The organism is Amycolatopsis sp. cmx-11-51 (genome assembly GCF_047608665.1).
Taxonomy (GTDB): Bacteria; Actinomycetota; Actinomycetes; order Mycobacteriales; family Pseudonocardiaceae; genus Amycolatopsis.
Genome location: NZ_JADNQO010000003.1, coordinates 55,282 through 508,771, shown reverse-complemented (window position 1 = coordinate 508,771; position 453,490 = coordinate 55,282). Strand labels below are relative to the sequence as shown.

General features: G+C 68.3%; 425 protein-coding genes, 1 tRNA gene, 11 pseudogenes and 1 riboswitch (2 of these 438 running past the window's edge). Of the genes and pseudogenes, 176 read left to right on the top strand and 261 right to left on the bottom strand.

Annotation, left to right across the window (positions count from 1 at the left end; all coding sequences use genetic code 11):
- A pseudogene (locus ACM6LU_RS15795) lies at positions 1-453 on the bottom strand (MFS transporter) (its annotated part extends 351 nt beyond the left edge of the window); the annotation flags it as partial.
- Positions 454-541: 88 nt separating this feature from the next.
- On the opposite strand from ACM6LU_RS15795, the gene ACM6LU_RS15790 reads away from it, so the two are divergent.
- From ACM6LU_RS15790 to ACM6LU_RS15775, 4 genes are all read left to right on the top strand, one after another.
- Positions 542-940 carry a helix-turn-helix transcriptional regulator gene (locus tag ACM6LU_RS15790; RefSeq protein WP_414938420.1) on the top strand — a complete coding sequence of 133 codons (399 nt, stop codon included), beginning with the start codon at positions 542-544 and terminating at the stop codon, positions 938-940.
- An 83-nt stretch (positions 941-1,023) separates the two neighbouring features.
- Complete coding sequence (locus tag ACM6LU_RS15785; RefSeq protein WP_414938419.1) at positions 1,024-1,551, top strand: EF-hand domain-containing protein; 528 nt, start codon at positions 1,024-1,026, stop codon at positions 1,549-1,551.
- Positions 1,552-2,129: 578 nt separating this feature from the next.
- Positions 2,130-3,329, top strand: a complete 1,200-nt coding sequence (locus tag ACM6LU_RS15780; protein WP_414938418.1) for a hypothetical protein — start codon at positions 2,130-2,132, stop codon at positions 3,327-3,329.
- A complete protein-coding gene (locus ACM6LU_RS15775; protein ID WP_414938417.1) occupies positions 3,326-3,916 on the top strand; it encodes a helix-turn-helix transcriptional regulator in 591 nt (196 codons plus the stop codon). The genes ACM6LU_RS15780 and ACM6LU_RS15775 overlap by 4 nt, the downstream gene beginning before the upstream one ends.
- A 284-nt stretch (positions 3,917-4,200) precedes the next feature.
- Here the strand turns inward: ACM6LU_RS15775 and ACM6LU_RS15770 are convergent, their stop codons facing one another.
- Both ACM6LU_RS15770 and ACM6LU_RS15765 read right to left on the bottom strand, forming a co-directional pair.
- Positions 4,201-4,836 carry a helix-turn-helix transcriptional regulator gene (locus ACM6LU_RS15770; RefSeq protein ID WP_414938416.1) on the bottom strand — a complete coding sequence of 212 codons (636 nt, stop codon included), beginning with the start codon at positions 4,834-4,836 and terminating at the stop codon, positions 4,201-4,203.
- Positions 4,837-4,920: 84 nt separating this feature from the next.
- Positions 4,921-5,172, bottom strand: coding sequence for a hypothetical protein (locus tag ACM6LU_RS15765; protein ID WP_414938415.1), 252 nt, complete (start codon positions 5,170-5,172; stop codon positions 4,921-4,923).
- 306 nt (positions 5,173-5,478) lie between these two features.
- On the opposite strand from ACM6LU_RS15765, the gene ACM6LU_RS15760 reads away from it, so the two are divergent.
- From ACM6LU_RS15760 to ACM6LU_RS15745, 4 genes are all read left to right on the top strand, one after another.
- Positions 5,479-7,566 carry a BTAD domain-containing putative transcriptional regulator gene (locus ACM6LU_RS15760; protein ID WP_414938414.1) on the top strand — a complete coding sequence of 696 codons (2,088 nt, stop codon included), beginning with the start codon at positions 5,479-5,481 and terminating at the stop codon, positions 7,564-7,566.
- A gap of 583 nt (positions 7,567-8,149) precedes the next feature.
- Positions 8,150-11,803 carry a BTAD domain-containing putative transcriptional regulator gene (locus ACM6LU_RS15755; RefSeq protein WP_414938413.1) on the top strand — a complete coding sequence of 1,218 codons (3,654 nt, stop codon included), beginning with the start codon at positions 8,150-8,152 and terminating at the stop codon, positions 11,801-11,803.
- 29 nt (positions 11,804-11,832) lie between these two features.
- A complete protein-coding gene (locus ACM6LU_RS15750) occupies positions 11,833-13,095 on the top strand; it encodes an ABC transporter substrate-binding protein (protein ID WP_414938412.1) in 1,263 nt (420 codons plus the stop codon).
- Positions 13,096-13,106: 11 nt separating this feature from the next.
- A complete protein-coding gene (locus ACM6LU_RS15745) occupies positions 13,107-14,471 on the top strand; it encodes a GH1 family beta-glucosidase (RefSeq protein WP_414938411.1) in 1,365 nt (454 codons plus the stop codon).
- A gap of 159 nt (positions 14,472-14,630) precedes the next feature.
- On the opposite strand, the gene ACM6LU_RS15740 is transcribed toward ACM6LU_RS15745, so the two are convergent.
- From ACM6LU_RS15740 to ACM6LU_RS15730, 3 genes are read right to left on the bottom strand one after another with little or no spacing between them, the layout of a single operon-like run.
- Complete coding sequence (locus tag ACM6LU_RS15740) at positions 14,631-15,458, bottom strand: carbohydrate ABC transporter permease (protein WP_414938410.1); 828 nt, start codon at positions 15,456-15,458, stop codon at positions 14,631-14,633.
- A gap of 2 nt (positions 15,459-15,460) precedes the next feature.
- Positions 15,461-16,354 (bottom strand): carbohydrate ABC transporter permease, encoded by an 894-nt coding sequence (locus tag ACM6LU_RS15735; RefSeq protein WP_414938409.1) that lies wholly within the window; start codon positions 16,352-16,354, stop codon positions 15,461-15,463.
- On the bottom strand, positions 16,351-17,112 hold the full coding sequence (locus ACM6LU_RS15730; RefSeq protein ID WP_414938408.1) for a DeoR/GlpR family DNA-binding transcription regulator: 762 nt from the start codon (positions 17,110-17,112) through the stop codon (positions 16,351-16,353). Before ACM6LU_RS15730 ends, ACM6LU_RS15735 begins: the two co-directional genes overlap by 4 nt.
- Positions 17,113-17,808: 696 nt before the next feature.
- Between ACM6LU_RS15730 and ACM6LU_RS15725 the strand changes: the two genes are divergently transcribed.
- Positions 17,809-18,282, top strand: coding sequence for an RICIN domain-containing protein (locus tag ACM6LU_RS15725; protein ID WP_414938407.1), 474 nt, complete (start codon positions 17,809-17,811; stop codon positions 18,280-18,282).
- 305 nt (positions 18,283-18,587) lie between these two features.
- Here ACM6LU_RS15725 and ACM6LU_RS15720 read toward each other — a convergent pair whose 3' ends face one another.
- The 6 genes and pseudogenes from ACM6LU_RS15720 to ACM6LU_RS15695 all read right to left on the bottom strand — a co-directional run bounded on the left by ACM6LU_RS15720 (position 18,588) and on the right by ACM6LU_RS15695 (position 24,140).
- Positions 18,588-19,721 carry a serine hydrolase domain-containing protein gene (locus tag ACM6LU_RS15720; RefSeq protein WP_414938406.1) on the bottom strand — a complete coding sequence of 378 codons (1,134 nt, stop codon included), beginning with the start codon at positions 19,719-19,721 and terminating at the stop codon, positions 18,588-18,590.
- Between the two features lie 67 nt (positions 19,722-19,788).
- Positions 19,789-21,609, bottom strand: coding sequence for a glutamine--fructose-6-phosphate transaminase (isomerizing) (gene glmS / locus ACM6LU_RS15715; RefSeq protein WP_414938405.1), 1,821 nt, complete (start codon positions 21,607-21,609; stop codon positions 19,789-19,791).
- A gap of 53 nt (positions 21,610-21,662) precedes the next feature.
- On the bottom strand, positions 21,663-21,935 hold the full coding sequence (locus tag ACM6LU_RS15710; protein WP_414938582.1) for a hypothetical protein: 273 nt from the start codon (positions 21,933-21,935) through the stop codon (positions 21,663-21,665).
- A gap of 126 nt (positions 21,936-22,061) precedes the next feature.
- A pseudogene (locus ACM6LU_RS15705) lies at positions 22,062-22,622 on the bottom strand (M20/M25/M40 family metallo-hydrolase); the annotation flags it as partial.
- Between the two features lie 13 nt (positions 22,623-22,635).
- Positions 22,636-23,940 carry a glycosyltransferase family 2 protein gene (locus ACM6LU_RS15700; protein ID WP_414938404.1) on the bottom strand — a complete coding sequence of 435 codons (1,305 nt, stop codon included), beginning with the start codon at positions 23,938-23,940 and terminating at the stop codon, positions 22,636-22,638.
- 11 nt (positions 23,941-23,951) lie between these two features.
- Positions 23,952-24,140 (bottom strand): hypothetical protein, encoded by a 189-nt coding sequence (locus tag ACM6LU_RS15695; protein ID WP_414938403.1) that lies wholly within the window; start codon positions 24,138-24,140, stop codon positions 23,952-23,954.
- Positions 24,141-24,356: 216 nt separating this feature from the next.
- Here ACM6LU_RS15695 and wecB (ACM6LU_RS15690) point away from each other — a divergent pair, with 216 nt between their 5' ends.
- Together wecB (ACM6LU_RS15690) and ACM6LU_RS15685 are read left to right on the top strand one after the other, a co-directional pair.
- Positions 24,357-25,571: a non-hydrolyzing UDP-N-acetylglucosamine 2-epimerase gene (wecB, locus tag ACM6LU_RS15690; protein WP_414938402.1), complete on the top strand. Its 1,215-nt coding sequence runs from the start codon at positions 24,357-24,359 to the stop codon at positions 25,569-25,571.
- A 3-nt stretch (positions 25,572-25,574) separates the two neighbouring features.
- A complete protein-coding gene (locus tag ACM6LU_RS15685) occupies positions 25,575-27,302 on the top strand; it encodes a DUF2334 domain-containing protein (protein ID WP_414938401.1) in 1,728 nt (575 codons plus the stop codon).
- 443 nt (positions 27,303-27,745) lie between these two features.
- Here the strand turns inward: ACM6LU_RS15685 and ACM6LU_RS15680 are convergent, their stop codons facing one another.
- Both ACM6LU_RS15680 and ACM6LU_RS15675 read right to left on the bottom strand, forming a co-directional pair.
- The gene (locus ACM6LU_RS15680; protein WP_414938400.1) at positions 27,746-28,048 is read right to left on the bottom strand and encodes a hypothetical protein; all 303 of its coding nucleotides are present in this window, start codon (positions 28,046-28,048) and stop codon (positions 27,746-27,748) included.
- Between the two features lie 264 nt (positions 28,049-28,312).
- Positions 28,313-29,875, bottom strand: coding sequence for an adenylate/guanylate cyclase domain-containing protein (locus ACM6LU_RS15675; protein ID WP_414938581.1), 1,563 nt, complete (start codon positions 29,873-29,875; stop codon positions 28,313-28,315).
- Positions 29,876-30,264: 389 nt separating this feature from the next.
- On the opposite strand from ACM6LU_RS15675, the gene ACM6LU_RS15670 reads away from it, so the two are divergent.
- Positions 30,265-30,516: a hypothetical protein gene (locus tag ACM6LU_RS15670; RefSeq protein WP_414938399.1), complete on the top strand. Its 252-nt coding sequence runs from the start codon at positions 30,265-30,267 to the stop codon at positions 30,514-30,516.
- Between the two features lie 45 nt (positions 30,517-30,561).
- Complete coding sequence (locus ACM6LU_RS15665) at positions 30,562-31,026, top strand: peroxiredoxin (protein ID WP_414938398.1); 465 nt, start codon at positions 30,562-30,564, stop codon at positions 31,024-31,026.
- A 99-nt stretch (positions 31,027-31,125) separates the two neighbouring features.
- Here the strand turns inward: ACM6LU_RS15665 and ACM6LU_RS15660 are convergent, their stop codons facing one another.
- Positions 31,126-31,803 (bottom strand): MerR family transcriptional regulator, encoded by a 678-nt coding sequence (locus ACM6LU_RS15660; RefSeq protein WP_414938397.1) that lies wholly within the window; start codon positions 31,801-31,803, stop codon positions 31,126-31,128.
- 86 nt (positions 31,804-31,889) lie between these two features.
- Between ACM6LU_RS15660 and ACM6LU_RS15655 the strand changes: the two genes are divergently transcribed.
- Positions 31,890-32,429 (top strand): DUF6194 family protein, encoded by a 540-nt coding sequence (locus tag ACM6LU_RS15655; protein ID WP_414938396.1) that lies wholly within the window; start codon positions 31,890-31,892, stop codon positions 32,427-32,429.
- Here ACM6LU_RS15655 and ACM6LU_RS15650 read toward each other — a convergent pair.
- Complete coding sequence (locus ACM6LU_RS15650) at positions 32,354-32,893, bottom strand: putative immunity protein (protein ID WP_414938395.1); 540 nt, start codon at positions 32,891-32,893, stop codon at positions 32,354-32,356. The two genes, ACM6LU_RS15655 and ACM6LU_RS15650, sit on opposite strands and share 76 nt — an antisense overlap.
- A 16-nt stretch (positions 32,894-32,909) precedes the next feature.
- Between ACM6LU_RS15650 and ACM6LU_RS15645 the strand changes: the two genes are divergently transcribed.
- Both ACM6LU_RS15645 and ACM6LU_RS15640 read left to right on the top strand, forming a co-directional pair.
- Entirely contained in the window at positions 32,910-33,665 is a 756-nt protein-coding gene (locus ACM6LU_RS15645) for a TioE family transcriptional regulator (protein ID WP_414938394.1), read from the top strand.
- Positions 33,666-33,881: 216 nt separating this feature from the next.
- Positions 33,882-35,042, top strand: a complete 1,161-nt coding sequence (locus ACM6LU_RS15640; protein WP_414938393.1) for a S1 family peptidase — start codon at positions 33,882-33,884, stop codon at positions 35,040-35,042.
- Positions 35,043-35,233: 191 nt separating this feature from the next.
- On the opposite strand, the gene ACM6LU_RS15635 is transcribed toward ACM6LU_RS15640, so the two are convergent.
- Positions 35,234-36,082, bottom strand: coding sequence for an SAM-dependent methyltransferase (locus ACM6LU_RS15635; RefSeq protein ID WP_414938392.1), 849 nt, complete (start codon positions 36,080-36,082; stop codon positions 35,234-35,236).
- Positions 36,083-36,421: 339 nt separating this feature from the next.
- Positions 36,422-36,535 (bottom strand): annotated as a pseudogene (locus ACM6LU_RS15630) (alpha/beta fold hydrolase); the annotation flags it as partial.
- Here ACM6LU_RS15630 and ACM6LU_RS15625 point away from each other — a divergent pair.
- Positions 36,521-36,881, top strand: a pseudogene (locus ACM6LU_RS15625) (cupin domain-containing protein); the annotation flags it as partial. The pseudogenes ACM6LU_RS15630 and ACM6LU_RS15625 sit on opposite strands and share 15 nt — an antisense overlap.
- Here ACM6LU_RS15625 and ACM6LU_RS15620 read toward each other — a convergent pair.
- Both ACM6LU_RS15620 and ACM6LU_RS15615 read right to left on the bottom strand, forming a co-directional pair.
- Entirely contained in the window at positions 36,878-37,480 is a 603-nt protein-coding gene (locus ACM6LU_RS15620) for a response regulator (protein ID WP_414938391.1), read from the bottom strand. The pseudogene ACM6LU_RS15625 and the gene ACM6LU_RS15620 sit on opposite strands and share 4 nt — an antisense overlap.
- The gene (locus tag ACM6LU_RS15615) at positions 37,477-38,595 is read right to left on the bottom strand and encodes a histidine kinase (RefSeq protein WP_414938580.1); all 1,119 of its coding nucleotides are present in this window, start codon (positions 38,593-38,595) and stop codon (positions 37,477-37,479) included. The genes ACM6LU_RS15620 and ACM6LU_RS15615 overlap by 4 nt, the downstream gene beginning before the upstream one ends.
- A gap of 143 nt (positions 38,596-38,738) precedes the next feature.
- On the opposite strand from ACM6LU_RS15615, the gene ACM6LU_RS15610 reads away from it, so the two are divergent.
- From ACM6LU_RS15610 to ACM6LU_RS15600, 3 genes are read left to right on the top strand one after another with little or no spacing between them, the layout of a single operon-like run.
- The gene (locus tag ACM6LU_RS15610) at positions 38,739-39,623 is read left to right on the top strand and encodes an ABC transporter ATP-binding protein (protein WP_414938390.1); all 885 of its coding nucleotides are present in this window, start codon (positions 38,739-38,741) and stop codon (positions 39,621-39,623) included.
- Between the two features lie 32 nt (positions 39,624-39,655).
- Positions 39,656-40,375 (top strand): ABC transporter permease, encoded by a 720-nt coding sequence (locus tag ACM6LU_RS15605; protein ID WP_414938389.1) that lies wholly within the window; start codon positions 39,656-39,658, stop codon positions 40,373-40,375.
- A 46-nt stretch (positions 40,376-40,421) separates the two neighbouring features.
- Entirely contained in the window at positions 40,422-41,894 is a 1,473-nt protein-coding gene (locus tag ACM6LU_RS15600; protein WP_414938388.1) for an alpha/beta hydrolase, read from the top strand.
- Positions 41,895-41,897: 3 nt separating this feature from the next.
- On the opposite strand, the gene ACM6LU_RS15595 is transcribed toward ACM6LU_RS15600, so the two are convergent.
- Positions 41,898-43,361 carry an alpha/beta hydrolase gene (locus tag ACM6LU_RS15595; RefSeq protein WP_414938387.1) on the bottom strand — a complete coding sequence of 488 codons (1,464 nt, stop codon included), beginning with the start codon at positions 43,359-43,361 and terminating at the stop codon, positions 41,898-41,900.
- A 49-nt stretch (positions 43,362-43,410) separates the two neighbouring features.
- On the bottom strand, positions 43,411-44,133 hold the full coding sequence (locus ACM6LU_RS15590) for a DUF2306 domain-containing protein (RefSeq protein WP_414938386.1): 723 nt from the start codon (positions 44,131-44,133) through the stop codon (positions 43,411-43,413).
- 84 nt (positions 44,134-44,217) lie between these two features.
- Between ACM6LU_RS15590 and ACM6LU_RS15585 the strand changes: the two genes are divergently transcribed.
- Positions 44,218-44,988, top strand: coding sequence for a TetR/AcrR family transcriptional regulator (locus ACM6LU_RS15585; protein ID WP_414938385.1), 771 nt, complete (start codon positions 44,218-44,220; stop codon positions 44,986-44,988).
- Positions 44,989-45,446: 458 nt separating this feature from the next.
- Here ACM6LU_RS15585 and ACM6LU_RS15580 read toward each other — a convergent pair whose 3' ends face one another.
- From ACM6LU_RS15580 to ACM6LU_RS15560, 5 genes are all read right to left on the bottom strand, one after another.
- Positions 45,447-46,235 (bottom strand): ABC transporter permease, encoded by a 789-nt coding sequence (locus tag ACM6LU_RS15580; protein ID WP_414938384.1) that lies wholly within the window; start codon positions 46,233-46,235, stop codon positions 45,447-45,449.
- On the bottom strand, positions 46,232-47,182 hold the full coding sequence (locus ACM6LU_RS15575; RefSeq protein ID WP_414938383.1) for an ATP-binding cassette domain-containing protein: 951 nt from the start codon (positions 47,180-47,182) through the stop codon (positions 46,232-46,234). Before ACM6LU_RS15575 ends, ACM6LU_RS15580 begins: the two co-directional genes overlap by 4 nt.
- A gap of 32 nt (positions 47,183-47,214) precedes the next feature.
- On the bottom strand, positions 47,215-48,060 hold the full coding sequence (locus tag ACM6LU_RS15570; protein WP_414938382.1) for a DUF4097 family beta strand repeat-containing protein: 846 nt from the start codon (positions 48,058-48,060) through the stop codon (positions 47,215-47,217).
- Between the two features lie 52 nt (positions 48,061-48,112).
- Positions 48,113-48,640: a toxin-antitoxin system HicB family antitoxin gene (locus tag ACM6LU_RS15565; protein WP_414938381.1), complete on the bottom strand. Its 528-nt coding sequence runs from the start codon at positions 48,638-48,640 to the stop codon at positions 48,113-48,115.
- Between the two features lie 506 nt (positions 48,641-49,146).
- On the bottom strand, positions 49,147-49,593 hold the full coding sequence (locus ACM6LU_RS15560) for an alpha/beta fold hydrolase (RefSeq protein WP_414938380.1): 447 nt from the start codon (positions 49,591-49,593) through the stop codon (positions 49,147-49,149).
- Positions 49,594-49,969: 376 nt separating this feature from the next.
- On the opposite strand from ACM6LU_RS15560, the gene ACM6LU_RS15555 reads away from it, so the two are divergent.
- Positions 49,970-50,539 carry a response regulator transcription factor gene (locus tag ACM6LU_RS15555; RefSeq protein WP_414938579.1) on the top strand — a complete coding sequence of 190 codons (570 nt, stop codon included), beginning with the start codon at positions 49,970-49,972 and terminating at the stop codon, positions 50,537-50,539.
- Positions 50,540-50,548: 9 nt separating this feature from the next.
- Here ACM6LU_RS15555 and ACM6LU_RS15550 read toward each other — a convergent pair whose 3' ends face one another.
- Positions 50,549-51,181 carry a LuxR C-terminal-related transcriptional regulator gene (locus ACM6LU_RS15550; RefSeq protein ID WP_414938379.1) on the bottom strand — a complete coding sequence of 211 codons (633 nt, stop codon included), beginning with the start codon at positions 51,179-51,181 and terminating at the stop codon, positions 50,549-50,551.
- A gap of 114 nt (positions 51,182-51,295) precedes the next feature.
- Between ACM6LU_RS15550 and ACM6LU_RS15545 the strand changes: the two genes are divergently transcribed.
- Positions 51,296-53,530, top strand: coding sequence for an ATP-binding protein (locus ACM6LU_RS15545; RefSeq protein ID WP_414938378.1), 2,235 nt, complete (start codon positions 51,296-51,298; stop codon positions 53,528-53,530).
- A 15-nt stretch (positions 53,531-53,545) separates the two neighbouring features.
- On the opposite strand, the gene ACM6LU_RS15540 is transcribed toward ACM6LU_RS15545, so the two are convergent.
- Together ACM6LU_RS15540 and ACM6LU_RS15535 are read right to left on the bottom strand one after the other, a co-directional pair.
- Positions 53,546-54,061 carry an amidase family protein gene (locus ACM6LU_RS15540; RefSeq protein WP_414938377.1) on the bottom strand — a complete coding sequence of 172 codons (516 nt, stop codon included), beginning with the start codon at positions 54,059-54,061 and terminating at the stop codon, positions 53,546-53,548.
- Entirely contained in the window at positions 53,971-54,453 is a 483-nt protein-coding gene (locus tag ACM6LU_RS15535; protein ID WP_414938376.1) for a hypothetical protein, read from the bottom strand. Before ACM6LU_RS15535 ends, ACM6LU_RS15540 begins: the two co-directional genes overlap by 91 nt.
- Positions 54,454-54,625: 172 nt before the next feature.
- On the opposite strand from ACM6LU_RS15535, the gene ACM6LU_RS15530 reads away from it, so the two are divergent.
- From ACM6LU_RS15530 to ACM6LU_RS15520, 3 genes are all read left to right on the top strand, one after another.
- Positions 54,626-55,273 (top strand): TetR/AcrR family transcriptional regulator, encoded by a 648-nt coding sequence (locus ACM6LU_RS15530; protein ID WP_414938375.1) that lies wholly within the window; start codon positions 54,626-54,628, stop codon positions 55,271-55,273.
- 238 nt (positions 55,274-55,511) lie between these two features.
- Complete coding sequence (locus ACM6LU_RS15525; RefSeq protein WP_414938374.1) at positions 55,512-56,177, top strand: helix-turn-helix transcriptional regulator; 666 nt, start codon at positions 55,512-55,514, stop codon at positions 56,175-56,177.
- 64 nt (positions 56,178-56,241) lie between these two features.
- On the top strand, positions 56,242-56,715 hold the full coding sequence (locus tag ACM6LU_RS15520; protein WP_414938373.1) for a universal stress protein: 474 nt from the start codon (positions 56,242-56,244) through the stop codon (positions 56,713-56,715).
- Here the strand turns inward: ACM6LU_RS15520 and ACM6LU_RS15515 are convergent.
- A complete protein-coding gene (locus ACM6LU_RS15515; RefSeq protein ID WP_414938372.1) occupies positions 56,678-57,598 on the bottom strand; it encodes a DMT family transporter in 921 nt (306 codons plus the stop codon). The two genes, ACM6LU_RS15520 and ACM6LU_RS15515, sit on opposite strands and share 38 nt — an antisense overlap.
- Before the next feature lie 72 nt (positions 57,599-57,670).
- Between ACM6LU_RS15515 and ACM6LU_RS15510 the strand changes: the two genes are divergently transcribed.
- Positions 57,671-58,585: a LysR family transcriptional regulator gene (locus ACM6LU_RS15510; RefSeq protein ID WP_414938371.1), complete on the top strand. Its 915-nt coding sequence runs from the start codon at positions 57,671-57,673 to the stop codon at positions 58,583-58,585.
- Positions 58,586-58,754: 169 nt separating this feature from the next.
- Here ACM6LU_RS15510 and ACM6LU_RS15505 read toward each other — a convergent pair whose 3' ends face one another.
- Positions 58,755-59,921 carry a serine hydrolase domain-containing protein gene (locus ACM6LU_RS15505; protein WP_414938370.1) on the bottom strand — a complete coding sequence of 389 codons (1,167 nt, stop codon included), beginning with the start codon at positions 59,919-59,921 and terminating at the stop codon, positions 58,755-58,757.
- A gap of 495 nt (positions 59,922-60,416) precedes the next feature.
- Here ACM6LU_RS15505 and ACM6LU_RS15500 point away from each other — a divergent pair, with 495 nt between their 5' ends.
- Entirely contained in the window at positions 60,417-61,478 is a 1,062-nt protein-coding gene (locus ACM6LU_RS15500) for a hypothetical protein (RefSeq protein WP_414938369.1), read from the top strand.
- A 30-nt stretch (positions 61,479-61,508) separates the two neighbouring features.
- Here the strand turns inward: ACM6LU_RS15500 and ACM6LU_RS15495 are convergent, their stop codons facing one another.
- Both ACM6LU_RS15495 and ACM6LU_RS15490 read right to left on the bottom strand, forming a co-directional pair.
- Positions 61,509-62,582, bottom strand: coding sequence for a tartrate dehydrogenase (locus ACM6LU_RS15495; protein ID WP_414938368.1), 1,074 nt, complete (start codon positions 62,580-62,582; stop codon positions 61,509-61,511).
- A gap of 72 nt (positions 62,583-62,654) precedes the next feature.
- Positions 62,655-63,533 (bottom strand): LysR family transcriptional regulator, encoded by an 879-nt coding sequence (locus tag ACM6LU_RS15490; protein ID WP_414938367.1) that lies wholly within the window; start codon positions 63,531-63,533, stop codon positions 62,655-62,657.
- Positions 63,534-63,677: 144 nt separating this feature from the next.
- Between ACM6LU_RS15490 and ACM6LU_RS15485 the strand changes: the two genes are divergently transcribed.
- Positions 63,678-65,024: a GntP family permease gene (locus tag ACM6LU_RS15485; protein WP_414938366.1), complete on the top strand. Its 1,347-nt coding sequence runs from the start codon at positions 63,678-63,680 to the stop codon at positions 65,022-65,024.
- Positions 65,025-65,032: 8 nt separating this feature from the next.
- On the opposite strand, the gene ACM6LU_RS15480 is transcribed toward ACM6LU_RS15485, so the two are convergent.
- The 6 genes from ACM6LU_RS15480 to ACM6LU_RS15455 form a co-directional block, all read right to left on the bottom strand.
- The gene (locus ACM6LU_RS15480) at positions 65,033-65,437 is read right to left on the bottom strand and encodes a hypothetical protein (RefSeq protein WP_414938365.1); all 405 of its coding nucleotides are present in this window, start codon (positions 65,435-65,437) and stop codon (positions 65,033-65,035) included.
- A 20-nt stretch (positions 65,438-65,457) separates the two neighbouring features.
- Positions 65,458-68,508, bottom strand: a complete 3,051-nt coding sequence (locus ACM6LU_RS15475) for a WXG100 family type VII secretion target (protein WP_414938364.1) — start codon at positions 68,506-68,508, stop codon at positions 65,458-65,460.
- A complete protein-coding gene (locus ACM6LU_RS15470; protein WP_414938363.1) occupies positions 68,508-68,819 on the bottom strand; it encodes a hypothetical protein in 312 nt (103 codons plus the stop codon). The genes ACM6LU_RS15475 and ACM6LU_RS15470 overlap by 1 nt, the downstream gene beginning before the upstream one ends.
- Positions 68,820-68,824: 5 nt before the next feature.
- A complete protein-coding gene (locus ACM6LU_RS15465; protein WP_414938362.1) occupies positions 68,825-69,088 on the bottom strand; it encodes an acyl carrier protein in 264 nt (87 codons plus the stop codon).
- A complete protein-coding gene (locus ACM6LU_RS15460; protein ID WP_414938361.1) occupies positions 69,081-70,730 on the bottom strand; it encodes a fatty acyl-AMP ligase in 1,650 nt (549 codons plus the stop codon). Before ACM6LU_RS15460 ends, ACM6LU_RS15465 begins: the two co-directional genes overlap by 8 nt.
- A gap of 152 nt (positions 70,731-70,882) precedes the next feature.
- Complete coding sequence (locus ACM6LU_RS15455) at positions 70,883-71,512, bottom strand: DUF6801 domain-containing protein (RefSeq protein WP_414938360.1); 630 nt, start codon at positions 71,510-71,512, stop codon at positions 70,883-70,885.
- A gap of 459 nt (positions 71,513-71,971) precedes the next feature.
- Between ACM6LU_RS15455 and ACM6LU_RS15450 the strand changes: the two genes are divergently transcribed.
- The gene (locus ACM6LU_RS15450; protein ID WP_414938359.1) at positions 71,972-73,096 is read left to right on the top strand and encodes a S1 family peptidase; all 1,125 of its coding nucleotides are present in this window, start codon (positions 71,972-71,974) and stop codon (positions 73,094-73,096) included.
- Here the strand turns inward: ACM6LU_RS15450 and ACM6LU_RS15445 are convergent.
- Positions 73,086-73,337, bottom strand: a complete 252-nt coding sequence (locus ACM6LU_RS15445) for a hypothetical protein (RefSeq protein WP_414938358.1) — start codon at positions 73,335-73,337, stop codon at positions 73,086-73,088. The two genes, ACM6LU_RS15450 and ACM6LU_RS15445, sit on opposite strands and share 11 nt — an antisense overlap.
- A gap of 378 nt (positions 73,338-73,715) precedes the next feature.
- Between ACM6LU_RS15445 and ACM6LU_RS15440 the strand changes: the two genes are divergently transcribed.
- From ACM6LU_RS15440 to ACM6LU_RS15425, 4 genes are read left to right on the top strand one after another with little or no spacing between them, the layout of a single operon-like run.
- Positions 73,716-74,981: an MFS transporter gene (locus tag ACM6LU_RS15440; RefSeq protein WP_414938357.1), complete on the top strand. Its 1,266-nt coding sequence runs from the start codon at positions 73,716-73,718 to the stop codon at positions 74,979-74,981.
- Positions 74,978-76,294: an ATP-grasp domain-containing protein gene (locus tag ACM6LU_RS15435; protein ID WP_414938356.1), complete on the top strand. Its 1,317-nt coding sequence runs from the start codon at positions 74,978-74,980 to the stop codon at positions 76,292-76,294. Before ACM6LU_RS15440 ends, ACM6LU_RS15435 begins: the two co-directional genes overlap by 4 nt.
- Positions 76,291-77,550, top strand: coding sequence for an acyl-CoA dehydrogenase family protein (locus tag ACM6LU_RS15430; protein ID WP_414938355.1), 1,260 nt, complete (start codon positions 76,291-76,293; stop codon positions 77,548-77,550). Before ACM6LU_RS15435 ends, ACM6LU_RS15430 begins: the two co-directional genes overlap by 4 nt.
- Positions 77,543-78,793 carry an ATP-grasp domain-containing protein gene (locus ACM6LU_RS15425; RefSeq protein WP_414938354.1) on the top strand — a complete coding sequence of 417 codons (1,251 nt, stop codon included), beginning with the start codon at positions 77,543-77,545 and terminating at the stop codon, positions 78,791-78,793. The genes ACM6LU_RS15430 and ACM6LU_RS15425 overlap by 8 nt, the downstream gene beginning before the upstream one ends.
- Before the next feature lie 166 nt (positions 78,794-78,959).
- Here the strand turns inward: ACM6LU_RS15425 and ACM6LU_RS15420 are convergent, their stop codons facing one another.
- The 4 genes from ACM6LU_RS15420 to ACM6LU_RS15405 are packed head-to-tail and all read right to left on the bottom strand — an operon-like array spanning position 78,960 to position 84,124.
- Positions 78,960-80,264: an FAD-dependent oxidoreductase gene (locus ACM6LU_RS15420; protein WP_414938353.1), complete on the bottom strand. Its 1,305-nt coding sequence runs from the start codon at positions 80,262-80,264 to the stop codon at positions 78,960-78,962.
- 19 nt (positions 80,265-80,283) lie between these two features.
- Positions 80,284-81,318, bottom strand: coding sequence for an NAD(P)/FAD-dependent oxidoreductase (locus ACM6LU_RS15415; protein ID WP_414938352.1), 1,035 nt, complete (start codon positions 81,316-81,318; stop codon positions 80,284-80,286).
- Positions 81,318-82,844, bottom strand: coding sequence for a class I tRNA ligase family protein (locus ACM6LU_RS15410; RefSeq protein WP_414938351.1), 1,527 nt, complete (start codon positions 82,842-82,844; stop codon positions 81,318-81,320). The genes ACM6LU_RS15415 and ACM6LU_RS15410 overlap by 1 nt, the downstream gene beginning before the upstream one ends.
- Complete coding sequence (locus ACM6LU_RS15405; protein ID WP_414938350.1) at positions 82,844-84,124, bottom strand: SidA/IucD/PvdA family monooxygenase; 1,281 nt, start codon at positions 84,122-84,124, stop codon at positions 82,844-82,846. The genes ACM6LU_RS15410 and ACM6LU_RS15405 overlap by 1 nt, the downstream gene beginning before the upstream one ends.
- Before the next feature lie 379 nt (positions 84,125-84,503).
- On the opposite strand from ACM6LU_RS15405, the gene ACM6LU_RS15400 reads away from it, so the two are divergent.
- From ACM6LU_RS15400 to ddaH, 6 genes are all read left to right on the top strand, one after another.
- Complete coding sequence (locus ACM6LU_RS15400) at positions 84,504-85,268, top strand: response regulator (RefSeq protein ID WP_414938349.1); 765 nt, start codon at positions 84,504-84,506, stop codon at positions 85,266-85,268.
- Between the two features lie 106 nt (positions 85,269-85,374).
- Positions 85,375-85,776 carry a cupin domain-containing protein gene (locus tag ACM6LU_RS15395; protein ID WP_414938348.1) on the top strand — a complete coding sequence of 134 codons (402 nt, stop codon included), beginning with the start codon at positions 85,375-85,377 and terminating at the stop codon, positions 85,774-85,776.
- Positions 85,769-86,092, top strand: coding sequence for a hypothetical protein (locus tag ACM6LU_RS15390; protein ID WP_414938347.1), 324 nt, complete (start codon positions 85,769-85,771; stop codon positions 86,090-86,092). The genes ACM6LU_RS15395 and ACM6LU_RS15390 overlap by 8 nt, the downstream gene beginning before the upstream one ends.
- Positions 86,092-87,471 carry an FAD-binding oxidoreductase gene (locus tag ACM6LU_RS15385; protein WP_414938346.1) on the top strand — a complete coding sequence of 460 codons (1,380 nt, stop codon included), beginning with the start codon at positions 86,092-86,094 and terminating at the stop codon, positions 87,469-87,471. Before ACM6LU_RS15390 ends, ACM6LU_RS15385 begins: the two co-directional genes overlap by 1 nt.
- The gene (locus ACM6LU_RS15380; protein ID WP_414938345.1) at positions 87,468-88,130 is read left to right on the top strand and encodes a DUF6875 domain-containing protein; all 663 of its coding nucleotides are present in this window, start codon (positions 87,468-87,470) and stop codon (positions 88,128-88,130) included. Before ACM6LU_RS15385 ends, ACM6LU_RS15380 begins: the two co-directional genes overlap by 4 nt.
- 20 nt (positions 88,131-88,150) lie before the next feature.
- Positions 88,151-88,939 (top strand): dimethylargininase, encoded by a 789-nt coding sequence (gene ddaH / locus ACM6LU_RS15375; protein ID WP_414938344.1) that lies wholly within the window; start codon positions 88,151-88,153, stop codon positions 88,937-88,939.
- Positions 88,940-89,174: 235 nt separating this feature from the next.
- Here ddaH and ACM6LU_RS15370 read toward each other — a convergent pair whose 3' ends face one another.
- Positions 89,175-90,161: a hypothetical protein gene (locus tag ACM6LU_RS15370; RefSeq protein WP_414938343.1), complete on the bottom strand. Its 987-nt coding sequence runs from the start codon at positions 90,159-90,161 to the stop codon at positions 89,175-89,177.
- A 212-nt stretch (positions 90,162-90,373) separates the two neighbouring features.
- Between ACM6LU_RS15370 and ACM6LU_RS15365 the strand changes: the two genes are divergently transcribed.
- Positions 90,374-91,009, top strand: a complete 636-nt coding sequence (locus ACM6LU_RS15365) for a DUF1345 domain-containing protein (protein ID WP_414938342.1) — start codon at positions 90,374-90,376, stop codon at positions 91,007-91,009.
- Positions 91,010-91,011: 2 nt separating this feature from the next.
- On the opposite strand, the gene ACM6LU_RS15360 is transcribed toward ACM6LU_RS15365, so the two are convergent.
- Together ACM6LU_RS15360 and ACM6LU_RS15355 are read right to left on the bottom strand one after the other, a co-directional pair.
- On the bottom strand, positions 91,012-91,875 hold the full coding sequence (locus tag ACM6LU_RS15360) for a 3-hydroxyacyl-CoA dehydrogenase family protein (protein ID WP_414938341.1): 864 nt from the start codon (positions 91,873-91,875) through the stop codon (positions 91,012-91,014).
- Between the two features lie 26 nt (positions 91,876-91,901).
- Positions 91,902-92,807 (bottom strand): hypothetical protein, encoded by a 906-nt coding sequence (locus tag ACM6LU_RS15355; RefSeq protein ID WP_414938340.1) that lies wholly within the window; start codon positions 92,805-92,807, stop codon positions 91,902-91,904.
- A 194-nt stretch (positions 92,808-93,001) separates the two neighbouring features.
- Between ACM6LU_RS15355 and ACM6LU_RS15350 the strand changes: the two genes are divergently transcribed.
- Both ACM6LU_RS15350 and ACM6LU_RS15345 read left to right on the top strand, forming a co-directional pair.
- Positions 93,002-93,211 (top strand): hypothetical protein, encoded by a 210-nt coding sequence (locus ACM6LU_RS15350; RefSeq protein ID WP_414938339.1) that lies wholly within the window; start codon positions 93,002-93,004, stop codon positions 93,209-93,211.
- A gap of 378 nt (positions 93,212-93,589) precedes the next feature.
- Positions 93,590-94,000 carry a hypothetical protein gene (locus ACM6LU_RS15345; protein ID WP_414938338.1) on the top strand — a complete coding sequence of 137 codons (411 nt, stop codon included), beginning with the start codon at positions 93,590-93,592 and terminating at the stop codon, positions 93,998-94,000.
- Positions 94,001-94,015: 15 nt separating this feature from the next.
- On the opposite strand, the gene ACM6LU_RS15340 is transcribed toward ACM6LU_RS15345, so the two are convergent.
- The 6 genes from ACM6LU_RS15340 to ACM6LU_RS15315 form a co-directional block, all read right to left on the bottom strand.
- Positions 94,016-95,224 carry a peptidoglycan-binding protein gene (locus ACM6LU_RS15340; protein ID WP_414938337.1) on the bottom strand — a complete coding sequence of 403 codons (1,209 nt, stop codon included), beginning with the start codon at positions 95,222-95,224 and terminating at the stop codon, positions 94,016-94,018.
- A gap of 34 nt (positions 95,225-95,258) precedes the next feature.
- Positions 95,259-95,573, bottom strand: coding sequence for a hypothetical protein (locus tag ACM6LU_RS15335; protein ID WP_414938336.1), 315 nt, complete (start codon positions 95,571-95,573; stop codon positions 95,259-95,261).
- A 547-nt stretch (positions 95,574-96,120) separates the two neighbouring features.
- Complete coding sequence (locus tag ACM6LU_RS15330) at positions 96,121-96,696, bottom strand: hypothetical protein (RefSeq protein WP_414938335.1); 576 nt, start codon at positions 96,694-96,696, stop codon at positions 96,121-96,123.
- Between the two features lie 406 nt (positions 96,697-97,102).
- Complete coding sequence (locus ACM6LU_RS15325; RefSeq protein WP_414938334.1) at positions 97,103-97,291, bottom strand: hypothetical protein; 189 nt, start codon at positions 97,289-97,291, stop codon at positions 97,103-97,105.
- 101 nt (positions 97,292-97,392) lie between these two features.
- On the bottom strand, positions 97,393-97,776 hold the full coding sequence (locus tag ACM6LU_RS15320; RefSeq protein ID WP_414938333.1) for a hypothetical protein: 384 nt from the start codon (positions 97,774-97,776) through the stop codon (positions 97,393-97,395).
- A gap of 3 nt (positions 97,777-97,779) precedes the next feature.
- Positions 97,780-98,421 carry a TetR/AcrR family transcriptional regulator gene (locus tag ACM6LU_RS15315; protein WP_414938332.1) on the bottom strand — a complete coding sequence of 214 codons (642 nt, stop codon included), beginning with the start codon at positions 98,419-98,421 and terminating at the stop codon, positions 97,780-97,782.
- A gap of 148 nt (positions 98,422-98,569) precedes the next feature.
- Between ACM6LU_RS15315 and ACM6LU_RS15310 the strand changes: the two genes are divergently transcribed.
- Positions 98,570-98,875, top strand: coding sequence for a hypothetical protein (locus ACM6LU_RS15310; RefSeq protein ID WP_414938331.1), 306 nt, complete (start codon positions 98,570-98,572; stop codon positions 98,873-98,875).
- Positions 98,876-99,551: 676 nt separating this feature from the next.
- Here ACM6LU_RS15310 and ACM6LU_RS15305 read toward each other — a convergent pair.
- A complete protein-coding gene (locus tag ACM6LU_RS15305) occupies positions 99,552-100,238 on the bottom strand; it encodes a hypothetical protein (protein WP_414938330.1) in 687 nt (228 codons plus the stop codon).
- 133 nt (positions 100,239-100,371) lie between these two features.
- Between ACM6LU_RS15305 and ACM6LU_RS15300 the strand changes: the two genes are divergently transcribed.
- Positions 100,372-101,646, top strand: coding sequence for a right-handed parallel beta-helix repeat-containing protein (locus ACM6LU_RS15300; protein ID WP_414938329.1), 1,275 nt, complete (start codon positions 100,372-100,374; stop codon positions 101,644-101,646).
- A gap of 61 nt (positions 101,647-101,707) precedes the next feature.
- Here the strand turns inward: ACM6LU_RS15300 and ACM6LU_RS15295 are convergent, their stop codons facing one another.
- A complete protein-coding gene (locus ACM6LU_RS15295) occupies positions 101,708-102,058 on the bottom strand; it encodes an ArsR/SmtB family transcription factor (RefSeq protein WP_414938328.1) in 351 nt (116 codons plus the stop codon).
- 46 nt (positions 102,059-102,104) lie between these two features.
- Here ACM6LU_RS15295 and ACM6LU_RS15290 point away from each other — a divergent pair, with 46 nt between their 5' ends.
- Positions 102,105-103,445 (top strand): MFS transporter, encoded by a 1,341-nt coding sequence (locus ACM6LU_RS15290; protein ID WP_414938327.1) that lies wholly within the window; start codon positions 102,105-102,107, stop codon positions 103,443-103,445.
- A 140-nt stretch (positions 103,446-103,585) separates the two neighbouring features.
- Here ACM6LU_RS15290 and ACM6LU_RS15285 read toward each other — a convergent pair whose 3' ends face one another.
- The gene (locus ACM6LU_RS15285) at positions 103,586-105,217 is read right to left on the bottom strand and encodes an FAD-binding oxidoreductase (protein ID WP_414938326.1); all 1,632 of its coding nucleotides are present in this window, start codon (positions 105,215-105,217) and stop codon (positions 103,586-103,588) included.
- 144 nt (positions 105,218-105,361) lie between these two features.
- Between ACM6LU_RS15285 and ACM6LU_RS15280 the strand changes: the two genes are divergently transcribed.
- The gene (locus tag ACM6LU_RS15280; RefSeq protein WP_414938325.1) at positions 105,362-108,238 is read left to right on the top strand and encodes a BTAD domain-containing putative transcriptional regulator; all 2,877 of its coding nucleotides are present in this window, start codon (positions 105,362-105,364) and stop codon (positions 108,236-108,238) included.
- A gap of 83 nt (positions 108,239-108,321) precedes the next feature.
- On the opposite strand, the gene ACM6LU_RS15275 is transcribed toward ACM6LU_RS15280, so the two are convergent.
- Together ACM6LU_RS15275 and ACM6LU_RS15270 are read right to left on the bottom strand one after the other, a co-directional pair.
- A complete protein-coding gene (locus ACM6LU_RS15275) occupies positions 108,322-109,827 on the bottom strand; it encodes an FAD-dependent oxidoreductase (RefSeq protein ID WP_414938324.1) in 1,506 nt (501 codons plus the stop codon).
- Between the two features lies 1 nt (position 109,828).
- Positions 109,829-110,746, bottom strand: coding sequence for an AurF N-oxygenase family protein (locus ACM6LU_RS15270; protein ID WP_414938323.1), 918 nt, complete (start codon positions 110,744-110,746; stop codon positions 109,829-109,831).
- 110 nt (positions 110,747-110,856) lie between these two features.
- On the opposite strand from ACM6LU_RS15270, the gene ACM6LU_RS15265 reads away from it, so the two are divergent.
- From ACM6LU_RS15265 to ACM6LU_RS15245, 5 genes are all read left to right on the top strand, one after another.
- Positions 110,857-111,705, top strand: coding sequence for an alpha/beta fold hydrolase (locus ACM6LU_RS15265; RefSeq protein WP_414938322.1), 849 nt, complete (start codon positions 110,857-110,859; stop codon positions 111,703-111,705).
- A gap of 562 nt (positions 111,706-112,267) precedes the next feature.
- Positions 112,268-113,338, top strand: coding sequence for a cytochrome P450 family protein (locus ACM6LU_RS15260; protein ID WP_414938321.1), 1,071 nt, complete (start codon positions 112,268-112,270; stop codon positions 113,336-113,338).
- Positions 113,339-113,486: 148 nt separating this feature from the next.
- A complete protein-coding gene (locus tag ACM6LU_RS15255; protein ID WP_414938320.1) occupies positions 113,487-113,903 on the top strand; it encodes a histone-like nucleoid-structuring protein Lsr2 in 417 nt (138 codons plus the stop codon).
- A 257-nt stretch (positions 113,904-114,160) separates the two neighbouring features.
- Entirely contained in the window at positions 114,161-114,925 is a 765-nt protein-coding gene (locus tag ACM6LU_RS15250; RefSeq protein WP_414938319.1) for an NB-ARC domain-containing protein, read from the top strand.
- Positions 114,891-115,295, top strand: a complete 405-nt coding sequence (locus ACM6LU_RS15245; protein ID WP_414938318.1) for a tetratricopeptide repeat protein — start codon at positions 114,891-114,893, stop codon at positions 115,293-115,295. The genes ACM6LU_RS15250 and ACM6LU_RS15245 overlap by 35 nt, the downstream gene beginning before the upstream one ends.
- 481 nt (positions 115,296-115,776) lie before the next feature.
- Here the strand turns inward: ACM6LU_RS15245 and ACM6LU_RS15240 are convergent, their stop codons facing one another.
- The 10 genes from ACM6LU_RS15240 to ACM6LU_RS15195 all read right to left on the bottom strand — a co-directional run bounded on the left by ACM6LU_RS15240 (position 115,777) and on the right by ACM6LU_RS15195 (position 128,460).
- Positions 115,777-116,235 (bottom strand): histone-like nucleoid-structuring protein Lsr2, encoded by a 459-nt coding sequence (locus tag ACM6LU_RS15240; RefSeq protein WP_414938317.1) that lies wholly within the window; start codon positions 116,233-116,235, stop codon positions 115,777-115,779.
- A 162-nt stretch (positions 116,236-116,397) separates the two neighbouring features.
- Positions 116,398-116,784 carry a hypothetical protein gene (locus ACM6LU_RS15235; RefSeq protein WP_414938316.1) on the bottom strand — a complete coding sequence of 129 codons (387 nt, stop codon included), beginning with the start codon at positions 116,782-116,784 and terminating at the stop codon, positions 116,398-116,400.
- Between the two features lie 150 nt (positions 116,785-116,934).
- Entirely contained in the window at positions 116,935-117,348 is a 414-nt protein-coding gene (locus ACM6LU_RS15230; protein ID WP_414938315.1) for an acyl-CoA thioesterase, read from the bottom strand.
- A complete protein-coding gene (locus tag ACM6LU_RS15225; RefSeq protein ID WP_414938314.1) occupies positions 117,348-122,825 on the bottom strand; it encodes an SDR family NAD(P)-dependent oxidoreductase in 5,478 nt (1,825 codons plus the stop codon). The genes ACM6LU_RS15230 and ACM6LU_RS15225 overlap by 1 nt, the downstream gene beginning before the upstream one ends.
- Positions 122,822-123,808, bottom strand: coding sequence for an enediyne biosynthesis protein UnbU (locus tag ACM6LU_RS15220; RefSeq protein WP_414938313.1), 987 nt, complete (start codon positions 123,806-123,808; stop codon positions 122,822-122,824). Before ACM6LU_RS15220 ends, ACM6LU_RS15225 begins: the two co-directional genes overlap by 4 nt.
- A complete protein-coding gene (locus ACM6LU_RS15215; RefSeq protein ID WP_414938312.1) occupies positions 123,805-125,703 on the bottom strand; it encodes an FG-GAP-like repeat-containing protein in 1,899 nt (632 codons plus the stop codon). The genes ACM6LU_RS15220 and ACM6LU_RS15215 overlap by 4 nt, the downstream gene beginning before the upstream one ends.
- A gap of 31 nt (positions 125,704-125,734) precedes the next feature.
- Complete coding sequence (locus ACM6LU_RS15210; protein ID WP_414938311.1) at positions 125,735-126,661, bottom strand: DUF1702 family protein; 927 nt, start codon at positions 126,659-126,661, stop codon at positions 125,735-125,737.
- A 565-nt stretch (positions 126,662-127,226) separates the two neighbouring features.
- Positions 127,227-127,736 (bottom strand): VOC family protein, encoded by a 510-nt coding sequence (locus ACM6LU_RS15205; RefSeq protein ID WP_414938310.1) that lies wholly within the window; start codon positions 127,734-127,736, stop codon positions 127,227-127,229.
- The gene (locus tag ACM6LU_RS15200; RefSeq protein WP_414938309.1) at positions 127,737-128,087 is read right to left on the bottom strand and encodes a PadR family transcriptional regulator; all 351 of its coding nucleotides are present in this window, start codon (positions 128,085-128,087) and stop codon (positions 127,737-127,739) included. It lies immediately after the preceding gene.
- A 4-nt stretch (positions 128,088-128,091) separates the two neighbouring features.
- Positions 128,092-128,460, bottom strand: coding sequence for a VOC family protein (locus ACM6LU_RS15195; RefSeq protein WP_414938308.1), 369 nt, complete (start codon positions 128,458-128,460; stop codon positions 128,092-128,094).
- A 72-nt stretch (positions 128,461-128,532) separates the two neighbouring features.
- On the opposite strand from ACM6LU_RS15195, the gene ACM6LU_RS15190 reads away from it, so the two are divergent.
- Positions 128,533-129,735 (top strand): DNA glycosylase AlkZ-like family protein, encoded by a 1,203-nt coding sequence (locus ACM6LU_RS15190; protein WP_414938307.1) that lies wholly within the window; start codon positions 128,533-128,535, stop codon positions 129,733-129,735.
- Positions 129,736-129,811: 76 nt separating this feature from the next.
- On the opposite strand, the gene ACM6LU_RS15185 is transcribed toward ACM6LU_RS15190, so the two are convergent.
- From ACM6LU_RS15185 to ACM6LU_RS15115, 15 genes are all read right to left on the bottom strand, one after another.
- Complete coding sequence (locus tag ACM6LU_RS15185; RefSeq protein ID WP_414938306.1) at positions 129,812-130,189, bottom strand: helix-turn-helix domain-containing protein; 378 nt, start codon at positions 130,187-130,189, stop codon at positions 129,812-129,814.
- Between the two features lie 10 nt (positions 130,190-130,199).
- Positions 130,200-130,568, bottom strand: coding sequence for a VOC family protein (locus tag ACM6LU_RS15180; RefSeq protein ID WP_414938305.1), 369 nt, complete (start codon positions 130,566-130,568; stop codon positions 130,200-130,202).
- 89 nt (positions 130,569-130,657) lie between these two features.
- The gene (locus ACM6LU_RS15175; RefSeq protein WP_414938304.1) at positions 130,658-131,353 is read right to left on the bottom strand and encodes an ester cyclase; all 696 of its coding nucleotides are present in this window, start codon (positions 131,351-131,353) and stop codon (positions 130,658-130,660) included.
- 51 nt (positions 131,354-131,404) lie between these two features.
- Complete coding sequence (locus tag ACM6LU_RS15170) at positions 131,405-132,394, bottom strand: ester cyclase (protein WP_414938303.1); 990 nt, start codon at positions 132,392-132,394, stop codon at positions 131,405-131,407.
- A 208-nt stretch (positions 132,395-132,602) separates the two neighbouring features.
- The gene (locus ACM6LU_RS15165; RefSeq protein ID WP_414938302.1) at positions 132,603-133,991 is read right to left on the bottom strand and encodes a cytochrome P450; all 1,389 of its coding nucleotides are present in this window, start codon (positions 133,989-133,991) and stop codon (positions 132,603-132,605) included.
- Positions 133,992-134,431: 440 nt separating this feature from the next.
- Positions 134,432-135,193, bottom strand: coding sequence for a VOC family protein (locus tag ACM6LU_RS15160; RefSeq protein ID WP_414938301.1), 762 nt, complete (start codon positions 135,191-135,193; stop codon positions 134,432-134,434).
- 37 nt (positions 135,194-135,230) lie between these two features.
- Positions 135,231-138,170, bottom strand: a complete 2,940-nt coding sequence (locus ACM6LU_RS15155) for a type I polyketide synthase (protein ID WP_414938300.1) — start codon at positions 138,168-138,170, stop codon at positions 135,231-135,233.
- Positions 138,157-141,753, bottom strand: a complete 3,597-nt coding sequence (locus ACM6LU_RS15150; protein WP_414938299.1) for an FkbM family methyltransferase — start codon at positions 141,751-141,753, stop codon at positions 138,157-138,159. The genes ACM6LU_RS15155 and ACM6LU_RS15150 overlap by 14 nt, the downstream gene beginning before the upstream one ends.
- Positions 141,750-143,033 (bottom strand): serine hydrolase domain-containing protein, encoded by a 1,284-nt coding sequence (locus tag ACM6LU_RS15145; RefSeq protein ID WP_414938298.1) that lies wholly within the window; start codon positions 143,031-143,033, stop codon positions 141,750-141,752. The genes ACM6LU_RS15150 and ACM6LU_RS15145 overlap by 4 nt, the downstream gene beginning before the upstream one ends.
- Positions 143,034-143,035: 2 nt before the next feature.
- Positions 143,036-145,945 carry a type I polyketide synthase gene (locus ACM6LU_RS15140; protein ID WP_414938297.1) on the bottom strand — a complete coding sequence of 970 codons (2,910 nt, stop codon included), beginning with the start codon at positions 145,943-145,945 and terminating at the stop codon, positions 143,036-143,038.
- On the bottom strand, positions 145,942-148,779 hold the full coding sequence (locus tag ACM6LU_RS15135; protein ID WP_414938296.1) for an amino acid adenylation domain-containing protein: 2,838 nt from the start codon (positions 148,777-148,779) through the stop codon (positions 145,942-145,944). Before ACM6LU_RS15135 ends, ACM6LU_RS15140 begins: the two co-directional genes overlap by 4 nt.
- Positions 148,776-150,002, bottom strand: coding sequence for a serine hydrolase domain-containing protein (locus ACM6LU_RS15130; protein WP_414938295.1), 1,227 nt, complete (start codon positions 150,000-150,002; stop codon positions 148,776-148,778). Before ACM6LU_RS15130 ends, ACM6LU_RS15135 begins: the two co-directional genes overlap by 4 nt.
- A gap of 15 nt (positions 150,003-150,017) precedes the next feature.
- Positions 150,018-151,061, bottom strand: a complete 1,044-nt coding sequence (locus ACM6LU_RS15125; protein WP_414938294.1) for an aldo/keto reductase — start codon at positions 151,059-151,061, stop codon at positions 150,018-150,020.
- Between the two features lie 29 nt (positions 151,062-151,090).
- A complete protein-coding gene (locus tag ACM6LU_RS15120) occupies positions 151,091-151,717 on the bottom strand; it encodes a nuclear transport factor 2 family protein (RefSeq protein ID WP_414938293.1) in 627 nt (208 codons plus the stop codon).
- An 84-nt stretch (positions 151,718-151,801) separates the two neighbouring features.
- Positions 151,802-152,494: a nuclear transport factor 2 family protein gene (locus tag ACM6LU_RS15115; protein ID WP_414938292.1), complete on the bottom strand. Its 693-nt coding sequence runs from the start codon at positions 152,492-152,494 to the stop codon at positions 151,802-151,804.
- Positions 152,495-152,705: 211 nt separating this feature from the next.
- Here ACM6LU_RS15115 and ACM6LU_RS15110 point away from each other — a divergent pair, with 211 nt between their 5' ends.
- A complete protein-coding gene (locus ACM6LU_RS15110) occupies positions 152,706-153,134 on the top strand; it encodes an ester cyclase (RefSeq protein WP_414938291.1) in 429 nt (142 codons plus the stop codon).
- 452 nt (positions 153,135-153,586) lie between these two features.
- On the opposite strand, the gene ACM6LU_RS15105 is transcribed toward ACM6LU_RS15110, so the two are convergent.
- The 5 genes from ACM6LU_RS15105 to ACM6LU_RS15085 all read right to left on the bottom strand — a co-directional run bounded on the left by ACM6LU_RS15105 (position 153,587) and on the right by ACM6LU_RS15085 (position 160,542).
- A complete protein-coding gene (locus tag ACM6LU_RS15105) occupies positions 153,587-154,831 on the bottom strand; it encodes an ABC1 kinase family protein (RefSeq protein WP_414938290.1) in 1,245 nt (414 codons plus the stop codon).
- Positions 154,832-154,940: 109 nt separating this feature from the next.
- Positions 154,941-157,058 carry an SRPBCC domain-containing protein gene (locus tag ACM6LU_RS15100; RefSeq protein ID WP_414938289.1) on the bottom strand — a complete coding sequence of 706 codons (2,118 nt, stop codon included), beginning with the start codon at positions 157,056-157,058 and terminating at the stop codon, positions 154,941-154,943.
- An 81-nt stretch (positions 157,059-157,139) separates the two neighbouring features.
- A complete protein-coding gene (locus ACM6LU_RS15095; protein ID WP_414938288.1) occupies positions 157,140-158,441 on the bottom strand; it encodes a cytochrome P450 in 1,302 nt (433 codons plus the stop codon).
- Between the two features lie 93 nt (positions 158,442-158,534).
- Positions 158,535-159,185, bottom strand: coding sequence for a DUF6073 family protein (locus tag ACM6LU_RS15090; RefSeq protein WP_414938287.1), 651 nt, complete (start codon positions 159,183-159,185; stop codon positions 158,535-158,537).
- Positions 159,186-159,222: 37 nt separating this feature from the next.
- Positions 159,223-160,542 (bottom strand): HEAT repeat domain-containing protein, encoded by a 1,320-nt coding sequence (locus ACM6LU_RS15085; RefSeq protein ID WP_414938286.1) that lies wholly within the window; start codon positions 160,540-160,542, stop codon positions 159,223-159,225.
- Between the two features lie 235 nt (positions 160,543-160,777).
- Between ACM6LU_RS15085 and ACM6LU_RS15080 the strand changes: the two genes are divergently transcribed.
- Positions 160,778-162,067, top strand: coding sequence for an ABC1 kinase family protein (locus ACM6LU_RS15080; protein WP_414938285.1), 1,290 nt, complete (start codon positions 160,778-160,780; stop codon positions 162,065-162,067).
- Positions 162,067-163,242, top strand: a complete 1,176-nt coding sequence (locus ACM6LU_RS15075) for an SDR family NAD(P)-dependent oxidoreductase (protein WP_414938284.1) — start codon at positions 162,067-162,069, stop codon at positions 163,240-163,242. The genes ACM6LU_RS15080 and ACM6LU_RS15075 overlap by 1 nt, the downstream gene beginning before the upstream one ends.
- Positions 163,243-163,755: 513 nt before the next feature.
- Here ACM6LU_RS15075 and ACM6LU_RS15070 read toward each other — a convergent pair.
- The 4 genes from ACM6LU_RS15070 to ACM6LU_RS15055 form a co-directional block, all read right to left on the bottom strand.
- On the bottom strand, positions 163,756-164,442 hold the full coding sequence (locus tag ACM6LU_RS15070) for a winged helix-turn-helix transcriptional regulator (protein ID WP_414938283.1): 687 nt from the start codon (positions 164,440-164,442) through the stop codon (positions 163,756-163,758).
- 256 nt (positions 164,443-164,698) lie between these two features.
- Entirely contained in the window at positions 164,699-165,565 is an 867-nt protein-coding gene (locus tag ACM6LU_RS15065; protein ID WP_414938282.1) for a helix-turn-helix transcriptional regulator, read from the bottom strand.
- A gap of 56 nt (positions 165,566-165,621) precedes the next feature.
- Positions 165,622-166,491 (bottom strand): SRPBCC family protein, encoded by an 870-nt coding sequence (locus ACM6LU_RS15060; RefSeq protein WP_414938281.1) that lies wholly within the window; start codon positions 166,489-166,491, stop codon positions 165,622-165,624.
- An 86-nt stretch (positions 166,492-166,577) separates the two neighbouring features.
- Positions 166,578-167,738: an FAD-dependent monooxygenase gene (locus ACM6LU_RS15055; RefSeq protein ID WP_414938280.1), complete on the bottom strand. Its 1,161-nt coding sequence runs from the start codon at positions 167,736-167,738 to the stop codon at positions 166,578-166,580.
- A 255-nt stretch (positions 167,739-167,993) separates the two neighbouring features.
- On the opposite strand from ACM6LU_RS15055, the gene ACM6LU_RS15050 reads away from it, so the two are divergent.
- Together ACM6LU_RS15050 and ACM6LU_RS15045 are read left to right on the top strand one after the other, a co-directional pair.
- Entirely contained in the window at positions 167,994-168,986 is a 993-nt protein-coding gene (locus ACM6LU_RS15050; protein WP_414938279.1) for an ATP-binding cassette domain-containing protein, read from the top strand.
- Positions 168,983-169,816, top strand: a complete 834-nt coding sequence (locus ACM6LU_RS15045; RefSeq protein WP_414938278.1) for an ABC transporter permease — start codon at positions 168,983-168,985, stop codon at positions 169,814-169,816. The genes ACM6LU_RS15050 and ACM6LU_RS15045 overlap by 4 nt, the downstream gene beginning before the upstream one ends.
- A 37-nt stretch (positions 169,817-169,853) precedes the next feature.
- Here ACM6LU_RS15045 and ACM6LU_RS15040 read toward each other — a convergent pair whose 3' ends face one another.
- From ACM6LU_RS15040 to ACM6LU_RS15030, 3 genes are all read right to left on the bottom strand, one after another.
- Positions 169,854-170,756 (bottom strand): sucrase ferredoxin, encoded by a 903-nt coding sequence (locus tag ACM6LU_RS15040; protein ID WP_414938277.1) that lies wholly within the window; start codon positions 170,754-170,756, stop codon positions 169,854-169,856.
- Positions 170,753-171,949, bottom strand: a complete 1,197-nt coding sequence (locus ACM6LU_RS15035) for a cupin domain-containing protein (protein WP_414938276.1) — start codon at positions 171,947-171,949, stop codon at positions 170,753-170,755. The genes ACM6LU_RS15040 and ACM6LU_RS15035 overlap by 4 nt, the downstream gene beginning before the upstream one ends.
- Before the next feature lie 82 nt (positions 171,950-172,031).
- Entirely contained in the window at positions 172,032-172,241 is a 210-nt protein-coding gene (locus ACM6LU_RS15030) for a hypothetical protein (RefSeq protein ID WP_414938275.1), read from the bottom strand.
- A 166-nt stretch (positions 172,242-172,407) separates the two neighbouring features.
- Between ACM6LU_RS15030 and ACM6LU_RS15025 the strand changes: the two genes are divergently transcribed.
- The 6 genes from ACM6LU_RS15025 (at position 172,408) to ACM6LU_RS15000 (ending at position 178,966) form a co-directional block, all read left to right on the top strand.
- Positions 172,408-174,483 carry a catalase gene (locus ACM6LU_RS15025; protein ID WP_414938274.1) on the top strand — a complete coding sequence of 692 codons (2,076 nt, stop codon included), beginning with the start codon at positions 172,408-172,410 and terminating at the stop codon, positions 174,481-174,483.
- 14 nt (positions 174,484-174,497) lie between these two features.
- Positions 174,498-175,493 carry an acyl-CoA dehydrogenase family protein gene (locus ACM6LU_RS15020; protein ID WP_414938273.1) on the top strand — a complete coding sequence of 332 codons (996 nt, stop codon included), beginning with the start codon at positions 174,498-174,500 and terminating at the stop codon, positions 175,491-175,493.
- Positions 175,490-176,770, top strand: a complete 1,281-nt coding sequence (locus tag ACM6LU_RS15015; protein WP_414938272.1) for a PIG-L family deacetylase — start codon at positions 175,490-175,492, stop codon at positions 176,768-176,770. Before ACM6LU_RS15020 ends, ACM6LU_RS15015 begins: the two co-directional genes overlap by 4 nt.
- Positions 176,767-177,462, top strand: a complete 696-nt coding sequence (locus tag ACM6LU_RS15010; protein ID WP_414938271.1) for a glycosyltransferase — start codon at positions 176,767-176,769, stop codon at positions 177,460-177,462. Before ACM6LU_RS15015 ends, ACM6LU_RS15010 begins: the two co-directional genes overlap by 4 nt.
- A 173-nt stretch (positions 177,463-177,635) precedes the next feature.
- Entirely contained in the window at positions 177,636-177,995 is a 360-nt protein-coding gene (locus ACM6LU_RS15005) for an STAS domain-containing protein (protein ID WP_414938270.1), read from the top strand.
- The gene (locus ACM6LU_RS15000; RefSeq protein WP_414938269.1) at positions 177,992-178,966 is read left to right on the top strand and encodes an anti-sigma factor RsbA family regulatory protein; all 975 of its coding nucleotides are present in this window, start codon (positions 177,992-177,994) and stop codon (positions 178,964-178,966) included. Before ACM6LU_RS15005 ends, ACM6LU_RS15000 begins: the two co-directional genes overlap by 4 nt.
- Positions 178,967-178,980: 14 nt before the next feature.
- On the opposite strand, the gene ACM6LU_RS14995 is transcribed toward ACM6LU_RS15000, so the two are convergent.
- From ACM6LU_RS14995 to ACM6LU_RS14980, 4 genes are all read right to left on the bottom strand, one after another.
- Positions 178,981-179,988, bottom strand: coding sequence for an acyl-CoA desaturase (locus ACM6LU_RS14995; protein ID WP_414938268.1), 1,008 nt, complete (start codon positions 179,986-179,988; stop codon positions 178,981-178,983).
- Between the two features lie 244 nt (positions 179,989-180,232).
- Positions 180,233-181,018: a GAF and ANTAR domain-containing protein gene (locus tag ACM6LU_RS14990; protein WP_414938267.1), complete on the bottom strand. Its 786-nt coding sequence runs from the start codon at positions 181,016-181,018 to the stop codon at positions 180,233-180,235.
- Positions 181,019-181,047: 29 nt separating this feature from the next.
- Positions 181,048-181,758 carry a GAF and ANTAR domain-containing protein gene (locus ACM6LU_RS14985; protein WP_414938266.1) on the bottom strand — a complete coding sequence of 237 codons (711 nt, stop codon included), beginning with the start codon at positions 181,756-181,758 and terminating at the stop codon, positions 181,048-181,050.
- A gap of 28 nt (positions 181,759-181,786) precedes the next feature.
- Positions 181,787-182,557 carry a GAF and ANTAR domain-containing protein gene (locus ACM6LU_RS14980; protein WP_414938265.1) on the bottom strand — a complete coding sequence of 257 codons (771 nt, stop codon included), beginning with the start codon at positions 182,555-182,557 and terminating at the stop codon, positions 181,787-181,789.
- Between the two features lie 208 nt (positions 182,558-182,765).
- On the opposite strand from ACM6LU_RS14980, the gene ACM6LU_RS14975 reads away from it, so the two are divergent.
- Positions 182,766-183,227 carry an SRPBCC family protein gene (locus ACM6LU_RS14975; RefSeq protein ID WP_414938264.1) on the top strand — a complete coding sequence of 154 codons (462 nt, stop codon included), beginning with the start codon at positions 182,766-182,768 and terminating at the stop codon, positions 183,225-183,227.
- On the opposite strand, the gene ACM6LU_RS14970 is transcribed toward ACM6LU_RS14975, so the two are convergent.
- From ACM6LU_RS14970 to ACM6LU_RS14950, 5 genes are all read right to left on the bottom strand, one after another.
- Positions 183,218-184,810 (bottom strand): phytoene desaturase family protein, encoded by a 1,593-nt coding sequence (locus tag ACM6LU_RS14970; RefSeq protein ID WP_414938263.1) that lies wholly within the window; start codon positions 184,808-184,810, stop codon positions 183,218-183,220. The genes ACM6LU_RS14975 and ACM6LU_RS14970 overlap by 10 nt on opposite strands.
- A 40-nt stretch (positions 184,811-184,850) precedes the next feature.
- Entirely contained in the window at positions 184,851-185,927 is a 1,077-nt protein-coding gene (locus tag ACM6LU_RS14965) for an NAD-dependent epimerase/dehydratase family protein (protein WP_414938262.1), read from the bottom strand.
- Positions 185,928-186,107: 180 nt separating this feature from the next.
- Entirely contained in the window at positions 186,108-186,305 is a 198-nt protein-coding gene (locus ACM6LU_RS14960; protein ID WP_414938261.1) for a DUF4383 domain-containing protein, read from the bottom strand.
- Between the two features lie 184 nt (positions 186,306-186,489).
- Positions 186,490-186,963 (bottom strand): SRPBCC family protein, encoded by a 474-nt coding sequence (locus ACM6LU_RS14955; protein WP_414938260.1) that lies wholly within the window; start codon positions 186,961-186,963, stop codon positions 186,490-186,492.
- Positions 186,964-187,129: 166 nt separating this feature from the next.
- Positions 187,130-188,020, bottom strand: a complete 891-nt coding sequence (locus tag ACM6LU_RS14950) for a MerR family transcriptional regulator (protein WP_414938259.1) — start codon at positions 188,018-188,020, stop codon at positions 187,130-187,132.
- Between the two features lie 378 nt (positions 188,021-188,398).
- Here ACM6LU_RS14950 and ACM6LU_RS14945 point away from each other — a divergent pair, with 378 nt between their 5' ends.
- Together ACM6LU_RS14945 and ACM6LU_RS14940 are read left to right on the top strand one after the other, a co-directional pair.
- Positions 188,399-189,628, top strand: a complete 1,230-nt coding sequence (locus ACM6LU_RS14945) for an NAD(P)/FAD-dependent oxidoreductase (protein WP_414938258.1) — start codon at positions 188,399-188,401, stop codon at positions 189,626-189,628.
- Between the two features lie 85 nt (positions 189,629-189,713).
- Positions 189,714-191,210, top strand: a complete 1,497-nt coding sequence (locus ACM6LU_RS14940; protein WP_414938257.1) for an FAD-dependent oxidoreductase — start codon at positions 189,714-189,716, stop codon at positions 191,208-191,210.
- Between the two features lie 8 nt (positions 191,211-191,218).
- Here the strand turns inward: ACM6LU_RS14940 and ACM6LU_RS14935 are convergent, their stop codons facing one another.
- The 3 genes from ACM6LU_RS14935 to ACM6LU_RS14925 form a co-directional block, all read right to left on the bottom strand.
- The gene (locus ACM6LU_RS14935) at positions 191,219-192,106 is read right to left on the bottom strand and encodes an SDR family NAD(P)-dependent oxidoreductase (RefSeq protein WP_414938256.1); all 888 of its coding nucleotides are present in this window, start codon (positions 192,104-192,106) and stop codon (positions 191,219-191,221) included.
- A complete protein-coding gene (locus ACM6LU_RS14930) occupies positions 192,103-193,290 on the bottom strand; it encodes a zinc-dependent alcohol dehydrogenase (protein WP_414938578.1) in 1,188 nt (395 codons plus the stop codon). Before ACM6LU_RS14930 ends, ACM6LU_RS14935 begins: the two co-directional genes overlap by 4 nt.
- 100 nt (positions 193,291-193,390) lie before the next feature.
- On the bottom strand, positions 193,391-193,687 hold the full coding sequence (locus ACM6LU_RS14925; protein WP_414938577.1) for a WhiB family transcriptional regulator: 297 nt from the start codon (positions 193,685-193,687) through the stop codon (positions 193,391-193,393).
- Positions 193,688-193,961: 274 nt separating this feature from the next.
- On the opposite strand from ACM6LU_RS14925, the gene ACM6LU_RS14920 reads away from it, so the two are divergent.
- Genes ACM6LU_RS14920 through ACM6LU_RS14910 form a run of 3 tightly spaced genes read left to right on the top strand, consistent with a single transcriptional unit; the run spans position 193,962 to position 195,214 of the window.
- The gene (locus tag ACM6LU_RS14920) at positions 193,962-194,369 is read left to right on the top strand and encodes an SRPBCC family protein (protein ID WP_414938255.1); all 408 of its coding nucleotides are present in this window, start codon (positions 193,962-193,964) and stop codon (positions 194,367-194,369) included.
- 51 nt (positions 194,370-194,420) lie between these two features.
- Complete coding sequence (locus ACM6LU_RS14915) at positions 194,421-194,864, top strand: SRPBCC family protein (protein WP_414938254.1); 444 nt, start codon at positions 194,421-194,423, stop codon at positions 194,862-194,864.
- 59 nt (positions 194,865-194,923) lie between these two features.
- Positions 194,924-195,214, top strand: a complete 291-nt coding sequence (locus tag ACM6LU_RS14910) for an iron-sulfur cluster biosynthesis protein (RefSeq protein WP_414938253.1) — start codon at positions 194,924-194,926, stop codon at positions 195,212-195,214.
- A 256-nt stretch (positions 195,215-195,470) separates the two neighbouring features.
- On the opposite strand, the gene ACM6LU_RS14905 is transcribed toward ACM6LU_RS14910, so the two are convergent.
- Positions 195,471-195,956, bottom strand: coding sequence for an STAS domain-containing protein (locus ACM6LU_RS14905; RefSeq protein WP_414938252.1), 486 nt, complete (start codon positions 195,954-195,956; stop codon positions 195,471-195,473).
- 406 nt (positions 195,957-196,362) lie between these two features.
- Between ACM6LU_RS14905 and ACM6LU_RS14900 the strand changes: the two genes are divergently transcribed.
- Both ACM6LU_RS14900 and ACM6LU_RS14895 read left to right on the top strand, forming a co-directional pair.
- A complete protein-coding gene (locus ACM6LU_RS14900) occupies positions 196,363-196,965 on the top strand; it encodes a sigma-70 family RNA polymerase sigma factor (protein WP_414938251.1) in 603 nt (200 codons plus the stop codon).
- Positions 196,962-197,246 carry a hypothetical protein gene (locus ACM6LU_RS14895; RefSeq protein ID WP_414938250.1) on the top strand — a complete coding sequence of 95 codons (285 nt, stop codon included), beginning with the start codon at positions 196,962-196,964 and terminating at the stop codon, positions 197,244-197,246. The genes ACM6LU_RS14900 and ACM6LU_RS14895 overlap by 4 nt, the downstream gene beginning before the upstream one ends.
- A gap of 240 nt (positions 197,247-197,486) precedes the next feature.
- On the opposite strand, the gene ACM6LU_RS14890 is transcribed toward ACM6LU_RS14895, so the two are convergent.
- From ACM6LU_RS14890 to ACM6LU_RS14870, 5 genes are all read right to left on the bottom strand, one after another.
- Complete coding sequence (locus tag ACM6LU_RS14890) at positions 197,487-197,675, bottom strand: hypothetical protein (protein WP_414938249.1); 189 nt, start codon at positions 197,673-197,675, stop codon at positions 197,487-197,489.
- Positions 197,676-197,935: 260 nt separating this feature from the next.
- Positions 197,936-198,676, bottom strand: coding sequence for a 5'/3'-nucleotidase SurE (surE, locus tag ACM6LU_RS14885; RefSeq protein ID WP_414938248.1), 741 nt, complete (start codon positions 198,674-198,676; stop codon positions 197,936-197,938).
- Positions 198,676-199,599 carry a PfkB family carbohydrate kinase gene (locus ACM6LU_RS14880; protein ID WP_414938247.1) on the bottom strand — a complete coding sequence of 308 codons (924 nt, stop codon included), beginning with the start codon at positions 199,597-199,599 and terminating at the stop codon, positions 198,676-198,678. The genes surE and ACM6LU_RS14880 overlap by 1 nt, the downstream gene beginning before the upstream one ends.
- 45 nt (positions 199,600-199,644) lie before the next feature.
- Entirely contained in the window at positions 199,645-200,241 is a 597-nt protein-coding gene (locus ACM6LU_RS14875; protein WP_414938246.1) for a response regulator transcription factor, read from the bottom strand.
- 175 nt (positions 200,242-200,416) lie between these two features.
- Complete coding sequence (locus tag ACM6LU_RS14870) at positions 200,417-201,088, bottom strand: hypothetical protein (RefSeq protein ID WP_414938245.1); 672 nt, start codon at positions 201,086-201,088, stop codon at positions 200,417-200,419.
- A gap of 1,354 nt (positions 201,089-202,442) precedes the next feature.
- Between ACM6LU_RS14870 and ACM6LU_RS14865 the strand changes: the two genes are divergently transcribed.
- The 3 genes from ACM6LU_RS14865 to ACM6LU_RS14855 all read left to right on the top strand — a co-directional run bounded on the left by ACM6LU_RS14865 (position 202,443) and on the right by ACM6LU_RS14855 (position 210,088).
- Complete coding sequence (locus ACM6LU_RS14865) at positions 202,443-202,841, top strand: ATP-binding protein (RefSeq protein ID WP_414938244.1); 399 nt, start codon at positions 202,443-202,445, stop codon at positions 202,839-202,841.
- A gap of 373 nt (positions 202,842-203,214) precedes the next feature.
- Positions 203,215-207,702, top strand: coding sequence for a HAMP domain-containing protein (locus ACM6LU_RS14860; RefSeq protein WP_414938243.1), 4,488 nt, complete (start codon positions 203,215-203,217; stop codon positions 207,700-207,702).
- A gap of 13 nt (positions 207,703-207,715) precedes the next feature.
- Positions 207,716-210,088, top strand: a complete 2,373-nt coding sequence (locus ACM6LU_RS14855) for a SpoIIE family protein phosphatase (protein ID WP_414938242.1) — start codon at positions 207,716-207,718, stop codon at positions 210,086-210,088.
- A 31-nt stretch (positions 210,089-210,119) separates the two neighbouring features.
- Here the strand turns inward: ACM6LU_RS14855 and ACM6LU_RS14850 are convergent, their stop codons facing one another.
- Together ACM6LU_RS14850 and ACM6LU_RS14845 are read right to left on the bottom strand one after the other, a co-directional pair.
- A complete protein-coding gene (locus ACM6LU_RS14850; protein ID WP_414938576.1) occupies positions 210,120-210,893 on the bottom strand; it encodes a DUF3152 domain-containing protein in 774 nt (257 codons plus the stop codon).
- Between the two features lie 271 nt (positions 210,894-211,164).
- The gene (locus tag ACM6LU_RS14845; protein WP_414938241.1) at positions 211,165-212,163 is read right to left on the bottom strand and encodes a polysaccharide deacetylase family protein; all 999 of its coding nucleotides are present in this window, start codon (positions 212,161-212,163) and stop codon (positions 211,165-211,167) included.
- A gap of 247 nt (positions 212,164-212,410) precedes the next feature.
- Here ACM6LU_RS14845 and ACM6LU_RS14840 point away from each other — a divergent pair, with 247 nt between their 5' ends.
- Positions 212,411-213,331, top strand: a complete 921-nt coding sequence (locus tag ACM6LU_RS14840) for a hypothetical protein (protein ID WP_414938240.1) — start codon at positions 212,411-212,413, stop codon at positions 213,329-213,331.
- Between the two features lie 430 nt (positions 213,332-213,761).
- Here ACM6LU_RS14840 and ACM6LU_RS14835 read toward each other — a convergent pair whose 3' ends face one another.
- Entirely contained in the window at positions 213,762-214,115 is a 354-nt protein-coding gene (locus ACM6LU_RS14835) for a WGxxGxxG family protein (protein ID WP_414938239.1), read from the bottom strand.
- A 307-nt stretch (positions 214,116-214,422) separates the two neighbouring features.
- On the opposite strand from ACM6LU_RS14835, the gene ACM6LU_RS14830 reads away from it, so the two are divergent.
- From ACM6LU_RS14830 to ACM6LU_RS14820, 3 genes are all read left to right on the top strand, one after another.
- Positions 214,423-214,737 carry a hypothetical protein gene (locus ACM6LU_RS14830; RefSeq protein WP_414938238.1) on the top strand — a complete coding sequence of 105 codons (315 nt, stop codon included), beginning with the start codon at positions 214,423-214,425 and terminating at the stop codon, positions 214,735-214,737.
- Between the two features lie 289 nt (positions 214,738-215,026).
- Positions 215,027-215,380 (top strand): hypothetical protein, encoded by a 354-nt coding sequence (locus ACM6LU_RS14825; protein WP_414938237.1) that lies wholly within the window; start codon positions 215,027-215,029, stop codon positions 215,378-215,380.
- Between the two features lie 317 nt (positions 215,381-215,697).
- Positions 215,698-216,048, top strand: a complete 351-nt coding sequence (locus ACM6LU_RS14820) for a hypothetical protein (RefSeq protein ID WP_414938219.1) — start codon at positions 215,698-215,700, stop codon at positions 216,046-216,048.
- Between the two features lie 576 nt (positions 216,049-216,624).
- On the opposite strand, the gene ACM6LU_RS14815 is transcribed toward ACM6LU_RS14820, so the two are convergent.
- A complete protein-coding gene (locus ACM6LU_RS14815) occupies positions 216,625-217,095 on the bottom strand; it encodes a hypothetical protein (protein ID WP_414938236.1) in 471 nt (156 codons plus the stop codon).
- Positions 217,096-218,002: 907 nt separating this feature from the next.
- On the opposite strand from ACM6LU_RS14815, the gene ACM6LU_RS14810 reads away from it, so the two are divergent.
- Complete coding sequence (locus ACM6LU_RS14810; RefSeq protein ID WP_414938235.1) at positions 218,003-218,716, top strand: hypothetical protein; 714 nt, start codon at positions 218,003-218,005, stop codon at positions 218,714-218,716.
- 294 nt (positions 218,717-219,010) lie between these two features.
- Here the strand turns inward: ACM6LU_RS14810 and ACM6LU_RS14805 are convergent, their stop codons facing one another.
- On the bottom strand, positions 219,011-219,382 hold the full coding sequence (locus ACM6LU_RS14805; protein WP_414938234.1) for a hypothetical protein: 372 nt from the start codon (positions 219,380-219,382) through the stop codon (positions 219,011-219,013).
- Between the two features lie 191 nt (positions 219,383-219,573).
- Positions 219,574-219,933 carry a hypothetical protein gene (locus ACM6LU_RS14800; protein WP_414938233.1) on the bottom strand — a complete coding sequence of 120 codons (360 nt, stop codon included), beginning with the start codon at positions 219,931-219,933 and terminating at the stop codon, positions 219,574-219,576.
- Positions 219,934-220,377: 444 nt separating this feature from the next.
- Here ACM6LU_RS14800 and ACM6LU_RS14795 point away from each other — a divergent pair, with 444 nt between their 5' ends.
- Genes ACM6LU_RS14795 through ACM6LU_RS14755 form a run of 9 tightly spaced genes read left to right on the top strand, consistent with a single transcriptional unit; the run spans position 220,378 to position 230,190 of the window.
- On the top strand, positions 220,378-221,217 hold the full coding sequence (locus ACM6LU_RS14795) for a hypothetical protein (RefSeq protein ID WP_414938232.1): 840 nt from the start codon (positions 220,378-220,380) through the stop codon (positions 221,215-221,217).
- Positions 221,214-222,185 carry a polysaccharide deacetylase family protein gene (locus ACM6LU_RS14790; RefSeq protein ID WP_414938231.1) on the top strand — a complete coding sequence of 324 codons (972 nt, stop codon included), beginning with the start codon at positions 221,214-221,216 and terminating at the stop codon, positions 222,183-222,185. The genes ACM6LU_RS14795 and ACM6LU_RS14790 overlap by 4 nt, the downstream gene beginning before the upstream one ends.
- Positions 222,182-223,381, top strand: coding sequence for an O-antigen ligase family protein (locus ACM6LU_RS14785; protein ID WP_414938230.1), 1,200 nt, complete (start codon positions 222,182-222,184; stop codon positions 223,379-223,381). Before ACM6LU_RS14790 ends, ACM6LU_RS14785 begins: the two co-directional genes overlap by 4 nt.
- Positions 223,356-224,426 (top strand): glycosyltransferase, encoded by a 1,071-nt coding sequence (locus ACM6LU_RS14780; RefSeq protein WP_414938229.1) that lies wholly within the window; start codon positions 223,356-223,358, stop codon positions 224,424-224,426. Before ACM6LU_RS14785 ends, ACM6LU_RS14780 begins: the two co-directional genes overlap by 26 nt.
- Entirely contained in the window at positions 224,423-225,295 is an 873-nt protein-coding gene (locus tag ACM6LU_RS14775; protein ID WP_414938228.1) for a hypothetical protein, read from the top strand. Before ACM6LU_RS14780 ends, ACM6LU_RS14775 begins: the two co-directional genes overlap by 4 nt.
- Positions 225,292-226,560: a glycosyltransferase 87 family protein gene (locus tag ACM6LU_RS14770; RefSeq protein ID WP_414938227.1), complete on the top strand. Its 1,269-nt coding sequence runs from the start codon at positions 225,292-225,294 to the stop codon at positions 226,558-226,560. Before ACM6LU_RS14775 ends, ACM6LU_RS14770 begins: the two co-directional genes overlap by 4 nt.
- Positions 226,557-227,993: an oligosaccharide flippase family protein gene (locus ACM6LU_RS14765; RefSeq protein ID WP_414938226.1), complete on the top strand. Its 1,437-nt coding sequence runs from the start codon at positions 226,557-226,559 to the stop codon at positions 227,991-227,993. Before ACM6LU_RS14770 ends, ACM6LU_RS14765 begins: the two co-directional genes overlap by 4 nt.
- A complete protein-coding gene (locus ACM6LU_RS14760; protein WP_414938225.1) occupies positions 227,990-229,099 on the top strand; it encodes a glycosyltransferase in 1,110 nt (369 codons plus the stop codon). Before ACM6LU_RS14765 ends, ACM6LU_RS14760 begins: the two co-directional genes overlap by 4 nt.
- Positions 229,096-230,190, top strand: coding sequence for a glycosyltransferase family 4 protein (locus ACM6LU_RS14755; protein ID WP_414938224.1), 1,095 nt, complete (start codon positions 229,096-229,098; stop codon positions 230,188-230,190). The genes ACM6LU_RS14760 and ACM6LU_RS14755 overlap by 4 nt, the downstream gene beginning before the upstream one ends.
- A 31-nt stretch (positions 230,191-230,221) precedes the next feature.
- Here ACM6LU_RS14755 and ACM6LU_RS14750 read toward each other — a convergent pair whose 3' ends face one another.
- Together ACM6LU_RS14750 and ACM6LU_RS14745 are read right to left on the bottom strand one after the other, a co-directional pair.
- On the bottom strand, positions 230,222-231,553 hold the full coding sequence (locus ACM6LU_RS14750) for a putative glycoside hydrolase family 15 protein (protein WP_414938223.1): 1,332 nt from the start codon (positions 231,551-231,553) through the stop codon (positions 230,222-230,224).
- Positions 231,535-232,860 (bottom strand): exopolysaccharide biosynthesis polyprenyl glycosylphosphotransferase, encoded by a 1,326-nt coding sequence (locus ACM6LU_RS14745; RefSeq protein ID WP_414938575.1) that lies wholly within the window; start codon positions 232,858-232,860, stop codon positions 231,535-231,537. The genes ACM6LU_RS14750 and ACM6LU_RS14745 overlap by 19 nt, the downstream gene beginning before the upstream one ends.
- Before the next feature lie 448 nt (positions 232,861-233,308).
- On the opposite strand from ACM6LU_RS14745, the gene ACM6LU_RS14740 reads away from it, so the two are divergent.
- Together ACM6LU_RS14740 and ACM6LU_RS14735 are read left to right on the top strand one after the other, a co-directional pair.
- Positions 233,309-234,115 carry a glycosyltransferase gene (locus ACM6LU_RS14740; RefSeq protein WP_414938222.1) on the top strand — a complete coding sequence of 269 codons (807 nt, stop codon included), beginning with the start codon at positions 233,309-233,311 and terminating at the stop codon, positions 234,113-234,115.
- 5 nt (positions 234,116-234,120) lie between these two features.
- On the top strand, positions 234,121-235,443 hold the full coding sequence (locus ACM6LU_RS14735; RefSeq protein WP_414938221.1) for an NAD(P)/FAD-dependent oxidoreductase: 1,323 nt from the start codon (positions 234,121-234,123) through the stop codon (positions 235,441-235,443).
- Here the strand turns inward: ACM6LU_RS14735 and wecB (ACM6LU_RS14730) are convergent.
- On the bottom strand, positions 235,415-236,443 hold the full coding sequence (wecB, locus tag ACM6LU_RS14730) for a non-hydrolyzing UDP-N-acetylglucosamine 2-epimerase (protein ID WP_414938574.1): 1,029 nt from the start codon (positions 236,441-236,443) through the stop codon (positions 235,415-235,417). The two genes, ACM6LU_RS14735 and wecB (ACM6LU_RS14730), sit on opposite strands and share 29 nt — an antisense overlap.
- A gap of 452 nt (positions 236,444-236,895) precedes the next feature.
- On the opposite strand from wecB (ACM6LU_RS14730), the gene ACM6LU_RS14725 reads away from it, so the two are divergent.
- Complete coding sequence (locus ACM6LU_RS14725; protein ID WP_414938220.1) at positions 236,896-237,678, top strand: lysyl oxidase family protein; 783 nt, start codon at positions 236,896-236,898, stop codon at positions 237,676-237,678.
- Positions 237,679-237,924: 246 nt separating this feature from the next.
- Here ACM6LU_RS14725 and ACM6LU_RS14720 read toward each other — a convergent pair whose 3' ends face one another.
- From ACM6LU_RS14720 to ACM6LU_RS14690, 7 genes are all read right to left on the bottom strand, one after another.
- Positions 237,925-238,275 (bottom strand): hypothetical protein, encoded by a 351-nt coding sequence (locus ACM6LU_RS14720; RefSeq protein ID WP_414938219.1) that lies wholly within the window; start codon positions 238,273-238,275, stop codon positions 237,925-237,927.
- Positions 238,276-238,587: 312 nt separating this feature from the next.
- Complete coding sequence (locus ACM6LU_RS14715) at positions 238,588-238,944, bottom strand: hypothetical protein (RefSeq protein WP_414938218.1); 357 nt, start codon at positions 238,942-238,944, stop codon at positions 238,588-238,590.
- A 555-nt stretch (positions 238,945-239,499) separates the two neighbouring features.
- Positions 239,500-239,883 carry a VOC family protein gene (locus tag ACM6LU_RS14710; RefSeq protein WP_414938217.1) on the bottom strand — a complete coding sequence of 128 codons (384 nt, stop codon included), beginning with the start codon at positions 239,881-239,883 and terminating at the stop codon, positions 239,500-239,502.
- A 38-nt stretch (positions 239,884-239,921) separates the two neighbouring features.
- Positions 239,922-240,917, bottom strand: coding sequence for a YihY/virulence factor BrkB family protein (locus ACM6LU_RS14705; protein ID WP_414938216.1), 996 nt, complete (start codon positions 240,915-240,917; stop codon positions 239,922-239,924).
- Between the two features lie 63 nt (positions 240,918-240,980).
- Positions 240,981-243,257, bottom strand: coding sequence for a catalase/peroxidase HPI (gene katG / locus ACM6LU_RS14700; protein ID WP_414938215.1), 2,277 nt, complete (start codon positions 243,255-243,257; stop codon positions 240,981-240,983).
- A 23-nt stretch (positions 243,258-243,280) separates the two neighbouring features.
- Complete coding sequence (locus ACM6LU_RS14695) at positions 243,281-243,700, bottom strand: Fur family transcriptional regulator (RefSeq protein ID WP_414938214.1); 420 nt, start codon at positions 243,698-243,700, stop codon at positions 243,281-243,283.
- Positions 243,701-243,789: 89 nt separating this feature from the next.
- A complete protein-coding gene (locus ACM6LU_RS14690; protein ID WP_414938213.1) occupies positions 243,790-244,980 on the bottom strand; it encodes a zinc-dependent alcohol dehydrogenase in 1,191 nt (396 codons plus the stop codon).
- A 152-nt stretch (positions 244,981-245,132) separates the two neighbouring features.
- Here ACM6LU_RS14690 and ACM6LU_RS14685 point away from each other — a divergent pair, with 152 nt between their 5' ends.
- The gene (locus ACM6LU_RS14685) at positions 245,133-245,600 is read left to right on the top strand and encodes an SRPBCC family protein (protein WP_414938212.1); all 468 of its coding nucleotides are present in this window, start codon (positions 245,133-245,135) and stop codon (positions 245,598-245,600) included.
- Positions 245,601-245,962: 362 nt separating this feature from the next.
- Here the strand turns inward: ACM6LU_RS14685 and ACM6LU_RS14680 are convergent, their stop codons facing one another.
- From ACM6LU_RS14680 to ACM6LU_RS14665, 4 genes are all read right to left on the bottom strand, one after another.
- Entirely contained in the window at positions 245,963-246,853 is an 891-nt protein-coding gene (locus ACM6LU_RS14680) for a manganese catalase family protein (protein WP_414938211.1), read from the bottom strand.
- A 28-nt stretch (positions 246,854-246,881) separates the two neighbouring features.
- Positions 246,882-247,337, bottom strand: coding sequence for a DUF4383 domain-containing protein (locus tag ACM6LU_RS14675; protein WP_414938210.1), 456 nt, complete (start codon positions 247,335-247,337; stop codon positions 246,882-246,884).
- A gap of 356 nt (positions 247,338-247,693) precedes the next feature.
- A complete protein-coding gene (locus ACM6LU_RS14670; protein ID WP_414938209.1) occupies positions 247,694-247,915 on the bottom strand; it encodes a DUF6480 family protein in 222 nt (73 codons plus the stop codon).
- 62 nt (positions 247,916-247,977) lie between these two features.
- Positions 247,978-249,024 carry a fatty acid desaturase family protein gene (locus tag ACM6LU_RS14665; RefSeq protein WP_414938208.1) on the bottom strand — a complete coding sequence of 349 codons (1,047 nt, stop codon included), beginning with the start codon at positions 249,022-249,024 and terminating at the stop codon, positions 247,978-247,980.
- Between the two features lie 646 nt (positions 249,025-249,670).
- On the opposite strand from ACM6LU_RS14665, the gene ACM6LU_RS14660 reads away from it, so the two are divergent.
- The 3 genes from ACM6LU_RS14660 (at position 249,671) to ACM6LU_RS14650 (ending at position 251,230) form a co-directional block, all read left to right on the top strand.
- Positions 249,671-250,030, top strand: coding sequence for an STAS domain-containing protein (locus tag ACM6LU_RS14660; protein WP_414938207.1), 360 nt, complete (start codon positions 249,671-249,673; stop codon positions 250,028-250,030).
- 192 nt (positions 250,031-250,222) lie between these two features.
- Complete coding sequence (locus tag ACM6LU_RS14655) at positions 250,223-250,648, top strand: DUF4383 domain-containing protein (RefSeq protein ID WP_414938206.1); 426 nt, start codon at positions 250,223-250,225, stop codon at positions 250,646-250,648.
- Positions 250,649-250,924: 276 nt separating this feature from the next.
- Positions 250,925-251,230 (top strand): DUF3040 domain-containing protein, encoded by a 306-nt coding sequence (locus tag ACM6LU_RS14650; RefSeq protein ID WP_414938205.1) that lies wholly within the window; start codon positions 250,925-250,927, stop codon positions 251,228-251,230.
- Here ACM6LU_RS14650 and ACM6LU_RS14645 read toward each other — a convergent pair.
- From ACM6LU_RS14645 to ACM6LU_RS14625, 5 genes are read right to left on the bottom strand one after another with little or no spacing between them, the layout of a single operon-like run.
- Positions 251,222-252,628: a UDP-glucose dehydrogenase family protein gene (locus ACM6LU_RS14645; RefSeq protein WP_414938204.1), complete on the bottom strand. Its 1,407-nt coding sequence runs from the start codon at positions 252,626-252,628 to the stop codon at positions 251,222-251,224. The genes ACM6LU_RS14650 and ACM6LU_RS14645 overlap by 9 nt on opposite strands.
- Before the next feature lie 9 nt (positions 252,629-252,637).
- Positions 252,638-253,510 (bottom strand): glycosyltransferase family 2 protein, encoded by an 873-nt coding sequence (locus ACM6LU_RS14640; RefSeq protein ID WP_414938203.1) that lies wholly within the window; start codon positions 253,508-253,510, stop codon positions 252,638-252,640.
- Complete coding sequence (locus ACM6LU_RS14635; protein WP_414938202.1) at positions 253,507-254,532, bottom strand: glycosyltransferase; 1,026 nt, start codon at positions 254,530-254,532, stop codon at positions 253,507-253,509. The genes ACM6LU_RS14640 and ACM6LU_RS14635 overlap by 4 nt, the downstream gene beginning before the upstream one ends.
- A complete protein-coding gene (locus ACM6LU_RS14630) occupies positions 254,529-255,620 on the bottom strand; it encodes a glycosyltransferase (RefSeq protein ID WP_414938201.1) in 1,092 nt (363 codons plus the stop codon). The genes ACM6LU_RS14635 and ACM6LU_RS14630 overlap by 4 nt, the downstream gene beginning before the upstream one ends.
- Before the next feature lie 17 nt (positions 255,621-255,637).
- Positions 255,638-256,468 (bottom strand): WcbI family polysaccharide biosynthesis putative acetyltransferase, encoded by an 831-nt coding sequence (locus ACM6LU_RS14625; RefSeq protein ID WP_414938573.1) that lies wholly within the window; start codon positions 256,466-256,468, stop codon positions 255,638-255,640.
- A gap of 183 nt (positions 256,469-256,651) precedes the next feature.
- Here ACM6LU_RS14625 and ACM6LU_RS14620 point away from each other — a divergent pair, with 183 nt between their 5' ends.
- From ACM6LU_RS14620 to ACM6LU_RS14610, 3 genes are read left to right on the top strand one after another with little or no spacing between them, the layout of a single operon-like run.
- Entirely contained in the window at positions 256,652-257,713 is a 1,062-nt protein-coding gene (locus tag ACM6LU_RS14620) for a glycosyltransferase (protein WP_414938200.1), read from the top strand.
- Positions 257,710-258,711 (top strand): hypothetical protein, encoded by a 1,002-nt coding sequence (locus tag ACM6LU_RS14615; protein WP_414938199.1) that lies wholly within the window; start codon positions 257,710-257,712, stop codon positions 258,709-258,711. Before ACM6LU_RS14620 ends, ACM6LU_RS14615 begins: the two co-directional genes overlap by 4 nt.
- A complete protein-coding gene (locus tag ACM6LU_RS14610; RefSeq protein ID WP_414938198.1) occupies positions 258,705-260,000 on the top strand; it encodes a glycosyltransferase family 2 protein in 1,296 nt (431 codons plus the stop codon). Before ACM6LU_RS14615 ends, ACM6LU_RS14610 begins: the two co-directional genes overlap by 7 nt.
- A 932-nt stretch (positions 260,001-260,932) precedes the next feature.
- Here the strand turns inward: ACM6LU_RS14610 and ACM6LU_RS14605 are convergent.
- Positions 260,933-261,649 (bottom strand): GAF and ANTAR domain-containing protein, encoded by a 717-nt coding sequence (locus tag ACM6LU_RS14605; RefSeq protein ID WP_414938197.1) that lies wholly within the window; start codon positions 261,647-261,649, stop codon positions 260,933-260,935.
- 788 nt (positions 261,650-262,437) lie between these two features.
- Positions 262,438-263,319 carry a UbiA family prenyltransferase gene (locus ACM6LU_RS14600; protein ID WP_414938196.1) on the bottom strand — a complete coding sequence of 294 codons (882 nt, stop codon included), beginning with the start codon at positions 263,317-263,319 and terminating at the stop codon, positions 262,438-262,440.
- A gap of 36 nt (positions 263,320-263,355) precedes the next feature.
- Between ACM6LU_RS14600 and ACM6LU_RS14595 the strand changes: the two genes are divergently transcribed.
- Genes ACM6LU_RS14595 through ACM6LU_RS14585 form a run of 3 tightly spaced genes read left to right on the top strand, consistent with a single transcriptional unit; the run spans position 263,356 to position 265,965 of the window.
- A complete protein-coding gene (locus ACM6LU_RS14595) occupies positions 263,356-264,414 on the top strand; it encodes a type III polyketide synthase (RefSeq protein ID WP_414938195.1) in 1,059 nt (352 codons plus the stop codon).
- On the top strand, positions 264,408-264,929 hold the full coding sequence (locus ACM6LU_RS14590; protein WP_414938194.1) for an isoprenylcysteine carboxyl methyltransferase family protein: 522 nt from the start codon (positions 264,408-264,410) through the stop codon (positions 264,927-264,929). The genes ACM6LU_RS14595 and ACM6LU_RS14590 overlap by 7 nt, the downstream gene beginning before the upstream one ends.
- Positions 264,922-265,965 carry an NAD(P)/FAD-dependent oxidoreductase gene (locus ACM6LU_RS14585; protein ID WP_414938193.1) on the top strand — a complete coding sequence of 348 codons (1,044 nt, stop codon included), beginning with the start codon at positions 264,922-264,924 and terminating at the stop codon, positions 265,963-265,965. The genes ACM6LU_RS14590 and ACM6LU_RS14585 overlap by 8 nt, the downstream gene beginning before the upstream one ends.
- A gap of 268 nt (positions 265,966-266,233) precedes the next feature.
- On the opposite strand, the gene ACM6LU_RS14580 is transcribed toward ACM6LU_RS14585, so the two are convergent.
- The 3 genes from ACM6LU_RS14580 to ACM6LU_RS14570 all read right to left on the bottom strand — a co-directional run bounded on the left by ACM6LU_RS14580 (position 266,234) and on the right by ACM6LU_RS14570 (position 268,511).
- On the bottom strand, positions 266,234-266,458 hold the full coding sequence (locus tag ACM6LU_RS14580) for a hypothetical protein (RefSeq protein WP_414938192.1): 225 nt from the start codon (positions 266,456-266,458) through the stop codon (positions 266,234-266,236).
- 57 nt (positions 266,459-266,515) lie between these two features.
- The gene (locus ACM6LU_RS14575; RefSeq protein WP_414938191.1) at positions 266,516-266,896 is read right to left on the bottom strand and encodes a hypothetical protein; all 381 of its coding nucleotides are present in this window, start codon (positions 266,894-266,896) and stop codon (positions 266,516-266,518) included.
- Between the two features lie 808 nt (positions 266,897-267,704).
- Positions 267,705-268,511, bottom strand: coding sequence for a TetR/AcrR family transcriptional regulator (locus tag ACM6LU_RS14570; RefSeq protein WP_414938190.1), 807 nt, complete (start codon positions 268,509-268,511; stop codon positions 267,705-267,707).
- A 152-nt stretch (positions 268,512-268,663) separates the two neighbouring features.
- On the opposite strand from ACM6LU_RS14570, the gene ACM6LU_RS14565 reads away from it, so the two are divergent.
- The 3 genes from ACM6LU_RS14565 to ACM6LU_RS14555 are packed head-to-tail and all read left to right on the top strand — an operon-like array spanning position 268,664 to position 272,448.
- Positions 268,664-269,455, top strand: coding sequence for an ABC transporter ATP-binding protein (locus ACM6LU_RS14565; RefSeq protein WP_414938189.1), 792 nt, complete (start codon positions 268,664-268,666; stop codon positions 269,453-269,455).
- Positions 269,452-270,780 carry an FtsX-like permease family protein gene (locus tag ACM6LU_RS14560; RefSeq protein ID WP_414938188.1) on the top strand — a complete coding sequence of 443 codons (1,329 nt, stop codon included), beginning with the start codon at positions 269,452-269,454 and terminating at the stop codon, positions 270,778-270,780. The genes ACM6LU_RS14565 and ACM6LU_RS14560 overlap by 4 nt, the downstream gene beginning before the upstream one ends.
- Before the next feature lie 60 nt (positions 270,781-270,840).
- Positions 270,841-272,448: a carboxylesterase/lipase family protein gene (locus ACM6LU_RS14555; protein ID WP_414938187.1), complete on the top strand. Its 1,608-nt coding sequence runs from the start codon at positions 270,841-270,843 to the stop codon at positions 272,446-272,448.
- Between the two features lie 325 nt (positions 272,449-272,773).
- Here the strand turns inward: ACM6LU_RS14555 and ACM6LU_RS14550 are convergent, their stop codons facing one another.
- Positions 272,774-273,529, bottom strand: a complete 756-nt coding sequence (locus ACM6LU_RS14550) for a class I SAM-dependent methyltransferase (RefSeq protein WP_414938186.1) — start codon at positions 273,527-273,529, stop codon at positions 272,774-272,776.
- An 819-nt stretch (positions 273,530-274,348) separates the two neighbouring features.
- On the opposite strand from ACM6LU_RS14550, the gene ACM6LU_RS14545 reads away from it, so the two are divergent.
- The gene (locus ACM6LU_RS14545) at positions 274,349-274,888 is read left to right on the top strand and encodes a GNAT family N-acetyltransferase (protein WP_414938185.1); all 540 of its coding nucleotides are present in this window, start codon (positions 274,349-274,351) and stop codon (positions 274,886-274,888) included.
- Here ACM6LU_RS14545 and ACM6LU_RS14540 read toward each other — a convergent pair.
- The 5 genes from ACM6LU_RS14540 to ACM6LU_RS14520 form a co-directional block, all read right to left on the bottom strand.
- Positions 274,788-275,600, bottom strand: a complete 813-nt coding sequence (locus ACM6LU_RS14540) for a hypothetical protein (RefSeq protein WP_414938184.1) — start codon at positions 275,598-275,600, stop codon at positions 274,788-274,790. The two genes, ACM6LU_RS14545 and ACM6LU_RS14540, sit on opposite strands and share 101 nt — an antisense overlap.
- A gap of 394 nt (positions 275,601-275,994) precedes the next feature.
- A complete protein-coding gene (locus ACM6LU_RS14535; RefSeq protein WP_414938183.1) occupies positions 275,995-277,710 on the bottom strand; it encodes an ABC transporter ATP-binding protein in 1,716 nt (571 codons plus the stop codon).
- Positions 277,707-279,509: an ABC transporter ATP-binding protein gene (locus tag ACM6LU_RS14530; protein ID WP_414938182.1), complete on the bottom strand. Its 1,803-nt coding sequence runs from the start codon at positions 279,507-279,509 to the stop codon at positions 277,707-277,709. The genes ACM6LU_RS14535 and ACM6LU_RS14530 overlap by 4 nt, the downstream gene beginning before the upstream one ends.
- The gene (locus ACM6LU_RS14525) at positions 279,506-280,648 is read right to left on the bottom strand and encodes a serine hydrolase domain-containing protein (protein ID WP_414938181.1); all 1,143 of its coding nucleotides are present in this window, start codon (positions 280,646-280,648) and stop codon (positions 279,506-279,508) included. The genes ACM6LU_RS14530 and ACM6LU_RS14525 overlap by 4 nt, the downstream gene beginning before the upstream one ends.
- A 124-nt stretch (positions 280,649-280,772) precedes the next feature.
- On the bottom strand, positions 280,773-281,669 hold the full coding sequence (locus tag ACM6LU_RS14520) for an alpha/beta hydrolase (protein WP_414938180.1): 897 nt from the start codon (positions 281,667-281,669) through the stop codon (positions 280,773-280,775).
- 94 nt (positions 281,670-281,763) lie between these two features.
- Between ACM6LU_RS14520 and ACM6LU_RS14515 the strand changes: the two genes are divergently transcribed.
- From ACM6LU_RS14515 to ACM6LU_RS14505, 3 genes are all read left to right on the top strand, one after another.
- Positions 281,764-282,798, top strand: coding sequence for a PucR family transcriptional regulator (locus ACM6LU_RS14515; RefSeq protein ID WP_414938179.1), 1,035 nt, complete (start codon positions 281,764-281,766; stop codon positions 282,796-282,798).
- 246 nt (positions 282,799-283,044) lie between these two features.
- Positions 283,045-283,167, top strand: coding sequence for a hypothetical protein (locus tag ACM6LU_RS14510; RefSeq protein ID WP_414938178.1), 123 nt, complete (start codon positions 283,045-283,047; stop codon positions 283,165-283,167).
- A 1,203-nt stretch (positions 283,168-284,370) separates the two neighbouring features.
- Positions 284,371-285,768 carry a PIN-like domain-containing protein gene (locus tag ACM6LU_RS14505; RefSeq protein ID WP_414938177.1) on the top strand — a complete coding sequence of 466 codons (1,398 nt, stop codon included), beginning with the start codon at positions 284,371-284,373 and terminating at the stop codon, positions 285,766-285,768.
- A 153-nt stretch (positions 285,769-285,921) separates the two neighbouring features.
- On the opposite strand, the gene ACM6LU_RS14500 is transcribed toward ACM6LU_RS14505, so the two are convergent.
- Positions 285,922-286,215 carry a hypothetical protein gene (locus ACM6LU_RS14500; protein ID WP_414938176.1) on the bottom strand — a complete coding sequence of 98 codons (294 nt, stop codon included), beginning with the start codon at positions 286,213-286,215 and terminating at the stop codon, positions 285,922-285,924.
- 988 nt (positions 286,216-287,203) lie between these two features.
- Between ACM6LU_RS14500 and ACM6LU_RS14495 the strand changes: the two genes are divergently transcribed.
- The 3 genes from ACM6LU_RS14495 to ACM6LU_RS14485 all read left to right on the top strand — a co-directional run bounded on the left by ACM6LU_RS14495 (position 287,204) and on the right by ACM6LU_RS14485 (position 289,016).
- Positions 287,204-287,497, top strand: a complete 294-nt coding sequence (locus ACM6LU_RS14495; protein WP_414938175.1) for a hypothetical protein — start codon at positions 287,204-287,206, stop codon at positions 287,495-287,497.
- A gap of 87 nt (positions 287,498-287,584) precedes the next feature.
- On the top strand, positions 287,585-288,259 hold the full coding sequence (locus ACM6LU_RS14490) for a hypothetical protein (RefSeq protein WP_414938174.1): 675 nt from the start codon (positions 287,585-287,587) through the stop codon (positions 288,257-288,259).
- Positions 288,260-288,476: 217 nt separating this feature from the next.
- Complete coding sequence (locus tag ACM6LU_RS14485) at positions 288,477-289,016, top strand: HD domain-containing protein (protein ID WP_414938173.1); 540 nt, start codon at positions 288,477-288,479, stop codon at positions 289,014-289,016.
- Here the strand turns inward: ACM6LU_RS14485 and ACM6LU_RS14480 are convergent.
- A complete protein-coding gene (locus tag ACM6LU_RS14480) occupies positions 289,013-289,489 on the bottom strand; it encodes an NUDIX hydrolase (RefSeq protein ID WP_414938172.1) in 477 nt (158 codons plus the stop codon). The genes ACM6LU_RS14485 and ACM6LU_RS14480 overlap by 4 nt on opposite strands.
- A gap of 4 nt (positions 289,490-289,493) precedes the next feature.
- Positions 289,494-289,985, bottom strand: coding sequence for an XRE family transcriptional regulator (locus ACM6LU_RS14475; protein ID WP_414938171.1), 492 nt, complete (start codon positions 289,983-289,985; stop codon positions 289,494-289,496).
- A gap of 188 nt (positions 289,986-290,173) precedes the next feature.
- Between ACM6LU_RS14475 and ACM6LU_RS14470 the strand changes: the two are divergent.
- Positions 290,174-290,389, top strand: a pseudogene (locus ACM6LU_RS14470) (integrase); the annotation flags it as partial.
- A 154-nt stretch (positions 290,390-290,543) separates the two neighbouring features.
- Here the strand turns inward: ACM6LU_RS14470 and ACM6LU_RS14465 are convergent.
- Positions 290,544-290,617 (bottom strand) — tRNA-Leu (locus tag ACM6LU_RS14465).
- 174 nt (positions 290,618-290,791) lie between these two features.
- On the opposite strand from ACM6LU_RS14465, the gene ACM6LU_RS14460 reads away from it, so the two are divergent.
- Complete coding sequence (locus tag ACM6LU_RS14460) at positions 290,792-291,403, top strand: ANTAR domain-containing response regulator (RefSeq protein ID WP_414938170.1); 612 nt, start codon at positions 290,792-290,794, stop codon at positions 291,401-291,403.
- Between the two features lie 78 nt (positions 291,404-291,481).
- On the opposite strand, the gene ACM6LU_RS14455 is transcribed toward ACM6LU_RS14460, so the two are convergent.
- On the bottom strand, positions 291,482-292,699 hold the full coding sequence (locus ACM6LU_RS14455; RefSeq protein WP_414938169.1) for an alkaline phosphatase: 1,218 nt from the start codon (positions 292,697-292,699) through the stop codon (positions 291,482-291,484).
- Between the two features lie 226 nt (positions 292,700-292,925).
- On the opposite strand from ACM6LU_RS14455, the gene ACM6LU_RS14450 reads away from it, so the two are divergent.
- The gene (locus tag ACM6LU_RS14450; protein WP_414938168.1) at positions 292,926-293,390 is read left to right on the top strand and encodes an Asp23/Gls24 family envelope stress response protein; all 465 of its coding nucleotides are present in this window, start codon (positions 292,926-292,928) and stop codon (positions 293,388-293,390) included.
- Between the two features lie 41 nt (positions 293,391-293,431).
- Positions 293,432-293,608 (top strand): hypothetical protein, encoded by a 177-nt coding sequence (locus ACM6LU_RS14445; protein WP_414938167.1) that lies wholly within the window; start codon positions 293,432-293,434, stop codon positions 293,606-293,608.
- A 333-nt stretch (positions 293,609-293,941) separates the two neighbouring features.
- Here the strand turns inward: ACM6LU_RS14445 and ACM6LU_RS14440 are convergent, their stop codons facing one another.
- The 3 genes from ACM6LU_RS14440 to ACM6LU_RS14430 form a co-directional block, all read right to left on the bottom strand.
- Positions 293,942-294,664 (bottom strand): anti-sigma factor domain-containing protein, encoded by a 723-nt coding sequence (locus ACM6LU_RS14440; protein ID WP_414938166.1) that lies wholly within the window; start codon positions 294,662-294,664, stop codon positions 293,942-293,944.
- Entirely contained in the window at positions 294,661-295,257 is a 597-nt protein-coding gene (gene sigK, locus ACM6LU_RS14435; RefSeq protein ID WP_414938165.1) for an ECF RNA polymerase sigma factor SigK, read from the bottom strand. Before sigK (ACM6LU_RS14435) ends, ACM6LU_RS14440 begins: the two co-directional genes overlap by 4 nt.
- Before the next feature lie 124 nt (positions 295,258-295,381).
- On the bottom strand, positions 295,382-295,837 hold the full coding sequence (locus ACM6LU_RS14430; protein ID WP_414938164.1) for a MarR family winged helix-turn-helix transcriptional regulator: 456 nt from the start codon (positions 295,835-295,837) through the stop codon (positions 295,382-295,384).
- An 86-nt stretch (positions 295,838-295,923) separates the two neighbouring features.
- Here ACM6LU_RS14430 and ACM6LU_RS14425 point away from each other — a divergent pair, with 86 nt between their 5' ends.
- Positions 295,924-297,030 (top strand): cytochrome P450, encoded by a 1,107-nt coding sequence (locus ACM6LU_RS14425; RefSeq protein WP_414938163.1) that lies wholly within the window; start codon positions 295,924-295,926, stop codon positions 297,028-297,030.
- A 49-nt stretch (positions 297,031-297,079) separates the two neighbouring features.
- Here the strand turns inward: ACM6LU_RS14425 and ACM6LU_RS14420 are convergent, their stop codons facing one another.
- The 5 genes and pseudogenes from ACM6LU_RS14420 to ACM6LU_RS14400 all read right to left on the bottom strand — a co-directional run bounded on the left by ACM6LU_RS14420 (position 297,080) and on the right by ACM6LU_RS14400 (position 299,224).
- Positions 297,080-297,286: a CsbD family protein gene (locus tag ACM6LU_RS14420; RefSeq protein WP_414938162.1), complete on the bottom strand. Its 207-nt coding sequence runs from the start codon at positions 297,284-297,286 to the stop codon at positions 297,080-297,082.
- Positions 297,287-297,385: 99 nt separating this feature from the next.
- Positions 297,386-297,601 carry a hypothetical protein gene (locus ACM6LU_RS14415; protein WP_414938592.1) on the bottom strand — a complete coding sequence of 72 codons (216 nt, stop codon included), beginning with the start codon at positions 297,599-297,601 and terminating at the stop codon, positions 297,386-297,388.
- Positions 297,602-297,680: 79 nt separating this feature from the next.
- Positions 297,681-297,740: pseudogene (locus ACM6LU_RS14410) on the bottom strand (VOC family protein); the annotation flags it as partial.
- Positions 297,741-297,799: 59 nt separating this feature from the next.
- Positions 297,800-298,702 (bottom strand): alpha/beta fold hydrolase, encoded by a 903-nt coding sequence (locus tag ACM6LU_RS14405; protein WP_414938161.1) that lies wholly within the window; start codon positions 298,700-298,702, stop codon positions 297,800-297,802.
- Positions 298,703-298,723: 21 nt separating this feature from the next.
- Positions 298,724-299,224, bottom strand: a complete 501-nt coding sequence (locus ACM6LU_RS14400; RefSeq protein ID WP_414938160.1) for an ATP-binding protein — start codon at positions 299,222-299,224, stop codon at positions 298,724-298,726.
- Positions 299,225-299,373: 149 nt separating this feature from the next.
- Here ACM6LU_RS14400 and ACM6LU_RS14395 point away from each other — a divergent pair, with 149 nt between their 5' ends.
- The gene (locus tag ACM6LU_RS14395) at positions 299,374-299,985 is read left to right on the top strand and encodes a LysE family translocator (protein ID WP_414938159.1); all 612 of its coding nucleotides are present in this window, start codon (positions 299,374-299,376) and stop codon (positions 299,983-299,985) included.
- A gap of 11 nt (positions 299,986-299,996) precedes the next feature.
- A complete protein-coding gene (locus ACM6LU_RS14390) occupies positions 299,997-300,644 on the top strand; it encodes a B3/4 domain-containing protein (protein ID WP_414938158.1) in 648 nt (215 codons plus the stop codon).
- Here the strand turns inward: ACM6LU_RS14390 and ACM6LU_RS14385 are convergent.
- Together ACM6LU_RS14385 and ACM6LU_RS14380 are read right to left on the bottom strand one after the other, a co-directional pair.
- On the bottom strand, positions 300,631-301,587 hold the full coding sequence (locus ACM6LU_RS14385) for a Ku protein (protein WP_414938157.1): 957 nt from the start codon (positions 301,585-301,587) through the stop codon (positions 300,631-300,633). The two genes, ACM6LU_RS14390 and ACM6LU_RS14385, sit on opposite strands and share 14 nt — an antisense overlap.
- 58 nt (positions 301,588-301,645) lie before the next feature.
- Positions 301,646-301,903 (bottom strand): YggT family protein, encoded by a 258-nt coding sequence (locus ACM6LU_RS14380; protein ID WP_414938572.1) that lies wholly within the window; start codon positions 301,901-301,903, stop codon positions 301,646-301,648.
- Between the two features lie 392 nt (positions 301,904-302,295).
- Here ACM6LU_RS14380 and ACM6LU_RS14375 point away from each other — a divergent pair, with 392 nt between their 5' ends.
- From ACM6LU_RS14375 to ACM6LU_RS14365, 3 genes are all read left to right on the top strand, one after another.
- Entirely contained in the window at positions 302,296-305,226 is a 2,931-nt protein-coding gene (locus ACM6LU_RS14375) for an AfsR/SARP family transcriptional regulator (RefSeq protein ID WP_414938156.1), read from the top strand.
- Between the two features lie 81 nt (positions 305,227-305,307).
- A complete protein-coding gene (locus tag ACM6LU_RS14370; protein ID WP_414938155.1) occupies positions 305,308-305,430 on the top strand; it encodes a hypothetical protein in 123 nt (40 codons plus the stop codon).
- A 53-nt stretch (positions 305,431-305,483) separates the two neighbouring features.
- The gene (locus ACM6LU_RS14365) at positions 305,484-306,557 is read left to right on the top strand and encodes a SagB/ThcOx family dehydrogenase (RefSeq protein WP_414938154.1); all 1,074 of its coding nucleotides are present in this window, start codon (positions 305,484-305,486) and stop codon (positions 306,555-306,557) included.
- A 154-nt stretch (positions 306,558-306,711) separates the two neighbouring features.
- Here the strand turns inward: ACM6LU_RS14365 and ACM6LU_RS14360 are convergent, their stop codons facing one another.
- From ACM6LU_RS14360 to ACM6LU_RS14350, 3 genes are all read right to left on the bottom strand, one after another.
- The gene (locus tag ACM6LU_RS14360) at positions 306,712-306,984 is read right to left on the bottom strand and encodes a hypothetical protein (RefSeq protein ID WP_414938153.1); all 273 of its coding nucleotides are present in this window, start codon (positions 306,982-306,984) and stop codon (positions 306,712-306,714) included.
- Positions 306,985-307,411: 427 nt separating this feature from the next.
- Positions 307,412-308,596: a DUF222 domain-containing protein gene (locus tag ACM6LU_RS14355; protein ID WP_414938571.1), complete on the bottom strand. Its 1,185-nt coding sequence runs from the start codon at positions 308,594-308,596 to the stop codon at positions 307,412-307,414.
- Positions 308,597-308,930: 334 nt separating this feature from the next.
- Positions 308,931-309,551, bottom strand: coding sequence for a methyltransferase domain-containing protein (locus ACM6LU_RS14350; RefSeq protein WP_414938152.1), 621 nt, complete (start codon positions 309,549-309,551; stop codon positions 308,931-308,933).
- A 43-nt stretch (positions 309,552-309,594) separates the two neighbouring features.
- Between ACM6LU_RS14350 and ACM6LU_RS14345 the strand changes: the two genes are divergently transcribed.
- Positions 309,595-309,879, top strand: coding sequence for a MerR family transcriptional regulator (locus tag ACM6LU_RS14345; protein ID WP_414938151.1), 285 nt, complete (start codon positions 309,595-309,597; stop codon positions 309,877-309,879).
- 213 nt (positions 309,880-310,092) lie between these two features.
- The gene (locus ACM6LU_RS14340) at positions 310,093-311,139 is read left to right on the top strand and encodes a winged helix DNA-binding domain-containing protein (protein WP_414938150.1); all 1,047 of its coding nucleotides are present in this window, start codon (positions 310,093-310,095) and stop codon (positions 311,137-311,139) included.
- Here the strand turns inward: ACM6LU_RS14340 and ACM6LU_RS14335 are convergent.
- A complete protein-coding gene (locus ACM6LU_RS14335; protein ID WP_414938149.1) occupies positions 311,132-312,289 on the bottom strand; it encodes an epoxide hydrolase family protein in 1,158 nt (385 codons plus the stop codon). The two genes, ACM6LU_RS14340 and ACM6LU_RS14335, sit on opposite strands and share 8 nt — an antisense overlap.
- Before the next feature lie 78 nt (positions 312,290-312,367).
- Here ACM6LU_RS14335 and ACM6LU_RS14330 point away from each other — a divergent pair, with 78 nt between their 5' ends.
- On the top strand, positions 312,368-312,760 hold the full coding sequence (locus tag ACM6LU_RS14330) for an NUDIX hydrolase (RefSeq protein ID WP_414938148.1): 393 nt from the start codon (positions 312,368-312,370) through the stop codon (positions 312,758-312,760).
- A gap of 206 nt (positions 312,761-312,966) precedes the next feature.
- Here the strand turns inward: ACM6LU_RS14330 and ACM6LU_RS14325 are convergent, their stop codons facing one another.
- On the bottom strand, positions 312,967-314,235 hold the full coding sequence (locus tag ACM6LU_RS14325; protein ID WP_414938147.1) for an MFS transporter: 1,269 nt from the start codon (positions 314,233-314,235) through the stop codon (positions 312,967-312,969).
- Positions 314,236-314,315: 80 nt separating this feature from the next.
- On the opposite strand from ACM6LU_RS14325, the gene ACM6LU_RS14320 reads away from it, so the two are divergent.
- The 3 genes from ACM6LU_RS14320 (at position 314,316) to ACM6LU_RS14310 (ending at position 317,325) form a co-directional block, all read left to right on the top strand.
- Positions 314,316-315,773, top strand: coding sequence for a PLP-dependent aminotransferase family protein (locus tag ACM6LU_RS14320; protein WP_414938146.1), 1,458 nt, complete (start codon positions 314,316-314,318; stop codon positions 315,771-315,773).
- A gap of 125 nt (positions 315,774-315,898) precedes the next feature.
- Complete coding sequence (locus ACM6LU_RS14315; protein WP_414938145.1) at positions 315,899-316,342, top strand: single-stranded DNA-binding protein; 444 nt, start codon at positions 315,899-315,901, stop codon at positions 316,340-316,342.
- Between the two features lie 356 nt (positions 316,343-316,698).
- Complete coding sequence (locus tag ACM6LU_RS14310; RefSeq protein WP_414938144.1) at positions 316,699-317,325, top strand: TetR/AcrR family transcriptional regulator; 627 nt, start codon at positions 316,699-316,701, stop codon at positions 317,323-317,325.
- Here ACM6LU_RS14310 and ACM6LU_RS14305 read toward each other — a convergent pair.
- The gene (locus tag ACM6LU_RS14305) at positions 317,315-318,265 is read right to left on the bottom strand and encodes a hypothetical protein (protein ID WP_414938143.1); all 951 of its coding nucleotides are present in this window, start codon (positions 318,263-318,265) and stop codon (positions 317,315-317,317) included. The genes ACM6LU_RS14310 and ACM6LU_RS14305 overlap by 11 nt on opposite strands.
- Before the next feature lie 271 nt (positions 318,266-318,536).
- On the opposite strand from ACM6LU_RS14305, the gene ACM6LU_RS14300 reads away from it, so the two are divergent.
- The gene (locus ACM6LU_RS14300) at positions 318,537-319,394 is read left to right on the top strand and encodes a hypothetical protein (protein ID WP_414938142.1); all 858 of its coding nucleotides are present in this window, start codon (positions 318,537-318,539) and stop codon (positions 319,392-319,394) included.
- On the opposite strand, the gene ACM6LU_RS14295 is transcribed toward ACM6LU_RS14300, so the two are convergent.
- Together ACM6LU_RS14295 and ACM6LU_RS14290 are read right to left on the bottom strand one after the other, a co-directional pair.
- Positions 319,391-319,954 (bottom strand): hypothetical protein, encoded by a 564-nt coding sequence (locus tag ACM6LU_RS14295; RefSeq protein ID WP_414938141.1) that lies wholly within the window; start codon positions 319,952-319,954, stop codon positions 319,391-319,393. The genes ACM6LU_RS14300 and ACM6LU_RS14295 overlap by 4 nt on opposite strands.
- A 57-nt stretch (positions 319,955-320,011) precedes the next feature.
- Positions 320,012-320,524, bottom strand: a complete 513-nt coding sequence (locus ACM6LU_RS14290) for a mycothiol transferase (protein ID WP_414938140.1) — start codon at positions 320,522-320,524, stop codon at positions 320,012-320,014.
- Between the two features lie 104 nt (positions 320,525-320,628).
- On the opposite strand from ACM6LU_RS14290, the gene ACM6LU_RS14285 reads away from it, so the two are divergent.
- The 3 genes from ACM6LU_RS14285 to recQ are packed head-to-tail and all read left to right on the top strand — an operon-like array spanning position 320,629 to position 323,700.
- On the top strand, positions 320,629-320,976 hold the full coding sequence (locus tag ACM6LU_RS14285; RefSeq protein ID WP_414938139.1) for an ArsR/SmtB family transcription factor: 348 nt from the start codon (positions 320,629-320,631) through the stop codon (positions 320,974-320,976).
- 9 nt (positions 320,977-320,985) lie between these two features.
- The gene (locus ACM6LU_RS14280; protein WP_414938138.1) at positions 320,986-321,816 is read left to right on the top strand and encodes an SMI1/KNR4 family protein; all 831 of its coding nucleotides are present in this window, start codon (positions 320,986-320,988) and stop codon (positions 321,814-321,816) included.
- A 48-nt stretch (positions 321,817-321,864) separates the two neighbouring features.
- Positions 321,865-323,700 (top strand): DNA helicase RecQ, encoded by a 1,836-nt coding sequence (recQ, locus tag ACM6LU_RS14275; RefSeq protein ID WP_414938137.1) that lies wholly within the window; start codon positions 321,865-321,867, stop codon positions 323,698-323,700.
- A 4-nt stretch (positions 323,701-323,704) separates the two neighbouring features.
- On the opposite strand, the gene ACM6LU_RS14270 is transcribed toward recQ, so the two are convergent.
- Positions 323,705-323,923: an antitoxin gene (locus ACM6LU_RS14270; RefSeq protein WP_414938136.1), complete on the bottom strand. Its 219-nt coding sequence runs from the start codon at positions 323,921-323,923 to the stop codon at positions 323,705-323,707.
- 162 nt (positions 323,924-324,085) lie between these two features.
- Here ACM6LU_RS14270 and add point away from each other — a divergent pair, with 162 nt between their 5' ends.
- Together add and ACM6LU_RS14260 are read left to right on the top strand one after the other, a co-directional pair.
- The gene (gene add / locus ACM6LU_RS14265; protein ID WP_414938135.1) at positions 324,086-325,060 is read left to right on the top strand and encodes an adenosine deaminase; all 975 of its coding nucleotides are present in this window, start codon (positions 324,086-324,088) and stop codon (positions 325,058-325,060) included.
- A gap of 69 nt (positions 325,061-325,129) precedes the next feature.
- The gene (locus ACM6LU_RS14260) at positions 325,130-325,942 is read left to right on the top strand and encodes a lytic transglycosylase domain-containing protein (RefSeq protein ID WP_414938134.1); all 813 of its coding nucleotides are present in this window, start codon (positions 325,130-325,132) and stop codon (positions 325,940-325,942) included.
- A 50-nt stretch (positions 325,943-325,992) separates the two neighbouring features.
- Here the strand turns inward: ACM6LU_RS14260 and ACM6LU_RS14255 are convergent, their stop codons facing one another.
- From ACM6LU_RS14255 to ACM6LU_RS14245, 3 genes are read right to left on the bottom strand one after another with little or no spacing between them, the layout of a single operon-like run.
- Entirely contained in the window at positions 325,993-327,342 is a 1,350-nt protein-coding gene (locus ACM6LU_RS14255) for a vWA domain-containing protein (RefSeq protein ID WP_414938133.1), read from the bottom strand.
- Positions 327,339-328,220 carry an AAA family ATPase gene (locus ACM6LU_RS14250; RefSeq protein WP_414938132.1) on the bottom strand — a complete coding sequence of 294 codons (882 nt, stop codon included), beginning with the start codon at positions 328,218-328,220 and terminating at the stop codon, positions 327,339-327,341. The genes ACM6LU_RS14255 and ACM6LU_RS14250 overlap by 4 nt, the downstream gene beginning before the upstream one ends.
- 21 nt (positions 328,221-328,241) lie before the next feature.
- Positions 328,242-328,493: a hypothetical protein gene (locus ACM6LU_RS14245; RefSeq protein WP_414938591.1), complete on the bottom strand. Its 252-nt coding sequence runs from the start codon at positions 328,491-328,493 to the stop codon at positions 328,242-328,244.
- Here ACM6LU_RS14245 and ACM6LU_RS14240 point away from each other — a divergent pair.
- The gene (locus ACM6LU_RS14240; protein WP_414938131.1) at positions 328,401-328,736 is read left to right on the top strand and encodes a WYL domain-containing protein; all 336 of its coding nucleotides are present in this window, start codon (positions 328,401-328,403) and stop codon (positions 328,734-328,736) included. The genes ACM6LU_RS14245 and ACM6LU_RS14240 overlap by 93 nt on opposite strands.
- Positions 328,733-329,767 (top strand): L-glyceraldehyde 3-phosphate reductase, encoded by a 1,035-nt coding sequence (gene mgrA, locus ACM6LU_RS14235; protein WP_414938130.1) that lies wholly within the window; start codon positions 328,733-328,735, stop codon positions 329,765-329,767. Before ACM6LU_RS14240 ends, mgrA begins: the two co-directional genes overlap by 4 nt.
- Here the strand turns inward: mgrA and ACM6LU_RS14230 are convergent.
- On the bottom strand, positions 329,751-329,969 hold the full coding sequence (locus ACM6LU_RS14230; RefSeq protein ID WP_414938129.1) for a hypothetical protein: 219 nt from the start codon (positions 329,967-329,969) through the stop codon (positions 329,751-329,753). The genes mgrA and ACM6LU_RS14230 overlap by 17 nt on opposite strands.
- A gap of 81 nt (positions 329,970-330,050) precedes the next feature.
- Between ACM6LU_RS14230 and ACM6LU_RS14225 the strand changes: the two genes are divergently transcribed.
- The gene (locus ACM6LU_RS14225; RefSeq protein WP_414938128.1) at positions 330,051-330,809 is read left to right on the top strand and encodes a class I SAM-dependent methyltransferase; all 759 of its coding nucleotides are present in this window, start codon (positions 330,051-330,053) and stop codon (positions 330,807-330,809) included.
- Between the two features lie 52 nt (positions 330,810-330,861).
- On the opposite strand, the gene ACM6LU_RS14220 is transcribed toward ACM6LU_RS14225, so the two are convergent.
- The 5 genes from ACM6LU_RS14220 to sigC form a co-directional block, all read right to left on the bottom strand.
- Positions 330,862-331,674, bottom strand: coding sequence for an aldo/keto reductase (locus tag ACM6LU_RS14220; RefSeq protein WP_414938127.1), 813 nt, complete (start codon positions 331,672-331,674; stop codon positions 330,862-330,864).
- A gap of 9 nt (positions 331,675-331,683) precedes the next feature.
- Positions 331,684-332,925 (bottom strand): PucR family transcriptional regulator, encoded by a 1,242-nt coding sequence (locus tag ACM6LU_RS14215; protein WP_414938126.1) that lies wholly within the window; start codon positions 332,923-332,925, stop codon positions 331,684-331,686.
- 141 nt (positions 332,926-333,066) lie between these two features.
- Positions 333,067-333,522, bottom strand: coding sequence for a (2Fe-2S)-binding protein (locus ACM6LU_RS14210; protein ID WP_005155104.1), 456 nt, complete (start codon positions 333,520-333,522; stop codon positions 333,067-333,069).
- A gap of 26 nt (positions 333,523-333,548) precedes the next feature.
- Complete coding sequence (locus tag ACM6LU_RS14205; protein WP_414938125.1) at positions 333,549-335,786, bottom strand: molybdopterin cofactor-binding domain-containing protein; 2,238 nt, start codon at positions 335,784-335,786, stop codon at positions 333,549-333,551.
- 253 nt (positions 335,787-336,039) lie between these two features.
- Positions 336,040-336,609, bottom strand: a complete 570-nt coding sequence (sigC, locus tag ACM6LU_RS14200) for an RNA polymerase sigma factor SigC (RefSeq protein ID WP_414938124.1) — start codon at positions 336,607-336,609, stop codon at positions 336,040-336,042.
- Between the two features lie 58 nt (positions 336,610-336,667).
- On the opposite strand from sigC, the gene ACM6LU_RS14195 reads away from it, so the two are divergent.
- From ACM6LU_RS14195 to ACM6LU_RS14180, 4 genes are all read left to right on the top strand, one after another.
- Complete coding sequence (locus ACM6LU_RS14195) at positions 336,668-337,396, top strand: zf-HC2 domain-containing protein (RefSeq protein ID WP_414938123.1); 729 nt, start codon at positions 336,668-336,670, stop codon at positions 337,394-337,396.
- Positions 337,397-337,604: 208 nt separating this feature from the next.
- Positions 337,605-338,807 (top strand): ROK family protein, encoded by a 1,203-nt coding sequence (locus ACM6LU_RS14190; protein WP_414938122.1) that lies wholly within the window; start codon positions 337,605-337,607, stop codon positions 338,805-338,807.
- 96 nt (positions 338,808-338,903) lie between these two features.
- Complete coding sequence (locus ACM6LU_RS14185; RefSeq protein WP_414938121.1) at positions 338,904-339,638, top strand: HAD family hydrolase; 735 nt, start codon at positions 338,904-338,906, stop codon at positions 339,636-339,638.
- A gap of 56 nt (positions 339,639-339,694) precedes the next feature.
- On the top strand, positions 339,695-341,995 hold the full coding sequence (locus tag ACM6LU_RS14180; protein WP_414938570.1) for a glycoside hydrolase family 65 protein: 2,301 nt from the start codon (positions 339,695-339,697) through the stop codon (positions 341,993-341,995).
- Positions 341,996-342,234: 239 nt separating this feature from the next.
- Here the strand turns inward: ACM6LU_RS14180 and ACM6LU_RS14175 are convergent, their stop codons facing one another.
- The 4 genes from ACM6LU_RS14175 to ACM6LU_RS14160 all read right to left on the bottom strand — a co-directional run bounded on the left by ACM6LU_RS14175 (position 342,235) and on the right by ACM6LU_RS14160 (position 348,069).
- Positions 342,235-342,414, bottom strand: a complete 180-nt coding sequence (locus tag ACM6LU_RS14175) for a hypothetical protein (protein ID WP_414938120.1) — start codon at positions 342,412-342,414, stop codon at positions 342,235-342,237.
- A 39-nt stretch (positions 342,415-342,453) separates the two neighbouring features.
- Positions 342,454-343,410, bottom strand: a complete 957-nt coding sequence (locus ACM6LU_RS14170; protein ID WP_414938119.1) for a Ppx/GppA phosphatase family protein — start codon at positions 343,408-343,410, stop codon at positions 342,454-342,456.
- Positions 343,411-343,617: 207 nt separating this feature from the next.
- Positions 343,618-344,658: an LLM class F420-dependent oxidoreductase gene (locus ACM6LU_RS14165; RefSeq protein ID WP_414938118.1), complete on the bottom strand. Its 1,041-nt coding sequence runs from the start codon at positions 344,656-344,658 to the stop codon at positions 343,618-343,620.
- A 93-nt stretch (positions 344,659-344,751) separates the two neighbouring features.
- On the bottom strand, positions 344,752-348,069 hold the full coding sequence (locus ACM6LU_RS14160) for a DUF885 domain-containing protein (protein WP_414938117.1): 3,318 nt from the start codon (positions 348,067-348,069) through the stop codon (positions 344,752-344,754).
- Positions 348,070-348,202: 133 nt separating this feature from the next.
- On the opposite strand from ACM6LU_RS14160, the gene ACM6LU_RS14155 reads away from it, so the two are divergent.
- On the top strand, positions 348,203-349,171 hold the full coding sequence (locus ACM6LU_RS14155) for an AsnC family protein (protein ID WP_414938569.1): 969 nt from the start codon (positions 348,203-348,205) through the stop codon (positions 349,169-349,171).
- On the opposite strand, the gene ACM6LU_RS14150 is transcribed toward ACM6LU_RS14155, so the two are convergent.
- From ACM6LU_RS14150 to ACM6LU_RS14095, 12 genes and pseudogenes are all read right to left on the bottom strand, one after another.
- Entirely contained in the window at positions 349,168-350,094 is a 927-nt protein-coding gene (locus ACM6LU_RS14150) for an RluA family pseudouridine synthase (protein ID WP_414938116.1), read from the bottom strand. The two genes, ACM6LU_RS14155 and ACM6LU_RS14150, sit on opposite strands and share 4 nt — an antisense overlap.
- The gene (lspA, locus tag ACM6LU_RS14145; protein WP_414938115.1) at positions 350,091-350,654 is read right to left on the bottom strand and encodes a signal peptidase II; all 564 of its coding nucleotides are present in this window, start codon (positions 350,652-350,654) and stop codon (positions 350,091-350,093) included. The genes ACM6LU_RS14150 and lspA overlap by 4 nt, the downstream gene beginning before the upstream one ends.
- A 24-nt stretch (positions 350,655-350,678) precedes the next feature.
- Positions 350,679-351,275 (bottom strand): hypothetical protein, encoded by a 597-nt coding sequence (locus ACM6LU_RS14140; RefSeq protein ID WP_414938114.1) that lies wholly within the window; start codon positions 351,273-351,275, stop codon positions 350,679-350,681.
- Positions 351,276-351,294: 19 nt separating this feature from the next.
- On the bottom strand, positions 351,295-352,659 hold the full coding sequence (locus ACM6LU_RS14135; protein WP_414938113.1) for an aminotransferase class V-fold PLP-dependent enzyme: 1,365 nt from the start codon (positions 352,657-352,659) through the stop codon (positions 351,295-351,297).
- A 33-nt stretch (positions 352,660-352,692) separates the two neighbouring features.
- A riboswitch (SAM riboswitch) is annotated at positions 352,693-352,807 on the bottom strand.
- A gap of 163 nt (positions 352,808-352,970) precedes the next feature.
- Complete coding sequence (locus ACM6LU_RS14130; protein WP_414938112.1) at positions 352,971-353,654, bottom strand: M23 family metallopeptidase; 684 nt, start codon at positions 353,652-353,654, stop codon at positions 352,971-352,973.
- A 130-nt stretch (positions 353,655-353,784) separates the two neighbouring features.
- The gene (locus tag ACM6LU_RS14125; RefSeq protein ID WP_414938111.1) at positions 353,785-355,263 is read right to left on the bottom strand and encodes a potassium/proton antiporter; all 1,479 of its coding nucleotides are present in this window, start codon (positions 355,261-355,263) and stop codon (positions 353,785-353,787) included.
- 111 nt (positions 355,264-355,374) lie between these two features.
- The gene (locus ACM6LU_RS14120; protein WP_414938110.1) at positions 355,375-356,058 is read right to left on the bottom strand and encodes an ArsR/SmtB family transcription factor; all 684 of its coding nucleotides are present in this window, start codon (positions 356,056-356,058) and stop codon (positions 355,375-355,377) included.
- A 43-nt stretch (positions 356,059-356,101) separates the two neighbouring features.
- Entirely contained in the window at positions 356,102-357,706 is a 1,605-nt protein-coding gene (locus ACM6LU_RS14115) for a penicillin-binding transpeptidase domain-containing protein (protein ID WP_414938109.1), read from the bottom strand.
- 207 nt (positions 357,707-357,913) lie between these two features.
- On the bottom strand, positions 357,914-361,084 hold the full coding sequence (gene ileS, locus ACM6LU_RS14110) for an isoleucine--tRNA ligase (RefSeq protein ID WP_414938108.1): 3,171 nt from the start codon (positions 361,082-361,084) through the stop codon (positions 357,914-357,916).
- 601 nt (positions 361,085-361,685) lie between these two features.
- A pseudogene (locus ACM6LU_RS14105) lies at positions 361,686-361,760 on the bottom strand (hypothetical protein); the annotation flags it as partial.
- A gap of 428 nt (positions 361,761-362,188) precedes the next feature.
- Positions 362,189-362,572 carry an HNH endonuclease signature motif containing protein gene (locus tag ACM6LU_RS14100; RefSeq protein WP_414938568.1) on the bottom strand — a complete coding sequence of 128 codons (384 nt, stop codon included), beginning with the start codon at positions 362,570-362,572 and terminating at the stop codon, positions 362,189-362,191.
- Positions 362,535-362,891 (bottom strand): annotated as a pseudogene (locus tag ACM6LU_RS14095) (DUF222 domain-containing protein); the annotation flags it as partial. The gene ACM6LU_RS14100 and the pseudogene ACM6LU_RS14095, both read right to left, overlap by 38 nt.
- Before the next feature lie 502 nt (positions 362,892-363,393).
- On the opposite strand from ACM6LU_RS14095, the gene ACM6LU_RS14090 reads away from it, so the two are divergent.
- Complete coding sequence (locus ACM6LU_RS14090; RefSeq protein WP_414938107.1) at positions 363,394-365,211, top strand: FUSC family protein; 1,818 nt, start codon at positions 363,394-363,396, stop codon at positions 365,209-365,211.
- On the opposite strand, the gene ACM6LU_RS14085 is transcribed toward ACM6LU_RS14090, so the two are convergent.
- From ACM6LU_RS14085 to ACM6LU_RS14035, 11 genes are all read right to left on the bottom strand, one after another.
- Positions 365,208-365,795 carry a hypothetical protein gene (locus ACM6LU_RS14085; protein ID WP_414938106.1) on the bottom strand — a complete coding sequence of 196 codons (588 nt, stop codon included), beginning with the start codon at positions 365,793-365,795 and terminating at the stop codon, positions 365,208-365,210. The two genes, ACM6LU_RS14090 and ACM6LU_RS14085, sit on opposite strands and share 4 nt — an antisense overlap.
- A 125-nt stretch (positions 365,796-365,920) precedes the next feature.
- Complete coding sequence (locus ACM6LU_RS14080; protein WP_414938105.1) at positions 365,921-366,784, bottom strand: DivIVA domain-containing protein; 864 nt, start codon at positions 366,782-366,784, stop codon at positions 365,921-365,923.
- A gap of 54 nt (positions 366,785-366,838) precedes the next feature.
- Positions 366,839-367,114 (bottom strand): YggT family protein, encoded by a 276-nt coding sequence (locus ACM6LU_RS14075; protein ID WP_076164547.1) that lies wholly within the window; start codon positions 367,112-367,114, stop codon positions 366,839-366,841.
- Between the two features lie 114 nt (positions 367,115-367,228).
- The gene (locus ACM6LU_RS14070) at positions 367,229-367,843 is read right to left on the bottom strand and encodes a cell division protein SepF (protein ID WP_414938104.1); all 615 of its coding nucleotides are present in this window, start codon (positions 367,841-367,843) and stop codon (positions 367,229-367,231) included.
- A gap of 82 nt (positions 367,844-367,925) precedes the next feature.
- Positions 367,926-368,657, bottom strand: a complete 732-nt coding sequence (locus ACM6LU_RS14065) for a YggS family pyridoxal phosphate-dependent enzyme (protein WP_414938103.1) — start codon at positions 368,655-368,657, stop codon at positions 367,926-367,928.
- The gene (gene pgeF, locus ACM6LU_RS14060) at positions 368,654-369,361 is read right to left on the bottom strand and encodes a peptidoglycan editing factor PgeF (RefSeq protein WP_414938102.1); all 708 of its coding nucleotides are present in this window, start codon (positions 369,359-369,361) and stop codon (positions 368,654-368,656) included. The genes ACM6LU_RS14065 and pgeF overlap by 4 nt, the downstream gene beginning before the upstream one ends.
- A gap of 99 nt (positions 369,362-369,460) precedes the next feature.
- Positions 369,461-370,786 carry a cell division protein FtsZ gene (gene ftsZ, locus ACM6LU_RS14055; protein ID WP_414938101.1) on the bottom strand — a complete coding sequence of 442 codons (1,326 nt, stop codon included), beginning with the start codon at positions 370,784-370,786 and terminating at the stop codon, positions 369,461-369,463.
- A 251-nt stretch (positions 370,787-371,037) separates the two neighbouring features.
- Positions 371,038-371,808, bottom strand: a complete 771-nt coding sequence (locus tag ACM6LU_RS14050; RefSeq protein WP_414938100.1) for an anti-sigma factor domain-containing protein — start codon at positions 371,806-371,808, stop codon at positions 371,038-371,040.
- On the bottom strand, positions 371,805-372,416 hold the full coding sequence (gene sigK, locus ACM6LU_RS14045) for an ECF RNA polymerase sigma factor SigK (protein ID WP_414938099.1): 612 nt from the start codon (positions 372,414-372,416) through the stop codon (positions 371,805-371,807). Before sigK (ACM6LU_RS14045) ends, ACM6LU_RS14050 begins: the two co-directional genes overlap by 4 nt.
- Positions 372,409-373,149 carry a DUF1365 domain-containing protein gene (locus tag ACM6LU_RS14040; RefSeq protein ID WP_414938098.1) on the bottom strand — a complete coding sequence of 247 codons (741 nt, stop codon included), beginning with the start codon at positions 373,147-373,149 and terminating at the stop codon, positions 372,409-372,411. The genes sigK (ACM6LU_RS14045) and ACM6LU_RS14040 overlap by 8 nt, the downstream gene beginning before the upstream one ends.
- A complete protein-coding gene (locus ACM6LU_RS14035; protein ID WP_414938097.1) occupies positions 373,143-374,420 on the bottom strand; it encodes an NAD(P)/FAD-dependent oxidoreductase in 1,278 nt (425 codons plus the stop codon). The genes ACM6LU_RS14040 and ACM6LU_RS14035 overlap by 7 nt, the downstream gene beginning before the upstream one ends.
- An 86-nt stretch (positions 374,421-374,506) precedes the next feature.
- On the opposite strand from ACM6LU_RS14035, the gene ACM6LU_RS14030 reads away from it, so the two are divergent.
- Both ACM6LU_RS14030 and ACM6LU_RS14025 read left to right on the top strand, forming a co-directional pair.
- Positions 374,507-375,778 (top strand): class I SAM-dependent methyltransferase, encoded by a 1,272-nt coding sequence (locus tag ACM6LU_RS14030; RefSeq protein WP_414938567.1) that lies wholly within the window; start codon positions 374,507-374,509, stop codon positions 375,776-375,778.
- Positions 375,778-376,560 (top strand): DUF1295 domain-containing protein, encoded by a 783-nt coding sequence (locus ACM6LU_RS14025; protein WP_414938096.1) that lies wholly within the window; start codon positions 375,778-375,780, stop codon positions 376,558-376,560. Before ACM6LU_RS14030 ends, ACM6LU_RS14025 begins: the two co-directional genes overlap by 1 nt.
- A gap of 132 nt (positions 376,561-376,692) precedes the next feature.
- Here the strand turns inward: ACM6LU_RS14025 and ACM6LU_RS14020 are convergent, their stop codons facing one another.
- The gene (locus ACM6LU_RS14020) at positions 376,693-377,202 is read right to left on the bottom strand and encodes a DinB family protein (RefSeq protein ID WP_414938095.1); all 510 of its coding nucleotides are present in this window, start codon (positions 377,200-377,202) and stop codon (positions 376,693-376,695) included.
- 220 nt (positions 377,203-377,422) lie between these two features.
- Between ACM6LU_RS14020 and ACM6LU_RS14015 the strand changes: the two genes are divergently transcribed.
- Positions 377,423-378,742 carry a wax ester/triacylglycerol synthase family O-acyltransferase gene (locus ACM6LU_RS14015; protein ID WP_414938094.1) on the top strand — a complete coding sequence of 440 codons (1,320 nt, stop codon included), beginning with the start codon at positions 377,423-377,425 and terminating at the stop codon, positions 378,740-378,742.
- Positions 378,743-378,771: 29 nt separating this feature from the next.
- Here the strand turns inward: ACM6LU_RS14015 and ACM6LU_RS14010 are convergent, their stop codons facing one another.
- The 13 genes from ACM6LU_RS14010 to ACM6LU_RS13950 all read right to left on the bottom strand — a co-directional run bounded on the left by ACM6LU_RS14010 (position 378,772) and on the right by ACM6LU_RS13950 (position 397,462).
- Complete coding sequence (locus ACM6LU_RS14010) at positions 378,772-380,163, bottom strand: class II 3-deoxy-7-phosphoheptulonate synthase (protein ID WP_414938093.1); 1,392 nt, start codon at positions 380,161-380,163, stop codon at positions 378,772-378,774.
- Between the two features lie 80 nt (positions 380,164-380,243).
- Positions 380,244-381,176, bottom strand: a complete 933-nt coding sequence (locus ACM6LU_RS14005; RefSeq protein ID WP_414938092.1) for a trypsin-like serine peptidase — start codon at positions 381,174-381,176, stop codon at positions 380,244-380,246.
- Between the two features lie 336 nt (positions 381,177-381,512).
- Positions 381,513-383,021, bottom strand: a complete 1,509-nt coding sequence (locus tag ACM6LU_RS14000; RefSeq protein WP_414938091.1) for a glutamate synthase subunit beta — start codon at positions 383,019-383,021, stop codon at positions 381,513-381,515.
- Positions 383,014-387,582: a glutamate synthase large subunit gene (gltB, locus tag ACM6LU_RS13995; RefSeq protein WP_414938090.1), complete on the bottom strand. Its 4,569-nt coding sequence runs from the start codon at positions 387,580-387,582 to the stop codon at positions 383,014-383,016. Before gltB ends, ACM6LU_RS14000 begins: the two co-directional genes overlap by 8 nt.
- A gap of 642 nt (positions 387,583-388,224) precedes the next feature.
- Positions 388,225-389,268: a prolipoprotein diacylglyceryl transferase gene (lgt, locus tag ACM6LU_RS13990; RefSeq protein WP_414938089.1), complete on the bottom strand. Its 1,044-nt coding sequence runs from the start codon at positions 389,266-389,268 to the stop codon at positions 388,225-388,227.
- A gap of 29 nt (positions 389,269-389,297) precedes the next feature.
- On the bottom strand, positions 389,298-390,464 hold the full coding sequence (locus ACM6LU_RS13985; RefSeq protein WP_414938088.1) for a M20 metallopeptidase family protein: 1,167 nt from the start codon (positions 390,462-390,464) through the stop codon (positions 389,298-389,300).
- Positions 390,461-391,603: an amidohydrolase family protein gene (locus ACM6LU_RS13980; RefSeq protein WP_414938087.1), complete on the bottom strand. Its 1,143-nt coding sequence runs from the start codon at positions 391,601-391,603 to the stop codon at positions 390,461-390,463. Before ACM6LU_RS13980 ends, ACM6LU_RS13985 begins: the two co-directional genes overlap by 4 nt.
- A 221-nt stretch (positions 391,604-391,824) precedes the next feature.
- Positions 391,825-391,998, bottom strand: coding sequence for a hypothetical protein (locus tag ACM6LU_RS13975; protein WP_414938086.1), 174 nt, complete (start codon positions 391,996-391,998; stop codon positions 391,825-391,827).
- Positions 391,999-392,315: 317 nt separating this feature from the next.
- On the bottom strand, positions 392,316-393,107 hold the full coding sequence (trpA, locus tag ACM6LU_RS13970) for a tryptophan synthase subunit alpha (protein ID WP_414938085.1): 792 nt from the start codon (positions 393,105-393,107) through the stop codon (positions 392,316-392,318).
- Entirely contained in the window at positions 393,104-394,333 is a 1,230-nt protein-coding gene (gene trpB, locus ACM6LU_RS13965) for a tryptophan synthase subunit beta (protein WP_414938084.1), read from the bottom strand. Before trpB ends, trpA begins: the two co-directional genes overlap by 4 nt.
- On the bottom strand, positions 394,330-395,139 hold the full coding sequence (gene trpC / locus ACM6LU_RS13960) for an indole-3-glycerol phosphate synthase TrpC (protein ID WP_414938083.1): 810 nt from the start codon (positions 395,137-395,139) through the stop codon (positions 394,330-394,332). The genes trpB and trpC overlap by 4 nt, the downstream gene beginning before the upstream one ends.
- Before the next feature lie 189 nt (positions 395,140-395,328).
- Entirely contained in the window at positions 395,329-395,907 is a 579-nt protein-coding gene (locus ACM6LU_RS13955; protein WP_414938082.1) for a Trp biosynthesis-associated membrane protein, read from the bottom strand.
- Positions 395,900-397,462 (bottom strand): anthranilate synthase component I, encoded by a 1,563-nt coding sequence (locus tag ACM6LU_RS13950; RefSeq protein ID WP_414938081.1) that lies wholly within the window; start codon positions 397,460-397,462, stop codon positions 395,900-395,902. Before ACM6LU_RS13950 ends, ACM6LU_RS13955 begins: the two co-directional genes overlap by 8 nt.
- Positions 397,463-397,557: 95 nt before the next feature.
- Here ACM6LU_RS13950 and ACM6LU_RS13945 point away from each other — a divergent pair, with 95 nt between their 5' ends.
- Positions 397,558-398,163 (top strand): TetR family transcriptional regulator, encoded by a 606-nt coding sequence (locus ACM6LU_RS13945; protein WP_414938080.1) that lies wholly within the window; start codon positions 397,558-397,560, stop codon positions 398,161-398,163.
- A 127-nt stretch (positions 398,164-398,290) separates the two neighbouring features.
- On the opposite strand, the gene hisI is transcribed toward ACM6LU_RS13945, so the two are convergent.
- The 3 genes from hisI to hisF are packed head-to-tail and all read right to left on the bottom strand — an operon-like array spanning position 398,291 to position 399,796.
- A complete protein-coding gene (hisI, locus tag ACM6LU_RS13940; protein ID WP_414938079.1) occupies positions 398,291-398,647 on the bottom strand; it encodes a phosphoribosyl-AMP cyclohydrolase in 357 nt (118 codons plus the stop codon).
- Positions 398,637-399,026, bottom strand: coding sequence for a hypothetical protein (locus tag ACM6LU_RS13935; RefSeq protein ID WP_414938078.1), 390 nt, complete (start codon positions 399,024-399,026; stop codon positions 398,637-398,639). Before ACM6LU_RS13935 ends, hisI begins: the two co-directional genes overlap by 11 nt.
- Positions 399,023-399,796 carry an imidazole glycerol phosphate synthase subunit HisF gene (gene hisF, locus ACM6LU_RS13930; RefSeq protein WP_414938077.1) on the bottom strand — a complete coding sequence of 258 codons (774 nt, stop codon included), beginning with the start codon at positions 399,794-399,796 and terminating at the stop codon, positions 399,023-399,025. The genes ACM6LU_RS13935 and hisF overlap by 4 nt, the downstream gene beginning before the upstream one ends.
- Positions 399,797-400,310: 514 nt before the next feature.
- On the opposite strand from hisF, the gene ACM6LU_RS13925 reads away from it, so the two are divergent.
- From ACM6LU_RS13925 to ACM6LU_RS13890, 8 genes and pseudogenes are all read left to right on the top strand, one after another.
- Positions 400,311-400,823, top strand: coding sequence for an RNA polymerase sigma factor (locus ACM6LU_RS13925; protein ID WP_414938076.1), 513 nt, complete (start codon positions 400,311-400,313; stop codon positions 400,821-400,823).
- On the top strand, positions 400,820-401,818 hold the full coding sequence (locus ACM6LU_RS13920) for a hypothetical protein (protein ID WP_414938075.1): 999 nt from the start codon (positions 400,820-400,822) through the stop codon (positions 401,816-401,818). Before ACM6LU_RS13925 ends, ACM6LU_RS13920 begins: the two co-directional genes overlap by 4 nt.
- A 28-nt stretch (positions 401,819-401,846) precedes the next feature.
- The gene (locus ACM6LU_RS13915; RefSeq protein ID WP_414938074.1) at positions 401,847-401,999 is read left to right on the top strand and encodes a zinc-binding dehydrogenase; all 153 of its coding nucleotides are present in this window, start codon (positions 401,847-401,849) and stop codon (positions 401,997-401,999) included.
- A gap of 101 nt (positions 402,000-402,100) precedes the next feature.
- Entirely contained in the window at positions 402,101-402,487 is a 387-nt protein-coding gene (locus tag ACM6LU_RS13910) for a PPOX class F420-dependent oxidoreductase (protein WP_414938073.1), read from the top strand.
- A gap of 125 nt (positions 402,488-402,612) precedes the next feature.
- Positions 402,613-402,891: pseudogene (locus ACM6LU_RS13905) on the top strand (Panacea domain-containing protein); the annotation flags it as partial.
- A gap of 56 nt (positions 402,892-402,947) precedes the next feature.
- Complete coding sequence (locus ACM6LU_RS13900; protein ID WP_414938590.1) at positions 402,948-403,202, top strand: hypothetical protein; 255 nt, start codon at positions 402,948-402,950, stop codon at positions 403,200-403,202.
- Positions 403,199-403,348, top strand: coding sequence for a hypothetical protein (locus ACM6LU_RS13895; protein ID WP_414938072.1), 150 nt, complete (start codon positions 403,199-403,201; stop codon positions 403,346-403,348). Before ACM6LU_RS13900 ends, ACM6LU_RS13895 begins: the two co-directional genes overlap by 4 nt.
- A gap of 16 nt (positions 403,349-403,364) precedes the next feature.
- Positions 403,365-403,652 (top strand): Fic family protein, encoded by a 288-nt coding sequence (locus tag ACM6LU_RS13890; protein WP_414938071.1) that lies wholly within the window; start codon positions 403,365-403,367, stop codon positions 403,650-403,652.
- 244 nt (positions 403,653-403,896) lie between these two features.
- Here ACM6LU_RS13890 and ACM6LU_RS13885 read toward each other — a convergent pair whose 3' ends face one another.
- From ACM6LU_RS13885 to hisH, 3 genes are all read right to left on the bottom strand, one after another.
- Entirely contained in the window at positions 403,897-404,244 is a 348-nt protein-coding gene (locus ACM6LU_RS13885; RefSeq protein WP_414938070.1) for a DUF1330 domain-containing protein, read from the bottom strand.
- An 82-nt stretch (positions 404,245-404,326) separates the two neighbouring features.
- Positions 404,327-405,064 (bottom strand): bifunctional 1-(5-phosphoribosyl)-5-((5-phosphoribosylamino)methylideneamino)imidazole-4-carboxamide isomerase/phosphoribosylanthranilate isomerase PriA, encoded by a 738-nt coding sequence (priA, locus tag ACM6LU_RS13880; RefSeq protein WP_101609431.1) that lies wholly within the window; start codon positions 405,062-405,064, stop codon positions 404,327-404,329.
- A 9-nt stretch (positions 405,065-405,073) separates the two neighbouring features.
- On the bottom strand, positions 405,074-405,697 hold the full coding sequence (gene hisH / locus ACM6LU_RS13875; protein WP_414938566.1) for an imidazole glycerol phosphate synthase subunit HisH: 624 nt from the start codon (positions 405,695-405,697) through the stop codon (positions 405,074-405,076).
- A gap of 134 nt (positions 405,698-405,831) precedes the next feature.
- Between hisH and ACM6LU_RS13870 the strand changes: the two genes are divergently transcribed.
- The 3 genes from ACM6LU_RS13870 (at position 405,832) to ACM6LU_RS13860 (ending at position 407,973) form a co-directional block, all read left to right on the top strand.
- Positions 405,832-406,011, top strand: a complete 180-nt coding sequence (locus ACM6LU_RS13870; protein ID WP_414938069.1) for a hypothetical protein — start codon at positions 405,832-405,834, stop codon at positions 406,009-406,011.
- Positions 406,012-406,082: 71 nt separating this feature from the next.
- Positions 406,083-407,255, top strand: a complete 1,173-nt coding sequence (locus ACM6LU_RS13865; RefSeq protein WP_414938068.1) for an acyl-CoA dehydrogenase family protein — start codon at positions 406,083-406,085, stop codon at positions 407,253-407,255.
- 40 nt (positions 407,256-407,295) lie between these two features.
- Positions 407,296-407,973, top strand: a complete 678-nt coding sequence (locus ACM6LU_RS13860; protein ID WP_414938067.1) for an NIPSNAP family protein — start codon at positions 407,296-407,298, stop codon at positions 407,971-407,973.
- Here the strand turns inward: ACM6LU_RS13860 and ACM6LU_RS13855 are convergent.
- From ACM6LU_RS13855 to ACM6LU_RS13845, 3 genes are read right to left on the bottom strand one after another with little or no spacing between them, the layout of a single operon-like run.
- Positions 407,959-408,390 (bottom strand): NUDIX hydrolase, encoded by a 432-nt coding sequence (locus tag ACM6LU_RS13855; protein ID WP_414938066.1) that lies wholly within the window; start codon positions 408,388-408,390, stop codon positions 407,959-407,961. The genes ACM6LU_RS13860 and ACM6LU_RS13855 overlap by 15 nt on opposite strands.
- 10 nt (positions 408,391-408,400) lie before the next feature.
- On the bottom strand, positions 408,401-409,291 hold the full coding sequence (locus ACM6LU_RS13850; RefSeq protein WP_414938065.1) for a transketolase family protein: 891 nt from the start codon (positions 409,289-409,291) through the stop codon (positions 408,401-408,403).
- A 4-nt stretch (positions 409,292-409,295) separates the two neighbouring features.
- Complete coding sequence (locus tag ACM6LU_RS13845) at positions 409,296-409,988, bottom strand: transketolase (RefSeq protein ID WP_414938064.1); 693 nt, start codon at positions 409,986-409,988, stop codon at positions 409,296-409,298.
- 52 nt (positions 409,989-410,040) lie between these two features.
- On the opposite strand from ACM6LU_RS13845, the gene soxR reads away from it, so the two are divergent.
- Positions 410,041-410,502 (top strand): redox-sensitive transcriptional activator SoxR, encoded by a 462-nt coding sequence (soxR, locus tag ACM6LU_RS13840; protein WP_409494210.1) that lies wholly within the window; start codon positions 410,041-410,043, stop codon positions 410,500-410,502.
- A gap of 46 nt (positions 410,503-410,548) precedes the next feature.
- Positions 410,549-411,097 carry an RNA 2'-phosphotransferase gene (locus ACM6LU_RS13835; protein WP_414938063.1) on the top strand — a complete coding sequence of 183 codons (549 nt, stop codon included), beginning with the start codon at positions 410,549-410,551 and terminating at the stop codon, positions 411,095-411,097.
- On the opposite strand, the gene ACM6LU_RS13830 is transcribed toward ACM6LU_RS13835, so the two are convergent.
- Positions 411,094-411,966, bottom strand: coding sequence for a hypothetical protein (locus ACM6LU_RS13830; RefSeq protein WP_414938062.1), 873 nt, complete (start codon positions 411,964-411,966; stop codon positions 411,094-411,096). The two genes, ACM6LU_RS13835 and ACM6LU_RS13830, sit on opposite strands and share 4 nt — an antisense overlap.
- 46 nt (positions 411,967-412,012) lie before the next feature.
- Positions 412,013-412,582: a TetR/AcrR family transcriptional regulator gene (locus ACM6LU_RS13825; RefSeq protein WP_414938061.1), complete on the bottom strand. Its 570-nt coding sequence runs from the start codon at positions 412,580-412,582 to the stop codon at positions 412,013-412,015.
- 160 nt (positions 412,583-412,742) lie between these two features.
- Between ACM6LU_RS13825 and ACM6LU_RS13820 the strand changes: the two genes are divergently transcribed.
- Entirely contained in the window at positions 412,743-414,923 is a 2,181-nt protein-coding gene (locus ACM6LU_RS13820; RefSeq protein ID WP_414938060.1) for an MMPL family transporter, read from the top strand.
- A gap of 372 nt (positions 414,924-415,295) precedes the next feature.
- Here ACM6LU_RS13820 and ACM6LU_RS13815 read toward each other — a convergent pair whose 3' ends face one another.
- From ACM6LU_RS13815 to hisD, 5 genes are all read right to left on the bottom strand, one after another.
- Positions 415,296-415,697 (bottom strand): NADAR family protein, encoded by a 402-nt coding sequence (locus tag ACM6LU_RS13815; RefSeq protein ID WP_414938059.1) that lies wholly within the window; start codon positions 415,695-415,697, stop codon positions 415,296-415,298.
- Between the two features lie 140 nt (positions 415,698-415,837).
- On the bottom strand, positions 415,838-415,993 hold the full coding sequence (locus tag ACM6LU_RS13810) for a hypothetical protein (RefSeq protein ID WP_414938058.1): 156 nt from the start codon (positions 415,991-415,993) through the stop codon (positions 415,838-415,840).
- A 118-nt stretch (positions 415,994-416,111) separates the two neighbouring features.
- Positions 416,112-416,711, bottom strand: a complete 600-nt coding sequence (gene hisB, locus ACM6LU_RS13805; protein ID WP_005155296.1) for an imidazoleglycerol-phosphate dehydratase HisB — start codon at positions 416,709-416,711, stop codon at positions 416,112-416,114.
- On the bottom strand, positions 416,708-417,808 hold the full coding sequence (locus ACM6LU_RS13800) for a histidinol-phosphate transaminase (protein ID WP_414938057.1): 1,101 nt from the start codon (positions 417,806-417,808) through the stop codon (positions 416,708-416,710). Before ACM6LU_RS13800 ends, hisB begins: the two co-directional genes overlap by 4 nt.
- The gene (hisD, locus tag ACM6LU_RS13795) at positions 417,805-419,130 is read right to left on the bottom strand and encodes a histidinol dehydrogenase (protein WP_414938056.1); all 1,326 of its coding nucleotides are present in this window, start codon (positions 419,128-419,130) and stop codon (positions 417,805-417,807) included. The genes ACM6LU_RS13800 and hisD overlap by 4 nt, the downstream gene beginning before the upstream one ends.
- Before the next feature lie 84 nt (positions 419,131-419,214).
- Here hisD and ACM6LU_RS13790 point away from each other — a divergent pair, with 84 nt between their 5' ends.
- Positions 419,215-420,009, top strand: a complete 795-nt coding sequence (locus ACM6LU_RS13790) for a carbon-nitrogen hydrolase family protein (RefSeq protein ID WP_414938565.1) — start codon at positions 419,215-419,217, stop codon at positions 420,007-420,009.
- Between the two features lie 40 nt (positions 420,010-420,049).
- Here the strand turns inward: ACM6LU_RS13790 and ACM6LU_RS13785 are convergent, their stop codons facing one another.
- From ACM6LU_RS13785 to eccB, 3 genes are read right to left on the bottom strand one after another with little or no spacing between them, the layout of a single operon-like run.
- The gene (locus tag ACM6LU_RS13785; RefSeq protein WP_414938055.1) at positions 420,050-420,706 is read right to left on the bottom strand and encodes a response regulator; all 657 of its coding nucleotides are present in this window, start codon (positions 420,704-420,706) and stop codon (positions 420,050-420,052) included.
- Entirely contained in the window at positions 420,703-421,425 is a 723-nt protein-coding gene (locus tag ACM6LU_RS13780; RefSeq protein ID WP_414938054.1) for a response regulator transcription factor, read from the bottom strand. Before ACM6LU_RS13780 ends, ACM6LU_RS13785 begins: the two co-directional genes overlap by 4 nt.
- 14 nt (positions 421,426-421,439) lie before the next feature.
- Entirely contained in the window at positions 421,440-422,864 is a 1,425-nt protein-coding gene (gene eccB / locus ACM6LU_RS13775) for a type VII secretion protein EccB (RefSeq protein ID WP_414938053.1), read from the bottom strand.
- Positions 422,865-423,011: 147 nt separating this feature from the next.
- On the opposite strand from eccB, the gene ACM6LU_RS13770 reads away from it, so the two are divergent.
- Complete coding sequence (locus ACM6LU_RS13770; RefSeq protein WP_414938052.1) at positions 423,012-424,085, top strand: type VII secretion protein EccE; 1,074 nt, start codon at positions 423,012-423,014, stop codon at positions 424,083-424,085.
- A gap of 142 nt (positions 424,086-424,227) precedes the next feature.
- Here the strand turns inward: ACM6LU_RS13770 and eccD are convergent, their stop codons facing one another.
- Genes eccD through ACM6LU_RS13740 form a run of 6 tightly spaced genes read right to left on the bottom strand, consistent with a single transcriptional unit; the run spans position 424,228 to position 429,676 of the window.
- Positions 424,228-425,604 (bottom strand): type VII secretion integral membrane protein EccD, encoded by a 1,377-nt coding sequence (gene eccD, locus ACM6LU_RS13765; protein ID WP_414938051.1) that lies wholly within the window; start codon positions 425,602-425,604, stop codon positions 424,228-424,230.
- Positions 425,601-425,930 (bottom strand): YbaB/EbfC family nucleoid-associated protein, encoded by a 330-nt coding sequence (locus ACM6LU_RS13760; protein WP_233223736.1) that lies wholly within the window; start codon positions 425,928-425,930, stop codon positions 425,601-425,603. The genes eccD and ACM6LU_RS13760 overlap by 4 nt, the downstream gene beginning before the upstream one ends.
- Positions 425,927-426,445 carry a hypothetical protein gene (locus ACM6LU_RS13755; RefSeq protein ID WP_414938050.1) on the bottom strand — a complete coding sequence of 173 codons (519 nt, stop codon included), beginning with the start codon at positions 426,443-426,445 and terminating at the stop codon, positions 425,927-425,929. The genes ACM6LU_RS13760 and ACM6LU_RS13755 overlap by 4 nt, the downstream gene beginning before the upstream one ends.
- Positions 426,446-426,450: 5 nt before the next feature.
- Positions 426,451-427,800, bottom strand: a complete 1,350-nt coding sequence (locus tag ACM6LU_RS13750; RefSeq protein WP_414938049.1) for a WXG100 family type VII secretion target — start codon at positions 427,798-427,800, stop codon at positions 426,451-426,453.
- Between the two features lie 17 nt (positions 427,801-427,817).
- The gene (locus tag ACM6LU_RS13745; protein ID WP_414938048.1) at positions 427,818-428,876 is read right to left on the bottom strand and encodes a hypothetical protein; all 1,059 of its coding nucleotides are present in this window, start codon (positions 428,874-428,876) and stop codon (positions 427,818-427,820) included.
- 20 nt (positions 428,877-428,896) lie between these two features.
- Complete coding sequence (locus tag ACM6LU_RS13740; protein WP_414938047.1) at positions 428,897-429,676, bottom strand: WXG100 family type VII secretion target; 780 nt, start codon at positions 429,674-429,676, stop codon at positions 428,897-428,899.
- Between the two features lie 152 nt (positions 429,677-429,828).
- On the opposite strand from ACM6LU_RS13740, the gene eccCa reads away from it, so the two are divergent.
- The 4 genes and pseudogenes from eccCa to ACM6LU_RS13720 all read left to right on the top strand — a co-directional run bounded on the left by eccCa (position 429,829) and on the right by ACM6LU_RS13720 (position 436,149).
- Complete coding sequence (gene eccCa, locus ACM6LU_RS13735) at positions 429,829-433,770, top strand: type VII secretion protein EccCa (protein WP_414938046.1); 3,942 nt, start codon at positions 429,829-429,831, stop codon at positions 433,768-433,770.
- Positions 433,771-433,910: 140 nt separating this feature from the next.
- Entirely contained in the window at positions 433,911-434,243 is a 333-nt protein-coding gene (locus ACM6LU_RS13730; RefSeq protein WP_414938045.1) for a hypothetical protein, read from the top strand.
- Positions 434,244-434,487: 244 nt separating this feature from the next.
- Positions 434,488-434,862 (top strand): annotated as a pseudogene (locus ACM6LU_RS13725) (transposase); the annotation flags it as partial.
- A 249-nt stretch (positions 434,863-435,111) separates the two neighbouring features.
- Entirely contained in the window at positions 435,112-436,149 is a 1,038-nt protein-coding gene (locus ACM6LU_RS13720) for a DUF222 domain-containing protein (protein WP_414938564.1), read from the top strand.
- A gap of 351 nt (positions 436,150-436,500) precedes the next feature.
- Here the strand turns inward: ACM6LU_RS13720 and ACM6LU_RS13715 are convergent, their stop codons facing one another.
- Together ACM6LU_RS13715 and ACM6LU_RS13710 are read right to left on the bottom strand one after the other, a co-directional pair.
- Positions 436,501-436,821, bottom strand: a complete 321-nt coding sequence (locus ACM6LU_RS13715) for a phosphotransferase-like protein (RefSeq protein WP_414938044.1) — start codon at positions 436,819-436,821, stop codon at positions 436,501-436,503.
- A 137-nt stretch (positions 436,822-436,958) separates the two neighbouring features.
- Positions 436,959-437,012 (bottom strand): annotated as a pseudogene (locus ACM6LU_RS13710) (phosphotransferase-like protein); the annotation flags it as partial.
- Positions 437,013-437,283: 271 nt separating this feature from the next.
- Here ACM6LU_RS13710 and ACM6LU_RS13705 point away from each other — a divergent pair.
- Positions 437,284-437,988 carry a S1 family peptidase gene (locus ACM6LU_RS13705; protein WP_414938043.1) on the top strand — a complete coding sequence of 235 codons (705 nt, stop codon included), beginning with the start codon at positions 437,284-437,286 and terminating at the stop codon, positions 437,986-437,988.
- Between the two features lie 81 nt (positions 437,989-438,069).
- Here ACM6LU_RS13705 and ACM6LU_RS13700 read toward each other — a convergent pair whose 3' ends face one another.
- Positions 438,070-438,783 (bottom strand): hypothetical protein, encoded by a 714-nt coding sequence (locus tag ACM6LU_RS13700; RefSeq protein WP_414938042.1) that lies wholly within the window; start codon positions 438,781-438,783, stop codon positions 438,070-438,072.
- Positions 438,784-438,912: 129 nt separating this feature from the next.
- Positions 438,913-439,866 carry a hypothetical protein gene (locus ACM6LU_RS13695; RefSeq protein WP_414938563.1) on the bottom strand — a complete coding sequence of 318 codons (954 nt, stop codon included), beginning with the start codon at positions 439,864-439,866 and terminating at the stop codon, positions 438,913-438,915.
- A gap of 230 nt (positions 439,867-440,096) precedes the next feature.
- Here ACM6LU_RS13695 and ACM6LU_RS13690 point away from each other — a divergent pair, with 230 nt between their 5' ends.
- The 6 genes from ACM6LU_RS13690 (at position 440,097) to ACM6LU_RS13665 (ending at position 444,347) form a co-directional block, all read left to right on the top strand.
- The gene (locus ACM6LU_RS13690) at positions 440,097-440,438 is read left to right on the top strand and encodes a WXG100 family type VII secretion target (RefSeq protein ID WP_073848466.1); all 342 of its coding nucleotides are present in this window, start codon (positions 440,097-440,099) and stop codon (positions 440,436-440,438) included.
- 21 nt (positions 440,439-440,459) lie between these two features.
- Complete coding sequence (locus ACM6LU_RS13685) at positions 440,460-440,762, top strand: hypothetical protein (RefSeq protein WP_364023878.1); 303 nt, start codon at positions 440,460-440,462, stop codon at positions 440,760-440,762.
- Positions 440,763-440,871: 109 nt separating this feature from the next.
- Positions 440,872-441,276 carry a hypothetical protein gene (locus ACM6LU_RS13680; protein WP_414938041.1) on the top strand — a complete coding sequence of 135 codons (405 nt, stop codon included), beginning with the start codon at positions 440,872-440,874 and terminating at the stop codon, positions 441,274-441,276.
- A complete protein-coding gene (locus tag ACM6LU_RS13675) occupies positions 441,273-442,586 on the top strand; it encodes a WXG100 family type VII secretion target (RefSeq protein ID WP_414938040.1) in 1,314 nt (437 codons plus the stop codon). Before ACM6LU_RS13680 ends, ACM6LU_RS13675 begins: the two co-directional genes overlap by 4 nt.
- Before the next feature lie 26 nt (positions 442,587-442,612).
- Complete coding sequence (locus tag ACM6LU_RS13670; protein ID WP_414938039.1) at positions 442,613-443,959, top strand: alpha/beta hydrolase; 1,347 nt, start codon at positions 442,613-442,615, stop codon at positions 443,957-443,959.
- Between the two features lie 10 nt (positions 443,960-443,969).
- Positions 443,970-444,347 carry a hypothetical protein gene (locus ACM6LU_RS13665; RefSeq protein ID WP_414938038.1) on the top strand — a complete coding sequence of 126 codons (378 nt, stop codon included), beginning with the start codon at positions 443,970-443,972 and terminating at the stop codon, positions 444,345-444,347.
- A 63-nt stretch (positions 444,348-444,410) separates the two neighbouring features.
- Here ACM6LU_RS13665 and ACM6LU_RS13660 read toward each other — a convergent pair whose 3' ends face one another.
- The 4 genes from ACM6LU_RS13660 to nadA are packed head-to-tail and all read right to left on the bottom strand — an operon-like array spanning position 444,411 to position 449,176.
- A complete protein-coding gene (locus tag ACM6LU_RS13660; RefSeq protein ID WP_414938037.1) occupies positions 444,411-445,580 on the bottom strand; it encodes a S8 family serine peptidase in 1,170 nt (389 codons plus the stop codon).
- A gap of 46 nt (positions 445,581-445,626) precedes the next feature.
- Positions 445,627-446,517: a carboxylating nicotinate-nucleotide diphosphorylase gene (nadC, locus tag ACM6LU_RS13655; protein ID WP_414938036.1), complete on the bottom strand. Its 891-nt coding sequence runs from the start codon at positions 446,515-446,517 to the stop codon at positions 445,627-445,629.
- On the bottom strand, positions 446,514-448,169 hold the full coding sequence (locus tag ACM6LU_RS13650) for an L-aspartate oxidase (RefSeq protein ID WP_414938035.1): 1,656 nt from the start codon (positions 448,167-448,169) through the stop codon (positions 446,514-446,516). The genes nadC and ACM6LU_RS13650 overlap by 4 nt, the downstream gene beginning before the upstream one ends.
- Positions 448,166-449,176 (bottom strand): quinolinate synthase NadA, encoded by a 1,011-nt coding sequence (nadA, locus tag ACM6LU_RS13645; protein WP_414938034.1) that lies wholly within the window; start codon positions 449,174-449,176, stop codon positions 448,166-448,168. Before nadA ends, ACM6LU_RS13650 begins: the two co-directional genes overlap by 4 nt.
- Positions 449,177-449,298: 122 nt before the next feature.
- Here nadA and ACM6LU_RS13640 point away from each other — a divergent pair, with 122 nt between their 5' ends.
- On the top strand, positions 449,299-449,934 hold the full coding sequence (locus tag ACM6LU_RS13640) for an NUDIX hydrolase (RefSeq protein ID WP_414938562.1): 636 nt from the start codon (positions 449,299-449,301) through the stop codon (positions 449,932-449,934).
- A 40-nt stretch (positions 449,935-449,974) separates the two neighbouring features.
- Complete coding sequence (locus ACM6LU_RS13635) at positions 449,975-450,691, top strand: LON peptidase substrate-binding domain-containing protein (protein WP_414938033.1); 717 nt, start codon at positions 449,975-449,977, stop codon at positions 450,689-450,691.
- A 57-nt stretch (positions 450,692-450,748) separates the two neighbouring features.
- On the opposite strand, the gene ACM6LU_RS13630 is transcribed toward ACM6LU_RS13635, so the two are convergent.
- The 4 genes from ACM6LU_RS13630 to bioB form a co-directional block, all read right to left on the bottom strand.
- A complete protein-coding gene (locus ACM6LU_RS13630; protein ID WP_414938032.1) occupies positions 450,749-451,798 on the bottom strand; it encodes a M48 family metallopeptidase in 1,050 nt (349 codons plus the stop codon).
- A 45-nt stretch (positions 451,799-451,843) separates the two neighbouring features.
- Positions 451,844-452,449, bottom strand: coding sequence for a DUF2567 domain-containing protein (locus tag ACM6LU_RS13625; RefSeq protein WP_414938031.1), 606 nt, complete (start codon positions 452,447-452,449; stop codon positions 451,844-451,846).
- A gap of 160 nt (positions 452,450-452,609) precedes the next feature.
- Positions 452,610-452,813 carry a hypothetical protein gene (locus tag ACM6LU_RS13620; protein WP_414938030.1) on the bottom strand — a complete coding sequence of 68 codons (204 nt, stop codon included), beginning with the start codon at positions 452,811-452,813 and terminating at the stop codon, positions 452,610-452,612.
- Positions 452,800-453,490 carry the 3' portion of a biotin synthase BioB gene (gene bioB / locus ACM6LU_RS13615; protein ID WP_414938029.1) on the bottom strand. It continues 326 nt past the right edge of the window, so 691 of the gene's 1,017 nt are visible here — the last part of the coding sequence; the start codon falls outside the window, past its right edge; the stop codon is at positions 452,800-452,802. The genes ACM6LU_RS13620 and bioB overlap by 14 nt, the downstream gene beginning before the upstream one ends.

Genomic DNA, 453,490 nt, shown 5'->3' with positions numbered 1-453,490 from the left:
GGCGACCGCGCGGGAGGTCTGCAGCCGTTCGTTGCCCGCCACGATCCCGTCCGGTCCGGCGAGCACCGGCAGACAGGACTGGGCGGCGACTTCGAAGAAGACCGTCAGAACGCCGACCACCCCGGCGACCACGAACAACTGGCCGAGTGTGAGCACGCCGAACAGGGACACGACCGGGATCGACCCCATCGCCACCAGCCTGCCGACGTCGGCCCAGATCATCGTGCCGCGGTGTGAGAGCCGGTCGACCCACACCCCGGCCACCGAACCGATCAGCACGAACGGCACGAACCGCAGCGCGGCCAGCAGTCCGACATCCCAGGCTGTCCCGCCGAGACCGAGCAGGGCGACCGTCGGCAACGCTATCCGTGAAACCTTGTCGCCGAACGCGCTGATCGTCTGACCGATCCACAGGCGCCGGAAGTCGCCGGGGAAAGCGAAAGGTGAAGGCATCGAAATCCGATCATGAGAAGGGAAAATCAGCCTAAGATCCAATAGACGTCAGAGCCGGGTCGGTTATTCGAATTCGAGGAGAGCGGGAATGAGCCAGCGGTTGGTCGGTTCCGGGGGAATCGCGGGGATGACCCAGTTGCACCAGGCGGCACCGCTGGTCGAACGGCAGCACGCGATCATCGAACTGCTGCGGGTGCGGGCGCCGCGCCGGGTGGCGGGCGCGGACCTCGCGACGGCGACCGGGGTGAGCCTGCGGACCGTCGAACGCGACATCACCCGCCTGCGCGAAGCGGGCGTTCCCATCACCATCCGCCGTGGCCCTCGCGGCGGCTACGGCATCGACGCGCGGCCCGTGCTGCCGCCGCTCTCGCTGACCCCGGGCGAAGCCTCGGCGCTCATCGCCTCGCTGGTCGCCGTCGGCCCGTACACCTCGGCGGTGGCGCAGTCCGCGCTGGGCAAGATCCTCAGGGCGCTCGCCGGGAGATGATCCCGGCCGTCCCCCGATCGTGGTCCGCCGTGGCCCTGAATGGCCGATGTGCGCTAGGGCATCCGGTCCTATCGTTCGGACGCATGGCAAGCGACTTGCAGCGGCGCAAGATCTCGGGTGTCTTCGCTGCGATGGACCTCGACGGCGACGGTTTCCTGCAGGAGCAAGACTTTCAAGCCTTGGCCGAACGCTGGGCGGGAGTGCGCGGGCCCGGTGACGAGCAGCGCCTGACCGGCATCATGCTGAGCTGGTGGACGACCTTGCTCACGACGTCGGACCTGAACCGTGACAACAAGGTCACCCTCGACGAAGTCCTGCTGGTGGTGGACAAGCTGCCGGACACGCCCGAGGCCGTGACCGCGACCGCCGACGCGATGTTCGACGCGATCGACGAGAACCGGGACGGCCTGATCTCCGCGGTGGAGTACCGCCAGCTGATCGAGGTCTGGAACGGCCGCCCCACCGACACCGACGCCACGTTCCCGGTGCTGGACTCCGACGGCGACGGAATGCTGTCCCGGAACGAGTTCGCCGCGCTGTGGCTGGAATTCTGGGCGGGTGACGACGCCGAGGCGCCGGGCACCCTCGTCTTCGGACCACTCGCGGCCTGACGCCCCCCGGTACGGGTTTCCTTCAGTGCCCTGCTCCGGGTGACCGATGACGATCGGTGCGTCCTGTTCGACTCGCCCGCCCGGCGAATCCTCGAATCCTGGGGATTCCAGCCCGATCGGCAGGGGCGAAGGCGCCACTCGGCTGAAGGGCGATCGCGAGGTGTGGGCGGTACCTGGCACGTCACCGGAATGTCTTCTCTTCGGTACCGCGATGCGGGAGCTTCCCTGACGCCCGCGCTGCCCTTTCGGTCAGTGCCGAGGACCTTGCGGTCCGAAATCCGCCGCACCGGCGCCGAACCACGCTAGCGTCGGTGATGCGGCCGGTGACGGACCAGGGGCTCATGCCCTGCCCGGTCGCGGCGCCGGCGCGTCCGCCACCCCATGCGGCCGTGCGGCGCCGGTGCAGTCCTGGATTCGGTGCCGTCCCATCACCCTCCTGGGACGGCACCGCACCGGATCGCGCCCGTCCCGCGCGGCGCACATCCGGTCGCGGCTTTCGGGCGGACCCAGCGTCCCTACGGGCCAGAACCCGCCGGACGGCACATCGCGGACGCTCGGTCCGCCTCAAGATGTCAGACGTGGACGAGGTGACCGAGCAGATCCTGGCGTGCCTTTCCGCCGACGCCGTGCAGGAAGCCCAGTCGAGCGTCGTCCGCGCGCTGCACGACTCCGGCGACACGGCCGAACTGGCGAGGATCGCCACGAACCCGCCGGACTGGTCGGTGGCGTCGAGCGCGATCGCGCTGAGCCTGCTCGACAGGTGGGGCGAAGCGGCGGCACTGCTGGCGGGGAACGATTCGTGGCGCACCGAATCGACGGTTTCCGCGATGCTGGGCGAACTCTTCGGTGGTCTGGCCGAACTCTGGGCGGGCCGCTCCGCGCGGTTCGGTGCGAACCTGACCGAACGCGAGCGATGGCCGTTGAGGACGGCGAGGCGGCACCGGGACGACCAGACCACCTCGTACGTCACCGCGCTGCTGGTGCTCGGCGAACGGGCGCGCGCGGAAAGGCTGCTGTCCGACGAGGACTTCCCCGAAACCGGACTGCGGGACAGCGAACGTTCGATGCTCGCGGCCATGCGCGGCGATTCCTCCCGCGCGGTCTACTTCGCCCACCGCGGCGTGGCCGACCGTTCACGGCGCGGCTACGACATCGGATCGGCCGCGATGCACCTGTCGACCGTGACGGTCCTGCTGTCGCAGGGACGATTCACCGCGGCCAGGGACCTGCTGGCCGCCGGCCGCGCCACGGAACCGACGCTGGCGCACCTGCTCGACGTCGCGGCGGCCAGGATCGACATCGCCTCGGGTGAAACCGGCCGCGCCGCCGACCGCCTGCACGCGGCCACCCGCGGACTCGCCGTCGGCACGGACATCGCCTGGGCCGACCTCGCCGAACTGGCGTTGCGGGCGAACGACCGGGTCGGGGCGAAGAAGGCACTCGACGCGCTGGAGGACCTCGCTTCCGCGATGCCGACCGGACGGGTGCTGCTGCATCGCCACCTGATCCGGGCCTGCCTCGGCGAGGAGCCCGCCGTCGAATGCCTGTGGCTGGCCCGCGAACGCGCGCAGCCGCTCGAACTGGCCGTCGCCGCCGAACGCCTGGTGCGGCACGGCGCGACGGATCCCGCGGTGCTCACCGAGGTATACGAAGTGCTCGGCTCGACGGACGCGCCCCGGTACCGTGCACGGCTGCGGAACCTGATGCGGGAGAACGGGATCGAGCCCCCCGGCGGCCGTCAGGAGACGGTCGCCGAGAACGAGCGATACGTCTCGTGAACGCGCGGCACGTCCGGGTGGCCGTCTACTCGGCCGACCCGGTCACCCTGGCGGGGCTGGTCGGCATGCTGTCGCCCGCCGCGATGCTCGAGGTGGTGCCGTCCGGCGTCCGGGGCGCGGACGTACTGGTGGTCGCCGAGGACCCGGTCGAACACGAACTCCCGGTGCTCCGGCGAGCAGTGGCCGAACAAGGCGCCCTGCCCGGCGTGCTGATCGCCGGGCCGCTGCCACCGGCGGGCCACCACGCGGCCGCGACAGCCGGGGTGCGCTGTCTGCTACCGCACCGGGAGGCCGGAGCGGCGCGGCTCATCGCGGAGGTGCTGGCCGCGCGGACGGCGGTCGCGACCTCCCCGGAGGGGCTGGCCGCCGGGTACGACGTCTCGGCGGACGGGATTTCACTGTTCCACGAACGCGAGCTCCGCGTGTTGCGGCTGATCGCGGAGGGCAGGGAGACCGCGGAGATCGGCGCGGCGATGGGCTATTCCCAGCGCACCATCAAGAACATCCTGTACCGGGTCCAGCGGCGGCTGGAGCTGCGGAACCGGGCACAGGCGGTGGCCGCCGCCATCCGCGCCGGCCTGATCTGAGGCCGAACTCACGTGCTTGAAGGCGGAACTCGCGGCTGTCCGTCCAAGCACGCGAGTCCGCGTTTGAGCACGTGAGTTCGGTGTTCGGCACAGGGGCGTCGCCATTCCGACGGGCTAGTGTCGCGTGATCCTGCTTGCTTGACGTTGGGTTTCGTTCGTCGGACGGCGATCTCGCGTGATCAGACGGCGATCTCGCGTGATCAGACGGCGGTTACGCGTGATTGGACGGCGATCTCCGGAGATCGCCGTCTGATCACGGGTAAGACCTGCAGGATCACGCGACTCTAGATGACCCCGGCCCGCACCGCGTAGGCGACGGCGTGCGGCCGGTTCCGCAGGTTCAGGCGTCCGGTGATGCCCTGGATGATGTGCTTGACGCTGCGCTCCGAGTAGCTGAGTTCACCGGCGATTTCGACGGTGTCCTTCCCGTCGGCCATCAGGCGCAGCACGTCGATCTCCCGGGTGGTGAGCCCGGCGGTGTTGACGCCCATCGGGTCGAGCACCTCACGTTGCAGCCGTTCGACGTGTTTGAGCAGTTCGCCGAGCAGGCTCGGCGGGAGCACACCGCCGCCGGAGGCCGCCGCGCGGACCGCGTGTGCCAGCCGCTCGCCGGTCGTCGCGGAGCGCGGCAGTACCGCCACCACCCGGCATTCGATGGCGGGCACCAGTTCCGCCTCGCCGATCTGGCTCACCACGAGCACCACCGGCTTGCCGTCCTCGGCGGCCAGCCGCCGCAGCCACAGCACGATCTCCGGTGTCAGCCACTCGGCGGCGAACACCAGCACCTCGGTCTCGGCGCGCTGCTCCCAGTCCCGGATCTCGATCCCCAGCTGCGTGCCCAGCTGACTGGCCAGGCCGGCAGTGGTGATCGGATCGGGCGCGTGCACCGCCACGGTGATCTGTCGGGTTTCCGTGTCCACGTTCGTCCCCTCCGCTTGATCCGCCGCCCCAGTCGGATGGGACACAGTCTGCGAAGAAGCTCTTCACGAACTCTCCACGAGTTCTCAACGAGGCGTGAAGGACTTCGTGGCCTGCTGAAACGCCTCCACGTACTTGGGAAGCTCGTCCAGGATTTCACGGAGCCTGTCCTCGGGCCCGGTGTAATCCGGGTCGGCGAGCAGGGCGTACCCGTAGGCCAGCGTCCGCCGAAGCTCGGCGACGCGTGCTTCGGCCTCGTCGGCGTCGAGCACCAACCTGCCGTTATGGGCGAGGCCGAGCAGGACATCCCCGGCGAATCGCTCCTGATCCTGGCTCACCGACCCAGCATGCACAGCCACGCATGGCATCTACCATGGCCGGACGGCACGCTGCCCCCGAGAACGCCGGGGTCTGCCCTGTCGCCCCTCACCTGTCCGCATCCTGAAACCCATATGAACGGGCAACCAACTCGACCCCGTTCGCGGCCGGAACCGCGGTGTCCTGGCGAAACGCGGCGTGTCTCAGGACCGGCAGACGAAACCCACACGTCGGCTGCCCGATTGATTGCGAACCCCACAACGGCGCCACTAGGGTTTTCGCCGGGCGGTACGCTCTTTCGAAGTCGGACGCACAGGCGGCAGGTCATGGACGAGGTTCCCTCGCTGACGGTGCGACTGCTGGGCGGATCCCCCGCCTGGCACAGCGCCGGCGAGATCCCCCTGGGCCCCGCTCAGCGGCAAGCGGTGTTCGCCACGCTCGCCCTTCACGCCGGCCGGTTCGTCTCACGCGAGGAGATCATCGACGCCGTCTGGGGCGAGCGGCCCCCGGACAGCGCCACCGGCATCGTCTACACCTACATCTCCGCGCTGCGCCGCGCGCTGGAGCCCGTGGGCGAGCCGCTCGTCGCCACCCGTGCGGGCTACCGCCTCGACCTGCCGAGGCAGCAGGTGGACGTTTACGTCTTCGAAGCCGAATTGGAACGGGCCCGCACACACCGGCTCGCCGGTGCGCACCAGCGGGAACTGGAGTCGCTGCGCTCCGCGCTCGAGCAATGGCGGGGTTCCGCGCTGAACGGGATGCCCGGCCCGTTCGCCGAAACCCAGCGCGCCCGGCTGAACGAACTGCGGATGAGCGCGCTCGAACGCCGGGCCGAGGTCGCGCTGCACCTGGGCGGCAACCGCGAACTCGTCGGCGAGCTCGCCATGCTGGTCGAGCGCCATCCGTTGCGCGAAGGGCCGCACCGGATGCTGGTCACCGCGTTGTTCCGGTCCGGCAGGCAAGCCGAGGCTCTGGCCGCGGTCGACCGCGCCCGCGAGACGATCATCGAGCAGTCCGGCCTCGAACCCGGCCAGGAACTGCTGGCTTTACGACAGCGGGTCCTGGACGGCGACCCCTCGCTGCACCACCAGGACCAGCCGGGACGCCACCGGCCGACGCCGGCCCTGCCCGAACGGCCGTCCGCCTTCGTCGGCCGCGAGTTCGAACTGGGCCGCCTGCGACGGCACCTGTCCACCCTGATGGACGAAGGCCGCGGCGGGACGGTGTGGCTGGACGGCGAGGCCGGCAGTGGCAAGAGCGCGCTGCTGGCGGAGGCTCTCGCCACGGCGAGAAACCGGACGAGCTGGGTTGAAGCCGACGAACTGACCAGTGCGGTCCCGCTCAGCCTCATCGCCGACTGCCTCGGCGGCGAAGCGCTCGAAAGTCTCGACAAGACGGTCACCGAGCTGTGCGAAGACGGGCCACGGGTACTCGTCTTCGAAGATCTGCACTGGGCCGACGAGGAGAGCCTGCTCGCTTGGCAGCGGCTTCACCGGCTCACCGCGCACCTGCCTCTGCTGCTGATCGGCTCCGCGCGCCCGCTCCCCCGGCGCCGCACGCTCGACGTCCTCCGTTCGCGACTCGATGGCGAGATCGTCTCGCTGCCGCCGTTCGACGGTGCGGGCGTCGCCGCGCTCGCCGCGGAGTCCCTGGCCAGGGACCCCGGCGAGGTGTTCCTGGGGTTCGCGGCCGAATACACCGCCGGCAACGCCGGATACCTGTGCGAACTGTTCGCCGAGTTCGCCGGCGACCGTGACACGAGCACCGCGCCGCACAGCCGGATCGCCGCCGCGGTGGACGATCACCTCGCCACGCTTTCCTTGCCGTGCAAGCGAACGCTGAATTCGGCCGCACTGCTCGGCTCGTCGTTCACAGTCGCCGACCTGGCGGGCGTCACCGGCCGCGAACCGCGGGCGCTCATCCGGGTCGTCGAGGAGGCGCTCGCCGCCCGCGTGCTGGAAACCGAGGGAGACCACCTGCGGTTCCGAGTCCCCTTGGAACGGTCGGTGTTCGCCGCGAACACCCCGCCCGCCATCCGCGCCGTGCTGCACCAGGAGATCGCCGAGACCTTGGCGGGCTCCGGCGCACCCGCGGATCGCGTCGCCGAGCAGCTTCTCCAGGCGGGGGACGAACTGACCGCGGCATGGATCCCACAGTGGCTACTCGACAACGTCGGCACGCTGTCCGCCGAGCCCGCGGTCGAACTCCTTCATCTGCTTTCGCACCAACGGAATCTCACCGAGGACCAGCAGGAGAGCCTGACCGGGGAGCTCGCCACGCTCCTGTTGCCCGAGGCGGGCACGGAGGCTTCCTGGCAGGCCACCCGCACAGGGGGAGCCGCGCAGCCCTGGTGCGCGCCGCTGCACGCGCTCGCCCGTCCCGGGGTGCCTTTCCAGCGTGGCCCGCTGCGCTGAACCTTTCAGCCAAGGGGTTTGAGTGGCGTTGACCGCGCGAGCGGGTCGCCCTCTGGCCTGAAGTACATGAAGGTCCCCTTCCTTGCGCCGGGCGCGAGGACTCCGGCGAAGTCGCGCGACTGTCGTTCAACGCCGCTCTTGGCGATCCGGGCCTGGTCTCGTCAAGTGTCCGAAGAGGGGTGGGTCGGGGTGGTCTTGAGTGGCGATTCGAGCTGGAGTCAGGGGTTGCTTGGGTACCTACTGTCGGCCCCCTTGGTGTCGCGAAAGCCACTTTCGCGACATCAGTGGGCGGCCGCGCTCGACGGCTGAGCCAAGCTTCGGCCAGGGGTGGTCGTGAGTGGGTAAGTCGGGCCAGGGCGGACCGGTAGTTGCTCTCCCATGTGTGATCAGCCCGACGGCGCCGAGCCTCGGACCTTGGTCAACTCGGTCGAGGTGGGCAGGCGAATACAGGTCCGTCAGAATTCGAATCGCCACTCACGACCCGCTTGACCAGCTCTGCGTCTTCGCTGAGCCGACCGACCGGGTGCGCAACCGAGCCGACACTCGAACGTCCTAAACTGCGGGGACACAGAATGGAGCCGGCGTGACGAACGGCCTGCGCGTCGAGCTGCTCGGGCCGCCTCGTGCCTGGCTCGGAGACGTCGAGCTGAAGCTCGGGCCCGCCCGCCAGCGCGCGGTCTTCGCCACCCTGGCGGCACGCTGCGGCCAGGCGATCTCCCTCGGCGAACTGATCGCCGACGTCTGGGGTGGATCGGCGCCGGCCAGCGCCACCGGCAGTGTCCACACCTACGTCTCCGGTCTGCGCGGGGCGATCCGCAAGGCGGGTGGCGCCGCGCACGAGGTGCTGCGTTCGTCCGGATCGAGCTATGTGCTGCGGCTGGACCGTGAAGCGCTCGATGTCCGCCGGTTCGAACAGGACGCCGCCGACGCGAGGAAGCTGCTGGCCCACGCGGATCAGCGGGGTGCGGCCGCGCGGCTCACCACCGCGCTCGGGCGCTGGCGTGGCGAGGCTTTTTCCGGCGTTCCCGGCCCGTTCGCCGAGGCGGAGCGCGTCCGGCTCGCCGAACTCCAGCTGACCGCCACCGAACTGCGGGCCACCGCGCTACTCGGCCTCGGCGACCACCGTGAACTGGTGGCCGAGCTGACCGCGCTGATCCAGCGGCATCCGTTGCGCGAGTCGCTGCACGAGGCACTCATGCGTGCCCTGCACGCGAGCGGGCGGCAGACCGAAGCGCTGACCGCCTACCGCGAAGCCAGGCGAGTGCTCCGGGACGAGCTCGGCGTCGAGCCCGGCACCCCGCTGCGTGAACTGCACCAGCGCATCCTGGACGGCACCGAAAAACCTGTCACCGGATCGAAACCGGCACCGGTACGCGTCGTACCGCCGCCGGTGGCCAAGGCGATCGAACGCGGCCGCCCAGGGTTCCTGCCCGGCCGTTCCCGGCAGGTCGCACGGCTGGACGGCTTCGTCACCGACGTGCTCGCCGGCCGCGGCCGCCCGGTGTGGCTCGAAGGCGAACCGGGTATCGGCAAGTCGGAACTGCTGATCGCCGGGCTGTCGAGCGCAGCGGCGCGCGGCTGCCAGCTCGCCTGGACCGCGGCCGACGAACTCCAGCAACGGTTCCCGCTGCAGGTGATCATGGAATGCCTCGGGGTGCACCACGAAGCGGCGGATCCGGCCAAGGCCAAGCTGGCCGGTGAGCTGCACACCGAGCCCGCGCACGGGAACTGGGGCCCCGCCGACCCGATTCTGTCCACTGTGGACAAATTGCTGGCGCTGGTCGACGAGACCTGCGCGGCGGGCCCGCTGGTGCTGGTGATCGACGACCTCCACTGGGCCGACGAGGCCAGTGTGCTGCTGTGGCAGCGACTGGCCGCCGCCACCCGCCAGCTGCCGCTGTTGCTGGTCGCCGCCACCCGCGCCGGGCACGGCCGCCGGGACCTGGCCCAGCTGCGACGCGGCATCGAGGCGAGGGGCGGCGAGATCATGCCGGTCGAGGTGCTGACCGACGACGACATCGCCGCCGTGTTCGAAGTGATCCTCGCGGCCGAACTGGGCCCGAGCCTGCGCCCGCTGGTCCGGCGCGTGGCCGGAAACCCGCTCTACGCCAGGGAAATCGCGCACGACCTGGTCCGCACCGGTTCGCTGCGGATCAAGGCGGGCGTGGCCGAGGTGACGCTGGACGGCACCGAGAACGCGCCGCGGTCGCTGCTGGCGGCGGTGGGCCGCACGCTGGAATGCCTCGACCCGGCCACGACCGAGATCCTGCGCACCGCCTCGCTGCTGGGCGCGGAGTTCGCGGTCGAGGACCTCGCCGCGCTGGCGGGCAAGAGCCCGCTGGAGGTCCTGCGTGGCCTGGAACCGGCCACCGCCGCCGGCGTGATCGAGTACGCCGGCGACAAACTCGCCTTCCATCACCCGTTCCAGCGGCAGGCGCTCTACGGCGGCATCGCGAAACCGGTCCGCGCCGCACTGCACCGGCGCGCCGCCGAGTCGCTCGCACGCGGCGGCGCGCCGATCAAGCGGGTCGCCGAGCAGCTGGCGGCCGAGCCGGTGCCGGTCGACCCGTGGCTGGTCGGCTGGCTCACCGCCAACCACATCGCGGTGTCCAACCGGGCCCCGCATATCGCGGTCGACCTCCTCCGCGGCGCGCTCGGCAGCACGGTGCCCACCCGCGAGCAGCGGGAGACGCTGATCGCCGCGCTGGTGCGCGTGCTGTTCCGGCTCGAACAGACCCCGGAGGCCGAGGCGGAACAGGCGGTGAAGACGGTCCGTGACAAGGCGGATCTGGCGCAGATGCGGCATTTCCTCGCCGCCCTGCGGTATCGCCGGGGCGACACTCCCGGCGCGATCGAGGCACTCGGCGACACCGCGGACGACCCGTCGATACCGGAGCTGTGGCGCACCAGCACCCGGACACTGCTCGCCAACTTCCGGCGCGGCACCCTCGACGATCTCGACGACACCGAACGGATCGCGCGAGGCCTGCACGCCGAAGCCGTCGAGGCGGGCGAACGTTATCCCGCCGCGCACGCGCAGCAGACGCTGTGGCTCGTGCATTCGATCCGCCGCGAGCACGACCGGGCGCTGACCGCGATCGACGCCGCGATCGAGACCACCGGCGACGAAGCGGACCTGGCGACGCTGCGCTTCGACCTGCTCGACAACCGCCTCTTCACCCTGCAGAACCTCGACCGGCTCGACGAAGCGGACGCCACGCTGCACGCCGGGTACGAGACGGCGGCGCGCCACGGTCTGCCGACCGGGCCGCAGGTCTCGGCGGCCGTGCACTACTACTGGACCGGCCGCTGGGACGAAGCACTGGCCGAACTGGACTCGGTCACCGAGGACGGCCCGGCGATCACCTTCTACGGGGTGCGCGAGCCGGGCGCCGCCGCCTTGCTGCTGCACGGGGTCGCCGCCCTCATCGCGGGCCACCGGAACGAACGCCTCTCCGTCCGCGCGCATCTCGAAGCGGCCGAAGCGCACTCGCCGTCGAACTCGTCCGAGCGTGAGAGCTGCGATTTCCACCTCGCTGCCCAGGCGATGGCCGCCGAACAGCACGGCAGGCTCGACGACGCGCTGCGGCTGATCGCCCCGGTGCTGCGTCCCGACTACGCCCGGATGATGCTGCGCCACCAATGGCTGCCCGACGTCGTTCGCGTCGCGCTCGCGGCCGGGAACGACGACGTCGCACGGCAAGCGCTCGCCGTCTGCGCCGAAGAGGCGAGCCAGGAGACCGTGCCCGCCAGGGCCACCGCGGCCGCCGGCCGATGCCGGGGGCTGGTCGACGGCGACCCCGAAGGTGTGCTGGCCGCGGCCGATCACTATCGCGAGGTCGGCCGTCCGATCGAACTCGCGGCCGCGCTGGAGGACGCCGCCGAACTGCTCGGCCGCGCCGGTCACCTCGAAGCGGCCACTCGGTCACTCACCGAGGCGTGCGAGGTCCTCGGGCCGGTCGGCGCCGCCTGGAGCATCCGCCGGGCGGAAAACAGGCTGCGCCGCCACGGCGTGCTGAGCCGAGCCGAGCGGGGGGCCCGGCACGCCGGTGCGCTGTCCCCGCTGGAACTTCGGGTCGCCCGACTGGTGGCGGCCAAGATGTCCAATCCGGAGATCGCCGTGGAGCTGAGCCTGCCGCGGAGGACGGTGCAGTCGCTGGTGTCCCGGGTGCTGACCAAGCTGCACGCCGATTCCCGGCTGACCGTCGTCGACCAGTTGCCGAGGCGTCTCGCTTGACCGAGTCCACCGCACCACCGAGGAGAACCATGACCCGCCTGCTGGCCGGATTGGCGGCCTTCGCGCTGCTCCTCACCGGCTGTTCGGGAAAACCGGCCGAATCCGGCGGACCGATCAAGCTCACCGTCGCCACCTTCGGCGAATTCGGCTACGAGAAACTCTTCGACGAGTACGAGAAGACGCATCCGGGGATCACCGTCGAGGGCCGGGTCGCCGACTTCGAGACGCACCATCGGCAGCTCGCCACCGGCCTCGGCGCCGGTCGTGGCAGCGCGGACGTGGTGGCGATCGAGGAGCAGTACCTCCCCAAGTTCCGTCGATCTACGGACAAGTTCACCGATCTGTCCGACTTCGGCGCGCAGGGCCTCCGCGAGAACTGGCCGGACTGGAAATGGGACCAGGGCACCGCGAACGGCGGGAAGTTCGTGATGGGCCTCGGTACCGACATGGGCAGCCTCGCCCTCTGCTACCGCCGTGACCTGTTCGCGAAAGCCGGGCTGCCGACCGACCGCGATCAGGTGGCCGCGTTGTGGCCGACCTGGGAAAAGTTCGCCGAAACCGGTGAGAGGTTCAGCTCCAGGGCGCCGGACGACGTCAAATTCGCCGATTCGGCGGGCACCGTCTACACGGCGATGCTCAACCAGGCACAGGAGAACTACTTCGCCAAGGACGACACGTTCATCGCCGACACGAATCCCAACGTGCGCAAGGCCTTCGACCTGGCGGGCGGAATGGCGCTGAAGAAGGAGACGGCCGCCGTCACCACCTTCACCCAGCCGTGGACGGTGGCGATCAAGCAGAGCCGGTTCGCCGCCATCACCTGTCCCGCTTGGATGCTCACCCAGATCGAAGAGGCTGGCGGGCCGGAACTGGCGGGCAAATGGGACGTCACCTCGGTACCGGGCAAGGCGGGCAACTGGGGCGGGTCGTTCCTGACCGTCCCGAAACAGGGCGAGCACCGCAAGGAGGCCTACGACCTCGCCGTCTGGCTCACCGCGCCCGGACAGCAGAAACGGATCTTCCTGGACAGCGGCCTGCTGCCGAGCGCGCTGGGCGCTTACCAGGACGGCGCCGTACTTTCCCACACCAGCAAGTACTTCAGCGACGCGCCGGTCGGTGAGATCTTCGCCGCGTCCGCCGAAGCGCTGCGGCCGAACTATCGCGGGCTGCGCGACGGCGAGGTGCGGCCCGTGTACGGGCACGCGCTCGGCCGGGTCGAGGAAGGAAGGCAATCGATCGAGCAGGCCTGGACCCAGGCGGCGACCGAAGGCCGCGCCGCGGCCGCCAAGTGAGCGAGGACGGCGTGACGCGCGGCTTTCCGGCAGGGTTCCGGTGGGGCACGGCCACGGCGGCCTTCCAGATCGAGGGATCGACGACGGCGGACGGCCGAGGACCGTCCATTTGGGACATCTTCACCGCGCGCCCCGGCCGGGTACTCGACGGCGCCACCGGCGACCCGGCCTGCGACCACTATCGGCGCTACCGCGAGGACGTCGGCCTGCTGGGCGACCTGGGCGTGCCGTACTACCGCTTCTCCGTCGCGTGGTCGCGGGTCATGCCGGACGGCCGAACGATCGAACCACGCGGGCTCGCCTTCTACGATCGCCTTGTCGACACGGTGCTGGAGCACGGGATCACCCCGATGGTCACGCTCTACCACTGGGATCTGCCGCAGGCGCTGGAAGACGAAGGCGGTTGGCCCAACCGCGATCTCGCGAGCCTTTTCGCCGACTACACGCTGACCGTCCACCAAGCACTCGGCGATCGCGTCCGGCAGTGGACCACGATCAACGAGCCGTTCTGCGCCGCCTTCATCGGCTACGGCAACGGCGAGCACGCGCCGGGGGTCCAGGACGAGGGCGCGGCGCTGGTCGCCGGGCACAATCTCCTGCTCGCGCATGGGAAGGCCGCGCAGGCGTTGCGGGCGAGCGGTGGCGAGCAGGAAGTGTCCATCGTGCTCAACTTCGCCCCGGTGCTGACCGATGTGGACGATGCCGCGCACCGCGAGGCCGCGCGCAAATTCGACTTCCTGCACAACAGGTTCTTCCTCGACCCGCTGCTGGGCCGGGGCTATCCACCCGAGTTGCTGGCGGATCTCGCGCATCTCGGCACGCTCGAACCGGCGATCGCCGACGGTGACCTGGAACTCATCGCGCAGCCGTTGGACGTACTGGGCGTCAACTACTACGCGCCCGCCCGCGCTGTCCCGCTCGGCGACCCCGAGGCCGACAGCAACTGCCCGCTGCCGGGTCTGCGCGGTATGGACGTCATCCCGCCGCGCGGTGCGGTGACCTCGCTGGGCTGGGAGCAACGGCCGGAGTCGTTCACCGATCTGTTGCTGTGGTTGCGTGATCACTGCCCTGGACTGCCACTCGTGATCGCCGAGAACGGTGCCGCCTTCGAGGACGAGGTCGTGGACGGGCGCGTGCACGACGAGGAACGCGTGCGGTACTTCGCCGAGCACCTCGGCGCCGTGCACGACGCGATCGAACGCGGCGCCGACGTCCGCGGTTACATGGCCTGGTCGTTGCTGGACAATTTCGAGTGGGCCATGGGGTACACGCAGCGATTCGGCCTCGTGCACGTCGACTTCGGCACGCAGGAACGGGTGCTCAAGGACAGCGCCCGGTTCTACGCGGACGTGGTGGCGCGCAACGGGCTTGGCTGATCGGTCCGGTCACGAATCCCTGAAGTGCTTGAACGGACCGTTGGTTCAGGGGCACGCCTTCCCAAGGAACCCCGGCGCGAGCCAAGTGGGGAACAGCGGCGCTGACCCGCAAACCTCGACTTGCCGAGACCCTGGTCAGCGCTGAGCGCCACGGCCGTCTCAGCCCCGTAGCGCGCCACGCATGACGCCGTCGACCACCTTCCTGGCCAGCAGGATGAACGCCACGATGACGGGCAGCACCCCGATCGTGGCCGCGGTGAGCATCAGTGAGTAGTCGGTGAAGTAGCCGCTGGCCAGCCGCGACAGTGCCACCTGGACGGTCGGGTGCGCGTTGGGGTCGAGTACGACCAGCGGCCAGAAGAAGTCGTTCCACGCGGTCATGAACGTCAGCATGGCGAGCACCGCGGCCTGAGGGCGGATGGCGGGCATGGCGACGTTCCAGAACAACCGCGCCGTCGAACAGCCGTCGACGCGCCCGGCGTCGAGCAGTTCACCCGGGATCGCCTCCTCGCACGCCTGCCGCATCCAGAACACGCTGAAGGCGCCGACCAGTCCCGGCACGATCACCGCCTCCAGCCGCCCGTACCAGCCGAGTTCGCCGACCACCAGGTACAGCGGGATGACCCCGAGCTGGGCGGGCACCATGGCGGTGCCGATGACGACCAGGAAAAGCGAGTCGCGGCCGGGAAATCGCAGGCGAGCGAAGGCGAATCCGGCCATGCTGGACAGCAGGACGTTCGACACGGTCACCGTGCCGGCGACGATCAGCGAGTTCTGCATCGCCAGCCAGAAATCGACCGTCTCGAAGACCCTGCCCACGTTCTCGATCAGGTTGCCGCCCGGCAGCAGCGGCGGGGTGGTCTCGCCGAGCGCGGAATTGTCCTTGGAGGACACCACGAACGACCAGTACAGCGGGAAGATCGAAGCGATGCCGACGGCGAGCAGCAGCCCGTAGACGACGAACCCGGTCCGTTCCCTCGCCGCCACGGTCACTCACCGCCCCGCATGCGGCGCACGAGCGAGAAGTTGACCAGCGCGAACCCCGCCGAGAACAGGAAGAGCAGCCACGCGATGGCCGCCGCGTATCCGGCGTCGAACTCGCCGAACCCCTTCTCGTACAGGTACATGGCGAGCGTCTGGAACTGCCGGTCGGCACCGCCGGTCCCGGCGATACCGGCGTCGTCGAACAACTGTGGCTCGGCGAACAGCTGCAACCCGCCGATGGTCGAGACGACGACGGTGAAGGCGATCGTCGGCCGGATCGCGGGTACGGTGATCGACCAGAAGGTCCGCCAGCGCGAAGCTCCGTCGAGCATGGCGGCGTCGTAACGCTCCTGCGGCACGGACTGCATGGCCGCGAGATAGAGCAGCGCGTTGTACCCGGTCCAGCGCCACATCACCATCACGCTCACCGCGACGTGCGAAGCGAGCCGATCCGACCGCCAGTCCACCGGATCGAGCCCCACCAGGCCCAGCGCCCAGTTGACGACGCCGTAGTCCTCGGCGAAAAGCTGGCTGAACACCAGCGCCACCGCGACCACCGAGACGACGTTGGGCAACAGCACACTGGCCCGCCACAGGGTCCGCGCGCGCAGCGGACGGTCGAGCAGGGCCGCGAGCCCGAGCGCGGCCAGCAACTGCGGGCCGGTCGACAAGACGAAGATGCTGACCGTGTTGAAGAGCGCGTTGTAGAAATGCGGGTCCTGGAGCAGGACGGTGAAGTTACCGAGCCCGGCGAACCCGGTGTCGCCGTTGACCAAATGCCAGTGGTGCAGCGCCACCCAGGCGGTGTAGAGCAAGGGGAAGAGACCGAAAACGCCGAACAGGACGTAGAACGGCGCGGTCATCAGGTATCCGGCGAGCCGTTCGCCCGTTCGCCTCAAACGGTGACCACCTTGACGCCGGTCCGGGTGATCTCGTCGGCCGCCTGAGGATCGACGCCGGTGTCGGTGATCAGGGTGTCGACATCGCCGAGGTCACCGAATCGGGCGAAGTGGTCGTTGCCGAACTTGGTGTGATCGGCCAGCAGCACCGTGCGCCGCGCGGACGCGATGGCCGCGCGCTTGACCATCGCTTCGGCGGTGTCCGGCGTGGTGAGCCCTCGCTCGACGGAAAGTCCGTCGGTGCCGATGAAGGCGACGTCGACGTAGGTGTCCTTGAGGGCGTCGAGCGTCCAGCTGTCGACAGCGGCCATCGCGCGCCCGCGAAGCCTTCCGCCCGCCAGCATCAGCGTGATGCCGGGCCGGTTGGCGAGAGCGAACGCGTTCGGCAGCGAATAGGTGACCACGGTCAGTTCGCGGTCGGCGGGGACGAGGTTCGCCAGCCGCGCCACGGTGGTGCCCGCGTCCAGCAGAATCGCGCCCTCGGCGGGGATCTGTTCCAACGCGGCGGCGGCGATGCGGTCCTTTTCCCCGCACATCGCCTTGTCACGGGCGTCGAGACCAGGCTCGATCCCCAGCCGCTCGACCGGAATCGCGCCGCCGTGCACCCGCTGCAGCACTCCGCTGCGCTCCAGCGCCGTCAGGTCACGGCGGACGGTCTCGCTGGTGATCTCGAAAGCGGCCGCGAGCGTCGCCACCTCGACACGGCCGTTCCGCCGGGCCTGCTTGAGGATGGCCCGTTGCCGCTCTTCGGCGTACAACTGTCACCTCCTGGCCTGGCGAATGAGCGGACAGGGCGACAATAGTTGGTTTCTCGCCGGTCCGACAACGGAAACCTCGGGAATCCTCCGCCGGAACGAGGTTCTGTCCATTGAGGACACGGCGCCGGACGACCCACCGGCTTGGGCGCCGATGCCGTGTTCGCCGTTCAATTACGCGAGTTACCCGCCGGATCACGCTGCCCGATCGAGCAGGATGTTTGCCCGTCCAGCCGCCATGAGCCCTCAAACCCGCGCTCACCGCAATTAGTCCTCTAAATGCCGTGTCCGGCCGGGTACCGGTGAGCGAGACGAGGCGAACGGCGGTTTTACAACGTTGTATCAACGAGGTAGAGCTGGGGCACCTGGTCATGCAAGGGGGACTTCATGTCAGTCCCCCGCCGTAGCTTCCTCAAGGCACCGTCGCGACGAGCCTCGTCGTCGGCGGCGGAGCCGGTATCGGCAGCCAAGCCGAAGCCCACTGCGCCTCGCCCTACGTGGCCAACCGCGCGCCACTGCTGCCCGCTCCCCTGCTGCGGCTCCCGCCCGGCTCGGCGAAGGCGGGCGACTGGCTGGCCACCCAGCTCCGCGAGCAGCTCGACGGCCGCTACCAGGAGGTCTCGCACTACCTCGCGTTCGACAAGACCGGCTGGGTCCGCCCCGAGCTGGGCGGCCGGGAGGAAGTGCCGTACTGGCTGCGTGATTACGGCGACCCAGGCCCCGGACGGCTTTTTCGGGCCGTCCGAGCTTCGCACCAAGCAAAATGGCCACGCGGACCTCTGGCCGCACATGCCGATGCGGCACCCGCTGCGTTCCCCCGAGGAGTACACAAAGGACGCTCGTGTCGTCCCGTTCCTCAGCCACTACTTCCGTTTCATGGCGGCACAACCGGCTTCGGTGTACACCGACGGCTGGGGCACTACCCGCTGGTCCGACACGATCGACGTGGTCTACTGGCTCTACAACCGCACCGGCGAGAAGTTCCCGCTGGAGCTGGTCCGCACCATCCACCTGTGGCGCACCATCGACAACGACGACGGCTGGTTCCGGCTCCAGAACCGCCACTCCGGCAAGCTTCTCGGTGTCGACCTGATGTCCACGGCGGACTCGGCGATCGTCGTGCGGTTCGATGACAACGGCACCGCCGACCACCTGTGGCGCCTGCTCGACTAGTCCTCACGTCCGTGAAGGCCTCCTTCCCTACCTTGCGGATCAGGGTCCCGGCAAAGTCGCAGAGCTGCTGGCAGGTAGTCCGGGCTTGACGTTTCTGGTGTCTGCAAGGGCCGAGTGGGGAAGATTCGGGACGGTGAACGTCCGAAATCTTCCCCGCTCGGGCGCGTGCCGGAGGGAGACATGTCCCGGAACCTCTGTTGATCAAGCTCCGCAACCGGTGTGAACCCGCGACGACGACTAACCGCCTGACCCGCAAAACGTCGACTTTGCCGGGACCCTAGGCCTTCACGGACCTCTGGCTGCGCTTAGGGTTTCGGCAGGCTTCGGCTCGCCGCGTCCGCGATCTTCTGCACGATGAGCGGCTGGCCGTCCGGCGACTTCACCGTGGGATTGACCGAGTACGCCACGATCCTGGACAGGTCGCAGGTGGCGAAGATCCCGCTCGAGTAGCCGTACCGGCTGCCGGTCTTCCCCCAGACGGTGATCCCGTTCAGGCTCAGTTTCATCAAACCCTGGCTGTAACTCGCCCTGCCGTTGCCGTCGGCCATGGGCACGTCCGGCACGGCGAACAGACGCGGCATCACCGCGGGGCCGAGCAGCCGTCCTCCGAACAGGCCGGTGATGAACTTGTCGAGGTCCTCGGCCGTGGAGATGATCGCGCCGGCGGCGCCGGGGATGGACTGGTTCATCTCGGTGACGTCGACCAGTTTCCCGTCCACGTCCAGATAACCGCGTGCGGCCGGGTTCGGCAGCCGCGGGTCGTGCTCCGGATAGTAAGTCCGCCAAAGGCCGAGTGGCATCGTGATGCGCTCACGCAGGTTGCGCGCGTAGGACTGTCCAGTCACCTTCTCGAGGAGCATCCCCGCCGTGACGTACGCGGTGTTCGTGTACTTCTGTGCCGTGCCGGGCTGGAAGTCGATCGGGTGGCGCAGCGCGGTGTCCACCACTTCGCGCGGGCTCCAGTGCTCGTAGCGATGCGCGAGGATCCACTCCGGATCGTAGAGACCTGGGATGTCCACCGACGGCAGCCCGGAGGTGTGGTCGAGCAGGGTGCGCACCGGTACCGGCGGATAGCCCGCCGGGAGCACACCGGGGAGATACCGCTGAACCGGCCGCTCGAGGTCGATCCGGCGTTCCTGTGCCAGCTGGAGCACCATGACCGCGGTGTAGACCTTGGTGGTGCTGCCGATCCGGAAGAACCCGTCCGGCCGGACGGGGGCGTGTGTGCGGACGTCGGACTCCCCGGAAGTGCCGGACCAGGCACCGGACAGGCCGGTGACCCGGACCAGCGCGCCCGTCGTGTCCTTGTCCGGCAGGCCCGCGATCGCCGCCGACAACGCGGCGGGATCGGGCTTTCCGAGGCCGGGTGTCGCGGCGGCGGGCACCGAGGTGAGGGCCGCCGCGACAGCGACCACTGCTGTGACAATCGGAAGTTTCATGTCACACATGATGTCCACGCGAGACGCCGGGGACATCAGGGAAATACCCCGTCTTCGAAGATCAGGGTCACTCCACGGTGACGGACTTCGCGAGGTTCCTTGGCTTGTCGATGTCGTGGCCGAGGATCAGCGCGGCATGGTAGGCCAGCAGCTGCAACGGGATCGTGAGCAGGATCGGGTCGAGTTCCGGCTCCGAACGCGGGACCACGAACCGCGGCACGTCGAGGTCGCCGAAGTCCACGTCGTCATGGGTGATCGCCAGGACCGGCCCCTTGCGCGCCCTGATCTGCTGGACCGCCGCGAGATTCCGGCCGGCGAGGTCGTCGAACGGGACGACGGCGACCGTCGGCACCGAGTCGTCGATCAGCGCGAGCGGGCCGTGCTTGAGTTCCGAGGTCTGGTAGGCCTCCGCGTGCCGGTACGAGATCTCCTTGAACTTCTGCGCGCCTTCCCGCGCCACCGGATAGCCCCGGACCCGGCCGACGAAGAACAGGCTTCGCGCGTCCGCGCAGGTCTTGGCGTGCTCGGCGATCTCCGCCTCCGCCGCCACGATCTCCGCGACCTGCTTCGGCAGGGCCCGGATCGCCGCGACGATCCGCTGTCCGTCCGCGTTGGACAGATCGCGGACCCGGCCGAGCGCCAGCGCGATCATCGCGAATCCGACGGCCATGTTGGTGAGCGCCTTGGTCGAGGCGACGGCGATCTCCGGACCCGCGTGCAGGTACAGGCCGCCCTCGCAGGCCCGCGCGATCGTCGAGCCGACGACGTTGACGAGACCGACCACCCGGCCGCCCTTGCGCTTGACCTCTTCGACGGCGAAGGCGGTGTCCGCGGTCTCGCCGGACTGGCTGACCGCGATGTAGAGGGTGTCCGCTTCGATGATCGGGTTGCGGTAACGGAACTCGGACGCGGCCTCCGCGTCGGCCGGGACCCGCGCCAGTTCCTCGATCATGGTCGCGCCGATCTGGCCGGCGTAGTAGGCCGAACCACAGCCGAGGATCTTGACCCTGGCGAATCCGCGCAGGTCTCGGGGCGTCAGGTTCAGACCGTCCAAACGGGACACTCCGAACCGGTCGTCGAGACGGCCCCGGATCATGCGCTCCAAGGATTCCGTTTGCTCCTGAATCTCCTTGTACATGTAGTGCTGGTGACCCGCGAGGTCGAGGTCGTCGGCCTTGATGTCGATCTCGGTCACGGCCTTGCCGGTATCGCTCTCGTCGACGGTGAAGGTGCGGTACCCCGTGGCCGAGACACTGGCGAACTCGCCGTCGTCGAGGTGCACCACCTGTGACGTGTGGCGGACCAGCGCGGACAGGTCACTGGCCACGAACATCTCCCGGTCGCCGACGCCGATGATCAGCGGCGAACCGTTGCGCGCGACCACGACGCGGTCGGGGTGCTCGGTGTCGGTCACCGCGATCGCGTAGGTACCGGTGACGCGGGAGACGGCCTCGACGACCGCGTCTTCGAGGGTCCTCGCGCCTGACCGCGCGATGAGGTGGGCGAGCACCTCGGTGTCGGTCTCCGAGGTCAACGTCACCCCGGCCTGGCCGAGTTGCTCGCGCAGGCTGTCGGCGTTGTCGATGATCCCGTTGTGCACCACGGAGATGCGGCCGTCCTCCGAGACGTGCGGATGGGCGTTCGCCTCGGTCGCCGGGCCGTGCGTCGCCCACCTCGTATGCCCGATGCCGATCTTGCCGGCGAGCCGCTTGGGCAGGGCCGCCGTCAGATTCCGCACGCGTCCCACGATCCGGTGCACCTGGGCGCCTTTGCCGCCGAGAACGGAGATCCCGGCCGAGTCGTAGCCGCGGTACTCCAGCCGCGTCAGCCCCTCGATCAGGATGGGGGCGGCGTTCTGGCCGCCGATGTAGCCGACGATTCCGCACATGACGAGTCAACCTCACAGAAAAGAGACGGGGTACGCGAAGACCGGCGTGCCCGTCAGCCGTAGACGATGCGGCGCAGTTGCCGCTCGGACAGATCGGGAGGCGCGACGAGCCGACGGCTGAGTTCCCCGGCGATGAGGGGGAAGATCTCAGGGTTCTTCCTGCCCTCGGCCTGCAACTGGACATGCCGCGACCGGACGTAGTGCTCGACCGGCTGCCGGTAAAACGCCAGGACGTCCTCGACGACCCGTGCGGCGATGGCCGTCGACAGACCCGTCGACAGGGCCACCTGCTCGACGATGTCCGCGTCCTCCACGTTCCCCATCATGCACAGTGAGGGTGCGAAACACCAGTTCTTGCCCGAAATCGGGCAAGAACTAGCAGATTCCCCTCTCGTAGTGGCTCGCGTTTCGTCCTCTAGTTGCGAAGTGGTCAGCGCCGTCACGAGGCCGGTGACCAGATTCGCCCGCTCCGCCATCGACTCGACCAGCAGGTACTCGTGGTCCGTGTGAGCGCCGCCCCCGACCGCACCCAGCCCGTCGAGGGTCGGCACGCCGATCGCCGCCGTGAGGTTGCCGTCGCTCCCGCCACCGACGGCCACCCCGGCGACTCCCGGCAGCAGCCGTTCCGCCACGGTGAAGAAGCTCGCGGCGGCCGACTCGGGCATGGGAGGCCGGTGGATCCCGCCCCGCACGGCGATCTCCGCCCCGTCGAGACGCGGGGTCAGCGCGGCGAACCCCGCCTCGACGCGGTCCTTTTCGGCGGCGGTCTCGACCCGGACGTCGACCACGACGGTCGCGGAGGCGGGAACGACGTTGCTCGCCGTACCAGCGGAAGCGACGGTCGGGGTGACGCTCGTCCCGGCCTCGGGCCTGCCGAGCGCCGTGATCTCCAGCACCTGGTGCGCCGCTTCGGTCAACGCGTTCACACCGGCCTCGGGTTCGAGGCCCGCGTGCGACGCCCTGCCGGTCACGAGAACCTCGAAGGTGCCGCATCCCTTGCGGCCGATCCGCACGGCACGGTTTCCGCTACCGGACAGTGACCCCGATCGCGGTCTCTTCCTCACTCAGCCGTTCGGTCTTGGTCCAGGTGTTGCGGCGGGCCAGCACGCGGAACAGGGCCCGCCAGGTGGCGATCACACCGAGCACCAGGAATCCCGGATAGAGCAGGCCCGCGAGCAGACAGCGGTGGAACGGTTCCTCGCCGAGACGCAGCCGGTGCACGACAGCCCACACCACACCGGGGACCAGCAGGACGACCAGACCGATCAGGGCCGCGTCCGGCAACGCGGACGGCGGCGCGATCAGCCCGCCCAAGGTCACGCCGGACCACGAGGCGACGAGCGTGCCCGCGAACAGCAACGAGACCACCAGCGACAACGGCACCGTCAACCAGGGCGTCACGAGATAGGCCAGAAAATCCAGAAGACCGATACTGCCCACGTGACGCGAGGCCAGCAATTCCCGCAAATGCCTTGCGCACTGCAAATTACCTTGAGCCCATCGGGTCCGTTGCCGCAGGAGCCTGCGCAGGTCGACGAGGCCCTGCTGAGTCACCCAGGCCGCTTTCACGTACCTCATCCGGATTCCGGCGACGTGCAGCCTCAGGCCCAGTTCCAGATCCTCGACAAGGCAGTCCGACCACGGCGCCGGATCGAAGCGGCGCAACACCGCGAGCCTGGTGAATTGACCGTTGCCGCCCATTCCGACACTGCCCGCGAGATCGCGCAGGCTTTGCGACGCGTCGGCGACCGCCCCGAATTCCAGATCCTGCAGTAAGGCCAGAATGCTGCAGCGATTGTGAATGCGCACGCGACATTGCACGGCACCGACTCCGCGGTCGCCGAACACGTCGGCGACCTCGCGCAGCATCCCTTGGCTGCCCCGGCCGTCGCCGTCGACGATGCCGATGATCGTCTTCGGCACACTTCCCTCGGCTTCACACAACCGGCGGATGTAGCGGTAGCCGGCGTTCAACGCCTCACCCTTGCCCCGGCGGGCATGGGGAAGATCACGACGCAGGACATGCAGGCGTGGGTCGGCGACCTCGCGGAGGACGATCGGCGTGCCGTCGTCCGAACCGTCGTCGATGACCAGAACCCGCACCGGGTTCCGTGTCGTACCAAGCGAAAGTGCGTTCCGGACGGTTTTTCCGACCACCCGTTCCTCATTGAGCGCCGGGATGACGATCCAGAACTCCAGCCCCTCCCCGCGCGCGGCCACCGACCGGCGCGGGGACCCGGTGCGCCACGCGAACGCCGCGAGCAGGATGTTGTGCGCCGGCCACCACAGGAGCAACAGCATCATGGTCGCGGCGAAGGCGGGATTCGTCATGAGCGGGTGGTTCAGTCCTTCAAGCGAAGGCGCAGCGAACGCGCCATGAGGAGCAAGGCGATCGCCCCGATCACTGACGCGAGCGCGGTGCTCACCGTCGCACCGGCCATCGTCGCGCCGATCCCGAGCGCGGAAACCTTGACCGGGCCCACCGGCACCATCGACATGTTCTTCCTCCGGATGACGGGCACCACAAACATCTACTCACAGTTTTCATACCGTGAGTCACGGTCACCCTAGTAAGCGATATTAAGTCTTTCGGGTGGGTACAGTACCCCGTTCGTGTTAACGTTTGCGGACAAGGATCCCCCACAAAGGTGACCATCACCGAGTGATCCTCGCCTCACCTACCACTCTTACGTGACTTCACCGACGAATTCACCCGTACCACTGCGCGAGCCCGGAAGAAGGACCAGGTGCGTAACGCACAGAACGAGACCTCCGTCATGGCCGAAATCTGGCTGGTGGCGGGAACCCGCCCGGAAGCCGTGAAACTGGCTCCGGTGGCCGGGGCATTGGCTTCCGAGGGCCGGATGCGGCCCGTGCTCGTCTCCACGGGACAACACCCGGAAATGGTCGACCGGGCAATGGCGACGTTCGGATTAACGCCGGATGAACGGCTGACGCTGAATCGGCGCACCGGTTCCCAGCCGGAACTTCTTTCTGGAATCTTGACGGGGTTGGAAGAAGTCGCCGAGCGGCGGCCGCCCGCCGCCGTGGTCGTCCAGGGCGACACGACGACCACCTTGGCCGGAGCGCTGACCGCCTTCTGGCGCCGCGTCCCCGTCGTCCACCTCGAGGCGGGACTCCGCTCGTTCGACCTCGGCGCGCCATTCCCCGAGGAGTTCAACCGGAAACTGGTGACCCAGGCGGCCGCGCTCCACCTCGCCCCCACCCCCGACGCCGCCGCGAACCTCTTGGCTGAGGGAGTGCCCGAAGGCGCCGTGCTCGTCGCCGGGAACACCGTCGTCGACGCGATCCTCACGGCGACCGACAAGTCCACCGCGGTGCACGACCCCGAACTGGCGGCGCTGCTCGAAAACGCGACCCGCGGCACGGTCAAACTGATGCTGGTCACCCTCCACCGTCGCGAGTCCTGGGGCGAGCCGATGCGCCGGGTCCTGCGCGCGGTGGCCGAGCTGATGGCCGCGGATCCCGAAGTTCGAGTGGTGCTTCCCGCGCATCCGAACCCGGAGGTGCACGGCCTGGTCCGCGAGGAACTGGCCGGCGTCCCCGGCGTGCTGATCACCGGTCCGCTGCCCTATCCCGAACTGGCGGCGGTACTGGCCGCGAGCACCCTCGTGCTCTCCGATTCCGGCGGTATCCAGGAAGAGGCCCCGACCTTCGGTGTCCCGGTCCTGGTGCTCCGTGACGTCACCGAGCGCATGGAGGCCGTGAACGCCGGCTGCGCGGTGCTCGTCGGCACGGACCGCGACCGGATAGTGTCGGCCGCGACGCGTCTGCTGAACGACCCGGCGGCGCGCACGCGGATGATGAGCAGTGGCAATCCGTTCGGTGACGGCGCCGCCGCCGAGCGGACCGAGCAAGCACTCGCGTATCAGCTGGGACTGGCCCCAGACCTGCCCGCCCCGTTCCGGCCCGTCTCCGCGAACCTCTTGGCCGAGGTCTGACCGGTGACGGAGGACAAGGGCACGCGACGCTTTCGCCTGCCCGCTTGGCTCCGGCTCGCCGTCGTCGCGGTCGTGACGGTCACCGTCGCCGTGGTCGTCCTGGTGCGGGTGACCAAGACGAATCCGGTCACGGCGTCGCCGCCCGCCACGCCGGTGTCACTCGCCGATCGCCTTCCTGGAGCGGGCAAGGCCGGACTGCCGGGCCCTGGCGGCGATCCGGACCGCCGGACACTCGTGCTCTACGACGACGGGCGGAAGAAGGACGGGACCGTTTCCCCGCCCGAAGAGGTCAGAACGGCCGAGGCGTACGCGATGTTCACCGCGAACCTCGTTTCCCGTGGCACCGCTTGGAAAATGCTGCCCGCCGCCGACTACCGGCCGCGTCAGGCGGACGGGTTCCAGGCCATCGTGTATCTCGGCTCGGTCTACGACGCGTTGCTACCGAAGGCTTTTCTCACCGACGTCGCGGCGGCCAGGGTCCCCGCGGTCTGGATCGGCGCCAACATCTGGCAGCTGCACGCCAGCGCCGGCAAGACGGCGGGCGGTCCCGGCTGGCGCGTGGAAGGCTACCGCGGGGACAACCCCACCACGGTCACCTACAAGGGCACTCCCCTGCGCCGCGATCCCCGTTCGGGCACCGGGGTCGTCGCGATCGACGTCCGTGATCGGACCAAGGTCCAGATCCTGGCGGAGGCCAGTGTTCCAGGCGGCACGACATCTCCCTGGGCCGTCCACTCGGGACAGCTGACCTACGTGGCCGAAGTTCCCTACGCCTACGCCGAAGCGCAGGATCGCTACCTCGCCGCGGCCGACATCCTGCTGGGTGTCCTGTCGCCTCAGGCGCCGAACCGGCACCGCGCGCTGATCCGGCTCGAAGACGTCGGCCCGCGCACGAAACCGGAAGAACTCCGGAAGGTCACGGAATTCCTCATCGGCCAGAAGATCCCGTTCACCCTCGCGGTCTACCCGTACTACTCGGACCCACAAGGCCGGGCGAACGACGGCAGCCCGACCTCGGCGCGGCTGGTGGACTCACCGGAACTCGTCGGCGCGCTCAAGGACGCCGTCCAGGCGGGCGCGACGCTGGTCATGCACGGCTACAGCCACCAGAGCGACAGCGGCCCGAACCCTTACGACGGCGTGAGCGCGAGCGACTTCGAGTTCTACAAGGCCAGTGTCGACGGCGAAGGCGTCGTACGGATGGACGGGCCGATGCCCGAGGACTCCGCGCTGTGGTTCGACCAGCGCATCGCGACCGGGCTCGGCGAGTTCCGGCGAGTTGGCCTCCCGGAGCCGACGATGTTCGAGTTCCCGCACTACGGTGGTTCCGCCGTGGACTACCAGCGGACCACCGGCTTGTTCCAGGCACGCTACGACCGCGGCAGCTACTACGCGGGCTTCTGCCCCGGCGGTCGATGCGGTTCGACGGCCACGGCGACGACGGAACAGGTGTACGGCCAGTTCTTCCCGTACCCGGTGCGCGACGTCTACGGCGCGAACGTCGTCCCCGAGAACATCGGCAACGTGGCCCCAGTCGCCTTTAACCAGCACGCCGCCCGCACCGCCGTCGACATGCTCGCCGACGCCCAGAGCGCGCTCGTCGTCCGAGACAACGTCGCCAGTTTCTTCTACCACCCGTTCCTCGGCGAAGGCGGGTTGCGGGATCTGGTGAACTCGTTGCGGGCACTGGGATACCGGTTCACCACACCGACGGAAGTCCTGGACGGCTAGGGCAAAAGTGTCGTATCGGGCGGTAGGTCCGTGAAGGTCTCCTCCATTACCTTCAGGGTCAGGGGCCCCGGCGAAGTCGCGGAGCTGCTGGTCTGCGCTGCTGGTGGTGATCCGAGCTTGACATCGCTAGTGCCCGCAGGGGCAGGGGTTCCTGAGGAAGGCATGTCCCTGAACCCTGTTGATCAGGCTTCGTGACCGGTGCGAGCCCGCGACAATACAGGAATTGGGACACTCAACGTCCCGATTCTCCATCGTCAGCCTTACACAGCGACGAAGAGCCGCTTGACCTGGGAGACCTCGACTTTGCCGGGATCCTGACCTTCCGGGTAGGCAGGGAGGCCCTCACGGACTTCAGGGCCGTCCGCCTGGTGTCACCCACGACCCGCCTGACCAGACACGCCACCGTCGCCCTATCCCGCAAGACCAGTAAATCCCCGTCAGGTTCACAATCCGGCGTCGATCTGGCTGACGACCGAAGTGAAGCCGGTGGGCCCGCCCGCGTTTTGTGCGGAGAAGCCGGTGCCGCGGACGATCTCGGGGATCTGGGCAGGCTGGTTCGGGCAGTACCCGGCCGACGTGCCCTTGCCCGCGGTGCAGAACTGGGCCTGGGTGGCGGTGCCGCCCCGCGACCGCTCGATGCTCGAACCGTCCGCAGCCCGGCACCACTGGTTGTACTGCTGCGCCTGCTGGGTGTAGTTCAGCTGTTTGGTGGCCGCCGTCGCGGCGATCGTGGTCGCGGTCCCCACAGATGTCTCCTTTGACAGGGGGATGGGGAGGGCACGCAGAGGTGCCGCCGACCGGACGGGGTGCTCCGGCCGAGATCACCGTGCGCTGACCCGTCTCCGGGGACAGCGTCCTCAAGGCGCGCGAAAGAAATGCTGTGATCGTTCACAGGGGCCGAGACGGGACACCCGCCAGGAGACAGCGAGTTCACGGCGGGGCGGGCACGGTCTTCGCGCAGGATTCACGGCCCGTTCACCACGGATGTGAATCCACCACGGCCCGGGTTGTCAGGACCTCGGTGTCGCGAGTGTGGTCGGCCGGGTGCGGCCCCGCAAGGTGACGTCCTCCGTCGCCTTCCAATGCCCGGCCTCGCTCTCGTCCGCCGACTCGATCGCGGTCCACGAAGCGAGCAATCGAGCTTCGACGTTCTTCGCCAGTTCCGTCAGCCGGGCGGCTTCGTTGACCGGGTCACCGATCACCGTGTACTCGAACCGCCGCGGGTCACCGACGTTCCCGGCCACCACTTCGCCCGTCGCCACGCCGATCCCGGCCGGGCATTCCGGCACCTCCGCCGCCAGCCTGCGCCCGATCGCCCGGCCCGCGGACAGCGCGAGGGTCGCGTGATCCGCCAGCCGCACCGGTGCGCCGAAGATCGCGAGCGCGGCGTCACCGACGAACTTGTTGACCAGCCCGTGGTTGCGGTCGACCTCGTCGACCACCACCGCGAAGAACCGGTTGAGCAGGGCGACGACCTCCTCGGGCGGACGGCTCGCGGCCAGCGTGGTCGAGCCGATCAGATCGACGAACAACACCGACACCGTCCGCACGGTGCCGCCGAGTTCGGCGGACGTCCGCATCGCCTCGATCGCGACGTCCTCGCCGACGTGTCTGCCGAACAAGTCCCGCAAACGTTCGCGTTCGGCGAGACCGGCGGCCATCCCGTTGAAGCCCGCCTGCAGCAGACCGAGTTCGGTACCGTCGTAGACCGGGATCTCCACGGCGAAGTCACCGGCACGGACCCGGCCCAGCGCGTGCTGCACCGACCGGATCGGGTTCACCACGGCGCGGGCGGTGAACACGGTCACCAGCAGGCCGAAGCACAGCACCACCAAGCCGAGCACGATCACCGAGATGGCGAGTTTCGTGGTCGAGACGTCGCCGCGCACCCACGCCAGCACCCCCGTGACCACCAGACCGGCCACCGGCACCCCGGTGCCGAGGCACCAGAACAGCAGCATCCGCAGGTTGACCCCGCCGCTGAGCGGCCGGGCCGGCGCGGTGCCCGCCAAGGCCAAGGCCACGTACGGCCGCAGGATGAACTCCCCCGCCAGATAAGCGATCGCGCAGACGACCACGCCCGCGAACGCGACCACGAGCAGTTCGGTCAGCGCGACCCGCGGCTGCACCAGCGCGGCGAGTACGCCGAACACCACGGTGGCGATGCCCCACAGCACCGCCTGGACCTGTGTCAGGCGCAACGGGACCCGCAGGCTGGCGGCGCGCTCCGCGTCGGTCGGCGTCCGGCCGTCGGCCGCCCAGCGCAACGTCCGCAGCGCGCCGCGAGTGCCCCACAGCGCCCCCACGACAACGGCGGAGACCACGTAGACGGGAACCGCGATGGCGGTGACGCGGACGAGGTCGCCGGACATGCCGGGAGCGGGCATGAGCAGCACCGCCAGCCCGACCACGACCAGCGCGCCGATGACGTTGGTCGCGATCAGCGTCCCGGTGAGCAGTCCCTGGACGCGACGGCGCAACACGGCCGCGTCCTGATCGAGCGGACCGAGCAGCCAGGAGCCGAACGGCCCTTGCCCGCGGTCCCGCACAGAGGAGTCCTTGACTGGTCGCACCCGTACCCGCCGTTCACCCGGTTTGAGTGCACGACTGTACACCGAAACTCCGCACGTCCCGCAATTAGTCCTCTAGTTGCGGTAGTTGCGCGTGCAAGGACCGCAACTAGAGGACTAATTGCGGGGGTGGCCGGAGCCGACCAGGTGCGCGGCCGGGATCGCCGACGCACCGGTGCCGCACCAGGCGTCGAGAACGCGTTCTCCCGCATGGATTCCGGCGGCCGCCGCGGTGGCCTCGCCGATCGGCTCCTCAAAGATGGCGCGAAGATATCCGTTTCACCCCCAGCCGGGGTCGCACATCGTGGGAACCCGCCTGCGACGGACGGCCGCAGCGGCAGCGCCCATCCGGCGGGCGAACCCCGCGGCATTCCGGTTCTAGCGTGGTAGCCATGAGAAAAACATCGCTCGCCCTGCTCGGCGCGGCCGCCATCACCGGCACGATCGCCAACCCCGCTCCCGCGAGCGCGCTGGAAACGAGGGAGTTCGTGGGCCACGGGTCGAGCGACTTCGGCCTCGAACTCAGCTACGCCCGGCATCACGCCAGGAGCCAGGCGACTTGGGCCGGTTTCACGGACTGCGAAGAGTACGACAAGATCCTTTCCCCGTACAACGCGAGGGTCTTCTGGCGCTGCACGCGCTGAGCCACGGGGGCCAATCCGGCGCGCCCCCGGCTCCGAATGCCCGGCATGGACCAAGGAGACCTCGCCCCGGACTTCACCCTGCCCGACGACAAGGGCCAGGACCGCACGCTGTCGGACTTCCTGTCCTCCGGCCCGGTCGTGCTGTTCTTCTACCCGGCCGCGATGACGGGCGGCTGCACTTCGGAGAGCTGCCACTTCCGCGACCTGGCCGCGGAATTCGGCGAAGTCGGCGCACACCGCGTCGGGATCTGCCCCGACGGCATCACCAAACAACGCCAGTTCTCCACCCTGCACGGCTTCGACTACCCACTGTTGTCCGATGTGGACGGTACCGTCGCCAAACAGTTCGGAGTCTGGCGCAGATTCAGCCCGTTGCACACCAAGCGGCGCACCTTCGTCATCGACACCGACCGCAAGATCCTCAAGGCCGTCAGGAGCGAGCTGAAGTTCGACGTCCACGCCGACAAGGCGCTCGCCGCTCTGCGCGAACGCACGCCCAAGGACGCTTGAGGCGTGGCTCCCCAACTGGGGTTGGCAGGTTGGGTGAGGGATCAGCTGATGTCGCGGCCCGGCCGCGGAAGTCCCGAAGCGAGCTTTGAGAAACACAGTCTAGGCGATCAGCGAAAGCGCGGCGGTACCGTCGAAAAGCGCCCGCGAGCGGGCCGTGATGCCGGCGTCCCGGTCGGCGAGCGCGGAGGCGACGTCCTCCAGCCGCCGGGAGCGCCGCAGCTCCGGCATCAGCGCGCGCAGGGGCGCGACGCGATACCCGGCCAACCGCAGTTGGTGCACGATCCGCACGTCGCGTACCTGGGATGGCGTGTACCGCCGCGTCCCACGCTGATCGCGGCCGGGGACGACGAGCCGTTCCGCGTCCCAGTGCCGCAACGTCGACGGACGCAGGCCGAGCGCCGACGCGAGTTCGGAGACGCTCATCGAGTCCGAGCCGCGCACGTCTTCGATCGATTCGCGGGAGATCACCCGGACGGCTTCCTTGGCCTCCCGCAGGTCCGCGCGCTCCGTGTCGAGCCCGGCGTGGGCCGCGTCGAGGAGTGCGAGCACCTCGGCGAACGGGTCCCGGTGAAAGGCCAGGACGACCTTCTTGGCCTCGACCGGCCCCATCCCGGCGGCAAGCGCGCGGTAGGCCAGCGCGGATCGGAGATGGATCTCCTCGTAGCTCCGGTAACCCGAGGCCGTCCGCGTCGCCGCCGGGAGAACGCCGTCACGTTCGAGGTTGCGCACCTGCTGGACGGAATACCCCGCCCGCCGCGCGATCTCCGCGGTGCGCATTCCGGTTGATTTGAGACTTGGCACCTTCACTCCATCGAAAACAGGCTCGAACTCTCCACATCCACTTTAATGTGACGCTTGAGCACATGACCATCGATGAGATCATCGGCTTCGTGTCCGGCCTCGACGGCGTCCTGGCCCTCACCCCGGCACCCGGCGACGACTGGCCCGAGCTCAGCTGGGGCGACGCGTTCTTCTACTACTCCCCCGATGGCGTCGTCCCGGCGAACGTCCAGCCCTTCGCGACGGTCGTGACCAAGAACTACCCCGATGACGAGGCCTCGCGCCTGGACCGCGCGGACACCTTCCGCGTGAACATCCACGCCGGGAAGGACGAGTTCACCCGGCGACTCGGTCGCACACCTCGGGAAGCGGCCGAGACCGACGTCGATCCCGGTGTGGCCGACACCGTGATCGCCCATCCCGTCTACGGGACCGCGGGCTGGCTGGCGGTGGTGAACCCGGCGTCGCGAACCGAGGCGGTCACCCGCGAGCTGCTCGGTACGGCCTATCAGCGAGCCCGTGCGCGCTACGAACGCCGGGCTCGCGATCAGGGCCGCAACAGCACGTCCAGCATCCGCAGCAATTCCCCCGCCCGGCGGCCACCGTCCGGGGCGTCCGGATAGCGCTTCAGGACGTCCACCACGACGGGACCGGCGAGCCCGGCCATCTTCTCGATGTATCCGGCGCCGACGGCGGGATCGTCGCCGGCGTCGAGTTCGAAGGCGCGGGCCGCGTTGGCGGCGGCCCCGAGGATGTGCGGGACCTGGGTCGCTTTCGCCAGCGGGTGCAGATACGCGGACGCTCCCGCGTGACCGGCGGCGCGGGCCGCGTCGAACGCGGCTTCACGACCGCTTTCCCTGGCGGCCCGCGCCGCCCGGTGCGCGTCCAGCGCGGTCACCCGCAAGGACTTCGTCCGCTTATCCCCGGACGCGAACCGGCGTGCCTCGTCGAGTACGGCCCTCGGGCGCGGGTCATCCGGGCACTCACGCTCGAAGATCGCCAGAGCGGGCTCCGCGCAAGCCACGGCGAAGTCCGTCACCTCACGCAGTTCCGCCAGGTCGAGGTCGATCATGAGGTTCGCAGTCATTCTCTTGACTGTATCGTTGAACCGCCAGTTGGTACTTCGCAGCGACAGTGGCAGGACAGTGGGCCGGAACCTTCAAACCCGTGAGCGGCTCAGGCCGGTCGATCTCGCGCGTGAGCACGGCCTGTCCACCCAAGCCGTCCGCAACTACGAGGCGGACGGGATCCTCCCCGCCGCCGAACGCGGCCCGCACGGATATCGCACCTACACGCCGCTGCACGCGCAAGCCCTGCGCGCGTTTCTCGCCCTCGTGCCGGGGCACGGTCACGCGACGGCGTCGTCGATCATGGTGGCGGTCAACCAGGACGCGATCGAAGAGGCGCTCCGGCTCGTCGACGAGAGCCACGCCCAGCTGCTTGACGACCGCCGCACCCTCCAAGCCGTCGCGGCCGCGCTCCGCGACCTCGAGTCCGTGTCACAGGAACGGGGCGACCTGTTCGTCGGTCCGCTGGCCCGGAAACTCGGCGTCCGGCCGGCCACCCTGCGAAAATGGGAACGCGCAGGCCTTCTCCGGCCCGAACGTGACCCGCGGACCGGCTACCGCGTCTACAGCGCGGCCGACGTGCGCGACGCCAAGCTGACCCATCAGCTCAGACGGGGCGGCTATCTCCTGGAGCGGATCGCGCCGCTGATCGAGCAGGTCCGCTCGGCCGGAGGCGTCGTGCCGCTCGAGTCGACGCTGCACGACTGGCACACCCGGCTCTCGGCAAGGGGACGCGCCCTGCTCTCCGGTGCCGCCGCTCTGGACGCCTACCTCGGCTCACGGAATTCCTGACACTTTTGTGACAATGACACTTCCGCGCAATACGCGGGCAATTCACGTTTTTCGCCTACGAAAGTAGGACCGCTCAGCCGGAACCTACTTTCGGCGCTACGGCGCGCTAGTCGGCCGCTCGTAATGTTCCTCGCGTCGAGATGAACCGCCCGGTCCCTGCTATTTCCGAACATATTCCGGCGGTTCGTCATTCCCTCCTTATCGAAGGAAATTCGCATGCGAATTCGCGGACCCGTCATGCTCACTCTGCTGAGCGCCTGCGCCGGAATAGGCGCACTCGCCGTCCCGGCGACCGCCGCTCCGGCCGCCGCCTACGACCAGACGATGCTCGAGACCCTCGCGTCCCAGCTCGGGGTCAGCCCCCTTCAGGCCGCGCAGAAGCTGGACCACGAGAAGGTCCTGATCTCGTCGCTGGAGAGCATCAGAACCCGCGGCCTCCACACCGACGGCGCGTACTTCGACGACGCGGGCGCCCTCGTGGTGAACGCCACCGACGCCGGATCCGCCCAGGCCCTCCGTTCGGCCGGGCTGACGCCGCGCACCGGCGCCCGCGGTGAGAAGGCGCTGAACACCCTGGCCACCACCGTCGGCACCGTGATCGGCGCCGATGTCACCCAGGTGCAGTCCTGGGGTCCGGAACTCGCGGCCGACCAGGTCGTCGTCACCGTGCAGCCGGGCGCCGACCGCGCCCTCGTCCGGCGGCTTTCGGCGCTGTCCGGCGTGACCGTGCGGACCGGGGTCGCCAACGGCAACACCACGCAGGCCGACGTCATCCCCGGCCAGATCATGGACCTCGACCCCGGCACCAACTGCTCCCTCGGCTTCCCCGGCACCACCAGCGACGGCGACAACGTCCTGCTCACCGCCGGGCACTGCGTCGAAGGCAACCCGGACATCCTCAACCGCAACGGTCAGCACATCGGCCGGGGCGTCGCCACCGAATTCCCGTCGGTCGACATGGGCTTGATGGACATCGACGACGAGGACACCGGCCGCGGCTACGTGGACACCCGCAAGGGCACCACGGTGCGGATCACCGGCAGCTCGAAGGCGCCGGTCGGCACCACGCTGTGCAAGGCGGGCAACACCACCGGCTGGACCTGCGGCAAGATCACCGCCTACAACCAGACGGTCCGCTACAGCGGGGAAAGTGTCGCCACCAGCGGCCTGGCCAAGTCCACCGTCTGCACCGAAGGCGGCGACAGCGGCGGTGCCTACATCGCGGGCAACACCGCACAGGGCTTGACCTCCGGCGGCCCCAACGACGGGCACGACTGTGGCTACAACCAGGGCTCCAACGCCACCGGCTCGTACTCCTACTACCAGCCCGTCGTGGACGCGGCGAACAACTACGGGGTCACGCTGACGCGGTCCTGACCCGTTCTGACGCGCGTTGGCGGGGAGCGGCGGTCGCTCCCCGCCAACGTGGTTTTCGATGGACTGCCAAACCGTCTGAGTGAGGCAGTTCGCCTTCGGGCTTCCCTTTGCCGACCTATGGGAAACCGGGGCGTGACCGTGTGGATTATCGGACGTTAGAATCCACGCAGTCCAGCTCGTCCACCCAGCGATCAGGGTTTACGGGCGACGCCCGCCAAACCACGGGACCCCACCAAACCGTCCGGGTCAGGCAATTCGCCATCGGGCCGCCATTGCGGCAACCACACCAGGCCGGGGTCGACCGGCCGCAGTCCGGTGAAGAACGCGGCGATCTCCTCCCGCCCGCGAAGCGTGACGGCGCTGTTGGTCCGGCGGCGATAGGAATCGACGACGCCCGCCGACCGTTCTTGCAACGCCGTGTCCTCGGCCGGGACGTGGATGTGGGAGAGCGCCACGAGGCTGCCGGACGGCAACCGCTCCAAGTAGCCGCCGAGAGTGGTGTGCGGGGAGGTGTCGTCGGGCATGAAATGCAGCAATGCCACCGCGAGCAGGCCGATCGGCCGGTCGGAATCGATCAGCCCGGTGCCGATCACCTGGTTCCACAATCGTGGGCCGTCGTGGAAATCGCCGTCCAGCGCGGTGTGCCGGGCCGGGTCGGCGGTCTGCTCCAGCAGGATCTCGGCGTGGGCCTGCGCGATCGGCTCGTTGTCGATGTAGACGACCCGGCATTCACCCGGTGCGACCTCCTCGGCGACTTCGTGCACGTTGCCTTGGGTCGGCAGACCGGAACCGATGTCCACGAACTGCCGGATGCCTTGACCGACCATGTAGCGAACGGCGCGCCCGAGGAACGCCCGGTTGGCACGCGCGAAATCCCGCATCGACGGGATCAGCCGTAGCTGTTCCTCGGCGAATTGCTGATCCACCGCGTAGTTGTGCACCCCGCCGAGCAGATAGTCGTACACCCGGCCGACCGACACCTTGTTCACCGAATCCGCCAGCCGCTGTGCCGCGTCCTGGGCGCTCGCTTTCTCCCCCATGGTACGAAGATAGCGGATCCGCCAAGGTCGTGAGTGAAGGGCAAACGTGCCGTGTCGAGTGTCAGGTCCACGAGTCCGAGGCCGGCGTCACGGTTGTCCCAGTGTCACCAGGGATCACGTCGCGGGTAGCAAAGGGCTCTCAGGTCAGGGTCCCGGCAAAGTCGCAGAGCTGCTGGTCAGCGCTCCTGGTGGTAGTCCGGACTTGGCATCGCTAGTGCCTGCCAGGCCCTGGGGCATGTCCCCCTGAATCCTTGTTGATCAAGCTCCTCAACCGGTGTGACCCCGCGACGATGGACCTGCCGCGGGCGACCCCTAAACCACCTTTGCCTTACCCCTCAGTCACGACTTCAGGAACCTGATCAACTCAGCGCTCACGAACTCCGGGTTCTCCTCGGCGAGCCAGTGCCCTGCCCGGGGTACCTCGACCGCGCGGGCGAGGTCGGCGCTCCTCGGACCGGCGACCCGCAAATCCATCTGGCGCCGATCCACCGGCACGGCATGACCTTCCTGCCGCTCACCCGCCGCGCCGGCGGGGTGCAGGCGTTCAAGATGCTCATTCCCGGCCGCCCGGAACCCGCGGAATCCACTGGCGCAGACCCACGGCGGCTACGAACGGGTATATGTCCTCAATGGACGGACCCGGCTGGTGGTCGGCGACCGGGACATGGTCCTGCCACCCGTCGAGGCCGCCGAATTCGACACCTCGCTGCCGCACTGGCTCGGCTCGGCCGACGGGTCGCGCCGTCGAGCCCCTTGTCCTTTCGGACCGCGAGGCGAACGCGCCCACACCATGCGCTAGAGCCAGTCGTGCTCGCGGGCGTACCTTGCCGCCTCGTGCCGGGTCTGGGTCTGGGTCTTCTGCATGGCGTTGGACAAATAGTTGCGCACCGTGCCCTGCGCGAGGTGGAGCTGGGCGGCGATCTCGGCGACGGAATACCCCTCGCCCGTCACCCGCAGGACCTCGAGTTCGCGTTCGGTGAGGGGACAGTCGTCGACGACGGCGAGTGCGGAGACGTCCGGGTCGATCCAGCGTTTGCCCTGGTGCAGGGCGGCGATGACGAACGTGATGTGCGAAGGTTCGGCCGCCTTGCTGACGAACCCCTGGACGCCGAGCTTGAGGGCTCTGCGGAGCACCCCGGGTTTCGCGTGCCGGGTCAGCATGAGGATGACCTGGTTCGGCCGCGTACGACGGATTTCGGCGACGGCGCCGAGCCCGTCCACCCCGGGCATTTCGAGGTCGATGACGAGGACGTCGGGATCGTGCCGCAGCGTGGCCTCGATGGCCTCTTCACCGTTCTCCGCTTCGGCGAGGACGATGATCTCGCCCTCGAGTGGAAGCAGCGCGGCCATTGCCTTGCGGAGCAGGGCCTCGTCGTCGGCGAGCACCACCGTGGTCATCGTTTCTCCAGTGCTTCGGAACGTCCGTGCGGAAAGGCCGCGGCCGTCAAGAACTGCCCGTCCTCCTGTTCGACCGTCAGTTCGCCGCCGTCCGCGACAACGCGTTGTTCGAGCGCGGCCAGCCCCCGGAGTTCGGGCAGCGGTGCTCGCTGGGCGCCGTCGTTGACGATGGTGATACTCCACTCCGACAGCGTGATCCGCACCCGGGTCGCCTGCGCGTGGCGCAGGATGTTGGTCGTGGTCTCGCGGAGGACCTGGCCGAGCACCCTGCCCGCGTCCGGATCGACGTCACCCTCCCGGTTGATGCGCACGCGGATGCCCGCGGCTTCGAAGAGGTTCCTCGCGTTCTCCAGTTCGGCGGCGAGGTTGAGCCGCCGCTGGGCGTAGGCGAGTTCCTTCGTCTGGGTGATCGTCTCACTGACGAGCGCGTGGATCTCCCCCAGTTCTTGCTTCGCCCGCTCGGCGTCGATGTCCACCAGCTTCCTGGCCAGCGCGGTCTTCAACTTCACCACGTGCAGGGTGTGGCCCTGGATGTCGTGCAGGTCGCTCGCGAACCGGACGCGCTCCCGGATGACGGCCAGTTCCGCTTCCCGCTCCCGCGACTCCTCGAGCTCCTTGACGACGTCGTAGAACCTCTTGTTGGGGAACATGAGCCCGAGCACGATGGCGGTGATCGCGGCCGGGACGAAGACGAACTTGACCAGTTCTTCGGACATGTCCTCGTGGGAGACCAGCAGCCGCGCCGCGCCCACCGCCGCGATGTACGCGACGAGCGTGATCGCGGCCGCGACCCGGTGACGGGGAAGTTGGGGAACGACGAAAGAGCCCACGAGAAGGATTCCGAAGAACGCCGAGCTGCCGCCGACCAGCAGCACGGAAAACGGCCACACGAGGGCCGTGACGACCAGGCACGGGATCGCGACCCGCATGAGCTCGCCCGACGTCCACCGCACGAAGGCGACCATGGCCGCCAGCACGCTCGCGCTCAGGACGACCACGTGCCACCAGGTCCGCGCGTCCGACGCCACCACGATCACCCCACCGACGATGAACAGCGGGAGGAACATGGTGAGGTTGAGCTTGCGCAGCTTTCCCCGCGCCGGCTCGGTGTCCACATCAGACATGGTCCCAGTATCGGCCCTCCAGGGCGGCGGGCAACAGTGACACCGCGTCATGGGTTCATCCCGACGAATGTCATGGGCCGATCATGACGTGACCGCACTGGCCGGGAACCACCCGAGACGTTGTGATTCAAGGCATGACTTCGACACCAGTGATCGACGTTGACCGCCTGAACCTGAAGTACGGCGACTTCCACGCCGTGAAGGACCTGTCCTTTCAGGTCGGGCGAGGCGAATTCTACGCCCTGCTCGGCACGAACGGGGCTGGCAAGACTTCGACCTTGGAAACCCTTGAAGGACACCGGACGCCGACGTCGGGCACGGTCAGCGTCCTGGGGAAGAGCCCGCGAGACCGCGCCGCCGTGCGGCCCAAGATGGGCATCATGTTGCAGGAGAGCGGTTTCGCACCGGATCTGACGGTGAAGGAATCGATCCGCCTGATCGGAGCGCTGACCCAGCGCACGGACCGGCTCGAACGCGTGCTCGGCGTCGTGGACCTGACACGTAAGGCGACCACGAAGGTGTCACAGCTTTCCGGCGGTGAGAAGCGGCGGCTGGACTTCGCGACCGCGGTGTACGGCTCGCCCGAGCTGGTGTTCCTGGACGAGCCGACGACCGGTCTGGACATCCAGTCGCGGGACGCGCTGTGGGACGCGGTCGACAAGTTGCGCGAGGACGGTTCGACGATCGTGCTCACCACGCATTACCTCGAAGAGGCCCAGCAACGCGCCGACCGCATCGGCCTGATGCACCAGGGCACCTTCCACCAGGAGGGCACGGTCGCCGAGCTGACGCGGACGCTGCCTGCCGTGATCCGGTTCGGCCTCCCGCCGTCGGCTCCGGCACTGCCGCTGCAGGGCAGGCGGGAGCATGACGGGAAGTTCGTCATCGAGACCTTCGGCCTGCAAAAGGACCTGCACACCCTGCTGCGGTGGGCACAGGACAACGCGATCGAGCTGCGCGAACTGGAAGCGGGCCCGACCCGCCTCGACGACGTGTTCCGCGCCATCGACAACGACTAGCCCACCCTCCCTTTTCGCAAAGGATTCCAGTCATGCTTTCCATAGCCCGCAGCGAACTGATCCAGATCTTCCGGAACCGCTCGGTCCTGATCACCAGTTTCGTGATGCCCATCGCGATCTGCGCGTTCTTCGTCTACCAGCACGAACTCTTCGCGAAGGTGGGCAGTCTCGGCTACATCGCGGCGATCGTGATGTTCACCGTGTGCGCCTTCGGCCTCTACACCAGCTCGGTGACCACGCTGGCGTCGCGCCGCCAGAACCTGTTCCTCAAGCGGCTGCGCTCCACGGCCGCCGGTGACGCGTCCATTCTGACCGGGCTGGTGCTGCCGGTCACCGCCATCGCGCTCGTCCAGGTGGCCGTGATCATGACCGTGCTGGGCATCGTCACCGGTACGCCCGCCAACATCGGCTTGCTGGTGCTGGCCGTCCTCGCCACCGTCGCCATGATGATCGGCCTCGGCCTCGCCACCGCCGGCCTGACCAACTCGCCCGAGCACGCCCAGGTCACCACGCTGCCGGTGACCCTCGGCGTCATCGCGGTCGCCTCCTGGGTCGGCATCTCGGGCACCGACGACCTCACCTTGCTCAAGCGCCTGCTGCCGGGCGGGTCGGCCACCGAACTCGTCGTCAACGCCTGGAACGGCGGTGTGGCCGTCTCGAAATCCCTGCTCCTGCTCGCCCCGACCCTGGCGTGGGTCGTCGTCGCCGTGGCGCTGGCCTCCCGGCTCTTCCGCTGGGAACCGCGCCGGTGACTGTCCGAAGTGGACTTCCATTTTCATCGACCTACGGAGGAAACCCATGCGTAAAGCCCTGATCCCCGTTCTCGCCGCCGCCTTGGCGACCGCGGCGACCCCGGCGGTGGCGTCGGCGTCACCCCCGCCGAAATGGGGGCCGTGCCCGGCGGAGGCGGCCGGCCTCGGGCTGGAATGCGGCACCCTCGACGTCCCACTGGACTACCGCGACCCTGGCGGGAAGACCATCGAGATCGCGATCTCGCGTCTGGCGAGCGCCAAGCCGGAGAAGCGCCGCGGCGTGCTGCTGACCAACACCGGCGGCCCCGGTGGCGAAGGACTGGCCTATCCGGACATCCTCAAGAGGCTGAAGATCCCGCAGGAGGTGCTGGACGGCTACGACGTGATCGGGATGGACCCGCGCGGTGTCCACAACAGCACCCCGGTGACCTGCGGGCTGTCCCTGGAGGAGCATCCGACCAACATCCCGAGGTACGCCCGGAACTCCGCCGACGTCACGAGCGAGGCCCAGCGCGTCGCCGCCGTCGCCGCGAAATGCGGCTCGTCGGCCACGGCGTCGCTCCTGCCGCACATCACCACCGCCAACACCGCCCGCGACATGGACCGGGTCCGCGAGGCACTGGGCGAACGGAAGATCAACTACTTCGGCATTTCGTACGGCACCTACCTCGGTTCGGTGTACACCTCGTTGTTCCCCGAGCGCAGCGACCGGTTCCTGATCGACAGCGCGACCGGCCCCGGCGGCTGGGACGCCCCCTTCTCCCGGTTGTTCGGGCAGGGCGTCGAAGACCGCTTCCCGGACTTCGCGAAGTTCGCCGCCGCGAAGCCCGAATACGGCCTTGGCCGGACACCCGCGCAGGTGACCGCGAAGTACTTCGAACTCGCCGCGCGACTGGACAGGACACCGAGCCCGGACGGCTACAACGGCCAGGTGTTCCGCCACGTCACGTTCGCCGATCTCTACTACGACAAGAACCTGCCGAAGCTGGCCGAAACCTGGCGCGCGCTCGACACCGGGAAGCCCGTGCCGCACCCCGCGTCCACCCCCGCCACCGGGCAGCCGTCCGCCGGGGCCGCGTACCCGCCGGACAACTACATCGCCAGCCAGCTGCACGTGATCTGCAACGACTCCGACTGGCCGGAGGAAATCGGGACCTACCGGCGCAACGTGGCGATCGACCGCTTCCGGCACCCGCTGTTCGGTGCGGCGGCCGCGGACATCACGCCGTGCGCGTTCTGGCCGTCCGAGCCGGTCGAACCGCCGGTGAAGATCACCGACCGCGGCCCGTCGAACGTGCTGATCGTGCAGAACCTCCGCGACCCGGCCACGCCGCTGGCGGGCGCCCGGAAGCTGCGTAAGGCCTTCGGAGACCGCGCCAGGATGGTCACCGTGGACCAGGGCGGGCATTTGGCCTACCTGTTCAAGGACAACAAGTGCGCCAACGACCTCGCGACGGACTTCCTGGTCACCGGCACGCGGCCGCGGCATGATCTCGCCTGCGGCGCTCAGACCTCCTGAGGGTCAGCGGCAGGTCCGATCCGCCGGGAGCTCACCGCTCAGCAAGTGATCCCGCACCGCCGCGTCGACGCACTGGTCACCCTTCAGGAACACGGAGTGCCGGAACGCTCCCGCCACGGTCACCATGCGGGAACCGGCGAGCGCCCTACGCATGGCGAGTTGCCCGGCGTAGGGCGTCGCGGGGTCTCCTGTCGAGCCGAGGAGCAGGGCCGGAGAGGTGTTGTGGATCCGGGTGGCGGGTTCGGCGGGCGCCACGGGCCAGAACGCACACGGCGTGATGTTGCGGGCCAGCGGACCGAACAGCGGCTCGGCGGCACGATGACCCTGGATGTCCCGGTAGTACGTCGCCGGGTCGTGAGAGGCCGCGCGATCGGCGCAGACGACCGGCGTTCCGGCCCGGTCGGTCGCGGCACCGGATCCGGTCGTCAAGCCGTCGAGAAGCGCGGCCAGTGACGGCGAAGGGGTGACGTGCCGCCCGGCCGCCGCGTCCCTCAGTGTCCGCATGACGCCGGCGAACTCGGCCTGTGAAGCGGGTCGGTCGTCGTAGAGGTTCGCGAAGTACAGATAGGGCACCGTGTGACCGTCCACTGTGTACTTACCGACGTCGAGCGGCCGCCGCTCGGCCGACCGCGCGACGTCCCGCACGGCAGCCAGTACCTCGTCCACGGTCTCCCCCAGCCCCTGCCCCACGGCGGTCTTCGCCCAGTTCCGCAACGCCGCGTCGAGCGCCGGCGCGGTCGGACGGAGCAGACCCGGCCCGTACACGTCGGGATCCACCGCCGAATCGAGGACGAACCGGTCTGCCCGCCGGCCGAACATCTGGAGGTACACCGCGCCGAGGTAGGTCCCGTACGACGCGCCGAGGTACGAGATCTTCCGTTCACCGAGCGCGACACGCACGACGTCCATGTCCCTGGCGGTGTTGCGGGTCGACGCGGCGCGCAGCAACTCGTGATCGTTGCCGGAGCAGCCGTGCGCCAGCTTCCTCGCGAACGCCACGCTCTCGCCGAACGTCCTGAGGCTCGGCCCTGCCGAGCGGGTGAACGTGTCGGTCTTCCAGTCGCAGCTCAGCGGCGAACTGCGCCCGACGAACCGGGGATCCATTCCGACCAGGTCGTATCGGGCCGCGATCTCCGGCATCGACGAACCCGCCAGGACCAGTTCCATCGCCGGACCACCAGGCCCGCCCGGATTGAGCATCAGCGTGCCGCGTCGGCGCGCGGGGTCGGTAGCCTTCATCCGGGCCAGCGCGACGGTGATCTCGCGTCCCCGTGGACGGCGGTAGTCGACCGGCACGACGACGTCGCCGCATTGCGCACCGGCCTTGTCCAGCTCCGCGCCCAGTGCGTCTCCAGGGCCGGTCGCGCAACCGTGCCAGGTGATCAAAGGGGCCGCGGCGGCGGGCGTCGCCGGTATCGACGCCCCGGCGACGAGCAGCGCCACCGCGATGACTGTTTTCGTTGGCAACCCGAACTCCCTGATATCAAGAGGCTTTCTCGATATCAGGCTAGGGGCGCTACACCCGCGAGGGCGTCCGTCCCCGGTCGGAGACGTCTACCCCGCTGGGGGGCTTTTTCGGGGTCTTGCGCCGCTCCAGCACCCAGTCCGTGATCAGCAACAGGAGCAAGGGGCTGAGCCAGGCCCCGATACTCACCGCGCTGTACCGCAGGAGCACTTCGCTGCCGCCGAAGGTGGTGTCGAGCTGCGGTGTCAGGACGATCGTGGACACCACGTTGATCACGCGGCTCAGCACGATCGACATCGCGAGGGCGAAACTGCGGGACATCCACCGGCGATGGTCGGCGTAGCGGCGCTGACGCGCCATCCGGATACCGATGATCGTGATCGCGATCCACAGCACCGAACCGACGAGGTTGGCCACCCGCACGGACGGACCGGCCGGGGTGTGCCAGCCGATGTACAGGCCGAGCAGCCCTGCCGGGAGCGCTCCGGCGAAGACGTAGATCCGGCCGGTGATCCGGTGTCCGCGCCGGTAGCGGGCGCGGAACGCGGGCCAGATCTGGAAGCAGGCGGTCACCATGGCGACCGTGCCGAACAGGACGTGCCCCACGAGCAACGGGTAGTAGAGATCGTTCCCCGGTGGCGGTTCGAGCCGGGACTGGGCCGGATCGAGCGTCAGGTACGGCGGTACGGCGAAAGCCAGGAAAGCCACCGCCACCAGCATCAACGGCACGATCCAGGGGCGCCGCCACCAGCGGGGCGCGTTCGACGAGGTCATGGGGATCCGTTCAGGAGAAGACGACCAGAAACTATGTACAGTATACATATGAACGTATGACGTACATAGTTTTAGGATGGCCAGATGGCGACACGCGACAGCAAGAGCCCGGATCTCCAGCGCAGCCTCACGCTGCTGTGGGCCGGGCGTACCCCCGGCAGGCGGGGGCCACGACCGCAGCTCACCGTGGAGCGCATCGCCATGGCCGCGATCGAGGTCGCGGACACCGACGGCCTGGACGCGCTCTCCATGCAGCGCGTCGCCACCGAACTCGGCTACTCGACGATGTCGATCTACAACCACATTCCGAGCAAGGACCTGCTCCTCGAAGTGATGGCCGACTTCGCGGCCGCGAAGCCACCCGAGCTCGACGACACGGACGACTTCCGTGACGCGATCCGGCAGTGGGTCGGCGCGCTCTGGGCCGGTTTCCAGACCCGCCCCTGGCTGCTGCGCGTCCCGCTCGACCACAGCCCGATCGGCCCCAACCAGCTCGCCTGGCTGGACCGCCTGCTCCGGCCGCTGCTGAAGGTCGGACTCGCCCCCGGCGAGGCGAGGGCCGCGGCCCTGCACCTGACCGCCGTCGTCCGCGGCACGGCGCAGATCGGCATGGACATGAACAGCGCGCACAAGACCGACGGCGGACGCCCGCACACGGAAACCGAACTGGCGCAAGCGCTTGACGAACTCATCGACCCGGCGAGTTACCCCGCGCTGGCGGCCGTCCACGCCGCCGAGACCACTGTCCCTTCAGGACACGGCCTGTCCGGAGACGGATCGCTGCCCGCCGAACTCGGCTTCGGCGTGGACCGGTTCCTGGACGGCATCGACGCCTGGGTGGCGAAGAACGACTGAGGCCTCCTTCCCTCGGCTGAGCCGAAGAAACTCGACCTTCACACCTTCCCAGTACATGAAGGCCCCTTCCTCGCGCTAGGCGCAGGGTCCAGGCAAAGCTGCAGACCTGCTTATCAGCGCTGCTGGTGACATTCCGGACTCAACATCGCTAGTGTCGCGTGATCCTGCAGGTCTTACCCGTGATCAGACGGCGATCTCCGGAGATCGCCGTCCGAGGAACAAAACCCAACGTCAAACAAGCAGGATCACGCGACACTAGTGACCGCAAGAGCCGAGTGGGGAAGATTGCGGACGTTCAACGTCCGCAATCTTCCCCACTCGGCTTGTGCCGGGGTTCCTGAGGGAGACATGTCCCCGAACCCCTGTTGATCGTCCCCATTCCTTCATCGTCAGCCTCACACAGCGGCGAAGAACCGCCTGGCCTGCCCGGGACGACCCCCGGTCGCGTCGATCTCAGGTCACCGGTCGCGTTCCTTGGCGAACAACGACTTCGACCACAGGTACCCCACGATCGAGAGCACGGCGCACCAGCCGACCGCGAGCCAGCCGCTGTTGCCGATCGGGGTACCCAGCAGCAGGCCACGGATCGTCTCGATGACCGGGGTGAACGGCTGGTACTCGGCGAACCAGCGCAGCCAGGCCGGCATGGAGTCGGTGGGCACGAAACCGCTGCCCAGGAAGGGAAGCAGCATGAAGACCATCGGGGTGTTGCTCGCCGTCTCGACACTCTTGGCCGCCAGCCCCAGCGCCACCGACAGCCAGGTGAGCGCGATGGTCAGCAGCGCCAGCACGCCGATGGTCGCGAACCATTCGCCGACTCCCGCCGTCGGCGAGAAACCGACGAGCAGCGCGACCCCGAACACGACGGCGAGCGCGAACGCCGTCTGGATGAACGCGCCGACGACGTGACCGGTCAGCACGGAGGCCTTGCTGATCGCCATGGTGCGGAACCGGGCGATGATGCCCTCGGTCATGTCCGTCGCGACGGAGATGGCGGTGCCGAGGGCGGCACTGCACACGGTGATGAGCAGGATGGCGGGCGTGACGTAGCCGACGTACTCGGAGCGGCCGCCCGCGCCGCCCAGCCCGTTCCCGAGGGTGCCGCCGAAGACGTAGACGAACAGCAGCAGGAACACGATCGGCTGGCCGACCAGCATGAGGGTGAGCGACGGATACCGTTGCATATGCCGGATGTTGCGGCGCAGCATGGTCGCCGAGTCGCGCATCGACAGGGCCAGGGTGCTCATCGGGCCATCTCCTTGGTCGCTTCGGTCCGGTGACCGGTGAGGCTGAGGAACACGTCGTCGAGGTCCGGGGTGTGCACGGTGAGGCTGTCGACCGCGACGGCTCCGGCGTCGAGCCGGTCCAGCACCGCGCGAACCGCGGCGACGGTGCCGTCGGTCGGCACGCGGAGCGCCAGGGTCTCTTCGTCCGATGCGGACACTTGAAGCATGCGGGCCGCGTCGCGCAGCGAGACGGCGTCGGGGAACTTCAGTTGCATATGCCCGCCGGGCACGCGTCGCTTCAGTTCGTCGGGTGTGCCCAGCGCGACGACCCTGCCGCCGTCGAGTACGGCCACCCGGTCGGCGAGCTGGTCGGCCTCCTCCAGGTACTGCGTGGTGAGGAAGATCGTCACCCCGCCGGAGACGAGGTCCCGGATGATCTGCCACATCGTGCGACGGCTGCGCGGGTCGAGACCGGTGGTCGGCTCGTCGAGGAAGATGACCTCGGGGTCGCCGATCAGCGTCATCGCCAGATCGAGCTTGCGGCGCATCCCACCCGAGAAAGTGGCCGGTGTCTTCTTCGCGGCTTCGGCCAGCTCGAACCGTTCCAGCAGTTCGGCGGCGCGTTCGCGTCCCGCCCGGCGCGGCAGATGGTGCAGATCCGCCATGAGGAACAGGTTCTCCTCACCGGTGAGGAGATTGTCGACCGCGGAGAACTGGCCGGTGAGGCCGATGGCGGCGCGGACGCCGTCGGGATCGGTGGCCAGGTCGGCTCCGGCGATGGTCGCACCCCCGGCGTCCGGACTGACCAAAGTGGACAGGATGTTGACCGTGGTGGTCTTGCCGGCACCGTTGGGGCCGAGCAACGAGAAGACGGTGCCGGGCGGGACGTGCAGGTCGATGCCGTCCAGTACGACCTTGTCGCCGTAGGACTTGCGCAGTCCGGTCGCGGAGATGGCCGGGTGTCTCATGTGGATTCCCCTGGTTCGTAAGGACTTGTGAGTCAAGAACGACGGATGGCGATGTCGCCGAGGGAGGTGCTGGCGCGCACTTCGAGCTTGTCGGTCGTGGCGCCGGGTTCGGCGGCGGAGTCCATGTCGTTGACGACGCGGCCGAAGGTGGTGTTCACGTCGAGCCAGGCCGCGGTGCCCTGGCGGATGCCGACCTCGATGTCGCCCATGGCGGTCTCGAGGGCGAGCGTGCCCCGTGCGGCGTCGAGCACGCGGACCGAACCGTTGGCGGTCTTGGCTTCCACCCCGTCCTCGGCCCGGTCGACGGTGATGTCGCCGTTGGCCGAGCGGACGCGGAGCGTGTCGCCCGCCGCTCCGATGGTGGTGGCACCGTTGGAGTTCTTGACCACGCCGGTGCCGGTGATCTCGCCGACGTGCACGCGGCCGGAGCTCGTGGTGATCTCGGCGTTGCCCTCGACGTGGTCGACGACGATGTTCCCGGCGGCGGTGTTCAAATTCAGCTCACCGACGTGGTCGAGCTGGACGTTCCCGGCACCGGACTTGTAACGGCAGCTACCGAGCCGCCCGGTCACGCGGAGGTCACCGAGACCGGTGTTCCCCTGCAACCGTGAGCCTGCGGGCAGTTCGATGGTCACGTCGATCGACCTCGTCCGCTTGGAAAAGTCGAACAGGCGCATTTTCGGCGCCTTGATCGTCAGCGTGCCGCCGGAGAACTCGACGACGGTCCGCGCCGCGGCCTGGACGTCGGAGTCGTCGTTCTTGTCCGCCGGAGCGACCTCGACGACCGTTTCGGCACGGTCCCCGGCGACGACGCGGACGTCGCCGACGACGGGCTCGATGTCCACGAGAATGGGTTCCGGGGTGGCGAAAGTAGGCATGGTTGTCCCCTCAAAGGTGTGGTGCTCGGTGTTTGTGCTGGTCAGCTGAGTGTTATTGGACCCAGCCGGTGTAGCGCTGGGTGGCGCGATGACCGCCGCTCGGCGAGGCGGGCCGGGCGGCGGGTTCCGACGGCCGCAGCGCGGCGGACGCGGCACGCACGAGCCACGCGTTGACCGAACGGCCTTGCGCGGCCGCGGCCTCTTCGACGCGTGCCTTGAGCTGCTCCGGCAGCCGGAAGTTGATCCTGGCCGTGGCCCCCTCCTCGTCCGGCAGCGGGGGCAAGGGAGGCATCGGGGGCTCCGGCACCGAAGCCGCGACGGACTCGGACGGCTGAACCGCGGGAACCGTGACGGCGAAGCTGGCTTCCCCGGCACGCAGCCGGACCTCGACCGAACCGGGCGCGAGATCCCGCGTGATCTCGTCCGACGCGGCGGACAACGCGTCCAGCAGCGCGAGACGGATGGCCGACGCGAGCGGCGCGGTCAGTCGTTCGGCGAGGGCGCTCGCCTCGGCTCCACCCGCCTCGGCGGCGACGGCGAGTTCCCGGCGAACGTTGTCCACAAAGGGCGTCAAATCCATGATGCCATCATGGCACCACAATGGCGCCAACACAAGTACTACTTGGCGCCAAGTAGTGCCAACGTGGCGTTTTAGCAGTTCAGGGTCTTGGAGATTGCTCCGCCGATGGGCACGAGCCCCCTTCTCCGGCACTTCAGATCGGTCAAACAGGCATCGACGGCTTGGTGACACACGGGCTCGGACCGCCGCCCCCGGTGGACGGTGCGCCCCCACCCCTCGTAGGTGACGAGACGGGAGCCGCTCTGTTCGGCGGTGCGCCGCGGACCTTGAGCGGACCCTGCGGGTTCGTCGTCTTCAGCGGTTCGCCGACGCACGCGGCGAAGTCCTCGATCGGGAGCCGCCAATCGCTGCACCAGATCGACGGCGCCGGGCGATTGACCGGCTCGGGAACGTTGCGCGCCGAAGCCGGTGCGCCGCCCTCTCCATCCCGGAAACGCTTCAGCTCTTGGCCGAGATAGGGCCAATCCGCCGTTCCCGGATAGACGAGTGTACCTTTCTTGGCTTTCTCAGAGAGGTTCGCCGTAAACACACAATTTCGCAAAAGCCGGGAAATCCCGTTCCACCGGCACGGTCAAACTCCGCATGAATCGGTAGGTCGTCCGCAGGCTGTGGTCCCTGTTCCCGTCGTTGACCATCGCCCTGATCCTTCGAAGGGATCGTTCGGCGTACTGCTGGCCAAGCAACGTGGCGTAGGAATAGCCGGCGTAGCTCGGTTTCTCCTCGCCGAGCGCGGCACGGACGACGTCGAGATCGCGTGCGGCGTTCAGGTTGCCGACCTGGTCGATCACCGCGCCGGATGCGCCCGGCCTTGCAGGACCTCCCGGATTCGTGACGAGCACGCCGAGGCGCTCGACCGGCTTCGACGGCCGCGCACTGGGCGCCGCCGGAGCCACTCCCGTCGCCGCCATCGCCACGGTGATCGCGCCGAGAAGGAGAATCCTGCGAACACTCATACGACGCGGGTCCGTTTCTCTCGAACGACAGCGGACACGGAGATGCCCATTCGGCCATTCTCTGCTGGCTGGGAAACCAGGACGCGGCCGAACACGTTGCCGTGACTTTTCCGGCGGAGGAGAATCGCCGTGAGCCGCATGAAACGGGAGCGACCCACCGTCAGGTGTGGGGGTCACCGAAGTGGGTCGCTACCCGGGTACCACCGTACAAGAAACCCGCTCGCGCGGACGGGCAAGGCTTTCTGTCCTGGCGGCTCTTGACAATCGAGGATCCACAGTGGACACGAAGCCCTTCCGGCCGTCACCGGCGGGAGAGGAACGCGGGAAAGCGGTCCGGGTGAGCGTATGCGCGCTCGACCCCATCACGAAGGCCGGAATGACCGACCTGCTCGAGGCACGGGCGTCGGTGAGAGTCGTCGACGGCCGGGCGCGGGACGAAATCGAGGTCGTCGCCGCCGCCTTCGACCGGCTTTCGCCCGACGCGGTCATCGAGTTGCGTGGAGTCGCCGCCGAACTCGGCAAACCGATCGTGCTGGTGACCGACCGGATCGAGGAAGGCGGGCTCGCGGTCGCGGTGGAGTGCCGGGTGGTCGCCATCCTGCCGAGGTCGGCGGTGACCGACAACCGGGTCGCCGACAACGTCCGTCTCGCCGCGTCGGGTGGGGTGAGCCCGCCGTCCAACCTGCACACCAGGCTGGCCGAACACGCGGAGCGGCTCCACCGGGAGATGCTCGAGCCGAGCGAGCCCGCCGGGGCCGGTCTTTCCTCGCGTGAGATCGACGTCCTGCGCCTGATGGCCGACGGGCTCGACACCGGAGAGATCGCCACCGAACTCTCCTATTCGGAGCGGACGGTGAAGAACATCATCTACGCCGTCACCGATCGGTTGCGCCTGCGGAACCGATCACACGCGGTGGCCTACGCGATACGCGAGGGAGTCATCTGAGCGCGCGTGTCAGATGAGGCCTTCCCGGAGCGCGTACGCCACGACATGCGTGCGGTTACGCAGGCCGAACCTGGTGAGCAGGCCGTGGAGGATGTTCTTCACGGTCCGGTCGGAGTAGGCCACCCGCCGGGCGATCTCACCGGTGTCGTATCCCTCCGCGAGCAGCCGGAGGACTTCGGTCTCGCGGGGCGACAGTCCGCTGAGCGCGAGTTCACGCGGCTCGAGAACTTCCTTGTGCAGCCGCGAGATTCCGCGGAGCAGGCTGCCGAGCTGGTCGGCGGGCAGATCGCCTCGGCCGGCGTGGGCGTCGGAAACCGCGCGCAACAGCCTCCCGGGGGTCGCCTCGGAACGCGCGACGACGACGGCGAGCCCGCGTTCCACCGCGGCCCACAGCTCGGCCTGGTTGGGCTCGTCGGCGACCAGCACCAGCCGGGCGGGCCCGGCCGGGATCCGGTGCGGCTCGTTCCCCGCGACCGCGACGAGGACGTCGGCCGCCCCCGGGTCGTCCCACAACGCGATGCCCTGGCCGGCGCCGAGCGCGCTGCGCAGGCCCGCACGGACGAGCGGGTCGCCCGCGTACACCGCGACCCGGATCTCCCGTCGCTCCTCGGCACGGACGACCGGCCGGACGGGGGTCGTCATGATCGTCGACATACCTACCAGGTAACCGGCTGCGGAGAAGGCGGGACAAGCAGAATCAGGGGGCAGCTTTTCGCCGCCGGAAGGCTGCCGGTTGAATGGACCGCGGTGGAACCGGTGGAGGAGAACGAGAAGCGGTCGGTGTTCGGAAAGCTCCTGCTCGAACACCGGCGAGCCGCGGGCTGGACGCAGGAGCGGCTGGCCGAGGCCTCCGGACTCAGCGTCCGCGCCCTGCGCGAGCTGGAACGCGGCCGCGCCCGAGCGGCCCAGCAGCGCTCCGCCGAGGTGCTCGCGTACGCGCTCGGCCTGACCGGCGGCGACCGGGAGTTCTTCCTGACCGTCGCCAAACAGGGACGGCGGCGGAATCCGGCGCTGGCCGCCCACGTCGCGGCGACCTGTGCGCTGCCCGCGCCCCTCGCGGATCTGTCCGGCCGGGAAAACGAGCTGGAACAGCTGTCCGCGAAGATCACCGAGGGCGGTGGCGTGGTCGCGATCGTCGGGCAGGCCGGAGTCGGGAAGACCGCGCTCGCGGTGACCGCGGCGGACCGGTGGCGCATGGATTACCCGGATGGCTGCTTCGCCGTCGACCTGCGAGGGATGGACGAAGAACCACTGAGCGCCCGTGCCGCGCTCGACCGGCTGCTGCGCGCGCTGGACGTCGCTCCGGGGCAGGTGCCCGCCTCCGAAAACGATCGGTCCGCGCTGCTGCGGATGCTGCTCGACGGACGGAAGCTCCTGCTGGTGCTCGACAACGCCGCCGACGAGGCGCAGGTCCGGCCGCTGCTGGTCACCGGGCCCGGCTGCCTCACCCTCATCACCTGCCGTCGCACGCTCGCCGGGCTCGAGGGCGCCCGTTGGCTGGGGCTCGAGCCGCTTTCGGACGGCGGTGCGACCGGCCTGCTCGCCAAGATCGTCGGCGAGGATCGCGTCCGCGCCGAGCCCGCCGCGGCGCGGGAACTCGTCGAGCTGTGCGGGTATCTGCCGCTCGCGGTCCGGATCGCGGGCAACCGGCTCGCCACCCGGCCGCAGTGGTCACTGGCCCAGCTGGCCGACCGGCTGCGCGACGAAGGCACCCGGCTGCGCGCGCTCGCGGCGGGCGATCTGCAACTGCGCTCGGCGTTCGACCTGTCCTATCGCGGGGTTTCGGAAGGGGCACGGCGGCTGTTCCGGCGGCTGGCGACCGTGCCGGGCGCCGACTTCGGTCTCGAACTCGCGGGCGTCGTGTCCGGTGCCTCCGACGCCGACGTCCGCGAGCACCTCGACGAACTCTTCGACGCCAGCCTCCTGCAGTCCACGACCGTGCCGGAACGCCACCAGTTCCACGACCTGATCCGCCTGTTCGCCGAGGAGCGGTTCGAGGCGGAGGAGGACCCGGCGGCGCGCGACACCGTGCTCGCCCACCTGCTCGACAAAGCGGCCGAGGCGGCCAGGTTGTTCTACCCCAAGGCACCGGAGACCGGGCGCTTCGGCTCGCGGGACGAGAACGCGCGCTGGCTGGACGTCGAAGGCGACAACTGGGTCGCCGCGCAGCGGGTGGCGGCGCGGAAGGGATGGCACCGGGAGGTCAGCGGCCTCGCCGTCGCACTGCACTGGTACTCCGACGGGCGAAGCGGGCAGCGGCCGTGGTGGGAGATCTTCTCCCTCGGCGCGGCCGCGGCGAACGCGCTCGGCAACGCCGCGGACGAGGCCAAGCTGCTCAACTTCGTCGGCTGGGCCTGCAGTGTCTGTCGCGGCGATGACGAAGGCGCCGTCGAGGCGCATCGCCGCGCGCTGGACATCGCCACCCGGATCGGCGACCGCACCGAGCAGACCTGGGCGTCCATCTACCTCGGCCAAGTGCTGCACTACGTCGGACGGGAAGCCGAAGCGTTCGAATACGCGGAACGCGGGTACGAATCGGCGGGCGAACTGCCGTTCTGGAACGGACAGAGCTCGGCCCGGAACGTCTACGGGCACGCGCTGCGAACGGCCGGGCGGCACTCCGAAGCGCTCGCCGTCCACCACGCCGTGCTCGCCGACGCCGACAGGCTGGCTGACGACACGTACCCCGGTCTCCACCGGATGCTGAAGTCACTGGCCCTGCGCGCCATCGGTGACGTGCTCGCGGATCTCGCCGAATGGCGGGAAGCGGCGGGCTACTACCGCACCAGCCGATGGCTCTCGTGGGAAGGCGGGTTCGGCGTGATGGAGGCGATCTGCGCGCTCCGCGAGGGGCGAGCCTGGCGGGAGGCGGGCGCCTTCGAAGAGGCCAGGGAGTGCCTCACGCTGGCCGTCGAACTCTCCCCCGCGCCGGCGTTCAGCGCCCGACGGGAACAGGCTCTGGCCGAACTGGCGCTCCTGCCTTCCTCGTGAGCGGACGGCGGGCGACTACCCGGTCCGTGTCGCGAAAGCCACTTTCGTTACACCAGGCGTCGAGTTCCCAGGTGACCACGGCCGCGAGCAGCGCGGGCATCGGAACATGCCGGGCGCGTCCAGTGCGGCCGCCGCGCTGGGAGTGACCGGGTGGCCGAGGGATTCCAGCAGGCGGGCCGTCCGCTCGACCGCGGCGACGCAGTCGGCGTGCGCGGTTTCGCAGGTGCCCGGCGCGGTGATCCGGTACCCGATCCGCAAGCTGCCGGGATCGGCGCCGACCTCTGTCCGATAAGGACGGTCCGGCGGCGGCGCGCTGCAGGGGTCCCCTGGCGCTGCCCCCGCCGTGTCCCGGACCGACCGGGTGAGGACGTGTTCGTGAGTGACCTGGCCCCAGTATTCGCCGAACTCCGGCCCGAGGCTGGTCCGCGCGCGGGTCGGCTTCAGCCCGACCGGCCCGCAGGCGGCCGCGGGGATCCGGATCGAGCCCGCCATGTCGTTGCCGTGGGCGACGGGGACCGTGCCCGCGGCCACCGCAGCGGCCGACCCGCCGGGCGACCGCGCCAGGTCCCACGGGCTCCGCGTCGCGCGTCGCCCAGCCGCGCGGCGAGATAGGAGTCCGGCGGCGCCCGCCAATCCCGGTCCCGCAGAACCCGCATGCCGCCGTACACCGGATCGCCCGCGGTGTGACAGAGGAAGTCCTTCAGCGGCATCGACACGCCACGGAACGGTCCTTGCCCGCGCGCCGTCACCGCCTCGCGCCGCGCCTTCTCGAACCGCGTACTGACCACGGCGTTGAGTTCGCCGTCGAGCATTTCGATGCGCGCGATCGCCGCTTCCAGCAGTTCCAGCGGTGACACCTGTCCCCGGCGGACCAGTTCCGCCTGCGCCGTCGCGTCCAGCCAGGCGAAATCATCGCCAGCCATCCGGCACGCCCTCTCCGCTCAAGAGATCCAACGACGCCATTGTCGAACACCCACGGCCGGGCTTCGGCGCTTCCGGTGGACCAGGGCGGTTCGTGCAAGGGATCATGCCCCTTCGATTCCTCATCGTCCGGAGCTGCAACTAAGCTTCGGGCCGACGGAGGCGGGAGGGCCGATGACGAACGCGGACGGGCAGAGCCCGCGGGAGCGCTACCGCGACCAGGTGCGCGCGGAGATCAAGCAGCGCGCGTGGGAGCAGATCGCCACCGCCGGGGTCTCCGCGCTGTCACTCAACGCGATCGCCAAACAGGTGGGCATGAGCGGCCCGGCGCTGTACCGGTACTTCGCCAGCCGCGACGACCTCATCACCGCGCTCATCCGCGACGCCTACCGAAGCCTCGCCGACGCCGTCCGCGCGGCGTTCGACTCCGGCGCCGATCTGTCCGGGCTCGCCGTCACCATCCGGGACTGGGCCCGGAGCGACCCGCAGCGCTACTTCCTCATCTACGGCACGCCCGTCCCCGGCTACCACGCGCCGGACGACACCACCGCCATCTCGAGGGAAGTCATGGCGGTGCTGCTCGAAGCGTGCCAGACGATCACCGTCGACAAGCCGGAAACCCCGTTCGACACGCATCTGGACAACCACCGCGAGTGGGCGGGCGACCACCCCGCCACCTCCGCGACCCTGCACCGCGCGCTCGCCTTCTGGACCCGCCTGCACGGCGTGCTCTCACTCGAACTCGCCGGCCAGTTCACCGGCATGAAGTTCGACCCCGATCTGCTGATCGCGGACGAACTGGACGACCTCACGACGCGGTGACCGGTCTTCGCCGAGCCCGATCACGTTCGCACCGAACCTTTGACGCACTTCGGGCGTCTTGCCTGTGAAGCTCCATCATTCGTGGGAAGCAAGACCTCCACGGTTGACGTACAACGTTGTAACGTTATAGCTTCTAAGCAATGTGATAATCACTCACGCGCCCGTGGACCGGCCACCCGACGGCCGATCCGCGTGCCCGATTCCGGGTTTCCGAACGCTTCGGGAGGGAGCTTCGATCATGAACCGCGGAGTGAAGAGCACCAGGGGAACCGATCGTGTCATGGTCGCCGTGCACGCCCCGGATCTCCTGGCCGGGCTCGGTACGACGAGTATTCTCGGTGCCGACGAGCGACTGAAAGTACTGTCCGAGTCCGACCTCGGACTGGCCGAGGTGATCGTGACGGTCGGGGATTCGATCGGCGACGGGGTCTTCACGTTCCTGCGCCAGGTTCGTGCCGCGTCGACGCTCAAGGCGCCGCCCCGGTGCGTGATCGTCACGGACCATTTCCCGGTCCAGGTCCTGATGACGGCGATCGAATGCGGCATGGCCGCGTTACTGCCGCGACGTGACCTCGACAGCGAACATCTGGTGCGGACGATTCTCGCGGTCAGCCAGGGCGCCGGCGCCCTTCCGCCCCGCTTGCAGGGCAGCCTGCTCTCCCAGCTCGAGCGCATCCAGGAAGACCTGCTGGCACCCAACGGTCTCGCGCTGTCCGGGCTGTCCGACCGGGAACGTGAGGTCCTCCGCCTGCTGGCCGACGGCCACGGCACGGAGGAGATCGCGGCCAAGCTCGCCTATTCCGAGAGCACGGTGAAGAACGTGCTCCACCGGGTGATGACGCGCTACGGCCTCCACAACCGCACGCACGCGGTCGCCTTCGCACTGCGCACCGGTTCGATCTGAAAGTGGCTGTCCGTCCAGAGTGGACGGGGAAACTCGATCTTCATGTACTTGGGCAGGTTCGCGGGTGAGATCGGTGATGGTGACCGGCGGCCGGGGTGTGGAAAACAGGGACCCTCGACTTCCCTATTTCCACACCCCCACTGGAACCGAATCGCCGCTCACGACGAACACGCCCCAAGTACGTGAAGGCCGTCGGTGTGGTGGCCTCCGGGGTACGCGGCTCGGCGTTGTCGAGGCTCGCTTCCTTGGCGGCCATCATGTCGACCATGTCCTGCGCCATCGCCGCACGGGGCGGGCCATCCTGGCCGGGGTCGACGGCTCCGGCACGGCGATGCGAGCGGCCGACGAACTGGAAGTGCCGGTCAGTTTCCCGAAGACCTACGGCGATCCCTACACCGCGCTCCGCGACACCGCCGACCGCAGCCAGGTCGACACCGTGGTGGTCGGCGCGTCACAGAAGGCGGGACACCGGTTCGCTGGGTCGGTCGCGACGAAGCTCATCAGGACCGGGCACTGGCCGGTGCTCGTCGTTCCTTGACGGCCGGCCGCCCAGAAAACGAAACGGCCCCGACCACCACGACGACTAGCGCGCACCCCGCCAGCTGCAACGGGGTCGGCCACTGGCCGAGCATGGCGGCCCCGAACAGGATCGCGGCGGCGGGTTGCAGCATGAGCATGGCGGATCCGCCGCTCGCCGGGAGCGCGGACAAGGCCTTGCTGATCAGCAGCCAGCCGACCACCTGCCCGGTCACGGCCAGTACGAGCAGCCACAGCAGCGCCGAAGCCGTCGGCGTGACGTCGAGGTTTCCCGCCACCAGCCCGGAAAGGCCGCCCACGCTCGCCGAGGCCGCGGTCACCGTCGCGAGCATCGTCGTGCGGCCACCGCCTTCGGTTCCGGCGCGGCGCAACAGAATGAGATAGCCGGCGTAGGCGACACCCGCCAGCACCGCCATGACGGTGCCGTACCAGGGATCGCTGCCCGCGGTCCCGCCGTCCGCCAGCCCGCCCGCCAGTGCCGTCCCCGCCAGCATGAGCGGGATCGACAGCCAGAAGACCCGCGACGGCCGCTCGCCGAACCACAGCAGCCCGGCCAGCGGCACCAGGATGACCTGGACGTTGACCAGCGCCGTGGCGACGCCCGCGCCGACGGACAGGATCGCCTCGCTCCACAGCACCATGTCGATCCCCAGCAGGACACCGGCGAGCACGTGCCGTCGCCGCGCGGCCGGGGTCGGACGGTGCCCGCGCTCTCGCGTCCGCGCCAGTACGACGAGGATCGGCAACGCGAACAGACAGCGGAAGAACGTCGCCGTCGTCGAGCTCACCCCGGACAGCGCGACGAGCGGGGCGGACAGGGCGATCGCGAGGGCGCCGAGCATCCCTTGCGTCCGCGGATCGGCGAGAATTCCGTGGTGAGCCATGGATTCGATTCGACCGCACGGCGACGGGGAGGACCAGCGAGATCCTCTTACCTCGAGGGTTAAGCTCGGCTAATGAGTGGCGAACTGTCCAATGTGGAGCGATTGCGGATGCTGCACGCGGTGTGGCGGCGGGGATCGCTCGCCGCGGCGGCCGAACTGCTGCACGTGACGCCGTCGGCGATCTCCCAGCAGCTGACCAAACTGGAACGGGAAGCGGGCACCCGGCTCCTCGTGCGGCACGGTCGCGGCGTCCGGCTGACCCCGGCGGGACTGCTGCTCGCGCAACGTTCGGACCGGGTCCTCGCCGAACTCCGCGCCGCCCGCGCCGATCTGGACTCCCTCACCGGCGAGATGACCGGCGTCGTCGAGATCGGCGCCATCCCGTCCGGGGTGCACACGTTCATCATGCCCGCGCTCACCGGCCTCACCGTCCGCCACCCCGGTATCGAAGCCCGGCTGCACGAGGTCGAACCGGAAGAGGCCCTGCCCGCCCTCACCGACGGCGTCTTCGACGTCGTGGTCGTCGAGAGCTGGGAGAACATGCCGCTCACCCGGCCGCCCGACACCCGTTGGACCGTCCTGCGCGACGACTCGGCGATGATCGTGCTCCCGGCCGGACATCCGCTGGCCGGCGCGGACTCGGTTCCCGCCGAAGACCTGGCGGACGAGATCTGGGTCGCCTGGGCGCGGCCCAACCTGGCGAACGCCTGGCTCCGCCAGACCCTGCGCGAGCGTGGCATCGAGCCGACGGTGCGGCATACGGTCAGCGGCTTCAGCACCCAGTTCGCCGTCGTCGCCGGGCTCGGCGCGGTCACGCTGGTCCCGAGCATGGCGACCACGGTCGCGCCGCCGACCGTGGTGTGCACCCCACTCGAACCCGTCCTGCACCGGCAGCTCTACGCCGTACAGCCGCGAAGTGAAACCCGGCCGGCCGTCGCCGAATGCGTCACGGGGATGGTGGAGGCCGCTCGCGCGTGGGGCGGCTGAGTGGAGAGGATCTGGGACGTTGAACGTCCCGAATCTTCCCCACCCGGCCCCTTCCGCATCACCGTCCCGGCGCGAGACTGCGATGAGTCCGGTAGCAGTGATTCGGTGGCTGTCGTGGGGGCGGGTCGGTCAATGCCGGGCCACCAGAACCGTCCCTACCACGCACGAGTCACTTGACGCAGAGGGCGTGGTCGATCACCGGGTCCAGAGGGTTCCCCTCCGGCAGTTCGGCACCGGGGTTGTAGGGCGTGCGGGTGTTCAGCGACACCATCACACTGCGCTTGCCGTCCTCGGTCACGCCGTTGCCCGTCAGGTAGCCGGGCAGCGCACCGCCGTGGCCCCAGTAAGCGCCGCAGGAGCTGGTCAGGCGAATGAGGCCCAGCCCGTACGCCCCGAGGCCCGGCGCGGGCACGGTCTTCTTCATCTCGGCCAGCAACGAGGGGGTGAGCACCTTGCCGCCCAGCAGCGCCTGGAGGAATTTGTTGCCGTCCTCGGTGGTGCTGTTGATCGAACCGTCCGCGCCACCGCCCGCCGACGGATTCATCAGCGTCACATCCACGCGCCGTCCGAGTCGCGGCGGGTTCGAGCTCTCCACCACGAACCGGTCGTAGCCCCTGGCGTGCGGGGCGGGGATGAACGGCGACGTGTAAGGCAGCGAGGTTTCCCGCAGGCTCAGCGGGCGGATGATCCGCTCGGCGACCTCCTTCTGCCAGTCCCTGCCCGTCACCTTCTCGGTCACCATCCCGGCGAGGACGTAGTTGGTGTTGGAGTAGCCCCAGCTCTTCCCCGGCTTGAACTCCGGTGCCTTCCCGACCGCCAGCTTCACCGCGTCGGACGCGCTGAGCTTGTCGAAGCGACTGCGCAGAAAGCCTTCCTCGGTGAAGAGATCGAGCTCCGCCATGTAGTCGCGCAGGCCGCTGGTGTGCTGCAGCAACTGCCGGACGGTGATGGCGCTGCCGTCGTTGCCGTTCCCGCTCACCATCCCCGGCAGCCACCGATCCACGGTGTCCTCCAAGGACAGCCTGCCCTCGCCGACAAGCTGGAGCATCGTCGCGGCCAGGAACGTCTTGCTGAAGCTGGCGATCCGGAAGTGCCCGTTCCACGGCACCGGGGTCTTGGCCCGTAGATCGCCATGGCCGCTGCGCACCTTGACGCTGCCCTTGGCCGTGCTCAGCTCCACGAGAGCGCCCGGCGAACCACCCGCCACGAGCGCGTCGGCGTCACGCTGCAGAGTTCGCCGCACCGGGTCGTTCGCTTCCGGTGTCGCGGACGCGACGGCCGGGGAAACGAGCGTAGCCGCGCAGAGTGCGGCGATGACCACTGAAGTTCGTTTCATACCGGTAAAACTATGAAGTATCGCCATCCCATGGCATCGGCTTCAAGGACCACATCTCCTAGCTCCGAGGTATCGATCAGGCTCAGGGTTTCCCCTGGGTTCGGCGGACGGGTCACGTCACGGGGAAGCGGGTCCTCCCCGTCATCGACGTCGTAGCCGGTCCGGACCTGCCGTCCTTCTTCGGCAAACTCACTCCGAACGGCCGCATGGTGACCGTCGGCGTCGTCGCGGGCATGCCACCGGCGGACTCCGGCGCGAAGTTGATGGCGTCGTTCCCGAAGTCCCTGTCGCTCGCGTACTTCGGCGCGGACTCGGTGCCCGCGGCCGATCAGCGGGCGGTGGTGTCACAGTCCTCCGCCGCGGCCTTCGGCGAGCTGCGCTCGGTGGGCCCTGTCCTTTGTGGAGCGCGGCGTCCGGATCCGATGAGGACACTGCTTCACCCGGTCAGTGCAACTTTCCCCGTCGCGAGCGATCCTCGCACTAGAGTGCGCACTCGTGCCCGATCCGATGCCCGAGGGACCCGGCTTCACCGCGGTCGATCTGCGGCCGCTCTCCGACGGCGAGGGCACCAGCGCCTACTACGTGAACGACGCCGGGATGATCGTGGGCGAGTCGGGTTCGCGGCCGGTCCGGTGGGACCGCGACGGACGTCCCTCGCCCTTGCCGGTCGTCGACGGCTACTCCGGCGGCCGCGCCGTCAGCGGCAACTCCTCGGGTGTCATCGCCGGCACGCTCCACACCGGCGAAAGCCTTCGGCCCGTGTGCTGGAAACCCGACGGCCGGGTGCACGTGCTCGAACTCCCCGCCGGCATGCTCTCCGGCACGGCGAGCCGGGTGAACGAACGCGGGTCGATACTGGGGAACGCGATGCGGCCGGGATACCGCTGGCGGGCGCTGCGCTGGGAACCCGGCGGCGAAGCGGTGGACCTCGACACCCTGCCGGGCGAGGGCGAGACCCAGGGACACGACCTGAACGGGCTGGACGAGGTCGTCGGATCCGCCACGGACGGCACGGGTGCCCGGACCGCGGTGCGCTGGTCCTCCTCGGGGAGGATCAGCAAACTGCCCCCACCCCGCCGCGCGACGGCCTGCGGTATCAACGACTCCGGCGCCATCCTCGGCGACGGCGTCGTGTGGGATCGCGACCGGGGGACCACCCTGCTGACCGGCGAACCGGAGTTCACCGCGGGACAGGTCGTCCGGATCACCGGACGCGGTGTCGCCATCGGCTGGGGCGTGACCCCGGACCGGCGCGGCACCTGCGCGCGGTGGGATCGCGACGGGCGGCCCACCGTGCTCCGGCCCCTGCCCTCGGACCTCGCCAGTACCTGCTTCGACATCGATGACGCCGGGACGGTCGTCGGCGAGTCCCTGAGCCACGGAACCGTGCGGCCCGTCCGCTGGGACGCCGACGCGACACCGTTCCCGCTCCCGTCTCCCCGCGGTCTCAAGGCGATCGTGGCCCAGCACATCAACGCGACCGGCGCCGTCATCATCGGCTACGGCTACGCCACGGACAGCTCCACCTATCGCGGGATCGCTTGGCACCGCTCGTGAAAACGGCGGCTCCCGTAGCGACGGCGGCGGTCAGCTCGCCACAGCACCTTTCGGGGAACCGACCCGGTCCAGCACCGCGCGCGTGTACTCGGCCGTGCCCGCCGTTCCACCGAGATCGGCGGTGCTGACGCCGTCGGCCAGCGCGCCGAAAGCGGCGGCCAGCACTTCCTCGCCCGCTTCGGGGTGGCCCAAGTGGTCGAGCATCATGGCCGCGGACCACAGTGCGCCCAGCGGGTTCGCCTTGCCCCGCCCGGCGATGTCGGGTGCGGAGCCGTGCACCGGCTCGAACATCGACGGGAACTCCCGCTCGGGGTTGAGGTTCGCCGCCGGGGCGACACCGATGCTCCCGGCCACCGCGGCGGCCAGGTCGCTGAGGATGTCACCGAAGAGGTTGGAGCCGACGATCACGTCGAACCGCTCCGGCGACAGCACGAGCTTGGCGGCGAGCGCGTCGATGTGCTCCTTGTCGGTGCGCACGTCCTGGTGCCGCCGCGCCGCCTCTTCCACCAGTTCGTCCCAGAACGGCATCGTGTGGACGATCCCGTTGCTCTTCGTCGCCGACGTCACGTGGTTCCGGCGGGTCGCGGCCAGCGCGTAGGCGTATTCGACGACGCGGGTGACTCCCTTGCGGGTGAACACCGCCTCCTGCACGGCCAGTTCGTCTTCGGTACCCCGCCCGAGCCGCCCGCCGATTTCGGAGTACTCGCCCTCGACGTTCTCCCGCACCACGACGAGGTCGACGTCCCCGGCGGCGCGCAGCGGGCTGGGCACCCCGTCGAGCACCTTGACCGGACGCAGGTTGACGTACTGCCGGAACCCGCGCCGGATGGGGATCAGCAGCCCCCACAACGACACGTGGTCCGGCACTCCCGGCCAGCCGACCGCGCCCAGCAACACGGCGTCGTGCCGCCGGATCCGGTCGAGGCCGTCGGCCGGCATCATCGCGCCCTCGGCCAGATAGCGCTCGCAGGACCAGTCGAAGGAGTCGTAGGTCAATTCGATCGCGTGCCGCCTGCCGACGGCGTCGAGCACCGCCTGTGCCGGAGGGAGTACCTCGGTGCCGATGCCGTCGCCGGGGATGAGTGCGATGCGGTAGCTGGTCATGCGTCCAGTGGACGGCGGACCAGACCGGTGCGTCCAAGACCCAGTTCTTGCCGCGGTGAAAGGCAGTGCCTATCAGCCGGATTCGACCAGGTCGTGAAAAGCCGCCGCGGCCGGGCTCAGCCGCCCCTGCCGGGACTCCAGCGACACCGCCAAGGAGTCGGCGCATTCCAGCGCCCGGACGGCGGCGCCCGCCGATTTCGCCAGTACGCGCCAAGAGTCGCTGACCACCGCGATGCCCACCCCGGCGAGGACAAGGGGCAGGACCGCTTCCCGGTGCTCCACCTCGACCGCGAACCGGCTGCCCGGTGCCTCCCGGAGCACGGCGTCGGCCACGCCGCGCATGCCCGTGCCCTGCTGGCCGACGATGAGCGCGGCCCCGGCGAGGTCGGCGGGGCGGACCGGATCCCCGGCGGGAAGTGCCGCCTCGTCGCGGCCCAGTACGGCGAAGCGCTGGGTCTCCAGGTGCAGCGTCCGCAATCCGGGCTGCGCCGCGGCCACCGGGGAAGCCGCCACCACACCGAGTTCGGCGTCTCCGGTCGTGAGCATCTTCCGGACGTCGGCTGGGGTGTTCGCCGCTCGGACGGAGATCCGCACGAGCGGGTGGACGGCGGCGAATGCGGCGATCAGGCCGGTGAGCGGACTGACCGCTTGCGACGGCATCGAGGCGATGGCCAGTTCCCCGCCGAGGAGACCGTCGACCGCCTCCACCGTCGCCCTGGCGAGGTCCAGCCCGTGCATGACCTCGCGGGCGGGCGCCACGAGAGCGTGTCCCGCGGCGGTCAGCACCAGACGGCGACCGGTCCGGTGGAACAACAGGCTCCCCAGATCCCGCTCGAGCGCGCGCACGGCTTGGGACACCGAGGGCTGGGCGACAAAGAGCAGCTCAGCGGCCCGGTGGACGCTTCCGGCGTCCACGACGGCCAGGAAGTACTTCAACTGACGGGCATCCACTCCGCACCTCCTGGTGGTCGATAGCCGATGCCTATCACCATGCCAGCAACGCGGTCTTGGACCGTCGACCCGCCGGCGGGCTTACTGGGTCGCTACGAGGGACGGCACCGGCGCCGGCCCGCCGCGAGTCCCGAGGAGGGCACCGTGTCCGATGCCTGGCTCCTTGCCAACACCGGTATCGCCATCGTGGGCATCGTCGTTCTGATCACCTGGCTCAAGACGCCGCCGATCTTCGGCCTGCTGATCGGCGCCACCTACCTGGGCCTGGCGACGGGACTCGGGGCGGGCGGCACGACCGAAGCGCTGGCCGCCGGATTCGGTGACGTACTGGCCGAGATCGGCCTGCTCATCACCTTCGGCGTCGTCATCGGCTCGCTGCTCACCGCCACGAACACCTTGCATCGCGTCCTGGAACGGCTGCTGGGCGTCTTCGGGGAGAAGCGCGTGCCGATGGTGTTCGCCGTCTCGCTGTCGACCGTGTTCACCTCCATCTATTCCGATGTGGTCCTGGTGCTCACCGCGCCGCTGGCCCGGCGCCTCGGCGCCAGGCTGGGCCCCCGGGGTGTCGCGCTCATGGGCGGCGCGCTGACCGCCGGGATCGAGGTCGGCCTGGTCTTCGTCGTTCCCGGGGTCGCCGCTCTCGCCGTCGCGGGCCTGCTCCGGGTGCCGCTCGGTGAGATGTTCCTGCTCGGGCTGGCCGTCGGCCTGCCCACCGCCGTGCTCACGACGCTGGTCTTCACCGTGCTGCTGCGACGGCTGTTGCGCTGGAATCCGGCCGCCGACGAACTGGAGCGCGATCACTCCGAAGAGGACACGGCCGTCCAGACACCAAACAAAGAGGTCCAGCGGCTGCCCTTGGCGCTGGCCGTTTCTCCGGTGCTGCTGACGCTGTCGCTGATCGCCCTCGGCGCGCTCTCCAACACCTTCCGCTTCCCGATGGGGCCGGTGTCGCTGCTGAGCGAACCGGTGATCGCCATGGCGATCGGCGCCGGCCTCGCGCATCTGCTGGCCCGGCGTGTCCTCCCCCGCCACGAGGTCAACGCGGCGGTGGGCAAGGCGCTGGCGCTGGCCGGGCCCATTCTCGTGCTGTCCGGGCTCTCCGGCTCGGTCGCCGAGGTGATCGGGAAGTCGGGACTGCGGGACGTGCTGGCGGGCTCGTTCGGCACCGGATTCCTGCCGCCTTTGGTACTCGTCTGGCTGATCGCGGCCATCCTGCACATCGCGATGGGGTCCATCTCGATCTCCGCGATCACCGCGGCGGGCATCCTCGCACCGATCGCGGGCTCACTCGGCGTCCCGGTGGTGCTGGTCGCCCTCGCCGCCTGCTCGGGCGCCCTGTTCCTCCCTCACGTCAGCAGCAACTTCTTTTGGATGTTCCAGTCCCTGCTCGGACTGAGCACCCGGGGCACGTTCAAGACCCACACCGTCGCCATGTCACTGGCCTCGGTGCTCTCGCTCCCGATCGTGCTCCTGCTCGACGTCGCCGTTTGACCGCGAAGTCACTCGCGCCAACGGTTGTTGAGGAAGGCGTCGTCTTCGTCGTCCGTCGGCGCCGGACGGGCACGGGGAGCACGCCGGGGTGTTTCCCGTCCTGGTCGGGCGGACGAGTCCGGGGCGAAAGCCGCGGAGCCGTCGTCGAAACCCGGCGTCTCGGCGAACGCCGACGCGTTCCCCGGCTCCGCGTGCGACCGGTCGGTGCTCCAGCCGGACTTCGTCTTGCGCTGCCCCAGTTCCCGCCGGTGTTCGACGTAGCGCTCAGCGGTGTGGACCTGCTTCGTCATGAACTCCTGCGCGCTGGCCTTGCTCTCCTTCGCACGCTGATCCCGCAGGCCCCGGCGCTCCGCCTGCTCGCGGACGAGGCTGTCCAGGGTGGTCCTCATACTCGAGGTGTCGTCGGCGCTCATACGTTCTCCCCTGCCCTGGCTCACCGCTTGCGGGTGGCCGGCTGTTCCTCATCGTCCAGCAGCGAACCGGTGATGCGGCCGGTGGGTTCGTTGATCTGGTCGAACACCTCGCCCTCGATCCGGTACGCGCGGTTGGTCCGCTCCTGGTCGCCGCCACCGGCACCGTTCGCGCCACCGCCGCCCATGCCACCCATCGGTGGCATCGCGCCACCGCCGGTGAACGACTGACCGGCCGGTCCGCCCATCGGGGCGGACGGGGCGCCCGAAGCCACGGGTTGCGGCTGGTGCGTCCCACCACCGGTGTGCACGCCTTCGGTCAACGACTGGCCGGTCGCGGGGGTCGCGGTTTCGAAGGGGGTCGCGATCGCCGAGCCACCGCCGGTACTACCGCCACCGCCACCGAGACTGTCGGGAACGGTTCCGCCGCCACCGTGGTGCGGGGTGGTGAAACGGGACTCCGGCTGCACCGTCCCGGTGCCGGGAGTGAGCGGGTGCGCCGCCTTGTCCGTGCCGGGTTTCTCCTCGCCGAGGGTGTACGTGGTCGGTTTCCCGGTGCCGTCGTCGACGGTGACCGTCGTCGGGCCGTTCGGACCGTCGGGACGTTCGGCGGTGATCTTCAGATCGCCGTCCTGGATGTGGATCTTGCCGTCCGGACCGGGGCGGTGGACACCGTCCTTGCCCGGCTGGCCGTCCTCTGCCGCCGGCGTGGAGCCCAACTTGGACTCCTCACCGTCGCCGGTCCAGTCGAGCTTGAAGTCCTTGGCCGGTCCGGAACCGTCACCGACCTTGATGCCCATCTCGCCGTCTTTGTCCGGCTCGGTCATCTCGAAGGTCGTGTCACCCTGCTTGACCTTGAGGGTCTCGCGTTCGCCGTCCTCGGCCTTGTCGCCGTCCTCGCCGGTCTTGTCACCGAGCAGTTTTTCGCCGTCTTCGCCAGACTCGTCGTCGCCCAGTTTGTCCAGCGCTTCGGAGGCTTTCTTCTTCGCGTCTTCGGCGGCCTTTTCGGCTTCGTCCTTCGCGTCGTCATCCTTGCCGCCAAGAGGGGCGTCGCCCATCTTGTCCAATGCTTCCGAAGCCTGCTTCTTCGCGTCTTCGGTGGCTCGTTCGGCCGCGGCCTTGGCCTCGTTGGCGGCGTCCGTGCCGCCGCCCCCGGAGCCACCACCGACACCACCACCGGTGCCGCCTCCCGAGCCGGAGCCGCCGCCGACTTCGCTGCCGTCGGGAACGTCACCCATCTTGTTCAGCGCTTCGGAAGCCTGCTTCTTCGCGTTTTCGGCTGCTACGGCGGCTTGTTTCTTCGCCTCTTCGGCGGTCGCCCGCTGCTCGTCACCGGACGATGACGAGCCCGAGGGCGACGTTCCGTCCTTGATCGCGTCCGTCCCGGAGCCCGAGGCTCCTCCGCCCGAGCCACCTTCGGGAATGGAGATGTCCGGAATCGGCGGAGGCTTGTACTGACCGCCACCCGAACCCGAACCACCCGAACCCGAGCCGCCACCGGTACCCGAACCACCGGTCGAGCCTGAGCCGGCACCCGAGCCATCGCCGGATCCACCACCCGAGCCGCCCTCGGGAACCGAGACGTCCGGAATCGGCGGAGGCTTGTACTGACCGCCACCCGAACCCGAACCACCACCAGAACCAGAGCCGCCACCAGCACCCGAGCCGCCGCCCGAGCCATCGCCGGATCCGCCTGCGCCGGAACCACCGGAACCACTGCCGGAACCACCCTGGCCACCGCCGTAGTTCCCCTGGCCGTCACCGGAACCGGAACCACCGCCGGAACCCGAGCCACCACCAGTACCGGAACCACCACCGTTGCCCGGGCCACCGCCAGTGCCCGAGCCGCCGCCGGGTCCTCCACCGGTACCGCCACCGGCGCCACCGCCCGGTCCGCCCGCGCCGCCCTTGTCCGCGCCTTCGAACTCGTTCTTGACCTTGCCCATCATCTTGTCGAGTTCGTCGTAGGCCTGGTCGACGAATTCCTTGGTGTCCTTGCAGCTCTTGGCGAACTTCTCGTAGATGCCATCCCACATCTCCGGGATGAACTGCCTCTGCACCCACTGCTTGGCGAGGTTCTGGCCCGCCTTCTTGAACTCGTCGTCGTCACAGCAGCCGTCGTTGTTGAGACTCTGAACCAGGTTGGAGCCGAAGTTGGCGTCCATCCAGCCCGCGATCGCGCCGAGATCCTCCTTGCCGCTCTTCTCCCCGCTGGCGATGGCGATGACCTTCTGCGCCATCGGGAAGTCGGCGCGGCCGACGATCTCCTTGTACAGATCGATGATCTCGTCGGCCTTGCCCTTGCACAGTTTGAACACCGCTGCGTTGGTGCTCAACGTCGCTTCGCTCGCGTGGTTCAGCGTCTCCGCGAGTTTCTTGGCCTTGGGCAGGATCTTCTCGTTGTAGTTGTCCGACGAGGCGTCCGCGGCCTCGCCGGTCCAGGTCCCGTAGAGACCGCTCAACTCGGAGCCGGTCTCCTGGATGGTCCGGTCGACGGTCTTCGCGCCGGTCTTGAAGTGGGCGGCGTCGTCGACGAAGTTCTTGAAGTTGATGCCGCGCTGCTCGTCGAAAGGCTTCTTGATGTCCTTCTCGAAATCGAGCGCGCGTGTGTTCCCGCGGCAGTCCTCAGGGAGCTTCGCCAGCAGGGAACCGAAGGTCTGGAAGACCTTGAGCGCGGGCGCGGCGGCATCGAAGATCTCGTCCGACGTCTTGGTCCCGGCGCCCTCCGCGGTGGGCTCCTTCGTGCCGTCGAGCTTCTTGTTGCCCTCGTCGACGGCCTTCTTCTCTTGCTTCGTGTTGTAGCTGGCCTGATCGCCGGCGGCCTTCGCGCCCCCGTAGACCTTTTTGGTGTCGTCGTCGTAGGGCAGGAACGGCAAGGCGTTGAAAGTCTCCGCGTATTTCGCGGCTTCCTTGCGCTTCTGCTTGATCTCCTCCGGCTCCTGTTCCGCCGTCCAAGGCGGCGGCGCCGGATGCGTCTTGATCCACGAGCCGATGAGCGCGGTCTTGTTCTCGGGCGGCACGCTCGGGTTGTCGAGGACGGCCTTGACGTCGGTCCAGGTGAGTTCGTCGGCCACTAGCGCATCCCCGTCTTGGTGATCGTGTTCTTCTGTTCGTCCTCGTTGGTGCCGTAGGTGGTGCCCGCCGTGCCGAGGTTCGTCCCGAACGCGCCGAGCGTGGTGCTGTAGCCCTGGACTGAGGCCCACAACGCCGTCACGCCGGCGGTGTACTTCGCCGCGTGGGCGCCGTGCGCCTGACCGAATCCGGCCGCGTTCACCGGTGTGCTCGACAGATCCGGGTTGTCCTCCAACAACCGTTCCGTCAGCTTTCCGACGTTCTTCGACGCCGATGAAAGCGCATCGGTCGCCGCGGTGAAGCCCCCGCTCATTCTTTTCAGCGCCTTTCGTCGGATCCGTCGGCCTCAACGCCGAGTGCCTCGCCGAGCACTTCGGCCACCGACCCGATGTCGGTGAACCGGTCCAGCTGGTCAAGGTCGATTCTCACGTCGTGGTAGATCTCCAGCGCGGACAGGAGTTTTATCCGTCCCTTGGAGTCGATACCCAGCTCCTCGAGCGGTGCGTCGAACTCGATTTCGGCGGGATCAAGCCGAAAAGTCTCGCTGACGACTTTCACGACCTCCGCGCGGTGCTCACCCACGGCGCCGACTATAACGCGCCTTCGCGGCCGCCCGCGCGACCTTGCCACTGGAAGTGCGCGGAAGGTCACCGGAGGGAACCAGATGGACAGATCGCAACGTCAGATCATGTTCGCGTGACACCGCCCGCAATACCACCCGGGTGACTTCTTTGACATCTCCTTCGGCGTTCTTTGCCCATTCGGCTACCAACATCGCCCCTTCACCCTTGTCGTCCGTCACACCGAAGGCGGCGACGCGGTCGCGGCGGATCGCCGGATGCGCTTCGCCCGCCACCGCTTCGATGTCCTGCGGGTGGAAGTTACGGCCGTCGATGACGATGAGATCCTTGAGCCTGCCGGTGATGTAGAGATCGCCGCGGTGGAACACGCCGAGGTCACCGGTGCGCAACCAGCCGCCGACACCGTCGAGTTCGCCTCCGAAGGCGGTGGCGTCGCCCCGGCCCCAGTAACCCGCCGCGACGTTCGGGCCGTGGATCCAGATCTCCCCGGCCAAGCCGTCGGGCCGCGCCACCCCGTCGCGGACGATCCGCACCCGCTGCCCGAGTGGACGGCCGACCGAAACGAGTTCCTGGCCGTCCGGCGCCTCGATCGCCCGGCCCTGCGCGAGGGCTTCCCGGTCGAACACCGCGCCCCGCGGTCCTTCCGCGCCCGCGCTCGCCACGTACACGGTGGCCTCGGCCAGGCCGTAGGACGGACGATGGGCCGCTGGCCGGAACCCGTGCGGGCCGAAGACCTCCTGGAATCGCGCGACCGTGCGCGGCTGTACCGGCTCGGCGCCGTTGAGCGCGACGCGGACGTCGGAGAGGTCGAGGTCGTCCCCAGCCTCTCCGGCGGCGTCGACGGCCAGGTCGAACGCGAAGTTCGGCGCGGCGGTGAACACGGCCGGGTGATCCGCCAGCTGACGCAGCCACCTCGCGGGCCGGTGCACGAACTCGGCGGGCGACATGAATACCGACCGCGCGCCCGCGAAGACCGGCAGGCACAGGAGCTGGATCAGGCCCATGTCGTGGAAGAACGGGATCCAGCCGGCACAGGTCGTACCCTCGTCGACCGCGTAGGCCTGGCTCGCCTGCCAGCAGGCCGCGGCGACCGCCCGATGCGGGATCACGGCACCGGCGGGCTCTCGCGTCGACCCGGACGTGTACTGCAGGTAAGCGGGACTCTCCGGCGTGACCGGGAGCGGATCGACACCCGGCCCGGAAAATTCGTCGACCACGACCAGATGTTCTGGCGTTCCGGCTTCGCGCGTTTTCGCGGCGGCGGCCGAGGAGGTCAGCCAGACCCGTGCGCCGCAGTCCGCCAGCACACCGGCGAGCCTGCCTCGCTGAGAACGGCTGCCGGGCGCCATCAACGGCACAGCCACCAGACCGGCGGCGAGTGCTCCGAAGAACGCGAGGGGGTAGTTCAAGTCCTGGCCGGTGAGCACGGCGACGCGATCACCCGGCCGAGTGATCGGGCGCAGTGTCCCCGCGACCTCCCGCACCCGGGAGACGAACTCCGCCCAGGTGACCGTGTTGTCGACGCCGGCACTGTGGTCCTGATGCGTGAACAGCGGTCGCGGGTCGGCTCGGCGAGCGAACAACCGCTCGACGATCGAGGTGCGCAGCACCAGCTCCGGAACATCCACCGGCGACGCGGTCATGTCCGGCAACCTACTGGAACCGCCGAGCGGCCGCGGCAGGCAACCCGTCACCGCCGCTCACACGGTCGATGTCCCCGATGCGACATTGGAGACGCTGAGCGTCTCCAATGTCGCATCGGGGACATCAGTCACGCAGTGCCCGCGGCCCCGGGTCAGTTCACCGTCACGGTCGCGAGCGCGGCGTCCTGGCCGGGATCCATGCCGCACGGCAGGTCGAACGTGCCGAGATCCGTCGGCGTTCCGTCCGCGCGCTTCGGCGTGACCTTCCCGGTGAAGGCGCCGCCCACAGCGAAGGCGACCGAACCGGACTTCTTCACGGTGAGGCCGGGGATCGGGCCGGTGATGACGAGCGCCAGCGGGCCGTCCTGCGGCACGGGGGTGACCGGGAAACCAAGGCCGTTGAGTGTGACACCGAGTTCGGTGCCGTTGTAGTCGACATCGACGTTCGCCGACGCGGTGCCCTCGATCGTCGCGGCGCCGATCAGGTTCAGCGCGGTGACGGTGTCCCCGGTGAGGGAGACGTTCACGGAAAAGGCGGTGACATCGATCGGAGAATTGACGGTCACCGCTTCGGGAAAGGTCGCGGTCACCGTCGCGGCGACCTGCTGCGCTCCGATGAGCGGCATTTCACAGGTGAAAGTCAGGTTCTTGGTCACCGGCCCGGCGAGGGGAACGCTGCTCGCGGAAGCGACACCGGCGGCCGCGGGCAACGTCACGACGGTTCCGGTGAAAACGAGAGCGGCGGCGATCCTGGCAAGGGGTCTCGAAGGCGAAACGCGCATCTTGGAATCCTCCGGTCGGGAATTCGAGAAAAGGAACGGAAAAAGTCGGAAATGCGGTGCTTCGGGAACGTTACGACGCTACGAACCGGCTAACAACACGCCACCGCGCTCGGATCGATTCAGGCGACCAGGTCCCGATTCTTTTTGTCATTCGGCGACGATTCCCCGGGCGGGTTCTTGCCAGATCGGTCCGGCCGGGAAACCGGCGCGGCGGTGAAACACCTCCGCTCGGCCGAGTTCTCCACCTGATCACGCGAGTTGCCGGTCCAATCACGCGTGATGCCCTTCTGGACACGCGAGTTGCCCGTTTGGACACGCAAAGCGGGGCTCTGGAGGGACAGAGTCGTTCACTCTCGGGAATTTCGGACAGAAGACCGGACATTTCTCGCCAATCCTTCGACCTCGGCCGCACACTCGGCGGGCAGTGTGTTTCTTTCCCCCGGCCTTGGAGGAGTCACCATGCGTCGAAGAATCGCCATGGCACTCGGCGGCGCCGCCGTCCTGACCGCGAGCCTCGCTTCCGCCGCCCTCGCCCCTGTCGCACAGGCTTCCCCCGGACTGATCGCCGCCATGCAGCGGGACCTGGGACTCACCGCCGCGCAGGCCGAAACCCGGCTCACCCAGGAAATGACGGCGGCGCGCGTGCTGCCCGTCGCCCAGCAGGCCGCCGGTGCGGCCTTCGGCGGGGCCTGGTTCGACCCGGCACGCGGCAAACTCGTCGTCGGGGTGACCGACCCCGCGGTGGCGTCCGCCGTCCGGCAGGCCGGTGCCGACCCCGCATCCGTCGCGATCAGCGCGGCGCGACTCGACGCGGCGAAAGCCGAAATCGACCTGTCGGCCAAGACCCGGCCCGCCCCCACGGCCGTCAGCGGCTGGCGCGCCGACCCGCGCAGCGGCACCGTCGTGGTCGCCGTGCGACCGGGTGCGTCCGGTTCCGACGTCGACGACTTCCTCGCCAGGGCAAGGAAAACCGGCCCGGTCAGCGTGGTCACCGCTCCGACGGCCATCCCGTTCGCGGCGGGCACCGTCGGCGGCGACCCGTACTACATCAACGGGAACACCCGCTGCTCGATCGGGTTCTCCGTCCACGGCGGATTCGTCAGCGCCGGTCACTGCGGCGGCTCCGGCAGCTCGGTCGTCGGCTGGGACGGCTCGGTGATGGGCAACTTCGCCGGATCTTTTTTCCCCGGCAACGACTACGCGTTCATCCGGATCGGCAACGGCTGGTGGACCGCGCCGGTCGTCCTCGGCTGGGGCACGGTGAGCGACGCCCTCGTGCGGGGATCATGGGTCGCACCGGTGGGCACCTCGGTGTGCCGCTCGGGCTCGACGACCCACTGGCACTGCGGCACCGTGCTGGGACACAACGAGACCGTCAACTACTCGCAAGGCGCGGTCCACCAGATGACCCGCACCAACGTCTGCGCGGAACCCGGCGACTCCGGCGGTTCCTTCATCACCGGCGACCAGGCCCAAGGAGTCACTTCCGGCGGCTGGGGCAACTGCCGTTCCGGCGGCGAAACCTGGTTCCAGCCGGTGAACGAGATCCTGCAGACCTACGGCCTGTCGCTCGTCACCGCTTGACATCCGCTGTCCGCGGTTCGGGCAGAAAAGAAGGGAGCGCGCCGAGGCTGTGCCGCACGGCCTCGACGCCGTACTCGAACATCTGCCGTTCGTAATCGCCGACCGCGCCGCCAAGGTCCTGACGCCCCTCGGCGGCCTCGATCTGGCAGCGGCGCGACAGATCGGCGTCTCGCAGGGCGGTGTTCGCGCCGGAGTACGTGCCGGTCGACCACGGTCCCTGTCTTGCCTCGGCTGAGTTCACCGACCCGGTTCAGCCGCGGGTTCGAACCCCACCCTGCCCGGCGAACTCCGGTTCGTCCGATTCTCCTCCCGAGATTCCCGAGCCGACGGGAATAGTTCCCCTACCTACCGGGAACGAGCCGAACCTAGCCTTTTGGCACCGGTCGGCCATGTCGGCAACGCTCGCTGTCCCTCCATGGACTGGACCCGGTGCGCTTCGTGGACCACCGCGGGTATCCGACAATGGAGGTGGATGTGTGACTGAGCAAGAAGCCGGCGAACAGGCGGTCGACACCGAACCGATCAGCCAGGGCGATCGCGCGAAAAAAGACGATTCTTCCCTGGGGCCTGCTGTACCGGCCGAGGCGTGGCCGCGGGCGGCGATGAGGGACGTGGTCGGATGACCGGCGACAAGAGGACCGGCGTCTTCGCGGTGCTGCGGGAAACCCCGGCCCCGGTCAGGTACCTGCTCGGCGGCATGCTCGTCAACCAGCTGGGCGCGTTCGTCCAGACGTTCCTGATCCTGTACCTGACCTTCCGGGGTACCTCGGTCGGTTTCGCCGGGGTCTGCCTCGCCGCGTACAGCGTGGGAGCGATCTTCGGCGCCATGCTCGGCGGCGAGCTGACCCACCGGTTCGGCGGCCGGGCGACGATCGTGACGGTGATGACGTGTGCCGCGCCGCTCGTCGCGTCGATCCCGCTGGTCTGGGGCATGCCTTCGGTGCTGCTCGTGGTGATCGCGCTTTCGGGGCTGTCGATCCAGGCGTACCGGCCGGCGGCGGCGGTGCTGCTCGCCGAGCTCATGCCGGAAGAACACAAGGTCATGGGCTTCTCGATGATGCGCATCGCGCTGAACATCGGTGCCGCCATGGCGCCGCTGCTCGCCGCCTTGCTCATCCAGGTGAACTGGGACCTGCTGTTCTGGCTGGACGGCGCGACCGCGGCACTGTGGGCGTTGCTGGCGTTCGTTTTGCTGCCGAAGCGGGTCGCGGCTCCGCCCCATGCCGAGTCCGACGGCACTTCCGTACCCGCCATGAGCGCCCGCGCGGTGTACGGAACGCTGGTCCGCGACACCCGTTTCCTGTGCTACCTCGTGGCAGGCGTGTTCGGCATGATGGTCTACGCCGGGTCGATCGCGGTGCTGCCGTTGAACATCGTCACCGCCGGTTATCCGGTCGGGCTGTACAGCACGGTGCTGGTGGTCTCCTCGGTCGTGCTGATCACCTGTGAACTGAAGATCACCACGTACATCGTGCGAATTCCGAAGTATCTCGCCGGATTGTTCGGCAACCTGGTCAGCGGGCTCGGATTCGTCCTTTATGGACTGATTGCGGAGCATCCGTTCTTCGTGGTGGCAGGCGCGGTACTGGCGGTGTCCGGGCTGATGATCCACGGACCGAGCACGGCCGCCCATCCGGCCACTTTCCCGGTCGAGCTGCGAAGCCGCTACATCGCGACGAAAGAGACGTTGTCCGGGCTGGCCGCGACGATCGGCCCGATACTCGGGTTGTTCCTGTGGAGCACCTTCGGCGGATCGGTGTTCTGGGCCTTCTGCGCACTGTTGTCCTTCATCGCCGGATCGATGCACATCTACGGCCTCAGGCAACCCCCCGTATCGGAGCCGGTGGCCGAGCCAGAACCGGAAGTCGTGGGAGAGCGACCATGAACGAATCCAACGGTGTACTACTGGTCATCGGCAGCGGGCTGAAGTTGTACCGCGAGTACCTCGTCTCCTCCATCCACCGGTGCGCCCGCGCGGCGGGTCTCGGCCTCGTGCTGCTGAACAATCTCAAACCCACCTGGCAGCACGCCTACTTCGACGAGATCATCCACACCGACGTGTTCGACGCGGACGAGATGCTCGCCGCCGCCCGCGAAGTCGCCGGACGGCACCGGATCGTCGGCCTGATGTGCTGGGACGAACCGGTCGTGCTCGCCGCGGGCGAACTCGCCGCCGAACTCGGGGTCCCAGGGTTGAGCGTGGACGGCGTCCGCGGCTGCCGCGACAAGAACCGCTCCCGGACCGTGCTGACCGCCGAAGGGCTGCCGCAACCGGGTTACGCCTTGACCACCTCCCTCGACGAGGCTCGCGCCGCGGCCGCCCGGATCGGGTACCCGGTGGTGCTCAAGCCGAGGGCCATGGGCGCGAGCATCGGCGTGGTGTTCGCCGCCGACGAGTCCGAGGTGGACGCCGCGTTCGGAGTCGCCATGGGCGCGGCCACGGTGGACCAGAGCCGCTACGGCGGGGGCGCGATCGTGGAGGGCTACGTCTCCGGTCCGGAGATCAGCATCGACGCCGCCGTGTACAAGGGCGAGTACCTGCCGATGTTCGTCGCCCGCAAGCACACCGGCGACCAGCCGTACTTCGAAGAGGTCGGGCACGTCGTCGACGCCGACGATCCGCTGCTGCACGACACCGAACTGATGGACGTCCTGACGCGGGCGCACCGCGCGCTCGGCGTCGAGGACGGCATCACCCACACCGAGGTCCGGCTGACCGACCGCGGTCCGCTGATCATCGAGGTCAACGGCCGTCTCGGTGGCGACCTGATCCCGTTCCTCGGCAGGACCGCCACCGGTATCGACCCCGGCGAGATCCTGTTCGCCGTCTCGACCGGGCGGCGACCGGCCGTCACCTCGACCCGGCACGCGGTCGCGGGCATCCGGTTCGGCTACCCGGACCACGACTGCCTGGTCCACGAGGTCACCGTCCCGGCCGACGCGCCCGGTCTGGTGCTCGCGTCGCCGATGATCGATCCGGGGAGCACCTTGCGGCTGCCTCCCGGCGGCTATCTGGCCAGGCACTCGTTCGTGGTATGCGAGGCAGGCGACCGGGAAACCTGCGCGCAACGACTGGACACGGCCGCCGCCATGGTGCGGATCGACGCCGATCCGGTGGACCCACCAGCACCCGGTACCGCCTTCGAGATGCCCGCCGGGCTGCTCGACGTCGACGAACACGAGGGAGTTTCCGCATGACCATGACCGAGCCCGTCCGCACCGATGTGCCGCTGACCGGCGCGCAGATCCTCGCGAACGCCAAGGCACTCGCGCCGATCCTGCGCGAGCGGGCCGCGGAAATCGAGAAGAACCGGAGCCTGCCCGCGGACGTGGTACAGCTGTTGCGCGACGCCGGCGTCTTCCGGATCGGCTTCAGCCGGGACTGGGGCGGCCCCCACATGACCTCGATGGAGCAGACCGAGGTGATCGAGGCGCTTTCCCACGGCGACGCGTCCGTCGGCTGGTGCGCCAAACTCGGCTCGGACATCGGCCTGCACGCCAATTTCCTCGACCAGGACGAGGCACGCCGGATGTTCACCAGCCTCGACATGCACTCCGCGGGGGTGCTCCCGGTGACGGGGCGCGCGGAACGGGTTCCCGGCGGCTACCGGCTCACCGGCCGGTGGGGGTTCGGCAGCGGCTCGACCCACGCCGACTGGGTGGCCTCCGGCGCCATGGTGTTCGAAAACGGTGAGCCCTATGCCAGCCCGGACGGCAGCAACCCGCACGAGTCACGCCTGTTCATGGTGCCGGGCGAGCAGATCGAATCCCTCGACAACTGGCACACCCTCGGCCTGTGCGGTTCCGGCAGCAGCGACTACACGATCACGGACGTTTTCGTGCCGGAGAACCACTCCCTGACGTTCGACAACCCGAAGGTCCCCAATGGACCGCTGGTGCAGCCGGACGTGATCCAGCGCAGCATGTGCGGCGTCCCGCTCGGCGTGGCGAGGGCGGCGCTGGACTACGTCCGCGGTCTCACCATCGAGCGGGTCGACATGGTGAAGGGCTCGCCATGGCGGATGAGCGGGGTCGCCTGGAAGGACAACGAGCACATCCAGATCACGCTGGCCGAATGCGAGGCCGACTACAGCACGACCCGGGCCGGTGTCTACCGGGCGCTGGAGCGGCAGTGGGAGGTCACCGCCGACGGGATCGGCACACTGGACGATCTCACCCCCGACGAGCGGGTCGCCCCGGCGCTGACCGGCTGGCAGGCGTTCCAGATGTCCAGGCGGGTCGTGCAGCGGCTCGCCGAGCTACTCGGCACGGCGGCGATCAGGTCGGGCGACCCGATCAACCGGTGGCTGCGGGACTCGATGACCATGGCCATGCACCCGACCGCGAGGGACCGCGTCACCCAGACGGTCGGCGCGCATCTGGTCGGTGCCAGGCCCTCCATGCGGTTCATGCTCGGCATCGTGGACAAGCCCAAGACAGAGTCCGATGCGTGAGCGGCCCATCCTGATCGTCGGGTTCGTGACGCCGGTGCTGAGGGCGCTGACCGGCGTCGAACCCGACGGCTCGGTCCTCCTCGTCGAAGAGCCGGACGTGGTCCGCAAGCGGGACCTGCGCGCGAAACTGGCCGGGTCTCCCCTCGTCCGTGAACTGATCGAGTGGGAGCACACCAAACCCGGCACGGCCGACGAGTTCCACGCCACCCACCGCGACCTGGACCCGGTCGCGGTGGTCCCGCTCGTCGAGTACGCCACCCCGTTCGCCGCCCGGCTCGCCGAACGCTACGGCGTGCCGGGCGCGAGCCTCGGCGCCGCGCTGACCCTGCGGGACAAGGCTTTGCTGCGGCAGGTCAGCGCGGCCGCCGGGGTGGCGAACCCGGAGAGCGCCACCGTGACCTGCCCGGCGGACGTGCTCGCGTTCATGCGTGCCCATCCCGGCCCGGTGGTGCTCAAGCCGGCGAACCGGCAGGCCGCCGTTGGCACGCAGATCGTCCACGACCCGGCCGAAGTCGAACAGGCCTGGGCGAACTGTCTCGAGCAGGACGAGGGCATCTTCGTCCCGGACCGGCCGATGGACCTGCGCATGCTGGCCGAACGGTACGTGCCCGGACCCGAGTACAGCGTCGAGATGCTCGTCCGCGGCGGACGGCAGTTGTTCGCCAACGTCACCGGCAAACAACTCTACCCCGGCCCGCGGCCGGTGGAGCTGGCGCACATCGTGCCCGCCGACATTCCCTACGACCTCACCGAGACGCTGGCGGAAGTGACCCGTCAGGTCGTCGCGGCCGTCGGGTTCGTCGACGGCATCCTGCACTGCGAATGGATCGTCGCCGACGGTGTGCCGTTCCTCGTCGAATGCGCGGGCCGGATCGCCGGGGACGGCATCCTGGAGATCATCGACCACGCCTATCCGATCAAGCTGCTGCATACGTACTTCGCCATGATGCGCGGCGAAAGCCTGCCCGAACTGCCTCGCCGCGCCACCGGCGGCGCGGTCGTGCGTTTCGTTCCCATGGAGCCCGGCGTGGTCGACGCCGTGCTGGGCGTCGAGCAGGCCCGTCAGGTGGAAGGCGTGTTCCTCGTCGATCTCCAGGTCGGCCCCGGCCACCGGTCCACCGCGCTGCGCAGCTCCTGGGACCGCTCGGGCCTCGTCATGGCGGCGGCGGGCAGTCCGGCCGAGGCCCTGCGGCGCGCGGAGAAGGCCGCCGGCCTGGTCCGGATCGAGGTTCGCCCAGAGTGAAGTACGTGAAGGCCCCTTCCTTACGCTAGGCGCAAGGAAGGGGCCTTCACGTACTTCACATTGCGCGGCTTTGAGGCGCAACTCGCGTGCTCAGACGGCGATCACGCGTGATTGGACGGCGAACTCACGCGAGTTCGCCGTTCAAGCACGCGTGATCGCCGTTTCGTCAGCGGCGGAGGCGGTGGAACGCGGCCGCGGCAACCGCAGTGAGCGCGGAGGCACCCAAGTACTTCAGGATCCGGTGCTGGCGGGTGGCACGGTGCTGAGCCTTGGCGTACGGGATGGTCGTGTTGGTGACCATGGCGTGGAGCGGCATCCAGCGGTGGCGGAGCACCTTCTCCAGCAGGGTGTCGCAGGCTCGCTCGAGGCGGACCGCCGGGGAGCGCACGGTGTCGCGGAGTTCGGCGAAGTTGCGGTGGGACATGGCGGCCAGTGCGTCGGTGTTCGGCTTGCGGCGGGCGTAGTAGCGAGCCAGTGCCGCCGGCGTGTCACCGGTGTGGTGAGCGAGGCTGTCCGTCAGCTCCAACGCGTCCTCGAACGCCGAGTTCATGCCCTGCGCCAAGAACGGGTAGACGGCGTGGCAGGCATCGCCGATCAGCACCACCTTGCCCTCGTAGGTCCACGGGGCGGTGCTGACGGTGACGAGGTTGAACGTGGGTTGCCGCAGGAACGTCTCGCCGAGGTCGGGGACCAGCGACAGGACGTCGGGAAAGTACTCACGGAACAAGGACTCCACGTCCGACGCCGTCCGCAGCGAGTCGAAGCCGTGGGTGCCGTGGAACGGGAGGACACAGGAACAGGTGAAGGAACCGTCGCGGTTGGGGTGGGCGAACATCATGATGTCGCCGCGGGGCCAGAGGTGGAAGACGTCGTCGGCCATGCGGTGGGTGCCGTCGGCTGCCGCCGGGATGTGGAGTTCGCGCCAGCCCCATTCGAGGTAGTCCTGCGAGAACTCCGCGCGTTGCTCGTGGTGCATGAACCGGCGGACGGCCGAAAAAGCACCGTCCGCGCCCACCACGACATCCGGCTTCACCACGAGACTCCGGCCGCCAGGGTCCACAAAGGACGCAGACGGCAGGTCCCGGTCCACGCCTGTGCACCGCGTGTCGAACACGAACCGCACACCCGGGACCCGGCAGGCCGCGTCCACCAGCAACGCGCTCAGGTCCTGGCGCTGGATGGCCAGAATGCCGCCCTCGCCATAGGCCGAGAACCGCAGTCCGCCGTCCGGGTTGTGCAGCATCCGTCCGTGCATCGGCACGACGAGCCGCTTCACCTCCTCCGACAACCCCAGGCCGTCCAAGGCCGCCAGGCCGCGCCGGGACAGCCCCAGGTTCATGGACGTCACCGCGCTGGCCGTCTCGCGCGGATCCGGCCTGCGGTCGTACACCGTCACCGCGTGTCCTTGCCTGCCCAGCGAGAGCGCCAGGAACGCGCCAGCCATACCGGCACCCACAATCGTGAACTCCACTACTCACTCTCCTTGTCGTTCACGCACTGACCTTCATGACAGCGGCGAGGATTTCCTTGGCGACGAGCGGCGCGGCGCCGAAACCGGATCCACCGCAGGCCGGCCGGGACCACACCGACGGGCGGACCCGGGTGAGCACCGGCCCACCGGTGACGGGATCGGTCGCGTAATGGCAGTCCCGCACGGCGACCACGGTGTAGTCCGCGACGCCGGTGAAGATCGGCTCGGCGAGCAGCCGATCGGCCCAGGGTTCACGGTCCGGGTCCACAGTGGACACGACCTCCCGGCACACCGCGCCCGAACTGATTTTGAGCAGGGTGCCGCTACCGGGAGGCAGCAGCCAGGCCCGGCGGTCGGCACCGATCCGGCCGACGCCGGGAGCCGACGCCCACCAGCCTGCCAGGTGCCGCGGCGGGCGCAGGTAGACCATCGTCTGGCGGTGCAGCACGACGGGCGGCCCGGTCAGCTCGGTGGCCCACGGCCCGGCCGCGACCAGAACGAGGTCCGCGCCGACGCTGGTGCCGTCGGCCAGCGCCACCCGGTGGTCGTCGACGGCGTCGACGACACATCCCGGCCGCAGCGCCACCGCGGGATGCGCGGCGAGCCACTCGGCGGCCGCCCGCAGGAACCGGTCGGCCAGCAGCACTCCGGCGGCGGGATCGAGCACCCCGCCGTTCCCGGCCGGGAACACCACGGGCGGCAGGTCGTCCGGCGAAACGACGGTCGCGGCCAGTCCCGCCTGCCCCGCGGTGCCGAGTGCCTGCCCGAGCTCGTCCGGGGTGCCCGCGGTGACCACGCCGACCGGCCGGAAGATCCTGGTCCGCAGCAACGCTTCCAGCTCCAGCCAACGACGACGGGCCTCGGCCATCCGCAAGGTGCCGTCGAGGTCGTCCGGGCGCAGCACCCGCAGCACCCGGTGCTGGTCGGACGAGGTCGACGCGGGATTCGGGACGGGACCGCGATCGAGCACGGTGACGCGGTGGCCCGCCCGTGCGCATCCGATCGCGGTCACCAGCCCGGTCACGCCGGCCCCTACGACGACGACCGTGGCCATCAGCCGCTCAGCCGGGGCAGCCGTTTCGGGGTGACCGTCTCCGCGTCCACCTGTCCGGGCAGTGTCGTGTCGGGCAGCGCGGCCTCGGCGAGGTCGATCAGGATCGGCGCGGCACAGCGCAGGAACACGTCCACCTGGTGGCAGAGGTCGCCCGCGGTCTCGGCGGTCACGGTGGCGGCCAGCCGGTCCAGCCTGCCGAGCTGCTCGGCGAGGGTCGACGCCACGGCCGTCACGCTGAAGCGTTCCAGCTCGTACCCGTCGGCGAACCGGTCGGCCATCCGCAGCGCCGTTCGCCTGGCGTCCTCGGAGACCGGCAGCGGACCGTGGTCCACCCATTCGTCGATCACCGCCGCGACCCGGTTCCAGGGTCCGGTCAGCCGCGTTTCGCTGACCCGGAGCAAGGCCTCGTGGGTGAAGTCGGTGCGCTGGTACTCGGGACTGGTGGCGCAGAGGTGGAACCGGATGAGATCACGCGGCACCTCGGCGGCCAGCTCGCGGCCGGACACGACGTGCCCGCGGCTGGTGGAGAACTTCTCGTTGGCCAGTTCGTAGAACTCATTGGTGATGTACCGCGACGGCAGCACGTGACCGCCCATCGCGGTGAGCATGGCCGTGCCCACGATCGCGAACGGGTAAGTCGCGTCCAGACCGAGGAAGTACACCACGGTCGAGCCGGACTCCGTGTGCCACAGTTCGTCGTCGGTGGCCAGTACCGCGCCGCGGTTCTCGGCGGCGAGGGCGGTGGTGAACATGCTCCACGGCATGCCCTCCATATGCGGGTAGATCACCTGCCCGGTCACTTCGGGGAACGGCGCCGGGATGCCCCACGACGTCGGTTGCGTGATCGGGAAGTCCGGCAGGGGCCCCGCCAGCGCGGACTCGATCAGCTGGGCCATGCCGGGCCGCATCGGGGTGCGGGCGAAGTACGCCTCCAGCTCCGCGCGGTACCGCTCCACCGGGAAGACGAGGATGTCCGCCTCGCGATATTCCAGCGGCTCTTCCGGACGCAAGGTCGAACGCGGGCCGATCAGATCGCCGGGAGCGACCGGCAGCCCGCAGCTCTCGCAGATCCCGGCGTACCCGTCGGCGAGGCAGAACGGGCACCCACCGGTGACATAGGCGTCCATCAGGTACTCGCCGGTGCTCGGCAGGTACGGGAAGCGGACTGTGCGCAGCTCCAGTGCGCCCATGCCGTGCAGGCGGTCGTAGAAGTCCATGACCAGCTTGGTGAACCGGTCACCGATGCAGCCGAATCCGTCGACCTCGATCCCCATCGCGGCCAGGGTCTGCCGAACCTGTTCCGCGGAGCGCTCCCGCAGGTCTTCCGGTGCCACGCCGAGCCGCGCGGCCGCGGTGACGATGTAGTTCTGCGTGAAGTGCATGCCGGTGCCGTACAAGGCTTCTCTGCCGGTCGCGCGGGCGTACCGGGTGCAGACGTCCGCGGCGAGGAAGGGCCCGGCGAGGTGGCCGAGGTGCAGGTCGCCGTTCGCCGTCGGTGCCGGCGAGATCACCACCAGCCGGTTCATCAGGCGGTCCTCGACTCGACGGCGCCGCGGCGGGCGAGCAGATCGCCGACGATGTCACGAGAACGGTGGGCCAGCACGCTGATCAGCGAGTCGGCGATACCGTGCGTGGCCTCGTTGATGCCCTGCAGATACACCGCGCCCCAGGCGGAGTCGCCGAGGTCGACCCGGTAGCAGCGGCTGACCGAGATCTCGGACAGCCCGACGCGGTCGGCCAGGTCGCGAACCATCGCGGGCATCCGCTGGTCGAAGCCGGTGCCGAGGAGCACCAGGTCGCAGTGGAGCGGCTCGACCTTGCCGCTGGTCCGGTCGCGCAGGTCGAGCACGACCTCGTCGTCTTCGATCCTGGCGCCGACCACCTCGGTCAGAGTCCGCACCTCCGAACGCTGCTGGCCGATGCCGCGCTGCTGATAAAGCGTGGTGTAGATGTGGTCGAGGAACGGCGGGGCCGCGCCGGCGTAGTTCGTCAGGCGCATCTCGTCCAGCACCTGCTGGCGGATCTCGGGCGGGCTGTCGTAGAAACGATCGACGAACGACGGGAAGAACAGCTCGTTGACGAACTTGCTGGTCTGGTAGTTCTGCGGGCCGATGGACCGCACGATCATGGTCCGGGTGCTGTTGGGCAGGTTGTCGTGCAGTGCCATGAACATCTCGGCCGCGCTCTGCGCCCCGCCCACCACGACGGCGCGCAGCGGCGCGTCCGCGGGCAGCTGCGCGATCCGGCGCCGGTACTGGGCACTGTGGATGAGTCTGTCGGACGGCAGACCGGAAAAGACGTCGGGAACGTGCGTGTCGCGGCCGCCACCCACGACCAGATCACGGCAGCGGATCGTGTCCCCGCCGGGGAGCGTGGCGATCCAGCCGGTGATCGACCCGTCGGCGCCACGTGCGGGTTCGATGCTCTGAACCTTCGCGTCGTAACGGATCCGGACCTGATCCAGCGACTTCGCGACCCATTGCAGGTAGTCGGAGAACTCCCAGCGGAACGGGTGGAAGGTGCCGAGGTTGACGAACTCGTCGAGCCGGTTCTGGTCGTGCAGGAAGTTGAGGAAGGAGAACTTGCTGCGCGGATTGCGCAGAGTCACCAGATCCTTCAGGAAGGAGACCTGGCTGCGTGCCCACGGCATCAGCAGATCGCGTTGCCATTTGATGTCCGGACTCTGCTCCAGCAGCAGCGTCTGCTCGGCCAGCTCCGGGTTCCCGGACTCCTCGATGGCCACCGCGAGCGCCAGGTTCGCCGGTCCGGCCCCGATTGCCAGCAAACCCACCTGTATTTCAGTCACAGATACACCCCGTTCGTCCAGAATAGGATTCCGATACTAAAGACCGGCATTTCCCCGGCGACAGGGTCGGCTTTCCCGAGAACCGGGGAACCTCACCGAGAATTCCCCGTGAACCGGGAAGTTCTCCCCTTTCCACCGGGAGAACACACCGGACCACCGTGCACGCTCCGCCGGTCCTTGTCCGAGACTCGGTGCGGCAGATTGACCTTGCCCTCGTTGATCGGGGACTCCCCCGTTCAGCGGCTTAATTGATCGCGATCAATTAACCATAACGGTCATACGGGTCCGTTCGATATCCAGTACATACGCTCGCCTTCATTGCACTTCACTGAACGGAGCCGAGCGAGCGGGCTCAGTAGCGGCAGGCATAAGGGGAAAGATGAATCTGCACGCCAGTAACGGCAACACCGCTCGGTTATGGCCGGTCGAACGTCCCGACCGGCGGCACACCGCGATCCTGCTGTCCGACCACACCACGGGTGAAGAAAACGGCGACCCCGCGCCGCTGACCGTTCTGATCGCCGACTCCCAGCCCGCGGTCCGCCATCAGGTCCGATCCGCACTCGAACTCGCCGGTGGCGTCGCCGTCGTCAGCGAGACGGCCACGGCGAACGCGACGATCGCCGAAGCCTTCCGGCACCAGCCGGACGTACTGGTCATCGATCCGCGGCTCGGCGAGTTCGCGAACGTCGACGTGCTGAGCCGGGTGTCGCGAGTCGCACCGGAAACCAAGGTACTGGTACTGAGCGCGGTCGATGACGACACCGCCATCAGGGCGGCGATTCAGGCAGGCGCGCGCGGCTATCTGATCAAGGGCGCCGATCCGGACCAGGTCGTCCGCGGTGTGCAGGTCGTGGGGGCGGGTGAAGCGATCGTCGGGAAGGCGATCGCTGTCCGGTTCAGCGCCTTGATGCGGTCGGCAGCCGGGCTGGAGCCGTACCCGTTTCCCCAGCTGACGACCAGGGAACGGGAGGTGCTCGACCGCATCGCCGCCGGCAAGTCGAACTCGGCCATCGCACGTGAGCTCGCACTCGCGCCGAAGACCATCAGCAACCGCGTTTCCGCGGTCTTCGGCAAACTCGGGGTAGCCGATCGCGCACAGGCGATAGTGCTGGCGCGGGACGCCGGCCTCGGGCGCGGCTGATTCACCGCCGATCGGGAATAGTTCCCCTATTCCCGGGAAGCAGGCCGAACATAGCCTCGATCAGCACCGAACGCCCGGCAAGAAAACACGCTGATCGGAGTGGGTTGTGACTGACCTGGACCAAGCTGCCGTCGACATCCGCAGGCTGGAGCACGAGAACCTGACGCGGGCCTACGGATTGGACATGAAGCTGCTCTATCCGTGGAACGGTTTAACAGCACCGTTTCGAGGAGCTTGGTGCGTGCTGCGCCCTGGTGACGTATCGGTTTCCCACGCTCATCACGAGCACGAGATCTTCATCGGAATGGCAGGGAGCGCCGAGGTGGTCACCGAGGGCGAACGGCACAGGTTCGGGGCAGGAGACCTCGTGTTCTTGAAGCCGGGGATCGAACACAACCTCGTCAACGACCACGACGAGGACTTCTCCTACTACGCGATCTGGTGGGACCGTGCGATGTCGGACGAGTTCGTCGCCGCCGAGATCGACCGGGCCGAGTCCCATGATTGATTACGACGGGCGGAAATTCCGCAAAGCGGGCGGCGATGCCAACGCGATCGCCGTCTACCGGCAAGAAGGCGATGTCGTCTGGGCCGAGTTCGCCGGCGGTGACGTGCGACGCGGATCGATCGCGGGCACCCAGCGGGAAAACGGGGCCCTCCATCTGGGTTACACGATCGTGCTCGCCACCGGTGAGGTGATCTGCGGGCACACGGTGAACACGCCGGAGGTGGCCGAAGACGGCCGCATCCGGTTACGGGAGGCGTGGGAACGCTACGGCCCGCACGCCGCCACCGGCGTTTCCTACCTCGACGAGGTGAGCTAGTGTCCCGCAACCCTTCGGACGCGGACTGGCGACGCCTCGACCTCGCCGTGGCAGGCCGGGTGCGGCGCCCCGGCGAGGCCGGATTCCGCGAAGCCAGTGTGCCGTTCAACAAGCGGTTCGCCGGAATCACCCCCACCGGTGTCGTGTCCGTGGCGAACACCGCGGACGTGCGGACCGCCCTCGAATGGGCACGCGATACCGGCGTCGACGTCGTCGCGCGTAGCGGAGGGCACAGCTACGCGGGACATTCGGTCAACACCGGCCTCGTTATCGACCTCAGCGCGATGAACACCGTGACCGCCAACGGTTCGACCGGCCTCGTGACAGCCGGAGGCGGCGCGCGGATGGCAGACGTCTATGCCGCCATCCGACCCCACGAGATGGCGTTCGCACTGGGCAACGGCGCCTCGGTCGGCATCTCGGGCCTCACCCTCGGCGGTGGTTGCGGAGCCACCTCACGCGTGCTCGGGCTCACCGCGGACGCGCTGGTGGCGACCACGGTGGTGACCGCGGACGGACAACTGCTGCGGTGCGACGCGAACACCAACGCCGACCTGTTCTGGGCCTGCCGCGGTGGTGGCGGCGGGAACTTCGGCATCAACGTGTCGTTCACCTATCAGGCGACGCCGGTCACCGACTGCGCCAGCTACTTGCTGTTGTGGGACCGCGCGGACGCGTCGAAGGTCTTTTCGGTGCTGCAGGAGACCGTGCGGCAGGCACCGGACGAGTTCGCGACCAGGATCGGGGCAAGCAGCACAGGCGGGTCGGCACCCGTCGTGTCGGCCATCGGGCAATATTTCGGACCTGTCAGGGAGTTGCGGGAGATTCTCGACCCCGTCCTGTCGGTGGCCAAGCCGATCCGCATGGATCTCGCCGGCCGGACCTACTGGCAGGCCCAGGACGACATGCTGCACGGGACCGCCGAAGGCGCGTTCGCGGTACGGACCAACATCCTCACCCAGCCACTGCCCGACGAGGCCATCGCCACGATGCTCTCGTCCGTCGATCGCCTGCCCCGCAGCGGAAACCCGGACGGTGGCGGCGCGGCCCTGTTCTCCTGGGGTGGCGCGATCAACCGGATGGGCGCGACCGAGACCGCGTTCGCCCACCGGAACGCGATGTTCCTGCTGTCCATGGACACCTCGTGGGCCGAGAACGACGAGCCCGCCGTGGCCGACGCCAATCTCCGCTGGCTGGAGGACCTGGGGAACGTGATGTCGCCATACGTCTCCGAAGGCGCTTTTCAGAACTTCATCGACCCTGACCTCGTGGACTGGCGCACCGCCTACTACGGCGTCAACTATCCACGGCTGCGGGAAATCAAGAAGCGGGTCGACCCGGACGGCGTCTTCACCTTCGCGCAAAGCATCGGATCATGACAGGCGACAACAAGGTTCTCATCTGGACGGCGGCCGAGGTCGAGAACGGCGCCGCTCCGGCGGAGCATCTACCGTATGTCCGGGAAATCCTGGCGTGGGCGGGCCGCTATCTGGTCTCTCCGAACCCGGAACTTGGCCGGAACGGCCCGGTGTGCCCCTACACCCAGCCTTCACTCCACAAAGGACTTTTCTATCTCGCGTCCCTGACCGCCACGAACGGCGAGACGGACATAAGAGACGCGATCCAGAGCCTGCGCTCGTGGTACGAGCGGCTGTCGAACCGGATCTCGCCGTCGGACCGAGAGCTGCTGACGATCCTGCTCGTGCTGCCGCAACTGGACTACGACGATTCGACCGCGCTGGACGACCTGCAGCGCGAGGCGAAGGACACGTTCGTCGCCGACGGCCTGATGATCGGGCAGTTCCACCCGGTCTGCGACCAGCCAGGGCTGTGGAACGAAAAGTTCAAAGCGCTGCGCGCCCCGGTACCGCTGCTGGCCATCCGCAAGCTGGTCGCCTTCGACCTGCCGTTCCTGATGGACAACGCGGTGCACGCAGAGAGCTACTTCCGGCGGTTCGCCCCGGACATCCCGCCCCGCATCCGCGGCCAGCTGGTCAAGCGGTTGGCGGGCAACGAAAAGTCCCTGCAGACGGCCTGAAACACCTCGGGAGTACACCAATGCGGCACTATCTCATGGTCAGGCCGAGTCACTTCGATGTCGAGTACTCGATCAACCCGTGGATGGATCCCGGCAAACCCACCGACACGCGGCTCGCGATCACCCAGTGGGAATGGCTGCGCGACCTTTACCTCGAACTGGGCCACCGCGTGGACCCGCTCGATCCGGAGCCGGGTCTTCCGGACATGGTGTACGCGGCCAACGGTGCCACCGTGGTGAACGGCCGGGTGCTGGTCGCGCGTTTCCACCATCGGCACCGCCGCCGGGAGTCCGCGGCGTACCTGAAGTGGTTCACCGAACACGGCTACCGCGATGTTCAGCAGGCCCGGTGGCCCAACGAGGGCGAAGGCGACTTCCTCGTCGCGGGATCCCGAATCCTGGCGGGTACGGGCTTCCGAACCGATCCCCTGGCGCACGAAGAGGCAGCGGAATTCTTCGGTATCCCGGTGGTGGGGCTGACCCTGACCGACCCGCGCTACTACCACCTGGACACCGCGCTGACCGTCTTGGACGAAGACCTGATCATGTACTTCCCGGATGCGTTCACCGAGGAAAGCCGGCGGCGGCTCGAGGACCTCTACCCGGACGCCATCACCGCCTCGGCCGCCGACGCCGCGGCATTCGGCCTGAACGCGGTCTCCGACGGGCGGCACGTCATCCTGCCGCAGGCCGCCACGGGGCTGATCGCACAACTGCGGGAGCGAGGCTTCGAGCCGATCGGCGCCGATCTGTCGGAACTGCTCAAGGGCGGCGGGAGCGTCAAATGCTGCACGCTGGAACTACGGTGACGGCGGCGGTGGGTCGTGGGTGATAAGGACGGCCGTCGGGGTAAGGCCATGGTGGCGTCGGTTGAGGGGGTGTGTGGGTTCCGGGTCATCTGACGTCCCGAAATCCACACAGTGAGGGACGCGGTCAGGCAACGGGACCGGTCACCCGCATCGCGCTCGGACACGACACCTTTCCGTGCCTCTCAAGAGAACCGTCCTTACCACTCACGAGCCTTCAGCCCACCGCTGTCCCCGCTCAGACGTCGGTGTACCAGTGCACGGCGATCGTGCCGCGGTTCGCGACCCGGTGTTGTGCCTCGACCCCGACCCAGCCGCGGAACCGGCCCGAATCGTCGATCACCTGCAGTTGCGGCTTGAGGTGCGAGCCGCCGTTGTAGCACTTGCTGTCACCCTGCAGCAGACAGGTGCAGAAGTGCTCGTAGAAGTTCTTCCGCCCGCCCTCGGAGGCCATGTAGTACCGGATGGCCCTCTTCTCACCGGGCTTGCAGGCCGTGCAGGCGGTCGAATTCGGGTCGGTGATCTCGACGGCCGCGCTCAGGCAGTTGTCGTTGCACTCCTTCCACTGCGGCAACGAAAGGTTGATCCCGGAGGTGCCGGTACCGGAGTACAGCTTCCCCGTCTTCACGTCATAGGCGTTGTACGCGTAGCGGCCCGGGTAGTACTTCTTCGGCATTTCCTTCAACGGCACGGAAACGGTGGTGCGGACGTTGCTGCCGTAGCCCTGGCCCACGTTCGCGCCGTAGCTTGAGCCGGTCAGGGAGATCACGGCGATCCCGGTCTCCGGACTGGCGACCGTCCAGGCCTCGGTGGAGCCGTTGTCCCAGGTGATGGCGAGTTTGGAGCCGGTGGTGGTGTACTTCCCCCTCAGCTCCTTGACCTCGGCCCCGGCCTGGAACCCGCCGGCGGTGTGGATCTGGCAGTTGTCACAGCCCGCCGAGGTGCTGCGGATGGTCGCCGCCGGGTACCCGATGCTCCAGCTCCAGAACCAGAAAGCCTCCCGCACGGTGCCGTCGGGGTCGAAGTAGTACATCGCCAGCCGCGAGAACTCCTTGCCCGTCGGCGTGGTTCCGGTCGGCGCCACCTGTCCGATCGTGACCGCGTAACTCTCCTTGCCCCCTGGCCTCTCCACCACCGCCGACGCGGTGCCGGGCAGCGCCACCCCGGTCAGCGCGAAAATCCCCAGTACGACGAGCCACGACCGCAGCGGCCTGCGTCTCGGCACCGTCCCTCCCGATGCTCCCGCACGCGCCGCTTGCCGAGTGACGTTCATGGCTCCCCTCTCGTTGCCGGCGTCGCCCGGCCGGTCCGGACCCGCCCGCGACTACCACGCCCGGCGTATCGCCCCGCGTTGCCGGTCGGTCACCCATATCACCCGAATGGGCCCCGAAGGCGGGCCGCGGATGCCTTCTGCCCGCCCCGGCTACGGTGTGGCTCATGAAGAGTCGGAAGCCTCTGTCGGCGGTCACGCGGCTCGCTGTCGCCGTGGTCGTCGGAGCGGTGATCGGCGTGCTCGTCGCCGTGGTGGCGCACGGATCGCTCGGTGTCCTGGTGGGAATCGCCGTCTCGGCGGCGGTCTTCGTCCTCGCGGGCTGGACGGTGCTGTGGCCGCTGGACGCCGCCGCCACCCAGCGGAACGCCCGCCGTGAGGACTTCCGGCCCGTCACCGAAGAACTCGTCATCGTCGCCGCGGCCCTCAGTGGCCTGGTCGGCGTGGTGGGGCTGCTGGTCTTCGGGAATTCCAGCAGCGGGGACGCGACCGCGGCCACCGCGCTGGGTGGCGTGTTCATGGCCTGGGCAGGCCTTCACCTGATGTACGCCACCCGCTACGCGCACCTCTACTACTCGGCGCCGGAAGGTGGGATCGATTTCAATTCGGACGATCCCCCGACCTACCGGGACTTCCTCTACTTCAGCTACAACCTCGGCATGACCTACCAGGTGTCGGACACCGCCGTCTCGAGTTCGACGATCCGAGCCGTCGTGCTGAGGCACACTCTGCTGTCCTACCTGTTCGGCACCGTCATCCTGGCCACCACGATCAACCTGGTGGCCGGGGTCGTCACCGGCTGAAATTACGGATAGGTGTAGAAGCCCTCGCCGGTCTTGACCCCGAGTTTGCCGCCGTCGACGTACTTGTGCAGCAGTTCCCGGGGGCCGGTTGGCAGGTCCGGGTTTTCCTCCGCGTAGTGGTTTTCGATGTCGAGCACGACATCCAGCCCGACCTGGTCCATCATCTGGAACGGTCCGACGGGCATATGCCAGTTGATCCGGAACATCCCGTCCACGTCCTCGGGGCGGGCGACGCCCTCGGCGACGACCGCCAACGATTCCCGTTTGATGGCCGCCCAAATGCGGTTGAAGATGAACCCCACGCTCTCCTTGCGCGCCTCGAACGGGTGAATGTCGAACTCGGGAAGCACCGACAGCAGGGTGTCCAGCAAGCCGCGGTCGGTCTCGCCGTCGGACATGAGATCGACGGCCGGGGAGCCGGGCGGCATGTAGAAGTGCATATTGCACAGCCGGGACCTGTCCCGTACCTTCTCGGCCATCTCCCGCGAGGGGTAGGACGATGAGTTGGTGGCGAAGATCGTGTCCGCGGGCGCCGCCTCGTCGATCTGACCCCACAGGGGGATCTTGATGTCCAGCCGTTCCGGTACCGCTTCGACGACCAGCCAGGCACCGTCGAGGGCTCCTTCCACCGAGGTCACGGCTTCCGCGCGGCCGACCTCGCCGTGGCCACGCTCGGCCACCACGTCCGGCAAGGTCCGGGCCACATAGTCGACCGCCGCGGCGCCCTGCTCGGCACTCGGGTCGTAGATCCGCACCGTTCCTCCCCGAGAGGCGAACATCAGCGCGATCCGCCGTCCCAGCGTCCCCGCACCGAACACGGCCACCGGGCGATCGCGGATGTCCTCGAAGTCCTGGGTGTACGCCATGGCGATCCGGCCTCTCGTTCCTTTGTTCAGTCACTGATTCCGGCGATCCCGGTGACCGGTTCGCCCAGCTCGGCGAGGACACGCGAACCGCTGCCCTGCCCTTCCGGTAGCGCTACGGCGGAGATCCGCCCGCCGAGATCGGACACGTACGCGATCCCGGCTTCGTCGTCCACGGCCAGGCCGATCGCCTCGTGGAAGCCGTCGGCGAGAATCCGCGGCGCGGCGCCCCGCCGACCGGGGGCCGGGATGGGCGCGCGATTGAGCGTGTTCCCGTCCGGCGCGGCACCTCGGTCTGTCCAATAGAGCCAGTCGTCGCGGATCTCCAGGTCGATCGGTTCCGGGAGGTGCTCCCACAGCACCTCGGCATCCTGGCGATCCGACGCGGTGGCCCCGTCCGGAATCTCCAGTCCTGCCCGGAAGATCCGGCCCTGTCCGCCTTTCGCCCGCCCCTTCTGCGTCCAGTACAGATACCCGGCGGCGGGATCGACGGCGACGCCGACACACTCCTGCCGTCCGGTGGAATCGCGGCTGTTCACCACGAGGTCGGTCAGCCCGGTCCCGTCCACCCGCACACGGCTCACCCGGCAGCCCTCACGGTCTCCCCAGTACAGGGTCTCGGCTCCGTCGGACACCAGCTGCTTGCCGGTGGTGATCGACCCGTCCGGAACCACGTCGCGCGCGCCACCGCCGTCGAGGCCCACCCGGTGCAGCCCGCCGTCTCGCCGCGAGTAGTCCAGGCTCTGTTCCCCGGTCGCCCCTGGTATCCGAGCGGGAGTCCCCATCGTGGTCCAGTAAACGACGCCACCCAGCACCACGACGCCGTCAGGAAACGCCCCGGCTCGCTCGTGGAGGGTCGTCACGTGTCCGTCCGGGACACTGACCCGGTAGAGCGAACCCGACCCGATTCCCAAGGCGACCATCGCTCCGAACACCGTGAACACCTCCTCCCTTTCGTCGTCAGGCCGTTGCCGGGGCAAGGACAACACACATCGGTACTCCCCGCATGTCGTCGGTCACCGGATAGAACGCGCGTGCCCGGCCGCGGTCGGGCACGCTGCACTCGATCGGTGAAACCCTCGGTGCCGGGAAAGCGAACGGCGAACTTTTCGACCGGACCCGCGAACGCGTGCTCGCCACCGCCGAGGCTCTCGACAGAATGCTGAACGAACGCGACCCCGGCAGCCCGCTGCGTCAACGGCGAGAACTGCAACGCCTTCTCGTCGACGCGCAACAGAACGCGCTCCTCGACGCCCGTTCCGGTGGCACCTACAGCTCACACACCCTCGAACGCGCACAGAACCTCATCGACGACCAAGCGGCGCGCTTCACCTCGTGACGGGCCGCCGACCTTATCGTGACCCAGTGCCGGGCTCGTAAGTGGTAAGGACGGTTCTGGCCAAGTGCCTACTGCGGTGCGCGGGTGGCGGTTTCACGTGACTGGCGGGGCAACTCGCGTGAAGGGATGGACGACACGCGTGTCCAGAAGGACGACTCGCCGCACAGCCCGGCCGCGCGCGTGTCGTCCGTCCCGTCACGCGTGTGGTCCCTCGGTCCTGACGACAGATAGTCCCATATTTTATATACAGCGCATTCAAGCTGTGCCGGGCCTGCCCGAAGTCAGGACTGGACTCACCCCACGCGGTAGCATCACCGGGGCCAGCTGGTGCGGTCACCGCCGTCGACCGGATCGCTGCCCGCTATTGGGAGGTAGCTGATGTACACCCCGTCCACACGGTCCTTTCCGGTATCGCTGAACCCGGGCGACCCCGTCCGGGAAGCGGCGTTCCAGGCCGCCACCGCACGGCTCGACGAGTTCTTCGGCGATCGTGTCCGGGTGGAGGTGGAACGTCTCGACCGCATCGGTCCCTGGGTGTTCCTGCAGGGAACGATGCGCACCACCGACAGCGGCCGTCCGTACTACGCCGGCACCGTCTACGAGGCACGCCGCGCCGACGGCGTCATGTCCGACGTCTACGTCGCCCTGCTCAAGAAGACCGACGAAACAAGTGCCGACAACGACGCGCGGTCCTGGCGCTTGTCCGCCTACGCGGTCGGCCCGACTGACGTAGCCTGGCTGACCTGGCCGGACGAGCACGAGGTACCGCGCGCGTTGTTCGGTTTCTGACTTCCGCTAACCGGCTCAGGTCGGCGGGGTGAGGATCTTGACGAGGCCTCCCCCGCCACCCATGCTGATCTTCTGCGAACCGTCGGGATTGACGTTGTTCGAGCCGATGAACTGACCGTCTCCCGCGTACAGCACGACGTGCCCGCCGCCGTTCGAGATCACCACGTCGCCGGGTTTCGCCTCGGAGAGCGGCACCGACTTCCAGCCGTCCGCCTCGAGGTTGGCCGTCAGGCCCGCGACCGAAGCGCTGGCCTGGTTCTTGTCGATCAGGCCGGACGCCTCCAGACAGCCGGAGACGAAGTTCGCGCAGTTGACGTTGTTGGGCACCCATGACTGCATCGCGGGCAACTCGCCGCTGCCCTTGAGGTCACCGGCGTTGCGACCGAGGAATTGCTCGGCGATCTTGGCCGGGTTGTCGCCCTGGGCGTCGATCGGCTTGGCAGTCCTGCCATCACCCTGAACCCCGGCGACACCACCACCACCGCCGCCACCTCCACCGCCGCCGTCCCCGCCACCACCGTGCTGGATGGGACCCCCGACCCGGGAATCGACGGGACTCGCGTGGACGCTCGACGCCGTGGTCTGGCCCGTGTCGGCGGGCACCAACTCCAGGAAACCGCCCTCGATCTCCAGGCCGAGCGGCTTGAGAAGGTCGTCGATCTGCTTCTCGGCGTCGTTCAACGCCCGCTCGATCTCGTCCTTCTTGCCGTTGGAGTCCTTCTCGTTCAACTGCCGAAGCCGTTCGATGTCGGTCGCGGCGGCGGCGATCTCGTTCTCGTCTTCGGAGCTGTTCTTCCGCTTCCTGGCCGCGCCGATCAGGGCGCGGTTGTCCGCGTCCTTGTCGTTCGCTTCCTGCGCGAGTTGCGTGACCTTCTTCTTGACGTCGTCCAGGATCTCGGACACACGCTGAAGGATGTTCTTCGCCGCCTCGGCCTTGTCGCTGACCTTGTAACTCGCCTTGACGAGCTTTTCGAGGTGCTCGGCGACGGCGTCGGCGTCTTTGCCGTCCCATTCGCGCAGGACGTCCTCGCGGAAGACCTTGAGATCGTCTCCGAGATCATTGGATCGGGTGGCGGCTCCGCCGACCTTCACCGCCTGGTCGTTGACCGCGCTCGAGTTGAGCTTCTGTGTCTGTTGGGCGTGCTTGTCGATGGCGTCCATCGACTTCGGACGGTCATGCGACGGGTCGTCAAGCTCACCCAGATTGGGTTCTGTGGTGGTCATCGGTAATTCCCCTGGTCCCCGTCCTCAGTCCGAATCAATCCCGCTCGCGTTTGCCGTTACCGAGGACGTGTACACCCTCGGCCTCATCGTTCCGCATGCGCTCGGCGGCTTTGGCCAGCGCTTCGGAAGCGGCGTCGACGAGTTTCGCGGCGGCAGCCATCTCGGCGTTCACGCCGCTGTAGAACTTCTGGGTCGTCTTGCCCGCGTTGCCCGCGTTGCCCAGGTCGCCGTACGCGCCTCCGGGATCACCGTTCCCCAAGTCCGTGCTCGTCTTGCTGTAGCCGTCCTTGAGCCCGCCGACCTTCTTGGCCAGCGCGGCGATCTGCTCTGGATCGAATCGGCGAGTCATGAGTGATCCCTCCAGTCTCGGCGTCTGCGCCCGTGGTTTACCCGACCATGCTGCCCTACCCGCACAGCCTATGAGCTCCCAGCCACCCATGCGCGCGTTTCCCGAAACATGATGACGACGTTTCGTGTATATCGACGCATCCGACCGCGCCTCGGTTCCCCCGAAGTCGGACACAGTCCGGGGAGCCCCTGACGAGCGCATCACCCACACGGGGGGCCGGCGTTGCGGGAGGCGCGGGCACGCGGTGAGCAAAGCCCGGCTCGGCAATCATCGGCCACGGAACCGGAGGGGCGGACGCGACGGCCGGTCTGTGATGCGGTGGGCCGCCCTGACGACTGGCGGATGGACCGCGTGATCGTCAACGGCCGGCCCGCGTTCGCTCGTGAGGGTGGGCGCGCCCAGGTTTCGAGACCGACCTGACCTCACGACCCTGACAGCCATCGAAACACTGCCACCGGACTCATCCGAGTCTCGCGCCAGGAAGGTGATACAGGAGGGCTGAGTGGGGGTGGTCGGGCCGAGACCGGTGAAACCTCGGGAACCCGGCTCAGCGCGGCGGCAGCCTGCCTGCCATCGAGTAGGCCAGGCCGATGGCCAGGTCACACAGTCTTTTTGAGCCGATGTTCTCCTTGGTCTCCACGGTCACGTCGGCCAACTCGACCCGCTCGCCGTTCACCGGGTCCGGCACCCGATAAGCCCGGTGCACGATCGTGATCTCGCAGCCGGTGTCGCCATCTCCCTCTTTCTTGCCTGGTTGGACGAAGGCGTTCCGGGAACCGGCTTTGCTCTGTTTACCGTTCGGCCCGTCGGTATGGGGACGACCGCGAAAGAATTCGACGGTTATCCGAAGCGGCGAGTGTTCCCAATAATAGGTCCACTGACCGAAGTCCGGCTCCGGCTTGGCCCCCTCGCTCCCGAGGACCGCGGCCGTCTCGGACGGCCCGAGCAGGTCGCACGCGTTCAGACCGCGCAGTGAGTTCCCCGGCGCCGGGGCCCGGCGAGGTCGCTCGCTTGTCCAAGTGCCTGGCGAGACACCGACCTCGTGTCCGTCCGGCATCCAGATGTACCGCGAGCACTCACCGTCCTCCTGAGCCGGCCGCTGGATGGGCCCGAGCCTGCCCATCCGGTGAGCAGGCGGCGGGGGATCCAGTACACCTCGCAGTTCCACCCGCACCTCGGCGACATCATCGACGCCCGGCCCGATCCCATGGTGCCGATCTGAGATCCGCTCTCGGCCGGGCGCACCCCGGCAGTGGGGCACGCCAAGCGAATCCGGCCGCGAACCCCAACGCCAGCGTCATCACCACACCGAGACAGGCGAGGAGCATCCGCGTCGAGACCGTCGGGCGGCGGCGTTCAGGCCCTACCAGGACGCCGGAGGCAAAGCGTCTCAGGAGGTGGGCGATGGAATGAACTCCACGGGAATTCCCGTGAAGTCCCCTTTTCCCACGCTGAGGTTGACGCTGTTCGTCAATATTTCGGGGAAGAGTCGCGCCAACACTTCATGGAGAATTGGCCAGAACTCCGGATCAGCACGCCTCGGCAACGGGTGGGATGACACAGCACGCACCGGTGAAGCATCCGAACGCGGTTCCGGCCGACTGGTTGGACCAGTGATCGAAATGATCGATGGCGAAGTCGGCCTGCTCCGCCGTCGCGGCGATAATCCCGGTTTCGGCAAGCAGCGACCGGACGTTCTCGGCGACCATGGTCTGCATCGGATTCCCCTCGGCTCGAGGTGTTACTGGGTACCGAAATCCTCTCTCCGGCGACAAGGCGACAACAGTGCGAAGCCTCACCGGGGCGGTATGCCTTTTGCCTACGCCGAACGGCCCAACCGGGCCGCGGCCTGTCGCCACACGGCGGGCGGCTCGGGATCGTCCACGGTCCAGGTGGCGGACCGGATCGTGCCGCGCTTCCGGTACGTGCGCATGATGTCCACGTGGACGGGCAGGCCGACGAAGGCCCGCATGGCTTCCACGTCCCGCCACAGGGAAACCGAACCGGAGCGGCGTCGCCGGACGTCCACCCAGAGCCAGTGACCGACGGCGCCGTCGAGATCCGGCCAAAGTGCCGCGAGGCGGCTGCCCGCGCGGTAGATACCGGGGAGGTCGAGCAGCCGATCCGACGTGAAGTCGGTGACGCTGACCAGCACCCGCCCGCGCGGCTCGGCGGGACCGGGTTTCCACCTGGTTTTGAGCATGGTTCATGCCTCCGGGAGAACGGTGGGATCGGTGGCGGCGGCCCGCAGGCGATCGAGGACGGCGCGACGGGCGAAGTCGAAGGCCGTCTCCCGATCGGACAGCCGAGAGTGGATCACCGCGGATTCGCCGAGGGCGTCGATTTCGTAGGCGAGCTGACCGGCGTCGACCCGGTCGGCGAGTTCCCCCAGGGAGATCGCCTCTTCGATCAGTGCCCGGATGAACCGCAGCCAGTCCTGGAGCGATTCCGCGGTCTTGGCGTGCACGGAACCGGGCCGGTCGTCGAATTCGGTCTGCGCGGCGAGAAAGAAGCAGCCACCCGGCAATACGCCGTCCGCGTAGAACCTCAGCCTCGCCTCGTGGAGCGCGAACACCCGGCGCACACCGGGTGGCGTGCGCGACGCCGGAGCCATGACCTCGCGGGCCCACTGTTCGCGAGCCCGGTCGATCGTGTCGAGTTGCAACCGCTCCTTGTCCTTCCAGTGGGCGAACAGCCCGGACTTGCTGGTGCCGAGATGCTCGGCGAGCAACCCGAACGACAAACCGTGCAGGCCGTGCACCGACGCCAGCGCCACCGCCGCGTCGAGCACCGTTTCCCGCGTGCGCTGCCCGCGCAGCCGACGGCCGTCCCGCCGATCTTCACTCATCACCCGGCCTACAATACTATAAATGCGACCGATCGGTCTTGTTTAAGCTCGGGACTTTCGCCATAGCGAGATCCACCCCTGCAACCCCTCCCGTGAGGTCCTCGGTGAGCCGTAGTGAGATGACAGGAGGAGTCGCCGTCCGACGATCGTGGCCGGTCCGCACGACGGCTGGCACGGATGCGGTACGGGAGCCGGCTACGCGAACTTCGGGTTTTTGGAAATCCTGCTGGCACTGGCCGTCGCCACGATGGGTGGCGCGTCGATCATGAGCCACGACGTCCCTCGGCTTGCGGGCGTCGCCGACCGCCCCGGCGTGGCCGTCGGCGACCGCGCCGACCTGCTGCTGGTGGACGGCGAAACCCCGACGAGCGCGGTGATGGACCGCGGCAAGGACCGCACGGTGCTGCACGACGGCGTCGTCGTGGCGGACGGCCTGTCGGTGGTGAGCCTCTGATCGGTTCGTGCACTTTGCCTGGGCGGGAAGAACGTGACCGATGATCACCTCGCCGGCAACGCGTTCTGTGTACCGTGGGCCAGTCCGAATCGGCACTCACGACCACCCCGACCAGGTGCCGCCATGGCTCTCTCTTGAAGTACGTGAAGGTCCCCTTCCTCGCGTCTAGCGAAGTCGCGGAGCTGTCGTTCAGTGCCGCTTTGGCGATCCTGGCCTGTTCTCGCCAAGTATCCGAAAAGGGGTGGGTCGGGGTGGCCGTGAGTGGCGATTCGGACTGGAACCAAGGGTTGGCTCGGATACCCCACTGTCGGTTGGCCGGGTGACGCCGCACTTGACGTCTGAACCACGCTTCGGTCGTGAGTGGGCAAGTCGGGTCAGGGCGGACCGGTAGTTGCTTACCCGCGTATGGTCAGCCCGACGGCGCAGGGCCTCGGACGTTGATCGAGGTCAACTCGGTAGGCAACTACAGGTCCGCCAGACCCGAATCGCCACATACGACCCGCTTGATCACCATCTCGACTTCACGTACTTCAGCAGGTACGAGGGCCGAGTTTCTTCGGCTGAGTCGACCTTCCTCTCGTTTCTGCGATATCCCTCGACACCGGCTCTCTCCGAAGACCGCTTACGGGCACTCGCCCGCCGCTGGATCGGACCGGCCCTGCGCGGCTGAGTCCGGTCAGCTCGGCGAGCTTTCCGGCTTCGGGATCGGGACACAGGGAAAACGACCGGTGTCGACCGTGGCCTCTTTGGTCGGTCCGCACAGCTGGAGACCATCGAGGTTCGCGTTGTCCGCCAAGGTGAATCCGACGACGCCGATCGCGGTCTCGCCCTTGTCGATGGTCTTGCCCAGCAGGGAATCCGCCTGCCATTCCCTGCCACGCCAGGTGTTGTCGGCGACGTCGGTCCTGAGGTCGCTGGCGGGGTATGCCTCACGGAAGCAGTGCTGGGGGACGTCGTCCGGCGAGTACGGGTCGCACTTCTTCCCGTCTGTGTTGTTGCTGCGGAGCTGCAAGTACTTGATCTTGGCCTTCTGCACGCCGCGATCGGCGAGCTCGCCGGTCACGGCGACGTACACCGCGACATAGTGGCTTCCCGCTTTGGCTGACACGCCTGCCAGTTCGGGAGTCCAGACCGCGTCCACGGCCTTCACCTGCATCCCGATGGGCATCCCTGATTCCGTGGTGACGAGGGCCTGGCCGGGGAAGTCGGCGAATTTGGTGTACTTCGGGCCGGACTGGGCCGTCGCCGAGGTGGCGGGCATCGCATCACCGGTGTCCGGCACCGGGTTGTCGCCGCCGCCGGAACACGCGGTGACCAGCAGAGCAGTGCCCGCGACAAGCGCGGGCAGGAGCCGAGTCGACATGGGTGCCTCTCCGTCAGAGAACTGTGACATTTCGTTGTTGGCTGTCACTATGACACGGCGGGGCACCGCGCGGTTCCACGGAAGTCCTGGGACCGGTCCCTGAGACAACGCTCTATTCTGCGCCTCCATCGCGGTGGAACGGGACGAATTCGGCCGGTACGCGGAGAGGGCGGACATGTTTCTACTGGGCAAGATCGCACTGAGCGTGGTCTCGATCATGGCCGCCGGCCTGCTGACGGCGGGAGTGTCGTCGGCTGAGCAGCGCCCGCACGAGGTGCCGCCACCCGTTTCGGGACGGACTCTCACGGTGGGCCCCCACGGCGAGTATCCGACCGTCCAAGCCGCGGCGGATGCCGCCCGGCCCGGCGACAACGTCCAGCTCGAAGCCGGTGTGCACGCCGGCGGTCTCACCATCAAGACCAGCGGGTCACCCGGCGAATACATCACCTTCTACGGTGAGGGCGGGACGGCCGTCATCCACGGGCGAGGTGGGCCCAAGGGCCTGCTCGCGCTAGGGAGCCATTCGTGGCTTCGGTTCCACAACATGACCTTCGCGGGATCACGCGGTTTCGGCGCCTACGCCAGCGGTGCGCACAACCTGGTCTTTCAGGATTTCGGGATCGACGGCTCCCAAGACGGCGGGCTGGTTCTGCTGAACACGAGCGACGTCGTGGTGGACGGCTGCGAGATCCAGCGAACGAACGCGCGGGGAACATCCGCGGATCACGAGGCGCTCACCCTCGGGCACGGATCGCGTGACGTCGAGGTCAAGCACTGCCGAGTCCACGACAACGGCGAAGAAGGCATCGACGTCAAGTACACCGACAACGCCAGGGTCTCGATCCACGACAACGTCTCGTCGAACAACCGGGGGCCGAACATCTACGTGGATTCGTCGTCCGATGTGGAGATCTACAACAACGTGTCCAGCGGCACCAGGAACGAGACGAAGTCCGGAATCGCCCTGGCCGTCGAGGACGCCTCCGAAAGCCGGGAAGTCCGCAACGTCAAGGTGTACAACAACGTCTCCTACGGCAACGCGCAGGCAGGCCTGAGTTTCTGGGTCGAGTCCAGCGGAACCATATCCGGCGTGCAGATCGTCAACAACACGTTCCACGACAACGCCGATGGCTCGATCGCCTTCTACGGCGGCGACTTCGAGGGCACCAACATCCTCCGCAACAACATTTTCGCGGAAGGACCGGCATCCCACGACGACTTCGTCGACGACCACAACATCTCCGGTGATCCCGGATTCGTCGACCCGGACGCGGGCGACTTCCACCTCAAGCCCGGATCCGCCCGTGCCGTCGATCAAGGATCCGCCGACTCCGCTCCGGCCTTCGACCTCGACAGCAAACCCCGCCCGACCGGTGCGGGCCACGACATCGGAGCCTACGAGCAGTGACCGGTGGCTGCCGGAATCGGTAGCGGAGTATGCGGGTTCCTCGACGGGACAAGCCGGAAGCTCAATCGTGGTCGGGGATGCCGTGGATGTGGTGGTCGGCCGCGTTCATGACCTCCGCGAGCAGGCGGCGGACGTGCCCACCGCGGGCACGGTAGAGGATCCGGCGACCGTCACGACGCTGGCCGACCAATCCGGCCAGCCTGAGTTTGGCCAAGTGCTGTGACACCGCCGGGCGGGCGATGCCGACCGCGGCGGCCAGCGACGCCACGTCGTACTCGCCCCCGCTGAGCAGCCACAACATCCGCATCCGCGTCGGATCGGCCAGCATCCGCAGCGAGGTGGACGCGGCTTCGACCTGGTCATCCGGGGGAAGCTCGGCCCACTGATCTCCGAATTTGTCATGTGCGTACATGAGCACCTATCGTGGTGAGGAGTTCTTCAGCGGAGGGTGATGAAGGGTGTCATTGCTGGGGCATCGGGACTACCGGCATCTGTTCGGGGCGCAGCTGGTCGCACTGTTCGGCACTGGCCTGACGACGGTAGCGCTCGGCCTGCTGGCCTACGACTTGGCCGGCGCGAACGCCGGTGCCGTGCTGGGTACGGCGCTGGCGATCAAGATGATCACCTACGTGACCGTCGCGCCTCTCGCCGGCGCCTATGCCTGCCGGATACCGAGGCGCCTGATGCTCGTCAGCCTCGACGCCGCGCGAGCGCTCGTGGTACCGGCACTGTTGTTCGTGGACCAGGTGTGGCAGGTCTACGTCCTGATCGTCGTCCTGCAGTCCGCGTCGGCCTCGTTCACCCCGACCTTTCAGGCAGTCCTTCCCGACATCCTGCCCAGTGAACGCGAGTACACGAAGGCGCTTTCGCTGTCGCAGCTCGCTTCGACGATGGAAAGCCTGCTCAGTCCGCTGCTCGCCGCCGTCGTCCTCGGCTTCGCTTCCTTCCACTGGCTGTTCGCCGGTACCTCGGTCGGATTCATGGTCTCGGGGATGCTGGTGCTGAGCACCCGCATCCCCGACGCGACCCGCGGTGATCGCGGCGGCGTCCGGGACCGGACGCTCGCGGGAATCCGGGTCTTCGCCGCGACGCCGCGCCTGCGCGGAACCCTGGGACTGAACCTGGTGGTCGCCGCCGTCGGATCGGTGGTCATGGTCAACACCGTCAACTACGTCCAGGACACCCTCGGCCGGTCACCGGCCGACGTCGCGCTCCTGCTCGCGGGAAACGGCGTCGGGACGATCCTCGTCGCGCTCCTGCTCCCCCGCGTCCTGGACCGGATCCCGGAACGCACGGTCATGCTCACCGGCGCCGGAGTCCTCCTCGCGGCGATGACGGGTGCGATCGCACTGTCCACAGCGGACAGTGGCGGCCGGCGGTGGACCGCGGCACTGGCGGCGTGGGCGGTCATCGGACTCGGTACCGGACTGGTCCTCACCCCGGTCGGCCGGGTGCTGCGCCGCTCCAGCCACGTGAGCGACCGGCCGTCGATCTTCGCCGCCCAATTCTCGTTGTCCCACGCCTGCTGGCTGCTCGCCTACCCGGTCGCCGGTTGGCTCGCCACCGCCGCCGGGCTCACCACGACCTGGATCGTCCTCGGCTTACTCGGCCTGGCCGGATTCGCACTGGCGACCAGGTCGTGGCCGCGCCGGGATCCCTACTTCCTGGAACACACCCACCGCGGCACCGGCACCGGCCACCTCAGTGGCGCCGAGGAAATCGGCGACGGGCTCTGGCGGCACCGCCACGAATTCGTCATCGACCGCGACCACCGCCGCTGGCCCGCGGACGCTCGCTGACGCACGTGTGGCCAGGATCGTCACGGGGTCCCACCGGTCTCGGATTTTGATCGACGGCGCCGGGGTGAGTCCGGTTGCGGTGTTCCGGTGGCGGTCGGGTCGTGAGGTCAGGTCGTCTACGTCGACAACGGGATGAGCGGCTACCGATCCGGTTGTACGGACAACGGGTGACGGAAGACGTTCCCGGGGTCCCAAGTGGACTTGACGCGCCGCAGCCGAGGGTAGTTTTCCTTGTAGTACAGCGTGTACCACGGCACACCAGAGGTGTTGTGCTCCGGATCGGCGAGGTCGACGTCGGGATAGTTGATGTATGCGCCGTCGTTGACTTCGCCCGGTACGGGCACTCCGCCGGTATCGGCGTACATCTCACGGTAGAAACCCCGGAGCCAGTCGAGGTTCGTCGCGTCCCCGGCGGAAGACGATGGCTCCGGCAGGGTGACCGAATAGATCGCCTTGAAGATCGAATCCCGTTGCGGGAGCGCGGTCGCGGCCGGATCCACGGCGTTGACCGCGCCACCGTAGGCGCCGAGCCACAGCATCGCCGGGCCGATCGCGGGATCGGCGGTGCTCAGTTTTCGATATGCCGTGTCGATCTGCTGTTCGGTGAACGTCCGACGCAGGTAAGCCGATTTGCCCTTCCAGCGGCCGGCGGATCCGGCCGTGCTCTGACCGTCCGCCGTCGCCGACGCGAGCCACGGTATCGCGACCGGCGTGATGCCCGGCCTTCCGCCGACGCCGTCGCTGACAGCGGCGAAGTAGTCGTTCAGCATCTTCGCGGCTCCGGGCGGGGTGCCGTCCATTTGCGCGGCGAGGAACAGGTCGCCGGGGAACGCGTGCGGGCCGGGGCCCTTGTTGATCGACAGCAGGCTGACGAGGCTCGCGTAGGCGGAGCCGGGAGCGCTGTGGCGTTCGTGCCAGGCACCGTGGTTGCGGATCAGTTTGCCGAACGACTCCCGGTTCAGCCCCTCCCATGACCACTGCTGGAACCCCTTGAGCACGGTCGCGGGTGGTTTCGGCAGCAGGGTGCGCGGATCGCCGCCGTCCGCGCCCGGCGTCCGGAACCAGTACCGGGTGACCACCCCGAAGTTGCCGCCACCGCCGCCGGTGTGGGCCCACCAAAGTTCACGATGAGGGTCGTCGGGCTCGCGGGTGGCGACGACCGCGGTGACCTGTCCCGGTTTTCTCGCCACGACCACTTCGACGGCGTAGAGGTGGTCCACGACCGTGCCGTGCAGCCGGGACAACGGGCCGTAGCCGCCGCCCTGGACGTGACCGCCCGCGCCGACCGAACCGCAGTCACCGGCGGGGAGGGTGACGCCCCAGCCCAGGTAGAGCCGCTGGTAGACCTCCGACAGGGTGGCACCGGCCTCGACGACGAACGCGCGGCGCGCCGAGTCGAAGTACACCGCGTCCATTCCGCTCAGGTCGATCACCACCCCTGGCGCCGGATCGCCGGTGAAGTTCTCGTAGCAGTGCCCGCCGCTGCGCAGGCCGATCCGCTGTCTGGAGAGGACCGCGTCGGACACGGCCCGCACCACCTGCTCGGTGGAGTGCACCAGCCGGAACGCGGCCGGTCTGGCCTCGAACCGCTGGTTGATCCGGCGCAGCACGAGGTCTTCGTACCGGGGATCGCCGGGAACGACGGTGACGAGTCCCGCGGGCGGCGGGCATCCCGCCGCACCTGCCGCGTCCGCCGGGGTGGCGCTCCCGATGGAGACCAGGCCCAGCGCGGCGGTACCGCCCAGGAAACCGCGACGGCTCAGCTCCGACATGATTCGTGACCTCCGAGTCGATATGACGGCGGGCCTTGGCGGCCGACCGGCTGGAACCCACCCTGGCCGGGCGACCTTCGGGAAACCTTCGGCGGAACCTTGAACCGTTCGCCGGGAGCGGCTAGACAGGAGCGGGGGGTCGGCATGCGGACAGAGTTCCGGCTGTTGGGCGAGCCGGAGGTGCTCATCGGCGGTGAGCGCGCGGGCATCGGGCACGCGCGTCAACGTGCCGTGCTGATCGCGCTCCTCGCCGATGTCAACCACGCCTTGCCGCCGGATGAGCTGGTCGATCGGGTGTGGGGCGAGCAGCTGCCTCAGCGCCCCCGTGCCGCGCTGTACGGCTACGTTTCCCGGTTACGCGGTGTGCTCGCCGGCGCGGCGGACGTGTCCCTGCGCAAACAAGCGGGCGGGTACGTGCTCGAAGCCGACCCGATGGCCGTGGACCTGCACAGATTCCGGCACCTGATCACGCGAGCCCGCGCCGAGACCGATGACGAACGGGCACTCGCCCTGTACGACGAGGCCATGGGGCAAGGGCACAAGCGGCCGGTCGACCTGCCGGAGACGCCATGGCTCACCGCGTTCCAGAACACCCTGGACAGCCAGCTGGCGGCGGCCCGGCTCGACCGCGACGACCTGCGGCTCCGCCGGGGGCGCCACGCCGAGGTGGTCGAGGACCTGACGAGTGCGGACCCGCACTGGGACGAGCGCCGGGCGGCACAGCTGATGCTGGCGCTGCACCGCTCCGGCCGCCAAGGCGAGGCTCTGGCGCACTACGAGCAGGTCCGCGCGCGGCTGGCCGAGGAACTCGGCGTCGATCCCGGAGAACCGTTGCGGCTGCTGCACCACCGGATCCTCACCGCCGATCCGGCGCTCGCCCCGGCGCCACCGTTGCCCGCCCCGCTGACCACGTTCGTCGGGCGGGACGAGGAGCTCGACCGCGTTCGCCGCCTGCTGGCGCGCGCCCGGCTCGTCACGCTGACCGGACCCGGTGGCACCGGCAAGACCCGGCTCGCCCTCGAAGCCGCACGTCAGGGCGACGCCCGGTGGGTCGAGCTGGCTCCGCTGACGGAGGGCACCGACGTGGCGCAAGCCGTCGCCGATGCCGTGGGCCTGCACGAAACGTCGTTGACCACGACCGAACGAGGTCGCCCGCTCATCGACCGCCTCACCGGGGCGCTGTCCGGGCGGCGGCTGCTGCTCGTTCTGGACAACTGTGAGCATCTCGTCGACGACGTCGCGGCCTTGGTGGTGCGCTTGCTCACCGGCTGCGGCGATCTGCGGATCCTCGTCACCAGCCGCACACCGCTCGACGTCACCGGCGAACTGCTCTGCCCGGTGCCGCCCCTGCCCCTGCCGCCAACGGACACCACCGCCGCCGCCGCACTGGAGCACGCCGGCGTCCGGCTGTTCGCCGACCGGGCCGCCGCGGGGCTGCCCGGGTTCAGCGTGGACGAGGGCAACGTCGGCGTCGTGCTGCGCATCTGCCGGACCCTCGACGGCCTTCCGCTGGCGCTCGAACTGGCCGCGGCGAGGGTCCGCGCGCTTTCGTTGGCCGACCTCGCGGCCGGGCTGGACGATCGGTTCGCCCTGCTGTCCCGCGGCCGCCGCGCCGCGGAACCCCGCCACCGGACGCTGCGCGCGGCGGTGGCCTGGAGCTGGGAGCTCCTCGAACCTCATGAGCGGCGGCTGGCGGCACGGCTTTCGGTGTTCTCCGGCCGGATCACCGCGGGGACGGCCAAACAGGTCTGCGGGTCGGCGGCGGAAGCACTCGCGGACCTCGCCGACAAATCCCTGCTTCACCGCGTGAACGGCCCGGAACCCGCCTACCGGATGTTGAACACCCTCCGCGAGTTCTGCGCCGAACAGCTCGCCGAATCCGGTGAGCAGCAGGCCATCCGGACCGCTCACCTGGCTTGTTTCCTGAGGCTGTCCCTGGAGGCCCAGCCACATCTCCTTGGCAAGGAACAGGTTCAGTGGCTCCGGCGGCTCGACGCCGAACGCGACAACCTGAACACCGCGTCGCGTTGGGCGTTGGAAACCGAGCCCTCCCAGGCGCTCCAGCTGTTCGGCGCGCTGTCGGCCCACTGGTGGCTGCGCGGCGGTCGCGCACACGCGGCGCGGTTCGCCGCCGACCTTGTCGCCGCCGCCGGGCCCGTTCCGCCGTCCGACGAGCGCGAGACGTACGCGCTGTGTCTGCTCACCGACGCCGCACAACGCCCCAGCGCAGCGGATCGGCTGACCGCGGCCGAGTCACTCATCGGCGAACTCGGCCGCCCGGCGGGACATCCCCTGTTCTTCCTGTTCTGGGGCCGGCTCGCCGAGCCGGGCCACGTTCCCGCCGTGCCCCGTGAACGGCTGTTCGGCGCGGACCCCTGGGGGCGCGCCCTGTTGCGGTACGGGGAGGCGTTCGTTCCCCTCGCGAGCGGAGACGTCGAGGCGGGGCGGACCGCGCTGGCCGACGCGCAGCTTGGCTTTCGCGCGCTGGGCGAACGGTGGGGAACCGCGCTGACCCTCTCCGCACAGGCTGGCCTCGCCGAACCACCGGCAGCGGTGGAGCTCCTCACCGAAGCCGTCACGCTCGCCGCCGAGCTCGGGTGCACCCCGGATCAGGCGATTCTGTTGTGCCAGCGAGCCGCATGCCACGTCCGCGCGGGCGAGTTCACCGCGGCCGAAGCCGACTACGACCGAGCCGGTGAGCTCGCGAAGGAGGCGGGCGCACCGGAGATTCTCGCCGAGATACACCGCGGGCTCGGCGAAGTCGCCCGGCGGCGCGGCGATCTGGCCGGGGCACGGCGCCTCGCCACGACCGCACTCGACGCGTGCTCGGCCGACCGGCACAGCTCGTCACAGGTCCTGCCCCGGATCTATGTCACCCTCGGCCTCATCGCCCGCGATGACGACGATCCGCCGGCGGCGACGGAGTGGTTCCGGCGGGCCCTCGCCGAGGTCGTTCCTTGGGACCACGCCGTGACCGCCGAAGCGCGGGAAGGTCTGGCCACGCTGGCCGCCGGTGGTTGACGCACGCTGCACCGAACTCGCGTGCTTGAACACGTGACACACGAGTTCGGCTTTCAAGCACGTGTGTTCCGTGTCCAGTCACGTCACCGGCCGCGGAAGCGGGCGGCCAGCGCGGCGATCGGCGACCGCCGGGGCCGTACCGGGAGCCGGCCGGACGTGATGTCCTCCAGCAGGGTCGCGACGGTTTCCCTGGCGCAGGTGCGGTTCGCGCCGATCCCGCCAGAGGGGCCGCGTTTGATCCAGCCGACCACGTAGGCACCATTCCGGCTGTCGACGCGGCCCGCGGTGTTCGGAATCGTGCCGCGGTCCGGGTCGAACGGCAGGCCCGGCACCGGTGTGCCACGGTAGCCGACCGCACGCATGACCTGGCCGGCGGCGATTTCGACCGGCCCGTCGTGACCGGTGACCCGAAGGCCGCGCACCTGCGTGTCACCGACGATCTCGGTGGGAGCGGAATGGAAGCGCAGGACGATCCGGCGTGAATCCGGGACCGGCGGCGCGGTCAAGTCGACGGTCTCGCGGCCGAGTTCGCGCAGCAGCTTCGCCTTGCCGGTGCCCGCGTCGATCGCGGCCCCGGTGCGCGGGTCCTCGTCGTCGACGACGAGTGGCACACCGGCACGCTGCGCCAGCGCGAGCAGTTCCGGGGAGGTGTAGGCGGCGTCCTCCGGCCCGCGCCGGGCGAGCAGGACGACTTCGCGGACCTTGCTCGTACGCAACAGTTCCAGCGCGTGCCTGGCGATCGTGGTGCCGGTCAGGCCTGCGGGATCGGCGGTGAGGATCCTGGCCACGTCCAGCGCGACGTTGCCGGTACCGACCAGCACGACGCGTTCCGCGGACAGGTCCACCGCGTTCGCGGGGACGTCCGGATGGCCGTTGTACCAGCCGACGACGGTGGTCGCGGCGATGCTGCCGGGCAGGTCCTCGCCGTCCAGGCCGAGGCCGCGTGCGGAGGAGGCGCCGATGGCGTAGACGACCGCGTCGTGGCGCTCGGCCAGCTCGTCGACGGTGACGTGGCGGCCGACCTCGGTGCCCAGGCGCATCCGCAGCCGCGGGTGCTCGTGGAACCGCGAGAAGGCTTCGCCGATCCGCTTCGTGGCGGGGTGGTCCGGGGCGACACCGAAGCGGACGAGCCCGCCCGCGACCGGCAACCGGTCGATCAGGGTGACCCGCGCGTTCGTGTGCAGGAGCAGATCCTCGACGGCGTACATCCCGGCCGGACCGGTGCCGACGACGGCGATGTCCGGCGGCGCGAAGTCGCTCGGGATGGCCCGGTCGAACGTCGGAGGGCTCCAGCGGTGGAAGTTCGGCGCGGGGTCGGCCGCGGGCGCGGTCTCGCGGTCGGCGTAGTACTGCGCGTTGAGACCCGTATAGACCTGCAACGACCCGGTCAGCAGGTCCACCGGGAAGATCGCGTCCACCGGACAGGCGTCCGCGCACGCCCCGCAGTCGATGCACGTGGCCGGATCGACGTAGAGCATCTCCGTGCTGCCGAAATCGGGCTCGTCCGGTGTGGGGTGGATGCAGTTGACCGGGCAGACCGACACGCAAGTGGCGTCGTTGCAACAGGTCTGAGTGATCGCGAAGGCCATGTCAGATCAGGTTCGCCCGCTTGTAGAACACCAGAGCGGGCCGGGTGAGCAGGCCACACGAGCCGAGGAACTCCATCAGGCCGGCGCAACTGGACCGCATCATCGACTTGTGGTGCTCATTGGTCTTCGCCTCGCGCAGCGCGCGCTCGGTGTCGAGTCCCGCGTTCTTGTAGACATCGCGGTTGACCATGCTGCTGACGATGAAATACGACGCGATCGCGATGACCAGCGCGTTGATCCGTCGGCGCAGGAAGCCCGCGCCCTCCAGCTGTTCGCGCGTCTCTTCGCGGGCGAACTTCATGTGCCGGGACTCTTCGACGACGTGGATGTTGTTGATGGTCCGCACGAACGGGACCACCCGCTCGTCACGCATCCAGTCGCGCTGCATCACGTCGAGGACTTCTTCGGCGACGAGGATCGCCGCGTACGCCGCTTCACCAGTGGCTGTCGCCTTGAAGACGCGGCCGAGCTCGACGGCGAGCCTGCGCGGACGATACGGAGGCGCGCCGAGCTTCTCCGCACCACGCGCGAACATGATCGAATGCCGGCATTCGTCCGCGATCTCGGTCAGCGCCCACTGGAACGCCGGATCGGTCGGATCCTTGGCGTAGAAATCGCGCAGCATCATCTGCTGCAGGATCATCTCGAACCAGATACCGGTGCTCGCGACCGAGGCGGCCTCCTGGCGCGTGAGCTCCTTCTGCTGCTCCGGGCTCATTTCCGCCCAGTAACTCGTCCCGTAGAGGGTGCTCCACTCCGGACTCGCGCCGTGGAAGTCCTTGTCCAACGGCGTCTCCCAGTCCACTTCGGTGGCTGGGTCGTAGGACAACATCGCGGAGGAATCGAGGAGCCGCCGCGCGGTCTCGTGGCGGCCGGCACCGGCCGTTCCCGCGCTGCGCGGCACATCGGTGCTGGTCATGAGGGACCTCCCGGACTACGTCGGCTGGGTGTAGATTTAGGCGTTACCGTGGTTCACTGTTACCCAAGGTAACACCTTAACGGCCGTGTCGCGAGTACGGAGACCCGATCATGACCACACCCCGCCGCGTCGACTCCTTCGATCACGACGGGCTCACCTTCGACGTGCGCGACACCGGCCCGCTCGACGGCGCCGTCGTCGTCCTCCTGCACGGATTCCCGCAGACCGGCGCTTCGTGGGCCGAGACCGCCGCACTGCTCAACGAACGGGGATACCGCACGATCGCGCCCGACCAGCGCGGTTACTCACCCCGGGCTCGTCCACGTGGCCGCTTCGCCTACCGGTCGAGCCGTCTCGTGGCCGACACCGTCGCGCTGATCCACGCCATCGGAGCCGGACCGGTTCACCTCGTCGGACATGACTGGGGCGCCAACGTCGCCTGGGCGACCGCGGCCCAACGGCCGGACCTGATCAGGTCACTGACCACCGTGTCGGTCCCCCACGCCGCGGCGTTCCTGCGCTCGATGCTGACCAGTGATCAGCTCATCCGGTCCTACTACATGTTCTTCTTCCAGCTTCCCTTGCTGCCCGAACTCGCCATCCGGCTCCGGCCGAGGGTGCTGGATCGCACACTCGCGAAAACCGGGATGACTGCGGCCCAAATCGACCGAGTCCACCAGGAGATCCTCCGCGGCGGAGCCTTGACCGGCGGACTGAACTGGTATCGCGCGATGCTCCTGCAACACCCGGCGACCCTGCGCACCCGGGTTCCCGTGCCGACCACGCACGTATGGAGTGACGGCGACACGGCCCTGTCCCGTCGCGGTGCCGAACTCGCCGCCCAGTACGCCGACGGCGGCTATCGGCTGGAGATCCTGACCGGCGTCAGCCACTGGGTTCCCGAAGAGGCCGCCACGACACTGGCCGCCATCATCGACCGCACCGCCGCGGACAACTGAGTACTTTCGTCTGTGGGGCTTGAAGGTCTTTGGGGCACAGGGGTTCCCGGCAGAGTCTCGGAGCTGCTGGTCTGCGCTGCTGGCGGTAATCCGGGCTTGACATCGCTAGTGCCGGCCAGGGGCCGAGCGGGGAAGATTGGGGACGTTCAACGTCTGAAATCCTCCCCACTCGGGCATGTGCCGGGGTTCTTGGGGAGGCCTTCACGGACTTTCAGCCGAGGCAATGCTGAGCAAATTGTCGAAGATCTGGTTTCGCATTCCGGAAGTCGCTCCGTACCTGAGGCGCGTGTCCGACAGCCTGAATCGTCACCATTTGGCGAATAGCCCGGCAACCGCTCCACTGGCACGCTGGACTCGGTTCACTCCACCGAGAAAGGGTGATTTCCGGTGACACGTCCCCCGGTGCTGGACCCGAGCGGCAACGACATCCATGCCGAAAACGAGCGGCTGCGCGAGCGCGGTTCGCTCACCAAGGTGGAGCTACCGGGCGGGGTGGTGGCCTGGTCGGTGACGAGCTACGAACTGCTGCGCAGCCTGCTCAACGACCCCCGGGTATCCAAGGATGCCCGACGACACTGGCCGGCACTGGCCGGCACTGGCCGACGTCAGCGCGGACTGGCCGTTACTGGTGTGGGTCTCGGTGCGGAACATGTTCACCGCGTACGGCGCCGACCACAAACGGTTGCGTTCGCTCGTGACGCAGGCCTTCACCGCGCGCCGAATCGCCACACTGGAACCCCGGATCACCCGGATCGTCACCGACCTGCTGGAAACGCTCGCGACCACGCCGCCGGGCAAACCCGTTGACCTACGGGAGAGTTTCGCCTGTCCGGTACCCATCGACGTGATCTGCCAACTGTTCGGGGTACCGGACTCGGCCCGCCGCGTGCTGCGCCACGCCGTCGACGTCTTCTTCCGAGCCTCGGCGAGCCAGGAGGCGATGCTGGCCGCCTATCGAGACATCCATTCGATCTTCACTGAACTCGTCGCGGCCAAGCGGGTGGCCCCTGGCGAGGATCTCACCACCGCGCTCATCGCCGCGCACACCCAGGACGACGGCGCCCGGCTGGACGAAGCCGAACTGATCGACACCCTGATCCTGTTCATTTCGGCCGGTCATGAAACCACCGTGAACCTGCTCGACCAGGCCATCGCCGCGCTGCTCACCCACCCTGACCAACTCGCCCTGATCCGCGCCGGGCGGGTCTCCTGGCGGGCCGCGATCGAGGAGACCTTGCGCTGGCAGGCACCTGTGGCGCAGCTGCCACTGCGGTACGCCGTCGAGGACATCTCCGTCGCCGATGTGGTCATCCGGCAGGGCGAGGCGATTTTGGCGGGCTACGCCGCCGCCGGCCGGGACCCGGCACTGCACGGGCCGGACGCCGACGCGTTCGATGTCACCCGCGCCGACAAGTCGCATGTCGCGTTCGGCTACGGAGTGCACTTCTGCCTCGGTGCGCCACTGGCCCGGCTGGAAGCGGCGATCGCGCTACCGGCCCTGTTCGATCGGTTCCCGGACATGACACCCGCGACCTCACCGGATGGGCTGCGGCACCTCGACTCGTTCATTTCCAACGGGCATCGCACGCTGCCGGTGCTGCTGCACGGCCCGAAGCCGTGCCCCGCACCGTAGGCGGGCTCTGTCCGAAATGGACATAGTTCGCCCGGCTCTCCGACGACAAGGGACCTGCCATTCCGCCGGTTCGGCACACTGCGGCTAGGCTCATTGGCACTGCGCCAACCTGAGGTGGCGTGGAATGACCTAGCGGAAGGCACTATCGATGGCACAAAAGGTATCCGTCCAGATCGTCGACGACATCGACGGTGGCGAAGCCACCCAGACCGTGCCCTTCGCACTCGACGGCGTCACCTACGAGATCGACCTCTCCGACAACAACGCCGTCGCCCTGCGCGAAGAGCTCGAGCGCTACATCGACGCCAGCAGGCGAGTCGGCGGACGCAAGGTGAGGGTCGCAACCGGACAGTCCACCGTGGCCGGTGGTACGGCGAAGACCACCGACCGCGAGCGCAACCAGCAGGTCCGCGCCTGGGCGTCGGCCAACGGCTACGCGATCGCCGAGCGTGGCCGCATTCCCAACGAGATCTATGAGGCGTTCGACAACGCCGAGGCGGCCCCTGAGCCGGTCGCCGAAGAGGCTCCCGTCAAGCGCAAGCGCGCACCTCGCAAGAAGTCCTGAATCGGCTGAATCGCGCTCTTGGCGTCCCTTTCCTGGGTGACCGGGGAAGGGACGTCAAGGGCGCATCACCCATCCCTACCCGTCCCGCCCTGGCCTGGCGCGGACTTCAGACCGGATGGTGCCCCGGCAGCTTCCAGGGTCGGTGCGGGACTTCACCGGCCGGGGCGAGCACCTGGCCGCGGCCGACGCACTGATCCCACCCGGCCCCGACCAGTTCGACGAGCGGCCGCGGTCGGTGGTGATCACCGCGGTCGACGGTGCGGGCGGGATGGGCAAGACCACCCTCGCGCTGCACTGGGCCCACCGGATCCAGCACCGGTTCCCCGGACGGCACCCTGCACGTCAACCTGCGCGGCTACGGACCCGGAACCCCGGTCACCCCCAGCGAAACCCTCAGCGGGTTCCTGCGGGCCTTGGGTGTCGCGGCCCGCACGATCCCCGCCGACCTCGACGCCCAGGCGGCGCTGCTGCGATCACTGCTCGCGGGCAAACGCACGTTACTCGTGCTGGACAACGCCCACAGCGCCGAACAGATCCGGCCCCTGCTGCCCGGCAGCGCGGGCTGCATGGTGGTGGTCACCAGCCGCGACAGCCTGACCGGCCTGGTCGTCACCGATGCCGCTCACCGCCTCACCCTCGACCTGCTCACCCCGCCCGAAGCACTCGACCTGGTCACCGGCATCCTCGGCGCCGAACGGGCCGCCGCGGAACCGGACGCGGTCGGCGAGCTGGTCCGGCTGTGCGCACGGTTGCCGCTGGCACTGCGGGTCGCGGCCAGCCGCGCCGCCGCCCACCCCCATCTGACGGTCGCCGACGTCGTCGCCGATCTGGCCGACGACCACACCCGGCTCGACGTCCTCAGCGAGTTCGGCGATGAGCGGGCCGCCGTCCGGACGGTGTTCGACTGGTCCTACCGGCGACTTCCCCCCGAGCAGGCACGGCTTTTCCGGCGCCTCGGACTGCATCCCGGACCTGGCCGCGTTCGGCGTGTTCGAGCGCGAGCTGGCCGTCGCCGAGGCTGAGATGGGCGGTGCTGAGACTGCCTTCTACCACCGCCTCTATCTGCACCTGCGCCGCCAAGCCGGAGACCCCACCGGCGAAGCATTTGCGTTGACACACATGGCACGAGCCCGGCGCCAACTGGGGGACCCCGAGGCCGCGATCGCTCTATGCCGGGACGCGATAACCCTCGGCCACAGCACACCCGTCAACCGCAGTACCACCATCGCCGATCCGCTGGACGTTCTGGCGACCTGCCTCCACCAGCTCGGTCACACCGGCGAAGCCATTACCTGCTCGCAGGAAGCCGCCACCATCTACGAAGACACCGGCTATCCCAATATGGCCGCCGAAGTCCGCCAGCGTCTCCACGACGCTCAGGCCCAGCCCTGATACATCTGTTGCGCAGGAATGCAAACGTGACAATTCGTGTTCTGACGGAACTGCCGCGACCGAACCCTGACCAGTGCCGCCGCCCCCAATGCCACATTGGAGAAACTCAGTGTCCCGATGCCGCATTGAGGACATCGGTCCCGCAGTGTGTCGCACCACGCGGAGAAACGTCTCCTTCGCTTTCCTTTCGACAACAGTCACCGGTGCGCGCGGACACCTGTGCCCAAAGCTTGTTGTAGCGTGAAAGCAACACTGAAGAAGGGATCCGCTCCGCCCATGAGCAGTGCCTTCGAAAAGGGCCGACCCACCCATCGTGGCGGGTCCCGGCGACCGGCGGCGCGCTCTCGGCCGGTCAGAGTGAATCGGTCACGACATCGCCCGAAGGTTCTTGCCCGGTTCGGGCAAGAACCTTCGGTGCCGGGATGTCAGGAGTCCTGTCGTACGACGATGGTCGCCGAGATCGACAGTGCCGGAGCCGAGGTCAGTTGTCGGCCTTCGCCTTCCGCGGAGCGCGCTTGCGCTTCGGCTTGACCGGTTCCTCATCCGCAACGTCCGCTTCGACTTCCGCGGGGTTCGAGGAAGCCGGCTCGGCGTTGTCGAAGGCTTCATAGATCTCGTTCGGGATGCGACCGCGCTCGGCGATCGCATAGCCGTTCGCCGACGCCCAGGCACGCACCTGCTGATTGCGCTCACGGTCCGTGGTCCTCACCGCGACACCTTCGCCACCAAGGGTGGTCTGGCCTGCCGCGACACGGATTTTGCGCCCACCGGTGCGGATCCCGCCCTCGACGTAACGCCCCAACAGCCCCCGCAACGCCTCGGCGTTCGCGTCGGACAGATCGATTTCGTACTGTACGCCGTCGAGCCCGAAAGGCACCGTCTGCGTAGCGTCACTGCCATCGAGATCGTCAACGATCTCGACAAGAACCTTCTGAGCCATCCGCAGAGCCTTTCACCATGTCGAACCGGGTATTACGCGTCAACGACAATCCTACCCGGCGGCACGGCCGACGAAACCGGGCCATCCGGATTTGCAGGCCGAGGCGTCATCTGCTCGGCTACCGGCCCCGCGACGGAGACGAACCAGGCCACCCGTCCGACTTCAGAGCGCCTCGAGCAGCGCGGAAATTCTGGCGACTCGATCATGCGAATCGAATTCGAAATGCGCACAGTGTTTATTGACCTCGTACCGCCCGAAAGGGGGACCGACACGTTCCGGATCACCCAGGAGTGCGATGACTTCGGCGCGCGTTGCGGTGGGTGACAGTCCCTTCACCAGCGCCGCCGGCCGTGGATACCACCCGTAGGTGTCATCCGGCCGCGTCCGCACCATGCTCATTTCCAAAACGTCTTCTTCGAAGGCCATTTCCGTTCCGACGGGCTTGAAGAGGAGGTGCGTCGAGTTCTCGCCATCGAAGTGTGCTCCCATCAGTACGATCGCTTCGAGGATTCGACTGTCACCCTGGCGGTGGTCCGGCACATCCAGCACGATTTCGCCGTAATCGTCGTCACATCTCTCTTTCGATTCGCCTCGCGCATCTAATCGAGGGCCGCGTCCGCATCCTCGGGCGAGTGGCCGAGATCGATGAGGTTCTTGCGTGCCGAGCACGGAGTCCTGATCCCCTGAGTGGGCGGGGTGTCAGCTGAAGTTCGCCAGCGCGTGCTCCAGTTCGGCCGGTATCCCGGCGGGCCGGACCCCGCCGTCCGCCCGGCGCATACAGGCGACCGTCTGGGTTCCGCGCGCGGTCAGCGTCCCGCCGCGGCGGAATTCGAAACCCATCTCGATCCGGTTGCCGGAAGTGGCCCGCAGGGTCATTTCGACGCCGACCTCGTCGAGGGCGAAACACTCGGCGTAGTAGTCCATCGAACAGGAAACGGTGACCATCACGAAGTCACCGGCGCGCAACGCTTTCAGCACACCCGGCGCGTGCTCGGCGAGGAAGAACTCCCGGCAGTGTCCTTGCCAGTGCACGTAATGCGCGAAATACACATTGCCGACCAGGTTCGTCTCGTCCAGGGTCACCACGTGGTCGTGGCGATAGACCGCCGGCATCAGCGCCGCCCGATCGCGAGCGCGATCACGACCGGGTCCCCGGTTTCCCGCACCCGCACCTTCGCGGTGAGCACTCGCAGCGCATCGGAACTCGCGACCACGACGCCGTCTTCGGTGACCTCGTCGATCCGCAACGGTGCGAGCGCGGACTCCCCGAGCGCCTCCCGGTACGACCGCACCCTGGTCGCGGCCGTACCGACGTCCTCGCCGAGTTTGTCCACGAGCGACGCGGCGAGTTCGCTGTCCGCCGGGTCCAGGCCCGCATCGGTGCCCGTGACGGGGGTGGCGGCCCAGCCGGTGCCCGGCGGCGGTGCGGTGAGCGCGATCGGGCTTCGCACACCGGCGTCGGTGCTCAGTTCCAGGCGGTCCTCGATCCCGCATTCGATCAGCCGCCGCGAAAGCCACGGGCCGATCAGCCGCACCGGCATCCCGTCCGGCCAGTCACGGGTGCCCACCGCGCGCAGCCGCAGCGACCGCCACCCGGCGACCGCGAGCCCGTCGGGGCGGACGAGGCCGACGTCGAAACAGTATTCGCCGTCGGTGTGCGAAAGCTCGGTCCCCAGTACGCGCAACGGCCCGGACGGTTCGCGCCAGACGGTGAACTCCTCGGCCCCGATCGGCAGGGCGAGCCGGTGCGGGACGCAGGCGAGCAACGCGTGCAGGGTGGCGTCGTGCGCGGCGGGGTCGCCGAGCCACAACTGTCCACTGTGGAATTCCGAGAACCAGGGGCCCGGCTCGCCGTCGTTGAGCCATGCGTCGATCGCGAACGCCGACAAGTGCCGGTACCCGGCCACTCGGCGGAACCGTCCACTGTGGAAGAACAAGGAGCCGTACCACGGACTGGTCCCGGTGATCGGCTCCGCGGCCCCGGTCTGCGCCGGCGGCTCGGACGCCTCGCGCACCACCGCCGAAAACCGCGGGGCGGCGAACCTGTCGGTGTCGTCGCGCAGTTCCACCGCGGTCCCGTCCGGCGTGGTCAACGCGGCGACCCGGATGACCCTGGTGTCACTGGCGCCGACGGTGACCGGCACCCGGAACCGCGGTTCGGCCAGCGCGGTCGCGCCCTCGGCGTGCCCGGCGAGCGCGGCGGCCTGCCGCATCGCTTCCAGGCCGACCACGGCGGGCAGCACCGGCACGCCGTCGAGGCGGTGCCCGTCGAGGTACGGGTCCGCCCCCAGCGCGAGGTCGGCCTCCAGCACCGCCTCCACACCTGGCACACGCACGCGGGTCCGCTCCGCGAACCTCGGCGGGGAACCGGCGGGTGTCGCGGCGGACAGGGTCGGCGTCGCGGGGAATCTCGAGGTCAGCAGGACCGTGACCGGCGATCCGGGATCGTCGAGCACTCCGGTCATGGCCCGCACACCCCGATCCGGGTTGATCGGGTCGATCCCGAGCCTGCGCAGCCGGTCCAGCACGTCGAGCCGGACCCCCATGCCGATCTCGGACCAGACCGACCACTCCAGCAGATGCGCCCGGCAGGACGGGTGGACGGCCGCCCACCGCTCCAGTTCGACGCGGAGCCAGTCGTTGGCGACGCAGTATTCGGATTGCCCGGCGAGCCCCTGCCTGCCGATGATCGAGCCGAAGCCGAGTACCAGCTTGAGTTCTTCACCGAACTCGCCGAGCAGTGCCCGCAGGCCGCCGGTCTTCGGCCGCAGGGTCGCCGCCAGCGACGCGGCGGTGACCTCGCTCATCCGGCGGGGTTCGTTCAGGCCCGCGCCGTGCAGGAGACCGCGCACCGGGCCCGGGCACCGTGTTTTCAGCGCACGCACCTGCCCGGCGTCGGCGACGTCGCAGCGTTCGTAGCGTGCCGTCACGCCGGCCCCCGCGCGCTCCAGTCCCGCCAGCACGTGCGGTGCGTCGGACGGCGAACGGCCGGTGAACACCAGCGCGCAGCCGGTCCGCTCGGCCAGCGCGATCGCGGCGTACGCGGTGATCCCGGAGACCCCGCCGGTGACAAGGCAGACGTCCGCCGCCGTGAGCGGTTCCGGTGCCCCGGTTCCCGGCTGCCGCGCGAACAGCGTGGCGCGGTGCACCGATCCGTCCCGGCCGTAGCGAAGTTCGAGGTACCGTTCCGGCGCCGCTCCCGCCAGCATGGCGGGATCCGGCCGGAAGCCCACGTCCGGCAGTTCGGCGACGACCACCGCACAGGACAGTTCGACCGCCGCGCTCCTGGCGATCCCGGCCGCCGCCGGGTGTCCACAATGGACCACGAGTAGCCGCTCCGGCCCGGCGCCCGCGATCAGGCCGAGCAGCTCCGCGACCTCGGCGGGACCGGCCTTCTCCGGAACTTCGACGGCGAGGCCGGGTTCGCCCGCACCACCGGGCAACTCGTACAGCCAGTGCCCGGCGGTGGCGTGCACGGTCCACCGCACCGGCCCGGCGGGCTCCGCCGTGAACGGTTCCCACCGCTGCTCGAACGGCCGCACCCAGTTCGCCACCCCGGCCACCGAATCGGTCTCCAGTGGCGCTTCGGGCAGGCCGGTCAGCTCCGCCGCCGCGTCCGCGACGGTTGCGGACGCCAGCGAAAGCGGGGTGTCCGGTGGGCGCTTGCCCAGTTCCGCCGCCACCGTGCTGATGATCTGCACCACCTGCAACGAGTTCAGGTGCAGATCCCCGAGCAGTGAACTGCCGGCGGTGATCGAACCGGCGGGCAGTTCGAGCGTGGTGGCCAGGTGCGCGGTCAGCACGGCGAGCGGATCAGTGCCGGTCTCGACGGGGTTCACCGGCACTTCGTCCGGCACCGGCACCGGCGCCGTCGCCTCGCGCTCCGGTGCGTCGACCCAGCCTGTCCGATTCTCGCACGGGTTCACCACGAAGTCCGGCACGGCGTCCAGCGGCAGCGGCCGGTTCGCCCTGCCCGCGAACCACGGCTCCAGGTCCGCACCGGCGCAGGCGGCCAGCACCGCGGTGGCGAACGCGTGCCGCGCGGGCTCACCGCCGGTGTCCATGCTCAGCACCGGCAGGCCGGTCGCTCCGGCGAGTCCGGCCAGCATCGTGCCCGGCCCGGCTTCCAGCAGCAGATCGCAGCACTCGGCCAGTTCCGCGAGCGCGCGGCTGAACAGCACCGGCTCGGTGAGCTGGCGGACGAGCAGGTCACGCAGTTCGTCGCCGCCCGCGGTCACCCGGGTGCCGGTGATGGTGGAGAACACCGGACGGCCGGGCGCTGGCAACGAGAATCCCCGCAGGGCTTGACGAAATGGCTCCTCGCTCGCGCTCATGGCCGGACTGTGGAACCCGTGGGAGACCCGCAGTTCGCTCGCGGTCACGCCGTCCGCGCGCGCCCGGCGCAGTACCTCGGCGACGTCCAGGCGGGGGCCGGAGACGACCACCTGGCCAGGCCCGTTGATCCCGGCGAGCACCACCGGGGTTCCCGCCAGCAGTGCGGCCACACCGGAATCCGAAAGGCCGAGGCTCGCCATCGTGGTGCCGGCGGTGCCGTATTCGGCCATGATCCGGCCACGGACGGCGGCGAGTTCCACCGCCGTCTCCGCCGAACAGCAGCCCGCCCACCGCAGGGCCGTGAGCTCACCGAGGCTGTGCCCGGCCGCGGCCTCCGCGCGCACGCCGAGTTCGGCGAGCCAGGCCAGTGCGGCGAGGGACTGCCGCACGATCGCGGGCTGCGCCACACTCGTGTCCACAGTAGACAGCGCCGATCCGGTGGGCAGCCCCGGCACACCGAGATCCGCCGCCCAGCCGGGCAGCGCGGCGCGGACCGGCGCGGCCTGCCCGGGGAACAGCAGGCCCAGCCGGGCCGCGCGCGCCGAACCGAGTGCGAAACCGCCATACCGGTCGAACTGTGGTTCGCCGGACCAGCCCTCGGTCGCGGCCGACGCGGCCTTCGCGGCCGCCGCCAGCTCGTCGGGGTCACGCGCCACCAACGCCGCGCGTAGCTTGCCCGGCCCTGGGTCGTCCCGCCATGCGGTGGCCGCGAGATCGCCGACCTCGGCCGTGCTCAGCAGTTCGGCGCTCGCGGCCAGTGCGGCGAGCCGGGTGGAAAGGTCCGCCGGACTCGTCGCGCCGAGCAGCACGATCTCGGTTTCTTCCCGCCGTGCCGACCAGCGGCGGGTCGCGGCGGACAGGCTGCGGACCGAGTCGCCGGGCGAGCCTCTCAAGACCACGTGCGCGTTGATCCCGCCGAAACCCATCGAAGAGACACCGGCGACCGGGATCTCGTCCGGCCACGGCTCGGCCTCGGCGAGCAGCCGCAGCGGCGCGGAATCCGCGCGCAGCAGTTCCTGCGGCCGTTCGCAGCCGGTGACCGGTGGCAGCACCCGGTGGAAGACGGACAACGCCGCCTTGATCAGCCCGGCCACCCCCGCCGCCGCCTTGGTGTGCCCGATGTTCGCCTTCACCGTGCTCAACGCGGCCGGCGCCGCGCCGGCGCCCCGGACCTCGGTCAGCGCCTCGAGTTCCACCCGGTCACCGACCTCGGTGCCGGTCCCGTGCCCCTCGATCAGGCCCGCCGACTCCGGGGCCAGCCCGGCGACCCGGTAGGCGCGGCGCAGCGCGAGCACCTGCCCGGCCCGTTCCGGGCGGCTGAGCCCGCCCGCACCGTCCGACGAGGACGCCCAGCCGACGAGCTGCGCGTACTCGCGCAGCCCGCGCCGTTCGGCGTCCCCCGCCCGCATCAGCGCGATCACCCCGCAGCCCTCACCGGGCAGGAAACCGGTCGGCCGCTCGTCGTAGACCCGCATCCGGTCGGTGGCGAGCGCGCCGAGACGCGAGAACCCGATCAGTTCCAAGGGGTCGATCGACATGTCCACCCCGCCGGCGAGCGCGAAGTCCAGCTCACCGGCGGCCAGCGCACGGGCCGCGGTCATCACCGCGAGGAGGCTGGACGAACAGGCGCCGTCCACTGTGTACCCGGTGCCGTGCAGGTCGAAATGGTTGCAGATCCGGCCGGCGATGGTGTTGGCCAGCGTCCCGGTGAGCATTTCCTCCCCCGGTTCGGGGAACGGCTGCTTGACCAGGTGTTCCAGCCTGCGGAGCACGTCCCCGGACAGCTCCGCCGGAGCACCCGCGCCCGCCAGCGCGGTCGAGGCGGCGTCGGCGAGGAACGGCCAGCGCAGCCGCAGGGTCGCCGCCCTGGTGAACTCACCGGTCAGCGAATTGCCGAGCACCACCCCCGCCGTGTCCCGGTCGAGCCCGTCGCCGCCGGGGAAACCGGCGTCGGCCAACGCGTCGGCCGCGGTCTCCAGCGCGAGCCAGTGCGTCTGGTCGGCCGCGCGGTACAGCGGGCCGGGGATCCCGAACCGCCGCCGGTCGAACGCCCAGTCCCGCAGCACCCCGGCATGGGTCACGTAGGTGAGATCGGCGTCCGCGCGGCCACCTTGGTACCGGCGGGACAACCGGCACTCCGGGATGCGCCGGAACGCGCGGCGGCGCGCGAGCACGTTCTGCCAGAGCCGGGCGGGCGAGGTGGCGTCCGGGTACCGGCAGGCCATCCCGACGATCGCGACGGGCTCCCCGGTCACGACCCGGTCCCGGATCTGACCCGAGACGTGTCCTTCGACGCCGTCGGCCGGTACGCGCTCACCACCAGTACCAGCCCGCGCAGCACGCAGGTGATCACCAGCGCGAAGAACAGGCCGAACACCACACCCGAAACCACCAGCACGCCGTAGATCAGTCCGGTGGCGACGCCGAAGATCACCTGGTTGCGTGGCTTCGACGGGGTGGTTCCCGGATCGGTGATCATGTAGTTGGTGTAGAGGATGAACGCGACCCCGGTGACCGGGAGCAGCGCGCCGATCAGCGCGTGGTCGAGCAGCAACCACCGCAGCACCGCTTGCGCGGCGAAACCGCCTGCCCAGCCCAGTATCAGCGGGACCTTGCCGGTGAGCTTGGCGTTGAGCATCGTGCCGAGCATCAGGATGCCCAGCGGGATCAGCCAGTCCACCGTGCCGGTGACGAAGTTCGTGAAGTGGTACGGCGGCGCGATCCCGACCCACGGATAGATCAGCAGCACCACCACGATGCCCGAGTTCGACGGGTTCAGCACGTGCCGCAACTTGCCCTTGAGCCGCACCCGGACCACGTACTTCGTCGCGTTGGCCACCACCACCGCCATCAGGTACGGCCACACCGAGGCGTTGCCGTACAACAGCATCGCGCACGCCAGCGCGGTGATATGCGGCGGCAGCAGGAAAGTCACCATCGCGCTCGCGCCACCGGCGTACTCCGGGGTCCGCCCGTACGCCCAGCTGTCCAGCCGCTCGAACAGCAGCGCGGTCACGTAACTGACCACTATCGCGAGCAGCGGGGTGATCGGCGCCTGCTCGAACCCGAGTACGAGATGGCCGACGATGGTGAACGCCGTGATCGACATCGCGAACCGGCGCAGGGCCTTGATCCGTTTGTCCGGGCCGGGATCCGGGACCGGCACGGTCGTCGGCGACGCCGGGGGCGCCGGTGCCGTCGCGGCGGAGTTCCGCCGCGATTCGGTCGTGCTCGTCATTTCAGGACCGCCGTTCCGTTCGCGCCGAGCAGCACGGTGTGGTGACCGGGCCGGAGCTCGACCTCGGCCCGATGGACGCCGGTGCCGTCCCGCCAGGTGATCGCGGCCCGTGCGGATCCGCCGTCGGGCAGCGCCAGATGTGCCTCGCCTGCCGAGACGCCGGCGTGCCCGTTCGCCGGGAACAGCTGGGTCCGCAGCGTCCGGTCGCCGGAGAACACCTCGATCCGCGCGCCGATCGCCGTCCGCTCGCCACCGGCCGCGCCGGGGGTGACCAGACGCAGGTCCGCCGCTTTACGACTGGACTGGCCGATGTTGCGCAGCAGCAAGGAATCCTCCCACTGGTTGGCGACCAGTGCGTCGAGCTTGCCGTCGCCGTCCACGTCACCGAAGGCGAACCCGCGGGTGTTGTACGGCGCGCCGATGCCGAGCTGACCGGCGAGGTCGGTGTAGCGGCCGTCGCCTGCTCTGACGTAGAACGGGTTCGCCTGGTGCCCGGAAAGGTCGTCGCCGAGCACGAACTTCGGCCACGCTTGCGGGTACTTCAGCAGCTGGTCGTTGCCCATCGCGAGTTCCTGCAGTTCCGGCCACCGGTCGCGGTCACCCTTGAGGAAACCGGTCGCCTGCACGAGCTGGTCGACACCGGAGTTGTCGAAGTCGCCGGCCTTGATGTCCCACGCCCAGCCGCTCCTGGCCAGGCCGAGATCCTCGCTGCGCTCGGCATAGGGCAGCTTGCCCGCGGCGAGGTCGGCACCGGTCCCGGTGGGCACGAACGCGAAGTTGCTCTCATGCAGTGCGTACGGCGTGGTGATGTTGCTGACCGCGATCATCGGCAGTGGGTTGCCATCGGGATAGGTGAAGGTGACCCCCATGCCCTTGAAGGAATCATGCCCGAGCACCTCCGACCGCGGGGTGAGCAGATCGCGGTCACCGTTGACCTCGGCCAGCCGGGCCTTGCCCGGCGTGGACCTGTTGACCAGCAACTGGTCCGGGCCGAAGTCGTTGGCAACGTACATCTCCGGCAGGCTGTCGCCGGTGAGGTCCTGCAGCCCGAACGCGAGGGTCCACGACCGCGCCGAATCGTCCGGGAACGCGGTGCTGGCGTCGGTGATCACCGGCAACGTGGACGGTGCGCCCGACGGTCTGGTCAACAGCAGCCGGTTCACCCCGGCGTTGCGCGCCTTGCCCATCGAGTCCTGCATGTACATCCGGCCATCGGACCCCGCGGCCGGGTCGAGCACCTTGGCGCCGTCCGGGAAGTAGTTGCCCACCAGGACGTCGAGGTGCCCGTCGCCGTCGACGTCGCCGAGGTTCAGCGCGGTGGAGTTCCATACCTGCATGGGCGAGACCAGTTCCACCGGCCGGAAGTTCGCCGCGGCGGGCGGGGTCCCCGGCGCGGCCGAGTTCAGGAACAGCACCGGCGACCGGCCCCAGTAGTAGACAAGGAGGTCCTGGCGACCGTCCTCGTCGAGATCGGACGGCACGCAGCCCATCGGGGCCATCGTCTCGTCGTAGGCCAGCGGGCGCGGGTCCAGCGTGAACTTCGGATACGCCCGCCCACCCGCGTCCGGCACCGGGGCCACGGTGACCGAGTCGTCGCGCGGGTCGACGAGACAGAAGTCGGCGGAGCGCTTGAGCTCACGCAGATCGGCCAGCGCCACCGCCGCCCCGACCGCGGAGATCCAGGCCCGGATGGGTTCGAGTTCCGGTTGCACCTGACGTTGCTGCCGCGCACCCGGCGACGTGGAGTTCAGCGGGACCTGGTCGAAGGCGAACCCGCCGGCCAGCGAACGGTTCTCGTTCGCGCTCAGTCCCGGCCTCGCGGTGAAGATCCCCGCGGTGAGACAGAGCAGGAGCGCGACCGCCACCGGGACCACCCTGCGCCACGGCTTTGGCATGTCGAATACCTCTCCCACCCGGAAAATCGGCTCAGAACCGCCGCTCGGCCAGTTCCCGCAACCGGGCTTTCCATTCGGTGTACGCGGACAATTCGGTGGATCCGGTGAGGCCGTGCGCCGCCTCCTCCGTCCACCCCGAGACTTCCTCCGGCGTAGCGGAGAACAACTGCTCGCACACGCGTCCGGTGTGCTCCGGCACGATCCGTGCCCGGTACCTCGCGGCGCCGGCGAACAGCACGCCCTGCCCGAAATGTGGTGCGTACGGCCCGCTGGACCGCACCAGTTCCGCGACCGCGCCGGGTCCGGCGCAACCCGCGTAACACGCGGCGAGGCCGATACCCGACCAGAGCGGGCCACGGGCGGGTTCGGGCGTTTCGGCGATCACCCTCGCGACCCCCACCGGGTCCGCGGCCTGTGCGAACCACAGCGCACGGCCGCAACCGGCGACCCTCGCCCGCCAGCGTTCGCTCGGCCGCCGGTGACATCGCCGCCGCAACGCGCGGAGGCCACCGAAGTACGTTTCCGCGAACCCGGCTCCGTCCAGAGCGAGCCATCGGAGCAGCGGAGTGGATGGGACGGCCACCGGCAGGGGCACCCGCGTCGGCACCAGCGCCCAGCCGTAGCCGACATGGATCAGGTGCGTGTACTGGTCTCCCGGCCCGCTGAGCAAGCGCGCGAGCGCGCCACCTCTGCCGACCGGGGCGAGGTCGTACAGCGCCGCGAACATCCCGGCGCCCTCATAGGCGAATCCTCGTTCGGCGTCCGGAATCTCCGCCAGCTCCGAATGCGCGTCACGTGATTTCGCCGCCACATTGAACCCGGTCAGGAAATAGCGAGCGTGCTTTTCCAGTTCGGCGCGTTCACTTTCCCGGTCGAGCCTGAATCCGCGCCGGGAGAAATCGGCCATTGTCAGGGGAAGTCGAAGGACACGGGTTACCGGTGGCGACCCGACGGCCATTCGAGGACTATTCCCTGCCCACATCGTCACATGACACCCCTGGCAGAGCGATGCGATACTCGAATAATGATGAGCACAAGTACATACTAAGGCGATGTCCCCGCAGTTGAACACCCATGGAAAGGCTGACACAGCGAGATGGACACGGTCAAACGACTTCACCCAGGTGGCGCAAATTACTCACCCGGGGGAAGCGACGAAAGATCAAGAATCGAAAGTCCACAGTGGATAATTGTCGGAGCAATTCGAAGGCAATCCACCCGAGCCCGTTGAAAATATGTTTCGGCAATTGCGTGACACCGCCGGACGGGCGCCGAAATCACCGGTGAACACGACGAGAACCGCACCGGCGGGCGCCGCCGGGCAGGGCACGGCGGGGCGGACTCGCGATCGGCGCGGTCACCAGGGCAGCCTAGGGTCGGCGCCCGGCGCCGGACTTCTCTTGAATTGCGCATCTCCCCCGCGGAGCGCGGGTGCCAGGCCGGGTTCCGCCGCGTGCTGTCCGGCTGATCACGCGAGATCGGTGTTCAAACACGGGCGGCAAGCCGACAGGACTCACGCGACGCTAGTCTCGCCGTTCGGCGGCGGTGCCGTTCGGCGAGACCCCGGCGTTGCCCTCGGCCCACTGGTCGGCCCGTTCCTGCAACTCGGCGACCGAAGGGTCGGCCGCGCGCCGCGCCACCGACCAGCGATGCCCGAACGGGTCCTCGATCATCGCGTACCGGTCGCCCCAGAACGCTTCCTGCGGGGCCATCAGCTCGGTCGCCCCTTCCGCCAGCGCGGCGGCGAACACCGCGTCGACGTCGGCGACGTACAGGTGCAACACCACCGGCGTGCCGCCGAGCGCGACCGGACCACGCCCGGCGCCATGCTCGGGGAACTCGTCGTGCAGCAACAACCTGCCGCCGCCCACCAGCAGCTCGCAGTGCATCACCCGGCCGTCCGGGGCGTGATTGCGCAGCAGCTCGTCGGCACCGAACACCGCGGCGTAGAAGCGGACCGCCGCCGCCGTGTCCGCCACGGTGAGCTGGGGCGTGACCCCGGCGAACTCCTCGTCCGCTGCCCAGCCGGTCATCTACTCGCCCCTCTCGTCGGAGCGGAGAACGGCTCGCGCCGTATCGCTCGCGAGCAGGTTAGCGAGTCTTCTGGCCTCGCCGCGGACCGCCCGCGACCCGGTCGGAGTGATCCGGTAGCTACGGCGGCGCTCGGCCCGGCGGTCCGCGCGGACCGCTTCCTCGTCCGTGTCGCTCTCCTCGACCATGCCGTCCACCCGCAGGCGCTGCAGGGTGCGATAGAGCGTGCCGGGACCGAGCACCAGCGTGCCGCCGGTGAGGCGCTCGACGTCCGCGATGAGCCGGTAGCCGTGCTGCTCGCCCTCGGTCAGTGCGAGCAGCAGGGCGAAGGCCGCCGGGGTCAGCGGTGTCACGGGCTCATTCCTGGCTGATCAGGAACTCGTGACCGTCCGGGTCGGTCACCGTGACGAAGGTGCCGAAGTCCTGCGTCTCCGGCTCGGTCACCTGCACACCCTTGCCGGACAGGTTCGCGTGCAGTGCCCGCACGTCCGCGCACTTCAGGGTCACGTCGGCCGAGTCGCCGACCCGGTCCGTCTTGCCGAACGCCTCCGCGTTGGCCAGCACGAACGCCGTCCCGCCACCGCCGGGCGCCACCTCGAGCCACCGCCCCATACCTCCCATGTCCGAGTCCGTGGTCACGTCGAAACCGAGCATGTCGACGTAGAACCGCTTGGACCGTTCCTGGTCCGTCACATACAGCGCGACGGTGTTCAGCTTGGTGATCATGTCATCCTCCTGGGTCGGCCCGGCGGACACTGAAATGTATCCACTACGGACCCAAAATGCCATAATGGCGGCATGACTGCTGAGATCTCTCTCGACAAGCTGCGCGCGTGGTGGTCCCACCGCCAGGGGCTCGACGGCTCGCTGACCGGTGCCTCGCCGGAGGAGGTGCTCAGCCGCACCGGCTGGGCCCGCTCGGTCGGCGGATGCAGCCCCTACCTGGGGTTCTTCGCCCGCGCCGGACTTGACCGCGAGGTCGTCGACAAGGCCGTCGCGAACCTCGACGTGCACGAACTCCCGTCCGCCCGCGGCTGTACCTACATCCTGCCGAAAGAGGACTTCGCCCTCGGGCTGACCGTGGGTTCCGGCGCGCCGGAGGGCGAACTCGCGGCGGCGGGCAAACATCTCGGCGTCACCACCAAGGAAATCAACCGATTGTGTGACGGCGTCGTCTCGGCGCTCGAGTCCGCGTCGGAGCCGCTCGACGCCGCCGGTTTGCGCGACGTCGTCGGCGACGAGGTCCGCAACCTCGGCGCCGAAGGCAAGAAACGCGGTCAGACCACGACTCTGCCGCTCGCACTCGGCCTGCTCCAGTCGCGCGGCCGGATCCGCAGGGTGCCGGTGAACGGCAGGCTCGACCAGCAGCGGTTCGGCTATGTGCCGTGGACACCGTCGCCGCTCGACGGCGACGGGCCGGATGTGGACGCCCAGCGCACCGAACTCGCCAGGCGGTACTTCTCCTGGGCCGCGCCCGCTTCGCTGAAGCACTTCCGCTGGTTCTCCGGGCTCACCGCGGCGGCCGCGAAGAAGGCGATCGAGCCGCTGGACCTGGAGCCGATCGGTGACACCGACCTGCTGCTGCCCGCCGACCTCGCCGTCGAGTTCGAGAAGTTCACCGTGCCGCGCAAACCGTCTTACGCGCTCGTCGCCGGAATCGACGGCATCCACCTGCTGCACCGCGAGCTGAGCAGGCTGGTGAACCCCGAGGACGCCGCGAAGCGTTCCCCCGGTGGCAAGGTGGGCCGGACCCTCGGCGACGAGACCGACCCGCAGTGCCCGATCGTCGTCGACCGCGGCCGGGTGGTCGGGCTGTGGGAGTACGACGTCGACGCGAGCGAGATCGTCTGCCAGCCGTTCGTCAAACCCGACGCGGCACTCAAGAAGGCGATCGCCGGCGCGGAGAACTACGTCCGGGACCAGCTCGGCGACGCCAGGATGACCAGCCTGGACTCCCCGAAGAGCCGGGCTCCGCGCATCGCGGACCTTCGTGCGGGGTAGGGGCTGAAGGGGACTTTCCCCTCGTTACACGCGGCGAAGGGCGCCTTCCCCACGTCCCATGCGGGGAAAGTCCCCTTCAGCTCGTGGGCGCCCTGGGATCGCGCGGCGTGGCGATGTACCAAGGCGCCCACGATCCGCTGACCTCGACGAAATGTCGCGCGCGGTATTCACTCGGCGAGCATCCGACGTACTTGTGGAACCGGTCGCTGAAGGTGCCGGGGCTGCGGTAACCGACGCTGCGCCCGATCCGCCGCACCGGATACCTGCTGTGCCGCAGCAGGAACTGCGCCCACTCCATCCGGACGCGCTTGAGCAGCCGTCCCGGCGTTTCGCCGTAACAGGCCGCGAACCGGCGGTTGAACTGGAAGCTGGACAGTTCGACGTCCGCGGCGAGCGAGGACACCAGCAGATCCGTCGCGTATTCGCGGTGCAGCCGCTCCCAAGCGCGGCGCATCGCCGGTACGTCAGGCGTCTTCGCGGAGCACGAAGACATTGTCGTCGGGGTCGAGGAAGGTCGCCATCGCCCCGCCCGCCTGGCCGGACGGCTCCTCGGTGACCGTCACCGCACGCGCGCGCAGCTCGGCGACGGTGGCCTCGATGTCCGCGCAGCCGAACACGATCCCGGTGAAGGTCCCGATCCGGTCGGTGAGATCGGGCGGGGTCCACAGGGTCACGCTCGTCGCCGCGCCGGGCGGGCCGACCTCGATCCAGCGCGCGGCGGGCCCCATCGGCTGGTCGGCCCGCACCTCGAACCCCAGCGCGCCGGTGTAGAAGTCCAGCGCCCGCTGCTGATTTCGGACGTAGACGGCGACCTTCACCACGCTGGAGATCATGGCTTCCTCCCGTCGGCACGCTCACGGCCACGACGTGGGCCGTGTGACAACCCGGCACACGTCGTGGCCGTGGGACCGCGAGAGCGGGGTCAGCTGGACGACCACCCCCGCTCCGGGCGCAGGTAGTCCTCCGCCGCGGTGCCCACGTTTTCGGCGTCCGCCTCGGTCATCTTGACCGCCCACGGCACCTCGGGCCGCTTCACCGCGTCCGGCACGTCACGCTGGACGAAAGTGAGGTTGGTGCCGATCTCCTCGGCGGTGCGCAGGAAGTCGTAGATTCCCCAGTGCTCGGCGATCTTGCCGTCGCGGATGCGGACGACCTCCATCCCGGGGATGACGACCTCGCGGTTGGTCGGCGGCACACCCATGAACTCGCCGTTGTGGTGGGCGTGCAGGTTGTACATCACCCCGAGGAGGTCTCCCTCGCCGATGATCGCGATGTTGTCCTCCATCGGGTCCTCGAACGCCGAGGACCATGCCGAGAACCGCATCTGCACACCTTCGAACCCCGGCGGGTCACCGGGCATCGCGGCGTGGTCGACGAAGTCCTCGGTCAGGTTCCGCGCCAGCGTCTCGGTGCTCCAGTCGTGGCCGTTGAACACTTCCTTCTGGAAGCGCAGCAGCACCTTCTTGTTCTCCTCGATCCTGGGCACGTCCAGTACCGCCTGCACGATCTCCTCGGCGCTCAGGTCCGCGCCCAGCAACTCACGGAGCCGGTTCGCGGCCGCGTCCACTTCGGACTGATGCCTGCTCTGCTGCTCGGTGCCTTGCCTGGCGGAAGTCATCTTCACTCTCTCCTCATCTTGGGCCGGATCGGGCCTTTCCCGGTGAGCGCGCTATTCCAAGCCGTCGATGCCATAGCCGTGCTCCTGGTGGTGCTCGCAGTAGATCTCGCCCGGCGGCGCGATCATGGCGCAGCGCCGCAGCGTGCCCTTCAGCAACACCTGGCACTGGCGGCGTTTCACTTCGATCAGGGTCTTCAGCTCGGTCAGCTTCTGCGGGTCGGCACCGGCCGCGACCGCGGCTTCGTACGCCCGCTGCGCCATGCTGCTGTCGAAGCCCTGCTGGGCACGGACCGCCATGATGTCCTCGGTGAGCGGTGCCATGATCTGGTTGGCGAAGATGTCTTCGAACGGGTTGATGTGCCGGTGTTCCACGATGAGGCCGTCACGCACCTTGATCGCGTGGAGGGTGGGGATGGCGATCTGGTGGTCCTTCGGCGGCCTGCCTGCGAACTCCTCGAATTGGGTGCCACGCCCGGTGATCAGCCCGACCACCGCCTCGTTGTCCGCCGAGACGATCTCGTTGATCACCATGAACCAGTCCGGGAACGAGCGGAACAGGCCGAGCAGCATCCTGGTGTGCGCCTTCGGGCTGATCGGGTCGTTGCCGAAGTAGGTCTTGCTGCGGAACTCGGTGGGATGGAACAAGTTCTCCATACCCTCGTAGTTCCGCGAGTTCTCGTACTCGATGTACTTGTAGAAGATGTCGATGTTCCGCTGCCGCAGATCCTGGCTGACCGGGGACTGGGAAACCGTGATGGTCCCGTTGATTTGCCCGGAGACGGTGGCCAGGAACTGGTCGAACAGCTGCTCCCGCGCCGGGGTCGGCAGCCGGGTGATCAGGGAGAGGTTCTCCCGCAGCGCCAGGCCGAGATCCTTGGGCTCCTCACGCTCCGCGGTCGCGACGTCGGAGACCGGCCTGCCGTTGGTCGTGCCGGCACCGTTCGTCAGTCCCCCCGCCGACTCGAACCAGCGGCCCTGGAGTTCCTGGAGCGCGCTCTCGTCGGGCTGCTGGTCGTTCTCCGTATGACTCGTCGCGCTCATGGGTACCCTCCCGGGAGTGGCAGCTTGGTGATCAGTCGCTCTGCCCGGGTCGCCGCCCGGGAACCAACCGTCGCCGCGGCCGGACCTTCCGGCCGAACCAACTCCATGGCGAGTCGGTTCGACCGTGCGGAAAGTCTTGCCGCACCGTCGAAATCGATTCTTTCACCGGCGTCGTGGCGGTAACTTCTTCGGCGTTGCTGGGCGGCCCTCAGCCGAAATCGACCATGGACCGGATCCCGCCGCGCAGCTCGGTCCAGCCCGCGATCGGGCCGCCTGGCGCGCGCAGGCGCACCGGGAGTCCCCGCTTGGGCTGGGAGACCATCAGCCCGCCACAGTCCACTCGCGACCCCGGCTCGACCTCGAACCGCCACCGCCGCAACAGGATCGCCAGGATCTGGCGCATCTCCATCGTGGCGAACCCCGAACCGAGGCACATCCTGGGTCCGGCGGCGAAGGGCAAATAGCCGTACGGTCCGGGATCGTCGTCCAGCCAGCGGTCGGGGACGAACCGGTCCGGTCGGGGGTACAGTTCCGGCAGGCGGTGGGTGATGTAGGAACTGAAGATCACGTGCGCGCCGGTGTCCAGCCGATACGGGCCGAGGTCCACCGGCGCCGAAGCGACCTTGCTCCACCACATCACCGGCGGCAGCAGCCGGAGGCTCTCCTTGATCACCCTGTCCAGCAACGGAAGCTTCGGGGCCGCGTCCTCGGCGGCGCCGAGTTCGTCGACGACGTCGCCCAGGATTCCGGGATGCGCGCAGAGCAGCAAGAGGGTCCAGGTGAGCGCGCTGGCGGTGGTGGCGTGCCCGGCCATGAACAGGAAGGTGGTCTGGCCGATCAGCTCGTCATCGGACAGGCCGGTGCCGTCGTCGTCGTTGGCCTTGGTCAGCCGGGTGAGCACGTCCGTGCCGCCGGTCTCCCCACCGCGGCGCGCCTCGATGAGCCCGCGGACGGTGGTTTCGAGGCTTCCGGACAGCTTTGTCAGCCTGCGATAGGGAAAGCCGGGCAGATCGACCGGCACCGCGAGCGCGGGCATCGAGAACACGGTGTCCATCCAGTCCTGCAGGAGCGAGCTCGTGGCACGGCCTTCCCGCTCGGGTTCCAGCCCCAGCAACGTTTTCACCGCGACCGCCATGGTGATCGCGCGCATTTCGGCGAGCAGATCGACCTCCGCGCCTGCCCGCCAGCCCTCGATTTCACGCCGCGTGATGTCCGCGATGTCCGGCGCGTACGCCTCGATGTGCCGTCGCTGCAACGCCGACGCCATCAGTTTCCGCTGCCGCCGATGCTTCGCGCCGTTCATGTTCGTCAGCCCCGCGTAGAGCCGGCTGAGCGGCGAACCCTCGGACATCCGCACCGGCGTCGACGCCGCGTCGATGTTCTGGAACAACTCGCTGTCGCGAAGCACGATCTGGTTGTAGCGCGGCGAAAACACGAAGACGTAATCCGTCGTCCCGCGCGCGAGCGACGCGATTTCCCCGTACTGGCCGTGTAGTCGTCGCAGATACTTCACCGCGTCGAAGGCGAAGACGGCGAAGTTCCCACGGACACCGACCAGCGGCAAGGCGCGCGGGCCGGGAATGACAGTCGTCGTCACCCCCGAACGGTGTCACCCCGCCACCCACGCAGCTTCTTCGCTCTTGCTGGGCCGGATGGCGGGTCCGTGAAGGCCTCCTTGAGGGACCCAGAGTCCCTCAAGGAGGCCTTCACGGACTTCGGGCAAGGTCGTGTAGGCGTGCAGGGGTGACCACACCACCGCTGCCCTCTCTGAGGGGTAAGGCAACGGTGTCGTGTTGGTAAGGCCCGGTCGGTCGAGACGGTGCTCCACGCGGCACGACACACCCGCAGGACTGCTGTCCCCAAGGCGACATCGGGGACAGCGGCCCTCGTCGGCGCGGTGGTCGTGAGTGGCACTTACGGGTAGGGCCAAACGTGTTCTAGGTACCTACGGCGGACCTTCACACCTTCAGGTGGGCAGGCCGCGCCGGGGACGACATCGTTTCAGTGGAACCCGACACGCCACCCTTGCCCTGCCCCTCAAGACTTCGCGGGGCGGGTGATGACGGCGAAGCGGGCACCGGCGGGGTCGGTGAGTACCGCCATGCGGCCGAACGGGGAGTCCTCCGGTTTTTCGACCACCGTGCCGCCGTGTTCGGTGGCGACCCGTACCGCGGCGTCGGTGTCTTCGACCTGGAAGTACACCAGCCAGGCCGCGTGCCCCGTCTTCGGCCTGGCTTCGTGGCTGTAGCCGAGGATCCCGGCGACTTCCGTGCCGTCGGCGCGCAGCTGAACGTAGCTGTACTTGGGGAACGGGCGTTTGGCTTCGAGGCCGAACACGGTCGCGAAGAACTTTCCCGCCGCCTTGGTGTCCTTGCTCGACGCCTCCGCCCAGCAGGGCGCGCCCGCTTCGTTCACCAGCTCGCTGCCGTCGAAGGACTCGCCCCGCCACAGGCCGAAGTATCCGCCGGTGGGGTCGGCGACGATGGCCATCGTGCCGCCGGGGACGTCGTGTGGTTCCTTGATCACCTTGCCGCCGGCGGCTTCCACGGCGTGCGCGGTCGCCGCGGTGTCCCTGGTGGCGAGGTAGATGTTCCAGTGGGAGTCGTCCTCCGGCTCCCCGGTGCTGATCGCCGCGACCGCCTTGCCCCGGATCGTGGCCTGGTGATAGCGCCACTCGCTGTCCGCGAACTCCCAGCCGAGCAGGTGCCGGTAGAACGCGTGCACCGGTTCCGGCTCGCGGACGGTCAGATCGAACCAGCACGGTCTTCCCGGCGCGTAGGGTTCAGTCACTTCGCTCATCTGCGGGCTCCTTGTGGAGACAGTGGTCGTGCCGGTCCTATTCTGCCGCCGGATCGCGCCCCGGCGCGTGTTCCGGCGCCCGGTCACCCGATTGTGCGCGTACGGTGTCGACGCAGTCCGCCAGTCCGGCCACGGTGGGGGATTCGATCAAGGTGAGCAGCGAGAGTCCGGTCCGGAAGCGTGCGTTGACCCGTTTGATCACCTCGGCGACGAGCAGCGAGCTGCCGCCCAGTTCGAAGAAGTCGTCGTGCACGGACAGCCGCGGCACGCCGAGCGCCTCCCGCCAGATCGCGGCGATCACCCGCTCGGTCTCGGTACCCGGCCCCGAAAAGTCCACGGTGGACGCGACCGGCCCGGAACGGCGAGGGCGGCGGGAACGGCCGCGTTTGGCGTACCAGTGCCGTTCGCCCTCGAACGGATAGGTCGGCAGCGGTATCCGGCGCCGGTCCTCCCGCGCGGCGAAACCCGCCCAGTCGATCTCCACCCCGGCCCGCCAGAGCCTGCCGAGCGCGTCGAGCAGCGCGGGCGGCCCCGTAGCCGGATGCAGTGACGCCACGGCCAGCCGGTCTTCCCGTGCCCGGACGAAGGTGCTCAGCGTCCGGCCGGGCCCGACCTCCAGGCACACCCGGCCGGGGTGGTCGAGCAGGGTCGTCACGCATTCCGCGAACCGCACGGTGCCCCGCAGCTGCCGTCCCCAGTACGCCGGGTCGGTCGCCTGCTCGTCGGTGATCCAGGTGCCGGTGAGGTTCGACAGGAACGGGATCGACGGCGCGGACAGCCGCACCCCGGTGAAATATCGTTCGTACGGGGCCACGATGGGGTCGAAGAGGCGGGAGTGCCCCGCCGTGCCCAGCGGAATCCTGGCGGAGGTGACATCACGCGCCGCCAACCGGGACTCCAGGTCGTCGATCAGCTTCGCCGCACCGGACACGACACAGGTGCCGGGGGTGTTCACCGCGGCGAGATCGAGCCGATCCCCCATGAGCGCGCGGGTCTCGGGCTCCGGCAGCGCCACGCTGAGCATCGCGCCGGGCGCGGTGCTCTGGACCAGCCTCGCCCTGGTCAGCACCGCCCCGAGCGCGGCGGGGAAATCGAGCACTCCCGCGAGGTGGGCGGCGGTCAGTTCACCGAGGCTGTGCCCCAGTATCGCGGCCGGGCGTACGCCCCAGGATCGCCACAACACGGAGAGCGCGTCTTCGACCAGGAACAACGCGGGCAGCTGGGTCAACGGCCGGTCGGAGATCCGCTCGCCGCCGAGCAGCGCGCCGGACAGGTCGGGCCCGTCCAGCGTCGCGAGTTCGGCGAGGCCGTACTCCAGGCGTTCCCGGAACACCGGTTCGGCGGCGGCCAGCCCGGCGGCGAGACCAGGCTTGCCCGCACTGCCACCACCGGGGAACAGGAACGCGACCGGCCGGGTTTCCGGTGGTGTCCGGTTCACGCGGGGCGCCTCGCGCAGCGCGAAGACCGCCTCGGCCCGGTCACGGCAGACGACGGTGCGCCGGTACGCGCCGGGCTCGCGGCCGATCTGCAGGGTGTAGGCGGCATCGGCGAGATCGACTTCGGTATCCAGCCGCGTGACGAGATTCGCCGTCAGCGTCTCCAGCGCGGAAGCGGTCGCGGTTGACAGCGCCAGCAGCTGGAACGGCCTGGACGGTCGTGGCGGTGGGCTCGGCGGGGCCTGCTCCACCACCAGGTGCGCGTTCGTTCCACCGATGCCGAGCGAGCTGATCCCGGCCCGGCGGACGCCCTCGGCCGACGGCCACGGAGTGCGCTCCGCGTTGACGTGGAACGGAGTGGTCGCGAAGTCGATTCGCGGGTTCGGCCGCCGGTAGTGCAGGCTCGGCGGGAGCGTCTCGTTTTCGAGGGAGAGGACCGTCTTGATCAGGCCGGCGATCCCGGCGGCCGCGTCGAGGTGACCCAAATTCGTCTTCACCGAACCGATCGCGCAATAGCCGGTACGCCGGGTGCCGCGCTGGAACGCCGCGGTCAGCGCGGCGATCTCGATCGGATCGCCCAGCGCGGTCCCGGTGCCATGAGCCTCCACATAGGACACTGTCGACGGATCGACTTCGGCGTGTGCCAGGGCCTCGGCGATCACCTCTGCCTGGCCGGTGACGCTCGGCGCGGTGTAGTCCACCTTGGCGAAACCGTCGTTGTTCACCGCCGAGCCCTTGATCACCGCGCGTACCGTGTCACCGTCGGCCATCGCGTCGGCCAGCGGCTTGAGGACCACCACCCCCGCGCCGCTGCCGAACAGGGTGCCGCCGGCGTCCGCGTCGAAGGCCCGGCAGTGCCCGTCCGGCGAGAGCACGCCGCCTGCTTCATGCCGGTAGCCCGCCCTCTGCGGCACCTTCACCGACACTCCCCCGGCCAGCGCGAGTTCGCATTCGCCGGTGAGCAGGCTCTGGCAGGCCAGGTGCACGGCCACCAGCGAGGTGGAACACGCTGTCTGCACGGACATGCTCGGCCCGGTGAGCCCGAGCTTGTACGACACCCTGGTGGCCAGGTAGTCCTTGTCGTTGGCGATCAGGGTGAGCAGGTAGTCGTCGCGCAGCCGGTCCGCGACGCCGCTGTGCAGCAGGTAGGTGTTCAACGCCGAACCGGCGAAGACCCCGATCGCGCCGGGGAAACGGCTCGGCGCGTAGCCCGCGTCCTCCACCGCGGTCCACGCGCATTCGAGGAACACCCGCTGTTGTGGATCGAGCGCCGCGGCTTCCCTTGGCGAGTAACCGAAGAAGGCGGCGTCGAACCGGTCGTGCCCGTCGAGCAGCGGCGCGGCGCGGACGTATCCCGGCCGGGTCCGCTCCCGCCACCCGATCCCGGCGGACCGCAGGTCACGGTTGGTGAGTTCGGTGACGGATTCCACGCCCGCCTCGAGATTCGCCCAGAACTCCGCGCTGCCGTCGGCACCGGGGAACCGGCAGGCGAGGCCGATCACCGCGATCTCGTGGCCGTTCAGGCCGTCAGCCGGGTCCATGACGCCTCCGGGCTCGCTGAGCTATCTCGCGCCTGCGCGCTCCCCGACGCCGTCCGGAGGTACCGACGGGCTCCGCCGCCTGCTCACCCGGCCGGAGCAGCGCGGCCATCGCGCGGATGGTCGGGCGTTCGAACAGGCTGGTCGGGGGTAGCGTGGTACCCGCCAGTTCGTCGAGCCCGGTCATCAGCCGGACACCGAGCAGCGAGCTGCCGCCGAGGTCGAAGAAGTTGTCGTCCACCCCGACCTCGCGCAGCCCGAGCACTTTCCGCCACAACACGGCGAGCTCGCGCTCCACGTCGTCGTCCGGACCGCGGAAAGCGTTCGGCAGCGCCGGTCTCGACCGCAGGTTGGCCCGGCGCACCGCGGCCAGGATGTCCTCGGGGGTCCGCAGTTCGGTCGCGACCCGCTGGTACCAGGTGGACGGCAGGCCGCTGGATACTGTCCGGGGTGTCCGGGGTGTCCGGGGTGTCCGTGGGACCGGCGGCGGAGGGGTGGACGGCCGGAACTCCACCCGGGAAGCCGTTTCGGCCGCCATGGTGAACGACTCACCGGCGACTTCTTCGAGAAAGCGACGCGCGGGCTCATTGCGTCCGGTCGCGGTGAAAGACAGCTCGATCCGGGTGAGCCCCCGGTGCGACGCGGACCCCCCCAGCGCGGCCAGCATCCGGTGTTCCACGCCGCGCCCGAGTGCCCGGCAGCTGAGCAGGAACGTGTCCACCCGCAAGGTTTCCCCGTCCGCTACGGAAAGAACGACCCCGACCAGTCCGTAGTCCCCGAACCGGTCCGACACCCGGACGGTGTGGCAGTCCAGCCCGCCCGAGCCGAACAGGTCCCGCAGCTCCGCCTCGGTGCGGCGGACAGCGCTGGTGGTGAACTGGTTGGTGCGCTGCGTGAGCTGAGCGATCCGCGGCAGATCGCGGTCGGCGTACGTGCCGATGCGCACCACGAGTTCCAGACCATCCAGAAAGGACTCGAAGGTCAGCGCCCGCTCCCGCGCGGTTCGCCGTCGACGCTCCGCGAGATACCTGGCCGGACGTTCCCGATCCTCGTCGGTCGGCCGAGCCCGGTCGAAAGCCCAGACGTGATCGAGAAAACCGGGGATCTCCTCAACCTGTGCGGGCAGCTGGAGGGTCAAAACCTCGGGAAGGTTCGCGCGCACTTCCGCGCACTCGACCGGACTGTCGTCCAGGAAGACGAAGGTGTCCGTGCCGAAACCGAGTTCGTCGGCGAGTCCGGTGAGCCCGGTCGATTTCGGCTGCCAGCCCACTCGTCGCGCGATGATGTGCTCGTCCCGCACCGGCAGGTCGGTCCGCCGGTCGAAAACCGCTCGCACGTCCTCGTCGTTGTTCCTGCTGCACAGGCAGAGCAGGACCCCGTCCCGGTGCCGCGCGAGCGCGAACTCCTGCACGGCGGCTCTCGGCTGGACTCCGTCCGGTCCGTCCTCGCCGCAGTATCCCTCCCACAGCGTCTGATCGCAGTCGAGCGCGAGCGCCTTGACCGGCCGGTGCGTGGACAGCTTGCGCGCGATCATCGTGCCCAGCGCCGCGAAGTAGGCGGGCCGGTAGGGAATGTGCCCGAGCCGCTCGGCGTCGGGATCGTCGGGGTCGGCCACCGGGTAGGCCCGAGCCAGTTCAGCGGTGGTGATCAGCTCGACGCCGGGAATCCCGGCGAGGCCCTCGGTCAACTGTTGCTCCGCACGTTTCAGCACGGGATCCCGCCGGGCGTCGGCCGAGGGTGGGCACAGTGCGATCAGGCAAGGCAGGTCCGCGCCGCGCACGGCGTCGATGAACTCACCGGCCACTCGGTCCAGGTCGACGGTGCGGTTGGCGCCCGGACGGCGCGCGAAGACACCGGCGAACCCGGTGCCGAGCAACAGTTCGTCATCACGATCCACGACGACCTGGAACCCTTTGTCGCGCAACAGGCTCGCGATCCGCTCCGCGCCATCGGGATCGTGCGCTTCCAGCACCAGTTGGCGGATGCGGGGCCACTGCTCGTCCCCGATCCCGGCCAGGATGTCCTCCTCGCTGCCCTCGGCGTCGATCTTGAGCAGGTCCACCCGTTCGACGCCTTGCTCGGCGAACATCGCGGACAGCGTGCGGACCCGCCTCGGCAGGACTTCGGCGGCCAGCCGGTCACGAGTGAGGTGATCCACGAGTTCGGTGGACTCGTTCCGGAGTACGTTCGCGACGACCGCGGTCACGGCGGCGTGGTCACGTTCGGCGTCCGCGGCGAACCCGGAGAACGCGGGCGACCGCGAGTAGCTCGTGAACGGGAGTTCGCCGTCGACAGCGGCGAGCCCGTAGTCGAAGATCCTCGTCTCGGGCGCGTACAGCGCGGTGTTGCGGCGCAGGGCCTCGAACGCGGGCGGGTTCGGTTCGAAGGCGTACACCTCGGCGCCAGGACAGCGACTCCGCACGAACAGGCTGAACAGCCCGATGTTCGCACCCACGTCGAAGACGGTGTCGCCGTCGCGCAGTTCGATACCGTGCCGCAGATAGGATCGCCGGGTGAAGATCTCCTCGTACAGGTAGTCGGTCTCGTACGGCACCAGGTGTGCGATATCCCCGATCCCGGGCAGCCGGTGCCGCCGGGACCCCGCCAGTATCGAATCCCGGGTCGCCGAGTCCGCTTCGGACACTAGCGGAGCGATCGGGGAAAGCCAGTCCTGAGGCCGGATCAGCAGCACGTTCGCGCCGTCGCGGTTACCGGACAGCAGGCCGCCGGTGTCGAGAAGCTCCTGGAACACCTGCTGGTACCCGGCGAATTCGACGGACACCGGGATACCGAGCTGCCCCGCCCAGAAGGACAACGTCTCCTCGATGGGCTCGGCCGTGAACGTCGCGGCGACAGCGATCCGCAGCGGCGATGACTCCAGGAAGCGCAAACGCGCACCGAAGACCTCGGCGGCGACCCGGCCGTCCGGATCGGACAGCAGCATGTCGCCGACGAGTTCGTCACCGAGCTCGCGAAACCTGACGCGTACCGTGCCCATCCGGCCCGGCGAGCGGTGCAGGACCAGCCGATCCCAGCCCGCCAGCACCACGGCCCGCCCGGCCGCGGCGGCGGCCAGCAGCTGCATGGCGGTGTCCAGTACCACCGGATGCAGGACGTGCCCGCCGACCGGCACCGGGATCCGCAGTTCGGCGGTGGCGGCGCCCTCCCCTGAGCAGTACCGGTCGATCCCGCGGAACGCGGGCCCGTAGTCGTTCCCGGCCTTACGCAGGGCGGCGTACGGGTTCGCACCAGGAAGTTCCTCACCAGGGGCCGGGGGTTCCCATTCACCGGCGGGAACTTCACCGCGACGGATCCGGCCACTCGCGTACCGGACACCGTCGTCGCCGGTCGCGGTGAACTCCCGCCAGCCGTCGATCGGCGGCCCGATCGTGGTGTTCAGTGCCTTGGTGCCCTCCGCCGGAACCACGAACACCCGGTCGAACCGGACATCGTCCACAATGGAGGGCACGGCATCTTCGAGCGCGCTCAGTGCCAGGTCCAGGTACACCGCGCCGGGCAGCACGAGCGTGCCCTGGACCCGATGATCGGCCAGGTACGGGAATTCCCTGAGCCCGAGCCGGGTCATCGGCTGCCTGTCCTGGCGTCACCCACCGCCGGGACGAAGACGCGGAAGATGACCTTCAGCCCGGCGCCCATGTTCGGGGTGGTCGCGATGTTCGGCAGGCGCTGGCTGAAGAACACGCCGAGCAGCGGGTCGGCCGAGTCCAGTTCCAGCCAGCAGTAGGTCATCTTGCTGCCGAGGTGCTCCAGGGTGCCGGAGCCCTGCCCGTACGGGGTGTTCGCGGTGCGGTAGCCGAAGCCCATGGTGTGCCCGAAACCGTGGTCGTCGACGAGCAGCTTCACGATCTCCGGCGACAGGATCCGCCGCTCTCCCGCGCGGCCACCGTCGCGCAACACCCGCAGGAACGCGAGCAGGTCGCCGACGGTGGTCATCATCCCGCCGTCCGGGAAGACGAACCGCCAGCCTCGGCGGAACTTGTCCCAGCTCCCGTCCGGGCCGGGCGCGACCTCGGGTGGCAGCGCGCCGTCGCGGGTGATCATGGTAATGTCGGCGATCCGCGCGCGCTGTTCTCCGGTGACACCCTCGCCGATCCGCGCGTCGATTTCCGCGTCCCCGGTCGGTTGCGCGACGAAGAACGAGTCGGTCATCCCGAGCGGTTCGAACAACCGCCGTTTCAGGTAGACGTTGATCGACGTGCCGGTCAGTGTCTCGGCGATCCGCGCCGCGATCACGTGGTTGATCGGGCTGTAGAAGTACTCCGCGCCCGGTTCCTTCACCGGCTCGTAGCACTCCATGAGGGCGGCGCTCACCTGCTCCACGGTCAGCGTGCGGGACGGCCTCGGCCGCCCGTCGACAAAGAGGTATTCGTTGGTGCCGCCCGGATAGCAGGTCCATTCCGAGGTGGGCCCCAGGCGGGCGTCGGCGTCGGCGAACGACGGCGGCGGTCCGCCGGGGTCGTTGCACGGGGTCGCCGGACTTTCGGTGTAGTGCTGGATCGTCGGCAGCCCGGAGGTGTGCTGAAGCAGGTGCCGGACCCGGATCTTCCGCTTGGACGGCGAATCGGCGTAGGCGCCCATCCCCGGCAGTCGCCACACCTCGGTCTCCACGTCGAGCATGCCGTGCTCCTCCAGCGCGAGCAGCACGGCGGTCGCGGTGAACGCCTTGCTCATGGTGCCGATCTCGCAGATGGTCCGCTCGGACCAGCCGTCGCCGACCGCGCTGATCAGCGGCCCGTCCGCCCGTGTCTCGGCCCCCAACACCGCGCCCGGCAGGTTCGCCGGATCCGCGCGCCGCGCCTCGGCCACCCGCTCGACGGCCCGCGCCCACCACTCCGGACTGTTCATCCTTACCTCCATGATCGCGCCAGCTCGCTCCGGACCCGGAAGACGTCCTCGATGCGCTCGGCCAGCTCAGCCACCGTCGGCGCCTCGACCAGGCTCAGCACCGGCAGGTCGAGCTGGAAGGTCGCGCCGAGCCGGGCCACCACGTCCGGGATCAGCACCGAATGCCCGCCGAGGTCGTAGAAGTTGTCGCGCACCCCGATGTCCCGCACGCCAAGCACGGCCTGCCAGACGCCGATCACCGCGGCCTCGGTGGGCGTGCGCGCCTGCTCGGTGTCGGCCGTTTCTTCGCGCGTTTCCTCCGGGGGCGGCGGGACCGGCGCGGGTATCGTCGCGCCGTCCGGTTCGTACCAGTGACGCCGACGCTCGAACGGATACCCCGCCAGCGGCACCCGGCGTCGCTGTTCGTCCCCGGCCAGCGCCTGCCAGTCCACCTCGACCCCGGACAGCCACAGCCTGCCGAGCGCGGCGAGCATTCCCGCCTGCTCCGGCTCGCCGGAGATCGACGGGAACGCGGTGAAAGCCGCGGGCTGACGGTGTGCCAACCCGCTCAGAGTGTGCCCAGGGCCGACTTCGAGCAGCACCGGGCGATCCAGCAGGCTGAGCGTCCGGAACCCGTCAGCGAGCCGGACCGGCCGGCGCAGCTGTGCCGCCCAGTACTCCGGCGAAGTCGCTTCGTCGGCGGTGATCCAGGTGCCGCTCACGCCGGACACGAAGGGGATTTCCGGTGGTCGCAGCGTGCACGCGGACAGTTTCTCCAAGAACGGCGCGACCGCCGGTTCGACCATCGCGGAGTGGAACGCGCGAGAGACGTCGAGGGGGTGCACGGACACCTTCAACCGGGTGCCGAGTTCCCGGATCGCGGCCGGTGGCCCGGCCAGCACACACCTACCGGGGCCGTTGATCCCGGCCAGCGAGATGTCACCGTCCAAATAGGACTGACAGGCCGCTTCCGTGAGGGCGACCTCGATCATCGCGCCCTCGGGCAATCCCTGCGTCAGCCGCCCGCGCGTCGCGACCACCGACACGGCGTCCGCCGGCGTGAACACCCCGGCGAGACAGGCGGCGGTGAGTTCCCCGATGCTGTGCCCGAACAACGCCGACGGCCGCACCCCCCAGGACCGCCACAGTTCGGCGAGCGCGTAGGACACGCTGAACAGGGCGGGCTGGGTGTATTCGGTCCTGGTCAGCCGTCCGTCGCCGATGATCTCCCGCAGGTCCACGCCGAGTTCCGCCGCGAAGAGCCCCGCGCAGTGATCGAACGCGGCCCGGAAGACCGGTTCCGACGCGGACAATCCGGCGCCCATCCGAAGCCGCTGCGCGCCCTGGCCCGGGATCAGGAACACCGGATTCGCGGCGCCTTCCGGGCAGTCGCCGGTCCAGGCGCGACCGGCGGCCGGCGCGCGCAGGCCGGTCACCGCGTCCGCCGGACCGGTGCATACCACCGCCCGGCGATGCCGGAACGGCCGCCTGCCGACCCGCAGGGTGTGGGCAACGTCGGCCAGTTCGGCGTCCGGCCGGTCGGCGAGATCCGCGGCCAGCGCGGCGGTCGCGGCGTTCAGCGCGGCCGGGGTCTTCGCCGACAACACCAGGAGTTGCCACGGCCGCGACGGTGCGGCAGGCAGCGGTTCCGGCGCTTGCTCGAGAACGAGGTGCGCGTTCGTGCCGCCGACGCCGAGCGCGTTCACCGCGGCTCGCCTTGGCCCGTTCCCCTGCCAGGGGGTGAGCGCGTGGCACACCGAGAACGGGGTGGCGGCGAAGTCGATGCCAGGGTTGGCTTGGGTGTAGTGCAGGCTCGCCGGGATCTCCGCTTCCCGCAGCGCGAGCACGGTCTTGATCAGCCCCGCCACCCCGGCAGCCGCGTCGAGGTGTCCCAGATTCCCTTTGACCGAGCCGAGCAGGCAGTATTCGCGGTCGTCGGTCCATTCCCGGTACGCGCGGGTGAGCGCCTCGACCTCGATGGGATCGCCGACCCTGGTACCGGTGCCGTGCGCCTCCACGTAGCCGATGGTCGACGGGTCGACGTCCGCGTCGGCGAGTGCCTCCACCACCGCCGCCGCTTGCCGGTGCACACTCGGCGCGGCGTAGCTGACCTTCTCCGCGCCGTCGTTGTTCACCGCGGAACCCTTGAGCACCGCGTGCACGGTGTCCCCGTCCGCCAGTGCTTCGGCGAGCCGTTTGAGCACCACGACACCGGCGCCGCTGCCGAAGATCGTGCCGTCGGCGTCCGCGTCGAACGGGCGGCAATGCCCGTCACCGCTGAGGATCCCGCCGCGTTCGTAGCGATACCCGGCCCGGTGCGGGACCCGGACCGAGACCCCACCGGCCAGCGCGAGGTCGCACTCGCCGTGGTGCAGGCCCTGCGCGGCGAGGTGTACCGCGACCAGTGAGGTGGAGCAGGCGGTCTGCACGGTCAGGCTCGGACCGGTGAGGTCGAGTTTGTAGGACACCCTGGTGCTGAGGAAGTCCTTGTCGCTGGCGGTGAGGGTCCGCACGTACTCCCCGGTGAACCGCGACAGGAGCCCGCTGAACAGCAGATACGTGTTGATCGCCGCGCCGCCGTAGACACCGACCGGTCCCGGCTGCGCGCCGGGGTCCTGTCCGGCGTGTTCCAGCGCCGACCACGCGCATTCCAGGAAGATCCGCTGCTGGGGATCGATCATCGCGGCCTCGTTCGGCGAGTATCCGAAGAACTCGGCGTCGAACAGGGACGGGTCATCGAGTACGGGCGCGGCGCGAACGTAGTCCGCACGGTCCAGCAGCGCCTGCTCGACGCCGTTCTGCCGCAGTTCCTCCTCTTCGAAGAACGAGATCGACTCCACCCCGGACCGCAGGTTGCGCCAGTATTCGCCGAGGTCACGCGCACCGGGGAGCCGGCAAGCCATCCCCACGATCGCGATGTCGGCGCCGGTCATCCCGGCTCACCGGCCCGTCTGCGTGCCCGGCGAAGCCGCCCACGATCCCTTTCCCCGCTGAAGTCAGGTGTGCGCCCGCGATCGTCGAGGGCGGCCGACAGCGCTCGCACGGTCGGCAGGTCGAAAAGCCGTACGAGCGGTAGCCGCGGGTCGAAGGTTCGTCGCAGTTCCTCGATCACCTGGGCGGCTTTGAGCGAGTTCCCGCCGAGGTCGAAGAAGTTGTCCGCCACGCTCACCGCGGGTACCCCGAGCACCCTGGCCCAGATCTCGGCGACCGTGCGTTCGGTGACGGACCCGGCCCGCTGGAGTGTCGGCGCCCCGAGCGCGGGTTCCGGCAGCGCGTCGAGATCAACCTTTCCGTTGGGTGTGAACGGTAGCCGCGGCAGTACCGTGATCACCGACGGCACAAGGTGGTCCGGGAGGCTCGCCGCGAGTTCGCGACGTAGCCGATCCCCGAGCGTCCGCGCCTGTTCGGCGAAGATCGGATCGGTGGCGTAGTCGGCGGGCTTGCGCGCCGAAGTCCTTTGTGGACTGGCCGGAGCCGGCGCCCCCGGGTGGTGGAACACGGCGTCGAACGCATGGGGATCGGCGGCCCAGCCGATCTCCGCGGCGAGCCCGAGCCGCTCGGCCAGCCGCCAGAATTCCTCCGGGTGTACACCGTGGCCGGTCAGCCGCGCGTTCGGCACACCGCGGATACCGAACGGCGGAATCCGCTCCCGCAGGACGTCCGCCGGTTCCCCGTCCAGCGGCCAGTCGAGCCAGTCCGGCTCGCCGGTACCGGCCTTGGCCCCGATCCGGAGCACCACGTCGTACCGGAAGCGGGTCAGCTCGTTGTCGGCCCACCCTCGCCGGAGCTGGACACGCACGTCCCCTATCTCCGGAAACCACTGAGCCAGCGCGGGAAAGAGGTCCGGGTCGAGGACCAGCTCCGGCTCCTGGCGGACCCGTTCGGCGACCGCCTGCCCTCCGCGTCGCGAGCCGACCGAGCGATGGAACTCCTCCAGCAACGGCAGGCTGCGCAGATCGCCGAGGAAGATCGCACCGCCGGGCCGGATCGCCCGGACAGCCTTGCGCAGCACCCTGAGCAGGTAGTGGACGCTGGGAAAGTGCTGCACCACCGAGTTCAGCAGCACCAGGTCGAAGGTCTCACCGGCCATCCCGGAGAAGTCGTCCGCCCGCCGGTTCAACAGCCGCACCTGAGGCAACCCCGCGACCTGTGGGCCCAGCTCAGCGAGGGCGACCGCGGAGAAGTCGGTACCCCAGTAGAGTTCGGTCTCCCCGGCCAGGGGTAACAGCAGCAGGCCCGTTCCGCATCCGATCTCCAGCACCCGACGGGGACGCAACTCCCGCACCCGCGCGACCGTCTGCTCCACCTGCTCGCGCATCTCCGCCTCCGGCACCGGCTCGCCGGTGTAGCTGCTGACCCAGCCGGTGATGTTGAACCGCGGATCACCGCCGTCGATTCCCCGGTAGGTCACCTCGTCGTACAGTCGCCGCCACTGCCCCACCACGCCTTCGCCGCTCGAGCGGTCGGGCACCACCCAGGCGTCGAGACGGGCGGGTTCACGTCTGGCCACCACCACGGCCTGAGCCACGCCGGGCCTGGCTGTCAGCGCGGCCTCGACCTCGGCGGGTTCGACCCGGAACCCCCGCAGCTTCACCTGCCGATCGCGGCGGCCGAGATGGTCGAGCGCGCCGTCCGGGCGGTACCGGCCGAGGTCGCCGGTCCGGAACAGCCGGGCGCCCGCCACCGCGACGAACCGGGCGGCGGTCGCGTCCGGCCGCCGGTGGTATCCGAGCGCGAGGCCGTCCCCGCCGAGGTACAGCTCGCCGACCGCATCCGGGCCCGCCGGCCGCAGCCGGTCGTCGAGCAGGTGGATTTCGGTACCGGGCACGGGAAAGCCGATCGGAACGGTGGCCGCGTCCGGTGGGACCTCACGCACCTCGTACCACGTGGAGAAGACGGTGTTCTCGGTCGGCCCGTAAGCGTTGAGCAGGCGTCCAGGGCGACCGGCCGCGAGGACCGCGCGTACCGTCGCGGCATGCACGGTGTCTCCGCCGACGAGCAGCTGCGCGACGGTGGCGAAGGCGTCCGGGGCGGTCGCGGCGATCAGGTCGAAGTGCGCGGAAGTCAGCCACAGTAGGGAAATGCGCTGAGCGCGCAGTTCGGCGGCGAAGCTTCGCGGGTCCAGCACCAGTTCGTCGGGAAAGACGACGAGGCAGGCGCCGGCGGCGAGGGCGCCCCAGATCTCGAAGGTCGAAGCGTCGAAGCAGATGTTCGACGCGTGGGCCACCCGGTCGGCCGCGGCGACCGGGACGAACTCGTTCCCGTGCACCAGCCGGAGCACCGCGCGATGCGGGATCACGCTGCCCAGCGGCCGCCCGGTCGACCCGGAGGTGTACATCACACACGCCGGATCCTCTGGGGTGGTTCCCTGCTCCGGTGGATCGTCCCTTTCGGACAGTCCATCCAGGCACAGTGGATCACCGGGCAGCCTGTCCGACCATCGCCGGGAGGTGAGCGTCAGGGAGACCGCCGCGTCGGCGCACAGGAACTCGATGCGGGCGGTCGGCAGCGCGGGATCGATCGGCAGATACGCCGCACCCGTCTTCAGCACTCCCAGCAGCGCGACCGCCAGATCCCCGGATCTCGGCAGGCAGACCGCGACCAGCGATCCCCTGCCGATTCCCCTGGCCAGCAGCAGCTGAGCCACCGCGTTCGCACGCCGGTCCAGTTCGCGGTAGGTCAGGTGATCCGCGCCGTCGATCGCCGTCGCGTCCGGTGTGCGACCGGCCTGCCGGCGCACCACCTCGTGCAGGCAGGGCGCGGTCATCGCGCGCCCTTGCTCACCAACGGGACGAAACCCCGGAAGATGGCCCGCATCCCGTCGACCATGTTGTTGTTCACGATGGCGTTGGCGAGCCGCTGGCTCAGGAACACCCCGTGCAGCGGGTCACCGTCGCGCGGATCGCACCAGAAGTAGGTCATGATGTTGCCGAGGTGGTCGAGCGTGCCCGGCCCCTGGCCGTACGGCGTGGTGCTCCGCCGGTACCCGAACGCCATGGTGTGGCCGAAACCGTGATCGGTCACCATCAGCTTCACCACCGCGGGCGGCAGTACCTGCTCGCCCTCGTGCACCCCGTCGTCGCGCACCGCGCGCAGGAACGCGAGCAGGTCGGCCGCGGTGGTGTACATCCCGCCGTCGGGGTACACGAAACGCCAGTTCCGCCGCAGGATGTCCCACCCGCCGTCCGGACCGGGCGCGACCTCCGGTGGCCACTGTCCGTCCCGGGTGATCAGGGAGACTCCGGCGATTCGCGCCCGCTGCTCCGCCGTCACGTCCTCGTCGACGCGCGCGTCACCGGTGGGCTGCGCGACGAAGAAGGAATCCCGCATCCCCAACGGCCGGAACAGTTTCTCGGCGAGGAAGACGTTCGGCGACTTGCCGGTCAGCCGTTCCACCAGCCTGCCCGCGACCACGTAGTTCGCCGAGCTGTAGGTGTAGTCTGCGCCGGGCTCGTGCCGAAGCGGGTAGGTCCGCATGATGTGCTCGCTGACCTGGTCCAGGGTCAGCAGGCGGGACGGCACGTACCGGCCGTCCACCAGGATCGGCTCGTTGGTGTAGCCGGGTGAACCGATCCACGGCACCGTCGGCCCCACCAGTTCCGCGCCGGGCAGGACCGGTGGTTCTTCCTCGGTGGCGAGGAAGACCGGCATCCCGGTGGTGTGCTGCAACAGATGCCGCACCCTGATCCGGCGTTTCACCGGGTCCTCGCGGTAGATCTCCATCCCGGGGAACTCGGCGACCGGCGACTCGACGTCGAGCCGGTCCGTCTCGGCCAGCGCGAGCAGCACCGCGGTGGCGGTGAATGTCTTGGTCATCGAGCCGATGTTGCAGATCGAACCGGCGGACCAGCCCTCGCCGACGGCCGCGACCAGCGGCCCGTCCGCGCGGGTCTCGGCGGCGAACACCGCGCCAGGCAGGTTCTGAGGGTGTTCCCGCTGGAAGTCCGTCATCCCGTCGACGACCCCGGACCACCACCGCGGCGTGCTCATCTCCGCCCCGCCCGGCTAGCCGCGGCCACTGTCGATGAGGTCGACGTGATCGCCGTACATCAGTCTGCGCACCATGCCGCTGCGCAGGAAGTCGTGCGGGAAACCGAGCTTGATCCGGCTCACCGCGCTCAGCCTGTCGACCTGGTCGGTGGACAGCTCGAAGTCGAAACAGGCGGCGTTCTCCTTGACCTGCTCCACCGAAGTGGCACCGAAGATCGGGATGGTGCCACGGCGGCGGAGCCAGTTGAGCGCGACGTGCGCGGGCAGGCAGCCGATCTCACCGGCGATCACGCACACCTCCTCGGCGATCGCCACGGTCCGCTCGTTCCTCGGCAGGAACCGGCTCATCACCGGATCGTCGAGCCGTCGCGGCCTGCCCGCGGCGGAGTCGTCGCGGGCAGGCAGGTACTTGCCGGTCAGCCAGCCGCTGGCCAGCGGAGTCCAGGCGGCGATGGCGAGGTCGAGTTCCTTCGCCATCGGGACGAACTCACGGTCGACGTCCCGTTCGACGAGGCTGTACTCGACCTGCAACGCGCAGAACGGCGTCCAGCCGCGCAGTTCCGCGAGCGTGGTGGCCCTTGCCACCTCCCACGCCGGCGCGTTGGCCACGCCCACGTGGAGCACCTTCCCGGCGCGCACCAGGTCATCCAGCCCACGCATCAGCTCGTCGACCGGGGTAAGCGCGTCCCAGGCGTGCAGCCACAACAGGTCCACGTAGTCGGTCTTCAGCCGGCGCAAGCTGTTCTCCACCGAGCGCAGCATGCTCTTCCGGTGCCCGCCCGAGGCGTTGACGTCGTCCGGGGCGAGGGTGCCGCCGAACTTGGTCGCCAGCACCACCCGGTCCCGGTCGCCCTCCAGGTACTCGCCGAGGTATACCTCGGTCGGCCCGTAGGTGTGCGTGTCGATGAAGTTGCCACCGGCTTCCAGGAAGGCGTCGAAGATCCGGTGCCCGTCCTCTTTGGACACACACCAGTCGCGGCCCGCCGCGTCGAAGGTCATCGTGCCGAGGCACAGCCCCGACACCCGAAGCCCGCTCCGGCCCAGCAGCGCGTATCTCATCGATGCCTCATCCTGTTCTGGACGCCTGACTACGAATGCGCCACCACGGCTTCTTCACCGCCGGAGGGGATCTCCGTCATCTGCGAAGCCTCGAGCCGCCAGTGCGCGTCCTCGAACACGTAGGTGTGCATGGTGCGGTACGTGCCGGAGAAGTCCGTCTCGTGGACATCGCCGGTACTGAGGTTCCTGGTCTCCCCGGAGCCGCTCATCTTCACCGTGCTGGTCAGCACCGCGGCGCCGGGGCCGTGGATGTGCAGTGATTCCTCGGTCGTCTCGAAACCGTCGCGGCCGAACGAATCGAAGTGCACGAGCCCGGAAAGGATCACGGAGATGCTCCGCTCCCGGTTCTCGTTGTGGCCGAACGGGGTCACAAAACTGTAGTCCTCGGTCATCAGCGCTTCCAACCGCGACCGGTCGGCCTCGACCTCTTTCTCACCAAGGGTTTTCACCGGTTCGGCGCCGGTGCGCCCGGCTATTTCGTTGTACTTGGCGGTGATCTGCGCCGATTCGGCGACCACCGCCCGCACACCCTGTTGGATCCGTTCGATCTCGCCACCGTCCAGCCCACAGGACCGTGCGCTGGACGCGTCCACCGTGAACTGGCCGATGGTCTCTTCGAGCTGCTTTTCGGAAAGCCGCGTTTCCGGTGCGGACATGGTCTTCCTCCTTTGCCGGTCAACTGATCATTGTCCGGCGGCGAGGGGTTCGCGGCGCTTCTTCCTCCTTGCGGTTGAACCGGTTCAGTCTTCCGGGCGCCAGTCGGCGGGACGGTCGGTACCCGGACCGGTGGCGAACCGCACCTTCGGCTTGGGCGCGTCGGTCATCTGCGACGCGGTGAGCTGCCAGCGTCCGTCACGGAACGTGTAGGTGTGGATCGTCCGATAGGTAAACTCGCGCGGCTTTTCGGTGATCCGACCGGTGCCCTCGTCCTCGGTGAGCCATTTGCCCTGCATACTGAACGTGCCGGTGTACACGGCCGTGTTGCCGTGGACCTGGAGCACGTCCTCGGTCGTCTCGAAACCGTCGCGGCCCAATGCCTGCGGGCGGATCGCGCCGGACATCATCCGATCGATACAACGTTGCTTGCCGACGATCTCACCGTGCGGAGCCACCAGCCGGTACTCCTCGCCGACGAGGTGGTTCAGCAGTGCCCGGTCGGCGTCGACCTCGGCCTGGTCGATCAGTTCCGCCACGGGCTTGCCCGTGCTCTTCGCCAGCCCCTTGATCTTGATGTACTTGTCGCTGATCGTGGTGGCGTCGGCGACCAGCTGCTTGATCGCGACCCGCGTCTCGGCGATCTGCTCCTCGGTGAGCCCGGCCGCCTGCGCGCCGCTCTCCTCGACGGTGAATTCGCCGATGGTCTGGTCGAGTTCTTCCTTGGTCAGGTCTGTCCATTTCTCGCTCTGGCTGCGTTGCTGCTTCTCCACCGACATGACCCGCTCCTTCGTCGACCTCTCGGTGATCGCTGCTGGAAAGTCTGCCCCGTACCAGGTTTTGTCTACTTCTTCAGTGTTGCTTATGCGGGCTGGCAAGGCTGAAGAAGTAGTTCTTCCCTGGAGAGGACAGCATTTCGGTGGGCAGGAAATGACCTCACCGCTCGCTCCCGCGGGCAGGTGCCATCCGGCACAAGGAAGGCGACTCGCGATGTCGACTGAGGAGAACAAGGATCTGGTCCAGCGCTACATAGCGACGTGGAACCGCGGGGACCTGGAAGGCATGGCGGAGTTCTGGGCGCCCGACATGGTCCACCACACCCGGATGGGCAGCCACGGCTTCGAGTCCGTGCTGACCATCGTGTCCGACTTCATGCGGGCGTTCCCCGATTTGCAGTTCACCATCGAAGACATCCTCGCCGACGGCGACCGCGTCGCCACCAGGATGACCGCGACCGGCACGCACACCGGCAGCTATATGGGCAAGGAAGCCACCGGCAACAAGGTGAGCTGCTCGGTCTTCGGCATCGCGCGCGTCCAGGACGGCAAGCTCGTGGAGCACTGGGGCGTCACCGACGAACTGCACCTGATGGAGCAGGTCGGCCTGGTGCCAGAGGAGTACCTGGCCGCGATGGCCTGATCCACACCTTCCGCCACCGCCAGTCCATCGAACCCGCGTGATCAGAGCCGTAACACACGTGTTTGGAGGCGCATCACGCGTGCTTGAACACGTAACACAGGACTAACGGCTCCAAGCACGCGTGACGTGCGCCCCTTTTGAAGCGTGTCGCGAAAGCCACTTTCGGGACGTCAGACGTCGCGAAAGTGGCTTTCGCGACACGCTGGACCGGCACACGTACGAGCAAAGATGGCGGCGGAGGTAGCCCTCACCGCCACTCACAGTCGCCTGTAGTACATGATGGCCCCCTTCCTAGCGCCTAGGACAGGAAGGGGACCTTCATGTACTGGGCAAGGTGCAAAGGCCGAATTTTCTCGGCAGAATCGCCTGAAGGGACCTTCACCCGGCATCGCTGTGACTACCGGGGTTCGCGAGACCGACAGGAACCGTTCGATGTCCCCTTCCTTGAGCTTTCAGCCGCGGGCGACACCGACCTGCTGGAAGTCCGCTTCCTCCGAAAGTCGCCGGATGGTCCCGTCCAGCACCGTCAGTGACATCAGCGGAAAGGCGAAGTCCGACGCGGCGTAGATCCCGTACTTCTGCTGCAGCTGGAAAACTTTGTCCCCGAACACCTTCATGTCGAACTCCGCGTCCGGTCCCGCGTGCTCGGCCACGATCACCGCCATCTCCGCGACGAACGTCGCACGATCCACGTCGCCCGGATCGACCGCGCTTTCCAGCACGATCTCGCCGCAACGCTCACCGTCGCCAAGGGCGAGGCAAGCGAAGAACTCGCCGATCAATTCCCGCACCCGCTCCGGCAATTGCACGCAGTATCCGGCGTCGAGGATCACCACGCGCTGGTCACGAGTGAGATAGACGTTGCCGGGATGCAGGTCGCAATGCACGAACCCCTCGGCGAACATCATCCGGTTGGCCGCTTCGAGGGTCCGCTTCGCGAGTGCGGCGCGGACGTCGGTCGGCAGTGCTTCCGGCGTCGCGGTGTCCAGTTGTGGCAGGTACTCGAACAGCAGACAGTCCGCTGTGGACAGTTCGGGGTACACCGCGGGTACCCGGATCTGCGGGATCTCGGACAGGCACTGCCGTAGCCGGGCGATGTTGCGGGCCTCGCGGGCGAAGTCGAGCTGGCCGAGGATGGCGGTGCTGATGTACCCGACGAGGTCCGCCATCGGCATCCCGCGCATCTTCGGCATCTTCTCCATCCGGCGCACCATCGACCTGGTCAGTGCCAGGTCCGCGCGCATGCGGCCCTCGATACCGGGGCGCTTGAGCTTCACCGCGACCACCCGTCCGTCGCGCAGCTCGCCCCGGTACACGCAGGCGATGCTCCCGCTGGCGCTGGGATCCGGCGCCACTTCCAGACCCTCGATGTCCGCCTCCCGCAGGGCACGGGCCGCCTTGCGCCGGGACATCGGCCGCACGGCGTCGTGCAGGGTGCTCAGCTCGTCGCAGAGCGCGGCAGGCATGGTGTCGCGGCGGGTACTGGAGGTCTGCCCGAACTTCACGAAGGTCGGCCCGAGTATCTGCAGCGTCCGCACGAAGCCCCGGTAGGCCACTCGTTTCGCTCGCTTCGGGCCGCCCGTCACGAGCCCGCCCAGCATCAGGAGCAGCACAGTGAGGCCGGACCCGAGCAGCACGGCGACGATGGTGACGAACCTGGTGAACAGCCTCCAGCGGGAAACAGAGGTGTCGGGCACTGCGTCTCCTCGTGTCGCGTGAGCTTGCTTGCTTGACGTTCGGGTTCGCTGCGGCGATCTCGCGTGTTTGAAAGGCGATCACGCGTGCTTGGAAGGCGAACTCGCGTGTTCAGGGACGAAGCAGGTACAACGCGTTCATCGGGCTCTGCAGCGGGATCTCCTCGGTGCTGGTGAACCCGGCCCGAACCGCCAGTTCGGCCAGCTCCGCGAACGGCAGGCCGAGGGTGCCCAACGCGGGCCCGCCGTCGGCCAGCGCGGACGGCACACAGTAGAGCGTGCTGGTGGCGTACAGGATGGTTCCGGGTGCGCCGCGGTTGTCCTGCGCGTCGGCGGCCGCGTTGCTCTCCAGCACCAGCAGCACACCCCCCGACGGTTCGAGCGCGCGGTGCGCGGCCGCCAGCAGCGCGGGCGGGTCGGGCGCGTCGTGCAGGACGTCGAACATCGTGACCAGGTCCAGCGGTCCGGCCATCCCGGACGTCGCGTCGGTGGCCTCGAACCGCGCCCGCCCGTTCAGACCGGCCTCCTCCGCGGCCGCGGCCGCTCTGTCCACATTGGGCTGGTGGAGGTCGTACCCGGTGAACTCGCTGTCGGGGAACCGCTGGGCCATGGCGAGCACGGCACGCCCGCTGCCGCTGCCCACGTCGGCCGCCTTGCCGCCCCGCTCCAGTGCCTCGGTGAGCCCGGGGACAGCCGGTAGCCAGTGCTCGACCAGCATGGTGTCGAGCCAGCTCGCACTCATCTGTTCCATCGCCTGGTAGAGGCCGTCCGGGTACTGCTCGTGCGGTATGCCCTGCCCGGTCCGGAACGCCTCGGCGACTTCGTCGAGCATTCCGGCCAGCGGCGGCACGAGACCGTACGCCGGCGCGAGGCACAGCGGTGACCGTTCGTCGGCGAGCACGGCGGCTCGCTCGGGAGGCAGTGTGAACCGCTCGCTGCCGGAGTCGAAGTCCAGGTACCCGGCGCTGTGCAGGCCCCACAGCCACTCCCGCACGTATCGCTCGGCCAGGTCGGTCCGCCCGGCGAGTTCTTTCGCCGTCGCCGGACCGCCGGCGAGTGCGCCGAACAGACCGAGCCGGACGCCCAGCGCCGCCAGCACCGAGGCCATCGCGCCGCCGAGGTCCCCCATCACCTTCTCCGCGAAACCCATGGCGGCGGGGAAGTCCAGCTCGGCGGTGGCGGCCTGCCCGTTCGCGCCGCCTCCGCCGGAGGACCAGCCGTGCGGTCCGGCGGGCGGCCCCTGCGGGGCGAACAGCATCTGCGCCCTGGCGGCCGCGTTGATCCAGAACCCGGTGAGCAGCTTCCGTTCGGTCACCGGGTCCTGGATGTCCAGGCGTTCCCAGTCGAAGTGGAACACCTGGAGCAGGCTCTGTCCGAGGCCGGTCGGTTCGATCCACATCCGGCCACCGAGCGCCGACCGCCACGACGGCCGCCGCAGCTCGAACTCGACATAGGGCATGTAGGAGGGGAATTCCTGTGCGGTGTCCACCGTCTTCGTCACCCGCAGTTCCACCGTACCGCTGGCGTCCCCCATCATCAGCGTCATCGGGTCGTCGACGTCGAGGGAGCCGGAGGTCCGCTGCATCCAGTGCTTCACCGCACCGGGGCTGGTCAGCGCCTCCCACGCCTGGAACGGCATGGCGGGTAGCGGAATCTGCAGGTACGGCCCCATCCGGCGCCACGGCCACCGGGTGTTCGTCCCGGTGCGCAGATAGCCGACGAGCTGGTCCACGATGCCGGGCCAGCCCATGCCGTTCCAGGACCGCCAGTCCGAAGGCGGGTTGGTCGCTTCTTCCACCACCGTCACCGTGGTTCCGTCGGCGCCGGGGGTGAGGGTCCAGGTGACCGACGTCGCCGGGCCCACTCCGACCCAGCGCCACAGGTACTCGAGGGTCCCTGGCCTCGACGACGTCGGCGCGACCGCGCGCGTGGTGGAACAGTAGAAGAACTCGCCGTCTTCGAAGTCCAATGTGGACTCGGTACCGGCGCTCGCCCACCCGCCGTGCGCGACAGCGAGCCATTCACGCAGATGCTGTGGGTCGGTCAACGCGTCCCACACGACGTCGGCGGTGGCCGGGATCTGGCCCATCGTGACGAGCCTCTCCCACCGGTCCTGCGCCACCGGGAAGGAGACCCCGCCGAGCGGGGTGAACGCACTCGCGGTCGCGGTCAGATCGAACCCGGGTGCGGCCGGGATGCCGGCGAACCCTCCGGCTGGACGCGCTGCCATCGCCTGCCCCTTCGGCCGATTTCCCTTTGTTCCCAACACGCTAGGGCGACCGGTGAACCGGCTACTTCTCCGGTATTGCGCTTACCTCCGCCGATACCTGATCGCACAAGGCGAGCCGGGCCGGGTCACACCGAGATCGAAGTCCGACGGCGGGTCCGCGTCCAGCGGCGTGAGTTCGTACCGGGACAGCAGCGCGCCGAGGATCGTGGTCACCTCCGCGGTGCCGAAAGCCTGGCCGGGACAGCGATAGAAGCCGCCGCTGAACCCGATCAGCGCGTGCGGACGGCGTTTGTCCTCGGCCCGATCGGGTGCGAACCGCTCCGGGTCATATCGGTCGGGCTCATCGAAGATCTCGGGCAGCCGGTGCGCGACGCCGGGGCACAGCATGGTCATCCAGCCCTTCGGAACGCGATAACCGTCCACTTCGTACTCGATCGCGGTCATCCTGGCGTAGTGGCCCATCACCGGCCGCAACCGCAGCGACTCCTTGAACGCCCAGTCGAGCCTCGGCACGCGGGCGACACCCTCGTCCAGTTCGCGCACCACGGTGCCGAGATAGCCGGGGTTCCGCAGCAGCTGCACCAAGGTCCACGCGGCCTGCGCGGCCGTGGTGATGTAGCCGGTGAAGATGGTGCACAGCGCCATGCCGATCTGCACCTCGTCGCCCTCGGCGCGCAGATCGCCGTCGTCGACGAGGGTTTGGAGGAAGTCGGTGTGCCCGCCGGGGTCACGCCGTCGCGTCGCGAGCACCGGGCGGAGCATTTCGGTGAGCAGCCTGCGGGCGCGATCGCGGCGGAAGAACTTGGGCAGCGGCAGGTTCGGCGGCAGGATGAACTCCATGCCCCTGGCCAGATCCACCAGCAGCGGCCGGAACTCGTCGACGCGCGCGCGAATCTCCGGCCCCATCAGCGTGCTCGCCGCGATCCGCATCACCAGCGGTTCGAGAGTGTCCCAGAGATCGAACTCGCCGTGCTCGCCGAGCCCGTCCAGCCAGGTCTCGACCTCCTCGGCCATCACCCCGGTGTAGTGCGTGAGCCTGCCGCCCTGGAACGCCGACTGCAGCAGCGAAACGTGCCTGCGCCTGCGCTCGAAGTCCTGTGCGGCCAGCATGACGTCGCCGAACATCGGCACCACGAACTTGTAGAGATCGGGCACCGACAGCGTCCGGTCGACCTCCTTGAAATAGAAGTCGTGGTACTCGGGCCCGATCAGCACGACGCCCTTCTGCGGGCCGAGCTGGATGCCGAACACCGGGCCATAACGCTCGTACGCGCGCATGAACACGGCGAAGTGGTCCCGTCGCCATTCGATCAGGCTGCCCAGCAGCGGCAGCCCCTTGACCATCGGCGGTGTACTCCGCCGTCCGGTGGCCGGCGCACCCATACCGTCTCCTGCCTCACGAAACCCGGAACCGCGGTGTTCCCGCCACGAAACCGAGGCGGGAACACCCCTGACCGGACCCTTGATGGGACGCCGCTACTTGGCCGCCAGCTCCTCCGGCGAGAGGTACCCGCCCATGTTGAAGCGCAGGCTGGTCACGTAGGCCACCGGCTGCTGGTCGAGATGCCTGCTGTCGTGCAGGGGCAGCATCCGGTAGATCTGGCCCTTGCCCGGCGCGCCTGCGGGCGGGATCTGCCGCACGTCGTCGATGGTGAGGATGATCGGCTCCTTGTTGACCAGCTTCATCCCCAGCTTGGGCATGTCGAAGATCGCGCCGACCGCCATCCGGCACGCCTTCGCCGACGGTCCTTCGCCGGCGTAGGGGTCGAACGGGGTGCGGATCTGCCCGGTGGACAGGCAGTCCGGGTTCAACGTGACGGTGATCCGGCCGAGCTCCTCGCACTCGCCGACCATCTTCATCTCGATCAGGTTCGTGTACACCTCGGCCTTGGACCACTCCCGCGAGGTCGGCTCGGAGCGGACGACCCGCACCCAGCCGTCGAAGGGAACGGTGTACTCCCCGACACCGGGCACCGCGAAGGTGTCGATGGAGTTGATGCCGAGGTTGTCGATACCGGGGTCGGGGGCGGTCCAAGGAACCACCTTCGCACCGGCATACACATTGGGTACGCCTTCGGTCGTGACCGGACGGCCATAGATCACGGACGGCTTCGTGGGTGTAGCCATCATTGCCTCTCAGAGTTGAACGGAGTCGGAAAGCCCGTCAGGGCAGCAGGTTGGTGTAGTCGCAGCAGGTCTGCCCCGCCTTGTCCGGGATCCCGTCCTGGTCCGAGTCGATCTCGCCCTCCGCGGTCGAGTACACGTCGCGGGAGTTCAGGTCGATCACGCCGTCGCCGTCCCAGTCGTTCAGCTTGCCCTTGAACGTGCCGAGGATGAACGCGTTGGTCATCGGGCCGACCTCGGGATCGTGCAGGGTGGACAGCACGCCGTTGCCGGGGGTGAGCACCTCTTCCAGCGGCCTGCCCGCGATCCTGGCCAGGTTCACGTGGCCCCAGCCCTGGAAACGACCGCGCACGTACCGGATCGCGGCCTCCTCGCGCACCTGGAACTTCGGCTCGAGGTGCCAGGTGCCGTACCGCGCGAAGCCGATGTTGGCCTGCCGCACGCCCTGGCTCGGGTCGTCCGCGCGGCCCGACTTGAAGAAGGTCCTCGGCACGAGTGACTCGAAGAAGAAGTTGCCGCGGTCGCGCCTGGTGCGGTCGGTGAACCCGCGGAACAGGTAGTTGTCGCAGTGCGGCGAACCGTCCTTGTGTAGTCCGGAGATCGTCTTCGCGATCACCAGCTGACGTTCGCGGGTGCTCACGTTCGGGCAGGCGTGCGCCTGGCCGTAAATGCGGGCGAGTCCCTGTGGTGCCAAGGAGATCTTGCCCCAGTGCGTGTTGCTCTCGTCCAGCCGGACGTAGAGGTCGCAGTGGATGAGCAGGTAGATCGTCTCGTCGAAGGTGCGGCCAGGGGTGTAGAGGCCGGGCCTGTCGTCGAACGCCGGATCCCCGGTCTGCAGCTCGGAGATGAACAGTTTGGCCCACTCGGCGATCTCGGGATCATCGTCGGTGAGGAACTTCTGCAGGGTGGTCACCGCGGTGGCGCCACCGAGCTTTTCGATGGCCCACAACGCATCCCAGCGCAGCTCGCGGTTGGTGTCGTGGCGGGCGGCCTCCTCCAGCAGTTCGATCGCGTCGGCGTGGTCGCGGTCGGCGTACTCGTAGAGCGCCTGTTCGCGCATCACCGGGTCCGGATGCCGCAGGGCCTGCTCGCGCAGTTCCCCGTTGCTGCGGTTGTCCAGCCGGATGGCGACCCGGTCGAGCGCGTACCCGAAGTCACTGGCCCACGCGGCCGGATCCCCCGCGACGAAACGAGGATCGACGTTGCTCAACGTGGTCCGGTACGCGAAGTTGAGCGCGTCTCGCTGTTCCGTGCCCAGATCGTCCAGCAGGGCGGGCTCGGACGGGACGGCCTCGGCCCACGAACCGGGGCCGCGCTCCGTTACCAAGTCCGGGGACTTGTTGCAAAGATCGATAGCCATCGCGGCAATCCTTCCCGTCTCCATGGATCGGTACCAGCAAAGTTAGGCGTCCGTACCGTGCCGCACCTTCTCGCAGGTTGCCGCTGTCCGTGTTCGCGCAAGTTCCCCCTGCTGTCAAGGAGGTTCGTCACTCGGACGGCGGTCGCCCCCACGGCGGCCCGCCGCACACCATTACGGGAACACTTCATGCGCGTAGAGCTTCCTTGCCATCCCTTCGGCCCGATGGGGGCGATCAGTGGGCACACTTCCGTTGACCGGCCCCACGACGGTGGGCTGGGGCAGAATGCTGGGCCGGGCAGGCACTTGGGCGGGCACCGCCGCGCGGCACGGCACCGTCGGCGCGGCGGAGTCCTTGCGCCGTAGGCTGAACCGGAACGGTCCGCAACCGGAGCGGGACAGGCTCACCACCATGCTCGTCGATCTGGGGCCGACGTTCGTCAAGGGCGGCCAGCTCCTCGGGACCCGCCAGGACCTGCTGCCGCCACAGCTGTGCGCGGCGCTCGGCCGCCTGCACGACCGCGTCGACCCGATGACCCGCGCGCAGGCGGAGGAGGTGTGCGCGCACGCGTACCGGGAAAGAACTTGGCCGTTCAAGGAAATCGACTGGACGCCGGCGGCGAGCGGTAGCATCGCGTGCGTGTACCACGCGCGATTGCACGACGGCCGCGAGGTGGCGGTGAAGGTGCGCAGGCCACGGATCCGCGAGCGCATGCACGCCGATTTCGCCTTGCTGGGCAAGGGCGCCAGTGCGATCCAACGGGTGCCCGGAATGCGCAAGGTACCCGCCAGGCGGATGGTCGACCAGGTCGGCTTCGCGGTGCTGCGTCAGCTCGACCTCGACGCCGAGGCGGCCGCGCTGACCTCCCTGCGGGCCAACCTCGCCGGGCTGGAGTACTTCAGGATCCCGGAGCCGCTCCCGGAAGCCTGCGGCGAAGGCGTGCTGGTGATGGAGTATCTCGAAGGGCTCGGCCGGTTCGGCCCCGGCGAACTCACCAGGGAAGAACGGCGCACGCTGGTCCGCAAGGTTCTGCACGGCGTGTACCAGATGCTCTTCCTCGACGGGCTGGTGCATTGCGACATGCACCCGGGAAACCTCTACCTGACAACGGATTCCGAGGTCGTCCTGCTGGACGCCGGGTTCGTGGTGCGGCTGGACCCGGTGGTGAAGCGGCAGTTCGCCGAATTCTTTTTGAACATGTCGATGGGCCGGGGCGAGGAATGCGCCGAGGTCGTGCTCCAGAGCAGCGAGTACGTGCCGCCGGACGCGGACCTCGAAGGCTTCCGCGCCGGGATCGTGGAGCTGGTCACCGCCGCGCACCGGCGGACCGCCGGCCAGTTCCGGCTGGCGCCGTTCGCGACCAGGCTGTTCGACCTGCAGCGGCGATCCAGTGTCGCCGCCGCGCCCGAGTTCGTGTTCCCGCTGGTCTCGCTGCTCGTGCTGGAGGGGATGATCAACGAGTTCGATGTGGACGTCGATTTCCAGGCGGAGGCGATCCCGACCCTGCTCACCGCGTTGCGCACCTGATGCCCGCCTTCCTCTCGCGGCGGATCCCGGTGCCGCCAGGCGAGTTCCGGCGCCGCTGCTGGCACCTCATCGGGCCGGACACGCACCCGGTCGCGGCCGAACTCCGCGCCCGGTCGGCGCCACCCGGTTCCGCCGGTGGCACGGCGATCCTTCTCGGCGCGGAGTTCGGCTGGGAGGACAACGCGAGACTGCTCGACGGGATCGCCGCGGCCCGACGTGACGGCGGCAGGCTGGCGCTGGTGCACCTCGGCGCGGGTGGCGCCAGCCTGCTGCGAGCGGCGGCCAAGGAAGATCCCGCGCTCGACGTGCGATGTGCGGAGCTTTCCGCCGAGCCGTCCGCGCGGGCGATCCGGGTCGTGGTGTCGCTGCTCAACTCCGAAGGCGCGTTCCCTTCGCCTGCGCAGGTGGACGACGCCGGCCGGATCACCACCACCGACTGGCGCCCTGCCGAGCTGCCTCCTGTCTTCGAGGGAAGAGCCCGGACGGATCGCTCGGTCGTGGTCACCGGCGGCCTCGGCGGCCTGGGGCTGCGCGCGGCCGCAGTACTGTCCAAAGTGTACGGACTGCATCCGATCCTGATCGACGTCCTCGAACCGGCGCAGCTGCCCCAGTCCTCCGCGAGGCACCTGTCCGGACTGCGCGCGACCGTGCTCACCGCGGACGTCACCGACCGTCACGGGATCGCACGCCTTCTGTCCACAGTGGACGCTCCCCCGGTCGGCGCGGTGGTGCACTGCGCCGGGCTGCTCACCGGTGGCCCGGTCGCGACCACGACCACCACGGCGCTCGTCCGCGCGCAGCGGGTGAAGGTAGCCGGTCTCGAAGCCGTACTCGCCGCGATCGACCCGGCCGAACTACGGCAGCTGATCACCTTCGGCTCCATCACCGCCGAGGAACCACACCGCAGCCTCGGCTGTTACGGGCTGGCCAACGAACTTCTGCGCAGATCCACCATCAGAGCCGCGGCAGGACTCCCCCGATGTTCGACCGTGGCGGCCCAGTGGTCGCTGTGGAGCGGGGCGGGAATGGCACAGCAGGCGGGCGCGATCCGGCAGGCCCGGCGCATGGGCATGACGCCGTTGCCACTACGCGCGGGCATGCACGCCCTCGTTCGCTTGTTCGGCTGGCCACCGGGCCCCGCCGAAGCCGCACCCGTCCTCCTTCGTGGCGGCTGAAAACACTTGCTCCGGGCTACTTGAGAGAGAGCGAACGTGGCGTGCGACCACCCCCGTGCACGCCTCCACTCGACCGTGAATGCCTCCTTGCCTCTACTGAGGTCAGGGTTCCGGCAAAGTCGCGGAGCTGCTGGTCAGCGCTGCTGGTGGCAGTTCGGGCTTGACATTTCTGGTGCCTGCAAGGGCCGAGTGGGGAGAGCATGTCCCTGAACCTCTGTTGATCAAGCTTCGCGACCGGATCCCCCCGCGACGATGGAGGAATGGAGACACTCGACGCCCCCATTCCTCCATCGTCAGCCCCCACAGCGACGACTGACCGCCTGACCTACAAGACCTCGACTTTGCCGAGACCCTGACTCTGAAGGTAGGCAAGGAGGTCTTCACGGACCTGCCGATGTGATTCCTGGTGACACAGGAACAACCGTGACACCAGAGCACCGCTGCCGCTGTCTCCAATGAAGCATGGGGACATCAGCCACACGGCGCCGAACCCGACTCGCGACCGCCTGACCCTCAGGCTCCTCGGGCGCGGGAGAGCGGGGGCTTGGCGGACAGGCCGATGAGCCGGGTACAGCGCTGCACCGCGTCCGGATCGCCGTCGATCTCGAGCGCGCCCGCGACGAGCGCGTCGAACGGGCTGAGCATCCGCGCGCCGATCCGGATGAAGGTGGCCGCGGTGGTGCCGACCACCATGACCGGATCTGTCGCGGCGCCGCGGGCAGCGGTCGCCTTTCCCGAGCGCACGGCGATGTGGAACACCTCGTCGTCCACCCGGAACTCGTAGCTCTCGTCCACTTCGGGCACTTCGGCCGGGTCGATCATCGCTTGCACGGCCAGGAAACCCCACGCCGACCGGCTGGCTCCGTTCACGGCGTCGTCCTCGGTGAGGAACTGCATTCCCCATTTCGCCAGGCCGAGGATGGACGGCAGCAGCGAGGTGCCGAGTCCGGTGAGCAGGTACCGCTTGCCACGGCCGTCCCCCGGCACCGGCTCGGTCCGCACCAGGCCGTGCTCGGCCAGCAGCCGCAGCCGATCGGTGAGCAGGTTGGGGCCGATCCCCGGCAGGTTCTCGCTCATCTCGTTGAACCGGACCGGCCCGATCAGCAGCTCGCGCAGGATCAGCAGGGTCCAGCGTTCGCCGATGACGTCGAGCGCCGCGGCGAGCCCGCAGAACTGCCCGTAGTAGCGCTTCTCCGCCAAGTACCTTTCACCTGACCCAGGTTGACCATACGAGTTGGTAGTGAGGTAAGGCAAAGGTGTCGTATTCGAGCGCCGTGTCGACGACCCTCACCACCACCGGATACGAAAGGGGGTGTGTGGAAATGGGGACACTCAACGTCCCCATTTCCACACACCCCCTCAACCGACGCCACCTTTGCCTTACCTCTCGATAGTAGTGAACCTGGGAGGGATTCTACGCCCGGCGGACACACGTGAGCGGAACCGGCGAAGAACGTTACGCGCGCGGAGAGCGCGGCCGGGGCATCGGAGTGTCATGTAGCTGCGCGGCCACCACCAACGGCAGCGCCAGCACCATCGGCGGGTCGAGCTGCCGACGCGGCCGGACCCGCAGGGAGAACGTCGAGTGCGTGAGCGCCACCCCGCCGGAGATCCGCACCGGTACCCGGCTCGCGGCGAAGTACCCCCGGTCCAGTTCGTCGACCATCGCTTCGGCCACGGTGACGGACGGCGGGAAGCACATCGCCAGCGGGTAGTACTCGCCGTCCGGCAGGCCACCGAACACCGCCATCCCCGGCACCTCGGGGATCGCGCACGCGGCGGGGGCCTCCTGAGGGATGCCGGAGGAGAACAGCCCGACCACGGCGAACGCGTCCGTGCCGTCCCCGCCGGTGATCGTGCCGGTCAGCTGCACCGGGTCCGGTTCGACCAGCACGGACCGGAGATCGGCCAGCACGGCCGCGAACGGCTGGTCGGACCATGCGGTGACCAGCGCGCGGAACCGGCGTGGGGGCACCCCGACCAGCCGGGTGAACTGCGAGGTGAAGGTACCGAGGCTGGAATAGCCGACCCGCATGCAGATGTCGGTGACGTTCACCGAACTGTAGGCGAGCATCCGCTTCGCCTCCGCCATCCGCCACGCGGCGAGGAACCGGGCCGGGGTGGACGCGGTCATCTGCCGGAACACCCGGTGGAAGTGGAACGGGCTCAGCAGCGCGGACTGTGCGAGGTCGCGCAGGGAAAGCTCGTCGCCGACGTTCTCGCGCATCATCCGCACCGAGCGCAAGACCGCTTCGATCCGGTCCTCGGCGGTCTGGTCGGTGGCGCAACCCGCCGACTCCAGTGGGACCCGCTCTCCCTTCATGGAGAATCCCCCAATTGTCTCTCCCGCCCGGGGATCGGGCGTCGATGGTGCCGTCGTCAACGGACTTCGGCGAGGCCACGAGCCTGGTCGAGCGCGGCCACCCAGGCCGCGGTGAACCGGCGGCGCAGCAGCAGCGCCCGCCGGTCGGGGAGTTCGAGCGCGCGCCAACCGCTGTGGGAGAAGGAAAGCCGGTTGCCCGCCACCGTGACCCGGCACCGACTCCGGGCGGCCGCGCCGGGGATCTCGATCGAGAACCGCAGCCCTCCCGGTTCCTCGCTCCAGTCTTCCACCCGGAACCGGCGCGGCCCCTCGTCGTCGACGATGAAGAACCAGCGCGGGACGAATCCGTCGCTCGCGATCGGCAACCAGCGCGACAGGGTGTCCTGCTGAAGGGCCGCATCGGCGGACGAGGGCAGGTCGACCGAGCCGTCGATGTCGTCACGCCATTCGTAACGGCAGGATTCACCGGTGGCGAGATAACGCGCCAGGCGCTGGAAGAAATCCGTCCAGCCGGTCAGCAGTTCATCCGATTCCGCCGGGGTCCGGTGCGGGTCGCGGTCCTCGACGGCGATTTCGGTGCCGTCCGGCACCACCTTCGCCGTCCAGCGGATCCTCGCGATCGGCGAGAGCCCGAGAAAACGCCATTCGAAATCGATCACCCGGCACTCGGTGACCTCGTGCGTGAGCACTTCGAAGAAATCGCCGTCGCCGAATTCGATCCGGTCTCGCCTGCCCGGCAGCCACGGCCCGCCGATTTCACCGAACCAGCGAGCCAGCCGCACCGGGTCGGCCAGTGCGAGCCAAGCCTTCTCGACCGGCACGGTGACCTTGAGCCCGACCCGGACCACTCCCGGTTCCATCACCGAACACTCCAGTACCGGACCGTCCACCTCGGCCTCCCCGGCGGCCTCCTGCTGATCGGACACGGCTGCTGGGAACACCGCCTGGAACGACCAGAATCACCATATGTTCTTTTAGCATCCTACTGGCCGAACCCAATCAGTACCATCACTCATCCATACGAATCACCCGGGCGTCGGTGATCATTTTCCGGTCCCGGAGGAAAGGTGAACAGACGCTCCAGCCGGGCCAACTGCGCGCGTTCCGGAGCGAAGCTCATCAGCTTTTCCCGCAGCAGGCACGCCAGCGGATTGCGCCACCCGCCGATCCGGGCGAGCATCCGGGCCTGCGACCACGCGGCACGCGCACGACGCCGTCTGCGCCGTTCGTACTCCGCCAGCGCCGACTCGATCCCCGCGCCGCCACCGAGACAATCGGCCAGCACCGCGGCGTCCTCGAACGCCTGCGAGGTGCCCTGCCCCATGTTCGGCATGCTCGGGTGCGCCGCGTCGCCCGCCAGCACCACGCTGGCCACGCTCCACGCGCGCAGTGGCTCACTGTCGTAGATATCGGTCGCGGTGATCTCTTCGCTCCCGGTCGCGGCGAGCAATTCCGGAATCGGCGGGTGCCAGTTTTCGAAGAAGGCGGGCGGCCTCGATTCGCGCGCACCTTCGACGGCGGGCGCGGACGCGAACCAGTAAACCCGGCCTGCCGGCAGCCGCCAGATTCCGAATTGACTCGGCCCGCCCATCGAGAGCACCCCGGGAAACGGCGGCAGCTCGAATTCGATCGTCGCACGCCAGACCGTGAAACCGGCGTACCGGAGCGGCTCGGCCAGCCCGATGCCGTCCCGCACGGAAGACCGGATGCCGTCGGCGCCGACTACGAGATCCGCGCGCGCCTCGGTGCCGTCGGCGAAATCGGCCACCGCGCGCCCGGCTTCGGTGCGCGCACCGACGCAGCGGACGCCGAAGATGGGGCGTTCGCCGAGCACTCCGGTGAGCGCTTCGAGCAAATCCTTGCGGTGCATACCCACTCCGCGTCCACCGATCGTGTCCATGACGGGCCCGGACACCTCGTAGAGGGACCGGCCCGCCTTTGACCGCATCGAAGTACCCGGTGCCGGCATCGCCCCCGCACGCACCGCGGCCCCGGCGCCGATCGCGTCCAGCGCGCGAAGACCGTTGGGCCACAAGGTAAGTCCATTGCCGGGCCGCGGCTCGGCCGCTCGCTCGCGGACCTCGACCCCGAACCCGGCCCGGCGCAGCGCGATCGCGGTGGCGAGCCCGGCAGGCCCGGCGCCGATGACCATCGCGGTGCGGTCGTGTGTCACGAAAGCCCTCCTCGCGCCACGACGAACTTAAGACCACCCATACGGGTAACACTTCTCTCCCATTGCTGGGGAAAGGGGCGGTTGCGGACCGGAATAGCAATCTCGAAGAAGTTCTTCTCCGACGCCGGAAAAGATCGTTTCTGCCACTCCGGGGGCGGCTGTGCCGTGCGATCCGGTTTCGGTACCTTGGGCATCCGCGTAGCGAGCCGGTTACTCAACGCCGAAGGCCCGCGCTGACATTTTGGGAGTTTCGCCTTGTCTTCGAATACCGCTCTCGCGATAGAAACCACCGGACTGGTGAAGAGATTCGGCGACACCACCGCCGTGGACGGGGTCGACCTGGTCGTCCGGCCCGGCGTGGTGCACGGCCTGCTCGGGCCGAACGGCGCCGGCAAGACGACCACCATCCGGATGCTCGCCACCCTGCTGCGCCCGGACGCCGGTTCGGCGCGGGTGTTCGGCCACGACGTGGCCACCGAACCGGACGCCGTGCGCAGCAGGGTCAGCCTCACCGGGCAGTTCGCCTCCGTGGACGAGAACATCAGCGGCTACGAGAACCTGGTTCTGGTGGCGAGGCTGCTCGGGCACTCCAGGGCGGCGGCCAAGGCCAGGGCGACCGAGCTGATCGAGGCGTTCGACCTCACCGAGGCCGCCGGGAAGCAGGCGGCCAAGTACTCCGGCGGCATGCGCCGCAGGCTCGACATCGCGGCGAGCATCGTGGTCACCCCGGACCTGCTCTTCCTGGACGAGCCGACGGCGGGGCTGGACCCGCGCAGCCGCAACCAGGTGTGGCACATCGTCCGCGAACTGGTCGAGGCCGGTACCACGATCCTGCTCACCACCCAGTATCTCGACGAGGCCGACCAACTGGCCGACCGCATCGCGGTGCTCGACCACGGCAAGACGATCGCGGAGGGCACCAGCGCCGATCTGAAGTCCTCGCTCGGGTCCGGCGCGCTCCGGGTGCGGCTGAAGGACCCCAGCGAGCGCCCCGAGGCCAAACGGCTGCTCGACCTCGCGCTCGGCGTGCCGATCACCCTCGACAGCGAGCCGACCGCCCTGTCCGCGCAGGTTCCGGACCCGGACCGGGTGGCGCCCGCGCTGGCGATCCTGTCCAGCTCGGGGATCTCCGTGTCGGACTTCTCGCTGGGCCAGCCGAGCCTCGACGAGGTGTTCCTCGCACTCACCGGTCACCCCGCCGAAGCCACCACCGAAGACGACGTCGACAAGGAAGAGGCAGTCCGATGACCGCGCCCGAAGCCACCGCCGTCCCGGACACCAAACTCCGCGGCGCGCTCGCGGCGCACGACCGCCCGTCCCGGCCGAATCCGATCTACGCGTCACTGACTTTCGCCTGGCGCGCGATGCTCGGCTTCAAGCACGCGCCGGAGCAGCTGAGCGAAGCCGTCGTCATGCCGTTCATGTTCGTGCTGATGTTCACCTATCTCTTCGGTGGCGCGATCGCGAACTCCAGCGGCGAATATCTGCACTACTTCCTGCCCGGCATCCTGGTGATGACCGTACTGATCATGACCGTGAACACCGGTGCCGCGCTGAACGCCGAAATGGCGAAGGGCATCTTCGACCGGTTCCGTACTTTGCCGTTCTGGCAGCCGGCGCCGATCGTCGGGGCGCTGATCGGCGACATCGTCCGCTACACCTTCGCGATCGTGCTGACCGTCGGGCTCGGCCTGCTGCTCGGCTTCCGGCCCGACGGCGGTTTCGCCGGCGTCGTGCTCGCCATCCTGGTGCTGCTGGTGTTCGCGTTCAGCGTGGGCTGGATCTTCACCACGCTCGGCATGCTGGTGCGCAAACCGGAGTCGATCACGAACACCAGCATGATGCTGCTGTTCCCGCTCAGCTTCATCAGCAACATCTTCACCATGCCGGAGACCATGCCGTCCTGGATGGCCGCGATCGTGCGGGTGAACCCGGTCAGCCACGCCGCGACGGCCGTGCGCGGGCTCATGCACGGCACCGCGACGGCCGGTCAGATCGTGCTGGTGCTGATCATCTCGGCTGCGCTCGTCGTGGTGTTCGGCTCGCTGACCATGTTGCTCTACCGCCGGAAGAGCTGACCGGGCTCCGCGAGCAATGCCTCGAGTCGATCTTCGCCTACCCAGCCTGCCGGGGGTGGAAACCCGGGTACTGCATGCCCTGCGGCTCGAACAACCTGATCCTGCTCGCGGGCTCCGAAGCGCAGGTGAGCCGGCGGTCCACCGGGACGTATCGTTCGCGCAGGTACACCGTGCAGCCGGGTTCGGCGAATTCCACCCGCCAGTCGGAGCCGCTGACGCGAACGTCCTCGACCAGGCGGAGAGCGTCGATTCCGGTGGTGCCGGTGGCCACGCGGGCATGATGCTGGGCCGCTTGAACGATCTGGTCGAGCGAAGACCTCCCACGGAGGAACTCCGTGCCGAGCGTGCCACGCAGATACCGGTGGACGAGGGCGCCCGCCTCGTCCGGCCGCACGCCGCCGAAGGTGAAACCGTGCGGCAGCACCACCATCGAGGGAGCGAACCGGCAGCCGCCGAGGTGACTGCACTCCCAGGTGGCGTCGGGGAATTCTTCGGCGAGTGCGGCCGCGAGCGAACGACCGCGGACCGCGCAACACGTGTCGTGTTTGCCATGAACGCACACGAGCACCAAAGGCCCTGGCAACACGTCCCCCGGTGCGGACGGGACGAGGGAGAGCCCGGCGGCGTCGGTGAATTTCCCGGTTCGGATCTCTTCTTGGCCGGGGCGCGCGTCGATCCTGAACCAGCGAGAGGGCCGAACCCGGGCCTCAGGACGGCGGTTGCGCCGGCGCACCAAGGCGATCCGGCCGTTCACCCGTGCCGCCCAAGAGGTCAGCGAAGCGACCACCCCCGGATCGAGACCGGACTCCTTGAGCGCGAACCTCCCCCACGGACCCGGATGCTCGATCAGCAGCCACTGCTCCGCCGGCGAGGCCGTGCCTTCACCGGGATCGCCCGCGGAGTCGGCTAGGTCCGCGCACCGGCCCGCCGGCGCGGTCATGCGCTCGCGGCCATCAGCACGCCTTCCCGGAGCAGGCGGCGCACGAGCACGAGCTGGTCGGTTCGGTCCATCCCCGGTATCTCCCCCACGCACCACGTTCTGCCGTCGAGCAACGCCGACAAGGCTGTCAAGGTCGAATCGGGTAGCGAGAGGTGCCGATCCTGGAGTTCGAGGACGACCTCGCCGGTCCCAGTGTCACGAACGCGGAAACGCAGGCCTTCGCGGCGCCGCACGGAGTCTCCCTCGCCGAGGTTCAACACGAACGTGGCGGCGGCGACCGGGGGCAGGGGCTCCGGTCGGTTTCCCTTCCACACCCTCTCGCGAACATGCCTCGCGACATCCTCACTCGGCACGGTCCGCAGCGCGGCGATCAGATCTTCCCGGACGGATTCGAGATGGCCGTCCAGCCTGCCCGGATCGGCGACGTCGATTCCCAGTGGCAAGGTGGCACGTAACCGTTCGTCGGACGCGACGAGTGCGGCGAGCGCTTCCACCACGGCGAATCTCGTGACGACGTGGACGCCGACGGTCAGATGCGCGGAAACATCGCCGAGCGCGGTCGCCGAGTGAAGCCAGCCGCGGGGCAGATACATCACGTCGCCGGGTTCGAGGACTTCGTCGATGACCGGGGCATCGTCACGAGCCCGAGCGGCGACCGCGTCGGCATGCTCGCTCCAAGGCTGGTCGCGCAGCGGCGCCGGGTGGACGGGCTCGTGGACCTTCCAGTGCTTGCGGCCCGCCAGCTGAAGGACGAAGACGTCATGCACGTCGTAGTGGGCTGAAAAGCCCTGTGACGACGGCGGCGTGATGTAGGCGTTGACCTGCGCCGGGTGACCGAGCTCGTCGGTCAGGCGGGTGGTGAAGTCGATGATGCTCGGCCAGGTGCGGTGCAGGGCCTGCAGCACGATGGTGCTGCCTTCGGCGAAGAGAGCGGCGATCCGGTCGTCGCGGACCTGATCCCCGATTTCGGCGCCGACCCCGCCACCCTCGGTGAACGAACGGGAATCGACCACCGATCCGTTCCGCGCCAACCGCAGGAACGGCGTACGCAACCCTCGGCGGGACAACATCTCGTCGACCCCATCGAGGTCGAGCAGATCCCCGAAGCCGCCGCCGGTCCGCCGCAACAACGGCTCACGGCCCCAGTGCCGGGAAGAGAACTCCTCGACGTCGGAACCGACCAATCGGGCCAAAACACCCTTCGGAGCGCGGCCAGCGACCGGTACCGGGAGGCTTTCGCCGCCTCGCCCGGTACCGGTGGCCGGTTCGCTCAGCTCAGCTCGCGCCACTGTCCGCGCCGCCGTCGGCGCCGCCGTCGTGCTGGCCGACAGTGCCCTCACCGGCGCCGGAGTCGGCCGGACCTTCGGCACCGCCGTCCGCCCCGCCGTCGTGCTCACCGGGAGTCCCCTTGCCCGCACCGGAGTCGGCCGGGCCTTCGTTTTCCTTGTCCGTCGTGGTGGAGATGTCGTCGTCGTTCAGGCTCACGTCAGTTCCCTTTCGGATGATCCGGATGCGACACCCGGGTGACTACCCCCGACTGGCACCGCGCACACCTGTGGCTCCTGACACGAAAGAGCTTTCCGGCGGAATCGCATAAAAAAGGCCAGGGCGGGGTATACGCGGCGCACCACCACTCTCGGCAAGGAGAATCATGCCCCCGAAACGTCAGCGCGAGCAGACAGCACCGGCCGAAGACGAATCGAACGCGACGGTCGGCCGGTCGGGTGAGGGGCAGCGTGGGAACTACCTGACGACGGCTCAAGGGGTCCGGCTGCCGGACACCGACCACTCGCTGAAGGCAGGCCCGCGAGGACCGTCTTTGATGGAGGATTTCCACCTCCGCGAAAAAATCACCCATTTCGACCACGAACGCATCCCGGAACGGGTCGTCCACGCGCGGGGCGCGGCCGCGCACGGCACTTTTCGCGCCTACGGCAACGCGTCTTCGGTGACCAAGGCCGGTTTCCTGGAGAGGGGCCGGGAGACTCCCGTCTTCGTGCGGTTCTCGACGGTACTGGGATCGCGGGGCTCCGCGGACACCGTCCGGGACGTCCGCGGGTTCGCGGTGAAGTTCTACACGGACGAGGGCAACTTCGATCTGGTCGGCAACAACATGCCGGTCTTCTTCATCCAGGACGGCATCAAGTTCCCCGACGTCATTCACGCGGGCAAGCCCCATCCTGACCGTGAAATCCCGCAGGCGCAGACGGCGCACGACACTTTCTGGGACTTCGTTTCCCTGCACACCGAAGCGACGCACCACGTCATGTGGGCCATGTCCGATCGCGGGATCCCCCGCTCCTATCGGACCATGGAGGGCTTCGGGGTGCACACCTTCCGGCTGGTCGACGCCGAGGGCGGGACCAGCCTGGTGAAGTTCCATTGGAAACCGGTGGCCGGGGTGCACTCGCTGGTCTGGGAGGAAGCCCAGATCGCCGCGGGCGCCGATCCCGACTTCCACCGCCGGGACATGGCCGACGGCATCGACGCCGGGGCGCCGTTGGAATACGAGCTCGGCCTGCAGGTCCTGCCGGACTCCGACGACGAGATGTTCGAGGGGATCGATCTGCTCGATCCGACCAAACTCGTCCCGGAGGAACTCGCCGAGGTCCAGCTGGTCGGCAAGCTCACCCTGGACCGGAACCCGACCAACTACTTCGCCGAGACCGAACAGGTCGCCTTCCACACCGGCAACCTGGTGCCGGGCATCGAGGTGACGGACGACCCGCTGATGCAGGCGAGGCTGTTCTCCTATCTGGACACTCAGCTCACCCGGCTCGGTGGCCCCAATTTCACCCAGCTCCCGATCAACTGCCCGCATGTGGCCGTGAACGACAATCTGCGTGACGGGATGCATCAAACTCTCATTCACCACGGGCAGGCCCCGTATCTGCCCAACAGCGTCGACGGCGCTCTGCCGACGACGGCGACGGAAGCCGAAGGCGCCTACGTCCACCGGCCCATCGAAGTGGCGGGCCCGAAGATCAGGGCCAACCCGGTGTCGTTCGACGATCACTTCTCGCAGGCCACGCTCTTCTGGAAGAGCCTGTCCGGGATCGAGAGGGTCCACGTGATCGAAGCGTTCACGTTCGAGCTCGGGAAGTGCTTCGCACAGACGATCCAGGCACGTGTCCTCCAGTCGCTCGCCCGCGTCGACAGCGAACTCTGCGCGGCGGTCGCCGCCGGACTCGGGCTGCCCGCTCCGGAAGGCACTCCCGCCCGAGACGTCACCCCGTCGGCCGCGTTGTCACAGATCCCCACGGGCCCGGGCCCGATCACCGGCCGCATCATCGGGGTCGTGGCGACTCACGGGTCCGACCTCGGCGGGATCGGCAAGCTCCGCCGGACCGTCGAGGCTCAAGGCGCGATTCTGCGAGTTCTGGCGCCGGCCGGCGGAACACTGAAGCGAGGACGCGGGCAACTGCCGGTGGCGAGGACCTTCCTCACCGCCCGTTCCATCGAGTTCGACGCGGTGGTGGTCGCCGGCGGTACGGCCGGCTTGCACGACATCAAGCTGACCGTGCTGTTGCAGGAGATGTTCCGTCACTGCAAGGCCATCGGCGCGTGGGGTGACGGAGTGCGAGTGCTGACCGACGCCGGGATCGACGTCGGCGCGCCGGGAATCGTGCTCGCCGACGAGGTCGCCAAACCGTTCTCCTCGGAGCTGGTGAACGCCGTGGGGCTGCACCGCGCGTGGGAGCGGGCCGAACAGGTGATGAACGACTGAGGAATCGCACTTCGATGAGGACCTTGCTCGAACCGACCGCACCGGAACCTTTGCCGGGGCCGCGATCCGTCGAGACCATCACCACCATGGTGCGGCTGTTGATGGCGAACGGCGTTCTCGACCTGCCACGCCCCGGCGAGGGCGACACATGGGGCCGTTGGACGACACTCGCCGGGCTCGGGCGCCGCGATCTGGTGCTCGGGCGGCTCGCCGAAGGCCACACCGACGCCCTCGCGATCCTCGCCGAAGCCGGTCGTGAACCCGTACCGGACGCGCTGTACGGCGTCTGGGCCGCCCGGTCCGGCGGTACCGGCGCGGTCGTCGTGGGCGGCGCCCTCACCGGTACCGTCCGGTTCTGCTCCGGCGCTCAGGTCCTCGACCGCGCCTTGGTGGTGGCGGAGTACGAGGACGGTCCGCCGATCCTGCTCGAGATCGGCCTGGACGAGCCGGGCGTCCAAGCACTGCCGGAAACGTGGCAGGCGATCGGGATGGACGCCTCCGACAGTGGTGACGTCCGGTTCGACGGGGTCCCGGTGACCGCGGCCCATATCGTCGGCGAGCCGGGCTGGTACGTGTCCAGGCCGGGGTTCGCCCTCGGCGGAGCGGGCGTCGCCGCGGTGTGGCTCGGCGGCTGCGCGGCCGTCGTGGACTCGGTGACGGCGTACCTGCTGGCCCGGGGCGCGGCGGACGACCACCAGTACGCCCACCTCGGCGCGCTCCACACCGCGATCCACCAGGCCGACGCGCTGCTCGTGCGGACAGCGGGCGACATCGACACCAATCCGGACGAGGACCTGACGCTGCTGACCGGACTCTGCCGGGCCGCCGTCGAGCACACGGCCCGGCAGGTCCTCGACCGCGCGCCGGAGATCACCGGGCCGACGGCGCTCTGCCGCGACCGGCGGCTGCCACAGCAGCTGGCCGACCTGATGGTCTACGTCCGGCAGCATCACGGTGCGCGCGACCTCGCCGCTTTGGGCGTCGAACTGGTGAAGGACGGGCGGCGATGAGCACGGGCCCGTTCCACCCCGAAGCGGGCTGGCGTGACCTGGCGCGGCTCCCGCCGTTCCCCGTCGAGGACGTCCGCCGCGTCTGTGTCGTCGCCGCACACCCGGACGACGAGACCCTGGGTGTTTCCGGGCTCCTCCAGCGTCTGCACGCCCGTGGAGCCGAGATCCGGCTGGTCGTCGCCACGGACGGGGAGGCCGCGTTCCCCGGGTCGTCGGCCGCCGAGCGCCAGGCTCTCGGCGCGCGGCGTCGAGCCGAACTCCTGGAGGCGCTGCGGTGCCAGGGAATGGGCGACGTGGAGCCGGTTTGGGTTGGTCTTCCCGATTCGGCGCTCGTCGAGCACGAGCCCGAACTGGCCGACGTCGTCCGTGTGGTCGCCGCGGACAGCGAGCTCTGTCTGGCACCGTGGCCGGAAGATCCCCACCCGGACCACCGCGTGGCGGGCCGGGCCGCGTTCCGTGCCGCGCCGCTGGGCGCGCACCGGTGGTCCTACCCGATCTGGCTGTGGCACCTGGTGGCGCCGGACGACCCGGCCATTCCCTGGGCCCGGGCCGCGGAAGTCCGGCTCGACGACGCGACGGTGGCGGTCAAGGCGAAAGCCGTCGAGGTCTTCCGGTCACAGCTGGAGCCCGGCCCGAGCGGCGAGGATCCGATCCTGACGCCGGCGGTGCTGGAACATTTCGCGCGCGACCGGGAGATCCTGTTCCACGAACCGAGGACGACATCGACCCCGGTGAGCAGATTCGAGACGCTCTACCGCGAGCCCGATCCGTGGACGATGGACAGCTGGTACGAGCGTCGCAAAAGGACGGTCGCCTTGGCCGCCCTGCCGCGCGAGCGATACGCCTTCGCCGTGGAACCCGCCTGCGGCACGGGCGCGCTGACGCTGGAGCTCGCCGGTCGCTGCGACCGCGTCCGCGCGTTCGATCCGGTGCCTGCCGCTCTGTCGATCGCGCGGGATCGCTTGGCCCATCTGTCCACTGTGGAGTTGTCCGCGGGTTCGCTCCCCGGCGATGTACGAGGCCCGGCGGATCTGGTGGTGCTGAGCGAAATCCTCTACTACCTGAGCGAAGCGGATCTGATGGCGACGCTGGACCGCACCGTGGCGTCACTGGGACCGGACGGGCAGGTGCTGGCCGTGCACTGGCGCCCGCAAGCGCCTGACGCGCCCCACCACGGCTTCGAAGTCCACGCAAAGCTGCGGGCGCACCCAGGTCTGCGGAGCCTGGTGACGCACAGCGAGGACGAGTTCCTGGTCGACGTCCTGGAACGCCGTTGATCACGTCCGTGGGCGTGCTGATTCCGGCGCGCGACGAGGGAACCGACCTCCCGGCATGCCTGCGCGCGCTGGCCGTCGCCCTGCGCGAACTGCCTCCGGAGCTGGAGCGCCGTGTCTGCGTGGTGGCCGACCGTTGCCGCGACGACACCGCCGAACTGGCCAGGGGTGCGGGAGCCGAGGTCCTTGTCAACACTCGCGACCTGACGATAGGAGCGACCCGGGCGCTGGGCGCACGGCATCTGCTTCGCGGTCTGGATCATCACGCCTCGGCCCGCACCTTGTTGCTGAGCACGGACGCGGACACCGTGGTCGACCGCGACTGGGCGGTCCGGCATGTCCGCAGGGCGGACGCGGGCTGGGACGCCGTGGCCGGAACGGCGAAGCTGAACGCCCGGTTGGCGGCCACCGCGCAGCCGCGTTACGAGGCCCGGCTGGCCACCGTGCGGAGCCCGGCGGGTCACGGGAACGTCTACGGAGCCAACCTGTCGATCAGGGCGAGCGCCTATCACGCGGTCGGCGGCTTCTTCCCGATCCGGACCGCCGAGGACCACGACCTGTGGCGCCGCCTCGCCAACGCCGGATTCCGGCTGGCCTATGCCGAGGAGGCGAAGGTGATGACGAGTGCCCGGTTGGACGGCCGGGCGCCGGACGGTCTTGCGACCCTGCTGCGCGCGCTCGCCAGTGCTTCGTGAACCATCCACCCGCATGGAACCGAGGCGACGGTGAGCATCTCGCCCAGGCGCGAGCACGAACCCGGCCGGGCTCCTCCTGGTCAGTTCGCTGTGCGCGCAGCGGATCGGATTCCACCTACGCCTAAGCTGTCCTGTACAGCGGGAAGTGTCAGGCTTGGCGGGAGGGCAACGACGTGGAGAACGCCGCGGTCTCCGGCGGTCAGGACCACGACCAGCGAGACGACGACCTCGGGTTGCGGATATCCGACCTGCCCGGAGCGAGTGGGATACAGGTGTCGGGAGCGATCGACGTCACGACCCGGGCGACGTGGGGCAAGAGCCTGGGCGTCCTGGTGACAACAGGTGGCACCACCGTGGACTTGTCCGGCCTGACATACACCGACGTCCATGGGGTAAGCGCGCTGGTCGAAGCCGCCCGCCAGGCCCGGGCGATAAAGATTCGGCATCCACCAGAAAACGTGCAGAAGGTTCTGCGCCTGTTCTGGCCGGAGGAATCCGAGCAACTCCTCAGCGACGATGGCAGGCCACGATGAACCCGACCACGACGGCGACAGCCGACGACCCGTTCGTCCATCCCGCGCTGTTCTACCAAAGCCCGGATGACTACCTCGCGGGCACCATCCCGTTCATCCGGCAAGGCCTCCGTGCGGGAGAGCCGGTCGCGGTGTCAGTGCCCGGCCCCAACCTGGAATTGCTCCGCGCCGCGCTGGGCCGAGACGCCGAGCAGGTCCGAATGCTGGACATGACCAAGGAAGGTCGCAACCCCGGCCGGATCATCCCCGGCGTCCTCCGCGCATTCGCTGACACGCATCCCACCAGGCGGGTCCGTATCATCGGCGAGCCGATCTGGGCCGACCGTTCGGAGCTGGAATACCCGGCCTGCGCCCAGCACGAAGCCTTGATCAACCTCGCGTTCACCGGCCGTGAGGTCACTATTCTCTGCCCGTACGACACCACACGTCTGGACGCGCGCACCCTGGCGGACGCCGAGACCACCCACCCGGTCTTGGTCGATACCGCCGGTGAGCGCACCAGCACCGTCTACGACCCCGACCGCATCATCACCGGATACAACACACCGCTGCCTGAGCCTGTCGCCCCGGACACGGTCACCGCCATCGACGCTGTCACAGGCGACGCAGCCTCCCTGTCCCAGGCCCGCGCCTTTACCCGCGAACAGGCACAACGGGCCGGGTTCGCTCCGGACCGGATCGGGGAAGTCGAACTCGCCGTAGCCGAACTGCTGGGAAACAGTATCGACCACGGCGGCGGACAGGGGCGGCTGCGCATCTGGCGTGAGGAAGATCGGCTGGTCTGCGAAACCCACGACGCCGGTCACCTCACCGACCCCCTGGCCGGACGACACCCCGCCCCACCTGGACAGTTGCGCGGCCGCGGACTGCTCTTGGTCAACCATCTGGCCGATCTCGTGCGTATCCACACCGGGCCGCGTGGCACCACCATCCGAGTCTGCTTCATCGACCCGCCCAGGGTGCCGAACTGATCCGGTCTCGGGCATCAGTCCCCGTGCGGGTTCAAGACCGGGCGTCTCCCGAGCCCGCGCGGTGACATCCGGTAGCCGGGGTTGAGTTTGCGGCCGAGGCGGTCGGCCTTGGGCCAGCGGACATCGGTCGCCCAGCGCGCCTTCTCGAACAGCCAGATCAGCCGCGCGGAAATATCCAACTGACCACGCCGGACACCATGCCGGGCACCGGTCGGATCAGCGTGATGAGAGTTGTGCCAGGACTCACCCATCGACGCGATGGCCAACGGCCAGAAATTCGCGGACTTGTCGCGAGCGGCGAACGGACGATCACCGATCAGGTGACACAACGAGTTCACCGACCACGTGACATGGTGCAACAACGCGACACGGACCAGACTCGCCCAGAAGAACGCGGTCACCGCACCCCACCAGGACATCGTGAGCACACCACCGAGCACAGCGGGCGCGACCAGCGTGACCACGGTGAGCACCGGGAACAACCTGTCGATCCGGGCAATGTCCCGATCGGCCAGCAAATCCGGGGCGAAACGCTGAGCGTTGGTCTTCTCCCGGTCGAACAGCCAGCCCATATGGGCGTGCCAGAAACCACGGGCCAACGCGGCCGGACCAGTGCCGAACCGCCACGGCGAATGCGGATCACCCTCACGATCGGAGAACGCGTGGTGACGCCGATGATCGGCCACCCAGCCGATGACCGGACCCTGCATCGCCATACTGCCGGTAACCGCGAGCGCGACCCGCAGACCACGAGTGGCCTTGAAAGCCCCATGAGTGAAGTACCGGTGAAACCCGACCGTCACCCCGAGACCTGTCAGGAAATAGAACCCCGCGGCCAGACCCAGATCCACCCAACCAAGCCCCCAACCCCAAGCAAACGGAACAGCCGCGGCCAGCGCCAGCAACGGCACCACCGCGAACAGCTTGACGAGAAGATTCTCGGTACGGGACTGCTCCCCGGACAACATCGGCTGCGGTGCTCGATGCTCCTGCTTTCGGGGATATTCCAGTGCTTGTGTCATAGAGATTGCTCTTCCAGAGTCGTGTTCTGACGCCAGGGGCCGGGGCGATCACACAAGGGTGTACCCGCTGATAGCGGGCGGAAAACTGGTTCACGAGCGTGTGCCCTCCGCGAGCGGGGTCGCGGCCCGCCCTGCCTTCACGTTCGCCGGGAAGCCTTTCAGCGGTGAACCAAGTCACGTGTCAGACGACTACTTCCCCGGCTTACCCCGCAAGAAAGCAGTGAGACGCCCGCGACAATTCCTCTTACCGTAGCGGGCTTCGCCTGGGTTGCGGGTGCTTCAAGATCGCGGTCAGGTCCGCGGTGCGTCCGGAGACCGCGTAGGCGAGTTCGGTCAGCCGGTGGTGGTGGGTGCGGGCGTAGCCGCGCAGCCGCGTGAACGCCTCGTCCATCGTGACCTGGCCGTGCTCGGCGAGCACACCTTTGGCCTGTTCGATCACGACGCGGCTGTCCAGCGCGGTTTGCAGTTGCTCGGTGAGCTGGTCGCCGCGCTGGATGCTGCGCTGCTGCAGGATGCCGATGGTGGCGACGTCGGCAAGAGCTTGCCCGAGTTCGATGTCGTCGCGATCCGGCCCGCCGGTACCGATGTTCAAGAGCGTCATGACGCCGACGACCTGGTCCCGCAGCCGCATCGGCAAGGCTTGAACGGCGCGGAACCCGCACTCCGTCGCCGCCGCGGAGAACCTCGGCCAGCGGTGCGCCTCGGCAGGCAGGTCCGCGCTGGACACCGGGGCGCCACCGCGGACACAGTCGATGCACGGCCCGTCATCGGTCTGCACCGCGAACAGCTCCAGCAACTCGGCCCGTTCCGAGGAGGTGGCCGCGACCCGCAAGCCGCCACTGGAGTCGAGCAGGATCACGCCGACCGCGGAGACACCGAGCAGGTCGACGCACTGCTCGGTGAGCATGCTCAGGAAGTCGGCGATGTCGAAGTCGGCCACCAGGGTGTCGGCGAGGCTGACGAACGTGCGGGACACCTGCCTTTCCCGATCACGCGACGTTTCCTGCAACGAGTCGGGAGTCTGAGACATGAGCTGCGCTCCTCTGTCTTTTCGCGGGGTCACGACCGAGTGACGTCGGCCGTGCCGGTCAGCAGGGCGTGCGGGTCCAAAGACGTGGTCGCGACGTCTCGCGCGATTTCGGACAACCGCCGTCGGTGCGCGTGGGCATAGCCGCGTAACGCGAGGTACGCCTGGTGCATGTCCAGCCCACCGGCTTCGGCCAGCACACCCTTGGCCTGTTCGACGACGGTGCGGTGATGCAGGGCCGCTTGCAACTGCTCGGACACGATCTCGTCGTGCAGGATCGCGCGATGCTGCAGGATCCCGATGGTGGCGATGTCGGCGAGTGACTGACCCAAGGCGACACTGGCGTCGTCGATGGCCACCGGGTCGGTGCTCAACAACGTCAAGGCGCCGATGACGTCGTCACGTAGCCGCATCGGCACGGCGCACGCGGCACGGAAGCCCGCGCTGACCGCCGCGGGCGCGAATTGGGGCCACCGTTCAGTCTCCGCGGACAGATCAGCCGTGGACACCGCCTTGCCACTGCGGACGCAGTCGAGGCACGGTCCCTGCCGGGTTTGCGCGGCGAAGACCTCGACCAGGTCGGCCTGCTCGGACGACCCGGCCGTGGGCCGCCATCCGCCGCGCTGATCGGACAGGATCACCGCGGCGGCGTCGACGTTGAGCAAGTCGACGGCCCGTTCGGTGAGCAGACCGAGGAAATCGAGCACGTCGAAGTCCGCGACCAGCGTGTCCGCCAGCGACACGAATGTATCGGCGACTGTTTGATCCCGGTCAGTGGGCATCTCGTGGGCCTCTCCCTCGCTGCGCATGGTTGCCGTCCTCGTTGTCGGTGAAGCGCAGGGAACGCTCGACGACCTGCTGGGCGACCTCGGCCAGGGGAACATCATGGGTGAAGGCGTAGCCACGGAGTCGCATCAGCGCCACCTCCGTGTTCGAATTCAGCTGGACCTGCACCATTCCCGCGGCCTGATGCACCTGCACATGCGGATCCGCCAGCCAGCTCACATCCTCGACACTGTGCCCGTTCAGGTCATCCACCACCCCTTGCGTGGCCAGATCGGTCAAGATCAGCGCGTCAGCCAACTCGACCCGCGTCAGCGGTCCGACCTTGTCGCGATAGAGATCCAACGATCCCAACCGCGCCACCCCGACCTGCAACGGGAACGAGAACACCGCCGCGGCGCCCAGCTCGCACGCCGCAGGCGTGAACGCCGGCCACCGCGCCACCTCCGCCGCCAGATCGGCGACCAGCACCGGCCCCCCGGTGGCGAACGCGTCCAGGCACGGCCCCTCCCCGACAGTGAGCTGCAGATCTTCCAACCCCGCGCTCACCGTATTCGTCGCGTGCACCAGACCACGACTCTGACGACCATCACCATTGCCTCTTCCAGCGGGTATCTCAGCCAGAACAGTCGCCCCTGCGCCGGTGACGGACAGTTCCACCACACATCGACCGCATGTCAGGCTCACCACCGAGGCGGGATTGGCGGCACGGTCGGCGGCCAGCAGCGCCTGCAGCCGCTGACGCCGGTTCTCCACCATCGGTCCTCCCTGGCGCTCGACACCCGCACGGATTACCCGCAGCGTACGGCTCCCACACACACGCGGCCGTTCGGAGGCTTTTTGCGAAAGGTCCACCGGATCGGTCGCGGTCGATCTGTCCTTCCGCGGCGAGCAGGGTGGCGCCCCAAGGCTTCAAGCCGTGTCAGCGGGGTACTCGGGTTCTGCCACCCCAAAACAGGAGGACACCGTGACCGAGGTCAGCCGCATCATCGATGTACCGCCGGACGCCGTTTTCGCCGTGCTCGCCGATGGCTGGCTCTACGCGGGCTGGGTGGTCGGCAGTTCCCACATCCGTGACGTCGATGAGGACTGGCCTGCCGTCGGGTCACGGATCCACCACAGTGTCGGGCCGTGGCCGCTGCACATTCAGGACGTCACCGTGGTCAAGGCCGTCGAACCCGGCACTTTCCTTTCCCTGGAGGCGAGGGGCTGGCCGCTGGGTGCGGCCGACGTCGGGCTCACCCTGCTCCCCCACGGCGAAAACAAGACCGAGGTCCGGATGACGGAAAAAGTCATCCGTGGTCCCGGCAAAGTGCTGCCGGAGGCGGTTCAGGCGCTCGTCGCGAAGCCTCGCAACACCGAGGCCCTCGCGCGGCTCGCCGATCTGGTGACCGGGAAGTACGCGAACCGCAAGAGCGCTCAGTCGTAGACCGCCCGGTTCGCGGCGCGGATCACCGCCGCGTAACCCCCGCCGAACCGACCGGCCCGTGCCAGCGCGGCGCGGGCCGCGTTGGCTCCTGGTCCGCCGTGGACCGCTCCTCCCGGATGGGCCGCGGAGCCCGCCAGGAACAAGCGGTCGACCGGGGTGTCCGCACGGCCGAGGCCAGGGATCGGACGGAAGAACAACTGCTGGTGGATGGCCGTGGTGCCGCCGTTGATCGCGCCGCCGACCAGGCCGGGATCGTGACCCGCGAGTTCGAGGGGGCCCTGCACGTACCGGCCCTGGATCAGGTCGAGGAATCCCGGCGCGTTCGCCTCGACCGTCTTCTCGATCCTCGCGACCTGCCGGTCCAGTGCCTTCCGGTTCTCCATGATTCCGCGTGGTGCGTGGGTGTACGCCCAGGCCGCTTCGGTGCCTGGAGGTGACCTGTCCGGGTCGCTCGTCGTCATCTGCCCGAACAACAGGAACGGAGTACGCGGGCTCCGGCCGCGCACAAGGTCGCCGCCGAACGCCGACAGGCCGTCCAGGTCGGTGCCGAGGTGGATTGTTCCCGCGCCGCGAGCGCCTTCGGCCTTCCACGGAACGGGGCCGGACAGCGCCCAATCCACCTTCACCGTTGCGCTGTCCCACTGGAACCGGCCGAGATCGTCGAGCAGCCGGGACGGAAGCCATTCCGGCGCGACCATTTCGCCGTACAACGTCGGCGCCGGTACGTCCGCGAGAACGGCTTTGCGGGCCCGGATCGGATCACCCGCGCTGTCGCGCACTCCCATCGCACGTCCGCCCGCGACAAGTACTTCCGTGACAGGACAACGGCATCGGACCTCCCCGCCGCGAGCGACCAGTCGCCGCACCAGCGCGGCGGTCAGCTCCCCCGCTCCGCCGACCGGCACCGGAAAACCAGCGTCCTGGCCGATCATCGCGAGCAGCCAGCCGAACACCGCGCTGCCCGCGTTGTCGACGGAAAGGTCGCTGTGCGCGGCGTTCCCGGCCAGCAGCAACCGCGCCCCTTCGCCGTCGAAGAGCTCTTCCCCGAAACGGCGCGCGGGCAACGTGAGCATCCGGGCCAGGCGCAGCGCGTCGGCGGTCCCCGTGTGCCGCAGCAGCCGCAGAGCCGGGCGCACCGGCGGGAACGGGGTGAACAAGGCGTTGAGCAACGGCTCGCGGATGTCCTGCCATTGCGCGAAAAGACGCTTCCAGGCGGCGCCGTCTCCCGGCGCGAACTCGTCGGCCGACGCCGCCGTTCGCTCGATGTCCCGTGAGAGCACCACGCATCTGTTGTCGGGCAACACGTGCGCGAGCACTTCGGGAGCATGCCGCCAGCGCAGGCCTCGCTCCTCCAGACCCAGTCCCCTGATCACCGGCGACACCGCGGTGAGCGGGAAGAAGGCACTGCAGAGGTCGTTGCGGAAGCCCGGCCCGGTGACTTCTTCGGTCCGCACCGCGCCGCCCGGCTTGTCCGCCTGTTCCAGTACCAGGACCGACCAACCCTCGTCGGCCAGGAGGTTCGCCGCTACCAGGCCGTTGTGGCCGGCACCGATGACGACCGCGTCGAAGACTTCCGTGCTCATCCGAGCCTCCCGATCGTCGGGTCGTCAGGTCGTCAGGTCGTCAGGATTGCGATTGGTGGCTCGGCCTCACCCGGGCGAGCGAGCGGAGCCGGGGAAGAAGGCCGTCGCCGCGCGGTGGGGCGAGCGGCGGGCTCGCCGCGCCCTCACCCGCCCGGAGTCCGGCGACCAGTTCGGCGATCACACTCGCGGCGTCGTGGCGGGGATTCCACCCCAGTACGGTCTCGGCGAGCGTGGTGTCCATGAGCGGCGCTTTGTCGGCGAGATCCAGCCAGCCGGGGTGCAGTGGCAAGGCACCGGCCCGCCAAGCGGCGAGCGCGGCCACGCGGACGAGCGATCGCGGCGCCGGGACGCGGATCCCGCCGAGCAGACCGGCCAGCGCGTCGGCGTCGAGCACTTCGGGCGCGGCCAGATTGACGGCTCCGGTGAAGCGGCTCGCGAGCACCAGGCGGATGGCTTCGGCGACATCGGCACTGTGCACCGCCTGCGCTCGCAAATCCGTCCACAGTGGAATCGGCAGCCATCGCCTGCCCACGATGCCGGCGGGCACGGCCGGACCGAGCAGCCAGCGCTCGAACTCCCCCGCCGCCCCTCGCTGCAAAATCGCGCACGGACGCAACCGCGCCACCCCGATGTCCGGGTTGTTCCCCTCGAACCGGTCGAGCAGACCCTCCAGCGCGGCCTTCCCGCGACTGTAGGCGCTGGTCGCGATCCCCTCGCACGGCCAGTCCTCGGTCACCTTGTCCCACCGCGGCGCGACCCCGTATGCGGCGACCGACGACAGGACGACCAGATGCGGCACCCCGGCCGCCGCCACCGCGGCGAGCACGTTGCGGGTGCCGTGATCGTTCGTCCGCCACATCGGCGGATCGTCGCGCCCCGGCGAAATCGCCCAGGCGAGATGGACGACCGCGTCCGCACCTTGGACCAGATCCGCCAGCTTCGCGCGGCCGACGTCATCCCCGAGGTCCGCCGCCCACCAGCTGGCCGCGCGATACGGCTCGGCCGTGGTGTCGGGGAGTCTCCGTGCCACCCCGATCACCTCGTCGTCACCGGGCTCGAGGGCATGAAGCAGCGCTGTCCCGACATTGCCGGTGGCACCGGTGATCACAATCCGCACAAGGGAGGCTTACCCGGCCGGATGGAGGTGGAAACCCTGGCGTTCCGGCCATCCGAGGCGTTTGCCCGCTGTTCACCCCGGGTGGTTGGTCGGCTGCGCGGCCGTCTTGCTTCTGACCGTCGGCCTTCTTGGGCCAGGCGAACGTCGTGGTCGAGACCATGACCGTCGGCGACCCTGAGGTCACTGGTGCTGGATTTCGGGTTCGGGATATTCGCCGCGCCGTCGCTCGATTCCAGTGGTGATCAGCCCCAACGCGATCATTCCGATCCCCAACCCGAAGTGCAGCCAGTTGTCGGCGCTGTTCACCGGAAGGAAATTGGCGTCGCCGTGACCGGACGAGCCCCGACAGACACACCTTGTTCGCTGGAAGCATGACATCGGTGGCGTTTTCGAAATGCGGCATGCCGCCTTCCAAGGGATAGGGCGAATTCCGGGCGACAGAACGCGGCCGGTCCCCCTTCGAGAATGTCCCTCACGAAGGGAAACCGGCCGCTATGCGGCGGCGGACCTCCGGAGTGGAATCCGCCGCCTGCCCTCGGATCCGCGAAAGCGGAAGCGGAAGTCAGCTCGGCTGCTGGGGCGCGCGGTCGACGTCACCGCGCCAGGAGCCGGTCGCGTGACCGTCCCGGTTCTCGATGAAGGTCTTGAAGCGGTCCAGGTCGCTTTGGACGCGACGGTCGATGATGCCGAGCTTGTCCGCGACGTTCTCCACGAATCCCTCGGGATCGATGTCCATCTGCACCGTGACGCGCGTGTGGGCGTCGTCGATGCGATGGACGGTCACCACGCCGGCGTGGTTGGGGCCTGAAACAGACTGCCAGGCGACTCGCTCGTCGGGATGCTGCTCCGTGATCGTCGCGTCGAACTCACGGGTCACCCCGCCGATGGTGGTCTTCCAGTGCGTGTGCGTGTCGTCGATCTGGTCGATCTGATCGACGCCTTCCATGAACCGGGGGAAGTCGGAGAACTGGGTCCACTGGTTGTACACCGCCGGCACGGTGGCCTCGACGTCGACCGACTTGATGATGGTGCTCATTGCGGCAGCTCCTTGAGGTGGTGGTTCGGTTGCCGCACCTGCGTGCGCGGGCATTCCCTGGCTACCCGCCCAGCGCGGAGGTAAACCGATCCGTATTCGACTCGCTTCGGGAACGGGCTCGCCGCCACAACCGGGCGGAGGCGCGGCGCATCGGCGGCCGGGCGAATCAGCCCTTCACACTTTCGGCGGCGAGATCCAGCGCGTCGGTCAGCTCGTCGACCCGAGGGACGTCGTCGACGGCGCGTTCCTTCCAGCCAGGGCCGGCCAGGGCGACGTCGAAGCCCCGGCGCCGCAGGCGCTGGCTCAGCATGTCGTCGGCGGTGTTGACCGACATCGACCACAGCAGGGTCAGGGCCGGATCCAACCTCGACGCCATCCCGAGAGTGGTCTCGGCAGGGGCCATTTGCCCGAGGAACACGGCGGGGATTCCGACTTCCGCCATCGATGCCCGCAGGACCTCCATCGGCAGACTGTGCCGCTCTTCCGGGCAGCAGGCGAGGAGCACGACACGACCGGAAGCCGTGGACGCGAACCTGCCGCTGAAACGCTGAAGCGCGAGTGAAACCTCGGCCGTCAGCGCCCATTCCGATTCGAAGCACACATCGCCACGCAGCCAGCGGCCCCCGAGGTCGCGCAGGACCGGGATCACCACATCGGCCCACATCCCGGCGGGGCCGAGCGCGTCGAGCGTCTCGTCCAACAGCACCGCCAGCGACGCGAACTCGAGCGCTTCCGCCGCGCTCTCGATCTCCTCGACCCTCCGGCCGATCGAGATTTCGGGGATCGCGTCTTCCTCGCCGGAGAACACCGCCCCGGCGGCTTCGCGCGCCCGCATACCGCGGTCTATGAGTCGCTGCATATGCTGCAGCCGACGCACGTCGGCATCGGAATAGCGGCGATGGCGCCCATCCGCCCTCAGCGTGGGTCCAACTCCGTAACGCGCCCCCCAAGTACGCAGCGTAACCGGTGAGACACCCAGCAGTTCCGCGACTCTGCCCGGGGTCCACGAACCCGCACCCCGGGGTCCGGCAGGGTGGTTCATCTCGTCGACGTCCATTTGCTCCGCGTTTCCACGGGCCGGAAACCGCCCCGTTGCCACGCTCCGTGCCTCTCCACTTCCCTTTGCGCCGTCCGACAACCGGCCGACGCCCGCCTCTACGGATACGGCATTCGACGACAGAAGGACACTCGCCCGGGGCAACAATCGTAGCCGTCGGCACATTTTGTGACCTAAATCGCAGTAGATCACCCACTGGAGGCGGTGAAGCCACGACCCGCCTCGTCGGTGGACAAGCCCACCCAGGTGTGAAACGGTTGCGAATCGAATAGCTCGGCGACGGAGTTACCGCACGCCGGGCCGCGTGCGGCTCGGCGTGCGGCGCACTGCTATCGACCCGCCCGTCGCGTTCGTGGACCTCACCGACGGGAGAATCAGATGACCGAAACACCCGATGTCCTCGTCGTCGGAGCGGGCCTCGCCGGACTGAGCGCGGCGACCCGCCTTCACCGGAGCGGTGTCCGGGTCACCGTGCTCGAGGCGGCCGACGACGTCGGCGGCCGCGTGCGCACGGACGAGCTCGACGGCTTCCGCCTGGATCGAGGCTTCCAGGTCCTCCTCCCCGCCTATCCGGCGATCCGTCGTCTGGTCGCCGTGGACGAACTGCGGCTGCGGAAGTTCACGCGCGGGACCATCACCGCCGACCATCGCTGGCTGGCGGGCCCGTGGCACGGCCTCCCCGCGATCGAGGGACTGACCCGGTTCCTCGCGCGTCATCCGAGTGACGGCGTCCGCATGGCGGCGCTGGTTTCGCGGGATTTCCTCGCGCCCGATTCGGTCGTCCGCAAGGACAACCAGCGCACGACAGCCGAGGAGTTCCGACGCTGGGGACTGTCGGCGAGCACAATCGAGAAGGTGCTGAGGCCGTTCCTCGCGGGAGTGTTCCTCGATCCGGCGTTGAGCACCTCTTCCCGGCTCTTTCACTTGCTGTGGCGGAGTTTTCTCCGCGGAGGCGGTGCGCTGCCCTCGGAAGGAATGCAAGCTCTTCCCCGGTCGCTGGCGGCCGGCCTGCCGACCGAGACGATCCGGACGGACAGCGCGGTCGCCGAGGTCACCCACGACGGTGTCCGGACGAAATCAGGCAAGCACCTGACCGCCCGTGCCGTCGTGGTGGCCACCGACGGAGAAACCGCCTCGCAGCTGCTTCCCGGGGTGGAACCACCGGAATGGCACGCGGTCACGACCTTCTATTACCGGGCGAGCGCGCCTCCCCTGCGTTCGCCCACTCTGCTCGTCGACGGCACCAGTGGCCTGCTGATCAACACCGCGGTCATCAGCGAAGTAGCCCCGGAATACGCGCCAGAGGGCTCGGCTCTCATCGCCGCCTCGGTGCCCGACCGAGCCGACACGCACCTGGAAGCACAGGTACGGGAACGCCTGGCTTTCCTCTATCGAACCGACACGAGCGCTTGGGAACTCTTACGCGCTTACGCGCTGCCACGAGCTCTGCCGGTCTTCCCCGCCGGCGCCCCGTTACGACGTCCGGTGCGCGTCGGTGACGGCCGCTACGTCTGCGGCGACCACCGCGACACGCCTTCCGTCCAGGGTGCGCTGGTGTCTGGTCAGCGGGCCGCCACCGCCGTCCTCGCCGACCTCGGACGTCTTTGATCGAGCCGGCCGCCGGGCGCCGGCGCGTCGTTTCGATCCCGGCGGGCCGGGTATGCGCCGAAGGACAAGAGAGGAAGGTGTCACGATGGCCACTCGGGCTACGGCCAACCCATCATTGTGGTCGCAAGACGTTCCGGCCACGGCGTCCGAAGTGCTTTCCGGCAGGCACACCAGCCACGTGGTCGTCATCGGAGGCGGGATCGCCGGCCTCACCACCGCCCTTCTGCTCCTGCGTCGCGGCTTCGAAGTCGCACTCGTCGAGGCCGAAACCGTCGGTAGCGGGGCGAGCGGCAACAACACCGCGAAGGTGACGGCGCTGCAGTCCACAAAGTACTCGACCTTGACCAAGTCCCACAGCGCCGCGACCGCGGCAGGCTACGCGTCGGCCGCCACAGCCGGTGTGGAACTCCTGTCCACATTGGCCGAACCGCTCAGCTGCGACTTGCGGCGCGCTCCGGCGGCGACCTTCGCCTTGACCGAGGCCGAACGCGACACCGTCCGTTCCGAAGCCGACGCGGCGGGAAAAGCCGGCCTCCCCGTGGAGTGGGCCGAGGAGTTGGATCTGCCCTTTCCCACCTACGGCGCCGTCCGCCTGCCCGGTCAACTCGTCCTGCATCCGGTGAAATACCTGCGGGGGCTCGCTGCCGCGTTCGTCGCCGAGGGTGGCCGGTTGTTCGAACACAGCAGGGTCCTGAGCGTGTCCAACACCATGCCGTTCGAGGCCAGGACCGCCGGCGGAACCGTCCGGGCCGAGCACATCGTGGTGGCGACCCACTATCCGATCCTGGATCGCGGCCTGTTCTTCGCCCGGCTCGACGCCGAAAGGTCCTATTGCGTCGCGATGCGCCTGCGTGACGAGGCCCTGCCTGAAGACTTGTCGATCAGTGCGGGAAGTCCGTCTTACTCCTTCAGCCGTCACGGCGAACACCTCATCCTCGGAGGCCAGAGTCATCCGGTCGGAGACCGCGGCATCGACTTCGAGCGTTATACCGCCCTCACCGACTTCGCCCAGAAGTACTTCGACGTCACCGAAGTAACCCACCGCTGGTCAGCGCAGGATCCACACGCCTACGACGACTTGCCCATGGTCGGCTCCTATTTGCCGGGAGCTTCGCGACTTTGGGTCGCGACAGGATTCGCCAAATGGGGCCTCGCCATGGCCACGATCGGCGCCGAGGTCCTCGCCGATCGCATCAGCGGTGCCGGAAATCCGCACGCCGCCCTGTTCTCCCCGCATCGCCTCAGTCTCCGGAACGTTCCCGCGCTGGTTCAGCAGAACACGAAGACCGCCAAAGACCTTGTCGGAGACCGGTTTTCCCCGGTGGACGGACACGACACGGCCGAGGTCCCGATCGATGAGGCACGGGTATGCCGTGACGGAACCGGCAAGAAGGGCGTGTACCGGGATCAGTCGGGGGCCCTGCACGCGGTCTCGCTACGGTGCACCCACCTGGGTTGCCTTCTGCGCTTCAACGGGGCCGAACGCAGCTGGGACTGCCCCTGCCACGGCTCTCGATTCGACGTCGACGGAGCAGTTCTCGAAGGACCTGCCGTCGAGCCGCTCCCCCAGCGCGATCCCTGAAGCATCGGTCAGTGAGGCTCCGGCCAGTGCCCGTGTACGCGTTCACGCGCGGGCACCGGCCGGTGTACGTTGCCCGCGGTGGGCTTCGAGTGCCCGCGGCTGAGCGCGGCCAGCCGGAACAGCGGGCCGACCAGCCTGTCGTAGAGCATCGGCAGGAGCCGGAATCCGGCGATGACCATCGGATTGCCCGGTCCGACCGCGACGGACACGTGTCCGCGCGGCCGGTCGGCCAGCCGGACGATCGCCGCGCCCACCCGTTCCGGGGCGAGGACCGGCCACGGTGGCCGGACGACCCGGCCGGAGTAGTTGGCGGCCTGGTAGTAGATCGGGGTATTGATACTTCCGGGACTCACGACGCAGACGTGGACCCCGGGTTCGTCCCGCGTCTCTTGTTGCAGGGTGCGCAGCACTGCGCGCTGTCCCCATTTCGACGCCGCGTAGGCACCCATCTGCGGGACGGTGACCGAGCCGAGCAATGAGTTGACCCCGATGAACGTGCCCGTGCGCTGTCTGCGCAGTACCGGGAGAACCGCGCGGCTCAAGTGGACAGTGCCGTGTACCGCGGTGTCGACGACGGCGGTGAACACATCCGCCGGCATCGCCTCGACAGTGCCGTAAGCCATCACCGTCGCGGTGTGCACGACGACGTCGATGCGGCCGTGCCGGTCCAGCGTCCGCGCGACGATCCGCTCGGCGGCGGCCGGATCGCCGATGTCTTCGACAACGGCGTCGACTTCACCGCTCCCCGCGTCCCGGCACGCCGTTTCCGCGGCTTTGAGCGCGTCGGCGCTGCGCGAGACCAGCACCAGGTCGTCATCGCGGGCGGCGAAGGCGATCGCGGCGGCCAGCCCGATCCCGCTGCTGGCACCGACGATGATCACGACCCGACCGGTCAAGGGTTGAGCACCACCTTGACGCAGCCGTCGAGCTTGTCCCGGAACATCTCGTAGCCGCGCGCGGCGTCAGCGAGGGGAAGGTGATGCGTGGTGAGGTCCAATGCGCCGAGCGGGTCGGCCGGGTCGAGCAGGAGCGGCAGGATCTCATCGGTCCACAGCCGCACGTGGGCCTGGCCCATGCGCAATTGAATGCCCCGGTCGAACATCTCCATCATCGGCATCGCGTCGACCTCGCCGCCATACACGCCGGAGATCGACGCCGTCCCACCCCGTCGCACCCCCTTCACGGCCGCGTGCAGAGCGTCGAGCCGGTCGACGGCCAGCTTGTCGGTCACCTTCTGGGCGAGCGCGTCCGGGAGGAGGCCCATGGCCTTCTGCGCGGCGGCGACGAGTCGTCCGCCGTGGGCTTCCATCCCGACGGCGTCGATGGTGGCGTCCGGACCGCGGCCGTCGACCAGGTCGATCAACGCGGCGGCGACGTCGTCGACGTGATCGAGGTTGACGGGTTCGGCCCCGTATCGCGCGGCGAGCGCGAGCCGTTCCGGTACCCGGTCGACCCCGATGATCCGGCCGGCCCCGAGGTGGGCGGCGATGCGGACGGCGAACTGCCCGACCGGGCCGAGGCCGAGGACCGCCACCGTGCCGCCGGGTGGCACGTCGGCGTAGCGGACGGCTTGCCACGCGGTCGGCAGGATGTCGGAGAGGAACAGGAACCGCTCGTCCGGCGTGCCCTCCGGGACGACGATCGGCCCGAACTGGGCTTGCGGCACGCGGAGGTACTCGGCCTGTCCGCCCGGCACGGAGCCGTAGAGGGAGGTGTACCCGAAGAGGCTCGCGCCTTTGCCCTGATCGCGGACCTGCGTCGTCTCGCACTGCGCGAACAGGCCGCGGCCGCACATCCAGCAGTGACCGCAAGAGATGTTGAACGGCACCACCACGCGGTCCCCCACCGACAGATGACCGGCGGCGTCGGAACCCACTTCTTCGACGATGCCCATCGCCTCGTGACCGAGGACGTCACCCGGCTTGAGGTACGGGCCCAGCACACCGTAGAGGTGCAGGTCCGAGCCACAGATCGCGGTCGAGGTGACCTTGATGATCGCGTCGGTCGGCTCCTCGATGCGGGGGTCCGGCACCTCGGTAACCTGAACCTTTTCGTTTCCTTGCCATGTCAATGCTTTGATGTCGACTCCCGGGTTCGTGCTTTCAGGCGACCGCGGACGAGGCCGACCACGGACGGCATACCCTCGCCCGTCGGCGGCAAACGGGCTGTCGCTTCCGCGATCAGGCGGTCGCCGCCGAACCGCCCCGACGGCTGAGGACCACTGCTCGTTCGGCGACCGTCAGGCCGCCCCAGACGCCGTAAGGCTCCCGTACTGCCAAGGCATAAGTGCGACACGACTGGATGACCGGGCAACGGAAACAGACCGCCTTGGCGCGATTGGCGCGGCCGCCGGCGGCCGCGCCGCGTTCGTATTCCGGATGAAAGAACATGTCGCTGTCCAGTTCGCGGCACGCGGCGTCGATCTGCCAATCCCCGAGCGTCGTGATCGGGCGGGGCAACCGGCTCACGTCGGCCATGACGGCCCTCGCGAAGACAAATGCATGTCGACCGGCCTCCTCGATGCATGGTTTTACCGGGCGGGTTCCGCCATGGACCGGGGCGGTGACGCGAGCCGGATCGGTCGCGCCGTCCACCGGCGCGCCGCGTGCCGAGATCGACAACTCGGTCTTTCATAGCGTTGCACAATCGATTCAACGCGGCAAGAGGTGCGATGTGTGAGATCACCGCCGAGGGGTATCCGCCCGTCAATCGATGCCAGACCGATGCAAACCCCCAGCAAGGACGGTACCCATGGGTGACTACCAGAAATCGATCACGGTCGACGTCACGCCGGCGCGTTTGTTCGCCTACCTCTCCGACGTACGCAATCTTCCGAAGTACATGCCTCGCTTGACCTCCGCCGAGCCCACCGACGGAAACAAGGTCGAGGTCACCGCTCAGATCTCCCCGGACGACGCTCCCGACCGGAAGGTGGAAGGAGAGGCCTGGGTCAACGTGATCGAAGACGGCAAGCGGCTGGAATGGGGCGCCACCGGTCCTCACGACTATCACGGTGAGTTGCACATCGGCCCCGGTGACACCGCGCAAAACGCCACTCTCGTCGTCGAGTTGCACACCGAACGCACCGAAGGAGACCAGGTCGATCGCGGACTGACCGAAACCCTTTCCGGTATCAAACAGGCTGCAGAACACGGCTGAACACCGTCGTCACAGCAAGGTCCGAACCACTCCACAGCAAGGAGAACCAAGATGGTCGAGGTCACCCGGAGTTTCACCGTCGACACGTCCCCGGATGCCGTCGTGGACTATCTGCGCGATTTCTCTCGTGCCGTCGAATGGGATCCGGGGACCGTAGCCTGCGAGCAGATCAGCCCCGGACCGATCGCCGCCGGCGCTCGATGGCACAACACGTCCAAGATCGGCGGCATCGAAACGGAACTGACCTACGAATTGACCCGGCTCGAGCCAGGCAGGGTCGTCTTCGTGGGAAAGAACGACACCGCGACGTCGACCGACGACATCACCGTCACCATCGGCGCGAAGAGCGGAACGGCGAAGCTGACCTACCACGCCACCATCGAATTCCATGGCGCGGCGAAACTGGCGGCCCCCATCGCCAAGGTCGTGTTCGAGAAGGTCGGCAAGGACACCGAGGACAGTCTCATCCGGATTTTCAGCGCCTCGGCGAAATAGGACAACGATCCTGAACCCGCCCCCACCGGTTCGAAATCCGACGACAGACGGGATCATTGATGTTCACGGTGACCGAGTCCGCCATCGAGGCGATCACCAAACTGGTGCAGGCGGAGAACGTGCAGTCCGACGGCGGCCTGCGCCTGACCCTGGACGGTCTCCCCGAAGACGGGGCGAAGCTGGATGTCGAAGTCGCCGCCCGGCCTGCCCAGGGTGACGACATTATCGCGACCGCGGGCACTCAGGTGTTCCTCGCCAGGGAGACCAGGGTCCGCCTTACCGACAAGGTCCTCGATGTCCGCAAAGACGTCAACGGGCACTACACGTTCCTCATCACGTCAGAACTCTGAGCCCGTCTACGGACTCGTCGGAGACCACGACTCCGACGCGGCATCCCACCCGCGCACTTCGGTGCCCAGCGAACCGTGGTCTCCGCCCATCGGCGCGGCGATCCGCGCCGATGGGCCAACTCCCCGGCAGTCGATCGACTGTACCGGTGCCGTGTCGTTCGTCAAGGGAATTTATCTTGCGGTGGCGGGAATTCAGAGGACTTCCGCCACGCGATGGGGGAAGTTCCTTCGTCTTGCCCAGCGCGGACTCCCCTGATCACGAACTCGGCCCGGGGTCGTAAACGGGGTGCTGCAGTGCCACTTCTCGTACCGCATCGGACAGCCGCGGATAGACCGGCACCCGTACATCGAGGGCGAACAGCCGCAAGATCCGCAGCACCGATGACGTGGCGGTGACCAGACCCATCCGGCGACGCTCGGCTCGAGTTCGGGCGCAGGCAGTCTCGAGCACGCCCAGCCCCGCGGCGCCGAGGAACGTCACCCCGGACAGGTCGATCACGGTGCAGGCGGGCAAAGGCTGGTTCAGCTTCCGTTGCAGCAGCGGCGAGGTGGTCACGTCCAATTCGCCGGACACAGCGAGGATCAGCAGGTCGGCGGAGTAAACGTGCCCGACAACTTGCGTCCGCCGGTACACGAAGGGCTGGGCGTAGAAACCAAGGCGGTCACCGGAGGCCGTGGCCTCGAGGACCGTAGCGGCATGGTCGTGATCGAGCCGCACCGATGACTGGAACGGAGAGGTCATGAGGATCTCCCGGAAAGCGGGACGACGAGCAACCTGCGAACGGGACCCTGCACAGCATGCGAAAGCCTCGCGGTAGCGCGTCGCCAGGCCGCACGTCGCAAAGCGTGGACAGTGCGGAGGCGGACATTGGCGTCAGTCACGCGAAGCTGGGTCCGGAGCCCACGCACCATCAGCATACTCCGTCGAGGGATTTTTAACAGTGCTCGCACCAGGGGTTTCCGAACCATGAATCGATCGTGCATCGTTTCGCGTGTGCGCTCTTTGCGCCGCCTCTCACCCGAACCGATACCTGGTCTGCCCAGAGTGGCGACGTGTTTGCCGACTGAGTGCCGGGGTAATCCAGTGGCACAAGGGCTGCCCCAGTCCCCGGCGGTGTGAGTCTTCCCGTCCACTTGGGAGCGGCCTGGTGACCGACACCGACAATCCAGCACTCTGCCGGAGACTGCTGCAGCGAGCAGGGCACGGCGATACCGCCGCCTTCGCCGAACTGTACGACCGCACCTCTCAAAGCGTCTTCAGGCTTGTTCGCAGCATCCTGACTGAAGCGGGCGCGGCCGAAGACGTCACCTGTGAGGTGTACCTGCACCTTTGGCGCACAGCGCCCCACTATGGACCCGGCGACGGCGACCCGTTCACTCTCTTGATGACCACGGCACGCAGGTACGCGCTCGACCAGATCGACAACACTCCGACCGGTGACGGGGCATCAGAACAACTACCGCGAACCGTGTCTTCCGAGTGCGTCGCCGGACTCGTCGAGCAGTGGGCGTGTACTCACCTGCTGGCCGCGGTTCCCCTCGAGTCCCGCGAGACCCTTGTCCTGGTTTACGTTCGCGGTCGGACGCCGTCGGAAGTCGCCGAGCAGATCGGAATCCCGGAGGCCACGGTGATCTCACGGCTACACGATGCCTTCTCGGCTTTGCGTCGGCAGGGCTGCGACCGCCCTGGCATTGCTTCACCCCAGGCCGCCGCGCCGAGTCAGTCCCGACCGCGGGAGGACGCACGATGACCGACGTCATGCCACAGTCATCGGTTTCCGCCGCGGCGGAGACCGTCTCTTTCCGTTCGGCCGACGCCGTGCTGCTGTTCAGCCGGCGCGCGCTGACCGCTATCCACCACGCCACCCACCACGGGCTGTTCACCCTGCACGAAGCCTCCGCCATGGCGGACCGTGTCCGTACTCTGACCGCCGAGACGCTCATGTCGCTGGCGGCAGCCACAAAAGACCAGGACGGCCTCGATCGGCAGGCGGTGCCGGGATCCACTTCGGATATCCGCGCTCGCACCTAGCGACGAATGATCGCGCGCTCGCACCCAACTGAGCCGCCGATGCCCGGACCGAGCGGGCTGGGCGACGTTGCCGCTTGCCGGTTCTGCGCGAGTGAGCCGCGCGCTACGGCTCGTTGCGGGGAGATCACCCGCAACGAGCCGTAGCCGCGATCCGTTGACCAGGCCCGTGGCTCTGCGGCGCCTTTCCCCCCAGTGACACCAGGCTGCACCGGCAACTCAGATACAGAAGGACTCCCGAGGTCACGTCTGGTAGCGCAGGTACCGCATACCGAGACCCACCGCGGCGCAGAACACCAGCCCGACAACGACCAGTACTCGGCGCACACCCTTCGGCTTCGGCTCTCGAGCCTCCATCGACAACCCGAAACCGAACAGCGCGCCGAACACCACCCCGATGACACCACCCAGCACCGGGTCCAACCAACTCACTTCGGCATCCGCGGTGGAGCCGTACCACACACCCAGCCCGCCAAAGACCACAGCCGGAACAACCGTCATCACTCCGGCGTGACCGGCAATCCAGCGCCTGCGCCGGTGTTGCCCCTCCGACACGGCAGCTTCCTCACCCAGTGAACTCGACATGATCGTGTGCTTCCCGAACCGGACACCCGCCAAACCCGAACGATGCTCAGATTACGCAGGGATCGGGACTGCCCCGACGCGTCGAGCACCTGAGGGGACGTGAACGATCACAGGCGCAGGTCAGGGTCCTCGGAGACGGAGCGAAGCGCGGTCACCGTCGGATAGCCGTCGGCGAGCAGGCGAGCGTCGCTGTCGGGTGCCAGGTCTCCGTCGACGGTCACAGCGGTGAGAGTGAACGTGCCGTCTTCGCCGTCCTGGATGTGGCTGCGCACCGCGCCGAACTCGGCCAGCCCGGCGGACTTGGGGGTGTCCGTCTCGGCGCGGTCGGGAACGTTGAGGTTGAGGACAGCGCCCGCCGGCAGCGCCGTGAGCCTGTCGAACAGCGTCGCGGCGACGGTGACCGCGGCGTCCCAGTGTGGTTCCGGACCTGGATCCAAACCGACGTCAAGGGAGACCGCGAGCGCCCGCGCGCCGTTGATCGACGCGGTCAGCGCCGCGCCCACGGTGCCGGAATGCAGGACCGCGCGGCCGACATTCGCCCCGCGGTTCACCCCGGACAGGACGATGTCCGGTGGCTCGCCGAACGCTCCCTGGGCGGCTGCCAGCACGATCAGACCGGGATGTGCGGTGACGGCGTGCGCCGGCACACCAGGTAAACCGGGTAGCTCTCGCCGTTCGGCTGTGACCCGCCCCTTCTCCCCGGCTCCGGTCAGGCCCGCGCTCGTACCGCTGGCCTCCGCGGCGGGCGCGGCGACCACAACGGTCCAGCCGTGCTCCACGGCACCGCGCACGAGGGCGGCGAGACCCGGTGACTCGATCCCGTCGTCGTTGGTGATCAGCGCACGCATCAGGAGCCCTCCCACGGCGTCAACCGCACACGTTCGGTCAGTTCCCGTACCGCTTCGTCATTACCCGAACCGAGGCCGTGCCGGGTCACGTTGACCGCTCCCGCGGCCGCCCCGAGCTTCAGCGCCTCCTCCAGTGAACGGCCCTGCGCGAGGCCGACGGCGAGCCCGGCGGTCATCGAGTCGCCGCCGCCGCGGGTGTCCACGGGCGTCAATTCGGGGGACTTCACCAGGACCAGCCGATCCTCGAGAAGGGCGAGCGTCTCCTCGGCCGCACGGGACACCACGACCACGCGAGCGCCACAGGACGCCAGCTTGCGGCATCCGGCCGCGAGGTCGTCCAGCGAGTCGGACTCGGCCAGGCCGTCGCCGACCATTTCTTCGTGGCTGATCTTGATCACCGCCGGGCCACCGTCGAGCGCCCTGGCAAGCCGTTCCCCGGACAGATCCACCACCACCTGCGTGCCCTGGGAACCGAGGTCACGGGTAAGCCGCTCGTATACCGAATGTGGCACCGGGACATCGTCTTCGGCGGGGCCGCTGAGGATGGCGACGTCCGCACGTAGCCCCTGGACCAGCATCAGTTCGTAGAGATCGTCCAGCTCGTGCCGGGTCAGCGCGTCGGCGGGCATCCGTACGACTTCGTCGCGGTGACCGTCCCGTCGATCGTGCACGTAGGCGCCGTTACGCGCGGCCACCTCGCGGACCTCGACGTCGACACCGATCAGGTGCCGCAGCACCTGACCGGTCTCACCGCCCAGCGCGCAGCACACCACCGCCCGCGCGCCCAGAGCGTCGATCATCCGCGACTGCCACACCCCCTGCCCGCCCGCGTGCACGTGGACATCGGGCACGCCCTCGATCTCTTCCACCGTCACCGTCAACTGCGGAGACGGCGCGAACACCGCTACTCGACCTTCAGCCATACTCGCTGTTACCCGTATTGTCTGATTTCATGCATTCGTGTGGTGTCAGATCAAGACACCTCGACGGAAACCGTGGGCGACGGCTTGGGCCCGGTCTTGCGCCCCGAGCTTCTTGAACAGCCGCTGCGCGTGGGTCTTCACCGTGTCTTCGGCCAGGTGCAGTTCACGACCGATCTCACCGTTGCGTTTGCCTTGGCTCATCCCGGTGAGGACCTGTAGTTCACGACCTGTCAGCTGGACGCCGAGAGACGACGGCTGACGCGGCGCGGGTACCGAAATGCTGCTGAGGGTGTCGGTGAGGGCGGCGACGACCGCCGGCCAGGCCGAGTCCCAGCGAACGTAACCCCGGGCGCCGCCGATGATCGCGCCCGCCACCACACGAGGATCGTTGGCGACCCCGAAGACCAGGACGTTGGCCCGGCCGTGCGCGGCGACGAGCCGTCGAACCGCCTCCACGCCGGTCGGCGCAGTGCGCTCCAGACCGACAAGGACCAGATCGGCAGGCCGTTGGGAATACCTGACCAGCAACTCCTCGGTCGTTGCCACGCAGTCGATCTGGCCGACGCCGGGAAGTGTGGACACGACCCGGCTGACCGCGTCCCGTACTTTGCCTCGGCTGTCACAGATCAAGATCGCTGTCACGGCGTTACCCTTACTCGCATGTGCGACCACAAAATGAGCACACAACCTCTTCGTATTTGACTTGCCGTAGCGACGCTGCGCGAATACTCGTAGACCGGGAAGTTCCGCGGCCTGACCCACGAGCGCCTGCCGGGGCCCGGCACACCCGGGCCCCGGCCACGATCGAACCTCGCCGCTACTTGCGCAGCAGGGTCCCCGCCGAGTCGGCGACTTGCCGCACCGCCGCCAAGACGGGCGCGTCCGTCAGCGAAGGCGCGACAAGGCCGGTCGAGGTCTGGCCGCTGTCGAGCAGGGGCACCTTTTGGGCCAGCGTGGCGAGCCCTCCGAGGTCGGGTGTCGAGACGCGGCTCAAGGCTTCGCGGGGGGTTGCGATGTCCGGAGTATCAGCGTGGAGAGTGGTAACGCGAGTCCCCGTACCGACGTCGAGCGAATCGGCGGAGACAGTCCCGTTCACCGGAAGCGAGTCCTGCGCGTGCTCCACGCGCGAGAGAACCGGCAGAACAGCGGGTTCGACGGCATCCAGCACGCTGGTCAGGTCCGGGTCCGGGTAGATCGGCCCGACCGGTGTCGTGGTCGGAGGCACCGCGGCCGGGACATCGGTCGTCACCGTCGCGATGGCGGGCCGCAGTGAATCCTGGTTCGCCGTGTCCAGCTGTTCCAGCGGCCGCGCTTGCCGCAGGGCCTCGGTCGATCCGCTCACCGCGGGGGTGACGATGTGCTGGTCCAGCGCGGAGGCAGGCAGATCGGGGTTGACGTTCTCGGTCGCCGAGGCGACACCCGTCCCCAGCATCAACAGGCCACCACTGGCCAGCGTGGTGCGCAGGAGGTACTTCACCCAATTTTGCATGACAAATACTCCTTGTTCTTGAACAGGAAACGTTCGTGGCGGCCCGTTGACAGGTGTAGTGGGCAAATCCACCACAGGGAAAGAGAACTGAAGATCGACCGCCGAACTCGTGGACGGTCAGCCAGGCGTGGCATCGGGCCGGATCACTGCGGCCTGTGCAGCCTCGTGCCCGAATTCGCCGTAGGCCAAAGAAATTCGAATGGTCCTTGCCGCGCAGCCGAGTACGACAGCGCAACTCCTGTGCTCACCGCCGCATGCCACGGCGAGACTTGGCGAGGTTCCACATGCCGACAACGGCGACCGCGGTGGATCCGGCTCCCCCGCCAGGTGACCGGTTTCGCGCGGGTGCGGCGCCGGAGGTGAATGATCATCGAGGACCTTGTGCCGACTCGACGACGGAAAAGCAATGGCGTCGCCTGCCCCACTCCAGGAGGCCAGGACTAAAAAGGTGCCGTCCGGATTCGATACCGGCAGAGCACGGGGAAAAGTCGCGACTTCGACGCGGCCGCGTCTGGCATCGATCGGCTGCCGCGAAGTGGATACGTCAAGCGACGCGGCCGCATGGCGAACTGTCCCGGCGTCGGCGGCGACCTCACTCGCTGCGGGACTCGCCGCGTCCTCAAGGTGTTTCGTCGAAGCGGCGGCGCGTCCGATGAGCGCTTCCGCGACCACGTGCGGGGTTCGGCTCGCTACCGCGAATACAGGATCAGGCAACCGAAAACGGGTCGCCGCGGCCGTCGGAGCGCTCGGCCCGTCGGCGATCGGGGTATCGGCCCCCGCGGTGACATCGCCTGCGATCCATGCCACGGCGGTAGCCGCGACCACACCGCCCACCAGGATGAGCGTCCGAGCCAGAACCCGACCGGCACGCACCGTGTCGATCGTCTGGCCACCCGCGTCCATCACAGCGTCTGACTCCGATTACTCGTCGATTCTGTTCGTCTCCGACATCAGCACTCCGATGTCGCGAGCGAATCATAATTACGACGCGTGGCCGCTATCCGGCACCCCTGGCCCGAAAATTCGCCGATGCCGACACGCCTCCGCTCCTGCGAACGCCGAGTCGAAGCTGACCAGCGACAATTCACTGAGTGCCACGAAAGCGGTGCAGTCAATAGGCGCGATACCAATTCACTCGAATCGGTGACCACGGCGTGGGTAAACGGCGTCTGGGCGTAACACGATCGCGGGTATTGCTCGCCTGGAGACCAGATGCTCGCGTAGCTCTTGAAGAACCTTCGTGAGCAGTCGGGGACGTTTTCATGGTCCGCTAAAGTGGTCTCAACCTCTCGGGAAGCCCGGGAACACCCGGAGGGCAGCGGTCAGTTCGGCAGGTGACAGGAGTACGCCAGAGATGTCAGCCGATTCCTCAGCCTTTGAACTGGCCCACGAGGTCTCCGCGGTATCGGCCCAGGCCGCCCGCCTAAGGAACGTGCTCGCCGAGTGGGCCCGTGCTCAAGGTCTGTCCGCCGAGCTGGCCGAGGACGTCAAGCTCACCGCGTATGAGGCCATGACGAACGTCATCCGGCATGCCTATGCGGGCGGAACCGACAACCTCATGACGGTCACCGCGGTGCGCGCGGCGGGCTGGATCACGATCACCGTCGCCGATACCGGCAGCTGGCGAGAAGGTCATCGTCCGGGCGGTGGCCGCGGAGTGCCGATCATCGCCACCTTCGCGCCGAAATCCTCGGTGACCACCACCTCGGCCGGCACCACCGTCAGCGTCTCCTGGCCGCTGGCCCACCACTGACAGCCGGCCCGGAAAAGGGGAATTCCTCTTTTCACGAGAAATCGATCACACTGCGAGGAATTCGCTTCGGAAAATTGACGCGACAAAACAGCCCTATGCCGCCGATGGGGCGCGGACGCGCCTTCTCGGCCGGAGCGCGGTTCACGTTAGTGCGTCAGGGAAACGGCTGATGGGGAGCACTGCGGCGTCTCGCTCGGCGGGATGCGGCTGGCTGCTCAACCGTTGCGGCATAGCCTAGTACAACTTCGCTATGCTCGGGAACGCCCGGGTCGTTCCTTCCCGCCCGTGCGCTTCAGCTGGTTAGTTGGTTCTTTTCCTCGACGCTACAAATGAAGAGACGTGGTGACGGATGGGCGGGTCGGCAGCTGCGACGATGAGTCGTGCCGGAGAAGAAGAGCTGCGCCAGCTCCTGGCCGGGCTGACTGCGGTCCGGGACGGGGACTTCGGCATCAGGTTGCCGGACGGTGCCGACGGTCTGCTGGGCGACATCGCCACCGTGTTCAACGGGATGGCGGACCAGTTGTCCCTGTTCACCTCGGAGGTCACCCGTGTCGCACGGGAGGTCGGCAGCGAGGGGCAACTCGGCGGCCAGGCGAAGGTTCCGGGGGTGTCCGGTACCTGGAAGGACCTCACCGACTCGGTGAACGCGATGGCGGGAAACCTCACCACCCAGGTGCGGGACATCGCCCAGGTGGCGACGGCGGTGGCACGGGGTGATCTGTCGCAGAAGATCGACGTCGACGCGCGCGGCGAGATCCTCGAACTCAAGGACACCGTGAACACCATGGTGGACCAGCTGTCCTCGTTCGCCGACGAGGTCACCCGCGTCGCCCGCGAGGTCGGCAGTGAGGGGCGGCTGGGCGGCCAGGCGGAGGTGCCGGGCGTCGGCGGTGTCTGGCGCGATCTCACCGACTCGGTGAACTTCATGGCGGGCAACCTCACCGACCAGGTCCGGAATGTGGCGCAGGTGACGACCGCGGTCGCCAAGGGCGATCTGTCGCAGAAGATCACGGTGGACGCGCGCGGGGAGATCCTCGAACTCAAGAACACCATCAACACGATGGTCGACCAGCTGTCCTCGTTCGCCGACGAGGTCACCCGCGTCGCCCGCGAAGTCGGCACCGAAGGACGACTCGGCGGCCAAGCCGACGTCAAGGGCGTCTCCGGCACCTGGCGAGACCTCACCGACTCCGTGAACTTCATGGCGGGCAACCTCACCGACCAGGTCCGCAACATCGCCCAGGTCGCCACCGCGGTCGCCAAGGGCGATCTGTCGCAGAAGATCAACGTGACGGCTCGTGGCGAGGTACTGGAACTCAAAGACACGCTGAACACCATGGTGGGCCAGCTATCCGCCTTCGCCGACGAAGTCACCCGCGTCGCCCGCGAAGTCGGCACCGAAGGACGACTCGGCGGCCAAGCCGACGTCAAGGGCGTCTCCGGCACCTGGCGAGACCTCACCGACTCCGTGAACTTCATGGCGGACAACCTGACGGCGCAGGTCCGCTCGATCGCCGAGGTCACCACCGCGGTGGCCCGCGGGGACCTGTCGCAGAAGATCCGGGTCGACGCGCGCGGCGAGATCCTGGAACTCAAGGACACCATCAACACGATGGTCGACCAGCTGTCCGCCTTCGCCGACGAGGTCACCCGCGTCGCCCGCGAGGTCGGCACCGAGGGAAACCTCGGCGGGCAGGCGACCGTCCGGGGTGTCTCGGGAACTTGGAAGGACCTGACCGACAACGTCAACGTGATGGCGTCCAACCTGACCGGTCAGGTGCGCTCGATCGCACAGGTCGCCACGGCGGTCGCGCGAGGTGACCTGTCCCGCAAGATCACCGTCGAGGCCAAGGGCGAGGTCGCGGCGCTGGCCGACGTCATCAACACGATGGTCGACACGCTCTCGGCCTTCGCGGACGAGGTCACCCGCGTGGCCCGCGAGGTCGGCACCGAGGGCATCCTCGGCGGACAGGCCCGCGTGCCGAACGTCGCGGGCACCTGGAAGGACCTCACCGACAACGTCAACTCGATGGCGAACAACCTCACCGGCCAGGTCCGCAACATCGCCCAGGTGACCACCGCCGTCGCACAGGGCGACCTGACCCGCAAGATCGACGTCGACGCGCGCGGCGAGATCCTCGAACTCAAGACCACCATCAACACGATGGTCGACCAGCTGTCCGCGTTCGCCGCCGAAGTCACCCGCGTCGCGCGCGAAGTCGGCAGTGAGGGACGGCTTGGTGGGCAGGCCGAAGTCGAAGGCGTTTCGGGCACCTGGAAACGCCTCACGGAGAACGTCAACGAACTCGCCGGGAACCTCACCCGGCAGGTCAGGGCGATCGCCAAGGTCACCAGCGCGGTCGCGGAAGGCGACCTCACCCGCTCGATCACCGTGGACGCCTCCGGCGAGGTCGCCGAACTCAAGGACAACATCAACTCGATGGTGGAGTCGCTGCGCGAGACCACGCGGGCGAACCAGGAGCAGGACTGGCTGAAGTCGAACCTGGCCACCATCACCGGCCTGATGCAGGGGCGCCGCGACCTCGCCGTGGTCGCGGCCGCGGTGATGGACGAGCTGGTCCCGTTGGTCGCCGCACAGTACGGCGCTTTCTATCTCGCCGACGAGACGACGGAAACGCCGGAACTGCGACTCGTCGGCGCCTACGGGCATCCCGACGCCGGCGAAGGCCCGGTGGTGCGCTTCCGGATCGGTCAATCACTGGTCGGACAGGCGGCACGCAGCCGTCGCCCGATCATGGTCGACGACGTCCCGGAGGACTATGTCGCCATCTCCTCCGGGCTGGGGAAGACAAGACCGGCGAACCTGATCGTTCTTCCGATCGTGGTGGAAGACCAGGTCCTCGGGGTGATCGAGCTGGCCTCGATCCACGGTTTCACCGCGGTGCACCGGGCCTTCCTCGAACTGCTGATGGAACAGATCGGCGTCAACGTCAACAGCATCGTCGCCAACGCGCGTACGGACGAACTGCTCGACGAATCGCAGCGACTGACCGCCGAACTCCAGACGCGTTCGGAGGAATTGCAGTCACAGCAAGAAGAACTGCAACGTTCCAACGCCGAGCTGGAAGAGAAGGCCGCGTTGCTGGCCACCCAGAACCGCGACATCGAGACGAAGAACCTCGAAATCGAGCAGGCCCGCCAAGAACTCGAGACCCGCGCCCACCAGCTGACGCTGGCGTCGAAGTACAAGTCGGAGTTCCTGGCCAACATGAGCCACGAACTCCGGACCCCGCTCAACAGCCTGTTGATCCTCGCGCAGCTCCTGGCCCAGAATCCGACCCGCAACCTCACCTCCAAGCAGGTGGAGTACGCGGGCATCATCCACTCGGCGGGTTCGGATCTGCTGCAGTTGATCAACGACATCCTCGACCTGTCCAAGGTCGAGGCGGGGAAGATGGACGTCACGCCGGAGCAGATCCCCTTGCGTCAACTGCTGGACTACGTCGAAGCGACCTTCCGGCCGATGACCTCGCAGCGTCATCTCGACTTCCGGATCGTCGTCGGCCAGGACTCCCCCGCCCAGGTGCTGACCGACGATTCCCGCCTCCGGCAAGTACTGCGGAATCTCCTCTCCAACGCCGTGAAGTTCACCAGCACGGGCGGGATCGAGCTGCACATCGCGCCGGTCGGGATCGAAGAGCTGCCTCCGTCCATGCGTACGAACGGGCCCGCGGTCGCCTTCCGGGTCGTCGACACGGGTATCGGGATCGCGGAACACCAGCTCGAATCGATCTTCGGCGCGTTCCAGCAGGCCGACGGCACCACCAGCCGCAAATACGGCGGAACCGGCCTCGGGTTGTCGATCAGCCGGGAGATCGCGCAGTTACTCGGTGGTCACCTCACCGCGGAGAGCACTCTCGGTGAGGGCAGTACGTTCACCTTCTATCTCCCGGTCGCTCGACCGGACTTCGCGGTGCGGCCTGCCCTCGATTCGGAATCGGCCGCCAAGGCGGTCGTTCGAGAACCGCCGCCCCGGACGCACCGGCGGTTGCTCGTGGTCGAAGGACGTCAACGCGGCTTGCTGACCCTCGTCGCCGAAAGCGCCGCCGGCGATCTGGCCGACAGCAGGGACTTCGGGGTGGTGACCGCCGACGTCGAGGTCGTGACCGCGGCAGGCACGGAGGAAGCGGCGGCCGCGCTCGCCACCGACGCCTACCACTGTGTCGTTCTCGACCTCGATCTGCGGGAAGGGACCTCCTTCACCTTCCTCGACGCCATGCAGGGCGACAGCGCGCTGCGGACGGTGCCGATCCTGGTCCACAACAGCAGACGTCTCGAGCAGGAACAAGAACAGCTTCTGCAGGCAAGAGCCGAGACCCTCTCGCTCGAAGTACTTTCCGGCCTGGACGAACTGCGCGAACGGATCGCTCTGCACCTTTCGGCGGAGGAGCCGGGGGCGGTACTACCGCTGGTCCCCCCAGGTGAGAAACCGGCGGCGGTTCATTCTCAGGACGTCGACATCACCCTCCACGGCCGCACCGTGCTGATCGTCGACGACGACCCACGCAACGTCTACGCCCTGACCGGAATCCTGGAACTGCACGGTCTGCAGGTGCTGCACGCCGAAGACGGCCGCAAGGGTGTCGAGCGGGTGGCCACGCATCCGGGCATCGACCTGGTCCTGATGGACATCATGATGCCCGAAATGGACGGTTACACGGCGACCGCGACGATTCGGGCGATGCCCGAGCACGCCCGGCTGCCGATCGTCGCCGTCACGGCGAAGGCGATGCCGGGAGACCGCGAGAAGAGCATCGCCTCTGGCGCGAACGACTACGTCACCAAACCCGTGGACACGGACGAGCTGATCGCCGTCCTCAAACGGCACCTGACGGTCTGAGCGGGGAGCGAGAATGTCGGTCGACGAAACCGGTCCGGTGCGCCCTGCCGACCTCGCCCCGAACCTGGAACGGTTGGCCGCCACGGTTGGCCGCCTTCGCGAAGAGGTCGATCACGCCCAGGCGGTCGCCGACGGCCGCGCCCTGATCGAACTCGCCAAGGGCGTGCTGATGGAGCGACTGCGCTGCGGCCCCGGCGAAGCCGCGCGGCAGCTCACGACCCTCGCCGAACGCGCCGGGGTGACCCGGCTGGAATTCGCCGCCGACGTCGTCGGCGACGCCGCCAAGGACCGGCTGAGCGAGGTCGCGGCGGAATTCCTGGCTCGTACGGACAAATCCGGCGGTGACGACTCGGTCGCCGTCCGTCTGCGCACGGCGGAAAGCGGCGTGCTGGCGGCCGACGATACCCAGCGGGCCGCCGAGGCGATCCTCGAGCACGCCCTGCGCCCCCTCGGGGCGACCGCGGTCGCGGTCTGGCTCGCGGGTCCGGACGGATCTCTCACCTTGGCGGGCTCGGCCGGATTCTCCGCCGAGGAGGCCACCCGCTGGCGCTACGTCCCTCCCGGAGTGTCGACCCCCGCGCAGGCGGGTCTCGCCGAACGCGAGCCGGTGTGGTTTCCGACGCTGTCCTCGTCCGGCCTGCCTTCGATCGGGCAGCACACCATGGGCGCCGGCACGCGGATCGCCATTCCGACCGGTACCGGCGGGCGGATCATCGGTGTCGTCGAAATGTGCTGGCCGGCGCAGGTGAGTCTCGAAGCCGACCGGATGCGACGGCAACTGGAGGCGCTGGCGGAGCTGTGCGCACACACCCTGGACAACGCCGACGGAACCGTCGCGGCCGCGTCCGTCCCTCCCTCGACGGGAGTGCTCGGCGAGCTGGTCGATTTCGTGGACGGCTTGCCCGACCCCACTGTCCTGCTCTCCCCCTGGGTGGACGATGGAGACCGGCTCAGCGACTTTCGGATCCATCACGTCAATCCCCGTTTCGTCGACCCGGGCGGACGACCGCGCGCCCGGCTCATCGGAGCCCGGTTGCTCGAGATGTATCCGCTCGCGGCCGAGAAAAGCGGTCTGCTGGACACGATCCACCGGGTCTACGCGACGGGAGAGCCGTTCCGCGACCAGAACATGACGATCACCACCTCCGTTGACCAGGTGCCACTGCCGGTACTCGCCGACGTCAACATCAGCAGGCTCGCGGACACGGTCCTGCTCGGCCTGCGCCTGCAGGACGATGCCGCGAAGCTGGGCATGCTGTTGCAGCACGCCCAGCGGCTCGGCCGAATCGGTGGCTTCGAAGAGAACCCGGTGACCGGAGCCGTGCTTTGGAACTCGGAACTGTTCGCCCTCTACGGACTGCCTTCCACGGCGTCCCCGCTGCCACTGGCCCTGCTCGCCGACTACGCGCACCCTGATGATTCGGCCTCGATCGGGCGGTTCCTCCGCACCCTGCTGCACCACCGGCGATCCGCGTCGACCGCGTTCCGGCTCCAGCGCTCCGATGGCGTCTCCCGCTACATCCGGGTCGTCGCCGAGCCCGTCGTCGACAGCCGGGGAGACCTTCTCGGCATCCGCGGTGCCTATCAGGACGTCTCCGCCCAGCACTGGGCCGAAGTCGCCCTCGCAGCCACCCGCGACCGGCTGGCCGCCACCGAACAGCAAGCGATCGAACACAACCGCCTCACCCTGCAGCTGCAGCATGCGATCATGCCGCCCGCACGAGATCCGCTGGACGTCGCCGGAATACGGACGGCTGTCCGGTACCGGCCCGCCGAAAAGGAGAACCTCGTCGGTGGCGACTGGTACGACGCCGTCGCCTTGCCCGGCGGTGAGATCCTGCTCTGCGTCGGCGACATCGCCGGACACGGCATCGACGCGGCCACCGGCATGGTCAACCTGCGCAACGCCTTGCGCGGCCTCGCCGCCACCGGCGCCGGGCCCGCCCAGCTGCTCACCTGGCTCAATCTCGTCGCCTACAACCTCACCAACCACGTCACCGCCACCGCCGTCGCCGCCCTCTACAACCCCGCGACCAGGATCCTGCGCTGGGCACGCGCAGGCCATCTCCCGCCTATCCTCCGGCGCCAGGGACGGACCACGACGCTTCCGCTCATCAAGGGCGCCTTGCTCGGAGCCGTTCCCGAGGTGACCTATCAGGAAGAACAGCTACATCTCGACAATGGCGACGTCCTGCTCCTCTACACCGACGGCCTGATCGAACGCCGCGACCGGCCGGTGCAGGACTCGATCGCCCACCTGGTCGGCCTCGTGGACGAGCACAACGGCACCCTGGAGCAGCAGCTCGACGCTCTGCTCACCTACAGCACCGCCGACACCGACGACGACACCTGTGTCGTAGCGATCGAAGTCACCGAAGCGTCCTGATCCGTCGAGCCGGGGTCGCCCTTCCGGAGGCTCATCGCGTCGTCGTGACCCACGGATTGGGGCGGCAGACCGCTCCGTCCGGGCGGACCTTCGCCGCCGCCAGCGGCTCAGCGCGATTGAGATCCGCTACGTAGCTGTTGGACAGCCCGAAGGTCTGCTGCATCATCACCGGCGCCACCGCTCCGGCGGCGGGACAGCCGACATGCCCGTGCCCGAGGGCATGCCCCACCTCGTGGTTGATCGCGTACCGGTGATAGTCCAGAAGATCTCGCTCGAACGAATGGGCGCCACGAACCCAGCGAGCGAGGTTGACGACGACCCTGTGATCGCGGGTGAGGTAGCAAGACGAGTCGTAGGGAATTTCGAACCCGCAGAGGTCAGGGCGGCGACTCGTGGTGTGGCTGGTGAGACTGATCCGGAACGACGGGGAGGTGCCCGGATCATCGATCCGCCGGAGCGACACGTCGTCGAGCCCGATCCACCCCCGCGGGTCCGCGAGGATCGTCTCCACTTCCGGGGCGAACGAGGGGAACTCCACCCCGTCCTCGATCTCGACGGTGTAGGTCAGTTGCCGCGCCCCGGCGCCTGCCACCGGATCACTGACGCTGGGTAGCACCCGCCAAGTTCCCGCGCCGGCCGGTGTGAAGGGAGCGCCATCCGGCAACGCGGCGGACTCTGGCGGGTGGGCGGCCGGCTGCGTGGCTGTCGGCTGCGTGGCTGTCGGCTGAGGCGCCGTCGGCTGAGTGGCTGTCGGTTGTGGCGACGGCCACGGATCAGGGAGACCCGGGGCGACTCGAGTCTCCATGGCGAAGGGCGCCACGAAAAGCGCCAACGAAAGCACCAGTGCGAGGAGGATGGCGATCAACGGCCACCACGTCCGGTCAGCCTCCGAAGCCTTCCATGGCACGCGAGTCTTCTCCGGACAACTCGCGGTCGTCTCCTGGCTACGGGCGGGCAGCCGGTGTTTCGGAGGCGACGCCGGTTCGGGGCTCGCGGGAACCGGCGGCTTGTTCAGGGGAGCGCGGGGCTGTGGCAGCCAATCGACGAGGCCGCCGTCGCGTCGCACGTGTGGGGGCTCAGTAGGCAAGGCTCACGCTCGCGCACGCTGGTGCGGGGTCGACGCCGGATCGGGGATACGACACCGTCTCCGGGTCACCGTCCGAAGTGTACCGATGCCCGGCGGGTGAACCGAGCTCGTCGAGCCAATGAGCCGAACCGTATTCCGCTTCCTCGCCGGGTCCCTGAGAGCGGATCCGAGGGATCGCCGCGGGTTCGAACAGGGAGGAACACGGAGACGGCGCGGGCCCGGCACCCACGAGCAGCGCGCCGCGGTAGGTGTAGCCCGGCCCTTGGAGCGCCAGCTCTTCTCGCCGCGGCTGGGCACCGTACGGCAGCGCGAGCGTGCTGGGTGCGTAGCCGGGCACCGCGCGCCTGATCAGGACGTCTCCCTCGGCGATCGCCGCTGTCGCCGAGGCTTCGTCCGCGCGGCGCAGGTTCGTATGCCGCGCGGTGTGGTTGCCGATCTCGAAGTGATGGTCGGACAGCCACCGCAAAGCACGATCATCACCGCCGAAGGGTTGTTCGTTGACATACAGGCTGGCGACCGGCCGGAACCGGGGATGTTTGGCCGCGACGTCCAACAGGATCCGTACGGCGGTCCCCGGCGCCGGGGACCCTTCCGGCGTGAGGGCGAACACGCTCGGGTCGCCGTCGTCGAAGGTCAGCACGACCGGGTGCGCACCGGCGGGCAGATCGAGCCGCCTGCTCACCAGATCGGCCGTCGTGACCGGGACGTAGTCCTCGGCGGCCAGCCGTTCCAGCTCCGCCGCGAACTCGGCGGGAGTGCGGTCATAGACCGATCGGGGTTTGGCGACGAGCCGGTGGTACATCAGGATCGGTACCCGGCCGAGCTCGTCGGCGGCCACCTGACGCGCGAACGCCGCTGTGACGCGTGCCGGGGCGACGGCGGGAACGGTTCCCAGTTCCGGCGACGGGGAAGCCGCCGGCCCCGGGGCCCCGCATGCCGTCACGAGGACGGCGGCGATCCCTGCGCCGAGCCGGAGAAGGAAGGACATTCCGGAAGTGTCCTGCCAGAACCAGCCGCGGGCACACCGATCCACCGAGTCGGGTGAGTGCGAACTTTGGTGCCCTCGCGTGAAAAACAACGTATCCGCAGCTAGGGACGCCTGCCCGGAAATCGTCTCCGGCACGATGTGGTGATCGTCGGGAACCGCGTTTGCCCGAAGATCACCACGGGTATTTCATTGCACTGGTACCGAAAACATGAGCACCCGTCGTGCGCGCAGCCTTGAAGGAGACCGGATGCCCAACCACAGCCGCCGCTTCGTACTCACTGTCGGACTGGCGGGACTGGCGGCGAGCGCGTGCGGCACGCCCCCGCGAGACAGCGCCGCCGCCGCGCCGATGCCCGCCGCCCCGGTCGCGGCACCGGCGGTCGCCCCACCGCCCGCCGACCCACTCGCGACGAATCTGCTGGTCGGGTTCTGCGGGGCACCCGGCGCAAAGGCCCTCGGACGAATGACAGGTGACCTCACCGCCGCGAGTCGCGAGCTTCGGAAACAGATCGGGACCTTCCCGCCTGGGCGACCGGTCACGCCGGTCGTCGAGTTGATCGCCACCACTGTGCACCGGTCGCCCGGCACGGACGGCATGTACCGCAGCCGGTGCTCCGACGAGACCGTGCGGGAATACCTCGATGCGGCGCGGGCGCTGAACGGCCTGCTGCTGCTGGACATCCAGCCGGGCCGGGCGGACTTCCTGCCCGAGGTGCAAGCCTATGAGCACTGGTTGAAGGAGCCCGACGTCGGTGTCGCGCTCGATCCCGAGTGGGCTGTCGAGCCGGGTGTCATCCCCGGGAAGAAGTTCGGACGCACCACCGGTACCGAACTCGACGAGGTCGCCCGCTATCTCGGCGAGCTGGCACAGCGTCACCGACTGCCCGCCAAAGTCATGATCTACCACCAAGTGGCCTCTTCGGTGGTGCGCGACGAGGAACTCCTGAGCCCTCACCCGGGTGTCTCCGTAGTGAAGGTGGTGGACGGGATCGGCTCCGCCGCGGCGAAGAAGGCGACCTGGAGGACGCTCATGCCGAGCAAGCCCGGCCACGTGCGGTCCGGTTTCAAACTCTTCTTCGACGAGGACACCCGCCGAGGTGCAGCCTTGATGACCCCGGCCGAGGTCATCGCCCTGACACCGACCCCGGCTTACGTCCTTTACGAATAGCACGGCATTTTTGCCGTCCTATCTGTCGCGCTTCGCCCTTTCCGCGCAGATGGCTTCGTACCGTGCGGTGCAGCTTTGTCCTCCAGCCGCAGCCTAACTGTTCTCGACGCGAGATCTTCGCGCGGACAATTACTGAAAGTCATACTCGCACTCAGGCCTCTCACTCTTTCGTGGCTCATAGCGGCCAAATTCACCAAGAGCGACACATGACTCAACCCTCCGCACTTCACTTGTTCGTGTTGTTTACACCCTGGACTCAGCAGGTGACAATGAAAGTTGCCGCCTGTTTCGGCGGTCGGAAACACGGCCCCGCAGCATCAGCACACGGCAAGAGGTGCGACTGACATCGAACATGCGAACGTCCGACGCGAGTCGCGTCGGACGTTCGCCGAAGAAGACGAGAACCGGTCGATACCGGCCGTCGACGTGGTCAGACCCCCGGAGGTTGACGCCGCGGGTCGGCGGGCGGGTAGGTGTTGACGGGCGGAGCATCGGCGCCCGCGTCCGGATACCCGGTCATCGCTCCGGGTTTCGGGCCTCGCCGGGCGAGGCCGGCGAGGCCGAGCAGACCCACCAAGCCGAGCAGACCCCACAGCCCGTTGTCGCCTTCACCGGCATCGGTTCGTTCGTCGCGCGTGCTTTCGTTTCCGTCGTTGTCGACCTGTTGTGACACTGGTGCCGCAGGCCCCGGCGCACCTGTCGCCGTTGCCGGGACGGCGCCCGTCAGCAGGACGGCGGCGGACGCCGCGCAGGCGCAGGTCGCTACTTGTAATGCCCTTTTCATTTCTGTCCTCTTTCGAATCGGGGATGGATGACCGCTCGACCTTGGCATACCCGCACTGAACGAGTTCACACTCGACGTCACGTGAACGTGTCGGCATTACGCTCGCCTGCCCCGGATTTCGCTCCGACTTTCCTCTCACTAGTATGGCGATCGGTTCAAACAGGAGCCGTGGAAGTACGGGCCGTGTCCACAAGTCCTCCACTCGCCGTCCTTCCTTGTTCGCGCAGCTGCGCATCCTTCAGCGAGCAACATGGTCCGCATCTCGTGGGCTGGGGGGAAATTGAACAGTAGTCAAGTAGTCGCGCCCTTGGGCGCGGCTTTCACGTCGCGCCTGGTCTGCACCGCCGGAGACCGGCTCATCCATCCGGCGGACAGTCACAACGACCTCGCTCGCATCGTCGTGCGCTGGGCTCGCACCTGGGTTCCCGAGACCTGGCCCGCGCGTCGGTACTTCAGTTCGCTGGGCATCGGCGAAGACGAAAACCCTTGCTATACCGACAAGGACGTCGCCGGCTGGCTACTCATGCAGCCCCAGCCGGGCTCGCTCGCCTGGCGCGTGCGTTCGGGAGAGATCGACGTCGCCACGGCACTCACGGCAGAGGCGGAGGCCTGGCCCGGATAACGAACAAAGGAAACAAGCAGCCCGGCTTCGACCGCCTCCCGGCGAAGCCGGGCTACTTGTCGTTCCCGGGATCTTGTTGCCGAGACAGAACACCGTGCACACGCCGGACAAAGACTGACCCGCAACCCGATCGGACCACTGATCACGCGGTCAGCGGACTGCCGGAGCCACACGATGGTGGAACGGCGTGGAAGGGACGGACGATCGTCAGTACGTTTCCTCACACTGGACGGGAACACACCTTCACTGCCGTCCCGGACGACGTATTCGTCGATATCGAGGAGAATTTATGCTGAAGAAAATCGGTTTCGTCGTGGCCACCATGGCCGCCGGAGCGATCGTGAGTGGCGGCATCGCGTCCGCCGACACCCCGGACTGGGGCCACTACGGCGGCTACGACCACAGCGGCCAGGTGGGCTTGGTCAACGCGAACAACATCGACCTGCTGCACAACGTCAACGCCGTGGTGGGTGTGTGTGGCAACGATGTGAACGTGCTCGGCGTCCAGGTGCCGATCCGTGACTCGCTGAACGGCATTGGTGTGCCGATCCTTTCGCCGGGTGCGCACGAGGCCAGTGGCGAGTCCCCCTACAACTGCGCCGCCGGTGGCATCGTCGACGGTGGCACGTCGCAGGGCAACTAGTAGCTCCCTGCCGAAGCCGTCCGCCGTGGTGCGCGGACGGCTGAGGCAAGGGGTCCGGCGAGACGCATCGAGATCGTGAAGCGTGCGCGGAAGACGATGAAGAGATGCACACTCCGCTTCGTCTTCCGGGCACGTCGCGACGCGAAGCGACGCTGGCACGGGTGGGGCCGGTCATCCTGCCCAGGAGTTGACCGGCCCCACCCGGCGTGAACGCACCATGATCAACGTTCCCGGGCACGGCGAGCCGGAGTTCCTTCGCCCGGGCCTTTTTCTTCACCGGATCTGTGTCCGGCTGGGGTTTGTCTGAGGAGTTTTCTGTGATCAAGCAGCTTGGTTTCGTGGCTACCGCTGTGGCGGCTGGGATGGCGATCGTGGGTGGGTCCGCGTCGGCGGCGAATGTGTCGGTGGCGGGTCACCCGGTGGACCACAATGAGCAGATCGGTCTGGCGAACGTGCAGAACCTGGACGTGGTCCACAATCTCAATGTGGTCGGCGGGGTGTGTGACAACAACGTCAACGTGCTCGGTGTCCAGGTCCCGGTTCGTGACGTCGCCGAGGGTATCGCTATTCCGGTCTTGTCTCCTGGTGAGACCGAGGCCGAGGGTGCCACTCCGGACAACTGTGCCGGTGGCGGCATCGTCGACGGCGGGACCGTCCAAGAAAACTGATCGATCCCGTTAGCAGCCGCCGCGTGGAAGCCCCTCCACGCGGCGGCTTCTTTATGCGACAAAACTTGATGCCCCTTGAGGCACCGATACTCCGCCGTGCTCCGGTGCATGCCTTCGAACCGGGTGAAGTGGGCCAACCCGACGCCGGCTTCTGGGCGCCCGACATGACCCAGCTTCCGGACGGTACCTTTCTGCTCTACTTCTCCGCGGCCGTCGGTCACGGTGGAAATGGGCATCGGTACCGCATCGGCGGCCAAGGCCGAAGGCCCCTGCACCCCAGAGTTTCGTGACACCGACGGGACACGGTATCTGCTCTACAAATCCGTTGGCGCCGACACCTCGGCGGCAAGGTCGACGCACCCGGCGGTGCCGACGTCGTGGACGGCCACATCTTTTCCACGGCCGGCTCGGCGGCGGCCGCACGGCACGAGGTCTCTACGAACTTCCTCTCAGCTTCCCCAACGACGTTCCCCAGCTCGCGTGATCGACGAGACACCAGCGGACGACGAAGGCCCGGTGCGGGGGAAAGTCCCGCACCGGGCCTTCGCCGGGCGCCCCGTCCGGGGTCCGGTCGCTCTAAGCGACCGGGACGGTCAGCCCGCCAAGGAGATCGTTCACCAGCACCGACAAGCTGAGCAGCAGTCGCTGTAGCAGTGCGTTGAGCAAGCTTGCCACCGACGGCAGTCCCTGCCGGGACTCCAAGTCCGTCGCCAATTCGTCGACGCCCTGTTTCGCCGTCGTGTTGTCCTGCCGAGCCGTGGCGGCACCGTCCTTCGCCTCCGCCTGGATCATGTACCGCTCGCCCTGAGCGAGATCGGTGAGCACCGGGGCGAGCTTGGCGAGAGTGGCCTGCGTACCTGTCACATCGCCGTTGTCCGCGCGCGACACCAAGGCTTCGCGCATCGACTGCACTTCCGCCGCCACGCTGGTGGTGCTGGACGACCCACTACCACCGGGTCCACCGGCCGCGGCGACACCCGCACCTGTCAACGTCAAGGACGCCGCGGTGACGAATACGGCCAGCGCCCGCGTCAGTTGACTTCTCATGTCGCACTCCTCTGGATTCCCGCTGTCGACCGGATCATGGTGAACCTTCTACCCGAATAACGCGAACGCACGCCATCCGATCGGCCTCGACCTCAATTTCACACCGTGTACACCCGGGGCAGAACCGGCGAAACAAACGTGAAGTTCGGTTGAAACATTTCGGCACATCCGGACCTGGACGAACACTCTGGGTGCCCATGGCACCCGGTCGAGGCCGTAAGAGCAACACCTTGGCTGACTTTTCGCTTACCGCTCGGCACAAAGCGCAGTGCAAGCACTCCACCTGTCACACTTGACGTTCACTCATCGGCGCCGTTTGATCAACTCCGCACAGGGGTAATCAAATACTTTCGCCGCCGCCGAAAAGACACTCTTGAGAACGGCCTGGCTGCGAGAAAGTTCTTATGCCGACGACACATGGCCAATGTCGGAGATGGCTGAAAAGTCCGACCCCTCGGCGCTGGGACCTGACACAAGGCGGCCGGACGGAATTCAGCGGGGAGAGCATCCCGGCATGGGCGTGCCGGGACGCTCTTCCTCAAGCGCCGGCCACTGTGTCGCGAGGGCCATGACGGCGCGGCGCTTCTCCCTTTCGTGTCGACCGGCCCTCTTGCCGGAAGGCCAACAAGGAATTTTCCCTTCGCAGCACACTTCCAGGATTCGGTCGATGCACGACGTTTCCCACACCGGGACAACGAAAAGCGCTCCGACTCGTACCGCAGTTGGGTCACGCCACCCTGGAAAAGACACCTGACGAAGGTACCGAACGGGTGCGATGCCTCGTCCGATCTTTTCCTCATGTTAGATCCGGGTAATGTCCTTGAGCGGGCGGACTTCCTGCCCGGAGTCGATTCTCGTGACTCAATTCGTGTGAGGTATTACCAGCTCGGAAAGGATCACAACAATCATGACTGAATTGCGTCGGTTGGCGCTCGCGGCCGCGGCCGTCATCCCGCTTTCCCTCTTCTCCGCCGGCATCGCGTCTGCCGACCTCGGCGGTGGCCCCGGCACGGTCGGTATCACCAAGAGTTCCGCGACCTACGCGGGTATCGGTGGTGCCGGAACGATCGACAGCGCTTCGGCTGTCGATCACCACGGAAACTGGTGGACAAAGGAAAGCGCTGTTTTGGCCGGCCCCATGGGTGCCGCGGTGGTGCACAACGAGGAGTCCGAGTTCGACACGAACAACCACCACTGGGTTCATGACGACAAACCCGGCCGTCCGACTCACAGCCATGGAAAGCGACCCATCGCTCATACCCACAGCGACGGATACTCGTCCACACGTCGCCCCGTGAAGGTTCACCCTGTCCGGAACACCCACCACGACCACGTCGCCTACACCGAGTCCACCAAGACGGCGGACTCGACCGGCGCGACGTCGTCGCACGTCGTCAGCCACGCCAGCGACAATCACGCGGCCTACCAGGCCAGCGACCTCTCGGCAGGTCCTGACGGTGCCGCATCCGAGGGCGTCAAGGCTGTCGCGAAGCCCGAGGTCGCCGGCTATCACAAGTGGTACACCGCAGCCGGTGAGGACGGCGCCATCACGCACGAGGTGACCGCGGTCGCCGACGCGGACGAGTGGTACGACGACCACCACACGCTCGACCGTCGATGAGCAGCGTGGGCCGGGCCGCCATGGCGGTCCGGCCCACCTCGACGAGAGCGTCTTGTCAGCCGGGGATGTCGCGGGGATCGTTGCCGTAGGAGTGGCGTTCGCCGATCGTTTCCGTCCTGTTTGCGGACGAGGTGCTCCACCTGTCGCTCCCGGGCCATCTCACGCCCCTTGGCGACCCTGCACGTCGTGCTCCTTCCGGATCCCCTTCGCGTCGAGTTCATCACCCACGCCACCGGTGTGCCACCGAAGCCGAATCCGAACCTAGCCGAAGCTCGGCTGGCAGGCGGGCGCCGGTCAGGACACGAAATCCGGCAAGGTAATCCCGGTCTCGGCGAACATGCAGGCGGCGGTTCCACCGTCGGCCGCTCCGCCGGACAGAGTCCATTCGAGTCGCACGGCATAGTGCTCGGCCAGGAGCCGAGCGTCCTCCAGGACGTTCTCCACGAGGGAAGCGATGTCCTCGTCACTGCGCTCGATACCCAGGTTCGTGCCCCGAAGACTCCACTCGGCACTCCACAGAAGGCGTGCGCCCGCCTTGTTCGCGTCGCGACGCAACTCGATGTCGATGACACGCTCGAGTTTCGGCGTCGCACGGGGCACCGGCCGGTGCGCCGCTCGCAGAGCAGCGAGTTCGCGGGCGCGCTGCTGTTCTCGGGATTCGCTCACCCTTGCTCTATCGGCAGGTCGAACCCCTCGGAAAAGTCCTGTCAGTCGTTGGGGACCAAGATCGACCCGCAAGAGGCCGCTACCTGTCGCGCGCACGGCAATGTGCCCGGTACAGAGGGACAGTTCCCTCCGTACCGGGCACATCACACTGGTGAATCGTCGGTTCCCGTGCACCCAACGGGTACCTGGACTCAGTTGTGCTGGTTCGTCCCACCGTCGAGCACGCTGCCGGCGGCGCAGTTGTAGGGGGACTCGCCGCTGGCCTCGTGCGCACCCGGCGAAAGGATCGGCACACCGATGCCGTTGAGCGTGTCGCGGATCGGCACCTGGACGCCGAGCACGTTCACGTTGTTGTCGCACAAGCCGACCACGGCGTTGACGTTGTGCAGCACGTCGATGTTGTTCAGGTTGGCCAGGCCGACCTGCTCACTCACGTCGTGCGTGGGGTGACCGTGGCCTTCTTCGTCCGGGGTTCCGGCGGACGCGATGCCGCCCGTCAGGAACGCTCCGGCCGCCATCGCGGCGGTGACGAAGCCAATCTTCTTCAGCATGAGTACCTCTCGAATCGGAATAGTGACGGCGAGGCGTCAAATGAAAGTGCGCCTCTGTGCCGCGGGAGCAAACGTACAGGGGTGGGACGATCTGTTCGACGCCGTTCGCATCATCGTGTGGTGCTGCAAGGCGTCTGACCGAGGTTCTTGTAGTCCGAAAGGGTATTACCCGCGTTTGCCGACCTGGGCTTGTCCGGCTTGAAATCGACCGGAGTTCCAGTCCGCGGGGCCGGACGGTCACGGCCAGTATTTGACTGATGATCAACTATCGCCGCGACACCCTTTTGTGCCGTCGGCTCCACCGTCGATTATTTCCCTGCGTGACGAATCCGCCGATCTGTCCTTCGAACGTGGCCTTTCCGCTCCGCCTCTACGCTTTCGAAAAACCAGCGTGACGAGGTCGCTTGCCGGCCCGGTCCGCGTCGTGGGTCAGAGGAGCCGTTCGTGGTCGCTTACGGGATACTCATCGCTTCCGCCGCCCTGTATGCGATGGGGATCGTCGCTCAGAGTGTCGCCGCCCGGCGGGCCGGACACCGAAGCGGCGCGGGGCTGGGTCTGCTCGCCCGCCTGGCCTCGGATCCCTTGTACCTATTGGGATTCGGCGGCCAGGTCAGCGGTTTCGCACTCGCCTTCTTCGCCCGTGAGTCGCTGCCGCTGTACCTGGTCCAGACCGCGTCGTCCTCGGCGATCGGCCTGGCCACCGTGTTCGGGATCGTGGTCCTGCGGTGGCGGATACAGAACACCGAGGCGTCGATGCTGGTGCTGATGGCGATCGGGCTCGTCGCCCTCGCCGGTTCCTCGGAACCGTCGGTCGCCGCGGATCTTTCCCCCGCCACAGTCCTGATCCTGACGGGCACCCTGCTGGGGGTCGGGATCGCCATGACGCGGGTGCCCCGAACCACTACGTTTTCCCTCCCCGCCGTTCTTTCCGGGGTGGCGTTCGCCGTCGTGGCGATCACGAGCCGCACCCTTGCCCATCTGGATTTCGCTTCACTGCCTCGAAATCCGCTGACCTGGCTGATGCTGGCCGCCGCCGTGCTCGGCCAGGCCTCGATGGCGCTCGCCCTGCAGCGCGGCCTGGCCACCGCGGTGGTCGCCACCGCCGATGCGACGACGATCGTGTTGTCCTCCGTCACCGGCATCACGGTGCTCGGTGACCAGGTCGCCGACGGAACCGAACCTTGGGTCGCTTTCGGCCTCATCGCGGTCGTAATCGGAGTCCTGGTGCTCGGCTCCCGATCACGGACCACCACCTCGGTCGAAGCGGTGGAGAAAGTCGCATGAGGACGCGACCGCTGGCAAGCGTGTCGGTCGATCTCGACAACCTGTGGGCCTATCTCAAAACCCATGGTGATCCCGGCTGGCGCCGGTATCCCAGTTTCCTCCCCTCGGCCGTGCCCCGGCTGCTGGAAGTCCTCGGTGAGCAGCGACTGACGACCACGGTGTTCGCGGTCGGAGCCGATGTCGTCCGTGAAGACGGCGCCAAGGCGGTCAACGAGATCGCCGCGGCAGGGCACGAAGTCGGCAACCACTCCTTCGGCCACGAGCCCTGGCTGCACCGGTATTCCCGTGACCGCCTCGAGAACGAGCTACGCCGGACCGAGGACGCGATCGTCGAGGCAGGCGCGCCGACCCCCATCGGCTTTCGTGGTCCCGGTTTCAGCGTCACCCGCGAGCTCGTCGAAGTCCTGGCGGATCGGGGCTACGCCTACGATGCCAGCACACTGCCTACCTGGATCGGACCGCTGGCCCGGGCCTACCACAACCGCACCGCTCCCCCGGCGGCCCGCGACGACGGACGCGGTGAACTGTTCGGCGGCTTCTCGCGAGTGCTGGCACCGGTGCACGCCTACCGCTGGCGGACGACCGAGGGCAGCGCTCTCGTGGAACTGCCGGTGACGACGATGCCCTTGCTGCGCACGCCGATCCACGGGTCGTACCTCCTCCAACTCCACGGCGTCTCCCCGAGGCTGGCGCGCGCGTACTTCAAGACGGCACTTCGGCTTTGCCTCGCCCGCGGGGTCGCGCCATCGCTGCTGCTGCACCCCACCGACGTCCTCGGTGGCACCGAAGCCCCCGGCATGGAGTTCTTTCCTGGTATGGCCACGCCCGGGGCCGGGAAGGTCGCTTGGCTGGGCTGGGTGCTGGAAACGCTGCGCGAGCACTTCGACGTCGTCGGCACCGGTGAGTACGTCCGCCGGGCCGACCCGCGGCGGGAGCGCGCGGTGACGCGACTGGACGCCGGACGATGACACTGCGGGTTCTCGCGTACGCCACGGTGGGTCTGGCGCCGGTCGAGGGTTACCTGGCGGCCGTGAACCCCCACCTCGGCAAGGTCGCGCCCGCGCTGCTGATCGCCGTCTGGCTGGTGGTCCGTGTCCGGCAGCGACAGCTTCCCCGGCCGACGCCGCTGCACGCGGTGCTGGCACTTCTCGCCGTGATGGTGGCGGCGACCGCCGCGATCCATTCGCCCGGTGCGTTCACCGCCGAATACACCCTGCGCTGGTTGCCGTTCCTCGTGATCACCGCGGTACTCGCGGACGTCGCCTGCCGCGAGGTCCCGATCCGTGGACTGCTGCTGGCCATGGCCACGGGGGCCACCGCGGCCGGGATCGGCGCGCTGTACAGCCTGATCATCGGCGGAGAGGCGCGGGCCGGCGGCCCGCAGACCGATCCGAACGATCTGGCCTACTTTCTCGTCGCCGCGATTCCCTTGCTGTTTTTGGCGGGCAAGGCTTCACGTCAGCGCGTCGCCGCCGCCATCGGCGGCGCCGTACTGGTGGCGGGAGCGATGGCCACGTTCTCCCGTGGCGGTGCGCTGGGGCTGACCGCGGCGGTCGGCTGGCTGGCCGCGCGCCGGGTACTGCCGTGGCGCGCCCTCGCCGCCACCGCCTCGGTGGTCGCGTTGCTGGGACTCGCGACGCTGCAGTTCGCCGGGCCGCAGATCGAGCGAGCGGTACAGGAGAAGAGCTTCATCGCAGCATCCAATGTGGACACCCGGGAACTGCGCTGGCAGGCCGCGGCCAGGATGGTCGCCGAAGAGCCGGTCTGGGGCGTGGGACCCGGTGGTTTCCGCGAGGCGTACGCCGCCGAGTCGCACAACGCGGAGATCGACGAGCAGACGCCGGTGGCGCACAACATGTACCTCGAGGTGGCCGCGGAACTGGGCCTGCCGGGGTTCACGCTGTTCGCGTCGGTGATCGGTATCGCCGGGGTGGCGAGCGAACGGACGATCCGGCTGAGGGCCTTGTCGAGCCCCGGCCGGACCGAAGCCATCGCGATCCAGGCGTCGTTGCTGGCCGTGCTGGTCGCCTCGACGTTCCTGTCCGAGCAGTACTACCTGCCGTTGTGGTCGTTGGCCGCGCTCGCCGTCGCGGCCGAAATCCGAGCTCGCCGAGAAGATCGGGAGAGGAGTAGTGCCGATGCGTGTTCTGCACGTGATCAGTGAGATGGGCGCCGGCGGGGCCGAAACCCTCGTGGCGGGCATGGTGGCTCGCGGCGAGGAGTACGGCTGGACGTCCGCCGTCGCCAGCGGCGGTGGATTCCGCGCCGACATGTTGGCCGACGACGGCGTGCGGACCTTTCCCGTACCGCTCGCCCTCCGCAGCAGGATGGGCGCGCTGCGGGCCGCGTGGGCGGTGCGCCGGGCGATCGCCGACTTCCGCCCGGACGCCGTGCTGTCCCACAACGTCGGTGCGAGCCTGGTCGCCAGGCTCGCGCTGATGCCAGGACGAAGGCCGCCGTTGGTGACCGTCTTCCACGGTGTCGCCGACCACGACTTCCCCACGGCCGCGCGGATCGTGCGACGCACGTCCGACCACGTCATCGCCGTCTCCCCCGCCACCGCCGACCAGCTGATCGAGGCGGGTCTGAGCGACCTGACCGTGATCCGCAACGCGGTGTTCGCCCAGCGGCCGGTGTTCGGCCGCGCGAAGGTCCGCGCGGCGTTCGGGGTCGCGGACGACACACCGGTCGCGCTCTGCCTCGCCCGGCTGGAGCCCCAGAAGCGCCACGACGTACTCCTGGACGCCTGGGCCCGGCTCGAAGGCGAGGCTGTGTTGTGGCTGGCCGGCGACGGGAGCCTTCGCGCGGAACTCGAGGCGCGCAGCGAGTCGCTGAACGGACGGGTCCGGTTCCTCGGCACCCGCAAAGACGTGCCCGATCTACTCGCGGCGGCCGACGTGATGGTGCTGAGCAGCGATTGGGAAGGGCTCCCGCTGGCGGTGCTCGAAGCGATGGCGGCCGGATGCCCGGTCGTCGCGACCGACGTCGGCGGCGTCCGTGACGTGCTGTCCGGCGGGGCCGGACTGGTGGTGCCGCCCGGCGACCCGGCGGCCATCGCGAAAGCGTTGGACCTGCTGCTTGGCGACCGGTCCGCACGGGCCCACGTGGCCTCCGAGGGGCTGCGCACCGTCCAACGGGAGTACGACGCGCACACCGTGATGAAGGCCTACGACGAACTGCTTCGGACCATGATCGAAGGTGGCCGGTGAAGAACCCGGCGGCGCGGACCGCCGTCATCAGCTGCGCCGCGGCGGTCGTGATCGGCTTGCTCGTCCTGACCGTGGGTCTGACCCGGGGCGAGCAGTATCAGGGCCGGGTGAGCTTGCTGGCCGAACCCGCCACCCAGGCGGAGGGCACGGCCGCGCAGTACGGCGAGGTCGTCTCGCTGGCGTTGCCCGCGTTGGTCGAACTCGCCCGCAGCCCGTCGGTCTTGCAGACAGCGGCCCCGGTTTCCGGCTTCTCACCCGAAGAACTCGGGCGCCAGGTATCGGTGGAGCTGGTGCCGGCGTCCGGACTGGCGCGCCTGTCCGTGCGGACGTCGTCGGCGGAGCGTGCGGGGGCGACCGCGTCAGCGCTGGGCAAGGCGATGATCGACGCGAACCTGCTGGCCCCGGCGGGTCGGTTGCGGTTGCTGGACTCCCGGGCCGATGTGGCCGCGATCGCCCCGGACGTCCGTTTGGTGGCAGGGCTGTCCCTGATCGCCGCGGTGGCGGCCGGGCTCGCGACGGCGGCGATCCGACGGCTGACGCCGGGGAAACTCCGGGGTGAGGCGGGGTCGGTGCGCCGGTCGCTGGCCGCGGCGGGACTTCACCGCCCGGTGGCGGTGCTGCGCGGAGATGACCCGGAAACCACCGATCGGCTGGCCGTCCTCGGGCTCGCGGCCGGTTCTCCGCTGCGCGTGGTACCGGTCGCCCCGGAGTTCACCGAAGCGGCGGCCAAGCTGGCGGCCTCGCTTTCGGTCGGCGACGGAACCGGCACCGCGGTGGTGGCGGTGACCGGACGGCGGTTCGACGAGCTGGCCGAGGCCGCCGGTGTGCTGCCGTCCGACGCCGTTCTCGTGGCGGTGGTGCTGGCGTGAGCGCGAGACATCGCGTCGTCGTGTCCGTCGGCATCGTCGTCGGTTTGCTGAGTGCCTGGCACGCCCTCGCGCCGTCTTGGCAGGTACCGCTGCCCGACGAGGCGAACCTGGCCGAGGAACGGCTGCAGGACTTCCGCGACGCGCTGTATTTCCCGATCCGGGAGTTCCTCGCGGGCGGCAATCCCTACGACCCGGCCGCGATGTTCGCGCACTGGCCGGTGCGGCAGGACTTCAATCTCTATCAGCCGTATCACCTGCTGGTGCACCTGCCGTTCGCGCTGCCCGGCTACCGGGTGGGCGCGGTGGCCTTCACGGTGCTCGGCGCGCTGCTGCTGGTCGCGCTCGCGGCGATGGCCGCGCACGCGGTCCGGCGGATCGTGCCCGTCCCGGTCCTGGTCACCACCGTGGTGATCGCCGCGTTGCTGGTGACGAGCCAGGTCGGCAAGGCACAGCTCTACGTCGGCCAGGTCAACCCGCTGATCGCGCTCGGCGCGGCGGGGGCACTGCTCGCCCGGCGGGATCGGCCGGGCTGGGCCGCGGTGGCTCTCGCCCTCGCGTGGCTGAAACCGCAGTACGGCTTTCCACTGGCGATCCTGTTGTACGCCAGGGGGTCGCGGAGGGTAGCGCTGGCCGGAACCGCGGTGGCGGCGGCCGCGAGCCTGCCGGTCGTGGCGCTGCTGGTGATCCGGGGCGGCGGGATCAGCGCCTTCTTCGACGTCGTCGTCGCGAACCTCACCCACGCCCGTGGCACCGACTACGGCGCCGTCGATTCTCCGACGGCGCAGCGGGTCGACGTCGCGGCCGTCCTGTTCCGCGTCACCGGCTGGGTTCCGTCCGGTGTCGAACTGACCGTCCTGGCCGGTGTGCTCGTCACGAGCGTCCTGCTCGTACGGCGGCTGGACCGGGCGGGCTCCCTTCCCGTCGCGGATCTGCTCACTTGCCTCGCCGTCGTCGTCTGCGTGGTGCATCAGCCCGGTGACATCCTGCTCGCCGTGCCCGCGATGGCGGCGGTGGCCGCGCTGTGGTGGCGTAACCGGGCCGAGCCGGGATGGGGTGCGGCCGGATTCGCGGTTCTCGCCTTGGCGGTGCCCTTCGCGCATCTGTACATAGTGGACTCGACGGTGGTTTCGGTGCTCGGCGCGCGGGCGGCCGTCACGGTCGACGGCGTCGCCGTCGTCGCCGCGTGGTGCCTGCTCGTCTTCGCCGCCGTCCGGCTGACCGGAGTGCGCGTCGCCCGGCCGGTCGTGGCCGGGAGCGGCGGATGACCGGCGATCTCGGCACGCGGGCGGTACGGGGCTCGCTCTGGCTCGGCGCGGTCAACCTGGTCAGCAAGAGCAGCCAGATGCTGGTCACCCTGGTGCTGGCGGCGTTGCTGACCGAGGGCCAGCTCGGCGTGGTGGCGCTCGCGGTGTCGCTGGTCAACCTCGGCCAGGTGGTGCAGTCGGTCGGCGTCTACGACGTGATCGGCCGCACCGAACAGGACCCGCGCAGGATGGCGGGGACCGTGCTGACGATGAGCGTGGGCGCGGGGGTGGTCCTGGCCATCGTCCTCGCCGCCGCGGCGGAGCCGATCACCGCGCTGCTCGGCGCCCCGGACGCCGCCGGACTGGTTCGGCTGGCCGCACTCGGACTGCCGTTCTCGGCCGCGGGCGGAGTGCAGATGGGGTTGATGCACCGGGAGCTGGACTTCCGCCGCCGTCTGCTGCCCGACGGCGGCAGCGCGATCCTGGGCGCGGGGGTGACGGTCGTGCTCGCCGTCGGCGGCGTCGGCCCCGCCTCCCTGGTGATCGGTCTCGTCAGCACCGCGGTCGTCCAGCCGCTGCTCGGTGCGCTGGCAGGCGGTGGCGTGCGACCGCATTGGGACACCGCGGCCGCGGGTGAAGCCCTGCGCTGGGCCGCCGTCGTCGGGCCGGCCGCGGTCGTGGGAGCACTGCTGGTCAACCTCGACTACCTGGCGGTCGGGCACCGGCTCGGACCGGACGCGGTCGGCGTCTACTCGCTGGCCTACCGGCTGGCCTGGGTGCCGTACATCATGGTGGCGGTCGTCTTGGGCGCGGTGGCTTTTCCGGTGTTCACGCGATTGTGTCGTGAACACCGCACGCTGACGGAGACACTCACGCGCTTCACCCGCGCCGTGCTCGTGCTCACCGGCGGCCTGTACCTCGCGCTCGCCGTCCTGGCCGACCGTGTCGTGCTGCTGGGCGCGCGCTGGGCCGACGCGGCGGGTCCGCTGGCACTGCTGGCGGGATACGGCCTGGGGATCTGCCTGCTGCAGATCTGGTACCAGGCGGTGAAAGCGACCGGGCACGCGCGGCGGTACCTGGCCCTGGAATGCACTCATCTGCTGCTGCTAGCGGCGGGGCTGGTGCTGCTGACCCAGCTCGGGATCACCGCCGTCGCCGCCGTCCAGTTCGGTGCGGCCTTGCTGGTCGTGCCGATCGCCTGGCGCGTGCTGGCCGGCCTTGGCGTGGCACCACCGGCGCGTGAACTGGCCGGGATCTTCGCGCGGGTGCTGGGTGCGTGCGCCGTCGGTGCGCTACCCGCCGTTCTTCTGGCACACACAGGATTCTTCGGGCCTGCGGACTCGTTGTCGGGCGCTCTCTGCGAAGGCACCGTCCTCGTCGCCGGATACGCCGGTGCGACGCTCGTGCTGCACCGCGGCGAGCTGGCCGAACTGCGGCGAGGGGCCCTGCGGTGAAGATCGTGCACGTCTCGCAGCCGGTGTCGGCGGGAGTCGCCGTGGTCGTACTGGAACTCGCGGCGGCACAGCGGGACCGGGGCTGGTCGGTGACCGTGGTGTGCCCGCCTGCCGGCTGGCTGGCCACGACCGCCCGCCGCCTCGGGATCGAGGTGCGCGGCTGGCAAGCGACTCGCTCCCCCGGTCCCGGTGTGATCACGGAAACCGTGCGACTGCACCGGCTACTGGCCGACTTGCGGCCGGACGTCGTGCATCTGCACAGCTCGAAGGCAGGCCTGGCCGGGCGCTTGGCGCTGCGCGGTGGCCGTCCGACGGTGTTCCAGCCACACCTGTGGTCCTTCGAAACCGCACGCGGCCCGCTGCGGTGGGCGTCGGCCGCGTGGGAGCGGTTCGCGTCCCGGTGGACCGACCTCGTCGTATGCGTGAGTGACGACGAACTCGCCGTCGGTCGGGACGCGGGCATCACCGCCGACGCGGAAGTCGTCTGCAACGGCGTCGACACGACGAAGTTCGCCCCGGGAGACCGGACCGCGGCGCGTCGGCGGCTCGGCTTGCCCGAACACGCGCCGATCGCCGTCTGCCTCGGCAGGCTGGCCGAACTCAAAGGGCAGGACCAGCTCCTGTCCGCTTGGCCGGAGGTCCTGCGGCGCCTGCCGAACGCGAAGCTCGTTCTCGCCGGTGACGGGCCGATGGGCGACGTGTGGCGTGAACGTCATCCGGTCGCGGCGCACCTTTCGGTGCGATGGCCGGGCCATACCGACGACTCGGCCGCGTTCTACACGGCCGCCGACGTCGTGGTGCTCCCGTCGCGGGCCGAAGGCATGGCGCTCGTTCCCCTGGAGGCCATGGCGTGTGCCCGGTCGGTGGTCGCGTTCGACGTCGGCGGGATGCGGCAAAGCATCGCCGACGCGGGAGCCGTGCTGCCACCGGGTGATCTCGGCCTGCTCGCCGACGCGGTCGCGAACCGGCTCGCCGATCCCTGTCTGGCCCGGAGCGAAGGCGAACGGGGACGCCGTCGCGCGGAACTGTCCTTCGACCGGCGCCGGATGACCGACCAACTCGCCGTCCTCGTCGACAAACTCACCTCCACGGAGCGAATTCAGTGAAGCGCATCGCCTACCTGCTGACTCAGGACCGGGGCGGTCCGGTGGACGTCACCGTGCGTCTCGCCACGACCCTGCTCGACGAGGGGGTCGACGTCCGTGTCTTCGGTCCTGTCCCGGCACGAGGTGCCGAGCTGCTCAAGGACCGCCACGAGTACCTCCTCGTGGCGGGCAAACAGAGCCTCTCGGCCGCAGGCCGTGCGCGAGCGGTGATCCGGGACTGGCGGCCGGACGTCGTGCATGCCCAGGACCGGCGGGCGGGGCTGGTGATCGCGGGCCTTCGCGTCGGCCGCGGTGCGCGTCCCGCGCTCGTCCAGACCTACCACGGCGTCCCGGACGACGTGACCGAACCGTGGTTCCGTGACGCACCCGGCGCCGCCGGGCCGTCCGCGTACACACGGGCGGTTCTGGCGGGGGATGCCGTGGTCGCCCGGATGCTGGACACCACGATCGTGCCCGCCGAAGCGATGGGCCGGTTCCTGCGCCGACGGCTCCGGGCACCCGCAGGACGCCTGACGCACATCGACAACTGCGTTGGACTGGTGAAGCCGAGTCCGCCGGAAGGGCCGGTCCGTCACCTGGTCTTCGTAGGGCTCTTGGTGGAACGCAAAGGAATCCTCGACCTGCTCGCCGCGCTCGCGGCGCTCGGCGTCTTTCCTCGCGATGCCCGGCTGACCGTGGTGGGTGACGGCCCGCAACGGGCCGAAGCCGAACAGGCCGCGCAGGCCCCTCCCCTACGCGGGCGCGTGACCTTCTTGGGCTTCCGGCCGGATGTCCCCGCTCTGGTGGCGAGCGCGGACGCTCTGGTGCTGCCCTCCACGATGGAACAACAACCCCTGGTGGTGGCGGAGGCGATGGCCGCCGGAAAGCCCGTCATAGCCACCGATACCGGCGGTGTCTCCGACATGCTGGGACCGGGCCACCTGGTGCCGCCGGGCGACATCCGGGCACTGGCCGCACGTTTGCGCGCGCTGTTCGCCGATCCGGCTCCGGCCCGGACCGGGGTCCTGCTCGCCGCGCGAGCCCGGCGGCGGTTCGCCCCGGAGGTGTGCGCGCGGCGTCACCTCGACCTCTACGAGTCGCTACTGCCCTGAGTCGCTGGATCGTGTCATGCCATGCTGCCCACTACTTCGGTTTGACCATCACCACCGCGTCGGCCGCGGCCAGTTCGACGACGGCCGGCGGTGGCGGCGATGACGGCGGTGTGGACGACACCCACGAACTGACCGGAGCGGGCATGGAAGTCGTGGGGCGGATGGGCGGACTACCCGCGGGCACCAGTCCTTCGGGAGGCGTCACGGTCTGGGTCGCCGACGTCGGGTTCACCGCGACCCAGCCGCTGGTGAAGGTCCGGGTCCAGACGCCGTTCGGCTGGCGGCTCGCGGCGTCCACGGCTTCCCCGAGCCCGCTGCTCTGCAGTTTCGACCATTCGGGATCCCGGTAGTCGTCCGTGGTGGCCGGGGTCCAGCACGTCCGGGGCCCCGCCAGCAGTGCCGCGCTGGCATAGCCCGCCCGGTCCTGCTGAGCGGACCTTGTCCGGGTGACCAGCAGCAGCAACGATTCACCGAGCGCGGCTTGGGCACGCAACTCCTGGAACTCGTTGCCGCGGAAGGTGAGCAGGCCGCCTGCCCCACCGTTCTCGCGGAAACCGAAGTTCTCCTCCATGGCACCGCCGAACCGGGAGTGCGCCGTCCACCTCCCCGGCAGCAGGTGGGTCTCGGACACGTTCGGCACGAACAGCTTGCCCGCCTTCTGGAGCGCATCACCCACCAGTGACAGAAAGGCTTCGAGGCCGTCACGCAGCTTCCGGTCGGTTTCAGCCGCTGTCGCGGTGCCGGTGAGGATCGCCGACGAATAGTGACTCAACGAGTTGAAGTCGTTGTCGGCGAGGATGCCGTCCCAACCCTCTCGGATCACCTCTGCCACCACAGCGGACTTCCAAGCCTGCTGGTAAGCCGGGTCCCACACTGTCATCTGCCAGTGTTTCGGGTACCCCTGCCACTCGATGCGGCTGCCACGGGTGTCGGTCGCGAACCACTCGGGGTGCGCACGCTGCGCCGCGACATAGCCGATGCCGCTGGGCAGGAACTCCGCGTCCTCGCCACCGTTCACCGCGCCCGCGTAGTTGCGGGTACTCGACAAGTCCTTGTACACCAGGATCTTGATCCGAGGGTTGAGCTCCCGCAGCTTCCGCATCGCCGGGCCCTGGTCGGCGTTGAGCACCACGACTTCGTAACGCTGCGCGGCCAGTTTGAGGTCGCTGTCCGTCGGTGGCTGACCGATCCCGTACCACCACGCGCACGGCGCCAACGGTTTCGGCGGCGGTGCCGCCGAAACCTCGCCGGCTGAACTCGAGGTGCATCCGGCCACGCACCCCGCGGCCAGCACGAGCGCGGCGTACCCGGCGGAAAGCCTGGTCGCCATCGGGTGAGCACGCCTCAGCGCTGCCTTCGGCACCACAGTTCTCCCACCGTGAGGATGATGATCTTCAGGTCCAGCCAGAGTGACCAGTTGGCGATGTAATAGTTGTCGTAGCGTGCCCTGTCCGCGATAGACGTGTCCCCACGGAGGCCGTGCACCTGCGCGAGACCGGTCAGTCCGGTGGGCACCCGGTGCCGTGCCCAGTACAGATCGTGAACGGCGGAGAACTCCTCGACGAACACCGGCCGCTCCGGACGCGGGCCGACGAGCGCCATGTCCCCGCGTACGACGTTCCACAGCTGCGGTATTTCGTCCAAAGAGGTCCTTCGCAGGAAGCGGCCGACCGGACCGACCCGGTGATCCCCGGCCACCGACCAGCGCGTCTGTGAATCGTCCACAGTGTCCTGTCGCACGCTGCGAATCTTATAGAGCAAAAAGGTCTCACCGCCCACTCCGACCCGCACCTGGCGGAAGAGCACCGGAAACCCACTCTCCAGCACGACAGCCAGCGCGCACACCGCGATGACCGGCGCCAGGACGCCGAGCGCGGCGGCGGCCAGCACTGCTTCGAGCACCCGCTTGATCCGCCAACTGGGCCGGCGGGTCGGCGCGCCTGCCAACCACACCAAAGGATGACTGCGTAGCCGGTCGATCCCTGGTTTGTCCGGGCAGAGCGCGGACAAACGTGGCAAAACCAGTGTGACGCAACGGAGCCGGTGCGCCGTGACGGCGGCATCGACGATCGCGCTGTCGCTGTCCCTGGAATGAGCGAACACGACCGTGCCCGCGCCACACCGGACGATGGCTTCGGCCAGGCCGTCGCGAATCACCTGAACGGGAAGATCCTCGGTCCGCGCGTCCGAATCGGAAGGAACGAATCCGACCGGCAGCAGACCGAATTCGGGATGCCGCACCATGGTCCGGATCAGCTCACCGGCACTCTCCGCCCCTCCCACCACGATGGCGCGGTCACACCTGCGGAGCCGACGGCGTCCCCACCGGCCGATCGCGAAGACAGCCGGCCGAACGCCTTCGCTGAGCACGGCGAACACCAGCACGAGTTCTTGCGCGGCGGACATTTTCTGTCCGTGCGGGCCGGTCACCAGCGCCACGCAGGCGATCAGCGCGAACGCGACTCCGGAAGTGGCCACTGATCGCGGCAGGTCCTGCAGCCAGGAAAGCCACAGGCGACGTCGGTGAACCCGCCCGGCGAACCGCGCGCTCGCCAACGCCGCACCGGCGACGACCGCTTCCAGCGGGCCGGCGCCGGTCATCGCGGTCGCCACCAGCCATGCGCCGAAATCGACCGCCAGCAACAAGAACACGACGGCGTTGACTCGCATCAGCAAGGGACGCTTCCGTGCCGTGGAGGCGAGCCTTCGACGTCTTTGACTCGGCAACGCCCCGGCAGGGACCGACGTCCTCAATTCGGTCACCGGCCTCGGCCTTTCCGAAAAGAGCGGAACTGTCGCGTGTCGCACATCCCACATTTCATGGGTTCTTCCGCTACGGTCATTCCTCCACCTTCGGCAAAACTCATCCATTCGAGGTAAGCTCGGTTTCGCCGACGCATGCTTACTGTGCGTTTCAAGGCATAGGCACGATCGGGGAACATGGTGAACCCCTTTGAGCTACGCAGGTGAACGCCACGTAGTTGCACGCTTACCCCTCCTTTTGGGGGACCTCTGGCGGCCCTAAAGAAAGGGCACAACATAGCCGAATATGAGCTGACGGCCGAATTGAGGATGACGGCCGCGGATCGTATCGACTCGTCGAAGGGGACTCGTGGCAGTGGAGAAGACCGCTCTGGCCACCAGAGCGGAACCGGACCGGAAAGCGAAGACAGGTGGGCGCGCGCACGTGGTCCTGCCCGCCTTCAACGAAGAAGCGGCATTGCCCGCACTGCTCCGGCGGCTCGCCGAGGTGGCACTCACCGAACAGATCACCGTCTGGGTCGTCGACGACGGTTCGTCCGACCGCTCCGCGGCGGTGGCGGAATCCGGCTTCGGCGGGCTCGAGGTGCGCGTCGTGCGGCACGCGATCAACCTCGGGTTGGGCCGCGCCGTGCTGTCCGGGCTCCGCGCGGCGCTGGAAGACTCCGGCCCCGACGACATCGTCGTGGTCATGGACGCCGACGACACTCACGATCCCGGCCTGATCAGCCTGCTGCAGGCGGAAATCGCCGCCGGCTCGGATGTCGCCATCTGCTCACGTTTCGTCCAGGGCGGCGACGATCGGACCGCCCCGCTCGGCAGGCGACTCCTCTCCCGCGGGGCCGCGCAACTCTTTCAGCGCGCGCTCGCCGTCGAAGGGGTCCGCGATTTCACCAGTGGCTACCGCGCCTATCGCGCGACCTTGCTGACCAGGGCGTCCGACCACTGGGGCGAGCGGCTCATCGAAGAACAGGGGTTCGCCTGCATGGTGGAACTGCTGCTCAAACTCCGCCATTGCCGACCGGTGATCACGGAGATCCCGCTGGCCCTGCGCTACGACCGCAAACAGGGGCCGAGCAAGCTGAAGCTCCGGCGGACCATCCTGCAGTACGTGAGACTGCTCGCCCGCGACCGGCTCAGCCCGGCGCCCTTCCGAAAGCTGTGACCCCGGTGACGACCTCTCCCCCGCACGTCGCCGTGATCGGCGGCGGCATCTGCGGCCTGGCCGCGGCACACCGGCTCGCTCGCGACGGCGTCCGCGTGACCCTGCTGGAAGCCAGTGACCAGCTCGGCGGGCTCGGAAGTTTCTTCCCGTATCGGGACGGGTGGGTGGAGCGGTTCTACCACTGCGTCATGCCGACCGACGACGACCTTCTTCGGCTACTGGACGAATTGGGCCTGAAAGACTCGGTGCGGTGGCGCGAGACGACCATGGGCATGGTCGTCGACGGTAGGCGGCACCGGTTCAACTCAGCCCTCGACCTCCTGCGGTTCACGCCTCTCCGGTTTCACGACAGGGTGCGCTTCGGCGCGGTGTCGCTGTTGTTGCGGCAGCTGGGGCAGGGACGGGACCTCGACACGCTTCGCACCGAGGACTGGCTGCGCGGGCTCTACGGTCGCCGGGTGTGGGAGGAACTCCTCGCGCCGATGTTCGGCTCGAAGTTCGGTTCCTCCTTCGGTGATGTCCCCGCTCTGTACCTGTGGCAGCGGCTGGGGCGTGAACGGAACGTCTCGACTCGGGGATACCCCGACGGCGGCTACAAGGCGATCATCGACGCGTTGCGCGTGTCCATCGAGGACGCGGGTGGGACCGTCCGCACATCGACACCGGTCCATCGGTTGCACAGCGGGGCGGAAAGCAGCTCCCTCACGCTGGCCGACGGCGAGGTTCTCACCGTCGGGCAGGTGATCTCGACGGTGCCGCTGCCGATGTTGCGCGGACTCGCCGACGAAGAACTCGCCGCTCTCCTCCCGCGGACCGAACTCCCCTACCAAGGAGTGGTCACCGCCGCGTTCTTCCTTCGTCGTCCGTTGACCGGGCACTACTGGACACCGGTGCTGCGCTCGGGGACCGGGTTCGACGGAGTGGTCGAGATGTCCGCACTCACCGGCATTGAAGCCTACGGAGGCTCGCACCTCGTCTATGTCATGCGCTACACCGATCGCGCGTCAAGGCTCTACGCCCGCGACGCCGCCAAAACAGCCACACACTGGACGGCTCAGCTCATCGACCTCTTCCCCGAACTCACGCCGGACGATGTCGAGGAGGTGCGGGTGTTCAAGGCACCGTTCGTCGAACCGGTCTATCCACTGGGATATCTCGCGCTTCGCCCACCCACCACTGTGGACGGTACGAGCCTGCGGCTGGCGACCACCGCGCATGTCTACCCGGACGTGACCAGCTGGAACTCGAGCGTCAAGCTCGCGAACGACGTGACCGGCCGGATTCTCGACGGCACCGCGCTCATGCCCACGGGAACTTCGCCTCGATAGCGTCCACGATCCGGCGAGAAGCCGACCCGTCCCCGTACGGCGAAGGCAGTAGGCTGAGTCGCTCACGGTGGGCCGCGACGTCGGTCAGCCACGCCGCGGTCTCCACACCGATCAGAGGTCCAGGCGGAACCAGGACACCGAACAGACCGGAGATCTCGGGACGCTCGGTGCTCCGCCGCACCACGACCACCGGTCGTTTCAGCACGCTCACCTCTTCCTGGATACCACCGGAATCCGAGATGATCACCGCGGCTTCCGCGGCCAACGCGAGGAACGCCGGATAGGCCTGGGGTTCGAGTACCAGAAGCGGCTCCAAAAACCGGGTCAGGCCGAAGCGCTCGATACTCTTGCTCGTCCGGGGGTGCAACGGGAACACGACGGGGATCGGCAGCCCGCAGAGCTCGCGCAGGATCTCAGTCAGCTGCTCGGGATCGTCGACGTTCTCCGGTCGGTGGATGGTGGCGAGGACGTACTCGTCCCGGCGGAGTCCGCGAGCCGAGAGGACCGCGGCCCGGTCCCCCGCCGACGGGAGAGCTGCTTCCAGTGCCTCCACGACGGTGTTGCCCGTGACGGCGATACGCCCGGACGGGATGTTCTCGGCGAGGAGATTCAGCCGATTGAGGTCGGTCGGCGCGCAGCAGAGGTCGGCGACATGGTCGATCAGCACACGGTTGTGTTCCTCGGGCATGGCGCGATCGTGACTGCGCAACCCCGCTTCGACGTGCACCACCGGGAGTTCACGCGCGTTGGCCGCCAGCGCGCCGGCGAGCGCGGACGTCGTGTCACCCTGCACCAGCACCACCGGACGCGGGTACGTGGCCAGGACCTCGTCGACGGCGCTGATCGCCCGGCCGAGCTGCGCACCGCGGCCGGCAACGGTCACACCCAGCTCGTGAAAGCGCTTCGACGGTGGGAGATCCGCCCGGATACGTGAGTACAGCGAGTCGTCGTAGTGTTGTCCTGTGTAGACAGTCATGCAGTCGTCTCCCAAGTAGCGCATCAACGGCGACAACTTGATGAGTTCCGGCCGGGTCCCACAGACCAGAACGACACCACCGGCCGTCACGGCCCGGGAGGTACCACTGTGATCCGCCGCTGGTGCGCGGAGACCGGCGGAAATCGACATTCGGACATCCTTTCGGAGCGGGTTTGAACGCACGCTACGCACCGGACCCACGGCAATGGTGACAAGATCAATCCATGGTGTGATCCGGTTGTGCCTTCCACCAGAAAAGAGATTACTCGAATAGGGTTACCTCGTCGAAGATCTCAGCACAGAACGGGTCCCACCTCTTGCTCAAGAAATACCTCACCCTGGCCGCGGTAGTGCTCCTGACGGCCGCCACGACTTCCATCCCGACCTCTGACGCGTCACCACAACTCCTGTTGCCGGATCTCCGCCAGGCCCCACCGGGATGCGCCGGAGGGCATGCCGGCGACGCCCTGAAGTGCGTGGACTGGGACGTCTGCATGGTGATCGACCCGGCCGCCCCGAACGGCCGCTGCGTCCTCCCTGCCGCCGCGAAGGCCGTCCGGCTGCGATTCACCAGCTCGGAAGAAAACATCGGCGACGGGCCTCTGCTGCTTTACGGTCGACGCAGCGACACGACACAAGGGCGCATGACGGTCCGGCAGGCTCTTCGCAACGCCGCGGACGGTTCGATACCAGCCGATTACGACAAAGCACAGCGGCCCACGCGTACCTTCACCTACTACGAACCCGCCACGGATCACCAGCACTGGCACTTGATGAACTTCGAGCACTTCGCGCTGGTCTCGAAGCAGGGAAAGACCGTCGTCACCGATCGCAAGAACGGCTTCTGTCTCGGCGATCGCTTCCGGGTCGCGGACATCGGCGCGCTCGACCGGGTTCCGGGCGAATCCGGCCCTGACGCGGAACTCGCCCAGCGCCTGCGCGCGAACAAATGCCGCCACCACGAACCGGCCGCACTCGACGTGGTCGAAGGAATCTCCGTCGGAGCCGGTGACGACTACAAGTACGACGTCGACTTTCAGTGGCTGGACATCACCGACGTCCCGTCGGGGACCTACGACCTGGTCAACACCGTCAACGACGACCGGACTCTGGCGGAAACCGACTACGGCAACAACTCCTCGTCCATCGCCCTGTCCATCGAATGGCCGGACGGGAAACCGGGCCTGCACCAGGTTCTCCCCCGAGGTCCGGTCGTGAAGTTCCTCCGCAGTTGCCCTGGCCGGAAACGGTGCGGTTGACCGACTCGCAACTCAGGGAACGACGCCGTCCCGGATCGGATGACTCGAGTCGCGACGATGGCGACCTCTGGGCAAGCTTTCGATCAGTCGCTGTTCGGGGCGGCGAAAAGCGGTGAGGTCAGGCCGCCCGGACCGTGCCGGGAGCCTGACCTCACCCGCGTGACACCTCAAGGGGCATCATGTTTCGTCGCATAAAGAAGCCGCCGCGTGGAGGGGCTTCCACGCGGCGGCTGCTAACGGGATCGATCAGTTTTCTTGGACGGTCCCGCCGTCGACGATGCCGCCACCGGCACAGTTGTCCGGAGTGGCACCCTCGGCCTCGGTCTCACCAGGAGACAAGACCGGAATAGCGATACCCTCGGCGACGTCACGAACCGGGACCTGGACACCGAGCACGTTGACGTTGTTGTCACACACCCCGCCGACCACATTGAGATTGTGGACCACGTCCAGGTTCTGCACGTTCGCCAGACCGATCTGCTCATTGTGGTCCACCGGGTGACCCGCCACCGACACATTCGCCGCCGACGCGGACCCACCCACGATCGCCATCCCAGCCGCCACAGCGGTAGCCACGAAACCAAGCTGCTTGATCACAGAAAACTCCTCAGACAAACCCACCGGAATAACCAGTGAGGGAAATCCCGGCGGCGGAACTTCAGTTCGCAGCAGCCGGGGATATCGGTTATCGTGCATGTCACGCTGGATGGGGCCGGTCAACTCCTGGGCAGGACGAACCGGCCCCACCCGTGCCGGCGTCGCTTCGCGCCGTGACGTGCCCGGAACGTGGAACGGAGTATGCACTCTTTTCCACGTTCCGGGCACGCTTCACGACCTCGATGCGTCTCGCCGGACCCCTTGCCTCAGCCGACTTCCGTACACACAACGGGCGACCTCGGCAGGGAGCTACTAGTTGCCCTGCGACGTGCCACCGTCGACGATGCCACCGGCGGCGCAGTTGTAGGGGGACTCGCCACTGGCCTCGTGCGCACCCGGCGAAAGGATCGGCACACCAATGCCGTTCAGCGAGTCACGGATCGGCACCTGGACGCCGAGCACGTTCACATCGTTGCCACACACACCCACCACGGCGTTGACGTTGTGCAGCGCGTCGATGTTGTTCAGGTTGACCAGACCGACCTGCTCACTGATGTCGTGGCCGTCGTAGTCGTAGCGGTCGTCGGTGGTGTCGGCGGAAGCGACCCCACCACCGATGAAGGCACCGGCGGCCATGGCGGCCGCGACGAAGCCGATCTTCTTCAGCATGAATTCTCCTTGAGGACGTTTGCATCGAACAGGACGGCAGCGAGAGTGTGTTTTCGTCCCGTGTCACGGGAAACGTACTGATGCGAGCCGGTCTTTTCCACGCCGTTCCACCATCGTGTGGGTCCGGCGGCCCGTTGACCGCGTGATCAGTGGTCCGATCGAGTTACGCGCTTTTCGGCCGGCACATCGAACATTCCTGTGTCACAAGGACTCCGGATCCACGGTGACACCGGCCTCAGCGTGACCACGCATGCCGGACTGAGTCAGCGTTGCCGTTCCTTCGTTGGAACGCAAGAGATGTCGGGCGCGTAGGAAATGTGGACGCCGGGGCTCGCGCCGGGGACAGCACTGCTGGCGGCGTGATCGCACGGGAATCCGGCCGTCATCGCCTGACCGGTGACCTGGATTCGTAGCGCGCACTTTCTCGCCTCGATCCAGCCCCTGAACAGGACAGGCCGGCGCCTCGCGCGAACCGCCGACCTAGCACTCTGTTCCACCATCACCTGCGGTAGAACATCACTACCGGTATCGATCAGCCGTGGCGCTGACAGTCGCTCAGCTGCCCGAAGGCGCGTTGCTGAGGTCGACGACACAAAAGCGGTTGCCGTCCGGGTCGGCGAGAACGACGAAGTCAGGCTTGGGCGGATACCGGTCCCAACCGACGTCTGTGGCACCGAGTTCCTTCAGGCGTAAGACTTCTGCCGTTTGTTCGGCGGCGGTGTCGACGACGAGGTCGAGGTGGATCCGGGGGTACGGTTCGATCGGGGACTCGCTCGTCATCAACCCCAGCGCGCGCCCGGAGCCATCCGCGTGGACCAGGGTCCGCCAGCCGTCGCTCGCCCACTCGTCACTGGCCACCAGGTTCACCGCGGCAGTCCAGAACCTGACCGCCCGCGGTAGATCCGACACACCGATCACAGGAAAGCCGAGCCTGAGCATGCCTCCAGGCTATCCCCCGCCCCGGGTTCGCGGGAATCTCACTTGCCGGACTCACGCGTCTCGGCTGCGGCGACCTCGGCGGTCTCCTCGTCGTCCATCGCCTGGGTGTCGCGCGGCGGGAGGAACGGTTCGTCCTTGGCCGGACGGCCCGCCGCCCGTTCCTTGCCCCGGGTGAGCTCCGCGTTGAGTTCGGCACCGAGCAGGACGGCGATGTTCGAGATCCACAGCCAGACCAAGAATACGATCACTCCGGCCAGCGAGCCATAGATCTTGTTGTAAGAGGCGAAGTTGCTCACGTAGATGGCGAACCCGAGGGTGGCCGCGGCCCACAGCACGACGGCGACCAGGCCGCCAGGCGTCATCCAGCGGAACCGGGGTTGCCGCACATTGGGACTCGCCCAGTAGAGCACCGCGAACGCCAGGACAGCCAGTAGCGCGATCACGGGCCATTTCGCGATGTCCCAGACCATAACGCCGGTCGAGCCCAGCCCGACGAGATCGCCGAGTGACCGGGCGACGTCGCCCGTCGCGACGATCCCGATCGCGCAGAGGGCGAGGATGACGAGCAGCGCGAGGGTCAGGCCGAGCCGCAACGGCCAGGTCTTCCAGACCGGGCGGCCTTCGGGCATCGAGTAGATGACGTTGGAAGCACGCATGAACGCGCCGATATAGCCCGAAGACGACCAAAGAGCCGCCAGGACACCGAAGATCGCGGCGGCGCTGGCCAGTCCACTCGACCGGGACAGTTCCTCGATCGCGCCGACCAGGATCTCGCGGCCCTGGCCTGGCACGATCCGTCCGGCATTGTCGATCAGGGTCTGGGTGGCAGACGGCCCGAGAAGGCCGAGGATGGCGGTCAGTACGAGCAGGCCGGGAAACAGCGAAAGAACGCCGTAGTAGGTGAGCGCGGCCGCCCAATCCAACAGGTTGTCACGGTTGAATTGGACGACCGTCCGCTTGAGGACAGCCCACCAGGATCGCCGTGGCAGATCGGTCGGGCCGTCGGGTTCGGTGGAGTGCTTCGAGGCAGCCAAGGTGACCTCCTGGGTGGGGATCCCTTGGCATACCCCGGAACACCGCGGTGAAACAGTGAACGGTCAGGCGAGATCGAACCGGTCGAGCTCCATCACCTTGGTCCACGCCGAGACGAAGTCCGCGACGAACCTGTCACGAGCGCTCTGGCCGGAGTAGACCTCCGCGAGAGCCCGCAACTGGGAGTTGGAGCCGAAAACGAGGTCGACCGCGGTGGCGGTCCACTTCACCTCGTCGGTCGCCGAGTCGCGGATCTCGTAGACGTTCTCCTCGGACTCCGACACCTTCCACCGGGTCCCCGGCGAGAGCAGATTGGTGAAGAAGTCGTTGGTGAGCACGCCCGGCCGCTCGGTGAGAACGCCGTGACGGCTGTCCCCGGCGTTGGCACCGAGGGAACGCAGACCACCGACCAGGACGGTCATCTCGGGTGCGGTCAGGTTGAGCAGGTAGGCGCGGTCTACGAGCAGGACCTCGGGCTGGAGCTTCTCTTCGGCACGCAGATAGTTGCGGAACCCGTCGGCGCGCGGCTCGAGCACCTCGAACGATTCGACGTCGGTCTGCTCCTGGGTGGCGTCGGTGCGGCCGGGGTGGAACGGCACGGTCGTCTCGACACCGGCGTCGCGCGCCGCCTTCTCGACGGCGGCCGAACCGGCCAGCACGATCAGGTCCGCGAGCGAGATCTTCGCGCCACCCGCGTCGTTGAACTCGCGCTGGATGCCCTCGAGGACCTCCAAGACCGTCGCGAGCTGCTCCGGCTGGTTGACCTCCCAGCCTCGCTGGGGCTCGAGACGGATCCGGGCGCCGTTAGCCCCACCGCGCTTGTCGGTGGACCGGAAACTCGCCGCCGACGCCCAAGCCGCGGAAACCAGCTGGGCGACCGAGAGACCGGAGTCGAGCACCTTCGCCTTGAGCGTGGCGATGTCGGAGTCGTCCACGAGGTCGTGGTCGACGGCGGGCACCGGGTCCTGCCACAACTGCGGCTCGGGGACCCACGGTCCCAGGAAACGGCTGACCGGGCCCATGTCACGGTGCAGCAGCTTGTACCAGGCCTTGGCGAACGCCAGCGCGAACTCGTCGGGGTGCTCCAGGAACCGGCGCGAGATCTTCTCGTAAGTCGGGTCGAAGCGCAGCGACAGGTCGGTGGTGAGCATGGTCGGCCGGTACTTCTTGGCCGGGTCGTACGGATCCGGGATGATCTCCGGGGCGTCCTTGGCGACGTACTGCTTCGCGCCGCCAGGGCTCTGGGTGAGCTCCCATTCGTAGCCGAAGAGGATCTCGAAGAAGCGATTACTCCACTCGGTCGGCCGGTCGGTCCACGTCACCTCGAGACCGCTGGTGATCGTGTCGGCGCCCTTGCCGCTCCCGTGTGTGCTCAGCCAGCCCAGCCCCTGCGTCTCCAGCGGCGCGCCCTCGGGTTCCGGGCCGACGTGGTCGTCGGCGATGCCCGCACCGTGGGTCTTGCCGAAGGTGTGCCCACCGGCGATGAGGGCGACGGTCTCCTCGTCATTCATCGCCATCCGGCCGAAGGTCTCCCGGATGAAGTGGGCCGCCGCGCGGAAGTCCGCGCTGCCGCGGGGCCCCTCGGGGTTGACGTAGATGAGGCCCATCTCGGTCGCGCCGACGTCGGGCACCATCTCCGCGTCGCCGGCATAGCGCTCGTCGCCCAGCCAGGCGTCCTCCGGTCCCCAGAAGATTTCCTCGGGCTCCCAGGTGTCCTGACGCCCGAAGCCGAAACCGAAAGTCTTGAAACCCATCGACTCCAGGGCGACGTTGCCGGCGAGCACCAGCAGGTCGGCCCACGAGATCTGCTGACCGTACTTTTCCTTGACCGGCCACAGCAAACGGCGTGCCTTGTCGAGGTTGGCGTTGTCGGGCCAGCTGTTCAGCGGCGCGAAGCGCTGAGAACCGTCACCGGCCCCGCCACGGCCGTCATGGATGCGGTAGGTGCCTGCGGCGTGCCAGCTCATCCGGATCATCAGGCCGCCGTAGTGCCCGAAGTCGGCGGGCCACCAGTCCTGCGAGGTGGTGAGCACACCGGCGATGTCACTCTTGAGGGCTTCGACGTCGAGCTTGGCGAACTCTTTGGCGTAGCTGAAGTTCTCGCCGAGCGGGTTGGCCTTCGACGAATGGGCGTGCAGTATCGAAAGGTCGAGCTGGTTGGGCCACCAGTCCTGGTTCGTCCGCGGACGCCCGCCCGTCTTCGGGGTCGGCGAGTCGATCGCCGGGTTCTCGCTCTCGCTGCCGTGCGCGGTCACCGAATCGTGAGCCACCGGGCAGCCTTCAGCCGCTTTCCGGTCCACGCCCTGTGCGCTCGACGGGACCTTCTCCGGGGTGTCGCTCATTAACTTCCTTCCGAGGCGGATCATCACTGGACGGTTCGGCCGCAATCGGGGCAAAGACCCCAAAAGACGACCTCCGCCTCATCGACCACGAAGCCGTGGTCCGCCGAGGCGGTGAGACAGGGTGCATGGCCGACAGCACAATCGACGTCCGCGATCGCACCGCAAGAGCGGCACACGACGTGGTGGTGGTTGTCCCCCACCCTGGATTCGTATCGGGCGAGCGCTCCGGCGGGTTGGATACGCCTCAGCAGACGAGCGTCGGTGAGCGCCCGGAGCACGTCGTAGATCGCCTGATGCGACACCGAGGGAAGCTCGGCCCGCACCAGTGCGATCACCGCTTCGGTGTCGACATGGGGATGGTCACGGAGCGCGGCGAGCACAGCCAACCGAGGCCGGGTCACGCGCAACGAGGCCGCCCGCAGCTGCGCTGCGAATTCGGACATCACCAAGGATCCTAGAAGGTTTTCTGGAACGAGTCAAATCAAACTCGGCGTGCTGGTGTCGCGCTCGCCTCTTCCACGGTCCCGCCAGGTCAAGCCGCGGGCTGAAGGAGGATCTTCTGCGCACCGTCGAGCTTCTTCTGGAAGATTTCGTACGCCCGGGGTGCGTCAGCCAACGGCAGCTTGTGCGTGGCGAACCCTTCGACGCCGAGCGGGTCGTCGTCAGCGGTGAGGACCGGCATGATGTCGTCTATCCATCGACGGACGTTGGCCTGCCCCATCCGCAGCTGGATCTGCTTGTCGAACAGATCCATCATCGGGATCGGGTCGACCATCCCGCCGTACACTCCGGACAGCGAGATCGTGCCGCCGCGGCGGACGCTGTCGATCGCCGCGTACAGCACACTGAGCCTGTCGATGCCCGCTTTCTCCGTGAGCTTGGCCCCCAGCTGCTGCGGCAACAACCCGACCAGGTTCTGCGCCAGCCTGCCCACCGGCGCGCCATGCGCCTCCATACCCACCGCGTCGATCACCGAGTCGGCGCCGCGACCGCCGGTGAGCTGCCGGATGGCGTCGCCGATCTCCTTGTGGTCCCGGGTGTCGAGCGTGGTGGCACCGTGTTCGCGAGCGCGAGCCAGCCGCTCGGGCACCAGGTCGACACCGATGACCTCGCCGGCACCGCGGTGGCGGGCGACCCGGCAGGCCATCTGCCCGATCGGGCCCAAGCCGAACACCACGACAGTGCCATCGCGCGGGATGTTCGCGTAGTCGACGGCTTGCCAAGCGGTCGGGACGACATCGGACAGATAGACGAACCGCTCGTCCGGCGGGCCGTCCGGAACCTTGATCGGCCCGTAGTGCGCCTGCGGAACCCGCAGGTATTCGGCCTGTCCCCCGGGGACCTGTCCGTAGAGCTTGGTATAGCCCAGCAACGCCGCGCCCTTGCCCTGGTCGGTCACCTGGGTGGTCTCGCACTGTGACTGGAGGCCACGGGTGCACATGTAGCAATGGCCACAGGAGATATTGAACGGGACGACCACCCGGTCACCCGCTTTGAGCCCGCTGACCTCGGAGCCGACCTCCTCGACCACACCCATCGGCTCATGCCCCAGGATGTCGCCTTCGGTCATGAACGCTCCGAGCACCTCGTACAAATGCAGGTCGGAGCCGCAGATGCCGGTGGAGGTGATCCGCACGATCGCGTCCGTGGAAGCCTCGATCTTCGGGTCCGGCACCGTGTCGACGCGCACGTCGCGCTTGCCGTGCCAGGTGACTGCCTTCATGGTGCTCCCTCTTCCGCGTGCGTCCTGCCGAATGTCTACGGTTTCCCTTCCCCGCCGACGGCAAACCCACCGGAAGCGTGGTGCGTTTCGAGGACAGTCAGCCGGGTATCCGGCGGGCGGACAGAAAGTGGACCCGCCTCAGGAGGCGCTTGATGAGCACGATCACCAAGTCGGTAGATGTCGAGGCCCCGGTCAGCGACGTCTACAACCAGTGGACCCAGTTCGCCGAATTCCCCCGGTTCATGGAAGGCGTGGAACGGGTCGAGCAGCGCGACAACACCCACACGCATTGGACCATCACCGTCGCCGGTGTCTCCAAGGAATTCGACGCCACCATCACCGAGCAGCACCCGGACGAACGGGTCGCGTGGAAGTCCGATGACGGCCCGAACCACGCCGGTGTCGTCACCGTGCACCGCCTCGACGAGCACCACACCCGGGTCACCGTCCAGATGGACATCGACCCCGAGGGCTTCGTGGAGAACGTCGCCGACAAGCTCGGGATCCTTGACCGACGCGTCCAAGGCGATCTGGATCGGTTCAAGACCTTTCTCGAGAACCGCGACGGCGCCGAGACGGGCGCGTGGCGTGGCGACGTGTCTCGTCCCGGACAGTCCTGACCTCTTAAGACATCCTCACCAGAGCAGGTCGTTGCCCGACGGCAAAGGTGAGGTCGGCGGCCGATTCTCCCGACCCAGGCCGTTGCACAGATGTGGCCGGTTCCGTACGCCAGGAACCGGCCACATCTGTGCCACGCTCGCCCGACGGCGGCCAGTGGGCTGTTTGCTCAACCGACCGACCACCACTCGACCTGGGACCCGTTGACACGCGTTGTTACGCCCAGAGCCCTTGATGAAACCCGGAATGCTTCGACGGCATCGATGCCGTCGCTCGCCTGGGCGGCATAGGGGCCACCCGCCTCGATACACGGTGAGGGGTTCTTTCTCACGCTATCGCGAGAAAGAACCCCTCTGGCCGTCTTCTAGTTCTTGGCCTTCTTCTGCTTCACGGTAGCCTTGTTCTTGGCCGCCTTGGCTTTCCCCTTGATCGTTCCGACAGCGTCTTGCACCGGCGAGTAAGTCCCGTAGAGCGCGGGATCGGGTTTGGGAGCGGTGCCGGGGCCGCCGAGCGGCATGGGGTCGTTCAAGTATTCGATCTCTTCACCTTCGAAACTCCAGGCACCCTTGCTGCCGTCCGTTCCGTCGGACAGTCGCCACACGGTGTTGTTGTGCTCTTGGTTCTCCTCGTCGAACAACGCGTCCGGCACGATGGAACCCTCCAGCCCGTCCGCTTCGAGTTCTTCGATGGCCGCCAGCCACTGCTTCTGGTGCACCGTGTCGCGGGCGAGATTGAACTGCAGCATCGCCTTCACGCCGGGATCGTCGGTCATGTTGTACAACCGCGCCGTCTGCAGTCGGCCCTGGGCTTCGGCGGCGGCGTTCGCCCGGAAATCGGCCAGCAGGTTCCCGCTCGCCACGATGTAGCCACCATTCCACGGCACCCCCTGGCTGTTGCCCAGCATGGCGCCACCGCCCGCGACGATCGCCTGCTGCGGATCCATCCCGCCAAGGATCGCCGCCGTCACCGGGTCCTTGGCCGCCTCGGCGGTCGCTGTCGCGGGCGCGCCTTCCAGCAACCGGGCGACCATGGTGGCGAGCATTTCGACATGCCCGATCTCCTCGGTCGCCGTGTCCATGATCAGATCCTTGTACTTGCCTTCGATCCGGCAGTTCCAGCCCTGGAACAAGTACTGCATGGTCACGGTCATCTCACCGTAAGCGCCGCCGATCAGTTCCTGCAGCTTCCGGGCGTACACCGCGTCCGGCTTTTCGGGTTTGGCTTCGAACTGGAGTAATTTGGTATGACGGAACACAAGTAACCTCCGAAGAGAAAAAGTGGAATCAGCGGGAGTCTGCGATGGGCGCCTTGCCGCCGGACAGCGGTACGACTCCCAAGAGGATCATCAAGATGCCGAGCCCGAGGTGCAGCCAGTTGTCGGCACTGTTGACCGGCACGAAGTTGGCCGCCGACCCGTGGTCGATGAGCAGGCCGTACACCCACAGCACGAGATAGATCACCCCGCCGCCGACCAGAAAAGACTTCGCGCCATTGACCGTCCGTGCCAGCAGAATTCCCGCCAGCCCGAACGCGAGGTGGACGAGATTGTGCAGGATCGAAACCTGGAACACCCCCAGCAAGAGAGCGCCGGACTCGTGGCCGGCACCGCTCAACTGGTCGTAATTTGTCGTTACCCCGGGGATGAACCCTAAAATGCCGACAAGCAGAAATACCGTGCCTACAGTCATCGCGAAAAGCTGACGTGGGCTTCGCTGTACTTTGGTGGCCGATGCGGTCATGGTGCTCCTTCCGATACACGTGGAAACGGACGGGCCGGACACCCGAATGTCGTTCCGGGACGGCTTTCTCCAGCCCGGAACCGGGTGAACATGGTCTCGGGTACCCCGGACCGGGCCCCTCACACGGAACTGACGGGTGAGTTTGACCTGATCTTTCGAGTTGACGGCTCTACCGCCGACGAAGGGAGCCAGGGTGGATCGCGCTTGTTATGAATCACCAGGCACGGTTCTACTGTCAAGGCCTGAAAACGTGTTCACGTTATCCGGGCCTCGGGTCCGAGCCATCAAGGACCTAGAATCCCGGTGATCTCGTTCAGGGCCGGGCAGATCGTCCACGTGGATTCGACCAATAGTGGTCAGAACAGGTCGAGCGCCCGCACGATGAAGAAGCCGGCCACTCCCAGGACGAGGACCCCGATCACGACGATCGTGATGATCGACGGCAGCCGCGAGGGAATCGGTTGGGGGTGCGACAAACCCGACGTCTGACCCGCGTCCGGCGGGGTGTCCCCGGGTGTTACGGACCCACCTGGTTCCAAGCCGGGGACGTCCTTGGGTTCTGGTCCTGGTGTTGTCATGTCTCCTCCATGCGGAAAGGGTGGGTCTCAACTGACACCGCGCACCAAGGTCGCCGTCTTCGTCACTTTGCCGTGCGAAAAGGTGCGCTGACATCGCGTAGGTGCCGCAGGACGTGACCGTAGGTCGTCAGTAATCCGCACTGGGCGTAGTCGATCTCGTGTGCGACACAGAACTCGCGCACCAGTGGTTGCGCGCGGCGCAAGTTGCCCCGCGGCATGCTGGGGAACAGATGGTGCTCGATCTGGTAGTTCAGGCCGCCGAGTGCGAAGTCGACCCACGGGCCCCCGCGAACGTTGCGGCTGGTGAGGACCTGCTTGCGCAGGAAGTCCAGTTTGGTCTTGTCGGTGTAGGTCGGCATACCTTTGTGGCCGGGCGCGAACGAGCAACCCATATAGACACCCCACAACCCCTGATGCACGGCGATGAACGCGATCGCCACCGGCGGGGACATCACCAGGAATATCGCGCCGAGATAGCCACCGATGTGCGCGATCAGCAACACCGCTTCCAGGCGACGGGCTTTGACCTCGCCGCGCCACACGGCTCGGATGCCTGCCCAGTGCAGGCTGATGCCTTCCAGCAACAGGAGCGGGAAGAAGAGGCCGGCCTGATGCTTCGTGGTCCAGTGCACGAATCCGCTCTTGTCGCCCAGTTGCGCACGGGTGAAGGCGAGCAGAGGAATTTCGATATCGGGATCGTCGCCTTCGTGATTGGGGCTCGCGTGGTGCCGGGTGTGCTTACCCATCCACCAGCCGTAACTCATGCCGACGATCGCGGCGAAGCCGTATCCGAGCCGGTCGTTGGCCCGTCCGGTCCGAAGAATCTGGTTGTGCCCCGCGTCATGGCCGAGGAACGCGACCTGAGCGAACAGCACCGCGAAGAACGCCGCCATCGCGAGTTGCCACCAAGAGTCACCCAGTACTACGAACGCCACACAACCGCCGACCAGCGCGAGTGCGGTGAGACTGATCTTCGCCGCGTAGTAGCCGTAGCGGCGGTCGAGCAGACCTTGGCGCCGTACCAAACCCGCGAGGTCCCGAAAATCGTTACGAACCCCCGCACGAGAATCTGCTTCGGCGCTCGGCGGCGTCATTGACGATAGGGCCATGGACGTCCTTCCCCTTATCCTGCGGCGCCGGGGCTGGGGCGACCTGCCGTACCACCCCGGAGTTCCCTCACCGGACGTGAGCTAAACGAGTCGCGAAGTGCGCTCGGGCACTCTGAGCCCTCATCGCTGCACGGTCGTTCAACTCTGCCGAGCCGAGGGATGCGGCGAGTGACGGGAAGGTGCCCCAACTCGGTCACCTTGCCGAACATGCTTCGTCATCGCTTTCCTCCTGCCTCCTGAACGGGCCGTAAGACCGGATACCCGGCAACGATCAAGGCGAAACGATGCGAAACCGATTCAAAATGTGAAACTCCCTGCTCGGAGGGGCTGCGGAAACGTCCCGGTTGACGTACGGTCGAGAAGCGCGGGGTTCAACCTCAGCTTCGTGCGTCCGACGACCTGTCCGCCGCCGCATCAGCCGAATCGGTGTCGAGTGCGGCCCAACGACGCGCTCCCGCGAGTATTTCGTATAGCTCGCTTGTAGGCCCGTGTCGTCCCGCTTCCCGGGGAGACCACTCTTATGCCTTCCTCGTCCCAGCCATCCCTTGAGTTCGAAGACCGGCCAGCCACCCGCCTTCTCTCGGCAGCGAACACCGGCGATCGCCTCGGCTTCTACGCGCAGCCCACCCCTTCCCCACCGGCACGGGTGACCAACCACGTTCACACCGCCGACCTGGTCATCCTCAGCGTGACCGGCGAACTGGACACGGCCACCGCCCCACTTCTGCGGCGGAATCTGCATCAACCCTTGCCTGTCTGCACCTTGATCGATCTGTCTCGCGTGACGTTCCTGGGCGTGGCGGGGCTCCGGGTGCTGGAAGCAGCCGCGGCCCAGGCCCAGTCCGAACGCCGCCGGATCGGCCTGGTCACCGCCTCCCCCGGTGTCTTGCGGATCCTGCGACTGTTCGCCGTCGACGTGCGGGCGCCGGTCTACCCGCGACTGTCCGACGCGATGCGGGAGGTGGCACTGGGGCAACCCGCACGCGATCCAGGCCCGCTTTCCTGATCAGGTTGCGCGACGTGTGAAGCCATGTCCCGCGGGGTATCCGCGCTGCATCGATCCAAGAGCGATGCAGCTTCTGTTCGGAGTGAGTGTTCATGTGGTGACTACGATCACCGAAATCCATGGCGCGACAGAACTGCCTCACTCGGATATTCAGCACCAAAGAATGAACCTTGACGAAAGGGAGGTACTCCGATGAGCAAACCGGCGACACTGTCTTCTCTCCGTCTGGCGGTGCTGATCCTCGCGCTCGTGCATCTCACTGTCGGTGTGCTCGGTTTCTTCTTCATGCCTGAGAACAACCCGACCGGAGAGAACACGGTCTGGATCTTCAGCGCCACCGGGATGCTGGACCTCCTCCGTACCGCCACCGGGGTGGTCGGGCTCGTCGCGGTGTTCAGACCGGCTTTGATGCCCATTTACGGCTGGTTCGTCTTTGTGGCTTTCGCCGGGCTCACTTGCTTCGGAATCCTCTCCGCGGCCACGACATCGGCCGGAGACGAGGTCAACCTCAACTGGGCGGATAACATCCTTCACGCGCTGACCGCGCTAGTAGCGCTCGTCGTGGCGATCTTGGGGGTCCGGCAGCCGCGCCAGACCTCGGATGCGGTGCCCGAGTAGCCGATACGACAGGCACTCTGCCGGCGAGGGCCGTCGATTCTCGCTCGACACGGAAAGCCCTTTCGCTCCGGTGTGGAGGTCTCACCTTGCCCACCACCGCACGACTTTTCCCCACCCGAGTTCCGCGATCTCTTGCCACGGCGGTCGTCGTGCCGCACGGTGGCGGCGGCCTTCCTGCGGCGCGTTGGCCCAGGTCCTGGCCGGCGCGTCATCCGCGACCTCATGAACGTCCGGGGATCGATGGCTGCCCTGCCGCATTCACCCAGGAGGTGCCGGATGTCCTCACCTGACGAAGAACGCGACGCACTACGCCGGATCGAAAAGGGACTGAAGGCCGACGACCGCGCTTTCGCGGCCAAAATGAGCAGACGGAACGGAATGGACGATCCGCGGATTCGGATATTTTTGCTGTTCCTTTCCGATGCGACAGCGGTTCTCATGGTTTTGACAGGCGTACTGGCAGGGAGTCCGCTGTTGTTCTTCGTCGGCTTCGTCGCCACGTGCGGCCTCGTGTGGACGCATCGGTTCCTTCGCGACAAGTCCCGCGATAGCCATCACGTCAACGATCCTTTGTCACAGTAACGCTTCGCGCAAAGCGTGTGAGCCGACTGGTGCCGAGTCGAGCAGTATCGACGCGGTCGAGGTTGTCGTCGGCACGGCGTGCGGGGGCCGCCCCAGACCTGTCCAGCTGAAACCCGCTTGGCCGAGGGAAACGGGGTCGAGCAGGTTGCGGGTGTCGACAACAGAGGGAGCGCGGACCACGGCGGCGAGGCGTGGCCAGTCCAGTTCCCGGAACTCCGGCCATTCCGTGAGAACGACGATCGCGTCGGCCCCGCGCGCCGCGTCGTAGGCGTTGTCCGTCACGGCGAACGGAAGATCGGCGACCCGCTCGTCGCCGGGATTCACGGCGGGATCGAAAGCCACCAGTTCGGCGCCGGCTTCACGCAGCAGGGCGGCCACGGCCAGCGCGGGTGAATCGCGCAGGTCGTTGGTTCCGGCCTTGAAGGTCAACCCCAGCAGCGCCAGCCGCACCTGACTCAGCGAGCCGAGGCGGGTTCCCGTGACGACGTCGCGGATTTTGTCCACCACCCGCTTGTGCTGGCGGATGTTGGTGTCGATGGCGGCGCGGACCAGACGGAACTCGAAATCCATGGAGTCCGCGAGTTGGAGCAGTGCCGAAGTGTCCTTCGGCAGGCAGGAGCCTCCCCAGCCCGGGCCCGGTGCCAGGAACTCCTGGCCGATTCGCCGGTCGTATCCCATACCTTCGGCGACGTCGACGACGTCGGCGCCGGCTCGGTCGCATAATTCGGCGATGGCATTGGCGTAGGACAGTTTCACGGCCAGGAAACAGTTGGCGGCATACTTGATCAGCTCGGCGGAAGCGGCGTCTGTCAGCACCGTCGGAGCACCCAGTGGCGCATAGAGAGCCGCGACCCTTCCGGCCGCTTCCCGGCAAGCCGAGCCGACCACGATCCGATCCGGGTGGAGAAAGTCCCGTACGGCGGTGCCTTCACGGAGGAACTCCGGATTGGACACCACGGCCACATCGTCGCGGCGCAGAATCCGCGTCAGCTGTGTCGCGGTGCCGACCGGCACGGTGGATTTGGTCACCACCGTGCAGTCCGGCGAAAGCACGCCGCTGATCTGCTTCACCACCGACTCGAGGATGCTGAGATCGGCGAGGCCACCCGCGCCCATGGGCGTCGGTACGCAAAGAAAAACCATCTCCGCCCGCTTCAGGAAGTGGGCGAACGCGGACTCGGTGGTGCTCACACATTTCAGGCGACCGTTCGCGGTACCCGCGGTGACCAGATCGGCCAGCCCAGGCTCGAGGATGTCGATCCGGCCGTCGGTCAACCGGTCGATCTTGCCCTGATCGGTGTCAGCGCACACCACCGTGTGGCCCAGTGATGCCAGACACGCGCCCGTGGTGAGCCCGACGTATCCGGTTCCGATGACGACGACGCGTGGTGAGGACATCTTGATCCTTTACGTGAAGTTGTGGAGTGCGAGTCGGTGCTCGAATCCGGGAAGTAGGCGGAGGACGTCCTGTCCGGGGTCGAAGCGAACGACCCCGGCACGGTCCAGCTCGATCAGCCAGCCGGTCATCGGCCAGCACCCGTGGCGCCGGTGGAACAGGTGGGCGTTCGTCACCAGTTCACGAACGTGCCGCGGCTCGTGTCTGCTGGGCGGGTGGTACTGGTGGAAGGCCGTGGCCCCACCGACCCAGGCCAGCCGGGCGCCGCGGCCGGCGGCTCGCAGGGCGAAATCGGTGTCTTCGGCGCCATACCCGGCGAACTCCTCGCAGAAACCGCCGAAACGACGCCAATCTTCCCGCGAAGTCGCGAAGGACAACGACCAGAAGAGTTCGAACCGGTCGTCCTCCAAGGTGATCTCGCCCGGCGGAGGCGCCGGCCTGCCCGGATGCGGCTCGGCCAGCCTGGCGAGCTCCCCCGCCGCGGGATATCCCCGAGGCGGCGGAGGCGGCAGGTAGGCCACCGGGCCGCAGAGCACCGTGTGCGGAGGTACCCGTCGAGCCGCGGCTTGGTAGCGCGCGAGCGAACCAGGGCCCAGGATGCAGTCGACGTCCAAGAACACCAGCAGTTCGATGTCGTGTTCGAGTGCCACCCGCGCCCCGGCGTTGCGAGCGGCGGCCAACGGAAGGCCCCGGTCTCCCGCCACCACGTGGGCCGACACGACCGGCGATGAGCCAGGGGCGCCCCGCAGATCCGGGGGCCCCGCCATGCCGACCACGACATGCAGGTCGGCCTCTTCTTCGGCCAGCGCCTCCCGCTGCCGCCGCAAATGGGCGTCGCGGCCGGCCGTGATGGTGACGACAGCGGTTCGCGGGCGGGCAGTCATCTCTCACCTGCCACTTCCCGCAGCATGGCCGCGGCCTGTGTCGCGCCGTTCCCACTCGACCATTTCCGCCAGTCGCCACCTCGGGCTTGTGCGCGGGCCAGGAGCGCGGACCAGCGGCGGGGCTCGGGCCAGGAAGGGACGACCACACCCAGCCGGGCGCGGATGAGCGCGGCGGCGGTGGCCTGCTGCTCACCGAAAGGTCGGGGCTGCGGGATGACGACCGCGGCACGCCTCGCCGCCGCCACTTCGGCCAGAGCGTTCTGCCCGGCGTGAGTGATCACGACGCCGGCGTCGCCCAGCAGCGGCCAGGGGTCGGCCACCCAGCCTTGGTGCCGTAGATTCGGCGCCCGGAAATCCGGGGTCTCACCCGGGCGGCTCGGACCGGCGACGTCCCACCGCCAGTCCGGGGTGGCCGCCGCGGCCGCTCGCAACTGGGCCGAAGACACCGCGAGTCCGCCCGTGCCCCACAGCACCAGGACATTCCGGTCCGCGGCGACCGGTGTCACCGGACGTCGGTCGAACCGCGAAAGCGCGCCGACGTGAACGGTTTTGTCGAGCCATGGTTGCGGCCAGTCCGGGGCGGGTCGCCGCGGCCACGGCGCGATGATCACTTCGGCGAGGTCGTAGGCGGTCCGGTGGGCCCGGTCGGTACGACGGCCCGGTTGTGCCACGACCGCTACTGGTACGCCGTGCAGGCGGGCCAGTAGCGCCACTTCGACCGACACATCGCTGACCAGGAGCCGGACGTCTTCGTCGCGCAACACCGAACTGATCAGTGCCATGCGATCACGCAGGCCTTCGTGATGCCGGGGCGCCCAGTGCAAGGTGGACCCCGCGGTCACCTCGTCGTGTCGCCGGTCGACCCCGTCCGCGTCGCCGGGCAGCACGGTCCAGTGACCAGGCCACTCGGCGGGCGCGGGAAGACTGGACAACCCGATGGCCTTCCCACCCAGGGCTTGGGCGATGGTGACAGCCCGATGGAGATGCCCGGAACCGTGGTGGTGGACGTAGAAGGCGATCATGACAGCAGTTCCCGGTACAGCTGCACGTACTCGTCCACCATTCGGTCCACCGAGCACGCCGTTTCCGCGCGCTGTCGTGCCGCCGCTCGGTCCAAAGTGGATGCGATGGCGATGGCGGTGGCCAGGCCGGTGACGTCGTCGGGGGTGGCCAGTGCGCCGCTGGAGGCGTCGAGGATTTCCGGGAGGGCTCCCCGCGCGAATCCGGCCACCGGGGTTCCGCAAGCCAGGGCTTCGGCGACCACCAGCCCGTAAGGTTCCTCCCAGCGCGGGGACACCACCGCGACACTGGCGGATCCGACGAGGTGGACGAGATCGTGATGGGCCAGATGCCCCAGGTACTCGATCTCCTTCCCCAGTAGTGGCTCGATCTGTTCGCGGAAGTAGTCGGTGTCCGGCAGCGGACCCGCCAGCCGGAGGCCGGTGCCGGCCTCGAGCGCTGCCCTGATGGCCAGTTCCGGGCCCTTCTCCGGCACGATCCGGCCGAACCACACCGGCACGCCGGATCCGGCGCCGGGCGTCCACCGGTCCAGGTCGACTCCGTTGCGCACCACCGTGATCCCGGGCACGAGCGAGGACCACTGGCGGGCGGTGTGCGCGCTGACCGCGGCGAAACTGGTATGGCGCGGAGAACGCAACCGGACCGCGGATTCCAGCCAGGGAGTCGGCGGGGTGTGCAGCGTGGTGAGCGTCGGTGTCCGCAGCGTCGAGGCCATGGCGATGGGCAGATAGTGCAGTGAGTTGTTGTGCACGAGGTCGCATCGCCCGGCGGCGCCGAGATCGAGCATCAACCCCAGATAGGCGTGGTGCTCGGCGATGAAGTAGTCGGCGGGCATGCTGACGTCCATCCGGGCCTGTGTGGAAAGAGCGGGCAGGACGGGCATCGTCTGGACCCGCAGATCGGGATCGGAATCCGTTCCCCCGAAGACGGTCACATCGTGTCCCCGCCGGCGCAAACCTGTCGCCAGTTGCCAGGTGTGCGCTTCCAGGCCACCGGCGAAAGGTTCACGGATGGGGTAGCGGGCGGACGCGACCAGGCCGATGGACAGTTTCGCGCCGTCGCGGCCGGCCGCCGGTGAGCGTGGCGCCACGCGACCGCCGCCATCGATCACAGGCCGAGCAGGGCCATCTGGTCGCGGTGCCGCGAGATACCGGCTTCGATCCACTGTGGATGTCGTTCGTACCATCGCGTGTGCTCCTTCCACAGTAGATGCTCGTCGACCGGTTCACCGGCCACCAGCCAGTCCGGCCGGGCTCGGGCCTGCAAGCCCAGCGTGGTTATCACCCGTTGGCTCAGTGGAGCGTGGATGTCGTTCAGCAGCGGCCGTCCCGGGTCTGTGGCGTCGGCGGGCAGGTCCAAGGCACCTTGCAGTCGCCACGCCAGACCGAGTAGGACGGCGTTACCCGGATGGTTCGGTGTGCGCATCGCGTCAGCCCCCGCGGACGTCAGCAGATCGGAAACGGCAACGTCTGCCGTCGAGCGCTCCCGTCGGCGCAACTCGGCCACTGACAGGGCGGCCACCGCGGTCACCGCTTCCGCGGCTGGTGCGCAGTGGACATCCACCTGGCGGCCGGCAAGCTGGGAAATCAGCCGCAGGTCGTGGTACGGCACGAGCGGAGGCACGGCCGACCGAGCGCTGGGATGCCGCACGATCGCCGTGTACGGGTGCAGCCCTCCATAACGGACGACAGGCCAGCGTACCGTCCGCGCCGACGACGGAAGCCGGGCCGACAGCTGGGTCGTCCCCACGGGAAGGCCGCGATAGTTCGTCCGCACCGGCTGAGTCAGCAGAATTTCCGTTCTCGTCAACAACGCTTCAAGTGGGTCCATGTCATTCGGGCTCAGTTCATGTATCGGTGGTACCCGCACCAGCACACACGGAAACGATTTCGACGACGCCAACATGATGCGCACCGACTCGGCCTGACAGTTCCCCATCACCAAGGCGATCGGCGCTGCCGACTTGGGGCCTTCGTAGAAGTCCCGGTAGTGCGCGAACCGGCCGTGATCCATGAGGTCCATCATGGACGAGTACCACTCGCGCCGCCGAGCGGAATTCCAGCCGGCTGAACTCACTCCCGACCGATGTTTGACCGCGGGAAAAACGGCTACTTTGCGGAGGTGCGTACTCCGCTGAACGTGGCCTCCGTGCCTGCTTGCCATTCTTATGTCCGGCACATCTCGGACAAGGCGACGGCACAGGACTTCCATGTTCTTCCCGATCCGCCGGTCCCCGGTGCCCCGGCCGGTCAGTGGTGGCCGCATCAGATGCTGCGGCCGTCTTGGTTGCGTACGCAGCACCACCGATTCGACCTGCTGCACCTGCATTTCGGGTATGAACACCGCACACCCGGAGACTTGCGAGCAATGGTGGAAGCGCTGCGTGCGCACGGAAAACCTCTGGTGCTGACCGTCCATGACCTGCGCAATCCACACCAAGCCGATCCCGGCCCGCATCGAGCAGCTCTGGACATCCTGGTGCCCTCGGCCGACGCGGTGATCACCCTGACCCAGGGCGCGGCCGCGCGAATCGCCACCACGTGGGGTCGTGAGGCGAAGGTCATCCCGCACCCGCACGTTGTCGATCCGGCGCGGATGCGTCGACGGGCCTCGCGCGGCGACAGAGAAGCGTTCGTGGTCGGCGTGCACGCGAAGAGCATGCGTGCCAACTGTGACGCCATCGCCGTCGCCGAGCAGCTCGCACGAACGGTGGCCTCATTACCCGACGCCCGGCTCTCCGTACTCGCCCACGACGACACCGGTGGCCGAAGGGCCGCCGACGAACTGCGGCGGTGCGGAGTGTCGGTCTCTCTGCGACCGCGATTCTCCGACGCCGAATTGTTCGACTATCTCGAAGGTCTCGACGTCTCCGTGCTGCCCCATCGGTTCGGCACCCATTCCGGCTGGCTGGAGGCCTGTTACGATCTGGGAACCACCGTCCTCGCCCCGGATTGCGGGTTCTACCAGGAACAAGCCCCTTGTTGGCTGTACCACCGCACCGAGACCGCTCTGGACCCGCACAGCCTGGACGCCGCGGTCCGCCGAGCCTACGCGGAACGGCCCCGATGGCGCGCGGATCCGGGGCGGCGGGAGACCGACAGGGTCGCCATCGCCCAGGCCCACCGCGCCCTCTATCGCACGGTGACCCGTCTTCCGGCACCGGCGACGGTGAGCGGCCGGTGAGATTCCAAATCTACGCGCCGGGACCGGCCGGACACGGAGTCGTCCGTCACGCACGATCGGTCACCAGCCTCTGTGAGGCCCACGGAGCGATCGGCACCGACGACGAACCGGATCTGACGCACGTCCACTTCACCGACGCGCTGTTCGGCGACACGATCGAAAAGGCCGTCGACGCGTACCGGGACTGGGCGGCATCCGCGCGCCGTCCCTTGGTGGTCACCGTGCACGACGTTCCGGACCCCTTCGGCCACACCTGGCGCGACCGGAACCGTTGCCGGGGTTACGCGGCCGTGCTGGAGGCAAGCGACGCGGTGATCGTCTCGGCCGAACACGAGGCCCGCAAAGTCACCGCGTTGACCCGGAAACCCGTGCATCACATCGACCTGCCCCTACCTCCGGAACCGGTATCGGCACCTAACGACACTCCGCTCCAACCAGCGTCGTCTCTCGTTCTGCTTGGCTACCTCTACCCGGGCAAGGGGCACCTCGAAGCCATCGACCTGGCCGCGGCGGTGGGCCAGGGCAACGCCGACGGCCCACCCGCGGTCATCGCCGCCGGAGCCGTGAGCGCGGGACACGGCGACCTGCTGGACCGAGTCCGCGAGCACGCCGTCCGGCGGCAGGTCCCGTTCCTGCTCACCGGCCATCTGAGCGACACGGAATTCACCGATCTGGCCCGCTCGGCGCGCGTACCGGTAGTACTCAATCGCAACGTCAGCGCCAGCGGTTCCCTGCTGTCCTGGTTGTCCTGCCGTCGCAGGCCGGTGACCTGGGCCGGGCGGTACAGCAGGGAGATCGACCGCCGGTATCCTGGCAATCTCCTGCTGGGCGAATCTGAGCGAGAGCTGACCCGTCACATCATCCGGGCCTTGGCCCACCCCGGAGTGACTCGATCGCCGACTCGTCCAGCGTGGTCCGACACAGGCGCGGAGCACCTCGCGGTATACCGGCGGGTGCTGGCCAACGTCGATCGTCGTCCGGTGGTGACGCCGTGCTGACCGATGTCCTGGTGCCCCGCAACCGCTGGGATCTGCTGAAACCCTACCCGCGGCCCGTGCCGACCATCACCGTCATCGTGACGCACTTCGAGCAACATCGGCACCTCACCCGCATGGCCGCGGCGCTGCGGTGCCAGACCTTACGTCCTTCGCAGGTGATCCTCGCCGACGACGGCTCGTCGACAACCCCGGCCTTCGAGATCAAAGGCGTCGATACCCTGGTGGTGAGCCAGCCGGACCAGGGTTTTCGCGCCGCGGCCATCCGGAACCACGCCGCGCGGCGCAGTACCGGTGAGGTCCTTGTCTTCCTTGACGCCGACACCGTTCCCGAACCCGGTTACCTCGCGGAGATGGTCCGACACGTCGCCCGGTGCCCCGATGTGCTGGCCACAGGACGACGGCGGCACACTTCGTTCGCGGATCTGGGAGACGGTGCCCGGCCCGAATCGACAGAGCTAGCGGAGCCCAGTTGGCTGAAGGACGCCTACACCGCCACAGCGGACCTCCTGCACGCCGACGGCCGTAGCTTCCGTTTCATGATCGGGGCGGTTTTGGCCTGCCGTCGAGAACTGTTCAACGACCTCGGAGGTTTCGACGAGCGCTTCGTGGGTTACGGCGGCGAGGACTGGGATCTCGCCTATCGGGCGTGGAACGCGGGTGCGGTCCTCGTGCACGAGCGTGACGCCGTCGCCTGGCACGACGGGCCGGACTGGGCCGGACGGGACGAGGACGGCGAAATCCTGGACCGCCAAAGCGCACGGCTGGCCGCCGTGATCCCCGAACCTTCGACGCGCGGCGCCCCGTTGCCCGGAACTATTTCCGACGTACTGGTCACGGTGCGCGCCGAAAGGACCTTCGGTCACGTGGTACGCACGGTGCACTCGCTGCTCCGGCAAACCCATCGCGACCTGAAAATCCGGCTGCCGACCCAAGACGAACGGCTGACGGAGACCTACGCGGGAGTCGTGCGCACCGACCCGTGGACCGAAGACCAGCTCAGGCGAGCGAGGGTGCGTGTCGAGGTTTACGAACCGCTGCCGGACTCGGCCATCCACAGGGCGGTGGAAGCGCTCACCGTGTCCGACCGCGGAAGGATCGACCTGATCCGGGGGGAGACACTGGCCGGCGTGGCGTGGTCGACCCGAGCAATCGGACGCGCGCGCCGCTGGTCGACCCGGCTCACCCAGAACGAGGTGCTGGAGCACGCTTTCGGGCAAGATCACCTGCTGCTCGATGCCGAGGATGATCGGACACGCACCTTGGACGGGTTCTTCGGCCAGTGGCGGTGATCCTCTCCGCATGCGCACCATCGGCACTTTGTTCCCACTGGGCGAGCTGAACCGGAGCTGTCATAACCGGGCCTGAGCCCGGTCATGATGCCTGAGATTTCGGCGCTGACTCGCACTCGCACGCTGCGGCCCGATGAGTTCCGCGGTCATCGCTCGGCTTCGCCTCGAATCGGACGATTCGGATACAGCACCGACTTCGATCGCCACGGAACTCCAGTACTTCACGATGAAGATCTCATCACCGCGTTGCGGCGACGGCTGGAAAGTCGGACAGCCGGTCTTCGCATCCTTTCTTTGTCGGCTGTGATGCCACCCCGCCAGCGCGATCACATCGGCGGGTCGTGCAGGCCTTCTTCCCCGCTCTCAGGGCCAGTGTCCCGGCAGAGTCGCAGAGCTGCTGGTCTGCGCTGCTGGTGGTAATCCGGGCTTGACATCGCTACTGCTTGCAAGGGCCGAGGGGACATGTCCCCGAATTTCTGTTAAGCAAGCTCCGCACCCGGTACGACCCCGCGACGATAAAGGATTTTTCGAGACCCGGACTCTCAAAGTAGGGAAGGAGGTCCTTCACTACCAGGAGAACGCGTTCGGTTGATCACATCACCGCTGTCGTTTTTTGAGGGGTAGGGCGAAGTCGGTCGAGACCGTGCTCCACGCGGCACGACACACCGCAGGAATGATGCCCCCAATGCGGCATCGAGGACAGCCCCCTCAGACACGCCACCTTCGTCCCGCCCCTCGAATAACCCTCTTCAGGACGGGCGGCACGAAAATGAACGCATGAAAGGTAAACCTGGACAGTGCCAAGGATCGGGCATTTCCGTTGACATCGTCTCCCGGCCCAGAGAACACCGGATTCGATTCACAAGTCCCCTGCCAGGGCACGTTACTCGCAGGAAATGACAGCCAGCAGCTTCGGCCGGCGACCAAGTCGGTCAGCTTTTGCTCCCGCGTGGCGACAATTCCCGATGGTGTTCGACGAACCATTCAGCGACCTGGTGCAGTTTTATATTGGTCGCCTGGGAGGACTCGATGAGTAGCCGGAAGGCTTCGACAGCGTCGATGCCGTGACGTTGCATCAAAATTCCCTTGGCCATGCCGATGACATCGCGATGTCCGAGCGCGATATTCAACCGCGCTTCGGTCTGCGCCCCGATAAGGGCGATCGCCGCGTGAGAGGCGAATATGCGACCAGCCTGTTCGGTCTGGTCGCTGAACGCTTCAACGCTGCGGGAATAGAGGTTGAGCGAGCCCAGGGTGTTCTCGCTGACGAACAGCCGGTAAGCCAGCATCGAGCGCATCCCGGTCGCGGCGGCCGCGGGGGTGAACTTCGGCCAGCGGGCCTCGGCGGCAAGGTCACCGGTACGGAAGACCTGATGCTCGGCGATCGCGTTCACACATGGGCCCTGCTTGGTGCGATACTGCACTTCGTCGATCGTGACCACCACTTCGTCCGTGGGCGCGACGGTGCGGATCCGACCATGCTCGACCAGGGAAATCCCGGCGTAATCGGCGCCGGCCACGTGGTCAACGGCGGCCTTCACGATGGCCGCGATGGTGGTGTCGACGTTGGGCTCGGCTTGCAGGCTGCGCGCGACGCTTCCCAGTACGGCACTGAGGCCTTCACCTGCAGAACTGTCAATGCTGGACATCTCCACCTCCTTCGTCGCCGTGGAAACGGCCTCGCTTCGCGAAGGCCTGACCGTTGCGAGTTTCATAGCGGTGTACTCCATCTGAGTACCTCACCCGACATGAACCTCAAACTCGCGCATTCGGCCGAACCCTCCCCCCTTCGCCGCACCGGGAGCTGGCCACTCCGACCCCACCTGCCATAGTCTTGCGGCTCTCTCAAGCTGGATCGAAACCGGGCCTTCGTCCCTGAATGGTCACCGTGGAGCTGACCGGCACCCGAGACAGCGGCATGCGAGGTGGAACAGGTGATCGCAGCGTTGTCACATCGCCTTGGGCATCCTCGAACCACCTTGATCACATCGTACGACCTCGGAACGACGACGAGACCCAGCCACGTCGGGGAGCAGGGTTACTTCGAGAGATCTCAGATAGATGGCGACGTGGCGGACGCCGGGGAGGTGCGAGGGTCGGCGCGCTGAGAGCGCTGCTCCGATCTGGAGAGATGTCGACGACGGCGGCCATCACGCGGCAGGCAACGGTGTACCGGCCGCGGCGTGACAGAGAAAGGCACCTCGGCGAACGGCGCCGGATCTCCATCAAAAGCACGAAATCCGCACTCCTGATCCGTGCGTATCCCCCAGTATCCGTTTGGCGTACACACAGCATCCAGCATCTCGTGCGACTCACCGAAAGAAATACCGGCTGTGCCTCAACCGACATGCACGAACCACGCCAGGACCGGTTCTCCAAAGTTCACAAGAACGCTCGATCGAACTATTTTCGGAAATCGCAGAGTGAGGCTTAGGCGCTAAAGCGTGGTCGAGATCAGCAGCATGACATCGAGGATCGCGATCACGATCGTCAACCGGAACGCCACTGGACTTCGGGGTGCGCGAATCGCGGCCATGGCGGTCGCGGCGGCCAGCGCGATCCCGGCCGCCGATACAGCCAACGCGAAGATGACTGACATGGTCGCGGGGGCGAAACCGAGGATGACCGACGCGGCGGCCAACGCGACAGCCATGACGATCACCCCCGCTCCGGGGCCGAGCCGGTGCGGAAGTCCGCGTACTCCGGTTTCCGCGTCCGACCGCAGGTCGGGCAGAACATTCGCGAAGTGCGCGCCGAATCCGAGCAGCGCCCCGACGACGGGTATCCACCAAGGGGGCCACGGCTGTCCGGGCAGCGCGACGTACGGTGCGACGGGCAGGGCTCCGAAGGCGAGCAGGTAGGTCGCGCCGGACCAGATCGTGGACTTGAGGCCGAGGTTGTAAGCCCACCCGGCCGCGACGCCGATCAGCAAGGCCGCCGCCGCGGACAATCCGAGCAGAATGGACAACACGATCGTCGCCGCCAGAGCGGTCGATGCGGCGACCGCGATCAACCCCACCGGGACGGTCCCCGCGGCGACCGGCTTGTCGGTGCGGCCGACGGCGCGGTCGCGGGCTGCGTCGATCCAGTCGTTGGACCAGCCGATCGACAACTGGCCGGTCAGCACCGCGGCACCGAGCAGCGCCACCCGGCCCACGTCGAGACCTGTGCCGGCGGCAAGCACCACGGCCACCACCGTCACCGCCAGCCCGGGAACGGGGTGGCATGCCCCGGCGAGACCTCGCAGCAACCCTCGCCGACGCGGTCTTGTCACCGTCTGGTGGGTCGCACCGTCCGGTGTGGTCGGAAAGCCGGTCATCTGCCAAGTGTAGGCGGAGGTCGTACCGTGAACGAGGTGACGACAATTTCAGCGGTCCACGGTGTGCTCCCGCCGCACCGTTATCCGCAGGCGCAACTGACCGAGTTGTTCGGGCGGCTGTGCCTGCCGGACAAGGCCGCGCGAGCGGTGGCGAACCGCTTCCACGCCAGTGCGCGGGTCGCCACCCGTCATCTGGCGCTACCCATCGAAAGCTATGACGCGATCGACGATTTCACGGCGGCGAACGACGCTTTCCTGTCGGCCGCGGTGGATCTCGGCTGCGAAGCCGCGCTCGCCGCCCTCGCCGACGCGGGACTCACACCGTCCGATGTGGACTTGGTGATGTCCACGACGGTGACCGGTATCGCGGTTCCGTCATTGGACGCGCGCATCGCCTCGCGGATCGGGATGCGCGCGAACGTCAAACGACTGCCGATCGTCGGTCTGGGCTGTCTGGCCGGGGCGGCGGGTATCGCGCGGCTGCACGACTTCCTGCGCGGCTGGCCGACGTCGGTGGCGATGCTGGTGTCGGTCGAGCTGTGCTCACTCACCGTCCAGCGCCAGGATGCCAGCGCTGCCAACATGATCGCGTCCGGACTGTTCGGCGACGGTGCAGCCGCGGTGATCGCGGTGGGTGAAGATCACGCCAAGGCGGCGGTGGGCCCCTATGTGGTGGACTCGGTCAGCCACCTGTACGAAAACACCGAACGCGCGATGGGCTGGGACATCGGGAGCACCGGATTGAAAGTCGTGCTGGGCGCGGAAGTTCCGGATCTCGTCCACGAATACCTCGCGGGAGATGTCGAGGAACTACTGTCCCCGCACGGCCTCAAGACCGGTGACATCGCCCGCTGGATCTGCCATCCAGGCGGGCCGAAGGTGATCGAAGCGATCCAGACGGAGCTGGGTCTGGACGAGGAGGACCTGGCGATGACCTGGCGTTCCCTCGACCGAATCGGGAACCTGTCGTCAGCCTCGGTCCTGCACGTGTTCGCCGATACGCTCGCCGAGCGGCCCGCGTCCGCGGGTGACTGGGGAGTGGTGATGGCGATGGGCCCGGGTTTCTGCGCTGAGCTGGTGTTGCTGCGATGGTGAGCCAGATCTGGTACACGGTCCTGGTCGGACTGGTCTCGATCGAACGAGTGGCCGAACTGGTCGTCGCGAAACGCAACCTGGCCTGGAGCCTGGCCCGGGGAGGACACGAAACCGGGTTCGGGCACTACCCCTTCATGGTGGTGCTGCACACTGGGCTCTTGGCCGGTTGCCTGCTCGAAGTGTGGCTCGCCGACCGCCCTTTCATCGCCGTACTGGGCTGGCCGATGCTGGCCATGGTGGTCGCGTCGCAAGCGCTGCGATGGTGGTGCATCCGTACCCTCGGCCGTCAGTGGAACACCCGCATCGTGGTCGTCCCGGGTCTCCCCCGCGTCACCGGCGGCCCGTATCGCTTGGTCCCGCACCCCAACTACGTCGCCGTCGTCGTCGAGGGTTTCGCCCTGCCGCTCGTCCACGGCGCGTGGCTGACCGCCACGGTGTTCACCGTGCTCAACGCCGGATTGCTGACCGTCCGGATCCGCGCGGAAAATCAAGCGCTGAAGTCGGCACATGACTGACGATCTACACGACGTGGTCGTGGTCGGTGGCGGCCCTGCCGGACTCGCCGTCGCGCTCGGGTGTGCGCGAGAAGGCCTGGACGTGGTGGTGTGCGAGAAACGTGCCGGAGTGATCGACAAGGCGTGCGGGGAAGGGTTGATGCCGGGTGCCGTGCGTGCACTGGCAGCGCTCGGGGTCGACCCGCCAGGTCATCCGATCCGCGGCATCACCTACCGGCAGGGCTCCACCATCGTGCGAGCCGCGTTCCGTGTCGGCGCCGGCAAAGGAGTGCGGCGGACCGCACTGCACAACGCCTTGCGTACGGAGGTGGACCGGCAGGGCGTGCCGATCCTCCCGATCGCGGTAGCGGAAGTGACGCAACACGACGACCACGTACGGGCCGGTGAACTGCGGGCGCGGTATCTGGTCGCGGCCGATGGGCTGCACTCGCCGCTCCGTGCTCTCACCGGTCTGGCCAAACCCGGCACCGCGAGTTCGACGGGCACGCCTCGCTGGGGACTGCGCCGCCACTACGCCCTGCCCCCTGGCACCGACACGGTCGAGGTGACCTGGGCGGCCCGGTCCGAGGCCTACGTGACGCCGGTCGGGCCGGACACGATCGGGGTCGCGGTCCTGTCCTCGGTCCGTGGCGGGTTCACTGAACAGCTCGCCGCGTTTCCCGAGCTCGCGGCGCGACTCGCCGGGGCGGAACCGGTGTCGTCGGTCCGGGGCGCGGGTCCGCTTCGGCAACGCACATCGAACCGGGTGGCAGGACGGGTCCTGCTCGTCGGGGACGCGGCCGGTTACGTCGACGCCCTCACCGGCGAAGGCCTCGCGGTCTCCCTGGCCACCGCGGCCGAACTCGTCCGCTGCCTGCGCGCGGATCGTCCCGCCGACTATGACCGCGCCTGGAAGCAGGCTTCGCGGCGGTCGCGCTGGCTGACCGAAACCTTGCTGTGGGCGCGAGGGCGGCCTGCGCTCGCGCCGTTGATCGTGCCTGCCGCCGCCAGAGCACCACGGTTGTTCGCCGCCGTCGTCGACCAGCTCGCGCACTGATGCGCGACACGAGCGATCGTTCCACTGGGCAGTGGACTGGCGAATTCCCGATCGAACAAGTCCTGAACTCGGTACGGGAAAGCCGATGCATTACCGCGGCCAACGGCTGAGGCATCCCGGCGGTCCTTGAAATGTACAACCGCGACGACGAGATCCGGGATCGAGCGGCTTGGTCGAGGAAAGCCGACATCGAATCGCTGTTGCAGTGACGGTCAGCTGGTTGCTCAACCAACCGCCACCATTTCAGGCTACCCGCCGGAATGCTTTCTCAACCAGATTCCGGCCGGAGAGGCGTGAAGGGCAGCGCGGTGATGTGGTCGTACTCGCGCAATTGCCCGAACGCCGTCATGCATACCGAGGCGCCGTACTCGGCGAGCGCACCCTTGGCCCGCGCGATGACAGTTCGTTGGCGAACTGTGGCTTCGGGCAGCTCGCCACGGGCGGCGGCACGGTGGTGCAGGACCGTCTGTATTTTCAGCCTCGGCAAAGCCACGGCCAATCCCAGAAGGCGGAAAGGCCTTCACCGAAGACCGGCTTTCATCGTCGTCAGTCAGGTGGCGGTCGGCGGGACGGTGACGGGCGAGAGGAGGGCGGCCAATAGCAGTGCGCCGAGGTCGTTGCTGTCGGCGAGGACTTCGCGGGTGCCGGTGCTGTGGAGGATGTCGAGGACTGGGCCGTGGGCGTGCAGGACCCGGTAGTTCGTGCCGTAGTCGATCGCGGTGGTGTAGCCGGTGAGCAGCGTATTCACACCGGCCAGGCTGAGCGCGGTGGTGCGACCGAGATTGATCACGAGCGTCTCCGGAACGTTCGACACGATCACCCCGATGATCAGTTTCTGCAGAGACACCGTCGCTGGGCCGAGCACGGGGCCGAGTACGTCCAACTGCAGGCTGGCGCGGCCGGAGGAATGGACGTTCGTCGAGTACAGCATCGCAGGTACCTCTCGCCGTTGACAGATGATGGCGGGGCCGGGCCACGAGTAGATCTCAGGGTAGTCCCCAGCGGCACCCCTCGGCGCGTTCGCCAGAAGCCCGGGACGCCGAGTGTGCACACATTGTCGAACCCGAGGACCGGGTCTTCCCGGCGATCTCCCACTGTCCGGCCTTTGTTGCCCGGTGGGGGCTGTCTTCGACCGGACGACGAGTTCGGGTTGGAAATCGACGCGACGACCACTCGACCGGGGGAAAAGTCATGGGGAAACGCTGGGCCGTGGTGTCGCCTGCCACGACGAAGGGACCACCGGCAGCGGGTGTTTGGCAATCCCGCAGGGCGGTGGCGGCGGGTTCCGGTGACGTTCGACGCCGATATCTGGGCTCCGGGATGGGAACGGCAGAATCATCGAGGTGACCGTGGTCGCCGTAGAAGGCCCGACACGGCCGGGAACACCACTTGGTGCCGGCAGCACTTCCCCGACCATGTGTAGACGAGTATCAACCCATCCGGGGTGAGCCGGGCAATGACGGCCCGGCTGTGCAGGCGACCTACTGGAGCACGATTGACTCCCGGCGGTGGGCCGCCGCGCTGGACCGAGAAGAGGCATTCGGCTCGGCGGTCTGCGATAGCGATTCACTCGATTTGCACGACAATTCGGTGCCTCGCCGCGTACGCGCCCGAAGCCGCCAGCGCATCGGAAAAAGACTTCGGAGAATCGTCGGCGCCGCACCCGTGGTCTCGGTCACGGCGGCGGTTCTCACGTTCGGTGAGGTCAAGGTTCGCGATTCGTGGTGTGCGTCGGTGGGTTATGTGCTTGGCGGAAGGAGTTGGGCGATTCCGTCGAGTAGGCGTTGAAGGCCGAACTCGAAGATGCTGGCGGGTTCGGACGCGGCGATGGCGTCCGTGTCGAATCGGGCGATCATCGAGAGGCCGTGGGGACCGAAGGTCTCCCGGATCCGGGCGCTGCGGGCGTCGAGCCATTCCCCGCGGGTGTCTTTCGAGTGTCGCTCGCGGGATAGCGGCAAAGCCGCGCTCTGTACGTGGGCGGAGATCGCGATGGCGGTGCGGACCATGGTGGGGAAGTCCAGGCCGAGGCCGTCGACGGCGCGGATCCGCCAGTCGGTGTAGGCCATCATGCGAGGTGCGAGCGGTGGCCGGGTGGTCAGCGCGAAGATCCGGGGAATCCACGGGTGCTGCAGATAGATGTCCCATTCGCGGTGGGCGGACAGTTCGAGTTTCGCGCGCCAGCCGCCGGGGCCGGGTTCAGGCAGGGGGCGGTCGCCGAAAACCGTGTCGATCATCAGTCCGCCGAGTTCCTCTTTGTCCGGGAGGTAGCGGTAGAGCGACATCGTGCCCACTCCGAGTTCCGCGGCGGTGCGGCGCATCGAGAGGCCGACGTCGCCTTCTCGGTCGGCCAGCGCGATCGCGGCCCGGACGATCCGCTCGACACTGAGGGTTGTGCTGACGGTTTCGGGCAGTGCGAAGTCGTGGCGTTGTTTGCGGGCGACCCGCTCGCGGTAGGCCCGGGCACGGCAGGCGCGCGAGCAGTACCGCGGCGGCCGACCTCGGCCGGGGTCGGGCAGCGGCCGTCCGCACACCAGGCACTCGGCCATCCGCCTCCTCCTTTTCGTCACGAAACTCTAGTTGTGACGAAATTATACGTGACGTACGAGGCACACGGCGAATACATGGGCACTTACCTGGCTATATGAACATTTTCGTACGTCCAAGTCGAGCTCGTGATGGCACCATGTACGGTGTATTTATGACTCGTACAACGTACTCAACAGGCTTGGCGGCCGAGCAGCTTGGGTCTCGGCCCAGCGTGGCCGTCCGCGATTTGGTCAAGACCTACGGAACTGGTCCCGCTGCCCGCAGGGTGCTGGAGGGCGTGACGGTGGCGTTCCCACGCGGGACGTTCACCGCGGTGATGGGCCCGTCCGGCTCCGGCAAGAGCACCCTGCTGCAGTGTGCCGCCGGGTTGGACCGGCCGACGTCCGGCTCGGTGACGATCGAGGGCACCGAGCTGACCGGGCTGGACGAAGCCGCGCTGACCCGCTTCCGCCGCGACCGTCTCGGTTTCGTGTTCCAGGCCTACAATTTGGTGTCGACGCTGACCGTCCGCCAGAACGTCACGCTGCCTGCGGAACTCGCCGGCCGCCGGGTCGCCGGGTCGGCCGTGCGCGACGTGCTCGCGCGGCTCGGGCTCACCGAACACGCGGACGCCCGGCCGGCCGCGATGTCTGGTGGGCAGCAGCAGCGGGTGGCCATCGCCCGCGCGCTGCTGAGCGAGCCCGCGGTGATCTTCGCCGATGAGCCGACCGGCGCGCTGGACAGCCGTTCCGCGGCGCAGGTGCTCGAGTTGCTGCGCGACGCGGTCAGCGGTGCCGGCCGCACGATCGTGATGGTGACCCACGACCCGGTCGCGGCGTCGGTCGCCGACGCCGTCGTGTTCTTCGCCGACGGCCGGGTGGTCGACACCGTGGTCCGGCCCCGCGCCGAGGCCGTGGCCGCCCGGATGGCGACGCTGGGCGCGCCGGTGGGAGCCGGGCGATGATCGGCAGGCTCGCCCTACGCACCGTGCGCACCCGGATACCGGCCTACCTCGCCTCGGGGAGCGCGATGTTCGCGGGCACCGCGTTGCTGACCGCGTTCGCGGCGCTCGCCGAAACCGGATACTCCTCCGCCTCGGAGGCACTGGGCATGTTGGCCGTCATCATGGGCGGCTGGACCGTCGTGGTGGTGGCGTTCGGCGTGGTGTCCACTGTGTCCCTGGTAATCCAGCAACGGGAACACGAACTCGCGCTGCTGCGCGCCGTCGGCACGACACCGGGCCAGGTCCGGCGCATGGTCGTGGTGGAGACCGTCGCGGTGGCGATACCCGCGGTGATCCTCGGTGTGCCGCCGGGCATCGGGCTCGGCTCGTTCCTGCTCGACCGGATGACCGGACTGGGGGTCGTCACCACCGGTGGGTTGGTGGCCACCTGGCGCACCGTGGTCGCCGGCGCAACGGTCGCTCTGCTGTCCGCCGCCCTCGCCTCGGTCTTCGCCGGGCGCCGGGCGGCGCGGGTCGCGCCGGTGCGGGCGTTGGCAGGCGCCGCGGACGCCCCGGACCATGCCACCGCGTTGTCGCGGACGAAGCTGTGGCTCGGCGGCGTCTTCGTCTTGGCCGGCATCGGGACCGGGATCGGGACACTGGCCATGCCGGACGGGCCACTGCTCGGTGCCGCGGCCGGGCCGGCCTGCATCGCGACGGCGATCGGGCTCGCGCTGCTCAGCCCGGCGGTGGTCGCCGCGGTCTGCCGGGCCGCCGACTGGCTGCCCGGTGGAGTAGGCCGGCTCGCGCTGCGCAACCTCGGTGCCCGCGCGCCGCGCGCGGGCACCATCATCGGCCCGCTCACACTGCTCGTCGGGATCGCGGTCGGCACGCTGTACATGCAGAGCACCGAAGACAGCACGGCCGCTACCCGCCCGCCCGACGACATCGGCCCGCAGTTCGCCGCGGCGAACTACCTCATCGTGGCCATGATCATCGCGTTCTGCGCGATCGCGGTGACGAACTCACTGATCGCCGCGACCTGGCACCGTCGGCGCGAGTTCGGCCTCCTGCGCCTGACCGCGTCGACCCGGCAACAGGTACTGGGCATGGTGGCGGTGGAAACCATCGTCTCGGCCGTCGTCGCGATCGTGCTCGGGTCGCTCGCGGCACTGACCACGACGATCCCCTACAGCCTGGTCAAAACCCGCTCACCGATACCAGGCGGTCCACTGTGGATGTACCTGGCCATCATCGCGGGCGCCGCCGCGATCACCGCCGCCGCCACCCTGCTGCCCACCCTCCGCGCGACTCGGCAACAGCCGATCACGGCACTGACCAATTGAGACCCACCAAAGCCGTGCCGCAACACCTGACTGATGATGGGAAATGGGGAGATGACCTTGATGACTCGTGCACTGCGTTCGCTTCTGATCGCGACCAGCCTGGTCGCGTCGCTCGGCAGCGCGGTACCTGCTGCCGCCGAGCCCGCCGGCGGCAGCCCGGATTCCGCGATCGTGCGGACCGGCTCCGGGGCGGTGCGGGGAGTGGTCGCCAAAGACCACCGGACGTTCCAGGGGATTCCGTACGCGGCACCGCCGGTCGGTCCGCTGCGATGGGCACCGCCCCAACCGGTGACACCCTGGAACACGCCCCGCGACGCCAGCAGACCCGGCAACACCTGCGCACAGAACGATGGGCTGCTCGGTGAGAAGCGCAGCGAAAGCGAGGATTGCCTGTACCTCAACGTGACCACCCCCCGGCGGACATCCGGACGCAAGCTCCCGGTGATGGTCTGGATCCACGGCAGCGGCTTCGCGCACGGCTCCGGCAGCATGTACCAGGCCAGGGATCTGGCGGTCGACGGTGCTGTTGTCGTGGTGACGATCAACTACCGACTCGGCCTGTTCGGTTTCTTGGCGCATCCGGCACTGGACACGGCGCGGCCATCGGGCAACTTCGGGCTGCAGGACCAGCAGGAGGCCATGCGCTGGGTGCGGCGCAACGCGGCGGCCTTCGGTGGCGATGGGAACAACGTCACGATCTTCGGCGAATCCGCCGGTGGCATCAGCACCTGCGCCCACCTGGTGTCCCCCGGATCGGCTGGTCTGTTCCACCGCACCATCATCCAGAGTGGACCATGCACCGGGACCTGGACGGACGCCTCGGGCAACTGGCTGCCGCGGTCCCGTCAGGAAGCCCGCCAGCACAGCGCCGCGGTTGCCGGGCAGCTCGGCTGCCCCGACCCCACCACGGCGGCGGCCTGCTTGCGTGGCAAGTCCACAAAGGAGCTATTGCCGCAGTCGAACTACGGGTGGGGTCCGGTGTACGGCGGAGGCGGCGAACTGCCGCTGTCCCCGCAACAAGCGTTGAGCACGGGCCGGTTCAACCACGTACCCGTGATGAACGGAATGACCCGCGACGAGCACCGCATGTTCGTGGCAGGCTCGGAACTCCTGGGTAGGCCACCCCTCACGGACGCGGCTTACCGCACCGAAATCGAAACGATCTTCGGCACCGACAAGGCACCCGGCATCCTGGCCCGCTACCCCAGCAACCACTACGCCTCACCCAGCCTCGCACTGTCCGCCGCAGTGACCGACGGCATCTGGGCACACTCAGCCGGACAGGTCAGCCGGCTGCTCGCCAGGCAGGTTCCGACCTACACCTACGAATTCGCCGACGAACACACCCCCTGGGTGACAACCCTGCCCCCACCCAGCTTCCCCACCGGCGCGTACCACGCGGCCGAACTGCAGTACCTTTTCGACGCCGACTACTTCGGCGGCCAACTGACCCGAAATCAGAAACACCTGTCCGCCACAATCATCCGATACTGGACGCAATTCGCACGCACCGGAAACCCGAACAGCCCGCACACACCCTACTGGCCACAGGACCACAACACCGGCGACGACGCCCAGTCACTCGCACCAGGACCCCGCGGCATCAAGCAAACCGCCTTCGACCGCGAACACCAAGCCGACTTCTGGCGATCACTCGACCAGCGATAGCACCAACGTCCACCCTCGGAACCGATAGGGGTTAGGCCCGTAAAATCATTTATTCGGACACAGGGACGTCGGTGGCGCCAAGAGCCGCCGACGTTTCTGGGGGACTGTAACGCGAACGGTGTTTCCGGCCGTGGTTGTCAGCAGGTCTCGACGCCCGGCCAGCGGTCACTGAAGGTGATCGAGAAAGCGTTCAGTCCGCGAGGCGTACCTCGGCCAGCCGGACCCGGTCGAGACCGGCTCGCAGAACCCCGTCGGTTACTGCGACCTGCCCGAGGAAACGTTGCAGGCAAGCGGATCCGGCTACGAATGCGGTGGCTGTCCCTGGTCAGCCGGCCCGCAGGACGAAGAAGAGGAAGCCCAGGAACCTCGTGCCGGTGATTTCCCGGAATTCCTCGGGAAACAGCTCGCGGGCTTCGGGCGCGGGCGGTGGCTCGCTGATGACGTTGATGCGGAACCCGGCCGCGGTGAAGGCATCGGTCATCGCGTGCAGCGGGCGGTCCCACAAGGTCAACCGGGTGGACTGGCCGCCCAGTGTCCATTCTTCAGTCCGGTAGCGGGTCTGGAAATAGCGGGGTTTGTCCCCGGCCTCGCGCTGCATCAGGGTGATTGCGAAAGGATGGTCGACCGAGACGATGAGCCGCCCGCCGGGTGTCAGGACGCGTCGCAGTTCGGTCAGCGTCGGCCCCCAGTCCTGCAGGTAGTGCAGCACCAGGGACCCGACGACGTCGTCGAACTCACCGTCGGAGAAGGGCAGCGGATCAGCCAGATCGGCGACCCGCAGGTCGGCACCCGCGCCCAGCCGTCGCCGAGCCAGCTCCACCATGCCTGCGCTCGCGTCGACACCGGTCACGACCGCACCTCGATCGCGCAGCGCGGCGAACAGGGGCCCCGAGCCGCAACCCGCGTCGAGGATCCGCCGACCGGTCACGTCGCCGACGAGCGCCAGCATCGCGGGCCGCTCGTAGTACGCGTTCATCAAGCTGGTCTCGGTCTCGGCCGAATATCCCTCGGCGATACCATCATAGCCGTTTTCCCGGGCAGGATCAGCAGAAGCCACACCGCTCTCCGGAGTCGAAGTCATGCTGACAGGACGCCTGAGCGGTGCCGAAGTTGCCAGCAGGGGTCGCTTGTAATATCCGGGAAAAGCCTGGCGGATATCGCCGACCAGCGGTAATAGCCACGGTTGCCGAGCACGTTGCCGTCGGACGTGTTCAGCGTGAAGTCGGTGGCGCCTCGGGTGGCCCGCCGAGGAGTCGCGCGAATAAATCCGACAGGCCGTCCACCTGCAGCGGTCTTAAGAATCCGACCGCGCATGAGGGATACGCCCGCCACGCGAACGTGGCGGGCGCTGTCGTTCACCGGCTCTGAGCTCCAGTCCCAGCCGAAGCGACTCCTCGTCAGGCCCGCAGGTGAAGGGCCTGCACTGGCGGCTGAGTCAGGACGTGTCGGCGCAGGGGGTTGCTATCGAGGCGGCTGCACGCGGCGCTCGCGTTACAGGGCAAGGCCCGCCCTACCGCCCCGCAAGATCAAGTATTGGCGGCTTTTGGGCTTACCTCGGCGCTACCCCGTACGGGCGGCGGTGGCCGAACCGGGCCAACTCGTCCCGGTCGACCTCCGGGAACTCCCGCAGACGCTTCAAATTCCTCGTCCGTGAACACCTGCGTCGCCACGCACGACTCCCCGCCCGGGAACCTCAGGCCAGAACCTAGTGATCGACGTACGCCCCACCGTCAGCGTCTACTGGGGGGCACAGCGGACGGCTGTTCCGCTACTTGTCAGTGACCAGCTCAAATTCCCCAGGGATGGCCAGCTTAGTTTCACCGCCTGTAATCGGCGCGAGCGCCGCGGCGCGGGCTAATTGAGTTGCTGGGACATACGAATTTGGTGGAAGGTCAAGATCGTGGGCAAGATCTTGGACACTGGCGGCAGCGTGCTCCTGCGGCCCTGGCGGCGCGCGGACGCGCCGGTCGTGCTCGCGGCGGCGCGGGAGCCGTTGATGGCCCGCCAGTTTGATAAGCCGGTGGACACGGTAGCGGCTGCGGAGGGGTGGATAGCCGACGGGGACCTTGCCCGGTCCGCTGGCACGGCCTTCGCTTTCGCCGTCCTGGACGCACAGGGCTCACCGGTCGGCAACGTGGCGGTGTCGAACGTGGACCGTCGTCACCTGACCGGTTGGATGTCCTATTGGGTCCGCGAACGGGCGCAGGGCCAAGGCCTGGCCTCGCGGGCCTGCCGGGTCGCCGCTCGGTGGGCGTTTGCAGAGCTGACGCTCTTCCGCCTGGAACTGGGTCACCGGGTCGACAACCCTGCCTCCTGCAAGGTCGCGCTGGCTGCCGGGTTCACACCCGAGGGGGTGGAGCGGGCCAAACTGCTGTACAACGGCACGCGCTTCGACGTGGAACGCCACGCCCGCCTGGCAACAGATCCAGGACCCGCCTGAACCACCACCGTCCGACCCGCCTTCGTATCAACTGGTCTACTGAAGCCTGGCCGAACGGATTGTCCAGCCACAGCCAGCCGATCGATGCGTCGTTGCCCGCGGCCTTCACTCGTGCCATCGTCGCGTATAGCAGCACACCGGCGGTCACCCGTTGCCCGCCTGAGAAGTTCTTCAGCTCGGCGACGTCGACCCGGTCGAGGACGAGGTCGGTGTGGGGCTTGAGCAGGCGGACGCGGAACGGCGCGTCGACCAGGACGCGTGCGGCGGCGAACAACATCACCTGGGCGTCCGAGCGGCCGGCGCCGGGAGCCAGCAGCGCGTGGACCACCCGTGCCACGCGGTCGACCGCGACGGACTCGTTGGCCGTTCGGACGCGTTCGTCGTGCTGGTCAAGATCGTCGCGCAAAGTCGCCACCCGTTGCTCGAACTGGCTCGCGATCCGCTCTGCGTCGGCAGCGAGGCTCCGGTCCGCCCGCAACCGCACGATGAGATCCGCGAGCCGAGGGGCTTCGCGGTCCGCGACGGATCTTGCGTCCTTGCCGTTGGCATGAGTGCGCACCTTGTCGACGAGACCGTTCATCACGGCTGCGTCGTCACTCACAGCCTTCTCTGCCTGTCGCAGGTCCTCCACGGCTTTGGCGAGCCGTGTGGTCAGCTCGTTGACGTCGTCGAACCCGGTCGCGCAGCCCGCCGGGCGGCCGCTGCGTCGCACCGGCCTTCTCTCCGCGCGGCGGAACGCCTGCGGGGCACGGTCCGGGGCGGGAAATCTGCCGGCAGGGCCCGCCACCCGATGCCGTTGTCCAACCACGGAGAGAGGGCTCCGAAATTGTTGGCGGTGAGGCCGGTGGCGTTGATGGTGTCGACACCGCCCCGCCCCTAGCAGTTGTCCCTCGTTGCCGAACAGGACAGCGTCGACGGTGATTGGGCCGACTACCTCGCCGCGCGAACCGCCGAACGCGTCGGGCGGATACGGGACGAATAGTTCCCGATCAGCGGCATGACAGCGCGTTCCGCACGCGACCGGAAAATGGTCGGCCGTACAAACCACCACACGATCCGCCAGGGCCGAGCCCAAAGCCGGCTCGGCCGCCGAGCAACGTACCGACTCATTCACTTGCTACCGGTGTCATGGAAATACTCCAGAAATCGGCGTAGCGGCCGCCGCGGCGCAGTAGCTCGTCGTGGCTGCCTTCCTCCACGATCCGACCGCCGTCCAGAAAGACGACTCGATCGGCGCGTCGGACGGTCCGCATCCGATGCGCCACCATCACCACCGTCCGGCCCGCCATCAGGCGCTCGATTCCCTCGTGGACGGCCGCCTCGTTCACCGGGTCCAATGCGGAGGTCACCTCGTCCAGCAGCACGACGGGCGCATTCTTCAGCAGCGCTCGCGCGATCGAGACACGCAGGCGCTCACCACCCGACAGCAGTGCGCCGCCCTCGCCGACTTGAGTCGCCAACCCATCAGGCAGTCGCTCGATCACCTCGTCCAACCGCGCAGCGGTCGCTACTGCCCGCACCTCGGCAACGCCCGCTTCGGGACGGCCGAGACGCACGTTCTCCTCGATCGTGCCTTCGAAGAGATAGACGTCCTGGAAGACGATGGCGATCTGCGCCATCAACACCTCAGTGCTGATCCCGCGCACGTCCACGCCTCCCACGCGCACAGCACCCGCGTCCACGTCGTAGAACCGCGCGAGCAACTGCAGCAATGTGCTCTTACCCGCACCAGACGGGCCGACGACGGCGAGCCGCTGTCCCTGCGGAACGGACAACGACACGTCGTCGAACACAATGCGGTCGCCGTGCCGGAAGGTGACGGACTCGAACTCCAGGTCATAACTTACCGGCTGGACCGGTTCGGGAGGCTCGGTCAGCGGCTCGGTGCGCAATACCGTGTCGAGTCTCGCCAACTCGAAACGTGCGCCGCGCAGTTTGCCACCGAACTCCGCCAGCGACTGCAGCGGATCCGCGCAGCGGGCGGCCAGCACCAGGATTGCCAGAATCTCTGCCGCACCGATGTTCCCGCCGAGCGCGAGGAAGGCGCCCAGTACCAACAACACGGTGAACATCGCCTGCACTGTGAGCGTCAAGCCTAATGCGCCGGGCAGGGCTGACAGCGTGGAACGGCGGGACGCGCGCTGGACTTCACGCAGCGAGTCGTCGAGCAACTGGAAACGTTCGCCGGTTCGGCCGCCGGCTCGCAGCACCGGCTGAGCCTGGAGAAATTCGATGACGCGTGCGGTGGCCTCGTGGTCGCGTTCGTGGCGCTCCGCATCGGTGGCGGCCATCGAGCGTCCCGTCCGGACCTGGATCGCTGCCACGACTGGTACGGCGACCAGGGCGGCCAGCCCCATCCGCCAGTCGACGGCGAGCATCACGACGACGATCGTCAGCGGAGTCACGCAGGCGGAGATGAACGGTGCCAGCAAATGCGCGATCACGCTCATCGCCGCCAGGAGGCCGCGGCTGGCCAGTACGGACACCTCCCCGACCCGGCCCGCGCCGTACCAGCCGATGGGCAATCGGGCTAGATGATCACCGAGCCGGTGATACATCCCGCGCAACAGCGTGGTCCCGGCGCGGAAACCGGACAGATCGCTGATGTAGCGCAGCACCGCGTAGACCGCGACCGCGGCCCCGAACGCGATCAGCCAGGGCCGCACATCTGCGGGGGTGTTGCCGAACAGTGCCCGCAGCACAGGAACCAGCAGTGCGCAGGACAGCCCCTCGAGCACTGCGGTCGCCGTCATCAGTGCCACGGTGCGACGCACCGGCTGGGCGTACTCGTGTCCCAGCACGCGCAGCAGCATTCGAATCATAGAAGTTCGGCTCCTTGCTCATCGGCGATCGCCGATCGGTGGGATTGCCAGAACGCGGCGAACTTTCCGTGCTGTGCCAGCAGCTCGGCGGGCTTGCCGCGCTCGACGATCGACCCGCGCTCCAGCAGCACGACGGTGTCAGCGTCGGCGACCGTCTCCAGGCGGTGGGCGATGACCAGAATCGTCCGATCGCCTTCCAGCGTCGCGAGGGCCTGGCGCATTGCCTGTTCGGTCTGCGGGTCGGCGAAGGCGGTCGCCTCGTCGAGCACCAGAACGGGCGTGTCGGCGAGCAGTGCGCGTGCGATCGAGATCCGCTGTGCCTCACCGCCCGACAGTTTGACGTCGTCACCGAGCACCGTTTCGTATCCGCGCGGCAGCTCGAGAATTCGGTCATGAATGTTCGCCAGCCGGGCGGCGCGAACCACGTCATCGAGGTCAGCGTGCGGTACCGCCAGCGCGATATTGTTTGCGACCGACGCGCGCAGCAGGCGAACATCCTGGAAGACGAAGGAGACCGTCCGGTAGAGTTCCCGGCTGCCGAGCTCGCGCAGATCGACACCGCCGAGGACGACCGAACCGTGGGTCGGGTCGAAGAACCGAGGCAACAGCTGAACCAGCGTGGACTTCCCGCTTCCCGACGGCCCGACGACCGCGGTGACCGTCCCCGGCTCGAGCACCAGGTCGATCCCGCGCAGCACCTCGTGATCGGCCTTGTAGCCGAATCGAACGTCACGCAGTTCCACCCGGTGTCCCTGTGGTGCGACCGGGTTCGCGGGCTCCGGTAGCGACTGCACCTTGAGCACGTCCCGGATCCGGCCGACCGCGCGACCGGCGGCCTGCATATCGTCGAAACCGTGGCCCAGCGCCGCCACCGGAGCGGTCAGGCCCAGTCCGAGCAACAGGAAGGGCATTAGGTCGGCCGGTGCCATGCCACCGGTCGTGATCATCCCCGCACCGCCGATCACCACGACCAGCAGCACGAACGGCGGCGCCAGCGCCAGCTGCATCCCCGCGGCGATTCCGGAGAGACCGCGCACCATCCGGTAGAAGGCGTCGACGAAATCGTCTACGGCCGTGCGGAACTTACGATGGGCGCGCTCGCCTCCACCGAACGCCTTGACCACCGAGATGCCCTGTACGAACTCGACAGCCGAACTCGCGATCCGCCCCATTCCCCCGTCGAACTCCTTCTGCTCGCGCAGCCGGGTCGGGGTCATCATCAGGGGGACCAGCGCCACTGCCAGCACCACCGGAATCAGCGTGATCAGCGTGAGCCGCCAGTCGATGGTGAACAGGTAGATCAGCGACACCAGCGGCACCACGAACGCGGAGACGAGCTCGCCGGGGGTGTGGGCGATGAACGGATGGACGGCACTCACGTCCTCGCCCACCACCTTTGCCAGCTCGCCGGTTCGGCGCCGGGAGAACCAGCCGATCGGTACGCGCCCCAGCCGCGCGGCCAGAGCTCGTCGGAACGACAGTTGTACCTGGCCGTCGAGGATGTGCCCGATTCCGGACGACGCGCCCGTGCACAGCAGCCGGACGAACAAGCCGACCACACCCGCGATCACGACGAACCAGACATGATCACGATCGATTGGGCCTGGCGACAACAGGGTGCGACCCAATTCGACCACCGCAAGCAGGGGCGCCAACCCCGCGATAGCGCCGATGATCTGCAGGATCGCAACGGCCGCGAAACTCCCGAGATAAGGGCGCAGCAGCCGTGCCGTGCTCTCTTCCGCCGCGGAGTCTGATGTGGACTGCTCGCTCGCCTCGGCGAGGTCGGTGGTGGTCATCGGGCGTTTCCGTCGCCACACAGTGCTTGCCGCTGGAAGGTCGACAGCGCGTCGTCGATGGGGTGGTGCGGTGGCTCGCCCGAGGAGTTCGGTTTGTTCCACCGTGCGAGGTTCATCGCGACGGACAGCCGCCGCTTGCCGTCGGCGCGGATCCAAGACATCGTCAAGGCTCCCCAGACCGTGCCGTCGCTGCCCCAGAAGGTGCCGCAGTCCGGGATCGTAAGCTTGTGCAGACCGAGGCCGTAGTCGATCTTCTTCCCGTCCAGCGCGATGACCGGGACCGTGCGCTGCATCTGTGCCAGCGATGACGGCTTGACGATCTTGCCGTCGAGCAGCTTGCCGTAGAAGCGGTTGAGATCCTTGACAGTCGATACCAGCGAGGCCGCAGGCCCCACCCAGGACATGTCGTAGACGCTGTAGTCCCGCGGCGGGTCGATCAAGCCGAACAGCGCCTCGTACAGCCGCGAGTGCGGCCCCTCGATCTGTGGCCCGTCCGGAAACTCGGTGTGCTGGAGCCCAGCGCGCTCGATGACGTTGCGGGTGATGTACTTCTCGGCCGTGGTGCCGGTCACCCGCTCCAGGAGTTGGCCGAGGAGCAGGTAATTCGTGTTGGAGTACACCCCGGGCGTGCTTCCCGGCTCGCCTGCGGCAGGCGCCGTCACTCCCATCTCGATCAGCTCGGCCGGGCGAAACCGCCTGAACCGGTTGTCGTCCAGGCTCTTGGGCGATGGTGGGACCTCTTGCAGAGACGGGAACGCATAGGGGAGGTAGTCGGGGAAGCCGCTGGTGTGGTTGAGCAGCATCCGGACCGTGATCTTGTTGCCGCGTTCTCCCGGCACCAGCAGCGGCAGCCAGCGGCCGATCGGCGCGTCGAGCTGGAGCCGACCCTTCTCGACCTGCTGCAGGATTGCGGCGGCGGTGAAGGTCTTGGTGATGCTGCCGACGCGCTGCCGCATGTCGGGCCGGATGGGACGGCCGGTCCGGAGATCGGCGACCCCGGAGGCGCCGCGCCACACCTGTCCGGCGTCGCGCACCTCGGCGTACACACCCGGCATCCCCGCGCGGTGCACACTGTCCATAGTGGACTTCAGCTCGGTCGGATCGAGGACGGTCGACGGGCTCGTGGTGTCAGCCAGCACGGCCTCTTCTCCTTTGGGGGCGGGTATTGCCGTCACCGTGCCGGCACTGACACTCAGCGCGGCGACGCTGGCACATGCGGCCAGACCGATCTTCAGGACACCTCGTGCTCTGGACATCGATGGCTCACGTCGCCAGTGCACGGCGCAGGACCGCGCCGACTTCGGCGAACTGCCGCTGGGACACCTCGGCGGACTGGATCGCCAGCGATCCGTGGAAGGTGCCGGGCCACTGGTGCAGCTCGACCGAGACGCCCGCCCGCAGCAGGCGCAGCGCGTAGGCGATGTCTTCGTCGCGGTTCGGGCAGAACTCCGCGCTGGCGATGTAGGCGGGCGGAAGGCCGGTCAGGTCGGCGGCCCGTGCCGGAGCGGCGTACCCAGTGGCGGGTGCGGCGCCGAGGTAGTGCCCCCACCATGCGGCGACCCGGTCGCGATTGGCCCATGGCGTGTCCGTGAAGTTGCGCGCCGACCACGTCTCCTGCCGGTCGTCGAGCGCCGGCTCGTTCAGCACCTGCAAGCGGATCGGTGGTCCCTGCGCATCACGCGCTCGCAAGGCCACCGCGGCCGCGAGCGACCCGCCGGCGCTGTGGCCCGCGACCGCGATACGAGCGGGGTCGACGCCGAGTTCGGCCGCGTGCTCGGCCGTCCAGACCAGCACGGCGTAGGCGTCGTCCAGTGCGGCCGGGAACCGGTGCTCGGGGGCCAGGCGATAGCCCACCGAGATCACCACCGCGCCGGAACTGTCGGCGATCCGCGTGGCCCACTTGTGCTCGGTGTCCAGGGTGCCCATGGTCCATCCGCCGCCGTGCAGCCAGACGACGGCGCCCTGTGCCTGGTGCGGGCGATAGATCCGCACCGGCACGTCCGGATCGGCGGGGACCGTGCGGTCCTCGATCTCCATCCCCGTGGTGTCCGGTGCCGGCACCGCGGCCGCGTATTCGGCGAAGATCTCGCGCGCGGCGACCGGGTCGGTCGGGTCGAGAGTGGGCAACAACGGGACGAACGCTTCCAATTCGGGGTCCATGGCGGCAATCCTCTCGGCCATCACCACCGAGATCATGCGCCAACCGTTGCGCGTTTCACCTCGAACACGCACCGATCGGCGCTACCCTCCGATTGTGGAGGCATTGGCCCAGCGGCTGTCGCACCTGGATTCGCACGTCGAAGGCGCGCTCCGCGTCGTCATGTTCTACGACACGTTGATGCGCCGCCGGGTGGATCTCCCGGCGCTCACCAGGGCCTCGGCGGGCCTGGCCGGGTGCAGGGCAGGGATCCGGCTCCACGGCATGGGCCGGGAGATCCGCGTATCGCAGGACGGCAGGGAAACGTTCGCCCCGCCACTACCCGCGTCCACCACGGCACCGATCATCCTGGACGGGGAGGAAATCGGCACGGTGTGGCTGGAACGCCCCGACCGGCCCGACCCGCTCGACGAGGTGCTGCTTGACCGGCTCGCCATCGCCGCCGCGGGGGTCGTCGAGAGGTATGGCCCGGCCCGCACCACCATGGCCGACCCCGCCCTCGTCGAACTGGTGATCAGCTCCGAAAGCGACCAGGTGGCCAGAGCCCGGGCACTACGGCTCCTGGGTTTCGCCGCCGACCTGCCGGTCCGCGTCGTCGCCGTACGCTCGCAGCTTCCGCTCGACCAGGTCAGCGGCCTGGTCTGCGCTGCCCGCCTGGTGAAGGCGGCACCGCTCGCCGACGTGGGCGTCATCCTGGCCACCGCCGTGGACCCGGCCCGGTTCCCGGCAGGCGTACGCGCGGGCATCGGCGCCGCCGAAAGTCCCGATCAATCCTGGCGGAAAGCCCGCACCGCCCTCCGCTTCACCACCGCCAACCAGCCAGTCGTCCACTACGACGAACTGGGGGCGTTAGCGCTGCTCGCACAGATACCCCAGGACGCCGTGCGAGACAACGCCGACGTGGCCGCGATCGCCGGAATGGCAGGCAGCCCAGTAGATCTGGATACTCTGGACGCCTACTGCACCACCGGCTCCCAACGCCGGGCCGCTGATCTTCTCCACCTGCACCACAGCAGCGTCGCCCGCCGACTCGAACAGCTCGGAAAGACCCTGGGCATCGAACTCACCGAGCCCACCGGACTACTACGGGCCAGACTCGCCCTCACCGCATGGCGGCTACTCAACGACTAAGGGAGACCCGCCGCGCCACCGCAGCGGGACAACACCAGTAGTCAAGCACCTCCGCCGCAGCTGCCTGACCACGACCCTCACGGCTACCCCGGACGCTACGTCGCCTGTGTCCACAACGCGAGCAAAGCCTTGTGTCACAACGGGAACGGCACCACTCCCACCCTCGGAGACTGTCGACCGCCGGCCTGCCGCAACGTCGCCCTCGCCCCTGCCAACATTACTGTCTGGCGCGAACATCTATCCGAAGTGGACACCGAGTTCGAAGCTGCGGACGCGCTCGCGCCCTACGTCGGCCAACGACTGCGTTCCCGGCGTGACCAGATCAGCCGACTTCTCGACACGACGAACGGGAAGCAGGGTCACGAGTGAAACGACCCGCCCCGACGGATCACGATGTGCAAGCGGCGGTCGACGCTGTCCTCGCCGACGCTCACGCCCGTGGCGTCCGCGCAACGGTCACCGCTCTGGCCGAACGAGCAGGCGCCACGCCAGCACCCGACCGACTCGTCGGCCGGCGGCACGCACGGCAGGCTCAAGGTGAGCATCGGGAAGGATCCGCGCGATCGGATTCTCGCGCGGCTTCACGGCCGAGCCTCAATCCCCATCACCTGATGCAGGCGTTTGCGCAACGCCTGGTCACCGGAGCCGGCGAGAGCGTTCAGCGCGTCGCAGGCTGGAAACCCGACACCTCGAGAAACCTTCGAAGCTCTTCGTACAACTGCCTGTCGACCAAGGTCGACGCGAAGCGCGGATCTCGTGACGGCGACACAGCCAACAAGCGTCCGCTTACCGCTCGCACCCATCTCTTCCGGAGCCGGATCACCTGTGGATGCGGTCGTCGGATGTACGGATGCGTCCGCAACAAGGCCGCGTAGATGCTGAATGTGCCCCCGGTGAGATTCGAACTCACACTGGACGGGTTTTGAATCCGGCCAGGAACTAGCTCGCCACCTGCGGAGACGCCAATAGGTCGTCCGCTTTTGGGGGTGAGGCGGGGGTAGCGCCCTCGCGATCAGCCCTGCGACCCCTTGACCCCAGGCACTAGACAGGCGCAAAACGCCTGGTAGGTGACGTCTGCTGCCTGACTGGCATTGTTCGCTGACGTCCGCTGACGTCCGGGCACATCCAGGTCGATCGTCAGGCAGTTCGTCAGGCAAGCGATCTTCGTCAGGACGCCGTAGGCGTCCCCGCGCTCGATCTCTGCTAGGTCGAGCGCGTTAGGGAGCGAACTCCAGGGCCCCCGATCGGGAAGTCCGTCTAGACCGCCCCGTATCGGCTTGGGTGACTCGATCGCGTGTACACACGGGGCTTCACCAGCGAACTCGGCAAGAGTCCTCAACGACTTGGCGGACCGTTGTCCGCACCCTACCGACTCGCACGAGCAGAACGATACGATCGCACCATGCCTGGCGAGAAGCTGACGCAGCGTACTGGAAGCTCGGGTAGCCGCGTGCTGTATCAAATGTTGCGTAGTTTCGGGCGAGATGCAGAAGCGACCAGTACCGCACCCCATACAAGTCGGACCTGACGTGTCGCCGACAGGTTGAGGCCGGTTCCAGAAGAGGTATGAAAATGTCAAATGCGCGAGAGTTCGCCAACCTGGCCGACAGTTTCGAAGGTTACTTGACACCCACAGATCAAAACTATAAGGACATCTTGAATTCAGGCGTCGTCGTACTTGACGCCAACGTATTGTTAAATTTGTACAGATATGCGCCAGCGACTCGCGAAGACCTCCTTGCAGTACTTGAAAAGCTTGGCGAACGCCTGTGGATACCCCATCAAGTTGCGCATGAGTTCTGGAAGAACCGAGAGAATGCGCTAGGTGACCTAAAGAAAGTCACCAAGGAAGCGGTCACCACTTTAAATGATCTTTCCTCTCAGGCTTCAGAGGCGCTTGCAAGCTGGGCAAATCGAATTTCCTTGAACGAAGAAAGGCGAGACAGAGTATCCGCCCCAATAAAAGAAGGGTTTGAATCGGCGGTCAAATCAATCAACGATCTGGGCGACCTAGAGGGCAAAAATGGGCACTGGGACACGAACAAGGATCAGCTACTTGCAAGCGTCGAGGCCCTTCTGACCGGAAAGGTAGGAAATCGACTGACAGAAATCGAGGAGGCATCAGCACGCAAGGAGGCGGAGCGACGCATCGCAGCTAACGAGCCTCCCGGATTCAAAGACGCCAAGAAAGATGACCCCTGCGGGGACTATCTCTTCTGGCTGCAAACGCTTCAAGAAGCGCGTCGCCGTGAAGTGGACCTCTTAATCGTGACCGACGACTCTCGCAGTGACGATTGGTATCGGCGACAAGGTGGAAAAACGCGAGGCCCACGTCTCGAATTGATTCACGAGATGCGCGAATTTTCCAATTCCAGGCTATACATGATGCGAACACAGTCGCTCCTTTATCACGCAGGGCGAGCATTGCAAGTTGACGTAAGGCCTTCATCGGTAGAAGAGGCTGCACAGTTAAGTGAACAGTCCAGCTTGACTTCGAAGGAAGCTACTCTGAGCTCAACTGAAGCTGCGGAACGTTTACGCAAACTGGACGACGAAATGCGGGAGGAAATTCTCCAAAATCAAAAATCGGCTGAGCGCAGAAATAGACTTCTCGATAAGACGTACGAGGTGCAAGAAAAGTACGAAGAGCACCTGGAAAACATGGGCTTCTATCTGTCTAAACCCGAACCATCCGCATGGACAACGCTGGCTCACAGGAGCGATACTGTTCTCCGGTTCTGCTTCCTGAACGAGGACTACGGCACCCGCGCGACCCTAATGAAAATAAGACTACCTGCCCTGCTTGAAGATCTTACTAAGCATCACTCAAATGATGGTGTCGTATTTCCTGTCACACCGAGTGAGGAAGTTCTAGAAATTTTTCATCATTATGGATTCGGGGTCGTTTGGCCAATGTTTGACGAGTGGAAAGGGAACACTGAGGCAATAAAAGCGGGCATGGTGCTCTGATGTTATCCGCACACCTCACCTACTCGTCGCCCGATCCCGGAGGACTGAGCCGCCTCCCGCGCCTACGGGTCCCGTGACCTGCGAATATGCTGACATTGGAACATTCGTCGGGCGAGTTTGGGAACGCGTTGGGAACTTGCGCGCATCCGGCGGTCAGTCGGTACGCGGTTTCAGCGCGTCCGACAGGATCCACTGGCGATGCCACGTGCCACCCTCGGCTGGGACGCCAAGGGGGTATGTGACCCATCCGACCCAGTGCCCGGTGACGGTGGCGGCCCACTTGCCCAGAGTCCCGGGCACGATCCCAGTGACGTCGAGCCCGTCCGGAAGCGTTCCCCGCGGGGCATCGATCGGAAAGACGTGGCGCAGCTCGACCCACACCGGCCTGGGCGGATCGAGTACGTGCACATACGGCACATCATCGGTAGACCTTGCCGAATCGGACATGTGTTCGATTATGCATCCCAGCTGCGCGATCGCCTGAAGATGGTTGCGTCCTGGTGGCGTCTGACTGCCGGACGACTCTTCTGCGGAATCGGATCCTTCGAAACTCTGCTTACCTCGGCGTGGTAGCCCACGTCATCAGCTGCGGTAGAACGATGCCGGTCGAGGGGTCGTCCCACATGTCGCCGGCCGGACATAGCTCAGGCATGCGGGTAAGGCCTTGCCAGACTGCGCAGGCTGAGTGAGCGGCATCGAGACCGGCGATGACCACGTCAATCCGGTCTGCCACCGACTGCCAACCGGAGGTGCCGACGGTCAGCAGCCACGTCCGGAACTGGTCATCATCGACAACTGCGACACCAGTTGTGGTCGCAGCGGCAAACCGGGAGACTGCCTCCCCTTCGGCAGCGAGTACCGCGGGGCCCACGCCAAACTCCAGCTCACGAAGCACGATCGGCGACACTATGGCGTGGACTACCCGGCCCCGTTCGTGCCGAGTCGGACATGTGTTCGATTATGCATCCTTCGGTTCATCCTGGGATGCCACCTCCTCACAAGCGGCTGGCAGGATAGTGGTGCCGCCCATCTCTACAGAGCGTGACCGATCCGAGTGTCGAGGCGATCAGCGGATTAGCGTTCGCGAAGGGCTCCTAAGAGACCCGGGGAATCAAACCCGTAAACCCGTAAACCCGGAAACCCGGAAAACATCCTCTGAGCTGGAAATATAAGCTACGGGTTTCATCTGGGGCCGGGTGTTGCAAACCCGTAAACCCGTAAACCTACAGGCGTAGAATTACGGGAGTTTTCGCAGCTCGGTGGCTGATTCTGGTGCTTCTAGGTGCCGAAGGAGGCGGTTCGATCATTGGCCATAGCCGTCCACCACCACCTGCCAGCCTGTTTGGTCACCCACTACGAAACGTAACCTCGACAGGCTCCGGACCCGTTATTCGCCGCCTGTCGATTCGCGCGACCGGAAGGATACGATCGCACCATGCCTGACGAGGAGCTAGCGCAGCGCGTGGCACGTCTCGAACGCCAGGTCGCCGACCTAACCGAACGCTCCGCCGACGCGGCGGCGGCGCGCGTGCTCGCGGCCGGCGCAGACAGGGACGTCGCCGAAGTCCGCGCAGAACTGCGCGCCCACACGGGAACCCTCAACGCGCTACGCGAGGACCAGATCGACCTTCGCGACGAGATGCGCCGCGGCTTCGCAACCGTCAACACGTCGTTGCAGCAGATCGTAACCCTGCTTGAGGTGGCTGGCCGGGGAGAGGGCGGCGCGTAGTCCTGCCGCAGGGGAATGCTGCAAGGGAGTCGATCTCATGCTGGGAACCGTTGATCCCGCTTGGGGTGCGACAAGTTGAGGAGTCGTATGCACTACGCGAAAATTGCCCTAGGGGCGCAAATTCATTCAAGCCATGACTTTCTCGACGAAGTATACGCAACGAAGATTGCTGAAGTTGTCTACGAGATCGTGCCTCCTAAGGGGAATCTTGAAGATCGGACTCTTTATGCGCCCGAAGATTCTTGGAGAGACGAACGCCCCTGGGGGCTTCATTTCGAAAAAAATTCTATTGTGGACTGCCTCGGACTGAGGGCTTCTGATCGAGATCTCAATACTGGCCAACTTTCCAGGGTTGCAAGAGCGCTTCCCTTATGGGTTGAGATATTAACCAGCTGGCTAACCGTTTTGTCGGATGATGTCGGTTCTTTCGCTTCTTCGTTTACGCCGACGATCGCCAGGACGGGCGACTCGGTGAATGGAATTCCGACGTACACAGAGTCGGGAACAAACATCTATTCCCCTAAAATTGTGACCGCTGACGATTGGAGGTACGCACTACGGAAAGCTGGAGACCTTGAAGAGCCGCCGATGGCAAGAGTCTTGCTGATTGCTTCAAGGCGTGCGCTGTACGAGCGCGAGTGGAGGACGGTCGTGGTCGACTGTGCGACCGCCACGGAGGTTGCTCTAACTCACGCAGTCGCAGATGCAGTTAACAGCATGGCGGACCAGCGGGTGGCTAGCCTGCTGCTGGGAAAAGTATGACATTGGGTGGCCTTTTTTCTCTAGCCGAGAAACTGGACATTGCGATTCCTGTCAATTGGAACAAGAAAATCGTCCAGGTAAGAAATCAAGTTATACACACAGGTCGGCGTGTTTCCGAAGCGGAAGCTGAGGCCGCACTGGAGATCGCCACTTCCGTGGTTGATACCCACAGCCCTCGGCCGAAAATCTAGAATCTTCAGTCAGGAGGTGCCCCGCCATGGGGCTAATAGAGGAATCGCAGCAGCTCGCCGAACGACTCGTCGAACCTCTGGGGCGACGCTGGAAGCATGTACAAGCGGTTGCCCTGCGGGCGTCAGAGATTGCCGATGCCGTAGCACCTTCAGAGCAGGCAACCTTGGTTGCAGCCGCGTGGCTTCACGATATCGGCTACTCGCCTGACATCGGCCACACGCGATTTCATCCTCTCGACGGTGCTAGGTACTTGAAGCAGGAAGGCTGGGCGGTGCCTGTAGTAAACCTGGTGGCCCATCATTCTGGAGCACGTTTTGAGGCTGTCGAAAGGGGCATGTCCACCGAACTGGATGAGTTTCCCTTCGAGGACTCTCCACTCTTGGACGCGCTAGTCACTGCCGATTTAACAACAGGCCCTGGAGGCGAATCGCTCACGTACGACGAGCGAATCTCTGAGATCTTGAGTCGCTATCCGGTTGATAACCCGGTGCATAGGACATGGATTAAGGCGGCGCCCATACTTCGCAAATCAATTGAACGGACCGAGGCTCGTCTTTCGGCTTAGCCGAGATAAGGTTCAGTTCGGTGATCATCCAGGGCGTGCTCGATTCGCAGTCGCATTGAGGGGTGGATATTCAGGTCGGCCAACTCGCCTGCCGAAACCCATCGAACAGCCTTGGTTTCAGTTCCATCTTCACGTGCCTCTCCGCCCGTCCAACACCCTTCAAAACATAAAGAGAATTGCTGTCGCACTTCGCCATCGTCGTATGCCATTACGTGGCGCGGATCGGTGTAGGTTCCAATAAGACGCCGCACTTCGATATCTAGGCCTGTTTCTTCTTTCACTTCACGGATGGCCGTTTCCGTAATGCTCTCGCCTGCGTCGTGTCCGCCTCCTGGGAGTGCCCACAAGTCGTTATCCACCTTGTGGATAACGAGAATTCGACCTTTGTTGTCTCGAATTGCTACTGTCACAGACGGCACTACATTGTTTGCTTTCGGTGCCTCAGGGTCGTCGAAATAATCGATACGCGCCACAGTTTCAACCTCTCTTGGTTCCAGTCTCCGGAATACCCACCGACCAGACCTGCTCAAACGATCGCATGTAGTGCTGCCAGATCGATCCGCCGTCAGTGCGCCTATAGTGCATCACTGGGCTCTGTCCAGCCAATGCGCCATGTGCATGGCCGTTGACTAGCAGGTTGTCGTCAAACCGATAGATTGAGTTATAGAGAATCGTTCCATGTGTTCGAACCTCCACCCCCTCCAGGTTCCACACGTCGCTCAAGTACCGACGCATGAGCTGTACTCGCCCCTCAAGCCCGCCCGGTGTTCCTTCATCCTTTGCTCGCTGTATCACAGCAGGCGTCGTCTCGTCTCCTACGAGCAATCGGAACCTGACGCCGCGCTCCGCCTTCTTCTGGATAAGGGGAACAAGGTTGTACTGCTCAACCAGGAAGGCCCCTGAGAAGACCAAGACGTCCATTTCGTGTTCAACCGCGGTCAGTAGCGACTCCCACACGGCACCCGTCATCGCAGATCGCGACGGGTACAGGTGGACCAACTCTGACTCAGTCGGAGCCGGCCGGGCGTCACCTGCGACCTGAGGCCACAGATCCACCTCGCGCACCCCAAGGATGCGGGTAATTGCGTGCCGCGTGACCCGATGAGGCGTTCTCTCCTTGCTGATCCACCGCTCAGCCGTCTTGACATCTTTGCCCACCCTTGGGCAGGCGGCCGTACGACCTCCGGCACGCCTGCGTTTCCACGTGGCTGGCGGGCGGCGTCCCGTCCACCCAGTGCGCCGAATGGGCTGGGCACTCTGTGGCGGTGCTGCATCAGATCTACGCCAAGGTGATCGCTGGCCTGGAATCCGCCGCCCACCAACGGATCGAACAAGCCCTGGGCTGGACGGAGGGCATGGACGAGGACCAGTGACGCCGCCTGATGCCGCGTACCGCGAAATTTGGGGGCGTATTGGGGGTGACCACCCGTAGGACACCGGTTTTAGCCGGTCACAGCCGGACAGCACGACACCGGACCCTCACCTGATTTTGCCTGGTGAGGGCCGGTTTTCGCTGGTCGTTCTGCGTGCCCCCGGTGAGATTCGAACTCACACTGGACGGGTTTTGAATCCGTTGCCTCTGCCAGTTGGGCTACGGGGGCGGTGCCGGATGAACTTTACGGGATCACGGCCACGCGTCCTTCGCCGGGCCCGGGAGTGTGACGACCGCCTGGACGTGGTGAACGCCATCTAGCCGTCTGGATCGTTCCCGGTAGGCTTCAGGTTCGCGGACAGCCCGCGAATCGAACTGCCCGACGACCCTCAGGAGGACCCCGGTGACCGAGCAGGCTGCCGAGGCCGACGGTGCCGTCGCCGCACCCCAGCGGCGGGTGCTCGTGGCCGAAGACGAGGCCCTCATCCGGCTGGATCTCGTCGAGATGCTCCGCGAAGAGGGCTACGAGGTCGTCGGTGAGGCCGGGGATGGCGAGCAGGCCATCAACCTGGCTACCGAATTGAAGCCCGACCTGGTGATCCTCGACGTCAAGATGCCCAAGCTCGACGGTATCGAGGCCGCGTCCAAGATCACCGGCGACCGGATCGCGCCGGTCGTCATCCTGACCGCGTTCAGTCAGCGTGACCTCGTCGAGCGGGCCAGGGACGCCGGCACGATGGCGTACCTGGTTAAGCCGTTCGCCAAACGCGACCTGGTGCCCGCCATCGAGTTGGCCGTGAGCCGGTTTTCCGAGCTCCAGGCACTTGAGGCCGAGGTTGCGGGCCTCACCGACCGGTTGGAGACCCGCAAGGTCATCGACCGGGCCAAGGGCCTTTTGATGAGCCGTCAGGGGCTCACCGAGCCGGACGCGTTCCGCTGGATACAGCGCACCGCGATGGACCGCCGGACCACGATGAAGGCGGTGGCCGAGGCCGTCGTCGAGAGCATCGGCTGACGCTCCCGGACAATGCCGTGAAGGCCTCCTTCCTTACTCCATCAGAGTGGGGAAGGAGGCCTTCACGGCGTTCGGGCCTTACAGACGGCCGGCGGCTCGCATCACCCGATAGACGTCGGTGTTCTCGACGGTGCCACCCAACCGATCGGAGCCGGGGCCTTCGGCGGTCACCGGGGTATCGGCGCCGGTGTGGTCGTGCGTCGTCCAGTCCACAGTGAACTTGAGCTTCGAGCCCGGTACGTCGAAGGGGCCGTCCTGGTCGGGGTCGGTATCGGAATCGTCGTAGTTCTCGATGCTCAGCCCGCCGGTCTCGTGGTCCCCGCCGATGATCACGAGCGTGTCGGGGTGCGTGCGGACGAACCGCATGACCTCGGCGATCGTGCCGTCGAGGGCTCGGCCCGCGTCGATGACGCCGTGCGCGTTGTTCTCGTGCGACATCCCGTCGGTGCCCTCTTCCTCCAGGAACAGGAAGAAGCCGCGCTGGTTCTTCGACAGCGTGTCCAGCGCCTTGCGTGCCATCTGCTGGAGCGGTACCCGCGGCGCGTATTTGCCGACGCCGTCCTGGCCGTAGTCGACCATGTCCTCGTTCGCGAACAGGCCGAGGATCCGGTTCGCCCGCGTGTTCCGCAGTTCGTCGCCGTCACGCACATAGGTGTAGCCCGTCCGTTGCGCGCGTTCGACCAGGTTGCCGTAGGGGCTGCGGCTCTCCTCCCCCGGCTTGTCCGGCCAGAGACCGGGGTTCCCCTTCGGATACCACCAGTCCTCGCCGCCGCCGAGCAGGACGTCCGGACGGCTGTTCTCGATGTACTGCTTCGCGATGTCACTCTGCGAATCCCGGCTGGGCACGTGCGCCGCGAACGCCGCCGGCGAAGCGCCCGTCACCTGCGCGGTGGTGACCAGCCCGGTCGACTTCCCGGCCCGTTTCGCCTGCTCCAGGATCGTTTCCAGCGGACGCCCATGGACGTCCACGCCGACCGCCCCGTTGCGCGTCTTGTGCCCGGTGGCCAGGGCGGTGGCCGCCGCGGCCGAGTCGGTGACGATCTCGTCGGGGTCGTCCGACGACGTCCGCACGAGACCGGTGACCGCGAGGCCGTCCATCGCCAGTTCACCACGTTTGCCCTTCAGCGCCAGCCGGAGCAGGTCGCGCTGGCCGAGGCCGAGGCCGTCGCCCTGGATGTAGATGATGTTGCGCGCCACCCGCGCCCCGGACCCCGCCGTCGTCGTCTCCGCGACGGCGGCCGAGCCGCCGCACAGGACCACCAGAACCGTCGCCGCCGCCAGACCTCGTCCGCGCACATCGCCTCCCGTTAGTTAGGAACCTTTCCTAACAGAGAATTCGCGGGAAGGCGAGAGCCTGCGGCGAAGGACTCCCCTGACCGGTATACCCACGATCGGCGAGATCCAGACCACACGATCGGGACGTGACGATCTTGTCGCGGCTGGGTCCATGGAGTGTGGGAGCGAACCGGGAAACCCGCGAACTTCCGTCACAGGCAAGGGAATCCGAACCGAGGAGATAACGATGACGAACACCGTCACCACCGCCAGGCCGAACTCGAACTCCGCCGCCCCCGCCGAGAACAGCGCACTCGTCTCCACCCAGGGCGTGACCACGATCGCCGACACCGTCGTGCAGAAGGTCGCGGGCCTCGCGACCAGCGAGATCACCGGTGTCCACGCGCTCGGCGGCGGTGCCGCGCGGGCGTTCAACGCGCTGCGTGAGCGCATCCCGGGCGCCACCGCGTCCGCCGGGCAGGGTGTCTCGGTCGAGGTCGGCGAGCGCCAGGCCGCGGTCGACCTGCAGATCGTCGTCGAATACGGCGTCGCGATCGCGGATCTCGCCAAGTCCATCCGCCGCAACGTGATCGGCGCGGTCGAGCAGATGACCGGGCTCGAGGTCGTCGAGGTCAACATCAACGTGGCCGACGTGTACATCCCGGGCGACGACGACACCGACGAGACCACCGAATCCCGCCGCGTCCAGTGATCACCGGCGCCGGCCCGCGCCCGACCGCGAGGAGAACGTTCATGAACGCCACTCATCTCGGCCTGTTGACCGGTCTCGTACTCGGCGTGGCAGGCGCGTTCGGCGGCTTCGGCGCCTTCCTCGTCGTACTCGTCCTCGGCGCGCTGGGCCTGCTGGTCGGCCGGTTCCTCGACGGCAAACTCGACCTTTCGGCCCTGGCCGGCCGCGACGGGGGCTGACCACCATGACGACATGACCGCCGCCGCGCCGGACATTCCCGTATTCACTGAGGTTCCGAAGCTGGGTCAGCTCCGGCGGGATGTACAGCCGGCCGCTGCGCACCGACGACCTCCACCAAACGGATGCAGGTGGGGCTCGCCGAACTCTGGGCGAACGAGGCGGACGGCTCCGGAGTCACCGCGCACAGCGCCCACCCAGGCTGGGCCGACACTCCCGGGGCACGACCGCGTCCAGCGGCCGACGCACTACTTCGTCAAGACCCGGGAAACCGCCGTGCAGCGACAGCAACGCTGGCAGGCCTGCGGGCGGCTGACCGATCCGCGGGCCGTGCCCTAGGCCAGGGCGATCATCGCGACGGCCGGAGTGGACGGGGTCCGCGAACCCCCGGCCGGTTCGGCGGTGATGCCGACCCGGTCGATCCCTCCCGGCAGGTCCGCGAGGACCGGATGAGTCCGATGTGGACCGTCCGAAACGAGTAGTCCCGCCGAATGCACGCCGCTCGCCCCGATGAGCCAGACTTGATACGCCTTGCCGGGCGCCAACGGCGGAAGATCACCCGCCAGTACGACGACCTTGCCCTGGCTCCGCGAAGTCACCACCGTGGTCGTGCCGCGTTCCGGTCCCTTCACAGTCGAGGCGTCGGGGGCGGTGAGCACCGAATTCACCGAGGCGAGTGGCTGTTGCGCGGGGCCGGTCCCCGGCCCGGCGTTCGTGGTGACCAGGCCGAACACCAGCGCCCCGGCGGCGGCCGCTGCGGCACCCCACAGCGCGATCCGGACGGGCGGCTTCTTCGCGGGCTGGGTCCGCCGCGCGGCCGCGACCAGCGGAGGCCACTGGCGGGTCTGGGCGACCTGCGTGAGCGTCTCTTCCCGCAGCCTCGGCGGTGGCACGGCGGCGAGCACCGCCCCCAGCCGCGCCGCGGTCTCCCGCAGTTCCCGGACCTCCTGGCCGCAAGCGGGACAGCCCCGCAGGTGCCGCCTGAACGCCGCGGCCTCCTCCTCCGGGACGGCGTCCACGGCGTAAGCCCCGGTCAGTGTGTGCAGTTCCGCCGTCATTGCCCCACCCCCAAACAGTCGCGCAACCTGATCAGGCCGTCGCGGATCCGGGTCTTCACCGTGCCGGGCGCGGTCTTGAGCACTTCCGCGACCTCCGGGTAGGTGTACCCGTTGTAATAGGCCAGCACGACCGATTCGCGTTGCAGATCGGTCAGCGCGGACAGGCATTGGCGCACCCGCTGCTGCTCCAGATTGCTGATCGTGGACTCGGCGACCTCGTCGAACGGGCGCCGGAAGTCGAGTCTGCCCGCGCGGTCGTCCCGATCGAGCGCGGCCTGGTGCGAGCGCACCCGGTCCACGGCCCGCCGGTGCGCGATGGTGAGCACCCAGGCCAGCGTGGTCCCCTTGCCCGGTTTGAACCGCGCCGCCGTCCGCCACACCTCCACCAGGACCTCCTGGGTGACCTCCTCGGCGAACGTGCCGTTGCGGACGACCCTGTTCACCACTCCCCACACCGGTCCCGCCACGGCGTCGTACAGGTCGGCGAACGCTTGTTCGTCGCCGGTCGCGACCCGTTCCATCAGGCTCGCTCCGGCGGGCTCCGCTCCGGTGCCGCCGTTTTCACGCAGACTCGTCCGCACACCCTCGACCATCAAGCTGCCTCCACCTCGCCCGACGCCCGGCTACGCGGTTTCCATGGCGTCTGGGAGGGATTCGGTGCCGGAGGCGACGCGGACTGGTCAGGTGGGTGAGAACACTCGAACGGAGCGGGAGCCCCTACCCCTGCTCCTCGAGCACCTTGTCCATTGTGGACCGTAGATTCCGCAGAAAGGCCTCGAACCGTTCGATCTCCTCCGCCGGATACTCCGCCACCAGCGCCGCGAGCCCCGCGCTGAACGGGCCGAAGAACTCGCGCGCGGGTCCCTGGATGTCGGGGCCGCTGCGCAGGGTCACCATCCGCCGGTCGGTGCTTTCCCTCGTCCGCACCACATAACCGAGGTTTTCCAGGCGGTTCAGCAGGTTCGTGGTCGCTCCCGAGGTCAGCGAGATCCGTTCACCGAGCCGGGCCGGGGAGAGCGGCGAGCCCGTGTCCTCGGCGTAGAGGATCTCCACCAGCGCGACGGCGTCGGTCGAGTGCAGGCCGAGCCAGCTCGCGAAGCGCCGGGTGAACTCGGTGTAGTTCGCGCCGAAGCTCCGGAGGCCGTCCAGCAACGACGTGACCCGATCCTCCACTGAACCTCCTCGAGTAAGTGCTTTGACAACCTACCGGTCACCAATATACCTTCATCGTGAAGCTACTTTCTTGTGAAGGAGTTCCTTTGCTCCCCGACCCGTTCACCGCCACGACCCGCGGCATCACCGAGCCCGACCCCGTCCGTCCCGCGTTGCGCGCCGCCGGTCCCCTCGTCGAAGTGGCCGCGCCGTCGGGCGGCAAAGCGTGGATCGTGACCGACGAGAAGCTGGCCCGCGAGGTCCTGTCAGACCCGCGGATCGCCAAGGATCCCGCGCTGGCCCCCGAGAACTGGACCGGCCTCGAACAAACCGCCGCCGAACAGCCGTCCCTCACCACACTGGACGGCCCGGATCACACCGAATTGCGGCGAGCACACGCTCCGCTGCTGAGCGCCAAACGGATCCAGGCGCAGTCGGACCGGATCCACAAGATCGCGCGCGTCCTGCTGACGGACCTCGGTGGCGGAACCGTCGACCTCATGGACGGCTTCTCCACCCGGTTCCCGCTCACCGTGCTGCTCGATCTGCTCGGTATCCCGCTCCACCTGCTCGACGTCGCCGTCGACGCCTGCCGCCGCATGTCCGACCCCGAGCCGGGCGCCCAGGGCAAGGCCATCGCCGCGATCGCCAACCTCGCCGCCGCGGGATTGACGCCGGACCGGAACGGGCTCGCGGCGGAATTACGCGACAACCTCCCGCCCGGGACGTCCGAGGACGACCTGCGGTATCACCTGTTCGCGTTGATCTTCGCCGGACAGTTGACCACTGACGCGTCGATAGGCTTCCTGATCGCACGGCTCCTCGACGGCGACACCACCCCCGAGGGGCACCTGGTCCGCGAAACCCTCCGGGTATGTCCGCCCGCGCCGTTCACCCTCTGGCGGTTCACCACCACGGAGCTCGACCTCGCCGGGGTCCGGCTCCCCGCCAGGGCCCCGGTACTCGTCGACATCCAGGGCACCAACACCGACCCGGCCAGGAAACCGGGCCCGGACCTGACCTTCGGCGCGGGACCGCACTTCTGCGTCGGCGCCCAGCTCGCGCAGCTCGAACTGCGGGCGGTGGCGACGGTCCTGCGCACGGACTTCCCCCAAGCCCGGCTCGCCGTGCCGTACGCCGAACTCCGGCAGACGTTCCTCGGCGGCATCCAGGGCACACGGCTCACCGGCCTGCCGGTCGTCTTGCACAGCTGAAGAGACGGGCCGGGGCGCGGAATCCGCTGCCCCGGCCCGGAAGGAACCGCTACTTCTTGAAGGTGTCGCGGAGCTTGTCCGCCGCGTCACCGACAGCGTCCTTCACGTTCTCGACGGCGCCCTTGAGACCGGCCTTCGCCTGGTCTGTCTGGCCTTCCGCGCGCAGTTCTTCGTTGCCGGTGGCGTCGCCGGCGGTCTCCTTGGCCTTGCCACCGAACTCTTCGGCCTTGTTGCCGATCTTGTCGCCCAACGACATCGGGTCCTCCTCACGTCCGTGGCGCCCGGATCGTGCGCCGTACTCAGGAAGGACAAATCAAGATCCGGATTCGTCATGCGCACGGACGGGTGATCACGCTCACGCGACGCGCCAGGGCATGTGCTGGAGCGTCCAGGTGTTGCCGTCCGGGTCACTGAAGGCCGCGTAGAAGACGCCGCCCATGTCCTCGACCGGGCCGACCTCGGTCCCCCTGGCGATGAGCGCGGCACGGGACTCCTCGATGTCGGCGACCACCAGATGGAGCCCGCGCAGCGTCCCGACCGGCATGTCGAGCGACGCGATCCCCGTGGCCAAGGTGATCGAGCAGGCCGAACCGGGCCGGGGTGAGCTGGACGATCCGGACCCCGTCGGCGGGCCGCACGTCGACGTCGAGGTGGAAACCGAGCCGTTCCGTGTAGAACTCCTTCGCCCGGTCGATGTCGCTGACCGGCACCGGGACGAGTTCGAGCAGGAACGTCCCTGGCGGGACCGGAGGTGCGGGCTGGGGGTCGGTCACGGACGTTCCTTTCGCCGGACGAGCAGGGAAGCGACCGCGGCGGCGAACGCTTCCGGGGCCTCCTGGGGAACGTTGTGACCCACCCCAGGCAGAACGCGGTGGTCGTACGCCCCCGTGAAGTACTCGCGGTCCTCTTCCGCGCTGGGCCCGCCGATGCCGTCGTCCCCGCCTTCCAGCACGACCGTCGGTACCGTGATGGCCGGTTCTTCCGCGATCAGGTCTTCGAGCGCCTGGTAACGCGGATCCCCTTCCGCCAGGCCGAAACGGTGCCGGTAGGAGTGGATGACGACGTCGACGAAGTCGGGGTTGTGGAGGCTGGGAGCGCTGGCCGGGAAGGCGGCGTCGGCGCCGGTCCAGGTCGGCGACCAGGTGCGCCACAACAGGGCGCACAGCTCCTCGCGGTTCGCCGCCAGTCCGCGACGGCCGCGCTCGGAATGGAAGTAATATTGGTACCAGTAGGTGCTTTCCCACTCCGGCGGCGCCGGTTTCCCGGCGGAGGCGAGGTTCTGGACGTTGTAGCCGTCCACCGAGACCAGCCCGCGCACGCGCTCCGGCCTGAGCGCGGCCGCGATGCAAGCCGCGCGGCCGCCCCAGTCGTACCCGGCGACGACGGCGCTTTCGAGCCCCAGCGCGTCCATGAAGTCGAGCAGATCCTGCGCGAGCGCGGCCTGCTGCCCGGAGCGGGGCGTGGCGCCGTCGAGGAACCGCGTCCCGCCGAAGCCCCGGAGATACGGGGTGTACACCGAGGCACCGCCGTCCGCGAGGATCGGGGCGACCTCGGCGTAGGCCCGCACGTCGTACGGGAACCCGTGGAGCAGGATCACCGCCGGCGCGCCGGCCTCACCGGCTTGCTCGTACTCGATCTCCAGAACCGGTGTGGTGACGCGTTTCGAGCCCATCCGCGGATCCTTTCACGAGGATCAGCCGGACCAGCCACTCAGCCGCGACAAAAGTCGTTCCAGGACTTCGGGATCGGCGCCGACGGGCTCACCGGAGACGGGTTCGTCCACCAGCGTCCTGCGGTCCCCCCGCCGCGGCAGCCGCACCTGTCCGGCGGACAGGCCGCCGGGCAGCGGCAGCTCGCACCAGGTGGTCACACCGCCGGTCTCGCACGGCACCACCCCGGTCCGCTCGCCAGGCGCGGGTGTCGGCGCGGGCAGACCGCCCAGCTCGTGGTCGACCTCGATGACCAGGACGTCCGACCGCAGCCGCAATCTCAGCGTCAGGAACGGCGGCGCCTTCGGATCGGCGGCGTCGACGAGTGCGCCCACGAGTCTGGCGGCGGCGGTCTTCGCCTGGTCGAGCAACGGCCGCAAGGACCAATCCGACAAGATGAGACGGACGAAGAGCTCAGAGCACAACAGGGCATTCGGTTGTGCCACCAGCCGGAGGTCGTCCACCTGGGAGGTGCGCGCGCTCAAAACAAGGCCTTCCTCGTCGACGTGCGAGCGTGCATCATGCCACTACATCCGGTGACGCCCCCAGGCCGCCTCACGCAGGCCTTTGGTCCAGTGGAGCAGCACGGCTTTGGTTCTGTTCATCAGACCAAAAAGCGCGCAAAGTGAGCGGCGTGAGCATCGCCTTCCTGATCACCACCCTGGTCGTGGTCGCCACGCCCGGCACCGGCGTGGTCTACACGTTGTCCGCCGGGCTGGCCCGTGGGAGACGCGCGAGCGTCCTCGCCGCGACAGCCTGCACGCTCGGCATCATCCCGCACATGGTCGCCGCGATCACCGGCCTCGCGGCGCTGCTGTACGCGAGCGCGGTGGCCTTCGAAATCATCAAATACCTTGGCGTCGCTTACCTTCTGTACATGGCGTTCGCGACGTTGAGGGATCGGGACGCGATCGTCGTGGAAGGCGATCCCGAACCGAAGCCGGCGCTGCGGACGATCACCTCCGGCGTGCTGATCAACGTCCTGAACCCGAAGCTGACGCTGTTCTTCTTCGCGTTCCTGCCCCAGTTCGTCCCGGCGGGCGAGCCCGGTTCGCTGCCTCGGATGCTCCTGCTGAGCGGGGTGTTCATGCTGGCGACGTTCGTCGTGTTCAGCGTGTACGGCGTCCTCGCCGCCGGCGTGCGCCGCCACGTCATCTCCCGGCCACGCGTGCTCGCCTGGATGCGGCGGATCTTCGCCGGTTCCTTCGCCGCGCTCGGCGCCAAACTCGCGTTCACCACCCAATAGACAGGTCTCGTATGCGACTCCAGCACCACCCCGAAGTCCGCGCCGATCACCCCGGCCTCGCCGTCGGCACCCTCCAAGCCACCGGCATCACCCCCGAACTGCCTGTCGACCTCGAAAGATTCGTCGCGCGGGCGGCGCGACGGCTCGCGGACGGCCCGGAATCGGAATTCCCCGAGATCCAGGCCTGGCGCCGGGCGTTCGCCAAGATGGGCCTGAAGCCGACGCAGTACCGCTGCGCGTCGGAATCGCTGCTTCGCCGGCTGCGGAAGGAGGGCACACTCCCCCGGATCCATCCGGTGATCGACCTCTGCAACGCGGTGTCGGTCGCCTACGCCATCCCTGTCGCGGTGCTCGACGTCGCGAAGATCGGCGGCTCACTCGAGGTCCGCCACGCGCGAGGCGACGAGAAATACGTGACCTTCGCGGGCACGGTCGAGAACCCGAACCCGGGCGAAGTGATCTTCGCCGACGAAGACGGCCAAGCTCACGCGCGCCGGTGGACGAACCGGCAGAGCGGGCATTCCGCGGTCTCCGCCACGACGTCCGACGTCCTGATCGTTTCGGAAGGGCTGCACACGACGGCCGCGGAGGACGTCCGGCTGCTGATCGAGGCCATCGCGGGCGAACTGGCGACCGCGGGCGTCGTCACGAAGCCTTGAGCGCCTTCTCCAGCCCGGCCCGCGTCATCTTCGACCGTCCCTTGATGTCCCGCTCCCGCGCCAGCTTTTCCAGGTCCGCCTTCGACAGCGAGGACAAGTCCTTCTTCTTCGGAGCCTTCGGAGCCTTCGGGGCCTTTGGGGTCTTGGCGCCGGAAGCCTTCTTCTTGGGTTTCCCGCTCTCGACGCTCTTCGCGAGGGCCTCGAACAAGTCGACGACCTTCGTCGGCTCACCGGGTTCGGTGGCTGGCGTGATGGTCTCGCCCTTCTTCTTGGCCTTGATCAGCTTCCGCACGCGATCGGTGTAGGTGTCGCGGTACTCCTCGGGCCGCCAATCGTCGCTCATCGCGTCGATGAGGTTGACGGCCATGTCGAGTTCCTTGCCGCGCGCCCTGGCCTTGCCCGGCAGGTCCGGCAGCTGCTCGGCGGGGTCGCGCAGATCGGCGGCGAAATGCAGGGTATTGAGCACCATGACGCCGTCCCCCGAACGGGCCAGCGCCAGGTACTCGCGGCCGCGCATGACGAACTTCGCGATCCCTGCCCTGCCCGACGACCGCATCGCTTCGAGCAGCAGCGCGTACGGACGCTCGAATTCCTCTTTCGCGGGCGCGAGCCAGTACGTCTTGTCGAAGAACATGGGATCGATGGCGTCCAGCTCGACGAAGCTCTCGATGTCGAGCGACTTCGACCGGCCGGGAGCGATCTCGTCGAGTTCCTCGGGTTCCACCACCACGTACTCGCCGCTGTCGAGCTCGTAACCCTTGACGATGTCGTCGAGGTCGACTTCCTTACCGGTGCGCTCGTTCACCCTCCGGTACCGGATGCGGTCCTCGGTCCCGCGCTGGAATTGGCGGAAGTGCACCGTGTGATTCTCGACCGCGCTGTACAACCGGACCGGCACCGTCACCAGACCGAGTGAAAGCGAACCGCTCCAGACCGGACGCATGGGCACACTCCTCTCCGTCACCGCCCTGGTACCCGGAATCGCGGTGGATCACACCTGGTCAGAGGCTGAACGCGACGGACCGCAGGAGGGCGACCGCGAGAAACACGAGGGTGAAGGCGAGGTCGAACGCCACCCCACCGGCCCGCACCGGACGGACCACGCGGCGGACCGGCGCCAGTACGGGCTCGGTCAGCCGATGGCTGATGCCGCGGGCCCGGAACGACCAGGAAGGCGGCCGGGCGGCGAGGTTGACGGTCCAGTCCAGCACCATCCGGACGACGAGCACGATCAGGAAAAGGGTGAGCAGGACGCCCAGCAGATCGCCAGCCGGAAAAGGGGCTACCAGGGCGGTTGGCCACCCCCAGTTCGAAGGCCAACCGCCGCGGAGCCCCTACCTGCGGTTCGGCACGCTGCCCCGTCGCGCCGAACCCGCCCAGCTGACATCTTCAGCTTTCCAAGGCCTTGCATCGGAATTACATCGGCTCTCCACCGGCGGGCATCCGCGCAGCTCAGGGTCCGCCAGGCGTAGAATCGGACCGGTTCCAAGGCAGGCGCGCACCCGCCCGTTAGGCCGAATGCCACACGGCGTACCCCCACGTCGATCTGGCTGGAGGGCGAAGCGGTGGGTTAAGGTGCCGGTCACCGGGCGAGCAGACGACTGGGAGGTAGTGCTGAGCACTCTCACGGTCTCGGACGACATAGTCGCATATGACCGCCGACCGTTCACCTGAATCGGCAGGATCGCCCCGCACCACCGGCGATCCGAAGCTCACCGGCCAGCCCTCGCAGCTCAGCTTTTCCGTCCTCGGCCCGCTCGAAGCCGAGGTCGACGGCGTCCCCGTCCGGCTCGGCGGACGCCGTGAACAGCGCCTCCTCGCCTCTCTGCTGATCAACGCGGGCAGGCTGGTCCCGGCGTCCTACCTGATCAGCACGATGTGGCCGGACAGGCCGCCGAAGACGGCGGTCCGCCAGGTCAGCAACGCGATCGCGCGGCTGCGGCACGATCTCGGCGCGGCGCGGTCCGCCGTGGTCACCACCGGCTCCGCGTACCGCGTCGTCATCAGCAGCGCTTCGCTCGACTCGGCCCGCTTCGAAGCCGACTACAACCAGGGCGCCGAACTCCTGGCCGCCGGGCTGATCTCGCAGGCCGCGGGCAAGCTCGCCGAGGCGCTCGCGCTCTGGCGCGGCCCGGCCTTCGACGGTCTCGAAGGTGACGCCATCGAACAGACGGCGCGACGACTCGACGAAGAACGCCTCGCCGCTTGCGAACTCCTGATCGGCGCCAGGCTCCGGCTCGGCGAGACCGACGTGGCGGCCCGCGAGGCCTTCGACCTCGCCGCCTGGAATCCCACCCGTGAGACGCTGCAGTGCCTCACCATGCTGGCGCTCTACCGGGCGGGCCGTGGCGCCGACGCGCTCCGGACGTTCGAGAGGACCAGGAACGCGCTCGCCGAGGAACTCGGTGTCGACCCGAGTGCCGAACTGAGCGCGCTCCACCAGCAGATCCTGCGCACCGACGCCGAACTGCTGGAGGACGGCGCCCTCGTCCGCTACGGCGTCGGCGGGCTCCGTGCCGGGATGGACACCGGCGGGCGCCGCGAGGACGCGGACGCGCAGAAGGCGCTCTTCCCCCGCCCCGCGCAGCTTCCCGCAGATCTCCCAGCGTTCGGCGGGCGCGCCGCGGAACTGCGTACGGTCCTCGAAATCGGCCAGGACGAGTCCACGGCGGGGCCGCGGCTGATCGCGATCGACGGCATGCCCGGTGTCGGCAAGACCGCGCTGGCCGTCCACGCCGCGCACCGGCTCGCCCCGCGGTTCACCGACGGACAGCTTTTCGTGAACCTCGAGGGCTTCTCGCCGGCGGGCGATCCGGTCGACCCGGCCTCGGCGCTCGAGGCGTTGTTGCGGTCGCTCGGCATCCAGGGCTCGGACATTCCCGCCGGGACCGGGCAGCGCGCGGCGTTGTTCCGCAGTTGCCTCGCCGGCAAACGCGTGCTCCTGGTGCTGGACAACGCCATCGGGGCAGCCCAGGTGAGCCCGCTGCTGCCAGGGTCGGCGAGTTGCTGTGTGCTGATCACCAGCCGGACCCGGCTCGTGGACCTCGACGGCGCCGAACTGCTCTCCCTGGAACCGTTCAGCCGGGCGGACGCGGTGGACCTCCTCGGCCGGATCGTCGGGCCGTCCCGGCTGAAGAAGGAATCCCCCGACGCGGCCGACCAGGTCGCGAGCCTGTGCGGTGACCTCCCACTCGCGCTGGCCGTCACGGCGAGCCGGCTGCGGGCTCGGGCGTCCTGGACACTCGACTTCGTCGCCAGGCAGTTACGCGACGAACGGAACCGATTCGGCGAACTCACCGCCGGGGAACGCGACGTCGCGGGCGCGTTCCGGGTGTCCTATCTGAACTTGGCCGAAGCCGAACGCCGGGTGTTCCGGCGGTTGAGCCATCATCCCGGCGCCGCGTTCGACCTCCATTCGACGGCGGCTTTGGCCGAAGTGGACCTCGGCGAGGCCCGCCGCCTGGCCGAGCGCCTCGTCGACGTGAACCTCCTGCGCCAGCCGTCGATGGGCCGCTACGAGATGCACGACCTCCTCCGCAGCTACGGCCGCGAACTCCTGCTCGCGGAGGAGCCCGAACACCAGCGTGAAGCGATGATGCGGCGGCTGTTCGACTACTACCGCTGCACCGTCGCCGCCGCGATGGAGTTCATCGACCCGGATTCCGAAGAGGAGCCGGGCGGCCTTGAGGTTCCGAAGAGCGAGTTCGGACAGTCCTTCGCCGACTACGACCAGGCCGCGCACTGGATGGACGCCCACTGGCAGAACGTCTTGCCGGTGGCCGTCGCGATGAACAACCACCAGCAGTACTCGGATCTCGTGCCGTTCTGCTCGTCGGTCTGGCGCTACTTCGACAACCGCGGCTACTACCGCCAGGCCAGGGAGCTGGAGACGCTCGCCCTGTCCGCCGCACGGGTCACGGGGAACGTGGTCCTCGAGTACCAAGCCCTGCACATGTACGCGCTGACCCTGTGGCGGCTCAACGAGTTCACCGAGGCGAACCGGTTGTTCAACGAGGTGTTCGAACTGGCCGCGACCACCGGCGACGTGCGGATGCAGTGCCGGGCGAGGGGGAATTCCGGCGTCACCCACTGGCTCAGGGGCGAGTCCGACGAGGCGATCGAGCACCTCGGCTGGGTGCGCGAGACCGCCCATGCCCATGGCAGCGTGCTCATCGAGGCCCGCGCCAGGCATCGGATCGGGCTGATCCACACCGAGAACAGGCGGCATCCCGAAGCCGCCGAGGAACTCGACCAGGCACTGCGACTGGCCCACGAGAACGAATCACCCGATCTCGAGGCGGAATGCTTTCTGGCCCTCGGCATGAATTCGCGGGAAACCGGCGATGCCGTACTCGCGATCACCCAGTTCACCACCGCACTGGAAGTGCTGGAATCGACCGGGAATCGCAGCATGCTGCCCATCGCCCACAAGGAGATGGCGATCGCGTTCGACATTCTCGGTGAGCAACCGAAAGCGGACAGTCATCGTCGCTTCGCTTTGCGCTTATACACCGCCTTGGGCGTTTCGGACTCCACCGAGGTTCGCGAACTCAAACAGCGCCTAGGCGATTACTCGGCGTAATTTGTCGTTCTCCTTCGGTACTCTGTTGGCGTAGGTATATTCGCTTGACCGGAGTAACCGCTCACGGAGAGGATCGGCGACATGCACGATGATGACGACGACGAGTTCTTGCTGGAGCTCGAAGCGGAGTACAAGGCGCAGAGCACCTGGGGTGGGTTCGAGCCGCCGCCGAACGGCGGACCTCCTTTCCGCTCGCACCGCTGAATGACCTGGGATATTCGGAAAGAATTACTGGGGACTGGGGCGCAAGACATTCGATGCTGGTAAGGGTTTCCTCTTGCGGAACGCTCTATTGGTCCGATGGTGACGTCGTCTGGGACGACCACCTCGGGCATCGCCAGCTCAAACTCGCCGAAGGAACCGAACGCGTCCTGCGATGGTTCAGTTCTTGGCGAGAACCGGAATCCGTCCGTGAAGCGGACGACAATCCCGAGACAGGGGAAAGACTCGTCCGTATCGCGCGAGCGATGATCCGGTACGACGTGCTGGTGGTCAAAGGTTCCTCCCGTCAGCGGCGGGAAGAAGAGATCCTTCGGGATTGGGGTCCTTGGGGAACGTCCGCGCGGGCGTTTCACTTCAGCACCCGATCCTTACGTGAGACCGAGTTCACGACCAGCGAAATGACGGCGAAAACCTTGCTGGAGAAGGCGAAGGCCAGTCCTCCGCCTTCTCCAGTGAGGCCTTCGGCCGAGTACGACGTGTTACCGCTGCCCGAACCGTCGCCGGAACCGCTGAACGCGATCGGGCTCGGTGACGCGCTGAACCAGCGCAGAAGCACCCGCGAGTTCGGCGAAGAACCCGTACGGCTACGTGATTTGAGCGCACTTCTCACGGCAGCCCGGCCGACGAGACCGGAGACGCATTCGGACATCCCGGCCACCGGGAACGTCTTCAAGACGAGCCCGTCGGGCGGGGCTCGGCACCCGACAGAGGTGTACGTCTACGCGAGGAACGTCGAGGAGCTGGATCGCGGGATCTACCGCTACGACGGATTCCGGCACGGGCTCACCCCGCTGGACGGCAAGATCGACGACGACGAACTGGTCGCGCTCGCCGGTGATCAGCACTGGGCCGGGAACGCCGGCGCGCTGCTGATCTACACCAGCGTCATCGAGCGGAACCAGTGGAAGTATCCGGTGAGCCGGACGTACCGGGTGCTGCTGATGGACGTAGGGCATCTCAGCCAGACCGTCTACCTGCTGGCGACGGCGCTCGGGCTGAACGTCACGTTCACCGCGGCGCTCCGCGACGAACTGGTCGAGGACCTCCTCGGCTGTGACCCGGCGAACGAACTGGTGCTCGGCATGTCGGTGCTCGGCACCCGCGTGTGAACAGCCCCTAGTCTTCGATGCCCAGAGATCGTCGAGCGCCTGGACCGGTTGAACTCGGTGATCCGCTGCCACGCCCCGCGCCAATCGGTGCCCATCTCGCTCGGCACCCCGGCCAGCTGCTCGACCCCTTCGGCGCCCCCCAACCGGCGAGCGCCTAATGCCGAGACCGCGTGGCAGCACGCCGCCACTCCACGAGGTAGTACATCGACTTCCGCAGATGATCGGCCGCGGCGGCGACCCGGCCGTGCGCGGTCAGGGATCCTCCAGATCCACGTCCGACCGGCGGGTGCGTCGTCTTCGCCGACCGGACGATGAAGCCATAAGTCGGCTCGGCGTCGTCACAGCGCCGCATCTCGGCCGAAACGAGCGACCAAAAAGCGGCTCGCCGGTCGCGAAGGTACTTCGACAGGTTTTCCCGGAGCACCACCCGTCTTCCTCGACGCCGTCCGACAGCCGCGTCAGCGCTTCCGCCACTTCGTCGATGTCGGGGGCGGCGGAGAGGAACGTCTTCTGAGAGGCCTTGGCTGGTCAGGGCAGTACGAGTACCCATAACACCGCTTGAAATGTCGAGCAGTGCCGGGAGATTTGGCGATTCGTGATGACGGGCCGCGATGTCAGAGCGCTTGCCGTTGCCGGTTTTCGGTGACGGGCTGGTGCGGCGGCGGTTGGTCAGCGGGTCTCGACGGTGCGAAGTCGTCGGTCGTGGCCGCTGGGGTGGGAACGGCAGGCGTGGCCATCTTTCGGTAATGGACTGGTGCGGTGGCGGTAGGTCGACGAAGTCGAGCGTTGGGTGGTTGATGTTTCGAGGCCGCTCGGGCTGGAGAAGCAGGTGTGGCCGATTTCCGGTAACGGGCTCACGCGACGGCGTTAGGCCAGCGAAGTCGCGGATAGACACCGAACATCACATCACCGGCGTGGCGATGTGGTCCGCCGTTGCCGTTTTCCGGCGATGGCATCAGAACGGTGGCGGCGTATCGGTCAGGGGCTCTGTCGTGCGGGGTTCGGTAGGGGCGGTGGTGCGCTGTCGTAGCTGTGTCCGGTGGGGGTGGTGACGGTGAGGGTGCCGTCGGTTGTGAGCTGGTAGGTCCAGCCGGGTTGGTCTTTGAGCCGGTGGTCTCGTCGGCAGAAGCTGACGAGGTCGGCGGCATCGGTGCTGCCACCGAACTGCCACGGCACCGAATGGTCGAGATCACGGGCCTGCGCGGGACGGTGCCAACCGGATCTTCGGCATTCGCGGTCACGAACCCGGACGAACTCGTCAAGGCCCGCGGTGGGCCGGTATCGGCTCCGGCCGAGGTCGGTGACCTGTCCCGACAGTGGGTCGGTGATGATGCGGCGCAGCACGGTGTTCGGTCCGGTCGCGATGTGCCTGCCAGCGACGCCGGAATGTGACCGTGCCCAGCCATCTCCGCCGGATCGTCATTCAGGCCGAGGTAAGTGAACAGATCCATATAGAGGAACACTTCCGTCCGTTCACTCGTCCCGCCTTGTCCTCCCAAGAGGAGGTCGAGTGCGACGTCGGCGCGGAGCGGGTCGAGGGTGCGGGGTTCGTCGCCGGTTTTGAGGGCGCGTGCCTCGCGGTCGATCCGGCGGTAGGCGGCGGTGACTTTCTCGGTGGGACCGTCTTCGATCTCGATCGACGCCACCCCTGTCTCGCCCTGCCTCACCGCCAGCCGTCGGCCTTCGCGATGGTGCTCGCAGCGTTTGTCCGCGCCCTCGCGGTCGACGGTTGTCGCCACATGGCTCGCCGCCCGCCGGATCTGCTCGGGGTTCTTCTCTGGCAGCCGCCTTTCCTGCAGAGCATCAGCGGCGAGGGCGTTCTCGTTCGACAGCCAGGCAGTGGCGGCGGCGACCTTCATCGCCCCGAAACCACTCACCAGTCCCCGGTCCATCAGATCCAGCGTGCGGGGCAGGCGGGTGGTCAACGCCTCGGCGGCGGCGACCATCGCACCCGCGTGAATGTCCATAAAGGACAAAGCGAAAGCGACCTCCGGCACGACACCGGCCGCACCGTCACGATGACGGTTCAGCTGGGCCACAGCGCGGAACCGGATCGCTTCCAGCCGGGCGATGCCCTCGGACGCGGTCTGCGCGACAGCGACGGATTCGTGGTCGTCCAGGAAACCCACGGAAACGTTGATATACTCCAAAGAGTTCGGGTCGGTCAAGTTCTTGAGAAGCGCCACGGTGGCGTTGTGAGTGTCCACGAGAAGAACCGTACAACCGACCACCGACAGTTTCCGGCTCCTGCGACGCCGCGCGCTTTACCGATTTTCGGCAACACCACGTCAAACCACCCCGGAAGCCAAGAACTGCGGCACAGCAACACAATCCCCGCGCTCCACCTGCTCAGCCATCCAAACCTCCCCCTCCTCAAAGGAAACCGCCCCAATCCGAACAGCCACGTCCGACAACTCGCGAACAAACGGCTCCCCACCGAGGAACCCGACAACTCCCGCCACCGAAACCTCGCGAAACCCAGCCTCGGCGAGCAGCCCGCCGATACCCGCCCGAGGCCCGAGGCGCGGCGATCACCGAAGCCCTGGCGCGCACGATCTCCCGCGTCAGGGCCGGATAGGAGGAATCGATCACCAGCGCCTCCCAATCGTGCCCGGACAACACGATCCGTCCGCCCGCGACCAGAACGCGCCGCGCCTCGGCCAGGGCGAGTGCCGGTTCCGCCAGTTCGTGGAACACCTTGTCCGCCCGGTACCCCGCGAACCCGCCGTCCACTGGCAGCGCGGAGGCGTCTCCGACCAGGAACTCCGTTTCAGGTGATCGTCGTCGGGCCTCTTCGACCATCGCAGGAGAGAGATCGACGCCGACAGCGCGGATTCCCCGAGACGACAACTCGCACACGGCCAGTCCGGCACCGCAACCGACGTCGAGCACGGCGGAAGCGGGCTCGATCCGGAGCAGTTCGTAGGTTCGGGCCCGCAGTTCGGCTGCTCCGGGCAGGGCATCGGCGGCGTCGAGCCGCTGCAACATGGACATACCGGGGATTGTCCGACTTGATGGTGACATGAAGTCAAGCTCCTTGAGCGTCGGCGAGGTCGCGAGGCGCTTCGGCCTGGCGACGCATGTCTTGCGCCATTGGGAATCCGTCGGACTCCTCAAGCCGGCGCGGGCGGGCGACCGTCGGCGGTACGACGACAAGGACCTGTACCGGATAGCGGTCATCGTGCGTTCCAAGGAAGCGGGACTCAGCCTCGACGGCATTCGTGAGATGTTCCAAAACCCGGCGCACGGGACAAGGTTCTCAGGCGTCACAAGGAAGAACTCACGCGACGCATCGCGGCCGCACAGACCTCGCTCGCGCTGATCGACTGCGCTCTCGGGTGCGAGCAAGACGACTTCACCCAGTGCTCGCACTTCCGAGAGGCGGTCGCGCGGGCGGGCTGAATCCTGGCTCGCGCGATCTTCCCGACTCAGCCCCAGCGCCACCACGCACAACAACGCCACCGCAAGGCGACCGGGTACGAGGACCGGGGCACGGCTCCACCGTGGCCGCGCACGCCCATGAGATCGTGTACGGGTGACGCTGTCCGAAAACGACATCCGCGCGGTCCGCGCCCGAGCACAACTACTCGGCGCCCCGGCCGAGGACGTGCTCGCCGTGGCCAGGACCGTCGCCGCGATCCAGGCGCAGTCGAGCCCCGCCGCCAGGCTCGCGGTCCGGGCCCGCAGCCGGGGTTTGACCGCATCGGACGTCGACGCGTCCCGTGCGGTGGCCCGCACCTGGCTGATGCGCAAGACGCTCCATCTCGTCCCCACGGCGGATCTCCGCTGGCTGAACCGCCTGTTCGGACCGCGCAACGCCCAGGCGGGCCAAGGACGCCGCTGGCAACTCGATCTCACCGACGAACTCTGCGAACAGGCGTTGAAGCACCTCCTGGACCTCTTGCCGGGCAGGGCACTCACGCGGCAGGAGATCGTGGACGGCCTGGCAGGCAACGGGATCGCACTCGACGCGAGGTCTCAGGCACCGGCCCACCTCTTGGCGTACGCGGCCAACCGCGGGCTGCTCTGCCGGGGCCAGGACGACGGAGCGGAGCCGACGTACGTTCTCCTCGACGAGTGGATCACCGAGGATGACACCCCGGACGACCCGCACGCGGAACTCGCCCGCCGCTACCTGACCGCGTACGGCGTCGCGACGGCCGAGGACTTCAGCGCCTGGTCAGGCCTCCCGCTCGGCCTCTGCCGCAAGGCCTTCGACGCCGTAGATCTCATACCGACGAGCAACGGCTTCGCCCTCGGGGAAACCGATCTGTCCGCCCCCGCCTGCCCGCCTCGTCTGCTCGGCGCCTTCGATCCCTGTCTGCTGGGCTATCGCGATCGCGATCTGCTCCTCGACCCCGCCGAGGCGAAGCGCGTCAACTCGGGTGGCGGGATGATCGCACCCACTCTGCTGGTGGACGGCCGGATCGCGGGCACCTGGCACAGCAAGCGGACCGCGAAGCAGACGAAGGTCGTCGTCGAACCCTTCGCCGCGCTTTCGCGGTCCGCCATCACCGGACTGGAGTCCGAAGTGGACGATTACGGCCGCTTCCTCGGGGAAGCGGCCGTCCTCGTCATTTGAGGGACCGGAAGAACTCCCGCACGTCCGCGATCAGGATCTCGGGCTCCTCCAACGCCGCGAAGTGTCCGCCGCGATCCACGTCGGTCCACCGCACGATCGTGTGCGCGTCCTCCGAGTACCGCCGGATCCCGACATCGTGCGCGAAGATCAGCGCAGCCGTCGGCACCCCGGAGTTCTTCTCCACGGCGCCCCAGGTTTCCGCCTGCGCGTAGCCGACGTACGCCGACGATGCCGCCGTACCGGTGAGCCAGGTGAACATGACGTTGGTGAGCAGGGTGTCGCGGTCGATGATCTCGTCCGGGAGCGTCTGGCGCGGATGCGTCCACTCGCGGAACTTGTCCATGATCCAGGCCAGCTGTGCGACCGGCGAGTCCACCAGCCCGTAGCCGAGTGTCTGCGGCCGTGTCGACTGGATCGAGATGTACCCGAACTCCTCCTGCATGAACGCACCGATCCGCTCGAGGCGATCGCGTTCGATGTCGGTGAGCGAGGCGAGTTCCTCCTCCGGCAACTCCATCGGGGGCATCGGGCTGAGTCCACCGTTGACGTGCACACCGATGACGTTGTCCGGCGCGACCCTGCCGACCTCCGGCGACACCGACGCCCCGAGGTCGCCGCCCTGCACGCCGTAGCGTTCGTAGCCGAGACGACGCATCAGCTCGGCCCAGGCACGGCCGATCCGCGGCATGGTCCAGCCGGAATCCGAGACCGGGCCCGAGAAACCGAAGCCGGGCAGCGACGGGATCACGACATGGAACGCGTCGGCCGGGTCTCCACCGTGCGCCTTCGGGTCGGTCAGCGGACCGATGACGTCCAGGAACTCCACCACCGACCCCGGCCAGCCGTGTGTGAGCACCAGCGGGGTCGCGTCGGCTTCGGCCGAACGGATGTGCAGGAAATGAATCCGTTGTCCATCGATGACCGTGGTGAACTGCGGGAAGCGGTTGATCCTGGCTTCGACGGCGCGCCAGTCGTAGCCGTCACGCCAGTACTCGGCGAGCCCGCGCAGCCACGCCACCGGCACTCCGGTGTCCCAACCATCGCCAGGAAGCGGAGCAGGCCAGCGCGTGCTGTCGAGCTTCGCGTGCAGTTCGTCGAGCTGCTCCTGGGGAATGTCGAGGCGGAAGGGGCGGATCTCGGTGTTTTCCATAATACGTACGCTACGAGCAATTGCGGACAGGTTCGGTCCTCGATAGGAAAGCTTCTCCGGCTACGGGAAGATGCGCTGGTGACGGACAAGAACTTGGCCTACGGCAGGCTCATCCGCGACGGGAAGATCCTGTTCATCCGGCGGCGGCCGGGCTCCTTCCTCGGCGGTCACTGGGAACTGCCGGGCGGGACCGTCGAGCCGGGTGAGGCGACCGCGGAGACCGTGGTCCGCGAGTTCGCCGAAGAGACCGGGCTGACCGTGCGGGTCACCGGTGAACGCGGCACCCACAGCTGGGACGACGTCGAGGGCAGGCCGATGCGGATCCACGCCACGGTGTACGCGCTCGCCGAAGACGAACCGGGCGAAGTCGTGCTCGATCCCGAGGAACACGACGCCTTCACCTGGTACACCCGGGAAGAAGCCGCCGGACTCGACCTAGCCGATCACTTCCGCCAGGCACTCGAGGGCTGAGCCCGGGCCACGGCGTCTGCGAGGTGAGTGCGCCGGTCGGTGCGAAGGTGGCGCTCCCCGAGCAGACCAAAGTCGAGTTCGTGACCGTGCTGTCCGTCGACGCCGGCACCGTCGTACTGATCGCCAGGGGCATCGGGAGCCGTCAGGGCGGAACCTGTGCCGGCAGATGCGAGGCGTCGGGCACGGGCAAAGATTTCCAAGCCAAGCTATGGGCGGGCAGCGGCCTGAGCTACGACGACCTTCCGGTCGAGCTGCTCGGTGTGGGAGGCGGTGCCGCCGTCCTCAAGATCAAACCGCTGTGACCTGGTCCGCTCGGCCCAGCGAACGGCGGGCGCGGTGAGCGTGCCCGCCAGCAGGAACAGTCCGCCAAGCACCATCCAGCCCACCACGCCGCCCACCAGGATCAGGCTGGTCAGCAGTACCGGGCCGAGCATGCGGGCGATGGCCGTCCCGGCACCGAAGAGTCCTTGGTACTGGCCCTGTTTGCCCTCAGGGGCCAGACCGAAACCGATTTCCCACGAGCCCGCCGCCTGCGCCATCTCCCCCAGCACCTGCAACGCGGCTCCCGCGAGCAGGGCCAGCGCCGCGAGCCACGCGGAACTGCTCATCGCGGAGAACGAGAAGATCAAGCAGGAGACGAAAAGCAGCATCCCCGCGTGCCGGGCACAGCGGGACGCGCCGCGCAGGCCGGTCACGCCACGCGCCACCCGCACCTGGAAGACCACGACGCTCGCCGTGTTGAGCACCAGCATCGCCGAAACCAGCCAGCTCGGGGCCGCGGTGCGGGTCGAGATCCACAGCGGCAGGACCAGGCTGAACAGCGGCATATAGAGCAGCATGATCATGTTGAGCAGCGCCAGCAGCGCGTACGGGCGATCGCGGAGAACGGCCACGGGCGGCTCGCCGGTTCTCACCGTCACTGGCGCCACCGAGGGCACCTTGCGGAGGACGAGAGCCGCGGCGACGAAACTCAGCGCGTCGATGACGAAGACGGTCAAGAAGGCCTCTCGCGTCCCGAGCGCCAACGCGATCCCGCCGAGCGCCGCGCCGATCGCGATCCCCGCGTTGGCCATCGCCTGCAGCCGGGCGCGGAACGTCGTGCGCTCGGCCGGGCCGATCAGGCCGGCGAGCAGCGCCTGCCTCGCCGCGCCGAGACCGCATTGGAAGCAGGCGTAGACACCGGCGGCGATCACGAACGCGACGACCGAGCTGACGAAGAGAAACGCCGTGACCGACGCGGCCGTCCCGAGTCCCAGCAGGACGGCCGTTCCTTTCGGGCCGCGACGGTCGGCCAGGTGTCCCAGCGCGACTCCGGCCACCGAGCCGACCGCCCAGCCCACGGTGAGACCGAGGCCCACCTGCGCGGGCGAAAGCCCGACGATCAGCGTGAAGTAGAGAGCCGAGCTGACGTAGTAGGCGCCGTCGCCGACGGAGCTGATCAGCTGTGCCGCGGTCAGTCTCTTCGTGGACTCCATGGACTCAAATTAGGCGCCGGATTGGCCACGTCACAGTTCCAATCTCCGGCAGTTTGATTGGGCCAATATAAGCTCGGAGGGTGTCGTTCCACATCAGCCTCGACGGTCACTCCGACCTGGCCGCGCGGATCTATCGCCAGCTCCGCGACGGCATCCTCGACGGACGCCTGCGCTCCGGGGAACGCCTGCCGCCGACCAGGGAGCTGGCCAGGGAACTCGACGTCTCGCGCAACACCGTCGCGGTCGCCTACGAACGGCTCACCGCGGAGGGCTTCCTCAGCGGCCACGTCGGCCGCGGGACGTTCGTCAGCGCCGATCCCGTGGCGCGGGCGGATCGCGCGGCACCGACGGGCGCCAGTGTGCGACCGGTCGCACACTGGCGTTCGCTTCCGGCCCCGCTGGGCGCCGACCGGTCCGCGCCCGCCTTCGACTTCCGCGTCGGCGTCCCGGACCCCGCCCTGTTCCCGCTGCGGACCTGGCGACGGCTGGTCAGCCAGGCATTGCGGCCCTCGCTGCTGCCGCCGTCGGGATACGCCGACCCGGCCGGGCTCGAAGCACTGCGGGTGGCGATCGCCCGGCACGTCGGTGCCGCCCGGTCGGTGCGGGCAGGCGGCGAGGACGTCCTGGTCACCCAGGGGGCACAACAGGCCCTCGACCTGATCGGCCGGGTCCTGATCGAACCGGGCACACGTGTCGCCGTCGAAGACCCCGGCTATCCCCCGGCAGAGCGGCTTTTCTCCGCTCTCGGCGCCCGGGTCGAGAAGGTGCCTGTGGACGCCGAAGGCCTCGACGTCACCGCACTCGCCAGGGGCACCCGGTTGATCTATACGACGCCGTCACACCAGTTCCCGCTCGGCACGCCGATGTCACTCGCCAGGAGGACGGCGTTGCTGGCCTGGGCGGAGCGGAACGACGCGGTGATCGTCGAAGACGACTACGACAGCGAGTACCGGTTCTCGGATCGGCCGCTCGAACCACTCCAAAGCTTGGACCACAACGGCAGGGTGATTTACGTCGGTTCGTTCTCGAAGACCTTGCTTCCCTTGCTGCGTATCGGTTTCCTCGTCGCACCGGCTTCGCTGCGCCCGGCGTTGCGGCAGGCGAAGCAACTGATGGACTGGCACGGTGACCTCGTCACCCAATCGGCGTTGGCGAGCTTCATCGACGAAGGCCTGCTCGCCCGCCACGTACGTAAGGCCACCCGGGAGTATTCGGTGCGGCGGGATCGGATCCAGGCCTTCGTACGCGACGAACTGCAGGGCGTACTGGAGCTCGTTCCTTCGAGCGCGGGGCTTCACCTGTGCGCGGCGGTCACTCCACATGCGACGGTCACTGTGGACGATGCCGTCTCGAACGCGGCCCTGGCCGGGGTAGCCGTGGAAAGCCTGTCCACGTACGGGGGAACGCGCGGCGGGCTGGTGATCGGTTACGGGCTGGTCGGTTCCGATCGGATCGATGAAGGGCTCTCTCTGCTCGGGGAGTGCTTTTCGGCCGCCAAGATGTCACGAAAGGGGCTTTCAAGACACTTTCCGTCTTGAAAGCCCCTTTCATGACATCCGAGCGCCACGGACCGGCCGAAACTGTCGTACCCCGGTGGTCTCCTCTTCCCAGGCGACAGCGGGCCCGGTCGGGACCCGCGCGCGGAAGCGAGGAGGAAAGTCCCATGGCCGGAGAAACGGTGCTCACGGTGATCGGCAACCTGACGACCGATCCGGAACTGCGGTTCACCCCGTCGGGGGCGGCGGTCGCGAACTTCACGGTCGCGTCGACGCCGCGCGTGCTGGACCGCGCGAGCGGGGAATGGCGCGACGGCGACCCGCTGTTCCTGCGCTGCTCGCTCTGGAAGCAGGCGGCGGAGAACCTGACCGAATCACTGATCCGGGGCACCCGGGTGATCGTGCAGGGCAGGTTGAAGCAGCGATCGTTCGAAACGAAGGAAGGCGAGAAACGGACGGTGGTGGAACTCGACGTCGACGAGATCGGCCCGTCCTTGCGGTATGCCACGGCGAAGGTGAACAAGGCGGGCCGCAGTTCCGGCGGTGCCCCTTCGGACGGGGCCTGGGAGCGAACGCCGGTGGCCGCCGGTAGCCCGGAGCCGCCCTTCTGATCCGGAGTTTTCCTCCTGGGAGGGAGCGATTTCCCTCTCCCGCGCCATGCGAGGCCGCATCAGCACCCGTCCCGCGAAACGTTCGTCATCGTCCGCGACAGGGCCAGGTTCACCATCGGGCCGACGAACGCGAGGGCGGGGCGGGGGACGTCTCGGTCGTGCCCGCGGACACCCCGCACAAGTTCGCCGTGATCGGTCCGGAAACCTACGAAGCCGTCCACATCCACGAAAGCGACCACTTCGTCACCGAGTGGCTCGAATGAATTCTGTCGGAGGTAAGAAAACCCTTTCCGGGGTTAGAATCCCGACGACGTGCTCGTGGTCGGCGGGCACCGAGGCGACGGGAACCGGGAACTGTGACCGACGTAGCGGACCGCAGCGGTGACGAGACCCACCGGGTGGACAGATTCGAGCAACGACGTGCGCAGCTGGCGAGGTCGGCTCTGCTCACCTTGTCCGAACTGGGCTATGCACGCACGAGCCTGCGGGAGATCGCGCAGAACTCCGAGTTCTCCCATGGGGTCCTGCACTACTACTTCCGGAACAAGGCCGAGCTGATCACCTACTGCGTCAAGCAGTACAAGACCGAATGCGTCACCCGGTACGACCAGCTGGTCGAGATCGCGGAAACGGCCGAAGCACTGAAAGGGGCCTTCGGCGCCGCGATGGCGACCACGCTGCGCGAAGACGCCCGGCTGCATCGGCTCTGGTACGACCTGCGCAACCAGAGCCTGTTCGAGAAGGTGTTCCGGTCCGACGTCCTCGCCATCGACGAGACACTCGAACTGATGATCTGGCGGATCGTCGCCCGCTACGCGGAACTGCTGGGCAAGCCGCTGGATCTCGCACCGTCGACGACGTATGCGCTTTTCGACGGCCTGTTCCAGCAGGGCCTGCTGAGGTACCTCGCCGGCCGGGAGGACGCGGCGAGGTGCCTTCAGAATTCGGTCGAACAAGTACTGGCCCGGATCTTCACCACGTGATGATCGGGTACCAGATGACGCCGGTCCGGCCGAGCACGCGCAGGTCCCAGTACAGCAGTGTGAACGTGCCGGCGACCAGCAACGCGGCACCGGTCACCACGGCGATCCTGGTGGGCTTCGCGAGCATCCACCGCTGCGGCCGTCCGCCCGTGCCGTGCGTCAGCAGGAGGAACAACAACGCCATCACCAGGATGTTGCCGACCGATTGCAGGGAGAACGCGGCCGCGCCGTAGAAGACGTTGTGGCTTTCGGCCGCGCTGCGGAACATCATCCGGAACAGCGGGAACGGACGGCCGATCAGGAAGCCGCCGATGAGCACGCCCATCAGGACGAGCGGCGCGGGCGGGAACCGGCGGGTCAGGCCGGCGATCGGGTTGCGGACGATCCCGACGGAAGCCAGGCCCAGCACGATGAACACGATCCCGATCACGCCGTAGACGATCATCGACTGGATGTTCCGCGGCGTGAGCCCGCCCGGCGACGAAGCCGTCGAGAACTGCGGCATCCGCGTGCCGACGAGCGCGACGATGACGCCGTACACCACGGAAACGGTCAGCATTCCCGCCGCGATCCAGCCCAGTGGCTTCAAGGTGTCGACGAACTTCGGCCGTCCGGTGGTCTCACCGCCGACAAGCGGGGCGACGGCTCCGAAGGCGGCGATGTTGCACGCGGTGAACGTTCCGGCGAGCCCCGAGACGAACGCAAAGAACGTCCCCGCGACCACACCGCCGATCGGGGTCTCTTTGGCGTTGTGACCCAGCAGGGTGTTCGCCACGCTGTCGCCGATCACACTGTCCACGAACGGCGCCGACCAGATCACCGTCAGCGCGAAACCGGCGAGAACGGACCAGAGAACCACTCGCCACCGGTGTTCCGGATACGGTCCGGAGCCGAGGAAGTTCGGTCGAGGGGAAACGGGAGCGCGTTCGGTGACGGACATTCGTGCCTCCAGCGGCAGATGGCGAGATCCCCGGTGCTCATCGTTGTTCCAACAGTGGGGGCACGCCACCTCCAAAGTGCCGATCCGTCCTTGGTCCGACCGGCTCCCGGCAAACGCGGATTCACCGGTCCGGCGGGTGCCACCGAACGAGCGAATACGCTACGACGGCCGCGTTGCGGACCCCGAAAAAGATGAAAACCCCGGAGTCTCGTGGGATCGTGGTCGGACGAGAACCTCGAGCGAGACCTGGCTACTGACCCTGCGGAGGACGATGGACTTCGACGAGGTCGCGGACGAGCTCTACGCCGGCGATCCGGCCGAGTTCGTCTCGGTGCGCAACCAGCGGGCGAAAGAGGCCAAAGCGGCGGGTGACGCCGCACTGGCCGAACGCATCCGCGCGCTCCGGAAGCCCACCCTCGCGGCCACGATCCTCAACCGCCGGGCCGGTTCCCGCGAGCTGGAGGACCTGGCCAGGCTGGGCGAGGATCTGCGGAAGGCGCATTCGGCGCTGGCGGGCGCGGACCTGCGCAAGCTCACCCGGCGACGGCAGGAGCTGGTGAACCGGATCCTGCAGGACGAACGCTCGATGAGCGAGCCGGTCGCCCGCGAGGTCGAAGCGACCCTCGAAGCCGTAGTCGCCGATCCCGAGGTGGCGGCGCTCGCGCTGGCCGGGCGCCTGAGCACCGGCGCGGACAGCGCCGCCGATCAGTGGCTGACCAGCGGATTCGCCCCGCGACCGACCCGGGGACCCGCCCCGGAGCGCGAAAAGCCCGCCACCGTGTCGCATTTGGACGACCGGCGGAAGGCGAAACGGAAGGCCGAGCAGGAGCGGACGGCCAAGGCTCGCGAAGAGGCCGAGCGCGAAGAGAAACGGGTGGCGGAGTTCAACCGGCTCCGGCGCGAGGCGACCGATCTCGCGAAGGCCCGCAAGCAGGCCGAGATCGATCTCTCCCGCGCCGAACGCCGGGCCGAGAAGACCACGGCGAAGGCGAACGATCTCCGTCAGCGGCTCGCCGACGCCGAATTCGAGGAAGAGGCGGCGAACGGCGAGACCGCCGCCGCCCAGGCCACCTTGGACGATCTGACCACCGAAGCCGAGCGGATCGACGAAGCGCTCGAGCAGTTCTAGGCGGTTTGGCGTTCGCGGACCCGAGCCGCCATCACCCGGCGTCCGTAAGCCGTCTTCCCGCCCGGCTTGTACACCGACAGCACGGTCATGGTCACGTACATCGCCGTGGACACGATGATCGGGTAGAACCCGTCCACGCGACGGCCCATTTCGACGAATACACCGTCCATAGTGGACTCAGCGGCCGCTGCCAGCTCCCTGGTCCCCGGCAGCAGTGAGAACAACGTCAGCGCGACCGCGATCAGGGTCAGCACCAGTTTGATCGCGACCCACCTGTACCGGACCAGACCCCATTTCGTGCCGACGCTGAGCACGATCCCGCTGACCAGGGCGGTCAGGCTGACCGGCAGCAGCAGGTATCCGCCGACCTGGTCCATCATCAGGATGGCCGCGTGCTGGCGCAGGGGATCGTCGGTGAACACGGAGGTGAAGGTCAGGACCGTGTTCACCATGGTGATCCCGAGCCAGCCGAGGGACGAGACGACATGGACGACGATGGCGAGTTTCCGCCACCGCGGGGTGAGCGTCATCGGCGGTCGCCGCACTGTGGAAGTACTCATGCGCCCAGTGTTTCCGCGGGCGGCGCTCCTGTCGTCCGGCGTGGAGCGGCACCTCGCCTACGTATCGCGGAGTACGAGCCCCCGGAGGTAGGCGGCCTGCCCGGCGTGCTGGAGATCGTCGGACAGCACGCTGACCAGGCGTACCCCGAGGGTCACGGGCGGATCCCACGCGTCGTCGACGATACGGTCGAGGGCGGCTTCGTCGAGATCGGCGGCCCAAGCCGTCGTCGCCTCGTGCACCGCGTCGTAGTACCCGGTCAGCAGGTCGGCGGAATCGACCCGGACCACGTCGACGTCTTCGGGGCGATGTCCGTACCCGATGTCGGCCGCCGGGAACGGCAGCGCGAACCGGTCCAGCCAGCCCTGTGCGGTCCAGATCTGCTCGGTGCCCATGAGGTCGGCGATGTGGTCGTCCTGCACCCTGGCCAGATGCCAGACCAGCCAGGCGATCGTGTTCGCGCCCGGCGCCGGGCGCGCGGCCAGCTGTTCGACGCTGAGGCCTTCGACCGCCTCGTGCACGACCTCCTGGATGCGGCCGAACCCGTCGGCCACCACCTCGGCCAGTTTCATCGCATCCCCTTCCGAAGCCTCGTCTCCCGCCCACGATGCCACCACGAGGTGACCCCGACCTTGCAACCTTGACTTATATAAGCCCAGGCCGTGATAGTTGCCGGATGCACGCGTTCGACGTCCTGGGGGATCCGGTGCGCCGCCGGATCCTGGAACTGCTGGCGGACGGGGAACTGAGTTCCGGCGACGTGACCACGGTGGTCCGCGGCGAATTCGGGATCTCGCAGCCCGCGGTCTCCCAGCATCTGCGCGTTCTCCGCGAAAACGGCTTCACCACCGTCCGCGCCGAGGGCGCGCGACGCCTGTATTCGGTGGATCCGGGTCCGCTCAAGGACATCGACGGCTGGCTGGAACAGTACCGCCGGTTCTGGACGGGGCCGCTCGACGCGCTCGCCACCGAGATCGCGCGCGGCCGCCGGGAACGCCGGAAGGCCGCCGAAGAGGGCGGTTAGTCTCTGACCGTGCGCAAGAATTGGGGGCGCGCGGCGGTGATCGCCGTCGCGAGCATCGTCATCGTGCTCGGGCTCGTCTTCGCGGTCACGGTGCGCAGCGGGAAACCCGGCGGCGCTCAGTGGCTCTCCGCCGAGCAGCCCCTGCGGACGACGCCGAGGACGCCGTCCTATTCCACCGCCGCACCCACCCTCACGACACGGCCGACCTTGACCGTCGACAGCGGCTGCCGTCCCGGGCAGGGCCCGGCCGCGCTCGACCCGGTCTCCGACGCCACCACCCGCCGCGTCGGCGCCGCGTGGGACCGCGTCGAGCGGTGGCTCAAGGCCAACGCGCCGACGACGGCCGCGTCCCTGCGGCCTCCCGCGACGACCGCGCGGATCACCGAGGCGCAACGGCGGATCGGGGTCGCCTTGCCCGCCGAACTCATCGCCTCCCTTCGGCGGCACGACGGCGTTTCGGGAATCGGCGAGAGTTTCGCTCTTCCCCCGTTCCATCACCTGGCGTCCACAGAGACCGTCGCGAGGGAGGCGAAGGTCCTGTGCGAAGTGCTGATCTCGAACGGATCGGACGACAGCATCGGCTCCTGGTGGCACGGGCGGTTCGTGCCCATCGCCGTCAACGGCGGTGGCGACGGGCTGTTCCTCGACCAGCGCACCGGGACCGGAAGGCTCGGCGAATGGGACCACGAGGGATCGGTGGACTTCGACCGCCTGCCCACCACCCTGACCGAGCTGCTGGAGCAGACCGCCACAGCGCTCGAAACCGGCGGGGCGGTCCTCGGCGGCTACCGGCCGGTCGTCACCGAGAACCGGGCGCTGGACTGGGACTTCCCGCGCTGAGGTGCGCGGGCGCGGTCGCTGTCGGACCCCGCCCCTAGAATCGTCCGGGTGGCAGCCCCCGACATCGGTACCTCGGAAGCCCTCCAGACGCTGAACCGCGTTTTCGGCTACGACAACTTCCGCGGCGACCAGCAAGCCATCGTCGAACACGTCATCTCAGGCGGTGACGCGCTCGTTCTCATGCCCACCGGCGGCGGCAAGTCGCTGTGTTACCAGATCCCGGCGCTGGTACGGCCGGGTGTCGGTGTGGTGATCTCACCGCTGATCGCGTTGATGCAGGACCAGGTCGACGCGCTGCGGAACCTCGGCGTGCGCGCCGGCTTCCTGAACTCGACGCAGGACTACGCCGAGCGCAACCGGGTCGAGGCCGACTTCCTCTCCGGCGAGCTGGACCTGCTGTACCTGGCGCCGGAACGGCTTTCCGTCGAAGCGACCGTGCGGCTGCTCGACCGCGGCAAGGTCTCGCTGTTCGCGATCGACGAGGCGCACTGTGTCTCCCAGTGGGGCCACGACTTCCGGCCCGACTACCTGATGCTGTCCGCGGTGCACGAGCGCTGGCCGGACGTGCCGAGGATCGCGCTCACCGCCACCGCCACCAAGACGACACACGCCGAGATCGCGTCCCGGCTCAACCTCGAGGACGCGCGACACTTCGTCGCGAGCTTCGACCGGCCGAACATCCAGTACCGGATCATCGGCAAGAACTCGCCGCAGCGCCAGTTGCTGGAACTGCTGCGCACCGAGCACAAGGGCGACGCGGGGATCGTCTACTGCCTGTCGAGGAACTCGGTGGAGAAGACCGCGGACTTCCTGGTGGAGAACGGGATTCCGGCGGTGCCCTATCACGCCGGGCTGGACGCGCGGACGCGCGCGAAGCACCAGTCCCGGTTCCTGCGCGAGGACGGGCTGACCGTCGTCGCGACGATCGCGTTCGGCATGGGCATCGACAAACCGGACGTGCGGTTCGTCGCGCATCTGGACCTGCCGAAGTCCGTCGAGGGCTACTACCAGGAGACCGGCCGCGCGGGTCGGGACGGGCTGCCTTCGACGGCGTGGCTGGCGTACGGCCTCCAAGACGTCGTGCAGCAGCGCAAGATGATCGACATGTCGGAGGGATCCGAGGCGCACAAGCGGTCGCAGAGCGCCCATCTCAACGCGATGCTGGCGCTGTGCGAGACGGTCGAATGCCGTCGTGTGCAGGTGCTGACCTACTTCGGGCAGAAGAGTGAGCCGTGCGGCAACTGCGACACCTGCCTGGCGCCCCCGGAGACCTGGGACGGCACGATCCCGGCGCAGAAACTCCTCTCCACCATCGTCCGGCTGCAGAACGAACGGCGGCAGAAGTTCGGCGCGGGTCAGATCATCGACATCCTGCTCGGCAAAGCGACGCCGAAGGTGACCCAGCACCGGCACGATTCGCTGAAGGTCTTCGGGATCGGCACGGAACTGAAAGAGCCCGAGTGGCGGGCGGTGGTCCGGCAACTGCTGGCGCAGGGGCTCGCCGCGGTCGAGGGCGACTACGGCTCACTCGTGCTGACCGGGGGCAGCGCCGAGGTGCTCGGCGGGCAGCGGAAGGTCCAACTGCGGCGTGAGCCGGAACGGGCGGCCAAGGCGGCGGCCAGGTCCGGCGCGAAGAAGGCGGCGGCCGCCGACATGCCTGCCGAAGCGGCGCCGGTGTTCGAACTGCTGCGTTCGTGGCGAGCCGCGGCGGCGAAGGAGCAAGGGGTGCCCGCGTACGTGATCTTCCACGACGCGACCCTGCGCCAGATCGCCACCAAACGGCCCGCCACGCTGCAGGAGCTGGGTACGGTCAGCGGCGTCGGCGAGAACAAGCTCGCGAAGTACGGCGAGCAGATCCTCGAGACGCTCTCAGCCGAGAGCTAGCGGCTCAGTACTCATTGGGGCGACGCGGGGGCCGTCCGGTCATCCCGTCGACCTTGCGGACAGCACCGTCGATCCGGTGGTGGTACTTGCCCTTGGTCTTGTGGTCGACGAAGGTCGCGGCCTTGTTCACGGCCTTGGAGACCTTCTCGGGATTTTTCCGCACGTAGGCGCGCACGGCCCCGGCGGTGCCGGCCAGGGCGGTCAACTTCCGCAGTAGAGCCACGATGGGTCCCTTTCCTTGGGGTCGTCTGATTGTCTGCTCAACGACCGGTGGTGCCCATCGGGTTCCCCGTAGCGCGCCAAATCACTCATTTCGGATATCCTCGCTGCTCAGACCCCTTAAAACCAGGCGCGTGACGCGGCGCCCGCCGCTAAGTTCGGGCTCATGCGTGATCTTTCGCGGCTGCCCAAGGCTCATCTGCACGTCCACCTCGAAAGCACCATCCGGCCGGACACGCTCCGTGATCTCGGCGAGGCGAACGGTATCGCCGTACCCGCCGAGCAACCGGTGTTCGACGGATTCCGCGCGTTCGGTGACTACAACGGGCTGCTGCGGTCCTGTCTACGGCGACCGGAGGACTTCGAACGGGTGGCGCGGGAGTTCTGCGAGGACCAGGTCGCGGACGGCGTCCGCTACGCCGAAGTCACCTTCACGGCGGGGTCGCACGGCGAACGGCTCGGCGAGCCGGACATGCCGCTGGCGTCCGTCCTCAAAGGACTCTCGGTCGGTGCGGCCGAACACGGGCTCACCACCAGGGTGATCCTGGACCACTCCCGCCGCCGGTCGGTCGAACGCGCCCGGCTCACCCTCGACCTCGCCCGCCGCTATGCCCGGGACGGGGTGTTCGCGATCGGGCTCGCCGGGGAGGAGAAGTACCCGCTCGCGCCGTTCGCGGGGATCTGCGACGAGGCCGAGGAGGCCGGTCTGCACCTGATCCACCACGCCGGGGAGGACGCCGGCCCGGACAGCATCCGCGAGGCACTCGACCTCGGGCACAGCGAACGGATCGGCCACGGCATCCGGATCCTGGAGGACGTCGCGCTGGTCGCCGAAGTGCGGGAACGCGGCATCGCGCTGGAGGTCTGCCCATCGTCGAACGTGACGCTCGGGCTCGTGCCGTCCTTCGAAGAGCACCCACTCCCCCGGCTGGCCGACGCCGGTCTCGTGGTCACCCTCAGCACCGACGTCCCCTCGGTCACCGGGACCACGCTGACCGACGAGTTCCTGCGCGCCCGGGAGGCGTTCGCCTACGACGACCTCACGCTCGCCGGTCTCGCCAGGGCGTCTGTCGACGCCTCCTTCGCGCCCGCCGAGCTCAAGCGTGCGATCCAGGTGGAGATCGACGCCTGGCTCGGCTGACGGGTGGCCCGGCTCACCCGGGGGGCGGGCTCCACGACTTCTCCACATCCGTCACGTACCGTGGAACCGGTGACCGCTTCATCCCCTTCGACCCTGGACCTGATGGGCCAATGGCAAACCCCGCCCAAGAGGCGCGGCCCGCGCGGCTGCGTAATGCTCACCCTGCTGGTCGTGGGCGCCCTGGTGGCCGGTGCGGTGTGGGTGGCGGTCAGCCTCGGCGACCGCGAGCGGGTGCCGGTCAAACCGGTGTTCGCCGTTCCCGCGCTCAAGCCCGAGCCGCGTTCGGGGATTCCTGGCGACCCCGGGCCGCTGCCCGCGGCGCCCGCGAAGGACGCCTGGATCGCGAAGGTGTCGGAGAACACAGACATCCCTTCGCGCACGCTGCGTGCTTACGTGAACGCGGCCGAAAAAGCCCCTGCTCGCTGTGACATCACCTGGGCGACCGTCGCCGGGATCGGCCGCACCGAGTCCCAGCACGCCCGGCACGACGGTTCCCGTGCCGGCGAGGACGGCGTCGTGACGCCGCCGATCATCGGCATCCCGCTCGACGGCTCCCCCGGCGTGATGGCGGTCGTCGACACCGACAAGGGCGCCCTCGACGGCGACCCGAAGTGGGATCGCGCGGTCGGGCCGATGCAGTTCCTGCCGGCCACCTGGAAGCGGTACGGCGTCCGCGCGAGCGGCGACGGCGCCACGCCGGATCCGCAGCACATCGACGACGCCGCGATGACGGCAGCGCGGTACCTGTGCGCGCGGGGCGGCGACCTCGGCAAGCCGGCCGGCTGGTGGACCGCGGTGCTGACCTACAACAACTCCACCGCGTACGGGCAGGAAGTGTTCAGCAACGCCGACGCGTACGGCAAGGCGGCGCTCGGAAAGTGACAGCCAGGCGCAGCCTGCCCGTTGAGGGTGGCGGTGGGGCGGGGTCCGGGCTAGGCGGGCAGCAACCGGGTGACCAACCTGGTCAGCTGGTGCACGTTCCGGCATTCGTACATCTCGACGACCTCAGCGTAGGCGTGCGCCTCGGAGTCACCGGTGGACCACAGCGCGGTCCGCTCGGGATTGAGCCAGTACGTATGCCTCGCCTTGGAGGCGATCGCGCGTACCGCGGCCAGGTTCGGGTCGCCGCCGTTGGTCCTGGCGTCACCGAGGATGAGCATGGACGTCCTTGGCCCCACGGCGTCCGCGTAGCGCTCGGCGAATTCGCCTAGCGCGTTCCCGTAATCGCTGTGGCCGTCCCACCGGGTGAGTTCGGCGTCGGCGAGGATGCGGGCGCCGAGGTCTTCGGGGTCGGCCGCGCCCGTGTCGACGAGGTGGGTGATCTCGTCGCAGGCGTCGATGAACGCGAACACCCGCACCTTGCCGAACTGGTCGCGCAAGGCCTGCACCAGGAGCATGGTGAAGTTCGCGAATCCGGCCACCGACCCCGACATGTCGCACAGCAGCACGATTTCCGGCCGCCCCGGCCGGTGCCGCCGGTACGACGGCCGCATCGGGACGCCGCCGGTGGACAGCGAACGCCGCAACGTCCGGCGCAGGTCGATCTGCCCGCGCGCGTGCCGCCGGCGCCGGGCGGCCAGCCGGGTGGCGAGCTTGCGCGACAACGGTTGCACGACCCGGCGGAGTTCTGCCAGCTGCGCGCGGCTGGCGAGCAGGAAGTCGACACGGTCGGCGGCCGCCGGGACGGCGTGCCGCGAAACCCGTTCCCTGCCACGGACCTCCGCCACCCTGCGGCGCGCTTCGGTCCGCACCAGCCCACGGAATCCTTCGACACGGCGGCGGACGTCATCGCGATCCAGTCTGTCAGTGAAATCGTTCAAGGCGCCCGTACGGATCGCTTCGAGCACGCGCACCACGAGCGTCTGCGGCTGAAGCCGTTCCAGTGTCTGGTGGGCCGACCAGCCACCCGCGCCCGCCGTGCCGCCGTACTCCCCCAGCATGGCGACGGCGAGCCCGGCGAGTTGCGTCAGTTCCGTCTGGTCGTCGGCCGCGAGCGCCGAGGCGAGCCGATCGCGCAGTGCCGCCAGGTCATCGACGGGCTCCTGCGACGGCGCGCCGATCCCGAGCGGGAAGTAGATGTCGAACGTCGCGTCGAACACCGCGCGCTGGCCGCCGCGCCGGACGAGTGCCGCCGCGAGGCCTTCCCGCATCTGCTCGCGTGAGGCGAGACCGAGCACCTCCAGTGCCGCGGCGGCGTCGACCGTCTCACTCGGACCCGCCGGGATCCCGTGTTCCCGCAACGCTTGCACGAATTCGACGAGCCTGCCCGGCACGCCGCTCACGAGTCGAGGACCTTGCCGAGTTCCAGTCGCGCGTCCGCCTTCACGATGTCGTCCCGGTGTTTGAGGATGACGCCGAGACTCGCGCGGACGACGTCCTCGCCGAGGCTGTCGGCGCCGAGCGCCAGCAAGGTGCGGGCCCAGTCGATGGTTTCGGCGACCGACGGGGCCTTCCGCAGTTCCATCGCCCGCAGCGCGGTGATCACCTTGACCACGGACGCGGCCAGCGCGTCGTCGACGCCCGGCACCTTGAGCCGCACGATGCGCTGTTCCAGTGCCGCGTCGGGGAAATCGATGTGCAGGAACAGACAGCGCCGTCGCAGCGCCTCGGACAGTTCCCGGGTCGCGTTCGAAGTCAGCACCACGAACGGTGTGCGCCCGGCGGTGATCGTGCCGAGTTCCGGGACGGTGATCTGGAAGTCACCGAGGACCTCCAGCAGCAGGCCTTCGATCTCGACGTCGGCCTTGTCGGTCTCGTCGATGAGCAGAACGGTCGGCTCGTCGCCCTTGATCGCCGTCAGCAGCGGCCGGGCCAGCAGGAACTCTTCACCGAAGATGTCGTTGCGGGCTTCGTCCCACGTCTCGTCTTTGCCGGCGGTGATCCGGAGAAGCTGCTTCGCGTGGTTCCACTCGTACAGCGCGCGGGACTCGTCGACACCTTCGTAGCACTGAAGCCGCACGAGCCGAGACCCGCTGGCCTCGGCGACCGCCTTGGCGAGTTCGGTCTTGCCGACCCCCGCGGGGCCCTCGATCAGCAACGGCTTGCCGAGGGCGTCCGCGAGGAACACCGTGGTGGCGACGGCCGCGGAGGCCAGGTAGCCGGTGTCGGCGAGCTTCGCCGTCACGTCTTCGACGGATGTGAAGTATCCGGTCCCAGCCACGCGGCCTCCCAGCTCGATCGCTTACCCGGCCGACTCTACGTCGCGGATCTGCTTAAGCAGCAGGAACCCGACCGCGAAGGTGAGCATCACCATCACCGCGACCACCCAGAACGTCCGCTGGGCCGCGTCGGCGGTCCCGGCGTCGAGTCGGGTCCCCAGGTCATCGCGGCCGGCCTGACGGTGATCGCGCAGGCCAGCCTGGACGACGAGCGGCTGAAGTTCGACTACGCGGCCCGCGGCGGCGAGGAGTCCGGACGGCTGGTCGAACCGCATCGGCTCGGCTCACCCGGCCGACGGTGGTACCTGGTGGCGTGGGACTTCGTCGAGGCCCAGATCAAGGCCAGGCCGAACCCGCCGCCTGACGATGAACGTCGACACCTTCGATTGGCCCGTGCTGATCCTCGCCGCCATCGGCGCACCCTTCGAGGTCGAGCGGCCTTCGGCGTTCAAAAATCACCTCGGCGCCGTCGCCACCCTCTTCTCCCGGGCTTCCGGCGGCTAGCATCGGGCCCGTGAGCACCTATGTCGCGGCCGAGGGCCGATACGAGAGCATCCCCTACCGCCGCACCGGGCGCAGCGGGCTGAAGCTGCCCGCGATCTCGCTGGGCCTGTGGCACAACTTCGGGCACGACAAGCCGCTGGGCACGCAGCGGGACATCGCGCGGCGGGCGTTCGACCTGGGTATCACCCATTTCGACCTCGCCAACAACTACGGCCCGCCCTACGGCTCGGCGGAGGAGAACTTCGGCAGGCTGCTGGCCTCGGACTTCAAGCCGTACCGCGACGAACTGGTCATCTCGACCAAGGCGGGCTACGACATGTGGCCGGGCCCTTACGGTGAGTGGGGCTCGCGCAAATACCTGCTGTCCTCTTTGGACCAGTCGCTCGGCCGGATGGGCCTGGACCACGTCGACATCTTCTACTCGCACCGCTTCGATCCCGACACGCCGCTCGAGGAGACCGTCGGCGCGCTCGACACCGCCGTCCGCTCCGGGCGCGCGCTGTACGTCGGTATTTCGTCGTACTCGTCGGAGAAGACCGCCGAAGCCGCGCGGCTCCTGCGGGAACTGGGCACGCCGCTGCTGATCCACCAGCCGTCGTACTCGATGTTCAACCGCTGGCTCGAAGGCGACAAGCTGCTCGACACCCTCGAAACCGAAGGCGCGGGCTGCATCGCGTTCTCGCCGCTGGCGCAGGGCATGCTGACGAGCCGCTACCTCGACGGCATCCCGGAGAACTCCCGTGCCGCGCAAGGAAAGTCCCTGAACCCGGACACCATCACCGAGAGCACCCTCGGCAAGATCCGGGCACTGAACGAGATCGCGCGGCGTCGCGGGCAGACGCTGGCCCAGCTCGCGCTGGCGTGGGGTCTGCGCGACCCGCGGATGACGTCGGTGCTGATCGGCGCGAGCAGCGTCGCCCAGCTGGAGGACAACGTCGGCGCGCTGAAGAACCTGCACTTCACCAACGAAGAGCTGGCCGAGATCGACCGCTACGCCACCGAGGCCGACATCAACCTGTGGAAGCGGTCTACCGACGGAGCTTGATCGCTCGCGCGACGAGAACGCCGGCGTAGAGCGCGGAAAGGATGAATCCGAACACGTAGGAGAGTGTCGGGTTCTCGAAAAACATCCCGAGGATGACACCGAGGATCAAGGTGCCGACGATCAGGATGAGCGCCGTACCGACCACCCAGCCGAGCACACTCGCCGGTGTCCACACGAGCTCGGGTTCGGTGTCTCGGTTCATCCGCCCAGTGTGACCGCCACGTTCGGGGACAGGTCCCGAAAACGCGTTGCCCCAGCGGGCGGAGGGACCGAGACTGCGGACATGACGTTCGATGATCTACTCGCCGAAGGAGAGGCCGTCCCGGTCGAAGGCTGGGACTTCTCGTGGTTCGAAGGCCGGGCCACGGAGGAACGGCCGCCATGGGGTTACTCGCGGCTGCTCGGCCAGCGGATGGCGACGGCGGGGGCCGGGCTGGACCTGCAGACCGGCGGCGGCGAGGTGCTCGCGGGCATCCCGAAACCGCCGCCGGTCCTCGCCGCGACGGAAGGCTGGCCGCCGAACGTCGCGGTCGCCCGGAAAACCCTCGCGCCGCTCGGCGGCGATGTGGTCGAAGCGGAATACGACGCGCCTCTGCCCTTCCCCGACGAGTCCTTCGACGTGGTGAGCAGTCGCCATCCGATCGACAACCCGTGGCGGGAGATCGCACGCGTCCTGCGGCCCGGCGGAATTTTCCTGTCGCAACAGATCGTTGCCGGGACCGTCCGGGAACTGAAGGAGTTCTTCCTCGGCCCGCAGGACTACGGCGGCTGGACCCCCGAGGTGCTGCGCACCGAGGCGGAAGCCGTCGGACTCCGCGTGGAGCGGCTGGAACCGGCGAAACTACGGATGGAGTTCTTCGATCTCGCCGCGGTGGTGCACTTCCTGCGGAAGGTGATCTGGATCGTCCCGGGCTTCACCGTGAACGGCCATCGCGACAAGCTCGCGGAACTCCATCGGATGATCGAGACCGACGGGAAGTTCGTCGCGCACTCGCGGCGGGTGCTCGTCGAGGCCGTCAAGCCTGGCCACACCTTCGAGTGATCGGCGGCCGCGCACCGCGGTAGGTACCTAAACCCTGACCCGTCCTTATCACTCACGAGCCCAAGCGCTCCAGGTGCTCAGCCGTCAACTCGACCTTCGCGGCGGCGAAGTTCTCTTCCAGGTGCGCGATCTTCGCTGTCCCCGGGATCGGCAGGATCACCGGTGACCGCGCGAGCAGCCACGCGAGCCCGACCTGCGCCGTCGTCACCCCGAGTTCTTGCGCGACGGAGGCGATCTCGGCGGTGGCGTTCGACGCGGCGCCCAGCACCGGACGCCAAGGCAGGAAAGCGACCCCGGCCGCCTCACACGCGTTCAGTACCGCTTCGTACTCCCGGTCCACGAGGCTGTAGCGGTTCTGCACGCTGGCGATTTCGACGATCTCGCGGGCACGGGTGAGTTCGTCCACGGTGACCTCGGACAACCCGACCCGGCCGATTTTGCCCTCGTCACGCAGCTCCCGCAGCGCGCCGAGCTGATCGGCCAGTGGGGTCTCCGGATCGAGGCGGTGCAACTGAAGCAATTCGATCCGTCCGACCCGGAGACGGCGCAGCCCCTCGTCGACCTGCACCCGCAGCGATTCCGGCCGGGCGTCGTACTTCCAGTCGTCCCCGGTCCGCACGACGCCGACCTTGGTGGTGACCACGAGGTCGTCCGGGTACGGGTACAGCGCTTCGGCGAGCAGCTCCTCGTTGGCTCCTCCGCCGTACAGGTGCGCGGTGTCGATCAGCGTGATGCCGATTTCGACGGCCCTTCGCACCAAGGCGATGGACGCCTCGCGCCCGGGTCCGGGCTCGGTCGGCAGCCGCATCGCGCCGAAGCCGAGACGGTGTACGGGCAGGTCTCCGCCGATGGCGAACGTGTTCATGGGGGAAACCTAGCGCAGCGGATCCCGCGGCGAAGGCAGATGTGAGGTGTCCGGGAACATGTGGAGCGCGCGCAGGGCGGCGCCGAGTTCGGCGATGTCGGCCGGGTCGGTCAGCGAACGGCCGAGTTCCTCGGTGATCCGCTTCAGGCGGTGCCGGATCGTGTTGGGGTGGCAGAACATCCGTTCCGACGTCAGTTTCGTGGAACCCTGGCATTCGAACCACGCCCGCAGCGTCAGCAGCAGCACGTTCCGGTCGTCGCCGGGCAGGTCCAGGATCGGCCGCAGCACGTGGTGCGCGAGCTGGACCGACGCCTCGGGCGCGCTGGCGACGAGACCGGCGAGCGGGGATTCGTTGAACTGCACCATTCCCGTCGTCCCCGCCGTCATGCTCGAGAGCGCGACCCGCGCCAGGTGCAGCGCGCGGGAGGTGTTCCCGAGACCGGTGAACACCGGGCTGACGCCGATGCGGCCGATCGAGTTCTCCCGCAGCAGCTCGATGATCACCTGCGACGCCAACGGATCCCGCATCGACACGACGCCGACCTGGAGGTCCGGAGTGAGCCGCCACGCGGACGCGTGATGCCGGTCGCGAAGCCGGCTTTCTATCTGTGGCAGAGGTTCGTGCCCGACGCGCGGGGTCTCCGCCGCGACGACCACATAGGTCCCGTCGAGTGAGAGTTCCAGCACACGCGCGATGTCCCACAGCGTGCCCTCGGTCGCGGCGCCACCGGCGAAGAGCGCCTCGACCAACGCGGAGCGTCGGCTTTGGTGCGCCAGCATGACTTCGGCGGTGGTGTCGCGGTAGGTCGTCGTCAAGGCCTCGGCGTAGTCGTCGATCAGCGCCCAGATCGCCGACGTCGCGGCGACGAGGCCGCGGAGGTCATGGTGCTCGCCCGAAGCGGTCAGTTCGACGAACCGGTTCCACACCTCGGTGAGCCCGATCCGGTACGCCCGCAGGAGTTCCGGCAGCGGCGCGCCCTGCAGGGCCCGTGCGCGCCCGGTCGCCCGTGCCTGCGCGAGGTCGGGTTCCTCCGTGCCGCGCAGGGTCCGCATGACGTACTCGAGATTGTTCCGCACCGAGGTCCGCAGTTCGGCGAGGGACACGAACCGCGCGTCGTGGTACACCGGCATCTCGGCGCGGATCTGTTCGACCGTGGTCTCGATCAATCCGGGCAGCTGCCGTTCGACCTCGACGGCGAGTTCGGCGACCACGGCCGCCGAACCTTCGCGGAGCACAGTTCGATAGTGCATGGACGCCCTCCGAGGCAAGGACTGCGCGTCGAGCCCCTGGGAACGTCATCTAACACGACATCTTCGAAAGTGGCCGGTCGAAACCAAAAGGCGCCGCCGGTACGGCGAAAAATGGGGATTTTCACCGCACCGGCGGAATTCTCACATCTTCGCTGCCGCGCTCTTGATAGCCTCGCGGATCCGGAAGTAGGTGCCGCACCGGCAGACGTTCTGGATCGCGTCGATCTCGGCGTCCGTCGGGTTCTTCGTCTTCTTCAGCAGCGCCACCGCGGCCATGATCTGCCCCGGCTGACAGTAGCCGCACTGCGCGACGTCCTGCTCCAGCCAGGCCTCCTGCACCGGATGCAGGTCTTCGCCGTCGGCGAGGCCTTCGATCGTGGTGACGTCCTTGCCCGAGCAATCGGACACCGGCGTCACGCACGGGTTGAACGCCTCGCCGTCGAGGTGACTGGTGCAGGCCTTGCAGACGTTGATCCCGCAGCCGTACTTCGGGCCGCGGACACCGAGCTTGTCCCGCAGGGCCCACAGCATGGGCAGATCCGCGGGCGCGTCGACGGTGACGGTCTTCCCGTTCACCGTGAAGGTGTAGTTGGGCATCGCAACTCCTTGGCAGGGCGAGAAATTCAGCGGGGGAACGGCTCGAAGTCGACCGGGAAGTTGATCGGGAAGCTGCGCGGTTTGATGCCGGTGGCCCGCGCGTAGGCGTTTCCGATCGCGCCGACCGGAGCGGGCACGCCCAGTTCGCCCGCGCCACCGATCTCACCCGTCTCGGGCATGACGAACACCTCGACGTCCGTCGGCGAGTTCTTCTGCCGCGCGTAGTGGAATTGCGAGTAGCTGCCCTCCAGCGGCAGGCCCTTGTCGATGTGCAGGCCGGCGGTCAGCGTCGTGGAGATGCCGTCGGTCAGGCCGCCGAGCATCTGTGCCTCGATCCCGCGCGGGTTGATCGGCTTGCCGACGTCGACCGCGATCGTCGCCTTGGTGACGCGCGGGTTCTTCGGGTCGCGGCCGTCGAGTTCGACGAGGCAAGCGGTGTACGACTTGTACTCGCCGTGCACGGCGACACCCTGCGCGAAGCCCTCGGGCATCTTCTTGCCCCACTCGCCGAGTTCGGCGACCTTGTCCAGCACGGCGCGCTGCCGCTCGTTCTTGATGAACTCCCGCCGGAACGCGACGGGGTCCTTGCCGAGCTTCGCGGCGATCTCGTCGACCATGATCTCTTCCGCGCCGCGGGTGCTCGCCGAGTACACCGACCGCCAGGCGCCGGTGTGGAAGGCATGCGGGACCTCGTTGAGCAGCTGTGTGGTGACGCCGAAGTTGTACGGCGACTTCACCGTCAGCAGGAACACCGTCTGCGCGAAGCTCAGGTTCCCGGCGACCGGCAGCTGGGCGGCGAAGGCGGTGAGAACCTCGCCGAGCCCGTGACCCCAGTCGGTCTCCACACTGGCGACGCGGTGTTCGAAGGTGAGCACCTGGCCGAGCGCGAAGGTGGCGCGGATCTTGTGGTGGCTCGCGGCGCGGGCGCGGCCGTGGCGCATGTCGTCGATGCGGCTCCACATCAACCGCACCGGCCGCTTCATCGCCTTCGAGATCCGCGCGGCTTCGATCGCGCCGTCGGAGAACAGCCTTCGGCCGAACGAACCGCCGGCCTGCTGGACGTGCACGGTGACCTTGTTCACCGGCAACCCGAGTTCCTGCGCGATGTTCTGCTTCGCGAGGATCGGGACCTTCATGCCGGACCAGATGGTCGCGCTGTCCTCACGGACGTCGGCGACCGCCGAGTTGGTCTCCAGCGGCGCGTGGCTCGCGAAGGCGAAGTCGAATTCACCGTCGACGTACTGCGTCAGCAGCGGCGGCACGACGAACGGCAGTGCCGCGGCCCGCAGCTTCTTCTTGATCGTCGCGTTGTTCTCGCCGTCGACGGTGCCGCCGTTCCAGGTGACCTCGAGCGCGTTCTTACCGTCGAGCGCCTGGCCGAAGGTCTCCGCCATCACCGCGACACCGGTCTTGATGACGGCGATGTCGAGGATGCCGGGCATCGCGCGGACGGCGGCCTCGTTGTCGACCTTCTTGACCGTGCCGTTGATCGAGGGCGGACGGCGGACCATGACCGGTTTCGCGTCCGGGATGTCCAGGTCGAGCGTGTACTTCAGCTGTCCGGTGACCATCGCGCGGGCGTCCTTGCGCGACTGCGGCGTGCCGACCAGTTTGTGTGTGGACTCGGCCTTCGGGGTCGCCACGAGCTTTCCCAGATCGGCGCGGGCGGCGGGTTGGGACAGCGCGCCGTAGCCGAGGCGGCGGCCGTCCGGCGCGATCACCGAACCGTCCCTTGTGGACAGTCGATCGGCATTGGCACCCCACTGTCGCGCGGCGGTCGTGACCAGCCGGGCGCGGGCGGTGGCGGCCGCTGTCCGCACGGGGGTGTACAACGAGCGCATCGTGTTGGAGCCGCCGGTCAGCTGGTTGAACAGCAGTTCCGGACGGGCGTCGGAAAGCACGACGTCGACACGGTCGAGCGGAAGGTCCATCTCTTCGGCGACCAGCATCGCGTTCGCCGTGGTGATGCCCTGGCCGACCTCGGACCGAGGCAGTTCCAGCCGCACGCGGCCGTCTTCGCGGACTTCGAGTACGAGCAGGCCGGCGGTGGGGGCGTTCGAAAGGATCAGGACGTCGCCGAGGTCGAGGATCTCGGCCGGGCCGGGCAGGGTCGGGATGACGGCTTCGGCCTCTTCGGGCGCGACGGCGTCGATACCGATCTTCGTGGCGATCGTGAGAGTGGGCGCCGCGACGAGGAAGGTCAGAAACCGGCGACGGCCGAGGCCACCGGGGTCCTGGCCCTCGGTTGTGGTGGGACTGGCCATCGGGAAGATCCCTTCGAGAGCGCGCGGAGAAGGTGGGGACCTCGCGCGGCCTGGGGTGGATGGCGACACGCTAGGCAGCGGCATTCGGCCTAGTCAACGCGGAGTAGTCGGGTCAGCCCATCTGTGTGACGAGGTGACAGCGAACGCCCCCAAATGTGTGCCGCGCCACAGCGCACCCCCGCAATTAGTCCTCTAGTTGCGGTAGTTGCACGCGCTAAGGACCGCAACTAGAGGACTAATTGCGGCGGGGAGGTCAGATGGAGTCGCGCTCCCGGCCCGCTTCGAGCAGGTCTTCGCGGGCACGCGCGATACGGGAGCGGACGGTGCCGACCGGACAGCCGCAGATCTCGGCGGCCTCGGCGTACGAAAGCCCCAGCACCTGGGTGAGGACGAGGACCTCGCGTCGTTCCGGGTCGAGCCCGTCGAGCAGCATCCGCAGCTCCACCAGGTCCTCGAACCCCGCGACACCCTCCGCTTGACGAGCGCCGCGACGCTCGGCGGTGGCTTCCCAGTCGACGTCGGCGAGCTTCGGACGCGCGGACGCCGCCCGGATGCGGTCGACGACCACGCGCCGGGCGATCGACAGGAGCCAGGTCCGCGAGGAGGACCGGCCGGCGAACCGGCGCAGGCTGCCGAACGCGCGCAGGTACGTCTCCTGGGTGAGATCGTCGGCGGCACTGACGTCGGCGAGGTGCGCGACGAAGCGCCAGACGTCGGCCTGGGTGGCCCGCACCCAGTCCTCGAGCGCCCGCCGGTCACCACGCGCCGCGTCGAGTGCGAGCGCGGTCACCCGCTCGTCGTCGTGGTTGCGCGGCCCGGCCATACGGGAAACGTAGCAGCGTCTTGGGAACCGGGGCAGGCCCGCGCCCGACAAGTGAGACGTGAAGTGCGAGACCTGCCGCGAGGCCCTGTCGGCCCGGCTCGACGGCGAAACCGAACCCGCCCCGCCCGAGGTGGCCGACCGGCACGTGGCCGGCTGCGCCGCCTGCCGGTCGTGGCTCGCCCGCGCCGAGCGGCTGCACCGGACGATGCTGCTCCGGCCCGCTCCCCCGGTCCCGGACCTCACCGCGGTCATCCTGGAGCGCACCCCCGCCCCGCCGAGCGAGGGCTGGCCCGCCAGGATCGCGCTCGCCCTGGTCGCCGTCGCGCAGCTCGCCCTCGCTTTCGCCCAACTGCTGGGTGTCGACGGCCACGCCGCCGGACACGACACGGAGTCCCTGGTCGGGCACCTTTCGCACGAGAGCAGCGCGTGGAACCTCGCCGTCGGTGTCGGACTCGGCTGGGCGGCCGCCCGCACGAAGGCGGCGTCCGGGCAACTGCCGGCGTTGACCGGCTTCGTCGCGCTACTGCTGGCGTTGTCGGCGGGCGACCTCGTCACGGGACAGGTCACCGCCGGGCGCGTGCTCACCCACGGACTGGTCGTCCTCGGCCTGGTGCTGCTGTTCGTGGTGAACCGCCAGCATCGCCTCCGCAACCGTCCCAGCCCGGCGACGGCGGCCGACACGCCGGATTCCTACTCCACGGAATCGGACTACGAAACCGGTGAGACCCCCGAACGATCCCGCCAGCACAGGGGATTCCGGCGTCCGGCGAGCCGCCATGTCGCTTGACCCGATTGGTCTAGACCATTGCCCGTCACTGGGAGCACCCATCCGGATACCGGGTGAATCACCGGATTTCGCGCGCGGCGTGCGCGGTTCGCGGCCCGGACACGTTTATCGTCGCCAAGAACCACCGAATGTAAACCTTCTTGCCCTTTTCGGGCCGGACCCGGATAACTTTGGTGGGAACACCTTGGTTCGACAGGAGGCGAAGCTCGTGGTTGGCGCAGAAAGTCCGCCCGTCGGCACCCCCGCCGGGATGCGGAAGATCAATCAGCGCGCCGTGCTGGACCTCCTGCGCCGCAGCGGCCCCGCCACGCGGCCGCAAGTCGCCAAGGACACCGGCCTTTCGAAACCCACGGTGAGCCAAGCGTTACTGGCCCTCGAAGCGGCCGGTCTCGCCAGGGCGACCGGGCACACCTCGACCGGCACCGGCCGGTCCGCCGTCCTCTACGAAGCGGATCCCACGGCCGGGTACGTCCTCGGTGTCGACATCGGACGCGAGCATCTCCGTGTCGCCGTCTCGGATCTCGGCCACACCGTGGTCGCCCGCCGTGACGAGCGGAACACCTCGCGTTCGGGCACCGCGCTCGTCAGCGCCGTCGGCGCCCTCGCGACGGCGACGGTGCGCGAAGCGGGACTGAGCCAGGCCGACATCGTCGTGCGAGTCCTCGGTTCGCCGGGCGTCGCGGACCCGGCCAAGCGCTGCTTCCGGCACGCGCCGAACCTGCCCGGCTGGGGCAAGGCCGGTCTGCTCGACGAACTCGAAGGCGTTCTCGGCCCGGATCTCATGGTCGAGAACGACGCGAATCTCACCGCCGTCGGCGAATGGGAACGCGGTGCCGCGCGTGGCGCGTCCGTGTTCGGCTGCATCACCATCGGCACCGGCGTCGGCATGGGCGTGATGGTCAACGGCGAGGTCTTCCGCGGCGCGACGGGCGCGGCGGGCGAAATCGGCTACCTGCCCTACGGCCAATCGCACGCGGCGAACGACGGCGAAGACGCGCCGCCGGTCCGCGGCCACCTCGAAGAGGCCACAGCGGCGCAGTCCGTGGTCCGCGGCGCACGCGAACTCGGCCTCGGCACGGCGAAATCGGCGCGCGAGGTCTTCCGCCTCGCCCGCGACGGCGACGAACTCGCCCTGCGCGCCGTCGAGGAGGAGGCGGACAGGCTCGCCTACACCGTGGCCTCGGTGGCCGCGGTGATCGACCCCGAACTGATCGTGCTCGGCGGCGGCATCGGCACCGCGGCCGATCTGCTGCTCGACCCGATCGACCGCGCGCTGCGCTCGTTCACCCCCCTCGTCCCGTCGGTCGTACAGGGCGAATTGGGCGACGACGGCGTGCTGACCGGCGCGATCAGCGTCGGCCTGCGGGCGGCCGAGGGCCTGGTCTTCGAACGGAAGGTCGGCGCGGCCTGAACCGCATTACCTCAGCGGTAATCGACGGCGGAGCGCTCTCGCGAAACATCCCGGAAGCTGAGCGAGCACCGGCGGGCACGGGTAGCGTGCGGAGGCATGATCGGTCTGCCCCACACCATCACGGCCTGCCTCTTCGACCTCGACGGCGTGCTGACCGGAACCGCGGCCCAGCACCGCGCAGCATGGAAACGCACGTTCGACGACTTCCTGCGCACCCGCGACAGTGACGCGTTCTCCCCCTTCACCGACGCCGACTACGCGGCCTACGTCGACGGAAGGCCGAGGGCGGACGGCGTCCGCACCTTCCTCACCTCGCGCGGGATCGAACTGCCAGAGGGAAAGCCGGACGACGCCATCGACGCCGCCACCGTCAACGGCGTCGGGAACCGCAAGAACCAGCTCGTCCTGAAGATCATCGACGAGGAGGGCGTCACCCCGTACCCGGGTTCCGTGCGGTATCTGGAGGCGGCGAAGGCGGCCGGACTACGCATCGGCGTCGTCACCTCGTCGGCCAATGGCGCGAAGGTGCTCGACGCCGCCGACCTGACCAAGTTCGTCGAAACGCGGATCGACGGGATCGTGCTCGCCGAAAAGGGCCTGCGCGGCAAACCCGCTCCCGACTCGTTCCTCGCCGGCGCCGAGGCATTCGGTGTCGCACCGGAGAACGCCGCCGTCTTCGAGGACGCGCTCGCGGGCGTCCAGGCCGGGAAAGACGGCGGATTCGGTTACGTGGTCGGGGTGAACCGCGCGCACCAGGCGGGCGAACTGCTCGAACACGGCGCGAACGTCGTGGTGGACGATCTCGCCGAACTCCTGGAGGACCGCAAGTGACCGACTCGCTTTTCCACGGCTACGAGGTCGCACCCTGGGAGCTGCGGTGGCGCGGCATGGACGTCGACGCCCTGCAGCGCACCGAATCGGCGTTCGCGTTGTCCAACGGGCACATCGGCCTGCGCGGCACGCTGGAGGAAGCCGAGCCCCGCGGCCTGCCTGGCACCTACCTGAACGGTTTCTACGAGCAGCACGACCTTCCGTACGCGGAAACCGGTTACGGCTACCCGGAGGAGGGACAGACCGTCGTCAACGTGACCGACGGCAAGATCATCCGGCTGCTGGTCGAGGACGAGCCGCTCGACATGCGGTACGGCCAGGCGACCGACCACGACCGCGTCCTCGACTTCCGGAAGGGCACGCTCGCGCGCAGCACCGTGTGGTCCTCGCCGACCGGGCGCCGGGTCCGGGTGAAGACCGAACGCCTGGTCTCCTTCACCCAGCGGGCCGTCGCCGCGATCCGGTACGAGGTCGAACCGCTCGACGACGAACTCCAGCTGGTGGTGCAGTCGGATCTGCTGGCCAACGAGCCGATCGAGTCCGACACGCGTGACCCGCGGGTCGCGGCGGCGCTGGAGTCGCCACTGGTCTCGGAGTTCCACCATTCCGAGGCCTATCACGCCGTGCTGGTGCACCAGACCCGCAAATCCGGGCTGCGGATGGCCGCGGCGATGGACCACAAGATCGACGTCACCGACGGCGTCCGCACGCAGATCCAGGCCGAAGACGACATGGCACGGCTCACCATCGCCGTCGACGTGCCGAAGGGCGGACGCCTGCGGATCACCAAGTTCCTCGCCTACGGCTGGTCCGCGAAACGTTCGGTACCCGCCGTGCGCGCGCAGGTCGACGCCGCCCTGGCCGGGGCGCGGCAGACCGGCTGGAAAGGACTGCTCGCCGAGCAGAAGGAGTTCCTCGACGACTTCTGGGAGACGTCGGACATCGAGATCGACGGCGATCCGGAACTTCAGCAGGCGGTGCGGTTCGCGCTCTTCCATCTCCTGCAGGCCGGGGCCCGCGGCGAGACGAGGGCCTTGGCGGGCAAGGGCTTGACCGGTCCCGGCTACGACGGGCACGCGTTCTGGGACACGGAGACCTTCGTCCTGCCCGCACTCACCTACAGTATACCGGACGCCGCCCGCGACGCCCTGCGCTGGCGTCACTCCACTTTGGACAAAGCAAGGGAAAGGGCGACACAGCTGGGTTTACGCGGTGCGGCGTTCCCCTGGCGATCCATCAACGGCGCGGAATGCTCAGCGTACTGGCCGGCGGGCACGGCGGCGTTCCACGTCAGCGCGGACATCTCGGACGCCGTCGTGCGCTACCTCAACGCCACCGGCGACAGCGAGTTCATGCGGACCTGCGGCGCGGAATTGCTCCTCGAAACCGCGCGGATGTGGTTGTCGCTTGGCCATTTCGATCGCCATGGCCGGTTCCGGATCGACGGTGTCACCGGGCCGGACGAGTACTCCGCGGTGGCGGACAACAACGTCTACACGAACCTGATGGCACGCCGGAACCTGTTCTACGCCGCCGAAATCTGCGGACAGCACGAGGATGTCGCGACCGCTTTCGACGTCGGCGCGGACGAGGTCGAGTCTTGGCGCGAGGCGGCCGACGCGATGCTGGTGCCCTACGACGAAGACCTCGGCGTCCACCCGCAGTCCGAAGGGTTCCTGGAGCACGACGAATGGGATTTCGAGGCCACGGAACCTGATTTCTACCCGCTGCTGCTGCACTTCCCCTACTTCGACCTGTACCGCAAGCAGGTGGTCAAGCAGGCGGATCTGGTGCTCGCGCTGCACCTGTGCGGGGATTCCTTCACCCCGGAGGAAAAGGCGCGCGACTTCGCCTACTACGAGGCGCGGACGGTGCGGGACTCCTCCCTGTCGGCGGGAACGCAGGCCGTGGTGGCGGCCGAGGTCGGGCATCTCGAACTGGCCTACGACTATCTCGCCGAGGCCGCGCTGACCGACCTGCACGACGTACACAACAACGTCCGCAACGGCCTGCACATGGCTTCGCTGGCAGGCGCGTGGCAAGGCACCGTCGCCGGGTTCGGCGGACTGCGCGACTACGGCGGCCGGCTGACCTTCGCGCCGCGACTGCCTCCGCAGTTGCAGCGCATCGCGTTCCGGCTGACCTTCCGCGGCACCCGGTTCCAGGTCGAGATCGACGGCGAGGGTGCGACGTATCACGTGATCACCGGGGAGCCGCTCGAGCTGGCGCACCACGGGGAGACGTTCACCGTGAGTTCGGAGCCGGTGCGGCTGCCGATCCCGGCGCTCGACCCGGGTCCGGCGCCGGTGCAGCCTCAGGGCCGGGCTCCGGTGCGGCGGCGACCGAAGGGCGCGTGACCGGGCCTCCCATCGGACCCGAGCGTGTGATGAACGGGACTTTCATGGCAAATTTGCCATGAAAGTCCCGTTCATAAAGCTTTCTCGTCCTGTTGCGGAGGAAGTGACCGACACAGTCTCACCACCCGAAGGACGCCTTCCCCTCATGCCATGCGAGGAAAGTCTCCTTCAGCCCTCACACAGGACAAAGGGCTCGCCGCACGCGACCGGCTCGATCAAGCGGCGGGTGTCCGGTCACCTCAGTCCGGGGGTTCGATCGGCACTTCGCCGCTGCCCGGCACGTCGTCGATCTCCTCGGTGCCGTGCGGGCCGATGTCACGGTTGGGCGCGCTCGGCACGTCGGTTTTCGGCTGGGTCTTGCGGAGGTCTCCGAGGTCTTCGTCGTCGTCCTGTCCGAAGCTCTTCTTGCTTTCCCTCATGTGTCCGGGGTACCCGCTCTCGACCGGATACGCCAGTTTTCAGGCGGCTTTCGCCGGTTTGCCGTCGAGCGTGACCAGCCCGTCGAGCAGGCCGAGCAGCAGTCCGTCCCTGGTGGACCACGGGCAGATGGCGACCTGGCCGCCGGAAAGCGTCAGCAGCGCCTCGGCGACGATCGCGCCCGCGAGCGCCTGGTGGGAACGCTGCCGCGAGATGCCCGGCAGTTCGGCGCGGCGTTTCGCCGGCAGTTTCGCCAGCCGCGGGATCCACGCGCGGAGGTCTTCGAGGTGCAGCTCCCGTGCGCGGGACGGCCTGTCGCCGGCGAGCCGGGCGAGTTGCCGCAGCACCTTGGAGCAGCCGACGGCGCGGTGATCGCGGATCTCCGGCAGCACGTCCTGCATCGCGTCGCGGACCTCGTCGAGGACGTGGTCCCGCATGGCCCACACGACCTTGGGCGACGGGCATTCGGTGGCGAACCAGTTCCGTGTGAGCGACCGGGCGCCGAGCGGCAACGAGTGCGCGAACTCGGCTTCCTCGGCGTTGCCCGCGGCGAGCTCGACGGTCCCGCCGCCGATGTCGAGCACCAGCAGCGCGCCGGCGGAAGCGCCGTACCACCGGCGCGCGCCGACGTAGGCCAGTTCCGCCTCACGGCGGCCGGTGAGAAACCGCAGGGTGACGCCGGTGGCCTTCGAGACGGCACAAACGACGTCCTTCACGTTGGCCGCGTCGCGGATCGAGGAGGTCGCGAGCGGATACACATTCTCGACGCCGTGCTTGGCCGCTGTCGTCATTCCGGCCTCGACCGCGCAGGAGACCGCGTCGATGCCGCGACGGCTCAGGTTCCCGGCTTCGTCGAGTTCCCGGTCCAGCCGCAGGCGCGTCTGGTGGCTCAGCACGGGATCGAGCGGTGAACCGCCCTTGGCCAGAACGACCAGCCGCGCACTGAACGACCCGACGTCCAGGACCGCGGCGGACGGCTCCTCGATCTGCTTGCGCACGCGAGGCACCTCACCTTCGTCGCGAACGTATTCCCCGAGATTTCCGTTTCACTCCTGATAATGGCCGATTTTCTTGCCGTTCAGGCGTGCTTAACGTTCTCTTTCCACCGAAACGCCGCTTTTCGACTACATCGGTGCAGGTGGAGGATACCGTAACGATACAGGTGAGAGGTTCGACGCCGCAGAGTGCCGTGACCTTCGGACGGACTACTCGACCAGTTCGCGCAACTTCGACACCTGCGCGACCCGGGCTTCGCGCCCCGGGAGCAGCGGGTTGACCACCAGTGTGGTGGCCCCGGCTTCGCGGAACGCGGCCAGCCGCTCCTTGATGTAGCCCGCGGGTCCGATCAGCGAGATCGCCTTGATCAGCTCCTTCGGCACCGCCGCGGCGGCCTCGTCCTTCTTGCCGTCCAGGTACAGGTCCTGGATGAGCTTGGCTTCGGCCTCGTAGCCGTAGCGCTGCGCGAGACTGTTGTAGAAGTTCTTGCCGCGGGCGCCCATCCCGCCGATGTACAGCGCGAGGTAGCCGCGCAGGTGGTCCAGCAGCTCGTCGACGTCGTCACCGATCGCCAGCGCGGTCCCCACGAAGGTGTCCAGCTCGCCCAGCGACGGGTCGCGCTTCGCCTTGCCCTCGGCCAGTGACGCACCCCAGACCTCGGCGGCCTTCTCGGGATGGAAGAAGATCGGCTCCCAGCCCTCGGCGAGTTCGGCGGTGAGCGCGACGTTCTTCGGGCCGATCGAGGCCAGCAGGATCGGAATTCGCTCGCGCACCGGGTGATTGATCAGCTTCAGCGGCTTGCCGAGGCCCGTGCCCTGCTCCGGCGGCAGCGGGATCGTGTAGTGCGTTCCGGAGTGCACGACCTTCTCCCGCCGCCACACCTGACGGCAGATGTCGATGATCTCCCGGGTCCTGCCCAGCGGCGCGTCGTACTTCACGCCGTGGAAACCCTCGATGACCTGCGGACCGGACGCGCCGATGCCGAGGGTGAACCGGCCGTCGGAGACGAAGTCGAGCCCGGCGGCGGTCATCGCGGTCAGCGTCGGCGTCCGCGTGTAGATCTGAAAGATGCCGGAGGCGATCTGGACCCGCTCGGTCTTCGCCGCGACGTAGCCGAGCTGGCTGACCGCGTCGAACGAGTAGGCCTCGGGGACGAAGACGATGTCCAACCCGGCCTTCTCCAGCTCGACGATGTCCGCCACGCTCTCGGCGAAGCCGCCGGCGTAGTTGATCGCGGTCCCGATCCTCATCCGCATCTCCTTACAAGTTACTGAGCGTTCGCTTAGCGATAGTATGCCCGGTGCGGGGCCGCCGCGAACTCGAGGAACCGGCGACGGAACTCCTCACCGCGCTCGGGCGGACACCCACTCCTTGACGACGTCGTCCAGCACTCGCAGCGGCAGGATCCCGTTGCTCAGCACGACCTCGTGGAAGTCCTTGATGTCGAACCGGTCGCCGAGCGCGGCCTCGGCCTCGGCGCGGATCCGCTCGATCTCCAGCCGCCCCACCATGTACGACAGCGCCTGCGCCGGATACGCGGCGTACCGGTCGATCTCGGCCTCGATCTCCACACGCGCCATCGGCGTGTGCTCGACCAGGTAGTCCACCGCCTGCTGACGGCTCCAGCCGAGCGCGTGCATCCCGGTGTCGACGACCAGGCGGCCTGCCCGCATCGAGTCCTGCGTGAGCATGCCGAACCTGGTCAGATCGCTGGAATACAAGCCCATCTCGTCGGCGAGGCGCTCCGAGTAGAGCCCCCAGCCTTCGACATAGGCGTTGACGTCGGCGTGGCTCCGCAGCATCGGCAACCCCTTGAGGTGGTGCGCGATGCAGATCTGGAAGTGGTGCCCCGGAACGGCTTCGTGGAAGGCGATCGCCTCACTCGTGTGCTTCGGGCGCTGCTCGGCCTCGTAGGTGTTCGCGTAGTACGTGCCCGGACGGGAGCCGTCGAGCGCGGCCTCCAGGTAGTACGCGAGCGTGCCGCCTGGCGCTTCCGCGGGCGGGACCGGCTCGACCTGGCACCGCTCCTCGGGAATGGTCGAGAACCATTGCGGGGCGACGACTTCGGCGCGGGCGATGGCGTCACGCGCGGCTTCGAGCAGTTCGTCGCCGTCTCGCCAGCGCAAGGCCGGGTCGGTGCGGAGCCGTTCGAAGATCTCGCCGAGATCTTCGATGCCGAAGACCTTCTCACCCAGCTCGCGATACTGGTCGGCCAATTTCGCGATCATGTCGAGCCCGGTGTCGTGCAGGTCCTGCGCGGTGCGGTCGGTGGAGGTATGCGCCCGGATCAGCGCGGCGTACTTCTCCTGCCCGCCCGGCAGCGCGCACAGCCCGGGCTTCTCCTCGGCCTTCGCGAGGGGACGCAGTTCGCCGTCGAGGAAGTCGCGGTACCGCCGGTACGCGGGCCGGACCACCTCGGCGAGCAGCCGGTCCCGTTCGGCTTCGTAGCCCTCCACGGCAACGGACGCGGTGAGCGCCAGCGGGTCACCCGCCTCGTCACCGAGATACCGCTCCACATAAGCGACACCGCCGTCCACGAGGAAGCCGGGTGGCACCAGTCCTTCGGCCGCCGCCGCACGCTGGCGCACGATCAACGCGTCCAAATAGGAGCCGAGTCCTTCCAGTCGTTCGAGGTAACCCCGGACCCGTTCCTCGTCGGACAGCGTCAGCATCGCGAGGTCGTTGAGGATGTACAACGCGGGCGAGGCCAGCCCGTCGCTGACCGAGATGTCGGCGAAACAGGAGTCGACCACGTCGATCATCGCCTTCGCCTGCTGGATCACGACCTCACGGGTGACCGCCTCGGCCGGGGAAAGTCCTTCGACGGCAAGGGCTTCGGCCCGCTCGGCGATAGCGACCGCCGACGCGCGCTGGGCGGCCGCGGCCGACGCGCTCGGGTCCGGCATCGCGCCGTGGTCACCGGGAAGCCCGAGCAGGGACCGCCACAGCGGGAATTCGTCGAATTTGAGTGACATCAGCTCGTCGGCGAGGCTGTTCGGCGTGTCGCCGTGGCCGGCGACCCAGTCGCGGACGACGCCGTCCAGCACCGAAAGCGGCAGCGATCCCCCGCAGAGCACGACGTCATGGAAAGCCTTGATGTCGAACCGGCTGCCCAGTGTCGACTCGGCTTCCTCGCGGATGCGCTGGATCTCCAGGCGTCCCACCATGTACGACAGCGCCTGACCGGGGAAGGCGATGTAACGGTCCACTTCGGACTCGATCTCGACCACCGCCATCGGCGTGTTCTCGGTGAGGAAGTCGATGGCCTGGCCACGGCTCCAGCCCAGCGCGTGCAGGCCGGTGTCGACGACCAGGCGTCCGGCGCGCATCGAGTCCATGGTCAGCATGCCGAGTTTCGCGACGTCGTCGGAGTACAGCCCCATTTCGTCGGCGAGACGCTCGGTGTAGAGACCCCAGCCCTCGGCGTACGCGGTGAAGTCGCCGACACGGCGCAGAAGCGGGAGCTCGGTGAGGCCCTGCGCGAGGCTCAGCTGGAAGTGGTGACCGGGGATGGCCTCGTGGAACGCCGTCGCCTCGGCCGCGTGCCGGAACCGCTCCTCCGCCTTGTGGGTGTTGGCGAAGTAGATCCCCGGCCGGGATCCGTCGACCGCGGGCCACATGTAGTACGCGGCGGGAGCACCGGGCGCGGATTCGGCGGGGACCGGCTCGACCTTCCACGGCTGCGGCGGGATCCGGCCGAACCACTTCGGCGCCTCGGCTTCGGCCCTGGTGATGGCCGCGCGGGCGGAGTCGAGCATTTCGTCGGCGCTGGACCAGCGCAGGGCCGGGTCGGTGCGGAGCTTGGCGAAGATCTCGGCGAGGTCGGTGATGCCGAACACGCGGGAGCCGTACTCGCGGTACTCGGCGGCGAGGTTCGCGATCACGTCGAGCCCGGTCTGGTGCAGCTCACGCGGGGTGCGAACGGTCGTGGTGTGCATCTCGGCGAGCAGGGCGTAGACGCGCTCGCCGTCGGGCAGCCAGCAGACGCCGGGCTTGTCCTCGGGACGGCCGTGCGGCGCGATCTCCTTCGCGAGCACCTCGCGGTACTCGGCGATCGCAGGCCGGACGGCGTCGTTCAGCAGGGCGGCGCGGCGGGTCTCGAAGTCGTCGTCGGGCGCGGGCTGGCGCAGCAGCGGGTCGGCCGACGGGTCGGCGAGATGCCGGTCGAGGTACGCGACGGTGGCGTCGACCAGGTAAGCGACCGGGACCAGGCCGCGGGCGACACCGTCACGATGGCGCTGGGCGGCCTGCCGCAGGTACTCGGGGATGGCGGCGATCCGCCCGAGATGCGCCTCCGCCTGCGCGTCCGTCCCGACCGACATCATCGGCAGCACGGTGAGCACCTCGGCGGCGGGCGAGATGAACAGGTCGCTGACGGTGAACTCGACGAACCGCGAGTCCAGCAGCGCGATCTTCGCCCGAGCTACCGCGATCAGGACGTCACGGGTGGTCTTCTCCTCCGCGCTCAATCCGTCGGTGCCGATGGCCTCGGCCCGCTCCACGAAACCGGACAGTTTCGCGCGGAAGGCGTCTCCCGCGGCCTCGCTGAGATCGGTGAGTCCGGACGATTCCGGACGAAAGCCCTGCAAAGCGGGCGTGACCGGCTCGGCGTCGAAGAGGGCTTCGACGAACTCGTCGGCGAGGGCGGAGACTTCGCTCATGTTTCTTCCCCAGTGATCGGTGGAGGCGGTATCCCCGACCCTAATGGAGACCACGTCCTACCGAAGCCGGGTTTTGCGGCACCCGGACGGCCTCTCCCGCGGTGCCGGGGCCGAGGCGGTAGCGTTCCCGGACGTGGCCGTGACCGATCCCGTGGATACCCGCCTGCTCGCCGCCCTCGCGGAGCTGGGCAAGGCGGCCGTGCACGAACTCGCGGCGAAGGTCGGCATGGACCCGCGTGAGGTCGCATACCGCCTGGTCGCCCTCTCGGGAAGCGGGTTGCCGCTGCTCGTGGGCGTGGAAAGTGACCCGAACGGGCTACGCGCCGCCATCGCCGCCTCTCCGCCTTCCTGGGCACAGCAGCAGCCCCAGCAGCGTCCGCCTGCTCAGGGGTCCGTCCAGGGCACCCCATCAGGGCCGTACAACGTCCAGGGGACGCCTTCGGGTCCGTACAACGTGCACGGAACGCCTTCGGGCCGCTACCCCGGCCCGCCGTCCGCCCCGGTGCGCCAGCCGATGGCACCGATGGCGCCGCCCCAGCAGCGTCCGCCCGCCCCGCCGCAGCAGTTCGCGCCCCCGATGGCGCCCGCCGACCCGGTGATGAGCACGTGGGGCGTCCCGCAGACCGCGTCCTGGGCTCGCGGCGACGAACAGCAAGTCACGCCGCGGCAGGTGCCGGAGGGCAAGAAGGGCCGGACCGGCGACGTCATGGAGACCCACGGCCTGGAGGGCGAGCAGCTCGCCGTCCAGCTGCTCGAGGTCCAGGACCCGGCGGACTACCTGTTCAGCGCGGCAGGCTACTCGCTGGAGGCCGGGGAACGGTCGGTCGTGGTGCACACCGAGATCACCAACCGCGGGAACACCCCGTTCGTCTCACTGCCGGACAACTACCTCGAACTGCTCACCGCGGACGGCAAGCCGATCACGAAGGCACCGGTCTCCCTGACCTCGCGGCCGCCGCACAAGATCGGCGTCCGGCCGGGCGAGACCCTCGGCGGTCACACCGTCTACGTGCTGCCGGACGCCACCCGGGTGGTCGCCGTGCGCTGGTCGCCCCGGCCGGAACCCGACGAGCGCACGCTGACCTGGTCGATCGACGACTAGTTCTCGTCCTGCAGGATGCGCAGCGCGTTGGCCAGGTCGTCCGGGTACTCCGACTCGAACTCGACCCAGCGCCCGTCGGACGGATGCGCGAAGCCGAGCGTCTTCGCGTGCAGCCACTGCCGGGAAAGCCCGAGTTTGCGCGCCAGCACCGGGTCCGCGCCGTAGGTCAGGTCGCCGACACACGGGTGCTTGAGCGCCGAGAAGTGCACGCGGATCTGGTGCGTGCGGCCGGTCTCCAGTTTGATCTGGGCCAGCGAAGCGGCGCGGAAGGCCTCGACGACCTCGTAGTGCGTGACGCTGGGCCGTCCGCCCTGTACGACGGCGAACTTGTAGTCGTGCCGGGGGTGCCGGTCGATCGGCGCGTCGATGGTGCCGCGCGTCGGATCCGGGTGACCCTGGACGATGGCGTGGTAGCCCTTGTCGACGGTGCGTTCCTTGAACGCCCGCTTCAGCACGGTGTACGCGTGCTCGCTCTTGGCCACGACCATCACGCCGGTGGTGCCTGCGTCCAGCCGGTGCACGACACCCTGGCGTTCGGCCGCGCCCGAGGTCGCGATCCGCAGTCCGGTGGCGGCGAGCCCGCCGACGACGGTCGGCCCGGTCCAGCCGGGGCTCGGATGCACGGCGACGCCGACCGGCTTCGAGATCACCACGATGTCATCGTCGTCGTGCAGGATCTTCATGCCGTCGACGTGTTCCGCGACGACCTCGATGGGCGAAGCCGGATCGGGAAGGGTCACTTCGAGCAGTCCACCGGCGGCCAGCCGGTCCGACTTCCCGGCGGGCCTGCCGTCGAGCAGGATCTCGCCGGATTCGGCCAGTTCCGCCACGACCGTGCGGGAAAGTCCCAGTAGTTTCGCCAGACCCGCGTCGACACGCATTCCGTCGAGCCCGTCGGGAACGGGCAGCATACGCGCGCTCATTCGGTTGCCGCTTTCTTCTTGTCCTTTGTAGACGATCCGTCGTAGTCCTTGCCTAGCAAGGAAAGAGTCACGATGAGCACTCCGCCGACGCAGATCGCGGAGTCGGCGACGTTGAAGATCGCCCAGCCCTGCCCGTTCGGCGCGAACGCGGAGATCATGTCGACCACGTGGCCCTGCAGCGGGCCCGGCGCGCGGAAGATCCGGTCGGTCAGGTTGCCGAGCGCGCCCGCCAGCACGAGGCCGAGGCCGATCGCCCAGCCGACCGAGCGCAGCCGCCGCGCCAGCCAGCTGATGGCGACCACGACCGCGGCCGCGACCAGCGCGAGCACCCAGGTCAGCCCGGTCGCCATCGAGAAGGCGGCGCCGGGGTTGCGCACGAGCTGGAAGTACACCAGCCCGCCGAGGAACTCGACCGGCTGCTTGCCCTCCAGCGTGGACACGGCGATCTGCTTGGTGAGGAGGTCGATCCCCCACAGCACCGCGGCGACGACGAACACCACGGCGACGCGCTTCTTGGGCAGCGGCGGCGACGGTGGCGCGGTTTCGGGCTCAGTACTCACTCACCCATTGTCCACTGAGCGTGCTCAGGTCTCCTCGGCGGCCGTCTTCGGCCTGCTCAGCAGCGCCGTGAACGCCCCGGCCAGCGCGACCAGCGACGACAGCACCAACGCGAGCTGTCCTTGGGCGAGCACCACCGCGCAGAGCACGAACGCCGCGGCCACGACCAGCACCAGCACGCTGCGGTCCAGCCAGGCGAGCAGGATCAGCCCCAGTGTCAGCAGGACCGCGCTCCGCGCGTCGCCGTCCATGTCGAGTTCCCAGTAGCCGACCAGATCCGCCAGCACGATGGCGACCAGGCCGCCGAGGGCGATCGCGAGGATCCTCCACCACCGCACGGGCTTCGTCCGCCAGGCATAGAACAGCACCGTGCCGAGGTAGACCGCGAGCACGGCGAACAGCCAGTTGTCCAGCCGGCTCATGCCGACGACCGAGACGGCGGACGCGGCCTCCCGGCTCATCTCCACGCCGTACAGGTTCTGGTAGTAACCCTGTTCGCCGCGGGGCGGGTAGCCCATCCAGCCCCCGGAGCGGCGCGGATCCCCGGCCAGCGCCACCACGATCAGCTGTGCGAATCCCAGCAACGCCAGCGGAAACCAGTAACGCGGTCGCTCGTTCCCCATGCGGGGTGAGGGTAGTGGGTCAGGCGCAGAACGGGGGCAGCTCCCGCGGATCGTTCTCCGGCACCCAGCGGCCCTCCGGCTTCTCGTACTGCCAGCGGGCGCCGCGGGCGACGATCTGACGCAGCGCCAGGACGACCCGGTCCACATGTTCGGTGGTGCTGCCGAGGCCAAGGCTGACCCGGACGGCCTGCTGGCCGGTCGAACCGGCGGCGGAGATCAGCCGCTTGGTGGCGACGTGCGCGCAGAACGCGCCGTCCCGCACGCCGATGCCGTACTCCGCGGACAGGACCGCGGCGAGCCAGCCCGGTTCGAAGCCGTCGACGACGAAGCTGAGCGTGCCGACCCGGTCGACCGGTGCGTCGAACAGCCGCAGTTCGGCGAAACCGGGGATGGCGGCGAGCCCACGCCGCAGCCGCGTCAGCAGTTCGTCTTCGTGGGCGACGATCGCGTCCCAGTTCCCGGAAAGCGTCTCGCAGGCGACACCGAGCGCGTAGACGCCGACGGTGTTGGGGGAACCGGCTTCGTGCCGCTCGGCGCCGGCGTTCCAGACCACGCCGAAGTCTTCGGAGTCGCGGGTGACGAGCTTCGTCGCGCCGCCACCGGCGAGGTACGGCTGGGCGGCACGCAGCCAGTCGGCGCGGCCGATCAGCGCACCGGCACCGAAAGGCGCGTACAGCTTGTGGCCAGACAGCGCGATGTAGTCGACGTCCAGTTTGCGCACGGAGATCTTGCGGTGCGGCGCGAGCTGCGCGGCGTCGAGCGCGATCCGGGCGCCATGCCGTCGCGCGACGGCGGCGATCTCCTTGACCGGCAACAGTTCCCCGGTCACGTTGGACGCGCCGGTGATGACGACCAGCCGCGGGCCCTGCGGGCAGTCGGCGAGCGCTTCGTCCACCGCGGACACCGCGGCGAGGCGGGTGCGGGGCGTCTCGATCCGGCGGACGTTCGGACCCTTCCACGGCAGCAGCGCGGCGTGGTGGTCGGTGTCGAACACGACGACCGACGTGTGCTTCGGCAGGCTGCGCGCGAGAAGGTTGAAGGAATCGGTGGTGTTGCGGGTGAACACGACGGTGTCGGTCGACCGCGCGTCGACGAAGTTCCGCAGGATTCCCCGCGTGCGCTCGTAAAGCTTGGTGGAGACCTGCGACGCGAATCCGGCGCCGCGGTGGACGCTGGCGTACCAGGGCAGGAATTCGTCGACCGCGTCACGCACCTTGTCCAGACAGGGAGCGCTCGCCGCGTGATCGAGGTTGGCGTACCCGATGTCGCCCCCGGTGACCAGCGGGACCCGCAGATCGGCGCACGCGACCGTCGGGATTTCGTGTGTGACAACGGTTTCCGCGACAGTGGCGGGGGTGCTGGTGCGTTCGAGAGCGAGTGTCATCGTCATCCTCCGGGCCAGGGGATCCCGACGAGGATCCCGCGCTTGCCCGTCGCACCACGCGACGAGCCAGGTCCTCACCCGGGGCACCCCACCGCGGAAGGAGGGTTGCCGGCCAGCTAGCCGGGGCTTGACGCTGACACTCGTGACCTACGAACGAAGTTAGCCGATGCACCGGCGATCAAGCCACCCCTTGCCCGCATGGTGAGACGCCGGTCACGCATTCCGCAACCGAGGAGAACCCCCGCAATTAGTCCTCTAGTTGCGGTAGTTGCGCGCGCAATTACCGCAACTAGAGGACTGATTGCGGGAGGTCAGACGCGGAATCGGCCGGGCAGGGGAATGGTCGAACGGGACGAGACCTCGGTCGCCGTACCCGAGTACTGATCGGTGCCCGCGGTGAACTGCCAGCCGCCGAAGATCTTGCGGTCGACGGCCTCGCCGTGGGCGTCGGCGACCTTGGTCGAGAGCTCGTCGTAGGACACGCCGTTCCAGTTGCCAGCGCCGACACCGAAGTCGCGCGAGTCGCCACCCTTGACGGTGGCTGTGGGCAGGGTCCACAGGGTGAAGTGCACGTGGGCGCCGGTACTGCGGCCACCACAGGGCAGCGCGTTTCCGGTCAGGCCGAGGGCGTCGCCCGGGACGACCCGCTGGCCGTCGGTGACCGAAATGTCCTCCATGTGGTAGTACCCGGTCCGCCAGCCACTCGCGTGGTCGATGGTCACCCAGTCGCCCCCGTCGCAGTGCTGAACTCGGACGGTGCCCGCCAGCGGCGCACGCACGGTCTTGTTCCCAGGACTGAAGTCGATGGCGTTTTTCACGCCGGAGGTGCCGTTGTCCGAGTGAATTCCCGCCGAGTAGACCGACTGACCCGTGTCGAACGGCAATCCGAACGCGGGAAACGCGCCGGCCGCGGAGGCTACCGGAGCGGAGAGAACCACCCCGACGAGTGCAGCCGCAGCCCCCAGAACGGCGAACCGTGCAGGAAGTTTCGTCACCTTGCGTACTCCTTAACCCGTGACACTCACCCATTCGATGGAGTCAATTGCGGGAAAGGTAGTCCAAAGGGGGACGAAGAGGAAGAAGTTTCTGAGATCAACCGACGAACAGCTGGTGCCGGTTCGTGACCTATTGGCCGGATTCGCCCTTCCACCTGGCGAGGCGACCGGCCCGGTCGACGGCACGGAGCCGTCGTTCGGCCGCGTCACGCGCGTCGGAGGTGGTCACGACGAGTAACTGATCGCGTTCCTGGAGCCGGGTGTTCTTGTTCGGCGTGAAGCCGGTGCCGTCCCGGACGAGCAGGCTGATCGTCGCCCCGACCGGAAGCCGCAGTTCGGCCAGGTAGACGCCGTGCATCTTCGACCCGGAGTTGATCCGGACCTGCAGGAGTTCGGCACCCATCTCATCGAGTGGCGCGGAGTCGACGTCGATTTCGTGCGCTTCGGTGTGCTGAGCCAGCCCGAGCACTCTCGCGAGCGGGGTCAGCGTCGCCCCCTGAAGCAGGGTCAGCACGATGACCAGCACGAACACCGCGTCGACCAGCTCCTGCGCGCCGGGCACGCCGGACGACAGCGGGATCAGTGCGAGCACGATCGGGACCGCCCCGCGTAACCCCGCCCAGGACAGGAACACCTGTTCTCGCCACGGGATCTTGAACGGCAGTGCCGACAGCACCACTGACAGCGGCCGGGCGAGCAACAGCACGACCGCGCCCGCGACCAGGCCCTGGACCAGGCTCTCGAAGATCCTGCTCGGCGATGCGAACAGGCCGAGCAGCACGAACAGCCCGATCTGCGCGAGCCAGCCGAGCCCTTCGGCGAAGGACAGTGTGTCCGACCGGTGCGGCAGCTTCGAATTCCCCAGCACCAGGGCGGCGACGTAGGTGGCGAGCAGGCCCGACGCGTGAGCCAGCTGCCCACTCGAGTACGCCACGACGCAGACCGCGACCGTGGCCAGCGGATACAGACCGGTGGCGGGAAGCGCCGCCCGGCGCAGCGCGAACGCCCCGCCCCAGCCGAAGGCCAAGCCGATCACCAGCCCGGCGCCGAGTTCGTAGACGACCAGCAGCGGCAGCGACCAGTCAACGGTCGTGCCCTCGGCGAGGACGACGACGGCGATGTAGGCCGGGGCGTCGTTGATCCCCGACTCGATCTCCAGCGCACCGACGAGCCGCTTCCCGATCCCCGCCGATCTCAGCACCGAGAAGACCGCGGCGGCGTCGGTCGACGCGAGCACCGCGCCCCACAGCAACGCCATCCGCCAATCCAGGCCCAGCAACCAATGCAGGGCCGCGCCGGTGACCGCGATACTCACCACGACGGCCACTGTGGACAGTGCGATTCCAATGCCCAGCGAGGGTTTCACGGCCGTCCACCGGGTGGTGAGACCACCTTCGGACAGGATCATCACCAGTGCGGCGAGGCCGAGCGACTGGGTGAGTTCAGGGTTGTCGTACTGGATGCCGAACCCGGCTTCGCCGAGCAGGACCCCCATCCCCAGGTAGAGCAGCAGCGAGGGAAGGCCGACCTTGATCGACACCCGGACGGCGATCACGGCGACGAGGAGAACCGCGCCACCGGTACCCAAGATGAACGGGAGCTGTTCCATGTCGCCTCCCGTCCGGCCGCCGTGAGGCCTCCAGAATAGTGAGGCGGTGATCGTCACACCTTCGTGCACCGCTCGACGGCGAGCCGAACGGACTGTGTTACAGACTGTCCTTTACGGACTCCGCAGGGCCATCAGGTCGACACCTAGTTCCGCGAAGGGTTTCGCCGCCGCGGGCAGGACCTTCACCGCTCGGTTGCCCTCACGCGACAACCAGCCGGCACTCACTCCGTGGGACAGTAACGCCGCGGGGACCCGGCCCGCCAAATGATCACGGCGGACTGTCCAATCCAGACAGTCGCGGAGCATCGGACGGCGGCTATCGGCGATCTCCACCCCGAGTGTGCCGAGCACGTCGCGCCCGCGACCGGTCAACGTCAGGCCGTCGGCCTCGTCGATCAGCCCGGCGGCGAGCATCCCGTCCCGCAGCGCGACCCCGACCGTCCCGGCGAGGTGGTCGTAGCAGGTCCGGGCGAACTCGAGCCGCTTCACCCGGACCGACGACCGCAGCCCCTTCACCGGGCGGTGTTCGGCGTGCTGCGCCAAATGCTCGATCAGCTCCGCCACCCGGGGATCGGCGATCCGGACGTAGCTGTGCCGCCCCTGTTTGACCCGGACGACGAACCCGGCCTCGGTCAGCTTCGTCACGTGCTCGCTCGCCGTCGACGCGGCCACTTCGGCCGCTCCGGCCAGCTCGGTCACCGTCCAGGCACGCCCGTCGAGCAGCGCGAGGCACATCGACGCGCGGCTCGGATCGGCGAGCACGGCCGCGACCTCGGCCAAGGCGATCGTTTCCATGCGCTCACCGTAGAAGACCCACAGTTCGGCACGGACCGAAATATCAGCCCGCCAGGAACCTCGCCGCCAGCTGGACCGCGGGTTCGGAGTCGTTGGCGCCTTCGAGCATGACGGCGAACGCGACGTCTCCCCGGTAGCCGACGAACCAGCCGTTGGCGTCGGCACCCGAGCCGAACTGCGCGGTCCCGGTCTTGCCGAAGACGTTTCCGCTGCCCTTCAACGCCTTCGCGGTCCCCGTCGTGCAGACCTCGCGCATCATCGCCCGGACCTGGTTCAGCACCCCGGCAGGCGGGGCCTGGTAGCCGGCGTTGACGTTGGTCTCCAATCCCTGCCACAGCTTCGGCACCACCGGTTTCCCCGTCGCGACCGTGGCGGCCATGAGCGCCGCGCCCAACGGGCTGACCTGCACCTTTCCCTGTCCGATCCCGGCCTCGACTTGCTCGTCGGCGCTACTCGACGGTTCGACCTTCCCGGTTTCGGTGGCCAGTCCCGGGATCTCGAAGTCGGCGTTGAGGCCTAGCTGGCTCGCGGCCTTCGCGAGGCCGTCGGCAGGCAGTTGCCCGGCGAGCCGCCCGAAGGTCGTGTTGCACGATGCGGCGAACGCCGTCTTCAGCGAAACAGTCCCCAGGTCGAAACCGTTTTCGTTCATGAGTGTGCGGGTCCGGATCTGCTCACTCCCAGGGCAGGCCATCGGCGAGTCGGCGGAGACCCCGCCCTGCTGCAGCGCCGCGGTCGCCGTGGCGATCTTGAACGCCGAACCCGGTGCGTACAGGCCGCTGAGCGCTTTCGGCTGGTTGCCCGCCGCCGCGTTCTGAGCGACCGCCAGCAGGTCACCGCTGGTTTTCATCGCGACGATGATCGCCGAACCTTGAAGGCCGTCGACAGCCTTCTGCGCGGCACTCTGGGACGCCACGCTCAAGGTCGAGACCAGCGGCTGGCCGGCTTCTTCGGCCTGGCCGAAGAGTGTTTCGACCGGTTTGCCGGAAGCGTCGACGCGCGACACGGTGACGGTGGCCGGGGTCCCGGTTCCGCCGTTCTGCTCGGACGCGACCTTGGACAGCGCCCCCTGCAGGATCGGCGCGACACCCGCCGCGTCACCGCCGACGAGAGCCTTGCCCTCCCTGTCGGCCACGACCGGCTTGGCCGAAACGGGCGCGACGGAGAGCCACTGACCGGCTTCGAGTTTCGGGTGGATCACCGACATCGCCCAGCGAACCACCCATTTCCCGGCGTTGCGGACCAGGTCCAGCTTGCCCTCGTACTTCCAGACGCTGTTGCCCGTGAAGGTCCAGGAGGCGTGGAAGGTGGCCGACGTGCTGGTCGCCTCCCCCGGCGTCGTCGGGACCTCGCCGAGGGCCGCTTCGACCGCCGTCGGGGTGAGCGCGCCGCGCGCCGCGGACAGCGCCGCGGTGGCCGCCGGCGGGTCATCGACCGGGGCGGTGTTCAGGTCGCCGGCCTCGAACTGCCGCAGGAACCGGGCGGCGACCCGCGCCGGGCTCTCCTGCGCTGTCCCGGTGGGCTCCCCCGGGCCACCGGTGGCGGCGGGCGCCTGATCCTCCTTGACCAACAGCACCACCGCGGCCACCACGATGGCGACGACCGCCAGCGCGGCGCCGATCAGGATCCCTCTTTTCCGGCCAGGACTCATGGACTCGTTCTCCCCCAGTGCGGCACGTCCTTCACGCGCTCCGGGTCAGCCTGCCGATTTCCTCCGCGCAAGGCCGTTTCCCAGCGAGAAAGCGACGGTTCCGAATCCGTTTCGTGATCCCGGTGGTCCAGACCGCGTTCTGGATGAGATGAACGGGACTTTCATGGCAAATTTGCCATGAAAGTCCCGTTCATCTCACTCTCGGAGTCAGGCTTTGGCGACCGCCACGGTCACCTTGGTTCCCTCCCCGACCGTCCCGGCCGAGCCGTCGGCGACGGTACCGTAGGCCACCGAAGTCGCCAGGGTCTCCGAAGCGATGAACTCCTCGTGCGTGGTCGCGGCCGTGACCACGTCCTCCGGCGCGTCGACGGTGAGCGCGATCCGGTCGGCGACGTCGAGACCCGCGTCCCGGCGGGCCTGCTGGACGACCCGGACCAGGTCGCGGGCCAGGCCCTCGGCCGCCAGTTCGTCGGTGACCTCGGTGTCGATCAGCACCAGACCCGCTCCGCCCGGCAGTTCCGCGGCCGCACCGCCGCCCTTGGCGACCAGGCGCCGCTCGTACTCACCTTCGATGAGTTCGATGCCGGCGGCCACGACGGCTCCGCTCTCCGACGTCGTCCATTCGCCCGCCTTGACGGCCTTGATCACCGTCTGGACGTCCTTGCCCAGCCGCGGCCCGGCGGCGCGGGCGTTGACCGCGACCTCGAACCCGCCGTGCGTGGCGACCTCCGTGGTCAGTTCGACGGACTTGACGTTGACCTCGTCGCGCAGGATGTCGGTGAACTCGCGCAGCGAATCCGCCTCGTCCGCGGCGACGACCAGTTTGGCCAGAGGCAACCGGACCCGCAGCTTGTTCGACTTCCGCAGCGAAAGCGCCGAAGAGGCCACCTGACGCACCCGGTCCATCGCCGTCACCAGCGCCGCGTCGGCGGGCAGGTCGAGCGAGTTCGGCCAGTCGGTCAAGTGGACCGAACGGCCACCGGTCAGCCCACGCCAGACGACCTCCGCTGTCAGCGGCAGCAACGGCGCCACCACCCGCGACGTCACCTCCAGCACGGTGTGCAGGGTGTCGATCGCGTCCTGCTCACCCGCCCAGAACCGGTCGCGCGACCTGCGCACGTACCAGTTCGTCAGCACCTCGAGGAAGTCACGGACGGTCGAGCAGGCACCGGCGACGTCATAGGTGTCGAGCGCGTGCTCGACGTCGGTCACCAGTTCGTGCGTCTTCGCCAGCGCGTACCGGTCGAGGACGTGCTTGGAATCCGTGCGCCACTGGCCTTCGACGCCCTCGGCGTTCGCGTAGAGCGCGAGGAAGTAGTACGAGTTCCACAGCGGCAGCACGGCCTGGCGGACAGCGTCGCGGATGCCCTTGTCGGTGACGATCAGGTTCCCGCCGCGCAGGATCGGGCTCGCCATCAGGTACCAGCGCATCGCGTCGGAACCGTCTCGGTCGAAGACCTCGTTGACATCCGGGTAGTTGCGCAGCGACTTGGACATCTTCTGGCCGTCCGAGCCCAGCACGATCCCGTGCGAGATGCAGGTGCGGAACGCCGGCCGGTCGAACAGCGCGGTCGCCAGCACGTGCAGCAGGTAGAACCAGCCGCGCGTCTGCCCCATGTACTCGACGATGAAGTCGCCCGGGTAGTGGTGCTCGAACCACTCGGTGTTCTCGAACGGGTAGTGCACCTGGGCGTAGGGCATCGAGCCCGAGTCGAACCAGACGTCGAACACGTCCTCGATCCGGCGCATGGTGGACTTCCCGGTCGGGTCGTCCGGGTTGGGCCGGGTCAGCTCGTCGATGAACGGCCGGTGCAGATCCTCCAGCCGCACGCCGAAGTCACGCTCGAGTTCTTCGAGCGAGCCGTAGACGTCCGTGCGCGGGTACGCCGGGTCGTCCGACTGCCACACCGGGATCGGCGTGCCCCAGTAGCGGTTCCGGGAGATCGACCAGTCGCGGGCGTTCTCCAGCCACTTGCCGAACTGGCCGTCCTTGACGTTCTCCGGGTACCAGGTGATCTGCTGGTTCAGCTCGATCATCCGGTCCTTGAACTCGGTCACCGCGACGAACCACGACGAGACGGCGCGGTAGATCAGCGGGTTCCGGCAGCGCCAGCAGTGCGGGTACGGGTGTTCGTAGGTCTCGTGGCGCAGCAGCACCGCGCCCTGGCGACCGGCGGAACCGGTGCCGTTCTTGAGATCCTTGATGATGTTCGGATTCGCGTCGAACACCTGCTGGCCCGCGTAGTCCGGCACGGTGGCGTCGAACTTGCCCTGCGCGTCGACCGGCGTGACCGGGGCGATCCCGACGGCGTCGGTGACGGCCTTGTCCTCTTCACCGTAGGCGGGCGCGATGTGCACGACACCGGTGCCGTCTTCGGTGGTGACGTAGTCCGCGGACAGCACACGGTGGGCGTTCTCGTGCCCGGCGAAGTACGGGAACGGTGGGGCGTAACGGGTTCCGAGCAGCTCGGTGCCGGTGTAGTGCCCGACGACTGTCGGCTCCTCGCCGAGCTCGCGGGCGTACGACGCGACGCGTGCTTCGGCGAGCAGGAACCGCTTGCCGTCCTGTTCCGCCGACTCCACCACGACGTACCGGACATCCGGGTGCACCGCGGTCGCAAGGTTGGACGGCAGCGTCCACGGCGTCGTCGTCCAGATCAGCAGATAGGTGCCGTCGAGCTCGTTGTCGTTGCCCTCCAAGCGGAACCCGACCGTGACGGCCGGGTCCTGGCGGCTGGCGTAGACCTCGTCGTCCATGCGCAGCTCGTGGTTGGACAGCGGGGTCTCGTCGCGCCAGCAGTAGGGCAGGACGCGGTAGCCCTCGTAGACGAGGCCCTTGTCCCACAGCTGCTTGAACGCCCAGAGCACCGACTCCATGTACGTGACATCGAGCGTCTTGTAGTCGTTGTCGAAGTCGACCCAGCGGGCCTGGCGGGTGACGTAGTCCTGCCATTCGCCGGTGTAGCGCAGCACGGACTCGCGGCACGCGTCGTTGAAGACGTTGATGCCCATGGCGTCGATCTCGGACTTCTCGGTGATCCCGAGCTGGCGCATGGCTTCGAGTTCGGCGGGCAGACCGTGCGTGTCCCAGCCGAAGCGGCGCTCGACGCGCTTGCCCTTCATGGTCTGGTAACGCGGCACCAAGTCCTTCACGTACCCGGTGAGAAGGTGACCGTAGTGCGGAAGACCGTTGGCGAACGGCGGGCCGTCGTAGAAGACGTACTCGTTCGAGCCATTGCTCCCGGCTTCGCGGGCATCGATCGAGGCCTGGAAAGTCCGATCGGACTCCCAGTACGCGAGGACGCGCTTTTCCGACTCGGGGAACGAAGGCTGGGACGGGACGCCGGTCTCGCCGTCCATCTGTGCCTTGGGATACATCTTCGGTGCTCCTCGCGGTTCGTCTCTCTCGTACGGGCTCGCACCCACACGGGGACGAGACGGCCGTTTCCGGCGCGTTCCGCGGTACCACCCCGCTTGCCCGGCCGGTGGTGTTCCGGCTGGGCCGCTCATTCGACGGCTGTGACGGGCCGTACCCGTCCGGTTCTACTGGGGGCGCGGACGCCCTGTTCTTCCGGAGGCTCCCCGGTGATGACCGGATCGGTGCCAGTTGACTCAAGGGTAGCGCGCGGGGGCAACCGGGTTGTCGGGGTGGGGTCGGGAGACGCAACGCCCTTCCCCGGTCTCGCTCCGGCGAGTCCACTGGCGACGGGTTCGCCTCTCGGAAATGAGCTGGACCGGGCCGACCCACGCGGAGTCGCCGTCCGTGCGGACGGCCCGTATCTGGAACCGCCCCTTCTCGATCGCGATCTCGGCCTGCTCCGGCGTCCCGCCGGCCGGATACTCGCCGAGCAGGTCCGCCTCGGAATCCGCAGCAGGCCAGCGGAGGAAGGTGTGCTGCTCCGGGAGATAGCAGGTAGTGACCGGGGTCGTCGCCGAGAACCAGACCCAGCGCTTCGCCGATAGGGACAGTGGCCGCGAGCGCGTTCACCGCACAGGCACGGTCGTAGTCGTCTTGGCCTTCGCTTTCTTCCGCATTCCCCTTCCAGTCCGGCAAGGCCGAGACGGGGACGATGATGAGCGGGCCGCCGAAGGATTTCGACCCAGGTTGTCTTCGTCGGCGCTGAGTTCACGACTGGATGTGCCCCCGGGAACCGACAGTTTCGCGCGGCGTCGCGACATACTTCCGTCATGACGGATTGGGTGACCGGGCAGTCACGGGGGTTCACGACGTTGCTCGGCGCGCGCATCGAGGAGTGGGCCGGTGTCGAAATCGCCTTGCGGGAAGACGTGGCGGGAACCGGTCCTCCTGGCCGAGGTTCACTTGCGGATCGACGGACGGCCGCTGCTCCTGCTCGCGGGCGAACTGGAAGAAACGCACACGTGCGCTCGTCCATCAACGGCTCGACGAGTCGATCCTTGCATTCGTTGATCTCGCGGCGCCGATCGAATACGCTGACGTGTAGGACGTTATACACAATCGGCCTATACTCGTAGGTGCATGGTGTTGCGTCTCGGTTCCCCGCTTGGGTCGAGGTAGGTGGGTGCGATGAATTCCGGTAGCCCGTCTTGGGTGATCTGGACTTTCCATTCGCTTTTGTGGATCAGCCGATGGTGTCTCGTGCAGAGGAGCACGAGGTTGTCGGTTTTCGTTTCGCCGCGGTGCCGCCAGAAAACCAGATGATGCGCCGTGCACCGTTGGACCGGTATGGCGCAACCTGGACACGCGCAGCCGCCGTCCCGGATTTTCAGCGCGTGTTTCTGCCGGGGTGGTGGCGGAACGGCTGGAGTGTCCCACGTCCAGCGGTTGCCCAGCACCGGAGAGAACGACCGGGCGGATGCGGGCGTCGCAGGCGAGGATCCGGACATCGGTGGCGGAGATCGGGCCGACCGGATCGAGGACGCCGTCGCCGACCTCATTCATCAGGTCGTCGTAGGCCATGGTGATCAGGATCTGCGTCGACTCCCCGGCCTGGCCGGGAAGATCGGGGCTGGCGGTCTTGAGTCGTACGTAGTCGGCGAACGCGTCCCCGTAGCGTTCATCCTGACTGCGGGTGTCGCGGACACCGTCGACGGCCTTGTGCGGTTTGGCCAGCGGATCGAGATCGGACTTCAACCGGGCGTAGGTTTCCAGATCCAAGGTTCCCGCGAACCCGAGCGTGCCATCACGGTGTTTGACGAACCGCAACTCCGGACGCGTGTCCTGGGGGTCTGACTGTTTTCGCTGGCCACAGAATCAACAATACCCCTGTTCGAACACCTGTGCTAGCACGATTTGCGTAGCGATCCCGAGTAAAGCGAAGGGCGCGAAGCACCTTTAAGACGCGAAGGAAACCCCGAAACCTGCAAAGTGATGTTCAACCGCCCCGCCAGCCCCACGCCGGGGCAGCGGTCCCCGGCAACGCCCACGGCAACCCGCTAAAAGCCGGCAGCGACTCCCCGCCGAAAAGAAGACCCGTAGGCATCAAGAACGGCTTCCCACCCCAGATCGCCCAGCAAGAAATGAAACGAAAGCACCGACGGGCCACATCGGTACCTGAACACATGCCGGGTCAAATTGACGCAAAACGAACAACCAGCCGCAATTAGTCCTCTAGTTGCGGTCCGCCGGGGCCCGGTCACGACAAGGGCTCGAGTTGCCGTTCACGCCATCGCCTCTAGGTTGACGGTATGTCGATCTGCGGGGCCCGATGAAGGGGCCCGGATTCCTCGTCGTCCTGTTGGTGGTCCTCGGCGGCGTCAGCGGGCTCGGGTTCCTGCTGGGACTGGGCAACGCGGCCGTTCTCGCCGCGCTCACCGCGCTCTTCTGTCTCATCGCGGCGGTCGGCGGTCCACTCTGGGCGGATCTGCGGCTGCTGGCCTGGTTCGCGCCCGCGGTGATCCTCGCGGTCGGCGTACCGCGGCTACTGGGCGAGGTTTCGCAGTGGGCCGCGATCAGCCTGCTGGTGGTGATCGTGGTCGTCGCCGGACTGCTGCCCGTGCTCGGCCCGCGGTTCGTCACGGTCGGGCTGGGGCTCGGGATGGCGTCCTTGTTCGGTTACGGCTTCCAGTTGACGGGGACGGCGTCGGCCGGGCAGATCCTGGGCGCGCCCGCGCTCGCGGTGGGGGTCGTTCTGCTGCTGCGGGTGCTGATCGGTGCCAAGGACCCGGCAAAGCCGACCCGTGAGGCGCTGGCGGAAGCGCTCGCCGCGGGGACGTCCGACACACAGGAACGCGCGGCGCGGCTCTGGCTCGCGGATCGGCCGCAGCGCTGGACGGCCGGGGTCCTCGGCGGCACGTTCCGGCACCGCGCGGCGGCCGGGTTGCTCGAGATCCGCCGGAAACGACTGGACAGCGAGGAAATCGGTGTAACCCTCGACGCCGCCAAGGAAGAAGCCGTCAGACTGGCCGATGCCGTCCGGAACCCGGCGGCGCCGGACGAAGTCGAACCGGTGCGCCGCAAGGAACCCGCCGAGTTGCCCGGCGCCACGGCCGGGCTCGTCACCGCGCTCTGGGACTCCCTCGAGACCATTCGGACCGCGGCCACCGAGCGCGATAAGTCGCGTGTGGACGTTCCGAAAGGACTCCGTAAGGAACTACGCCGGATCGAGTTGAGCGGCGCGTTCTCCTGGCGGTCAGCGCAGTTCCGGCACGCGCTGCGGTGCGGTCTCGGGGTGGCGCTGGCCCTCGTCGTGGCGAGTTTCCGGCCCGGCGACCCGCTCACCGTGTCCTTCCTGCTCGGCACTTTCGCCATCATGCAGCCGGAATGGCATGACAGCCTCGGCAAGGCCTGGCAGCGCATCGGCGGCTCCCTCGGCGGCGCGGTCGTGCTCGCGCTCGTTCTTTGGCTGTTGCCGCAGGGGTTTCTGCTGCCGGTCGGGCTCGTCGCCCTGCTCGGCGGGTTCTCCGTCATGCGGACGCGGCCCACGATCTTCAACGGCTGCATGGTGCTCATGTCCGTCGGCGTGAACGCGACGACCAAACACCTCGACCCGCGGTACGTGCTCGTCGAATACCTGCTCCTGATGGTCCTCGCCGGCGCCATCGCGCTGCTGTTCGGTTTCGCCGCGATCCCTGGCGTACCGAAACCCGGCGCGGCGGAACGCTTCGACACGGCGGTCGACGCCACCCGCACCCTGCTCGGCTCTGTCGGGCGGAAACTACGCGGCGACGACGTCGATCCGCGGACGCTCGGCCGTGAGTTCCGTGGCGCCACCGTCGCGCAGCATGGTCTGCTCGCCGCGGAACCCGGCACGAAGGAACCCGCGCCCGGACAACGCGGCGCGCTGGAGAAGACGGCGGAAGCCTTGCGTGGCCTGTCCGTCACGGCCTCGTCACTCTTGCTGCGCCCAGGATCGACCGGGGTCGCGGACGCCGTCGACGAAGCCGCCCGCGCGCTCGGGACCGAAGAAGCGACGGAAATTCCGGTGCCGTCGGACGCCGACGAGGAACAACGCCTGGTGCTCGACACGATCGTCGCCGAAGTGGTCGCGGTCGGCGAAGTGGCTCAGACGTTCAAGTGCGGCTAGCTGTCCGCTTTGGTCTCGTCGCGGTGCTGCCCGGCGATCTCGGCGTCGGGCGCGCACAGCGCGCACGGGGTGAACCCGAGCTGCCGGGCCTCTCCGATACCGAGCGGGATCGTGTCCCGGGTTTCGAGCCAAGCGCACGTGGTCACGTGATAGCGCGGGTATTCGTCGACGACGACGACCTCGGTCTCGAGTTCGGAGACGACCGCCACATCCGCGGGGTCGCTCTTCTCCTCACCCGGGTCGCCGTTGTGCTGCTTCTCCGAAGACGCGACCTCGGCTTCGTCCTCATCACCCAGCTCACCGGCGGCGGGCATCAGGACGGTCTGCTCGGCGTCCTCGGGTTTGACATCGGCTTCGTCAGGCTCATCGGCCTCGGACGCCTCGTCGTCCGCCGTGTCCTCGGCGGGAGTGGCGGCCTCGGCGGACCGCTTCTTCCGACGGCGTAGCCAGTCGAAGACGAGCAACAACCCGGCGACGACGGAGAGACCGATGGAGATCCAGGCCCACAGGGAGTTCGCGGTGATGAGCGCCGCGACGAGCAGCCCCAGAGCCGCCAGTACCAGTACTAGGACGATGTAAAGCACGGTGAATTACAACACGAGAGGCAAGCGAAACGGCCCCGACCCTCCGGAGAGTGCCGAGGCCGTTCCACTGGGTAGAAATAGCCTGGGGTAGAAGTAGCCCAGGGTAGACAAGTCCGGGTAGGAAATCAGCCCGCTTCGGCCCGAGGACCGAACGAGTAACCCTGTCCGCCACCCGAGGACGACGCCGACTGCCCCGAGTTCGACGAAGACGCCGAAGCGGGAGCGGCCGAACCGCGGTCGTCGAGCTCGCGCAGCTGGGACTCGAGGAACCCGCGCAGCCTCGTGCGGTACTCCCGCTCGATCGTGCGCAGCTCTTCGATCTTCTTGCCCAGCGAGCCCTTCTCCGCGTTCATGTTGTTCATGGTCTCGGTGTACTTGCGCTGAGCCTCGCGCTCCATGGTCGTCGCCTTGTCGCGCGCCTGGCGCTCCAAGGTCTCGGCACGGGTCCGCGCGTCGTTCAGCATGGTCTCGGCGCGGGTGCGCGCCTCGTTCACCATCGAATCCGACTTCGACCGTGCGTCCGAGAGCAACTGCTCGGACTTGGTCCTCGCCTCGGCGAGCATGCCGTCCGACTCGGTCTTGGCCTCGGCGGTGAGCCGGTCGGCCATTTCCTGCGCCAGCCCGAGCACCTTGGCGGCCTGGACGTTGGGCTCCCCGTTGTCCGGCACCATCGAGTGGGCCTGGGTCTGCTCCATCGCCGACTGCGGCGGCGGAACCGGGGCCAGGCGACGCGACGGTTCGTCGCGCACCTGTGGTGGCGGGCCGACAGGTCCCGCCTTCGCATTCTCGAGCTCTCCACGGGTGGTCTCGAGCTCGTTGTCGAGCTGTTCGACCTGCTGCCGCAGCTCGTTGTTGTCCTCGATCAACCGGGCAAGCTCGGTCTCCACCAGGTCGAGGAACGCGTCCACCTCGTCCTCGTTGTAGCCCCTTTTGCCAATGGGCGGCTTGCTGAACGCGACGTTGTGCACGTCAGCGGGGGTCAACGACATCAGATCACCTCACGCACTCCATGGCCTGCAGGTCCACCCGGGCTTCCCCGAAAATCACCCTGGCGTTGTCAGCTGCATCGCGAAGAACACAACCAACAGCAGCACCATAATCGATAAGTCCAGTCCGACGCCGCCGATTCGTACGGTCGGGATGATTCGTCTGAACAGACGAACCGGTGGGTCGGTCACTGTGTAGATGGTCTCGAGCGTTACCGCAACCCCTCCGGCAGGACGCCACTCGCGAGCGAAAGCACGCACGAGTTCAACGACGATCCGTGCCGTCAGCAGGAGCCAGAAAGCGAACAGCACGTACCAGACGACCAGCAACACAGCATTCACGTAACCACTCTGCCATGTCTCGCGTCAAAAGACGCAGTTGACGGGCACGAGATGCCGATGAGTCGACAAAATCACATCCGGCTGCGCTCAGCGGTCACCAGGTGATCAGCCGCGCAGGAATAATCCGCCTTCGGCAATCCGCCGACGGTCTTCCGCGGTGACGTCCACATCGGGCGGTGAGAGAAGGAACACCTTGTTGGTGACCTTGTCCATCGACCCACGCAGCGCGAAGGCGAGCCCCGCGGCGAAGTCGACGAGACGCTTCGCGTCCGCGTTCTCCATCTCGGTGAGGTTCATGATCACCGGGATGCCCTCGCGGTAGTGCTCACCGATCGCCCGCGCCTCGGCGTAGCTCGTCGGGTGCAACGTCGTGATCCGGCTCAGCGGGTCACGGACGGCCGGACGGACCGGCTCCGTGACCGGACGCAGCCGGGCGACCGGTTCCGGCTGGCGATCGATCGCCAGTGCCCCGTGGACCGCCGGCTCGGCGGCGATCACAGAACGTGACCGAGTCCGCGAGACGGGCTCGTCATACGTGTCTTCGACGTCCCGGTAACGTCCACCCCGCGACCGGGCTGGTGGCTCGTCGTCGTAGTCGTACTCGTCGTCGGCGTATTCCTTTGGGGCATAGCCTCGCCGGTAGTTCTCTTCGACGTCATAGCCGTCTTCGTCCGCGGGCACCATCCCGAAGTAGGCCTTCAGCTTCTGCAGCGCGCTCATGCCTCTCCCTAGCCTTAGCCGCGTCCCGCACCATGCTCCCCCGCCCTCGCCACCACTCCCCGTAACGACGAGACGGTATTCCCTAGGGCGAGGCTAAACCGCGCCCACCGAGCAACGCGGTTCCGACACGCACACACGTCGAGCCGTGCGCGATCGCCTGCTCGAGATCGTTGCTCATTCCGGCGGAGAGTTCACGGGCTTTTGGGTGTTCTTCCCGTAGACGCTCCGACGCACGAGCGAGCTTCTCGAACGCCTCTGCGGGATCAATACCCAGCGGAGCCACCGCCATAAGCCCAAGGAGGCGAATATCACCCACATGGGCTATCCGCTCCGCCAACTGGCCTAACTCGCTCACCCGGACGCCCCCGCGCTTCGGATCGTCATCGAGACTTACTTGAATGAGGACGTCCAACGGGTGATCACGTTGCCCGGAATCGAGCGCTGATCTGGTCGCCTTCGCGAGTGCGTCGGCGAGGCGTTCGGAGTCGACGGACTGGACCTCGTCGGCCCAGCGCACGACCGAGCGGGCCTTGTTCCGCTGGAGACTGCCGACCATGTGCCAGCGGATCCGGGCGTCCGGACGCAAACCGGCGACCTCTTCGGCTTTCGAGCCCGCCTCCTGATCACGGTTCTCGGCGAGGTCGAGCGCGCCGAGGTCGGCGAGCAGCGCCGCGTCGAGCGCCGGGAAGGTCTTGGTGACCGTGAGCAGCCGGACCTCGTCGCGCTGTCGGCCGGCGGCCTTGCACGCCGCCGCGATCCGGTCTTCCACTTCGGCGAGGTTGGCGGCGAGTTCCCCCTTGCGGGCGTCACTCACGAGGCGTCCAGCCACGTGATGCCCGCGATCCGGCCGGTGGTGCCGTCGCGGCGGAAGCTGAACAGCGTCTTTTCTTCGTTGGTACAGCGTGGATCGACGCCGATCTTCCCGACGCCGAGGTCGGCCAGTTGTCGCCAGAGCCCGGCGCGCAGGTCGAGTCCCGGCGTGCCTTTGCGGGTTTTGCAGGCGCTGCCCGGCACGTGCTTCTCGACGTCGGCGGCCATGTCGGCGGGGACTTCGTAGCAGTCGCCGCAGATCGCCGGACCGAGCAGCGCTTCGGTCCGGCCCGGTTCGGCACCGAGCGAGCGCATCGCCTCGACGGCGGCGGGGACGACACCGACCCTGGCGCCGACGCGGCCCGCGTGAACGGCGGCGACGACACCGGCTTCGACGTCGGCGAGCATGACGGGAACGCAGTCGGCGACGAGCACGACGAGCGCGAGACCGGGCTCGGCCGTCACGAGAGCGTCGGTCGCTTCGGCGGCGGAGGTCTCGGAGCCGTCGACGACGGTGGCGGTGCGGCCGTGGACCTGCTCCATCCACGCCAGCCTGTCCTCGGCGAGGCCGAGTTCGGCGGCGAGGCGTTTGCGGTTGGCGAAGACGTCGCCCGCGTCATCACCGACGTGATCACCGAGGTTGAAGGTGTCGTAAGGCGGCCGGGAAGCCCCGCCGGCCCTTGTCGTGACAACCCGCCGTACCCGCAAGACTTGCCTCCTTGGTGACTTTGCCCGCATCTCACGCAGTGAAGGGGACTTTGCCCACATGACATGCGGGCAAAGTCCCCTTCAGCTCACCGTGAAATCTTACCGCCGCATGAACGGAGGCACGTCGACCTCGTCGTCCGACGGGTCGTCGTGCACCGGGGTGGCGCGGCCGGGCAGGCTGCCGTGGGTCGAGTTCGACCCGATCGGCGAGTAGCCGCGCGAACCGCCGCCGGGCTGGGGGAGCCCGCCGGTCAGCGAGCCGTTGCCCTCGTTACGGGAGGACGGCATCGGCGAGTGCGTGCGCGGCGGCGCCACCGGGTAGCCGTTGGAACCGGTCGACGGCGGTACCGGAGTCGCCCCGGAGGGCTGGCTCTGCACCGGCGTCGCTCCGCCGCCGTTGACCTGGCCCGCCTGTGCGGACGCGGTCGAGTTCGACCGGGAGCCGAACGTCGACGGGTCGAGCTTCTTGTGGGTCGGCGTGCCCGCGTCGAAACCGGCCGCGATCACGGTGACCCGGACCTCGTCGCCGAGCGAGTCGTCGATGATCGTCCCGAAGATGATGTTCGCGTCGGGGTGCGCGGATTCCTGCACCAGCGACGCGGCCTCGTTGATCTCGAACAGGCCGAGGTCCGACCCGCCCGCGATCGACAGCAGCGCGCCGTGCGCCCCGTCCATGGAAGCTTCCAGCAGCGGCGAGTTGATCGCCTTCTCCGCCGCCTGGATCGCCCGGCCCTCGCCGCGCGCCGAGCCGATGCCCATCAGCGCGGAGCCCGCGCCGGACATGACGCTCTTGACGTCGGCGAAGTCCAGGTTGATCAGACCCGGCGTGGTGATCAGGTCGGTGATGCCCTGGACACCCGAAAGCAGGACCTCGTCCGCCGAGCGGAAGGCGTCCATCAGCGAAACCCCGATGTCGCCCAGCTGCAGCAGCCGGTCGTTCGGGATGACGATCAGGGTGTCGCATTCGTTGCGCAGCTGCTGGATGCCGTCTTCGGCCTGCTTGCTGCGGCGTTTGCCCTCGAACGTGAACGGGCGGGTGACGACGCCGATGGTCAGCGCGCCGAGTTTGCGGGCGATCTGGGCGACGACGGGCGCGCCACCGGTGCCGGTGCCACCACCCTCACCCGCGGTCACGAACACCATGTCGGCGCCCTTGATGACCTCTTCGATCTCTTCGCGGTGGTCCTCGGCGGCCTTCTGCCCCACCTCGGGGGCGGCGCCGGCACCGAGGCCGCGGGTCAGTTCCCGGCCGATGTCGAGTTTGACGTCGGCGTCGGACATGAGCAGTGCCTGAGCATCGGTGTTCACCGCGATGAACTCGACACCCTTGAGGCCGACCTCGATCATGCGGTTCACGGCGTTAACTCCGCCGCCGCCGATACCGACGACCTTGATCACCGCAAGGTAGTTGTGCGGGGGCGTCATCGGGTCCGCCTTCCTGATCGTGTGTGCCCGTGCTGCCGGCCGGTCGCTGAGCTTGTATCTGAACCCTCGAGCTGAAGTTCAGAGTGAGAGTTATGTCAACTGCCGACGTTGAAGCAGGACGGTATGCACCAGGCAGGCTCGAATCCAGTAGCCACGCCGTGTGTCGCAAAGGTGTTTTGCCACAACATGTTCCCGGGCGCAAGAGCGAGGCCCCGCCGCAGCGCCGAACGGCGGCCTGGTAGGAGCCGAGATCAGGTGGGCATGGACATGACCATGACGACGTCCTTCGACGGCGATCCGGTCGGTGATCCACCCGCCTGCTCGACGCTGAGCGCGAACTTCTCGGCCCCGCCGAGTCCGTCGGCGACCAGCAGCTCACTGTCCTGACCACCCGAAATGAGCCCGGCGGGCTTGGGCGCGCCGCCCGGGTACATGAACCACGCCTGGTAGGTCCGGCCCGGTTCGTTCTTCGGCAGCTGAGCCGCCATGAAGACGAGCCGGTCCTTGGCGCGCGACATCATCACGGTCCCGCCGCCCCCGGCGGAGGCCTCGGCGTGACCGGTCCGGAGATCGGCGGCCGAAAGGATGTCCGCGACCGGCGCGTACCGATCCGCGTACCGCGCCGCCTGTTCCCGCGCGGCGGTCAGCTGCGAATGGGTGTCGTAGGCGATGCCGCCGAACACGGCGGTGCCCGCCAGCCCGACGATCGCCGCCGCGGCCGCGGCGATCGCCCAGCGTGGGGCGCGACGGCGGTCCTCGACGCGTCCCCCGGTTTCGAACCGCGTCTTCGGCGGCTCCTGCCGGGTCGCCATCGCCTGCGTGAGCACGCGGCGCTTGAGTTCGGGCGGCGGGTCTTCGGCCAGCGCGGCGCCGAGCCGGGTCGCGGTCATCTGCAGTTCGAGGACCTCTTGAGCGCACGAAGCGCACTCGCCGAGGTGCCGCTGGAGCTGGGCACGCTCCAATTCGGACAGTGCGTCGACGGCGTAGGCGCCGGTGAGCGTGTGCATTTCGGGCATCGTCATGCCGTCACCCCCAAACAGTCCCGGAGCCTGATCAGGCCGTCCCGGAGTCGAGTCTTGATGGTCCCGTGCGGAGTCTGCAGCACCTCGGCGACCTCGCGATAGGTGTAGCCCTGGTAGTAGGCGAGCAGCACGGATTCCCGTTGCAGCTCGGTCAGGCTGGTCAGGCAGCGGCGCACCTGCGAACGCTCCCAGCGGGCCGCGACGGCCTCGGCCACCTCGTCGAAGGGGCGGGCGCGGGCGGCCTCGAAGGTCGCCTTGACCTCGCGGTCCGAGCTGGCCCGTGCCGACCGGACGCGGTCGACGGCACGGCGGTGCGCGAGCGTCATGGCCCAGTTCAGCGCGCTCCCCCGATCCGGGGAGTAGCGCGTGGCCGTGCGCCACAGCTCGACCATGACCTCCTGAGTGACCTCTTCGGCCTGGGCGACGTCACGGAGGATCCGCCGCACCAGGCCGAGGACGGGGCCTGCGAGCCGGTCGTACAGCGCTTCGAAGGCCCGCTCGTCCCCTTTCGCCACCCGGACGAGCAGTTCCTCGGCCGTCGGACCCGCCGGTTCGCCGTCCGTTGCGGGAACGGGCGCCATCCGGCGCGGGCGTGCCGATTCATCCATCAAGCCTGCCTCCGGCCGTCTGCGGCGTCCGCGGGGTCAGCGGCGCCTTCTTCACCCACAGTTTGACCCCGTGCCGCCGGATCAGCGCGGAGACCCGGTGCGGCATGAGCGGACGGGTGACCAGCATGTGCACCAGCCACCTGGCGGTGGCGGGCCGTCGCACGCCGCTCAGCGACGCGGTCAGCGGTGTCTGCCCACCCTGCCGGAGCGCGATCTGGACCGAAAGCAGCGACTCCGGCCGCGGCACCGCCATCCGGTACTCGCCGTCCATCGACTGGAAGGGCGAGACGTAGAACTCTTTGTCCGCGCGGGCGATCCCGTCGGCGTCGGGGCGCAGGAGATACGCGTGCCTGCCCCGGTAGGTGTTGTGGACCTCGGCGACGACGCATTCGAGTTCGCCGTCGGGCCGGTGGCACCAGTAGAGGGTGATCGGGTTGAAGTTGTGCCCGAGCAACCGCGCGCCCGCGAGCATCAGCACCCGGCCGCCTTGAAGGTCGACACCACGCGCCGCGAGCCAGCGGTCCAATTTGGACCGGATGCTGGAGGTGTCTTCGGGGGCGAAGTGGTCTCTCGAGTCGAAGCGGGCGAAAGGCCGAAGCCACCGCGGCAGCTTCGGCGGCGCGTCGAGGTCGATGAGCCAGAGATAGACGCGGTGGGCGAACGAGATCGGCGGATCGTTGCGCCGGACATGCGCCACCGTGGAGTCGTAGAGCACGGCTATGACGGTCACCATCGCACCCCGAAGTTCTCGGCCGCGCGGACACCGGACGCGCAGCCGTCCTCGTGGAACCCCCAGCCGTGGTACGCGCCGGCGAACGCGACCGTGTCGTCGTCGAGTTCGGGCAGACGACGCTGGGCGGCGACGGAGTCCGGCGTGTAGACGGGGTGTTCGTAGGTCATCTTGGCCAGCACCGAACCGTCGTCGGGGGCGGTGCCGGGGTTGAGCGTGACGACGTACCCGGTCGGCTCGTCGAGCCGCATCAGGCGGTTCATGTCGTAGGACACCTGGACGGCGCCCGCGTTCGCGCCGCAGGCGGGCGTGGCGTAGTTCCAGCCGGCCCGCGCCGATCCCGCGGTCGGGAGCACGCCGGTGTCGGTGTGCAGCCACGCCTCGTTGCTGGAGTACCGGAACGAGCCGAGGACGTCACGTTCGGCTTCGGTCGGCGACGCGAGCAGGTTCAACGCCTGGTCCGCGTGCGTGGCCAGGACGACCTTGTCGAGCCGGTGCCGGGTGTCGGCGTCGTCGCGGACCTCGATCCCCCGCGCGGTGCGCCTGACCGAGCGGACCGGCGTCGACAGGTGCACGGCGGTCAGTTGCTTGGCGGCCAGGTCGACGTACTCACGGGACCCGCCGACGACGGTGCGCCAGCTCGGGGACCCGCCGACCGACAGCATCCCGTGGTTGCGCAGGAATTCGAACAGGTAGCGCGCGGGGTATTCGAGCGTGTCGTTCCGGTCGGCCGACCAGACGGTGGAGACGACCGGGAGCAGGAAGTGGTCGACGAAATACTTCGTGTACCCACCGATGGCGAGGAACGCGCCGAGGGTGACGTCGCCCGCTTCGGGCGCTTCAAGGACGCGCGTCGCGTGCTGGTGGAAGCGTTTGACGTCGGCGAGCATCCGCAGGTAGCGCCCGCGTGTGGCGTTGCGCGGCTGGGCGAAGAGGCCCTTCAAGCCCTTCGCGCCGGCGTACTGGAGGCCGCAGCCGTCGCAGCGGATGCTCATCGACATCTCGGTGTCGCGGGTGGCCACACCCAGTTCGGCGAACAGCCGGAGCAGGTTCGGGTAGGTGCGCTCGTTGTGCACGATGAACCCGGAGTCGATGCCGACGGTGCCGCCGTGCGCGCTCGGGACGTCATGGGTGTGCGCGTGCCCGCCCAGCCTGTCTTCGGCTTCGAACAGCAGCACTTCGTAGCGGCGTTGCAGCAGGTACGCGGCCGTGAGGCCGGCGACGCCGCTGCCGATGACTCCGATGCGTTGACCCGTGGTGTGCACGTGAGGCATTCGAAGCCGGATCGCGAGCGGATTGGATCGCGTGACCGGCGCATCATCCGACCCATCCCTTTCCGGTCCGGGAGCGAATGACGACTATGCCGAACAGTCCCGCGTCCCGTCTGGTCCCGTTCGTCGAGCGGCTCCTCGGTGGTTCCCTCCCGGTCGGTCTCCGCACCTGGGACGGCGTCCGCGCCGGTCCGCCGGACGCCCCGACCGTGGTCCTCCGCAACCGCCGCGCGCTGCGCCGTCTCCTGTACGCCCCTGGCGAATTGGGGCTGGCGAGGGCCTACGTCTCCGGCGATCTCGACGTCGAAGGCGACCTCGCCGACGGATTCCGCCGGATCTGGGCGCTGACCCGGTCGGGCGCCGTGCGCGGCGCCGAGCTCCGCCCTCGCGAATGGGCCGAGGCAGTCCGGCTCGCGGTGAGCCTCGGCGTCGTCGGGCCGCCGCCCGAACCGCCCGCCGAGGAGGCCCGGCTGTCGGGGAAACTGCACAGCCTGCTCCGCGACAAGTCCGCGATCTCGCACCATTACGACCTCGGCAACGCCTTCTACCAGCTGCTGATGGACGAATCGATGGCCTACTCGTCGGCGTACTGGACGTCCGAGGAAGACGGCTACGACCTCGAACAAGCCCAGCGGGACAAGCTCGAACTGATCTGCCGCAAGCTCGGCCTGCGGCCGGGGATGCGGCTGCTCGACGTCGGTTGCGGCTGGGGCTCGCTGCTGGTGCACGCGGCGAAGCACCACGGCGTGCACGCCGTCGGCATCACGCTTTCGGCGGAACAGCTGCAGCACATCCGCGGCCGCCTCGCCCAGCACGACCTGGAGGATCGCGTCGAAGTCCGTCGTCAGGACTATCGCGAGCTGACAGATGAGCCGTTCGACGCGGTCGCGACCATCGAGATGGGTGAGCACGTCGGCGAAGAGAACTACCCCGAGTACACGCGGACGCTGTTCCGCATGCTCAAGCCCACCGGGCGGCTGGTCCTGCAGCAGATGTCCCGCGGCGCGGTGGCGCCCGGTGGCGGCGCGTTCATCGAGCGCTACATCGCCCCCGACATGACGATGCGGCCGCTGAGCCGCACGCTCGGACACTTGGAGAACGCCGGGTTCGAGATCCGTGACGTCCAGGCGCTGCGCGAGCACTACGTGTGGACGGTCCGGGCATGGGAGAAGACGCTGGAAAGCAACTGGGAAGACGTCGTGGCGCTGATCGGTGAATCCGGCGCCCGGGTTTGGCGGCTCTACCTGGTCGGCGGCGCGCTGGCGTTCGAGGAGAACCGGATGGGCGTGGACCAGATCCTCGCGGTCCGCTCGTCCGACGAAGGCTTGAGCGCGCTGCCCGCCACGAAAGAGTGGTCCTGATGTCGCTTGGGGGGACCCTGCTCGTCACCGCCGGGGTGACCCTGCTGGCGGTCGTCGTCACCTTCGGCATCGCGCTGGCGCGCAAGCGCTACGACACCGTCGACATGTTCTGGGGTCCGGGCTTCGCACTCGTCGCGCTGGTCGCGGCGCCGCTCGGGGACGGGTCGGTGGCGCTGCGCGTGGTCACCGCGGCGCTGACGGCGATCTGGGGTGTGCGCCTCGGCGTGCACCTGCACCTGCGCAACCACAAGCTGCCCGAAGACCCCCGCTACGTGCGGATGGCGGAGAGCGCCAGCCCGAATCCGGCGCTCAAGCTGTTCGTCCGCGTGTACCTGTTCCAGGCGGTGGTGCTCTGGTTCGTGTCGCTGCCGGTCCAGTTCGCGATGTACGGCGACTCCTTCGGCGTGACGGCCTGGCTCGGCGTCGCGGTGTGGCTGGTCGGCTTCGGGTTCGAGACCATCGGCGACGAGCAGCTACGCCGCTTCAAGGCCCCGGACAACAAGGGGAAGGTGCTCGACAGCGGGCTGTGGCGCTACACGCGGCATCCCAACTACTTCGGGGACGCGTGCGTGTGGTGGGGCCTGTACCTGCTGGCGTGTTCGAGCTGGGTGGGGGCGGCGACGATCCTGTCGCCGATCGCGATGACGTTCACGCTGGCCAAGGGCACCGGAAAACCTTTGCTGGAGAAGGGCTTGCATCGTTCCCGGCCGGGGTACGCGACCTACGTCGAGCGGACCAGCGGGTTCTTCCCGCTGCCCCCTCGCCGCGGGCGTGTCTCCTGAGCTGTATTCGCGTGATCGGGTGAGGAAACGCGCGCGTTTCTTGTCGGCCGCCTGTAGGCCTGAGTGAGTGACCAGGCGGTACTGCGGCCCGGCTACGGAAATCCGAGAGCGCGCTTTGTAGACACAGCCGGGCTACTCCCCGGTGAGACCATCGGTCAGTTCACGCAACAGGTCGAGGTGGCCGGCGTGCCTGCCGGTCTCCTCGATCATGTGCGCGACCACGAACCGGACGTTGACCTTGCGGTCGCCTCGGAAGGCGACCTCGTCGTCGAGCCCCATCCGGGCGACGATCCCGCGGCTCCGCTCGCATTCGGCCTGGTAGGCGGCGATCAGCTGGTCGACCGGGGTCCGCATGGCGACCCGGAACTCGGCGTCGGGGTCGGTTTCGAGCGCCTCCTTCCAGACGTCCTCCTGGCCGTCGAGCACCACGTTGAACCAGTACTGCTCGACCAGGGTCAGATGACCGAGCAGACCGGCGACGGTGGTCAACTCGCTGGGCACGAGTGGCCGCCGGGCCTGTTCGTCGGTGAGTCCGGAGCACTTCCACACCACGGTGGCGCGGAGGAAGTCGAGAAAGCCGTTCAACTGGGTGCGCTCGTCGCCGGTGAGCGGTGGTTCGGGGCGCTTCGGTTCGTCGGTCATGGTGGTGCAGTCTGCCGGGCCCCACCGACGGTTCGCGAACGAGTTCCCGTGCCGGGCTTTCCACCATCTGCCGCGGAGTGGTGATCCATGTCCGACCGGGATCCCATCGTTCGAGTGAAACCGGCGGTAGTTGGCGCCCACGAAACATGACGACCACCCGTCCGTCATGTCAGGCTGATGCAGTTGTGCCCATCGCCGCCAGATCCGAGAAAGGTCACTGATGTCAGGCCCTCAGCTGAGCGCACTCGATATCGCTTTCCTTTGCCTGGAAAGCGAAACGACGCCCATGCACATGGGCGCGGTGGTCACCTTCCGTCCGCACGGGCGGGTGCACGCGCGTAAGCTGACCGCGTTGCTCGCCGAGCGGGCCGCGCGGATCCCCAAGCTTCGCCAACGTCCCCGCACCGCACTGTTCCCGCCTGGTGCCGCCAGCTGGGCCGAGGACCCGTATTTCGTTGCAAGTGAACATATTTCACATCACCATCTGAGCTCACTGGACGAACCGGACCCACTCTCCGCCTACGCGTCACGGTGGATGGGACGACCGCTCGACACCGGAAAACCCTTGTGGGACTTGCGTCTCGTCACCGGCCTGCCGGACGGCGAGTTCGCGCTGCTGCTGAAACTGCACCACGCGCTCACCGACGGTGCCGGCGCGTACGCCGTCGCCGCGGGACTGCTCGACGCGCTCCCCCGCACGGCAGGGCGCGCCCGCGGCGGGGCCGAACCGCCCGCGCCCCGGTCCCCTGTGGACGCGGTCAAGGACGCGCTCGGTACCACTCTGGCCCAGGCCGGGACGTCCGCCGGGATCGCGTCGTCGGTCGTCCGCGCGACCCGCTCACCGCTGTCCCCGCTCAGCGCGCCGCCGTCGACAGAGCGCCGTCTCGGGTTCGTCCGGCTGGACACCGCCGAGATCCGTCGGATCCGGCGGTCCCACGGCGGTACCGCCAACGACGTCGTCCTGGCGATCCTCGCCGGTGCGCTGCGCGAATGGATGATCAACCGCGGCCAGCGCGCCGACGGCCGGACGCTGCGGGCACTCGTCCCGGTCAGCGTGCGCGGGCGCTCGGCCGAGCGATCCGGCGGTAACAAGCTGTCCGGGTATCTCTGCGATCTGCCGGTCGGCCTCGACGATCCGCCTGCGCGGCTGCTGGCCGTCCACCGCGAGATGAACCGGAACAAGGCCGCCGGCCCGGCCCGGGGCGCCGGCGCGTTCCCGCTGCTCGCCGACCGGATGCCGCCGATGCTGCACAGGCTCGGCGCCAAGACGGCCGGGCTGGCCGCGCCGCTGCTGTTCGACCTCGTGGTGACCACGGTGCCGGTGCCGCCGAACCGGCTCACCCTCGACGGGACGCGCCTCGAAAGCGTGTTCCCGTTCGTGCCGCTGGCGCCGCGGCAAGCGGTCGGGATCGCGGTGGCGACCTACCGGGATTCCGTCCACATCGGACTGCAGGCGAACGGGGCTGCGGTCTCGGACGTGGGTTCGCTGCGGGACGGCGTGCTCAAGTCGGCCGCGAAGTTGCTCGACACCGCTCATTGACGCGATCGCGAAGCGAGAGGAAGGCTCCGTCAGCCGCGAAGCATCTCCGCGACCAGGAACGCCAGCTCCAGCGACTGCTGCGTGTTCAGGCGCGGGTCGCAAGCGGTCTCGTACCGGCCGGAAAGGTCCAGATCCGAGATCTCCTGCGCGCCGCCGAGGCATTCGGTGACGTCCTCGCCGGTCAGCTCGACGTGGATGCCGCCGGGGTAGGTGCCGAGCTTGCGGTGCACCTCGAAGAAGCCCTGGACCTCGTCCACGATGCGGTCGAAGTGCCGGGTCTTGTAGCCGTTCGACGACTCGTGCGTGTTGCCGTGCATCGGGTCGCACTGCCAGATGACCTTGTGCCCGGACGCCTCGACCTTCTCGACGATCGCGGGCAGCACCTCGCGGACCTTGCCGTTGCCCATCCGGGCGATCAGCGTCAGTCGGCCGGGCTCGTTGCGCGGGTCGAGCCGCCGGACGTACTCGACGGCCTGCTCGGGCGTGGTCGTCGGGCCGATCTTGATGCCGATCGGGTTGGCCAGCAGTTCGGCGAAGGCGATGTGCGCGCCGTCGAGCTGCCGGGTCCGCTCGCCCACCCAGAGGAAGTGCGAGGACAGGTTGTACAGCTTGGGGTTCGTCGCGTCCGCGCGGTCCATCCGCAGCATCGAGCGCTCGTAGTCCAGCAGCAGCGCCTCGTGACTGGCGAAGATCTCGGTGGACTGCAGTGAGGCGTCGGTGACCCCGCAGGCCGACATGAACCGCAGGCCGCGGTCGATCTCAGCGGCCAGCGCCTCGTAGCGTTCGCTGGCGGGCGAGGACTTCACGAAGTCCTTGTTCCAGTCGTGCACCTGGTGCAGGTCCGCCATCCCGGCGCCGGTGAGCGCGCGGACGAGGTTCATCGCGGCGCCCGCGTTGGCGTAGGCGCGGATCATCCGGCCAGGGTCGGGCACGCGGAGTTCGGGCTTGGCGACGAGCGAGTTGATGATGTCGCCGCGGTACACCGGCAGGCCGAGCGCGTCGGTGGAGGCCGATCGCGGCTTCGCGTACTGGCCGGCGATCCGGCCGACCTTCACCACCGGCAGGCTCGCGCCGTAGGTGAGGACGACGGCCATCTGCAGCAGCGTGCGCAGGTTGGCGCGGATGTGCGGTTCGGTGTTCGACTCGAACGTCTCCGCGCAGTCACCGCCCTGCAGCAGGAACGCCTCGCCGCGGGCGACCATGGCGAGCCGGTCGGCGAGCCGGTCGATCTCGGCCGGGACGGTGATCGGCGGCACACTCTCCAGCACGCCACGTACGCGCTTCGTCAGCTCGGGGTCCGGCCATTCGGGCTGCTGCGCCGCGGGCCGCGAAAGCGCGTCGTCGAGCCGACTGCGCAGCTCTGGAGGCAACGGAGGCAGTTCGGGGAGCGTGTCGACGGGAACGTCCACTGTCCAGTTCACAGGCACCAGGATATGCCGCCGCGAAAGCCGCCCGCCCACCGGGACGACGCTCCCAAAAGGTGGACGGGCGGCCGATGTGCTTAAGCGGCCTGCGCCTTGTTGTAGAGGTTCTGGACGTCCGCGCCGAAGTACGGACCGAACATGTAGCCGGGCAGGAAGGTGTAGCCGAAACTGTTTACCGAAGCCTGGATTCCCGCACCGGTCGCCTCGCTGAAGTTGAGGAACCACGGGCCACCGCTCGAACCACCGGTCATGTTGCAGTTCATCCCGTGGTCCTTGGTCAGCAGGAAGTCGGTGAACGTGCTGCCGCTGCAATAAATCAGCTTCGTGCCGTCGTACGGCGCCGCCGCCGGGTAACCGAACGTGTACATCGACTGGTTACGCGCCTGGTTGAACGCGATCCCCTGCGCGCCGACGACGTCGGTCAGCTTCTGCCCGTTGAGCGGGTTGACCACGGCCGCGCCGACGTCGTAGTTCATGTCCTCACTCGCTTCCCACTGCGGAGTGGTCAGCGTGCTCTTCGCGGCCCAGGTGCCGTAGGGCGTGTTGCCGTTGTCGTAACCGGGCGCGAAGGTCCAGTTGGTGTGCCAGGCGCCCTGGTACTTCACGCAGTGCCCGGCGGTGATCACGACGCTGCCGTTCGCACTGGTGACCGCGTCACCGGAGCACGACGCGTTCCGCCCGCCCATGGTGAAGAACACGCGGCCCGCGGTCTGCACGACCTTGCCCGCCCCCGTCCACGCGCCACCGCCGTTGGGGATGCTCTGGATGATCGTGCTCTGCCCCTTCGCGACGTCCTTCGGCGAAAGGTTCGGAGCCTTGACCAGCTGTTCGATCGGGATCGCCGACCGCATCCGCTCGGGCGTCCAGTACGCCGCGACCGCCTGCGCGTCGGCCGCCGCCTGTTGCTCGGCAGGAGCCGCTTGCGCGGGACTCGCGACCACTGTCAGCGTGGTCACCGCCAACCCCACGAGCGCCGCCAGGATCCCGGTCCGGGAAGCCGTCCTCTTCATGGCGTACCACCTTTCGCCACCGGTGAACTGCCGTATGACTTGCACGACATTCCGAAAGTATTTGTCTCACTACTCGGCGTACAAGCGGCCGTTCGGCCGCATCCGCGATCGCGGATGGACCGTTCGGCCGAGCATGATGAGCTGCCGGTGGTTTTCGCTTCAGCACGCCCCGCCGTCGGTGACGTCGCACGGCCGGTCAGGTGGCCGGGTCCGTGAAGGACGCCTTCACTACTTTCAGGGTAGGCAAGGAGGCCTTCACGGACAGCTGAGCACCCGCGCGGCAGGAACGCCACATTGCGGTACTTCCGATAGAACCCGAATCGCCACTCACGACCTCTAGACCACGGCGAGCGGCAACGCCGTCGGGTGCACCGGCGCGGGAAGATCCGAGGCACCGGTGAGATAAGCGTCGACGGCGCTGGCCACCGAGCGTCCTTCAGCGATCGCCCACACCACCAGCGACGCACCGCGATGCGCGTCGCCGCAGACGAACACGCCAGGTGAGGAGGTCTGCCAGTCCGCGCCGCATGAGAGCGTGCCACGTTTGGTCAGCGACAGGCCGAGTCCGTCGAGCAGTGGCATGTGCTCGACACCCTCGAACCCGATCGCGAGCAGCACGAGGTCGGCTGGCAGTTCCTCGACCTCGTCGTTGACCGGGGTCACCATGCGCTTGCCGGTCTCGGGGTCCTTGACCACGCGGACCTGCCGGAGTTCGACGGCACGCACGTTGCCGTCGTCGTCGCCGACGAACCGGGTGACCGCGACGGCGAACTTGCGCTCGCCCGCCTCCTCGTGCGCCGGGTAGGTGCGCAGGAGGTACGGCCAGGTTGGCCACGGCGAGCGCTCATCGTCCCTTGTGGACGGTGGGGTCGGGTACTGGTCAAGCTGTGTCACCGAAAGCGCGCCCTGCCGGGTCGCGGTGCCGTACGAGTCGGCGCCGGTGTCGCCACCGCCGATGATGACCACGTGCTTGCCGGCCGCGTCGACCGGCGACGGGCCGTCGCCCTCGACGTACTTGTTGGCCGGGACCAGATGTTCCATCGCCAGATGGATCCCGGACAGCTCGCGCCCGGGCGTCGTCGTGTCGTCGCGGCCGCGCAGCGCACCCACGGCGAGCACCACCGCGTCATAGCCTGCCCGGAGTTCCTCGACGGTCAGGTCGACGCCGACCTCGCAGCCGGTGACGAACTTCGTGCCCTCGTTGCGGAGTTGCGAGAGCCGCCGGTCGAGGACCTTCTTCTCCATCTTGAACTCGGGGATGCCGTACCGCAGCAGGCCGCCGAGCCGGTCGTCCCGTTCGTAGACGGTCACTTCGTGGCCGGCGCGGGTCAGCTGCTGCGCGGCGGCGAGCCCGGCGGGGCCGGAGCCGACGACCGCGACCCGCTGGCCCGACGAGACCGCCGAGATCTGCGGCTGGACGTAGCCCGCCTCCCAGGACTGGTCGGCGATCGTCTGCTCGACGCGTTTGATCGCCACCGGGCCGCCGGACAGCGGCGAGACCGACAGGACGCAGCCCGCCTCGCACGGCGCGGGGCACAGCTTCCCGGTGAACTCGGGGAAGTTGTTGGTCGCGTGGAGCCGGTCGCTCGCCGCCGCCCAGTCGCCGCGGCGTACCAGGTCGTTCCACTCCGGGATCAGGTTGCCCAGCGGGCAGCCGGAACCACTGGAGTGACAGAACGGGATGCCGCAGTCCATGCACCGCGAAGCCTGCTTGCGCACCTTTTCGTTGCGCTCGCCGGATTGCACGTCGGCGTACACCTCGCCCCAGTTGGCGAGACGCTCCTCTTTGGACTTCTTCTTCGGCTCTTCGCGCTCGTACTTCAGGAAACCCGTCGGATCAGCCACGAGCGGCCTCCATGATCGCTTCGTCGACGTCGCGGCCCGCGGCGCGCGCCGCCTTCGCCGCGTCAAGGACACGCTGGTAGTCGCGGGGCATCACCTTGGTGAACGCCGCCGAGCGACGCGGCCAGTCGCCGAGCAACGACGCGGCCACGGCCGAACGTGTGAGGTCGTAGTGCTTCTGCACGGTCTTCTTGAGCCAGGCGAGATCCTCGGACCGAGGGGTCAGGAGGTTCACCATCTCCTTGTTGACCTTGCTTCGATCGAGATCGAGCACGAAGGCCTCGCCGCCGGACATGCCCGCGGCGAGGTTGCGCCCGGTCGGGCCGAGCACCACGGCCTGTCCACCGGTCATGTACTCGAAGGCGTGGTCACCGACGCCCTCTACGACGACCATCGCCCCGGAGTTGCGCACGCAGAACCGTTCGCCGACCTGGCCGCGCAGGAACATCTCCCCGCCGGTGGCCCCGTAGGCGAGCGTGTTCCCGGCGATGGTCTGGCCTTCGGCGGCGAACTTCGCGTCCGGATGCGGGCGCACGATGATCCGCCCGCCGGACAGGCCCTTGCCGACGTAGTCGTTGGCGTCCCCGACCATGTCGAGGGTGATGCCACGCGGCAGGAACGCGCCGAGCGACTGCCCGGCGGAACCGGTCAGCAGCACGTGGATCGTGTCCTCGGGCAGGCCCTCACCGCCGTAGCGGCGGGTGATCTCGGAGCCGAGCAGCGTGCCGACGGTCCGGTTCACGTTCCGCACCGGCAGTTCGATACGCACCCGGTGCGCGTCCTCCAGCGCCGCCTCGGCGAGCTGGATCAGCGTCCGGTCGAGCGCGTGTTCCAAACCGTGGTCCTGCGTCCGCGTGCGCCGCTTCGCCCCGCCGTAAGGGGTCTCAATCGGCATCTCGAAGATCGGCGCGAGGTCGAGACCGGAGGCCTTCCAGTGCTCGATCGCCTTGTCGGTGTCGAGGATCTCGGCGTGGCCGATCGCCTCGTCGAGGGTACGGAAACCGAGTGCCGCCAACGTTTCCCGGACTTCTTCGGCGACGAACCGGAAGTAGTTGACCACGTGGTCGGCCTGGCCGGTGTAGCGCTTGCGCAGGTCCGGGCTCTGGGTCGCGACGCCGACCGGACAGGTGTCGAGGTGGCAGACGCGCATCATGACGCAGCCTTCGACGATCAGCGGCGCCGTCGCGAAGCCGTACTCCTCCGCGCCGAGCAGCGCGGCGATGACGACGTCCTTGCCGGTCTTCATCGCGCCGTCGACCTGCACGGTGATCCGGTCGCGCAAACCGTTGAGCAGCAACGTCTGCTGTGTCTCGGCGAGTCCGATCTCCCACGGCGTCCCCGCGTGCTTGAGCGAGTTCATCGGGGAGGCGCCGGTGCCGCCGTCGTGGCCGGAGATCAGCACGACGTCGGCGTGCGCCTTGGACACGCCCGCCGCGACCGTGCCGACGCCGAGCGAGGACACCAGCTTCACGTGGATGCGGGCGTTCTCGTTGGCGTTCTTGAGGTCGTGGATCAGCTGGGCGAGATCCTCGATCGAGTAGATGTCGTGGTGCGGCGGCGGCGAAATGAGCCCGACGCCCGGTGTGGAGTGCCGCGTGCGCGCGATCCACGGGTACACCTTGTTCGGCGGCAGCTGCCCGCCTTCACCCGGCTTCGCGCCCTGCGCCATCTTGATCTGGATGTCGTCGGCGTTGACAAGGTACTCGCTCGTGACACCGAACCGGCCGCTCGCGACCTGCTTGATCGCGCTGCGCCGTTCCGGGTCGTAAAGGCGCTCGGGGTCTTCCCCGCCTTCACCCGTGTTGGAGCGGCCGCCGATGCGGTTCATCGCGATGGCGAGGGTTTCGTGTGCCTCGGCCGAAATCGAGCCGTAGGACATCGCGCCGGTGTTGAAGCGCTTGAAAATCGCCTCGACGGGCTCGACCTCGTCCAGCGGGACGGGCTCACGCGTGCCCTCGCGGAAGGCGAACAGCCCACGCAGGGCGCCACCCTGGCGGTAGAGGCGGTGCACCTCGTCGGAGTACTGCTTGTACACCTCTTCGCGGCCGGTCTTCGTCGCGTGCTGCAACAGGAAGACGGTCTCCGGGGTGAACAGGTGCAGTTCGCCCTCACGGCGGTACGCGTACTCGCCGCCGGTCTCGAGTCCACGGTGGACACGGTCGGTCGGGTTGTCCGGGTACGCGCGGCGGTGGCGCGTGGCGACCTCTTCGGCGAGCACGTTCAGGCCGACGCCGCCGAGCTTCGACGACGTCCCGGTGAAGTACTCGTCGAGCAGATCCTGTGCAAGGCCGAAGGATTCGAACACCTGCGCCGCGGTGTACGCGCCGACGGTCGAGATGCCCATCTTCGACATGATCTTCAGGACGCCCTTCACCAGCGCCTTGACGTAGTTGCGAATCGCTTTGGCGGGCTCGATACCGGTGACGGCACCGGTCGAGATCATGTCCTCGATGGTCTCGAAGGCCAGGTACGGGTTCACCGCGGCGGCGCCGTAGCCCAGCAGCAGCGCGATGTGGTGGACCTCGCGGGCGTCGCCGGTCTCGACGACCAGCGCGACGCGGAGCCTTTCCTTGGTGCGCACCAGATGGTGGTGCACCGAGGACACCAGCAGCAGCGACGGGATCGGCGCCATGCGGTGATCGGAGTCGCGGTCGGACAGCACGAGCGTGCGCGCGCCCGCCGCGATCGCCTCGGAGGCTTCGCGCCGGACCCGTTCGATCGCCGATGCCAGCGCGTCGGCTCCACCGTCCACTTCGTACAGTCCGGAAAGGACACTGCACGCGAAGCCGGGAAGATCGCCGTCGTCGTTGATGTGGATCAGCTTGGCGAGTTCGTCGTTGTCGATCACCGGATACGGCAGCTGCACATGGCGGCAGGAGGCAGGCCCGGGGGCGAGCAGGTTCCGCTCGGGGCCCATGATCCGGCTCATCGAGGTGACCAGTTCTTCACGGATCGCGTCCAGCGGCGGGTTGGTGACCTGCGCGAAGTTCTGCTTGAAGTAGTCGTAGAGCAGCCTCGAACGCTGCGACAGCACCGCGGGCGGGCTGTCGGAGCCCATCGAACCGATCGGCTCCGCCGCCTTGACCACCATCGGCGCGAGGAGGATCTTCAGCTCTTCTTCGGTGTAGCCGAAGGAAAGCTGGCGCCGCAGCACCGAATCGTGGCTCTGCACGATGTGGTCGCGGTCGGGCAGGTCGGCGATCTGCAGGAGACCGGCGTGCAGCCAGCCCTCGTACGGCAGTTCCTTGGCCAGCTCCGACTTGACCTCTTCGTCGTCGACGATCCGGCCTGCTTCGGTGTCCACCAGGAACATGCGGCCGGGCTTGAGTCGCCCCTTGGCCACGACGTCCGCGGGGGCGACGTCGAGGACCCCTGCCTCGCTGGCCAGTACGACGCGGTCGTCGGCGGTGCGCCACCATCGGGCGGGACGCAGGCCGTTGCGGTCCAGCACCGCGCCGACGAGCGTGCCGTCGGTGAAGGTGACACAGGCCGGGCCGTCCCACGGCTCCATCAGGCTGGCGTGGAACTGGTAGAACGCACGACGCTGGGCGTTCATCCCGGTGTGGTTCTCCCACGCCTCGGGGATCATCATCAGCACCGCGTGCGGCAGCGACCGGCCGCCGAGGTGCAGCAGCTCCAGCACCTCGTCGAAGGAGGCGGAGTCCGACGCGTCGGCCGAGCAGATTGGATACAGGCGGGTGAGGTCGCCGGAGATGAGGTCCGATTCGAGCAGCGCCTCACGGGCGCGCATGCGGTTGCGGTTGCCCCGGATGGTGTTGATCTCGCCGTTGTGCGCGACGAACCGGAACGGATGCGCCAGCGGCCACGACGGGAAGGTGTTGGTGGAGAACCGGGAATGCACGAGCGCGATGGCGCTGGTGAGCCGGGTGTCGGTCAGGTCGGTGAAGAAGAGCGGAAGCTGCCCCGGGGTCAGCATTCCCTTGTAGACGATCGTCCGCGAGGACAGCGACGGGAAGTAGGTGCCGCAATCCGCGGTCACACTCTCGTTCTCGACGCGCTTGCGCAGGCAGAAGGCCAGGCGATCCAGTTCGAGACCGCCGGGGCGCCGTCCGTCGGTCTCCGCGGCCGCGACGAACAGCATCGCGAAATGCGGCATCACCGAACGCGCCGTCGGGCCGATGCCGGCGAGATCGGCGTCGACCGGGACCTCCCGCCAGCCGAGGACGTCGAGACCCTCTTCGGTGGCGATCCGTTCGATCAGGGCGACGGCCTTGCCGCGCTCCTCGGTGTCCGAGGGCAGGAAACCGAGCCCGGTCGCGTAGGTCTGCTGACCGTCCGCGTCCGCCTCGGGCAGGGCGAACTCCACTTCGGCCCGGAACAGCCCGTCGGGCAGCTGCAACAGGATGCCCGCACCGTCACCACTGGTCGGCTCCGCACCGGCGGCGCCACGGTGGTCGAGGTTCGTCAGCGCGGCAAGGCCGTCGGTGACGATGCCGTGCGAGCGGCGCCCACGGACGTCGGCCACCATGGCCACACCGCAGGAGTCCTGTTCGGATTCGGGATCGTAGAGACCCTGTTTGCCGGGAATGGCGGAGAAGATCATGAAGGGACCTCCTTCGTCGTCTGTGCTCAGCGACCGGACGGACCGGCCGGGGGAATGCGCACGGGACGACGATGGCCCGTTCGTTAGCGCGACTTTAACACCTGGGAAACATGCGGGCATTAGTTCATCGGACGAGAAAGCCTGCCGATGGGTAACGATCTGGATGCCCGGAACGACACAGTTCCTGATGGGGTCACGGTAGTTCGTTCCGCTAAGTATATGTCTTGTTCCGGGATGTCACGAGACGCGGTGAGGCGACCCTAGTCACTTCAGGCGTACTCCGCACCCCGGGACACATAACTAGAACGTGTTTCAGTTTCGCGCATGCTCCTGGCCTTGGCCCTCGCCGACGTGGCGTCCCTGGTCGCCGCCACCGGCAGGCGCGCATCGCGACGGCGGAACCTATCCCCGGCCACTGCTGGAAACCACCGCCGACTTCCTCGAAGAAGCTTTCGTTTCACCGTTTCACCGTTCCACCGCCCACGCGCTGACCGTCGCGGCGGCACCGTCCTTACTGGAGAACGGGTGACGGGGCCGCTGTGCCGATCCCCGAGTCCGTGAAGGCCTCCTTGAGGGACCCAGAGTCCCTTAAGGAGGCCTTCACGGACCACCGCTCCACGCCGGTGCGAGGACCTGGAGCGGCTACTTCTCGGAGTCGGGTTTCGGGTCCTCGGTCGCCTTGTCCGCGGCCGAGTCCCGCACCGTGTCCGGAGCCGCCGCGACCTCCGCGTGTTCCTCGCTCTTGGGCGCCTCGTCGGAGGAAGTGGAAGTGGAAGTGTCGTCGCGTGGCACGCCCTTGCTCCACAGCGTTTCCGGCAACTCCCGTGGCCCCCGCTTGGCGGCCAGGACGAAGTAGGCGATCGCCGCCGCGAACAGCAGGATCGAGGTCCACACGTTGACCCGCAGGCCGAGGATGTGGTTCGCGGTGTCGGTCCGCATCATCTCGATCCAGAACCGGCCCGCGGTGTATCCGGCGACGTAGAGCGCGAACACGCGGCCGTGGCCGAGGCGGAACTTCTTGTCCGCCCAGATGACCAGCAGCGCGACGCCGAGGTTCCAGATCAGCTCGTAGAGGAACGTCGGGTGCACCGGGCTGTCCGGCAGCGGGACGTGCCCGATCGCGATGCCGTTCAGGAAGTCGTCCGGGTTGGTCGGGTTGTAGCGCTGGTAGATCTCCAGGCCCCACGGCAGATCCGTGTGCGCGCCGTAGAGCTCCTGGTTGAAGTAGTTGCCGACCCGCCCGATGGCCTGGGCGATCACGATGCCCGGCGCGAGCGCGTCCGCCATCGCGGGCAGCGGGATCCCCCGGCGGCGGCAGGCGATGAGCGCGCCGACCGCGCCCAGCGCGATCGCGCCCCAGATGCCGAGGCCGCCGTCCCAGATCTTCAGCGCGTTGATCGGGTTTTTGCCCTCGCCGAAGTAAAGCTGGTTGTCGGTGATGACGTGATACAGCCGCCCGCCGACCAGGCCGAACGGCACCGCGAAGACGGCGACGTCGACGACGGTCCCCTTCGTGCCACCCCGGGCCACCCAGCGCCGCTCGCCCAGCCAGATCGCCACGATGATGCCGGCGATGATGCAGAGCGCGTAGGCGCGGAGCGGGACCGGTCCGATATGCCAGACGCCCTGGTCGGGGCTGGGGATGGTCGCGAGGAACGCTGCCGAGGCGGTATTCACGTCGGCCACCGTAGCGCTTCTTCCACGTCTTGGGACCGTCAGCCCTCGACGGCGGCCAGATAACCGGCGATCAGGGCCCGCGCGACGTAGCCGACCGCGGCGTCCGGCGGCAGGAACAGCTCATCGTGCAGGCTGGGCGCACCGGCGGTGTCGCCGAGGCCGACGAACAGCATCAGCCCGCGCGTCACCCCGCAGTAGTGCGCGAAATCGTCGGCGCCGAACGACCGGAAATCGAGGTCGACGCCCGCCCCGGCGCGGACGAGCCGCCGGTGCGCGTGCTGAGTGAGCCCGGCGTCGTTGTGCAACACGGGTTCACACGGGCTGATCTCCAGTTCCGCCCGGCAGCCATGCGCTTTCGCGGTGCCGTGGACGACCTCGGCGAGTCCCTCCAGCGCGAGGTCACGGTCCTCCGCGCGCATCAGCCGCAGCGAGCCGGACAGGCGGGCCTCGTTCGGCACCACGTTCGCCGTCGTCCCCGCCTCGATCCGGCCCACCGAGCAGACCGCGCCGAACACGGGGTCGACGCGGCGGCTCGCGAGCTGCTGCAGGCTCACCACGATCTGGCTGAGCGCGAGGATCGGGTCCCGCAGCAGATGCGGGTAGCCCGCGTGCCCGCCCTGGCCGCGGACGACCACGTCGAACTCGTCGGTGGACGCGTTGACCGGTCCCGGCACCGCCGAGACCACACCCACGGCGAGCCGCGGCTGGACGTGCGCGCCGATGACCGTCTCGACGCCGTACTCGGCGAGCACCCCGGACTCGACGATGTCCAGCGCGCCGGACGGCGATGTCTCCTCACGCGGCTGCAGGAGCGCGAGAAGCGGCCGCGGCACCCCGACGACGGCCGCCGCGCGGCAGGTCGCGACGAGTGCGGCCATGTGCACGTCGTGCCCGCACGCGTGCATCAACGGCGTCTCCGAAGCCCACGGGACGCCGGTCCGTTCGGTGACCGGCAACGCGTCCAATTCGGCGCGCAGCGCCACGGCCGGTCCCGGACCGGTGCCGGGGAACAGCACGGCACGCCCGGTCTTGGCGACCCGGACACCGTCGGCGCCCAGCGCTTCGACGAGGACCCGCGCGGTGTCCTCTTCATCCCCCGACGCGCGGGGATCGGCGTGTACCCGGTGCCGCAGCTCGATCGCGGACGGCAGTTCCGCCTCGACGGCCACCTCCCACCGGTCCTGCAGTTCGTCCAGTTCCGTCATGTCCCCTCCAGCCCGTACACCCGTTCGGCGTTGCGATGCCCCACCAGCGCCGTGATCCGGCGAGCGTCCACTTCGGACAGTACGTCGGCGGACAGCCCGGCGTACAGGAAGTCCGACAGTCCCTGCCGGAAGAACCCGGTGCCGAGGTGGTACAGCTCGGCGAGCCCGAACGCGTCGGTGGAGAACAGCAGTTTCCCGAACGGCACTGTCTCCATTGTCTCCGCGATGATCGCGGGCGCACGGTGACCGGCGTTGTGTGTCGCGAGTCCCACGTCGATGAACACGTGCTCGAAGACCTGCGCCAGATACACGGCGTTCCGGTGGAAGGGGTAGTTGTGCAGCAGCATGATCGGCACCCCACGAGACCGCGTCGCCCGCAGCAGCCCGGTGAGCAGCAGCGGATCGCAGCGGTGCGGGTCGACGTCGGAATCGCCGAAGCCGACGTGGAACTGGATCGGCAGGGCCAGGTCGATCCCGGCCCAAATCAGGAACCGGTGCAGCACCTCGTCCGCGAGCCGGGCCGGTTCGCCCGCCTCGATTCCGGCGAGCCAGCGGCCGGCCGCCTCGGTGACTTCGGTGGCCGCAGGGCGCTCCCCCGCCAGGTCCAGGCCGACCCGGTAGGCGGCGATGGACTCGAAGCAGATCGCCGTCGTGGCGCGTTTCGCCAGCTCAGCGGTGAAGGCCGCACCGAAGCCGGCCGCGGTGGTGGAGACGATCACCGCTTCGGCGACCTGTTCGAGCCGGACGATTTCCCGCGCGTTGGCACCGGACAGAGCCGCGAATTGCCCGGTCGTGGTCAGTGTGTCCGGCTGAAAGCCGCCGTCGAGGAGGAACTCGGTCGTACCGGTGGCGCGCAGGAAGCGCGCGTTCACCTCGGCCGCTCCCAGTTCGGCGCGGCGGGCCAGGTAGACCTCGGCCGGGACGTGCGGCGGCAGGCCGAGCACCGGGGCGCAGCGGGCCCGGACCGCGAGACCGATCAGCGAGTCGAACAAGGTCGTGCCCAGCGACGAGACGGTGTCGGCCTCGGTGAGCATCTGCTCGAACTCGATCCGGCCGAGATCGCCGGTGACGACGCCGTGGCAGTGGTGGTCCACCAGCCGCGTCTCGGCGACGAACGGCAGCATCGGAGTTCCCGGCATGGCACGTCCTTTCTCGTGATCGACGAGTGCGCCCCACCTTATGACCGGATCCGGGCGTGGCAAGGGCCTCGCGATGAGGCCAGGACGGGGAACCATGGTGAACCGGGAAACTCCGACAGCCCGCGCGACCGCCTCGTCGGAGATCTCCGGGCGCGGGGTGTCGAACTGGTGGCGCTGACCTTCGTGGACAACGCCGGATCGCGCGGGTCAAGGCGGTGCCACTACGGAAGCTGCCGTCCGCGGCCGCGTGAGGTGTGGGTGCCGCGAACTGCTTCGACGACGGCATCACCGGTGGCGAGCATTCGCTCGGACCGGTCGGCGATCTGCGGCTGCATCCGGATCTCGACGCGCTGACCGTCCTCGCCGGGCAGCCCGGACGATCCGACGTCGGCCACCGCGGGCCCGGCCTACGGCTACACGCGGCTTTCCGAGCGTGCGGACTATCTCCGCCAGCTGGTGTCCACTTTGGACCAAAGGGGGTCGGGGTGGAGCAGATCCACCCCGAGTACGCCGACGGCTGGTGCGGGGTGGCCGGGAACCGTGACTCGGCGGCGACCCCGGGTCGCTGAGCGTTCGGCGCGCCGCTGGCGACGACGATCGTGGACGTTCGGCGGACCGAGATCGAGCGGTTCGCGCTCGCGGGCCCGGAGGAGATCACCGAGGCGCAGCGGTGGCGGCACCGACCACCGCCGCGCCTTCGGCTCACGTCGGATCAAGCGGGGGCGACGGTTTTCCGCACCCCCGCGGACAGCTCGGCCGAAAGCTCGCGAACCGCGTCGAGTCCGCTCGCCGCGGCCGTCACCAAAGCCGAGCCGACGATGACACCGTCGGCGAAGCCTGCGACCTGGGCGGCCTGCTCGCCGGAGCGAACGCCCAGCCCGACACCGATCGGCAGATCCGTATGCGCGCGGGTCCGTGCGACCAGGTCCTCGGCGTGCACGCCGACCTGGTCACGAGCGCCTGTCACGCCCATGACCGCGGTGGCGTACACAAAGCCTGAAGAGGCCTCGACGGTCTTCGCGATTCGCTCCTCCGAGGAGGACGGCGCGACCAGGAAGATCCGGTCCAGACCGTGCTGCTCGGACGCGGCCATCCACTCGTCGGCCTCGTCCGGGATCAGGTCCGGGGTGATCATCCCGAGCCCGCCCGCCGCGGCGAGGTCTCGCGCGAAGCGGTCGACGCCGTAGCGGTGCACCGGGTTCCAGTACGTCATCACGACGGCCTTGCCGCCGCGTGAGGACACCGACTCGACGATCTCGAACAGGTGCTTGAGCTTGAAACCACCGGAAAGGGCGCTCACCGAAGCGGCTTGGATGGTGGGGCCGTCCATCACCGGGTCCGAGTAGGGCACACCCACCTCGACCACGTCGGCGCCACCGTCGACCACCGCGGCCAGCAGGTCCTTGGACCCGTCGACCGTGGGGAAGCCCGCCGGGAGGTACCCGATCAGGGCACCGCGGCCCTCCGCACGCGTCTTCGCGAAGAGGTCACAAAGCCCGCTCACGCGTCCTCCACCAGGCCGAAGTACTTCGCGGCGGTGTCCATGTCCTTGTCGCCACGACCGGACAGGTTCACCACGATCAGGCCCTCGGGGCCCAGTTCACGGCCCAGCACCAGCGAGCCGGCCAGCGCGTGCGCCGACTCGATCGCGGGGATGATGCCCTCGGTGCGCGAAAGCAGCTTGAAAGCGTCCATCGCCTCGGCGTCGGTCACCGACCGGTACTCGGCGCGGCCGCTGTCCTTGAGCCACGAGTGCTCCGGGCCGACGCCCGGGTAGTCCAGGCCCGCGGAGATCGAGTGCGACTCGACGGTCTGCCCGTCCTCGTCCTGCAGCAGGTACGTCATCGCGCCGTGCAGGTTGCCAGGGGTGCCCTTGGTCAGCGTGGCGCCGTGGCGATTGCCGTCGATGCCCTCACCGCCCGGCTCGAGGCCGACGAGCCGGACCGCCGGGTCGTCGATGAAGCCGTGGAAGATCCCGATCGCGTTCGATCCGCCGCCGACGCAGGCCGCGACGGCGTCCGGCAGGCGTCCGGCCTGCTCCAGGATCTGGACGCGGGCCTCCTCGCCGATGATCTTGTGGAAGTTCCGCACCATCATCGGGAACGGGTACGGGCCCGCCGCCGTGCCGAACAGGTAGTGCGTGGTGTCGGCGTTGGTGACCCAGTCGCGCAGTGCCTCGTTGATCGCGTCCTTGAGCGTGCGCGAACCGGTCTTCACCGGGATGACCTCGGCGCCGAGCAGCTTCATGCGCGCCACGTTCAGCGCCTGCCGCTCGGTGTCGACCTGGCCCATGTAGACGATGCATTCCAGGTCGAGCAGCGCGCAGGCGGTGGCCGTCGCCACGCCGTGCTGCCCGGCCCCGGTCTCGGCGATGACCCGCTTCTTGCCCATCCGTTTGGTGAGCAGCGCCTGGCCCAGCACGTTGTTGATCTTGTGCGAGCCGGTGTGGTTCAGGTCCTCGCGCTTGAGGAAGACCCGGGCACCGCCGGCGTGCTCACCGAAGCGCTTGGCCTCGGTGAGCAGCGACGGACGGCCGGCGTAGTCGCGCAGCAGGCGCCGGAACTCGTTGACGAACTCCGGGTCGGTCCGTGCCTTGTCGTACTCGGCCGCGACCTCGTCGACGACGCCGATCAGCGCCTCGGGCATGAACCGCCCGCCGAACGGGCCGTAGTAGCCCCGCTCGTCCGGGTCGTGCTTGCCGTGCGGCTCCTCGGTGTACTCGGTGGTCATCGAGAAGGCCTCGGGCACGCGGGGTGCGATCCGGCGGTGACCAGCTTGACCAGCGCGCCCTTCGGGTCGCCGGACGCGACGAGCCCTTCGCCCACGAGGACGGCGTCGGCACCGTGACCCGCGTAGGACATCAGGTCACCAGGGCCGCGGACACCGGACTCGGCGATCTTGAAGACGTCCATCGGCAGGCCGGGGGCCAGCCGTGAGAAGACGTCCCTGTCGACCTCGAGCGTGTGCAGGTTGCGGGCGTTGACGCCGATCACCTTCGCGCCTGCTTCGAGGGCCTTGTCGGCCTCTTCGGCGTTGTGGATCTCGACCAGCGCTGTCATCCCCAGGGATTCCACCCGGTCCAGCAGCGCGATGAGGGCGTTCTGCTCCAGCGCCGCCACGATCAGCAGGACCATGTCCGCGCCGTGCAGCCTCGCTTCGTGGACCTGATACGGGCTGACGACGAAGTCCTTGCGCAGCACCGGGATGTCGACCGCCGCGCGGACCGCGTCGAGGTCGGCGAGCGAGCCGCCGAACCGTCGCTGCTCGGTCAGCACGCTGATCACCCGTGCGCCGCCGTCGGCGTAGTCCTTCGCCAGTGCGGCCGGATCCGGGATCTCGGCCAGGTCGCCCTTCGACGGGCTGCGCCGCTTCACCTCGGCGATGACGCCGATACCGGACTCCCGCAGGGCCGCGAGCACGTCTCGGGGAGGCGCGACCTGGGTCGCGCGCTTCTTCAGTTCGTCGAACGGCAGAACCGCCTCGCGCTCGGCGAGATCGGCCCGGACGCCGGCGACGATGTCTTCGAGCACGCTCACCGGAGGTCCCCACCGGCCGTCGTACTCACGGATTCCTTCGCAAGGTCGCTCACAAAAACCTTCCCCTTCCCGCCGAAACGATGCTAACCCCCGCACTGATACGGCCTGGTTCCGGGTATGTCCGTTACTCCGAATGCCAACCGTGTCATCTTTGCCGGGAAAGATCTCCGAAACCCGCGAATTCCGCTGTCATCGCCGGGTCGCGGTGGGATCTTCGCCTTCGGACAGCGCCTCCCACAGCTCGGTCTCCGGATCTTTCGCGGCCCGCTTCTTCTTCCCCGGCGCCGAGTACTTCGCGCCCAGGCGTGGCATCCGGCCCGCGCCCTTGATGGCTGCCAACCCCCCGGCGATCACGAGAATTCCCCCGAGGATCGCGAGACCGCGGGCTCCCAGCATCTGGGCGACGGGCAGGCCGTCGGCGAACCCGCTGAACGAGCCGCCCACCACGCCCACCCACACCGCGGCGACGCCCGCGACGGCGAGTACCACGCCGAGCACCCGGCGTGGCCAGCCGCCGGTGGCGATCAGTCCCGCCGTGCCGGCCAGTGCCAGCAGCGCGAGCGGAATCAGCGCAACCGCACGCTCTGAACCGGTTTCGGTGTACTGGACGGTGCCGCGCACCCCGCCGTCACGGAACTCCGCGAACCACACCAGCTGGGAAGACCCCCACAACGCGACCGCGCCGAGCAGCAGTCCGACCACGGCGATCCACAGTGGACGCTTGGCCTTCTCGGCCGGCGGGGCCGTGTCTTCCGGGGCCTCAGACACGAGCGCTGTCACCCGCCGGATCGAATTCGTCCGCCGCGATCATCGTCTGCGCCGCCGCGACGGCGGACAGCACGGTGCGGGCCTTGTTGAGTGACTCGTTGTCCTCGTAGTCGGCCACCGAGTCGGCGACCACGCCGCCGCCGGCCTGGACGTACGCGACGCCGTCCTTCATCAGCGCGGTGCGGATGGCGATCGCGGTGTCGGCGTCCCCGGCGAAGTCGAGGTAGCCGACGACGCCGCCGTAGAGCGCCCTACGGGTCGGCTCCAGCTCCTCGATCAGCTGCATCGCGCGGACCTTCGGCGCCCCTGAGAGCGTCCCTGCCGGGAAGCAGGCGGTGACCGCGTCGAAGGCCGTCTTGTCGTCGAGGAGTTCGCCGGTGACCGTCGAGACGATGTGCATGACGTGGCTGTAGCGCTCGACGTCGAAGAAGTCGACGACGCGAACGGTGCCGGGCTTGCAGACCTTGCCGAGGTCGTTGCGGCCGAGGTCGACGAGCATCAGGTGCTCGGCGCGCTCCTTCTCGTCCGCCAGCAGGTCCTTGGCCAGCTGCGCGTCCTCTTCCGGATCGGCGCCGCGCCAGCGGGTGCCCGCGATCGGATGCGTGGTCGCGCGGCCGTCCCGGACGGTGACCAGCGATTCCGGGCTGGACCCGACGATGTCGAAGCCGTCCAGGCGCAGCAAGTACATGTACGGACTCGGATTGGACGTGCGCAGCACGCGGTACACGTCCAGCGCGTCGGCCTGGGTCTCGATCTCGAACCGTTGCGACGGCACGATCTGGAACGCTTCGCCCGCCTTGATCGCCTCGACGGCCTTCTCGACCGCCGCGTGGAAGTCCGGCTTGGACCGGCGGCGGGTGAACTCGGGCGCGGGGCGGTCGAAGACGGCGGCCGTGGCCGGGGCCGCGACGTGCAGCTGCTTGGTCATCGCGTTGAGGCGGGCGACGGCGTCGTCGTACGCGGCGTCGACCCGCTCGGGCGAGTCGTCCCAGTTGACCGCGTTGGCGATCAGCGTGACCGTGCCCTCGTGGTGGTCGAAGGCGGCCAGGTCGGTCGCCAGGAGCATGGTGAGTTCGGGGATGTCGAGGTCGCGCTTGGCGAGTTCGGGGAGCCGTTCGAGCCAGCGGACGGCGTCGTAGCCGATGTAGCCGACCATCCCGCCGGTGAGCGGCGGCATTCCTGGCAGCTGCTCGGTGTGGAGCGCGGCGACGGTCTCGCGCAGCACGGTGAGCGGGTCACCCTCGGTCGGGAGGCCGACCGGCGGGGTGCCGGTCCAGACGGCCTTGCCGTCACGCACGGTCAGCGCGGCGGGGCTGTCGACGCCGATGAACGACCATCGGCTCCAGGACGCGCCGTTCTCCGCGGATTCGAACAGGAACGTCCCCGGCCGGTCGGCGGCGAGCTTGCGGTAGACCCCGATGGGGGTCTCACCGTCGGCGAGCACGCGGCGGACAACGGGGATGACGCGACGGCCCTCGGCGAGCGCGCGGAACTCGTCGCGCGAAGGGCTGACCGAGCCGAGCCCCGACGGGCTGGCGTTAGCGGCGCTGATCATGTCGCTCATTGTGCTGCAACGCACCGGGCGGGCGGGGACCGGGGATGAATTCAAGGATTGTTGAATTCTGCGCCGGGTCCGTTCATGATGACGCCATGGCTGTTGAAGACACTACCGCGCGCCGCCGGGGGCGGCGTCCCGGTGGACAGGACACCCGCACCGCCCTGATCGAAGCGGCCCGCGCGGTGTTCGGCGAGAGCGGCTTCGACGGCGCGACGGTCCGCGCGATCGCGACCCGCGCCGGGGTCGACGCGGCGATGGTCAACCACTGGTTCGGCAGCAAGGAAGGGCTGTTCGCCCAAGCCGTGCTGAAACTGCCGTTCGACCCGCACGAACTCCTCGCGGAACTGACGAACGGGCCTGACGACGAGTTCGGCCGCCGGATCGTGCGGACCTTCCTCGCCCGGTGGGACGGCGCGGGCGGCGAGGTCTTCCAAGCGCTCGTCCGCAGTGTCGCCGGACACGAGCAGGCCGCGCTGGTGCTGCGCAGTTTCTTCCAGAACTTCTTCACGAAGATCATCGCGGACCTGGGCTCGGACCGCGTCGAACTGCGGACGTCACTCTGCGCTTCCCAGCTGGTCGGAATGGGGCTGGTGCGGTACGTCGCGAAGTTCGAACCCATGGCGACGAGTGAGATCGAGCCTTTGGTGACCGCGATCGCGCCGACGGTGCAGCGGTATTTGACCGGGGACATCGACTGAAGGCCGCGGTCAGCCGGTCGCAACCGTTGGCCCGCTTAGGGCGTGCAAGTGAGCAGGTGGTCAGCCCGCGAGCAGGTCGCCGTCCCGTAGATCCCGACCTGGACGTCGTCGACGACGCTCACAGGTGCTACTCGCTCTCGTCGGGCAGCAGCAGCCGTTCGTCGGTGTCGAAACAGGTGTGCGTGCCGGTGTGACAGGCCGGGCCGGTCTGGTCGACGCGCAGCAGGACGGTATCGCCGTCGCAGTCGATCCGCACCTCGCGCACGTGCTGGACGTGGCCGGAGGTCTCGCCTTTGACCCACAGTTCCTCGCGGCTGCGCGAATAGTAGGTCCCGCGCCGGGTGGTGAGGGTGCGTTCGAGTGCCTCGTCGTCCATCCACGCCATCATCAGGACGTCCGAGGTGGAGTGGTCGACGACGACGGCGGCGATCAGCCCGTCGGCGTTGCGCTTCAAGCGGTCCGAGAGGGCGGGATCAAGCGTCATTCGTGGCTCCGAGAAGGTGCCGTTTCACCGGCATCGAGTTGAGCAGGACCGCCGCGTAGATGTACCCGGCGAAAAGCAGGCCGGAGACGATCTTCACCCAGAAGAGTTCCGCCGCCAGCATGGACAGCGCGTGCAGCAACGCGAACAGGAAACTGACACCGAAACCGGCGAACCGCGCCGAAGACATCCTCAGCACCAGCCCCGCCACGACGAGACCGCCGAGCACCAGTGATGTCACCGGCAGCAGGAACGTCCGCGCGGTGGAGTACGGCGCGAACATGAGGATCACGGCCATCCCGACGTACCCGAGCCCGAGGCCGAGCAGCAGCGCGCAGACGACCTTGACCTCGGTGGCGGCCTTCCACTTGTCCACGATCACCGGACCACGACTCCCCCGGCGCGCAGGGCGCTCTTGACCTCGCCGATCTTCAACTGTCCGAAGTGGAACACGCTGGCCGCGAGCACCGCGTCCGCGCCTGCCTCGACGGCGGGCAGGAAGTGTTCGAGCGCGCCGGCGCCGCCGCTGGCGATCACCGGGACGCGGACCGCCTGGCGCACCTTGGTCAGGAGGTCGAGGTCGAAGCCGTTCTTGGTGCCGTCGGCGTCCATCGAGTTGAGCAGGATCTCGCCGACGCCGAGTTCTTCCCCGCGCGCGGCCCATTCGACCGCGTCGATCCCGGTGCCGCAGCGGCCGCCGTGCGTGGTCACCTCGAAGCCGGACGGGGTCGGTTCGGCCCCCGCCGGAACGCGCCGGGCGTCCACCGACAGCACGACGCACTGCGCGCCGAACCGGCGGGACGCCTCGCGCAGGAACTCCGGCCGCGCGATGGCCGCGGTGTTGATGCTCACCTTGTCCGCGCCCGTGCGCAGCAGCCGGTTGACGTCGTCGTTCGTACGGACGCCGCCACCGACGGTGAGTGGAATGAACACCTGCTCGGCGGTCCGGCGGACCACGTCGAAGGTGGTCTCGCGGTCCCCGGAGGACGCCGTGACGTCGAGGAACGTGAGTTCGTCGGCGCCCTCGGCGTCATACAGACGGGCGAGTTCGACGGGGTCGCCGGCGTCGCGCAGGTCGGCGAAGTTGACACCCTTCACCACTCGGCCCGCGTCGACGTCGAGACACGGGATGACCCTGACTGCGACTGACATGGGGACAAGCGTAGTCAAGGGCGTTCGAAGCTCGCGGAATGGCACAGGCGGGCGGCGGCCGGACACCACACGCGGCCAACCCGTGGCGCAGACCAGGGCGTTCGTCGACGACGCGAGCGCGGACCCGGCCAACGCGGACGTCGACGACCCGGCGATCTGGGTCCACCCGGAGAACCCTCCCAGAGCGTCGTGCTCGGCACGCTCAAGGAGGCGGGCTGGCCGCGTTCGATCTGCGGGTCCGGCAGCTTCAGAGGCCGGGACCGCGTACGCGTCCACCGCAGCGATCCTGCCGGTTCCTCCGCCGCACTGGCTTTCTTCTCCGCCTCGGAGTCCCGAACGCCGTCCGGCGGTCACCGGCCCCTCTGGTGAGGAACTGCCGACGACCGGGTTCGCCTTCGTCCGGCTGGAGACCGTCCTGAGGTGATCGTCTTCACCGGGAAAGTTCCGCTCCCGATGCATCAGCCAGGTGGTCTCGTGCGTCACTGGAGCGAGACCACCTGGCTGAGGGGGAGACGTGCCTGCGACCTTCGACGAGTTCGTCGCGGATCGCCTGGACGGGCTCCTGCGCTACGCGACCGTTTTGACCGACGATCCGTACCTGGCGCAGGACATCGTCCAGGAGGTGCTGCTGCGTGCTCAGCAACGCTGGCCGAAGATCGACTCACCCCCCACGTACGTCCGCCGGATGGTGACCAACGAGTACCTGTCGTGGCGACGGCGCCTGGCGGTCCGCCGCGTGACGCCGTCATCGCCGGAAGTACTCGACCTGGTGAGCCCGCCGGTCTCCGATCACACCATCGAGTACGACGAACGCGACGCGATGCTGCACCGGCTCGCGAAGCTCCCGCGTAAACAGCGCGCCGCGATCGTGCTCCGTTACTACGAGAACTACACCGACGAGGAGATCGGCGCGGTACTCCGCTGCGCGACGTCGACCGTGCGCAGCCAGATCTCGCGCGCGCTCGCGACGCTGCGGGAAACCGGCCCGGCCCCGTCCGTTCAGCCCACCACGGGAGCCCGCAAATGACCCGACTGAGTGACGAGCACACCGAGGACCTGATCCGGGAGAGCCTCGAACATCTGGCGACGCGGGCGCCCGACGGGGCCGAGATCCGCGACGCGCTGGCCCAGCATCCGCGAAGCCGTCCGACGATGGCCTTGGCGCTGGTCGCGGCGGCGGTCGCGATCATCGCGCTCGGGGTGCCGCTGGGCCTGCGGGCCTTCACAGCCGTTCCGCCTGCCTCGGCGCGCAACGCCGATTGGTCGGTGCTCCCGTACAAGCCCGGCTGGCTCCCCGACGGTTTCAAGGAGGCGAGCCGGGGCGGGAAGCCTTATCCCGCACCGTTGTCGAGGTCCTGGGCCGCCGGTGAGCTCGGCCAGATCGACCTGCTCATCACGCCGCTGAGCGACCGGTCCGCGCCGTGGACGATCGCGCCCGCGCCGAACCAGATCATCGTGCACGGCAGGGTCGGCATGGCGACCGAGGTCACCGCCTGGTCGACGATGCTGACCTGGTCCCCCGACGACGTCTATCTGCTGAGCATGACGTTGTCCCACCTGAAGGATCCGCGCGCGGTCGGTGAGCGGATCGCCGAAGCGATGGTCCCGGACGGGCGTGCCCGGGTCTCGGGCGAACTGCGGTTCGGCAGGCTGCCCGCCGACCTGGAGTTGTCGGGGGTCAAGACGTTCATGAAAGACAACGGAGGCGTGACCGAACTGGAAGCCACCCGTGCCGGGGAGCCCACCGCGGCGGCGGTCGTCACGGCGTCGCTCAGCGGTGACCGGCCGGTGCCGGACGGCGTGGAACCGGTCCCGCTCGAGGTCAGGGGTCTCGACGGCGTCTATCTTCCGGAACGGGAAGGGCCGCTCGGACATCAGGACGGGACGATCGCCGTGCAACTCGAGGGCGGACGATGGCTCACGGTGTCGGGCGAGCGGGACCGGGCCGCCCTCCTCGACGTCGCGAACAGCCTCCAGATCATCCAAGGCGACTACAGCTGGTTCGGGAAACCGCCGGAATAGGCGCGGATGGGCAGGGGTTGTCGACGGCATGACGGACACCTACCGCTCCATCGCCGCGCTGGCCGCCGAAGGAAAGCTCGACCTGCCGATCGCCCGGGTCTACCCGCTCGCCGAAGCGGCCGCCGCCCAGGACGAGAGCGAAGCGGGCCACGTCCGGGGCAAGCTCGTCCTGGTGCCGTGAGCCTGCCCGCGGCGGCGAGCTGGCGGCATCGGGATTCGAGGACGGCCGGCCGAGATCTCCGCGCGGCTACGTTACGACGCCGAACGCCCTAGACTCTCCACATGGGATCGGAGTTCGAGCGGATCGCCGCCGAGAAGTACGTCGTCCTGACCACCTTCCGCAAGAGCGGTGCCCCGGTGCCGACCCCGGTCTGGGCGGCGGGCGACGGCGGCGAACTGGTGCTCTGGTCCGAGCGGAAGGCGGGCAAGGTCAAACGCATCCGCAACAGCGGCCGGGTCGAGGTCCAGGCCTGCGACCTCCGCGGCAACAAGACCCACGGCGACGTCGTCGCTGGCGAGGCACGGCTGCTGGACCTCGACGGGACCGAACGTGTGCGCAAGGTGATCGCGCGGAAGTACGGGATCACCGGGCGGGTGACGATGTTCTTCAGCAAGCTGCGGGGGCCGAAGGACCGGACCGTGGGCATCGCGATCAAGCTGGCCGAGTAACTCAGATCGCCGCACTTGACATTCTCGAACACAAGTTCGATCATTGCTCGCCCGGCGACTCTCAGACGCCCGATTGCGAGACCGCGGCGCGGTAGGATGAAGTGAATCCAGAGGAGGTGGTAGCCATGGCCGGCGTACGTGACGTGGCCGCTGCCGTACTGACCCGCACCGGCCCGATCACGACGATGAAGCTGCAGAAGCTGCTCTACTACGCACAAGCGTGGCATCTGGTGTTCCAGCGGAAACCGATGTTCGATGAGAAGATCGAAGCATGGCCTCAGGGGCCCGTCACGCCGTCGATCTTCGCCGGACACCGAAAGCAGTATCAGGTCACGAGTGGGCCGAGCGGTCATGCCGGAGCGCTGACAGCACCCGAGAACGCGACGTTGACCTGGGTGATGGACAAGTACGCCCACTACTCAGCCGAGACTTTGTCGCGGCTGACTCATATGGAGTCCCCGTGGCGAGCCGCGAGGGGGATCGTCGACGAAAACGAGAAATCTTCGCAGCCGATAGCGCACGACCAGATGCGTCACTTCTACGCACGCAGATCGCCGATGTCGACGTCGCGGTCGCCCAGGCCGCGGCCAGCACGGCCATGGAAGGTATCGATCTCGACGACGACTGGCAACGAACTCTCCGCGACGTCGCGACCAGCACCCGCACTGCCGACGACTTGGTCGCCGAAGAAATAGAGCGAGCCCGTCAGCAGTGACCGATCCGTACGGCTTTCCCGACGGCAAATGCCTTCGCAACAAGCTGGATATCGAAGACCCTGAGGCCTTCAAGCAGGTCGAGGCGCGCATCGTCAGTATTCGAGACGTCGAACTCGCTCGGCAAGTCTCCCTGGCGATTCGTTGATGAGCGGACATCGGCGGTGCTGGGAACCCTGGAAACCGATGGCTGGCTGCTCGGCCTGAATCGGGAAAACTTCCTTGAACGCCTTGCCTGGTACTACGCCGAACTGAACGCCATGCACCCGTTTCGTGAGGGCAATGGACGGACGTTGCGAGCCTTCTTGCGACAACTGTCGGCAGCGGCGGGCTGGCGACTCGACTGGTCCGCTCTCGACAAGGACGACAACAACGCGCCCAGCCACAGCCTACGGACCACTGAGACGACCGAACTGATCAAGGTTCTCGCGCCCGTGATCGTCCGCATGTGATCAGCCTGATTTCGTGAGTGATGGGGACGGTTCCAACCCGAAACGCCACTCACGACCCGCCGAGCCGAGCCGGTAGTTTCGCGTGATCCGACGGACGACATGCGCATGGCGGGTCCAGCCGCGAGTCGTCCGTGTGGACACGTGTGCCGTCCGTCCAGTCACGTGCGACGTCCAGCCAGTCACGCGAAACCGCCAACTGTAGGTACCTGAGACACGGTCGGCTCTAACCGTCCCCGAGACCGGATCAAGCGGCCTGCATCGCCCGCATCGCCGCCGCCATCGCCGCCGAGTCGTGGTCCGGTCCGCAGCCGTCGACCAGGATCAGGTCACCCGGGATGTGGTCCGCCCGCAGGGGCAGGATCTCCCGGTACGCGGGCGAGTCGTACCACTCCCGCGCGACCTCGACGCTCGGGAACTCGATCATCACGAGCGCACCAGGCCACTCCCCCTCCAGCACCTGCACCTCGGCTCCGTGCACGAGGAACTTGCCACCGAAGGGGTCCAGCGTGCCCTGGATCCGCTCCAGGTACTCGAAGACCTCTTCCGCGGTCACGGCGGGCGGGCGAAGGTGCGCGATTCCGTAGGCGGTCATGATGTCCCTCCAGGCTTTCGTTGTCCTGGAAGCAATCCTGACCTAACCGGGTGCGTGGCGTCGATTACCCGGGAGGTAAAGCTCAGAACTCCGCTACGGCCGCGAGCGCCTCGGGCAGGGTGAACGCCCCGGCGTAGAGCGCCTTGCCGACGATGGAACCCTCGACACCGTCGCGTGCCAGGGCGGCCAGTGCGCGGAGATCGTCCACACTGGACACGCCGCCGGAAGCGATGACCGGAGCGTCGGTGCGGGCGGCGACCTCGCGGAGCAGGTCGATGTTCGGGCCCTGGAGGGTGCCGTCCTTGCTCACGTCGGTGACGACATATCGCTGCGCGCCGTCGCGGTCGAGCCGGTCGAGTACCTCCCAGAGGTCACCACCGTCCTGCGTCCAGCCGCGAGCCGACAGCCGGTGCCCGGCCTCGGTGATCCGCACGTCCAGCCCGATGGCGACACGGTCGCCGTAGGAGGAGACGACCTTCGCGGTCCACTCCGGGTCCTCCAACGCGGCGGTGCCGAGGTTGACCCGGCGGGCGCCGGTGGCCAGCGCGGCCTCCAGCGAGGCGTCGTCGCGGATGCCACCGGACAGCTCCACCTGGACGTCCAGCTTCGCCACGACCTCGGCGAGCAGTTCGCGGTTGGAGCCCTTGCCGAACGCGGCGTCGAGGTCCACCAGGTGGATCCACTCCGCCCCGTCACGCTGCCAGGCGAGCGCCGCCTCCAGCGGGCTGCCATAGGAGGTCTCGGTGCCGGCCTCGCCCTGGACGAGTCGCACGGCCTGGCCATCGGCCACATCAACGGCGGGAAGGAGCGTGAAAGTCACGCGCCCACTCTAAGCGAGGGTCTCGAGCCAGTTGCGCAGCAGGTGCGCCCCGGCGTCCCCGGACTTCTCGGGGTGGAACTGCGTCGCCCACAGCGGCCCGTTCTCGACGGCGGCGACGAAGTCCTGGCCGTGGTTCGCCCAGGTCACCTTGGGTTGCTGCCCGGCGAGGCCGGAGTCCAGTTCCCAGGTCCGCGCGGCATAGGAATGCACGAAGTAGAAGCGGGTTTCCGCGTCGAGCCCGGCGAACAGCTGCGAGTCCTCCGGCGCGCGGACGGTGTTCCAGCCCATGTGGGGCAGGACGTCGGCCTCCAGCCTGTCGACCGTGCCGGGCCACTCACCGGTGCCCGCGGCCTCTTCACCGTGCTCGACACCGCGTTCGAACAGGATCTGCATGCCGACGCAGATGCCCAGCACGGGACGGCCACCGGCGAGGCGCTTGCCGATGATCTTCTCACCCGAAACCGACAGCAACCCCTCCATGCAGGCGGAGAAGGCGCCGACGCCGGGAACGACCAGGCCATCGGCCTCGAGCGCGGCATGGGGGTCGGAGGTGACCTCGACGTCCGCGCCGGCGCGCTGAACAGCGCGTTCGGCGGACCGGAGATTACCGGACCCGTAGTCCAGGATCACCACACGAGAAGTAGCCACACGCTCAGGTTAGCGGACCGGACCTTCTGCCGATTCCCCGTTTGAACCGCCACTCGTCCGGGTAATAAAAAGTCCGAGTGGAAGGCCGGCGCGGGACCGCCTGCACTTCTGGAGGAACGATGCGGGACGCCGACGAACTGACCTGCTTGCTACACGCGTGGCGAGAGGACATCGACAGCGTGCCTTTCCCTACCTTCGCGGAACTGCTGATCCCCGAACAGAAGCAGCGCTCCGCTCCCAGCCTGCCGGTCACGGCATCGGTTCAGGTGACGAATACCACCGGATGGCGCGATCTCTGACACCCGACTCCGGTCGTGTGTGTGGTTTTCTTCATGGGTCGTGACCCACCGAGCCGACCAGGAGTGACCGCATGAGCAGCAGCCCGGATCCGCGCGACTTCCTCGATCTCGACGCCGAACTCTCCGAGGAAGACCGGGCCATGAGGGACGCTGTCCGCGCGTTCGCGCAGGACCAGCTCCTCCCGAACGTCGCCGAGTGGTACGAATCGGGCGCCCTGCCCGCCGCCGAACTCGCCAAGGGCTTCGGTCAGCTCGGGCTGCTCGGCATGCACCTGGAGGGTCACGGCTGCGCCGGGACCAGCGCGGTCGCCTACGGCATCGCCTGCCGCGAGCTGGAGGCCGTCGACTCCGGGCTGCGCAGCTTCGTCTCGGTGCAGGGTTCGCTGGCGATGTACGCGATCCACAAGTGGGGCACCGAGGACCACAAGCGGGAGTGGCTCCCGCGGATGGCGGCCGGTGAAGCACTCGGCTGCTTCGGCCTGACCGAACCGGACGCCGGCAGCGACCCTGGCAGCATGCGGACCCGCGCGGTCCGCGACGGCTCGGACTGGCTGCTGAGCGGCACCAAGATGTGGATCACCAACGGCACCGTCGCCGACGTCGCGGTCATCTGGGCGCAGACCGACGAGGGTGTGCGCGGTTTCGTCGTCCCCACGGACACGCCGGGCTTCACCGCGAACGAGGTCAAGCACAAGCTGTCCCTGCGGGCCTCGCTGACCGCGGAACTCGTGCTCGACGGCGTCCGCTTGCCGGAGTCGGCGGCGTTCCCTGAGGTCAGGGGGCTGCGCGGACCGCTGTCCTGCCTGAACGAAGCGCGCTACGGGATCCTGTTCGGTGTCGTCGGCGCCGCTCGCTCCTGCTACGAATCCGCGCTGGAGTACACGCTGAGCCGCGAGCAGTTCGGCAAGCCGCTGGCCGGATTCCAGCTCACCCAGCGCAAACTCGCCGACCTCGTCGTCGAGGTCAACCGCGCCGGGCTGATCGCGCTGCGGATCGGACGGCTCAAGGACGCCGGAACGCTGCACCACAACCACGTCAGCTTCGGCAAACTCGCCAACGTCCGCTCCGCGCTGGAGGTCGCCAGGACCGCGCGGGCCATGCTCGGCGCCAACGGGATCTCGCTGGAGTACCCGGTGATGCGGCATATGTCGAACCTCGAAACCGTGTTGACCTACGAAGGCACCGAAGAGATGCACGCGCTCTCGATCGGCCAGTCGGTCACCGGGCTCGCCGCCTTCCGCTGAGCCGCCGAAACTGTCGGTGCGGGCCTCTAGGGTCCGCCGTATGACCGATTTCGCCGAGTTCCAGTCCGTCGTCGAGCTGCGCCGGTACACCCTGCGCCCCGGCCGCCGGGACGAGCTGATCGAGCTCTTCGAGCGCGAGTTCGTGGAGACGCAGGAAGCCTGCGGCATGCACCTGTTCGGCCTGTTCCGTGCACCCGCCGAGCCGGACAAGTTCGTGTGGCTGCGCGGATTCCGGGACATGGAGAGCAGGCGGGCGGCGCTGGAGTCGTTCTATTACGGACCGGTGTGGCGCGAGCACGGCCCGGCGGCGAACGAGACGATGATCGACGCTTCCGACGTGCTGCTGTTGCGGCCGTCCGGGCCGGGTTTCCCCGCTCCGGACGGCGGCCCGGATTCACGGGTGTTGGTGACGATCTGCCATCCCCTGGGGCCGGTCAAAGAGTTTTCCGAGTACTTCGCGGACACCGTGGCTCCGGCGCTGGGGGCGGCCGGTGTGGACACCTTCGGCCACTTCGAGACCGAACCCGCCGAGAACACCTTCCCCCGCCTTCCCGTGCGAGAGAACGAGACGGTGTTCGTCTGGTTCTCGAAGTCCACCGAGGACTCGGAGGCACAACGGGAAGTCCTCGACCGGGCAGGCGCCGGGCTCGCGGGAAGGCTCGAACGCCCGTGGCAGCGGCTGGAACTCACGCCGACCCCGCGCTCACCCCTGCGCTGAAAGGAGTTCCGCGAGCCCATCCGGATACAGGATCGCTTTGCCGCTCACCACGTCGGCCAGCGGCAGCCAGTGCACGCGCGTGCCCTCCTCGTCGAGCACCACGCCGACCTCGTCGCGTTCGTAGAACGCTTTGTCGGTCAGGTCGGCGGTGAACAGGAACACGATCTCGTGCCCTGGCCTGCCTTCGAAGGTGTACACGTTCTCCAGCACCGCGATCTGCTCGACAGCGGTCAGTTCCGCCGCGAGCTCTTCCTGGAACTCACGGTGCAGTGCCTCGGCGGCGGTCTCCCCGAACTCGATCCCGCCGCCGAGCGGGCGATGGTAGGTCTCCCCCTTCACCTCGTCGCGGCCTTCGAACACCAGAAGGTCTTCGCCGCGGCGGATGACCCCGAGCACGAGCGGGCGGATCTTCGTCATCCTGGTGACGCTAGCGGAGGAATTCCTTGACCGACAAGGCGATGGACCCCGCGTCGAGGCCGTGTGCGAGATCGTGGTCGGCCATCTCGCCGTAGATCCGCACCTCGACGTCACGCCGGACACCCAGTGACAGCAACCGATGCGGCGTTTCGGACAAGGCGTCGGACACCGCATGCGCCGAAGTCCCCGCGAGATAGGGCTCGATCAGCACAACGTCGCGTGCGCCCGCGGCCTCGACGGCCGAGCGCAGACCGGCGGCGTCGAACGGCCGGATCGTCGAGGTGTAGAGCACGGTCACGTCGAGATCGACGGTCGCCTCCATCGCCCGGTCGAGCATCGGCCCGACGGCCACTACGACACCTCGGTCGCCTTCGCGCAGCGTCTGCAGCCCGGCACCCAAATGCGGTTTCGCGTTCTCCTGCGCGGAAAGCCGAAGGTAGACACGTCCGTCACCCGGGATGGACTCCAGCAGCAGCCTCCGTGCTTCTTCGGGGTGACCCGGCACGTGCACGGTCCAGCCCGGCAGTGTGTCGATGAGGGCGACGTCTCCTGGTGCCTGATGTGTCCGCCCTGCGGTCGGCATGTCGTAGGACGCGCCGGACGACACCAGCACGGCACCGACGTCCTGATGCCCGAGGTCGAGTTTGACCTGCTCGAACGCCCGCTCCACGAGGAACGACGAGAAGGTGTGGACGATGGGGCGCATCCCGGCCAGCGCGAGCCCGCCGGCGGCGCTCATCATCAGCTGCTCGCGGATGCCGACGTTGAGCACACGGTCCGGATGCTTCCGGGCGGCGAAGTCCAGCTGCGCCGCGGAGATGTCGGCGAGCACGATGGCGACGTTCGGATCGGTGTCGAGTACCTCGGCGACGGCGCAAAGGAACGTTTCACGCATGTTCACGGTTTCAGGCCTTTCGCTCGACGGTCGCGACCACGGCGAGCGGCCGGTCCGGATGGGGTGCGGTGAAGGCTTCGTAGAGCGTTTCGTGATCGCGCCCGTCGACCGTGCGGGTCTCCCAGCCCTCGACCTCGAACCGGCGCGCGATCCCGCCCGGCCAGCCGTGGGTGGCGGAGGAGTTGTCGACGACGACAGCGGTCAGCTGCGGCATGCCGATGCGGCCCGCCACCGCGATGGCCTCTTGGTTGGAGCCTTCGTCGAGTTCCGCGTCGCCGACGAGGGTGACGACCTTGGCGTCACGAAATCCTTTGGCGCGCAGGCCGAACACGGTGCCGATGGCGAGCGGGAGGCCATGCCCCAGTGACCCGCTGGCGATCTCGGCGCCGGGCAACCTCGCCCGGTCGGGATGGTGCCCGAGCCGTGACTCCGCCGAAGTCCAGTCGGCGAGTTCGTCCTCGCGGATGAAGCCCTTCTCCGTCAGGACGGCGTAGTAGGCCATCGGACCGTGGCCCTTCGACAGCAGAAAGCGATCGCGACCGGGATCACGGAAGGTCTCCGGGGTGATGTCCAGTACGCGGTCGTAGAGCACCCACAGCACGTCCACAGTGGACTCCGCGGCGGCCTGATGCTTCTCGTCCCCGGTCATCAACGAGATCAGCCGCGGCAGATCCTCGTAGCCGGTCATGGTGTCGGTGGTCATGAACCGAGGGTGCAACCTCGACTAAGGTCGAAGTCAAGGCTAGTCTGGCGGCGTGACGAGATTGGCTGAACACCTGAGCATCGGACAGGTCGCCGACCGCAGCGGCGTGCCCCATACGGCTTTGCGCTTCTATGAGGACAAAGGGCTGATCAGCTCCGAGCGTTCGGCGGGTAACCAACGGCGATATCCGCGTTCGGTGCTGCGCCGGATCGCCTTCATCCGCGCCGCGCAGCGTGTCGGTCTCAGCCTGGACGACATCAGCTCGGCACTGGAGACCTTACCCAGGGACCACGCCCCCACCAAAGCCGACTGGGCACGCCTTTCGAAGGGCTGGCAGACCGAACTCGACGCGCGGATCGACGCGCTGCAACGCCTGCGGGACAGGCTGACCGGCTGCGTCGGCTGCGGTTGCCTGTCCCTGCGCAGCTGCGGGCTCTACAACGCCGACGACCAGATGTCCCGATTCGGCCCCGGCGCGGGGAAACTGCGCCCGGCTTCCGAGGGCGGCTTCTGAATTCCGTTGCCACGCGGGTGCCGGATGTGCGTCACTGTGACTCGAAATGGACAAGAAGAACCTCATCCGAGTCTCGAAACGACTCTCCCGGCACCTGCGGCACGCACCCGGTGACATCGGCATCACCCTGACCTCCGACGGCTGGGTCGAAGTCGGCGCGCTCTTGGCCGCCCTGCGGCGCGACGGCTTGGCCCTCACCCGTGCCGAACTCGACGAAGTGGTCGAGGGCAACGACAAACAACGGTTCGCCTTCGACGAGGACGGGCGGCGGATCCGCGCCAGTCAAGGACACAGCGTCGACGTCGATCTCGCGCTGCCCACCGCCACCCCGCCGGACGTGCTCTATCACGGCACCGTGTCCCGGTTCCTCGACGCGATCATGCACGAGGGTCTCCGGCCGATGAAGCGGCACGCCGTGCACCTTTCCGCGAACATCGAGACCGCCCGCACGGTCGGCGGAAGGCGCGGCGTCGCGGTCGTACTCCTCGTCGACGCGGCGGGCATGGCGGTCGCCGGGCACGAGTTCCAAGTGAGCGCGAACGGCGTTTGGCTCACCGCCGCCGTTCCGCCGGGGTTCCTGCGCCGTCTCCCCTAGATCAGGCCGTTGTTCCGCAGCAGCGACAACGTGCTCACGGTGAACAGCCCATTCCATTCCAGCGCGGCCGCGGGCGAATAGCTCGTGTAGTCGACGCGCCACCCGCCGTCTTCGTGCTGCGCCGCGGCCACGCGCCGCAGATCGGCCTCGATGACTTCGGGCCTGAAGAGCTTCCGTGCCGGGCCGTCCGGTTCCGGGGCGAAGTCGAGCGGGCGCATGGCCTCACCCTCGATCCCGCCGCCGACGGCGACCACTCCGTCGTCCGGGATGAACCTCCCGAGCTTCTCGGTCAGGCGCGTGTCGCCGATCCGGTCCACCAGCTTCATCGCGAAAGCGCGCACGAGCGCGTGCGGCGCCTCATCGATCTTCTCGATCGCGTCGAGGCAGTAGCGCGTGGCGTTCGCCAGCCACGGGTGCGCGGCGACCGCCGGATCGTGCACGGCGACGCTGTGCGCGACGACCGCGACGATCGCGGTGATCTGCAGCGAGGAGACCGACGAGTCCGCCTCCGCCCAGAACGGCGCGCTGCCCGCCGGGTCCGGCATCGGCAGGGCGAACGGGATACCGCCGTCGGGCAAGGAGATGGAGGCGAGCCAGTCGCAGAGTTCGGCCGCACGCGGGCTGATCGCCGGGCCGACGCCGGCGAAGACCTCGAAAGCGTGCAGCGCGCCACCGGGTTGGCTGGTCGCCGAACGGCAGTCCGGTTCGAGTCCGTGACCGTAGCCGCCGTCGGGATTGCGGTAGCCCTCCAGTGCCGCGAGCGCCGCCGCCGGGTCGCCGTCGCGGAAGAGGACCTCGAAGCGGCGCCTGTCGAGCAGCCGGGCCTGGGTGGCCATGAAGGTGGCCGCTGACTCCAGATCGATGTTCATACCGACAGCGTCGCGCGGATCGCGGCGCTTGTCTTGAACACATCGGTCACGTGCGGCGGCGCGGGCGGTTGTAGAGCTTGCGGCCGACGCTGAGGAGCGTTTCGCGCAGCGTCTCGTCGTCGAGCGGGGCCACGTCGGGCGAACCGCCGGCGATGGCGATCCCCGCCAGCAGCACCTGCGCGGTCACGATCGCGGTGAGGTCCGGATCGGGGCCGACCAGGACCTCCAGCAACCGGTTTTTGAAGCTTTCCGAGCGGTGGACGGATTTCTCGACCGCCCTGGCGATGCCGGGGTCGCTGGAAAACAGCGCGACCAGCGCGCGATGCCGTACTACGAGGTCGACGAACCCGTCGAGCAAATGGTCGATCTGCGCGCCGCGGGTGCGCTGTGCGCGGGCGTCGTCGACGATGCCCTCCAGCTCTCGCAGCACGGGCTCGGCGACGGATTCGGTGATCTCCGCCTTCGTCTTGAAGTGGTAGTAGACGGCGGCCTTGGTGACGCCGAGGGCGTCGGCGATCATCTGCAGCGAGGTGCCTTCCACGCCGTGTTCGGTGAACAACCGCAACGCCGTGCCCAGAAGTCGCGTGCGGGTGTCCTCCACGTGGACGACGTCCATTTTCCCTCCTTGTTCAGCCGTCGGAGGTTACGTCACGCGCAGCCCTCGAGCCAACCGAGTACTAGCCGTGCGGCTAGTCACATACTTGCCGATCGGCTTGTTGACCCCTAGCCGATCGGCTAGCTTGGAATACACCTGATCGAGTGAACGGGAGACTTCTGTGGCCAGCTTCCTGTACCGACTGGGCCGGTTCTCGTTCCGGCGCCGGGCATTGGTGGCGGCGGTGTGGGCCGTCGTCCTGGTGGCCCTCGGCGCGGGGGCGCTGACCCTGTCCGGCCAGCTTTCGAACTCGGTGACCATCCCCGGCACCGAGTCGCAGAAGGCGATCGACCAGCTCGCGGACCGTTTCCCGGAAGCCGCCGCCGGTGGTGCGACCGCCCGCGTTGTCATTTCCACGCCCGGCGACGTCACCGACGAGGCTGGGCGGGCGGCGATCACGCGCCTCGTCACCGGGCTCAAGGACGCGCCGAAGGTCGCCGGAGTGGTCGACCCGCTGCAGATGCAGGCGATCGCGCCCGACAAACACGTCGCGCTGGCGCAGGTCAGTTACCGCGTGCCGGGCTTCGAGCTCACCGAAACCGATCGCGAGGGCCTGATGGCCGCCGCGGCCCCCGCCAAGGCCGCCGGATACACCGTCGAGTTCGGCGGCGACGCCGTCCAGGCGATGCCCGCCACGAACGCCACCGAAGGCCTTGGTGTCGCCGTCGCGGCCGTCGTCCTGATCATCACCTTCGGCTCGCTGCTCGCGGCCGGTATCCCGCTGCTGACCGCGCTCATCGGCGTCGGCATCGGCATGGCCGGCATCACGACAGCGTCCAGTTTCCTCGAACTGAACACGAACACGCCGGTGCTCGCACTGATGATCGGCCTCGCCGTCGGCATCGACTACGCGCTCTTCATCGTTTCCCGCTATCGGCACGAACTCGGCATCGGACGCGATCCCGAGGAAGCCGCCGGACGCGCCACCGGCACGGCGGGCTCCGCCGTGGTGTTCGCCGGGCTGACCGTGATCATCGCGCTGGCCGGCCTGACCGTCGTCGGCATCCCGTTCCTCGGCGAGATGGGCGTCGCCGCGGCGATCACCGTCGCCATCGCGGTCGTCATCGCGCTGACCCTGCTTCCCGCGATCCTCGGCTTCGCGGGCGGCAAACTGGCGGGCGGCAAAATTCGCTTGCGCCGCAAGGAAGGCGCGACGACGCACGGCGAACGGTGGGCGCGTTTCGTGGCCCGCCACCGGATCCCGGTGCTGATCGCCGCGATCGCCGGGCTCGCGATCGTCGCCGTCCCGGCCGCGAGCATGCAGCTCGGCCTGCCGAACGACAGCACCGCCGCGCCCGACACCACCCAGCGCAAGGCCTACGACACCGTCAGCCGCAGCTTCGGCGAGGGCGCCAACGGCCCGCTGGTGATCGTCGTCGACCTCGGCGGCAGCACCGACCGGCAGGCCGCGCTCCAACAGGCCTCCGCCGGGATCAGCGGACTCGGGGAGCGCCCGATCGTCACGCCGCCGAAGGTCAACCGGAGCGGTGACCTGGCACTGTTGACCGTCATTCCGAAGAGTGGTCCGAGCAGCACCGCGACCGAAGACCTCGTCAGCGACATCCGCGGCCTGAACGCGGGACTGGGCACGGCCACCGGGGCTTCGTTGGCGGTGACCGGCCAGACCGCGGCCAACATCGACGTCTCGGAGAAACTCGCCGACGCGATGCTGCCCTACCTCGCGCTGATCGTCGGGCTCGCGTTCCTGTTGCTGATGCTGGTGTTCCGCTCGGTCGTGGTCCCGCTGAAGGCGACGCTGGGCTTCCTCGGCTCCGTGGTCGCGACGTTCGGCGCCGTGGTCGCGGTGTTCCAGTGGGGCTGGCTCACCGACCTGCTCGGCGTGAAGACGACCGGGCCGATCATGAGCATGCTGCCGATCCTGCTGATCGGCGTACTGTTCGGGCTCGCGATGGACTACCAGGTGTTCCTGGTGACGCGGATGCGGGAGGAGTACGTCCACGGCGCCGACCCGCAGCAGGCGATGGTCACCGGTTTCCGGCACGGCTCCCGCGTCGTGGTCGCCGCGGCGCTGATCATGATCAGCGTGTTCGCCGGGTTCGTCCTCGCGGAGTCCTCGCTGATCCAGTCGATCGGGTTCGCGCTGGCCTTCGGTGTGCTGGTGGACGCGTTCGTGATCCGGATGACCATCGTGCCGGCGTTGATGTCGCTGCTCGGCCGCGGTGCGTGGTGGCTGCCGAAGTGGCTGGACCGCGTGCTGCCGGACGTCGACGTCGAAGGCGAGAAGCTCACGAAGCAGCTTGACGCTCCTGACGAGCGAGAGCTGGCCCGCTCTTCGAGCTGAGATCCGTGAAGGCCTCCTTCCTACCTTGAGAGTCAGGGTCTCGGCAAAGTCGAGGTCTTGCAGATCAGCGGCTATCCGCCGCTGCGTGAGGCTGACGATGTAGGAATTGGGACGTTCAGTGTCCCAATTCCTACATCGTCGCGGGATCACACCGGTCGCGGAGCTTGCTCAACACAGGTTCAGAGACTTGCCCCCGGCACACGCCCGAGCGGGGAGGATTTCGGACCTTGAACGTCCCAAATCCTCCCCGCTCGGCCCCTCGCAGGCACTAGCGATGCCAGCCCGGACTACCACCAGCAGCAGCGCAGACCAACAGCTCCGCGACTTTGCCGAGACCCTGACCCTGCGAGTAGGGAGGAGGTCTTCACGGACTTATGCCAAGAATGTCCTGGCCTCTCCCAGCGCGAAGCCGAGCGGGTTCAGCCCGCGCCAACGGTCGGCGTTCTCGACGTATGGACGGTCGGCCGCGAGCCCGATGCCCCAGACGGCGTCGAGCGGGCTGGCTTCGACCAGCACGCGGTTCTTGGTGCCGAGCAGGAAGTCGCGGAGTTCCGGATGCTTCCCGAACTTCGCGATCGAGGCGTCGCGGACGATTCCGTAACGCTCGGTTTCCCAGGCCACCTGGTCAAACCCGCGGACTTCGCGACCCAAAGCCTTGGCCTCCCGTGGATGCCGGGCCTTGAGAACGCGCGCGGCACTCTCGGCGTCGTCGAACAGGAGCGCCTTGTGCCACATCATGTAGTGCTCGGCCGTCGGAAACGTTTCGTCGTCCACGGTGAACCGGGCTGGCCACCACTGGCTGAAGCATGCGGTCCGATCGTGCCGTCACGCCGAGGCTGATGTCCCCCAAGGACATGCCGGAAAGCATGATCGCCGATGTCCCGGCGCGCACGCCATTTACCGGACGGCGGGCCTCAGGCCAGCCAGGCGATGGCTCCGCCGATCGCCAGCAGCGCACCGATACCCAGCACCACGGCCAGGAACTTGACGCTCTTCCAGGTCGCGTAGACGCCGCCGATCAGGAAGCCGCCGAGTGCGAACAGCAGCACGGCGATGGTCGAGTTACTCACGCCCGCCACCCTGCCACACCCGCACGCGCCCGACCTCCCCGGGTGCACTCCGCAATTCGTCCTCTGGTTGCGGTAGTTGCACGTGCAAGGACCGCAACCAGAGGACTAATTGCGGGAGTCAGAGAACGCCCTTCGTGGAAGGGATCCCACCCGCCCGCGGGTCCGGCTCGGTGGCGGCACGCAAAGCGCGCGCGACGGCCTTGTACTCGGCCTCGGCGATGTGGTGCGGGTCCCGGCCGTGGAGCACCCGCACGTGCAGCGCGATCTGCGCGTGGAACGAAAGCGAGTCGAACACGTGCCGCGTCAGCACGAACGGGTAGTTCCCGCCGATGGTGAAGCTGTTGAACTGCTCCGGCTCACCGAGGTGCACGCAGTACGGCCGCCCGGAGACGTCGATCGCGGCGTGCGCGAGGGTTTCGTCCATCGGGATCCACGCGTCGCCGAAGCGGCGGATGCCGCTCTTGTCGCCGAGCGCCTGCCGCAGCGCCTGGCCGAGCACGATCGCGGTGTCTTCGACGGTGTGGTGCGCGTCGATGTGCACGTCCCCGGTCGCCTGCACCTTGAGGTCGAGCGAGCCGTGCACCCCGAACGCGGTGAGCATGTGGTCGTAGAACGGGACACCGGTGTCGATCTCCACCTGTCCCGTTCCGTCCAGGTCGAGCTGAACGGAAATGGACGATTCCCTGGTGGTGCGGTCCACCTTGCCGACGCGACTCATCGCGGCACCTCCTTGCTGGCCTCGAGAAAGGCGTCGTTCTCTTCCGGCGTCCCGATGGTCACCCGCAGGTGCCCTTCGATGCCGACGTCCCTGATCAGCACACCGTTGTCCAAATAGGACTTCCAGGTCGCGGGCGCGTCCGCGAAGCGTCCGAAAAGGACGAAGTTCGCGTCGCTCGGAACCGGCGTGAATCCCAAGCCCAGCAACGATTCCACCACTCGGTCGCGTTCGGCCGCGAGTTTGGCGACCGACGCCAGGGTGGCGTCGGCGTGCCGCAGCGCCGCCCGCGCGGCGGCTTGCGTGAGCTTCGAGAGGTGGTACGGCAGCCGCACCAGCTGCAGGGCGTCGACGATCGCGGGCGCGGCCGCCAGGTAACCGAGCCGCCCGCCCGCGAAGGCGAACGCCTTGCTCATCGTGCGCGACACGATGAGCCGCGACGGGTACTCCTCGAGCAGCTCGATGGCACTCGGCTGCGACGAGAACTCGGCATACGCCTCGTCGACCACCACGATGCCCGGCGCCGCTTCGAGCAGACCGCGCAGCTCACCGAACGGGATCGACCCGCCCGTCGGGTTGTTCGGGCTGGTCACGAACACGATGTCCGGACGGCGTTCCCGCACCAGCGCGGCCGCCTTCTCGGTGTCGAGCGTGAAATCGTCGCGGCGCGGCACGGGCAGCCAGTCGGTGCGGGTGCCCGCCGAGATGATCGGGTGCATCGAGTACGACGGCTCGAAACCCAGCGCCGACCGGCCTGGGCCGCCGAAGGCCTGCAGGATCTGCTGCAGGATTTCGTTGGACCCGTTGGCGGCCCACACGTTCGACTCCGACACCAGCACACCGGTGGACACCGCGAGATAGTCCGCGAGGTCCTGCCGCAGGGCGACGGCGTCGCGATCCGGGTAGCGGTGCAGCGACGCGGCCTCGACGCGGACGGCCTCGGCGACGGCGACCACCAGCGCGTCCGGCGGCGGGTACGGGTTTTCGTTGGTGTTGAGCCGGATCGGCACGTCGAGCTGCGGCGCGCCGTACGGGGTCTTACCCCGCAGGTCCTCCCGCAGCGGGAGCGCGTCGAGCGTGATCTCCTCGCCGACGCTCATGCCCGGTCTCCCTCGAACCGCGCCGTGATGGCCTCGCCGTGCGCGGGCAGATCCTCGGCGTTGGCCAGCGCGACGACACGGCCGGCGATCTCGCGCAGCGCGTCTTCGCTGTAGTCGACGACGTGCACGCCCTTGAGGAAGCTCTGCACCGAAAGCCCGGACGAGTGCCGCGCGAATCCGCCGGTGGGCAGGACGTGGTTCGAGCCCGCGCAGTAGTCGCCGAGCGAAACCGGCGCGTACGCCCCGACGAAGATCGCGCCCGCGTTGCGTACCCGTGCGGCCACCGAGCGCGCGTCCGCGGTCTGGATCTCCAGGTGTTCCGCGGCGTAGGCGTCGACAACGCGGAGCCCGTCGTCCACAGTGGACACCAGGATGATGCCGGACTGCTTGCCGCTCAAGGCCTCCGTCACACGCTCGGCGTGTTTGGTCGCGGTCACGCGACCGGTCAGTTCCTTGTCCACCGCGTCCGCGAGTTCCTCGGACGTGGTGACCAGCACGCTCGCGGCGAGCGGGTCGTGCTCGGCCTGGCTGATCAGGTCGGCGGTGACGTGCACCGGGTCGGCGGTCTCGTCGGCGAGGATCGCGATCTCGGTCGGTCCCGCCTCGGAGTCGATGCCGATGATGCCGCGCAGCAGCCGCTTGGCCGCGGTGAGGAAGATGTTGCCGGGCCCGGTGACGATGTCGACCGGCTCCAGCGTGGTGCCGTCGGTGTCGGTGCCGCCGTACGCGAGCAGCGCGACGGCCTGCGCTCCGCCGACGGCCCACACCTCGTCGACGCCGAGCAGTTCGGCGGCCGCCAGGATCGTCGGGTGCGGGAGACCGCCGAACGCGGCCTGCGGCGGCGAGCACAGCACGAGCGTGCCGACGCCGGCGATCTGCGCCGGGACGACGTTCATCACCACGGTCGAGGGGTACACCGCGAGCCCGCCCGGCGCGTACAGCCCGACGCGCTCCACCGGGATCCAGCGTTCGGTGACGGTGCCGCCGTCGACGACCTCGGTGGTGACGTCCTGGCGGCGCTGATCACCGTGGACCTTCCTGGTGCGGAGGATGGACTCCTCCAGCGCCTCGCGGACGGCCGGTTCCAGGTTCTCGAGCGCGCTCGTGAGCTCGGCGGCGGCCACGCGGACGCCCTCGGGGCGGACCTTGTCGAACTTCTCGGTGTACTCGAGAACCGCTTCGACGCCGCGATCACGGACCGCCTCGACCACCGGCCGTACACGATGCAGCGCCGCGTCCACGTCGTACTCGGCACGCGGGAGCGTGCTCCTGAGTTCGGCAACGGACGGGACCTGTCCACGCAGGTCGGTACGGTTCAGCATGCCTCAAGGGTACGAGGTGGCCGGATCGCGCCGAGCAGGCACACTGGGGTGGTGACCAGCGATCCCACGATGAGGGAGGCCGCCGTGCCGCGAATCGGGTTGTGCCAGCTCACAGCGGCCGAGGATCCCGAAACGAACCTGAAGCTGATTCGCGAAGGCGTGGTTGCCGCGGCGGCCGACGGCGCGCGGATCGTGGTCTTCCCCGAAGCGACGATGGCGCGCTTCGGTGTGCCGCTGAAATCGCTCGCGCAACCTTTGGACGGGCCATGGGCGTCCACTGTGGCGTCCATCGCGGACGAGCACGGGGTCGTGATCGTCGCGGGCATGTTCACGCCGTCACCCGATGGTCGCGTCAGTAACACACTGCTCGTCACCGGCGGCGGTCATCACCTCGGTTACGACAAGATCCATCTGTACGACGCGTTCGGGTTCGCCGAGTCCGACACGGTCGCCCCCGGAACCGCGCCGGTGACCTTCGAGGTCGACGGGGTCACCTTCGGCGTCGCGACCTGTTACGACATCCGCTTCCCGGAGCTGTTCCGGAAGCTGGCCGACGACGGCGCCGACATCGTTCTCGTGCCGACGTCCTGGGGCGCGGGTGAGGGCAAACGCGAGCAGTGGGAGGTCCTGGTGCGCGCCCGCGCGCTCGACTCCGGCTGCTGGGTCCTCGGCTGCGGACAGGCCGATCCGGCCGCGAGCGGGACACAGGTGAATCCGAAGGCGCCGACCGGGATCGGCCACTCGACGGTGTCCGACGGCTTCGGACGCGTCCACGCCCGGCTGGGCGCCGGGCCGGAGACCCTGGTCGTCGACGTGGATCCGTCGGTCAGCGGGAAGGCTCGGGCGGCGACGGGCGCTTTGGCGAACCGTCGACTCTAACGTCCACCCACCAGCCACACTTCAAGCGTCTCGGTCGGGTCTAGCGCAGCAGGCCCTCGCGGATCGCCACCCGCACGAACCCGGCCCGCCGCCGTTCCCCGGTCTTGTCCCGGATCCGGTCGAGATAGGACCGCACCGTCCGCACGCTGATGTTCAGGATCTCCGCCACGTCGACGTCCCGTTCACCCGCCGCGACCAGCCGCAGGACCTGCTTTTCCCGTTCGGACAGCACGATCTTGGGCCCGGCGTGGCGGTCTTCGCTGTCCTGGATGATCATTCCGGCCAGCGTCGGCGACACGTACGCGTTGTCGTCCGCGATGGTGCGGATGGCGCGCAGGAGTTCGTCGCCGTCGACGTCCTTGGACAGGAATCCCTTCGCCCCGGCCTGCATGGCGCCCAACACTTCGGGCTGTTCGGCGTGCGCGGACACCACGAGCACCTTGTGCCCCATCTGCCCCACTTCGAGTACCGCGGCGGCGTCCTGGACGCCGCGCAGCTTGAGATCGAGGACGACGACGCTGCCCGCGGGTTGTTCCTGGACGGCGAACCGCGCGACGGAGTCGGCGACGGCGCCCAGCGCGATGTCCGGCGCTTCGGTGAGGACACGCGCGACGGCGTCCCGGTACAAGGGATGATCTTCGATCACCCCGACGTTGATCGGTGTGCTGCGTTTCGGCTGCTGCTCGTCTGCGTTCACCGGCGTCCTTCGAATCCGCCCGCGTCGTCGCGGGGCGCGACCGGCCGAGACGGGCCTGGCACCTCCGGCGGAGACGCGAGCCCGAGCTGGATGGCCTTGCGGACCAGACCGGCCCGCCTTCTCTCTCCGAGTTTGTCACGGATCCGGTCCAGGTAACCACGGACCGTCCGGACCCCGATACCCAGGATGCGGGCGATGTCGACGTCGCGTTCGCCCGCCGCGACCAGCCGCAGGACCTGTTTCTCCCGCGCGGACAGCGCGACGTCCGGAGCCCGCACGGGGCGGTCGGCGTTGTCCTTGATGATCATTCCGGCCACCACCGCGGAAACATAGGCCCTGCCCTGCGCGACCGTCCTGATCGCGATCAGCAGTTCGTCGACGTCGACGTCCTTGGACAGGAATCCCTTCGCACCGGCGGCGATCGCGCCGAGCACCTGTTCGGACTCCGCCTGCGCGGACACCACGAGCACGTGATGCCCCAGTTCGCACACCTGGAGCACGGCCGCCGCCCCGGCGATCCCCGGCAGGCCGAGATCGAGCAGCACGACGCTGCCGGGTGGCTGCGGGTGGACGTGGAACCGGGCGACCGAATCGACCACCGCGCCCAGTTCGATCCCCTCCGCCTCGGTGAGGACCCGGACCACGGCGTGCCGGTACAACGGATGGTCCTCGATCACCGCGACGTCGACCCGGTCGGTCTCCGGCTTGTCTTCAGTCATCTGCACGCTTCCGCTCACCCCGTCCCACCCGCCGCGGACACCGCGCGTCCGGCCCGCGCCGGATCCAGCGCGGGCCCTCGCGGCACCAGTGCCAGCAACCCATTCGGAACCGGTTGCCGTTCGGCTTGGCCGTAACCGAGGGAAGCGAGTGCCTCAGTGCTCGCCACCGGGTATTTCAGGCCCGTGTCGGTCACGACGTAAACCGTGCCGGAACCGGATTCCGTCACCACCGCGCCTCCCGACGGAGGCACGAAAACCGCGTCGGCGACCAGCGCGTCCGTCCGCGCCGTCACCGGGATCGCCTTCGCACCTTGCGGCAACGGGACCTGTGCGGAGATAACAATTCGAGAACCCTGCGCGCATACCGTCACGGACTGTCCGGTAACGGGCGCTTTTCGCGGGATCCGGTCCGGATACTCCGCGGGATCGGCCCCGCCCGTCCTCGCCGTGCCGACCTTCGGCACCGCGGCGACGTCGGCCGCGCGCACCGCGACGGGGGCCGGGACGCCGGTGTAGGCGTCCGCGTTCTGCGGCGTGTTGATCAGCAGGCTCGCCGCGGTCTGGCCGATCGGTTCGAGTCCTTCGGGGCGGACGAGGTAGTACGACGTCGCGTCGTTGGGTGACGCCATCGCGTCGACGACACCGAGTACCGAACCGACCTTCGCCGTGGTGCCGCCGACCTGCGGGCCGGACCGTCCGGCGTCCTCGACCGCGCGGTAGGCCAGATCCCGTCCGGCGGCGACCGTGCCGATCCACCGGGAGGACACCGCGATCGCCGGATAGGTGTCGAACTGCAGCGCCGTGGCCGCCTCCGGGGTGAGTTTGTAGCGGCGCCCCGCCGTCACGAGGTAACGCTCGCCCTCGGGGACGCGGACCACGACGGCCTGGTCCTTCGGCAGGTCGACCCCGGCGGCGGGCGCGCCGAAAAGCACCGTTGTCTCGGGTTCGGCCGACGCGGGCGCATCCTGGGTCGTCCGCGAGCAACTCGTCCACGGCGTCTTCACCAGCACGGCGGACGAGGGCAGTGAATCGGGGGCGCCGGGGATGCCGATCTGCGAACCGCGAGGGGCCTTCGCGAGCTTGTCCGAAGGGACGGTCACCGTGGCCTCGCCGTTGCCGCCCGCCATCAGCCGCGCGGAGGCGTAGTTGAGCACGGGATGCAGCGCACCGTCCTTGCCGAGGATGTACCGGGCGCCGGTGCCCTCCTCGACGATGACCTTGCCGCCTGCGAGCCAGTCCTTACCGCCGGAGGGGTTCAGCAGGCCGATCACGCCGAAGACCGCGGTGACCAGCAGCGCCACGCCGAGGCCGCACAGGGTTCCGATCACGAGCCTGCGGCTCGGGGCGACCGGATGGTTGGCGTCCGCCGAGACCAGTGCCGAAACCAGTCTCCTGCGGAGGAATTGGTAGGCCTGGATCTGGTCCCGCTGCGTCCACACGCTCCCGTCCCCCGCCGTTCGTACCCACCCGTCCGAAGGTCCATCACGTTAGGTTCCGTCAAGCTTCACGGTGAGGGTAATTTTTACGCCCCTCCCCCGCGCGGGACGGGATTACCGTCGGGCGCGTGCACGGAGGAGGGGAATTCCTTGTCGGTTGAAGCCCCGGCGGTGGCCACACCACGCCAGGCCCCGGAACACGGCACCGCGGGTGCGGCGCCGCTGCCCTGGCTGCTGCCGATCCGACCGCTGCAGGCGGCGCTCTGGGAGATCGCCGGGATCGCGATCCTGCTGGCCTTCACCGTCGACGGGTTCCCTCAGCCCGCGCGGATCAGCATTACCGCTGTGGCAGGGGTCCTTGTCCTGACGACGTCGGTCCGCTTCGCCGGGCGCCACGCCGCCGGCTGGCTGCTCACTTGGACCGGATACCGGCTGAAGCGTCGCGACAAGCGCGAAGTCCCCGATCCGCTGCACCGGCTCGCCGGTCCCGTCCGGGTCCGCCAGCACGTCGACCGCGCGGGTAACCGTTTCGGCGTCGCCGAGGTCGGCGACGGCTGGAGCGCTGTCGTGCGGCTGACCAGGGGTGCCGTCGCACCCGATCCGGCCACTTTGGTCGCCATCCTGCGTGACTCCTACGCGAGCACCGGGATCCCGTTGTCCAGCGCACAGCTGCTGACCTGGACCGTCCCCAATGGACAGTCGCTGATCAGGGTCCGCTGGCTCGCCGTCCGGTACCGGCCCGAGGACGCGCCGATCGCCGCGCTCGCCCGGGGTGGCGGAGAACTCGGCGCGCTGCGGAGCACCGCCTGCGCGGCGCTGGCTCTGATGGGCGCGCTGGCCGAAGCCGGGTTCGAGAGCACCGTGCTCGAGGCAGGCGAGGTGGCCGAAGAACTCCGCGTCGCGCTCGGCAGCGGCCAGGACGCGCCGGTGACCGGCTGGCGTTCCTGGGACTGGGGCGGTGCCTCGCAGGTCTGTTACCGGCCGCGGTCGGAGCGAGATCTCGCGCGGACACTGGATCTTCACGTACCCGGCTCGGCGTTCACCGCGACTTCGTACACGCTGCATCGCACCCCTGGCGGGCGCGAGAAGTCCGAAGTGACCATCCGGGTCGGCGGACGACCGGGGGCGGAGACGGTGCGGCCCGAAGGGATCGCGGTGACCCCGCTGCACGGACGGCACGCGGCGGCGGTCCGGCGGACCCTGCCGCTGGCGCTGGAGGACTGAGGGGACTGTCCGTGGAGGGCTCCTTTCCTCTCTGAGGGTAGGGAAGGAACCCTCCACGGACGTAAACGCAATTAGTCCTCTAGTTGCGGTCCTTGCGTGTGCAAGTACCGCAACTAGAGGACTAATTGCGTGGGGGTGGGGCCTAGCCGCGCACGGCCTCGTAGACCCCGGCGATCATGCCGACGAACGGGATCAGCGAGAGCAGCACCAGGAACTCGACGATATCGAGAGTCCGTGCCCAGTAAGGAGAACGGCGTCCCTTCGCGACCCGCGTCGCGTAAGTGAGGCAGACGCCCGCCGCGACGACGACGGCGCAGCCCGCGCCGAACACGAACGAACGCGGCCCGCCCGCGGCGAGCCAGAAACCGGCCGACGCCAGGGCCGCCGCACCGAAACCGATGAGCACGAGCCGCTGCGAACGGCCGGCGAACGCGCGCGAACGCAACATCAGCGCCAGCCCCAGCGACGCGCACAGGCCCGCTTCCCAGGCCCCGCCGGACGACGCCAGGACGATACACGCGGAGACCACGGTGAGCCCGAGCGCGACGAGCAACCCGGTCAGCAACGCCTGCGCGTACGTCGTCCCGCCGACCATGTCCTCGCCCAGCGAAGGGTTCTCGTCGGCGCGGAACGCGTCCATGTCGTCCGGCACCCGGGGCAGCGGCAGCCTGCCGAGCCGCAGCGCCATCATCGGTGCCACCGCGGCCAGTGCCGTCGCCACGACGCCGACCACGGCGGCCGCCGAGACCGCGCGGACGTCGGCAAGTCCGGCGATGGCGGTGGTGATCGCGCCGAGCCCGGCGGCGACCGTGACCGCGACGAACCACGGCAGCCGGTCCGCCACCGAAACGGCCGCGATCACGCCGTACACGGTCACCACGGCGAGCCCGGCGGCCAGCGGCCCGGCCGACAGCGAGAACAGCGGATGCGGCGGCAGGATCGACATCCCGGCCAGCAACGCCGCGCCGACCCCGGCGAGCGCGCCCGCCGCACCGGCCTCCGCGTCGCCGTACGCACGACTCAACGCGCCACCGCCCAGAACGAGGACCAGCGCGAGCAGCCCGGTCCCGATCGGCGCCAGCACACTGCCGGACGCGGCCGCCTGCACCAGCAGGCCACCGGTGAGCAGCAGGACGACCGACGCGACGATACCCGCCTTGCGCGCCACCGAAGGTCCCCAGCGGCCGGTACCCGACTCGGCGACACTGGCGATCGAGTCGACGACGTCGTCGAACAGCAGCGGACCCCGCGGGCGTTCGCGCGGGGTCAGGTGCAGTACTTCTCCGTCACGCACTTGCGCCGCGGCGACCGTGAGGCCGAGCGCGAGCGGAGCGCCGCCGAGCCGCGACAGCACCCAGCCCGGGTGCTCGGCCGACGCCTGCCCTGACGCACCCGCAAGCCGGACGAGCTGCGGGACGAGTTCGGCGAACGTGCTCTGCTGCGGCAGCGCCACATCGACCCGCGCCCGCGGTGTCACCACCGTGACGCGCCGGGTGGAGCCCGCGATCGCGGCCGTCATGCTTCGATCGACTTGGCGGACTCGATGACCGGGGCGAACTTGGCGCTGCTGGCCTCGGCCAGTTTCTGCAGCCCGTTGTTGACCGCCTCCAGGACGATCTCCGAAAGGTTGCGCGCGTCGTACTGACGCAGTGCGCGGGGGTCGATGTCGATCGAGGTGAACCGGCCGTCACCGCGCAGCACGACGGTGACCTCGTTCTGCCGTGAGTGCGCCTTGACCTCCATCGCCTCGACCGAACGCTGGATGCGCTGCACCTCTTCGGTCTGCTTGCGGACCTGGTCCAGCAACTCGTCCATGTCCGGCATGGCATAGGGGTCCGTGGTCACGAGTCTTCTCCTTCATCTGCGGTGAAATCCCGCCGGACGTGGACGCTGGCCACGAACCTGCGGAAGTCGTCGCCGAGCCGGCGTGCCGTCTCGGGCGCTGCGGTACAGGCGATCTGGAGGATCAGCCGGTCGGCCGGGCTCGCGCCTGGCACGGTCAGCTGCACCTGGGTCTGCACGAGTTCCTGCCCCTCGCCGGTGCGGACGCGCAGCATCTGCGTCACGCCGGGGGCGGCCCCGGTGCCGATCACCTTGCGCTGGACCACTTCGAGCGCGGCCATGGACCGGCCGAGGCGTTCGACGGCCTCGTCGGCGATCTCGGTGATCCGCGCCTGATCCGGCCGCTGCCCGACGCTCAGGGTGATGTTGGGGGTGAACTCCCCGTCCGGCACGGAGTGCACGGCCACGAAGACCGCGCCCTCGGCGCCGACGGACGACGGCTCGACCGGCACCCAGCCCTCGGGGATGTCGAAGCCGAGCGGAAGGGAAACCCGGTCCTGCGTCATCGTTTCGCTCATCCCTGTCACCACGTGCCCACGTAGGAGATCGCGTCGTCCCAAGCCTCGCCGACGGCGTCCGCCGCCTGGCCAGCCGCGCCGCTCACCGCGTCGACGGCGGCGCCACCGTACTCGCCGACGGTGTCCGCGATCTTCGGCAGGTCGATGTCGATCTTCGCGCCGATCCCGGCTCCGAGACCGAGTGCGACGCCCGCCTTGAAGTTGACCTTGAGGTGCCCGGCGTCGTAGACGGCCTGGCCGTCGAGCTGGGCGCCGAGTCCATATTGGAGGGTGCCGCTCGCGCCGACGCCCACCCCGGCCACGTCCGCCGCGAGCTCGCCTTCGATCTTGCCGCCGACGAAGGCGTTGGCGTGCACGCCGACGCCGTGCGCGCCCGCCTGGAACGAGCCGTTCACCTCGCCGCCGACGAACGCGGTCCCCTTGGCACTGCCCGAGGCGACGCCCCATTCGTTCTTGCCTTCGAGTTCTTCCTTGAAGGCGGCCAGTTCGGCGTGCCCGGACGCCTTGAGGTCCCAGCCCTGCGAGGAGACCTTGGCGTCCCAGCCCGGGGTGAAACCGTCCTGCTCCTGCTTCCACTTGGCGTAGGTGATCTCGGTGCTGTTCCAGGCTTTGTCGCGCAGGCCTTCCGGCTTCGGCCTGCCGAACGGGGTGTCGCCGGCACGCGGGGCGCGCGTGCCTTCGAGACCGTCCCAGGTGAGCTTCTTCCAGCCGGAATTGCCGAACCAGGAAGGATGCGTGCGCGGTCGCTTGCGGCCGTCGAGTGTTTCGCCGTTGAGCCAGTACAACGGGCCGCGGCCCCATTTGCCGAGTTCGTGTTCGATCCGGCCGGTGCCCTCCGGCGGGAACAGCCGCGCGAGTTCTTCGCTCAGCTCGTCGGCGATCTCCTGTGCCGCCTGCGCGGCGCGCTCGCCGAGCTGGCGGGCGGCGGAGATGAACGCGTTGACCGCGTTCGCGTTCGCCGTGCGCGCCTGGCTGGTGAGCTGCGCGGCGTACTGGTCGAACTGAGCGAGAATCGAGTCCACACAGGACTTCGCGCCCCGCAGTGCCTGCGCGCCCGCTCGCAGCCGGTTCGACTGGTCGCTTAGTTCGGCGCCGAGCTCACCGAGTTCCTGGCTCAGGTTCGCCGCGGCCCTGGCGAACGCGGTGTAGGCATCACCCTCCCAGGACGCGTTGAGCGCCTTCGCCGCCTTGGCGATCTCGTTTGCCCGGCCGGAAACCGTGGACGCCCGCTCGCCACACCGCTGCCCGGCCGCGTTCAGCGCCGCCGGATCACCGGTGACCCGCCGCTGGTACTCGACCACGAGCCGCCGGTAATTCGACAGAATCGAACTGACGACGCCCGACGCGTCGACCACACCGCTCCCCGACACGGTTACCTGCCCTTCGCCGGTGAGTCAGCCCCTGCGTCGATGTCGATGTGCTGCTCGAAGTGCTTGCCGCCGTAGTTCATGTCGATGTCGATATCGATGTCCTGACCGCCCGGCGCCTGGACGGTGGAGCGGCCGGTGTTCAGGTCGGTGGTGATGGTGACCTGGTTCCCGTTGCCCGCGCCCGCCCCCGGCAGGGCGCCGGAACCCGAGCCGCCACCGGAAGGTCTGTCCACCGGGATCCAGGAGTCCGCGCCGCCCGGCCAGTTGCCCTGGGAACCGGTGCCGCCCAGCGCGGGCGGCCGGTACTGGGTGAACGGTGGCGTCTCACCCGGTGTCGTCCCACCGGAGCCGCCGGAGCCGCCGGCACCGCCGCCACCGCCGCCGGAGCCGCCGACCGCGGCCTGTCCCGCGCCGCTGGCGACCGAACCCGGCGCCCGCGGGTCGGTGACCGGGGTGCCGGAGACGGCCGCGTTGCCCGCCGAACCGTTGCCGGAATCGCTGTGCCCGAACAATTTCTGGACCTCGCCGATGATGGTGGCGATCTGCGTGATCTGGTTGGCGAGGTCGACGACGCCGAGCGCCTTCAGCAGCGCGCCGATCGCGGTGATGAACGCGCGCAGCGAAGCACTGGTGGCGGTGGAAAGCGCGACAGCGGCGCCGTAGGTCCACGGATTCGACATCAGGCCCGCGACCGTGGGGTTCACCGCCGAGACCACCGCTTTGTAGGCCGTCTGGGCGGTCTTGATCAGTGTCCCGGCCATGCCGAGCAGCTCCGCGCCCTTCTGCACGACCTGGACGATCTTGGTCAGCGAGTTCAGGGAGTCCGTGATCTTCTTCATCGCGGAGTCCGAAGCGCCGCCGGACCAGATCTTCTTCAGCTGCTCGGCGGCCTTCGTCACCTCGTTGTACATGGTGAGGAATTCGTTGGCCTTCTTGAGCACCTCGAGCACGTGCTTCGCGATCTGCTCCGGCTGGCCGGTGAGGATCTGCGGCAGGATGGTGATCGGCCCGCCCGAGGACGCCGTAGCGTCCATCGCGCTGGAATTGGGGTAAGTCAGCATGTCGCTCCTCAGGCGGGAAGTCAGACGGAAGCCGGGCGGTAGACGCTGACCTTCGCCAAGCCGTTGATGTCCGCTTCGACGAGTCCGTGGTTGTAGAGCTGCCCGCCTTCTCCGGCGATGGCGATGATCGGCTTGCTGTCGGAGAACAGGAGCGGCTCGACCACGACGACGTCGCCGCTGTGCACCCCGCCCGGCACGTCGCCGAAGTTGCGCGCGGTACCGGCGTAGACCTCGATGACGCCGACCCGCGCCTGGTTGTCGGCGTCATCGGCCAGCCAGTCGTTGAAGTCCGAGACGCCATGGAACCGCGCGTCGGTGATCGGGTGGTCGCCGAGCTGCCCCAGCCGCGCGTCCCCCAGGTAGCGCAGGACGTTCCCGACCGACGACGGCTCACCGTTGCCGCCGGCGCTGTCGTTGATGGCCAGCGTCGCCAGTTCGGACGCGTGCGAGTTCCCCCAGATCGACGACGGCCCCGATCCCGCGCCGCCGCCGGGACGGCCGCCGTATCCGCCCGCGACCGCCTCGTCGGCGGCCTGGTAGGCGTCGGCGCTGCTCTTGATGAAGCCGTTGATCTGCTGCAGAAGTTGCAGGAGGGTGCGGACCGCGACCACCTGCTGGCTCTGCATGGCCGTGTTGGCCGCCGCCACCGCGCTGCCGAACGTGGCGAACGACATCGGCTGCAGGACGGTGCGTTCGAGATCGGCGACGACATTGATGCCCTGCATGATGATGCCGCCCAGGTTCCCGACCGCCGAGCGCATGGCCTCGGGCTCCGCCCGGTACTCGCCCGTGCCGACCATGGTTCTCCTTCTCTCGTTCCCCCACGTCTGCGTGACCAGCAGCGTAAGTTCGTCACCAGACGCGAGCGGACGGCAAAAGTACCCACCGTGAGGGCGGCACGAGTGGCCAGAATGATCGGCAGGATTACCCACAAGCGGCCAGAAAGACCCTGATGAGCGCCACTCGCGACCGCCTGCCGTCCCTGGGCGACCAGCCCGGTGAAATCGTGCTGCAGTCCCCGCCGATGCTGCCGAAAGGCTCCTCCGGCGGAGCCATGCAGCTGCTGATGTTCATGCCGATGATGTTGGGCATGGGCGCCATGTCGTTCGTCTACATCGGACGCGACGGCGGGGTGATGACCTACATCTTCGGCGCCTTGTTCCTCACCGCGATGGCGGGCATGGTCGTGATGTCGCTCGGGCGCGGTGGCGCGGCGAAGAAGGCGCAGATCAACGAGGAGCGCCGGGACTACCAGCGGTATCTGACCGGTTTGCGCGGCCAGGTCCGCGAGATCGCGGACGACCAGCGCGCGGCCATGGCGGCGTTGCAGCCCGATCCGGCCGATCTGTGGGCGTACATCGAGACGGGGAAGCTGTGGGACCGCCGCCGGTCCGACTCGCAGTTCGGGCAGGTGCGCGTCGGGACCGGCCCCCAGCGGCTCGCGACACCGTTGAAGGCGCCGCAGACCGTGCCGCTGGAGGACCTCGACCCGGTGTGTTCGACGAACCTCAAGCACTTCATCCGGACTTATTCGACGGTCGAAGGACTCCCGGTCGCGGTCTCGCTGCGGTCGTTCGCGCAGGTCACGCTGTCCGGCCGTCGTCCGGACACCCTCGGGGCCGCACGGGCCATGCTGACCCAGCTCGCGACCTTCCATTCGCCAGGTGACCTGCGGATCGTGCTGTGCGTGAAGGACGACCGGCTGCACGACTGGGAATGGGCGAAGTGGCTGCCGCACGTCGCCTCCACCGCCGCCGACGCCGCCGGTCCGCGACGGCTCGTCGACGCCGACTCCGGGAAGCTCGCCGACCTCCTCGGCCCCGACCTCGGCGACCGGCCCGCGTTCAGCAGGCGCCCGGATTCCCGGCAGGACCTGCCGCATGTCGTCGTGATCGTGGACGGCGGGCACACCCTCGGCGACACGCGGCTCGTCGCCGAAGAGGGCAGGCTCGGCGTCACCGTCGTGGAGGTCGGCACGGAGCAACCTCGGTCGGTGTCGTCCGAACGGTCGTTGAGCCTGCACACGAGCCCCGAGCAGCTGGGGATGGTCGTCGGCGACGGGACCGAGAAGCGGCTCGGTTTCCTCGGCACCCCGGACACTTTGGACCGCGGGGCCGCCGAAGCGCTGGCCCGGATGCTGACGCCGCTGTTCCAGGGCGCGGCCGTGGTCAGCGAGGCACCGATGTCGGCGACCTTCGGGCTGGCCGGGCTGCTCGGCATCGGCGACCCGCGTGACACCGACACCGCGGTCACCTGGGCGCCGCGTTCGGCGCGCGACCGGCTGCGGATCCCGCTGGGCATCAACCCCGAGGGCCGATCGGTCGATCTAGACCTCAAGGAGTCGGCGGAAGGCGGGATGGGCCCGCACGGGCTGGTCATCGGCGCGACCGGTTCCGGTAAGAGCGAACTGCTGCGGACGCTGGTCACCGCGCTCGCCGTCACCCATTCGTCGGAGAAGCTCAACCTCGCGCTGATCGACTTCAAGGGTGGTGCGACCTTCGCCGGGATGACCGGGCTGCCGCACACCTGCGCCGTCATCACCAACCTGTCCGACGATCTCGCGCTGGTTGACCGCATGGCGGACGCGCTGAACGGCGAACTGTTGCGGCGTCAGGAGCTTCTGCACGCGGCCGGGAACTACGCGTCGGTGCGGGACTACGAAAAGGCCAGGGAATCCGGCGTCAACCTGCGGCCGATGCCCTCGTTGCTGGTGATCATCGACGAATTCAGCGAGCTGCTGTCGTCGCGGCCGGAGTTCATCGACCTGTTCGTCGCGATCGGGCGGCTGGGACGGAGTCTGGGGATCCACCTGCTGCTGGCGTCCCAGCGGCTGGAGGAAGGACGGCTGCGCGGGCTGGACTCGCACCTGTCGTACCGGATCGGCCTGCGGACGTTCTCCGCGTCGGAGAGCCGCGCGGTGCTCGGCGTGGCGGACGCCTACCAGCTTCCGCCCGTGCCGGGCTCGGCGTATCTGAAGTCCGACAACGACACCCTCATCCGGCTCAAGGCCGCGTACGTCTCCGGGGAACTGCCGCCGCGCAGCAAGATCGTGCGCAAGGACGGCCGGAGTCTCGGGCTCATGCCGTTCACGCTGGCGCCGGTGGAGATCCCGGTGACCGTCGAGGCGGAGGAACCGGTCGAAAAGGGCACCGGCGAGACGATCATCGGCGCGATGCTGTCGCGGCTCGAAGGCAAAGGCCCGGAGGCGCACCAGATCTGGCTGCCGCCGCTGGCCGAACCGCCGACGCTGGACCAGTTGCTGCCGCCGCTCGGCGAGGACCCCGAACGCGGCCTTTGTCCGCTGGGCTGGGGCGGCAACGGCAAGCTGATGATCCCGGTCGCCCTGGTGGACAAGCCGTTCGAGCAGCGGCGCGACATGTTGTGGGCCGATTTCTCCGGTGCCGCCGGGCACGTGCTGATCGTCGGGGCGCCGCAGAGCGGCAAGAGCACCCTGATGCGGGACATCGCCGCGATGCTCGCCCTCACCCACACCCCGGAAGAGGTTCAGCTGTTCGTGCTGGACATGGGCGGTGGCGCGCTGGCGCCGATCGCCGGGCTGCCCCACGTGTCCGGCTACGCGACACGGCGCGACGCCCAGCGTTGCCGCCGGGTCGTCGCGGAACTGACGACCTTGCTCGAACAGCGTGAGGAGTTCTTCTCCGCCAACGGGATCGAGTCGATCACCACGTTCCGCCAGCGGCGTTCGGAGTTCCAGGAAAGCACGGAAGGCCGCGAGTTCGGCGATGTCTTCCTGTTCGTCGACAACTGGACCACGATCCGGCAGGAATACGAACAGCTCGAGGAACAGATCACCAGCCTGGCCTCGCGCGGGCTCGGGTTCGGGATCCACGTCGTCGTCTCGATCAACCAGTGGATGGGCATGCGGGCGCCGCTGCGGGACGCCATCGGCACCAAGTTCGAACTGCGGCTGGGTGAACCGGCGGACTCCCTGATCGACCGCAAGATCGCGCAGAACGTCCCGGCGGACAAGCCTGGTCGCGGGCTGACGGCGGACAAACTGCACTTCCTCGCGGCACTTCCCCGGATCGACTCGGATCAGCGTCCGGACACGGTCGGCGCCGGCGGGCTGGATCTGAACCGGCGAATTTCCGCCGCGTGGAAGGGAAAGCCCGCACCCGCGGTGCGCTTGCTCCCGTCCGAAGTTCCGCTGGACTCGCTGGAGGCCGGGCCGCGCAAGCAGGTCACGCTCGGTATCGCGGAATCGAATCTGCGACCGGTGTACCTCGATTTCGCCACCGAACCGCACTTCGTGGCCTTCGGCGATGTGGAATCCGGTAAGAGTTCGCTGCTGCGCGCGATCGCTCAGGGCATCGTTTCGAAGTACTCACCCACTGAGGCCGCGATCATCGTCGCCGACTACCGGCGAGGGATGCTGGGCGCGGTGCCGGAGTCGCATCTGCTGGGCTACGCGGGTTCCGAGACCGCGCTGACCGGACTGATCGAACAGTGCCGGCAGGCCATGCGGAACCGGCTTCCCGGCTCGGACGTCACGCCGGACCAGTTGCGCAACCGGTCCTGGTGGCGGGGGCCGGAGCTGTTCGTGCTCGTCGACGACTACGAAATGGTCGCGACCGTTGGCCGGAACCCGCTGCAACCGTTGCTGGAGTTCCTGCCGCAGGCACGGGACATCGGCCTGCACCTCGTCGTCGCGCGCGGGAGCGGCGGTGCCGGACGTTCGCTGTTCGAGCCGGTGCTGCAACGGATTCGCGAGCTGGGTTCGCCGGGGATCGTGATGTCCGGTTCGCGGGACGAGGGCGCGCTGCTCGGAGAAGTGAAGCCGGGGCCTCAGCCCGCGGGCCGGGGTGTGCTGGTCTCGCGGCGGCATGGGACGGGACTGGTTCAGGTGGCTTGGACGAAGCCTGTGGAGGATTGAGGCGTGCGGTCGTAAGCTGGGACGAATGCAGTGGACGACGCTACTGGCCACACTTGTCGGTGCGGCCATCGCCATGGGAACCGCACTGGTGGTTCAGGCCCGCAAGGACCGAAACGACGTGGCGGCAGATCCGGCGCGAGGTGTACATGACCTTCCGTTCCTTGTTGGCGAAGGCGCGCAGCGAATTGTTGGCGTTGTCCAAGAAAGGCGACCTGACCGGAGCCGAACTCGACGAGACGGCACGTCAGGTGTTCGCGCCGTGCTACGAGCAGCGTCATCATTTGGAACTGGTCGCACCGCCTGAAGTGACCACGGCCGCGCTTACCTACTTCCGGACCGTGCGCGGCTTGCGCAACGTGGTGGCCGGGGGCAAAGGCGTCACCGATCCCGAATGGGAAGCCAACGCCGGAGAGATGAAGCGCACCCGGGAGTCCGTCCAGGAAGCGATGCGGGAGGACTTGCGGCGGAGGTGACGGCCGATGCCCCGCTGGCTCGACTGTCTCGCTGGCTCGACTGAGTTGCTGATGGGCCGACACGGTGCTGCGTAACCGGTCTCTCCGGTAAGCGGCACCGAAGGGTTTCTCTCCCTTGGACCTGTTCTTCAGATGGTCAAGCGGGCGTACAGGGCGGCGGGTTCGGTATCGGACAGACCGTTGCGCGTGGACCATCCGAACGATATGGGTGGCTCACGAGACGATCTATTAGACATTCCATCCGCAGGCGAAGGGCGCCTCGCGGCAGGAGGTCAAGGATGCTTCGCGGAAGGGGCGGATCCAGCGTCGTCCGAGGTCGCGGTTGCCGGACGCGCCTGGCCGCCACAAGGACATGGTGTTGATCTCGGAGCGACCGGCTGAGGTGGAGGACTGGGCGGCGCCTGGCATGGGGAGGGTGATCTCATCATCGGAAAGCACTCTGGGTCGCAGATCGCGACCTTGACGGAGCGCACGACACAGCGGGGCACGAACGAGAACACCGATACCCTGCTTCGTCGATATTTCCCGAAAGGCACTCGACTTGTCGGTGCATACACGAGGCGAGCTGGACGCCGTCGCCGACGAACTCGATGACCGGCCACGGCAAACCCTGGGCTGACCGAAGCCCACGAAAGCCTTTCAGAATCTCGACGTGCACTGACCAATTGGCATCAGGCAACACATTACGTGGCGATCGAACTGATGTTCGAGTATGATTATGGACATGACCACAACTCTTGCTTTTGACCTGAGAGCCGCTCGCTTTCTTGAGGCCGCGTTCGATGAGGAGGTTCTGCTTCGTCAGGCGCAGGGTCGTCAGGTGCGTGCGTTAGCCGAGTTCGCTGCTGTCGGCGGGTCGCGAAGATCGGTGACCGAGGAGGTGGCCTTGCGCTTCTCGGTCTCCCGCAATCAAGCGTTCCTGCTCGTCGAAACCTCCTGTGCTCTGGTCGCCCGTCTGCCGAACACGTTGGCAGCGCTGGAGAAAGGTGACATCGACCTGTACAAGGCGTCGAAGGTCTCCCAGCTGACTCGGGAGGTGTCGGACCAGGTCGCCGAGCAGGTGGATGCGTGGTTGGCCCAGCGGCTGGCCGGTCGTGTCCCATCGGCGATCCGCCGATCGGTGAGCCGTGCGGTGCAGAAGTTCGATCGCGACGGCTATCGGGAACGAGCCGCGAAGAAACGTGCCGCGCGGCAGGTGTCACTGATCCACGACGACGAGACCATGTCCACGCTCTCGGGTCATCTTCCGGCGGAAGTCGCCAGCTCGATCTACGCCTCGCTGTGTCGTACCGCGCAGGCCCTCCGAAACAAGGACAAGTCCCGCACGCTGGATCAGCACCGCGCCGATATCTTCGCCGAACGACTGCTGACCGAAGACGGCCGCGGGAAACCTCGCGCGCACATTCACGTCTACGTGGATTTCCTGACCCTGACCGGGGCGCGTGACGATCCCGCAACCCTCGCCGGGTACGGGCCTATCCCGGACTGGTTGGTCCGCGAGATCGCCTCCGACCCGAACTCGACATGGTCAAGGTTGATCACCGACCCCGCAACCGGTCAACTCCTCGAAGTCGGCGCCGACAAGTATCGATCCCCGGCCTCCCTGGCCCGGTTGATCAAGGCCAGGGATCGGGAATGCACCCACCCCGGCTGCCACCGTCCGGCGGAGCTCTCCGAGATCGATCACATCACCGGCTGGGCACGGAATGGGACCACTGATCACCACAACTGCCGCGGCGCGTGCAAAACCCACAACCTCCTCAAAGAAGAACCCGGCTGGCACACCGAACCCACCGGCAACGGCGGCATGACCATCACCACCCCAAGCGGACACACCTACGACACCGCACCCGAACCACTCCACTACCCACGCCCCGAACCAGAGGGAGACGTCCCACCCTTCTGACCCGGCATTCTGTTGCCCTGTGGTCATTCACTGGACGAAACGTTCCCAGAGCCTCGCCCAGCCGGCACCGGGCCCGCCCATACCACGTCGGGCCGTCGATGAACGCTGTCTCAAAACTGTCCTCTCACGCCAACCCAGACTTCCCCGCATAGCCGAAGGGAGCGAGCGATAGCCTCGGCCACGCGGCGATCCTGGTGGTCTCCGCAAGAACCAAAGTGCAGAGCTACGTCCAAACAGGACCGAAAGACCTCGTCGTCGGGCACTGTCCAGTCGAAGCCGCCGTCCGGCTCGACGACATAGCCGGGAGCGGCCATCGAATAAGTCACGCCGCCGAATAAGTCACGCCGCGCATCAGGAGGTCTCGAAACTCACCCGCGAAGCGATCTCCCGAGCGCAGGCCAGGGCCTCAGCCGACCCCGTATCCACCTCGATGTCATAAGCCAGACCCCGGTGCACGACTTCGGCTTGCGACTCGGCCATTCCCGTGACCCGATCTCCCCGCGCCATCTCCCGACCGGCGGCCACGGCGCCGTCGCACCGGACTCCGACCCAAAGCACCTCGAGCCCGTCCAACACATCCCTCCACCGGCGTTGCGACTCTGCGCCGCCCAGGAACGCGTCGTCGACGATGACCCGCGCACCCGCCCGCACCATCGCCGCGACACCGGCCATCCACGCGTCCTCGATGCGCCGGAAACCGGCCCCGACATCCACCCGCCATCCGAGGCGAAGGAGATCCCGTCGGGCACAGAAGGCATCGCGTCGATCAGCGTGTCCACCCCGAGCGTGAGCCAGGGATTCGGCAGCACCGCCTGAAGGCACCGGGCGATCCCGGACTTGCCCGAACTGGAACCGCCGTTCACCACGATCACCTGAGTCACCGAATCACCCTAAAACAGACGTGACGGAGGCGGCAACGGCTCGCCCCGTTCGGCAGGAATTCCGCCACCGGATCGAACAATGCCGAAACCCTGCAAACCGGATGAAACGGAAAACCGCCACCCGGACGGCCCACTACTTTCCTCGCACCGCTTACCGACTTCGGTAGGTTACCAAAACCCTTATCGCCCCATAACTTGGTGAAACCGTTTCAAGTCGAAACGAACTCCCCGACGCAGGCCGAAGGGCGTGTTCATGCGCTTGTCCAAAATTGCCGCAACGGTGGCCGGTGCCGCCGCGACGCTCACCCTCGTAGCCACCCCCGCCGCGAACGCGGGCCAGGACATCATCGGCGGCGGCACCGTGAGTTCCGCGCCGTGGGGCGCCCAGATCTACTGGAACGACGCCACCGCGTTCGGCGGTTTCAACTGCTCAGGCACGATCATCGCCCCGCAGTGGGTCCTCACCGCGAAGCACTGCCTCAACAAGCCCGGCATGCACGTCAAGGTCGGCAACGTCAACCTGAACCAGGGCACGTCGGCCGCCGTCGACCAGCAGAAGGCCGCGCCGAGCGGTGACATCGCGCTGCTTCACCTCAAGACCGCGGTCAGCACGACGTACATGAAGCTCGGCACCGCGAACCCGGCCAACGGCACCACGAACCAGATCTACGGCTGGGGCCGCACGCAGGGCAGCAACCCGCCGTCGAGCGTCCTGAAGACGGCCAACGTCCGCATCACCGGCACCAGCGGCGACGCCTACGGCGGGCAGGCCATCGCCAGCGTCGGCGTCAACGGTTCGGCGTGGCACGGCGACTCGGGTGGCCCGCAGCTCTCGGGTGGCGTCCAGGTCGGTGTCTGCTCGACGGGCAGCAACTCCGGCACGAACCCGCGAGGCACCCAGAACTACGCCAGTGTCGCGGCCAGCCGTAGCTGGATCCGCACCACCGCGGGAGTCTGATTCAACAAAGTGTGATTCAAGAAGGGTAAAGGGGCCGTTCGCGACGAACGGCCCTCCACCCTTCTCTGGAACCCGAAAAACTCAGCCGCACTTCGACTTGGCGTTGATCATCGACACCGAGCCGACCTTGTCACCGCTCACGGTGAATTCGTAGACCCAGTCCGGCTTACCGTCGACAGGCACCTGGAAGCGGCCATTGTCGCCGACCTTCATCCCCTTGGCGTCGTAGGCCGTCTTGAGGTCGGCCAACGGCGAACCGGCGCCGATTCCCTCGGCCGTCTTCGCGTCCGCGGGAGCGGCGAGCTCACGCAGCCCGTCCTTGCCGAAGGAAGCGCCACCGGCCGCGACGAACACCTTGTCGCGTTCCTCCCGCTTGCCGGCCAGATCGGCGGACGCCTGGACGGCGTCGGCGAACAATTGCGCGTCCTCGGCGGACTTCTCCGCCGACTTGGCGCTTTCCTCGGCGGACGCGCCCGGCTTCGGCTCCGGATCGGCCTCGAGTTCGTCGGCCTTCTTGTTCAAGTCCTTGGCCTCGACGTCGGCCTCCGCCTTCATCCGCGCCGGGTCGGGTGCCGGGCCGCCGGGGTAGGAGAAATCGGCACAACCGTCCAAAGTAGACGTCGGCGCCGCGGCGAGCTTCCCGCCGGCCAGCGCCGCGTCCTTGGCCATGCCCAAGGTCAGCCCGCGGTGTCCCGCCGGGCCGAACACCTCGGGTGCCGTCGGAACGGCCGCGTCGGGAGAAGATTCCGACGAACAGGCCCCTCCGCCGATCAGTACTACCGCGGCGGCGAGCACGACGCCCGTGCATCTGCCCGAAAACCGCCGAAAAGTTCGCGTTCCCGGCACGCTTACCCTTTCATCGCCCCGAAAGCTATCCGATCTCAAAGGAAGTCCCGAGTGGATTTCGTGGCGGGACGGCGAAGATCACGTCAGCTGGTGCATCGGCCTCGGCACCCGGAGCGAAAGCATCGAACCGGCCGCCACGGCGGCGATGATCCCGGCGCCCGTGATCAGCGTCCAGAAGTCGGGGTGCACGATGGACTGCCCCCGCTGGGCCTGCCAGGTGAGCAGCGCCAGCAACCCCGCGAAGCCCACCGAAGCGGTCCGCACCAGATTCCTCCCCACGAACTCCGATTCGAGCACCGGGTACCGCCGGGCGAGCACGAGCAGTCCGCAGGCGACCAACGGCAGCACCTGGATCGCGTGGATCCCGACGAAATGCGGGATCCGCATGTCCCCGCCCACGGTGCTCCAGCCCACCAGCGGCAGCCCCGGTCCGCCGTCGGGCACACCGACCGCGTGGGCGCCGACGATCGACGGCTTCTCCCCGGCCCGGTACTGGGCCATCTGCTGCTCGTTCGGGGTGAACATCAGCATCGCGATCCCGATGCCGACGACCGACAACGCGGCACCCGCGCGTAACGCGGAATTCATCACTCGGTCGGGAAGACGTTGGAACAGCAAGAGAATCGCGATCGCCGCCGTCGCTCCCCAGCCGGCGAAGGCGCCGTTCGCGACCATGTTGTTGATCCACTGGTCGGCCGGGGTCTCCTGGTTGAAGTGGAGCGTCCTGCCGCGGCCGATGTTCTGCCAGAACAACAGCGCCATGTCCAGGCCGAGGCCGGCCGCGAACACGGTGCCGAGCCACCAGCCGAACCGCCGCCCACGGGTCAGCTGTCCGAGCAGCCAGGCCAGTGTCACCGCGTAGAGCCCCACGGAAATCGTGAACTTGAGCGGCTTGAGCCAGATAGGCGCGTTGACGAGGCTGCGATCGTCGAAAACGAGGCCGCCGAGCGCGATCACCCCGAGTACCGCCATCGCCGCCGCCAAGATCATCAACGGGCGATGTAGTACTGCCCTGGAACCCTTGTCCACCATGGACTCGAGCGTGCCGGTGGGCTCCGATTCGGACACTGGAGTCCTCCCCCGGATCGAAGGTGGGGAGGACCCTACCGCCGACCTGTGGGTAATAGTGCCGTCACCGCAACCGGCAGTTGTGCCGTTTGACCACACTCCCCTGTTTTCTAGCGTGTCCTTCACAAGAGCAGACAGGGCGTCCCCTGGTGCTCACCGGGATTTCCAGCGAGATGAGAGGAGGTGGCCCATCAATGACCGGTACGGGATATCAGGCAGACGCAGCTGCGATGGCGCGCGCCGTCCAGGGGTTCGAGGAAACCGCGTCGAACGCCAAGACCACGATGGCCAGCTTGGAGAGCGAGCTGACCCAGACCCTGCACAACTACAAGGGTGACCAGGCGGTCGCGTTCTGGGACCTGCAGCGCCGTCTGCAGGAGAAGATGACCATCGCCGTGAACGAGCTCAACACGATGTCGCGCCTCGTCCACGAGAGCAACCGGAACTACAACTCGGGTGACGAGCAGGTCCGGGAAAGCCTCACCGGGGTCAGCGGAACCGTCGACCAGACCGTGATCCACCGGCTGAACCCCTGACCCGCGAGAGGACCACCCATCATGGCTGACGTCGTCGAAATCAACTTCGCCGCGCTGCAGCACAGCTCGGCCTCGCTGGCCGCCAAGGCCAAGGCGCTCACCTCACAGCTCGAACAGCTGCACACGAACCTGCAGCCGATCACCCAGACCTGGTACGCCTCCGGCAGCTCCGCCGGTGAGGCCGCTCGCGGGTCTGAGACCCGCCTGCGCCAGGCCACCGCGGACATCGTGGCGATCATCGCGCAGTTCGGTGGCAAGGTCGGCGACGCCCACGATCTCCAGCACAGCTTGGAGAACCGTAACCAGGGCCTGTTCGCCGGCTGAGTCCCCATCCGTCGGCCGGCCGGTGCTTTCACCCCCTCGGCACCGGCCGGCCGGCTTCGCGCGTAGTCGTCCCTTGATGACATGGCCGATCACGAGAGAGCCGGGATCAATGCAAGACCAGTCGTACTACGTCCATCTGGAATCACTGAAGGACTTCGTGCGGGAACTGGAGACCCAGATCCACGCGATGTCCAAGCCGAACGACTTCCTGCTGACCCTGAGCGAGCAGCCGCTGCTGTTCGGCGAATTCGGGGAGGCGGGTTCCCTCGACAAGGCGCACCAGGCCGCGGTCGCCGAGATGCAGGGCCTGCTGGACCAGGTCAAGGGCGCGATCACCTTCGCGCAGGACGTCACCACGACCGTCGCCGACGGCTACGCGGCGGCCGACGACTCCGTGGCAGGCGACATGAACCACTCCAGCCAGCAGACCGGGCTGCTCGATCCGCTGCTCAACGTCCTCGGCGGCGTGCTGGGCGGCAACAGCGGCTCCAACGGCGGGGGGAACAAGGGATGACCGACACCGCGCACACGAACTTCGCCGCCTACTCGCACCAGCAGCTCTACGCGATGCTGCAGGCGGGCGACCCCAACACGGCACGCCACGCGGCCCACAAATGGCAGTCCACCGGCACCGGGCTGTTCGAACAGGCCGAGAACCTGACCGGCGAGCTGAAGGACTTCTCCGGCAACTGGACCGGCGGCGCCGCCGACAAGTACCACACGATGATCTCCGACCTGGTCGGCGGAATCCGCAAGGTCGCCCAGACCGCGCACGCGATGAACAACCTCCTCGAGGACGCGGCGGACGCGCTGGTGAAGGCCAAGAAGGAGATGCCGCCGCCGGTCGCGGTGCCGGACGTCTCCCCCGCCGACGTCTCGCTCGCGGTCAACCCGCCGCTGCTGCCGCCGGATTCCTCGCAGGCGACGATCATCAACGCCGCCCAGCAGCGGCAGCTGGCGATCGCGAACGTCGAGGCGCAGCAGCAGGCAGCCGGTGCGGCCAGCGCGGCGCACAGCAAGGCGATCGTGGTGATGACCCAGCTCGCGGGCGAGTACACCACGACCGAGGAGTCCATTCCCGCCTCGCCGAACGCCGTCACCCCGCCGCCGGTCACCGGTGGCGGCACGGCCCCGGGCGGCGGCTCCGTCGGCAACAACATCGGCAACACCCCCGGCGTCGGCGTGACGCCGGGCGACAACACGCACCCGCTGCCTTCGGACGGCTCCACCCCGCCCACCACCGGGCAACCGGGCCAGGTCCCCCTATCGAACCCGTTGTTCGGCGACATGTTCACCGCCGGTCTCGCCGCGGCCTCGGCCGCCGCGTTCGGCCGGTTCGGCTCGATCATGCCGCGCGTGCCCGGATGGGCCGCCGGCAAGAACCCGAACGACGGCAAGGGCAAGAACGGTGAACCCGTCGGCGGTGGCGCCGGTGCCGGTGCCGGTGGCGCGACCGCGGGTGGCGCCGGTGGCGGTATCCCGATCGGCGGTGGCGGCGCGCCCTCGCTGGCTGGCGGTGCGATCGGTGGCGGCGGGCTCGCGGGCCCCGGTGAGGCACCGGCCGCGTTCTCCGGTCTGGCGGGCGACGGTGCGGCGGGCAGCGCGATGAGCGGGCTGGCAGGCGGAGCCGCCGGTGCCGCGGGCGCGGCGGCGGCCAAGGGCGCGATGCCGATGATGCCCATGATGCCCATGGGCATGGGCGCGGGCGGCGACATGGGCTCCGGCCGTCGTATCCCGCCGTGGCTCGTCGAGACCGAGAACGTCTGGGGCCAGTCGGCCCCGGTCGCTCCGGCCGTGCTCGGCGAAGAACCCGAACAGTACTGATTCCCTGAACAGGAGGCGGCTCGGTGATGGCATCCAGTGCGGGCGGTTACCGAGTCGCCCCCACCAGGCTCGAAGCGGCGGCGGCCGAACTCGAACAGCGCGCCGGCGTGCTCAAGACCGCGCAGACCGCGCTGGCGGGTGAGAACGTCCCCGCCACCGCTTTCGGCCAGGTTTCGGCTTCCAGCGCGGCTTCCGCGACCTACGCCAAGACGATCAAGGACGTCGCGGGCAAACTCGACGGCCAGCTCACCAAAGCGACCGTGATCCACCAGGGACTCACCGCGGCGGCGGGCGGCTACCGGCGCGCCGACGTCCAGGTCGCCGCCTCGTACCGGGCGCTGATGCCGGAGAACCCGTTGCCCAAGGCCGGGAATCCGGCGGGTATCGGCGGCGCGGCCGACACCGGGCAGTGGGCGACCGCCATCGCCGAGAACCGCACCAAGGTCTCCGACGCGCTGACGGCCGAACGCGACAGACTCGCGAACCTTCTGGCACACGGAGGAAGACCCGACGACATCGCGAACGCCCGTAACCGGATCGCGCTGTACGAGGACATCCTCGCCAGCGACCGGCAGATCCTGCGGTTCGACCCGCGCGGGCTCGGCCGCATCGCCGAACTGGTCGGCCGGATCGAACCGGGTACCCGCAACGTCGGCCTGTTCGTCCCCGGCGTGAACACCTCGTTCGACAATTTCCAGAGCTACTCAGACCTCGGCAAGAGCCTGGTCGCCGCGGACGCCACCGGGCGGACCGCGATGGTGGTCTGGGCCGACGGGGTCTTCCCCCAGAACGTCATCACCGAAGGACCGGCCGCGCACTACGCCCAGACGATGGCGCCCGAGCTCAAACGTTTCGGCGACGAGCTGCGTGGCCAGATCGACAGCCACGCCGGCCCTGGCGTCGTGGTCACCGCCGTCGGGCACAGCTACGGCGGGGCGACCGTGGGGCTCGCCGAACAACTCGGGCTCCGGGCCGACCAGGTGCTGCACGTGGAATCCGCGGGCATGGGGCACGGCGTCTGGGGCCCGGACGATCTCCCGGCCAGCCAGGCCGGTGTGCAGCGCTACTCCATGACGGCCCCCTTCGACCCGATCGTGGTCGCACAGGGCAACGCGGGCCTGATCGAAGGGCTCGGCGCCGGGCACGGAGCGGACCCCGACCGCTTCCCCGGCGTCGTCGAACTGGAAACCGGCCGCGGCGCGAACGGCGATCTGCAGTGGGGCATGGACTCCCACAGCGGGGTGCTCAAGCCCGGTTCGGATTCGTGGAACAACATCTACGGTGTGATCACGGGTGGACCGCTCACGCACGAGGGCTTCACCGGCGGCTCGCTGCGTGAGACGGCCGTCGAAGGCGTTGGCCGAGGACTGTGAGGAGTTGGTCATGATCACCAGGAACACCGAACTCGACCCGCTGGCCAAGGACCTGACCGCGGTCATCGACGGCGTCGCGGGCACCTTCGGCACCAGCGCGGAGCGCACCGTGGAAGGCGAGCTGGACTGCGACCCGACGCAGCCGGGACGGCTGATCTGCTGGCAGTACGGCCTCCGTGTGGACGACGCGTCCGACACGGTCCGCAAACTCGTCGACGTCGTCCTGCCCCTGCTGGAAAGCCAGGGCTGGCGGACGCGCGATCGCAGCAACCCGCGTGAGCTGATCGCGCAGTTCAGCCGCGACGGCGCCGACTTCAACGTGCACGTCTCCCGCGTCGGTGACGGCGTGGCCATCGTGGGCTCGACAGCCTGCGTATCCGTCCCCTGAAACCCCGGGGGTCGCGAAAGACCTCGTGAGCGGCAGTGGTGTCCCCCAGTACACCGCTGCCGCTCACGAGGCGCGAAAGCGTGAAGGCCGCCAGCCTCGGCGCTTGCCCCGCCGGACCGCGGCCACCACCACACCCGCCGCGATGGCGGCAGCGACTCCGACGATCGCGAGCACTCCCGAAACCTTGTCCGCTGCCGCGCGGGCCGGGGCGGCCGCGGGGACGACGAAGGTGTCCGGGCCGACGCTCGGCGGCCCTCCCGGACCAGGCGTACCGGCCGGGATCGCGGCGGAAACGGCGGCGTAGGCGTCGATCGCACCCCAGCCCCGCCGGGAATCGTGGCCTCCGCTCGGGCCTCGGTGCGCGGTCAGCGTCAGCCGGGCGACGACCTGGTCCGGCGACAACCCGGGGTGATACGCCCGCACGAGCGCGGCGACACCCGCCACCTGCGCGGCGGCCAGGCTCGGGTCGCTCACCGGCCACCGGTGCGCCACGGTCCCGCCCGCGCCCGCGGACGTGCTGACCAGTTCCGCGCCGGGAGCGGAAACCCCCACATAGGAACCGGATTCCGTCTGGACCGCTTCACCGGCCTGATTGGTCGAGCCGACCGCGAGCACGCCCGGTGTCGCGGTCGGGTAGGACGTCTGGCCCTGCTGTGTCCCCGCGGCGGGAGAGACGATCAGCGCGCCTTTCTCCCTGGCGCGCGAGACGGCGCCGGTCAGCGCGGGACCGTCGGAAGCGGCCGGGACGGCGATCAGGATGATCCCGGCGTCGCGGTTCAGCGCGGTCTCGATGGCGGACGCGAGCTGCGCGGGATCGCCGCCGCCGTTCACCTGGGTGTAGCGGATCGGGAGGATCCTGGCGCCGGGCGCGATCCCGGTGAACGTCGTGGACGGATCCGGTTGCGCGCCGACGATCCCGGCGGCGATCGTGCCCCGGCCGTCGCAGTCGTCTGCCGTGGTGCCCTGGCCGCCGACGAGCTGACCGGGGGCGAACTGGCCGTTTCCGCCGTCCACGCCGGTGCCGATCACCGCGACCAGCTGACCGGTGCCGCGGGAGAGCGGCCAGATCCGCGCGGGATCGATCAGCCGCTGTCCCCACGGGACGGCCGCGGTGTAGGTGCCCGTCGGATTCGCGCACTGCTCGGCGATCGCCGTCGCCGGGACGGGAGCGCCGAGTACGGCCATGAACGCGGCGCATCCCGCGACGGCACTTTTACCGGCAATGCCCACCATTCCTCCAGAATTCCCTTGTCACACAAGGAAATTCTAGTGCTCCAGGTCAGCGTAGGTCCATCCCGAGGTCGAGGGCGGGTGAGGAATGGGTGAGCGCGCCGACGGCGAGGAAGTCCACACCGGACTCCGCGTAGGCCCGCGCGAGGTCCAGCCGCAAACCACCCGAGGATTCCAGGCGGGTCTTCGGTGAGACCTCGTCGCGCCTGTCGACGGCCTTCGCGCACTCGGCGGGCGTGAAGTTGTCCAGCAGTACTTCGTCGGTTCCCGCGGTGAGTGCCTCCTCCAGCTGCGCCAGGTCGTCGACCTCGACCTCACAGTGCAGTTCGGGCGCGTGCTCGCGGGCCGCGGCGAGCGCCGCCGTCACCGAACCGGCGGCGACCACGTGGTTGTCCTTGATCAGCACCGCGTCGCCGAGGCCGAGCCGATGGTTCACCCCGCCACCCGCGCGGACGGCGTACTTCTCCAGCAGCCGCAACCCGGGCAGCGTCTTGCGGGAATCCCTTACCCGGCAGCCGGTTCCGTCCAGCGCGGCCACCCAGGCGGCGGTCGCGGTGGCGATTCCGGACAGATGGCACAGCAAGTTCAGCGCGGTGCGTTCGGCCGTGAGCAGGCCGCGCACCGGGCCGCGGACGACCAGGGCGGGCTCACCGGCGATCAGCCGGTCACCGTCGTCTCGAGCGGCCAGGATCTCCAGGTCCTCGCCGAGGACGAGGTCGAACACCGCGAGCGCCACCGGGATCCCGGCGACCACACCCGACGTCCTCGGCGTGAGTTCGGCCAGCGCGTTGGCGGACTCGGGCACGGTGGCGTTCGTCGTCGCGTCGGGCCCGTACCGCAGATCCTCGGTCAGTGCGGTCGTGACGACGCGATGCACGTCGGCGACGTCGAGGCCGTGATCGGCCAGTGCCTTGATGACCCAAGGGGAGAATTCGCTCATGCCACACCTTCCAAAGCGATCGGATCGGCCAGCACCGGCTGCCCCGACGGGCTGAGCCGGATGAGCTGACCGCGTTGCCAGGTGACGTCGTCCCGCGCGGGGAAATCGGTCCGTACGTGACAGCCACGGGACTCCGTCCGGCGTGCGGCCGCCGCGACCAAGGCCTCCGCCACCACCGTGAGCGCCGCGTCCTCGACGATCCGAGGTGTCCACAAAGGACTTTCGGTCACCGAAAGATCCAGCACCGAACCGACGACCGACAGCCCTTCGGCGTCCCGGCCGATCGCGGCGTAGCGGCTCATCGCCCGCTGCAGTGCGTCCCTGTCGGCCACCGCGACCTTCGCCGGAGGCGCGAGCACACCGCGACGCGGGTCGGCGAGCAGCCCGGCGGCGAGGTCGGCGGCGACCGCGTCGGCCACCCGCCGCCCGACGACCAGGCCTTCGAGCAAACTGTTGGAGGCCAGGCGATTCGCGCCGTGCAGGCCGGTCCTCGCGACCTCACCCGCCGCGTAGAGGCCGCGAACACCGGACCGTCCGTCCACGGTGGTCACCACGCCGCCGCAGGCGAAATGCGCCGCGGGCGTGATCGGGATCGGGTCCTTCGCCGGGTCGAGCCCGATCGTCACGCAGGCCGCGTACACGGTCGGGAATCGCCTCGCGAACCCGGCGATGCCGGTGGCGTCAAGGAAAACGTGATCGTCGATGCCGCCGGGCGCCTGCGTCATCCGGCGCGTGATCGCCGCCGACACGACGTCCCGGGGCGCCAGGTCGCCGAGCGGGTGCACGCCGCGCATGACCGAAGCGCCCGTCGCGTCGTGCAGGGTCGCGCCCTCGCCGCGGACCGCCTCGGTGACCAGCGGGCACCGGCCGCGGGCGCCGGGGGTGAACAGGACCGTCGGGTGGAACTGGACGAACTCGACATCCGCGAGCTGCGCCCCCGCGCGCAACGCGAGCGCGAGCCCGTCACCCGTGGCGATCTCCGGATTCGACGTCGCCTGGTAGAGCTGCCCCAGCCCACCGCTGGCCAGCAAGACCGCCGGCGCCCGGACGGCGCCGGGAACGCCGTTGTGGTCCAGGACGGTCAGCCCGGCGACCTCACCGGCGGGCGTACGGATCGCGTCGACGGCGATGTGGTGCTCCAGCACCGGGATCCGCCGGTCACCGGCCTTCGCGACCAGCGTCCGCTCGACCTCCACCCCGGTCGCGTCCCCACCGGCGTGGATGACACGGAACGCGCTGTGCCCGCCTTCCCGCGTACGCGCCAGTTCGTTTCCGCTTTCCACCGCCGGGTCGAAGCGGGCACCCTCGGCCCGCAGCCTGGCCACCGCCGCCGGGCCGCCGCCGATGATCGAGCGGACGGCGTCCTCGTCGCAGAGCCCGGCACCGGCGGTGAGTGTGTCCGCGGCGTGCTTGCCGACCGAGTCGCCCGGTTCGTGCTCACCCTCCAGCACGACGGCGACCCCGCCCTGTGCCCAGCGGGTGTTGCCGTCGGAGATCGCCGCCTTGGTGACCACCAGGACGTGCAGACCGAGTTCCCGGGCGCGCAGCGCGGCGGTGAGCCCGGCCACTCCGCTGCCGATCACCACGAGATCGGCGGCGGCCTCCCACGCGGGGCGGGTTTTCGCCTGGAGGGCACTAACCGGGTCGGTCATTCTCCGCCGCCAGGCTGCCCGATCTCGATCATGCGCTGCACGGAAGCACGGGCACGGGCGGCGGTCTCGATGTCGACGTGCACCTCGTCGGCACCCTCACGCAGCGACCGCAGCAGGGCGGCGGGCGTGATCATCTTCATGTACCGGCAGGACGCCCGGTCGTTCACCGCGCGGAAGTCGATCTCCGGCGCGGCCTTGCGCAACTGGTGGATCATCCCGATCTCGGTGGCCACGAGAACCGACTTCGCCGAGGTGGCGCGGGCGGCGTGGACCATGTCGCCGGTCGAGAGGATCTTGACCCGCTCGGGCGCGACGGCACCCTCGCCCGCGAGGTACAGCGCCGACGTCGCGCAGCCGCATTCCGGGTGGATGAACAGGTCCGCGTCCGGATTCTCCGCGGCCCGCTCAGCCAGTTCGGCACCGTTGATCCCGGCGTGCACGTGGCACTCCCCGGCCCAGATGTGCATGTTCTCCCGGCCGGTCACCCGCTTGACGTGCGCGCCGAGGAACTGATCCGGCAGGAACAGAACTTCCTGGTCAGCGGGGATCGAGGCGACCACGTCGACGGCGTTCGACGAGGTGCAGCAGATGTCGGTCTCCGCTTTGACCTCGGCCGTGGTGTTCACGTAGGACACGACGACCGCGCCGGGGTGCTCGGCCTTCCAGTCGCGGAGTTGGGCGCCGGTGATCGAGTCCGCGAGCGAGCAGCCGGCCCGCGCGTCCGGGATCAGGACCGTCTTCTCCGGCGCCAGGATCTTCGCCGTCTCGGCCATGAAGTGCACGCCGCAGAAGACGATGGTGGACGCGTCGCTGCTCGCCGCGATGCGGCTGAGCGCGAGGGAATCGCCGGTGAAATCGGCGATGTCCTGGATCTCGGGGACCTGGTAGTTGTGCGCGAGCAGGACGGCGTCGCGTTTGCGAGCGAGGCTTCGCACCTCCTCCGCCCAAGCCGCGTCGGCGACGACGCCACCGTAGGGAGTCAGGTCGTTCTCATACGTGATCGTCATCGTTCTGGGCCTCCGGACCGATTTGTCCACTGTCGGTTTTCGCCTTACAATCGAAAACCGTGCGAAGTCATCTTAACACCCAGACCCCCCTCGCCCACGAGGTTTTGGGAGCGGTACTGCAAGTGCGCTCGGACACACTCCGGGTCCTGCTGTGGCGGCGCGCGCTCGATCCACATCTGGGCCGCTGGTCCCTTCCCGGCGGCAGGCTGCGTCCGGATGAAGACGTCGAGGCGTCCATTCGGCGGCAGCTCGCGGAGAAGGTCGACGTACGCCAGTTGAAGCATGTGGAGCAGTTGGCCGTGTTCAGCGCGCCGGACCGGGTACCGGGTCCACGCGTCGTGGCGACGGCGTTCCTCGGCCTCGTACCGTCCGATGTGGACCCCGAGATCCCGGAAGACACCGAGTGGCACGACGTTTCCGAGTTGCCGCGGACGGCGTTCGACCACGAGTCCATCGTGCTGCGCGCGCGGGAACGGCTCCGGTCGAAGCTCTGCTACACGAATCTCGGGTTCGCGCTCGCCCCGGAAGAGTTCACCGTTTCGGCTTTACGGGGTCTCTACTCGGCTGCGCTGGGTTACCGGGTGTCCGCGACGAACCTGCAGCGTGTGCTCGCCCGGCGAGGGTTGCTCCTCCCCACCGGGCGCACCGCGCCGCCCGGGCGCAGCGGCGGGCGGCCCGCGGCCCTCTTCTCCTTCGCGGGCAAGGGGATGCAGATCACCGACCCGTTCGCGGTGTTCCGCCCGCCCGCCGGAAAGTGACCGTCCTGCGAAGTGCGTGCCGTGCCCGTACCTTGAACGGGTGACCGAGCCGAGCGATGAGTCCACCAGGAAGGCGATCTTGCCGCTGTTCCCGCTACAGACCGTGCTTCTGCCCGGGACACACCTTCCTCTGCACATTTTCGAACCGCGATACCGGCAACTGATGACCGACCTCGTCGGCGACGTCGTCCCGGACCGCGAGTTCGGGGTCATCGCACTGCGGACGGCGATGATCAGGGAGGTGAGCGGGCCCGAGCACGTCCACGAGGTCGGCTGCACCACGGTGCTGCGCGAGGCGAAACGGCTGCCTGACGGCAGATTCGACGTCGTCACCACCGCACGGCGCCGGTTCCGGCTGCTCGAGATCGACCGTGTTTCCGCGCCGTACCTGATCGGCTCGATCGAGTGGGTGCCCGACGTCCGCGTGGCCTCGGTACACGGCGAAACCGTCGCCAGGCTCGCCGACGTCGCGAAGGCCGCGCACCGGCGCTACTGCGAGTCCGCCTGGCATGCCGACGACTGGACCACACCACCCGATGACGGCGACATCGACGCACTCGCCTACCGCCTCACCGCGGACTGCCTGCTCCCCCTGGAAGACCGGCAGCGCCTGCTGGAGGAGACCAATCCGTTGCGGCGCCTGCGGATCGCGTGCCGTTTGCTGACGCGGGAGGCGGGGTTCCTGAACACCCTCGGCGCGGTGCCGATGCCGCCGGGGGAACTCGGCGAGTTCCCCCGCCCGTCGAACCTGAACTGAAACCCTCGTGAAGTGGTAAGGACAGTTAGAGCCGTCCCTACCACTTCACGAGATCCACTACTTGCCGGACTCTTTCGCTTCCTCGCCGGAACCGTTGCCGAACTTGTTCCACACCTTGCCCGCCGCCCCGGACACCGCCTCGCCGACGTCGCTGAACACCTTCGTCAGCGGGTCGGCCGAGCTGTTCCAGGAATCCTTGTAGGATTTCGCGGCCGACTTCAGATCGTCGGTCCAGGTGGAGGATGGCGCGTCGGCGTCGCGGCGCGGGTACTCGCCCGCCAGGATCGCCCGGTACTCCTCCGAAGCGGCCCACTTCTGCAGTTGCGCGGCGCGCACGACGGCAAGCGGATGCGACATCGTCTCGACGTAGCGCAGCTTCAAGTAGCTGTCACGGATGTCGTCGACCGACTCGTACTCCGCCGCCTGCTGCAGGAACGCCGGGATGTCGATCTTCGAGGGGTCGATGCCGCCCGCGACCAGGATCTGCGACCGCAGGGCCGCGGTCGGGTCCTGCGAGCACAGCAGACCGGCGCGGTCGCAGGACAGTTCGGCCTTGCGGTACCACTCGCGCAGCGCGGCGATGACGACGCGGATGCCGATCGCGCTCACCGGCGTCCACGACATCGACATCTGCAGGCCGATCAGGCGGATCATCATCGTGCGGTACACCGCGTGCCCGGACAGCACGTGCCCCATCTCGTGCCCGATCACGAACCGCAGCGACGCCAGGTCCATCGCCTCGACGGCCGCGGTGTTGAGCACGATGAACGGCTCGTCCATCCCGATCGTCTGCGCGTTGACCTCGGGACTGCGGGCGACGAACAGATTCGGCACGCGGTCGAGGTCGAGTGTCTCGGCGCATTCGTTGCGGATCTTGTCCAGTTCCGGGTACTGCTTCGGACCGACCCGGATCCCGGACGCGAGCGCCATGAGCCGCTCACCGCGTTCGGCGTAGAAGCCCGAGACCGCCTTCACGACCTGCGCGAACCCGGGAACCGCGCGCAGGGTGGCCAGCGCGCCGCGGTCGACGGGATGTTCGTAGGCGCGTGGGCTGATGCCCGGGAAACGGACGGCGTTGTGCCGGGAAACCTCGATGTCGTCAGTCAAGAAATGCCCCCTAGAGAAGTCCCCGTCCACCCTAGAGGAAAACGCTCAGCCGAGGCGGCGACCCAGATCTTCTCTGCCGTTCCACGCGGTGAGCAGCGTGTACGCCAGTGTGGTCATCAACGGCGCGGCGAGCATGATCCAGACCGACTCGATCTGCGGCGCCTTCGTGATGACGTCGCCGACGGCGGGCGCCGCGGCGATCTCGTAGCGGCCGTTGGCGAACGCGACACCCATCGTGGTGCCAAGCCAGCCCGCCAGGGTCGCGCCGCCGGTCGCGGCGATCAGCACGACCGGGCCGCGGCGCTCCCGCAGCATCCAGGTCACGATGCCGATCAGCAGCCCGGCGCCGAGCGCGAGGAATCCGTAGATGGCGAGGTCGTCGAAGCGGTGCCAGCTCTCCAGCTCCAGCGGCGTGAGACCACCGCGGTCGTTGACCACCCGCATGCGCTGCGGCGGCGCGAGCCGCGCCCAGAGCCAGGCCAGCGGGAAACCGAGCAGCCCGGCCGTGGACAGCACACTGATCGCCGGGAGCAGGTCGGCCTTGATCACGACCTTGGGATGCGGGCGGCGCGGCTTCGGCAGCACGGGCACCGACCAGGGGTCGGGCACACTGGAGGACAGGTGTGCCGGTTTGCCCGACGTCTCGCCCAACCCGGACTCCTCCCTCACGCAGCTTGTGCAGAGCGTAACCAATGACGCCCTCAGCGCACACAACCCTGGCACCGAGTCGCGCCCCCGGCCGCAATTCGTCCTCTACTTGCGGTAGATGCACGCGCAACTACCGCAACCAGAGGACGAAACGCGGGAAGGCTCAGCCGGCTACCGTGCCGTGACGGCTGCATCGGGCCGTCCAGCCGACCGGGGTGATCTGGACGACCATCCGCCGCGCGCAGAACGTGCAGTAGCGCGGCGGTTCGAGTGCCGTCCTGGGGTTGTGGCAAGCGGAATGTTCCGCGCCGCCGTCGGATGGCTGTCCACAATGGACACAGAACGCCGGTCGGTCAGAGGACGTCACTGATCGCCTTCACCGGCATCTTCAGCTCGTCGAGCATCTCCAGGTCCGCGGTGGCCGGGCGGCCGAGGTTGGTCAGGTAGTTGCCGACGATGATCGCGTTGATGCCGCCGAGCATGCCCTGCCTGGTGCCCAGATCGCCGAACGTCAGCTCCCGGCCACCGGAGAAGCGGAGCAGCGGGCGGGGCATCGCCAGCCGGAACGCGGCCACGGTGCGCAGCGCGTCCTTGCCTTCGACGACCTCGTATCCCTCGTACGGCGTCCCCGGCTGCGGGATGAGGAAGTTCATCGTGCACTCGTCCGGGTTCAGCTCGGCCAGCTGTGCGGCGAACTCGGCGCGCTGCTCGATGCTCTCCCCCATGCCGATGATGCCGCCGCAGCAGACCTCCATGCCCGCTTCGCGGATCATGCGCAGGGTCTCCCAGCGCTCTTCCCACGTGTGCGTGGTGACGACGTTCGCGAAGTGCGACCGCGCGGTCTCCAGGTTGTGGTTGTAGCGGTGCACGCCCATCTCGACGAGCTCGTCGACCTGCTCCTGGGTGAGCATGCCGAGCGAGCAGGCGATCTGGATGTCGTTGCCGTCCTCGCGGATGGCCTTGATCCCCTCGCGGACCTGCGAGAGCAGCCGCTTGTCGGGGCCGCGGACGGCGGCGACGATGCAGAACTCGGTCGCGCCGGTC

Coding starts and splice junctions, on each gene's coding strand:
- ACM6LU_RS14865 (WP_414938244.1), top strand. CDS start 202,443: ATGTCAGCCGATTCCTCAGCCTTTGAACTGGCCCACGAGGTCTCCGCG.
- ACM6LU_RS13695 (WP_414938563.1), bottom strand. CDS start 439,866: ATGGTGGACAAGGGTTCCAGGGCAGTACTACATCGCCCGTTGATGATC.
- ACM6LU_RS14025 (WP_414938096.1), top strand. CDS start 375,778: ATGTCGCTTGGGGGGACCCTGCTCGTCACCGCCGGGGTGACCCTGCTG.
- ACM6LU_RS14375 (WP_414938156.1), top strand. CDS start 302,296: ATGACCGCCGACCGTTCACCTGAATCGGCAGGATCGCCCCGCACCACC.
- ACM6LU_RS13715 (WP_414938044.1), bottom strand. CDS start 436,821: ATGGCCGGTGTCGCGGCGATGGTGCGGGCGGGTGCGCGGGTCATCGTC.
- ACM6LU_RS14645 (WP_414938204.1), bottom strand. CDS start 252,628: ATGTCCTCACCACGCGTCGTCGTCATCGGAACCGGATACGTCGGGCTC.
- ACM6LU_RS15600 (WP_414938388.1), top strand. CDS start 40,422: ATGCGTAAAGCCCTGATCCCCGTTCTCGCCGCCGCCTTGGCGACCGCG.
- ACM6LU_RS15215 (WP_414938312.1), bottom strand. CDS start 125,703: ATGCCAAAGCCGTGGCGCAGGGTGGTCCCGGTGGCGGTCGCGCTCCTG.
- ACM6LU_RS15305 (WP_414938330.1), bottom strand. CDS start 100,238: ATGTCGACTCGGCTCCTGCCCGCGCTTGTCGCGGGCACTGCTCTGCTG.
- ACM6LU_RS13690 (WP_073848466.1), top strand. CDS start 440,097: ATGACCGGTACGGGATATCAGGCAGACGCAGCTGCGATGGCGCGCGCC.
- eccD (WP_414938051.1), bottom strand. CDS start 425,604: ATGACGGCCGCGATCGCGGGCTCCACCCGGCGCGTCACGGTGGTGACA.
- ACM6LU_RS15435 (WP_414938356.1), top strand. CDS start 74,978: ATGAACGAATCCAACGGTGTACTACTGGTCATCGGCAGCGGGCTGAAG.
- ACM6LU_RS15270 (WP_414938323.1), bottom strand. CDS start 110,746: ATGACCAGCACCGATGTGCCGCGCAGCGCGGGAACGGCCGGTGCCGGC.
- ACM6LU_RS14475 (WP_414938171.1), bottom strand. CDS start 289,985: ATGACGGGTGCCGTGTGGGAGTCGCTACTGACCGCGGTTGAACACGAA.
- ACM6LU_RS15390 (WP_414938347.1), top strand. CDS start 85,769: ATGATTGATTACGACGGGCGGAAATTCCGCAAAGCGGGCGGCGATGCC.
- ACM6LU_RS13670 (WP_414938039.1), top strand. CDS start 442,613: ATGGCATCCAGTGCGGGCGGTTACCGAGTCGCCCCCACCAGGCTCGAA.
- sigK (WP_414938099.1), bottom strand. CDS start 372,416: ATGGATGAATCGGCACGCCCGCGCCGGATGGCGCCCGTTCCCGCAACG.
- ACM6LU_RS14245 (WP_414938591.1), bottom strand. CDS start 328,493: ATGCGGTTCGACCAGCCGTCCGGACTCCTCGCCGCCGCGGGCCGCGTA.
- ACM6LU_RS14910 (WP_414938253.1), top strand. CDS start 194,924: ATGTTCACGGTGACCGAGTCCGCCATCGAGGCGATCACCAAACTGGTG.
- ACM6LU_RS14915 (WP_414938254.1), top strand. CDS start 194,421: ATGGTCGAGGTCACCCGGAGTTTCACCGTCGACACGTCCCCGGATGCC.
- ACM6LU_RS15760 (WP_414938414.1), top strand. CDS start 5,479: ATGGACGAGGTTCCCTCGCTGACGGTGCGACTGCTGGGCGGATCCCCC.
- nadC (WP_414938036.1), bottom strand. CDS start 446,517: ATGAGCGAATTCTCCCCTTGGGTCATCAAGGCACTGGCCGATCACGGC.
- ACM6LU_RS14785 (WP_414938230.1), top strand. CDS start 222,182: ATGACACTGCGGGTTCTCGCGTACGCCACGGTGGGTCTGGCGCCGGTC.
- ACM6LU_RS14450 (WP_414938168.1), top strand. CDS start 292,926: ATGACGAACACCGTCACCACCGCCAGGCCGAACTCGAACTCCGCCGCC.
- ACM6LU_RS14825 (WP_414938237.1), top strand. CDS start 215,027: ATGCTGAAGAAAATCGGTTTCGTCGTGGCCACCATGGCCGCCGGAGCG.
- ACM6LU_RS15295 (WP_414938328.1), bottom strand. CDS start 102,058: ATGTACGCACATGACAAATTCGGAGATCAGTGGGCCGAGCTTCCCCCG.
- ACM6LU_RS13865 (WP_414938068.1), top strand. CDS start 406,083: ATGAGCAGCAGCCCGGATCCGCGCGACTTCCTCGATCTCGACGCCGAA.
- ACM6LU_RS14165 (WP_414938118.1), bottom strand. CDS start 344,658: ATGAGGATCGGGACCGCGATCAACTACGCCGGCGGCTTCGCCGAGAGC.
- ACM6LU_RS14840 (WP_414938240.1), top strand. CDS start 212,411: ATGCCCAACCACAGCCGCCGCTTCGTACTCACTGTCGGACTGGCGGGA.
- ACM6LU_RS13950 (WP_414938081.1), bottom strand. CDS start 397,462: ATGATCAGCGCCGCTAACGCCAGCCCGTCGGGGCTCGGCTCGGTCAGC.
- ACM6LU_RS14365 (WP_414938154.1), top strand. CDS start 305,484: ATGCTGGTAAGGGTTTCCTCTTGCGGAACGCTCTATTGGTCCGATGGT.
- ACM6LU_RS15555 (WP_414938579.1), top strand. CDS start 49,970: ATGACCGACCTGCTCGAGGCACGGGCGTCGGTGAGAGTCGTCGACGGC.
- ACM6LU_RS15470 (WP_414938363.1), bottom strand. CDS start 68,819: ATGAGCGGGGGCTTCACCGCGGCGACCGATGCGCTTTCATCGGCGTCG.
- ACM6LU_RS14215 (WP_414938126.1), bottom strand. CDS start 332,925: ATGCACTATCGAACTGTGCTCCGCGAAGGTTCGGCGGCCGTGGTCGCC.
- ACM6LU_RS14210 (WP_005155104.1), bottom strand. CDS start 333,522: ATGCCCAACTACACCTTCACGGTGAACGGGAAGACCGTCACCGTCGAC.
- ACM6LU_RS14940 (WP_414938257.1), top strand. CDS start 189,714: ATGGCCACTCGGGCTACGGCCAACCCATCATTGTGGTCGCAAGACGTT.
- ACM6LU_RS14920 (WP_414938255.1), top strand. CDS start 193,962: ATGGGTGACTACCAGAAATCGATCACGGTCGACGTCACGCCGGCGCGT.
- ACM6LU_RS14780 (WP_414938229.1), top strand. CDS start 223,356: ATGCGTGTTCTGCACGTGATCAGTGAGATGGGCGCCGGCGGGGCCGAA.
- ACM6LU_RS15320 (WP_414938333.1), bottom strand. CDS start 97,776: ATGCTCAAAACCAGGTGGAAACCCGGTCCCGCCGAGCCGCGCGGGCGG.
- ACM6LU_RS13800 (WP_414938057.1), bottom strand. CDS start 417,808: ATGAGCGTCGGCGAGGAGATCACGCTCGACGCGCTCCCGCTGCGGGAG.
- ACM6LU_RS15460 (WP_414938361.1), bottom strand. CDS start 70,730: ATGACCGCGTCGCCGGTGGATGTTCCGGAGCTGGTGCTGCGCACCTCG.
- ACM6LU_RS14420 (WP_414938162.1), bottom strand. CDS start 297,286: ATGTCGTTGGGCGACAAGATCGGCAACAAGGCCGAAGAGTTCGGTGGC.
- ACM6LU_RS15785 (WP_414938419.1), top strand. CDS start 1,024: ATGGCAAGCGACTTGCAGCGGCGCAAGATCTCGGGTGTCTTCGCTGCG.
- ACM6LU_RS15535 (WP_414938376.1), bottom strand. CDS start 54,453: ATGGCTGGCGATGATTTCGCCTGGCTGGACGCGACGGCGCAGGCGGAA.
- ACM6LU_RS14550 (WP_414938186.1), bottom strand. CDS start 273,529: ATGACTTCGACTCCGGAGAGCGGTGTGGCTTCTGCTGATCCTGCCCGG.
- ACM6LU_RS15610 (WP_414938390.1), top strand. CDS start 38,739: ATGACTTCGACACCAGTGATCGACGTTGACCGCCTGAACCTGAAGTAC.
- ACM6LU_RS13945 (WP_414938080.1), top strand. CDS start 397,558: ATGGCTGTTGAAGACACTACCGCGCGCCGCCGGGGGCGGCGTCCCGGT.
- ACM6LU_RS15175 (WP_414938304.1), bottom strand. CDS start 131,353: ATGACTTCCGCCAGGCAAGGCACCGAGCAGCAGAGCAGGCATCAGTCC.
- ACM6LU_RS13780 (WP_414938054.1), bottom strand. CDS start 421,425: ATGACTGAAGACAAGCCGGAGACCGACCGGGTCGACGTCGCGGTGATC.
- ACM6LU_RS15340 (WP_414938337.1), bottom strand. CDS start 95,224: ATGACCACCACAGAACCCAATCTGGGTGAGCTTGACGACCCGTCGCAT.
- ACM6LU_RS14295 (WP_414938141.1), bottom strand. CDS start 319,954: ATGAGTACTTCCACAGTGCGGCGACCGCCGATGACGCTCACCCCGCGG.
- ACM6LU_RS15275 (WP_414938324.1), bottom strand. CDS start 109,827: ATGGCCTTCGCGATCACTCAGACCTGTTGCAACGACGCCACTTGCGTG.
- ACM6LU_RS13860 (WP_414938067.1), top strand. CDS start 407,296: ATGACCGATTTCGCCGAGTTCCAGTCCGTCGTCGAGCTGCGCCGGTAC.
- ACM6LU_RS15480 (WP_414938365.1), bottom strand. CDS start 65,437: ATGAGCGCCGACGACACCTCGAGTATGAGGACCACCCTGGACAGCCTC.
- ACM6LU_RS14350 (WP_414938152.1), bottom strand. CDS start 309,551: ATGTCCATGTTGCAGCGGCTCGACGCCGCCGATGCCCTGCCCGGAGCA.
- ACM6LU_RS13980 (WP_414938087.1), bottom strand. CDS start 391,603: ATGCCGGGAACTCCGATGCTGCCGTTCGTCGCCGAGACGCGGCTGGTG.
- ACM6LU_RS14230 (WP_414938129.1), bottom strand. CDS start 329,969: ATGAACCGAGACACCGAACCCGAGCTCGTGTGGACACCGGCGAGTGTG.
- ACM6LU_RS13885 (WP_414938070.1), bottom strand. CDS start 404,244: ATGACCGCCTACGGAATCGCGCACCTTCGCCCGCCCGCCGTGACCGCG.
- ACM6LU_RS15360 (WP_414938341.1), bottom strand. CDS start 91,875: ATGGCGTACACCCAGGACTTCGAGGACATCCGCGATCGCCCGGTGGCC.
- trpB (WP_414938084.1), bottom strand. CDS start 394,333: ATGACCACCGAGTACACCGAGGAGCCGCACGGCAAGCACGACCCGGAC.
- ACM6LU_RS14600 (WP_414938196.1), bottom strand. CDS start 263,319: ATGACCGGCTTTCCGACCACACCGGACGGTGCGACCCACCAGACGGTG.
- ACM6LU_RS15750 (WP_414938412.1), top strand. CDS start 11,833: ATGACCCGCCTGCTGGCCGGATTGGCGGCCTTCGCGCTGCTCCTCACC.
- ACM6LU_RS15130 (WP_414938295.1), bottom strand. CDS start 150,002: ATGAGCACGCCGCGGTGGTGGTCCGGGGTCGTCGACGGGATGACGGAC.
- ACM6LU_RS15335 (WP_414938336.1), bottom strand. CDS start 95,573: ATGACTCGCCGATTCGATCCAGAGCAGATCGCCGCGCTGGCCAAGAAG.
- ACM6LU_RS14685 (WP_414938212.1), top strand. CDS start 245,133: ATGAGCACGATCACCAAGTCGGTAGATGTCGAGGCCCCGGTCAGCGAC.
- ACM6LU_RS13835 (WP_414938063.1), top strand. CDS start 410,549: ATGGACAAGAAGAACCTCATCCGAGTCTCGAAACGACTCTCCCGGCAC.
- ACM6LU_RS15425 (WP_414938354.1), top strand. CDS start 77,543: ATGCGTGAGCGGCCCATCCTGATCGTCGGGTTCGTGACGCCGGTGCTG.
- ACM6LU_RS14995 (WP_414938268.1), bottom strand. CDS start 179,988: ATGACACAAGCACTGGAATATCCCCGAAAGCAGGAGCATCGAGCACCG.
- ACM6LU_RS15580 (WP_414938384.1), bottom strand. CDS start 46,235: ATGAGCACCCTGGCCCTGTCGATGCGCGACTCGGCGACCATGCTGCGC.
- ACM6LU_RS13920 (WP_414938075.1), top strand. CDS start 400,820: ATGACCCGACTGAGTGACGAGCACACCGAGGACCTGATCCGGGAGAGC.
- ACM6LU_RS14405 (WP_414938161.1), bottom strand. CDS start 298,702: ATGGGCTCGAAACGCGTCACCACACCGGTTCTGGAGATCGAGTACGAG.
- ACM6LU_RS14905 (WP_414938252.1), bottom strand. CDS start 195,956: ATGACCTCTCCGTTCCAGTCATCGGTGCGGCTCGATCACGACCATGCC.
- ACM6LU_RS15255 (WP_414938320.1), top strand. CDS start 113,487: ATGGCACAAAAGGTATCCGTCCAGATCGTCGACGACATCGACGGTGGC.
- ACM6LU_RS15065 (WP_414938282.1), bottom strand. CDS start 165,565: ATGAAGGGAGAGCGGGTCCCACTGGAGTCGGCGGGTTGCGCCACCGAC.
- ACM6LU_RS14655 (WP_414938206.1), top strand. CDS start 250,223: ATGAGCAAACCGGCGACACTGTCTTCTCTCCGTCTGGCGGTGCTGATC.
- ACM6LU_RS15160 (WP_414938301.1), bottom strand. CDS start 135,193: ATGAGCGAAGTGACTGAACCCTACGCGCCGGGAAGACCGTGCTGGTTC.
- ACM6LU_RS15205 (WP_414938310.1), bottom strand. CDS start 127,736: ATGACCGGCTGGGCAGCGGACGAGGAGTTCGCCGGGGTCACGCCCCAG.
- ACM6LU_RS15230 (WP_414938315.1), bottom strand. CDS start 117,348: ATGCCGGCGGTCTATCGCCACGACCACGTGGTGACCCTGGACGAGACG.
- ACM6LU_RS14895 (WP_414938250.1), top strand. CDS start 196,962: ATGACCGACGTCATGCCACAGTCATCGGTTTCCGCCGCGGCGGAGACC.
- ACM6LU_RS15345 (WP_414938338.1), top strand. CDS start 93,590: ATGTACACCCCGTCCACACGGTCCTTTCCGGTATCGCTGAACCCGGGC.
- ACM6LU_RS14765 (WP_414938226.1), top strand. CDS start 226,557: ATGACCGGCGATCTCGGCACGCGGGCGGTACGGGGCTCGCTCTGGCTC.
- ACM6LU_RS15700 (WP_414938404.1), bottom strand. CDS start 23,940: ATGACGAATCCCGCCTTCGCCGCGACCATGATGCTGTTGCTCCTGTGG.
- ACM6LU_RS14555 (WP_414938187.1), top strand. CDS start 270,841: ATGACTCGTGCACTGCGTTCGCTTCTGATCGCGACCAGCCTGGTCGCG.
- ACM6LU_RS14305 (WP_414938143.1), bottom strand. CDS start 318,265: ATGTCCGTCACCGAACGCGCTCCCGTTTCCCCTCGACCGAACTTCCTC.
- ACM6LU_RS15400 (WP_414938349.1), top strand. CDS start 84,504: ATGAATCTGCACGCCAGTAACGGCAACACCGCTCGGTTATGGCCGGTC.
- ACM6LU_RS14560 (WP_414938188.1), top strand. CDS start 269,452: ATGATCGGCAGGCTCGCCCTACGCACCGTGCGCACCCGGATACCGGCC.
- add (WP_414938135.1), top strand. CDS start 324,086: ATGCGTGATCTTTCGCGGCTGCCCAAGGCTCATCTGCACGTCCACCTC.
- ACM6LU_RS14530 (WP_414938182.1), bottom strand. CDS start 279,509: ATGACCACCACCGACCTCGCCGAGGCGAGCGAGCAGTCCACATCAGAC.
- ACM6LU_RS14585 (WP_414938193.1), top strand. CDS start 264,922: ATGACTGACGATCTACACGACGTGGTCGTGGTCGGTGGCGGCCCTGCC.
- ACM6LU_RS14815 (WP_414938236.1), bottom strand. CDS start 217,095: ATGAGAAGTCAACTGACGCGGGCGCTGGCCGTATTCGTCACCGCGGCG.
- ACM6LU_RS14625 (WP_414938573.1), bottom strand. CDS start 256,468: ATGGGGAACTGTCAGGCCGAGTCGGTGCGCATCATGTTGGCGTCGTCG.
- ACM6LU_RS14490 (WP_414938174.1), top strand. CDS start 287,585: ATGCACTACGCGAAAATTGCCCTAGGGGCGCAAATTCATTCAAGCCAT.
- ACM6LU_RS14870 (WP_414938245.1), bottom strand. CDS start 201,088: ATGCAAAATTGGGTGAAGTACCTCCTGCGCACCACGCTGGCCAGTGGT.
- ACM6LU_RS14690 (WP_414938213.1), bottom strand. CDS start 244,980: ATGAAGGCAGTCACCTGGCACGGCAAGCGCGACGTGCGCGTCGACACG.
- ACM6LU_RS15670 (WP_414938399.1), top strand. CDS start 30,265: ATGAGAAAAACATCGCTCGCCCTGCTCGGCGCGGCCGCCATCACCGGC.
- ACM6LU_RS15515 (WP_414938372.1), bottom strand. CDS start 57,598: ATGGCTCACCACGGAATTCTCGCCGATCCGCGGACGCAAGGGATGCTC.
- ACM6LU_RS13870 (WP_414938069.1), top strand. CDS start 405,832: ATGCGGGACGCCGACGAACTGACCTGCTTGCTACACGCGTGGCGAGAG.
- ACM6LU_RS15665 (WP_414938398.1), top strand. CDS start 30,562: ATGGACCAAGGAGACCTCGCCCCGGACTTCACCCTGCCCGACGACAAG.
- ACM6LU_RS15415 (WP_414938352.1), bottom strand. CDS start 81,318: ATGGCCACGGTCGTCGTCGTAGGGGCCGGCGTGACCGGGCTGGTGACC.
- ACM6LU_RS14015 (WP_414938094.1), top strand. CDS start 377,423: ATGTCAGGCCCTCAGCTGAGCGCACTCGATATCGCTTTCCTTTGCCTG.
- surE (WP_414938248.1), bottom strand. CDS start 198,676: ATGCGTGCGCTGATCACCAACGACGACGGGATCGAGTCACCGGGTCTC.
- gltB (WP_414938090.1), bottom strand. CDS start 387,582: ATGATCTTCTCCGCCATTCCCGGCAAACAGGGTCTCTACGATCCCGAA.
- ACM6LU_RS13685 (WP_364023878.1), top strand. CDS start 440,460: ATGGCTGACGTCGTCGAAATCAACTTCGCCGCGCTGCAGCACAGCTCG.
- ACM6LU_RS14845 (WP_414938241.1), bottom strand. CDS start 212,163: ATGTCCTTCCTTCTCCGGCTCGGCGCAGGGATCGCCGCCGTCCTCGTG.
- ACM6LU_RS14370 (WP_414938155.1), top strand. CDS start 305,308: ATGCACGATGATGACGACGACGAGTTCTTGCTGGAGCTCGAAGCGGAG.
- ACM6LU_RS13660 (WP_414938037.1), bottom strand. CDS start 445,580: ATGGTGGGCATTGCCGGTAAAAGTGCCGTCGCGGGATGCGCCGCGTTC.
- ACM6LU_RS15185 (WP_414938306.1), bottom strand. CDS start 130,189: ATGCGCCGCGCTTGGGAGCGGCTGCACCGCGAATACGCGACGGATCTG.
- ACM6LU_RS15530 (WP_414938375.1), top strand. CDS start 54,626: ATGACGAACGCGGACGGGCAGAGCCCGCGGGAGCGCTACCGCGACCAG.
- ddaH (WP_414938344.1), top strand. CDS start 88,151: ATGCGGCACTATCTCATGGTCAGGCCGAGTCACTTCGATGTCGAGTAC.
- ACM6LU_RS15100 (WP_414938289.1), bottom strand. CDS start 157,058: ATGGCAGCGCGTCCAGCCGGAGGGTTCGCCGGCATCCCGGCCGCACCC.
- glmS (WP_414938405.1), bottom strand. CDS start 21,609: ATGTGCGGAATCGTCGGCTACATCGGCGGCCAGAACGCCGCCCCCATC.
- ACM6LU_RS15660 (WP_414938397.1), bottom strand. CDS start 31,803: ATGCGCACCGCGGAGATCGCGCGGCGGGCGGGGTATTCCGTCCAGCAG.
- ACM6LU_RS15655 (WP_414938396.1), top strand. CDS start 31,890: ATGACCATCGATGAGATCATCGGCTTCGTGTCCGGCCTCGACGGCGTC.
- wecB (WP_414938574.1), bottom strand. CDS start 236,443: ATGCGCTACTTGGGAGACGACTGCATGACTGTCTACACAGGACAACAC.
- ACM6LU_RS14090 (WP_414938107.1), top strand. CDS start 363,394: ATGAAGGGGCCCGGATTCCTCGTCGTCCTGTTGGTGGTCCTCGGCGGC.
- ftsZ (WP_414938101.1), bottom strand. CDS start 370,786: ATGACGCCCCCGCACAACTACCTTGCGGTGATCAAGGTCGTCGGTATC.
- ACM6LU_RS15365 (WP_414938342.1), top strand. CDS start 90,374: ATGAAGAGTCGGAAGCCTCTGTCGGCGGTCACGCGGCTCGCTGTCGCC.
- ileS (WP_414938108.1), bottom strand. CDS start 361,084: ATGTATCCCAAGGCACAGATGGACGGCGAGACCGGCGTCCCGTCCCAG.
- ACM6LU_RS15440 (WP_414938357.1), top strand. CDS start 73,716: ATGACCGGCGACAAGAGGACCGGCGTCTTCGCGGTGCTGCGGGAAACC.
- ACM6LU_RS14390 (WP_414938158.1), top strand. CDS start 299,997: ATGCGACTCCAGCACCACCCCGAAGTCCGCGCCGATCACCCCGGCCTC.
- ACM6LU_RS14140 (WP_414938114.1), bottom strand. CDS start 351,275: ATGGGGAACGAGCGACCGCGTTACTGGTTTCCGCTGGCGTTGCTGGGA.
- hisB (WP_005155296.1), bottom strand. CDS start 416,711: ATGAGTCGCGTCGGCAAGGTGGACCGCACCACCAGGGAATCGTCCATT.
- eccCa (WP_414938046.1), top strand. CDS start 429,829: ATGAGCGCCACTCGCGACCGCCTGCCGTCCCTGGGCGACCAGCCCGGT.
- ACM6LU_RS15590 (WP_414938386.1), bottom strand. CDS start 44,133: ATGACCTCGTCGAACGCGCCCCGCTGGTGGCGGCGCCCCTGGATCGTG.
- ACM6LU_RS14810 (WP_414938235.1), top strand. CDS start 218,003: ATGACTGAATTGCGTCGGTTGGCGCTCGCGGCCGCGGCCGTCATCCCG.
- ACM6LU_RS13910 (WP_414938073.1), top strand. CDS start 402,101: ATGGGATCGGAGTTCGAGCGGATCGCCGCCGAGAAGTACGTCGTCCTG.
- ACM6LU_RS13745 (WP_414938048.1), bottom strand. CDS start 428,876: ATGCTGACTTACCCCAATTCCAGCGCGATGGACGCTACGGCGTCCTCG.
- ACM6LU_RS14030 (WP_414938567.1), top strand. CDS start 374,507: ATGCCGAACAGTCCCGCGTCCCGTCTGGTCCCGTTCGTCGAGCGGCTC.
- ACM6LU_RS15315 (WP_414938332.1), bottom strand. CDS start 98,421: ATGAGTGAAGATCGGCGGGACGGCCGTCGGCTGCGCGGGCAGCGCACG.
- ACM6LU_RS15150 (WP_414938299.1), bottom strand. CDS start 141,753: ATGACCCGGCTCGGGCTCAGGGAATTCCCGTACCTGGCCGATCATCGG.
- ACM6LU_RS14175 (WP_414938120.1), bottom strand. CDS start 342,414: ATGAGGGAAAGCAAGAAGAGCTTCGGACAGGACGACGACGAAGACCTC.
- ACM6LU_RS15695 (WP_414938403.1), bottom strand. CDS start 24,140: ATGTTTGTGGTGCCCGTCATCCGGAGGAAGAACATGTCGATGGTGCCG.
- ACM6LU_RS14505 (WP_414938177.1), top strand. CDS start 284,371: ATGTCAAATGCGCGAGAGTTCGCCAACCTGGCCGACAGTTTCGAAGGT.
- ACM6LU_RS15135 (WP_414938296.1), bottom strand. CDS start 148,779: ATGACCGCGCCCTGCCTGCACGAGGTGGTGCGCCGGCAGGCCGGTCGC.
- ACM6LU_RS15455 (WP_414938360.1), bottom strand. CDS start 71,512: ATGCGCGTTTCGCCTTCGAGACCCCTTGCCAGGATCGCCGCCGCTCTC.
- ACM6LU_RS14445 (WP_414938167.1), top strand. CDS start 293,432: ATGAACGCCACTCATCTCGGCCTGTTGACCGGTCTCGTACTCGGCGTG.
- ACM6LU_RS15635 (WP_414938392.1), bottom strand. CDS start 36,082: ATGGGGGAGAAAGCGAGCGCCCAGGACGCGGCACAGCGGCTGGCGGAT.
- sigK (WP_414938165.1), bottom strand. CDS start 295,257: ATGGTCGAGGGTGTGCGGACGAGTCTGCGTGAAAACGGCGGCACCGGA.
- ACM6LU_RS15565 (WP_414938381.1), bottom strand. CDS start 48,640: ATGGATTTGACGCCCTTTGTGGACAACGTTCGCCGGGAACTCGCCGTC.
- ACM6LU_RS14180 (WP_414938570.1), top strand. CDS start 339,695: ATGGACGTCGACGCCCTGCAGCGCACCGAATCGGCGTTCGCGTTGTCC.
- ACM6LU_RS14800 (WP_414938233.1), bottom strand. CDS start 219,933: ATGCTGAAGAAGATTGGCTTCGTCACCGCCGCGATGGCGGCCGGAGCG.
- ACM6LU_RS15260 (WP_414938321.1), top strand. CDS start 112,268: ATGCCCGACGACACTGGCCGGCACTGGCCGGCACTGGCCGACGTCAGC.
- ACM6LU_RS15040 (WP_414938277.1), bottom strand. CDS start 170,756: ATGACCGCGCCGGCGGGCCGGTGCGCGGACCTAGCCGACTCCGCGGGC.
- ACM6LU_RS14695 (WP_414938214.1), bottom strand. CDS start 243,700: ATGTCCGAATTCGCAGCGCAGCTGCGGGCGGCCTCGTTGCGCGTGACC.
- ACM6LU_RS14115 (WP_414938109.1), bottom strand. CDS start 357,706: ATGAGTCCTGGCCGGAAAAGAGGGATCCTGATCGGCGCCGCGCTGGCG.
- ACM6LU_RS13845 (WP_414938064.1), bottom strand. CDS start 409,988: ATGACCACCGACACCATGACCGGCTACGAGGATCTGCCGCGGCTGATC.
- hisF (WP_414938077.1), bottom strand. CDS start 399,796: ATGTCAGTCGCAGTCAGGGTCATCCCGTGTCTCGACGTCGACGCGGGC.
- ACM6LU_RS14715 (WP_414938218.1), bottom strand. CDS start 238,944: ATGCTGAAGAAGATCGGCTTCGTCGCGGCCGCCATGGCCGCCGGTGCC.
- ACM6LU_RS15180 (WP_414938305.1), bottom strand. CDS start 130,568: ATGATCTCCAGCGTGGTGAAGGTCGCCGTCTACGTCCGAAATCAGCAG.
- ACM6LU_RS15450 (WP_414938359.1), top strand. CDS start 71,972: ATGCGTCGAAGAATCGCCATGGCACTCGGCGGCGCCGCCGTCCTGACC.
- ACM6LU_RS14120 (WP_414938110.1), bottom strand. CDS start 356,058: ATGGAAACGATCGCCTTGGCCGAGGTCGCGGCCGTGCTCGCCGATCCG.
- ACM6LU_RS14135 (WP_414938113.1), bottom strand. CDS start 352,659: ATGACACTCGCTCTCGAACGCACCAGCACCCCCGCCACTGTCGCGGAA.
- ACM6LU_RS15090 (WP_414938287.1), bottom strand. CDS start 159,185: ATGGCTACACCCACGAAGCCGTCCGTGATCTATGGCCGTCCGGTCACG.
- ACM6LU_RS14440 (WP_414938166.1), bottom strand. CDS start 294,664: ATGACGGCGGAACTGCACACACTGACCGGGGCTTACGCCGTGGACGCC.
- ACM6LU_RS14040 (WP_414938098.1), bottom strand. CDS start 373,149: ATGGTGACCGTCATAGCCGTGCTCTACGACTCCACGGTGGCGCATGTC.
- ACM6LU_RS14990 (WP_414938267.1), bottom strand. CDS start 181,018: ATGTCTCAGACTCCCGACTCGTTGCAGGAAACGTCGCGTGATCGGGAA.
- ACM6LU_RS14220 (WP_414938127.1), bottom strand. CDS start 331,674: ATGAACACGTTCGCCATCGGCGGAGACCTGCCCGTACACCGTCTCGGC.
- katG (WP_414938215.1), bottom strand. CDS start 243,257: ATGAGCGACACCCCGGAGAAGGTCCCGTCGAGCGCACAGGGCGTGGAC.
- ACM6LU_RS13830 (WP_414938062.1), bottom strand. CDS start 411,966: ATGAACATCGATCTGGAGTCAGCGGCCACCTTCATGGCCACCCAGGCC.
- ACM6LU_RS14300 (WP_414938142.1), top strand. CDS start 318,537: ATGGACTTCGACGAGGTCGCGGACGAGCTCTACGCCGGCGATCCGGCC.
- ACM6LU_RS15430 (WP_414938355.1), top strand. CDS start 76,291: ATGACCATGACCGAGCCCGTCCGCACCGATGTGCCGCTGACCGGCGCG.
- ACM6LU_RS15115 (WP_414938292.1), bottom strand. CDS start 152,494: ATGTCGGTGGAGAAGCAGCAACGCAGCCAGAGCGAGAAATGGACAGAC.
- ACM6LU_RS15640 (WP_414938393.1), top strand. CDS start 33,882: ATGCGAATTCGCGGACCCGTCATGCTCACTCTGCTGAGCGCCTGCGCC.
- ACM6LU_RS14150 (WP_414938116.1), bottom strand. CDS start 350,094: ATGAGCGCGCGTATGCTGCCCGTTCCCGACGGGCTCGACGGAATGCGT.
- hisI (WP_414938079.1), bottom strand. CDS start 398,647: ATGACGCTTGATCCCGCCCTCTCGGACCGCTTGAAGCGCAACGCCGAC.
- ACM6LU_RS13740 (WP_414938047.1), bottom strand. CDS start 429,676: ATGGTCGGCACGGGCGAGTACCGGGCGGAGCCCGAGGCCATGCGCTCG.
- ACM6LU_RS14950 (WP_414938259.1), bottom strand. CDS start 188,020: ATGGACGTCGACGAGATGAACCACCCTGCCGGACCCCGGGGTGCGGGT.
- ACM6LU_RS14565 (WP_414938189.1), top strand. CDS start 268,664: ATGACTCGTACAACGTACTCAACAGGCTTGGCGGCCGAGCAGCTTGGG.
- ACM6LU_RS13915 (WP_414938074.1), top strand. CDS start 401,847: ATGACGGACACCTACCGCTCCATCGCCGCGCTGGCCGCCGAAGGAAAG.
- ACM6LU_RS14500 (WP_414938176.1), bottom strand. CDS start 286,215: ATGTCCGATTCGGCAAGGTCTACCGATGATGTGCCGTATGTGCACGTA.
- ACM6LU_RS15145 (WP_414938298.1), bottom strand. CDS start 143,033: ATGAACAGTCCGGAGTGGTGGGCGCGGGCCGTCGAGCGGGTGGCCGAG.
- ACM6LU_RS14485 (WP_414938173.1), top strand. CDS start 288,477: ATGGGGCTAATAGAGGAATCGCAGCAGCTCGCCGAACGACTCGTCGAA.
- ACM6LU_RS14575 (WP_414938191.1), bottom strand. CDS start 266,896: ATGCTGTACTCGACGAACGTCCATTCCTCCGGCCGCGCCAGCCTGCAG.
- ACM6LU_RS14225 (WP_414938128.1), top strand. CDS start 330,051: ATGACGTTCGATGATCTACTCGCCGAAGGAGAGGCCGTCCCGGTCGAA.
- ACM6LU_RS13675 (WP_414938040.1), top strand. CDS start 441,273: ATGACCGACACCGCGCACACGAACTTCGCCGCCTACTCGCACCAGCAG.
- ACM6LU_RS13985 (WP_414938088.1), bottom strand. CDS start 390,464: ATGACGGAACTGGACGAACTGCAGGACCGGTGGGAGGTGGCCGTCGAG.
- ACM6LU_RS15585 (WP_414938385.1), top strand. CDS start 44,218: ATGGCGACACGCGACAGCAAGAGCCCGGATCTCCAGCGCAGCCTCACG.
- ACM6LU_RS14570 (WP_414938190.1), bottom strand. CDS start 268,511: ATGGCCGAGTGCCTGGTGTGCGGACGGCCGCTGCCCGACCCCGGCCGA.
- ACM6LU_RS14520 (WP_414938180.1), bottom strand. CDS start 281,669: ATGGACCCCGAATTGGAAGCGTTCGTCCCGTTGTTGCCCACTCTCGAC.
- ACM6LU_RS14070 (WP_414938104.1), bottom strand. CDS start 367,843: ATGAGCGCGCTGCAGAAGCTGAAGGCCTACTTCGGGATGGTGCCCGCG.
- ACM6LU_RS15075 (WP_414938284.1), top strand. CDS start 162,067: ATGCCCGCCTTCCTCTCGCGGCGGATCCCGGTGCCGCCAGGCGAGTTC.
- ACM6LU_RS14745 (WP_414938575.1), bottom strand. CDS start 232,860: ATGCGAGTCAACGCCGTCGTGTTCTTGTTGCTGGCGGTCGATTTCGGC.
- ACM6LU_RS15410 (WP_414938351.1), bottom strand. CDS start 82,844: ATGAACCGGCTGGTGGTGATCTCGCCGGCACCGACGGCGAACGGCGAC.
- ACM6LU_RS15140 (WP_414938297.1), bottom strand. CDS start 145,945: ATGACCGGCGCCGACATCGCGATCGTGGGGATGGCTTGCCGGCTCCCC.
- ACM6LU_RS15325 (WP_414938334.1), bottom strand. CDS start 97,291: ATGCAGACCATGGTCGCCGAGAACGTCCGGTCGCTGCTTGCCGAAACC.
- ACM6LU_RS15505 (WP_414938370.1), bottom strand. CDS start 59,921: ATGAAACGAACTTCAGTGGTCATCGCCGCACTCTGCGCGGCTACGCTC.
- ACM6LU_RS15510 (WP_414938371.1), top strand. CDS start 57,671: ATGAGTGGCGAACTGTCCAATGTGGAGCGATTGCGGATGCTGCACGCG.
- ACM6LU_RS14880 (WP_414938247.1), bottom strand. CDS start 199,599: ATGGCTGAAGGTCGAGTAGCGGTGTTCGCGCCGTCTCCGCAGTTGACG.
- ACM6LU_RS14050 (WP_414938100.1), bottom strand. CDS start 371,808: ATGACGATGCCCGAAATGCACACGCTCACCGGCGCCTACGCCGTCGAC.
- ACM6LU_RS15280 (WP_414938325.1), top strand. CDS start 105,362: ATGCGGACAGAGTTCCGGCTGTTGGGCGAGCCGGAGGTGCTCATCGGC.
- ACM6LU_RS15015 (WP_414938272.1), top strand. CDS start 175,490: ATGAGCACGGGCCCGTTCCACCCCGAAGCGGGCTGGCGTGACCTGGCG.
- ACM6LU_RS15525 (WP_414938374.1), top strand. CDS start 55,512: ATGAACCGCGGAGTGAAGAGCACCAGGGGAACCGATCGTGTCATGGTC.
- ACM6LU_RS14335 (WP_414938149.1), bottom strand. CDS start 312,289: ATGGAAAACACCGAGATCCGCCCCTTCCGCCTCGACATTCCCCAGGAG.
- ACM6LU_RS15000 (WP_414938269.1), top strand. CDS start 177,992: ATGAACCCGACCACGACGGCGACAGCCGACGACCCGTTCGTCCATCCC.
- ACM6LU_RS14605 (WP_414938197.1), bottom strand. CDS start 261,649: ATGTCCAGCATTGACAGTTCTGCAGGTGAAGGCCTCAGTGCCGTACTG.
- ACM6LU_RS14100 (WP_414938568.1), bottom strand. CDS start 362,572: ATGTCCGGATCCTCGCCTGCGACGCCCGCATCCGCCCGGTCGTTCTCT.
- ACM6LU_RS14080 (WP_414938105.1), bottom strand. CDS start 366,784: ATGTCGTTGACCCCCGCTGACGTGCACAACGTCGCGTTCAGCAAGCCG.
- ACM6LU_RS15570 (WP_414938382.1), bottom strand. CDS start 48,060: ATGCCTACTTTCGCCACCCCGGAACCCATTCTCGTGGACATCGAGCCC.
- ACM6LU_RS15190 (WP_414938307.1), top strand. CDS start 128,533: ATGACTGCTGAGATCTCTCTCGACAAGCTGCGCGCGTGGTGGTCCCAC.
- ACM6LU_RS15095 (WP_414938288.1), bottom strand. CDS start 158,441: ATGGGTGCGCCGGCCACCGGACGGCGGAGTACACCGCCGATGGTCAAG.
- ACM6LU_RS15560 (WP_414938380.1), bottom strand. CDS start 49,593: ATGAGTGTTCGCAGGATTCTCCTTCTCGGCGCGATCACCGTGGCGATG.
- ACM6LU_RS15170 (WP_414938303.1), bottom strand. CDS start 132,394: ATGAGCGCGACGAGTCATACGGAGAACGACCAGCAGCCCGACGAGAGC.
- sigC (WP_414938124.1), bottom strand. CDS start 336,609: ATGGCCGGGCCGCGCAACCACGACGACGAGCGGGTGACCGCGCTCGCA.
- ACM6LU_RS14970 (WP_414938263.1), bottom strand. CDS start 184,810: ATGAGCACGGAAGTCTTCGACGCGGTCGTCATCGGTGCCGGCCACAAC.
- ACM6LU_RS15790 (WP_414938420.1), top strand. CDS start 542: ATGAGCCAGCGGTTGGTCGGTTCCGGGGGAATCGCGGGGATGACCCAG.
- ACM6LU_RS15045 (WP_414938278.1), top strand. CDS start 168,983: ATGACCGCGCCCGAAGCCACCGCCGTCCCGGACACCAAACTCCGCGGC.
- nadA (WP_414938034.1), bottom strand. CDS start 449,176: ATGACGATCACGTATGAGAACGACCTGACTCCCTACGGTGGCGTCGTC.
- ACM6LU_RS14790 (WP_414938231.1), top strand. CDS start 221,214: ATGAGGACGCGACCGCTGGCAAGCGTGTCGGTCGATCTCGACAACCTG.
- ACM6LU_RS14205 (WP_414938125.1), bottom strand. CDS start 335,786: ATGGCCAGTCCCACCACAACCGAGGGCCAGGACCCCGGTGGCCTCGGC.
- ACM6LU_RS15265 (WP_414938322.1), top strand. CDS start 110,857: ATGACCACACCCCGCCGCGTCGACTCCTTCGATCACGACGGGCTCACC.
- ACM6LU_RS14125 (WP_414938111.1), bottom strand. CDS start 355,263: ATGGAACAGCTCCCGTTCATCTTGGGTACCGGTGGCGCGGTTCTCCTC.
- ACM6LU_RS15155 (WP_414938300.1), bottom strand. CDS start 138,170: ATGGACCCGGCTGACGGCCTGAACGGCCACGAGATCGCGGTGATCGGC.
- ACM6LU_RS14315 (WP_414938145.1), top strand. CDS start 315,899: ATGGCCGGAGAAACGGTGCTCACGGTGATCGGCAACCTGACGACCGAT.
- ACM6LU_RS14590 (WP_414938194.1), top strand. CDS start 264,408: ATGGTGAGCCAGATCTGGTACACGGTCCTGGTCGGACTGGTCTCGATC.
- ACM6LU_RS13855 (WP_414938066.1), bottom strand. CDS start 408,390: ATGACGAAGATCCGCCCGCTCGTGCTCGGGGTCATCCGCCGCGGCGAA.
- ACM6LU_RS15120 (WP_414938293.1), bottom strand. CDS start 151,717: ATGTCCGCACCGGAAACGCGGCTTTCCGAAAAGCAGCTCGAAGAGACC.
- ACM6LU_RS14160 (WP_414938117.1), bottom strand. CDS start 348,069: ATGAGCGAAGTCTCCGCCCTCGCCGACGAGTTCGTCGAAGCCCTCTTC.
- ACM6LU_RS14385 (WP_414938157.1), bottom strand. CDS start 301,587: ATGCGTCCGGTCTGGAGCGGTTCGCTTTCACTCGGTCTGGTGACGGTG.
- ACM6LU_RS14285 (WP_414938139.1), top strand. CDS start 320,629: ATGCACGCGTTCGACGTCCTGGGGGATCCGGTGCGCCGCCGGATCCTG.
- ACM6LU_RS14650 (WP_414938205.1), top strand. CDS start 250,925: ATGTCCTCACCTGACGAAGAACGCGACGCACTACGCCGGATCGAAAAG.
- ACM6LU_RS14855 (WP_414938242.1), top strand. CDS start 207,716: ATGTCGGTCGACGAAACCGGTCCGGTGCGCCCTGCCGACCTCGCCCCG.
- ACM6LU_RS15330 (WP_414938335.1), bottom strand. CDS start 96,696: ATGGGCAGGCTCGGGCCCATCCAGCGGCCGGCTCAGGAGGACGGTGAG.
- ACM6LU_RS14185 (WP_414938121.1), top strand. CDS start 338,904: ATGATCGGTCTGCCCCACACCATCACGGCCTGCCTCTTCGACCTCGAC.
- ACM6LU_RS14955 (WP_414938260.1), bottom strand. CDS start 186,963: ATGAGCACCATCATCAAGTCGGTCGACGTCGAGGCCACCGTGCCGGCG.
- ACM6LU_RS14860 (WP_414938243.1), top strand. CDS start 203,215: ATGAGTCGTGCCGGAGAAGAAGAGCTGCGCCAGCTCCTGGCCGGGCTG.
- ACM6LU_RS14020 (WP_414938095.1), bottom strand. CDS start 377,202: ATGACCGACGAACCGAAGCGCCCCGAACCACCGCTCACCGGCGACGAG.
- ACM6LU_RS13650 (WP_414938035.1), bottom strand. CDS start 448,169: ATGACCGACCCGGTTAGTGCCCTCCAGGCGAAAACCCGCCCCGCGTGG.
- ACM6LU_RS13755 (WP_414938050.1), bottom strand. CDS start 426,445: ATGAGCGAAACGATGACGCAGGACCGGGTTTCCCTTCCGCTCGGCTTC.
- ACM6LU_RS15020 (WP_414938273.1), top strand. CDS start 174,498: ATGAGGACCTTGCTCGAACCGACCGCACCGGAACCTTTGCCGGGGCCG.
- ACM6LU_RS15575 (WP_414938383.1), bottom strand. CDS start 47,182: ATGAGACACCCGGCCATCTCCGCGACCGGACTGCGCAAGTCCTACGGC.
- ACM6LU_RS15495 (WP_414938368.1), bottom strand. CDS start 62,582: ATGACCAGCTACCGCATCGCACTCATCCCCGGCGACGGCATCGGCACC.
- ACM6LU_RS15285 (WP_414938326.1), bottom strand. CDS start 105,217: ATGTCGGAGCTGAGCCGTCGCGGTTTCCTGGGCGGTACCGCCGCGCTG.
- ACM6LU_RS15620 (WP_414938391.1), bottom strand. CDS start 37,480: ATGACCACGGTGGTGCTCGCCGACGACGAGGCCCTGCTCCGCAAGGCA.
- ACM6LU_RS15110 (WP_414938291.1), top strand. CDS start 152,706: ATGTCGACTGAGGAGAACAAGGATCTGGTCCAGCGCTACATAGCGACG.
- ACM6LU_RS14710 (WP_414938217.1), bottom strand. CDS start 239,883: ATGCTCAGGCTCGGCTTTCCTGTGATCGGTGTGTCGGATCTACCGCGG.
- ACM6LU_RS14925 (WP_414938577.1), bottom strand. CDS start 193,687: ATGGCCGACGTGAGCCGGTTGCCCCGCCCGATCACGACGCTCGGGGAT.
- ACM6LU_RS14835 (WP_414938239.1), bottom strand. CDS start 214,115: ATGAAAAGGGCATTACAAGTAGCGACCTGCGCCTGCGCGGCGTCCGCC.
- ACM6LU_RS15550 (WP_414938379.1), bottom strand. CDS start 51,181: ATGACGACCCCCGTCCGGCCGGTCGTCCGTGCCGAGGAGCGACGGGAG.
- ACM6LU_RS15380 (WP_414938345.1), top strand. CDS start 87,468: ATGACAGGCGACAACAAGGTTCTCATCTGGACGGCGGCCGAGGTCGAG.
- ACM6LU_RS15605 (WP_414938389.1), top strand. CDS start 39,656: ATGCTTTCCATAGCCCGCAGCGAACTGATCCAGATCTTCCGGAACCGC.
- ACM6LU_RS15195 (WP_414938308.1), bottom strand. CDS start 128,460: ATGATCACCAAGCTGAACACCGTCGCGCTGTATGTGACGGACCAGGAA.
- ACM6LU_RS14635 (WP_414938202.1), bottom strand. CDS start 254,532: ATGATCGCCTTCTACGTCCACCACCACGGTTCCGGGCATCTCCATCGG.
- ACM6LU_RS13665 (WP_414938038.1), top strand. CDS start 443,970: ATGATCACCAGGAACACCGAACTCGACCCGCTGGCCAAGGACCTGACC.
- ACM6LU_RS14960 (WP_414938261.1), bottom strand. CDS start 186,305: ATGTCATGCTTCCAGCGAACAAGGTGTGTCTGTCGGGGCTCGTCCGGT.
- ACM6LU_RS14005 (WP_414938092.1), bottom strand. CDS start 381,176: ATGAAGAGGACGGCTTCCCGGACCGGGATCCTGGCGGCGCTCGTGGGG.
- ACM6LU_RS14035 (WP_414938097.1), bottom strand. CDS start 374,420: ATGCCTCACGTGCACACCACGGGTCAACGCATCGGAGTCATCGGCAGC.
- ACM6LU_RS14535 (WP_414938183.1), bottom strand. CDS start 277,710: ATGATTCGAATGCTGCTGCGCGTGCTGGGACACGAGTACGCCCAGCCG.
- ACM6LU_RS15025 (WP_414938274.1), top strand. CDS start 172,408: ATGCCCCCGAAACGTCAGCGCGAGCAGACAGCACCGGCCGAAGACGAA.
- ACM6LU_RS13825 (WP_414938061.1), bottom strand. CDS start 412,582: ATGGACGTCGTCCACGTGGAGGACACCCGCACGCGACTTCTGGGCACG.
- ACM6LU_RS14850 (WP_414938576.1), bottom strand. CDS start 210,893: ATGGAGACTCGAGTCGCCCCGGGTCTCCCTGATCCGTGGCCGTCGCCA.
- ACM6LU_RS15210 (WP_414938311.1), bottom strand. CDS start 126,661: ATGGCCGTCGGGTCGCCACCGGTAACCCGTGTCCTTCGACTTCCCCTG.
- ACM6LU_RS14640 (WP_414938203.1), bottom strand. CDS start 253,510: ATGACTGCCCGCCCGCGAACCGCTGTCGTCACCATCACGGCCGGCCGC.
- ACM6LU_RS15720 (WP_414938406.1), bottom strand. CDS start 19,721: ATGAAACTTCCGATTGTCACAGCAGTGGTCGCTGTCGCGGCGGCCCTC.
- ACM6LU_RS14325 (WP_414938147.1), bottom strand. CDS start 314,235: ATGGAGTCCACGAAGAGACTGACCGCGGCACAGCTGATCAGCTCCGTC.
- ACM6LU_RS14665 (WP_414938208.1), bottom strand. CDS start 249,024: ATGGCCCTATCGTCAATGACGCCGCCGAGCGCCGAAGCAGATTCTCGT.
- ACM6LU_RS14290 (WP_414938140.1), bottom strand. CDS start 320,524: ATGAAACTGGCCGAGGTGGTGGCCGACGGGTTCGGCCGCATCCAGGAG.
- ACM6LU_RS14980 (WP_414938265.1), bottom strand. CDS start 182,557: ATGGTGGAGAACCGGCGTCAGCGGCTGCAGGCGCTGCTGGCCGCCGAC.
- ACM6LU_RS15710 (WP_414938582.1), bottom strand. CDS start 21,935: ATGATGGGGAACGTGGAGGACGCGGACATCGTCGAGCAGGTGGCCCTG.
- ACM6LU_RS15650 (WP_414938395.1), bottom strand. CDS start 32,893: ATGACTGCGAACCTCATGATCGACCTCGACCTGGCGGAACTGCGTGAG.
- ACM6LU_RS14675 (WP_414938210.1), bottom strand. CDS start 247,337: ATGACCGCATCGGCCACCAAAGTACAGCGAAGCCCACGTCAGCTTTTC.
- ACM6LU_RS13680 (WP_414938041.1), top strand. CDS start 440,872: ATGCAAGACCAGTCGTACTACGTCCATCTGGAATCACTGAAGGACTTC.
- ACM6LU_RS13705 (WP_414938043.1), top strand. CDS start 437,284: ATGCGCTTGTCCAAAATTGCCGCAACGGTGGCCGGTGCCGCCGCGACG.
- ACM6LU_RS15220 (WP_414938313.1), bottom strand. CDS start 123,808: ATGACGAGCACGACCGAATCGCGGCGGAACTCCGCCGCGACGGCACCG.
- ACM6LU_RS15125 (WP_414938294.1), bottom strand. CDS start 151,061: ATGAGATACGCGCTGCTGGGCCGGAGCGGGCTTCGGGTGTCGGGGCTG.
- ACM6LU_RS15240 (WP_414938317.1), bottom strand. CDS start 116,235: ATGGCTCAGAAGGTTCTTGTCGAGATCGTTGACGATCTCGATGGCAGT.
- hisD (WP_414938056.1), bottom strand. CDS start 419,130: ATGCTGAACCGTACCGACCTGCGTGGACAGGTCCCGTCCGTTGCCGAA.
- ACM6LU_RS15085 (WP_414938286.1), bottom strand. CDS start 160,542: ATGGCTATCGATCTTTGCAACAAGTCCCCGGACTTGGTAACGGAGCGC.
- ACM6LU_RS14495 (WP_414938175.1), top strand. CDS start 287,204: ATGCCTGACGAGGAGCTAGCGCAGCGCGTGGCACGTCTCGAACGCCAG.
- ACM6LU_RS14945 (WP_414938258.1), top strand. CDS start 188,399: ATGACCGAAACACCCGATGTCCTCGTCGTCGGAGCGGGCCTCGCCGGA.
- ACM6LU_RS14670 (WP_414938209.1), bottom strand. CDS start 247,915: ATGACAACACCAGGACCAGAACCCAAGGACGTCCCCGGCTTGGAACCA.